This is a genomic window from Synechococcus sp. CBW1108, assembly GCF_015840335.1.
Taxonomy (GTDB): domain Bacteria; phylum Cyanobacteriota; class Cyanobacteriia; order PCC-6307; family Cyanobiaceae; genus Cyanobium_A.
The window spans coordinates 1,420,431-1,857,003 of the sequence record NZ_CP060395.1 but is presented as its reverse complement, the minus strand read 5'-3'; the positions used below and the strand labels follow the sequence as shown (position 1 = coordinate 1,857,003).

The following is a 436,573-nucleotide window of genomic DNA, read 5'->3' as shown; positions in this document are numbered from 1 at the left end:
CGATCGCGGATGTGTTGTGTTCTGGAGTGGCTGGCACCAGCTACAGGTTGTTGCCCCGGCCCCCGGGCGGCGATCAAGACCGCTGCGCCCTGTAGAGGCGCTGCAGCCTCGATCACCTGGGGCCTGTTTCCTGCAGCTCTCAGGCGCCGGCGGCCTGGAGGGTAGGGGTGTCGCCCAGTTCGGGGATGGTCGCCATGCTCTCGGCGGAGAACATGCGGCGGCCCTCCAGCTGCCAGTGCTCGTGTTGCTCCAGCAACACCGCCCCGACTAGGCGGATGATCGCAGGGTCGTTGGGAAAAATGCCCACGACCCTGGTGCGGCGCTTGATCTCCTCGTTCACCCGCTCCAGCAGGTTGGTGCTCCAGATCTTGCGCCAGTGGTCCTTGGGGAAGTGGCGGAAAGCCAGCACGTCCTCCTTGGCCTCGTGCATGAGCGCAGCGGCCTTGGGGAAGCGCTCCGCCAGCGAGGCCGCCAGATCATCCCAGCGCGACTCGATCTCCTCAGCGGTTTCTTGGGCGAACACGCTGCGCAGGGCAGCGGTGACCATGCCTTGGTGAGCCCTGGGAACACACTGCAGCAGGTTGCGGGCAAAATGCACCCGGCAGCGCTGCCAGACGCAGCCCTGCAATTGCCTGCGGATCGCCTTGGTGAGGCCGCTGTGGGCGTCAGAGATCACCAGCTTGACGCCACCCAGACCCCGCTCTTTGAGGTGGGAGATGAACTCCGCCCAGAAGGGCTCGCTCTCACTGTTACCCACCTTGAGGCCCAGCAACTCCCGGCGCCCGTCCTCGTTGACCCCCATGGCGACGACGACAGCGCGGGAGCAGACCTGCTGGGCCTTGCCCAGGCGCCCCTTGAGGTAGGTGGCATCCAGGTAGACGTAGGCGTAGCTGCTGCTCTCCAGCGGCCGGCCCAGGAACGCCTGCACCTGCTGGTCGATGTCCTGACAGATGCGGCTCACCTGCGACTTGGAGATGCCGCTCTGGGAACCCAGCGCCGCCACTAGGGAATCCACCTTGCGGGTCGAGACGCCACTGATGTAGGCCTCCATGATCACCGCGTACAGGGCCTGATCGACCCTGCGGCGGGGCTCGAGGATCGTGGGCAGGAAGCTGCCGGCTCGCAGTTTGGGGATCTGCAGGGCGAGATCCCCCACCTGGGTGGTCAGGGTGCGAGGCCGGTAGCCATTGCGTTGGTTGACCCGCTCCTCGCTGCGCTCATGGCGATCGGCACCGACCACAGCGGAGGCCTCCAGTTCGATCAGCTGCTGCAGGCCGTAGCGGGCCAGCTCGGGGATCAGCTCACCGGCGCTGCTGCCATCGAGTAGCGCCGCCAGTTCAGGCACGGCAGCATGGTGCTTGGGCATGGTTCGTCTGGTTGAGGTGGTACTCGAACCAGGGAAACGGGCCTGCCCACCCGGGGTCCCCACGAATCCAGCGCCCGAGGCGCTGAATTCGCGGGGTGCCCCGCCCCTTGCAACGCCAGCCGCTGAGCCGATCGCTTGAGGTGCGGACGCTCAGCCCCGGCTACGCCGGGGCTGAGGCCCAGGGGAATTACACCACTGCGGGGGACGCAGGCAGGCTCAGTGCCCTGGTGGGCCTGCTGGGCAGTGCCTTCCACTTGAGTTTCAGCAAGACCCAGGCCCTGCTCCAGCAGCTGGTGGGAGTGGAATTAGCTGTGGGGCAATCGCACGGGTCCGCCAGCGCCTGAGCGCAGCATTGGCGGAACCGATGGCCCAGGCGCTTGCGGCCGCCCGTCAGCAACCGGTGGCTTACGTGGATGAGACCGGCGCCCCCACCGGCAACGCCGCCGGGTAGCCCCGGGGAACTTCCCCCCGAGGCCCCCACAGATCCGGACGTGACACTCTCGCGTCATCCGGCTCCTGTCATCCAGCCGCAACATCAACACCACGCCAGTGAGCAAAAAGGTCCCGCCTCTCCTGAGCGATCCTCGCCAGAACTTGCCGGCTGCGGCGGTCATGTCGCAACAGCCGGCTGTGTTTCTGACGCAGCCATGCGCTCAGGTGCTCATTGAGATAGCCAAATAGCTTGGCCCTCAGTTCGGTTGGATAAAAACGTCCGTAATACTGAATCCAACCCCCTAGGATCGGATTCAGGAGCCGGGCGATCTCCTCCAAAGGCAAAAACATCCGCCTACGCAGATGCATTTTCCTGATCCTCTCTCGCATGCGCTTAAGCGCCTGCGGACTAACCGCTGGGAGGAAGCTCGTAAAGATCTCCCCATAGCGGTTCTTGGCCATACGTGGTCGGAAGCAAAAGCCGAGAAACGTGAACTGGATCTGATCGAACTGACCACGGCGGCTGCTATCCTTGCAATAGACTACTTTGGTCTTCTCTGGATGCAGCTGTAACCCGCAGGAGGTAAATCGCTCCTGCAGGGCATCCATGAGCCGTTCAGCCTCAGCTCGGCAGTGACAGTGACAGATCACATCGTCTGCATAACGCTCAAACGGGACGCGTGGAAAACTCCGTCGCATCCATTTGTCGAACGTGTAGTGCAGAAACAGATTGGCCAGTAGCGGGCTAATGACACCGCCTTGAGGCGTGCCACTGGTCCGGGGCTGAAGGCGCCCATCCGGCAATTCCACCGGAGCCTCCAACCAGCGCCGCAGATACAGAACAACCCAGCGCTCGGACGTATGGAACTGGATGGCCCGCATCAGGAGGTCATGATCGATCGAATCGAAAAACCCCTTGATATCGAGATCCACAACCCAGTCATACTTCCAGCAGCGCTTACGGCAGCTCTCCACAGCCTGGTGGGCCGACTTGCCCGGTCTGTAGCCGTAGGAGTCCTGATCGAAGATCGGCTCCAACTGGGGCTCCAGCATCTGCTTGACCACCATCTGCGCGATGCGATCAGCCACCGTCGGAATGCCCAGAGGGCGAACTCCGCCGTTGGATTTGGGAATCTCAACACGCCGAACCGGCGGCGGGAAGTAACTCCCGGATGCCATCCGATTCCATAGCCTATAGAGATTGTTCTCCAGATCCTTGGCGAAGTCATCCAGGCTCTGACCATCCACGCCGGCCGCATTCCCATTCCGTTTCACCTGCTGATAGGCCTTCCAGACCATCGCCTTGGTGATCGGTAGCGGCCTGTCCGGGCTCATCTCCTACCTCCTGCCAATGGCAGTTGTTGAGTTGATCCGGACGGGATAACACAGCCCCTTTGCTCCAGAGCCATTACAGCTCCTTCATCACTACTACGGGCTGATCCGCCCCTGTCATGGGTCTTGGTATTCGCCCTCGTGGTTGTGGCCACTTGTGGCTTTTCCTTTACACCCCATGCCAGGTTCCCACGTTCCACATCGAGGCCTGTGATGGGCTCATGCCGCCTGAACACCGGCTGCCGCGTGGACCGTAAGCAGGTAACGTCCACACTGATCCGGGTGCCGCCTACCTGCACCCGTTTTGACAGCATCTGGAAGACTTTTCGATGCGTCAGCGGCGATTCGCTGTTGCTCATCTTCCCATCACTCACCTGACAGCTCGAGGCCGCCTTTTCCCCATCGCTCACTACCGCAGCTCTTAACCGCAGCAGCATGGGGTGGTTTGGAGCCTGCCCCTGCAGGCCGGCTCCGGGAGGCCACACTCCCATCCTCGATGTAGTTGTGTCAGTGCTCATAAAGAACATTTGACTCGTGGCACAAGTAGACGCAGTCTTCCGCGAAGCGGTGGGCAACAATCCCACTGGAAAGCGGAGCTGGCAGTGGGTCATGGTCACCGCCGTGGTGACGGTATTCATCCAAGGCCTGAGTCGATCGACGGCCGCCGCCATCGAGCTGCTGGGGAACGCCTTTGGCGGGATTGTCGTGAGCGATCGCTTCTCGTCTTACAACCACCTGCCCACCCAGCAGCGCCAGCTGTGTTGGGCCCACTTAATCCGCGATCTGGTCGCCATCGCCGAACGCCCAGGCGCCAGCGCCGAATTCGGAGCAAAGCTGCTGGGCCTGCAGCAACAGCTGTTTGGCCACTGGCACAACTACAAGCAGGGAAAGATTGACTGGCCCGCCTTGCAGCAAAGCTGCCTGCCGATTCGCCAGACCTTTGAGGCCACCCTGCAGCGGGTAGTGGAGCTGGGCTACCAGCGCGGCGAGCGAACGCCTTGGGCCAGCACAGTGCGCACCTGCCAGCAGCACCAGAAGGTGACAGATGGGTTGTGGACCTTCCTGGAGAACGAGGGAATCGAGCCTGTCCCGCGTCAACCCCCTTGGCCGATTGGCGTCAATCAAGTTGGCCGGTGAGGGGAACTGATCGCCCCCCAGTTGTCGCCGGCGACAACTGGGGGGCGATGACGCTGGAGGCGACACGAAAACTGAGCCACACATCAGTCCGAGCCATTGCCAGCACTGACTTCCTCTGATCGGCACCAGGCGACAACCACGTTGGCCGGTTAGGCGCCGAGACCTCTGCTGAGCCTTGCCCTGGAGCGCACGAGCCGGCGGACCGCACAGTCCGCCGGCAGCGCGGAGCTCCCCGCCGGGGTCTGGCACCATCGGCACCAGGTTGTCGCCGGACGACAATCTCCCGGGCTGTTCTCCGCTTCTCTACGGCTGCTGTGGCTATTTGCTGCCGCTGCGCCGGCTTGCTTGGGCGCGGCGGTGGCTGTCGCCGCTGATCTCGACGATGTGGCAGTGGTGCACCAGCCGGTCCACCGCCGCCACGGTCATTGAGCTGCTGGGGAAGATCTCATCCCAGGCGGTGAACGGCTGATTGGCGGTGATCAGCAGCGATCGGCGCTCGTAGCGGTGGCAGATCAGCTCAAACAGCACGCTGCTCTCCTGTTCATCCCGCCGCACATAGCCAATGTCATCGATCAGCAGCAGCGGGTAGCGATCCAGCCGCTCCAGCGCTGCCGGCAGGTTGTATTCGGCGCGGGCCTTCTGCAGCTCCTGCACCAGGCTCGTGGCGGGATAGAAGCGGCAGGCCTGATCCAGGCCGATCTGCGCCAAGGCGATGCCGACCGCCAGGTGCGTCTTGCCCACACCGCTGGGGCCGAACAGCAGCACGTTCTCGCCCCGCTGCAGCCACTCGCTCTGGCGGCTCAAGGCCTCCAGTTCCTGCCATCGGTGCGCCTCGATCCGGCCGCCATGGTCGTAGTCCGCCAGCGCTTTGCTCCAGGGCAGCTGGGCCGCGCGCAGCAGCCGGTGCTGGCGGGCCTGCTGGCGTTGCTCCATTTCCTGCTCGCACAGGGCATAGAGAAACTGACTGGGGCTCCAGCCCTCGCCCTCAGCCTGCGAGGCGATGCTCTGCCAGTGGCAGCGGATCCATGCCAACCGCAGCTGTCGCAGCAGGATCGGCAGGGCGGCTTCCGCCGCCTGGGGCCGCGGGATGGAGGGCAAGGAGGTCGTCATAGCTCTGCAGGCTGTGTTGGGGAATGCGTTGCGGTGGGTGGGGGCGATGGGGCGGCAGCCGGAAGCGTTGCTGCAGCGCCGCCAGCGACAGCCCTTGCCGTTGATGGGCCTTCTCGAGCCAACCCAGCACTGGCTCGTAGCCCGCCAGGCGGCAGCCCACATACAGCGCCTCGACCATCAATCGGGCGGCGGCGTCACGGTCACCGCCATTGCGCAGCTGCTGCCACAGCTGCCACCAGCGCTCATCGGGGAACAGCTCCCGCTGGTAACTGCAGTGCAGCAATGCCCGGGGTTTTCGCCTGAGCGCATCGATCAGGTGCTCCAGATCGATGCTCCACGCCCGCCCATGACGCTCGACACCGCCGTGGCGCCGCTCCAGTTCGCAGGCGATCTGCCGGCCCAGAAGCAGCTGCAGCCGGTCGTGGAAGATCCGCACCGTCAGCCGCTGGTCGATCAGCCGCGGCGGCACCGAATACACGACTCTGCGTACCTCGATCGTGCTGGTGCGCCGCACCGTGAGCTGTTCAATGTCGTAGTCGGCAAAACGAAACCGCGGTAGTGGCCGCAGCGCCGCCTGCTCCTGCTCCAGCCGGATCAGGCGCGGCCTGTTGTACTGGTCAATCACCGCGGCCAGAAAAGCCTGGTATTCAGCCAGCGTCTCGAAATCACTGCTGCCGCGCAGCAGCAACGCCTGCTCGATCCGCCGTTTGAGATGGCCATGAGGACTCTCCACACGGCCGTTCTCATGCGCCACCCCCAGGTTGTTGCGGCTGTAGGCCAGGCTGTAGTGGCTGCAGAGGGCGTGATAACGGCGGGTGATGTCGGAGCTGAAACTGCCGTTGCGGTTACGGCACGCTGCTGATAACCGGTCGGTGCGCAGTTCACCTGGCACCCCGCCGCAGGCAGCCAGAGCGTTCTGCAGACCCTCGGAGAGGGCGGCAAAACTCTCGCCGCCCTGGACCACCTGCGCGTAGCTCCAGCCGCTCCAGGCCAGGCGGTAGTGGAACAGCAGATGGGGGAACACCTGGCCGGCGATCGTCACCTCCACCCCCTTGAGCTGGGTGAAGTCACAGAAGGCAATTTCGCCAGGCTCATAGCTCAAAGGGAAGATCACCTCCGGCGCCGGGCCGTGCAGTGCCTTCCACTCCCGCACCCGGCGCTGCAGGGTGCGCTGTAGCGGAATCCAGTCCACATCAGGTTTCTGCTGCTGCAGATGCTCCAGGAGCGTGATCGGCGTCAGCGCGGGTGAGCGCTGCAGCAACGGCACCAGCTCCTCCTCCCATACCCCTACCAGCGGATCGGGGCGGGTGCGGCCACGGGGCTGGTTCGCCCGCGGCTGCAGCTGATTGCATTCAATCCGGCGAGCACTGCGCACTGAGATGCCCGCCGCCGCGGCAGCAGCCTCCTGGCTGCTGCCGCCTCGTCGTTTCGTCATGAACAGATTGCGTTGGTGGCTTGTCAGTGGTGCCGGCATCACCTGGTCCCTGCGCATCGGCACCAGGGTCTCCAGCACTCACCCCACCGGCCAACGAGCTTGTCGCCGACCGGCCAACTTCATTGTCGGCGGACACGAGCCCACCAACAACGCCGCAGAGCGTGCGCTGCGCCAGTCGGTGATTCAGCGCAAGATCAGTCACGGCGTCCAATCAGCCAGCGGTGCCATCTGCCGCAGCCGCCTGCTCACAGTCACCACCACCCTTAGGCAACAGGGGCGGGATGTCTGGGAGTTCCTCGAGCAGGCCTGGATCTCCCATCACCGCGGTGGGGTGATGCCGTCACTGCTGAGCGATCCCTGAGGGCAGAAGAAAGGGTGGCACCGCATCTTTGCTCACTCAGAGATGAGCGATGAGGCGCGCATTCGCGCGGCGGCGCGTCCCGACCCCTGAATGCTTACACCGAACTAAATAACGACAGCGTTCCTGGCGCAGATTTTAAAAAACCTAGACAAATCAGCATCTCACTCCCGCATTCTCTATACGAGATCCTGCAGAAGCAGAGCATCAGGGAAGGATGCTCGCTAAGCAGTCTTGCCGCAGAGGTATTAGAGCAATTCTTAAATGAGATCAATGATTAGGCAAAACTGGTGGGCGCAAACACGAAAAGGCACAAATCCCTGCTCTCCCGCTAGCAAGCACAAAGAATATCAAGTGACTTTCCTGCAAAATCCACAAAAGTAATAAATTTATTTACTGTATCCGCCTTAGGGTTCCATTATCAGACACCGATGATCAGTTGCAGGTGAACAATTGGATTAGTGCTGGCGTTTCCACGGAGCAACCAGCGCTCAGTAGTGCCGCTTCTTAGTAGGGCACGAAAGTCGTCTGCACCAATCAAAATGCCGCTTCCTTCTGCCAGAGCAACCATCTCCTCTGCGGTCGTGCTGGCATAGAAGACCCGTTCAAACCCTGGGTCGCCATCTACCAAATGGCAGAGGTGATCCAGGGCATCCAGCAGCAGAGGCGAGGAGCATTCCACCGACGACGCTCAAGCAAGTAGAACCATCATGGGCAGAAGGGGGCATTGATTAAAAAGATGATTGAGTACAGCGTCTTGTGCTACAATCACAGAACTGAACTCCACAGAGGGTCAATCCAATGCTCAAGACATCCAGCAACGGCACTCAGGCAACAACCGCCGTCAAGTTCTCTCTTCGCCCTACTGCCGAAACCCTGGCGGATCTGTCCCGTCCCATTGACCCACGGCACCTCAAGACAAGAAAGCAAGGCACAGCAACCCTGACCTACTACCCCTGGAACACCATTGCCCGTCACCTTCACCATCGTCGGCAGTTGCCCCCAAGATTCAGATGCTTTGGGAAACATCCCTCATTCATGGGCCTGTAGACAGTTAATTTTGACAATCTTGTGGCACGTATAGCCTCCTTTAAGTCAATTAGCATGAACTGATCTTTCATCGTGCCTGCTCCATATAATGTATAATCAGGTCCGATACCAAAGCATCTCGCTTTTAGCTTATTTCTTGGCACTATTGTATCACAAACTTGTGGCGATTGTAAGAAGCTAAAGGATGGCATTGACTGCATTCGGCGCCTTGAGTTTGCATACTCTATGTGGTGTTGAATATGGTGTCGGAGTCCACCTCCACCAAAGAGAAGAGTCGTCTCTTCCCGTGTCACCACTTCGCACTGAGAGTCACAACGAAGGAGTCCCTCTCCGTTGAATTCGAATCCCCAGGGATTCCAACCTCCCGCCCCCCGGCTACAGCAGCCGTGGGGGCTGGCTGTAGCAGGGGCTGGCCCTAAGCCTGAAAGTGGCCGACCAGGGAAACCATGTAGCCAATCGTGTGGAGAACTTCGCCAGAGGTATAGACACCTAGAACGGCCTCCAGGCCGTAGCTCCCATTGCAAAGAGTGTTGACGGAACCCGTACAGGAGTTCACGCTCCAGCCCACCGTTGAAATCCCGCCCACACCATTGATGGTGATCAGGGGGGTGGACTGCTCCACAAAGAACGACTGACTTTGACCAGGCACCGCAGGCAGGGCCAGATTCAGGTTGAGCGTTTCATTGGCCCAGCCACGGCTGCCTCCCATCGAACCCTTGGCTTGGTAATCAACGACAACAACGCCAGAGAGTTGAATCAAAATACTGTTGCCCGCCCCCTGAAAGTGAAGGGAGTGGGCCGACTGGAAACGCTTTGCATCCGATGGCGCCAGTTGGTTGATGTTCATATCGGCCGCACTAGAAGCAAAATTTCACTGTTAGCCTATCAGCAGCATCAGCTATGGCCTACTTGCCCTGACCAGCTGGGCGGCAATTTCAGGCAGCAGGCGTTCATCTGCGGCGCAATCACGGCCCTCACTAAACACCACAAGCAGCATGGGAGGGCAGTTCTCCAGCTCCACGTAGGCCGCATCGTGCCTGGCCAAACTCATCCAACCAGCCTTGCTCCACAGGCTTGAGCCCGGGGGGAGTCCGGCGCCGACGAAACCATCCACCTGATTTTCCGGATCGGCCGCGCGCAGGGCCGGATCCAGGCTGCGAGCCAGCAGGGCGCGCATCCGGGCACAGGCCGGCGGCGAGAGCAACGCCGAGGCCATCACAGCCTGCAGTAACCGGGCCACCGCATCGGTGCTGAGGCGATTGCGGTTCTCCAGTTCGGAGCCATAGAAATCCCGCTCCCGGCCGTAGGGGCCATCCCCCCAGGTTTTCTGGCAAGCGTTACAGCCCTGCAATTCCGGCCAGTCGAGCTCGGCCAGCCAGCAATTCACCAGTTGACGCTGCTCCACCCACTGGGCCATGCGCCGCGGGGGCAGGGAGGGACCACTGGTGGTGCCGGTGAGCAGGTCCAGCACCAAGGCGGTGGCATCGTTACAGGAATCCCTGATCATGTCCCCCAGGGCCAGCCGCAGCTCGGGGGTGTCTGCCAGCAGATCGGCCTGCCGCCAGGCCTCCGCCGCGATCAGATAGACCAGCTTCACCACACTGGCGGGATAGCGCAGCCGGTCTCCGGCCCAGCTGGCACCCTGCACCGGCAGGGCCCAGAACTGCTGCGGGGCCAGCTGGGCTGCCCGGCCGATCAACGGCTGATCGTAACGCAGCCAGGTGATCGAGAGCTGCGAGGCCAAGCCCGAGCGGCCATCGAGCTCCAGGGCCCTCACCAGATCGGCCAGGATCTGGCCCATCGCCGGATCGGGGCTGTAGAACGCCATGAGCGCCGGTCCATGTTGTTGCGAGATTAGGAGTGGCCCCATCAGCGAGCTCCAACCCGATGCACCTGGCCAGCGGCACCCCAGCAGCGCCCGAATGGCTCAAACCCGGCACCATCTGGCGCCTCACCGCCCCGCTGAACCTCTACAGCCAGCCGACAGGAGCGGGACTGGCCACCCAGGCCTGGGAAGGCCGGCAGCTGCAGATCCTTGCTCCCACCGCAGCCGGGGGTCCTGGCCAGCGGCTGCGGGTGCGCCTGCTTGAGGACGGCTACCCCGGCTGGATTGGCAGCAGCGCCCTGCTGGGGCATGCCCTGGCCGGTCAACGGCAGCCAGGGCGAGGCCTGCACCGCTGCGCCATTCTGCAGAGACTGGAGAGGGTTTTAGCCTTCGCCAACAGCGCCCAGCACCGGCCCAATCGCTACCTCTGGGGTGGCAGCCTGGGGCCCGACTACGACTGCTCCGGCCTGGTGCAGCGCGCTTATGCCAGCGCAGGGATCTGGATCCCGCGTGACGCCTACCTGCAGGAGCGATTCTGCCAACCCGTAGGAGTGCAACCTGGCCAGAGCCAGCTGCTGCTGCCTGGTGATCTGATCTTTTTTGGCAGCCCCCAGCGCTGCAGCCATGTGGGCCTACACCTGGGCGGGGGCTCCTATCTGCACAGTTCTGGCCAGGCCCACGGCCGCAACGGGATCGGCATCGACACCATCTCTCCCCACAACCCCCACCCGGTGGCGCGCCACTATTTGGGGGAGCTGCGCGGAGCCGGGCGGGTGATGCACAGCCATGGCGGCAGCCCAATGACCGCCTAGGGTCGCCGCCAGGACACGGCAGCAAATGACCCAGCCACGGCAAAAGCCCCCGGAGCTTTCCGTGGTGGTCCCCCTCTACAACGAGGAGGAGAGTGTGAGCCAGCTGGCCGAGCAGATCCTGGCGGTAGTGCGTCCGCTTGGCCTGAATTTCGAACTGGTGCTCGTCGACGACGGCTCCAAGGACAACACCCCAAACCTGCTCAGCGGGCTCGCGGCCCAGGTTCCCGAGCTCGTAGCCGTGCTGCTGCGCCGCAACTACGGCCAGACAGCCGCCATGGCCGCAGGCTTTGACGCCAGCAGCGGGGCCGTGATCGTCACCCTCGATGGTGATCTCCAAAACGATCCAGCCGACATCCCCCTGCTGCTCAAAGAACTCAACCAAGGCTTCGACCTGGTGAGTGGCTGGCGCCACCAGCGCCAGGACGGCGCCATCAAACGTCTGCTGCCAAGCCTGATCGCCAACCGCCTGATTGCCCAGGTGACCGGCGTGCAGCTGCACGACTACGGCTGCTCCCTCAAGGCCTATCGACGGGAGGTGGTGAGTGACCTCAACCTCTACGGCGAACTACACCGTTTCCTGCCCGCCCTGGCCTTTATCGAAGGGGCCCGGATCAGTGAGGTGAAAGTAAGCCACCACCCCCGGCTCTATGGGAAAAGCAAATACGGACTGGATCGCACCTTCCGAGTGTTGATGGACCTGCTGACGGTGTGGTTCATGAAGCGCTTCCTGACCAGACCGATGCATGTGTTCGGCTTCGGAGGGCTTGCCGCCATGGGCCTGGGTGTGGTGATCGGGCTCTGGCTGGTGGGCGAAAAGCTGCTGCTGGGGGCCGACATCGGCGATCGTCCCCTACTGCTGATGGCCCTGCTTAGTTTTCTTACCGGGGTGCAGCTCTTTTGCTTCGGCCTGCTGGCCGAGCTGCAGATGCGTACTTACCACGAGAGTCAGGGACGGCCGATCTACCGGGTGCGCGCCACCCTGCGGGACACGGCCGGCGCCGGCATGGATTGAACTTTTATGTCGCCCGCGCAAGTGGGCCAAAGCAGGCTTCGGGCAGATCCCTACAGTGCTCGTGGTTGCTTATGGTCCGCACCATGACTGGAGAATTCGCTGCCGCCTGGCTGCCATCGGTGCTTGTTCCGCTTGTTGGGATCCTCGGCCCAGCCGTGGCCATGGCCCTGCTGTTCAACGTGATCGAAGCCCGCGACTGACGCGCCTCAAGCGACTCCATCGCCTTCCATCGCCGCTTCCCTACCCGCCACCATGACCGTGACTCCCGTGGCCGACCCCTGCGTCGGCAATCTGGCAACCCCTGTCAACAGCAGCTACTTCTCGCGGGCGTTTCTGAACGCTCTGCCGGCCTACCGGCCCTCCCTCTCGCCAAACCGCCGCGGGCTGGAAGTGGGCATGGCCCATGGCTTCTTCCTATATGGCCCGTTTGCAATCTGTGGTCCGCTCCGGCTCACCGAATACGCCAGCACCGCCGGGCTACTGGCCAGCATCGGCCTGGTTTCGATCCTGACAATCTGCCTTTCGATCTACGGCACCGCTGGCAACGGCCCCAACATCCAGCCTGCGGATGCCACGATCGACAATCCTCCCGCCGACCTGTTCACCAAGGCGGGCTGGGCTGAGTTTGCCAGTGGTTTCTGGCTAGGTGGCTGTGGCGGCGCCGCCTTCGCCTGGTTCCTGGCCGGCACGGCCATCGTGGCCCCACTGGTCAATATCGCCGGTGGAGTTTGGAGCGTGGGCTGAGCCCAAGGCCTCCTCCTCAACCAGCCCCGCTTCGGCGGGGCTTTTTTAATGGCGATCAGCCAGGGGAAGATAGCAATAGATCCAGCGCGAGCCCTGTTGCATGTGTGCCCGATTCAAGCCCCTGATTGGCACTCTGCTGGCCTTGGCCATTGGCGCCAGTAGCGGCCTGCTGGTTTCCTGCCGCTCGAATAAACCCAGCCAGGAATCAATCCAACCAACCCAGGAGCAACTTGCAAAGCAAATGGCAGAGCAACAGCGCCTAGCGACGCTCCGCTTGGCGGAGCGGCTCAAGAGCGAGAAAGGGGTAGCTGGCCAAAAGGGCTGGATCGACGGCCACAGGGCCACGGTGGCCTGCCTCCATGGTGAAAGGGCCCAGACCGATGGCAACGAACTGCGCTGTGAGGAGCTGGCCTACGTGCGGGAGAACTACGCCGCGGCCGCAGCGCCATAAAAAAACCCCGGCATGGGCCGGGGTTGGGTCGTCGTCCCTCAAGCAGCACAGGGGCTAGGCGGCTAGCCGAACTTGCCCGAGGTAGATGCGATCAGGAATGCCGCATAGGTGAGGATATAACCGATGGTGAAGTGGGCCAGACCCACCACACGGGCTTGAACGATCGAAAGAGCGACGGGCTTATCGCGCCAGCCCACCAGATTGGCAAGCGGGGTGCGTTGATGGGCCCAGACGATGGTTTCGATCAGCTCCTGCCAGTAACCCCTCCAGGAGATCAGGAACATGAAGCCCGTAGCCCACACCAGGTGACCAAACAGGAACATCCAGGACCAAACGGCCAGGTTGTTGCTGCCAAAGGGGTTGTAACCATTGATCAGCTGGGAGGAGTTGAGCCACAGATAATCACGGAACCAGCCCATCAGATAGGTGCTGGATTCGTTGAACTGGGCCACGTTGCCCTGCCAGATGGCAAGGTGCTTCCAGTGCCAGTAGAAGGTCACCCAACCCACCGTGTTCAGGGCCCAGAAAACCGACAGGTAGAAGGAATCCCAGGCAGAGATATCACAGGTGCCGCCACGGCCGGGGCCGTCGCAGGGGAAGGCGTAGCCGAAGTCCTTTTTATCGGGCATCAGCTTGGAACCCCGAGCATCCAGGGCACCCTTGACCAAAATCAAGGTGGTGGTGTGCAGACCCAGAGCGATGGCGTGGTGTACCAAGAAGTCACCAGGGCCAATCTGCAGGAACAGGTCGTTGCCACCATTGATGGCGTCGATCCAACCGGGCAGATAAACCGCACTGGCGGTGCTAGCTGCGGATGCGGAATTAGATAGCAACACATCCATGCCGTACATCGCCTTGCCGGAAGCGGCTTGGACGAACTGGGCAAAGACGGGTTCCACCAAGATCTGCTTCTCAGGAGTACCGAAGGCCACAACCACATCGTTGTGGACGTAGAGACCAAGGGTGTGGAAACCGAGGAACAGGGATACCCAACTCAGGTGACTGATGATGGCTTCCTTGTGCTCAAGCATCCGTGCCAACACGTTGTCCTTGTTGGCTTCAGGGTCGTAATCCCGGATGAAGAAGATCGCACCGTGGGCGAAAGCACCGCACATCAGGAAGATGGCGATGTACTGGTGATGGGTATAAAGAGCAGCCTGGGTGGTGTAATCCTTGGCGATGAACGCGTAGGACGGCATGGCATACATATGCTGTGCCACCAGACTGGTGACCACACCCAACGCTGCCAAGGCCAGACCGAGCTGGAAGTGCAGGGAGTTGTTGATGGTGTCGTAGAGACCCTTGTGACCTGCACCCAGGGCCCCACCAAAGGGGGTTCCCTTGGGCGGATTATGGGCCTCGAGAATCTCCCGGATCGAGTGACCGATCCCGAAGTTGGTGCGGTACATGTGACCGGCAATCACGAACAGACAGCCAATCGCCAGGTGGTGATGGGCGATGTCCGTGAGCCAGAGGGCTTCAGATTGGGGGTGGAAGCCACCTAGGAAGGTGAGGATCGCCGTGCCGGAGCCTTCAGCCGCTCCGAACTGCTGATAAACAGTGTCGGGATTCTGGGCGTAGACGCCCCAGTTGCCGGTGAAGAAAGGAGCCAGGCCAGCTGGATGGGGCAGTACCGAGAGGAAGTTGTCCCACCCGACGTGCTGACCGCGGGCCTCGGGAATGGCCACGTGAACCAGGTGACCAGTCCAGGCGATCGAGCTGAAGCCAAACAGCACAGCCAGGTGGTGGTTGAGCCGGGATTCAGCGTTCTTGAACCAGGCCAAAGAAGGCCTGAACTTGGGCTGGAGATGGAGCCAGCCGGCAAACAGGGCCCAGGCCGACAGGATCATCATGAAGATGGAACCCTGATACAGCTCGGCATTGGTGCGCATGCCGATCGTGTACCACCAGTGGTACAGACCGGAATAGGCAATGTTCACCGGAGAGGAGGCGCCCGCCTGGGTAAAGGCGGCAATGGCGCCCTGGCCGAAGTGGGGATCCCAGATCGCATGCGCGATGGGACGGATGTGCAGCGGATCGGCGACCCACTGCTCAAAGTTGCCCTGCCAGGCGATATGGAACAGGTTGCCCGAAACCCAGAGGCCAATGATGGCCAGATGACCGAAGTGGGTGGAGAACAGCTTTTGGTAAAGCCGCTCCTCGGTCATGCCGTCGTGGCTCTCGAAATCGTGAGCCGTGGCGATGCCGTACCAAATACGGCGGGTTGTCGGGTCCTGCGCCAGACCCTGGCTGAACGAAGGAAATTTCGTTGCCATTGGGAGAGGTCAGTAAAGGTCAGCCGACCGCGACGATGCGGGCCAGGAAGAATGCCCAGGTTGTTGCGATACCGCCCAACAGATAGTGGGCGACACCTACAGCACGACCCTGGGTGATCGAGAGAGCCCGCGGCTGAATCGCCGGAGCAACCCTCAGCTTGTTGTGAGCCCAAACGATGGACTCAATCAGCTCCTGCCAATAGCCGCGGCCACTGAACAGGAACATCAGGCTGAAGGCCCAGATGAAGTGGGCACCCAGGAACATCAGGCCATAGGCACTGGAACTGGAGCCGTAACTGTTGATCACTTGGGCTGCCTGGGCCCAGAGGAAGTCGCGCAACCAGCCGTTGATGGTGATGGCGCTCTGGGCAAAGTTGCCATTGGTGATGTGCTGGACGCTGCCGTCAGCATTGACGGTGCCCCAGACGTCGCTCTGCATCTTCCAGGAGAAGTGGAAAATGACGATCGACAGGGAGTTGTACATCCAGAACAGGCCGAGGAACACATGGTCCCAAGCCGACACCTGGCAGGTGCCGCCACGGCCAGGGCCGTCGCAGGGGAAGCGGAAGCCCAGATTCGCCTTGTCGGGGACGAGGCGGGAGCTACGCGCATACAACACACCCTTCAGCAGGATCAGCACGGTGACGTGGATCGTGAAGGCATGGATGTGGTGGACCATGAAATCGGCCGTTCCCAGGGGAATCGGACCGGCGGCCACCTTGCCTCCCACTGCAACTACGGCGCCATTGAACACCTCACTTACCCCTGCCAGGGCATTGGGTGCGGTGGTGCCAGCGGCGGCGGCGTGCAGCCCCTGGACCCACTGCGCGAAGACGGGCTTCAGGGCAATGGCGGAGTCGCTGAACATGTCCTGGGGACGGCCCAGGGCACGCATGGTGTCGTTGTGGATGTAAAGGCCGAAGCTGTGGAAGCCCAGCCAGATGCACACCCAGTTGAGGTGACTGATCAGGGCATCGCGCGCCTTGAGCACCCGGTCGAGCACGTTGTCCACGTGCTTGGCGGGGTCGTAATCGCGAATCATGGCGATGGCGGCGTGGGCGCCGGCACCAACGATCAAGAAACCGCCAATCCAGGTGTGATGGGTGAAGATCGACAGCTGGGTGGGATAGTCAATCCCGATGTAGGGATAGGGGGGCATCGCATACATGTGATGCGCCACGATGATCGTCAGGGAGCCAAGCAGCGCCAGGTTCACGGCCAGTTGGGCGTGCCAGCTGGTGGTCATGAACTCAAAGAGGCCGTCGTGGCCCTTGGGGGCGGGGAACAGCAGGGGATCACCCTTCTGGCCCTCAAGGATCTCCTTGATGCTGTGGCCGATGCCCCAGTTGGTCCGGTACATGTGACCGGCCACGATGAACAGCACCGCGATCGCCAGATGGTGATGGGCGATGTCGGTCATCCAAAGGCTGCCGGTCACAGGATTGAGCCCACCCTTGAAGGTGAGGAAATCGCTGTAAGCGGCCCAGTTTCCTGAGAAAAAGGCTGAAATGCCCGCCCCGAAACCGGGGAATATCTGGGCGATCAGATCCTGATTCAGGAATTCATGGGGCAGGGGGATGTCCCCATAGGTGGCGATGGTTTTGCCATTGAGCACCAGCGGCTGGCCGGCGTCGATGGCTTCCATCAGCGCATTGGTGGGCAGGGACACGTGCAGGAGGTGGCCTGTCCAGGAGAGGGAGCCCAAACCAAGCAGGCCAGCCAGATGGTGGTTGAGCATCGACTCAACGTTCTGGAACCATTCCAGCTTGGGAGCTGCCTTGTGGTAATGGAAGACACCGGCATTGAGCATCAGCCCAGCCATCACCAGGGCGCCGATGGCCAGGGAGAGCAGCTGGGTTTCGTTGGTGATGCCCCAGGCCCTCCAAACGTGGAAGACGCCGGAGGTGATCTGAATGCCGTGGAAGCCGGCACCCATATCGCCATTGAGGATTTCCTGGCCGAAAATGGGCCAGACCACCTGCGCCGAAGGCTTGACGTGCAGGGGATCGGTCAACCAACCGGTGTAGTTGGAAAAGCGGGCTCCATGGAAGAAGGCGCCGCTCAACCAGATGAAAATGACGGCCAAATGGCCGAAGTGAGCAGAAAAGATGTTGCGAGAGACCTCTTCGAGGTCACTCGTGTGGCTATCGAAGTCGTGAGCATTGGCGTGGAGGTTCCAAACCCAGGTGGTGGTTTTGGGACCTTTGGCAAGGCTGCGATCGAAATGGCCGGGCTTGCCGAACAATTCGAAGGTGGCCGGAACTGGGTTCCGGTCGACCATGGCCTTCGCCTTTTCCCCACGTTCTGGTGGGCTGATGGTCATCGAGACATTCCTCGAGGGACGGAGTCGAGGTGGTGGGTCCACCCCTTCGGCAAGCCGGAAGGCTTACCTGTGGGCCCCACGGACAGCCAGGGCCGAAACCCCAAGCCGCTCGTGGGCGCCAGCAGCAAAGAAGCTCGCGAAACCGCGAAACCTCTTGGCACAACTGGAGCTTTGGGCCCCAGATAGGGGACCGCTGGTCGAAGTATAGGGGTCGTTTTCGAGGAGTTTGGGTAGCAGTTACAAAGGTTCAATCCCAGTGCTTCCCAGGCCAGCACTGGGCTTTACAGAACAAAAAGAATTATCGAGATCGGGCAACTCTTGAGCAATTAATTATTCTTCAAAGCCCGGGCGCCCTCAAAGTGCTGACTGGATTAGCTGGGCAGCCTTGCCGCCACAATGGCCTCAAAATCAGCCTGAAATCCAGCGTGGGCGGAGCCAGCGCAACCAAGCCAGCCAACCGCCGCCACCCCATCCTGTGGCGCCAGGGCCTGCTGACACTCCTGTTTGTGGCGCTGTTGGTGCTGCCGGTGGGCTACGGCCCCATCTCCTGGAAGCGAGCCACCCCGCCAGCAGATGGGCTCCTGCAAGCCCAGGCCCCCTCGGGGCGCCTGCAGGAGGTAGCTCCGCCAGGGGCCGTACAACAACTTCAGGAGGCCCTGGCCCTGCTCCGCCCCCAGGTGACGATCGAGGCGCCGCGGGATGGGGCCAACCTGCCTGCCGGGCCAATCAAGCTGAGCTTGCAGGTGCGCGACTGGCCCCTGGTAGACGCCGGGGAACTGGGCCTGGGCCCCCATGTGGTGGTGCAGGTAGACGACCTGCCAGCCATTCGGCTCAGCGGCCTCGAGCTTGAGCTGCCTTCCCTGAGCCCTGGGAGCCACCGGATCACTGCCTATGCAGCAAGGCCCTGGGGAGAGGCGGTGAAAAGCCCTGGCGCCTGGAGCCAGATCAGGGTGCATCGGGTCACGGCCAATCCCCTGGCGATCCCCCAGCCTGGGACCCCCCAGCTGCTTCCAGTCAGCCCGGCGGACCTGGCCGGCTCTGAACCGCTGCTACTCGACTGGCTGCTGCTGGATGCGCCCCTCCAGGGCCTGCGGGATAACGACGGCAGCTGGCGCCTGCGGGTATCCGTCAATGGCGACAGCTTTCTGGTCGATCAGAACTCCCCCCTTTGGCTCAAGGGCTGGCAACCCGGCAGCAACAGCCTGCTGCTGGAACTGGTAGATGGACTCGGCGAACCGCTGAATCCTCCCTTCAACAGCCAAGTTAGGGAGGTGGTGCTGGACCCCTCCAAGCCAGGCTTGGGCTGGCAAAAGGGCCGGCTGGCAGAGGGTGAGCTGGCCCAGCTGCTGGGCACGGCTCCGCCAGAGCCACCGGCCCAGACCCCGGCCCAACCAGAACCTGAGTCCGAGCCAGAGCCGGAGCCAGAACCAGAACTAGAACTCGAGCCCGAACCAGTGCCCGAACTCGAGCCCGAATCTGAGCCAGAGCCCAAACCAGTTGCCGAACCAGAACCAGTGCCAGCTCCCCAAGCAGCTGTTGAACAATCCCTTCAACCAGCTGAGGCGCCATCCACCAGCCCGGGGGGATCGGCCCGCAGCCAGGTGAATCCAGACGGCTCATTGCGCAGGTCTGGCGAATGACCCCCACCCCTGCATCCCTGCCGGCGCGGGGCCTGATCTGGGGCCTGGGCTTCAGTCACGGCAGCGCGCCGATGCTGGAGCGCCTCAGCCAAGCTGGCCTGATCGATGCCCGGCTCGGGCCGACGGACAAGCCCTTGCCCCGGGAGGCTCTGGTCACCCACTGGCAATCCGCCCATGCCTTCGTGGTGGTGGGGGCCTGCGGACTGGTGACCCGGCTGATTGCCCCCCTGCTCACCGGCAAGGACAGCGATCCAGCCGTGGTGGTGGTGGACCCCCAAGGGCGATTCGCCGTCCCCCTGCTGGGCGGCCATGGAGCCGGGGCGGACCAGCTCAGCCACCGAATCGCCGCCAGCCTTGGAGGCCAGGCCGTGCTGACCGGTGCCAGTGCCGCCGCAGGTCGGCTCAGTCTCGACAGCTTCGGCAGGGGCTGGGGATGGCGGCGCGGAGCTGGCGATTGGCAGGAGCTGATGCTCGCTGCCGGCCGCGAAGGTGACCAATCCCTTCAGGTAGAGGCCCGCCATGGCAGCCCTCGCTGGCTGGGGCTGGATGCCGCAGCCCACCTCCAGGCCGGAGCCAATTCCGCCGTGGCCAAGCCAGCCATGTTCGTGGACATCCACACCGGCAGCGGCTGCAGGTGGCACCCGCCCAGCCTCTGGCTGGGCCTGGGCTGTGAACGCGATACCAGCCTGGGCCTGCTGGAGCGCCTGGTGGACCAGACCCTGGCAGGCCAGCAACTGGCTCCCCAGGCGGTGGCCGGGCTGGCCAGCATCGACCGCAAGGCCGATGAACCGGCCTTGCTTGAGCTGGCCGCGCGCCGGCACTGGCCGATGCGCTGGTTTGACGCGGCGAGCCTCGCCGCCGTGGTCGTGCCCACTCCCTCGGCAGCCGTGGCCAAGGAGATGGGAACCGCCAGCGTTGCTGAAGCCGCTGCCCAACTGGCAGCTGGCCCCGGAGCCAGGTTGCTGCTGACCAAGCAGATCGCCCACGCCCAGGGCACCGAGCGCGGGGCCGCCACCCTGGCGGTGGCCTTGGCGGAGGGCCAATGGGCTCCCCAGCGGGGCCAGCTGCATCTGGTGGGCAGTGGGCCAGGCAGCCTGGACCTGCTGACGGGCGACGCCCGCCAAACCCTCTCGGCAGCCACGGTGTGGGTGGGCTACGGGCTTTACCTCGACCTGCTCGAACCCCTGAGGAGGCCAGATCAACTGCGCTGGGATGGCCAGCTCACCGAGGAGCGAACCCGCTGCGCCCTGGCCTTGGAATTGGCCTGCCAGGGGCTCAATGTGGCCCTGGTTTCCTCCGGCGACAGCGGCATCTATGCCATGGCAGGCCTGGCCCTGGAGCTGTGGCTGGCCCAGCCGGCCGATGGCCGCCCAAGTTTTGCCGTTCACCCCGGCATCTCGGCCCTACAGCTTGCCGCCGCCAGGGCCGGCGCACCCCTGATGCACGATTTCTGCACGATCAGCCTCAGCGACCGGCTCACCCCCTGGGCCGTGATCGAGCGGCGACTCCAGGCCGCTGCGGCGGGGGATTTTGTGGTGGCCCTCTACAACCCCCGCTCCCTGGGGCGAGACTGGCAGCTGGCGAGGGCCCGGGAGCTGTTGCTGGCTGGCCGGCCCGCCTCCACCCCAGTCGTGCTCGCCCGCCAGCTGGGACGGGAGGCTGAGGCAGTGAGCCTGCACACCCTGGGGGAGCTACCGGTGGAACAGGTAGACATGCTCACCTTGGTGTTGGTTGGGAACAGCAGCAGCTATGCCAAGGATGGGCGCCTGGTGACGCCCCGCGGCTATCCGGGGGCAGAACTCAGCTGAACGCCCCAGGGGTGGCAAATGCAATCGGGATGACAGGATTCGAACCTGCGGCCCCTTCGTCCCGAACGAAGTGCGCTACCAAGCTGCGCCACATCCCGATAAAGTTACTTTAGGGGATGGGCTTCACAGCAGGAGCCTTCCTTCTTGCCCCTTCCTTCTGGATCTTCCTAAGGTTGAGCCCAGCCCTTCCCCCGGCCCTGGCTGCCGGTTGCGCGCCTTGCTCAAACCCGACTGGCTGCGCGTCAAGGCCCCCCAGTGGCAAAGGATCGGCGAGGTGGCCGACCTACTTGAGGATCTCAGGCTAAATACGGTCTGCCAGGAGGCCAGCTGCCCCAACATCGGCGAGTGCTTCGCCGGCGGCACGGCCACCTTTTTGATCATGGGGCCGGGCTGCACCCGCGCCTGCCCCTACTGCGACATCGACTTCGACAGGAGCGTGCGGGAGCTCGACCCCAGCGAGCCCGAGCGGCTGGGGGAAGCGGTGGCGCGCCTGGGCCTCAGCCACGTGGTGATCACCTCGGTCAACCGCGACGACCTGGCCGATGGCGGCGCCAGCCAGTTTGTGGCCTGCATTCAGCAGGTACGCCAGCGCTCGCCGCTCACCACGATCGAACTGCTGATTCCCGATTTCTGCGGCAACTGGGATGCCCTGGCAACCGTGATGGCAGCCGCGCCCCAGGTGCTGAACCACAACATTGAAACCGTGCCGAGGCTCTATAAAAAGGCCCGCCCCCAAGGCCTCTACGGGCGCTCGCTGGAGCTGCTGCAGCGGGTCCGGACGGGTTGGCCGCGCACCTACAGCAAGTCGGGGTTGATGGTGGGCCTGGGCGAAAGCGACGCCGAGGTGCTCGAGGTACTGGCCGATCTACGCCGCCACGCCGTGGACATCGTGACGATCGGCCAGTACCTCTCGCCGGGGCCCAAACACCTGCCCGTGGATCGCTTCGTGACCCCCGAGCAGTTCGCGGCCTTCCGCCAGCACGGCGAGGAGGCCTTGGGCTTCCTGCAAGTGATAAGCAGCCCGCTCACCCGTAGCAGTTACCACGCCAGCGAGGTGCAGCGTCTGATGCGGGAGTACCCGCGCTAGGCGATCAGGCGGGGCGCTCAGGCCACCACCGCCTGCCGCTCCGCCAGCCCCATGGCCGCCTTCTCGCTCGGGGGCACCAGCAGCTTGAAGCGTCTCTTCCAGCCATCCCAGTCGGCCAGAATCGCCGCGGCCTTGGCGCTGCCGGTGAGCTCCAGATGGGCTGCCAGCAGGGGCTTGAGCACGGCTTCCTGCTCCGGGGTGGAGAGGGGACAGATAGAGACAATCTCGGCGTTCACCCGCTCAGCCAGGCCTCCGGCTTCATCGAGGATGAAGGCCACACCTCCGGTCATGCCGGCGGCCACATTGCGGCCGGTGGAGCCCAGCACCACCACCACCCCACCGGTCATGTATTCACAGCAGTGGTCACCGGCGCCCTCCACCACGGCTGCAGCTCCGCTGTTGCGCACGCCGAAGCGCTCGCCGGAGCGGCCCAGGGCAAACAGCTCACCGCCGGTCGCGCCATAGAGGCAGGTGTTGCCCAGGATCACCTGGTTGCCGGGATCGTTGACGCCGGCTGGGGGCACCACGGTGAGGCGCCCCCCATTGAGGCCCTTACCCACGTAGTCATTGGCATCCCCCACCAGGCGCAGATTCATGCCCTGGACGCCGAAGGCTCCGAAACTCTGGCCGGCCGCTCCCTCAAAGTTGAGATCGAGCTGGCCAGCGAATCCCGTGTTGCCATGGCGGGCAGCGATCTCGCCGGAGAGCCGGGCACCCACGCTGCGGTCGGTGTTGACGATCGCCAGGCTGCGGGCAACGCGGCCGTGGCCCTCGATGGCGGCCATCAGTTCCGCATCCGCCAGCAGCTGATCTTCCAGGATCGGGCCATTGCTGTGGGCCCGATCCCCATGCTGCAACCAGGAGCGATCGGCCGCCGCTGGGATCGGAGTGATCAGGCAGGAAAGATCCAGGGTCTGGGTTTTAACAAGGGCCACGGCCCGGGGCTGCAGCAATTCACTGCGGCCGATCAGATCTTCGAGGCGTGCCACGCCGAGCACGCTCAACAGCTGGCGCACCTCCTCGGCGACAAACAGGAAGAAATTCACCACGTGCTCGGGCACGCCGGGAAAGCGCTTGCGCAGGTTTTCTTTCTGGGTAGCCACCCCTACCGGGCAATTGTTGGTGTGGCAGACGCGGGCCATGATGCAGCCCTCGGCGATCATCGCCACCGAGCCAAAACCGTATTCCTCGGCGCCCAGCAGGGCGGCAATGATCACGTCCCAGCCAGTCTTGAGGCCGCCATCGGCCCGCAGCAGCACCCGATCGCGCAACCCATTCTCGAGCAGGGAGCGATGGACCTCGGTGAGGCCCAGCTCCCAGGGACTGCCGGCGTGCTTGATCGAGCTGAGCGGCGAGGCGCCGGTGCCGCCGTCGTGGCCGGAGATCTGAATCACATCTGCGTTGGCCTTGGCCACACCGGCAGCGATCGTGCCGATGCCGATCTCGGCCACCAGCTTCACGCTCACCTTGGCGGCGGGATGCACCTGGTGCAGGTCGTGGATTAGTTGGGCCAGATCCTCAATCGAATAGATGTCGTGGTGGGGCGGCGGCGAGATCAGGGCCACGCCGGCCTTGCTGTTGCGCAGCCAGGCGATGTAGGAATCCACCTTCGGGCCCGGCAGCTGGCCGCCCTCACCCGGCTTGGCCCCCTGGGCCACCTTGATCTCCAGCTGCCGGCCACTGCGCAGATAGGCCGGCGTGACGCCAAAACGGCCCGAGGCGATCTGCTTGATCGCCGAGCAGGCCGTATCTCCGTTGCGCAGCCCTTTGATCGTGGGCAGGGTCGGCGAGTGTCCGTCGCCATCCACATCGGTGAGCGGGGCGAAACGGGCCGCATCTTCGCCGCCTTCGCCACTGTTGCTCTTGCCGCCGATGCGGTTCATCGCCACCGCCAGCACCTCGTGGGCCTCCCGGGATAGGGCCCCCAGGCTCATGCCACCGGTGCAGAAGCGGCTGCAGATGCTCGCCGCACTCTCCACCTGGTCGAGCGGCAGGGGGGCTGGGGCGGCGATGAGCTCCAGCAGATCGCGTAGCGCAGTTACCGGCCGGTTTTCCAGCAGGCTCTTGTAGGTGGAGAAGTGGTCGTACCCAGGGCCCGCCTTGACCGCCGCATGCAGGGCCTTGGCCATCTCCGGACTGTTGAGGTGGTACTCGCCACCGGTGCGGTACTGCACAAAACCCATGAACTCGAGCTTGCTGCGGTTGAGTTCGGGGAAGGCCTTGGCGTGAAAGCTCAGGGTTTCGCTCGCCAGTTCGGCCAGGCTCAGGCCCGCCACCCGGCTGGTGGTGCCCTTGAAGGCCAGTTCGATCAGGTCGGCGCCGATGCCGATGGCCTCGAAGATCTGGGCCCCGTGGTAGCTGGCCAGCAGGGAGATGCCGATCTTGGAGAGGATCTTGCGCAGGCCGTCTTCTAGGGCCTTGCGCACATTGGCCTGCACCTGATCGGGGCAGAGGGCCGGCAGCTTGCCGGTTTCGATCAGCTTCTGCACCCGAGGGTGGGCCAGCCAGTGGCGGCTGGTTTCCCAGGTGAGCCAGGGACATACGGCGCTGGCGCCAAAGCCGATCAGACAGGCCAGGTGGTGGGTGCTCCAGCACTGGGCGGTGTCAACCACCAGGGAGGTCTGGAGCCGCAGGCCCAGGTTGAGCAGGTGGTGGTGCACCGCCCCCACCGCCAGCAGGGGCGGAATCGTGGTGGTGGTGGCGTTGATGCCCCGATCCGAGAGGATCAGGATCTGCATACCGGCACGCACGGCAGCTTCGGCCTCGCTGCGCAGGCGGCTTACCGCTGTAGCCAGGCCCCCAGGCCCATCGGTGATCCCCATCAGGGTGGAGATGGTGGTGGCCGATAGGCCCTGCTGGCCCAAGGCCTCCAGCTCTGCCTCATTGAGAATCGGGCTGGCCAGGTGCAACACGGCGGCAGCCGAGGGCTCAGGCCGCAGGGCCGACCCCCGCGGGCCCAGGTGCATCTCCAGGCTCATCACCAGCTTTTCCCGCAGCGGGTCGATCGGCGGGTTGGTGACCTGGGCGAACCGCTGTTTGAAGTAGTCGTAGAGCAGGTGGGGCTTAGCGGAGAGCACCGCCAGGGGAATGTCATCCCCCATGCAGTAGGTGGGCTCCTTGGCCGCACCAGCCATGTCCTCGATAACCAGGTCAAAGTCTTCGGCGGTGAAACCGAAGGCCGTTTGCTGCTGCAGCAGCTCCAGATCGCCCAGCTGGCGCTCCTGGGTCCAGGGCTGGGGCGCCAGGCGGCGGCGATGCTCGGCCAGCCAGGCGCCATAGGGGTGGCGCGCCGCCACTTCGGCCTTGACATCCCAATTGCGCAGCAGCCGGCCCCGCTCCAAATCCACGGCCAGCATCTGGCCGGGTCCGAGCCGGCCCTTTTCAATAATGCGACTCTCCTCGAGCTCCACCACGCCGGTTTCCGAGCCCATCACCACAAAGCCGTCGTTGGTGATGCAGTAGCGGGCCGGGCGCAGGCCGTTGCGATCCAGGGTGGCCCCCACGCTGCGGCCATCGGCGAACACCAGCAGGGCCGGACCATCCCAGGGCTCCTGGGTGCAGGCGGAGTATTCATAAAAGGCCTGGATCTCTGGCCTGTCGGTGAGCTCGGGCTGGTCGCGGAAGGCCTCGGGCACCAGGGTGAGCAGGCTCTCGGTGATTGGCCGGCCGCTGCGCACCAGCAGCTCCAGGGTGGCGTCAAGGTTGGCCGAGTCGCTGAAGGCGGCATTGACCACCGGCTTGAGATCCCTCGCCGCCTCCCCCCAGATGGCGTTGAGATCGGCCTCCGAGGCCCGGGCCCAGTTGAGATTGCCCAGCAGGGTGTTTATTTCGCCGTTGTGGCCCAGCAGGCGCATCGGCTGGGCCAGGGGCCAGCGGGGCAGGGTGTTGGTGCTGAAGCGGCGGTGATAAACCGCGAAGCTCACCGCAAAGCGTGGATCGCGCAGGTCGCCGTAGAAGGCTGCGAGCACCTGGGAGCGCACCATGGCCTTGTAGACCACCGTGCGACTGCTCAGGGAGGCGAAGTAGAGCTCGCTGGGCGAGGCGCCCCAGACGGCCCGCGCCCGGTCGCCGCAGCGGCGGCGCAGGCGAAACAGCAGGGCCTCGAGGGCATCCCCCTCCAGATCAGCCGTCAGCAGCCACTGGGCAATAGCCGGCGCGGTCTGGCGAGCCAGGGTGCCGAGCACCTCTGGGTTGAGCGGCACCTCACGCCAGCCCAGGCTGCGCAATCCCAACCGGGCAGCCTCCCCGTCGCAGAGTTCTTTGGCTTCAGCCTGTTTAAGCGGATCAGCGGGCAGAAACACCATGGCCAGCCCCCGGGAGCTGCCGCTGGCAGCCTCGGCCTGGGGCCATACGGCCTCGAGATAGGCCCATGGGATACCACACAGCACCCCCGCTCCGTCCCCGGAATCACCGTCGCCGCCGCAGCCCCCGCGGTGCTCCATGCAGTCCAGGCCGCGCAGGGCCTGGGCCAGCACCCAATGGCTGGCCTCGCCTCGGAGGCTGGCCAGGAATCCCACGCCGCAGGCATCCTTCTCCCCCGCCACAGCCTCCGGCGCAGGGCTGTCGCAATGGGGCCAAACGGGGCGAGGGGGATGAGGCATAACCCGAGTCGGTCCGGCAGTTGATCTGGAAGATCAAGGGCCGCATAAGGGCCGATCCTAGGGATTCACACCCCCCGGGGCTACTGGCCAGCGGCCAAAGACCGCTAGCGTCCAAGACGGTGGATCGGGCTGGCGATGGCTTCTGCAGCATGGCTGGCTCCCTGGCTGCTGGCCCTGCTCCTGCCGGCGGCGAGCCAGGCCCTGCCCCATGGGATGGCCCAGCCGCCCCCTCCGCCACCGCCACCCCCGCCAGAACAGCCCAGCCCAGCCCCTGAGCAGCAGGGCGGCAGCATTGCCATCAACGGCCGTCAGCAGAAAGCACGCTGGCTCTGGATCGGGCGCCCCTTTGAGCCCCCCCAACAGCTCTGGCTGCCCCTGGAGGTACTCGAAAACCAGCTGGGAATAGCTAGTCGCAGTAGCAGCGAAGGGTCGCTCGAGCTCGACTGGTTTGGCCAGGAGCTCAAGCTGCCAACCAGCGCCCAGCGGAGCCTGGAGGATGAGGTGGCGGTGGACGTGGCCCGTTTATTTCAAGCCCTTGGGGTGGATGTGCGCCAGCAGGGCAGCCAGCTGATCCTCGAGCTGGCCAGGCCCCAGCTCCTCAATGTGCGCAGCTCCACCCCGGGGCCGATTCGCCGCGTCGTGCTCGATCTGTCCGGGCCCGCAGTCAGTGGCAGGGACGCCGGCGGACTGAGCGTGGATCTGCTCAGCCGCAAAGACCAGCTCACCCAGCTCCAGGCCCTTGGCCTGAAAAGCCAGCAGGCCGGGCCCAGCTTGAGCCTCAACCCCCTATCCGGCTCCCTGACCAGGGTGTTCAGCCTGGGCAGTCCGGCGCGGCTGGTGATCGAGTGGCCGGCGCCTGAGGGCGCCAGTGGTGGCGGCAGCCGCGGGAGCGGTGAAGCCGCGCCGATCGATCCACGCCTACAGGCCCTGCTCGGCAAGGAGGTGCAGTGGGACCGGCTGGTTCGCCAGGGGGTGCGCATCAATGCGGTGCGAATCGATCCGCGCAGCTCGACTCTGCAACTGCGGCCCCTGGTTCGGCCAGGAAGCATGGAGGGGCTCAGCTCACTGGTGCAGCTCGCCAACCAGCAGCAGGCCTGGGTCGCCATCAATGGCGGCTACTTCAACCGGGTGCGTCGCCTCCCCCTGGGGGCCCTGAAGACGGACGGCCGCTGGCTCTCCGGGCCAATCCTGAACAGGGGTGTGGCGGCATGGAGCGATCGGGCCCTGCCCCGCTTTGGCCGGCTGCAACTGACGGAGTGGATCGTGGGGCCTGGCGGCCAGCGGCTGCCAGTTAGCAATGTCAACAGTGGCTATGTGCAGCGGGGCATCAGCCGCTACAACGCGGATTGGGGGCCCAGCTACCGGGCCTTGAGTGGCTCGGAAACGGGCCTGCTGCTGCAAGCAGGCAGCGTGCGTCAGCTCTTCGGCGTAGCGGAGTTGGAGGCCGGGGTGCCCCTGCGGGGCGATGACCTGCTGCTGGTGGCCCGCGGTGGCACGATCCTGCCCTGGACAACCGGTGAGCGGCTGCAGCTGGAGACCCGAGCCAGCAACGAGCTCGGCCTGGCTCCCCATGTGATCGGCGGCGGCCCCTTGCTGCTGCTGGGGGGGCAGATCGTGCTGAACGGAGCCGCTGAAAACTTCAGCGCCTCCTTCCTCAGCCAGGGGGCCCCGCGCACGGTGCTGGCCAGGGACGACCAGCAGGTGTGGTTGATCACCCTGGAAGGCACCCAGGACAGCGGCCCCTCCCTGGGGGAAACGGCCTTACTGCTGCAACAGCTGGGTCTGCGGGATGCGGTCAACCTCGACGGCGGCAGCTCCACCGGGCTTGTGCTGGGGGGCTCACTCCAGGTGAAGGGCCGAGGCGTAGCCGGTTCCGTCCACAACGGAGTAGGCCTGGTGCCCTGAGCGGGCTGCCAAAGTGGCTTCCTGGGAGTATCGATCGCCATGCCCAAGGGCCACAGCCTGCGCGTGACCGCCGCCGCCGCCGCCGAACTTGGACGCCAGGCCGCTGTGGCTGGCACCCCCGGGATGATGCACCTCGACCTGGTTGAGAGCAGTTGTGCGAGCTGGGCCATCCGGCTCCGGCCGGGCCACCTGGCGGGGAACCCCATCGCCCGGGCCGACGGCATCACCGTCTATGCCCCGGCAAACCAGCTGTCCCTGCTCACCGGCCTGAGCCTTGATTACCGGGGCGATCTCAGTGGCGGCGGCTTTCTCGTGCGCCCTGGGGAAGGGATCCAGAGTTGCGCCTGTGGAGCGGCCTTCAGCCGCGGGACTGAGGGGCGTCGGCCGATTTAATGACGGTTGACCCAGTAGGGTGACGGATTGTCGAAATCGGTCGGTTCATCCGACCATTCTTCCCCGACCAGACCCCGGTCCTCGATGCCCACTATCCAGCAGCTGATCCGAACCGAGCGCCAGAGTCTTTCCCGCAAGACGAAGTCGCCTGCCCTGCGCGCCTGCCCCGAGCGTCGGGGGGTCTGCACACGCGTGTACACATCCACGCCCAAAAAGCCAAACTCGGCCCTCCGCAAGGTGGCTCGCGTGCGACTCACCTCAGGCTTTGAGGTGACCGCCTATATCCCCGGCATCGGCCACAACCTCCAGGAGCACTCGGTGGTGCTCATCCGCGGAGGACGGGTTAAGGATCTACCCGGGGTTCGGTATCACATCATTCGGGGCACCCTTGACACCGCCGGGGTCAAGGACCGTCGCCAGTCCCGCTCCAAATACGGCGCCAAAACACCCAAAGCCTGATCCGGCCATGCCCACCTTGTGGGCTCCCTGATCCACTTCAAAAGTCCCCCCTTCCTTCCCGCCCCGGTCGACCATGTCTCGCCGCAATGCCGCCGAGAAGCGCCCAGTGCTTCCCGACCCCCAGTTCAACAGCCGTCTCGCCTCGATGATCGTGGCCCGGCTGATGAAGCATGGCAAAAAGTCCACGGCCCAGCGCATCCTCTCGGATGCCTTCTCGATGATCAACGAGCGCACCGGCACCGATCCGCTTGAACTTTTCGAAACGGCGGTGCGCAATGCCACCCCGTTGGTGGAGGTTCGGGCAAGGCGGGTCGGCGGCGCCACCTACCAGGTGCCGATGGAGGTGCGGCAGGAGCGGGGAACGGCCATGGCCCTGCGCTGGCTGGTGAACTTCTCAAGGGCCCGCAACGGCCGCAGCATGGCCCAGAAGTTGGCCGGTGAGCTCATGGATGCGGCCAACGAAGCCGGTAGCGCCGTGCGCAAGCGGGAGGAAACCCACAAAATGGCCGAGGCCAACAAGGCCTTCGCCCATTACCGCTACTAAATCGCTTCTCTATCGCTCCTACAGACCCACTCTGTAGAATAGAGCCTACGTTTTTTGACCTCTCGGAGACCTCCCTCGTGGCCCGCGCCTTTCCACTGGACCGCGTCAGAAATATCGGCATCGCCGCCCACATTGACGCGGGAAAAACCACCACTACCGAACGGATTCTTTTCTACTCCGGGGTGGTGCACAAGATGGGTGAGGTTCACGACGGTGCCGCCGTCACCGACTGGATGGAACAGGAACGGGAACGCGGCATCACGATTACGGCTGCCGCCATCTCGACCAGCTGGAAAGACAACCGGATCAATATCATTGATACCCCGGGTCACGTTGACTTCACGATTGAAGTTGAGCGTTCGATGCGGGTGCTGGATGGCGTGGTGGCAGTTTTCTGCGCCGTGGGTGGCGTTCAGCCCCAGTCGGAAACGGTCTGGCGCCAGGCCGATCGCTACAACGTGCCCAGGATCGTGTTCGTCAACAAGATGGACCGAACTGGGGCCAACTTTCTGAAGGTCTACGAGCAGATTAAAGACAGGCTCAAGGCCAATGCTGCCCCCATCCAGCTGCCGATCGGAGCTGAGGGCGACCTCAAGGGAATCATCGACCTTGTGCGCAACAAGGCAATTATCTTCACTAATGACCTGGGGACAGACATCCTTGAGGAGGAAGTCCCAGCAGACATGAAGGATGAAGTCGATAAATGGCGTCTCAAGCTGATGGAATCAGTAGCCGAATCCGAAGAAGATTTGATTGATATATTCCTCGAGAATGGTGAGCTCACCGAGGAACAGCTCGTCAAGGGAATCCGCAACGCCACCATTCACCACGGCATGGTGCCAATGGTCTGCGGCTCAGCCTTCAAAAATAAAGGAGTCCAATTGGTGCTCGACGCCGTTGTCGACTACCTGCCTGCTCCCGTGGATGTGCCACCGATCACAGGCCTGCTGCCAGATGGCACCGAATCGAATCGCCCCTGCGACGACAGCGCTCCCTTCAGCGCCCTGGCGTTCAAGGTAATGGCTGATCCCTACGGCAAGCTCACCTTCGTGCGCATGTACTCCGGGATTCTAAACAAGGGCAGCTACGTACTCAACTCCACTAAAGATAAAAAAGAGCGCATCTCCCGCCTGATCCTGCTCAAGGCAGATGATCGCGAGGAAGTAGATGAGCTTCGGGCCGGCGACCTTGGTGCGGTGCTCGGACTGAAGGACACCACCACTGGGGACACGCTTTGCGTTGAGGCCGATCCGATCATTCTCGAATCGCTCTTCATTCCCGAGCCCGTGATCTCCGTGGCCGTTGAACCCAAGACCAAGGGCGATATGGAAAAACTCTCCAAGGCCCTGCAATCTCTTTCAGAAGAAGATCCCACCTTCAGGGTCTCCACCGATCCGGAAACCAGCCAAACGGTTATTGCCGGCATGGGTGAACTACACCTGGAAATTCTGGTCGACAGAATGCTCAGGGAGTTCAAGGTTGAGGCAAATATCGGTGCTCCCCAGGTCTCCTACCGGGAAACCATTCGCTCGAGCTCGAAAGGCGAGGGCAAGTTTGCCCGTCAAACCGGTGGCAAGGGTCAGTACGGCCACGTCGTGATCGAAATGACTCCTGGGGAGCCGGGCTCTGGGTTCGAATTCGTCAACAAGATTGTTGGCGGCATCGTCCCCAAGGAATACATCGGCCCTGCCGAGGCAGGCATGAAGGAGACCTGCCAGTCTGGCGTGATTGCGGGTTTTCCCATGATCGACGTCAGGGCCACCATGATTGATGGCTCTTACCATGACGTCGATTCATCGGAAATGGCGTTTAAAATTGCCGGATCCATGGCCTTCAAAGACGCCGTCAAGAAGTGCAACCCAGTACTGCTTGAGCCGATGATGAAGGTGGAAGTCGAGATCCCCGAGGATTACCTTGGGTCGGTCATCGGCGACCTTTCTTCCAGGCGCGGCCAGGTGGAAGGGCAGTCCATCGACAACGGACAGTCCAAAGTCCAGACGAAAGTGCCCCTGGCCGAAATGTTCGGCTATGCCACCCAGCTCCGATCCATGACCCAGGGTCGGGGTATTTTCTCGATGGAGTTCAGCCATTACGAGGAAGTTCCTCGCAATGTGGCCGAAGCCATCATCTCCAAGAATCAGGGCAATTCCTGATCTTACCCCACCCTAACCCCCCGATTCTTTCTACTCATGGCACGCGAGAAGTTCGAAAGGAACAAACCCCACGTCAACATTGGCACCATTGGCCACGTTGACCACGGTAAAACCACTCTGACGGCTGCCATCACCAACGTGTTGGCATCCCAGGGCATGGCAAAGGCCCAGGCTTACGATGAAATTGATGGTGCCCCTGAAGAGAAAGAGCGGGGTATCACCATCAACACGGCCCACGTCGAGTACGAAACCGCAAAACGTCACTACGCCCACGTTGACTGCCCGGGCCACGCGGATTATGTCAAGAACATGATCACCGGCGCTGCCCAAATGGATGGCGCCATTCTGGTGGTGGCTGCCACCGACGGCCCCATGGCCCAAACCAAAGAGCACATCCTTCTCGCCAAACAGGTTGGTGTGCCAGCCTTGGTGGTGTTCCTCAATAAGAAGGACATGGTCGACGACGAGGAGATCCTCGAGCTCGTTGAACTGGAAATGCGTGAATTGCTCAGCAATTACGACTTCCCCGGCGATGACATCCCCGTAGTAGCAGGTTCTGCTCTCAAAGCACTGGAGTACATCCAGGATGGCAACAAAGCAGTCCGTGGTGCTGACGAGTGGGTCGACAAGATCCTCGATCTGATGGATGCCGTGGATGAGTCGATCCCCGAGCCAGAACGGGAAATCGACAAGCCCTTCCTGATGGCAGTTGAAGACGTGTTCTCAATCACCGGTCGTGGGACCGTGGCCACCGGCCGGATCGAGCGCGGCAAGGTCAAGGTGGGTGAGATGGTGCAAATCGTCGGCATCAAAGACACCCGTGAAACCACCGTCACCGGTGTGGAAATGTTCCGCAAGCTGCTTGACGAAGGCATGGCTGGCGACAACGTGGGCCTGCTGTTGCGCGGCGTGCAAAAAGAAGATATCGAGCGTGGCATGGTGCTTGTCAAGCCCAATTCGATCAAGCCCCACACCAAGTTTGAGGGCGAGGTTTATGTGTTGAAGAAGGAAGAAGGTGGTCGCCACACCCCATTCTTCGCTGGTTATCGCCCGCAGTTTTACATTCGCACCACCGACGTGACCGGCCAGATCACTGCCTTCACCTCCGACGACGGCGCCAATGTGGAAATGGTGATGCCCGGAGACCGGATCAAGATGACCGGAGAGCTGATCTGCCCGGTGGCTATCGAGCAGGGCATGCGCTTCGCCATTCGCGAAGGCGGCCGCACCATCGGTGCTGGCGTGGTGTCCAAGATCCTGGCCTGACCCTGAGCTAAGTTGACTGGGGTGGGCCTACGGGACCTACCCCTTTTCAGCGCACCTCGACAACCCATCCATTGCTGCCACCAGGGCCTGCTGCTCTGGGGCTAACCGAACGCCGTATCAAACATGTCCACAGCCATCGCCCAGCAGAAGATTCGGATCCGCCTGAAGGCCTTTGATCGCCGCATGCTGGATCTCTCCTGCGAAAAAATCATCGAAACCGCCGATCACACCGCCGCCACGGCAATCGGCCCCATCCCCCTGCCCACCAAGCGCAAGATTTATTGCGTGCTGCGCTCTCCTCACGTGGACAAGGATTCGAGGGAGCACTTCGAAACCCGTACCCACCGCCGCATCATTGATATTTACAGCCCCTCCGCCAAAACGATCGACGCCCTGATGAAGCTGGACCTGCCCAGCGGAGTTGACATCGAAGTCAAGCTCTGAGCCGCGTCAAGCTCTGAGCCGCACGCCCCGGCGCCTGGCAGATTTTTATAGGATGGTTAGGCACTCCTGATCAAGCCATGGGCGAACTGGCCGTGCGGGAGCTGCCGCTGTTTCCACTGCCCGATGTGGTGCTCTTCCCCCAGGAAGTGCTGCCGCTCCACATCTTCGAGCCCCGCTACAGGATGCTGCTGCGCACGGCCATGGCAGGCGACCAACGCTTCGGCGTGGTGCGCTGGGATCCCCAGACCCAGGCCATGGCAGCAGTGGGCTGCTGCGCTGAAATCCTGCACTGCCAAACCCAGGACGACGATCGCAGCAACGTTGTCACGATGGGCCAGCAGCGCTTCAGGGTTCTCGAGATCGTGCGGGAAGCGCCCTTCCGGATAGGCCTGGTGAGCTGGATCGAAGACGAGCCCGCAGCCAGCCACACCGAACTGGAGACCCTCAGCGCTGAAGTGACCCGGGCCCTGCGCGATGTGGTGGAGCTCACCGGCAAGCTGATCGGCAAGCCCACCACCTTGCCCAGCGATCTGCCGGACCTGCCCAGGGAGCTCTCCTTCTGGATCGGAGCCCACTTGGGCGGCCCGGTTGCCGACCACCAACAAGCCCTGCTGGAGATCACCGACACCAGCGAGCGGCTTCGCCAGGAATACGAGCTGCTCGACCAGACCCGCCGGCAACTGGCTGCCCGCACCGTGCTCAAGGACACCTTCCAACCCCAATAACCCTCCTGCACCGGCTCCCGGTTTGATGCTCCCTCCCAGCTGGCCCCTGGCCACAATCCTTGGTGCCGGAATCCTGGCCCTGGCGGCCGGCCTCTGGCTGAGGCAGCGGCGCCGCTACGAATCTGCAGCCAGCGTTGCCGCGGCCTACGACCGCTGGACCACCGACCGGCTGCTGGAGCGCCTCTGGGGCGACCACATCCACCTGGGCTACTACCAAAAATCAGCTCCAGGCCGCCACCAGCGCCAGGATTTCCGAGCTGCCAAAGCGGCCTTCGTGCATGAACTGGTGCGCTGGAGCGCTCTAGACCAGCTGCCGCCCGGATCAACGCTGCTGGATGTGGGCTGCGGCATCGGCGGCAGCGCCCGAATCCTGGCCCGCGACTACGGCTTCAAGGTGGTGGGGATCAGCATCAGCCCTGCCCAGATCGAACGGGCCCGCTCGCTGACCCCAGCGGGGCTGAGCTGTCGCTTTGCCGTAATGGATGCCCTGGATCTGGAGTTGCCTGACGCCAGTTTCGACGCTGTCTGGAGTGTGGAGGCCTGCCCCCACATGCCCGACAAGCAGCGCTATGCCGACGAGCTCCTGCGGGTGCTCAAACCGGGGGGCCTGCTGGCCGTGGCTGACTGGAACCGGCGCGATGGCCCCATGGGCAGGGTGGAGCGCTGGGTGATGCGCCAGTTACTGGAGCAGTGGGCCCATCCTGAATTCGCCACCATTGGCGGCCTGCAGCAGCACCTCCAGCAGAGCCCCCATGCCGCCGCAATGGCGATCGAAACCGGCGACTGGAGCCAGGCCACCCTGCCATCATGGATCGATTCCATTGCTGAGGGGGTGCGCCGGCCCGGGGCGATTCTGGGCCTGGGGCCCAAGGCCGTGCTGCAAGGCCTGCGCGAAACACCCACCATCTTGTTGATGCACTGGGCCTTTGCCACCGGGCTGATGCAGTTCGGGGTGTTCCGCGGCAGCAAGCCCAGCTAACTGAGATTGGTGATCGGATAGGCGCCGAACAGGGCCAGATGGGCGCAGAGGGGCCGCAAGCCTTCGAGGGCATGCTCGAGCGGAGCGGAGCCCTCAGGCAGCTCCAGATCCACAAAAAAGATGTATTCGCCCATCTCCCGTTTCGAAGGCCGCGACTCGATCCGGCTCATGTTGAGACCCTGCTGGGCGAAGCAGGCCAAAGCCTCCAGCAGGGCCCCAGGCTTGTTGGAGTGCATCGAGAAGGCCAGGCTGGCCATCGGGCCGTGGAGGGAGCGGGGTGCCCGACGCAGCAGCAGAAAACGGGTGCAGTTGCCCGGCACGTCATTGATCGGATAGGCCAACTCCAGCAGCCCATGCTCCCCGCCAGCCTGCTGGGAGGCGATCGCCGCCCGGAAGCGGCTGCCAGCCACCAGCCGGGCCGCCTCGGCCGTGGAGCTGGTGGGCAGCTGCAGGGCCCGGGGCAGGTGATCGGCAAGCCACTGACTGCACTGGGCCAGGGCCTGGGGGTGGGAGAGCACCTCGCTGACACCCTCGATCGGGCCACTGCCAAGCAAGGCATGGCGAATCGGCAACACCAGGGCCCGGGCCACCGTGAGATCCGGGTGTTCCCAGAGAGAGTCGAGGCAGGAGGTAACACCGCCCTCAACCGAGTTCTCAACCGGCACGACCGCCGCATCACAACTGCCGTGGGCCAGGGCCTGTACGACGGCCCGGATCCCCGAGTGGGGCACCAACTCAGGCTTGGCCACCTCCTCCAGCTCAGCCAGCTGCCGGGCCGCTTGCTCGCCATAGGTACCGACCGGGCCGAGAAAGGCAAAACGCATCGTTTGCAAAAACTGAGGAAAGGCAACCCAACCGGGCCGATAGGATCATGCCGCGCCGGCCCGCAGGCCATGCCCCTGGCCTTCAGCGCCAGTCAAGAACTTCAACTCGCCGTGAGCGACCAACCCGACCGGTTGGCCTCCTACCTAACCCAGACAGACCGGGTGGTCAGGGCTCTATTCGACCCCAGCCAACTCAAAGCCCTCGAGCCCGGCCACTACCGCTACTCCGTCACCCACCTGCAGGTGTTCAAGCTGGAGATCCATCCGGTGGTCACCCTGCGCACCAGCCTGGCAGCGGGGAAGCTGCTGCTGGAATCCAGCGAATGCGAACTGGAGGGGCTGGGCCTGGTGGATGATTTTCAGCTGACCCTGGGCTCCTGGCTCACGGCAGGAGAATCAGGGCTGGAGGGCCAGGCCACGTTGGCGGTGGCAGTGAGCCAACCCCCCCTGCTCAAACTGATTCCCGCCAAGGTGCTCGAACGCACGGGCCAGTCGCTGCTGGCTGGCATCCTGCTGGGCATCAAGGGGCGGGTGAGAGACCAGCTGATCAAGGACTTCCAGCTCTGGTGCCAGGAGCACAGGGGGCAACCCGACTCAGAAAGCTGAGCCGGTGGAGGGGCGTGGGCCCAAGGTCCTGGAGGGCCTGGCGGTGCTTGGCCGTGCCATAGCCCGCATGGCGCTCGAGGCCATAGCCCGGATAGCTCTTCGCCAGCTCGCCGATCAAGCCGTCACGGGCCTGCTTGGCCAGCACGCTGGCCGCCGCAATCGCCAGACAGTGGCTGTCGCCGCGCACCAGGGTGACCTGCTCCCCGCTCCAGCACCGCAGGGGTAACACACCATCCACCAGCAGCAGCTGGGGAGGCCGGGGCAACTTCTGAACTGCGCGAAGCATGGCCCACTCGGTCGCAACTCGAATGCCATGGCGGTCGATCTCAGCTGCCGAAGCCTGGCCCAGGGCCCAGGCTTCGGCCAGGTTTTGGATGACGGGCACCAGATCTGCGCGCCGCCGCGCAGTGAGCTTTTTGCTGTCGGTGAGGCCCACGGCAGCCAGCGGAGCGAGGCAGGGCTGGCCCAACACCACGGCGCCGGCGAAGACCGGACCAAACAGGCTGCCCCGACCCACCTCATCCACCCCGGCACTGGCGAGGGGGTCCCTGCCCTGCCAGGGATCCGTCAACATCAATCAGGTGGGGGCAGATGAGCGACGGCGGCGGCGGCGGGGCTCACCGGCTTCGTCCAGCTCGGGCTCGACAACGGCGAGGGTGGCTTTGGCAGCGGCAGGTTTGGATCCATTGCTGGCCGCCGAGCTGCGGGTGCGTCCCCGGCGGGCCGGCAGCTCCACCTCGGGAGGAGCAATACTCACAACGGTAGGAACTGAAACGGTGACCACCGTTTCGGGATGAAGCGCCTCCGGCAGGGGCGTGATCTCAACCATTGCGGGCAATTCCCGCTGGGCGTGAATCTGGACAGGGGCCTCAGCGCCCGGCTCCTCGCCGGCCTGTTCCTGGAAGACCTGTCCCTGGGAGACCTGTTCTTGGGAGGTCAGCCCAGCACCACCGCGGCCACCCCGACCGCGGCGGCGGCGGGTGCCACTTGCCGCCAGCTGTTGACGCGCCTCCTCGAGCACCAGCTCGGCATCCAAGCCAGGACGGACCACCCGCACTACGACGTTGTCACCACTAGGGGGCTGGTCAAGCAGCAGGGCCGGGTTCAGACCCATCCAGCCGAACACCAGCTCCTGATCGGCATCCATGGGAACGGCAATGATCTCCTGGTCGAAGCGACGCGGAGCAGGCTCGATGCTGGCGGGGCTGAGCGCCCGGGGAGCCTCCTCTGCGGAGGATTCAAAGGCTTCAGAGCTGGTATTTGCCTCCACCAATTCAGTGCTGCCGCGGCCCCCACGGCCCCCGCGACGGCGTCGGCCGCCGCTGGTCTCGCCAGCAGTCGCCGGGCTCGCGACTTCAGCCCGGGCCGATGCGGCTGAGCGCACCAGGCCTGCCACGCTGGCCAGGGGCTGGAGTGTGTCCATGCCAGGCAGCACGGCCACATGGCCCAGCCCACCGCAGCTAGGGCAGGCGCGACCAAACAATTCATAGATGTTCTGGCCTTGGCGCTTGCGGGTGAGCTCCACCAGACCGAGCTCGGTGAGCTGGGCGATCTGGGGCCGGGCCGAATCATCACGGGCGGCCTGGGTGAAGTGTTCAAGCAGCTGCAACTGGTCGCGGCGCGACTCCATATCGATGAAATCGATGATCACCACCCCACCGATGTTGCGCAGTTTCAACTGACGGGCGATCTCAACCGATGCCTCACAGTTGGTCCAGAGCACGGTCTCGCGGGCGTTGGCCGAGCGCGTGAAGGAGCCTGAGTTGACATCAATGACGGTGAGCGCCTCGGTGGGCTCGATGATCACGTACCCACCTGAAGGCAGATCAACTCGCGGCTTGAGGGCATCGCGAATTGCCGCATTTACTTTGAAATGCTCGAGGATTTCGGCCGATTCGCCATGGGCCTCGACAAGCACGTTGGTGTGATCCGAGCCCAGAAAGGCATTGGCCCGAGCCACTGCTTCTGGGGTATCAACCACCACCCGCACCAGATCCGGGCTATAGAGATCGCGCAGCACCCGATGGACAAAATCTTCGTCCCGGTTCAGCAGCACCGGAGGGCTGGCAGTCTCGGCGGCGGTCTGGATGCCCTCCCACTGGCGCAGCAGGGCCTCGAGATCATCAATCAGCAGCTCTTCGCTGACGGACTCAGCCTCGGTGCGGATCAGTAGCCCAGCCCCCGGGGGCTTGATCAACACACCAAGGGCCCGGAGGCGATTGCGCTCGTTATCGCCATCAATGCGGCGGGAGATATTGACACCCTGGCCGTGGGGCTGGAGCACCAGAAAGCGCCCCGGCAGAGCCAAATTGCCAGTCAGACGGGGGCCCTTGGTGCCCGTGGGCTCCTTCATCACCTGCACGAGCACCTTCTGGCGCGGTTCCAGCAACTCGGTGATGCCGGCTGCACCCTTGCGCAACCGCAAAGGGCCCAGATCGGTGACATGGATGAAGCCGTTTTTCTCGCTTTCGCCGATGTTTACAAAGGCGGCATCTATACCGGGCAAGACGTTTTCAATGGTGCCGAGATAGACATCTCCGATTTGGTAGCGGCCCTGGGCGACTACCAATTCATCTACCCGTTCATCGTTGAGAACCGCGGCAATCCGCAGTTGCTCTGCAATGACAATCTGCTGGGACATGGGATAAGGAATTTGGCCCGTCTGGGCCTACCAAGGAATAGGAAAAGGAATAGAAAAAACCGAAGGCAGCTTCAGTTGTAGTACAAACAAGCTGGACAACAAAAACAGTTGGCTGCGGCGAAGCCCCTAAATAGATGAGCGGCGGCAGGGACCGAACGCCCTGGCGAAATTGTTGCTAAAAATGCTGTTCTGAATCAGCCGCGCATCAACTGCCGCGGAACAGCTTTCAGGAATCGACTCCTTGAAAGCAGTGGGGCGAATACTGGGGCAAATATGCCCTGGGGCGGTGAAACCAATGAATCTGGCTACCGGCAGCCTTGGTGACCCGAGAAGCGTCGGGTTCAACTAGCTAATCGCCTTAATTAAAGGTTAGCACGGGCTTGAGCAGCAGGGCCCTGCGACGCAGGGTGGTGACGGTCAACGGCTGGCCGAGCAGCTCACCAAGCCAATGCTGCAGCTGCTCAGGCCTCAGGCTCCGGCCAGAGCTATCAACTGCCGCCCGCAGATCGAAAGCCGCCGGGCCATCGGGGAACAACTCTGAGATCACCAAATCCAGCAGAAAAGGCCGGCAATCGCGGCTGCGGGGTCGCCCTTTCTTATCGGTGTCCTGCCAGGCCAGGGTCTGGGCAGCCAGCAGGGCGCTACGGGCCTGCTGCCACTGCTGGGGCGTCAAAGGTGCCCCGGCCTGGGGCTGCAGCACGAAGTCCCAATGCGCCGCCTCCAGCTCCTGGGAGAGGCTCACTCCAAACACCGGCACCTGCAAGGCAGACAGCAACTGGAATTCTGCTGGCAACTGGGGCTGCAGCCGGGCCCGCACCAGCGCCGGATCTACCTGCTCGGTGAACTCCAGGTCAAGCCACTCGCCGAGACCCTCCACCCCCAAGGGCAAGGGCAGGGCGAGCTGCAACCGCGGCAAGGGGTGGAAGCCGCCGCTGAAACTCACCGGCAGGCCGGAACGGCGCAGGGCCCGCTCCAGCATCCGCAGGGTGTCTAGATGGCTGATCAGCGCCAGGGAGCCGGTTTTGGCAAAGCCAATCCGCAGCCGGTCCACCCGCTCACTGGCGGGGGCCCGCTGGGGCTTGGCCGGTGGGATGGGCAGCGGCGGGATCACCACGTTGTGGCCCAGCTCGGGCCCGCATACGCCGCAACTGCTGCAGCCGGCGAAGGAGCAATCGGGCACCACCGCCGCCGCCAGGGCCCGTTGCAGATCTTCCGCTAGCCAGCGTTTCTCGAGCCCCGAATCGATGTGGTCCCAGGGCAGGCTCTGGCGGCAGAAGGCCTCCAGAGCCGCCGCCGCCATGGCTTCAGTGGCGCTCCAGGCGCCCAGCTCCAGCTGGCGGTAGCGGCCGCCAAGGCCGGCCGCCTCGATCGCCCCGGTCCAGGCGGCATAGCTGCGCTCGGCCGATTCAAACCAGGCATCCAGGCCGGCGCCGGCGCGCCAGGCGGCCTCGATCACCGGGGCCAGCTGCCGGTCGCCGCGGCCGATGAAGTCTTCGATTGCCGAAAGCCGCACGTCGGTGAAGTTGGTCTTAAGGCCGCGCAACTGGCGCAGGGCGCCTCTGAGCAATTCCTGGCGCCGCCGGAATTCGCCGGTGCTGACGCTGTGCCACTGGAAGGGCGTGTGGGGCTTGGGCGTGAAGTTGCTGATCGTGAGGTTCAGCTCCAGCCGGCCCAGATCGCCGCACTGCCGTTGCAGGGCCTGGCATGTATCGGCGATGCCGAGCACGTCGGCATCGGTTTCCCCCGGCAGGCCGATCATGAAATAGAGCTTCAATTTGCGATAGCCGTTCTCCATCGCCGTACGCACGCCGGCCAGCAGCTCGGCGTCAGTGAGCCCCTTGTTGACGATGTCGCGCAGACGCTGGCTGCCAGCCTCCGGCGCAAAGGTGAGGCCCGCCTTGCGGGTGCCGCCCAGGATGTGGGCGATGTTCTCATCGAAGCGATCCACCCGCTGGCTGGGCAGGGTGAGGGAAACATTTTTGTCAGCAAGACGGTTGCGCAGTTCGACGCCGACGGCGGGCAGGGCCAGGTAGTCGGAGCAGCTCAGGGACAGCAGCGAAAAATCGGCGTAACCGGTGCGGCCCATACCCTCTTCCACCGCTTCGATGACGGCTTCGGGCTCCACGTCGCGGGCGGGTCGGGTGAGCATGCCGGGCTGGCAGAAGCGGCAGCCGCGGGTGCAGCCGCGGCGAATCTCCACCGTGAGCCGGTCGTGAACCGTTTCGATGTGGGGCACCAGGCCCATGGCGTAGTGGGGCATAGGCGTGGCGGTGCGCCGCTGAATCCGGGCCGGGACGCCTGGTTCGAGCGGCTCGATGCTCACCCCATCGGCGCCGGGTCCATAGAGGCTAGGCACGTATACCCCTGGCACCTGGGCCAGATCCTTCAGCAGCGCCCGGCGGCTGAGGCCGGCGGCACGGCCCTCGGCCACCACCAGGCCGATCTCGGGCAGCAGCTCCTCGCCATCGCCGAGGGCCACGAAGTCAAAGAAGGCGGCGAAGGGCTCCGGGTTGCTGGTGGCTGTGGGGCCGCCGGCAAAGATCAGCGGTGGCGAATCCGGGTGAGCCAGGGGCAGGTCGCCGCGATCGGCCGCCCGGATCGGGATGCCGGCCAGCTCCAGCATCTCGAGGATGTTGGTGCCGCCCAGTTCGTAGCTGAGCGAGAAGCCCAGGATGTCGAAGGCGGCTAAGGGCCGCCGGCTCTCAACCGCAAACAGGGGCGCGCCTCGCTCGCGCAGGCGGGCGGCCAGATCCGGCGCCGGCAGGTAGCTGCGGTCGCAGAGCTGGCCGGGAACGGCGTTGAGAATTGAATAGAGAATGATGTGGCCGCTGTTGCTTGCCCCCACCTCGTAGACCTCGGGGTAGGTGAGCGCCCAGCGCACCCCTACTTGCTTCCAATCGGCCTCCCAGTCGCGCGGCTGCACCCCCAGCTCATTGCCCAGGTAGCGGGCGGGCTTGCTGATGCCCAGATCCACCAGGGCGTCGAAGTCGACCGGCGCATCAGCCGAGGTGGCAACGGTCACAGGTGCCGACGGCAGGCAAGAGCTCAATCGTATGCAGCGCCCGCAACAGCGGCAATAACCGTGCAATTTGGCATCTATGCTGCAGAAATGCACGGTTATTTGCCCAGGCAAGCCCAGCTGGTGCTCAGCAAGGCCCTGAACCGGGCGCCGGCAGCACTGCTGCTGGGACCCCGGCAGTGCGGCAAATCAACGCTGGCGCGCCAACTACTGGCCGAGCGCGGCGATGCCGTATTGCTCGACTTGCAGGACCGGAGCGATCGAGCCCGCCTGCAGGAGCCGGAGCTGTTCTTCGAGGCCCACCGGCATGAGCTGGTGTGCCTCGACGAAATCCAGCTACTGCCAGACTTTTTCAGTCTGCTGCGCGCCGAGATCGACCGGGATCGCCGGCCCGGGCGATTCCTGCTGCTGGGCTCGGCCTCCGGCCCGCTGCTGCGCCAGAGCCAGGAAAGCCTGGCCGGCCGCATCGCCCAGGTGGAGCTCACCCCGTTTCTGCTGAGCGAAGTGGCCCCCGCCATTCGCTGGCAGCAGCTGTGGCTGCGCGGCGGCTTCCCCGAGAGCCTGCTGGCTAGCGCAGACGACGACAGCATCGACTGGCGCGAGGATTTCATCCGCACCTTCCTGGGCCGCGACATCGCCGCCCTGGAGCTCGGGCTGCCGCTGCCGTTAATGGAGCGGCTGTGGCGGTTGCTGGCCCACCTGCAGGGGCAAACCCTCAATGCCAGCCGGCTAGCGGGCCTGCTGGATCTCAGCAGCGCCCGGTTGCAGAAGCTGCTGGCGGCGCTGGAGCACACCTTCATGCTGCGGCGGCTACCGCCGCTGGAGGCCAACCTGAGCAAGAGGCTGGTGCGCTCGCCCAAGCTCTACCTGCGCGACAGCGGCCTGCTGCACAACCTGCTCGGCATCGAGAGCTACGACGATCTGCTGGCCCACCCGCAGGCCGGTGAGAGCTGGGAGGGTTTCGTGATCGAGCAGCTGATCGCCGCCCATCCGCGCTGGCGTCCCCATTTCCTGCGCACCGGCCACGGCGCCGAACTCGACCTGGTGCTGGAGCGGGGCCAGCGCCGGCGGGTCTATGAAATCAAGCTCTCCAAGGCACCGAAGCTCTCCCGGGGCTTCCATGAGCTGGTGGAGCAGCTTCAACCGGAGCAGGCCTCACTGATCGCCCCGGTGGAAACGAGCTTCGAGATTCGCCCGGGCATCTGGGTGCAACCGCCCCTGGAGGCTGGCGGCAGCGAGCTCAGAGCTGCTGCACCGCGGGGGTAAGCGCCAGCTCACCGGCCTTGGCCGCGAAGGCGCGATCGAAGCTGACCAGGGCCGCGCAGCCCTCACTGCGCAGCAGATGCAGGGCATCGGCGAAATCCAGGCCCTGGCCATAGGCCTCAAGGGCCTGCAACACCTGCTCCTCCTGCTCCAGATGCAGATGGCGGATCGCGATCAAGCCGCGGAATGCACCGATGATCGCCTCCCGGGGCAGTTGGTAGGCGCCGCGCAGCACCCATTCCAGCTCCAACACCACGGTGATCGGCACGAAACAGGCTGAGCTGTCATCGATCAGATCGGCCACGCGACGGGCCTGCTCAGGGTCGTCATTGGTGAGCAGGCGCACCAGCAGGTTGGTGTCGAGGGCCACCGGCAGGCTCATCGCGATCCCTTGGCGGCATAGAGCGCCGGATCCATGCGCTCGAGCGGCACAGGCTCACCCCCATAGCGCGCCGCACCAATCACCGCATAGGCACTCGACGATTTAGCCGGCCCCTGGGGCACCAGATGCAGGCCATCGGACTCCAGGCTCAGAGCCAGGCGATCGCCGGCGCGCAGCCCGAGCAGCTGGCGCAGCCGGGCTGGAATCACCAGCTGGCCCTTGGAGGAGAGGGTGAGAAGAGCATCCACGAGAGCGACCACAGGCCTGCTTACCAGCGTAAGCCAAATCCGCCGCGTAGGACAATCGCCCAACCACTCACCGGGCCCGGCGGCGGCCCACCCCGCGCACCATGGTTCAGGTCAACGGCAACTACCTCAAGCTCAAGGCTGGCTACCTGTTTCCCGAGATCGCCCGGCGGGTGAAGGCCTTCAGCGAGGCCAACCCTGAGGCGCCGATCATCCGCCTGGGCATCGGTGACGTCACCGAGCCGCTGCCAGAAGCCTGCCGCAACGCCATGAAGGCGGCCATCGATGAGATGGGCAACCGCGAAGGCTTCCGCGGCTATGGCCCTGAGCAGGGATATCTCTGGCTGCGGGAGGCGATTGCGAAACACGATTTCCAGGCCCGCGGCTGCCAGATCAGCGCCGAGGAGATCTTCGTCTCCGATGGCAGCAAGTGCGACAGCGCCAACATCCTCGACATCCTGGGGCCGGACAACCGCATCGCCGTGACCGACCCGGTGTATCCAGTGTATGTAGACAGCAACGTGATGGCGGGGCGCACCGGCGACGCCGATGACGGCGGCCAGTACGGCGGCCTCACCTACCTGCCAATAAATGCGCAGAACGGCTTCACCGCCGAGATCCCGACCGAGAAGGTGGATCTGATCTACCTCTGCTTCCCCAACAACCCCACCGGCGCGGTAGCCACCAAGGCGCAGCTGCAAGCCTGGGTCGATTACGCCCGCGCCAACGGCGCCCTGATCCTGTTCGATGCCGCCTACGAGGCCTTCATCCAGGACCCCGAGCTGCCCCACTCGATCTATGAGATCGAGGGCGCCCGCGAGTGCGCGATCGAATTCCGCTCCTTTTCCAAGAACGCCGGTTTCACCGGCACCCGCTGCGCCCTCACCGTGGTGCCCCGGGGCCTGATGGGCACAGCCGCGAATGGCGAATCCGTGGAGCTGTGGGCACTGTGGAACCGGCGCCAGTGCACCAAGTTCAATGGCGTGAGCTACATCGTGCAGCGCGGCGCCGAAGCCGTGTACTCCCCCGAGGGCCAGGCCCAGGTGGAGGCTCTGGTTGCCTTTTACATGGAGAACGCCGCGATCATCCGCCGCGAACTGAGCGCCGCCGGCCTGGCGGTGTATGGCGGTGAGCAGGCGCCCTATGTGTGGATCAAGACCCCTGAGGGCGTGGATTCCTGGGGCTTCTTCGACCTGCTGCTGGGTCAGGCCCACGTGGTGGGCACCCCCGGCAGCGGCTTCGGCGCCGCCGGCGAGGGCTACTTCCGACTCTCAGCTTTCAACAGCCGGCAGGATGTGGAGGAAGCCATGGGGCGGATTCAGGGGGCACTGAAGGGCTGAGGCTCCAGGCAGCCTGAAATGCAAAGGTGTGGCGTTTCCCTGATTTGGGTGAGCCAGACCTCAGCTCGCCTGTTCGTTTTGTGGAGGACCCGCCAGCTCGGTAGCTGTGTAGGCGAGGAATCGCCGGTGGAGGGGGCTTGGCTCGAGGAGGAAAAGAGCTCCTGCTCGAAGCGCGCGAATCTGGCGTTGCTCTCCTGCAGCAGCTTCAAGCGCTTTTCGCTTTCGAGCGATTCGATCCTCGGCTGCTTGGTTCGCTGCTCGATGTCGTAAACAGGACGCCAATTGAACATTGCTAGCAAGCGCCGCCAGGGCGGCAAGTCAGCCATAAGCCCTCTCCCCAGGCTCAGCCCTTGCCTACCATGGGATCTGGATACGTGCCGGCGCTCCCGGCATTCACGGGAAGCCGGTCACAGTTTGCCTTTTTCCTTAAGTTGACGGTCATGGTCAAGCCTCACCACATTTGCGCCGCCAGCAGAAACCCCGTCTTCGCCACCCAGAGCCCCGGCCGCGAAAGCGGCGGGGCAGCCGTGATGGAGAAGGCCCCGGAGCGGGTGCGCAAGCCCTCACCCCGCTACAAGGTGCTGCTCCACAACGATCCGGTCAACTCGATGGAATTCGTGGTGACCACCCTGCGCCAGGTGGTGCCCTCACTCAGTGAGCAGGACGCCATTGCGGTGATGCTGGAAGCCCACAACACCGGCGTAGGCCTGGTGATTGTCTGTGATCTGGAGCCCGCCGAGTTTTACTGCGAATCGCTGAAGGCCAAAGGCCTCAGCAGCAGCCTCGAGCCGGAAAGCTGATGGAGCAGCCCGCTGCGGCAGCTAAGGCGGCAGTCAACCCAGAAGTGAGGCCCCACTGGTGGGGCACTTTGTTTTACGTGCCCCTGCTCTACCTGGCCGGCTGGCTGCTAGCCCGTCCCCTAGCCCTGGTGACCCCCAGCTGGCGCCCAGACCAGGTGGATCTGGCGGGCCTGGTGGTGGCCCTGATCCTGCTGCTGACCAGCCTGCCCCTGAGGCTGAAACGGGTTTGGCAGGAGAGCCATCCCTGGCAGCGCCTGGGATTGGCTGTGCCAGGTGCCCTGGCCCTGCGCAGCGGGGTGCGGGGCCTGCTCAAGGCCTTGCTGTTACTGGCCCTGGTGGGCGCAGACTTGATGCTGGCGGGGCAAGCCCAATGGCTAGGCGAGCTCAATGGCGCCCTGCTACTGAATGGCCTGCTGCTGCTGGTCGGGGTGGGATTTGCCGAAGAGCTGCTGTTTCGCGGCTGGCTATGGGGTGAGCTTGAACTGCAATTCGGCCCCCGCAGGGCACTGCTTTTGCAGGCCCTGATCTTTGCCCTGCTGCACCCCTGGTATCGGGCCCCAGGGCTCGAGGGCCTGGGGCTGCTGGGGGGATTATTCCTGCTGGGTCTGGTGCTGGCCCTGCAGCGGCGTGCCGACGCTGGCAGCCTGTGGGGAGCGATTGGCCTCCATGGCGGCCTGGTGGGGGGTTGGTTTCTGGTGCAAAAGGGCCTGCTCCAGATCTCCCAAGCGGCTCCGGCCTGGTGGGTGGGGCCTGGTGGCAGCGACATCAACCCAATCGGTGGCCTGATCGGCTGGATCGGCCTAGGCGCCCTGCTCTGGGTGCGTCGCCGCTGGTGGAACGGCGCTAACGGGTCGCCGTAGCCAGGGCTTTGCGCCCCTCCACCGGCGCATGCAAGGCCTCCTCCAAGGGGGCGAGCCCGTAGTCGCGCTCGAGCAAATCCATCACCGTGCGACCAAAGTCGCCCGGGTTGCGCTCAAAGGCCTCCAGGCAGATGCGACCGAAGGTGCTGCCCATCGGCTCGGGGTTCCAGAGCAGCTGGCGGGCCGTCCAAGGCATCATGCTCATCGGGTTGTAGCCAGGCTTGATCAGGCCCTGGTCAAAGCCGTACTGCTCCAGGTGGGTATGGGGCTGCAGGCCGATGAAGAAGATCGCCGGCTCCACCTTGTCTGCTCCGAAGATGCGCTCCAGCTCCCGGTGGTAGGCCACTGTCTGGCGGATTGTTTCGGGCCGCTCGTCGATCACGTTGAAGGAGTAGTTCACCGAGACGTGCTCACGGAACCCTGCCCGGGCCAGCAGGCGGCAGTTTTCGAGCACCGTGCGCAGGTTGTACCCCATGCGCATCTTGCGCACGAGTTCCTGGGAGCCCGAAGTGATGCCGATCTCGAAGTAGTCCATACCGGTGGCCACCATCAGCTCCGCCAGCTCGGCATCGAGGTTGTCGGCGCGGATGTAGGCGGCCCAGCGGATGTCACTCCAGCCCTGGGCCTGGATCGCCCGCAGCAACTCCTTGGCATCCTCGATGTAGCGCCGGGCCGGGATGAACTGGGCATCGGTGAACCAGAAGCCGCGCACCCCCTTGGCATAGAGCTGGCCCATCTCGGCGATCACCTCCGCCACCGGGTTCACCCGCACCTGCTTCCCTTCCACCACCGTGTAGACGCAGTAACAGCAGTTGTGGGGACAGCCCCGCTTGGTCTGCACGCCCACGTAGAAGTCGCCGCCATCGAGATACCAGTCGAGCTGGGGCCAGATCTCGGCGATGTAGGTGTAATTGCAGGCGGTTTTCTCCATACCGCCGGGCTGCTCATGGATCAGGCCGGGCCGGGGCTCCTCGCCGGCGATGAAGCAACGCTCCGCCGCCAAGGATTCGCCACGAATCAACTTCTCGAGCAGGGGTTCCCCTTCCCCCACCGACACCACCGTGCCCTTGGGCAGCTGGCGGCCCAGCTGCTCATAGAAGACACTCACCGCTCCACCCCCGAGCACGGCGGTGGCCTGGGGCTCGAAGCGGCGGGCCCGGCGCAGCCCCCGGCGCACCAGGGCCAGGTTGCGCCACAGCTCCCCATAGAAAGAGGCCATCAAGCGCAGGCCACCGAAGGCCCCACGCAGGCGCCGCAATGGATTGCGCGCATAGAACACCTCAAAGGAGTTCTGCAGAGGATTGCCGCCGCGACCATCCACCGGCGCATAGATCTGGATGTCGCGCCAGGAGAAGACCAGCAAGGTGGGCCGAAATGAGGTGATCACCTGCAACAGCACCCGCTCCACATCCAGCACGGGCACGGCCGCCAGATCCAGGATCCGCTGGCCCAGCTGGGGGAACTGTTTGTGCAGGTGATCGGCCAGATAGATCGGCCCGATCGGGAAGATGGGATTGCAGGGCAGCCTCACCAGCAGCACCCGGTGGTTGCTTGTGGTGCTCACAGCAGTCGGCCACCAGGGCCCCTAGGGCCGAGACGCTAACAACCGGGCCTCGACGCGGCGGGCCTGAAGCTGCAGTGCCGCAGGTAAAAAACGCAACCAGGCGCCGTGCACACAGAGCCGGGGCACCAGGTCAATCCCGGCGCGCCCCAGCACCGCTGCCAGCCGAGCCTCGCTGGGCTGGGGGTAGGCCGGATTGATGACATCTATGCAGTCGAGGCCCCCGAGATCGTCGATGCCGGCCTCAAGGGCCGCAGGCAAGGTATCCAGGGGCCAGAGGTTCGGCGGCATCTGCAAATGCACCTCCGCAGGCAGGATCCTGCGGGCCTCAGCGATGGTGCCCAGCAGGTCGGCCTGTTCGGCCTGGCTGAGCCGCTGGCTCTGGCACCCATCGGGGCGGAAGGGCTGCAGGATCACCTCCTGCAGGTGGCCCCAGCGGCTCTGCAACTGGGCCAGCAGCTCCAGGGCGGCGCGGCGCTCGGCAGTGGTCTCCCCCACGCCGAGCAACAGCCCGGTGGTGAAGGGAATCCCCAACCGGCCAGCCTGCTCCAGCTGGGCCAGCCGCAGCTCAAGTCGCTTGCTGGGGGCATGGGCATGGAGGGCGGCGTAGGCCGGGCCGAGCCCCTCCAGCATCAGCCCCATCGAGCCGTTCAGCCGTGCCAGGGCAGCCATCTCCCGTAGCGCCAGGGGGCCGGCGTTGGTGTGGGGCAGTCGCCCCTGGGCCCAGGCCAGCCGGCAGAGGGCGAGCAGCCGCTGCAACCAGGCCCGCCGCTGGGAAGCCGCCGGGGCCACCTCCCCGCTGAGCAGCAATACCTCCGCCGCAGTTGGCCGGCTGGCCAGCAGGGCCCGGGCCTGGTCGTCCCTGAGGGCATCGGCCAGGGGGTTGGCGGGATCGGAAGGCCGGCGAAAACTGCAGTAGCCGCAAGCGTTGAAACAACTGCGGGTGGGCACCAGGGTGACGCTGGGGCTCCAGGTGACCCGCCCCCGCCGGGGCGGCACATCAGCGCAGCTGATCAGTGCCATAAGCAGCCCTGGGGCGCCCAGGTCGAGGCATTCTCACTTAGAGCGCAATCTTCCGTTACATTTGCGAGCGACGGGATTCCGTCCGGCGGTTTCCGCTTCGGCTGCCTCGGCAGACCGGATTCCCGCCTTCCATACCCGTTCCCTCGGAACACTCTCTTCTCGTTCTCATGACAACCACTATTCAGCAGCGCCAAGGCGCTTCTGCGTGGAACCAGTTTTGCGACTGGGTCACCTCCACCAACAACCGCCTCTACGTGGGCTGGTTCGGTGTGCTGATGATCCCCTGCCTGCTGGCTGCCACCATCTGCTTCATCGTGGCCTTCATCGCCGCACCCCCTGTCGACATCGACGGCATCCGTGAGCCCGTAGCTGGCTCCCTGATGTATGGCAACAACATCATCTCCGGTGCCGTTGTGCCCTCCAGCAACGCCATCGGCCTGCACTTCTACCCCATCTGGGAAGCCGCCAGCCTCGATGAGTGGCTGTACAACGGTGGGCCTTTCCAGCTGGTGGTCTTCCACTTCCTGATCGGCATCTACGCCTACATGGGACGCGAGTGGGAGCTTTCCTACCGCTTGGGCATGCGCCCCTGGATCTGCGTTGCCTACAGCGCCCCTGTGGCAGCAGCGTCTGCTGTGTTCCTGGTGTATCCCTTCGGTCAGGGCTCCTTCTCGGATGCCATGCCCCTGGGTATCTCCGGCACCTTCAACTACATGTTGGTGTTCCAGGCTGAGCACAACATCCTGATGCACCCCTTCCACATGCTGGGTGTGGCAGGTGTCTTCGGTGGCAGTCTGTTCTCCGCCATGCACGGTTCGCTGGTTACCTCCTCGCTGGTGCGTGAAACCACCGAGAGCGAGAGCCAGAACTACGGCTACAAGTTTGGCCAAGAGGAAGAGACCTACAACATCGTGGCTGCCCACGGTTACTTCGGTCGCCTGATCTTCCAATACGCCTCGTTCAACAACAGCCGCAGCCTCCACTTCTTCCTGGCTGCCTGGCCCGTGGTTGGCATCTGGTTCACCGCCCTGGGCGTGAGCACGATGGCCTTCAACCTGAACGGTTTCAACTTCAATCAGTCGATCCTCGACGGCCAAGGCCGTGTGGTGAACACCTGGGCAGACGTGCTGAACCGCGCTGGTCTGGGTATGGAAGTGATGCACGAGCGCAACGCTCACAACTTCCCGCTTGACCTGGCTGCTGCCACCGCCACCCCCGTGGCACTGACCGCACCTGCAATCGGCTAAGGCTTAACAGCCCGGCTAACGCCAACCAATAAACGGAATCCCCCCGGCCCCCTCGCAAGAGGGGGCTTTTTTATTGGCGGCCCGCCAGGGTGCATAGGGTGAGGATGCAACCGGGCCGAAGCGGCGTGCGATGTGTTTCTCAGCCGCCGCCAGTTTCAGCAGTTCAGCCCTGCTGGTGCCACTGGGCATCACCGCCGTGGCCCGCTCATGGCGAGACCATCGCCCTGAACTGCTGCCCCTGGCTCTGATGCCGGTGCTTTTTGGCCTGCAGCAGGGCCTAGAAGGGGTGGTGTGGCTTGGACTCCACCATGGGCCTGCAGCCCCCCTGCTCAAGGGTGGGGCCCTGGCCTATCAGTTCTTTGCCCTGGCCTTTTGGCCGATCTGGATTCCTTACGTGGCCTTAAGCCTCTGGCCCCAGCAGCGGCACTGGCCTGGCCGGCCGTTGCTGGGGACGCTGCAGGGGGCGGGGCTGGTGCTGGGGATAGGGCTCTGGTTGCCCCTGCTGTTGCAGCCAACCCGGATTGAACCGGTGGTGCTGAAAGGGTCGATCGACTACGGCCTAACGCTGCTGATGAGCGGCGGTCTGGCGGAATCGATTCGCTACCTCTATGCCGCTGTGATCGGCCTACCCTTACTGTTGCTCCCCTACGCCTGGCTGCGTAGCTTCGGGGTAGCTCTGCTGGCCAGCGGCCTGGTGGCGGAATGGGCCTACCGTCAGGCGTTCCTCTCGGTGTGGTGTTATTTGAGCGCCGTGCTGTCTGTGCTGATTGTGTGGATCATCTACACCAAAAGGCTCCCCACCAAGGGACAGGCGAAAGCCGCTTCCTAACCTGACAAAAGCCACTGACAACAGCCAAGGTTTCCCATGGGCAGCAGCTTCGGCGAGCTATTTCGCATCACCACCTTCGGCGAGTCCCACGGCGGGGGCGTGGGCGTGGTCGTAGATGGCTGCCCGCCGCGACTCCCACTCAATCTGGAGGCGATTCAAGCCGAGCTCGATCGACGCAAGCCCGGCCAGAGCAAAATCACCACCCCCCGCAAAGAAGACGATCGGGTTGAGATTCTCAGCGGACTGCTGGATGGCCTGACCCTGGGCACCCCGATCGCGATGCTGGTGCGCAACAGGGACCAGCGCCCCCAGGATTACCGGGAAATGGAGGTTGCCTACCGCCCCTCCCACGCCGATGCCACCTACCAGGCCAAATACGGCATCCAGGCCCGCAGTGGCGGAGGCCGTGCCTCCGCAAGGGAAACGATTGGCCGGGTGGCCGCCGGTGCCATCGCCAAGCAGCTGCTGGCCAGGGCCCAGGGCACCGAGGTGCTCGCCTGGGTGCAGCGGATCCACAACATCGAAGCAACGATCGACCCTGAGCAAGTTTCGCTGGCTGAGGTGGAGGCAAACATCGTGCGCTGTCCCGATGGGGCAGCCGCCGAGCGCATGATCGAGCGCATTGAGGCGATCGGCCGGGAGGGCGATTCCTGCGGCGGCGTGATCGAATGCATCGTGCGCAAGCCACCAATCGGGCTGGGCATGCCGGTTTTCGACAAGCTGGAGGCGGATTTGGCCAAGGCGGTGATGTCGCTGCCGGCAACAAAGGGATTCGAGATCGGTTCCGGCTTCACCGGCACCCTGCTCAAGGGCAGCGAGCACAACGACGCCTTTCTGCCTACGGCTGATGGACGCCTGCACACAGCCACCAACAACTCAGGCGGCATCCAGGGCGGCATCAGCAACGGCGAGCCGATCGTGATTCGCGTCGCCTTCAAGCCCACCGCCACGATCCGCAAGGCCCAGCAGACCATCAACGAGCGGGGTGAAGCCACCACCCTCGAAGCCAAGGGCAGGCACGACCCCTGCGTGCTGCCGCGGGCGGTGCCGATGGTGGAAGCGATGGTGGCCCTGGTGCTGGCCGATCACCTGCTGCGCCAGCAGGGCCAGTGCAGCCTCTGGTGATGGGGGAGCGGCAACCCAGGGAAAGCGGTTCCTCCTTCCAGCTGGATAAGGAGACGGCTCTTGCGAGTGCTGTCCGCGTCGGCAGCCAGCTCGAGCACCACCTCGGGATTGGGGCCTATCCCCTGCGAAGGAGTGCCTTTTGATGCCTCCTGAGCGAGCGGGGCGATAATGGAGCTGGCGCATGGGGCTTGGCGCATGATCACGGCTGGGGCCAGCGAACGCGGTCGCAGTGAATCCGCTGTAGATGGTCTGCCGAGGTTCGGCGGCAGGATTGAGAGCGACAACCTGCCAGCTCTGCTGAGGCCCGAACTGCTGCCGGCCCTGGAAACCCTGGTGCTGCGGGTCCGCCCGAAGGGTCTCTGGCTGTTCGGTAGCTGGGCGCGGGGCACGGCCAGCCGTCGCTCGGATATCGATCTGCTGGTGATGGGCCTCGAGCACTGCCGGCTTCTCGATGCGTACGACGCCGTGCTGGAGGCGCTGCAGCACTGCCGGCTGCCACTGCAGCCACTGGTGGCGACGCCCCAGCTGCTGGCTCGTCATGCGGATGCCCCGTTCTGGCGCACGCTGCGGGCCGAAGCGATCCCGCTGCTCATGGGCAGCCGCTTCCCATGAGCCAGGAAAGCGCCCGCCACCGGGCCAGCCTCTGGCTGCGTCAGGCCCAGGATGATCTGCGGGCGGCTCGCCTTCTCCAGGAGGGAGGCCAAGCGGCCCAGGCCTGCTTTCTTGCCCAGCAGGTGGGTGAGAAGGCCATCAAGGCGTTGCTGGCGGCCGACGACCGTGACCTGCGCAGCCATTCGCTGAAGGCTCTGTTGCACGAGCTGGATCAGGCTCACGCTCAACACTGGCAACGCCAGGCCCGGGTGCTGGACAAGCTCTATGCCCCCACCCGCTACCCGGATGCTCTGGGTGATGAGCTGCCTGCCGAGGTGTTCGGGCCCGAAGATGGCGCATCCGCCCTACTGGCGGCGGAAGAACTGCTCGAATGGGCCTCGGATCAACTGCAGTGACCACGTTGCAGCGCAGGCTGATGACGAAGCTGGAGGCATGAACCGCTCGGGAAAGATGGCAGACAGATACCAATCAAGGTGTGGGTTCTGGGGTGAATGGTCTACCAGCAGGGCAACGGCTTCCTGGGAGGCCCAGGCCCTCTGGCTTGACCAGCTCTGAGTTCGACGCCCATCCCGATCCTTGGGCAGCAGCACCGAGCAGCCGGTTCCCACGGAGCACTCGGCAGTGACACCGAATCGCAGGGCTCCCGAACGGTCCTTGGCGTTGAAGCAGCCGGACACCTGGGGTGACACGGGGCAACCCGCTGGCTGGTCGCAGGCGCGAAGGCAGCGGAAGCCGACCTCATGCTTGATGCCAAGGCCCTGGATGGACAGATCCCAGGGCTACCGGGCGATGATTGCCGTCGGCCCACCCCCCAGAAGCATGGCGCCGAATTGAGCCAGGAAGCGACGTCGGGCGCGTCAGCGCCTGGAGAGGGAAGAGCTCAGCGTAGGTGGGGTGGACCGAGAAACTAAAGAATCCCATAAGGCTATTTGTAGTCTCTGCTACACCTTGATCCAAGTGCTCGGAGACAGAGTATTGATGATCCTTTAGTCCCAGAAGTGTTAAGAATGAATGCTTTTTGGTCGCGTCTCCCCGGAAAGGTAGCTGGTGCTGCAGTCGGCGCAGTCGTAGCCGGGTTGGTGCTATCCGATAGCAAGGCCCATGCGCTGATTGTGAACGTGACAGTGGGTGGCAAGGATTATGATGTTTCTACTTTCAATGGCTCGTGGTTTCTTAATCCCGGGCCCGGGGTCGATATGCCCTGGTGGGGTTTGTCACCGACGCCGATCGGCGCGATCGCGTTTGCATCGGCCGTCGGCGCCCAGTTGGGCTTGGCGTCGGTGCCGGTAACTGGGCTATCCGGAGGGACTGGCCCCCTTTTTGCGTTCGGTACATCGTATAACGTCGCGAGTCCGTTGACCGTCGACATCGACTATGCCTTCTACTCTACAACCTACCCAACGGGACGGCTGTTTACCAACCGTCTAACTTGTTACTTGACTCCAACGGGTGGGTGTTTTAATTCTACCAATGCGGTGGGTGTTGCTACCGGGCCGGGGGGCGTGACCTGGGCCCGAGCCACCTTAGTCCCAGCCGCCAGTTCTGCCAACGTTCCGGGCCCCCTTCCGGCCGTTGGCCTCGCTGTTGCCTTCGGCTTCAGCCGCAAGCTCAGGAAGCGCATCAAGGCCAGCGCCAGCAACCCTCCCAGCGCCTCCGCCGAAGCCTGAGTCGATACCTGGCACCGTATGGGTGTTTGCAGTGCACATTGCGCGCCGCCTCACACGGCTTCCAGGGTCTGGCTGGCCTCAGGAGTGAGATTTTGACGATTCGCGATCAACGCGATCATTCGGCCATGGCATTTGAGAGCTGTTATGGCAGCAGTTTCGTGCTCAGTTCCTTGCTCAGCGCACGTTCGTCGCGTTCATCGTTGATGCCTACCCATCTGTTGATGTCTGCCCATCTGTAGTCAGTAGTCAACGATCACGCCGACGTTTCCAGTCCGTTTTGCCTCGGGCCATTGGTCCGCCTGAATCTCTCCGCGAGCTGCTGCCATTCCTGCGGCAGCGGCGCCTCAGCCCCGCCGCCATGCCATGGCAGAACCTGCTGGCCTGGGGCCACCCCCATCACGCCGCAGCAGCCTGCTGCCCCAATGGGATTGTCTGGCTGGTTTCGCCCTTGGCCGGTAGTGCCGGCAATAGCTCCCATAGCGCCTGGCGCAGCCCTCCAGCGTCGGTGCCAGCTGCAGAAAGGCCGGATGCCACTCGCTTAACCCATCCCCTTCCAACCGCCCATAGTGCCCGTAGTTGCTGTAGGGGTCATGGAAACCCTTACGCACACCCGCTGCCTTGGGGTTGGCGTGGATGTAGCGCAGCGTGGCCAACACACGGCGCGTGTCGCTTGGATCAATCGGCGTGGAAAAGTAGCGCGCCTCCCAGAAGTGGCCGCAGCGTCCCGTGATCCGGTTCAGCGCCATGGCCGAATACCAGCCGATCCACTGCATGATCCGTGGCAGGTCTCTCCCCTGCGGTGGCTGCAACAGCAGATGCAGGTGGTTGGCCATCAGACAGATCCCATGCAACCGAAATCCGAACTTCTTCTTTGCCTGATGCAGCACCCCCAACAGCAGATCCCGCCGCACCCCGCGGGCGATCAGAAAGGCCCGGCTGTTGCAGCGCAGGGTGATGTGAAAGCTGCAGCCATCGGGAAGTTGCCTTGCGGAGCGGCCCATCAGTCTCTGCGCCTCAGGAACAATCGCTTTGAAGCTTTTCTATAGCGCCGCGTAGAGATTTCAGCACAGGCGCAGGCGAGCTGATAGCGGCCAAGGGCCGGCATGACCTCTGCTTTCACCAGAGGCTGCGCACATGGCCGTAGGAGAGGATCTTGTTGTCGGCGCTGAGCAGGGGAATCCCCAGCTCGCGGGCCTGGGCCACCAGGAAGCGATCGGCGGGATCGGCGTGGAATGGCTCCGGGAGGCGGGTGGCTGCCACAGCCACGGCGGGATCGAGAGCCAGCAACCGCACCGCCGGATGGGAGGCCAGCAGCGCCAACCAGCGCTCCACATCGAGGCTGAGGGCGAGTCGACCCCGATTCACCAGCATCGCCACTTCCCAGCAGCTGATCGCCGACACCAGCAGACCCGGTGAACCGCCCGGCCGGCCGGCGCTCTCGATCTCCTGATCGATGGCGGCCAGGGCATTGGCTGAGAGCCGCAGATGATTGCCATCGGCCCACCAGATCAGCGCATGGGTATCGAGCAGGATCACGCCAGGGCTTCCCAGTCGTTCTCACCGACCGGCGCAAACGGGTCGTCGAAGCGCAGCACCGAGCCGCGCAGCTCCTGGAGTGGGTCGGCGTCGAGCCGGGCCGGCCGATAGGGGCGCACCTCCAGGGTGGGCCGGCCGTGATCAGTCACCACGAGCGGTTCACCGCTGGCCTCCACCTGGCGGAACAGCTCCAGGGCCTGGGCCTTGAAACGGGATTTGGACACCTGCCGCGGCGAACCCGGCAGCAGCGGGGCGGACGGCAGAACCATCATCACTCCAAAATGACCATGGTCATCAGACTAGGTCAGAATTGCGGTTGCGTGGCCAGGCGCTTTGGTCTTCACGGCCATCTCCTGAACAGCCTACAAGCGCTGGGGCTTGCGGCGCCGTCTGGGCGACAGCTAGCTAAGATGACCAACCAGCTGGCTGGCGAAAGATCAAAACCGGCCCGCAGCGGATTCCACAACTCCGTGTTGTGCGGTTGGTTCCTGGCCAGCGAGGCCAGTGACGATGGCGACGCCATCGCCCATCAGCTGAGCCAGGTCGACGCCCATGCCCCCTGCCCGCCTCCAGAACGGAAGGCGACGACCTCACTCCGCCCAGATCGGCGCCAGCTCAAGCACCGCCTCGGGGTTGGTCTCGGCGGGACGCCTAGCATGATTCAGTGGGCATAAGGGTCTGATGGAGCTGGAACCAATCGCTCCTCCATCTCCGGATCAACTGCAGGAGTTCCTTAGGCCTCTGGCCGCAGAACTGATCTGGTGGCAACCCGCCGAGCAGTCATTGCGCAACCCCAATCGGGTGATCGCCCGGGTGATGGATATCGGCGATTTCGACAGCGTGTTGCGCTTGCGGCGTCTTCTGGGCGACAACTATCTGGCCGAGGTGCTGCTTCGGGCCGAGGCGGGCTGGTTCTCACCGCGTTCCTGGACCTACTGGCACCGCAAACTCGCGCAAACCCCATCAGGGTCAGTGCCACCCCTGCCCAGCAGGCGCTTTGGGCCTTGACAACGTTCGTTCCCAGGCCATCAGCACAACCAGATCAGGCTGGGGCTGATCTGGCGGCCAGTGTGGAGAGCAACTCCTGCCAGGCGCTCACCTCTTCCAGATCACCCAGCCCCGAGCCCAGCGCCACCGCATCCACCCCGGCCTCCAGCCAGGGCAGCACATCGGCCGGCTTCAGGCCGCCGGCGGCGATGCAGAAGGGCAGGGGAGCACCAAGCGGCTGCCGCAGCCGCCGCCAGTGCTTGATGCCCACGCTCACTGCTGGAAACAACTTCACGATCCGGCAGCCCAGCCGCCGGGCCTGATGCACCTCGCTGGGGCTCATCACCCCGGGCACCAGCAGCAACTCCCGTTCGGCCGCCCGCTGGGAAAATTGGGTTAAGGAAGCGTTCCGCGACTCTCTGCAAAGCCTCCTGCTCACGTTTGGCTTCCTGGCCAGGACCACCAACCTCACCCTGGTGGTGGTGTTCGCCCTGCTCGTGATCGCTGCCGCGTTGCCCTTCAGCCTTCGCTCCAGCGCCTGGGCCGCCCAGTTCTCCAGCCGCACCATCGATGCCGCCTCCCTGGGTTGTGTGGGCGTCACCCTGCTGCGCTTCGCCACCCTGCTGGAATCGGAGCCCCACCTCGCAGCAGGCCGGCGGGAGGCCCTGCGCTGCGCTGGGCGTAACCGGTCTGGCCGTGCTGGCCATCGGCCAGATTCTCCTTTTCATAATCAGCGTTAATGTCCTCAATCGTGAGGCCAGTGCCCGCTCATCCCAGCTCAGCCAGCGCCTCAGCCAGACCGAACAGCTGCGCTTCGCCTGCGGGCGTTCGGCGTGAGCCCAGCTTATGATTCACCAGATGAATGAAAATCATCCACGTGGTGAATCCCCTGCCCCGGCTGGTCAGTGGCGCCCTCGCCGATCGGCTGGCGGTGATGCCCGCAGTGGTGGTGACGGGTGCGCGGCAGACCGGAAAAAGCACCCTGGCCGAGCAGCTGGTTGCGGGCGAAAGGAGCTACCGCACCCTTGATGACTTCGACGTGCTCGCTGCCGCCAGGCGCGATCCCGAGGCACTGGTGGGAGGCAACGAGCCGATCACGCTCGACGAGGTGCAGAGGGAACCCTCCCTGCTCAGCGCCGTGAAGCGGGCCATCGATCGAGACCGCAAAGCAGGTCGCTTCCTGCTCACCGGTTCGGCAAACCTGCTGCTGATGCGGCAGGTGAGTGAATCGCTCGCCGGCAGGGCGAGTTATCTCACCCTCTGGCCGCTCACCCGCCGTGAGCAACGCGGACTGGGCAGCGCCGGTCGCTGGGAGGCGCTGCTCAACACGCCCGATCAAGGCTGGCGCGACCTGCTCGCCACCGGGGACGGTCATAGGGAAGACTGGCGCGCGCTGGCGCAGCGGGGCGGTTTCCCCACGCCAGCGATCGAACTGAGCAACCCTGCCGAGCGCGCCATCTGGTTCGACGGCTACGTGCGCACCTATCTCGAGCGCGACCTGCAGGACCTGGCGACGATCAACTCCCTGCCGGATTTCCGCCGACTGATGCAGGCGGCCTGCCTGCGCCTGGGGCAGCTGCTCAACCAGACCGAACTGGGGCGCGACGTGGCGCTGCCGCAACCCACGGTGCGCCGCTGGCTCAATCTGCTGGAGACCTCCTACCAGCTCGTGCGCCTGCCGGCCTATGCCGTAAACCGCACCAAGCGACTGATCAAGTCCCCCAAGCTCTACTGGGGCGACACCGCCATCGCCATGCACCTGGCCGGAGCGGAACCCCAGGGCTGCCATCTCGAAAATCTGGTGCTGAACGATCTGCTGGCGTGGCGCGACGCCCGCGTCGAGCGAGCAGAACTGGGCTACTGGCGCACAACCCTCGGCGAGGAGGTGGATGTGGTGATCGAGGCGGGGGGCAGGCTGCTGCCGATCGAAGTCAAGGCCACGGCATCGCCAAGGCTGGCGGACTGCGCCCACCTGCGCACCTTCCGCGCTGAATACGGCAGCAAGGCACGGGCGGGCCTGCTGCTGCATACCGGCACGAGCGTGGAATGGCTCACGGCCGATGTGCTGGCGGTGCCGTGGTGGCGGGTGCTCTGACGCGCTGGAGCAGCAATCGCTGCGGGAGTTCACCGTCGCCGACGGGCGGGTGATGCAGCTGCCCGGCGCTGATCCCAAAGCGGAACCCAGCGCCACCGCGTCCACCCCAGCCGCCAGCCAGGGCACCACATCCGCCGGCCTCAGGCCACCGGCGGCGATGCAGAAGGGCAGGGGGTCGCCCAGCGGCTCCCGCAGCCGCGGCCAGCTCATCCAGGACGGAGCGGTTACCGGTCAGCACCGAAGTGGCCCGCTTTTAGGCCTCAGCCACCAATTCGCTCACCTCCTCGTCATTGGCGGCGGCGGTGTCTTCGGAGAAATCACGCTCGGCAGCGATGTCGCGCCCCAGGAACATGCCGCAAGGAATACCAGCAAGGGCAGTGCAGCCTGTGGTGAGCGGGGGAGCAACAACCCACGGAACACAGTACCTCCTTCCAGCTTGATAGGGACACGGCTGTTGCGAGTGCTGTCCGCGTCGGCAGCCAGCTCGAGCACCGCCTCGGGATGGAGCACATCCCTGCGAAGGAGTGCCTTTTCATGCCTTTTGAGCGGGTGGGGCCTGGCGCATGAGCACGACCGGGGGGGCCAGCCAACGCGTTGGCAGTGAGTCCGCTGGCGTCGGATATCGATCTGCTGGTGATGGGCCTGGAGCCCTGCCGGCTGCCTCTGCGGGCCGAAGCGATCCCGCTGCTCATGGGCAGCCGCTTCCCATGAGCCAGGAAAGCGCACGCCACCGGGGCAGGCCTGCTTTCTTGCCCAGCAGGTGGGTGAGAAGGCCATCAAGGCGTTGCTGGCGGCCGACGACCGTGACCTGCGCAGCCATTCGCTGAAGGCTCTGTTGCACGAGCTGGATCAGGCGCACGCTCAACACTGGCAACGCCAGGCCCGGGTGCTGGACAAGCTCTATGCCCCCACCCGTTATCCGGATGCTCTGGGTGATGAGCTGCCTGCCGAGGTGTTCGGGCCCGAAGATGGCGCATCCGCCCTACTGGCGGCGGAAGAACTGCTCGAATGGGCCTCGGATCAACTGCAGTGACCACGTTGCAGCGCAGGCTGATGACGAAGCTGGAGGCATGAACCGCTCGGGAAAGATGGCAGACAGATACCAATCAAGGTGTGGGTTCTGGGGTGAATGGTCTACCAGCAGGGCAACGGCTTCCTGGGAGGCCCAGGCCCTCTGGCTTGACCAGCTCTGAGTTCGACGCCCATCCCGATCCTTGGGCAGCAGCACCGAGCAGCCGGTTCCCACGGAGCACTCGGCAGTGACACCGAATCGCAGGGCTCCCGAACGGTCCTTGGCGTTGAGGCGGCCGGCCCCCTGGGGTGACACTGGGCAACCCGATGACTGGTCGCAGGCGCGAAGGCAGCGGAAGCCGACCTCATGCTTGATGCCAAGGCCCTGGATGGACAGATCCCAGGGCTACCGGGCGATGATTGCCGTCGGCCCACCCCCCAGAAGCATGGCGCCGAATTGAGCCAGGAGGCGTCGTGGGTGGGTCAGCGCCTGGAGAGGGAAGAGCTCAGCGTAGGTGGGGTGGACCGAGAAACTAAAGAATCCCATAAGGCTATTTGCAGTCTCTGCTGTACACTTGATCCAAATCCCTTAGATTGAGGAGGAATGTTAAGAATGAATGCTTTTTTGTCGCGTCTCCCCGGAAGGGTTGCTGGTGCTGCAGTCGGCGCAGTCGTAGCCGGGTTGGTGCTATCCGATAGCAAGGCCCATGCGCTGATTGTGAACGTGACAGTGGGTGGCCAGAATAATCAGTATGACGTAACAAAATTTACCGGCTCGTACATCGATAACACCAGTGAATTCAACGGGGGCGTTATGCCCTGGTGGGGAGATTCGACCCTCGCGACCGCGTTTGCATCGGCCGTCGGCACCCAATTGGGCTTGCCGAATGGCGCGAACGTGGGCTTGCAGGCTGGCACGGCTGGCCCCCTTTTTGGATATGGGCTCCTCACGCAGGCAGGCACAGGGGCCGTCCTCGGGTTGGAAGGCAGCACTGGGACTCTCTTTAACTCTCAATTTGTAAACAATTTGGGGTATTAAATAGAAGTGTTCTCTCTTTAACTCTCAATTTGGGGTATTAAATAGAAGTGTTTGTGCGGGGACAGGGTATGCCAACTGCCAACCAAGTATTACCTGGGCCAAAGCCACCTTAGTCCCAGCCGCCGGTTCTGCCAACGTTCCGGGCCCCCTTCCGGCCGTTGGCCTCGCTGTTGCCTTCGGCTTCAGCCGCAAGCTCAGGAAGCGCATCAAGGCCAGCGCCAGCAACCCTCCCAGCGCCTCCGCCGAAGCCTGAGTCGATACCTGGCACCGTATGGGTGTTTGCAGTGCACATTGCGCGCCGCCTCACACGGCTGCCAGGGTCTGGCTGGCCTCAGGAGTGAGATTTTGACGATTCGCGATCAACGCGATCATTCGGCCATGGCATTTGAGAGCTGTTATGGCAGCAGTTTCGTGCTCAGTTCCTTGCTCAGCGCACGTTCGTCGCGTTCATCGTTGATGCCTACCCATCTGTTGATGTCTGCCCATCTGTAGTCAGTAGTCAACGATCACGCCGACGTTTCCAGTCCGTTTTGCCTCGGGCCATTGGTCCGCCTGAATCTCTCCGCGAGCTGCTGCCATTCCTGCGGCAGCGGCGCCTCAGCCCCGCCGCCATGCCATGGCAGAACCTGCTGGCCTGGGGCCACCCCCATACGACCTGCAGCCTTGCGGCCCGTTCCCCCATCACGCCGCAGCAGCCTGCTGCCCCAATGGGATTGTCTGGCTGGTTTCGCCCTTGGCCGGTAGTGCCGGCAATAGCTCCCATAGCGCCTGGCGCAGCCCTCCAGCGTCGGTGCCAGCTGCAGAAAGGCCGGATGCCACTCGCTTAACCCATCCCCTTCCAACCGCCCATAGTGCCCGTAGTTGCTGTAGGGGTCATGGAAACCCTTACGCACACCCGCTGCCTTGGGGTTGGCGTGGATGTAGCGCAGCGTGGCCAACACACGGCGCGTGTCGCTTGGATCAATCGGCGTGGAAAAGTAGCGCGCCTCCCAGAAGTGGCCGCAGCGTCCCGTGATCCGGTTCAGCGCCATGGCCGAATACCAGCCGATCCACTGCATGATCCGTGGCAGGTCTCTCCCCTGCGGTGGCTGCAACAGCAGATGCAGGTGGTTGGCCATCAGACAGATCCCATGCAACCGAAATCCGAACTTCTTCTTTGCCTGATGCAGCACCCCCAACAGCAGATCCCGCCGCACCCCGCGGGCGATCAGAAAGGCCCGGCTGTTGCAGCGCAGGGTGATGTGAAAGCTGCAGCCATCGGGAAGTTGCCTTGCGGAGCGGCCCATCAGTCTCTGCGCCTCAGGAACAATCGCTTTGAAGCTTTTCTATAGCGCCGCAGAGGGTGCGCAGCACAAGCGCGCGGCCAGTGTGGAGAGCAGCTCCCGCCAGGCGCTCGCCGCCTCCAGATCGCCCAGCCCGGAACCCAACGCCACCGCATCGACCCCGGCTTCCAGCCAGGGCAGCACATCGACGGGCTTAAGGCCGCCGGCGGCGATGCAGTAGGGCAGCGGGGCGCCCAGGGGCTCCCGCAGCCGCCGCCAATGGTCGATGCCGACACTCACCGCGGGGAACAGCTTGACGATGCCGCAGCCCAACCGCCTGGCCTGATGCACCTCGGAGGGGCCCATCACTCCGGGCACCAGCAGCAACTCCCGTTCGGCCGCCCGCTGTTGCAGCTCTGAGTCGAGCACCGGCGACACCGCGTAGCGGCAGCCGGCGGCAACGGCGTCATCCACCCCCTGCGGCATGCACACCGAGGCCGCGCCCAGCTCCAGAGCGGGGAAGCGATCAATCAGCTCCTGCATCTGATCGGCCCAGCCCGGCAGAGGCTGCCAGGCGATCTCCACATGGATAAGACCCAACGCCTGCAGGCGCTCCAGGGTTAGCAGGGCGCTAAGCGGCTCACCAGGGCGAAGCACACTCAGCAGCGGCTGGGCCCGCAGGGACTGGATCAGCCAAGAAGCACTCCCCGCCGGCCCGCAAGCTTCAAACGTATTCGGCAACCTTCACATCACTGCGGATCAAAAGCTCCTGAAGAGCTTCCGCATCCACGGTTTCCTTCTCGACCAGCATGGCAGCCAGTTCATCGAGCACCGGGCGATTGCCGGTGAGCACCGAAGTGGCCCGCTTGTAGGCCTCAGCCACCAGTTCACTCACCTCCTCGTCGATGGCGGCTGCGGTGTCTTCGGAGAAATCACGCTCACTGGCCATATCGCGGCCAAGGAACATGCCGCCCTGACTGCGGCCAAGGGCAACCGGTCCGAGCCGATCGCTCATGCCGAAGCGGGTCACCATCTGCCGGGCGACCCGGGCCACCTGCTGGAGATCGTTTGAGGCTCCCGTGGTCACCTCATCCTCGCCGTAGACAATCTCCTCGGCGACGCGCCCTCCAAGGGCCACCGCCATCTGGTTCTGGAGATAGGAGCGGGAGTAGAGCCCCGATTCCATCCGTTCTTCAGAGGGGGTGAAGAAGGTGAGGCCACCGGCATTGCCGCGGGGGATGATCGAAATCTTCTGCACCGGGTCGTAGTCGGGCATAAGGGCGCCCACCAGGGCATGGCCCGCCTCGTGATAAGCAACCAGACGCTTGCGCTTCTCGCTCATGACCCGATCTTTCTTCTCCGGGCCGGCCATCACCCGCTCAATGGCATCGTTGACTTCATCCATGGAGACTTCGGTGAGCTGGCGCCTGGCCGCCAGGATCGCCGCCTCGTTGAGCAGGTTGGCCAGATCGGCGCCGGTGTAGCCGGGGGTGCGGCGGGCAATTTTGTCCAGGTCAACATCCTTGGCGAGGGTTTTGCCACGGGCATGCACCCCGAGAATCTGAAGACGGCCGGCGTAGTCGGGCCGGTCCACCACCACCTGCCGGTCGAAACGACCGGGCCGCAGCAGGGCCGAGTCGAGCACATCGGGCCGGTTGGTGGCCGCCACAATGATCACGCCGGTGTTTCCCTCAAAGCCATCCATCTCGGTGAGCAGCTGGTTGAGCGTCTGCTCGCGCTCGTCGTTGCCGCCGCCGAGGCCAGCACCGCGCTGGCGGCCCACAGCATCAATTTCATCGATGAAAACGATGCAGGGTGCACTCTTTTTGGCCTGCTCAAACAGATCCCGTACCCGACTGGCACCCACGCCCACGAACATCTCGACAAACTCCGAACCGGAGATCGAGAAGAAGGGCACCCCAGCCTCTCCAGCCACGGCTTTGGCCAGCAGGGTTTTGCCCGTACCGGGAGGGCCCACCAGCAGCACACCCTTCGGAATCTTGGCGCCAACGGCCGTGAAGCGATCGGGGTTCTTGAGGAAATCGACCACCTCGGAGAGTTCAAGCTTGGCTCCTTCGATCCCCGCCACATCGCCAAAGGTCACTTGGGTCTGGGGCTCCATCTGCAGACGGGCCTTGCTCTTGCCGAAGTTCATGGCGGGGTTGCCGCCACCGCCCTGGGCGCGGCGCAACAGGAAAAACAAGCCGCCCAGCAAAAGCAAAGGGAAGATCAGGCTGCCCACAGCCTGCTGCCAACCGGCAGGCTCCCGGCTGGGCTGAACGGCGATGTCGACGTTGTGATCGGTGAGCAGTTTGAGCAGGTCTTTGTCAGGAGCCAGGTTGACGACTGCGCGCCGGCCGTCGTTTTCCACCACCTGAGCCGTGCCCCGATCGGGGGAGATCAGCACCCGGGAGACCTCATTGGCCTGCACCGCCTCTACGAAGTCGCTGTAACGCAGGGTTCGCGGCGCATTGGCCGGATCGGGCCTATCCAGGAAGGCCGTGCCCACGGCAATCACCACGATCACCAGCAGGACGTAGAGCCCCGCATTGCGCCAACGCTTTTTCAAGACCCTTTCTCCAAATGAGAATCAAGTAAAGGAATGTTAACCGGCTGAGGAGCGCAGCACCGCCACCACGCTGCGGAAGGCGAACCATTCGGGTATTTCTTCGCCTCCGCGAAGCATCTGGCGGAACTGGGTGCCACTGAGCTTGCGGATGTGCAGGCCCCGGGCTTGGGCGTGTTCGGCGGTCACGTAGCCCTCCTCCTCGGTGTACACCAGGTTGAGTGAAGGCACGGTTTCCATGCCCAGCTCGGCGGCGTTGTCCCGGGCGAAATCCTGGGCCTGGTAGGGGCCGTAGAAGTCTTCGCCGCTCAGGGAGCTCTTGCAGCCGGCCATGTCGCGGCCAATGATGAAGTGGGTGCAGCCGTAGTTCTTACGGATGATCATGTGCTGCAGGGCCTCGCGGGGGCCGGCCATGTGCATCGAATAGGGCAGGTAGGCCCAACGGATGCGGGGGTTGTCCAGCTCGGCGGCCAGGCGCTCATAGGTCTCGAAGCGCACCTCGCCGGCGATGTCGTCGTCCTGGGTGGGGCCGCAGGTGGGGTGCACCAGCACCACGCCCTGCTCGCTCACATTGGCGGCATCAAGAGCCCGGGTGAACAGCTCGTAGTGGGCCCGGTGGATGGGATTTCGGCACTGAAAGGCCACCACGCTTTGCCCCTCGGGCAGGGTGGCGCGCACCTGGGCTGGGGTCTTGCAGGGGAACACCCGCCGGGGCAAGTCCAGGCCCTGCAGGGCTCCGCCCAGGTAGTAGCGCCCCCTTTCGCTGGCGATCATCTTCACCGCCGGATGCTCGAGCGAGGTGGTGCCGTAGCAACCCTGGGCCTCGCGCGCCTTGTCTGGCTCCCAGCGGCTCTCCACCGACAGCACCGCCAGCTCCTGGCCGCGATAGGTGAGCAGCAGCCTGTCGCCGACGCCAATCGAGCCGTCGTCGGTGTCAAAGACAATCGGCAGGCCAAACAGCAGGCCACTGGTGGTGCGGTGGGTCGCCACCACGGCGTCATAATCCTCCTGGTGCATGAAGCCGCGCAGGGGCGAGAAGCCACCCACCACGAGCAGCTCCACATCACAGGCGTTGCGATCGCTGCACTCGATGCGGCGGCTGATCCCCAACTTGATGGGCTCCCTCTGGCCGGCAGCCACCATCAGGTTCACCAACACCCCCCCATGGGGGGAAATCAGGCCCTCAGAGCTAGCGGGCACTGCAGTTGTGGCATCAACAACGCTCATGACTTGGCCCCCATAACGCTCAAGCCTGCTCGAGGCGGCCATAGAGCTGGCCGACGATCTTGACGTCCACCACGGCCTTGGTACCCATGTCGGAGTCGGAGGGCTGGATGGCGGTGAACACGCCGGCAAATTCGCCAGTGCTGGGATCAACCTTGGTGATCGAGAGGTTCATCGTGCCCGAGCCGTCCACATAGCGCTTGACGGTTTCGCCGGTGAATTCATCGCCGGCGGGCACCAGGCCCACGGCGCTGCTGTAGCCGGTGGTGAGTCCACGCCCCTTGGGGTCGAGGAAGTTGCTGGTGCGGTAGCTGGGAGCCCGATAGGGACCTTCGAAATCGGTGCTGGTGGTGAGGGCGGTGCCGTCGGCACTGGCCACCAGCTCCTTGCTGGAGAAGGTGAAGGGCACCTCCTCACCACCAGGCAGGAGCACGGTGATCGGCTGGAAGTCGATGCCGCCCAGCTCCTTGAAGGTGAGGCCGTCGGCGCCCACGGTCAGATCGCCGTAAACCTGATCCAGGCTCGAGGTGAAGCGGGTGAGGATCTTGCCGGCTACAAACTGGGCCTCCTGGCGCTTGTTGGCGGGCTCGCCCTTCACATACACCTCTGCCGGGTGCATGCAGATCTCGCGGAGCTGGTATTTCGCCGAGGGATCGAGGGCGATGGAACCGCGGGCCGAATCCGGCAGAGTCGGGCAGTCGTTGGCCAGGCCGGTGTTGTGGATGTCGTCGTAGGTGAGGTTGGCGCGATCCACGGCCTTGGCCCCACCGCTGCAGGCGGTCACCAGGGTCAGGCACAGCGCCAGCACGAGGGCCAGCAGAGGACGAAAACGCATGGGGGAACGCCGCAGATACGGCGGTTGGGGACTTGGCTGGGGCGGATCCTACCGGTGCAAAACCCTGATTCCCCGTACGATGTCGCGGCTCTCAACAACCTGTATGGGAGCGAGCCTCGCGAGCGTGGATAGACACATCTGATGGGCCTGACGACCAGCCAGCAGCAGCGACTCACCAGCCAGCTCGGCCAGCTCGAGCTGCTGGCTGGGGAACTGGAGGGCCAACCCGAATCCCTGCTTGCGCTGCTGCGCCAACTGGAGCAGCTGCATCGCTCCGTTCAGGACGGGGCCTTCCGCAGCAGCCTGCCCAGCGACCGCAGCCAGCTCTTCAGGCTGCTGGAGAGCATGGAGCGCAGCGGCGGCTGGCCCTACATCCCCCGCCCCCAACTGCGCAGCTATCTGGATCAGCTGCAGGCCCAGCAGGCGCCCCCCCCGGCTGCTACGGCCGCAGGGCTGTGAGCAACTGCTGGGCAATCGCCAGCTTGGATGCGCTCAGGAGCTGCTGCTCACCCCCTGCGCCACCAAGCAGCCAGCCCTGGTTGGTATCCACGGCGAAGCCGGCTGCGGCCTGATCGATCGGATTGGCAAACAGCAGGTCACAACCCTTGCGGGCCCACTTGGCCCGGGCGGCGGGCAGCACTTCACCCGACTGGGCCGCAAAGCCCAGGATCCTCTGGCCAGCGGGTCTTCTCGCCACCAGGCCCGCCAACAGATCCGGCACGGCCTGCCAACCGGTGCTGAGCTCGGCCGCCAGGTCGTGCTTGCTGAGTTTGGTGTCGAGCGGCTGCTGGCGGCGGTGATCGGCCACGGCCGCCGCCATGGCGATGGCATCGAAGCCGGGTTGGAGCCGCAGCAGGGCCTGCTCCATCTCGGCCGCCGTCTGCACGGGCTCGCAGCAGAGGCCAGCGAGGAGCTGGGGATCGAGGGCCAGGGGGCCATGCACCAGGGTCACCTCGGCCCCCCGGAGCCGCGCCGCCTGGGCCAGCAACACCCCCATGCGGCCGCTGCTGGGATTGGTGATACAGCGAGCCGGGTCGAGGGGTTCGCGGGTGGGGCCGGCCGTCACCAGCAACCGCAGGCCAGACCAATCGCGCTGCCAGCCCCAGAGCTGCAGACATTCCAGGGCCAGCAGCAATTGCAGCGGCTCGGCCATGCGGCCATCCCCCTGGCGGTCACAGGCCAACAGCCCCGCCGCCGGCACCAGGGGCAACACCCGCTCAAAACTGCCCAGCAACTCCCAGTTGCGGCGCACGGCCGGAGCCGCCCACATCGCCGTGTTCATCGCTGCCGCCACCAGCACCGGCGCTTCGCATGCCAATAGGGTGCTGGCCAGCAGGCTGTCGGCGATCCCATGCACCCAGCGACCCAGGCTGGTGGCACTCAAGGGCGCCACCAATACCAGCTCCGCCCACTCGGCCAGCTCCACGTGGAGGGGGCGGGATGCCTGGTGGCTCCACTGGTCGCCGTCGAGCAGGCAGGGATTGCGGCTGAGGCAGGCCAGGGCCACCGGGCTCACCAGCTGGGCCGCCGAGGGGGTGAGCAGGCAGCGCACCTGGGCACCGCGCTGCACCAGGGCGCTGACCACCAAGGGCATCTTGACCGCGGCAATGCTGCCGCTGATGGCCACCAAGATGCGGCGACCCGCCAGGGGGTCAGCTGGCTCTGGCTCAGTTGAGTCTGGCTCAGTCTTCATCAAAGGGTTCCTGATCCACCAGATGCACGTAGGGGCGTGCCAATTCAGGCTTATGAATGGCCAGCGCACGCATCAGGTGCCAGTCGTCCAAGCCGTCGAAGGCGCTGGGATAGTCGTCTTCCTCCAGACGGCGAGCCAGCTCGGCGACTGAGGCTTCATCAAAGGCGGCGAGCCGCTCCGGGGTGATCGACGCTTTCATGGCAAGGAAATGGCGGAGATATCGGAGATAATGGCCAAGGAGAGCTCCGCGGAGCCCGAATTCGGGGAATTAGCTCAGCTGGTAGAGCGCTGCGATCGCACCGCAGAGGTCAGGGGTTCGAGTCCCCTATTCTCCATTTTTATCGCCAACCCGCTTAGGCAGACAGCATGAACTGGCACCCTGACGCCGAGGCCCTGCTGAAGGAGGTGCCTTTTTTTGTGCGGCCGGCCGTGCGACGGCGTATCGAACTAATGGCCCGGGAAGCGGGGATTGGCGAGGTGGATGGGCCCTTTTACGAGCAGGCCAAAGCTCAATTTGGACAGACATGAGCAGGCGATGGGTTAAAAGGGTGGATTAGTCAACGGCCATAGATGTCGCAGTCGAAGCGCGAACAGGTGGTCAGCCACCTGCGGTACATCCGCCAAGAGCTCCGCGAGATGCACCAGGGAGTGATGGATGACGGCCTGCTACCGGAGGCCGGCGAGGTGCGGGGCGTCATGGCCCAGATGGAAGCCCTACTGGAGTTGCTGGAAGGCAAGGCCTCCCGCAAAAAAGACGGCGACAGCTGAGGCTCTGGTCGTCAAGGCCCCCAGGGGACGCTCTGACAAACGTCTGCTGCCCATTGAACAGCCCCGATCCAACCGCTTTGGTTCTGAAGTCCCCATCACCCAGCCCGGGCCACGGCCACGGGCTTTTTATTGGATTCCCCTATATGTGGTGGCAAAAGGCTGCCCAAGCCCCAGAGATGGTGTAGATATGGTGTGGCAGGGCTCGGGCCGGGTGATGGGGATCACCACCGTTCGCTTCCCTGCCACCCTCTTTTGCTGAGGTCTCCGTCGATGCCGGTTCAGCCGTGATCGCCAGACCCCCCGAGCGGCCCTACCAGCAAACCCGCTTCCAGGAACGGGTGGCCCAGGCCAGGGCGGGTTTTGAGCGCTGGGCGGCCAATCCCTGGCGGCGGATTTCGCTGCTGCTGATCGTGTTGTTGGTGAGTTTCAGCATCGGAGGCGTGGTGGGATCAATCACCGGAGCCTTCTCCCAGCTGGATCCCCTGGGGGCCCTGATCTGCGTGGTCGCCATCGAACTGGCCATTCGCGCCCGGGGGCCCCTGATCCGTCGCCGGGGCGACGACTTGGTCTTGCAGCTGATCGACATGGCCCGGATCGGGCTGCTCTACGGCCTGCTGCTGGACGGCTTCAAGCTGCTCTGATCAGGTGCGTTTGATGCCAGCGGCTCGGCTGCTGCCAGCAGATAGAGCAGGGCCATTCTGATTGGAATGCCGTTGCGCACCTGCTCTTCCACCAGGGCAACCTGGGGATCATCCAGCACCTCAGAGGCCAGTTCCACGCCCCGGTTTACTGGCCCCGGATGGAGAACGGGCACGGGGCGGCCGCAGAGGGTGAGGCGCTCAGTGGTGATACCGAAGCGCCGGTGATAGCTATCGAGGCTGGTGAGCAGGTGCTGATGCATGCGCTCCTGCTGAAGTCTCAAAGTCATCACCGCATCGGCGCCGGGCAGGGCCTGCTCCAAGCTGCGGGTGATCCGCACCGGGCCGCGCGTCGCCACCGGATCGGCCGGCTGACCGGGGGGCGGCTCCGCCACGAAATCGGCAAAGGCCTCGGGCAGCAGGGTGGGCGGGCCGCAGAGCACCACCTCGGCGCCACAGGCGGAGAGGGCCCAAAGGTTGGAGCGGGCCACGCGGGAGTGGAGCACATCGCCCACGATCACGATCCGCTTGCCGCGCAGGGCTTCCGGCTTGGGGGCCTCAGGCGCGAAAAAGCGCGCCAGGGTGAACAGATCCAGTAGCCCCTGGCTGGGGTGGCTGTGCAGGCCATCGCCGGCATTGAGCACCGCCACCCGCTCACCGGCCCGGTCAAGGTCGACCGCCAGGCTCTGGGGCACCCCGGCGCAACGATGGCGCACCACCAGCACGTTGGCGCCCATGGCCACGTAGGTGCGGGCCGTATCGAGCAGGCTCTCACCCTTGCTCAGGGAGCTGGAGGAGGGCGAAAAGCTCTGCACATCCGCCGAGAGCCGCCGGGCCGCCAGCTCAAAGCTGCTGCGGGTGCGGGTGCTGGGCTCAAAGAACAGGCTGGTCATCAACCGCCCCTGCAGGGCCGGCAGCTTGCGGGCACCGGCCACCGGCAGGGCGCGAAAGCGCTGGGCCAGGGAGAGCACGGTGGCGTAGTCGTCCAGGGAGAAGGCCGCCAGATCGAGAACATGACGGTGGCTCCAGCTGCTCAAGGGGTGCGGCGGCTCACGCATTCAGGGTAGGGGCTGACGCCAGCGGCGCCTGCAGAGAGTCAGCCATGTTTAGTTTGAATCGATGGGCGATCACCTGAAGATGAGATCTGCGCAACCAGCAGCCAGCCCGACAGCCAGCAGCTTTGGCCTGCTGAAAACAACCTTCCCACCGGTGCCAAGCGACTTCGATCCAGCCACGTTGTTGCAGCTATAGATATGCAACCTCGGGTGATCACACCTGCCAGATGTCCTGCAGCTCGAGCCGCAATCCCGGCAGAAGCTGGGTGGCGGCCTCAATGCGGCGCGGCTCACCTGCTGCCGGCCAGACCTCCACAGCCTGCTCCTCAGGGATCAGCAACCAGCCCAGCTGGGCCCAGTTGGCCTGATAGGCAACCATCTTTCGGCGCAGAGCGTTGAGAGAGCGAGGGCCTTGATCACTGGGGCTGGCCAGTTCCAGCACCACATCCGGACAAATGGGCGGGAAGCTGCGGCGCTGCTCAGGGGTGAGGGCCTGCCAGCGCTCCAGACGCACTACAGACAGCCGCAAATTGCTCCGGGCTGAGACAGAGATCAGCAGGCAACTGCAGGGGGGCCAGAGCGTCTGCAAGTGGAGCTGGCGGAGCAATGGTCATGGCCCCAGCAGGAACGCCAACTCAGCGTAGGAGGGCTGTCGATCACCCTTGGCCCGCTTGCTGACGCTGCGGCTGGCCCGCCAATACCAGCGCCAGGGAAGGTCTTGGCCCTGGCTGATGCCGATGCGGCTGGTTTGCATCAAGTCGGCCGCATCCAAAGCTGCCAGCTCTGGCGGCCGCGGCGCTATCCACAACGCCCGATCGGGATGCACCAGCTGGGCGTCGTGGGAACGATCGATGCCAAAGCAGCGCGCCAATAGGGCAGGACCTGCCGCCAGCCGGTCGAGCTCGCCAGGAAAGGCCACGGCGCGCAGCAGCACCCCATTTGCCCAGTCGACTCGCCCTGTCACCACGTTCACGCAGTGGTGAATGCCATAGCTCACATACACGTAAAACCGCCCTGGCTCCCCAAACAGGGTTTCGTTGCTCGGCGTGCGGCGGCGATAGCCGTGGCAGGCGGGCTCGGATTGGCAATACGCCTCCGTTTCCACAATCACGCCCCACAGCAACTCACCATCGGCTTGGCGTTTCACAAGCAGGCAGCCGATGAGGGCGGGGGCAACCTGCTCGGCGGGGCGGGCGAAGAAGCTCTGGGGGAGGTGCTGGGAGGTCGTGGTGGGTATGGAAGTGGCTTTGGGTGGAAGTGATGAAGCCATCTTGCTGCCACCCCCAAGACTGACCTCAAAACCCAAAGGCCGCGGCGCTTTGCACCAAAGTGGTGGCAGTATTGTCAATTTTTACATTTGCGCAGCACCACCCCAACCGCCTCAGCCTGTCGCTAGCAAGCACTGCTGCTCTGGCACTGGCATCACTACCTCTTGCCATCAGACATGTAGCAGCAGAAGGGCCAAAAGCTGAAGGCACCGAGGCAGCAGACCTTGGCGTGATAGCAGTTACACTAAGGGATGCGATCATATTCAACTACGGCTTTCAAGGCGCACTGCAAGGGGCAGGCACTCACAATCAAGCAGGTTTGGGTGCCTTTATTCCACTCCACGTAAGCAGCAACACTGTTGCCTGCGTGGATGTACTGGTGAATGCCAACTTCAACGACTACGGCAACTACAGCAGCAATCCCAGGTCAACCCCCTGTGGGCTGGTCATGCCAGGACATTCAGTTGCAGCAGCGATGCTGCCTGCTTGAGTCTGCGATCGAAGCAGGCAAAGGTCAGTGGTTGATCCGTGCTCTGGTCGAGTTCATGGGCTGCTGCCAGTTGCACGCTGTCGTAGGCACGCAAAGCGAAAACATCTGCAAATCGCCCAGCTGTTTCAACCAGCGTCTGGCTGACCTCGACGATCATGAACTGATCCCAGCTAAGGATCAGGCGCTGACGGGCCTGTTCAATATCATCCCCACTGATCGGATCTTCTCTCTGACCACGGGCCATACCCGCCATGGCCTCTGCCCAGGTGATCCGGCAGACCGCAATGGCTTCTGCTTGCGAGCTGCTCTGCTCCATCTGATCGGAGTTTGGCTCACTGATCAGCAACTTGATCAAGGCACTGGTGTCGCAGAACAGGATCACCAACTCAACCCCGATCTTCCATCACGATTTCACTGACGAGTTTTCCCTCACCACGCAGCTTCACTGGTGGAGGGAACACCGGCTTTTGGCCTTTCCAACTGACGATCCCTGCATCAATGGCTTTCTGCAGCGGGTTGGTAGGGGTGGAATCGGGCTGCTTGATGGAGGTGAGCCGGGCAATGGGCTTGCGGTGGGAGGTGACCTCCACCACCTCGCCACGTTGAACCCGGCCGAGCCATTCGGAGAGGTGGGTCTTGAGATCCCGCACCGACACCCTGCTTGCGACTACTTCGGGCACGCCTGATCCTCTATTTGCGACCACTTTAGCTGCCTCCCGCCAGGGTGCGGCGTTGATTGTCCGGCGCAGCCATCGCCCCCTGGCCGATGGTCTGCGGGAGGTGATGCAACAGGTGGTGACAGGGCAGGCCTGAGCACGAGAGATCGCACTGGGAGGCGATGCGGGCTCTGGCCACCGCAAAAAGCACATCCGAAGCTCAATTTTTTCCGCATTAGATTGGCAGGATTTACCGCATCGCTGAGCCAGGATGCCGCCCTACACCCCCCGGGTCGTTGATGTAGAATTGAGCGGGCTCCTGGGATCTGCCGGCGCCGTGGTGAGCGAAGGGCCCAAGGCATGTGCCAAGTCGATGACGGCCTCGCAGCAGGCCGCCTCCGCCGTGCTGATCGCCATCGACCCAGGGTTCGCCTCGATGAGGAGCAGTCGGCGGGGCGGGCGATCAAGAGCCTCAGCAACGGATTCCCCACACATACGTTGCCCAGCTCGCCGGCAGCGGCGTCAGCCAGCAGACTGGGCTCCAACGCCCCATGCCCTTTGGCCGCCATGCACTCCTCCGGCTTCACCCTCGCCACAGTGCTGATCTTCGGCAGCGGCCTGTTCGTACTGGCCACCCTGTTCTTCGGCACCAAGGGCGGCTACTACAACACCGACAGCTACGACGGCAACGGCACGGCCCACTAGGGGTTGCTGAGCCGCTCAGCCTCGGGGCAGTCTTCAGAGGTGATCACGTCATCGGGGCTGCCGCTGCGGCACACGTAGGCCAGCCGGGTGCTGACGGCACCAATTGAGTCGAGCCGCACGCTCTCCTCCCAGCTGTGGGTTTCGTCGTCGTCTTCGGCGTGATAGCGCAGGGTCACAAGGTCTCCTTCGATCTCCACCACCGTGGCTTCCTCAATCCAGCGCTGCTGGTCGCGCAGAAAAACCCACACGGGCCGCTGCTCGGCACAAAACTGGTAGAGCTTGCGGTGCAGCATGGGTCCATGGCACTGCTGGATTATGCATCCTAGGCAGACAACCCGGGCCCGTTGCTGTTCACCATGACCCAATCCACCAACCAGCTGCCCCGCAGCACCGACGCCATCCGCCTGCAGCTGCGCAGCTGGCCTGAAGTGGAGGCCTATCTGGAGCAGGGCAAGGGGGTTATCGTGCCCCTGGGCTCCACCGAGCAGCACGGCCCCACCGGCGCCATCGGCACCGATGCGCTCACCGCCGAAGCCGTGGCCCTTGAGGTGGGCCGGCGCAGCGGCGTCCTGGTGACGCCCGCCCAGGCCTTCGGCATGGCCGAGCACCACCTCGGTTTCGCCGGCACGATCAGCCTGCAGCCCTCCACCCTGCTGGCCGTGCTGCACGACGTGGTGCTGTCGCTGGCGCGCCACGGCTTCGAGCGCATCTTCGTGATCAATGGCCACGGCGGCAACATCGCCACCAGCAAGGCGGCCTTTGCCCAGGCCTACGCCACCGCCGCCGACCGGGGCCTGCCGAATGCCCCCCAGCTGCGCTGCAAGCTGGCCAACTGGTTCATGGCCGGGCCGGTGCTGAAGGAGGCCCGCAACCTTTACGGCGAGCGCGAGGGGCACCACGCCACCCCCAGTGAGATCGCCCTCACCCTGCACCTGGAGCCCAGCCTGCAGGCCAAGCAGCGCCCCCTGCCGGAATCGGCCCCAGCCGGGCCGATCCACGGCCCCGAGGATTTCCGCCGCCGCCATCCCGACGGCCGCATGGGCTCCGATCCCTTCCTGGCCCAGGCAGCCCACGGGGAGCGGTTTCTCGATCTGGCCGCCACGGCCCTGACGGCGGATCTGGAGAGCTTCCTGGCCTGAGCTAGCGTCAAGCCCAGCGAGTACCGCCCGATGAGCAAGATCACCGCCGATGATGTGCGCAAGGTGGCAGGGCTGGCCCGCCTCGCCCTGCCGGAGGAGAAGATCGCCACCTACACCGGCCAGCTCGAACGCATTCTGGAATACGTGACCCAGCTGGAAGCCGTGGACACCGAAGGGGTGCCGCCCACCACCAGGGCCGTGGAAGTGGTGAATGTCACCCGCGCCGACGTGGTCACCCCGACAAGCGTGCGGGAGGAGCTGCTCAATCAAGCGCCCCAGCGGGAGGGGGACTTCATCCGGGTGCCAAAAATAATGGCGGATTGACCGGCTAATCGAAGATGAATCGAGGGGTGTCAGCGAACTGGCGACACCGCCGTTCGATGCAGCAGCTCCAACACCCTTCGGCGCGCATGCCGGGTTGGCATCAGCGCCGCCAGCGGCCGCAACTTGCTGCGCTTCTTGCGGTGGCTGCGGACTCCCAGGAAAATGTCATAGAGGAAATTGAGCCCGTCGCTTCTGGTTTCAAACAAACCCAGACGCTGGGGTGATCCTTTGGCATCAAGGATCGGCTTGGTGGCGTGGTATGCAGCTTGGTACTCAAACCAGGGAATCGATGGCCAGAGATGGTGAATCAGGTGATAGTTCTGGCCCATTATCAACCAATTCATCATTCGCCCTGAATAGATGCGGGCATTGTGCCAGCGGTTGCGCGACTGGAAGGGGCGATGGGGCAAGTAGTCAAAAAAGAGGCCCAGAGTGACGCCCACCATCAGGGCTGGCGCAAACCAGCAGTTGAATACAAATGGTAGGAAACCAAACTTCGCTGCCGCAATCACGATCGCCGCAAATATCCCCCTGGCAATCCCCCACTCCAGCAACTCATAGCGGCGCCAGAGACGCCGGCGAAAGAAAAACAGCTCGTGGTAAAAAAACCGTGGCGCGATCAGCCACAGGGGGCCAAAAGTGCTGACGATGTGGTCTGGATCATTTTTTGGGTCGTTGACGTGGGCGTGGTGCTGCAGGTGCACTCGGGTGAACACCGGAAAGCTGAAGCCCAGCAGCAGGGCTGCCCCGTGACCCATCACCGCATTCCAGAAGCGGTTGGGGTGGGCGGCGTTGTGGCAGGCGTCATGGATCACCGTGCCCTCGAGATGGAGGGACAGAAAACCAGTGGTCAGGAGCAGCGGCAGGGGCCACCCCCCCCCAAACCAGCCCCAGATCGTCAGGCCCGCCAGGCCGTAGCCCGCCAGAAACAACCCCACCGTCGGGTTCCAGGCGGCCGGTGGATCGAGAAATTCCCGCGGCACCAGGGTTGATGGCGCTGGCCTGGCACCTGATGGGGTACCAGCTTTGGCACTTGCCACAGCAACGGTATTGGAGGCAGCAGCCAAAACCTGTGTCATCGCAACTGAAGCGTGCCCTAAGCATTGGCCCAGGGCAACCTAAGCAACCAACCATGCCCACCGGGGGACTTGAACCCCCACGACCAAGGCCACTGGTACCTAAAACCAGCGCGTCTACCAATTCCGCCAGGTGGGCGCATGGTGACTGTAGGGAAAGCCCAGCCCGCGCGCCCACAATGGGTGGACCCATTCCTCCTGGCCATGCTCGCCACCCTGGGCGGACTCCTGGCGCTGCTGCTGGGCCTCGCCATCCTGCTCTTACCCCTACTGGCCAGCGAACTCAGCCGGCCCCGGGATTCGGCCTGGGGCGCTGTGGTGCTGCTCCTTGGCTTGGTGCTCGTGACCAGTGCGGATCGCCTCACCGGAGCACCGATGCTGGGCGTGCTCTGCGGCGGCCTGCTGATCGGCCGGCTGGCGGGAGAGGTCTCCCAGGGGCGCTGGCGGCAACTCAGCCCGGAGGAACAGCAGCGGCTCTGGTCTGCCGAACGCTGGCAGACAAGCCTCAAGCAGGCCGGAGCTGCCCTTGCCCAGCTGCTTGCCCTGGTGACAACAGCGAGCGGGGGCCTGGGCCAATGGCTGGCGGAGCGGCGGCAACCAAAAACCACGGGCAAGCTCTGGGTGCGCCCGGAAGCCGCAGAGACGACTGACACAGCTGATAGCACCGTGGTGGTGAGTTCCTTTGCCGAGATCGATGCCCTGATCGAAGCCGAAAATCCTCAAAGCCCGGCCAGCCCCAGCGAGCCCCAGGCCCCCAGCAGCCAGGCGGGATAATCAGCCCTTGCTGCCCCAGGCGCCGTGACCGCCAGCTCTGCGCCCGCCACCTCCTACAAGGACACCCTCAACCTGCTGCAGACGCCCTTCGCCATGCGGGCACACGCCCGCCAGCGCGAACCTGAAATACAGGCGTTCTGGGCCGAGCAGCTCCTCTACGAACGGCTCAGCCAGCAAAACCCCGGCGAGGGCTTCACCCTCCACGACGGCCCCCCCTACGCCAACGGGGCCCTGCACGTGGGCCACGCCCTCAACAAGATCCTCAAGGACATCATCAACAAGACCGCCCTGCTCCAAGGCAAGAAGGCGCGATTTGTGCCGGGCTGGGACTGCCACGGCCTGCCGATTGAACTCAAGGTGCTGCAAGGGCTGAGCAGCAGCGAGCGGGCCGAACTGACCCCGCTCAGCCTGCGCCAAAAGGCCCACGCCTTTGCGCTCGAGCAGGTGGAAAGCCAGAAGCAGGGCTTCCAGCGCTGGGGCATCTGGGCCGACTGGGAGACGCCCTACCTCACCCTGCAAAAGGACTACGAGGCCGCCCAGATCGGTGTGTTCGGCGCCATGGTGCTGGCTGGCCACATCTACCGGGGCCTCAAGCCCGTGCACTGGAGCCCCAGCTCCCGCACGGCCCTGGCCGAAGCCGAGCTCGAATATCCCGACGGCCACACCTCCCCGAGCGTTTACGTGGCATTCCCGGTGGTGGAGCTGGGCGAGGCCCTCGCCAGCCAGCTGGGCGAAGCGGCCGCCAACCTGGCGGTGGCGATCTGGACCACCACCCCCTGGACCCTGCCCGCCAACCTGGCGGTGGCGGTGAACCCAAACCTCGACTACGCCATCTGCCGCAGCGGTGATCGCCACCTGGTGGTGGCCGCCGAGCTGAGCGAAGGCCTCGCCGTCAAGCTGGGCATCGAGCTGACGCCGCTGTGCCGCCTCAAGGGCGCCGAGCTCGAGGGCATCACATACCGCCATCCCCTACTGGATCGCACCAGTGCTGTGGTGATCGGCGGCGACTACGTCACAACCGAAGCCGGCACGGGCCTGGTGCACACCGCCCCCGGCCATGGCGTAGACGACTTCAACACCGGCAAAAAATACGGGCTGCCGGTGCTCTGCCCGGTGGACGAGGCCGGCTACCTCACCGCCGAAGCCGGCCCCTTTGCTGGCACCAACGTGCTCAAGGACGCCAATCCGGCGATCATCGAGGCCCTGGAGGCCGCCGGCGCCCTGCTGCTGCAGGAGCGCTACGAGCACCGCTACCCCTACGACTGGCGCACCAAAAAGCCCACCATCTTCCGGGCCACCGAGCAGTGGTTTGCCTCGGTGGAGGGCTTCCGCGGCGCCGCCCTGGAGGCGATCGCCCAGGTGGAGTGGCTGCCGGCCAGCGGCCGCAACCGGATCGAGGCCATGGTGGGCGAGCGGGGCGACTGGTGCATCAGCCGCCAGCGCACCTGGGGGGTGCCAATCCCCGTCTTCTACCACCGCGAAACCGGTGAGGTGCTGCTCAACGGGGCCACCCTCAGCCACATCCAGGGCCTGATCGCCGAGCACGGCACCGATGTATGGTGGCAGCGCGATGAGGCCGGCCTGCTGCCAGCCGATCTGGCCGCCGAGGCGGCCCAGTGGCGCAAAGGCACCGACACCATGGACGTGTGGTTTGATTCCGGCTCCTCCTGGGCCGGGGTGCTGCAGGAGAGGGGCCTGGGCTACCCGGCCGACCTCTATCTGGAGGGCAGCGACCAGCACCGCGGCTGGTTCCAGAGCAGCCTGCTCACCTCCGTGGCCGTCAATGGCCACGCCCCCTACAGGCGGGTGCTCACCCACGGCTTCACCCTCGATGAGAAGGGCCGCAAGATGAGCAAATCGCTGGGCAACGTGGTGGATCCGGCCGTGCTGGTCGAGGGCGGCAAAAACGAGAAACAAGACCCCGCCTACGGCGCCGATGTATTGCGCCTGTGGGTGAGCTCGGTGGATTACTCCGCCGATGTGCCCCTGGGGCCAGGGATCGTGAAGCAGCTGGCCGACGTGTATCGCAAGGTGCGCAACACGGCCCGCTACCAGCTCGGCAACCTGCACGATTTCGATCCGCGCCCCCAGGCGGAGGGCGGCGACGCCGTGGCCTACGCCGAGCTGCCGCTGCTGGACCAGTGGATGCTGCAGCGCACCGCCGCCCTGATCGACAGCGTGACGGGAGACTTCGAGCGCTTTGAGTTCTACCGCTTCTTCCAGGCGCTGCAGAACTTCTGCGTGGTCGACCTCTCCAACGTCTACCTCGACATCGCCAAAGACCGCCTCTACGTGAGCGGGGCCGCGGAGTTCCGCCGCCGCAGCTGCCAGACCGTGCTGCACCTGGTGGTGGAACGGCTGGCCGGCCTGATCGCGCCGGTGCTCTGCCACATGGCCGAAGACATCTGGCAGAACCTGCCCTACCCGGTGGCCGAGGCCTCGGTGTTCGAGCGGGGCTGGCCCACCGCTCCTTGCGACTGGCGCCGGCCGGAGCTGGAGCCGCCGATGGGCGCCATTCTCGAGCTGCGTGCCCTGGTGAACCGCCAGCTCGAGAGCTGCCGCAAGCAGGGCGACAGGGGCAGCAGCGAGGGCCGGGAGCGGGGCATCGGCGCCTCCCTGGAGGCCCAGGTGCAGCTCACCCTGGCGGAAGGGGCGAACACCACGGCGCTGGCAGAGGCCCTGGCCTGGCTGGCAAGCTCCGCCCACCCCAGCGTTGACAATCTCACCGACTGGCTGCTGGTGTCGGCCCTGCACATCGGCGGCGAGGCCCCAGAAGCCGTGCTGGCGGAGGCGAAAGCCGACGGGGTGACGGTACGGGTGGCCCGGGCCGCCGGCCAGAAATGCGAGCGTTGCTGGCACCACGAAACCGACATCGGCCGCCACCCCAGCCACCCCACCCTCTGCGGCCGCTGCGTGGCCGTGCTGGAGCCCTGAGCCAAACTGGTATGTGCCTCCCAGGGCCAACTCAGAGCCAGGCTGGGGCTTGCAGGTAGGCCTGGGGATTGCTGCCGGCGGCCAACACCTGCTCCGCAGCTGGGTCGAGCGGGCCAGCCAGCAACTCGGCCGTAAGCAGCCGCACCCCCTCGGGCAGCAATGGCTGGTCGGGATCGAAACCGGTGGGGTGGGTGGTGCTGCTGGAGAAGCCGCGAAAGATCAGCAGCTCGTAGGGCTCCTCGAGCGCGCCCGCCGAATCGAGGGCACCGCGCAGGCGCAGCACCCGATCCGGCCGCTCTCGGCTGATCGCCTCCAGCCCAGCAATCAGAGCGTTGGCGGCCAGGGTCATCAGAACTCCCCCGCCACCCGGCCCTGCTTGGGCAGCCGCACCAGCAGCCACTGCAGCAGCCCAACGCCGTAGGCCACCAACCCCACATAGCCGATGAAAGCTGCCACCCCAGGGGTCCAGGAGCCGCCGAATACAAAGGCAAACACCCCCACCAACTGCTGATGGAGCCCAAGGGGCGGCTGGATCCAGATGGAGCAGGCGGGCCGATCCAGGCCAGCGCTGGCCATGCAGCCCAGGGCTGTCGTGCTGAGGGCTGCCCCCAGCAGGCCCCACACCGTCAAGCTCCAGCGCCAGACGCGCAGGGTGAGGGGCAGGGCTCGCCAGGGAGGCATGTCTGCCAGTTCCTCGTTGAGATCCACCCAGAACCAGACACTCGCCACCACCAGCAACTGGGCCAGCACCGCCAGCAGAAAACCAAGGGGACGGCGGTCGGTCAGCAAGAGGGTGACGAGCAGCAGCAGGCTGGCCACCTTCCAATAGATGCCAAGCAGCCGCACCAGCGCCCCCTCCCGGCGCAGGCCAGCCCAGATCAGCAGCACCAGCGGCAGACCGATGCTGAACAACATGGCCACTCGGACGTCGAGCCACACCAAAGAGCGATACAGAGGTTCTGGCAGGACAGCGAGCACACGGTTAGTTCGGTAAGGCGCCATTATCCGCGGCCCCCGGCAGGCGATATGGTCCGACTTATGGCTGCATTTTCCCTGCCCAGCTGGCTGTCCCGCCACATTGGACCCAACCGGGGCCAGGCCTGGTGCCGCACCGCCCTGGCCTCTGAAACCTCCCTGCAGGCATCGGTGGAAACCATCGTTCACCAGCTGCGCGGTGCCGGGCCGGCAGACCTGGCCCTGGTCTTTGCCGCCGCCAGCTACGCCAGTGACCTGCCCAGGCTGCTGCCGCTGCTCCAGGAAAAACTGCGGGCCAGCCACTGGATCGGCTGCCTCGGCGGTGGGGTGGTGGGCACCGACGCCACCGGCACCCCCCATGAGCTGGAAAAAAAGCCCGCCCTGAGTGTCACCCTGCTGCGCCTGCCCGGCGCCCAGCTGCAGCCCTTTGCCATCGACACCGAGACCCTGCCCGACCTCGATGGTCCGGCCGAGCCCTGGCGCGCCCTGCTCAACGCCGCAGAGACGACGGGCGGCTCGCCCAGCCCCTCGATGCTGCTGCTAGTGGATCCCAGCTGCTCACGCATCAACGACCTGATCAGCGGCCTCGATTACGCCTGCCCCGAGGCGGTGAAACTGGGCGGAATCGCCGGGCAACACAGCGCTGGCCACGGCTCCTTGCTATTTGGCAACCAGGTTGCCCGGGGAGCCGTCGGCTGCCTGATCGGCGGCAGCTGGCAGCTCGACCCGGTCGTAGCCCAGGGCTGCCGGCCCATCGGACCGGTATTCGACATCGAACAAGCCCAGCGCAATGTGGTGCTGGAAGTGAGCCAGGGCCAGGACCGCCGCAGCCCGGTGGCAGCCCTGCAGGCGATCCTCACCGACCTCAGCCCCCAGGAGCGGGTGCTGGTCAAGCACTCCCTCTTTCTAGGGGTGGGGCGCAGCAACTTCAACCTAGACAGCGCCGAGCCCTCCAAGCCAGGGGCCTTCCTCGTGCGCAACCTGATCGGCGTGGACCCGCGCAACGGAGCCGTTGCCGTGGCCGAGCGCATGCGGGTGGGCCAACAGGTGCAGTTCCAGCTGCGCGATGCGGAGGCCTCCCGCCAGGAACTAAGGCAGCTCCTGGCCCAGCAGCAAGCCCAGACGCCCAACCCCCTGGCCACCCTGCTATTTGCCTGCCTCGGTCGCGGCGAAGGCCTCTACGGAGCAGCAGATGGCGATGTGAATCTCTGCCGTGAAGCCTTCCAGCAGGTGCCGATTGCCGGGGTGTTCTGCAATGGCGAGATCGGACCGGTCGCCGGCAGCACCTACCTGCACGGCTACACCGCCAGCCTGGCTTTTTTAGTGCCCCGGGGAGAAGGCTGAAGGTGCGCCAGCACGTCAATCCGCTCAGCCGCTTCTTCCAGCAGCCCCGGCCCTTGCCGGCCCCGGCCGAGCTATTCCCCAGGCCCGGCCAGCCCCTCCATCTCGACATCGGCTGCGCCCGGGGCCGCTTCCTGCTGGCCCTAGCCAAGCAGGAACCCGGCTTCAATCACCTCGGCGTGGAGATCCGCCTGGCGCTGGTGGAGGCAGCAGAGGCCGAGCGCCATGCCCTGGGACTGGACAACCTCCACTATCTCTTCTGCAACGCCAACATCAGCCTGCAGGCCTGGCTGGCCTGCCTGCCGGCAGGACTGCTGGAACGGGTTTCGATCCAGTTTCCCGACCCCTGGTTCAAGCAGAAACACCACAAGCGGCGGGTGTTGCAGCCCGCCCTGCTGCAGGCCCTTGCCGGTGCCCTCTCCCCCGGCAAGGAGCTGTTTATTCAGAGTGATGTGCTGGCGGTGATCACACCGATGGTGCAGCTGATCGAAGCCAGCGGCGGCTTTGATCGACCAGGCTTTGATCAACCAGAATTTGAGCGACCAGATGAAGATCGGCGGCCCTGGCTAGCCACCAACCCCCTGCCCATCCCGAGCGAGCGGGAGGCATACGTCATGGCCCAGGGCTTGCCGGTGTATCGCGTGCTCTACCGGCGCAACAACAGTCCCCTGGCCCCCCTTGAAGAGCTGGAGGATCTGCCCAAAGGGGTTGATAATCCGGCCTGACGCCAGCCTTCGCCCCTTGAGCGCCCCCACCATTCCCTTCCTGCTGCGCTGGCAGGGCTCGCTGCAGCACGCACCCAGCGGTGCCCTCGGCAGGCAGCTGACCCTGGTGGCCGGGCTCGTGCTCTGCGCCCTGATGGCTGGCCTGCCCCTGGTGACCCGCAGCGGCCTGAGCCTGCTGGTGCTTGCCAGTGGCCTGCTGTGGCTGCTGATTGCCCTGCGCACACCCCCGGGACCCTTGGGGGAAATCGACCGCTGGATTCTGGCAATACTCTCCCTGGCCCTGCTGGCCACGGGGTTCTCGCCGGTGCCCCTGGCTGCCGCCAAGGGGCTGGTGAAACTGGTCAGCTACCTGGGGGTCTACGCCCTGATGCGCCAGCTGCTCAGCACCGCGCCGATCTGGTGGGACCGGATCGTGGCGGCCCTGCTGGCCGGGGAACTGGTCACCAGCGTGATCGGCATCCGCCAGCTCTATGCGGACACCGGCGAACTGGCCCGCTGGGCCGACCCCAATTCGGTGGCGGATGGCACGGTGCGGATCTACAGCACCCTGGAAAACCCCAACCTGCTGGCCGGATACCTCCTGCCCGTGCTGCCGCTGGCCCTGGTGGGCCTGCTGCGCTGGCCCGGGCTGGCCCGCAAGCTGTTTGCCCTGACGGCCCTGGTGCTGGGCCTGGCAGCCCTGGTGCTCACCTACAGCCGCGGCGCCTGGATGGGACTGGTGACCCAGGCTGGGGTGACCATCCTCTTGCTGGCCATCCGCGGCACCCGCACCTGGCCACCCCTCTGGCGCAAGCTGGCCCCCCTGCTGTTGCTGCTGGGCGGAGCGGCCCTGCTGGTGGTGCTGGTGACCCAGGTGGAACCCCTAAGGGTGCGGGTGATGAGCCTGCTGGCCGGCCGCGAAGACAGCTCCAACAACTTCCGCATCAACGTCTGGCTGGCCGCCCTGGACATGATTCAGGCCCGACCCTGGCTGGGGATAGGCCCGGGCAACGACGCCTTCAACCAGATCTATCCCCTCTTTCAGCAACCCAAGTTCAATGCCCTCAGTGCCTACTCCATCCCATTGGAGCTGGCGGTGGAGGCGGGAATTCCCGGCTTGCTGGCCGGCATCGGCCTGCTGGTGGCCAGCCTGCGCACCGCCACCAGCCTCTGGCGTGGCGATGGCTTCTTCAGCCTGCCGGCCCTGGCCGTGATCGCCGTGATCGCTGGTTTGGGGGTACAGGGCCTCACTGACACGATCTTCTTCCGGCCGGAAGTGCAGCTAAGTGGCTGGTTCTGCGTGGCCACCCTGGCGGCCGGGGCCACCCACGCCCGTGCCTGATCTGGCCCTGGTCGCCGGCTTTGATGCCGGCCAGACCCACACCACCTGTCGACTAGCTGCTGCCGGCAGCGGTGCGGTGTTGGCCGAAGGGCAGGGCCCAGGTGTGTGCCATCTGCTGGGGCCGAACGGCCCCGACCGCTTTGGCCGCGCCCTGGGCCAAAGCCTGCAGCAGGCCCTGGACCAGCTCAGCCCCGGGCGCCTGGTCGCTGCCGGGATTGGCGCCAGCGGCATCGAAGTGGGTACCCCCGTGCAGGATCAAGCCCGCCAGCTGGCGGCCGCCGCCCTGGGACTACCCCTGCAGGGCGTTTTGGTGACTGGAGATGAGCGCACGGCCCTGCGGGGGGCGATGGGCAGCCAGTCGGCCGGCATCGTGGTGATCAGCGGCACCGGCATGATCGCCGTCGGCCGCAACGGCGCCGGGGAGGAGCACCGTTGCGGGGGCTGGGGCTGGCTGCTGGATGGGGCCGGCTCCGCCATGGACATCGGCCGCGATGGGCTGGCCCTGACCCTGGAGATGGCGGATGGTCGCCGAAGTGATTCGCCCCTGAGAGCGCGGATCTGGGCCGGCCTGGGCCTGGACCCCGGCGACCCCCAGGCCCCCCAGGCGATCAAGGCCCGCGTGGTGGCGCCCGACTTCGGCGCCGCTGGCTTTGCCCGCCTGGCCCCCTTGGTGGCCGCCGCCGCCGCCGAGGGCGATCCGGCGGCGGCGGCAGTGGTGGAGCGCTCCGCCCAGGCCCTGGCCCGGATGGTGGCGACCATCAGCCAGCGGCTGGCGCTGGGGAACCCGCCGGTATGGCCCCTGGGCGGCGCCCTGGAACACCTCGAGCTGCTGCGCCAACGGTTTGCCGCGGCGCTCGCGCTCCACTGCCCGGGGACCAGGCTGGAGCAGGCAGCAGGGGATGGCTGCAGCGGCGCCCTGGCCCTGGCCCGGCTTTGCCTGGAGCCCTAAATCCAAGTAATTAGATCTAAGCCGCGTTGAGGTGCTGCTCGGCCTCCCTGGCCAGTTGGGAGGCCCAGTGATCCACCAACTTCTGATCGTCCGCCTCCACCATCAACCGCAGCAGGGGCTCGGTGCCACTGGCCCGCACCAGCACCCGGCCGCAACCGTCCATGGCCGCCTCCGCCGCATCTACGGCCAGGCGCAGGGGTTCGCACTGCTGCCACTGCTGGCGCCGCTGGCGGTCGGGCACCGTCACATTTACCAAAATCTGGGGATAGGGCTTGAAGCTGCTGTCCATCCAGCCAGCCAGGCTCTGGCCGGAACGGTGCAACAGGGTGGCCACCTGCAGGGCCGTAAGCAACCCGTCGCCACTCATGCCGTGGCGGGCCGAGAGGATATGGCCCGACTGCTCGCCGCCTAGACCCGCCCCCATCTGCTCCATCGCCTGGTGCACATATTGATCACCAACAGCGGTGCGCTCCAGCACTCCGCCCTTGGCCTGCCAGGCCCGCTCGAAGCCCAGATTCGACATCACGGTGGCAACGATCCGGTTTGCCGGCAGCTGGCCCTCAGCCAGTAGGGAGGTTCCCCACAGGTAGAGGATCTGGTCGCCATCGACCACCCGGCCCCGGCCATCAACCGCCAGCATCCGGTCGGCATCGCCATCAAAGGCAAAACCCATCGCAGCGCCCTGGTCGAGCACGGCCCGCCTAAGGGGCTCCAGGTGGGTGCTGCCACAGCCCACGTTGATGCGCTCGCCATCGGGTTCACCATGTAGCACCGTGAGCTTGGCTCCCAGGGCCCGAAAGACCGCCTCGCCACAGGCCGTCGCCGCGCCCCAGCAGAGGTCGAGCACGATCGAGCACCCATCCAGACGCCGCCCCAGCACGCTGGCCACCAGGGCCCGCTGGTAGTCGGCCAGCAGCTCCTGGCGAGCGTGCACGACCCCATTACCGCCGAAGCCACCGGCGGGCCCCACTCCCTGGAGCCCAGCCTCAATCGCCTGCTGCTGGCCGCGACTCAACTTGGCACCGGAGGCACCAAACACCTTGATGCCGTTGTCGTGGGGGGGGTTGTGACTGGCCGAAACCATCAGCCCGCCGGCCGCCCCCAGGCGACGGATCGCCCCAGGGATTGCCGGCGTGGGGCAAACACCCAGGGTCCACACTTCCCGGCCGGCGGCGGTGAGGCCCGCAGTGAGTGCGGCCACCAGCATCGGACCGCTGCAGCGGGAATCCATCCCAATCAACACCGGGCCGGATGGCGGCAGCACCTGGCCGCACCAATAACCCACCTGCATGGCCAAGGCCGGACTCAGCTGGGTGCCGACGCGGCCGCGGATGCCATCGGTGCCGAAACCGGCAACGCCACTCCGCAGGGGATGGCCAACGGGATGGGAAGCCAGCTCGGCCATGGACGGATGCCCCAGGGGGGCTCAGGCTACGTCGATCAGCGCCAACGACGGGGCCACCAAACCCAGCGCACCAGCTCCCCCAGGGCCCAGAGCAGCAGCAGCCCCACCAGCCAGCCAGGCAGCAAGTTCAGTGGCCACCAGGGCCTCAGCAGCAGCACCAAACCCACCCCAGCCAGCACCCGCAGCGCCCGCAGCCGCTGGGGCGCGCCCGGCAGGCTGGAAAGGTAGGGGGGAAGGGAGAAGGGAAGGGAGAGAGGAAGAGGATGGAATCGCACCAGCCAAGCCGGATCTAGTCCTGCCCAGAATGACCGAATCGCGCCGTCGATGAACCTGGCCCGCCTCCCCCTGTTGTTGGCCATCACCTGCCTGGGCAGCGGCACCCTCCTGGTGGGTGGCCGGGCGCTTCTCACCCAGATCCCTGCCGCCGATCCCACCACCCCCAGCAGCAGCCTGGCACTGGTGCGCGCCCTCAGCCTGGATCCGCAGCGACGGCGTGAGGCCAACCTGCTGCTGCTGGCCCGCCAGGGGCCTGACCCCGTCCTCAGCCGCCGGCTCCTACGGGGCCAGGGCTGGGGCAGGGATCCCCTGGCAGCTTTGGTGCTCAAGCGCGATGCCTTGGCAGCGGCAGCCCTTGGCGATGCTCCAGCGGCGCAAAAGCTCTGGCGGCAACTGCTGCGCCGCTTCCCCCAGACACCTGCTGCCGCCGATGGGCTCTACGCCCTGGGGCGCGACCAGCCCAGGCTGCGCAAGCTGCTGCTCCAGCGCTTCCCCGCCCACCCGGCCGCCCTGGCGGCGGCCCTGGAAGCAGGCCCCTCGGCCCCATCCAGGCGCGATGGGGCCCTGCACCTGGCCCGCCATGGCTTGCGCTGGCCCGGAGCCGGCGCGAAGTTCCGCCAGGCTTGCCAAAGCAAAACGGCCCCGCCCAACCCCCTCCAGCGGGACCAGCTGGCCCTGGCCCTGGCCCAGCTCGGCGACGGGGAAGCCGCCTCGGCATGCCTCCAGGGTCAGCCACCCGGCCCGGAAACCAAACTGGCCCTGGCCAAAACCCTGCTCAGCGGCAACGCCTCCCAGCAGGCCCTTGGCCAGGGCCTGCTGCTCGAGTTGGCCAGCTCCAGGCCCCACTCCCCCCTGGCCGTGGAGGCCGTCAGCCTGCTCAGCGACCAGCCAGGGGCCTCCAGCCTGCAGGCCCTCACCAGGCTGCCGGCAGCCCTGCAATACACAACCCCGGTTCAGGCCCGCCGCGCCCTCGACAGCCCTGGCAGCAGCGCCGTGCTGGCGGTGCTGCAACGCTGGCCCAACCATCCAGCCAGCTGGGAGCTGCAATGGCAACGGGCCCGCCAGGCCCTGCTGGCAGGTCAGTGGAGCGGGGCCCAGGTTTTCCTGAGCGCCCCAATCGAGCGCCATCTGCCAGTGGGGCTGGTGGGCCGCCAGCGTTTCTGGCTGGGCTTCAGCCAGTGGCAGCAGGGTCAACGCAACCAGGCCCGGGCAACCTGGAGCAACCTGCTCAAGCACCATCCCCATGGCTACTACGGCTGGCGGGCCGCGCTGCGGCTGGGGCGGGGCGATCTCAGCCTCGATCCGGCCGCCAGCCCAGCCCTGTCGCCTGCCGTCTGGCAACCGCTCGGCAGCGGCGATCGCGAGCTCGAGCGGCTCTGGCGACTGGACCAATCCCTGGAGGCCTGGGAGCACTGGCGCAGCCAACGCCCAGCCCCTCCCAGGGCCCCTGAGGAGCTGGTGCTGGAAGGCCGGCTGCGCCGGGCCGTGGGCGACCACTGGATCGGCCTGGGCCAACTGGAGCAGGCCAGCCTGCGGCTCCCCACCAACCAGGCCTGCGGCCTGGGCAGGGTGCTCGCCAGCAGTCTGCAGACCGCCAGCTTCGTTGCGGAACTGGAGCAGGCGGCGGCCGAGGCCGGCCTACCGGCGACCCTGCTGGCGGCCGTGGCCAAACAGGAATCGCGCTTCAGCCCAGGGGTGCGCTCCAGTGCCGGCGCCGTGGGGCTCCTGCAACTGATGCCGGAAACGGCCGCCGAGCTTGCTGGAGGTCCCTTGCCGCCAGGGGCCCTCAGCGATCCCGGGCGCAATGCCCGGCTCGGGGCCCTCTATCTCAGCAACCTGCGGCGCCAGTGGCAGGGCAATCCGGTGCTGATGGTCACCAGCTACAACGCCGGGCCCGGCGCCGTGGCCGGCTGGGTGAATCCCCAGCTGCAGCTGCAACCTGAACTGTGGATCGAGGCAATTCCCTATCCGGAAACCCGGCTTTACGTCAAAAAAGTGCTGGGAAATCTCTGGAGCTTCCAGCAGCGGCCCACACCGCGCTGTTAGGCACTGGGGTATTAGAAGCCGCTAGCAAGCCGGCGCCCCAGGGCCGCCCCGGCCAACACCAGTACACCCAGGGCCCCCGCCAGGAGCAGGGGCGGAGGAGCCACACGCACCCTGGCCAGGTCCAGGCGAGCCAGGAGCACCGTCGAACCCAGGATCAGCACATTGGCCAGCACCGCAAGGTGGAGCATGTAAAGCGCCACCACCGTCACGCTCAGCAGGCTGACCACCAGGCTCATCACCCGGCTGGCCGCCATCAAGCTGGAGATCCACTGCAGCAGCAGATCGGGCATGGTGCAGACCAGCACCACCAGCAGGGCATGGAGGAAATCAATCGACCAGAACAGGCTGGATAACTGGCCCATGCCCGAAGACGCCGCGCCCTCGAGCGGCTGGCTCCAATGCAGCCCTTCGTACACCGAAACCACCGCCAGAACCAGCAGCATCGGGGCCCGCACGGGCAACAGCAGCAGCCTCCAGATCGCCTTCACGGTTTTGATTTCACGGTGTCGCTTTCACGGGTGGGGCCAGCACCAGGGCAATCGCATCTAGGGGGCAACTCGGAATGCACTGCTCACAGACCAGACAGCGTTGCGCATCGAACTGCAACTGCCAGACGGGCTGATGCAGAGCCAGGGCCCCGCTGGGGCACACACTCGAGCAGAGGCCACAATCGACGCAAAGCTGGGCATCGATGCTGATCTGGGCCGGGGCCCGATTGAGCGAAAGCCCCTGGCTTTCCAGCCAGGTCTCCGCCGCGGCCAGCTCATCGATGTCACCCGACAGCTCCACCACCATGGTGCCGCTCTGGTTGGGCGCGATCTGGGCCTTGAGAATCTTGGCGGCAATGTCAAAGTCCACCGCCAGCCGATAGGTGATCGGCTGGTGCACCGCCTCGCGGGGGAAATGGAGGATGAGGCGCCGTTTCACAGGGAGGCCCCTTTGCCTTGCTCACAACGCTAGCAAGCACTGCCAAAGTGAGGTCATGGTGAATTCCCCCCCCACCCCAGCTCTGGGCCAGGGCGAAAGGCTGCTGCTACTGCTGCTGGCGGCCCTACTTGCCGCCGGCCTGCTGTGGTTCCGCGGTGGCCTCCACCCGGAAGCCCCGCTGGAGCGCCTGGCTCGCCAGTCCCTCGACCTGCAGGTGGCTCTCCACAACGGGAGGCCAACTCTGGTGGAGTTCTATGCCGACTGGTGCGAAGCCTGTCGCAGCATGGCTCCAGCCATGGAGAGAGTGGAAGTCCAGCACCGCGGCCAGCTCGATGTCGTGCTGCTCAATGTGGACAACCCCCGCTGGCAAGCGGAGCTGGAGCGCTATGCGGTCAACGGCATTCCCCAGCTTGAGCTGTTTGATGCCACCGGGGTGGCCGTGGGCCGGGCCATCGGCGCCCGCAGCGCCGGCGAACTGCAGGCCCTCAGCGACGCCCTGCTCAGCGGCCAGCCCCTGCCCCAGCTGGCGGGGGTAGGCCAGGTCAGTGCCCTTGGCAGCGATCCCGAGCCCAAGGCCGCAGAAGCTGGCACCATGGCCTCACCCCGCAGCCATGGCTGAAGCCGCCGTGTCCCTTGATCCCCGCTTCCGCGTTGAGCTGATCGCCGCCACCCCCAACCCGCAGCAGTGCGTCTATGCGGGCATGCACCAGGACTACAGCGAGGGGTTCGTGGCCGCCGATCGGGCCAACTGGCCCGATGAGACCCAAGCTGGCGAGATCTGCGTCAAACGGCTACTGGCCGGAGAGCGAGGCCACTACGGCCCCCTCGAGCACGCCCAGATCGTGCTCAATGTGGGCTGGTTTCCCCACTCGGTGATGCAACAGGCCCGCACCCACCGGGTGGGGGTGAGCTTTGATGTGCAGTCGATGCGCTACACGGGCGAGCGCATCTGCCGCGCCGCCCGGGGCGAACTGGAGCTGGAGGAGGTGTTCTATCTCCGGCCCGTTTGCGATTACAGCGACCGCAAGGGCAAGAAGTATCACTATTCGATAGGGCAGCGCGCTATCGATCTGGAGCTCTGCCGCGCCGCCGCCGAGCGCTACCGCGACCTGCTGGCCGCCGGCTTCGCCGAGGAGCACGCCCGCGGCATCCTGCCCTTTGATTACCGCCAGCACTTCGTGGTTAGCTTTACACTGCGGGCCCTGCTGCACTTCCTCGACCTGCGGGCCAAACTCGATGCCCAGCAGGAAATACGCGAACTCTGCGTCCTGATCTGGCCCCACCTGCAGGCCTGGGCCCCCCAGTTTGCCGACTGGTACGAGAAGAGCCGGCTGCACAAGGCTCGGTTGGCCCCCTAGCGGGCCATACCCCAGCGTCTGCTATTCCTCCGGCAGCCCTAAATACGCGCCAGGGTGACCCGCTCTGGTTGGTGCTGATACTTGCCAGCGCGATCATGATAGGTGGTTGCGCAGGGATCCCCCTCAAAGAACAACAGCTGGCAGATACCCTCGTTGGCGTAGATGCGGCAATCGGCTCCCGAGGAATTACTGAACTCAAGGGTGAGATGGCCCTCCCAACTCGCCTCAGCCGGCGTGGTGTTGACGATGATGCCTAGACGAGCATAGGTGCTCTTACCCAGGCAAATCACGGTGATATTGGCGGGCACTTTCATCTTCTCCAGCGCCACACCGAGGCCGTAGGAGTGGGCCGGCAGAATGAAATAGACCCCGTCCCCATCCTGATTTAGGGGTGCGGGCTCGAGGTTGGCGGGATTGAACCGCTTCGGGTTCACCACCGTGCCAGGCACGTGCCGGAAAATTAAAAACTCCTTAGCAGAGAGCCTCAGGTCGTAGCCATAGGAGGAGCAGCCGTAGCTGAGCACCGGCGAGCTAGCCGTATCCGGATCCAGGTGGCGCACCAGGCTCGACTGGAAGGGCTGAAGCATCCCGGAGGCGGCCTGCTCATTGATCCAGCGGTCGTTCTTGAGCATTGACGGGAAGGGGAAACAGGAACGACGGGGCCATCAAAAGCCCCTAGAGACCACGCCGCAGCTTGGTGACCTGGTCGGCCATGGCCATCAATTCAGGAGCCATGGCCGGGCCGGTCACAATGACATCCAGATGGACCGGACGGCGCTCCAGGGTGGCAAGCACCTCAGCTTTATCGAGATAGCCCAGCTCCACTGCCAGCCCGAGCTCATCAAGCACCAGCAGGTCTACTGCCCCACTGAGCAGCCGCTCTCGGCTGTAGGCCCACACCTGCTGCACTGCCGCTAGAGACTGGGCCGCCAGCGACTGGGCAGTCAACTCCTCAGACTGGCTGGCCGCCGGCTCCGAGATGCAGTAGGGCACCCCGGGCCGCAGCCACTGCAGGCGCCCACACAGCCAAAGGCTGCTTTCGAGCCCCTGATCCACCCCTCCCTTGAGCAACTGGCTCACCAGCACCCTGCTACCCAGGCCGGCGGTCCGCAGGGCCTGGCTCAACACCGACCCAAAACTGCCCCGAAACGGAGCCGTGTGAATCTGCAGCAGCCCCTCCTGTTGGGCTACCAGACGCAGCACGGGGGCCGGGGTGACTGGGGCAAGGGGCAAGCTGGCGGTCATGAACTCTCTGAAACGACAGCCGCTGATGGGCGACTGCGCGAAGCTGAATGTAGCGGCATCGGGTCGCTTCACAAGCATCCGACCCCATCCCTAGCGGAAACACCTGTACCAACGCCTATCGTCCCAGGGGGAGAGCCAGGAAACCGTGTGTATTGCTACAGGGATCCCTACAGGCGATCCTTAAGGTCCCGAGATATGCCAGAGCCGTAATGGTTGGCGCTACCCACGGATTCAGCCGTACCGCCAACACTCCAACCACAGGGGCCCCGGGTTCGGTGGCGGGTATGGGCAGTGCCAGTCAGGCGGGTCCCACCCTGCAGGAAGTGATCCGCGGGCTGGCCGGCAGCACTGCCGAAACAATAGAGCGGGGAAAAACTATCTTTTTCCCCGGTGATCCGGCCGAACGGGTCTATCTTTTGCGCCGCGGTGCCGTGCGCCTGTCACGGGTCTACGAATCCGGTGAGGAGATCACCGTTGCCCTGCTGCGTGAGAACAGCCTATTCGGCGTCCTCTCCCTGCTCACGGGCCAGCGCTCAGATCGCTTTTATCACGCCATCGCCTTCACCCGGGTGGAGATTGTCACCGCGCCGGCGACCTCCGTGCGCAAGGCGATCGAACAGGATGCCAGCGTGGGGCTCCTACTGCTTCAAGGTCTCTCCTCGCGGATTCTGCAGACCGAAACGATGATCGAAACCCTCACCCACCGGGACATGAGTTCACGGCTGGTCAGTTTCCTCCTGGTGCTCTGCCGCGACTTTGGGGTTCCCAGCAGCCAAGGAATCACCATTGATCTGCGTCTTTCCCACCAGGCCATCGCCGAAGCGATCGGCTCAACCCGGGTGACCATCACCCGATTGCTCGGGGATCTGCGCAACGATGGCCTGGTGCAGATCGACCGTAAGAAGATAACGGTGTTTGATCCCATCGCCCTGGCCAAGCGCTTCAGCTGAACTCCGGAGATACTGGGGCCGGTCGCAGACGCACGTGACGGGTTGGCTGCTGATCCTGACGCTGCTGGTGCTGGGCGGAGTGCTCTCCAACCTGGGCGACCGTCTGGGGAGCCGGGTGGGCAAGGCGCGGCTGAGCCTGTTCAGGCTGCGGCCCCGCAACACCGCCGTTCTGATCACGGTGCTCACCGGCAGCCTGATCAGTGCCATCTCCCTCGGCCTGATGCTGCTGGTGAGCGAACGCCTGCGCACAGGCCTGTTTGAACTCGACCAACTGGAGGAGCGCCTGGCCAATAGTCGTCGCCTGCTGGCCAGCAGTCAGCTGGAGCTCAACCGAGCCGAACAGGGCAAGCGAGATGCCCAGCAGCGCTTTGAGCAGGCCCAGGCCCGTGCCAGCAAGCTGCGGCAGGAACTGGCCCCCCTGGTCGCCCAGCGCAATCGCCTGGAGCAGGAGCGCTCCCGGCTCAACCTCGAAGTGCGGGACCGGGACGCGGAGATTGGCCGCACCGAGGCCGAATTGAGCCAGGTGCGCAAGCGAATTGCGGCGGGAGCCCAAGAGCTCAAGGATCTGGAAAGCAACCTGATCGCCCTGCGCCGCGGCGATGTGGTGATCACCAGCGGGCAAATCCTCTCCAGCGCCAAGGTGGCCCTGGAACGCCCCGAGCAAGCCCAGCAGGTGATCACGGCCCTTTTGCAGCAGGCAAACATCAACGCCTTCCGCCGGGTGTTACCGGGCCAACCACCGGATCGCCAGATCCTGCTGGTGCCCAGAAACGACATCGCCAAACTGGAGGAGCTGCTCGCCAAGCCCGGCCGCTGGGTGGTGAGCATCCTCTCGGCCGCCAACGTGCTGCGGGGGGAGCGCCAGGTGCTGGCCTTCCCCGACTTGCGGCCAAATCGACCCGTCGTCAAGGCCGGCGAGGTGCTGGCCAGCACCACGGTGGAGGGAGACCTCACCGGCCTAGATGGCATCAACCGCCGCTTGAACCTGCTGCTGGCGGCGGCCTATGCCCGCGCCCAGCGCCAGGGCACCCTGGTGGAGGGGTTGCAATTCGACGCAGCCAGCCTGAACCAACTGGGTCGGGCCCTGGGCGAAAGACCCGCTGGCCAGGTGGTGCAGCTGGAAGCCGTGGTGCTGCGCGATGCCGACACCCCCGATCCGATTGCAGTCGAGTTGCGCTGGTTGCGACCGCCGGCGGACGACATCCCGAGGGGGCCCCGGCGCCCATGACCGGCATGCAGGCGTCAGCGTTGATCGCCGGCCTCGACCCAGGCAACAGCAAATGTGGCCTGGTGCTGGCCGATGCATCCCAGGGGCAAGTCCTGGAGGCGGCAATCCTGCCTCCCCCAGCCAGCCAGGGCCTGCTGCAGGCCTGGCAGCAACGCGGCCTGGCCAGGGTGATTCTGGGCAACGGCACCGGCAGTCACCCCTGGCGCCCCCTACTGCGCCAACTCAACCTGGAGCTGACCCTGGTTGATGAGCGCGGCAGCAGCCTGGCCGCCCGCGAGCGCTACTGGGAGCTGGATCCGCCAAACCCCTGGATGCGCCTACTGCCCACCGGCCTGCGGCTGCCCCCAAGGGATATTGACGACGTCGTAGCCCAGCTGCTGCTGGAACGCTGGCTGGGGGAACCGCTGCGGCGCCGCTACGGCGAGGTGCTGCGCCAGTGGCCAGCGGATGGGTTTAAAAACGGGCCCGCACCGTGAACACATAGTCGCCGCCGGGTTCCAGCTGGTAATCCACCTTGAGCAGGTAGCGCAGCAAGGCGTCCTGGATCAGGGCCCGCCCTAGGGAGGGCTCCACACTCAGTTCGCCGCGGTCAAACGCCCAGCGGAAACTCCAGCGATACCCACCGGCACTGATTTCTCCCTCCAGCACCCGCTGGCTGAAGCTCTGATGCAGGACGCGGAGCTGGGCAGTGGTGGCGGGTAGCTGGGCCATGGACTCATGCTGGCGTGCCGTGGGGCTGAAAACCGTTGAGCCGATTCCCCGCCCGCTCCAGGCCCAGGCTTTGAATCAGACCAATCCCCGTTTCCACCTCACTGAGCACCGCCTCCAGCAGGGGCTGCTCGGCGGCACTGAAGCGCCCCAGCACGTGGCCGATGGTTTGGGCGCGGCGTTCGGCCGGATCCTCGGCGGGGGCCCCGATGCCGATGCGTAGCCGGGGAAAATCCTGGGTGCCGAGATGATTGATAGTGCTGCGCAGGCCGTTATGGCCTCCCGCACTACCCCTGGCCCGGAGCCGCAGCTTGCCCAAGGGCAGGTCCATGTCGTCGACCACAACGAGCAGCTGGGCCGGATCCAGGCCAAACCAGTCGAGGGCGGCACGAATCGAGCGGCCGCTTTCGTTCATGTAGGTCTGGGGCATCAACAGGCGCAGCCGGGCCGCACCCTGACCCACCTCGGCGAGCAGGCCGCGCAGCTTGGTCTGCTGGCGAAAGGAGGAGCCTGCGGCGGCGGCCAGCCGCTCGAGGGCCATGAAGCCAACGTTGTGGCGGGTGGCGGCGTAGTTGGCCCCGGGGTTACCCAGACCTGCCACCAGCTGTAGGGCCGAACTGGTCGCAATCACCCGAGCTCAGGCGGGCGGGCCGTCAACGGGCTGGTGCAGCCCTCCAGCTTCGGACTGAACTACCTGCCCGACCGCCTGGCCAACGGCTTGACCTACCGCCTGCCCAACTGCCTGAATCTCGCCAGGTCGCACCTCGGGCAGGTTGGCAGTGGTGATTTCAGTAGTGGTGACGTCGGCAGTAGTGATGGCTGATTTGAATTCCTTCTCGAATTCGGAGGAGGCCGACTGGAACCCCTTGAGGGTGCGACCCAGGGTTTTACCTAGCTCCGGCAAGCGCTTCGGGCCGAACACCAGAAGCCCGATGGCGGCGATCACCGCCATTTCGGGAAGTCCAATGCCAAAGATGTTCATGGAACCGGTTCTGGCAGGGGAGGAATGGCCGCGGCCTCAGCCAAGTCCATTCCAGTTGACCGTGATGCCCTCTAGCAGCAGCGACTTGTTGTACAGCTGGAGAATCACCAGCAGGAACACCAGGAACAGCACCATGAAGATGCCCATCACGGGCGTGGTGCCCCAACCGGGAACAACCTTGCCGTACTCGGAATTGAGTGGCCGCAGGATGTCGCCGAGGCGGGTGCGTTGGGCCATGTCTGCAGAAGCCCCTCGGGCATTGAATCGCTCCCGTTACTGTAAGGGGCCTGAGCGCCCTGCCGCGCTTGGGCGTCGAGAGTTGTGACGCAACCCGACACCTGCACCTTTCCCTAGCCATGGATCCAACCACCACCAGCTCACCGGCCCTCTCCGTGGCCCTTGCCGTGCTGGCGGTGCTCCTGGCCCTCACCGGTTTTGGGGTCTATCAGGCCTTCGGCCCCCCGTCAAAGGGTCTCACCGACCCCTTCGACGACCACGACGACTGAGAGACGACTAAGGGAAGACTGAGAAGCGCCAAAAACCGATGCTCCAGGGCAGCAGCAAGCAGGGATCCCCGCCTGGCAGCTGATCTAGGGGCAGGGGCCTCTCCAGCCCATCGAGACGCTGCAGCAACTGCCAGTTGGGGCCCAATTTCAGGCGGCGGCGACACGGGGAGCAGTTCTGCACGGTCAGCACCACTGTTCCTGTCGCCCCAGAAGGCCGGCAACCCAACAGCAGCAAGCCCTCCCCCAGGCAAGGCAAGGACGGGCGCGGGGCAGGCCGGGCCTGGACCGCCGCCGGCCGCAGCCAGAGAGGCTCGCGAAAGGCCACGGCTTGCTGGGGCACCCCGGCGCGGCCCCAACCCAGGCGACAGGGCATCAGGGCCAGCCGCAGCCGCTGGCGGCCGTTATCGGCGCCAGGGTCAGGCCAGGTGGGGGCCCGCAGCAGGGACACGCCCAGCTGGCTCGGGCTCGCCGAAACCCCCTGGGGGCCATCGAGTAACACCGCCAGACCCCCATCTGCAGCCACCGACGCGATCCAGCTGATCGCCGCCACCTCCCAGCGGGCCCGCTCCCGGGCCGTGACCGGCTGGGCCGGCCGCTCGAGCACCCCCCCGGAGGTGTCGGCAGCCCAGCGGTCCGCCGGCTGGGCCAGGGGGACCTCCAGGCGCAGCAACTCGTGGCGCTGGCGCCAATCAACGCTCAGCACCAATTCCAACCAGGGGGTGTTGGCCAGCAAGCGCCCCTCCAGCCGCAGCCGGCTGGCACCGCAACAGCCGCGCCACAGAAAACTGGTGCAGAGCGGTCCGCACTCGAGCCAGGTCGGCTCGCCCTGCCAAGCCCACTCCAGCGGCTGCTCCCGGTAGTCGGCGGCGATATCCCAGGCATCCCAGAACTCACCCCGATCGGCGTAGCGCCGCCAGGCCAGGGGAGCCCCGAGCTGGGGCTGGCCCGTGCCATCCCAGAGCTGCTCCAGGCCCTGGGGGCCCAGCTCAAAGCTCACCAAACCATTGCCGCAGCGCCAGCCCTCGACCCACACGGGCGCTGCCACGCCAGCGGGGGATCCGGCCCTGCGCTCCAGCTCTAGATCCAGCTCCAGCTCCAGCGCATCCACCCCGGCCAGAGCAGGCAACTGCAGCCACTGGCCGCCGCCGCGGGCCGCCTGGGCCGGCAGCTCAAGGCCGGTATGGCTCCAGCGGCCCGCTGGCAACCTCAGGGTGCGGGCCCGAGCTGCCAGGGGCTGCAGCTGGGCAACCCACCAGCCCCGGCAGGGCCCTAGCCAGGCCTGCAGGGCCCGATCCCTTAGGAAGCAGGCGCGGCGGCGGGCGGCCCGCCACTGGGGCTCAGCCTGGTCAAACACCTCCGGAATCGAGGTGCCCGGCAGGATGTCGTGAAACTGCTGGAACAGCAAGGTCTCCCAGGCAACCGACGGGCCTGAACCGGCCAACGCCTGGGCCAGATCCGCCTCCCTCAGCAGGCGCTCCAGGGTGCGGTTGTGGCGCTTTTGATCGGGACGGGAGGTGGCGCAGCCCCGGTGCAGCTCCAGGTAGAGCTCATCGCGCCACACCGGCAGCCGCCGGGCCAGCGGCTCGAGCTCGGCCAGGTAGGCCCGCAGGCTGCCGTGCCGCTGGGGTGCGGCCTCGTCTTGCTGTTGCCAGAGCCGCAGCTGCTCAAGCATTTCTGCCGTAGGGCCGCCGCCATGGTCGCCAACCCCAGGCAGCCAGAGGGTCCCGTCCACCCCCGTCGCCGCCTGCCAGGCCAGGCGATAGCGCTCCATCGCCAGCGGATCCCCATCGGTGCCGATCGGGGCAGTCATCAGGGCCAGCAGCTCGGCACCACAGCGGCTGCGCCAGCGAAACAGCCGGTGGGGAAAGGGATTGGTAGCGTTCCAGAAGAGCTTGTGGGTGCAGAACCAACGCACGCCAGTGCTGCGGGCCACGGCCGGCAGACCGGCGGCGAAGCCAAAGCTGTCCGGCAGCCAGGCCAGGGCGTGCTCCAGCTCCGCAAAGGTGGTGGTGCTGTAGTGCTGGCCCAGCTGAAACTGGCGCAACAGCGAGGCGCTGCTGATCAACACACAATCGCTCTCTACCCAGGGACCATTGATCGGCTCGAACCGACCGGCTGCGACCGCCCGGCGCAGGCGGGTGAACAGCTCAGGCCTGTACTGCTCCAACCAGGCGTAGAGGGCCGGCGTGGAGTGGGCGAAATGGAGCTCGCCGAAGCGCTCGATCAGATCCAGTGCAGCAGAGAAGGTGCGCTCGGCCGCCTGCCAGGTATCGGCCACCGGCCACAGCCAGGCCAGGTCCAGGTGGGCGTGGCCTAGCAGGTGGAAGCCGCCGCGCAGGGGCTGGCCGGCCCGCAGCTGGGCCAGCTCAGCCTTGGTTTCGGCCAACAGGCCGGCGGGGTCCGCCGGATCCAGGGGTTCGAGCTCCAGGCGACTCTCGATCAAGGCCCCGTCGTCGTGGAGAGGGCTGCGCAGCCGCAGCTCAATCAGCAGGGCCTCCCCCTGCCACCAGCGCTGGGGCAACACCCAGCGACAGGCCGTATCAAACAGATCGCCGCCATGCACTACCTGGCCATCCACCCGCAGTTCGGCCTTATCAGCCCACCAGCGCAACACCAGACGGGCCTGGGCCACCTGAGCGGGAACCTGGAGCTGCCGCCAGGGATCCGGACAGGCCAGCTCCAGCCTCAGCCGGCGCCACTGGCCACCCCGGGGCCAGATCAGCAGTCCCCGCGAGTGCCAGTCGGGGCGATGCAGCGCCCCCCAGGGATCGGCCAGGGCCTGGCCCTGGCCACCCTCGGCCTGTGGCCAGCTCCACAGCGGCTGCAGATCCCATCGGGCTCCGCGGGGCTGCGAACGTGACTGAAACGTTTCAATCCTCGGGGGCTGCCCTGGTGGAGGGGCCTCGGGCATCGTTGGATAGCAAGCCAAGACCCATAGGATGATCCCGCCGCCGCGGGGTCGAGCAGGCTCCCCCAAGCGCCTGTCACTCCCTGTCACCCGTCCGCTGTTCCCCAAGGCCGAACCATGCTCGCCCTCAAGATCTCGGTTTACTCGGTCGTTTTCTTCTTTATCGGGATCTTCGTGTTTGGCTTCCTGGCAAGCGATCCCAGCCGCACCCCCAGCCGTAAAGACCTCGAAGACTGACCACTGGGGCCTAAGGCCGCCGGATCTCTATGGAATAATCCCGCCAATAGGGCGATTATCCAGAGAGCATTCGTGTGCATGAGCTGTCCCATTCCCCAGGCAAATTCAACGCAAATCAGGCCTTGGGGCTAATGCAACTTGGCTTGAACCTCCCGGCCAAATTTTTTAGCTGGAAACTTCTAACGCGCCGCCACCTGGCGCTGCTGTTGCTTCCAGCGATCCTGATGCCCAGCCTGCTGAGTGGGGCCAGCCTGGCGGCAGAGAAGCCCAGCCCCCAAGGCCAGGGAACCGACCCTGCTCCATCCCCATCGACTGAGCCGACCCCGAGCTTGGTGGTGATCAGGGCCGACCAGCAGGGCTACGACCAGCAACTGAATCGCTTCGTGGCCACGGGCAATGTGGAAGCTCGCTTCAACGGCTGGCTGCTCCAGGCCGAGCGGGTGGAAATGGCAGAAAAGAGTCGCAGCATCTACATCTCTGGCCAGGTGCGACTCAGCAAGGGGGATCAATATCTTCAGGCCAGCCGGCTGCGCTACAGCGAACTGGAAGGGACCGGTGAATTGGATGATGTCTACGGCGTCATTGACCAGGACACCCTGCTCAGTGACCAACCAACCGTTGCCCAAAAGCCCTCCTTTGCCTGTCCACCCCTGGTGGCCGACCCGGGGAAAAAAAGCCTTGTGCGGCTTATCCCCCCTGGTCGCGCCAACCTGCCGACCATGCCCCCTCCAGCCGGCTGCCCCGGCAGTGAATTCACCAGACCTGCTCTGAGCTTGAACCAGGCGCTCGAATCTGTGGCCTTCGGCCCCCTGCCAGGCGAAACCCCAGCCAAGCAGCAGCAGCTAGCAGCGGGCGCGGGCGCGGGCGAACCGGAACAACTCACTTCAGCTGAGCAACGGGTGCGCAATGTGGCCTATCAACAAAGCTGGGGCACCCAGCTAAAGCTCAATCTTGACGCCGTTATCGACACCAACGATTCCCTCAACAACGCCGGCTATGGATACCGGCCCCCCTCGCTCTCGGGGGGCAAGGTCAGCCGTCTGCGCTTCCAGGGCGCCCAGATCAAAATTCAGGCCAAGCGCTGGACAGCCGAAGAGGTGGCCTTCACCAACGATCCCTTCACCCCTGCGGCCTCCTGGAGCATTGCCCGCAAGGTGGAGGCCGTCATGGACGAGCGCGGGGTGACCAAGATCAAGGGGCGTAGGGCGCAGATACTGCTAGATGGCAAGGTTTCCCTGCCCGCGATTGTCAACACCACCATTGGCGAGGAGGAAACACGCTGGGCCGCCGATACCGACAACCAGGATCGCGATGGCTTCTTTATCGGCTACAACCTCGATCCGATCAGGCTCGGGCGCAACGGCAGCCTGCGGCTCCAACCGCAACTGATGTTGCAACGGGCCTTTGAAGGCAACACCAACAGCTTCGTATTGCCAGGCGAGAGCCTGGCCAACCCCAACACTGACCAGCCAGCCACCCTCGCTGACATGTTCGGCCTGCTGGCCGCGCTCAACCTGCCGATGGGCTGGCTTTCCCTGAACGCCCTGGCCAGCCTGTCCACCTTCAATCCCGACAATTTCCGCTCCGGCACCCGCAGCACCGGCCAGCTGAGCGCCCCTCTGGCCCTGCCAGGCCACAACAGCGCCAGCGCCAGCCTTTTTGGCTCTTACCGGGAGCGCATTTACAATGGCAGCCTAGGATTGCAAACGGTGGTGTATTCCTATGGCGCCAATTTTGCAGGCAGTGTAGTGCTCAATAAACCAAAATCACCCCGGCCATCTAAAACACCCGACCCAACAGATCAGGCAACCGAGCAGGCGATCGAACAAGCAACCGTCCCACGCAGCAAAGGGCCATTCTTTCAGCCAGTTAGTATAAATTGGGCCGCCCAATCCGGCAACTACGAAGCAACACTATTCGAAACCAACACCCTCGAAACAATTTGGCGCAGCTACGCCAACCTGGCTATCAGCAGCACCCTTCAGCTCTGGCAGGGAGCAGCTCTCGATACCAGCGATGACCCCACCCGCGGCTTTCGCTATGCACCCTCCCCGGTAGTTCCAGGCTTTGGGCTCGACTTTGGCGCGAGCGGCTACGTAGCCAGCTACAGCGACGGCGCCAGTCAGAACACGCTCACCCTCTGGGGTGGCCCAGCCCTCACCATTGGCCAATTTGACAAACCCTTTTTCGATTACACCCGCTTCTCGGCCTCCATTGCCGGCACTTTTTTGAACGGGGCCAGCCCGTTTGGCTTTGACCGAACCGTGGACCTACGCACGGTAAGTTTCCAGGTGGCCCAGCAGATCTATGGGCCGCTGGTAGTTGAAGCTGGCGCCACCTTCAATATTGATAACCGCTCGGAGTTTTACGGCGATGCTTCCTATTCCTATATGGAGTTGAAACTGCAACGGCGCTCCTATGAAATCGGGGTTTTCTATAGCCCTTACGACGGCATTGGCGGCATCCGGGTCAAACTCAACGACTTCAACTTCGCCGGCACCGGCACCCCCTTCGTGCCCAGGCCTAGAAGCCGTTGAGATAGGGCAAGGCCCCAACCAGGCGATCGAGTTCAGCGCCATTTGCGAGCAACTGCGAGGTGGCGTCCCACTGACCGGAGAGCAGCATCTGGCGTGGGCCTGTCTGCAACTCAAGCTGCCAACTCTGGCCATCAGCTGCTTCGAGGCGAAGGGTATCGAGGCAAACGACAAGCTCCAGCGTGGGGATGGCGGCCAGTGCCGCCTGCAGGCTCAGCACCTCGTCATGGGGGGCCGTGAAACAGGGGATGCCCAGGGCCAGGCAGTTGCCATAGAAAATCTCAGCGAAGCTCTCCCCCACCACTGCCCGAATACCCCAGCGCATCAGGGCCTGGGGCGCATGTTCCCGGCTGGATCCACAACCGAAGTTGCGATTCACCACCAGCAGGGAAGCACCCTGCGCTGCTGGGTGATCAAAGGGGTGGCTGGCGGGGCGTTCGGCCCGGTCGTCGGCGAACACCTGGCTGCCCAGCCCCTCAAAGGTGATGCACTTGAGGAAGCGGGCCGGGATGATCCGATCGGTGTCGATATCGTCTCCGGCCACAACCACAGCCCGGCCGCGCAGGGCTGGTATGGGGCCCATGGGGAATGGCGTACTGGTCATCGCTGCTGGCACGGCATGGTGGGCAACAGCTGGCGCACATCGCTGACCTTGCCAGCGATGGCTGCTGCGGCGACCATCGCTGGGCTCATCAGCAGGGTGCGGCCACTGGCGGAACCCTGGCGGCCCTTGAAATTGCGGTTGGAGGAGCTGGCACTGATCTGGCGGCCCTCGAGGCGATCGGGGTTCATGGCCAGGCACATCGAGCAGCCGGGTTCTCGCCACTCGAAGCCGGCCGCCAGGAATACCCGATCGAGCCCCTCAGCCTCAGCAGCGGCTGCCACCTGCTCGGAACCAGGCACCACAAAGGCCTTGATGCCGGGGGCCACCCGGCGGCCCTTCGCCACGGCTGCAGCCGCCTGCAGATCGGAGAGACGGCCGTTGGTGCAGCTGCCGATGAAACACACATCCACCGGCGTGCCGGCTATCGGCTTGCCTGGCTGGAGGTCCATGTAGCGATAGGCCTCCTGGGCCAGGGGGCGCTCGTCTGGGGGGGTCTGCTCGAGGGTGGGTACAGCTTCGTCGACACCGATGCCCTGGCCCGGGGTGATTCCCCAGGTCACGGTGGGGGCGATGGCGGTTGCATCGAAGCGCACCTCGTCGTCATACAGCGCATCTGGCCCACTGGCCAGGCTGCTCCACCAGGCCACGGCCCGATCCCAGGCCGCACCGGCAGGTGCAAAGGGCCGACCCTTCAGATCGTCGAAGGTGGTCTGGTCGGGGTTGACGTAGCCACAGCGGGCACCGCCCTCGATCGCCATGTTGCAGAGGGTCATGCGCTCTTCCATCGAGAGCACCTCGATCGCCGGGCCGGCGAACTCGTAGGCATAGCCCACACCGCCCTTCACCCCCAGGCTGCGGATCACATGCAGCACCAGATCCTTGGCGAAGACCCCGGGCTGCAGCCGCCCGTCCACCCAGATGCGCCGCACCTTGAGCTTGCCCATCGCCAGGCTCTGGCTGGCCAGCACGTCGCGCACCTGGCTGGTGCCGATGCCGAAGGCGATGGCGCCGAAGGCCCCGTGGGTGGAGGTGTGGGAGTCGCCGCAGGCGACGGTCATGCCGGGCTGGGTCAGGCCGAGCTCGGGGGCGATCACGTGCACGATCCCCTGGCGGCCGCTGCCGATGCCATGCAGGGTGATCCCGTGCTCAGCGCAGTTGGCCTCCAGGGTGGCCAGCATCTGCTCGGCCAAGGGATCGGCGAAGGGCCGCGCCTGGGAGGTGGTGGGCACGATGTGATCAACCGTGGCGACGGTGCGCTCGGGGTGCCGCACACTCAGGCCCAGCTCGTTGAGGGCAGCGAAGGCCTGGGGACTGGTTACCTCATGGATGAGATGCAGGCCGATAAAGAGCTGGGTGGAGCCGCCGGGAAGTTCCGCCACCCGGTGCAGATCCCAGACCTTGTCGTAGAGGGTGCCGGCGCTCAAAGCGGATGCAGACACATTTGCCCACACCCTAGAGGGCCAGCCGCAGTCGATTGAGGGCCTCACCCACCGTCAGCAACTGGATCCAGCTGCGCCCCCGGCTGCTGCCGAAGCGCACCCCCTCGCTGCTGCAGCCAGCCGGACCGGCGAGGGCGATATGCACCAACCCCACGGGCTTATCGCCACTGCCTCCCCCGGGCCCGGCCACGCCGGTCACGGCGAGGGCCCAGGTGGCTCCTGTCCTGCGGCGAACCCCCTCGGCCATGGCTGTGGCCACCGAATCACTCACCGCTCCGTCAGCCTCAAGGGCGGCCAGCGGCACCGCCAGCAACTCCTGCTTGACTGCGTTGGCATAGGCGATCACCCCGCCAAGAAACACATCTGAAGCCCCCGGCACCGCCGCCAGGGCTGCCCCCAGGCCGCCGCCCGTGCAGCTCTCAGCCACGGCCAGCGTCTGGCCCCGCTGCCGCAACAACTGCAACACCACCGAGGCCAAGCTGTCGTCGTCGCTGCCGAAACAGAGGCTGCCGGTGCGACGGCGCAGCTCGGCCTCCACCGGCGCCAGCAGTGCCGCCGCCTCCACCGCCGTGCTGGCCCGGGCCGTGATCCGCAGCTTCACCTGCCCGGCCCCGGCGTAGGGGGCCACGGTGGGGTTCTCGCCCGCCAGCAGATCGGCCACCTGCTCGGCCAGGCTGGATTCGGCCACCCCCCAAAAGCGCAGCATCCGACTCGCGAACACCCCAGCCGCCAGGGTCGAGTCGCGCAACCAGGCCACGGCCGTGACCTGCCACATCAGCTCGAGCTCACTGGGCACCCCGGGGAAAGTGAGCACGGTGAACCCGGGCTGGATCCCTACGCCAGCCGGGGGGGTCCAGACCATCCCTGGTGCGGTGCCGGCGGGATTGGGCAGCACGGCCGCCCCCAGGGGCAGCTGGGCCTGGCGGCGATTGCTGGGGGCCACCGCCCGACCCCGGGCCGTGATCTTGGCCTGAATGTCAGACCACACCTCCGGGTGTTCCACCAGCGGGACCCCGAAGGCGGCGGCAATCGCCTCGGTGGTGAGGTCATCGGGGGTGGGACCCAGTCCCCCCGTGGTGATCAGCAGCCGGCAGCGGCCGGCCGCCTCGCGCACCGCGGCGATCAGCCGCTCGCGGTTGTCGCCCACCACCGTCTGGCGGTGGTGGGGAATGCCTAGGGCCGCCAGCTGTTCGGCAATCCAGCGGGCATTGCCATTGGTGATGTTGCCAAGCAGCAACTCGGTGCCGATGCAGAGGATTTCGGCAGTCACCTCATCCGAGCTCCTGGTTGGATGGTGGCTGTTGCAAGGCACGACGGGTGCTGACCAACACCCAGATCAGCAACGCGGTGGCGAGCGCCAGCCAGAGAAAGCGCAGTTCAGCATTGACCAGCACCAGGGCCAGGGAACCCAGCCACTGGGTGAAGGCATAGATCAGCAGCACCGTGCGGCGATGGCTGAGGCCGCTGCGCAGCAGGCGGTGATGTAAGTGGCGCCGGTCGGGGTAGAAGGGCGAGTGGCCCTCACTGAGGCGGCCCATGATCACGGCAGACATGTCGGCCAGCGGCAGCGACAGGATCAGCAACGGCAACAGCAGGCTGACGCTGGTGAGGCCCTTGGCCGGGCCGACGATGCTGATGGCCGCCAGGGCGAATCCGAGGAAATAGGAACCCCCATCCCCCATGAAAATGCGGGCCGGATTGAAGTTGTGGCGCAGAAAGCCCAGGCAACTGCCGGCCAGAGCCGCCGCCAGCAGGCCAGCCGCCGGTTGGTGCAGGCTGAAGCTCACCGACAACAGACCGACGGCGGCAATGCCGCTCACCCCAGCGGCGAGCCCATCGAGCCCATCAAGCCAGTTGATGGCATTGGTGATCCCTACCAACCAAATCAAGGTGGCGACCAAACTCAGCCAATCGGGCAGCTGCAACAGCAGATCCGCTCCCCCCAGCCAGGCCATGGGCAGCTCAATGCTGCCGATCCTCACCCCCTCGTTCCAGGTCACCATGGCGATCACCAGCTGGCCAGCCAGGCGGGGCAAGGGTGGCAGGGCAAAGAGGTCGTCGGCCAGGCCGATCAGAAAAAAGCACAGCGCCCCGGCCAGGGTGGTCCAGATCAACTGGTCCTTTTCCATGGGCAGGTTGGCAAATCCACCCAGCAGCCAAACCAGCGCCAGGGCAAGGCTGAAGGAGATGACAATGCCCACCCCTCCCAGGCGCACCATGGGAGTGGAGTGCTGCTTGCGGGAATCGGGGACATCCACCAGACCCCAGCGCAACCCAACTCGACGCACCACAGGCACCACCAGAGCTGTCAGCAGGGCCGCCACAGCGAACGTGATCAGGGCCGCCAGGTTGGGACTTTCAGTGAGGGTCACAGAACCAGGCTGAAGCGGGCAGGCGGCGGGCTTTGGCGCCTACCTTACGGGCGGCTACAGGGATCGGGCGTGCTGCAGCTGACGCTGCCCATCGACAGGATCAGCGCCGGACTCCTCGGCGTAGAGCGGAAAGCGCTCACAGAGGGCCGCCACCCGCTTGCGGCAGCGCTGCTCGATGGCGGCATCCTCGGGGTTGAGCAGGCGGTCGGCGATCACATCGGCCACCTCGGCGAAAGCCTCCTGATCGAAGCCGCGGGTGGTGCAGGCGGCAGTGCCCAGGCGCAGACCGCTGGTGACAAAGGGCGACTGGGGATCGAAGGGCACCGTGTTCTTGTTGGCGGTGATGTGGACGTCACTCACCAGCAGGTCAGCCACCTTGCCGGTCATGCCGATCGAGCGCAGATCCACCAGCACGATGTGGTTGTCGGTGCTACCGCTGACCACGGCGATGCCGCGCTCCTGAAGGCGCTTGGCCAGGGCCTGGGCATTGGCGATCACCTGCTGGCTGTAGGCCTTGAAGGAGGGCAGCAGGGCTTCACCGAAGGCCACCGCCTTGGCGGCGATCACGTGCTCGAGCGGGCCTCCCTGGCTGCCGGGGAAGACGGCCTTGTCGAACTGCCTGGCGAACTCGGCGTCGCGGCAGAGGATCAGGCCACCGCGGGGGCCGCGCAGGGTCTTGTGGGTGGTGGTGGTCACCACATCGCAAAGGGGCACCGGGTTGGGGTGCAAGCCAGCGGCCACCAGCCCGGCGATGTGGGCCATGTCGGCCAGCAAGTAGGCGCCCACCTCATCGGCGATGGCGCGGAAGGCCGCGAAATCAATCGTGCGGGGGTAGGCGGAATAGCCGCAGACAATCAGCTTGGGCCTGTGCTCCAGGGCCAGCTGGCGGATCGTGTCGAAATTGAGCTGCTGGGTCGCCTCATCGACGCCGTAGTGCACGGCCTTGAACCACTTGCCGCTCACGTTCACAGGCGAGCCGTGGGTGAGGTGGCCGCCGTGGCTCAGATCCATGCCCAGGATCGTGTCTCCGGGCTGAAGCAGGGCCAGGAAAACGGCGAAGTTGGCCTGGGCGCCGCTGTGGGGCTGCACGTTGGCCCAGGCGGCACCAAACAGCTCCTTGGCCCGCCCGATCGCCAGCTCCTCGATGGCGTCGACGTGCTCGCAGCCGCCGTAGTAGCGCTTGGCCGGCAGCCCCTCGGCATATTTGTTGGTCAACACCGAACCCTGGGCCTCCATTACGGCCCGGGAGGTGAAGTTTTCCGAGGCGATCAGCTCCAGGTGAGTTTGCTGACGATTCAGCTCCTTGCCGATCAATGCCGCGATGGCGGGGTCCCCGGCAGCGAGAGACTGGTTGAGGGCAGCACCGCCGGAGTGGGCCATGTTGGATTTCAATTCTTGTTCCGATCGTAAGGAACGTCTTCACAGTGCGGGGAATGGGTCGCGAATCGGGCACAAAAAAACCGCCCGAGGGCGGTTGGGGGGAAAAACGCGCCTGGAGAGATTCGAACTCCCGACCCTCTGATCCGTAGTCAGATGCTCTAATCCGCTGAGCTACAAGCGCACTGGCCCATTCTCACCGCATGAAGGGCCTATCCGTCAAATCACTGCCCCTCCTATGCCGATTCGCTGGTACGGCCCCGCCAACCCCGAAGAACCCACCTACAGACACTTTGAGCGGATCGTGAACCTCACCCTTCACGCCGCCCTGTTTTCTGCCTTGAACAGCGGCCTCTGGGTCGTGCAGGAACTGCGTCATCCCTGGGCTCACCTCAACTGGCTCACCCTTGGCTGGCTGGCAGTGCTGCTGGTGCACGCCGGGGGGGTGATCGCCATGCGCCCGGCCCCCCCAGCCGAAAACCAACGCTCCAAAACCGAGCCATGACCCTCACCGCCTCAGACCTCAAGGAGCTCGAACTGGCCCTGGCCGATCGCCTCTACGTGCAGGTGGCCGGCTGGCACCTCTACCTGGGAGATGCCGGCCTGGCCCAGACCCTGGCCATCGAATGCGCCGGCCGGATTGACCAGGGAGCCCAGGTGTGTGCCCGTCAGGCGCTTGAGGCCGTTCAGGTGCCCATCGGTGGTGGCGCCACCCGCATGCCCCTTGCCCGACTCATGCCAGCCGGTCAGTTGCGCGATCTCGAAGAGGTGCTGGAACCCTTTTGCCGATAAGGTTGCGCCACCTGGCTGCGGGCTGTGCTGGTCATTGAGGTCACCAACGCCCGCGACGTGGTGCGCAAACGCATGGGTCGCCTTGGCGGACGCCTGATCGGCAAGGTGGTGGATGCGGAGGCCCAGGTGGAAAAGGCCCTGATCCAGGAGCTGGAAACCGCCTTCAAGGAATTTGGGATCGAGGCCCGGATCTTCTCGGTGGACGGCCCCCAGATGGTGGGTCGCTCACACCTGGAGATCCCCGTGCAGGTGAGGGATGTGCGCGATGTGAATCTGAGCGATTAGCGCCTGGCGCTGAAGCGGGGCAACCGCCCCCGCAGCTGGGCGATGCCTGCGGTCACTTCCGGAACCCCAGCCAGGCTGGCCACCAGGCCGTACACCAGCACCCCCACGCCACCGGCAAAGCCGCACTCCAGCAAGCGCCCCCAAAGCCCCGTGGGCCACGCCACGCCCAAGGCGATTCCCCAGGCCGCCAAGCCGGCCAGCACGGCAGCTCCAAACAGCAGCAGGGTGTCCCGCAGCCAGAGGCGCAGCGGCAGGCCCCCCAGCCGGCCCTGCAGGGCCAGCAGCAAGCCCACACAGGTGATCAGGTTGACCGCCACCGTGGCCAGCACCAGGCCAGCAGCTCCGCAGTAGAGGTTCGGCAGCAGCTGCACCCCCGTGGGCACGGGCCCACCGACAAAGGCCCAACAGAAAATCGCATTCAGACCGATCCCAGCCAGCGACCAACGAAAGGGGGTGACCCCGTCACCCAGGGCATAGAAGACGCGCACCAGCACGTCACGAGCCAGGTAGGCCGGCATGCCGATGCCGTAGGCCATCAACAGGGTGCCGACCAGCGCAGCTGCGCCGGCATCGAAGGCCCCCCGCTCGTAGATCAGCGCCACAATCGGCAGGGCTAGGCCCACCATCAGGGCCCCGAGCGGCAACATGCTGGCGTTGGAGAGCATCAGCCCCTGACGAATGCGGCCAATCAGCTCAGGCCGATCTTGCGGAGCAGTGAGCCGGGCGTAGACCGGCAAGAGCGGCACCAGTAGGGCATTGGAGAGCAGCCCCAGGGGCGTCTGCACCAGCAGGTTGGCGTAGCCCAGTCCCGCCGCCGCCGCCGGAATGCCCGAAGCGAAGAAGAGGGAGACAAACACATTGATCTGCAGCATCCCCGAGGAGAGGGTGGCGGGCCCCATCACCTGGAGCACCTCGCGCACGCCCGGGTCCTGCCAATCCCATACCAGCTGGAAGCGATTCAGCCCCTGACGGGCCAGGGCCGGCAGCTGGATCAGCCACTGCAACACCGCGCCGAGGGTGGTGGAGCCGGCCAGCACCACCCCACCGAGCACCGCCGTGGTGGGCAGGGTGATCGCTGGGCCGAGCTGCCACCAGAGCACGGCGATACCGGCGATCACGGCCACGCTCGAGAGCAACGGGCTCACCGAAGGCAACCAAAACTCATCGGCGGCATTGAGGGCACCAAAGCCCAGGCCGATCAGGCCGGCGAACAGGGCCATCGGCGCCATCCAGCGCAGCTGCAGCACGGCGATGTCGTGGCGGGTGGCATCGAGGCCAGGCCCCACCAGGCTGATCAGGGGATCTGCGAACACCAGCAGCAGCACCGTGACCCCGATCAGGCCCGCCCCCACCAGGGTGTTCATCGCCGCCAGCACGTGGGCGCCCTCGGCGCGGGGCCGCCGGGCCAGAACACTCACCATGGCGCTGTGGAAAGGGCCGTTGATGCCCCCCAGCAGGATCAGCAGAAAGCCCGGCAGCACATAGGCGTAGTTGTAGGCGTCGTAGGCCGCACCCACACCGAAGGCGGCGGCAATGACCTGCTGGCGCACCAGCCCGGCCACCTTGCTGAGGGCCGTGGCAACCGCCACGACCAGGGCAATGCGCCTGAGGGACTGTGCCATCCGGTGGGGCCAGGAGCCCTGGGAGTTGAGCGGCAGTATGGCTGGCTCACTCCCACCCAACCCAGCCGCGCCCGCCATGGCCACCCCCGTGCTCAGCCTTGGTCCGCTGGTGGAAGGCACCCTGGTGCGGCGCTACAAGCGCTTCCTGGCCGATGTGGAATTGGATGACGGCGCGCTGGTGACAGCCCACTGTCCCAACACCGGACCGATGACCGGCGTGCTGCACCCCGGCGGGCGGGTGCGACTGCGCCATGCCCCCTCCCCCAGCCGCAAGCTGGCCTGGACCTGGGAGCAGGCCGAAGTGCAGGGCGCCGAGGGAGCCCCCATCTGGGTGGGCATCAACACGGCCCTGCCCAACCACCTGGTGAGGGCCACGATTGAGGCTGGCTGCCTGGAACCCTGGCTCGGCCCCATCGGCGCCATCCGGGCCGAGGTGCCCTACGGCCTGGACCGGCGCAGCCGCATCGACCTGCTGCTGACCCCGGCGGCAGGGGCCGCCGATCCCAGACCGATTTACCTCGAGGTCAAGAACACCACCTGGACCGCCGGCGAGCTGGCCCTCTTTCCTGACACGGTGACCGAGCGGGGCCAGAAACACCTGGTGGAACTGATGACCCTGTTGCCGGAAGCCCGCGCCGTATTGGTGCCCTGCCTGAGCCGCTCTGATGTGAGCCGCTTCGCACCGGGCGATGCGGCCGACCCGCGCTATGGCGAGCTGTTCCGCCAGGCTCTGGCGGCAGGCGTGGAGGTGCTTGCCTGCCGCTACAGCTTCTCGGCCACCGAGGTGAGCTGGCAGGGACTGGCCAGGGTGGAGCAACGGGGGCCCGCCGAAGGCCCATAGAGTTGACACCCCAAGCGGCGACTGTTGTGGATACCCGTGCCTTCAAGCGCTCGCTGCACCACTCGGAGCGATACAACCGCCGCGGTTTTGGCCTGGGGGATGAGGTGGCAGGCAACCTCGAGCAGGCCTACCAAAGTGATCTGATTGCCAAGCTGCGTGAGACTGGCCACACCCTTCAGCAGGGCAGGCTCACCGTGCGCCTGGCCGAAGCCTTCGGCTTTTGCTGGGGCGTTGAGCGCGCCGTGGCCATGGCCTACGAAACGCGCCGCCACTTCCCCACCGAGCGGCTCTGGATCACCAACGAAATCATCCACAACCCCTCGGTGAACGACCACCTGCGCCAAATGGATGTGAAATTCATCCAGGTGGATCAGGGCGTTAAGGACTTCTCCGAGGTGGCAGGCGGCGATGTGGTGATCCTGCCGGCCTTCGGCGCCACCGTGCAGGAGATGCAGCTGCTCAACGAACGGGGCTGCCACATCGTTGACACCACCTGCCCCTGGGTTTCCAAGGTGTGGAACACGGTGGAGAAACACAAGAAGCACTCCTTCACCTCGATCATTCACGGCAAGGTGAAGCACGAGGAGACCCTGGCCACCAGCTCCTTCGCCGGCACCTACCTGGTGGTGCTCGACCTCGCCGAGGCCCAGCTGGTGTGCGACTACATCCTGGGCAATGGCGACCGGACGGCCTTCATGGCCCGCTTCGCCAAGGCCTGTTCGCCGGGCTTCGATCCCGATCGAGATCTGCTCCGGCTTGGCGTGGCCAACCAGACCACCATGCTCAAAAGCGAAACCGAGGAAATCGGCCGGATGTTCGAGCGCACGCTATTGCAGCGCTTCGGGCCCATCGAGCTGAATGAGCACTTCCTGGCGTTCAACACAATCTGCGACGCCACCCAGGAACGCCAGGACGCCATCTTCACCCTGGTGGATGAACCCCTCGATCTGATGGTGGTGATCGGCGGCTACAACTCCTCCAACACCACCCACCTGCAGGAAATCGCCGTCAGCCGCGGCATCCGCTCCTTCCACATCGACACCCCCGAGCGCATCGGCCCGGGCAATCGCATTGAGCACATGCCCCTCGGCGGCGCGCTGGAGCTGGAGGAGCCCTTCCTACCGGAGGGTCCGATCCGAGTGGGGATCACCTCTGGAGCCTCCACCCCAGACCGGGTGGTCGAAGACGTGATCAAGCGGCTGATCGATCTCTGCCAGACCTGAGCCGATCGTCACCAGATACGCACCTTTGCCGTCTGGATGTCAAAGCCTCGGGCGAGGGACCCCGAATCGCCTTTACATTGATTAAAGAAAGAGGCCCCTGCCCCACCAGTCCCACCACCTGGAGTTGCCACTGTTGTCTTTGCTGCTGTCGACCGCATCGCTGGACCAGGACCCCACCGCATCCGGTGGCTCGCAGCTGCGCTACAGCGATGATCCCCAGGTGCGCCGCTATGCCAGCGCCTTTGCCGATGTGATGGAAATGCGCGGCAGCGCAAGACTTGTCTCCGACTACCTCGATGACCATGGGAGCTGGTTTCGTCGCTGCGCCGCGCCGATGACCGTTGAGGCCATTGGCACTCATGGTTACACCCTGACCCTCGGCACCTTTGGCAACTTCGGCTTCGAGGTGGAGCCCACGATCGGTCTCCAGCTTCTCCCCCAAGACCAGGGGCTCTACCGCATCCTCACGGTGCCCAACCTGGGCGGTGACCCCAATCTGGAGGGTCTCTACGACGTTGACTTCAACGCCTCTCTGCGGGTCGAAGAGACCGGCCCCCTCACCCTGGTGCGCTGGCAACTGGACCTGAGTGTCTGGATCCGCCTGCCAGGGGTGATCACCCTGCTGCCCGAAGGCCTGGTGCAGTCGAGCGGCGACCACCTGCTCAGGCAAATCGTGCGCCAGGTGTCCCGCAAGCTCACCTGGAAGGTGCAGGAAGACTTCCACTCGAGCCAGGGGCTCGAGTGTCCCCCTAGGCGCCAGTCCCAGTTCTAAGGGGGTCTCTCAGGCTCAGGCGGGCCGCTTCTCCCAGATCTTGGCCAGAATCTGCAAACCACTCACGGCTTGCCACAAAAAGAGGGTCATCATCGCCATGTTCAGGCCCACGTGGGCCTTGCGGGCAATCAGGTTGCCCTGCTGCATCAATGGCGCGAGTGACACCGCCAGGGCAATCAGGCAGGTCATGCCAATGCCCACCAACAGGTGGGGGCCGACAAACAATTTGCCGTTATTGAGATAGGTGACTGCCATGCCGCCAAAGGTGCCCAGCACCATCAACACCAGGATCAGGCTGCCGATCTGAAAATGGCGCTTGGCGAACTGCCCCTTGATCAGCTCCTTGCGGTCCGCCGCGTCCGCAGTGCGGGTTTTTTTCGCTTTGATGCCAAGAAACATGCCGTAGCCGGAGAGGGCCAGCAGTCCTCCCATAAGCAGGGGATGAAAAAAATTGAGGTTGTAGGCGAGCGCTTCGGGCATGGTGGGGAAGGGAGAACTGGCGGGAACCGCAGCGGCAAAGACCGATCGAGCGAAGTTACAACTCACGCCGCCCGCCAGGGGGTATCAGTGGAGAAAATGACGATGACCCGTCATCACCATCGCCACGCCCAGGGCGTTGCAGGCGGCGATCGAATCGCCATCCCTCATGCTGCCACCGGGCTGAATCAGCGCCGTAATTCCCTGGCCAGCCGCCAGCCGCACCGTGTCATCAAAGGGGAAGAAACCATCGCTGGCGAGCACAGCGCCCTGGGCCCGGTCACCAGCGGCTTCCAGGGCCAGGCGAGCTGAGCCCACCCGGTTCATCTGCCCAGCGCCGATTCCAAGGCTCTGGCCACCCTTGGCCACGGTGATTGCATTGGAGCGCACGTGGCGCACCAGCTTCCAGGCAAAGCGCAGATCGACCAGTTCCTGGGGGCTGGGCTGGCGCTCGCTCACCACCTGCCAGCCACTCTCCTGCACCGGTTGGTCATCGAGCTCCTGCTCCAGCACCCCACCCAGTAAGGAGCGCAAGTGGCGGCGGGATGCTTGCGGAATTGCCTCGGGCGCCAGCTCCAACAAGCGCAGATTGGCCCTGGCAGCCAGCCGGTCCCGAGCCGGGCCATCAAAACCAGGTGCCACCACACACTCTAAAAACAGGCTGCTGAGCAGCTCCGCCGCCGCCAGATCTACCGGATTGTTGAGGGCCACGATGCCGCCGAAGGCCGAAAGGCGATCGGCATCCAGCGCCCGGGTAAGGGCCGCCGCCGCGTCGCTGCCGGTGGCCACCCCGCAGGGGTTGGTGTGCTTGACCACCACGGCCGCCGGCTCGGCAGCGGGGCCATAGCCAAACTCCCGAACGGTGGCCAGGGCCGCATCTAGATCGATCAGATTGTTGTAACTGAGCTCCTTGCCCTGGAGTTGCTCGGCGGCCCCCCAGCCCGCCTTGGGCTCGCTGTACCAGCGGGCCTGCTGGTGGGGATTTTCGCCGTAGCGCAGGCTTTGGCGAGCTGGCAGCTCCAATCGCAGCGGCAACTCCTCCCCCAGACGGCCAGCCAGCCAGGCGCTGATCGCGGCGTCGTAGCTGGCGGTGTGCTGGAAGGCCTCCAAGGCCAGGCGGCGCCTTAGCTCCAGGCTCAGCGCTGAGCTGGCAAGGGCCTCAAGGAAAGCGTCGTACTGGTTGGGGCTGGTCAGCACCACCACGTCAGCATGGTTCTTGGCGGCCGCCCGCAGCATCGCCGGCCCACCTATGTCAATGTTTTCAATGGCGGTATCGAATCCCACTGCCGGATCGGCAACCGTTTCGCGGAAGGGGTAGAGGTTCACCACAACCACGTCAATCGGAACGATGCCCTGGGCCACCAGATCCGCCTGATGGCTGGCTTCAGCGCGACGGGCCAGGATGCCGCCGTGAATGCGGGGGTGGAGGGTCTTGACCCGACCGCCCAGGATCTCCGGGGCCTGGGTGTGATCTGCCACCTTGGTGACCGGCAGCCCGGCTGCCTGCAGGGCCGCAGCCGTGCCGCCGCTGGAAATCAGCTGGTAGCCAGCCCCGACCAAACCCTGGGCCAGGGGCACCAATCCCTCCTTGTTGGACACGCTGAGAAGGGCCGTGGGGGCCATGGCTGCCGGAGAGCGGGTTCGGGAGCCAACCTAAGCAGCAGCAGCGACCCAATCGTGACCCCTGACAACAAAGCAACTGGCGCTCCCGACGCCGGAGTGATCCGACGCGGCCCTGATCTCAGCGAGCAGCGGCTGGTGCTGCTGCACGGCTGGGGGGCCGATGCCGATGACCTGCTCGACCTGGCCGACCTGCTGGTCGGTCCGGCAGTGAGCGTGGTGGCGTTGCGGGCACCCCTGGGCCATCCCAGCGGTCAAGGGCGCCAGTGGTATGACCTGGAAGAGCCCAACTGGCCCCAGCTACCAGCGGCCCGGACCAGCCTGCGCACCCGGCTGGAAGACCTGGCCACCGAGGTGCCCCTAGGGCAGACAGTGCTGCTGGGCTTTTCCCAGGGCGCCGCGATGGCCCTGGATGTGGCCACGACAGGTAACGGCCTGCCCCTGGCCGGCCTGATCAGCTGCAGCGGCTACCCCCATCCCAACTGGCAACCCGGTGCTCAGGCCATGAAAAAAATCCTGCTAACCCATGGAGAGCAGGATCCGGTGGTGCCCTATGGGGCCAGTGAAATGCTGCAGGAGCAACTCGGCAGGAGCGGCATAGACGCCGACCTGATCAGCTTTGCCGGTGGTCACACCATCGACAGCAGCCTGTTTCCAGCCCTGCGGGATTACCTAGGGGAGCAGTGGTCTGGCTGAATAGCCAGGCTCAGACGAAGGCGTATTCGTACTCCTCCATCTCCTCCCAGTCATCGGCAGCGAGGGCTTCGATGCCTTCAAACAACACCTCTTCGCCGATGCGATCGACAATGGTGCGCAGGGAGGGGAACAGGAAGTGATTCTCCTCGGCGTACTGGGCACTAAACAGGCCCTTTTCGCCCCAGAAGAAGCGATCGGTGGTGTGTTCATTGCGGCGCACATTGAGGATCGCAGGCGGCTCCAGCAGCTCCTCAGCGATGTAGCGACGGGCCGCGGTGACCGGCTTGTGGGAGCCAGTCTCCAGCTTGAAAGTGGGAACGTGCGCCAGCACCCGCTGGCCTGCGAGCCGGCGACGGCTGATCCGCTTGCGCTTCTTGGACATTGAACTGCTCCCGCTGGGGAGGATTGAGGGGACAAAAAGAAACCCGAGGGTTGGGAAGGGACCATGGGAACGCAAGACATGCGCAGGGTCCGTGACTCAGCAAGCCCCTCAAACCGGATAGCCGGAAGTGGGGCGTCGCCCAAACGTTCAGTTGTCCACAAGGATCAGCTGGCCCGGAGGTCAATGACTCCCCAACCCGCCCATTCGGGAAGGGGACAACAGGGAGAACGGATCGGCGAGAAGTCGAATCTTCCTCTGCTGTAGCCTCAATTGCTGGAAACCGCAACTGGGGGTGAGGGCGTCGCAACGTTGAGCCGCTGCCCGCATGCGGACCGCGTCGCCTTGGTCGACCTCTTGATCTTAAGACTATTTTTACTGTTTTCACCGCTTTCTGCCATTTCTGAGCAGCAAGTCGGCGGTTGGGGCCCCAAATGCAAGTCTCAAAGCGCTTTTCAGCCCTGCTGAGCTTTCAGTTGGCCCAATTTGCCGACAGGAGTGATGTGCACTCCGTAGTTGTCTACGTGACTGAGCCAGGTACTGGCGCCGAGCCTGGCAATAGCAGGGGGCCAAGCCTGGTGCCCATTGGCCAATGGCCCATCACCAGCCGCATCCTGCCGGCCGTGGAAGCAAACAGCACCTTGCGGGCCCCGGCCGAAAAACGCCGCTGGCTGCCGCTGCGCCACCAGAACGTGCTGCTCGGAGCCATCCAGGTGGAAACCCTTTCGGTGCCCTGGCCTGAAGGCCTCGGCCAGCGACTGCAGGCAGTTGCCCTCTGCCTGACCGAAGCCCTCTGCCTGGATCTGGAACAACAGCAACTGCAGCAGACCCTCAGACGGCAGGAGGCCGAGCTCAACGTCCTGTTGCACCAGTTGCGCAACCCCCTGGCTGCGCTTCGCACCTTTGGCCAACTCCTCCTGCGCCGCCTCGACCAGGACGGCCAGAACCGGCCGCTGGTCGAGGGCTTGCTGGCGGAGGAGCGCCAGCTCAACCGCTACATCGATGCCCTCAGCCGACTGGGCTCCCCGGACACCCCGACGGTCTCGGGCGAGACCGCCCAGCCCCTGCTTTTGCTGCCGCCCGCCCTGATCGGGCCCGAAGGCGAACCGTTGCGGGAGTGGCTCGAGCCCCTGCTGCAGCGGTCGGCCGCCACCGCGTCCCTACAGGGACGGCCCTGGCACCCTCCGGCCTGCATGCCCAGTTGGCGCGGAGACAGCGGCGCCGTGGCGGAAATCCTGGCCAACCTGCTCGAGAACGCTTTCCGCTACAGCCCGCCAGGAACAGCCATCGGGCTCCACTGCCAACCGCCCTGCAAACCGCTCTGCCAGCCCCTCCCCCAGGGCCCCTGGCAGCTGACGGTGTGGGACGCCGGCGAACCGATCGCCGTGGCGGAACGGGAGGCGATCTTCGAGCGGGGTTTTCGGGGCCGTCAGGGTCAGACCTGCGCAGGCACGGGGCTGGGCCTGGCCCTGGCCAGGGACCTGGCCCGCAACCTTGGTGGCGAGCTAAGCCTGGTGCTGCCGCCGGCCGCAATCGCCCCGGAGCTGCCCGACCAGGGCAATGCGTTCTGCCTCAGGCTGCCAGCCTCAGCCCCAAACCACTGAGCAGCAGTGCCAGGGTCTCGGCCCACTCCACGCTGGCGCCGTAGCTGTCGCCGCTGTGCCCACCGAGCCGCCTCCCCAGCCAGAGGGGCACCAACAGGGCCGGCACCAGCCCCCAGCCATCAGGCAGGGGCCAGGCCGCCCAGACCCAGCCCAGCAGGGCCACCAGCAGGACCACCAGCGCCGGCACAAGTTCCGCCCCCAACCCCCGCCAGTGCTGGCGATGAAAACCGGCGCTGCCCTGCTCCCGCAGGTAGGGGAAGCCGTGCATAGCCACAAGGGGGGCCATGCGGCCCCAGAAAGCCGCCCACACCAGGGCCAGCGGAGCTGCCCCCGCCAGGCAGAGCAGGGCTGCGGCCCGCAGCAGCAGCAGCAAAGCCAGGGCCTGCACACCGAAGGCCCCGACCCGACTGTCCGCCATGGCCTCCAGGGCCCTGGGGCCGGCCCCCAGACCATCGGCCGTATCCATGGCCCCATCGAGATGGAGGCCCCCGGTGAGCAGGAGGGCCAGGGCCAGCGCCAGGGCCACCTGGGCGCCAAGCGGCAGCCAGCCGGCCGTCAGCCACCAGAAAAACCCCTGCAGGCCGCCAATCACCAAGCCGATCAGCGGGCCGAAACGGGCGATGCGCTCAAAGCGCGGCGTTATCCAGGGCCAAGCCGGCAACACGGAATAAAAAACCCAGGCCCCGGCCAGGTCGGCCAGCCAACCTGGAGCCAGGGCGGGCAAGAGCTTCGGCAAGCGACACCTAGCGTCTGAACAGCAAGTATTCGGCCTAATCAGCTTCCCACCCCCCTTCTCCTTCCAGATCACGGCCCGCTGCCCGCGCACCCGCGCCCGCTGCGGCTGCTTCCACACCCCCCACGGCGAGGTCACAACCCCCCGCTTCATGCCGGTGGGCACCCTGGCCACTGTCAAGGGCATCACCACCGACCAGCTCCGGGGCACCGGGGCCCAGATGGTGCTCTCCAACACGTTTCACCTGCACCTCCAGCCGGGTGAGCAGATCGTGGCCGATGCCGGCGGTCTACACCGCTTCATGGGCTGGTACGGGCCCATGCTCACCGATTCGGGCGGTTTCCAGGTTTTCAGCCTGGACCAGATCAACACGATCAACGACGAGGGGGTGGTGTTCCGCTCTCCCCGCGACGGCGCCCGCATAGAGCTGACGCCCGAGCGGGCAATGGCGATCCAGGAGCTGTTGGGAGCCGATGTGGCCATGGCTTTCGACCAGTGCCCCCCCTATCCAGCCAGTGAGGCGGAGGTGGCCACTGCCACTCGCCGCACCCACAGCTGGCTGGAGCGCTGCATCTCCAGCCACACCGCCCCCAACCAGGCCCTGTTCGGCATCGTGCAGGGGGGCTGCTTCCCCCACCTGCGCCAGGAGTCGGCCCGGGTGGTGGCCTCCATGAACTTGCCGGGAATCGCCGTGGGCGGCGTGAGCGTGGGCGAGCCCACCGAGGAGATGCATCGCATCGTGCGTCAGGTGGGGGCCCTGCTGCCCGAAGCGAAACCCCATTACTTGATGGGAGTTGGCACCTTGAGGGAAATGGCCATTGCCGTGGCCCACGGCTTCGATCTGTTTGATTGTGTGATTCCCACCAGATTGGGCCGGCATGGGGCGGCCCTGGTCGGCGGCGAGCGCTGGAATCTCAAGAACGCCTGCTTCCGCCATGACCACAGCCCCCTCGACCGGAGCTGCCCCTGCCCGGCCTGTCGCCAGCACAGCCGGGCCTACCTGCACCACCTGATCAAAAGCGAAGAACTGCTGGGCAAGATCCTGCTGAGCTTGCACAACATCACCCAGCTGGTGCGCTTCAGCAGCGCCATGGCTCGGGCCATCGAAGAGGGCTGTTTTGCAGAAGATTTCACTCCCTGGGAAGCCAACTCTCCAGCCGCCCACACGTGGTAGCTTCCGCCTCTAGCTCAGTGATTTTCGGGATGGCCGTCTACGCCCTGCAGACCATGGCCCAGCTGCCTGAGGCCTACCAGGCCTTTGGGCCCCTGGTGGACATCCTGCCGATTATTCCCCTGTTTTTCCTGCTGCTGGCCTTCGTGTGGCAGGCTTCTGTGGGGTTTCGCTGAACCAGTGGGCTTTCGCCAGGGCGGGTGCGTCATCCCTGGCTTGAGTCATCAGCTTGCCTCATCCACAGGAACCACGCCAAAAGCGCGCAGCTGAGATTTATCCCTGCCGCAACACTGCCCAGGCAAATTCTGGCAGGGCCAGCATTCGGCGCCAGCGACTGGGCTCCTGAATCAGCCTGTACAACCATTCGATCTGCAGAGCGCCCATCCAGCTGGGGGCTCTTTTTTTAACCCCAGCCCAAACGTCAAAGCTGCCGCCCACCCCCATCCAGATGCCGCCCCGCCGGCCGGGCAGCCGCTGAATCCAGGTTTCCTGCCGGGGGATCCCGAGGGCCACCAGCACCAGGTCTGGTCTGGCCCCAACGAGCTGCTGTTCCAAGCCTGGCCAGGCTTCCTCCCTCTGGTATCCGTGGGCGGTGAGTACGAACTTCAGCCCGGGCAACTCCTGGCCCAGCCGAGTCGTGAGCTGCTCCATCACCGCCGGCGAGGCCCCCACCAGGGCAACCCGCCAGCCCTTGGAGGCCGCATGCACCAACAGCTCCCGGGCAAGCTCGATGCCGGGGCTGCGGCGCACCCGGTACCCCTGCAGCCCAAGGGCCCACACCACGCCGGCCCCATCGGGGATCACCAAATCTGCTGCGGCGATGGCTGAGCCGAGCTCCGGGTCCACCCGAGCCGCCATCGTCATTTCTGCGTTCAAGGTGACGATCTGGCCGCCGCCGCCAGCATGGAGGGCCAGAGCGGCCTGGAACACATCGGGGGAGACATCTACCGGAACCCCTAGGACGCCGGTGCGGACAGATTCGGGTGCCGTTGCTGCCATCAGGGGTGCGGTGGGAGAGGAGAATCTATGGCTGGCTTGCCACTGGCACTGGGACATCCATGGCCCAATCCCTGCCGCAATCCCTGCCGCAATCCCTGCCGATGACTGGTTCGCTCGAAACCACCGGTTCGACCAACGAGTCAGGGCTGGATGCCACCCATCCTGACCAGGCCTGGGCGGTGCTGCAGGATCTCGATGGCCAGATCGATCGGGTGGTGCTGGCCCGCCAGCATCCGATCACCGGCCTGCTGCCCGCCAGCACGGCCCACACCGTGCACGGCAACTACGGCGATGCCTGGGTGCGCGACTGCGTCTACTCAATCCAATGCGTCTGGGGGCTGGCCCTCGCCCATCGGCGGCTGCGGGGACCAAGCCGGCGGGTGTACGAGCTGGAAGCCCGGGTGCTGCAACTGATGCGCGGCCTGCTCAACGCCATGCTGCGCCAGGCGCCGAAGGTGGAGCGGTTTAAGCACAGCCTGCACCGGCTGCATGCCATCCACGCCAAGTTCGACACGGCCACCGGAGGCCCGGTGGTTGCCGACGACGGCTGGGGCCATCTCCAGCTCGACGCCACTGCCCTGTTCCTGCTGCAGCTGGCCCAGCTGACCCGCTCGGGGCTGGTGGTGCTGCAGAGCAGCCACGAGTGCGACTTCGTGCAAAACCTCGTGTACTACGTGGCCCGCGCCTACCGCATCGCCGACTACGGCATCTGGGAGCGGGGTGACAAGGGCAACCACGGCCAACCCGAGCGCAACGCCAGCTCGATCGGCCTGGTGAAGGCCGCCCTCGAATCCCTGGAGGGCCTCGACCTGTTCGGCCCCCACGGCGATAACAGCTGCTGTCTGGTGATCCCCCACGACGCGATCGTTCGGCTGCGTCGCGCCCTGCGGAGCCTGCTGCCGCGGGAGTCGGCCAGCAAGGAGGTGGACAGCGCCTGCCTCTCGGTGATTGGCTATCCAGCCTGGGCCGTGGAAGATCCCCAGCTCCGCCAGCGCACCCTGGCCAAGATCCGAACGGAACTGGGGGGCACCTACGGCTACAAGCGCTTTCGCCGCGACGGCCACCAGACCGTGGTCGAAGACCACACCCGCCTGCACTACGAGCGGGAGGAACTGGCCGAGTTCGAGCACCTGGAGTGCGAGTGGCCCCTGTTCTGGGCCTACGAGCTGATCACCGCCTGTTGCGAGGAGCGTTGGCAGGAAGCTCGCCAGTGGCGCCAGCGCCTGGCGGCGGTAAGCCTCGACCAGGAGGGGGGTGCGCTGCTGCCCGAGCTCTACCTGGTGCCCGCGGAGGCGATCGAGGCCGAACGGCGCCAGCCAGGCAGCCAGCGCCGGGTGGCCAATCCCAACGTGCCCCTGCTGTGGACCCAGAGCCTCACCTGGCTCTCCGACCTGCTCCTGCATGGACTGATCACCCCGGACGACCTGGATCCGATCGGACGCCGTCGGCCCAGCCCCCTCGGCGCCCAGCAGGTGCTCGTCGCCCTGGTGCCAGGCAATGCCGCAATCGCCGCGGCCCTGCAGGCCGCGGGTCTGCCCGTAGCCCAGGACAGCGCCAACCCTGGCCCCGTGCAAATCGGCAGCTCCCGAGCCCTGGCCCAGCGGCTGGTCCAGGTGGGAGCCAACCCCAGGCTGGGGCTCACTGGCCATCCCCGGGTGCGAATGGAGACCATGGCCACAGCCCGCCTTTACCGCCAAGTCGGCAGCCAGGGCGACAGCCAGCACGCCTTTCTGCCGGCCGTACTGGAGGAGGACACCTTTTATCTGGCCGACGACCCCGAACAGCTGGTCGACAGCGTGCGGGCTGAACTGCGCCTGCTACAGCGCCACTGGCGGGGCAGCGGCTCACCGCTGCTGCTGGTGCCGGTCGCGCCGGGGGCCTTCCAGGCCAACCCCGAGGCCTTTCTGCGGCTGGGACGCGACCTGCAGGCGGGCCTGCTGGACGGCGTGCCCGTGCAGTTGGCCCCCTTGGCTGAGCTGGTGGAGCAGGGCAGCTGGGTCGCCCTGCCGCCCCAGGCCAGCTCGGGATCCAAGCCGGAGCCTCCGGCACCCATCCCCCTACGGGCCAGCACCAGGGAGGCCCCCCTCTCCGCCCGGGAGGAGCAGGAGATCGAGCGCGACGACATCAGCATCGGCGAACTGGCAGAGCGGCTCTGGCGCAGTGCGTCCCTGGAGGAACAGGGGGAGGTGCTGGAGCAGCTGGTGCGGCGGCTGGGGCCCGATTCCCGCCTGCAGGGGCCCGCCGGCAGCCAGCCCGTTCGACTGCGGGATCTACTCGAGGAGGTCTACCGCCGCGCCCTGACCGAAGCCGACTGGAACGTGGTGCGACGGGTCGCTGGGTCCCTCGACCTGGTGCATCCCCAGTTGGAGGATGCCCTCATCGACCTGCTGGTGCGCCAGAAGCAGGTGGTGGTGGGGCGGAACTACACCAGCGATTCCCGGATCAGCGCACCCCAGGGCAGCGCCAGGATCGCCGGGTTGATCAAGCGGTTCAGCGGCGAGGACGGCCGGGAGTGGATGCTGCAGCAGGAACTGCTGCTGGCCCTCGATGGCCTGGCCCGCCGCGAACCTGACCTGCTCAGCGGCAGCCTCACCCTGCAGCTGGGTCAGCTGCTGCTGCTGCTCACCGGGGAACTGGCCACCGAAGCCGATCTCAGCCCGAGCGACGCCTTTGAAGCCCTCTGCGACCAGCCTCCCCATGCCATCCAGCGCCGGTTGCGGGCCGTGCTCGCCGACCTGGAGCACGCCAAGGCAGCCCTGCAACGCAAGGAGCAACTGAATGTGAGCGGGCGGGTGCGCTGGGCCGTGCCCGCTCCCCAGGCTGAGCTGCCCAGGGGGGGCTGCTGGCTGCAGCACCGCCTGCGCCTCGGCGCCCTGGGCAGGGTGCCTCGCGATTTCTACCCCGGCATCTGGGACCTGCTGCACCACTGCAGCGGCATCGTCATCGGCGACAAACTCGAGAAGCGCAACCGGCTCGACAGCGCTCCTCTGCTGAGCGAAAAGACCCCGGGGGAACACAACTTCGCCGCCCTCGTAGATCACCTGCTGAGCAAGATCGAAGCCCCGGACTACCGCCAGCTCTGCACCGAAACCCTGATCACCCTGATCGCCTTCGTGGGGGCTAACCCAGCGGTGGTCTTCGCCAATGACCTCGTGCTGGACGTAGTTATCGGTCACGCCGTGCGGGTGGGCTGGCAACAACGGCACCCCACGATCGCGCCAGAGCAGTATGGCCAGCACAAGGCGGACGCCTGGGATGGGTTCTACCTCTCCTCACCGGCGGACTGCCGCCGCTGGCAACTGGAGGCCCTGCGCCAACTCGCCGAAGGCACCCTCGCTTAGATCGGCTCCCCCAGGCTCATGCACAAGTTGGGCTGTTCAACGCACTGCTCAATCAAGTCGGCAAGCTGCAGGGCCCTCGATGCCTGTAAACCATCCACCTGGGGTACCTCAACGCCGCGCACGCACTCAAGAAAATGCTCCAGCTCGGCGTAGAGAGGCTCGATTGAGGTGGTGCTCACCTCCTCGATCAGGCCATCGGAGCGAAATACCAGTTCACCGTGGTCGGCGCTGACCGATTCATGGGCCCGGCGGTGGATGTGCAGGGTGCGGTTGAGGAAGTCGGTTTCCACCAGGCTGCCGCGGCAGTGGGCACTGAGGCTGCGAATCTTGCGGTGGGCCATCTTGCTGGCCGTCAGGCTGGCCACTACTCCATTGGCAAAGGCCAGCGTGGCGTTGACGTAGTCGATCGGTCCGGCGGCCGTGCGCCCCCCGGCTGCGGCCAAGCGGATCACGGGGGCACCGGCCAACTCCAACACCAGGTCGATGTCATGGATCATCAGGTCGAGCACCACCGACACGTCGTTGGCCCGGTCGGGGTTAGGGCTGTGGCGGCGGGCTTCCAGCACCACTACCTCCTCATTGGCCACCACCTTGACCAACTCCCGGAAGGCCGGATTGAAGCGCTCGATATGCCCCACCTGGAGCAGGCGGCCCGCCTGGTCGGCGGCTTGGATGAGTTCGAGGGCCTCCTGCTGACTGGCGGCGATCGGTTTCTCAATCAGCACATGCACCCCTGCTTTGAGGCAGGCCAGGCCTACCCGGTGGTGCAACAGGGTGGGCACAGCGATGCACACCGCATCCACCTCGGCCAGCATTTCTCCATAGTCCGGAAACCAACGGCAGCGAAACTGCTGGTTGGCCAGCTGGCCGCGGGCCCCATCCGGATCGGCCACACCCACCAGCTGGGCGTCCTTGATCAGGCTGAGAACCCGGGCATGGTGCCAGCCCATGTTGCCGATGCCGATGACACCCACGCGCACAGGGATCAAGGCAAGGCTCTCGACTGGGGGCATTATCGGTGCAGGGAGCCGCCCAGGTGGCTTAATTCTCCTCGGCGGCGGGGGAATCCACCACCGGACGCTCGATCTGCACCCGTTCAATCCGCGGGCCATCCATGGCCAGTACCAAAAACTGATGCCCCTTCCAGCGCAGACCCTCCCCGGGAGCCGGGATGTGCTGGAGCCGTTCCAGGAGAAAACCCGCCAGCGTGTGGTGTCCATCCGCTTCAGGCAACTGCAGGGACAATTGCCTGTTGAGCTCAAAGATCTCGAGATCCCCGGCCACAGACCAGCAGCCCTCGGCGAGTTGCTGGAGGTCCTGGGCTGACTCGAGCGAGTCGTCCTCGTCACCGACGATCTCGCTGGTGAGATCTGCCACCGTGACCAGGCCCTCCGTGCCTCCATGCTCATCCACCACCACCAGCAGGGGCTGACCACTGCGGATCAGGGGTAGCAACTCGGCTAGGGGAGTGCTCTCCTGCACCCGAGCCACCGGGGTGATGTAGGGAGCCAAAGGCGTTTCGGCTGTGAGCAGCCCCCTGGCGATCGGATCGGCCAGGCGGCGCAGATCCAACATGCCCCGCACATCGTCGAGGGAGCTGCCAATCACCGGAAAGCGGGCGTGGGCAGTGTCGTGCACCTCCCGCATCAACTCAGCGAAGCTGACATCCACAGGCAGAGTGACCATGCCAGAGCGGGGCACCATCACCTCCCGCACCAACGTGTCCCGCAGGGAAAACACCCCTTCAAGAATGCTGCGTTCATCGGGCATCAGCCCTGTGACGCTGCCGGTTTCAATCAGGGTTTCGAGTTCACCGGCGGAGAGCACGGGCACAAGTTCATCCCAGTTGCGCGGTAGCCCCAACAAGCGCAGCAGCCCGGCGCTGAAGCGCTCCACCAGGGAAAGCAGGGGCATCAGGCTGCGAATCACCGAATCCAGCAGCGGCGCCAGCCGCAGGGCAGAGACTTCCGGGCGATGGAGCACCCAGGCCTTGGGCAATACCCCCCCAAAAACCGTGGCGAACAGCACCAGGAGCAGAAATACAACAGCATCCAGCCACCCCTGGGGAACCGAGCCGAGGGCGCCCCGCCCCGCCCATGCCGCCCCCAGCTGTTCGGCCAGGCCCCGTCCGGCCCAACCCAGCGCCACCAGGGAGAGGGCCGCTCCCAACTGGGTGGCCACCAGCACCCGCCGCAGCCGGCTCTGCAATTTGGCAACGGCCAGGACCCCGGCCTCGCCCCCTTCCTGCAGCTGGCGCACCCGACTTGGTCTGAGGCGAATCAGGGCGAATTCCCCAGCGGCAAAAAAAGCCAGCAGGGCCAAAAGAATCACCAGAGCCAGGAGTTGAATCACGGCAAGACCCACCCTGGAAGCCAGCACTGGGGCAAGGTTAGGAGCTGCGGATCGATCGGTAGATTCTTAGAAATAGCAACTATGAAATAGGAAATATTCAATAGTCAATCGTCATTAGAGGATGGGGAATAGTGAGTGGGGGTCCCGAGGATCGAACTCGGCTAAGGCGAATTATGAGTTCGCTGCATTCACCAGATTGCTAGACCCCCATCCATCCGGGGCTACCAAAGACCCCGAACCGGGGTCCGATAGCTCGCTCCCCCATCTTGCCAGCCGCCACCGGGCTGGGTCTTGCCTAGCTGGGTTGGGCCAGCTGATCCAAGGCTGCCTGAGTAACCGTTGGGCACATCGACGGTGCGCCAGGGCATCGGCCCACTTTGTTGCTCAAGGAGCACCCGATAGGTGTTTTCCACCGCGGTGCCATCCCAGACGATGGCTTGATCAGGAAAACCCAGGCCCATCACCCTGGTGCCATCAACTCCCCCCAGGGCAATGCCGAAGAGGTCGGTGATCTGATTGGTGAGGCTCACCCCGGGGGCATAGGGCGCCCTGAAGCTGTAAAAGCGCTTTTCCATGAGTGCAGGGGGGGTCTGCACCTGGCCGCAGCGGGTGACCTCAACCGGCCCAGAGGCCACTCCTAACTCCCCTGCCGACGCCCCAACCCCGCTGCGCGCGCCGATTAGCAGGGGGGGCTCGAGCGTGGTGGTGCACACCACCGGACCAGCCCAGACAGATTCACCTAGCAGGGAGTGACTTAGCAGGGGAGCTAGCAGGGCGCCTGCCAGGAGCAGGGAGCCCTTGAGCCGGGTGGCACTTAAGAGGATGGCGCTGAACAAGTTGGTATTTGCCATGGATCCAATGGGCCCTTCTGCTGGCGGGGGGTCGGTGGCCGCAAACTAGACAACCCATCTCGATTGAACCAGGCCTTGTCGACCCTTTCCCCCGCCATCACCCTTCCCCCCGCAGAGATGCGGATGGCGCTGTTGCCGCTTCTGGCCACCAAGGCCTATCGCCACGGCAACTTCACCCTGGCATCGGGACGCACCAGTCACCATTACGTGAATTGCAAGCCTGTCAGCCTCAGCGGCAGCGGCCTGGCCCTGCTGGGGGCCCTGCTGCTGGAGCAGGTGGAGCCGGAAGCCAAGGCGGTGGCAGGCCTGACCCTCGGCGCCGATCCGCTGGTAAGCGCCGTGGCCATGGCCGCCGCCCTGGGGGGGCGCGCCCTGGATGCCCTGATCGTGCGCAAGGAGGCGAAGGGCCATGGCACCGGGGCCTGGCTGGAAGGCCCCCTACCGGCACCTGGCAGCCCCATCACCGTGCTGGAAGACGTCGTCACCACCGGTGGATCCGCCCTGAAGGCTGTGCAGCAGCTGCGGGAGGCGGGCTACCGGGTCGAAAGGGTGGTGACGATCGTGGATCGCCAGGAAGGGGGCCAGGAGGCGATGCAGGCCGCAGGCCTGGAAATGCGCAGCCTGTTCCTGCTGGCGGAGGTGGCAGCTTTGGCCGCAGAACTGGCCGCAGAACTGGCGTCGTCATGAAGCCAAGCCCCTGGGACTGGCAAGCCGCAGGCCCTCGCCGGATCGAGCAAGCCGCCAGCCTGATCAGGCTGGACGGGCCGGACACCCACCGGTTTCTGCACGGCCAGACCAGCGCCGCCATCGACGGCTGCCCAGCCGGCAGCTGGATCCCCACCTGCTGCATCACCGCCATCGGACGCCTGCGGGGCCTCGCCGAGGTACTCCTCGATGACGCTGGAGCCTGGCTGCTGATCAGCCGTGGGGATCCAGCCAGCATCTGGCAGGCCCTGGATCGGGTGCTCTTTCCCGCCGATCAGGTTCATCTTGGGCCCGTGATGCCAGCCCGGATGGTCACGCCCCTGGGCGAGAGGAGGCCGGATCAATGGCCCCAAAGCCCCGCGGGCCGTTGGCTGGCCATGGAAAATGGCAGAGCTGGCTGGCTGCTGAGCGAGCAGCTGGTGATCCCGGCGGATGGGGAACTGCCCCCCTGGCTGGCGGATCTGCCGCCTCTCTCCCCGCAGGACCAGGAGCGCTGGCGGATCCAGCAGGGCCTGGCCGATTGGCCCTGGGAAATCAACGACTCCACCAACCCGTTTGAGCTGGGGCTGGCGGACCGGGTCAGCCTCAGCAAAGGTTGCTACGTGGGCCAGGAAACCCTGGCCAAACTGAGCACCTATGACGGGGTCAAACAGCAGCTCAGGCGCTGGTACGGGAGCAGCTCGGAGGGGACGGGTGGGCCTGCCCCGGGGGCACCGCTGTTCGGCCTGGATGACGATTCGGGCAGCCGGGCTGGTCAAATCACATCAGCGTTGGCCTTGGCTGGGGGCCTTTGGATCGGCCTGGCCCTGGTGCGGCGCCAGTTCCTAGAGCGCAACGAGTTACGGCTGGGCCACGAGCCCAACGGGCCGATCCTGCAGCTCTCGCTCCCCCCAGCCTGGGTGGATCCCCCGGCCGGGGCCGGGCGTCAGGTCTGAGCCAGCAGCCAGCGCACCACTGCCCAGGTGGCCAGGCTGTCGTCGCGGTTGTAAAGGAAGATCCGCTGCAACTGCTGGCGACTGGCCCGGCCGCGGCCATCCACACCACGATGCCACTGGCGCCACTGGCGCCACCAGAGCAGGCAGCGGGCCCCATCCACCCCCTTCTGGCTCCAGGTGAAGCCCAGCCAACCGGCCACAGCCTTGAGCCCATAGCTGCTCACCGGCAGGCGCCAGTGGCTGCGCAGGCGCGCATGCACATCCAGCATCCGGCTTCGCAACCGCTGCAGTTCAACCTCGCTGGCTCCCTGGCGCTGGGCCAGCCGCACCAGGCCGATCACTTCGGTTTCGCCGTAGTGCAGCACGGGCCAGTCTGGATAGCGATCCAAAAATCGCTTCAGCCGCTGCCAGAGGCGCTGCTCGCCATGCTCCTGCAGGGCCAGGAGCGGCTGGTAGCGCCAACTCTGCTCCTTCCATCCCCCCCCACCATCGGCCTCCAGCACCAGAAACCCGTGCAGGAAATCGTCGCGGGCATCAGGGTCCGATTCGATGTCATAGAGCAGCACCCCGGGGGCCTGGGCCAGCTCAGGCAGCACCGGGCCAGCCCCCAGCCGCTGGGGAATGCCCGTGGCCTGCACCCGGGCCTGGGCAACCAATTCAGCGGCGATCTCACGATGCTGCTCCCCATAGACGGCCAATTCCTCGGCCAATTGCTCCGGGTTCCGGGATGCCAAATCCGGCAGGTTGGTCACCCCCCGCTCCAGCAACATCTCCCGCCGTTTACCGCCAATACCGCTGACCTCGCTGAGGTGCCCCATCGCCGCAGCCTCCCGGTCGCAAGGGCCGCGCCAACTGCAGAGGGTGCACTTCTTGCGGTCGTTCACCAAGGGAGGCGGTGTGGCCTCGGCCAGATCTGCGGCGAGACGCTGCAGGCTCTCATCGAGCTGATGCTGGAGGCCACCGCCCAGGGCCAGGCGCTCCTGCTGCAGGGCCCGCCCCGCCCCCGCCAACACCAGGCCATGGGGCACCGGAGCCTGCTGGTGCTCTGCCAAAAGGCGGCCCCAGAGGGCCAGCACCAGCCGGGCCTCCCGGGTCAAGCGGTAGCCCTGCCGGGCCAGTACCGGCCGATAGGCGAAATCCCCCCAACGGCTGGTGCCGGCAATGCGCTCCAGCAGGGCGGGGTGGGCCTCCAGCCGCCGCCCCTGGGGGTCATGCCCGCGCAGGCGCAAGCCCACCACCCCTGGGGCTCCAGCGGCACAGGCCACCTCTCCATGGCCCGGCCTATTTGCCAGCAGGGTCTGAAAGCTGCGTAGCTGGTCACTCAGGGCCAGGGCGCGGTGGGCATTCCAGCGGCGCTCACCAGCCACGCCAAATCGATCCAGCCAGGCGCGGCGCCGGCAGCGCAGCCAGCTGCGCAGCAGGCGGTCGGTAAGGGGCTGGTCGGCGGGGAGGGGCGCAGTCAAGGGGGGCATCCACTCGTAGAGACGCTAGTGCTGAGGAGCGGGCGGCACAGCAGAATCAGCTGAGCTCGGCTTCCGCGCCCCATGGCTTCAGCCCCCCTGCCCCTTGCAGCAATTCCGATCGCCTTCGGCACCGATGGCTGGCGCGGCATCCTGGGCGTCGACATCACCATGGAGCGGCTGCTGCCAGTCGCGGCGGCCGCGGCCCAGGAACTGGCCCACTCGGCCCCGACAAGCCTCACCAGCCGGGAGGTGATCATCGGCTACGACCGCCGCTTCCTGGCCCCCGAACTGGCCCAAGCGATCTGCAGCGCCGTGCGGGGCTGCGGCCTGACCCCCCTGCTCTGCGACACACCCACCCCCACCCCCGCCTCTAGCTGGGCCGTAGTGCAACGCCAGGCCCTGGGAGCTTTGGTGATCACCGCCAGCCACAACCCACCGGAATGGCTGGGGCTGAAAATCAAGGGGCCGTTCGGCGGCTCGGTGGAGGGCGACTTCACCGGCCGTGTTGAAACCCGACTGGCCGCCGGCGGACTGACCGTGCCCATACCTGGCGAAGTTGGCCAATTTGATGCCATGGGCGCCTACGTGGCCGGGCTCCAGGCCAAGGTCGACACCGCCGCCCTGGCCGAGGGGCTAGATCGGCTGGGGCTGACGGTGATCGTGGACCCGATGCACGGCTCCGCGGCCGGGGTGCTGCCGGCCCTGCTGGGGGAAGGGGCCACAAACAGCGGCGCCATCAGCGAGATCCGGGGCCGGCGCGACCCCCTGTTTGGCGGCAACCCTCCCGAGCCCCTTGCGGCCTACCTGGGCGAGCTGATCGGCGCGGTCCAAGCGAGCACCGCCGCGGGGCGGCCGGCCATGGGCATCGTGTTTGACGGCGACGGGGATCGCATTGCAGCCGTGGATGAACGCGGCCGCTTCTGCAGCACCCAGCTGCTGATGCCCCTGTTCATCGACCACCTGGCCCGGGCCCGCCAGCTGCCGGGAAGCGTGATCAAAACCGTCAGCGGCTCCGACCTAATGCAGCTGGTGGCTGAGGATCTGGGCCGCCAGGTGCTGGAAAAACCCGTCGGCTTCAAATACATCGCAGCTGAAATGCTCAGCAGCGAGGTGCTGGTTGGCGGCGAGGAATCGGGTGGCGTGGGCTTCGGGATGCACCTGCCCGAGCGGGACGCACCCTTTGCGGCCCTGCTGCTGATCGAAGCCCTGGTGGAGGGCGGTGTGCCCCTGGGGGAGCGAATAGATGCCTTGCAGCAGCGCTGCGGCGGCGCGGCGGCCTACGACCGGCTCGACCTGCGGCTGGCCAACATGGAAGCCAGGCGGCGTTTGGAGGCCAAGCTGGCAGAGGCCCCCCCCAGCGCAGTCGCCGGCTGCCCCGTGCTGGAAGTGGTCACCACCGATGGGGTGAAACTGCGACTCGGCCCCAGCCACTGGCTGATGTTGCGCTTCTCAGGCACAGAGCCACTTCTGCGGCTCTACTGCGAAGCCCCCACGGTCGCTCGGGTGAACGAGGTGTTGATCTGGGCCCGTGAGCTGGCGGAGGCGGTCTAAGGCCATGGCTGCCCTAGACCTAGACCTGGCCTTAGACCCAGCACCCTTCAGCCGATTGGTGATCGCCAGCACCAATGCCGGCAAAATTGGAGAATTTCGCCAATTATTGGCTGGCATGGGCCTGGAAATCGATGCCCAGCCTGGGGATCTGGAGGTGGAGGAAACAGGTGCAACCTTCGCAGAAAATGCCCGCCTCAAAGCAATCACAGTTGCCAGACACAGCGGCAGCTGGACCCTGGCAGATGATTCGGGCCTCAGCGTCGCTGCCCTCAATGGAGCTCCCGGGGTGCACTCCGCTCGCTACGCAGCCACGGACCCAGCCCGCATCTCCCGACTGCTAGACGAACTGGCAGGCAGCAGCGACCGCACTGCCCACTTCAGCGCAGCCCTAGCCCTGGCTGATCCCAATGGCAATGTGCGCATCGAAGTGGAGGGCATCTGCGCGGGCGTGATTCTCGAGGCCCCCCGCGGCGAGGGGGGGTTTGGCTACGACCCAGTGTTTTTCGTGCCGGAGACCGGACTCACCTACGCCGAGATGGACCAAACCCTCAAGGGCCGAATCGGCCACCGGGGCCGGGCCTTCGCCCAACTCGAGGCACCCCTGAGAGAGTTGTTGGGCAGCTGATCAAGTGGCAGCAGCCCAGCTGCCGTGCAGGCCGTAGGGGATCGCCAATGGGAGCTCCAGCACTGCCTGTTCAGCCAGATCATCGGCCCTGAGAATCACCAGGTCAGTGGCGCAGCGGGCTCCGTTCCAGACCGGCACCAACACCCAGCCACTATCTTCAGCATGCTTGTCTTCGGCAGTAGATGCTGGGCGGGGCACCATTACGGGCTCGGTGACAAAACCGCGGGGGGCAGCACTCCACAGCCGACGCTCGCCGGTTTGGAGGTCAAGTTTCTCAATGGCCTGCAAGGGACCATTGCCCCGTTCGCACTCCGCCACCGCCATCCAGGCAAAGCGCGCTTCAAGCCCTTGGTGGGCGGGGTTGACCATCGCGAACTCGCAACAACGCTGCTCCAGCCATTCGCTCTGCACAGCCCCGGAGCGGGGGTTGATGCGGCAGCGGCGTAGTTGCCCCTCGGGAATCGAAGCGAAGTCAATCTCGCGGAAATCAACCTGGGGGCCGATCGAGGGGAAGTCTTTGTAGTAGATCGAATCCACCACCACTTCACCACTAGCGCCATCCTCAAAGGCATTGAGGTGGTGAAACACAAAACCTTCGGGAGCTGGCAGCTGCACTGGTTTGGCGCCGGCATGGTGGCCGCTCTGACGAGGCACTAACCAGAACTGGCCGGCTTCGCCGGACTTGGAGGCCAGGCACTGGGCCGCCCCCTTCTGGCCAAACACGAAGGGCAGGGGATTGAAGGCCACAGCGTTCTGAAGAAACACTGCCCAGCTGGGGGTGACGGCGAAATCATGGAGGAAGGCAAACCCCTTGAAGCTGTGGCTTCTGTCGGCCACCAGCTCACCGGCCCGCACGCCGTCGGGCTGCTCCTCGGTGGCGAACTCCATCAATCGGATCGTGCTGGTGGGGCCCGCCTTGACACCGAAAGTCACCATGCGGGGCTCACCGTGGTGACCTGGATCGAAGCGGGGATGGGCACTGAAGGCCTCACCAGGCTTAAGTACCCCGTCAAGCCGTGACAGGCCGCGGGTCTCAAGGGTTTGGGGATCAAGAGCATGGGGCTCGGCCGCCTCCCAGAGCGCCAGCAGCTGATCGCCGAGCCGCACCACATGGGTATTGGCGATGTTCTTGAGGCGCAAATCAAAAGCATTGGCCAAGACACCGCCAGGTTTCTGGGTGCCAAACACCCCCCGATAGACGAAGCGCCCGGCCCGCTCCTCGGCCAGCCAGCCCTCGGTACGCACGAAACGGTTGGTGAGGTGGACCTGACCGGCTTCAAATCTGAGGGCCGCGACCATGCCATCGCCGTCGAAAGGGTGATGGACCCAGAGGCCGCCTCGCTCAAGCCGACCCGGACCATTGCGATAAAGGGTGCCGGCCAACTCTGTTGGGATGGTGCCCCGAACGGCAACTACCAATTCGTCACTGAGCTCTAGGCCGACGTTGCGGAAAGCGCCTGACCAATCAGCTCGGTCGAAACGGGGACCATCCGCAACTGGGAGTGTGGCAGAGGAAATCACGCGGGGCAGGGAAGCAAAGTGCTTTATCTGAAATCGTTCTAGCGGTTTGCCCTCCCAACCGCGTTGATCACCCTGGCGCAGGGGGGCGCAATTCCCATTAAGCACTTGATGCCTGAATAGCCCTAGACACTTGCCCACACAAGAGATACATTATGACCACCAAAACCAAATGTATTTTTTAAGGCAAAACGCTGGGAACGATTCACCAGATAGGGCTCAGAAGCAGTGGGAATATTCAGGCCTATGTCCGGATCCCGCGGAGTTGAGTTAACGCTCACCGGCACCACCCCAGCCTGAAGGGCCTTTATTGTCAAGACCGATTCCACCGAACCAGCTCCACCCAGCAGATGGCCTAGGGCTCCCTTCGGAGCGGTGACCCAAAGATCCTGGGTAGAGGCACCAAAAACAGATTCAATCGCCCGAGATTCAGCTAGATCTCCGATCCGGGTACCGGTTGCGTGGGCGCTGATGAAGTTCACATCCTGCGCTGATATATCCGCATCCCGCAGGGCCAAACTGATCGCACTGGCTGCGTGCACTCCCTCGGGATGGGGAGTGGCCAGATGGTGCGCATCACTGGTCATCCCTGCACCCATCAGCAGCGCCTGCACATGCGCATGGCGGGCCCTGGCGTCATCCAGTCGTTCGAGCACAATTGCCCCGGCCCCTTCACTCAAAACAAAGCCCTCACGATCTGCGGCAAACGGGCGACAAGAAGAGGCTGGATCGTCAAGTCTTGAAGAAAGGGCACGCATCTCTGAAAATCCTCGGATCGCGAGGGGATGGATTGCAGATTCAGCCCCCCCCACAAGCACGGCATCAACCTTTCTAGCTTCGAGCAACATCAACCCCCATGCAATCGCCTCGGCACCCCCTGCACAGGCTGAAACAGGCGCATGGGCTCCCCCACAGGCTCCTATTTCCATAGTGATCTGCGCTGTGGCAGAGTTGGGCATAGCCATAGCGATGCCCAACGGATGGAGTCGCTTGGCGCCGGAGATGAGCCTTTGATGCTGCTCAAGCATCGTATTAACTCCGCCAATTCCAGTGGCCATAACTACGGCGAGCCGCTCGGGGGCAAGCCCCGAATCATGCAAACCACTTGCATTCCAGGCCTGCCTAGCTGCCAGCAGGGCAAACTGGCTAAAACGATCCAGACGACTAACCAGATAATCACCCAGCTCAGCAACCATATCCAATTTGACTAAACCACCAAGCCTGGACTTGAAAGTTTCGGCCCAGGGCTCAGTAAGCAAGCTGATTCCCGTATCACCTCGAGCGTAGGCGGAGTAGGCAGCTTCCGGTGTATTGCCCAGGGGACAAATACAGCCCAATCCGGTTACGGCAACTTGAGCCGACAAGGATTCAGGCATTAGGCCCTTGCACGACAGGCCCACGCACGATGGCAATCAGGTCGGCGATTGTCTTTATGCCTTCAACCTGGGAATCAGTGATTTCAATATGGAAAAGGTCTTCCGCTTCCATGATTAATTCGTAGGCGCCCAGGGAGTCAATGCCAATATCTTCAACCAGCCTGGAATCCATGCCAATTGCAACCGCCTGGGCATCAGGGACGCACTTACGGATGAGACCTGCAATTTGAGCGACAATTTGATCATCGGTCATTTCGGAGGTGTCCATACCCCCCTGGCCACCAGGCTGATCTACCGAATCGTTCACTTTCACCGCCAACAGCTTGATAGCCTTCCCATGCTATCACCAAACTGGCAATAGGTGGGCAGCAGCTGCGGACTCCAGCAGCAGATCAAACAACAAGGCAAACGCCCAATCAAAAGGTAAAAGCAAAAGCTAAGAGCAAACCCAAAAAGGGAAAAGCGTCTATGGGAAATTCCCTAAGGGGTTCCAGCCCTTGCAAACTGAGTGGAAAATAGGGACTCATAGCGACCGCCCCTGGCCAGGAGCTCGCTGTGGGTGCCGGCCTCAACTAGTCTGCCTGCTTCAATAACACAGATCCGATCGGAATTGACGATGGTGGAGAGCCGGTGCGCCACCACCAAGGTGGTGCGATGCTGCATCAAGCGGTCGAGCGCTTCCTGGACCAGCTGCTCTGAGGCGGAATCCAGGGCCGATGTGGCCTCATCCAGGAAGAGGATCGGGGCGTTCTTGATCAGGGCCCTGGCAATGGCGATGCGCTGACGCTGTCCGCCAGAGAGCATGGTGCCATTCTCACCAATTGGGGTTTCATAGCCCTGGGGCAACTGCACTATGAAATTGTGGGCATTGGCGGCCCGGGCTGCTGCCTCGATCGTCTCCACTGAAGCCTCGGCGTGGCCATAGGCGATGTTGTTGGCAACGCTGTCATTGAACAGAAAAGTGTTCTGATCGACCACGGAGATGAGGGCGCGCAGATCAGCCTGAGCCACCTGCCTCAAATCGATGCCGTCAATCGTCAGTCGACCCCGCTGGGGATCGTGGAAGCGACAAAAGAGATCGATGATCGTGCTCTTGCCGCCCCCACTTGGACCAACCAGGGCCACGGTTGCACCACAGGGCACCTCGAGATCCAGGCTGGATATCACCTCATCCTGACCATAGGCGAAGCTCACCTGCTCGGCCTTCAGCCCCTGCTCGAAACCCGTGAGGGGCTGGGGCCGCAGAGGATCGCTCGGCTCAACCTCTACATCGAGGATGGTGAACAGCTCCTCCGCCGCCGATAGGCCCTGCTGGAGGGTGGCATTTGACCTGGCAATACCCTTGAAGGGGGCATAACAAAGATAGAGCGAAGTTAGGAATGCGAAGAAACTGCCGGTGGTGCGGTCGCCGGCTAGCACAGTCTCGCCCCCATAAACCAGCACTGCACTGAAACCCACAGCGCCCAAAAATTCCATCAGCGGCTGGTTGATCAGCTTGGCCCTGGAGGTGCGCAAAGCCGAAGCCAAAACCGAATTGTTCTCCTCCTGAAAACGACCCAGTTCATAGGCCTGCATGCCGAAGATTTTCACCACCCTTGAGCCCACCAGGGCCTCCTGTAGGTAGGCCGCCAAACGGGCAAGCCGGGTCTGGCCCGCTTTGGAATGATGGCGCACCTTCTTGGAGGAACGCAGCACCGGATAGACCCCTAGGGGGAAAAGAATGAAGGCGAGCACAGACAGCAGCCAGTCCTGATAGAAGGCCACGGTCACCAGTGCAATCAGGGTCAATCCATCCTTTATCAGGGAAGAGAACCCATCCACCAGGCCAGACTTGACTAGATCCACATCCGTCAGAACCCGAGACACCAGCACGGTTGAAGGATGACTATCCACATAGCCCTGGGGCAGCTCGAGCACCTTGGTTGCCATGTCCGTGCGCAGATCGGCAGTGATCCTCTGGCCCACCGACTCGGTGAGATAGGTGCCCACGAACTGGGATACCGCCCGCAGGGCAATCACACCAACAATGACGACGGGGGCTAGGTAAAGACGGCCCCTGTCATTGGAGGGCAGGATGTCGTCAAAAAGGAAGCGGATCACCAAGGGCACGAAGGCGGTCGAGGCCCCGTAGGCAAAATTGAACAGCAGCGCCAGGCTGAAAAGGGGCCACAGATAGCGCCTTCCGTAGGCCAGGAAGCGAGACAGCAGGGGGCCTTTCATCTCAGCTTTCATCGCAGCAGCTCAAGCATCAGGTTGGCAGCGCGCTCCGAGGCGCCCGCCACCCCCATCTTCGAGCGCAGTTCGTCAATTAGCTGCCTATTCAGGCCGCGCCGCGCTGCCAGGTCACGCACCGCCTGGGCTAGCTGAACGGGCTTGAAATTGCGCTGGATCAGCTCCGGAAAGGCCGACCTGCCGAGCACCACATTGGGCAGCCCCATCGAGCGGCGCCCAATGACCAACCTAGCCAGCAGATAGGTGAACCACGAGAAGCGGTACACAATCACCGGAGGGCAGCCCAGCAGGGCAGCCTCCAGGGTGGCGGTACCGGAGGCGATCAGGCCGGCGTCGGCAGCTGCCAGCAGGTTGTAGGTATCGCCTCGAATCAGCGGCACCTGCAGTTTGCCGCCGGCCACCTGGCTCAGGTAGCTCTCGGGAACGGTGGGGGCCTGCACTAGAGCCACCTGCCAGCCTTCGTTGCTGAGCAGTTCGGCCGCCCGCAGCATCGCTGGCAACAGCAACCGCACCTCGCTGCGGCGGCTGCCTGGCATCAGCACCAGCAGGGGCTGAACATCGTCAAAGCCGTGTTTCCGAAGGGTGTCGGCCCGATCGCAGCTCACCACCAAGCCATCGAGCAGGGGGTGCCCCACGTAGCTGGCAAAGCGGCGCCCGTAGCCATTGAAGATGGCCTCTTCGAAGGGAAAGATCACCGCCAGCCGGTCGATGAAGCCGGCCATGCGACGCGCCCGCCCCTTCCCCCAAGCCCACACCTGCGGAGCCACATAGAAGAAAACCGGAATGCCCCGGCGGTGGGCCTCCCTGGCCACGATCAGGTTGAAGCCCGGATAGTCAACCAGCACCACCAGGTCCGGGCGATGCCTTGCCATCTGCTGCTTGAGCAGGCGCATCACCCGCCAGTGGCGCGGAATGCTGCCGGCGATCTCCACCAGCCCCACCGCCGAGAGCTTGTTCACATCCGCCAGGATTTCCATACCAGCAGCACCCAGCTGGGCCCCGCCCACACCCACCACTTCGGCAGTGGGGCAAAGCTGGCGGAACGCCCGCACTAGGTGCCCCCCATGGAGGTCGCCGGAGGCCTCCCCAGCCACCAACAGGATCCGGCAGGCTCTGGCAGGAGACTCAACCATTCAGGTGGTTCCAGCCCGTCTGGCCTCCAGCCTGGCCAGGGCCGCCGAGGCGATCTCCGCCACTACCCGGCCATCGAGGACTAGGGGCAGGGCCACAACCCGTCCGCCCCACCCTTCCGGCAGACGGTGCCAGTCTTTCAAGGTGGTCACCAATGTGGCGCCATGGGCGTCTGCACGGCACTCCAGGCGCTCCAGATCTGCAGCAGCATAAGGGTGGTGATCTGGGAAACCAACGGTGCCAACCAGCTGCAGACCCGCCTGCCGCAGGGCCGCAAAGAACTTATCCGGCAGGCCGATGCCGCAGAAGGCCAGCAGGGGCACTGCCCGCAACCGCTCCGGTGGCTCGATCCAACCAGTCAGGAAGAAGCAGGGCTTCTCGAAGGGCCAGTTTGGTGGCCTCGGGGCCAAACCAGCACCGGCAAGCACAAGCAGATCGGCGCGCCCCAGCTGATCTACGGGCTCCCGCAGCGGACCGGCCGGAAAAACCAGGCGGTTGCCCAGGCCTTGGCGACGATCGAGCACGCTGATGTCACAGTCGCGGGCCAGGCGCCAATGCTGCAGTCCATCGTCGAGCAGCAGCAGATCGGCGCCTGCGCTGATCGCCGCCGCCCCCCCGGCCAACCGGTCCCTTCCCACCCACACGGCCACCTCTGGCAGGGAACGCTGAATTTCCAAGGCCTCATCGCCCACCAGAGCCGCTGCATCGGTCGGGCCCACCCGCCTGGGCTGGCGGCTGTTGGCGCCATAGCCCCGCAACAGCACGGCCACCGTGAAGCCGCGCCGCTGGAGCTCCCGGGCCAGGGCGATCACCAGGGGTGTCTTGCCGGTGCCGCCCAAGGTGATGTTGCCGACCGACAGCACGGCCACAGGCAGCCGGCCTGGGCGGCTGTGGCGCCGATGCCAACGCACGCCCAAGGCATAAAGCCAGCCCAGGGGCTGCAGCAGGCGGGCCAGCAGGGTGGGCTGCCGGGCGTACCAGAAGCGGGGGGTGGCAAGCAGCATCAGGCCTTGAGCTCCGCACGGATCAGGGCGGCGATGAGGCGGCTGGGGCCCTGCAACTCTGGCGGCGGCCCCTGGGGCAGAGCCGCCCAGGCCGGGTGAGCCGCCACCGCCTGCCAGAGCTGGGGGAGATCGGCGCACTGAAGCAACCAACCTGTGTCAATGAGCTCCTCTGTGAGATCGGCGAAGTTGGCCATATCGGGACCACACAGCACCGGGCGGCCGAGCCGAAGCGGCTCGAGCGGGTTGTGGCCGCCTATGGCCCTCCCCCCCAAAGCGAAGCTGCCCCCCATCACCACAAGACGGGAGGCCTGGATCCAGGCGCCCATTTCCCCAATCCGATCGGCCACCACCACATCGAGGGCTTCGGCGGGGGCGCCCCCGGCCAGCTCGCCCCAACAGCGCACGGCCAGGCCATCACGAGCCGCAGCCGCAGCCACCTCATGGGCCCGCTGCGGGTGGCGGGGTACCAGCAACAGGGCTAGGGCCGGCAGCCTGCGTCGAAGCTCCGGGTAGGCGGCCAGCAGGGCAACATCCTCGCCAGCATGGCTACTGGCCAGCAGCAGCACTGGACGGCAGGCGAACGCCTGGGCCAGCTTTGCCACGATCGCCGGATCCGCCCTGGGCGGCTCCGCATCGAGCTTGGTGGACCCCACTGAGCGCACCTGGCGGCCCCCCAGACGTCGAAAGCGCTCACCATCCTGGGGCGACTGGGCCAGAATGGCCTGAAATCGCGCCAGCAGCCAAGCGGCGAACCAAGGCTGCCGCTGATGGCGCCGAAAGGAACGCCCACTCATGCGGGCATTGATCAGCAGGGGCCTGGGCATGGCGTGGATCAGCTCAGGCCAGAGTTCGGCCTCCGCAAGCACACCCAGATCGGGCCGCCAATGGCGGCGAAAGAGGGCAAAACTCAACCAGTGATCCAGGGGCACATATTGGTGAACCACCCCAGCCCCCAGGCGGCGGCTCGCCAACTCGGCCGAACTTCGCGAGCCCGTGGTCAGCAGCAGTCTGGGACCAGACACCCCTTCCAATTGCTGCAGCAAGGGCAACAGGCTGATCAGTTCACCGACGCTGGCGGCATGCAGCCACACCAACTGGCCAGGGGGGCGGCGACACCCGCTTAGGCCCAGCCGCTCGCCAAGCCGGCGAGGATCCTCCTTGCCGTGCAGCAGGCGCCAGATCAGCACCGCCAACAGCAGCGGGGAGAGCAGCAGGGCGAACAGCCGGAACAGCAAAAGCAGGGCACTGCCCTTCACAGCTGCGGCGCGCTCAAGCCGACGAGAGGAGGTTTCCGGACGCACGGTGGACCGTGTCATTGAGAGCAGCAGCCAACTGGGCCAGCTGATCATCCAGAGGGCTCTCAGGACTGATGTAGATCGGAGGGCCCAGCTCCAACACGCAACGTCCAAAGGGCAGGGGTAGAAGGGTTTGGTCCCAGGTTTTTATCCTGCGCATCCGCGTGCAGGCCGCAGCCACAGGAACCACAGCACAACCAGATTTCTGAGCAAGGTGAACAATGCCTGCTTTCAACTTCAAGGCAGGTCCCTTGGGACCATCGGGGGTAATGCACACCGAATCCCCCCCCCGCAGGAGGGCTAGCAACTGGCGATAGGCGCGGGTGCCGCCACGGGTGGAGGAGCCTTCCACCAGTTCAAGACCACGCATTCGGGCAGCTACCCCGACGATTTGGGCATCTCGATGGGAACTTAGAAGAACGGAAATCGGCTTGCGTGCATAGAGACGCACGAGCGGCAAGAAGAAAACGTGGCAGTGCCAGATTGCATAAATAATCGGTGCATTTGCTTCATGCAACAGGCGGTCGACCTCTGGATCGGCTTGGATCCTAATCCTGGAGGTGCGACGTACCAATTCGCCATAGCCATTCAGCAGAACCCCAGTCAGAGTGGCCAGAAAGGGGTTGTTGAGCAGCTGGCGCTTCTTGGGCAACGGCTTAAGGATTCAAGCAGGGAGCACGGACCAAGCCGTCAGGGAAGACTCAGGCCGAACCCACTCCCACGTAGGCGCCGTAGAAGAACAATCCCACCACAAAAATCACAGCCATTCCACCCGCGGTGGCAACGAGCCAGAGGGGTAGCACCCCTTCGGTCCAGCGGGAGCGCCAGGCCACTGCCGGGCGACCATCGGGAAGGCGATCTGGAATCCGGCCGTCAGGCAGGTTGGACTTCTTGCCGCTCATTGGGGCGCTCCTGGTGACTTGAACAGGGATTAATTGAAGAAATAGCTCGAGAAAAGAATGCCGATCGTGAACACGAAGAGCAGGCCGAGAAAAAGGCTGGTGCGGTTTAGTTCGACCGGCAGGTTATTGGGGTTGGGGGAGCGTTGCATGGCTGGAGGGGATGGACCGGCTCAACGGCGAACGTCAGCGGCGAACAAACTGCATGGCCGCAAGGGCTCCCAGGAAAAACACCGTGGGCACCCCGAGGGCATGGATCGACAACCAGCGGACCGTGAAGATCGGATAGTTGCGGGGCGTTGTGGGGGCAGGGGTCTGGGTCATGGCCTATTTCAACCTCAGGTCAAGCTGACTTTTGCCCTCATAGCGCTGGCTGACCACAGGAGCCTTGCTCTCCTGGGCCTGGAAGTAGGCATCAGGGCGGGGCGTTCCGAAGGCGTCGTAGGCCAGGCCCGTGGACACAAACATGAAGCCAGCCAGGAAGATGGCGGGCAGGGTGACCGCATGGATCACCCAGTAGCGAATGCTCGTAATGATCTCGAAGAACGGGCGTTCTCCAGTTGAGCCGGCAGCCATAGCGGAAGCGTTCAGCGAATTGATCCTAGGGGTGTGGAGCCGGCTGGAGGGAGTGACAGGGGCGCTTGGTTACAGAAGTTGGCGGCCGAGCTCAGAGGTGAGGGTCAGGGGTCAGCCCACCCAGCGCAACAAGGAGCCCCGCTCACCCAGCACGAAGCCCTTGCCATCGGCGCCAAAGCTGATCCGGGTGAAGTTGGAAGGCTGCTGGGCCCCCACCGGATCCTTCTGCCAGCTCTTGCCGCCGTCGGCTGACACCAGCAGGGTGCTGCTGCCGCCACCGGTCCAGATTGAACCATCGGGGGCCCAGGCCATATCGAGATAACCGAAGCCATTGGTGATCGGGATCACGGCCTTACCCCACTCCTCCACGTTGCCGCCAGGAGGGTTGAAGCGGATCTGGGCGCCCCGGGCCAGCATCCAGAGGGAGCCATCGGGCTGGAAGCCCATCGACTGGAGCCGCTGGCTGCTGATCCGTTGATGGGGTTGCCAGGTGCCCTGGCCGGGGTCCCAGGTGGAGAAGAAATTGCCCAAGCTGCTGACGCTCACGTAACGGCCGTCGTTAAAGCGGCGCAGCTCCCGCACGGCTCCAGCGGCGTCCTCCACCTCGGCCTGCCAGTTGGTGCCGCCATCGCGGGTTTCGTAGATGGCCCCCACGTTGGTGGCCAGCTCGGCCTGGTTGGGCCCGAGGGCCGTGATGAGGTACGGCTCGCCGGGCAGCTTGGTGTCAAGGAACAGGCGGCTCCAGTTCTGGCCCCCGTCTGTGGTGTGCAGCAACAGCCCGGGCTGGCCGGCAATCCAGCCCTCCTCACCACGGAAGTCGATGCTGATTAAACGAAAGTTCTCCTCCTCCGGCAGATCCAGGGCTCGCTCGGCCCAGCTGGCCCCGCCGTCGTTGGTTTCGAGGATCAGCCGGTTGCTGCCCACCAAAAAGCCATGGCTGGTATCGGTGAATGCCACATCGAGGGGGTTGGCCTTGGTGGCCAGGGCCACCGGCTGCCAGGGGCTGGTAGCCGCCATGGGCAAGCCGGTGGTCACACAGCCGGAAAGGCCGAAGCCAAGCCCGATCACCAAGAGCAAACCCAGGAGGGGCCGCAACAGAGTCCCAAGCGGGCGGAGCAGGGGAGAGCCAGTCATCAGCGCAGGGAATAGAGGGAGAGGAAAAAGGCGAAGGCCAGGGCGAAGCCGCCGAAAATCAGCACATTCTTCTGACCGGGAGTCAGGCGGTTGACCCCCAGGCCGAAGTTGAGATTCTCCTCGAAGCCGCTGGGCTTGTTGCGGGGGCCGATGTCCTTGAAGGCTCCCACCCGACTGCGACACACCGGGCACCGGAAGCTGAGCGGATCAAGCTCCACAAAGGGGGTGCCGGGTTCGATGGCCAGCTTGCGCACCCCCTCGGCCGGGTCGTAGACAAACCCGCAGCTGCGGCATTCGAAGCGGTGGTCGGCCGGATCGACCTCCCCAACTGCTGAGCCAGACTCGGGGCCAGGACTTTGGGCGGTCGGCTCGGGTGTAGCTGTTGGCTCCGGTGTATCGGTGGAACTCATCGATGGGCCTCGAGCGCTGGTGTCAGATTATCGGCGTCCGTCGGGCCGATGCCGCCACCACCGGGCCCTGGGTGGCAGACTGGGTTGCAGGTAGGTCCTAGTTGGTTGCATGTTCGTGCTCTCGGGCTACGACGCCTTTCTCGGTTTCCTGCTGATCGCAGCGGCCGTGCCTGTGCTGGCATTGGTGGCAAACAAGTTGCTGTCGCCCAGCAGTCGCATGGGCGAGCGGGAGTTGACCTACGAATCCGGCATGGAGCCGATAGGCGGCGCCTGGATTCAGTTCAACATTCGCTACTACATGTTTGCTCTGGTCTTCGTGATCTTCGACGTGGAGACAGTTTTCCTCTACCCCTGGGCAGTGGCTTTCCACCGGCTTGGGTTGCTGGCCTTCATTGAGGCCCTTGTATTCATTTCCATCCTTGTGCTTGCCCTGGCTTACGCCTGGCGCAAGGGTGCCCTCGAGTGGAGCTGACCCATGAAAGAAACCCTCTCCATTGACGCCCTCAAGGACCTACGGGCAGCCAGCTGCAGCCCTCTCGGTGCCCCCACGGTTACATCAGAGCTCTCTGAGAACATCATTCTCACGACCCTCGATGACATCCACAACTGGGCCCGCCTTAGCAGCCTTTGGCCCCTGCTCTACGGCACCGCTTGCTGCTTTATCGAGTTTGCGGCCCTGATCGGCTCCCGCTTTGATTTCGATCGCTTCGGCCTGGTGCCGCGCTCCAGCCCGCGCCAAGCCGACCTGCTGATCGTCGCCGGCACAGTGACAATGAAAATGGCCCCTGCCCTGGTTCGGCTCTACGAGCAGATGCCCGAGCCCAAATACGTGATCGCCATGGGTGCCTGCACTATCACTGGAGGCATGTTTTCGGCAGATTCCACCACCGCCGTGCGCGGCGTGGACAAGCTGATCCCCGTAGACCTTTATCTGCCTGGCTGCCCGCCTCGCCCCGAGGCGATCTTCGATGCGGTGATCAAGCTGCGCAAAAAGGTGGGTAACGAGGCCTTGGCAGAACGCGGGAATCTCCAGCAGACCCACCGCTATTGCACTGTGAGCCACCAGATGAAGGCGGTGCAGCCCATCGTCAACGGCCAATACCTTTCGGCCCAAACCCAGAAGCAGGCCCTGGCCGCCGCCAGCGCCCTGCCCCTGGCCGCCCCAGCTGCCGCGATTCCCGCCAAAGCCGAATCCTGAGCCCCCCCTGCAGCCATGCCAGAAGAAATCCCTACCAACGCCCCCGCCGAAAGCCTGGCCCTAGAGACCGGCCCAGAACCTGGCCCCGTGGGCAGCTGGCTGACCAGTCAGGGCTTCGACCATGGCCCCCTGGGTAAAGACCACCTGGGGATAGAGATGATCGGTGTTGAAGCGGCCTTTCTGCCCCTAATCGCCACGGCCCTCAAAACCCAGGGCTTCGACTATCTGCAGTGCCAGGGGGGCTATGACGAGGGCCCCGGGGGGCGGCTGGTCAGTTTTTACAATCTGGTAAAGCTGGCAGAGTTGGCCGATCGAAGCCCGGCCGGAGAGGTGCCGGCCGATCAGCCCCCCGCGGAAGTGCGGATCAAGGTGTTCCTGGCCCGGGATGGCGATCTCACCATCCCCACCCTCTATGGCCAGTTTCGGGGAGCTGACTGGCAGGAGCGGGAAACCTTTGACATGTTCGGGATCAATTACGCAGGTCACCCCCACCCCAAGCGACTGCTGATGCCCGAAGACTGGAAGGGCTACCCCATGCGCAAGGACTACGTTCAACCCGACTTCTACGAGCTGCAGGACGCCTACTGAGCCCCACGCTGGTGATTGCGAAAATATTTCATCACCGCTAGGGCCACACTGCGGGGATCGTGGCGCAGGGTGGCCGTGGGCCTAGCTCCCTGCAGGGGTGCCTGCATCACCTCATAGCCATGGCGGCGCAGCTCGCGCAGGTTGCAGAGCACCGGTTCGGCCCCCTGGTGACGGTAGTGATTGATAAGAGGTGAATCCTCCAGATCCTCCTGGGCCAGCACTGAGCTGAATAGGCGCTCCTGCACCCCCAGGCTGGCCAGCTGGGCCTCAATCGCCCGCAGATGGCCCTCCACATCCAGTCCATCGGTTTCCCCCGGCTGGGTCATCAGATTGCAGATGTAAAGGCGGGGCGCCTTGCTCCTGCGGATCGCCTCCACCAGTTCGGGCACCAGCAGGTTGGGCAGGAGCGAGGTGTAGAGACTGCCAGGACCCAGCACAATCAGATCGGCATGGGCGATCGCCTCCAGGGCCCTGGGCAGGGCGGGGGGGCGAGCCGGCGTGCAGCCCAGCCGCACGATCGGACTGGTGGCATTGCCGATCTTGGATTCCCCTTCAATGCGTTCCCCGTTTTCGAGCTCCGCCCAGAGGCGCACATCCGCATTGGTGGCTGGCACCACCTGACCCTGCACTGCCAACACCCGGCTGCTAGCCGTGATCGCCGATTCCAGGTTGCCGGTGATGGCCGTAAGGGCCGAAAGAAAAAGGTTGCCAAAACTGTGACCCTCCAGGCCACTGCCTGCCTTGAAGCGGTATTGGAACAGTCGGGTGAGCAGGGGCTCCTCCCTGGCCAGGGCTGCCAGGCAGTTGCGGATATCGCCAGGGGGCTGCACCCCCAGCTCCCGGCGCAGCACCCCACTGCTACCGCCGTCATCCGCCACCGTGACTATGGCCGTGAGATTGCTGCTGTAGCGCTTCAGCCCACTGAGCAGGGTGGAGAGCCCGGTGCCGCCACCGATCGCCACGATATTTGGGCCCCTGTTGAGGCGCCGCTGGGCGAGCAGGGCATCCACCAGCAGGGTGTCCTTTTCCGGCGCCAGGGCCTGCTGGATCGAGCCAAAGCTACGGCTTTGGCCCAGCCAGATCAGCACCGCCCCAATCAGCAGCACCAGGGGGCCGGTGATCTTGCGGGGCAGCACCCCGGTGATCTGGGCCAGCAGCCACTGGATGCTGGAGAGCATCCAATAAATGGGCTGGAGATCGGCCCACACCGCCGCACCCAGCAATGCCACCAGCAGCCCCAGGCCGGAGGTCAACACCCAGCGCTTGACCACCAGGCCTGGCCGCAACCAGCGGGCCGCCCGGCGGGAGCGGCTTACCAGATCTTTTTGGCGCAGCTCACCGCGACCGACCCAGCCCGGTTTCGGCAGCGGGCCACGGTTGCGTCCAAATTTCGATGCCGGAGCGGGGGGGGGCAAGGGGCGAAAAGGACGCTGCCACAAGTGGCTGGAGACCGCTGAACTCTACGGAGGGCTTTCGCCACCAGGAAAGGCCAGGATGGGGCCTGATCCCGGGTCTCCGCACTGGCCTCCTCCGCCCCACCACCCCTTGCCGAGATGGCCAACCTCAGCGTCCGCTGGGGCCGCTCCCGCCCGGTGCTCGACGAGGTGAGCCTGCAGGTCGCCCCCGGAGAACGCCTCGTGGTGGTGGGGCCCTCCGGGGCAGGGAAATCGACGATTCTGCGCCTGCTGGCCGGCTTGCTGTTGCCCAACAGCGGCAAGCTCAGCCTCTACGGCATTCACCAGAACTACCTGCGCCTCGACCAGCGCACTCCTCCGGACGTGAGGCTGGTGTTTCAGAACCCGGCCCTGCTGGGCTCGCTGACGGTACGTGAAAACGTCGGCTTCCTGCTCTACCGCCATGGGCGCCTCGGTGAAAAGGTGATTCGCGAGCGGGTTAGCGCCGCCCTCAATGCCGTGGGGCTCTACGGAGTTGAAGAGCAACTTCCCGGCGAACTCAGCGGTGGCATGCAGAAACGGGTCAGCTTTGCGCGGGCCCTGATCAATGATCCGGGCAAGCAAGACGAACAGATGCCCCTGCTGCTATTCGACGAACCCACCGCCGGCCTCGACCCCATGGCCTGCACCCGCATAGAAGACCTGATTGTGCGAACCACCCATGTGGCCCAGGCCACCTCGGTGATCGTGAGTCACGTCCACAGCACCATCGAGCGGTCCGCCCAACGGGTAGTGCTGCTCTACGACGGCAAGTTCCGCTGGAGTGGCACGGTTGATGCCTATCGCTCCAGCAGCGACCCCTACGTGGTGCAGTTCAGGAGCGGTAGTCTGCGCGGACCGATGCAGCCGGCGGAGCTCTGAATCCATGCGCCGCAGTATCCGCGAAGCGACCGTCGGTTTCTCCCTTTTGGCGGCGATCGCCAGTGCGGTGGGGCTCTCCTTCTGGTTGCGGGGCATTTCCTTAAGCCGCCAGAACTGGATGGTGAAGGTCAGTTTTGCCGAAGCAGCAGGACTGGCCGAACGTTCACCTGTCACCTATCGGGGGGTGCTGATCGGCAGCGTGCGCAAAGTAACGATCAGTCCGGAGGCGGTGGTTGCCGAACTGGAGATCAACCACCCAGATCTGAAGCTGGCCCTGCCGGCCATGGCCCAGGTTGGGGAAGCCTCCCTGCTGGGCGGCGAGGCGGAGGTTGCCCTGATCAGCGCCGGCAAGCCCCTGCCGCCGGGCTCGGCAAACCCCCGCTCCAAGAACTGCAACCCAAGCGTGGCCCTGTGCAATGGGGCCACCATCGAGGGGGCTCCGGGGCCCAGCCTCACCAATGTGACCACCTTGATGCACAAGATGTTGGTGGAAACAGACCAGATGAAGTTGCTGAGCAAAGTGTCGACGGCGGCCAGCAGCTTCGAGCGCACCGCCAAAGACACCTCCGCCTTCATGAAGGATGGCCAGTCCCTGGCCAGGCAGCTGGAAACCTCGGTGCGGGCTGCCGAGCCCACGATCACCAACCTGAACAGCAGCTCGGCCCACCTGCGCCGCCTGCTCGCCGCCCTCGACAATCCAAAAACCCTGAACGAGCTCCAGGCCACCGTCAGCAACGCCGAGCAGCTCACCGCAAAATGGAATGCCGTCGGTGGGGATGTGGCCAAGCTCACCGACGACCCGCGCTTTATGGACAGCATCCGCAGCGTGGCCGAGGGGCTGGGCAAATTCTTCGACGAGCTCTATCCAGCCCAAACAAAAGCTACGCCTACACCCCGCTGATCGCCTCCATGGCGATGGCGGCGATGGCCTGATCGCTGGCCTTGGGCAGCTGCACATACTTGCCCCCGGCGGCCTCGGCCAGTTCCTTGCCCATGCCGCTGCCGATGAACTTGCGCTCGGTGTCGATCACCAGCAACTTGAGGCCCAGGGCCCGGTAACGGCTGGCCACCTGCTTGACCTCCTCCTTGAGGTCCACCGGCTCCTCGCCCTCGAGCTCCGGCTGGCCCAGGGACCGGCCCAGGGGCACATTGCCGCGGCCGTCGGTGATCGCCACCACCACCACCTGGCCGAGATCGCCAGTGGCCAGGGCGTTGGCCCCCACCCGGGCGGCCTGGGAGAGGCCATGGGCCAGGGGGGAGCCGCCGCCGCAGGGCATCGATTCCAGCCGCCGCCGCGCGGCGGTGATCGAACGGGTGGGGGGGAGGAGCACCTCGGCTTGCTCGCCGCGGAAGGGAATCAGGGCAACCTCGTCGCGGTTTTCATAGGCCTCGGTGAGCAGCCGGATCACGGCCCCCTTGGCGCTCTGCATGCGGTTGAGGGCCATCGAGCCGCTGGCATCCACCAAGAAAATCACCAGGGCTCCGGCCTTGCGCTGCAGCTGCTTGGCCCGCAGGTCACCGTCTTCGACGATCACCCTGCGATGGGGCTCCCGTTCACGACGAGATCTCTGGTACGGCGCTGCGGCCCGGAGGGTCGCATCGACAGCAATGCGCTTGACCGGGCCGCGGGGCAGCATCGGCTTCACGTAGCGGCCGCGGGAGTCGCTGAAAACCAGCGAGCGCTTGCCGCTGCCACCGGTCCTGGCCCTGGCCGCTGAGAACAGCAGCAGGTCGGGATCGATGGCAACGGCCTCCGGATCCAGCAGGAACTCCTCGGGCACCTGGGGCGGCGCCTGGTCCTCGGGGGTGTCGTCCTCCTCCTCGTTCTCGTCCTGGTCGTCCGGTTCGTCGGTTTCCTGCTCGTTGTCCGGCGCCTCGGGTTCCTCCGGCGGCTGCTCGCCCTGGGGCGGGGGTGGGGGTGGCTCCAGGGGCTGGTCGGGATCGGGCGGGGGCAGCTGCAGGGCCCGCGGCGCGATCACCAGGCGCACCGCCACCTGCAGGTCGTCGACCTCCACCCGATCCCGGCCGCAGAGGGCGGCATGGGCGCGGGCGACGCGCACGGCATAGAGCTCGCTGCGATGGCCCTCCACGCCGCCGCGGGTGGCCTCGGTCACCAGGTAAGCGATCTGCTCGCGGGCGATCTGCACATCCGGCAACCACTGGCGCGCCAGCAGCAGCTGGGTGGCCAAGGCATCGGTTTCCTCCTGCCAGCGGGCCCGGAAGACCTCACTCGACTCGGCCTGGTCCAGGGCGCTGCGGGTGATCTCCACCCGCTGCTCCAGCTCCAGCACCTGGTTGGCTGACAGACAGATCGCGAAGCGATCGAGCAGGTGGTCGCGCACCGCCCCCTCCTCGGGATTGAAGGTGGCGATCAGCAGGCAGCGGCAGGGATGGCTGAGGCTCAGGCCTTCACGCTCGATCCGGTTTTCGCCACTGCCCACCGCCGCCAGCAACAGGTTGGTGATGTTGGCGTCGAGCAGGTTGAGCTCATCGATGTAGAGCACCCCCCGGTGGGCCTCCGCCAGCAGCCCCGGCTGAAACACCGGCGCGCCCGCCGCCAGCGAGGCGGTCACATCCACCGAGCCCAGCAGCCGGTCTTCGCTGACGCCCAGGGGCACCTGCACGAACGGGGCGGGCACCACGGTGGTGGGCAGCAGGACATTGGGGTCTCCGCCGCTGGGGTCGGCGCCGAGCTCGGTCAGCCGGGCGCAGGTGGCGGCATCCCAGTCGGCGGGGCGCTGGGGGTCAATGTTGGGGGTCTGGCCGCCGACATTGAGCACATCGATCGGTGGCAGCAGGGCATGCAGGCCCCGGGCCAGCACGGATTTGCCGGTGCCCCGGCCCCCGGCGATCACCACCCCGCCCAGGCCCGGATCCACCGCCGCCAGCAGCAGGGCCAGCTTCAAGGTGCCGTGCCCGGTGATCGCCGCCAGCGGGAAGGCCCGGGCGGCGGCGGCGGCCGCACAGGAGCCGACGGGGCTGGGGGCACTGGCGACCATGGAGACGCAGAGGACCGGCGGGGTAGGTGCAGTCTCGGGCAGGCTGGGCCCAGGCGCCGTCGATCCCCGGCTATGAAGATCATTCGCTACGCCGATGCCGACGGGGCGATTCACCATGGGGTTGTTCATCCCGATGGCCGCCAGGAGCGTCTGGTGGGCGACCTGTTCCACAAACCGGAGCCCAGTGGCGAACCAGCCCGAGTGGCCCGCCTGCTGGCGCCGATCGAGCCCCGAGCCATCTTCTGCATAGGCCTCAACTACCGCCGCCACGCCGCCGAGACGGGGGCCTCGATACCGCGGCGGCCCGTGCTGTTCATGAAGTCCCCTTCGGCGCTGCAGCACCCCGGCGCGCCGATCGAGCTGCCCATAACTCTTGCCAGCACAGCGGTTGACTATGAGGCTGAACTGGCAGTGGTGATTGGCCGCCGCTGCAAGAATGTGGCGCGCACCGAGGCCCTGGATTACGTACTCGGTTACACCTGCGCCAATGACGTCAGTGCCAGGGACTGGCAGAAGCTGCCAGAACTAGGCGGGGGCCAGTGGTGTCGAGGCAAGACCTTCGACACCTTCGCCCCGCTCGGCCCCTGCCTGGTAACCGCCGGGGCAATCCCCAATCCCAATGCCCTGCAGCTACGCACCCTGCTGAACGGCACCTGTGTGCAAGATGCCAGCACCGACGACATGATCTTCGACGTGCCGGCCCTGATCGAGTTTCTCAGCGGCAGCACCACCCTGCTGCCCGGCACGGTGATCCTCACCGGCACCCCCGAGGGTGTGGGCATGGCGGCCGATCCGCCCCGCTGGCTGAAACCCGGCGACAGCGTCAGCATTGAAATCGAAGCCATCGGCCAACTCACCAACCCGGTGATCGCCGAGCCGCACCCACGGGTGCCCCGGTGATCGTGCCCTCCCCGATGGCAGACACCATCGCCATCGCCCTCGGTGCCAACCTGGGCGATCCTGCCGCAACCCTCGCGGCGGTGCGCCCGCTGCTGGCTGAGCTGGTGCAGCCGGCCCGCTGTCGCTGGTCGCCGCTGTTCCGCACCGAACCGGTGGGTGGACCCGCGGACCAGCCGCCCTATTGCAACGCCGTACTGCTGCTGGGGCCGCCCCTGCCACCCCTGCCGCACCTTGAGCCCCACTCCCTGCTGCGGCAGCTGCAGACTCTGGAGACCCGCTTCGGTCGTCAGCGTCTGGTGCACTGTGGGCCCCGCAGCCTCGACCTCGACCTGCTCTGGTGGGGGGATCTGGTCTGCGACGACGCGGCCCTGCAGCTGCCCCACCCCCGCCTGCTGGAGCGCTCCTTCGTGCTGGCGCCGCTGGCCGCCATCGACGCCAAGCTGGTGCCCCCCGGCCAACCGTCCGGGTGGCCTGCCCTGACCTGTCAGGCCCTGCTGGAGCAACTGCTACCCCAGCTGGACGAGGCGCCGCCCCTGGCCCTACCTGGCAGCGATGACTGGCCCGCATAGGCCATGCTGGCCCCATCCGCCACCACCCCACCCACCCGACCATGGCGCCCCTACCCTCTCCCGAGCCCTCGCGCCACCTCGAAACCACCGCCGTCCTCGACGCCCGCAAGCTGCGCTTCGAGATCAACCGGATGGAGCTGCCGATGGGGCTGGTGGGCAGTTTCGGCGTGATCCGCCACCCCGGTGCCTCCCTGGCAGTGCCCATACTCGACGACGGTCGGGTGGTGGTCCTGCGCCAATACCGCTTCGCCGTGGCCACCCGCCTGCTGGAGTTTCCCGCCGGCACCCTCGATGCCGGCGAGGAACCCCTCGGCACCATGCAGCGGGAGCTGCAGGAGGAGGCCGGCTACAGCGCCAGCCGCTGGGATCCGCTCGGCGCGATGTTGCCGTGTCCGGGCTACTCCGATGAGGTGATCCACCTGTTTCTGGCCCGGGAGCTCACAGCCCTCGAGCAGCCCCCCGCCGGCGATGACGACGAAGACCTGGAGGTGCTGCTGATGGAGCCAGGCGAACTGGACGGGGCCCTGGCCAGCGGCAATGAATACCTCGATGGCAAGAGCGTCACCGCCTGGCTGCGGGCCAAGCAGCTGCTGGGAATCTGAGAGGTCTAAGCCGTTTGGAGCGATCTGATGACTCCACCACGCTGGCTGTTCTGGCACCGCCGTGACCTGCGCCTGGCCGACAACCGGGCCCTGGCCGCCGCGGCCGCCTCCACCCCGGCCGTAACCGGGGTGTTTGTGCTCGACCCCGCCATCCTCTCGGAGCCCACGATGGCGCCGGCGCGGCTGTGGTTTCTGTCTGAGAGCCTGCTGGAGCTGCAGCAGAGCTGGCAGCAGGCCGGCAGCCGGCTGCTGATCCTCCGCGGAGACCCGGCCGAGCTGCTGCCCCGCCTGGCAGGCGCCATCGGCGCCGAAGTGGTGGCCTGGAACCGGGACGTGGAACCCTTCGGGCGCGAGCGCGACCGGCGGGTGGCCCGGGCCCTGCAGGCGGAGGGGCGCAAGGTGCTGGCCGACTGGGACCAGCTGCTGATCCCGCCCGAAGCCCTTAAAACCGGCGCCGGCGAGCCCTACCGGGTCTACGGACCCTTCTGGCGCAACTGGCGCGGCCAGGTGGAGCAGGCCAGCAACCTGGATCCCCTGCCGCCGGCGAGCGCCCTGATCAATCTTGATCCCGCCCAACTGACCGAGGCTCTGCAAAGCCTGCCGGTCGCCAGCCCAGAGCTGGAGCACGGTTTTTTGGAGCACGGTTTTTGGAAGCATGGTTTTAATGGCGCCGAGCTCTGCCCCTGCCGGCCCGGCGAAGCCGCGGCCCAGGCGCAGCTTGCGGCCTTCTGCGATGGTGCTGGCCGCCCCATCCCCCTGCTGGGCTACGAACCAGGGCGCAACCTGCCGGCTGAGGCGGGCACCTCAGGGCTGAGCGCCGCCCTCAAGTTCGGCACCCTCAGCCCGCGCCAGGCCTGGGCTGCGGCCCAGCAGGCCCGGCCCCTGGCCCGCAGCGACGAGGAGCGCCACTCCATCCAGGTGTGGGAGCAGGAGCTGGCCTGGCGCGAGTTCTACCAGCAGGCCCTATTCCACTTTCCGGAGCTGGCGGATGGGCCCTACCGGCCCCAGTGGCGCGCCTTCCCCTGGGAGAACGACCAGGGCTGGTTTGAGGCCTGGCGCGACGGCCTCACCGGCATGCCGATCATCGATGCGGCCATGCGCCAGCTCAACGCCAGCGGCTGGATGCACAACCGCTGCCGCATGATCGTTGCCTCCTTCCTGGTGAAGGACCTGATCTGCGACTGGCGCTGGGGCGAATCTGCGTTCATGGCCCGGCTGGTGGATGGCGACCTGGCCGCCAACAACGGCGGCTGGCAGTGGAGCGCCAGCAGCGGCATGGACCCCAAGCCCCTGCGCATCTTCAACCCCGCCACCCAGGCCTCCAAATTCGATGCCGATGGCGATTACATCCGCACCTGGCTGCCGGAGCTGCGCCATGTGGCCACCCGCGACCTGATCAGTGGCGAGATCGCCCCGCTGGAACGCCGCGGCTACCCGGCGCCGCTGGTGAACCACAAGATCCAGCAGGCCCGGTTCAAGACGCTCTACGCCACGATCAGGGGCTGAACCACCCTGGCCAGCACCTCAATCACCCGCTGCTGCTGGGCCTCGCTGAGCTCTGGGAAAATCGGCAGGCTGAGCACCTCAGAGCAGAGCCGTTCGGTGACTGGCAGGGAGCCGGGGCCGTAGCCCAGATCGGCGTAGGCGGGCTGGCGGTGGATCGGGATCGGGTAGTAGATGATCGTGCTGACTCCGGCATCCTGCAGCTGCTGCTTGAGCCAGTCGCGGCAGCAAGCCTCCGGCAGGCCAAAGACGGCACTATCGGAGGAGGGCAGGCAGGTGCCAGGGGTCGCCCCACAGGCCTTGGCCCCGGGGCACTGGGGCACCCGGATAACGAACTGATTCCAGCTGTGGCCAGGGGGTCCGGCCGGCGGCAAGGCAACCGCTGCCAGGGCCCCGAGCTGCTCGCTGTACCGACGGGCGATGGCGCCGCGGCGTTCCACCCAGCGGGGCAGGTGGGGCAGCTTGACGTTCAGAACGGCCGCCTGCATGGCGTCAAGGCGGCTGTTGTAGCCAAGGGCGGTGTGCAGGTAGCGGCGCGGCATGCCGTGCACCGCCAGCTCCCGGATGGTCTGGGCCAGGGCCCCATCGCGACAGGTGATAGCACCGCCATCGCCGCCAGCACCGAGATTCTTGGTGGGGAAGAAGCTGAAGCAGCCCACATCCCCCCAACTGCCGACCGGCCGGCCAGCCCAGCTGGCGCCGGTGGCCTGGGCGCAGTCTTCGACCACCTTGAGGCCATAGCGCGCCGCGATGGCACAGACCCGCTCCATGTCGACGGGCCGTCCGAACAGGTGCACCGGCAACAGGGCCCGGGTGGCGGGGGTAATGGCTGCCTCCAACTGCTCGAGATCGATCAGATAGCTGCTCTCCGCCACATCCACAAACACCGGCGTCGCGCCCACGGCGCTGATCGCCTCCGCGGTTGCAAAGAAACTGAACGAGGCGGTGATCACCTCATCGCCAGGGCCGATGCCCAGGCCCCGCAGGGCCAGAATCAGGGCATCGGTGCCGCTGTTGCAGCCGATGGCATGGGGGACGCCACAGGCGACGGCGAAGTCTTGCTCAAAGCTGGCGATCGTGGCGCCGCCGATGTACTGACCGCTGCGCAACACCTCAAGCACAGCCTGATCGAGGGCAGCTCCCAGCTCCTGGATCTGCTCGCTGAGGCTGAAAGGGGGCACCTGCATGGCAAGCAATTTAAGTCGCCCGCCACGCTTGCCGCCGCTGGGAATGGGTGAGGGCCATGATTTGTGCCGTCTCCGCCCTGTGAATTCAATTTTGACTCCCCCTAGGAGAGCGCGCACCCTGGTGGGCGCCCTGGCCGCGACCTGCGGCGCCGGCCTGCTCGGCGGCTGCGTGCCTGCCCACCGCCACCCCAACTGGACGATCTACCCCCTGCAACGGGTGGTGCCCCACGACGGCCTGGCGGTGGTGAGCCAACCCGATGGCTATGGCCTGCACATCTGGCTCGACACCGACACCCGCCAGAGCGGCCGTTGCAAGCCCCGCTGGAGCGCCGATGCGGCCCGGCTGTTTAACGGCAACGGCACGGCGCCATTCAGCTCGGGGCTGGCCCCACGGGAGGAGTTCTTCCAGGCCGTGGCCCGCGCGGATGTGCGCCGAGCCCTGCGCCAACAGAGCGAGGCCCTCTGCCGTCAGCGCTCACCCCGCAGCAGCTTTGTCTGGCTGGAGCCCCCCCGCAAAGCCAGCGAGATCAAGCCCGAGGCCTACCCGCTGCTGGAGGAGCCCGACCTGCTCAGCGATCCCAACGCCGTACTGGAGCAGGAGGAGCGCCTGCTCCAGCCCGCCGCCCCCACAGCACCGGCTCAGCCCGGCGCCAATAACGGCTGAAGCGGCGCAGATCCACCGGCTCCGGCAGCTCCACGAAGGGCTCCGGCTCCAGCAGCTGCACCGGCAGCTGGGCAGCGATCCGCTGGTGCAACCCGGCGAAGCGGGGATCCACTGCAGAGCTGGTGGCCACCCCATCGGCGCGGTGGCGGCGGGCAAAGGCGAGCACCTCCTCGGCCACATCGCCGTGGCGCAGGGTGACCGGCAACTCCAGCAGGCACTCATAGATGAAACCCAGGCGCTTGAGGCTGAGGCCCGCCTGGGCGATCAGCTGCCGATCGAAAACAAACACCGCCGGCGCCCCCGGATAGGCCACCAGGGCTGGGTTGGTGGGCCCCAGGGCCTCGCCATGGATCCAGAGCACGGGGTTCAGCACGGCCCAACCTCCCCAAACAGGGCTTCCTGCAGCTGCTCATAGCTGGCTTCAAAAGGGCAGCTGCCGGCTGTGGCGGCGGCGCAGCTGCGGCAGTAGCGCCCGGAGCTGAAGCGCTCCAGGTTGGCGCGGTTAAACAGGTAGGGCTTGCTGCTGAAGCTGCTGGCCACCCACTGCCAACTGAGGTTGTTGCTAGCTGGATCGCCATCGAGCAGGTGCTGGAGAAACCAGCGGGCGCCGGCCTGCCAGCGCACCCGGCGCCAGTGCACCACGTAACTGGCCAGCCACATGCGGGCGTGGTTGTGCAGCCAGCCGCTGGCGTGCAGCTCGGCCGCGAAGCCATCGATACAGGCCAGGCCGGTGCGGGCCTCCAGCAGGTCGGCCGGCAGCTCCGCGGCATAGCTGGCGCTGGGGTGGCCGGTTTTGAGCGGCTCGCGGTCGTGCCAGATGCCAGCGCCCAGCTGGCGCCAGAGCCGCTGCCAGTAGTCGCGCCAACCGAGCTCATTGACCAGCTTGGCGGCGGCCTGGGCAGGCTCACCGCTGCACTCCAGCCAGGTGAACACCGCCTCGCGCACCTCCGCCAGGCTGAGCACGCCATGGCGGATGTAGGGCGAGAGGTGCGTCACTGCACCATCGAGGTGGTTGCGGCTGCGGCCATAGGCCAGGGGATCGACGGCGGCCAGCGCCGTTTCAGCCGCCCGGCGCCCCCCCTGGATCGGACTCAAGCCGCCAGGGGCCTCGGGGAACAGCTGGCGCAGGGTGGCCTCCAGCTGCGCCCGGCTGGCAAAGCGGCAGGGCAGATCCCCGGGTGGGAGAGAATCGGCCGATTGCATCCTTCCGGCTCCCGGCCACTGCACCCATGCTCCTCGATCTGCGCGGCAAGAAGGCCCTGGTAACCGGCATCGCCAACAACAAGTCGATCGCCTGGGGCATCGCCCAGCAGCTCCATGCCGCTGGCGCTGAGTTGGGAGTCACCTACCTGCCCGATGAGAAGGGTCGCTTCGAGACCAAGGTGCGGGAGCTCACCGCTCCGCTGGCGCCCAGCTTGTTCGAGCCGCTGAACGTGCAGGACCCGGCCCAGATCGAGGCCGTGTTTGCGCGGGTGAAGGAGCAGTGGGGCTCGATCGACGTGCTGGTGCACTGCCTGGCCTTCGCCGGCAAGGACGAACTGATCGGCGACTACTCCGCCATCAGCCCTGAGGGCTTCGCCCGGGCCCTGGAGGTGAGCGCCTACTCGCTGGCGCCCCTGTGCCGCTGGGCCAAACCCCTGTTCAACCCAGGCGCCAGCGTGATCACCCTCACCTATCTGGGAGCCGAGCGGGCCATTCCCAACTACAACGTGATGGGGGTTGCCAAGGCGGCCCTGGAGGCCTCGGTGCGCTACCTGGCCGCCGAATTGGGGCCCGACAAGCAGGTGCGGGTCAATGCCATCAGCGCCGGACCGATCCGCACCCTGGCGAGCAGCGCGATCGGCGGCATCCTCGACATGATCCACAACGTGGAGGCCAAGGCTCCCCTGCAGCGCACCGTGACCCAGGAAGAAGTGGGCGGAGCGGCCGCCTTCCTTGCCAGCCCACTGGCATCTGGCATCACCGGCCAGGTGATCTATGTGGATGCGGGGTACTGCATCAACGGGATGTGAAGGCGCCAAGCAGGCGACTTCCGGCCGAGTGGGAGCCCGTGGGGGCCGTCTTGATGGCCTGGCCCCGCGCCGATGGCGATTGGGCGCCCTACCTCCCAGCGGTGCGCGCTTGCTACCGGGAGCTCTGCGCGGCGATCAGCCGCCATGCCCCCGTGCTGCTGCTCAGTGCAACCCCTGAAGCCACCGCTCAGGAGTTGGCCCATCTGGGCACCGGCCGGCTGCGGGTGTGGGCCAGCCCGGCCCAGGACACCTGGACGCGCGACTACGGGCCGATCACCGTGCTGGAGAGCCGGGGCCCAGAAGGCGAGGCCCCCTTGCTGCTGGACTTTCGCTTCAACGGCTGGGGCGGCAAGTACCAGGCCGGAGGCGACAACCGGGCCACCGCCGCCGCCTGGCATGGGGGAGCCTTTGGCCTCACCCCGCTCGAGCCGGTTGGACTGGTGCTGGAGGGGGGCAGCATCGAATCCGATGGGGCCGGCACCATTTTCACCACCAGCAGCTGCCTGCTCTCGCCCGGGCGCAACCCCCAACTCGACCAAGCAGCCATCGAGGCGGCCCTGATCGCCCAGCTGGGCGCCAGCCGGGTGATCTGGCTGAGCCATGGGGAGCTCTGCGGCGATGACACCGACGGCCACATCGACACCCTGGTGCGCCTGTGCGATCCAGGCACCCTGGCCTACGTCAGCTGTGACGATCCCGGCGATGCCGCAGCGGCACCGCTGCAGCGGCTGGAAGCGGAACTCCAGGGGCTTCGCACCGCCGCCGGGGGCCCCTACCGGCTGATTCCCCTGCCCTGGCCCCAGGCCCGCTTCGCCCCGGATGATGGCCGCCGGCTGCCGGCCACCTACGCCAACTTCCTGATCCTCAATGGGGCCGTGCTGGTGCCCAGTTACGGCGATCCCAGCCGCGATCAGGCAGCCCAGGCTGCCCTGGCCAAGGCATTCCCCTGCCACACGATCGAAGCCATCGACTGCTCCGCCCTCCTCCTGCAGCACGGCTCCCTGCACTGCGCCACCATGCAGATACCTGCAGCCGTCTTTCAGTGAGCGTCCTGGTGGCTGCGCTGGTGCAACAGGCCTGGGCCGGCAACCGCGAGGCAATGGTGGCGGCCACCGGCCGCGCCATCCGCCAGGCCGCCGGCCAGGGGGCCCAATTGGTGGTGTGCCAGGAGCTCCACACCAGCGCCTACTTCTGCCAACAGGAGCTGGTTGGCCGCCATGACCTGGCCGAACCCATCCCGGGCCCCTCCAGCGACCATTTCGGGGCCCTGGCCAAGGAACTGGCCATCGTGCTGGTGATCAGCCTGTTTGAACGTCGGGCGCCCGGGCTCTCCCACAACACAGCCGTGGTGCTCGAGCGCGATGGCTCGATCGCCGGCATCTACCGCAAGATGCATATCCCGGATGATCCGGGCTTCTACGAGAAGTTCTATTTCACCCCGGGGGACCTGGGTTTTAAGCCGATTTCCACCAGTGTGGGTCGGCTGGGAGTGCTGGTCTGCTGGGACCAGTGGTTCCCTGAGGCGGCGCGGCTGATGGCCCTGGCCGGCGCCGATCTGCTGCTCTATCCCACTGCTATTGGCTGGAGCTCAAACGACAGCCCAGCAGAGCAGGCCCGGCAGCGGGAGGCCTGGATCACCGTGCAACGGGGCCACGCCATTGCCAATGGCCTGCCGGTGCTGGTGGCCAACCGTTGCGGTCACGAGCTGGACCCCGAGGCGAGTTCGGAGGTTGCAACGGCGCCCGGCTCGGCAGGGCTGCAGTTTTGGGGAAGCAGCTTTGCTGCCGGACCCCAGGGGGAACTGCTGGCCCAGGCGGGCGTGGCAGAGGAGGCCGTGCTGCTGGTGGATCTGGACCTGGACCGCAGTGAAGCGGTACGCCGCTGGTGGCCCTTTCTGCGCGACCGGCGCATCGATGCCTATGGCGAGCTGCTCAAGCGCTGGCGTACCTAGGCCCACCTGTCAGCATGGGGCAACCCTGAAGGGCGTTTGGCAGCCATGCGCACCGGAACCATCCACCGCGTCACCGGCGAAACCGATGTACGCGTGACCCTGGGGCTCGACGGCAGCGGCCGCTGCACGGTGAACACCGGCGTGGCGTTTCTCGACCACATGCTCCACCAGCTGGCCAGCCACGGCCTGATCGACCTGGAGATAAGCGCCAAGGGCGACACCCACATCGACGACCACCACACCAACGAAGACGTGGGTATCGCCGTGGGCCAGGCCCTGGCCCAGGCCCTGGGCGAGCGGCGGGGCATCCACCGCTTCGGCCACTTCGTGGCACCCCTGGATGAGGCCTTGGTGCAGGTGGCGCTGGATTGCAGCGGCCGGCCCCACCTCAGCTACGACCTGCAGATCCCGGCCCAGAAGATCGGCAGCTACGACACCGAACTGGTGAAGGAGTTCTTCGTGGCGGTGGCCAACAACGCCGGCCTCACCCTGCACATTCGCCAGCTGGCGGGGGTGAACTCCCACCACATCGTGGAGGCCTGCTTCAAGGCGTTTGCGCGGGCCCTGCGCCTGGCGGTGGAAGTGGATCCCCGCCGCGCTGGTGCCGTGCCGAGCAGCAAAGGCGTGCTGGAGCAGGCGGGAGCCTGAACATTGGGTGCTCAGAGCGCCTGAGGCTCCCGCGACCACAAAAACAGCCCCAACCGCTCCGCATCCGCCATCGTCTGCTCCGCGTCCAGCAGCAGGGCACTGCGGGCCTCCCAGGCGATGCCGGCAAGGCCAGCTGCGGCAGCCTTGGCCACGGTGGTGGGGCCGATGCCGGGCAGATCCATGCGCCGGTCTTGGTTGAGCTTGGGGGCCTTATAGAGCACCCCGGAGCGGCCGGATTCGGGCCGCTCCGTACGCGTAGCGGCAACCCACTCGAGCATGGCGTCGGTGCCGGGCAGGGCTTCGGTGGCCAGGCACAGCCCCTTGGCCACCACCGCCCCCTGGCCCACATCCACCTGGGAGATGGCTTCAACGATGTAGGCGGCCCGCTCCACATCGGCCCGATCCAGCTCACTCGGCACCCTGCTGGCGTAGAGGCCAGGCTCTGGCAACAGGTTGGGTGCCACGTCTTCGATGCCCACCACCTTGAGGCCGTACTCCTCGATGATCTGGGCCAAGGCCCGCAGGGAAGCATCGTCGCCATTGCGCAGCGAACCCAGAATCCGCGGGGCGGCCATCAAGGTGGAGCCCTCAAAGCGCAGCAAGTTGAGTGAACGGGGACGCACAAACTTGCCCACCATCACGATCTGGTTGATACCCCGCTGCTGCAGCGACTTGATGAAGGCGATCGAGCGTTCAAAAAAGAACTCCTCAGCCGCCGGCACTTCCACCTCAAGCCCATGGGGATAGCAGGCGATGTGGGCACGGCCTGCCCGGGAGAGGGCCTCCGAGAGCATCCTCGGCAGCACCCCTTCACCAGCAATGATCGCGAGGGACGGATCACCCATCAGGGCCGAGACAGCTCAAAGCAAATTTCTTGGGGCAGTCAAAGGCCCCCAACCCCGCAATGGCTGCCGCGGGTGGACAGGTCCTACGGCGTCATGGCCTCCCCCGGGCGGCCTGCAAGGCCTCAACCAGCTCCACGGGACCCAGTCGCCGATCGCCAGCGGGCTCGCTGGCGCGCAGATCCTGGAGCCCGACCAGGCCATCAGCCGCCTCCTGCTCGCCGATCACCGCCGCCCAACGGGCCCCGGAGCGATCGGCCCGCTTGAACTGCTTCGCGAAGGCCGAGCCACTGGCATCCCTTTCCACCGCCAGACCCGCCTGACGGCAAAGCCTTGCCAAGGCCAGCGCCGCCGTCGCCGCCGCCTCGCCCCGACTCACCACATAGAGATCCAAAGCCGCAGCGGGGCGCTCGGTCTGGCTGAGCAGCAATACCAGCCGCTCCATCCCCAGGGCCCAACCGATCGCCGGGGTCGCCGGCCCGCCCAGCTGCTGCACCAGGCCGTCGTAGCGACCGCCGCCACACACCGTGGCCTGGGCACCCAGCTGGCTGCTGGTGATCTCGAAGGCGGTGTGGCCGTAATAATCCAGGCCCCGCACCAAGCGGGGGTTGAGCACAAACGGAATGCCCAGGGCCGTAAGGGCTTGCTGCACGGCAGCAAAGCGGGCCTGACTCGCGTCACTCAGAGCAGAAGCCAGGCTGGGGGCCTCCGCCAGCAGGGCCTGGGTGTCTGGATGCTTGGCATCAAGCACCCGCAGGGGATTGGTGTGGATGCGGGCCTGGGAATCGACATCCAGCTGGTCGCGCCGCTGCTCCAGCCAGGCCACCAGCTGCTCGCGGTAGCGGGCCCGATCCTCGCTGCTGCCGAGGGAATTGAGCTCCAGGGCCAGGCCAGCGACGCCCAGCTCGGCCAGCAGATCCCAGGCGATGGCGATCGCCTCCACATCGCTGCAGGCATCGGCAAAACCCAGCAGCTCCAGCCCGATCTGGTGGAACTGGCGCAGCCGGCCGGCCTGGGGACGCTCATAGCGAAACATCGGGCCCCCATACCAGAGGCGCCGGGGGCCCTGGCTCAGCAGGCCGTGCTGGATCGCCGCCCGCACCACCGAAGCGGTGCCCTCCGGGCGCAGGGTGCAGCTGCGCTCCCCCCGATCCAGAAACGTATACATCTCCTTTCCCACCACATCGGTGGCTTCGCCGATGCCGCGGGCAAACAGCTCGGTGACCTCCAGCAAGGGGGTGCGGATCTCCGCGATCCCCGAGCGGCGAAAATGCTCCCGAGCCCTAGCCTCCACGTGCTGCCAAAGGGCGATCTGCCCCGGCAACAGGTCGGCCATGCCACGCAGGCTCTGGAGCGACGCCAAACCGGAGAATGCAAGTGGCCTGAGTCTGCCTGCCGGCCTGGGCTTGAGTTCAGGCGTAGGTGTCCCGATACCAGTGGGCAAAGCGCTCCACCCCCACTTCGATGGGCGTCGAGGGCCGAAAGCCCACCCAGGCTTCAAGCAGGGAGGTGTCGGCGGCCGTGGCCTCAAGATCGCCCGGCTGCATGGGCTGCAGATCGCGGATGGCCTCACGGCCCAGGGCCTGCTCAAGCAATTCGATGAAACGCAACAACTCAACCGGTTCGCTATTGCCGATGTTGAACAGCCGGTGGGGCGCCCAGCTGGTGGCCGGATCGGGTGCCGAGGTGTCGAAGCCAGGATCAGCTGTCGCCGGCTTGTCTGCGCAGGCGATCACGCCTGAAACGATGTCGTCGATGTAGGTGAAGTCACGGCGCATGCGGCCCTGGTTGAACACCCGGATTGACTCGCCCGCCAGGATCGCCCTGGCGAACAGCATCGGTGCCATGTCCGGCCGGCCCCAGGGCCCGTAGACGGTGAAGAAGCGCAGGCCGGTGGCGGGCAGCCCATAGAGGTGGCTGTAGGTGTGGGCCATCAATTCGCCCGCCTTCTTGGTGGCGGCGTAGAGGCTCACCGGATGGTTGACCGGCTGGCTTTCGGCAAATGGCAGGTTGGTGTTGCCGCCATACACCGAGCTGCTGGAGGCATACACCAGGTGTTCAGCGCCGTGGTGCCGGCAACCCTCAAGGATCGAACCCAGGCCCACCAGGTTGCTCTCCAGGTAGGCGCCTGGATTCTCAATGGAGTAGCGAACCCCGGCCTGGGCCGCGAGGTGAATCACCAGGCGTGGCTTCTCGCGCCCAAACAGCTCGGCGATCGCAGCAACTTCGCCCAGGTCAAGCTGTTGAAAGCGCCAGGCTCCGGGGGGAGCAAGGGCCTCGAGCCGGGCCAATCGGGCCCGCTTCAAGGCGGGGTCGTAGTAGCTGTTGAGGTTGTCGATCCCCACCACCCGCTCGCCCCGCCCCAGCAGCCGCTCGCAGACCGCGGCGCCGATGAAGCCCGCCGCCCCGGTTACGAGCGCAGCCCGAATCAAGGAGCCAGGACCTCGCGGAAGTAGGCGATTGTGGGCTCCAGACCCTGCTCCAGCGGCACCTCAGGCTGCCAACCCAGCTCCTGCTTAGCCAGGTCGATCACCGGCTGGCGCTGCAGGGGATCATCCGCCGGCAGGGGCTTCTCGATCAACGGCAACTCGGAATTGATCTTGGCGCGCACCAGCTCTGCCAGCTGGCGGATCGTGAACTCGCCGGGATTGCCGATGTTCATCGGACCGGTGTGGCTGCAGTTCATCAGCCGGATCATGCCCTCCACCAGATCGGCCACGTAGCAGAAGGAGCGGGTCTGACTGCCGTCGCCGTAGAGGGTGAGGGGCTCTCCCCGCAACGCCTGCACGATGAAATTGCTCACCACCCGGCCGTCATCGGGCAACATGCGCGGCCCGTAGGTGTTGAAGATGCGCATCACGCGGATCTCCGTGCCGTGCATGCGCTGGTAGTCGAAGCAGAGGGTTTCGGCGATGCGCTTGCCTTCGTCGTAGCAGCTGCGGATGCCGATGGTGTTGACGCAGCCCCGGTAGCTCTCAGGCTGGGGGTGCACCTCGGGGTCGCCGTAGATCTCACTGGTGGAGGCCATCAGCAGCCGGGCACCCACGCGCCTGGCCAGACCCAGCATGTTGTAGGTGCCCAGGAAGCTGGTTTTTGCGGTCTTGATCGGGTTGAACTGGTAATGCACGGGGGAAGCCGGGCAGGCCAGGTGCCAGATCCGGTCAACTTCCAGCTGGATCGGCTCGGTGACGTCGTGGCGAATCAGCTCAAAGCGGGGGTGGCCGATCCACTCGGCAATATTTGATTTGCGGCCGGTGAAGTAGTTGTCAAGGCAGATGACCTCCTCGCCGGCCTGCATCAGCCGATCCACTAAATGGGAGCCGACGAAGCCAGCTCCCCCGGTGATCAGGTTGCGGGTGATTGAAGCAGGCATCGCTCAGCCCTCTCCCAAGGTCCAAACATTTAACCCTGCTGCCCGGGCAGCCGCCCCATCAGCCTTGGCCCTTGAATCAAAGAGCCAGGCCGGCTGGCGCATCAGCGCAGCCACCTCAGGCCAGTTGATCTGGCCAAACTGTTGCCACTCGGTGAGCAGCACCAGGGCATCGGCGCCTTCGGCCGCCGCCGCCACCGAATCCACCAACTGCCAGTTGCCCTCGCCCTGGCCAGCGGGCTTACCCAGATCGATGCTGATCTGGCCTTCGCGAACCTTGGGATCAACGATCGCCAGGCATGCCCCCTCCTCCAGCAGGTCCAGGCAGACTTGGATCGCGGGCGATTCGCGGGTGTCGTTGGTATCGGCCTTGAAGGCAAAGCCCAAAACGGCGATCCGCTTGCCGCTGATCGTGCCGAACAGCCGATTCACCATCAGCCTGGAGATGCGGTGCTGTTGCCACGTGTTCAGGGTTACCACCTGTTCCCAGTAGCTCGCCACATCCTCAAGGCCGTAATAACGGCACAGGTAAACCAGATTTAGGATGTCCTTCTGGAAGCAGCTGCCGCCAAATCCAGGGCCGGCCTTGAGAAACTTGGGTCCGATGCGACTGTCTGCACCGATCGCATTGGCCACCTCGCGCACGTCGGCACCGGTGGCCTCACAGAGGGCGGCGATGCTGTTGATCGAGCTGATCCGCTGGGCCAGGAAAGCATTGGCCGTGAGCTTGCTGAGCTCGCTGCTCCATAGATTGGTGCGCAGAATTTTTTCCGGGGCCACCCAGTGGCCGTAGATCCCCGCCAGCGCCTCAATCGCTTCCTGGGATTCCCCACCAATCAGCACCCGATCGGGATTCTCCAGATCTCGAATCGCCGAGCCCTCCGCCAGAAACTCCGGATTCGAGAGCACCGCAAAGCTCTTGCCCGCCGGGCCAGCCTCCAGAATCGACTTCACCGCCTGGGCCGTGCGCACCGGCAGGGTGCTCTTCTCGACCACGATCGTGTGGCCAGTGGCCGCCGTTGCCAGCATGCGCGCGGATGCCTCGATCCACTTGAGATCACTTGCCTGCCCTGCCCCCACCCCGTGGGTCTTGGTGGGGGTGTTCACGGAGATGAACACCATGTCGGCAGTCGCGATCGCCCCCTCCACCGAGGTGGTGAAGTGCAGGTTGCGACCCCGCGCCCGGCCCACCACCTCATCGAGCCCGGGCTCATAGATGGGCAGCAAGCTGAGATCGGCGGAGTTCCAGGCCCCAATCCGCTCCTCGTTGAGGTCCACCACCGTGACCTGGATGTGGGGGCAGCGATCGGCCACCACGGCCATTGTCGGGCCGCCCACATAGCCGGCACCAATGCAGCAAATGCTGCGAATTGATGGTGCGTCCATGACAGCTGGTGGCAAGATTCGACCGAGACTATCGCCCACCCCCGAAGGAAACAATCTTGACCCAGCTGCTGATAACTGGAGGCGCCGGCTTCATCGGCAGCCACACCTCCCTGCTGCTGCTTGAAGCGGGCCACAGCCTCGTGGTGATCGACAACTACGACAACAGCTCCCCGGAAGCACTGCGGCGGGTACTGGAACTTGCCGGCCCCGGGGCCGCCGACCGGCTGGTGGTCGTCGAAGGCGATATCCGCTCAGCTGCGGATCTGAACAAGGCCTTTGCATCTGGCCCCTCAGGCCAACCCATCGAGGCGGTGATCCACTTCGCCGGCCTCAAGGCCGTGGGCGAATCGGTGGGCGATCCGCTGCGCTACTGGGACGTGAACCTCAGCGGCTCCCGCCACCTGCTCAAAGCCATGCAGGTCCATGGCTGCCGCACCCTGGTCTTCAGCAGCAGTTGCACCGTTTACGGCCTGCCCGAAACCATGCCGATCGGGGAGGGGGCAGCCATCCAGCCGATCAATCCCTATGGCCACAGCAAGGCGGCGGTGGAGCAGATGCTGGCGGATCTGGCCGCCAGTGAGGCCGGCTGGCGAATCGCCCGGCTGCGGTATTTCAATCCGGTGGGGGCCCATCCCAGTGGCCGCATCGGCGAAGACCCCAGCGGCATTCCCAACAATCTTCTGCCCTTTGTCAGCCAGGTGGCCGTGGGGCGGCGGACCGAACTCCAGGTGTTCGGTGGCGACTGGCCCACCCCCGACGGCAGCGGCATCCGCGACTACATCCACGTGATGGACCTGGCCGAAGGCCACCGGGCCGCCCTCGATGCCCTGCTGGCCGAGCCACCCCAGCTGCTCACCCTCAACCTGGGCAGCGGCCAGGGCCATTCGGTGCTGGAGGTGGTGCGGGCCTTCGAGAGTGCCAGCGGCCGCACGGTGCCCTTCGCCATCGTGGCCCGTAGGGACGGGGACGCCGCCTGCACCGTGGCCGATCCGCACCTGGCCGCCGAGCGACTGGGCTGGCGGACCCGCCTCTCCCTAGCTGAAATGTGCCGCGATAGCTGGTGCTGGCAACAGGCCAATCCCCACGGCTATGGAGGCTGAAGGGGAGTTGCTGCTGGCCGGCGGCGGCCACAGCCACTCCCTGGTGTTGCGGATCTGGGCGATGGCTAGACGCCATTGGCAGCGGCGACCGGCCGCCCGGATCACCCTGATCAGTCGCCACAGCACCGCCCCCTATTCGGGCCTGGTGCCGGCCCTGGTGGCCGGCCTGGTGGGGGAACAGGCCGGCGCCATCGACCTGCGCCGCCTCTGCCTGGTGGCAGGGGTGACCTTCGTGCAGGCAGAGATCAAGGGCCTCAATCTCCAGACCAGGGAATTGCAACTGGAGGGAAGGCCCAGCCTCCGCTGGGACTGGCTCAGCCTCGATGTGGGCGCGGAGACCAACGAGCTCGCCGGCGCCGCCGTGGCGGTCAAGCCCCTGGATCCTTTCCTGGAGTGGTGCCGCCAGCTGGATCAGCCCAATCTGCGGATCAAGGGTGGGGGAGCCGCGGCGGTGGAACTGGCCCTGGCCCTGCGAGGTCGGGGACTGAAACCGGAGCTGCTGCTGCGCGGCGCCGAGCTGCACCTGGGCTCCAGGGCCGCCAACCGGGTGGGCGAACGGCTGCTCCACCGGGCCGGCATTGGCCTGCGGCGTCACAGCCCAGCGGCAGCCCCAGCCGACCTGGCCTGCACCGGCAGCCGCGCCCCCAGCTGGCTGGCTGCAGCTGGCCTGCCCCAGGACCAGCGCGGCAGGTTGCTCACCGCAGCCAGCCTCCAGGTTCTGAACCATCCCGGGTTGTTTGCCAGTGGAGACTGCGGCGTCATCGCCGCCCAGCCCAGGCCCCCATCCGGCGTCTGGGCCGTGCGCTGCGCCCCGACCCTGGCCAGGAACCTGACCAGGATCGTTTCGGGTCGCACCCTGCGCTCCTGGCGCCCCCAACCCTGGGCCCTGCAGCTGCTCGGCGATGGCGGCAGCCTGGGGCCCCGCCCCCAGGCCGTGGCCTTCTGGGGCCCCTGGGCCCTGGGGCCCAGCCCCTTGCTGTGGCGCTGGAAGCGGTTCCTGGATCAGCGCTTCATGGACCGCTTCAGCAGCCTCAAGGCCATGGCTGGGGACCGCCCAACCCCGATGGCCTGCCATGGGTGTGCGGCCAAACTGGCCGCCGGCCCATTGCAGGACGCCCTGGCCCGCAATGGGCTGGGCGGCGGGACGCCTGGCAGCGCCGAAGACGCTGCAGTGATCGGCCAGGACGGCCAGGGCAACCTGCTGCTGCAGAGCATCGATGGCTTCCCTGCCCTGGTGAGCGACCCCTGGCTCAACGCCAGAATCACCACCTTGCATGCCTGCAGCGATATCTGGGCCTGCGGCGCCCAGGTGCGAACAGTGCAGGCGGTGGTGACCCTGCCCCAACTGGCAGCTTCCCTGCAGGCCAACCTGCTCAGCGAAACCCTGGCCGGAATCGAGTCGGTGCTGAAGCCGCTGGGGGCAAGGCTGATCGGCGGCCACAGCCTGGAAGCGAGGGGCACGCCGGTGGGCCTGAGCCTGGTGCTGAGTGTCAATGGCGCCGTGGAGGCCGGGCGGCTCTGGGGCAAGGGGCCCCTGCGCCCAGGCGATGGGCTGCTGCTCAGCCGGCCGATAGGCACGGGGGTACTGTTTGCCGCAGCCATGGCCGGCACCGCCCAACCCCAGTGGCTCGACGGGGCTCTCGCCACCATGCAACAGAGCCAGGCGGCCCTGGTGGAGCTGCTGGCCGGCCATGGCTGCCGGGCCTGCACGGATGTGACCGGCTTCGGGCTGCTGGGCCACCTGGGCGAGATGCTGGCCGCCAGCCCAACCAGCTGCCGCGTCACCCTCAATGCCGGGCAGGTCCCCAGCCTGCCCGGGGCCCTGACCCTGCTGGAGCAGGGCCTTACCAGCAGCCTGGCCCCAGCCAATGCCAGCGCCCTGACCCTGCTTGAAGATCGGGTAGAGCTCCAGAGCCCGGTTGATGGGGCCCGCCAGGCCCTGCTGATCGATCCCCAGACCTGCGGCCCCCTGCTGGCGGCAATCCCCGCCGATCGCATCGATGCCGCCCTGGCCGAGATGGAAACAGCTGGGTTCCCTGGGGCCGCCGCCATCGGCCTGGTGCACTCCTGAGCAACCCAGCTGCAGCCAACCTGGGAGAATTCCCCCAATCCTGTGGCGAGCTCTTGTCAGCCCTGACCAGTTGCCTGGAGGGAGAGGCGGCAGCGATCGCCGCGGCTGCCCAGCGCCTCCACAGCGCCCAAGTGGAGGCGGCCCTGGAGCTGCTGGCGGGCTGCCGCCAGCGCCGCTCCAAGCTGGTGGTCACAGGGGTCGGCAAGAGCGGCATCGTCGCCCGCAAAATTGCCGCCACCTTCTCCTCGATCGGCCTGACGGCGGTGTTTCTCAACCCCGTCGACGCCCTGCACGGCGATCTGGGCATCGTGGCGGCCGACGACGTGGCCCTGCTGCTCTCCAACAGCGGCGAAACTGAGGAGCTCCTGGCAATCATTCCCCACCTGCGCCGCCGCGGCACCGCCCGCATCGCCCTGGTGGGCCGGCTGGGCTCCAGCCTGGCCACGGACTGCGATGTGGTGCTGGATGGATCTGTCGATCGGGAAGTGTGCCCTTTGAACCTGGCCCCTACCGCCAGCACGGCGGTGGCGATGGCCATCGGTGATGCCCTGGCGGCCGTCTGGATGGAGCGGGCCGGTATCTCGCCGGAAGATTTCGCCATCAACCATCCCGCCGGCTCCCTGGGCCGCCAGCTCACCCTCACCGTGGCCGACCTGATGGTGCCGGCCATCGACCTGGAAGGCCTCTCTCCCCAGGCCCCCCTGGCGGAGGTGATCGGCCAACTCACCCAGGGCAGCAACGGCAAAGGCAGCCTCGGGGCAGCCTGGGTGCAGGCAAGCGGAGACCCCAGCCAGATGGCGGGGTTGATCACCGATGGCGACCTGCGCCGCACCCTGCAGCGCCACCCCCCCGAAAGCTGGGCCTCGATCCGCGCCGGGGCCATGGCCACCACCGACCCAATCACCGTGGCTCCCCAGACCCTGGCAATCACCGCCCTGGAACTGATGGAACGCAATCCGCGCCAGGCGATTTCGGTGCTGCCCGTGGTCGATCCCGCCCGGCCCGGCCAACTGCTGGGCCTGCTGCGGCTGCACGATCTGGTGCAGGCTGGGTTCAGCACCAACCCAGCTGCTGAACGCCCATGACGGCCATCCCCTTCACCCTGATCGCCGGGCCCTGCGTGATCGAAAACCGCGATCTGGTGCTGCAGGTGGCCGAGCAGGTGAAGACGATCACCGATCGCCTCGGCATCCGCTACGTGTTCAAAGCCAGCTTCGACAAGGCCAACCGCAGCTCCGGCAAGTCTTTTCGAGGCCCAGGGCCCGATGAGGGGCTGAAGATTCTGCAGGAAGTGGGCCAGAGCTTCGGGGTGCCGGTACTCACCGACATCCATGAAAGCCACCAGGCGGCCGCAGCGGCCCAGGCCGTGGACGTGCTGCAGATTCCCGCTTTCCTCTGCCGTCAGAGCGACCTACTGGAGGCCGCAGCCCAGGCCGTAGCGGGCAGCAACAAGGTGGTGAACGTGAAAAAAGGCCAGTTCCTCGCCCCCTGGGACATGGCCCAGGTGGTGAGCAAGATGGCCGAATTCGGGCTGGAGCCAGCCAGCGGCCGCCTCTGGCTCACCGAGCGGGGCACCAGCTTCGGCTACAACACCCTGGTGGTGGATATGCGCAGCTTCCCCCAGCTCCAGGCCCTGGGGTGTCCGGTGATCTTCGATGCCACCCACGCCGTGCAGCAGCCGGGGGGACGGGGCACCAGCACCGGCGGCCAGCGGGAGTTCGTGGCGCCGCTGGCCCGAGCCGCGGTCGCCGTGGGGGTGGATGGGCTGTTTATGGAAACCCATCCAGACCCCGACAACGCCCTCAGCGACGGCCCCAACATGGTGCCCCTGCACCGGCTCGAGGCCCTGCTGCGCCAGCTGCTGGCCCTGCGTCAGGTGGTGGCAGAGGAGATGGCTCCGAGCAGCCTGTGATCCGCCAGCTGCTGCAACGAACCCTGCTGCGGCATCGGGATCTTGCCGCGATCCAACTGCTGGTTTGTGACGTTGACGGCGTGCTCACCGATGGGGGTCTGCACTACGACGCCCAGGGCCAGGTGCTGAAGCGCTTCGACGTGCGTGATGGGCTGGCGATCCGCATGCTGCAGCGCGCCGGCCTTGAGGTGGCCTTCCTCAGCGGTGGGCGCAGCGGGGCCATCGAGCAACGGGCCGCCCACCTGGACATCCGCCATTGCCTGGTGGGCGTGGGCGACAAGCTGAGTGCCCTACGCCAACTCCAGGCCGATCTCCAGTGCGCCCGCCAGCAAACCGCCTTCATCGGCGACGACCTCAACGACCTCACGGTGCGCCCTGCCACCGGCCTGCTGATCAGCCCCGCCGATGGCGCCCCAGGCCTACGCTGCCAGGCGGACTGGGTGCTGCGCCGCCGGGGGGGGGATGGGGCCGTGCGCGAACTGGCCGAAGCCCTGCTGCAACGGCGAGGGCTCTGGCGACAGCTGAACCGGGAAGGCTGGCGAGAGGGCAACGCCTAGGCGCCGGCCAGGGCGCGGGCCTGCTCCAGTTGCTCCGGGGTGTCCACCGAGAGGCAATCCTGATCCACCTCGTAGGTGAGCAGGGGAATACCGGCGTCGATCAGCCGCAGCTGCTCCAGTTTCTCCAGATCTTCGAGCGGCGAGGTGGGCAGCGCCGCCCAGCCCGCCAGCACATCGGCCCGGTAGCCGTAGAGACCCACATGGCCCCAGTAGGTGGTGTGTTCACCCCACTGCTGCGGCGGCACCCCGCGCAGATGGGGCAGGGCACTGCGCGAGAAAGTGATCGCCCGGCCGTCGCGGGCCCGCAGCACCTTGACCACGTTGGGGTCGTGGATCTTGTCCGCCGCCAGGGGATAGACCGGGGTCAACAGCGCCGGCCGCTGCAGCAGCTCAAACTGGGCCACCATCGCCTCAATCACCCCCGGATCCAGCAGGGGCTGATCTCCCTGCACGTTGATCACCAGGGTTTCATCAAAATCAGATGCCGCGCCCCCTGCAGCAGCCACCAGCTCAGCCACCACGCTGGCCAGCCGCTCACTGCCCGAGCTGCAGTGGGGGGAGGTCATCAGCGCCGAAACGCCCCAGGCCTGGGCCAGGTGCCGCACCTGCTCGCTATCGGTGCACACCAGCACCGCCGCCACCCCCCGGGCCTGCTGGCAGCGCTCGAGCACATGCTGCAGCATCGGCTTGCCGGCGATCTCGGCCAGCAACTTGCCCGGCAACCGTGCCGATTCCAGCCGGGCCGGCACGGCCACCACTACCTGGGGGTGTGTCATGGGGCCACGCTAGGAGCTCGCAAAAACCCTCAGAGCCGCTCCCGCCCCAGTCGCTCGGCCCGCAGGGCGCGCAGCCGCCTGCCCAGCTCGGGGCCCTGGCCCACCCCTGCTGCCATCAGCTCCGCGGCGCTCTGCTCAGCTTTTAGGAAGCGCCAGCGCAGCAGCCAACGCAGCAGGGGCCGGCGTGGTCCGTTGCTGCACACCAGCGCCAGGGCCACCGCTGGGGCACTGCAACCAGGGGCTTCCAACAGGGCACACCAGTGCTCGGCGCTCACCAGGGGAGCATCCGTAAACCCTGCCCCCAGGCTGGCCCGCAAGGCCAGCCATTGCACCAGCAAGCGGTGTTGGCGATGGGGCAACTGGAGCCGCTCCGCCAGGGCGAGGGGTTCGCCCGCTCCCGCCACCAGGGCCACCAGCAGCGGCAAACCCAGCCGCGCGGCCCAGCGCAGCCGCCGTGGCCACTGGGAATCCGCCTGCAAGGCAGGATCCAGCAGCGCCAAGCCGCCCCACTGCTGCAATGCCTGGAGCGCCTCCGCCCAGGGCTCCCGCTCCACCAGCAACTCAAGCTCCATCCGCAGCCGGGTGCCCAGGGCGGCTGGGGCCAGGGCCGGGGAATCCCCGGGCCGCCAGCCCCAGGGCCAGGCCGTCAGGGTCCTGTCGGCCTGCTGGCGGCTGGAGGGGTCGAGGGCGAAGCCGAGCCGGGCTGCGTAACGGGCCCCGCGCACCAGCCGGGTGGGGTCGTCGCGCAAGCTGGCGGCGTGTAAAAAACGCAACTGGCGCCGCTCCAGATCCTGCTGGCCCCCATGGGGATCCAGCAGCTCACCACTGGCCAGGTCCAGGGCCATCGCATTGATGCTGAAATCGCGGCGGGCCAGGTCGTCCGCCAGGCAACCAAAGCTCACCAGGGGGTTTTCGGCCGGCACCGGATACAGCTCACGGCGGGCCCTGGCCACATCGAGCAGCACCACCTCGCCGGCCAGATCGAGCTCCAGCTCCACCGTGCCGTAGGCCCCATGCTCCTGGGCGCGCCGCACCAGGGAGGGGCCGAGCTGCTCCACCAGGGCCGCCACCAGGCCAGCCGCCGCCCCCTCCACCACCAGATCCAGATCGGGCAAGCCCCGCCAGGGGTCGTTGTGCACCCGATGCAGCAGTAGGTCCCGAACCGCACCACCCACCAGGGCCACCGGGCCCATGTCGAGCTGGCCCAGGGCCTTCAACAGGGAGGGGGAAATGCCGGGGATATCCACCTAGATGGGTTCAATCGGCGCCAGGCGGGGGTCGAGGATTTTGGGGCCCATCCCCTGGAATTTCACGGCAATCGACACCTTTTCACCGCTGCCGAAGAGGTGACTCACCTGGCCCTCTCCAAAGCTGCTGTGGCGCAACCGATCGCCCACCGCCCAAACTTTGGCTGCCCCCCGGCGGCGCACCGCATTGGCGGCGGCAGCGGCGCTGCCACCTGCAGCCACCTGGAGGCTCTCCTGCCGATCCACCCGGGTGAGGCGATCTAGGCGCTGTTCGCGCCGGATTGCCGCCCCACCGCTGTGGGGAATGTCGCCTTGAAGCAGCTCCGGGGGCAACTCCGAGAGAAACACCGAGGGCACGGCCGGCTCCCGCATGCCGCCCCACAACCGCCGCTCACTGGCGTGGGAGAGAAACAGGCGCTCCTTGGCCCGGGTGATGCCCACGTAACAGAGGCGCCGCTCCTCCTCCAGGGCCGAAGGATCCTCCAGGGAGCGGTAGCTGGGGAAGAGACCCTGCTCCATCCCCACCAGGTACACCACCGGAAATTCCAAGCCCTTGCTGGCGTGCAGGGTCATCAGGGTGACCCGGTCCTGGTCGGTGTCCTTGCTGTCGGCATCGCTGGCCAGGGCAGCGGAGGCCAGGAAATCCTCCAGGGAGCCCTCCTCGTTTTCCTCCTGGTATTGGAGAGCGGCATTCACCAGTTCGTTGAGGTTGCGGCGCCGGTCTTCGGCCTCATCGGTGCCGTCGGCGATCAGTTCGGCCACATAGCCGCTCTGCTCCATCACCCGCTGCACCAGTTCAGAAGGGGCGATGTCCTGGGCGCAGGCCTGCAGGCCGTTGATCAACTCGCAAAACTGCAGCAACCCCTTGGCCGAGCGCCCGCCGAGGGAGCGCACCGCCTCGGCATCGCTCACCACGTCCCAGAGGGGAATGCCGAGCTGGCTTGAGGCGTCGGTGAGCCGTTCGATCGTGGTTTTGCCGATGCCGCGCTTGGGGGTATTGAGCACCCGCAGCAGGCTGACGGTGTCGGCCGGGTTGATCAGCAGCCTGAGGTAGGCGAGCACATCCTTGATCTCGCGCCGGTCGTAGAAGCGCAGGCCCCCCACCACGATGTAAGGAATCCCCCAGCGCACCAGCGACTCCTCCATCGCCCGCGACTGGGCATTGGTGCGATAGAGCACGGCCATGTCGCCCCAGCGCAGGTCTGGATGGGCGGCGTCCAACATGCGCATGCGGTGCACCACGGCCTCGGCCTCGGCGATCTCGTCGTCGCAGCGGGTGAGTGAGATCAATTCCCCCTCACCGCGGGTGGGGCGCAGCACCTTGTCGATCCGCTCGGAGTTGTGGGCGATCAGGGCGTTGGCAGCCTCCAGAATCGTGGCGGTGGAGCGGTAGTTCTCCTCCAGCTTCACCATCGTGGCGGTGGTCTCACTGGCGGCCCCGTCACCGAAGTCGTCCTGAAAACCCATCAGGATCGTGAAGTCGGCAGCGCGGAAGCTGTAGATGCTCTGGTCGGCATCGCCCACCACAAACACCGAACGGCCGTCCCAGTCGTCGTAGGCGGAAGGTTCGCGACCGTTGGTCACCAGCAACTTGATCAGGTCGTACTGGGTGCGGTTGGTGTCCTGGTATTCATCCACCAGCACATGGCGAAAGCGCCGGTGCCAGTAGTCGCGGATCTGCTCGTTCTGGCGCAGCAGCTGCACCGGCAGCAGCAGCAGGTCGTCGAAATCGAGGGCGTTGTTGGCGGCCAGAGCACGCCGGTAGCGCCGGTAGGTCTCAGCCATCAACTTGCCCCGCTGGCCGCCGGCATCGGCCTCGAGCTGCTCGGGCATCCAGCCCTGGTTCTTGGCGTTGCTGATCGCCCAGCGCACCTTCTTGGGCTCGAAGCGCTTGGGATCGAGCTGGAGCTCCTGGACGACGATCTCCTTGATCAGGCTCTGGACGTCGTTCTCGTCATAGATCGAGAACTGGCGGGTCCAGCTGAGTCCTTCTGGATCCTTGAATTTATCGATGTCGAAGCGCAGCAGCCTGGCAAACAGGGCGTGGAAGGTGCCGATCCACAGCTCCTTGATCACATCCCGGTAGATGCGGCTGCGCAGCTGGCGCTGCTCCACCGCCGCCAGGGTGCTCCAGGGCTGGCCAAACTGGCTCTGGGCCAGCTTCTGGGCCAGCAGCAGCTCCAGCCGCTCCTTCATCTCCCGGGCCGCCTTGTTGGTGAAGGTGACGGCGAGCAAATGGGCCGGATCGGCACCGTGGTGGCCGATCAGGTGGGCGATGCGGTGGGTGAGGGCCCGGGTCTTGCCGCTGCCGGCACCGGCCACCACCAGCAGCGGGCCGGTGTGGTGATCCACCGCCTTGCGCTGGGCGTCATTCAGGCCGGCGAGAAAGGCACTCATAGCCGGCGAACCTAGGGCGGATCGGCCTAGACCCGGCGAGTGGGCAGCAGCCTGACCAGGTGGCGGCCCAACCCCGCCAGCCCCTGGCCCCAACGCAGGCGCCAGGGTGCGGGGCTGTGCAGGGGCGGCTCACCGGCCAGCAGCCGATCCCAGTGGCCATTCACCTCGGCCAGTGCTGAGGCCCAACGGGCCCGCAGGGCCGCCTCCGAACAGCCCTCCAGCAGGGGCGCAAGGGCCGCCGGGGTGGGGCGCCAGCGGTCTGGATCGGCGGCGGCGGCCTCGATGCGCTCGATATCGCCGGCCAAACTGCCCGCTCCGATCTGGTGGCCGAGCACTCCCGGATCGAGGCTGTCGGCCAGGGCGTGATTGAAGCTGCTGAACACCACACAGCCGCAGGCCAGGGCCTCGATCGGCGGCAGGCCAAAACCCTCGCTCACGCCGCGGCCCCGCCAGTAGTCGGCGGAGTCGTAGAGCACCACCTTGGCGCTGTTGAACAGATCCACCAGATCGTCCACCCAGCCTTCCTGCACCTGGACCACCAGACCCCGGGCCCGCAGGGCTGGCACCAGCTGCTTGAGCAGGTAGGCACTGCTCTTACGACGCTGCACCAGCACATCGATCGGCCGCTCCCCATCGCCATGGCGCCGGCCCCGCTCCAGCCACTTCGGCTCAAGGGCATTGGGCACCAGCAGCAGGGGACTGCGGGGCGCCCGATCACCCCAGTAACCGAGGGTGTTGCGGCTCACCGCCAGCACCGGCACCCCGGCCGGCAGATCAAAGCCGTAACCGCTGCTATGGGCGTGGTATGCCACAGGCCGGCCCCGCAGCCGGGCCAGCAACCTGGGCACATCAAAGCCCCAGCTCACAATCCAGAGGGCCCTACCGGGAGCGGCCTCCTGGCGCAATAGGTCGGCGAGGAAGGGATGAGCCGGCTCCCGCTGGCGGTAGGTCACCAGCTGGGTGGGCACCAGCTCGGCGAGCAGCCGGGCGCTCTGCAGCTCCACCAGCAGGCCGCCGCAGCGAAACCGACCGGTGGTGCCAGGCAGGAGGAAACGAACTGGTCGCACTCAGGCCGTCACCACCTCGGTGCTGCCGGCCCGCTGACGCCGGGTGAGGAAGCCGAACAGCACCTTGCCGATGGCAGCGATCAAGTTGCCCTCCAACTCCTGGAACATCACCATGTTGAGGTGGAAGGCCTGGTTGGCCTCCTCGACAATCCGATCTGCCATGGGCTGGTCGATCGGCAGGCCATCGAGCACCGTGCGGTAGTTGGCCTTGAAACCCTTTTCATCGGCGATGGCGTCAAACTCGTAAAAGCGCAGACCGTCGTGCTCGCCCAGGTTCATGGCCTTCTGGGCGATGTTCTTGAGGATCTGGCCACCGGAGAGATCACCGATGTAGCGGGTGTAGTGGTGGCCCACCAGCAGCTCCGGGCACTCCCGGGCCACCTGATGCAGGCGGTCGACATACTGCTGGGCGCCAGGAGTGGGCTTGACGGCAGTGCGCCAGTCGGCACCGAAATAGAAGGCCAGGTCTTGCTCGAGGCTCTCGCGGCGGTTGAGCTCGGCAAAGCCCACCGGACCCAGCACCGGATGGTCCTTGAGCCTGGCAAACTCCTCCTCCATCGCCGAGTAGACGAAATAGAGGTCGGCCACCAGGGTGCGGTAGCTGACCTTATCGACTACGCCCTTGAGGAAGCAGCTCACGAAGCCGGTGTTCTCCGCCATCGTGTGGGCCTTTTTGGTGCCTTCACGCAGTTGGGAAGCAAGGGCGACAGCCATCAGTTGGGGGCGCTGCACGGACAAGGGGTCAAATTAGGTGCGGTCACGCCTAGGTGAGCAGCAAGGTTGCGAAGGGTTACGCCGCCGACAAGATTGCGCAGGTCAGGTAGCTAACCTGTTTACAGGTCAAGTGATTGCAATGGCGTCCCAGCATTCACGGCCAGCGGGTTGCCCCGGCCCAGTCAGTGCCCAACAGGCCAAAGCCCAGTTTTCAGCCCTGCTCGACCGGGTGGAGCGCGGGGAGCGCTTGGTGATCACCCGCCGCAATCGTCCGATCGCCGAACTGCGGCCAACGCAACCTCCCTTGCCCACGGCACCTCGCCCCCTGGGCCAGGCCGAAGACGCCGGCACACCAATTCCAGCGACCTTCTTTGAACCACTGCCGGCTGACCTACAGGCGGCCTTTGAAGGAAAGACCGCTTGAGCACCATCCGGGACAGTGGCGGGCTGCTGCTCGACACCTGCACCTTCCTATGGATGGTGCGCACCCCGAGCGAGCTCTCAACCACGGCCCGCGAAGCCCTGATTGATCCCGCCGTGCCGGTCTATCTGAGTGTGGTGAGCCAGTGGGAGCTAACGGTGAAAGCACTGGCCGGACGGCTGCCTCTGCCGGGTGACCCGGCCACCTATGCGCGGCAGGAACGGCAGCGCCATGGCGTTCTCCCCCTTGCCTTGGAAGAGGACGCCCTCCGCCACCTTCCGAAGCTTCCCGATCACCATCGCGACCCCTTTGATCGGATGTTGATCTGCCAAGCGATCGACAACGGCCTGATCCTGGTGACCCCAGACCCGGAGATCCATCGCTATCCGGTGCGGTTGCTCTGGTGAGCCGGATGACCCCAGTGGGCTTCAAGCCGCCGAAGCGTCGCTGCCGGCGCCACTAAGCAGATCAAACAAGCCGCGGCAGAACGTCTGCAATTTGGCCACCACGGCCGGATCCGGCAGGTGGCTGCCGCTGGGTTGCCAGTCGCCCAGGGTGGCGAGGCGCCATCGCTCCGATTCATAGGTGAGCCCGCGGATCAACGCCCCCAGCAAGCGCGGACGTCCGCCGATCGGAGCGCCAACCAGGCGCAGCTGCAAAAGCATCGAGCGGCACTGGTTGCGCGGATTCCAGCCGGGGAAGTGAAAGGAGAGATCCACGCACTCCGCCTCCGCCCAGGCGCGGGTCTGGGGATCGTCGCGCCAGGGGGTGAGATTTACGCGGGCATCGGGGAAGTGCTGCCGAAACAGCACGGCCACCGCAGCGATTGCCTGAGCCAGTTCGAGATTCCGGGCCTGATCGGTGGCATTCATGCCGTTTCCCCTGAGCAGAACCGCTGCATTGGCGAAACCTAGGCTCACCCGACCCTTCCCTGCCGCACGAATGGCTACCAGCTCCCCGCAATTCGAGCAGCTCACCGCCCCAGCCCAGGGCACGGCCATCCGCTTCGAGAGCGGCCAGCCGGTCGTACCCAACGATCCGATCATTCCCTTCATCCGCGGCGACGGCACCGGCGTGGACATCTGGCCCGCCACCCAGAAGGTGCTCGATGCCGCCGTGGCCCAGGCCTATGGCGGCGAGCGGCGGATCGAGTGGTTCAAGGTGTATGCAGGCGATGAAGCCTGCGACCTCTACGGCACCTACCAGTACCTGCCGGAAGACACCCTCGAAGCGATCCGCACCTACGGCGTGGCCATCAAGGGCCCGCTCACCACACCGATCGGCGGTGGCATCCGCTCGCTAAATGTGGCCCTGCGCCAGATCTTCGATCTTTACTGCTGCGTGCGCCCCTGCCGCTACTACGAGGGCACCCCCAGCCCCCACAAACGGCCGCAAGACCTCGATGTGATCGTGTATCGGGAGAACACCGAGGACATCTACATGGGGATCGAGTGGGAAGCCACTGATCCGGTATGCCTCGAGCTGATCAAGCATCTCAATGAGGTGGTGATCCCAGCCAACGGCAAGCTCGGCAACCGCCGCATCCCCGCGGGCTCCGGCATCGGCATCAAGCCGGTGAGCAAGTTCGGCAGCCAACGCCACATCCGCAAGGCGATCCAGCACGCCCTGCGGCTCGAGGGCGACAAGCGCCACGTGACCCTGGTGCACAAGGGCAACATCATGAAATTCACCGAGGGTGCCTTCCGCGACTGGGGCTATGAACTGGCCACCACCGAATTTCGTGCCGAGTGCGTGACCGAACGGGAAAGCTGGATCCTCGACAACGTCGAGCGCAATCCGGGCCTGGGCATCGAAGCCAATGCCTGCATGATCGAGCCGGGCTACGACGCCCTCACCCCCGAGAAAAAAGCGGCGATCGACGCTGAGGTAGGCGGCGTGCTTGCGGCGATCGGCACCAGTCACGGTGGCGGCCAGTGGAAGCAGATGGTGCTGGTCGACGACCGCATCGCCGACAGCATCTTCCAGCAGATCCAGACCCGACCCCAGGAGTACTCCGTGCTGGCCACCCTCAACCTCAATGGCGACTACGTCAGTGATGCCGCCGCCGCCGTGGTGGGCGGCCTGGGCATGGCCCCGGGCGCCAACATCGGCGACAACGCCGCCATCTTTGAGGCCACCCACGGCACCGCGCCGAAGCACGCCGGCCTCGATCGCATAAACCCAGGCTCGGTGATTCTTTCGGGTGTGATGATGCTCGAATTCATGGGTTGGCAGGAGGCGGCAGACCTGATCACCGCCGGCCTCAGCGCCGCCATCGCCAGTAAAGAGGTCACCTACGACCTGGCCCGGCTGATGGAGCCGCCGGTGGAGCCGGTGAGCTGCAGCGGTTTCGCCGACGCCGTGATCCGTCACTTCAGCGGCTGATCGGCCAACCAACCCAGCACGATGGCGGGCAGACTGACCCGATGACCCTGCCCGGCCTACCTGCTGGGGGCACCGACCCCTGCGTGCACTGCGGCTTCTGCCTGCCCACCTGCGCAAGCTACCGGGTGCTGGGCACGGAGATGGATTCGCCCCGGGGCCGCATCCACACCCTCAAAGCGATCGAGGCCGGCGAACTGGAGCTCGACGCCACGGTCGCCAGCCATTTCGACAGCTGCCTGGGCTGCTTCGCCTGCGTCACCGCCTGCCCCTCGGGGGTGCGCTACGACCAGCTGATCGAGGCCACCCGGCCCCAGCTCAACGCTCCGGAGCTGCGCAGCCCGGCCCAGCGGGCCTTCCGCCGGCTGCTATTTGCCCTGCTCCCCTACCCGGCGCGGCTGCGGGCGGTGCTGACTCCCCTGCGGGCCTATGCCGGCACGCCGCTGCAGGCCCTGGCCCGCCGCAGCGGCCTCACCCGCCTGCTCGGCCCCCAGCTCGAGGCGATGGAGCGGCTGCTGCCGCCCCTGCCCGCCGAGGCCTTCCAGGCCAGCTTCCCGACGGTGGTGCCGGCCCGCGGCGAACGGCGGGCCCGGGTAGGGCTGCTGCTGGGCTGCGTCCAGCGCCTGTTTGATCCAGCGGTGAACCGGGCCGTGGTGGAGGTGCTGAGCGCCAACGGCATCGAGGTGGTGATCCCGCCGGATCAGGGCTGCTGCGGCGCCGTTACCCACCACCAGGGCGAGCTGGCGCACACCGAACAGCTCGCCACCGCCGTGATGGACAGCTTCGCGACCGTGCTGGGCCCGGGCCGACCGGCGGGGCCCGAACCCCTCGATGCGGTACTGGTGGCGGCCTCCGGCTGCGGCCACACCCTCAAGGCCTACGGCACGATCCTGAACGGTGAACTCAGCGGGGCCTTTGCATCCCAGGTGCGGGACGTACATGAATTCCTGCACGGTCTGGGCCTGAGCGAGGCCTTCAGGGCCCGCCTGGGCCCCCTTGCCCACGCTGACGGCAGCCCCGCCACCGCCGAGCGGCCGCTGGCGGTGGCTTATCACGATGCCTGTCACATGCTGCACGGCCAGGGCATCAGCGCCGAGCCCCGGGCCCTGCTGCGCCGGATCCCCCACCTGCTGCTGCGGGAGGCCACGGAGGCGGGCGTGTGCTGCGGCAGCGCCGGCATCTACAACCTGGTGCAGCCGCGGGAGGCCGCCGAGCTCGGCCAGCTCAAGGCGGCCGACCTGGCCGGCACCGGCGCCGAACTGGCGGCCAGTGCCAACATCGGCTGCACCCTGCAGATTCGCCATCACCTGGCCGAGCAGGAGCGGCCGATCCCGGTGCTCCATCCAATCGAGCTGCTGCAACGCAGCTGGCGGGCGGGCGGCGGCCATTAAGTCGGCCCCCTTGCCCCATCAGCTCTGATGGCCGACCACCCCCCGGGCCGGCTCCTATCCATCCTGGGCCTGGGTTTCGGCCTGGCTGGAGCCGTGGGCGGCACGATCGGGGCGGGCATCCTGCGCACCCCTGGGCTGGTCGCAGCCCAGTTGCCCACGGAGCCGCTACACCTGGCGGCCTGGCTGGTGGGCGGGCTCTATGCGCTGCTGGGGGCGATCTGCATCGCCGAACTGGCAGCCAGCCTGCCCCGGGCGGGAGGCTGGTATGTGTATGCGGAGAGGGCCTTCGGGCGCCGGGTCGGCTTCCTGGTGGGCTGGACCGACTGGCTGGCCCACTGCATCGGCCTGGCCTGGGTGGCCACCACCGTGGGGGAATACGGCCAGGCCCTGCTGCCTGACCCCTGGCGCCTGCTGCCCTTTGGGGCCCAGGGCCTGGCCCTGGGGGCGATCGGCCTGTTCACCCTGATCCAGCTGCGGGGCCTGCGGGCCGGCAGCGCCAGCCAGGAACTGCTCAGCCTGGTCAAGGCGGTGGCCTTCCTGGCCCTGGTGGCAGCCTGCTTTCTGCTGCCCTCCCAGGCCCAGCTCGGCGGCGGTGCTGTCCCCCCGGAGCCACCAATCGCCCCCACCTGGCAGGACCTGACCATGCCGGCAGTGCTGGCCCTGCAGGCCGTGATCACCACCTATGACGGCTGGGCCAGCCCGGTCTATTTCGCCGAGGAGTTCAGCGAGCCCGAGCGGGATCTGCCCCGCTCCCTGATCGGCGGGGTGCTGGCCGTGATGGCCCTCTACCTGCTGATCAACCTGGCCCTGCTGCACGTGCTGCCAATCGCCCAGTTGGCCAGCTCAACCCTGCCAGCCGCCGCGGCGGGACGGGCCCTGGCCGGCCCCCTGGGGGGAAATCTGATCACCGCCGTGGCCCTGATTTCGCTGCTGGGGCTGATCAACACGGTGGTGATGGCGGCCCCACGGATCCTCTACGGCCTGGGCCGCGATGGCCTGGTGCCGGGTTTTGCCGCCAGCGTCAATGACGGCGGCACGCCCACCGTTGCCCTGCTGCTCACCAGCGCCGCCGCCGCGGGCCTGGTACTGGCGGGCACCTTCGAGCGGCTACTGGCCATGGGGGCGCTGCTCTACGTGAGCCTGCCCCTGGCAGGCATCGCCGCCCTGGTGGCCCTGCGCCGCCAGGAACCGGAGCTGCCCCGGCCATTCCGCTGCTGGGGCTACCCCCTCACCCCCCTGCTGGTGGCAGCGGTATCGCTGGCCTTTCTGCTGGGGGCGGCTGTCCACGACTGGGTTGACAGCCTGGCCGCCCTGGCCCTGGTGGCAGTGGGCTACGCCGCCTCTAGGAGCAAGATTCCAGACCCTCCATGAGGCGCCAGGCTTGGCGCAGGGTGCCCGGATCCCCCAGGTTGCCGGGGAAGGTGAGCACCGGCAGCTCCGCTGGCGTCAACACCAGCGAAAGGCCAGGCAAAAGCTGGCCCTGCAACTCCACTGCCGCCAGGCCGAGCCCATCGGCCAGGAGGGCATGGGTGGTCGTGCCGCCCTTACTGATCAGGTAGGCCAGCTGGGGAGCCAAGGCCCCCACCAACCGGGCCATCAGCGCCGCCAGGCCGTCCCCGAGCCGGCGGCGCGCCGCCACCGAAGCGCAGGGGAATTCGCCGCGGCTGCTGTAAAGCACCGGCGTGCGCCCAGCAGCGAGGATCTCCCCCAGCTCGAGCAGCCAGTCCCGCTCCAGGCAGGCCAGCCGGGCGCTGGGCCGGGCGCCGGGCTGGGGGGACTCCAGCAGCTGCGCTAGCCGGGCCACGGGCAATTCCAGGCCGGTGCAGAGCGGCTCAGCCAGCAGGGAGGCGAGCTGGGCATCGGCCAGGGGCACATGGGAGCCCACCAGCACCAAGCCCCGCAATGGCTCGCCATCGCGGCCGCGGCGGCGCAATGCCACCAGGTCGGCGCCAGCAAGGGGCTGGGGCGGCAGAGCTGCCAGGGCCCGTATCCAGCTCGCCGCCGACTGGGCCAGCACCGGCCGCGGGAAGGCACGCACCACCCTGGCCAGGGCGGCGAGTTGCTGGGGCTGCTCGGCATCCACCGCCACCAGGGGCTGGGCGGCAAGACCAGCCAGCCATTGAGCCAGCTCTTGCCCCCCATCCTCGCAGGCCCGGCTGAGCTTGGCGGCTTCGAGGCCCTGCACCTCTGAAGCCGGGATGCGGCCGCCACTCTTCTCCTCCACCCAGGCCGGAAGGTAACTTGTCGAGTAACCAAACAGGCCATCACGGCCGAAGGGCGTTTCATGCACGGGCTGACCCTGCAGGAGATGGACTCCGCCCACCGTGGTGCGCCCCCCTTCCAGGAACGCCGGCACCAGCAGGGTGGCGGCGAATGGACCCAGTTCAGCGGAAATCACATCCACCTCCAGCGGGAAGTGGCCGCGCAGGGTGGAATCGCCGCGGCTGACCAGCCACCAGCGCTCGAGCCCCGCTGTCGGCAACGCCGCCGCCAGGGCCCGGCAGATCTCACGCACCCGCTCGGCCGCCGCCGCCGGCGCCAGCGCCCTGGTGTTGGCCAGCAGAAACAGCAGGGGCGATGGGTGCTCCAGCCCCGCCGCCAGGGAGGCCCCATCCCAGCGCAGCAGCAGGGGACAGCTGTGCACGGTCTGGGAGCCGGTTGGGTCATCGTCAAGAACGATGATCTTGAAGTTGGCGGCCATGGCACCATCGTGCCGTGATCTCCCCTGAGCCCGGCGAACTGCAGGAGCTGGTGCGCGAGCTGCACCGGCAAGCTGCGCCCTGGCAACCGGCCGGGCTGGGTAGCCGCCTGAGCTGGGGGCCCCAGCCGGAGCCAGGCAGTGCCACCGTCAGTTGCCGGGCCCTGCGCGGCATGGTGGAGCACAGCCCGGGCGACTTCACCGTGACGGTTTGGGCCGGCACACCACTGGTGGAGCTCCAGGCTGAGCTGGCACACCATGGGCAGTGGTTGACCCTGGATTGGCCCTGGGGCAGCGGCAGCAGCGGCGCAGCCAGTGGCAGCGTCGGTGGCCTGGTGGCCCGCGGCTTGGCCGGCGGCCTGCGGCAGCGTTATTTGGGTGTGCGCGACCAGCTGATCGGCATCGAGCTGGTCCGCGCCGACGGGGTCCGCGCCAGGGCCGGCGGCAAGGTGGTCAAAAATGTGGCCGGCTACGACCTGATGCGCCTGTTCACCGGCAGCTGGGGCGCCCTGGGTCTGATCACCAGCGTCACCCTGCGCACCCTGCCGCTGCCGCCCCAACGGCGGGGCCTGGGGCTCAGCGGCCCCCTCGAGGCCCTCGGCCAGCTGGCCAGCTGGCTGCTCGGATCGAGCCTCAGCCCCGAACGGATCGACTGGTGGCGTCCCGGCGGCGGGGCCGGAGCGGGGGCGGGGACAGGGGGAGATGCGGGCCTGCTGATCAGCCTGGCAAGCATCAACGCCGCCACCCTCGCAGAGCAGATCGCCTGCATCAGCGCCAGGGGCGCCGCGCTCGGCATCGGGGCCCTGCCCCTGGAGCCGGCCGAACTCGAAGCCCAGGTGGCCCAGGGCCGGGGCCCGGGCCCCGAAGCCAGTGACTGGCTGCTGCGCCTGGCGGTGCGCCCCAGCCAGGCCCCCGCCCTGGTGGCCGAGCCAGCCCTGGCCCAGCTCCCCCTGTGCCTTGGCGCCGGCAGTGGGCTGGGGGTCAGCTGGGCTTCAGCAGCCGAGCTGCCGGCTTACCGGGTAGAGGCCCTACGGCGCAGCTGCCAGCAGTGGGGCGGCTATCTGACGGTGCTGCGCCAACCTTCCAGCAGCCAGCTGCCGGCCTGGCTGGATGCCCCGGCCCGGCCCATGATCGAGGCGATCAAGCGGCAGTTCGACCCTCTCCAGCAGCTGGCTCGCGGGCGTCTGCCAGGGGTGCAACCGCCCCCTCTGGGCTGAGGCCAGGAGCTGGGCTGAGGCCGGCAAGCCACTCCAGCAGGGCGCTGTTGACCTGGTCTGGCACCTCGTCATGGGGGCAGTGGCCCGCCTCCAGCACCACCTCGGTGGTCGCAGCGGGGGCATGGCGCTGGAAGGCCCCGCGACGGCCGGCGGCATTGATCCAGGGATCGCGGATCCCCCAGAGCAGCAGCAGGGGGCAGGCGAGTTGGGCAAACAGCTCATCGAGGGGCTGGCCCCGGGGGATGTCGAACACGGTGCGGAATACCCCGAAGGCACCCGGATCCAGCGAGGGCCGCCGGATCGCCTCCACCAGGGCATCGTCCACATTGGTCTTGTCGACGTAAACCTGGTGGAGGGTGCGGCGGATCGTGGCCGGCCGACGCAGGTTTTCAAAGATCAATCGCTGCAGCACCGGGCTTTTCAGCAGGGCGCCACCGATGGTCTGGCGGGCGATGGCAGCCCAGCCCTTGGGCGGAGCCTGCTCATCGCTGAACGGTCCGGCCGCATTCAGCAGCACCACTCCGGCCGCCTGGTTTCCCAGGGCCGCCCCGGCGGCCAGGGCAGAGAAGCCGCCCAGGGAATTGCCAACCAGCACGGTGGGCCGGCCGATGCGCTCGGCCACGTAGGCGGCCAGCTGGTCGCGCCAGAGGGCCCCGCCGTAGGCCAGCTCCGCCGGCTTGGCGCTGCGGCCGAAGCCCAGCAGGTCGATGGCGTGCACCTCATGGCGCTGGGCCAGCACGGGGATGTTGTGGCGCCAGTGGTCGGTGGAGGCACCGAAGCCATGCACCAACAGCACCGCCGGCCCCTCGGGCCCATCGGGTGCAGCCTTCACAACATGAACGGGATGACCGGCGTAATTCCAGGGCTGGGGGTCAGACAGGCAAGCCACCACGTAGGTCACCGGGTTGGTTGATGCTAGGGAGATCCGCTTCCGGCCATTGCTCTACCCCAGCCCCGACTGGACCCCGTTCCTGCCGGGGGTCGCCCTGTGGGCCCTGGCGCTCTACCTACCCCTGAGCGGGCCCCTGGGGCGCCTGGAGGAGGCCCTCGCCGCAGGCGCCCTGCCGGGGGCCGCCCAGCAGCTGCTGCTGGTGCTCAGCAGCCTGTTGCTGGCCCTGGCCATCGGCGTGCTGGCCGACCTGGCCCTGAGCTGGGCCCTGGGCCCAGACTGGGCCAGCAGCCTCGGCCTGATCGCCGCTGGCTGGGGGCTGTTCACAGCACTCGCCAGTCGAGCCAGGGAAGACGGGGAATGATTGCCGGGGTGCTTGCCCGGTAGGTGACGTAGTCGGGATGCAGGATCTCAAGGGATCGCTCCTCCCGCCTGGCCTTGCCCCCCAGCACGGCGACCAGGGCCAGCAGCAGGGCCAGGTGCAGCAGGCTGCCCAGGGCAAGGCTCACCCCCAGGGAGCAGAGCAGCAGGGCCTGATAGAGGGGGTGGCGGCAGCGACCGTAGGGACCAACGGTGACCAGGGCAGCACCGGGAATCGGATCGGGCAGGGGGGTGAGGCTGGCTCCAAGCCCCCAGAACGCCTGGGCCGCCAACATCAGCCCCAGCAGAAACAGCAAGGCCCCGCCAAGAGCAACCGGCAGGGGCCAGGCGTAACCCCATGCCCCTGGAGCCGGCCAAGGGTGTAGCAGGTGGGCGGCTATCAGGACCAGCTGGGCCAGCAACCACCACTCACCGTGGCGGTTGTCGATCCAGCCACCCCAGCTAAGGCCCCAGCGCCTCGGCCCGGGGAACTCAGGTTGGGTTTTCGGCGAGCGGATCAAGATCGGGCCCTCCGGCACTAGCTCCTAACACCAGTCTGAGCAGGATCGGAGCCAGGAAGGTGGTGCCAATCACCATCAGCAAGATGGCCGCTTCCAGCGGCTTGGTAAGCAGACCAGCCTGGGTGCCCAGACCCAGGAAGATCAGACCCACCTCGCCGCGGGGCATCATGCCCAGGCCAACCACCAAGCGGTTGGTCTTCTCTTTGCTGATGTAGCTCCAGCCAGCCGCAATCTTGCCAATGATGGCGACGGTGAGCAGAAAGGCCGCCACGATCAACCCTTCCCGGTTTGCCGGGTCAAGCGGATTGAGCACCGTCAGATCCATTCCCGTGCCGATCAGCACAAAGAAAATCGTGGCGAACAGGGCCACCAGCGGTTTGACCGTGTCCTGAATGGCATGGGTGTGCTTGGAACCACTCAGGATCAGGCCAGCGGCAAAGGCGCCCAAGGCCGCCTCCAGGCCGATCGCCTGGGCCACGAAGCAACACAGCGACAGCACGACGAAGGCTGCCACCACGACCTCGCCAGGGGCCTTGAGCTGGTCGAGCAGCCAGTCGAAGCCAGGGGCCGCGGTGCGGCTCAGAAAAAGGGCCGCCGCCACAAAAACCCCCGCTGCTGCCACCAGCTTGAGGATCGGGCCCAGACTGAAGCCCTCACCACCGGCCAGGCTGACCACCACGGCCAGGATCACGATGCCGAGGATGTCATCGAGTACGGCAGCGCCAATCACGGTCTGCCCCTCGCGGGTGCGTAGAAACTTCAACTCGCCGAACACACTGGCGGTGATGCCAATGCTGGTGGCGGTCATCGCCGCCCCGGCGAAGATCGACGGAATCAGCGGCACATCGAAGAGGTAATAGAGGCCCGCAGTGCCGAGGGCAAAGGGCAGCACCACGCCGGTCACTGCCACCGTGGTGGCCTGGGCACCCACCGCCACCAGCTCGTCGAGCTCGCTCTCCAAACCGGTGAGAAACAGCAGGGCAAACAGGCCGATCTGGGAGACCGCCTCCAGATTTGGGAAGGTCTCGATGTAGATCTCCTGCACCATTTCCGGGGAGAGATCGGCGAGGGAGCTGAGCAACCCCAGCCCCCAGCCGCTGAGCTGGGCCTGGGTGTCGGGCGGCACGATCAGGTGCAAACCGGATACTCCGATCAGCACGCCGGCGACCAGCTCGCCCAGGATCGTGGGCAGCTGGACCCGCACCATCAGCTCCGCCAGTAGGCGCGCAGCCACAAAAATGACCAGGAACTCCCCCACGGAGATGAGGGTTTCAGCCACCTCGGACTGATGACTGCCGATTTCGAGCAGTAGCGCGGGCAGACCCATGGAAAGAGAGCGTGGGGGCGACCCTAGGTGGACCGGATCCCAGATATGGGGATCCCATCTTTATCCGGGCTTAAAGCTGCTGCGTAGCAGCCATGGCTACGTTCAGGATGAGGAATTCGTGCACTGGGCATGGCGGCAACGATGACCTCGGCCCAGCTGCAACTGCTCGACGGCTGGTGGCGGGCCGCCAACTACCTGGCGGTGGGCATGATTTACCTGCAGGCCAACCCCCTGCTGAGGGAGCCGCTGCGGCCGGAACACATCAAGAACCGGCTACTGGGCCACTGGGGCTCCAGCCCGGGCCAGGCCTTCATCTGGGCCCATGCCAACCGGGTGATCCGGGCCCACGACCTGAGCATGATCTACCTTTCCGGGCCGGGCCATGGCGCGCCGGGGGTACTGGCCCCCACCTACCTGGACGGCTCCTACAGCGAGATCTATCCCGACAAATCCCAGGACGCCGTCGGCATGGGCCGCTTCCTGAGGCAGTTCTCCTTCCCCGGCCACATCGGCAGCCACTGCACCCCCGAAACGCCCGGCTCGATCCATGAGGGGGGCGAGCTGGGCTATGTGCTCTCCCACGCCTGCGGGGCGGTGTTCGACAACCCGGAGCTGATCGCCCTGGCCTGCGTCGGCGATGGCGAGGCCGAAACCGGGCCCCTTGCCACCAGCTGGCACATCAACAAATTCCTCAATCCCGCCAGCGACGGCGCCGTGCTGCCGGTGCTGCACCTCAACGGTTACAAGATCGCCAATCCCACCCTCCTGGCCCGCATCCCCCGGGCGGAGCTGGCCAGCCTGCTGCTCGGCTATGGCTGGGATCCCTTGTTCGTGGAGGGCAGCGAACCGCTGGCGATGCACGCCGCCATGGCCACCGCCATGGACAACGCCATCGACCGGATCCAGCAGATCCAAATGGAAGCGCGTCGCAGCGGTGATCCCACCGACGTCAGCCGCCCGGCCTGGCCCATGGTTGTGCTGCGCTCCCCGAAAGGCTGGACCGGGCCTAAGGAACTCAATGGCAACAAACTCGAGGGCTTCTGGCGCAGCCACCAGGTCCCCCTGCCAAACCCCAAGGGCGATCCGGCCCAGCTGCAGCAGCTGGAGACCTGGCTGCAGAGCTACCGCCCCGAGGAACTCTTTGATGGCCAGGGCCGCCTGCGGCTCGACCTGCAAGCCCTCTCGCCCAGCGGACAGCGCCGCATGGGCTCCAACCCCCACGCCAATGGCGGCCTGCTGAGGCGCCGGCTGCTGTTGCCCCCCCTGGAGAGCTACGCCGTCGCCGTCGCCGGCCCCGGCCAGCTGGAGCACGAAAACACCGCGCCCCTGGGCGCACTGGTGCGCGACACCATCGGGCTCAACCCCGATTCAGTGAGGGTTTTCGGCCCGGACGAAACCGCCTCCAACCGGCTCCAGGCCATCTACGAACGCAGTAAGAAGGTTTGGCTCGAAGAGCTGCTTCCCGAAGACTCCAACGGCGGCGAATTGAGCCGCAGTGGCCGGGTGGTGGAAATGCTGAGCGAGCACACCCTGGTGGGGATGATGGAGGGCTACCTGCTGACGGGCCGGCATGGGCTTTTCCATACCTACGAGGCCTTCGCCCATGTCATTGCCTCGATGTTCAACCAGCACGCCAAGTGGCTGGAGAGCTGCATACACCATGCCCCCTGGCGGGCGCCGATCTCCGCCTGGACCTGCCTGATCTCCAGCACGGTTTGGCGGCAGGACCACAACGGTTTCACCCACCAGGATCCGGGCTTCATTGACCTGGCCGGCAACAAGAGCGGCGACGTGGTGCGGGTCTATCTGCCCGCCGATGCCAACTGCCTGCTGGCCGTTGCCGAGCAGGCCCTGGTGGAAACCAACGTCTGCAACATCATCGTTAGCGACAAACAACCCCATCTCCAATACCTCACGCTCGAGCAGGCGCGCGCCCATGTGGCCAAGGGGATTGGCCTGTGGAGCTGGGCCAGCAACGACGACTGCAACAGCGACCCTGAAGACCCAGCCGTCGTCATGGCCTGCGCTGGCGACATCCCCACCAAAGAGACCCTGGCAGCTGTGCAAATCTTGCGCCTGGCGATCCCCAGCCTCAAAATTCGGGTGCTCAACGTGGTCAAGCTGTTTGCCCTCACCCAACCCAGCGAGCACCCCCATGGCCTCAGCGATCACGACTTCGACAGCCTGTTCACCACGAATCGACCGGTGATCTTCAACTTTCATGGCTACCCCTGGCTGATTCACCGGCTCACCTATCGCCGTACCAACCACGCCAACTTCCACGTGCGTGGATACAAGGAAAGGGGCAACATCAATACTCCACTAGAACTGGCGATGAACAATCAGATCGACCGCTTTAATTTGGTTATGGACGTCATTGACCGAGTGCCCGGGCTTGGCTCCCGCGCCGCCCACATCAAGGAGCGCATGAAAGAATCGATCCTGGCTAACCGCGCCTACGCCCACCAGCACGGCATCGATGCGGAAAACGTGACGAACTGGCGCTGGGACCTCGGCTCCGAGCTGGCCCATGACGCAGTATTACCGCGATGAGCGATCTCCAACCCAGCAACCTGCGCCTGCCGACGCCTGGCTGCTACGCCGAACCCGACCGCAGTGGCCTGACCGCAGACGACGTCTTCGACGGCCTGACCAGCCACCTCTTCTACACACTCGGAAAGCTGGCCCCCACCGCCAGCCGCCACGACCTCTACATGGCGCTGAGCTACGCCGTGCGCGACCGGCTGATGACCCGCTACCTGGCGGGGATTGAAGCGATCAGCGCCACCCCTACCCGGGTAGTCGCCTACCTCTCGGCCGAATTCCTGATCGGCCCCCAACTGGGCAACAACCTGCTGATGCTCGGCATCCAGGAGGAAGCGGCCGAGGCCCTGCGTCGCTTTGGCATCAACGACATCAACGAGATCCTCGACGTCGAGGAGGAGCCGGGCCTGGGCAACGGCGGCCTGGGCCGGCTGGCGGCCTGCTTCCTCGAATCCCTGGCCTCCCTTGAGATCCCGGCCACTGGCTACGGCATCCGCTACGAATTTGGGATCTTCGACCAGCTGATCCGGGACGGCTGGCAGGTGGAGATCACCGACAAATGGCTCAAGAGCGGCTGGCCCTGGGAGCTGCCCCACCCCGACCAGGCCTGCTTTGTGGGCTTCGGCGGCCGCACCGAGAGCTACCGCGACGACGACGGCACCTACCGGGTGCGCTGGATTCCAAGCGAGCACGCCATCGGCATCCCCCACGATGTGCCGGTGCTGGGCTACCGGGTGAACACCTGCGACCGCCTGCGTCTGTGGCGGGCCGACGCCGCCGAATCCTTCGACTTCTACGCCTTCAACATCGGCGACTACTACGGCGCTGTCGAAGAGAAGGTGGGCAGCGAGACCCTATCCAAGGTGCTCTATCCCAATGACGGCACCGACGAGGGCCGCCGCCTGCGCCTCAAGCAGCAGCACTTCTTCGTGAGTTGCTCGCTCCAGGACATGATCCGCAACCTGGATGCCCGCGGTCTCCCCATCACCGACTTCCCCGACCACTGGTCGGTGCAGCTCAACGACACCCACCCGGCAATCGCGGTGGCCGAGCTGATGCGCCTGCTGATCGACGACAAACACCTCGAGTGGGAGGAGGCCTGGAGCATCACCAGCCGCGCCCTCTCCTACACCAACCACACCCTGCTACCTGAAGCCCTGGAGAAGTGGGGTCTCGAGCTGTTCGGCTCCCTGCTGCCCCGCCATCTGGAGTTGATCTACGAGATCAACCGCCGCTTCCTACAGCAGGTGCGCCTGAAATACCCAGGCAATGAGCAGATACTGAGCAAGGTTTCGATTATCGACGAGGAGGGTGGCAAGGCGGTGCGCATGGCCAACCTGGCAACCGTGGCCTCCCACCACGTCAACGGTGTGGCGGCCCTGCACAGCGAATTGGTCAAAACCGAGCTGTTTCCTGAATTCGCGGCCCTATGGCCCGAGAAGTTCACCAACGTCACCAATGGGGTCACACCGAGGCGCTGGGTGGCCCTGGCCAATCCCCAGCTCTCAGCCCTGTTGAACGAGTCGATCGGAGAGGGCTGGATCAACCGGCTCGACGAGCTGCGCAAGCTGGAGCAGTTCGTCGACGACACCGGCTTCCTGGAACGCTGGGAGGCCACCAAGCTGGCGGTGAAGTGCAAGCTGAGCCACTACATCCACAGCCACACCGGCGTGCTGGTGGATCCGGCTTCGCTCTTTGATGTGCAGGTCAAGCGCATCCACGAGTACAAGCGCCAGCACCTCAATGCCCTGCAGGTGGTGGCCCAGTACCTGCGTATCAAGAACGGCCAAGCCGAGGGGATGGCCCCGCGCACGGTGATCTTCGGCGGCAAGGCGGCGCCGGGCTACTACATGGCCAAACTGATTATTCGTTTCATCAACGGCATCGCCGAAACAATCAATGCCGACCCCGACATGGACGGGCGCCTGCGGGTGATCTTCCTGGCCGACTACAACGTCAAGCTGGGCGAGCGGGTCTACCCGGCCTCCGATCTCTCCGAACAGATCTCCACCGCCGGCAAGGAGGCCTCCGGCACGGGCAATATGAAATTTGCCATGAATGGGGCCCTCACCATCGGCACCCTGGACGGTGCCAACGTGGAGATCCGCGAGCAGGTGGGGGCTGAAAACTTCTTCCTGTTCGGCAAAACCGCCGCAGAAATCTCCGACCTCTCCCGGTGCGGCTACCGCCCCTGGGAGCTGATCGGCGCCATGCCCGAGCTCGCCGAGATCCTGCGGCTGGTGGAGCAGGGCCACTTCAGCAATGGCGATGGCGATCTGTTCAGACCGCTGCTGCAGAACCTCACCGGCCGGGATCCCTTCTTTGTGCTTGCGGATTTCAACGACTACCTGCGCGCGCAGGCCGAAGTGGATCGCACCTGGGCAAATCGGGGCCTCTGGAACCGCATGTCCCTGCTCAATTCCGCCCGCAGCGGCTTCTTCTCCTCCGATCGCTCAATCGAGGAATACGCCGAACGCATCTGGAAAGCTGAGAGCTTCCCAGTAACGATCACCTGCGAAACGGATTAATTCTTGAAAGACAGATTAAGGCCAGCAAATGGGATAGGGGCTCAGCCCCGATCCGGCAGGTCCGGGGTCTGGTGCAGCAGGCGGTTTAGCCTGAGCCGATCGGCGTTGAGGGGGTCGGGGGCCAGTTCTCCGGCAACCTCGCGGAATTTTTGTTCCACCTCTTCAGGCACGCGCACGTCAAAGATGCGCTCCATCAGCGCCTCGATCGAAAACAGATGGGCGTTGATATTCTCCAGATCGGCCATCGCCTGCTGCACCGCATCGGGCTCCACGGCCTCATCGGCCACTGCCCCGGGGCCCTGGGGGGCAGAGACTGACTGATTGGCAGCCGAATCGCTTGCCTCCTGCTGCTTCTGCAACTCCTCCATAACCCGACCCGCCAGGGTTCGAAAAGACTGCAGCGCAGCCCAACTGAGCTCCTGCTGCTGACGCAGGGTGGGATTTTCGCGGATCAGCCGGTCATGTTCCCGGTAAAAACGCTGGCAATCAGGGCATTGGCAGGGCTCTTCGGGCACCGCTTTCCCTTCCGTTCTCAGATTCCATCATGGCACTCATGCCGCCAGGGGGCCCCAGTCAGGCAGGTCTTCGCTGGAGTCGTCGATCTCGCCACTGGCGGCGGGCAGGGGAATCTCAATGGAGGACACCACATTGATCACGTCGCGCAGGCGCATCGAATCGGCAAACCAACCCATGGCCTGCTCGGTGTCGCCGCGACGCTCCGCATCTGTGGCCTGCTCCTCGTGGGATTTGGCCAGAAGGGCCAGCCAGCAGAGGCAGCGGGCCTGAACCACTGAGAGATCCAGCTCGTCGGGCTGACTGGCGGCGATACGTTCGCTCTCCTGCTGCACCAGCAGGCGCAGACGCAGGTCATGGAGCTGGGTCACCGCGATCAGACGATTGGGGCCACGCTAGCCCCGGTGGTCAAATTGAAAAGACCACTACCGGCAGTGGGCACTACCCGATTACTCAGCGCCGTTGGCCCATGGCCCGACGGACCTGGCCGATCCAATGGCGCGGCTGATCGTTGGCCTGCATGCGCCAGCTGGCCATCGAGCGGGCCAGGGGAAGGCCGCCCCGCTGAAGCACCGCCCCCACATGCACTGCAACGCAGAGGGCAATGGCCAGCCAGGCCACCAGATGGACGCCGTACACCCAGTGATCGAGCACGCCCTGGCGCAGCCAGTCTTCCTGCATCAACTTGCCGCTGCCCACCGCCAGGGCCAGGGCCAGCAGGGCCAGGGCGTTGGCCGGCTGCTGCAGGCGCCGCCGGCCAACGCTGAGGGCATAGACGCCAAACAGCAGGGTCACCGGCCAGAGCAGGACCCCAGTGCTGCCGTGGAGGTCGATCCAGTCTCCGCCGATCCGCCAGGGCAGGCGACCCCAGCGGCCATCGAGGTTCGAGTACACCAGCAGCCCACTCAGCCAGGCCAGGGGCACCAAAACAGCGGTGGCCCCGTGCAGCAGCCTTAGCAGGGAAGGTTGGTAGGGGCGGCCCATCGGAGCTGGCGGCTGCAGAGGACTACTGGAGCACGGGGCTGGCGGGACTCGAACCCACGACCTACGGTTTAGGAAACCGCCTGGGCCACAGGTACTGCAAGGGGTCTGGGCACCTCTTGCCTAGTGACTTGCCTAAATCAGGTCCATCGAGGTCGACCAGGAGCAGCCAAGAGCGACAACAAGCGACTCTCCAGCGCGCCCCGAGCGGCAGCGAAACCCCGCATCCGCTTGCCCGGAGCCAGCGAGCCATGGGCTTGACATGACCGGGGCGGAGAACCCGCACAGGCCACGCCCCATGCAGCCTTATTCAAGGAAAGCCCGTTTCCCTTGAATAAGATGCAGCCTTGTTCAAGGTTCGCGGGGGAGGGCCCATGCAGCGGGACGGCACGGGCCGCTACGAGATCACCAGCACCGCTGGCGAGTCCGTTCGCGCCTTTGCCCCGACCCCGTTGCCGCCAGAGCCGCCTGTGCTGCTTGAGGGTGCTCTCCAGACGCTGCATGAACGGGCGCTGCTGGCCTGCGGCCGTCTGGATGGCGTCTCCTCCTTGCTGCCCGATCCCGAACTATTCCTCTACGCCTACGTGCGGCGGGAGGCCCTGCTGTCCTCCCAGATCGAGGGGACCCAGTCGTCCCTCTCCGACCTGCTGCTGTTTGAGCTGGAGGAAGCCCCAGGCGTTCCCTTCAACGATGTGGTCGAAGTCTCCAGCTATGTGGCGGGAATGGAGCACGGCCTCACGCGGCTGCGGGAGGGCTTCCCGCTCTCCTCCCGTCTGCTGCGCGAAATCCACGCCCGGCTGCTGGCAAGGGGCCGCGGAGCCGACCGGCTGCCCGGGGAGTTCCGCCGCAGTCAGAACTGGATCGGCGGCACCCGACCTGGCAACGCCAGCTTCGTGCCGCCACCCCCGGGACTGGTGGAGACGTGCATGGGCCAGCTGGAGCACTTCATCCATGGCACGCCTGACGGGGCCCATGCCCTGCCGGTGCTGGTGCGAGCTGCCCTGGCCCATGTGCAGTTCGAAACCATCCACCCGTTTCTGGACGGCAACGGCCGCTTGGGCCGGCTCCTGATCCTGTTGATGCTGATCGATGCCGGGGTTCTGCAGCAGCCTTTGCTCTACCTGAGCTTGTTCTTCAAGCAACACCGCAGCCGCTACTACGAACTGCTCAATGGCGTCCGCCTGAATGGCGACTGGGAGGCCTGGATTGATTTCTTCCTGGAAGGGGTGGAGAGCACGGCGACAGCCGCAGTCACCACCGCTCACCGGCTGCTGGCGTTGTTCCGCACCGACGAGGCCAAGCTGGGCGGGCTGGGTCGCTCCGGCCCCAGTGTGCGTCGGGTGTTTGCGGCCCTCTGCCGGCGGCCACTGAACAGCATCGGTCAGCTCAGCGCCGCCTGTGACCTGAGCTTTCCGACCGCTGCAAAAGCTCTGGAGGCCCTCGTGAAACTCGGCATTGCGCGGGAGATCACTGGCGGCCAGCGCAATCGCCTCTTTGCCTACGACGCCTATCTGGCCATCCTCAGCGAAGGCGCCGAACCGCTCTGAAAGAAAGCGGGTGGGCTGACGGCAGCTCAGCCCGGTAGCCGCGTCGCCAGATCAGCCGGCACGCGGAAGATCTCCCGCTTGCCATCCTTCCCCGGAACCAGCAGACCACGGCCCGCCAGCTTCTGCAGATCACTGCGGGCCGTCTGGTTGCTCACGCCATGACTGCTCTGGTGGGAGAGCACCGTGTAGCGGAAGCCTGCGTGCCGCAGGGCATGGCGCAGCAGGGCCAGCTGGCGGTGGTTGAGCCCCTCCATGCCCTCCAGTCGCCGCTGCAGGGCGCCCACCTCGCCGGCTTTGCGCTCCAGATAGGCGTGCAGGTTGGTGATGGCCTGCTGGATCACCTTCACCTGGGTCAGCAGGAAGTAGGTGAGGTCGTTGTCGTCGCTCTCACTGAGCAGGAACGAGCGCTCGTACTGGCCCCGGGCTTTGTTGATCACCGAGGAGATCGAGATGAACTCGAACAGCCAGTAGCCCTGATGGAGCATCGCCCAGTAGAAGAGCGCCCGGGCCGTGCGGCCGTTGCCATCGCAGAAGGGGTGGTCGTAGGCCAACCAGAAGTGCAGGGTGATGGCTCGCACCACAGGGTGGAGGAACACCGCCGGGGTCTCACCGTTGGCAAACCTGCACAGCAGCTCCAGGCGCTGCTCCAGCTCTCCGGCTGGTGGAGGCACGTGGAACACCGTTCCGTAGGCGTCATCCACCACCACCTCCTTGCCAGGAGGGCGCAGCCGGCCGGCATCAGCCGGATCATCCAGCGTGTCCTGGCTCACCAGCCGGTGGAGATCCAGCACCAGCTGCGGGGTCAATGGCTGATCCTTGAGCTCCCGGATGCGCTGCATTGTCCGGTAGTTGTTGAGGATCATCTGCTCGGAGCGATCCCGGGGCGCACGGCGGCTGCGGATCATGGCCTTGGCCACATCCCGCGTCGTCGCCGCACCCTCCATCTGGGAGGAGGTGATCGCCTCCTCCATCAGCGAGCTCAGCAGGTAGCGATCGCGGGTGGAGGGAGTGGTGACGGCTTCCGGGGCCATCACGCTGGCGCCGGCCTTCATGTCGATCTCATGGAGGCCCTTGAGCAGCATCGGCGGTTGGCAGAGCCAGAAGGGGCCGCCATCGCTGCTCAGCAGAGGCAACGCAATGCTTGTGCCCCGGCGAGCAAGCTTCTCGGCGAGCCACCACTGCTCATGACTGAGCCCTTGCGGCGGCGGGCGATGACGCAGCTCATCCCAGTGGAGATAGCGATCCCCTTGCGTAGCCGCGGCCAGTTGCGCGAGCACGGGCATGGCCTCCTGCAGCCCGCCGCCCTGGGCGAGCAATCCCTCCATCGGCGGAGGCCTGCGGGGCAGACGGGTGGACAACTCCCAATGAACTCCTAACTTTGCCCAAATTAGGAGATGATTAGGAGTTGTGCTCGTGCCCGAGAGGCAGAAACCCCATGGCTGCCTGAAAAGAGGCCTCAAGCACTGCCTGGCCATCTTGAGGCGCTTGGCACTGAGTGAGGTGCCTGCCTTCGCTCGAGAGGTGCTCCAGTCGGCGACGGCCGTCCTTCAGCGTGCCACGGCTGCGCCGTGGCGTGCATCGGCCAGCCGCCGCCGCCCTCCGCTCTGGGGGCCGGTGTTGGGGTGGCGGGCAGGGCCGCTCTCCCGCGGCTGCGGTGGCCGGGCATTCGCCCGCATCAATGGGGGCAGAGGAGGGCCCCAGGCCTCCTCGCGCGGCTGCGCGGCCAGCTGAGCATTCAGGGCTAAATCTGGCGGTCTTGCTGATCAGTTTTCAAGTCCGCCAGCGGATGGCTTTGCTTTGTGCAGATCCATTGCCCTGCAGCCACTCTGTCCGCTGCAGAGTGCATTTGTACTGGTAGAATAAGAGCTGCGCCAAAGGCCAAGAGCCCATCGCCGGCGGCAACCTCATCCCCTGGTCTCGCCATCACAGCTGCGTATGCCTAAGCGGCAGTGATGCCCCGATCAGTTGTCCTTCTGGCAACTGAATCCATGGCCTTATGTATTCAATCGCGGCCGGAAATTGTTCCGGCGCGCTCTCTGGTGATCGCTGCCGGCGGCGGCCGTGATCTGGCTTGGCCCCATCAGCGCGTTGCCGCTGAGCTGCTCGCCCGCGCGGGCGGCCGGCTGGTGCATCTGGTTCTCCATGGCGGGGCCCGTGGCGCCGATGTCGCCATTGGCCGCGCGGCCCATCAGCTGGGCTGGTCTTCCGTGGTGATGCCAGCCCAGTGGGAGCGGCACGGCCGCGCGGCTGGTCCGATCCGCAATCGGGAGCTACTCGAGCAGGCCATTGCCCGGGCCGTGGCCCACACCTCCCCGGTTTCGATCGCCTCGGTGCTGGTGGTGGCGTTCCCCGGGGGCCTTGGCACCGCCTCGCTCGTGCAGCAGGCCCGCCGCATGGCCTCCCGTTCGCCGGTGCCGATCTCGGTGGCCGAGGTCAGCACGTCCGCCGGGCTCTGGGCCGTTCCGGCAGGGGTCACCCGTCCCTGATACCCACCACAAGCCTTTGGCGTTCTGTGGCGCCTACTGCTCCATTCCCCTTCTCTCCTCTCACCGTCATGGCCGTTCTCACCACCATCCCCACCGCTGCCGCCACTGCTTCGGCCCCGGAAGCCTCAGGTCCTGCCTGTTCCCTGCAGCGGTCCGGTTCCCTATGGCAGCTGGGCATCGAGGCCCAGGAGCTCACCAGTGCCATCGGCCAGCTGGCTGAGCAGTTGGAGGCGGATGATCCAGGGCACCGCGCTTCAGCCCTCGCCGAGCTGGAGGCGGCACTCCTTGCAGAGGAGGGCAACAAAGCAGCCCTGGCGGCCAAGGCCGATGCCACCTGCTGGGTGATCGAGCACCTGCGCGGCCAGGCCGCCTACCGCCAGCAGCAGGCCAAGCGCCTCAGCGATCTGGCCCGCTCCGATGCCGGCCGCGCCGATTCCCTGGAGGAGTCGCTGGTCTTCGTCCTCACCCAGCTGCAACCAGCAGCCACCCGCTTCTCGTTCCCCAATCACGAGCTCAGCAGCCGCAAGTCCTCGGCCGTCGTGATCGACGACGAAGAGGCCCTCGATTCCGAGTGGCTCATGGTCACGACCACCAGCAAGCCGGATCGAGCCGCCATCAAAGAGGCCCTCAAGGCTGGTCGCCAGATCAGCGGCGCTCAGCTCCTTTCCCGCCGTTCCTGGCGCATCCACTGACGGCAGCCAGAGGGGGCATCGCCCCTTCCCAACGGGCCCGCGCCTGGAGTGGGCCCCTGTCCTCCAATCCCGATCTCCAACCGTCCTCACCCCCGGAAAACAGCCATGACCACCGCCGTCTTCTCACCTGAGCAGGTCGCCGCTCTCTCGGCTCCGCTCGATCGCTCCAAGGTCAAGCAGCGCGAGCAGGGTCGCGCCAAGGTCAGCTACCTGGAGGGCTGGCAAGCCATCGCCGAAGCCAATCGCATCTTTGGCTTTGACGGCTGGCAGCGCGAAACCATCGCCGTGGAGTGCGTCAACCAGAGCGAGCGCTCCATTGGCCGTGATGGTCGCTCGGGCTGGGGCGTCACCTACACCGCACGAGTCCGCATCACGGTGGGTGCTGGCGAATGCAGCCCCCTGATCCGTGAGGGCAGCGGGGCCGGCCACGGCATCGACATCGACCTGGGCCAGGCCCACGAATCGGCCATCAAGGAAGCCGAGACCGATGCCATGAAGCGGGCCCTGATGACCTTCGGGAACCCATTTGGCCTGGCCCTGTATGACCGTCTTCAGCGCGGCGTGACCTCATCGGCCGGTGGAGAGGAACGGGGCCGCCCCGAGCAACGGGATCCTGCTCCTGTCGTCACCCGAGCCACGCAGCATGGATCTCAACAGCCCAGCCCGCCCCAGCGGGGTCCGGCAGTGCAGCCCCCTGAAGCGGAGCAGGTTGATCCTGCCCTGGCACCGCTGGATACCGCCACGATCCACCAGCTCCACAGCACCATCCGCTCTCTGCCTCGGCCTGCCCTGGAGGGCTTCACCAAGGCGTTCCGCAAGCGCTTCCAGGTGCCGTCCGATGCCCCCTCGATTGCTGATCGGATCTGCCAGCAGTGTCATCACGACTGGATCGAAGCCTTCCTGGTGCAGCACCAGCCCAGCAGAGTTCAGCTGGTTCCTGTTGAGGCGGCCTGAGATTCGCAGGCCGGCCCACGACATCAAAAAACCCCCGCCGGATGGCGGGGGGCAGACGCGATGGGCTGGTTCAGCTGGTCCTACGGAAGGTGGATCCACACGCATGTAGGGAGCCGCAGATCCCGTGCCAGCTTGGCCACGGTCGCTGCCACTTCCTGCAGCCTGTTCAGGGGAATGGTCTCCGCTGCCGGGTCGGCTGCGTCGAACGAGGCTCCCATGACATGGATCGAGTTGGCAGCATCAAGCGGAGCAACACCGTGTTTGTCCATCGCCTCCAGATGAGCATCCTCTTGAAGCTGTTGCTCAGGCGGGATCTGGTCGGCAATCGGCTTGAGCTGGAGCCCATTGGGAGTTGCCACCAGATTCACGCGCAAGCCCTCAAACTCAGAGAGGCGTGACAGGTCACCGAAGCGCCGACTGCAGGCCAGCGCCCGGTGGAGGTTATTGGCTGCATCGATGATGCTGACGACAGCGAATGGAACCCCATAAGGGGATGTTCCATACCAGTTGATCTGATGCAGGATGCCCGTCGAGGGCTGGGATTCGGTCATCACGAACGTGGGCGTGGTCTGTGGACGTTGAGAACGAAAGGGCAACAGGGTCTGAGTCTTGAACCCCTGCCGGAACCGAGGGAGATGCAGCTTCCCAGTTGATGAACGCCTGGTTTTCAGGCACATGACTGATCAACAAGCAACGGCATTTGCTTGGCACGGCTCCCATCAAGCTGATGGGGCCACTTCGCGGGGGCAGGCGCCAGTCGGGGCTGATTGCTCGCGCCGCCGAGAGCCTTGCGGCCGCGGCATTTGTACCGCGGGTTTGTCGAGTCCAGGACCCTCAACACTTCGCGGAACTGTCCCTTTGGCGTGATCGCCAGCAGAACCTTCGCCGCCTCCACGATCGGCTTGATCGCCCGAGCAAACGCAGGATCGCTGATCAGGGTGTGCATGGGCCGCTGCCGGAAGCCGACCTGCTCGCCTTTGCTGTTGATCAGAACCGGCCTGGTCACCGGGTTGATCTCCTTCAGGGCCTGATAGACCTGAGGCGGAATGCGGTGATACACGAGATCAGCGAGGCAGCTCGCTGTGGCGGGAGACCCCCAGCGATGACCAACGACCGATTCGTAGAACTGCCGGAACTGGGCATCAAACAGAGGTTCAGGGCGCTCTGTACCGAGGTCGATCCAGGCTTCCAACAGCCGCTCTTCCACCGAGCGGTGGTCCACGATCCCAAAGGCCTGCTGGCACAGCGCGATCAGTGAAACCTCAGCGCCGATCTCCAGCATGCGCACTGCAGCCGGGCCATAGGTCCGCGACGTCCGGCTGAGCTCCCCCCAGAAGCGGATCAGCGTCTGGTGGTCCATGGTCGTCGCATAGCCAGCGGGCCCCGCAAAGGGCACATCCAGCAGCAGAGGCCCTGGGCAGGGCGTGCTGGCCGCTGGATCACCTGCGATCACAGGGGTCTGGGCAGGCCCTGGTTCAGGCATGTTCCCCTGAACAACGCGCTCGATCGTGCGTTGAGCCTGGGAGTTGGAGAGCATGTGCACCGAGGCCGCGGCGCTCCGCATCGAGAAGCGGAAGCTGCCATCCGGCATCAGGAAGGCGTCCAGCGTGGCAGGGCCGTAGCGGACCTTTCGCAGCTGCGCCGCGTAGGCGTTGGCTTCAGCTGGGGGCTGAATTTCCTTGAGGTGATCCAGTCCCCTGGGCTTTTTGGAGCTGCGGTTGACAGCAATCGGGGCCTGTTCAGCCTCGTAAACAAGACGCGCGCAATCTGGCTGCGCGCTCAGTGGCGCGGTAGCTTCGGTCAAGATGACCTCCTCCGGTTATCAGTGGCGTGCTGTTGGCGCAGCACGTCGGCCATTTGACCCCTGGGTGCGCTGCATCTGGGGGTCTCCCCCTACGCAGACACCACAGATGGCGTTACGGCCGATGGGAACAAATTAACTGCCCTGCCACGAAGTGACCAGCACGGTCAGTGAAGAATTCCCGGGAAGCCATTGATTTTTACTAGCCCCCTGTGCTTCCTGCGGTGCCGCATGATGCACAGGGGGCTAGTAAGCTACGACCCCGTCAAACAGTCTTCCAGATTTCTTTAGGTTTCCAGATCAAGAACCCCTTGCGCTGCAAGAGATCTGCGAAGTTAGAGTCTCAGGATTTATGTCAGCACATGCTGACATGGTTCTCCTGTGGTGTGCCCTTGGGCCCGCTTGGCGCCTTGAGCACCCCTTCTGTTTGGGCGGCAATCGCTGGGCTTCGGCTATTCGCGCTGCAGCTGTTGTGATCGGCTGCGACTAATAGAGACCGCTTCTGGCCTCCAGGGATAGAACCGAGATGGGCACCCTGCCGCTCCGACTACTTGCCCGGGAGGGGCGGAAGAGTGGGACTGCTGGGTGCCTGGCGATCACGCCACCCGGCCTGCCCCGGCTTGCGCACCGCGCAAGGGCTGACGCGAGTCGCTGCGCGCCCCTTGCGCGGTGCAGGCTGCGCCGGGGCTTGACGGCGGTGTCGTTCGCCAGCACAGCCATGGCCGCCACTCCTCTCAGCCGCACCTGCCCGATCCGCATCATCTCGGTGCATCTCCTCGGGGCTGCCGGTGAGCTCCTGCGGGTGCTCTTCCTCGATCGCGAGGGGCACATCTCAGCGATGCCTCACTATGTGCCCCGCGATGAGGCCTTGATCCTTGCTGCCAATCAGCAGCGGGTGCTCGGCGCCCAGGGCTGGGTGCAGGTGCTCTGAAGCCCGAGCCCAGTCGCTCATCGCCCGGCGGGGAACCGTCGGGCTCTTCTGCGGCTGTAACTGGGGACGGCTGCCGCGAAGGCCTGTTCTCGGTACGGGGCGGCTTCAAGGACCCGCCTGGGTCAACTCTTTGATGATCTGCTGATCGAGCGCCAGGCCGTGCAGCAGTCCAACTGGATCCAGTAGCTGCGGGAGGATCTGCAGGGGCAGCAACCTGAGGGGAGTCCCCACCGTTTCAATGGCTGAGACCACGGTTCCAGCACTGCCTGCCATGTCCGTCTCGTTTCGGGAGGAGGACGTGGATCTCTCGCGGCTGCCGGAGGACAGCCGCGATATCGAGTCCCAGGCCTTTGTGGATGCGGTGTTTGCCCTGTATCAGGAGCCGTATGAGGGGATGGAGGGCAGCTTCTCCTGCTCCTACACCGAGGGACTGTTTGAAATCAGCTGGATCCCCCTGGGCGATCCCGGCACCGAACTGATGCAAGTGCGTTGGCTCCTGGAAGACGGCCGCCATGAGGAGGCCATCCCTCTGCTGGAGCAGCTGTTGGAGCGTGAACCCGACAACCTGGAGGCGCGCCACGTGCTGATGATGGTGCTGAACGGCCACCGGCTGCTCAGCTGAGCCCCACATACACCGGCTGGAACCACTGCATCCGCCGGCTCTGACGCTTCTCACCATGCAGAACGGTGTGCCAATGGCCCCGGCGCCAGTGGGGCCGCCGGGCGGCACCGCCGCCCCCCCCTGAGGTGCTGTTGCTGGCGGCAGCCCTGGGGGTGCGATCCAGCCGGAAGTCCTTGCCGATCCACACCGGACCCTGCGGGCTCACTGTGCCTTCTGTATCTGCAGCACCGGCGAACCCCTTACCGCTGCGCACCTTGGCGGCGGGGCCGGTGGTCAGCAGTTCCGGCTGGTAGAGCTGCACCAGCAGGGCGTTGATGGCCAGGCCCTCCATCCGCTGGTTGGTGCTCTGCACGGCCTGCTCGTCCCACTGCCAGGCTGGATGGCTGAGGTCGTCCACGGTGGGGTTGCGCTCGCCGATCTGCTCAAAGGAGTGGCGGGTGAGGTAGCTGGTGCCATCGAGGGCCAGGCCCACGCAGCTGATGCCGCCGATCCGCTGGGCCTGGGGCGGCAGCCAGTCGGCCATCGCCCGCAGGTCGGCCACGATCACCACCGGGATCGGCACCTTGTCCTCGGTGAACAGGGCGCCATCCGGGAGCATCAACCGGAAGCAGGGCAGCACCTGCGGGAAGTCCTCATCCAGCCGAGGAGAGGGTGTGCGGCGGAAGGCCTCGGCCAGCTCCGGCGCCAGGAACCGGGGCGGGGCCTCCACGATCCGGGCCCAGCGGCAGGTGGTGGCGGCCCAGAAGCCGATCGGATCGTTGAGCTCATCCATCACCTGCAGCCCGCCCTCGATGAGAGCGGCATAAGCCAGGTGATTGGCCCAGCTCTGAAAGCCCCGCGGCGAGCGGTAGCGGTGCTGCTCCTGCTGGATGTAAGGGTCCTGGCGCCGCAGCTCGGTGATCACCGTCCCGATCGGCGGCAGTTCGGCCTGGGAGGCGCGGATCGATTCAGGCGTCAGCCGGCTCATCGAGGCGTGAGCGGGGGGGGGCCAGGCTGAACCTCGAGGTTGGTCACGTTCACCTGGGTGGTGGCGCCATCAGCCCAACTCACCGTCGCCACCACCATCGGGCTGTTGGGGGTGATCGGTGCGATGGCGGTCACCGTGCCCCGCGCGAAGGGTCCGCTGCTGGTGGGGGCATCAGGGCCGCTCACCATCGCCATCGACTGCAGGAAGGCCCGGGAGAAGCGCACGGTGTCGCCGATCTGCAGGGGTGCGCTCACGGTGCTCTCTGGCGGGCGTTCCCCATCCTGGCTGGATCACGGATGCTGGGTGCAGTGCCCACGCCCAGCCCTGCCGTGAAGGACATCCGGATCACCACCCAGGACGACCTGCCCGGGCCCGATGGCGATGAGCCCTACGACACGTTCGTCAACCAGACCGAGTACGGCAACGCCCGCTTCCTGCGCACGAACGTGCTCTCGGCCCGGCCCGACCTCAAGAAGTACACGTCCTTGCGGTTCCAGCAGGACGTCAAGCGCCATCCCGATGCCGCCGGGCCAGGGCAAGACGTGGTGCTGGTGTTCATGGAGGCCCAGGATCTGGAGCCGCCGTTGACGCTGGTGTGCAGCGACATCCATCTGGAGATGGAGGGCTACCCGGTGGAGCAGGACGCGGTGATCGAAATCCCGCTGCTGCCGCCAGGGTCCCGCGGGCCGGCCAAGGGTTTCGGCTGAAGGTATGGGAGATCTGCTTTAGCGCTGGATACCGTGGGGGCGTCCCTGCCCGTTGCAGCCTGGCAATGCCTGCCCATGCGCTCCTGCCGGCTGTGAACCGCCTGCTCCAGCAGGTGGAGGAGGTCAGCGGTCTGCCGGTGGCGGTGGCCCAGCAGGCCGACCTGGGCACCCTGGCCACGGTGCGACCGGCGACGGAGGGTTACCAGGCCCACCTGATCGCCTACCGCGATGCCGATGAGGCCAGCAGCTACCACGTGGCCTTTGAGGCCGCCCTGCTGCTGCGCATCGTGCAGGTGCCGCCCGAGCAGCGGGTGAACCTCACTGAGAAGCGGGAGGCCAGAGAGAAGGTGGTGGCCCAGGTGGAGAAGATGTTCAAGGGCTCCATCGGCCTGGCCCAGGCAAGGCAGGCCGGGCTGCGCTTCTACGACGGGCTGATGCTGCAGCTGCGCTCGACGGGCCCTGGCCTCTGGGCTGATCGCTGGCTGTTCGAGCAGCTGCCGGAGCTGCGGGGCCTGCAGGCGGCGGTGCTGCAGGGCCAGGTGCAGCAGAACGTGCCCTGCCTCAACGCCGAGGTCGACAAGATGAGCCCCGCTGCGGTGGTGAAGGCCAGCCGGGCGATGAATGCCGCCTATGCCTTCCAGGCCGCCGAGCTGGTGGGCATCCCGCCGCTGGCGATTCCGTACCAGGCGGCAGGGTTTGAGGCGCTGGCCAGGGAGCTCATCGCCCTCACCCGCGCCGAGCCCACCACGGCGGATCCCGACCGGGAGATCATCGATGGCTGGGCCGAGAAGCTGGGCCTGAGCCGCTGGTACGTCTGGAAGACGCCGTGATGGAAGGCACTGCGTTTTCGATCGAAGAGGCCGGCTTTGATGACTCGCTGCTGCCGGAAGGCAGCCGCACCCCCGGCACCGAGGCCTTCCGCCGGGCGGTGACCGACTACTTCCAGAAGTCCTACGCCTCCATTGGCGGGCAGCTGTCGGTGGTGTTCGCCGCCGGCCGCATCGAGGTGGCCTGGGAGCCCACGGCGCCTGAGGCCCCTGCGATGGCCTCCATCGGCCCACTGCTGCAGCAGCGCCGGTTCGATGAAGCCCGGCCGCTGCTGGAAACCCTGCTGCAGCTGGAGCCCGAGCACCCCGAAGCCCTCTACAACCTCGGCGTGCTCGCCAGCGAAGAGGGCAAGCCAGAAGAAGCCCGGCTGCTGCTGCGCCGGGCAGTGGTCGCCAACGCCAGCAATGCCCACGCCCAGGCGAATGCTTTGGTGGCGCTGGCCCTGGCCGCGATGCGGCTGGGCGACAAGGCAGAAGCCCGCCAGGCCCTGGAAGCGGCGATCGAGTTGGAGCCGCAGAACAGCTTTGCCCTGCGCAGCCTCGGCAGCCTGCTGGTGATCGCCGGGGCCTTTGCCGCTGGCGTCGAGCGGTTCCGCCAAGCCCTGGCGGTGGCGCCGGATGACCTGATCACCACCTTCAACCTGGCCCGGGCGTTGCTGCAGCTCGATCCCGAAGAGCACAGAGGCGAGGCCGATCGGCTGCTGCTGCAGGTGATCGAGGCCCAGCCCTACGGCGAGCTGGCGAACAAGGCCAAGGATCTGCGGGGCAGCATCGCCGCCCGCGATCTGCGCGTCGATCAGCCGGAGGGCCTCCGGCAGGACGCCGTGAGCTACTGCCTCCAGGCCCTGCAGCTGTTCGAGGGGATGGACCAGCAGCGCTTCATTGCCGTGCTCAGCGAAGTGGCAGCCGTGGGCCAGGGCGGGCTGCAGATCAATGAACCCGGCACCGCGCGCAGCCTCAAGAACCTGCCCGGCAGCTGGAGCGACCTGGCCCTCGCTTGCCTGATCCACGTGGGTATGAAACGGCTGACGCCGGATGATGACTCAGGCCTGGGGATCGAGGCGGAGTACCAGGAGGCGATGCGTCTGCAAGAGCAAATGGGGAAGAAACTATGACCGTTATGTCTACAAAGCATGGCCATGCCAAGAATGAAGGCATAAACCCCGGGTCACTCCCGATCGTTGAGACATTCCATTCTCTGCAGGGGGAGGGAGCTCATGCAGGTCGAAGTGCTTTCTTCATCCGACTTGGGGGATGCACAGTCGGGTGCACTTGGTGTGATACCAAGCACTCATGGCCGAAAGACCTACACCCCCATCAAACTCTTATTGAGACAGCAAGAGAAGCACACCACGCACAAGCGAATGGAGCCGCGTTTATTGTGATCACCGGCGGAGAACCATTGCACCACGACCTGGCTCCGCTAGCAAGCGAGCTTCGGAGTGCCACTTCACTCCCGATCCATCTCGAAACAAGTGGCGTTGACCCAATTTCTGGATCACCTGATTGGATCACGCTTTCCCCGAAGCGCCATGCGCCCCCGCGGCAGGAACTGCTTGATGCGTGTCACGAGCTAAAGGTCATTGTGCATGAACCCGCAGACTTGGAGTTTGCGCTCCTGATGGCTGAATCCACGATTCACTCAAGGTGTGATGGCGATGCCAAGTTGTTCCTCCAGCCTGGATGGGAAAGCTCTGAAGGTTTGCGGCTCTCGATCGACTTCGTTAAAAGCCACCCTGCCTGGCGCCTGAGCCTGCAAGCCCATAAATGGCTGGGCATCTTGTGAACGCATAGACACAGAACGTTCACTTTGAACTTTTGCGGGCAACCAAGCACCAAAAGGCCTGGAATTGTGTGCAATCGAGCGGGTCGCCACGCGATGATGGGGCGTGGTCACAGGCAAGCGCGGAAGAATGCTTGACAAGCCCAAAGCCATTGCCCTGTTCTCCGGTGGGCTTGACTCCGCAACTGCGGCTGCACTGGCCTGCGAGGAAGGGCTGAGTGTGATCGGGCTCTCCTTCGACTACGGGCAGCGACATCGGCGTGAGCTCAAAGCCGCTGCCGAGTTGGCCAACGCGCTTGAGCTCGTTGAACATGTCACCATCTCGGTGGACCTCTCCGCATGGGGTGGCTCCTCCCTGACCGATTTGAAGCAGTCACTGCCTGCTGAAGGGGTACTCGGCGGAGGTATCCCCAGTACCTACGTCCCTGGCCGCAATACGGTGTTCATTGCGCTTGCTCTCAGCCTTGCTGAGGCCCGAGGTGCTGAGCGGATCATCCTGGGCTTCAACGCAGTCGACTATTCGGGGTATCCGGACTGTCGTCCGGACTACTTGAAGGCATACCAGGAGCTTGCCCAACTGGCGAGCAAGGCAGGGAGGGAAGGAAGAGCTCCCCTGCTATGGGCTCCATTGGTGCAATGGAACAAGGCCCGAATCGTGCAAGAGGCATTGCGGCTTGGGGTGCCGACCGAACGCACCTGGAGCTGCTATGCGGGTGGCGACCATCCATGTGGTGTCTGCGACAGCTGCCGTATCCGCGATGAGGCCCTACGGGAAGCTGGTCGCCCCGATCTGACCAGCAGCGGAACCTGACCTAACTTCTGTATCTGAGAGAAGGGTGTATTCCGAACTGTCAGCGAGACAATGATTATCTGAGACGTCGTCGTACATAGGCACGGATTTGTTTTGCGTAGCGGCGTTGAACTCCAAGATCCACCATCGCTTCGACATCGAGAGCAGCGACGTCAGCGAAGGTGAGGATGCCAGCTTCTTCAAGCCTCTTGATGGTGCCAGGCCCCACTGATTGGGAAGTGCTTGAGCTGAGCATGCCTCGCACGCCACGCATCAGAGGCCCGAGTGCAGAGCAATACTTAATCCGTTCCATCAAATCGAAGGTTTGATGGCGAATGATTCGCAGCTGTTTCTTCACTCGCTGAATACGCTCGCGGTCGGCTTCGCAATGCTCAACGAGGTGATGGTAGAAGGTTCGGAGCTCAAAAATCTGCGCCTGACCCGCAAGAAGCCATAACGCTGTGTCTCTCCAAGACTCCTGCATGCCCTCAAGCCCCGCAATCCCCCATCTTCGCTCTAGATCAATAACTGGGACACCGCGAGACCTTTCGTCCAACAGAATCGCACCAAGCATCGCGAGGTATGCGTTCTTATGGTGTGAAGAAGCCAAGTTTTCTCGGTGGTTCGAACAGAGGCCGAGGGATCCAAAGAGCTCATCAGGTCTTGATGAGCCTTCAGCTCCACAAATCCACTCACGGAACAAGAGTGACTTATCAAGGTGGATCCGGCTCTCATGCCATCCGTCAATCTGCTCGGCCAGCTTGGAACTGAAGCGGCGCAGGCAAGGTGTTCTGTCACTGAGCAAAGTCATCACCAGCAGATGATCGAGGGCTGACCACTGGGACAGCATTCGATCAGTTGGATCCAACCACATCAAGTCGCGTACAAGCTGGCCCAGGCCTGCAACGTATCCCAGGGGTAGCACTGAGCGAACGCCACGAAGACCGAGCACTGTCAGGTGGTGATTCTGGTCCTCACCGCAGTACGCCAGGACACGAGCAGGATCTTCTAACCAGCGAAGGGCAGGCTCTATTCGACGGGTGAGGGCAGGTCCTGCCAAGGAGTTGCCAAGGATGATGTTGAGATCAGCCAAACTGAGACCCTTCTCTCCACATCGGCTCAGGCAAGAGGCAATAGCTTGTGCTGCTACACCAGAGTCGTCCTCGTGACCTGGCACAGAGCGCTTGGTGAAAACAGGGTCAAAGGCAGACCGTAAGCGTGGAAGATCTTGTGTTCGCAGAGCGTTCGCAAGCTCCAGGCCTGTCCAGGTATCACTGGCACGAAGCAGCACTACCGCATGCCCAGCACGATCACCGCGGCCAGCACGCCCAACCATCTGAAGGACTTCGTCCGCGCCAAGGGCGCCATGACCAAAGAATGTGGTGTCTCGAACGTAGACGTGGGTTGCGGGGAGATTCACGCCCATCGCTAACGCAGACGTTGTCACAACGCAGCGGAGTCGGCCATCTGAAAAACGATGGCGTACCTCCCGACGTTGCTCTGCCGTCATCCCAGAGTGATATGCACCGGCAGGAATACCGAGGGATTTCTGCAAAAACACAGCCAAGGCGTTCGCTGATGCTCGCTTAAAGACGAAAATGAGCACAGAAGCACAGGGATCGCTTAGCGTCTTAGAAATCGACTGTGCCAGAACCGTATCTACATCGTCAGCCTCGTCCAGGCTCCACACTTCAGTGCTGAGCGGAGGTGTTCGACAATGTTCTTGAACAAGATCACATGGCGAGAGCCACTCACTTAAGCGTTCAGGTTGGCCAGCTGTAGCCGTCAACAGAACGAGACGGGGTGGTAACGTCGAGCTCAGAAGAGTCGCAATTAATAACTCAAGCGTTGGGCCACGCCGAGGGGACCCGATTAGGTGCGCCTCGTCGACAACGACACAGCCAATGGAGTCCACCCAAGGATGGTTGGCTGGATTACGAAGAATGGCCTCGAACCGTTCAGGAGTGGCGATGACCAATTCGCCACGATCAGGGGCGGTATCTTGGAAGGTGGAGTTTTCAAGCCTGTAATCCCCTGTTGTCAGACATAGGTTGACTTTCCCAAGGGAAGTGCTCAATGGGACAAGAAGCTCAGCGAGTTCATCGGCTTTCTCTTGGGCAAGAGAGCGCAGAGGCTCGAGGAGTACGGCACGCTTGCCCGCCAGGAGTGCCTCAAACAACGCGAGATTACCGATCAATGACTTCCCACTGTTCGTCGGAGCACAGACGACCATGTGACGCCGGCTATCCAGCATCCGGTACTCAAGAAGGGCTTTGGCCTGAACAGGGCGAAGCGGATTCCCCTTCGTACAAACATCAATCACTGATTTCCATTTGCATGAGACTCGTAACCTCTTCGCGGAGGCCAAAGTCGCCGCTGGAGCTTCGCCTGTGGTTCCAGCACTGAAACGCTTCATCGGTCTTCAAGGAGCCGGCGGAAGGCGGGATAGAGCAAACGAAACTCCTCTGCTGAGAGTTCCTTCAGATGGTTGGCCACCCACTGGCGCTGCTCTGCTTCGGCGACTGGATCAACAGAAAGAAAAATGGGATCCTTAGTTAGATCCGTACCAGGGGGGAGCCCGAAGTAATTGCTTAGCGAGGCAAGCGTGAGATTGTTCGGCGCAAAAGACCCGTTGAGCCAACGGGACACAGTGGTGGGATCAATACTGAGAGCTTCGGCCAGCAGCTTCTTGCCACCTCGCTCCAGGCTGTCGAACAGAAACGTCAGATTTTCACGAAGGATGTCGCAGCGTTCCGTGACCAAATCCCGGTAGCGGAGCTCCTGTTCGTCAGCGTTCATCCTGAACAGGCCTGAGAGTTCGCTGACTTCCTCGTACCCAAGTCGGCTGTCGTCAAGTTGACCCCGCACGAGCTGCTTGATTCGAGTGGCCGACCAACTGAGCCGGGCCTCCAGCCAGGTGCCCCACTGATCTCGTGGAATCTCCTGCTTCCACAGCAGGAAGCGGGTGTTCCGGGAGAGCAAACCGCTCTCGGCGCGTTCCACGCCATGTTTATTGGCACTTCCTTGGCGTCCAGCCGGCTCACGCATACTAGGCTAGTGGTCAGTCGGATTGAGAGGCGTTCGATGCGAAGGACTGCGATGATCTCGGAACCAGCGGCCCGCCTGAATCCGGCCCAGCAGGAAGTCGTAGACAGGGATCTGCTCGGCAGCGGATTCAGCTGCGTGCTTCAGCTTCCTACTGGGACCGGCAAAACCTGGCTCGCCGAGAGGGCGATCGCCGAAACCATCGAGCGGGGTGGACGTGCCATCTACCTCACCCCCCTTCGAGCCTTGGCCAATGAGCTTGTCGAACGATGGAAGCGGAGCTTCTCCGGGCATGAGATCGGTGTGTTTACAGGGGAGTACGGAGGGAGGCAGCGGTATCCGGTCCCCTTTGAGCGCGCCAGCGTGCTGATCATGACCCCGGAACGGCTGGACGCTTGCACGCGCCACTGGAGGAGTCATTGGGCCTGGATCCCCGCAGTTGACCTGATCGTGGCCGATGAGTTCCACCTGCTCGGGGATCCGAGCCGTGGTGCACGGCTTGAGGGCGCGCTGTCTCGTATCCGTCGATTGAACCCCCATGCGCGCATCGTGGGTCTGTCTGCCACCTTGGGCAATGCTGATGAGCTGGCTGACTGGCTTGGGGGAGTCAGCTATCGGAATGACTGGCGACCATTGCCCCTGGAATGGAAGGTTGTCAGCTTTCAGAAGGCCACCGACAAGCCGGGGCTCCTCGAGGAGCAGGTACGTCAATGCGTAGCGGCTGGTGGACAGAGCCTTGTGTTCGTGCAGAGCCGCCGGCGAGCTGAACAGCTTTCGGAACACCTGCGTCAAGGGGGGCTGAATGCAAGACACCACCATGCTGGTCTGCAAACCGACGTGAGGCATGAGGTCGAGGGACGCTTCCGGGCAAAATGCCTGCAGGTGCTCGTCGCTACAAGCACTCTGGAAATGGGTCTCAACCTTCCAGCAAGGCAGGTTGTGCTGTACGACCTCCAGGGGTTTGACGGACACGACTTTGTCCCGTTGGACGTGAACACTGTTTGGCAGCGTGCAGGTCGGGCGGGTCGTCGAGGATTCGACGAGCAAGGGGAGGTGGTGCTCCTTGCTCCGAGCTGGGGCCAGAAAACAGGCCGCTACCTGGCTGGAATGTTTGAGCGGATCATGTCAGGGCTGCGACATGAGGCTGCCGTCGCTGAGCAGATTCTCTCCGAAGTGGCCAGTGGGATGGCACGGACCCGCATCCAGCTAGATCGGGTCTTCACTGGGAGCCTGGCTCATCATCAAAGGGCTCTTCCAAAGATCAGCCTTGTGATTGACAAGATGCTGAACTCGCAGATGCTCATCGAGACCCCAAACGAGGGGGGAGACAAGCTCACGCTGCGGGCAACACGGCTCGGACGCATTGCCGTTCGCCAGATGCTGAGCCCAGACACCGCGCTGCGGCTATCGGAAGCCTTGTTGGGAGAAGATCGGGATCAGTTGACTCTGTTTGATCTCCTTCTGCTCTGTACAGACACACCTGACTGCGAGCCGTTGATCCCGGCCGGTTTCGAAGACCTCGAGATGTTGGCAAGCGCACTATCTGCAGAACCTTCAGCGCTTCTTTCGAGAGACAAAGCAGGTACGACGGCCCATCTCCGATGCAAGGGGCGTCGTTTGCTGTCATGCGTGAAGACGGCACTCGTGGCCCGGGCATGGACACGAAGCGGAGATGCTGAGTCAGTCGCCAAGGAGTATGGCTGCTACACCTTCGAGATTCGACGCCTGACCGAAAACCTGGAACGCATTCTGACGGCAGGCACTGCGGTTATCACTCCACCGAAGGATGGCGAAGACGAGGAGAAGCAGCGCATCCCGCTTGAGGAGGAAGCAACGCTGCAGGAGCGTGTGCGCGCCTTGACAAGCATGGTGGCTCACGGTATCGATGAGGAAGCCGTCACGCTCACCTTTCTGCCCGGGGTTGGTGGCACACTGGCACGGAGGCTCCACGAGGTGGGCATCAGCAGTATTGATGACCTCTGCATCGCCGAGCCCGAGGAAGTGGCGATGGTCCGTGGGGTATCCCTCGAGCGAGCCAAGAAATGGATTGAAGCGGCAACTGAAATGATCAAGACACGTTCGGCCTTCGCATTCCGTGAAATGAGGTCAGGAGAATACGTAGAGTCGTCATGTGCTGACTGGCCTTCAATCGTTGATCCCTATCGGTTCCGCAGATCGCTTGAGCTCAAGGTCACACTTCGGCGTAGGTATCAGTACGAGGTGAGTGGAGGTCTTGAACCACACCGGATCGTCGCTCATCCCGAAAGACCAATTCAATGCGACTGTGCCGACTTCGCCAAAGGGAACCACTGCAAGCACCTGCTTGCGGTGCGGCTCCACAGAAAGGAACCTGATCTCTTGGAGCTCCGCGAGCTGCTCCAAAGCACTCCGGGCACCACAAAGGGACTTGATGTTTTCCAACTTTGGTTTGAGGGGCGCTGAACATGGGAACCGAATCCTCAGCACCTGCCCAGATCCAAACAGCTCACGGTTGCGTTCCGTTTCCGGCCTACGTACCAGTGACCACATTCGGGGACAAGTACCCGCTCGATGACTTGGTTCGGCCCTATCTTCGTCGTCTGGCACCGGCAGTGATGGTAAGCCTTCACTACGCGAGACAGATGAAGGAGCGGCCTAATCTGCCCCTAATGATCGACTCGGGTGGGTTTGCGTCTCTTTTCAAAGACGCCAAAGTGCGGATGCGAGGAGGACTGGGCATCCTCGAGCGGGTGTTTGAGGAGGGCACGGAGACACTCCATCCCAAGGAGGTGCTTGAGTTCCAAGAGGCTCACGCGGATATCGCCTTCACTCTTGACTTTCCGATCCCCCCCTCTATGGCCAATCGGGAAGCCAAGCGAAGGCTTGCTCTAACCATCGCCAATGCACTCTGGGCTCTCGAGAACCGTCGTCGACGTGATCTCGTGCTTTACGCCTGCGTGCAGGGATGGGATGTTGACAGTTACCGGACCTGCGCTAAAGCGCTTGCCCCACATGAGTTCGACGGATACGCGATCGGAGGCCTGGTTCCTCGCATGCTTGATCGGGAGCACCTGTTCGCCATCGTGGATGCGGTGCGAGAGGCTATAGAAGACCGTCCACTACACGTGTTCGGCATCGGACAACCGGACATTGTCGAACAGCTTTATAAACGGGGGGTGCAGTCCGTCGATTCCAGCTCCTACGTCAAGCTTGCTGCTGATGGAAAGCTCTGGGGAGCCAAGAATTCGGCCCTCGTCGAGCCTTCTCCCTTGGAGCGGCTGCACCTGGCCCTGTGCAATCTGGCCACGGCAAGTCGCACAAGCATGCCACTTTCTAGTTCAAGCATGTACTTTCATACTGGACTGGTAGGAGCGTAAAGTGCAATCGATTACGTATCCTTTACGCCTGGTAGTCGAGGTTCAGTGCCACCATGCTTGGAGGAGTATTGGGACTGATAATTGGGGCAATACGTTCGGGAGTCACACACCACACACGTGCTCTCCTCGTTTGAGTTCCTTGTCCAAGATTGGATCACGCTGCCTCCATTGGCTTCTCTCCCTCGGCAAGTCTCGATCTCCTGAACCACTCCGTCAAAGGCTTCAAGTGCTACTTTGATTGATTGTGGCGAAATCGGCACGACGCGAAGTGCCCGTAAGAGACGATAGCCGAAGGAAAGTTTAGGTAGGCTTTTATCGCGGGTCTTCCAATTCCTCATGGCAAACTCATCCGCTGAACCTGGCGGAGGTGGCACGTCAGTAGTACCGCTGGCGATTTCGGCCTTGAGACGCTCCAGGTCACCTCTAGTAGGCGAAAGTTCATTGATATAGAGCAAGACGCCTCCAGCAACATGAAGGGCATCTGGCTGGACACGACGGAGCTCACCATACGTCTGGATCTGCCACTGATACTGCGTCCATAAGGAGCCAGAACCAGCTGAGCTCACAGGCGGACGTCGCATACCCTTGTAATCAACAATGATTTCAAACTGGTCAGGAAGCCCCTCCCCAAGAGCTTGATTTAGGTAGCTAACGATCGGATTCCCCGCCAATGCGGGATCATCAATCTCAATATGAGTGACCACATCGACAACACCAACCACCTCGTAGCGGTCAGCCGTTCTGAATTGGAATTGAGGGTCTATCTCGGGAAGAAGTCTGGCCCCAGTCAGGCGCACCTCTGCTCTATGGATGAGAGGGAATAGGTGGGGCCCGAGCTCCTGAATTGCAGATTCTCCGCGGCGTGAGCCAAGCCGCTCAACCTCACCATTCCAGGCATACAGCCCTCTTGCTTCTAGTCGCTTCTTGATCAGTGCCTGAATGTCTTGAAGTTCATCTTGAGACCACGGAGGTAGGGATGGAGATCCATTATCAATAGATTCCTTGAACCGGCGAAAGGCTTCCTCAAGCACCCCATGGATATACTCACCAAACCACTGCTGTACTGGGCGGGATGGAGGCAGTTTACCCAGTCTGCTGTAACGGTACTGAAGGCCACAGCGAAGGTAGCCCAGCAGATCCCCTGTGAGGCTGTAAGACGGTAGTGAATAGACCTTGGGACGGATGGATAGGGGCATGGCAGGTTAAATCAGCTGGTATGGAAGATTCCTTGCCCATCGGCAGACTCCGTCTCTATCCCAACCTGTCGCAACATTCGGAACACGGCCTCCAGGTTGAGTGGGTGTCACCCCCACAAGCAGGAGAACATCCTGGGGTCGAGAGAAGGCGACGAAGAACTGGCGATAGAGGTCATCAAATGCTCGATTAACCTCTGACCGTGTTGGTACGCCAAGGGCGGAGTTCTGGCGAAGCAGATTCTCCATCCTGTGAGCTGGTGAGCCTGCGTCTGGGTGACGCTTGAATTTTGGAGATCGCAAGTCTTTGAAATCAGAGCCAACGTCAACGATGGTTAACGGAAACTCAAGACCTTTTGACTGGTGAATTGAGAGAACAGAAAGGCGATTTCTAGGAAATGACTCCATCAGGTCTTCATTGACACCCACAACCCCATCGGCAATGGGAGAGAGAAAGTCTCGTAGCAGTTCCTTAATAGATGCATCTGAAAGATCTACATTTGAGGGGTCAGCAACAACCCGACCATCAAACTTGCCAACTTGTGCACAGGCACCAAGTTGACGGGTGAAAACCTCGAGGTAGACCTGGCCCTCAGGGTCATCATGAAGTTCAGGAAAGTAGTGAACGAGTCCGTAAACTAGTTCAATTACTGAAGTACTACCAGGCCATCGATAGCCATTCCTTGCAGGGTCTCGATTCGCCCACCCTTGCGCATAGGCCAAAAGACCCATAGGTGCTGAGGGATCCTGGGTGTAATTTATAGCTCGTTGTCTCCAAACGGTAAAAACCTGCTGGGCATTTAGGGAGATTCCATTCGTCTGGCCTTGGACCACCCCACCAGGATCAAGAGCTTCTAAGAGCAGGCCTCCAAAGCGCTCAACGACTTCGACTGTTGCGATCTCTTCTCCACGCGGATTAAAAACATCGATTGGAGGATTCAGCGAAGCTAGCTCTTGGCGGAGAAGCAAGGGAAGCCGTGGCCTGTCGGATGCGGAGTACTCAGCAGGGCTGCTACAGAGCAATGCACAATCTCCAACATTACCCCCAGTAGGGTCAGATTTGACGCGGCCGCCAGGGACTGCGCTGCCAGTGCCACGAAACACGTCATGGATGAAGGCAGCAAGATCTGTAGCCAGGAGGTCAAGTGTGTCGCGAAACATGCCAAGCACAGGGATCCCGTCTGGAGCCTTGGGGCCATGTGCCAAGGGTGGCTTCCCAGAAACACGCACGGCCTGGTAGCCCGCATCCAGGGTTGCGTATCCATTAACGAAAGAGATAATACTTTTACTCGATCTATAGTTGTTGGCAAGAAAGACCTGCTCTGGCTCTTCTTCAAACCGTTGATTGTAGCGAGTGGGGAAGTCTCTGAAGAGGTCAACAGTTGCTCCACGAAATCGATAGAGGCTCTGGTCATCATCTCCAACAACAGTGAGAGCCCCGCCACAGGCATTGGCTAGCTCAAAGTAAAGTTCTTCCTGAAGGAGATTGGTGTCCTGGTACTCATCGACCAGCACAACTTGCAGCTGATCCGTGAACTCGGTGAGTTGGCCAGCCTTCAACCGCTGGAGTACTTCATTCTCCAGCAGGGAGAAGTCAACCAAGCCCGCTGATGACAACGCTGACTCATAGGCACTATGTGCTTCCTCCAGCTTTGTTCTGGCTAGCTGCTCGACGGCTGGGCCTAGGGTTGAGAAGCTGTGCCAATCAACTTGATCCTGGAATCTCCTCTCCCAAATCTGTTTGACGATTGCCGACTTAGTGCCGGCGTGGAAATTGTACCTACTGCCCGTCTCTGAGTGGAGATCAAGTAGGAATGCGTCTAGATCATTGTTCTGATACCGGCCATCACCAAACATTCCTTCCCGTAGCATGAGGGTCTTGCTGACGAAGTCATCGACAAGTACTGGTGGTTGTGTACCTGGTGCTCGAAACTCACGCAGGAGTTGCTCGCAAAGGCTATCGACTGTTCCAGTTCGAATCTGATTGATATCGATAGAGCCCAGAAATGCAGCTTGATCTAGTGAGAGAGTTTTATCTTCCCTTAACGCATCGATGATCCTAAACCCCCAACCCAGGATTCTAGAGCGTAACTCTTCGGCTGCTTTCTTCGTAAAGGTCGTTGCAAGAATACCGCGAGGTGGAATTCCATCGACAAGCGCCAACTTAAGAATTCGAAGTGTGATACTTGCTGTTTTGCCTGTTCCTGGACCCGCAACGATGAAAAGACCAGTATTTGCGGAGCTATTAACAGCTTGAAACTGTTGTGAGTCCGGTGGAGGGCGGAAGCTCGAGACAGCTCGAATGAGATCAGCAAGAGTAATCATGGTCAGACGATTGCCTTAATAAGGATTGCCACTTCGTCTGGATAGTAGATCTCGTCCCAACCAGAAGCTGCAAGTGCTTGCAAGTCGGCCTCACACCATGTTCCGTCAACAACTAAGATAAACTTATCTATTCCTTCCTTTTTTGTGCACCTGCTTTCTACGGGGTTCCAGGAATAACGAATTGCTGATATGCGACCGCATAGTTCCTTTCGCTTGTCATTGGTATGAGAGTCATGTGCAGACTGCCAGTTGACCAATGTATTCTTAGTTCGTAGCAAGGTTGTCGAACCTGAGCGTTGATTGCTGATGCGGCCATCGCATCTTGCACGTTCTGCAAAAATACCTGGACATGTTTCTAATTGGTGGGATAGACCTGCCTCTTCAAGAGCTTCAATAATAAGCGAGCCAACTGGATCGAATCCGCGATGAGTAAGCAGGCCCACCTCAAGTTCTTTATTGATATATTGTTCTCTGATCTCATCGATAGGTCCCCTGAGTTCGGCTGGATCACCAGATGCAAGGGCACCTGCAAGAATGGATGCGCAATGTTCAATTGCAGCAGGTGGGGCACTAAAATTAGGACTCCGGTTAAAATACTGGTTCATGAAGCAACTGCACCATGTGCCGACATCCATATTGCCTATCATTCTTCCTTTGGGATCCGGTGACTTCGCGAACGTGGAGTAGCCGAAGTCTTGCGCTCGTTTTGAACGAGCCTTTACAACTGCTGCAATAAAGTCATACATCCAGACAGTGGATGGGGACGGAATTCCGTCTTGGATCGAGAGTGCGTCAGATGGATCTTTATGAAGCTGTTGCAAAGCAGCTTTCATCCCTTCTGGAGTAATGAGCTTTGATCGGTTTGCCTGTGTATATCTCAAGAACTCAGGAAGTAGTGCTACAGATCTTAGCTTTATGAGCTGACGTTGGAATCCTTGAGTCCCAAACTTTTCAACAAGCCTAGCGACATCAATCGCATTTAGATTGGACCTTGATAACCAGACCAGGTCTTTGTCAGCTAATCGCGAACCTACAATCGAGCGAGTAGCGATATCTTCCTTACGCGCCAGTCGAAGTTGTTGCGCAATGAGTGTTGCCGTTTTCGACATTGGCTTTGAATGGTCCGGTATTTCTCCAAGAAGAGCTGCTTTGAGCATGCCACGTCTAACTAATGAATCATGCGCCATTGGCATCCGGCCCGCAACGTGACTCTTATGGAGCTCCCATGCTCCTTGGAGGTCGTCATTTTGGCCAATTAGCAGGTCTGCTATATGTTCAGACAGTCGAAGGATCGCATTCAGAATATCAGAATAGTCGCGATCTGATATTATATTCTTGATTGCATCAACCTTGTCGTCCTTGTCCTTTGGTAGTTTATTGTGGAACTGCGAGACAAAACTTAGAAGTGCTGATCCATAGGCGTGATCACCAACTACAAGTTGGCCATCAAATGCACAGGCCTGTATCTGCTTGAGATCTTCCTTGATGACTGAGTCAAAAGCAATTGAGTAGACGAGAGGGGACTTTAGAAGCCTTGTCTTAGCCTCGACGAGCTCTCCAAGATTCCTCCAGAACTTCTTCTCAGAATCTTTGGCAGAGCCACTATGCGTTACCAGTATTACTGCATCTGGTGAATTAGCCTCTTGGCCAATAGTAAAGTCTGGCTCAATGGTCATTGAAGCAGGCTTTGCATTCCAGAAGATATTGCGTGAATCCTTAGTCTGTGTGGCAAGTTTGTCAAGCGCGATCCTGACAATAGCTTCGTAGGTTAGTCCTTTACGTTCACCAGCCATGTCTACTTCTCGTCCCCTCATAACTTGCAACTTGTACAGGCAAAGCTACATCTCTTAGACTGGTAGACATCACCAATTGTCCGCGGCTAAGGACTTGTAGCTCCTGGGCAAAGCCGCCGATATCTGTAGAGGCAACTCGCACAGCCTCACGTCGTTCATCTGCATTACCTAGTGCCATTGTAAGCTGCGTATTTACCTGCGTCAAAATCCCCCGATCGATCTCCGAAACCTGTTGGCTAACTAACCCCAGGCCAATGCCAAACTTTCGACCTTGACGGCTGATGTCGCGGAAGACGCTTCCGAACTTCATTCGTACAGGGTTTAGAACACTCGGCGCTTCTTCAACAAGAATATGAACGACTGGCAGTTCATCGGGTGAGCGAACCCTTGTACCATCAAGGTACGGAACGTCATCATTTTCAATGCGCTCCCATAGAGAGTCAGCGAGGGTCCGCTGTCCGATGCGTCCGTTTTCGTCATCTACTCCGAGGACTCCAAACAGCTCGTGCCGCAGGCGCTCTGGGGTATCGGCCAGACGGAGTGCTCTTCGCATAGCAAACAGTGTACGGGCGACAATCGTGTTTAGCAAAAACTGCTCGAGTTCGCCTAGGAGAGTCGTGTCCACGATCAGCAGTCGCCCTCGCTCGAGTGAGGACAGGATGTCAGGCAACTTGGACTGATAAGCCAGACCTGCGTCTGGATCAAACCTGCTCACCAAGCGGGTCGCGCCATGGGCGAGGAAACCCATGCGCCGTTCCACCGCTGCAATGCTTCCCGGAAGGAACTGTGCTCCCCCCTCGTCACCATTCGGGTCATCCACGTCCCCTGCAAAGAGCCGTCCGATCCACCGTTCCCCATGCTCACCAAACAACTGTCTTGCGAACGCCACCTGCTGTTCGGAGAAGTCCATGATGCTCACGACATCATCGGGCGTGATATCAGCTCTCGACAGGGTTACCCGGGCCTCCAGCGGACCATCAAGGACATCGCGAGAGGTCAGGTAGTAGAAAGGGGCTGCTAGCTCTTCTGTTTCGCCCTCAGAAAGAGCAGTGACTAGTCCTCTGATGCCATCCGCCCCTCCCGAATTGGAGTGCCATGTCCGAAATTCATCGTGTGGGTCAATCGCAAAGATGGATGCTCGTCTTTCGATCAGTTGCCCCCGGTTAACCTCCAAGTTGTGGCGAAGCACTTCGTGGAGCAGGGTCATGATCAAGTTGCTCTTACCACAGCCTGTCCTGCCAAACACAGCCAGGTGATGTGCCAATGCAGCGATCGGTAGATAAACCGGTACTGATGTCAGAGCGTCCTCTCCAGCCAGCAGATTCCCGATATGGAGGCCAGCTGAGCCCAGTTGAGACCTGAGGAGTTCACCCACGACGTGGCCACATGCATCACGGCTTGGATCAACTCGGAACACATCCGTAAGATGCTGTGGCAAGCGTCTAGGCCGGTAGAACAGCCAGACGTCTTGATCCTGATCGTGCTGCGCATAGCCCAGAATCAAACCTCGTAACTCCACCAGCTGCTCTTCAGCAAGGTTTTCAGAAAAATAGGAGTCAGGCATCGTCAACTTGTTGCGCGCGACGTCGCCGATGTCGATCGTTCGATTCAGGACATTGGCATACTCGGTTGCCCGGAACACATAGAAGCGATCTGGTCCTCGTCGACACGGCAATAGGAACAGGTCTCCAATCGCTACATCAGAGTTCTGAGCGATGACGGTGAGCTGCGTTGTGCTGCTTTCAGCTAACACGCCAAACCGTTGGCCTAGAATCTCTACAAGTTGCTCGAGTGATGCCATCCTGCCTCCTATCGATGCCCGGTCATTTGAGAAGGGTCACGAAAGGCATCTCGAGATATGCCTGCTTGAACGGCAGACTCAACAAGTTGTTGACGCAACACTGTACGTTCGTGTTCTGTGAGAGAAGCACGATCATGAGCTGCCTTGATGGGATAAGGATACCCATAGGAACGCTGATCGTGGCTCACGTAGTCGAGTGAAGCAAACAGCTTTTGCTCATTCTTCTCGACGTCGCCTGTGGCAATTGCGGATTGCCAGTACTGCTGATCAAGGTCGAGCCGCATGACCGGGCTTTTGCGGTGCAAGCGAACCAAGTAGCTCACCGCTCCCGTCGGAGGAACCTGCGGACCATCATCTGGGAACAGACTCCAGTCGTCGAGCTGTTTCGTGGGTACTCTTACGAACCAGTGTTCCGGTTCATTGATTCCTAGAGCGGCCTTAGCTGCATCCTCAATCCTGATTCCAGTGGGTAAGCCACTCGACTTCGAGAGAGAAGCGAAGACCACTCCCCGCTCCCGTGCTCGAACGCAGCAATAGCGGCGCAGATGCTCAAAGAACAGGCTCTGCTTCGAGCGGCCCGCAAGCGGGAGCGACATCGTGCCATCGGTAAGAACTAGCGTCCCCTTGGGCGCCGATTCGATCAATTTAAGAGCTACGGCCAGTTCTGCCGTGGTTCGTAATTGTATGCCCAGATTTCCAGCGTCATAGGCTGGAGGGATGATCAGTGAGTTAATCCTGCGCTTCTCCACACTTGAAGAGCCAAGATCAGCATAGTCAGAATGCTGAAGTACATCGTCCACCGATGTCCCTACCAGTTGCTCAAATGAAGCCAACAGCGCACTCTGGCGCTGCTGGTGGCTAGATGTCAGCCAGGTGAATTCCACCAACGGACTTGCCTCCTGCTCGAGTTCCTTAAGGCCACTCACGGGGTCCGACCGGTAAAGAGCTCCTGCCGCCACGCTCACGTACACGAAGGAGTCGGCATAGGAAATCGCAGGAAAGTCGCCCGTACCATCAACACCACCGCAGTATCCCGTCCAACGTGTTGTATGACTAAAGGGGCGAATCGCTGAGGCAAGGCGTTTTTGAATATCGACATTGCTTTGATGCGAATCCCAATCAGCCATGGATTGGGCAACGGAAGCAAGTTGACGTTGTACCGTCTTACGGAGGTGCACATCAAACCTCATCCGATATCTCCCCCGGCTCGCCAAACAGGTTCAGCTGGTCCGGTTTGCGTTTGAAGCTCACAGCCTCACCAGCCAATACTTTCTGAAGCAAACGGTAAAATACATAAGTATTATGAAATCCTCTGCGCCGATTACGGTTGTTACCCCTAAAGATCACTACCTCAATGCCATCGCGTTTGCAGATCTCGCAAGGGCATCTCTTCCAGGGGGCGGCTTCTAGTGTTTCTCGTATTAGAGTTCTTGTTGGATCTCGGTCTGGTGTAATTAGGCGGTCATACTCTTCTACAGCATCGAGGACCTCGTCGATGTTTTTTCTGCCAGCGTCGTACTCGCGTAGCGCATGGAGTGATATCCGTTCCAGCTTCTCGACCTCTGAGGAGCTTGCTCGACGCTCGGAGACCATTCGTTTGGCGCGAAAGCTCTTGTTAGCTTCGGGAATGCGAATGGCGGTGAAGAATTTACCTTCAATGCTGAGATAGTTCTGGCCTGTACCCATCCATGCCCTTCGGAGCAATGAGGCGCTATCAACCGAGCTGACCCCAAGATCAGAGAAAGTCTTCATTGAATCTATTCTTGCCAGACCAAAGAGATGGATCTTGACATTGGATGGAACCACCTCATGAACTGCCGTCAACAGTTCAAGAATATCCCTGGTTGAAGTTCTAACGAGGCCACCCAGTCCGATGTACTGGTACCCCATGGCCACATAGTCCTTAGCCGCTGCTGCGTAGCTTTTGGGATCCCAACCTTGGACGGCGCCGATTGGTGTCCACGGAAGCTTTGCTTTTCTGTGTTCCTTAAGGAACTCCTCCGCGTTAGCGATAGTAAGCCCATATCTCTCCTGCTTTACGGACTCTGTTGCAGATACAATGAGATGATCAATAGATACACCCATGTCAAAATCTAGGCGGGTGTAGTAGTCTAAAATTTCTTCTGTGCTGTACGGTGGAACGGCTTCTTGTATATAGCCAAACGCCCCACAGTCTCCCATGATTGGAAACTCGCGTGGCACACGGAGATAACGATGTACACCAAGCCGATTGATGCGCTCTTTCTTCCTCTTGCTTTTTTCCGCTACCACTTTGGAAATCAAGATTCCATCATAGTTTGGTTCTGGATACAGCTGATGTGCATAGACTTCGTTTGACCAATCTCCACCTCCACCTGAGTGAATGTCGTTGCCAAAGTCGAAATCACGGTCGACCAGGTCGTCCCATTCTGGGATGAAGTAGCTGAGCTTCTCCCTGTGAGGCTTTTGGAGCCAGGTGTCCGGTAGAGAAATAACTTGATCAACGTCCGGTTTTGGCGTTGCAGCCCTCCGCCCAGGGGTCCCTGGTGTCACTTTATTGTTGCGGTAGATCTCGTCCAGAAGCTCATCAGTATTCACCAGTTGTAAGGGGTCTAGTGTTGAGTCTGCGAGACCATGCAGGATTCGAGATGCCATTTCACCTTTTAACGCAACTAACCCGCATGAAAAGCGCTTAGCTTCTTCATTGGTAAGAATGACTACCTTCAAATTGGCGACTTTCGGTATCCTGCCCGCGGCATTCTTTCCGCATAACAACAGGGTCGGTCCTCCCACTCTCTCAATCTCATCCAGCCGGCAAGCCTTGAGGTACGAGTCGCCCAGGAGGACAAGACCTATGTCATAAGGTTGATCAAGACACCTCCGCAATGACGCAGCCACCTGCAGTTGGGATGCCCATGACTCCAGCTCCTTGGCCTTCATCCCTTGAAAGGTGGCCTCGTATGGAGCGATGTGCCTGTCTCCTGGTACTAGGCCATACCCTGCGGAGAGAATATGGAGATCAAGGCTTGGTCCTGTTCCATTGGGGGGATATGCCGACCGGAAGGCCTCCACTCCCCTCATCAGCCGAAGATGTTGCTGGCCGCTGTAGAGCCTTTCGGCGTCAACGAGATTCTCCGCGAGTTCAGCCTCCCGCATTCGCACATGTTCCGGTCCTGCTTGGAAGTCGTCCAGTGTTAGCTGACGGCTATGAGAAGCAGTCTTTTCACCAGTGCACGACGTGATAACAACTACTTTCATTGCTCAGCTCCTTCCAAGTCCGGCCCGAAGTAGATGCATCCACTCGTGCAAGTCTCAAAGGTCTCTACGCGACTCAATAGAGGTAGGTCTGTTTTCAACTTGCTCCAGATCCAGACCGCTAGGTTCTCACACGTAGGATTTTCGAGCCCCTTTATCTCATTCAGGTAATGGTGGTCTAGTTGCTCGTAGTATGGCTTGAAGGCTCTTTTTATTTCAGCAAAGTCCTGCACCCAACCAGATTCCAATCCCGTCGGCCCTTTCACATAGATGCGTACCTTGAAGGAATGGCCGTGAAGTCGCCTGCATTTGTGTCCTTCTGGGACGTTTGGCAGATAGTGAGCGGCCTCAAACGTGAAGTCCTTAAATATTTCCATGTTATTGCGAGTGTGGGTTTGATTTATGCCCAAACTGGTTGTTGCTCAATCCTGCCCAGCTTGACGGGTCTGGATTTCCAAGCAACTGCACCTGAGCGTTGTGGTCCCCGCTCCTTTGCTTTGTCCTCTCGCGGAGGTCTCTCACTAGGCCTACGAAGTTGAGGGCAGGCTAGCCATGTGTGCCACGGTGCGTCCCCTGGCACACTCCCTCCTGCGGGCCCGAAACCCAGAGCTGAGGGAGTGTTCGTTGGGTCCATGCTGCTTGTTGAACCGTTCCCGGCAGCTCAGGCCCCTTTCTCAGGCTTATCGTCCCCGAGGGCTTGTCACTGTGGGCTGCGGCCGAGCGGCTTGAGGTCAGCGCCATGTCGGTGATACGGGCCCAGAAGAAGGCCATCGCCGCCATGCGGCAGCAGCTCTCTGGCGGGGGCTGAGGCCCCTTCCCAGCTCAGCCGCTGGGCTGCCTGGCAAAGGCCCATAGAGGGCTAACCGCAGCTGAGCAGCAACTCCGCCCCGATCCTGGCCCTGGTGGGTGCGGAGATCTTTTCGTTGATGGCCTTTGTGGGCGTCTGTGAGGCCCGCGCCACCGACATCGCCCTGTGCGATAGCCGCTGGTCCCTGGCCCTTCCCGCCATCGCCCTGGCCGGGCAATCGGCCGCCACCTACTTCATGGACTCCGGCCGCCCCGGGGCCAGGGGCCCTGGTGGTGGCGGCCCCGATGGCGGCGTGCCGTCGCCTGTGGTGCGGCACCTGCCGCCGCGAAACCGGCTCGGTCAGTTCCGCTCCAACCACGACGAGGACAGGAAGGAGCCGTGGTCGTGGCCGTGTTGATCAGCCCTGAGGGGCGCGTCATCGCCCAGCGCCGCACCGTGGTTGGAGGAGAAGCATGACCAGCGAAATCAGACCTAGCGTGGTCGCGGAATCGGAGACAGCCATGGCCGATGTGGTCGCAAGTCAGGTGTCGGTGCGGGATCTCAAGACCCACCTCTCCGAGTGGCTGGCCCGTGCCCAGGCGGGCGAGGTGGTGGAAGTCACCTCCCATCGCAAGCCCATCGCCCGCATCACAGCTGTGAAGCCAGCGGACTCAGGGATCACCAGCCCGCTGCAGAAGGCGATTGATGCGGGCCTGATCAGCTGGAGCGGGCAGAAGCCCGTGTTCCCCCCGCCCATCAAGCTCAGAGGCAAAGGGAAGCTCATCAGCGAGATCGTGATTGAAGACCGGGGTTAAGCGCGTGCTTCTGTTCTGCGATACGAGTGCCCTGATCAAGCTTTTGATTGATGAGCCTGACTCAGCTCAGATCCACCAGGCCAGCGAACGTGCGGGCGTGATCGCAGCCTGCAGAATGACCTGGGCCGAGGCCATGGCTGCGATGGCACGTCGTCAGCGGGAAGATTCAACCAGTGCTGATGAAATCGACTTGGCACGTCAACGTCTAATCAAGCTTTGGCCGTCGTTCACCATTGTTGAAGTCAGCCAGCAATTAGTCGAAGCGGCTGGGCGTTTCGCAGATGGATTTGCGCTCAGGGGTTACGACAGTGTGCAGCTGGCGGCAGCCCATGAGTTACGACTCACCTTCGGTGAATCGGTCACCTTCGCCTGCTACGACCGGCGTCTGAATCAGGCCGCCCAGCTCCTTCAGCTGGAGGTGTTGGCATGACCAGCACACCCGCTGCCACCAGCGAGATGGACCAGCTCGACCAGCTCGGCGCCAAGGCCTTTGATGGCTTCCTGGTCCGCAAGTACTCCCGCCAATACCCGGTACCCACCTACGTGGTGGAGTTCCTGCTGGGCCGCTACTGCGCCAGCACCGATCCGGGCGAAATCGAAGAAGGGCTGCAGATCGTGGAAAAGCAGCTCCAGGGCCGAACGGTGCGCACCGGCGAGGAGGAGCTGTTCAAAGCCAGGGCCCGGGATCAGGGCAGCGTCAAGATCATCGACATTGTGCGAGCTCGACTCGACACCCGCAGCGACTCCTACATGGCGGAGGTGCCCAGCCTCGCCATCAAGGACGCCCAGATCGACGACGAGCTGGTGCGCGCCAACGAGCGCATGCTCACCGATGGCTTCTACGCCGAGGTGTCACTGGAATACGACCCGGTGATCGCCCAGGAGCGCAACGGCCGGCCCTTCCGCATTGCTGGGCTGCGGCCGATCCAGATGTCCAACCCCAACGTGCTGGGGATCCTGGCCAAGGGCCGCGCTTCATTCACCACAGAGGAGTGGCGTGACTTCCTGATTCGCTCCATCGGCCTCGAGCCAACAGCCCTCGATGAGCGGGCCAAGATGGTGGTGCTGTTGCGCATGGCTCCCTTCGTGGAGCGCAACTTCAACCTGGTGGAGCTGGGCCCGCGAGGTACGGGCAAAAGCCACCTGTTCCAGCAGATTTCCCCCTACTCCCACCTGATCTCTGGCGGCAAGGCCACCGTCGCCAAGATGTTCGTCAACAACAGCAATGGCCAGCGCGGCCTGGTCTGCCAATACGACGTGGTCTGCTTCGACGAGGTGGCCGGAGTGTCGTTCGACCAGAAAGACGGCGTCAATATCCTCAAGGGCTACATGGCCTCCGGTGAGTTCAGCCGCGGCAAGGAGAGCATTCGTGCTGAAGGCGGCATCGTGATGGTGGGCAACTTCGATGTTGATGTGGAGCAGCAGCAGCGGATCGGCCACCTGCTCAGCCCATTGCCGCGGGAGATGCGCGATGACACGGCCTTCCAGGACCGCATCCACGCTTACGCCCCCGGCTGGGATTTCCCCAAGCTCAACCCCAACGAGCACCTGACCAGTCACTTCGGATTGGTTAGCGACTTCCTCAGCGAGTGCTGGAGCCGCCTGCGCGATGGCAGCCGCCTGGCGGCGTTGCAAAACCGGATACACCTCGGCGGTGCCCTCAGCGGCCGCGACATCGAGGGCGTCAACAAAACGGTGAGCGCCCTGATCAAGCTGCTGTTCCCCGATCCCGAGATGGAGATCCCCGACGAGGATCTCGAATGGATCGTGCGCCTGGCGCTCGAATCACGTCGCCGGGTCAAAGAGCAGCAGAAGCGCTGCCTCAAGAGCGAGTTCCGCAACACCCACTTCAGCTACACCCTCGGCCTTGATGGGGTGGAGAAGTTCGTGGCCACGCCCGAGCTCCACAGCGACGACGCCATTGATGGCGATCCCCTGCCGCCCGGCCAGGTGTGGGCCATCAGCCCCGGCACCGGCGAAACCGGCCCCAGCCTCTACCGGATCGAGGTGGCCGTCGGCCCGGGCAGCGGCGTCAAGATCCTCAACCAGCCCGTGCCACCTGCCTTCCGAGAGAGCACCAAGGTGGGTGAGCAGAACGTCTACGCCCGGGCCAAGAACCTGCTGGGTGACCGCGACCCCCGCGGCCATGAGTTCTCGATCCAGCTCCGCGCCATGGACAACGATCGCAGCGGCGCCGGCCTCGGCCTGCCGGTGATGGTTGCCCTGGTCGGCGGCCTGCTCGACCGCAACACCCGAGGCAGCACCATCGTCGTCGGCTCCCTCAATCTCGGCGGTTCCGTTGAGATGATCCCCAACGCCGTCGCCATTGCCGAGTTGGCCGTGGAGAAGCAGGCCAAAGTGCTGTTGATGCCCGTCTCAGCCCGCCGCGGCCTCAACGACCTACCCGATGACCTCTGGACCAAGATCTCGATTGAGTTCTACAAGGATCCGGAGGATGCAGTGTTTAAGGGGCTGGAGGAATAGAAGTAGTAAATCCAATGCGTCAACCCAGTCACTCACCCGATAGCCAGTCCCAGGCAGAACGCCTTTTGGATCCAATTGGAAGGATCTGGCTTGCCTGTGTCGGGCTGCTCTTTATTCTGGGCTCGCTTTCTATAAAGGAAGTGAACACCCTGATGTTTCTGGTGGGATCCCTATTTGCATTGCTATCTTTCAATGGTGCTCGTCTAAGCGGCATAACCCTGGGGAAAGACAAGGTCAGCGCGGAAATGGGGCTGCCGGGTAGGGTCGCTGAGCTTGGAAAAGATAAGACGATGCGAATTAAAATAAGTGATGACGCTGAGATGCCATTGGGCCTGCTCAGCGAGCTCTCAAAGCCCTTTAATGCTGGAATTCAGACCGAAGGCTATGGGCTGGCTCAGCTAATCAATGTCGACCAGCAAACCAGGGAAAAAATGCTCCGGGAAATAAGCATTTCTTCGGGGATCACAAGCCTATCTGAGCGATCTATTGTTGGCATAGGAAGAGTGCAAGACTCGCAGCCATCTGGCAGGCTTTTCGCGCTGATTGACGATGGCAGTGATTATATTGTGGACTACCCCAGTTCATTGACGGAAATCTTTTCCAGGGCTCCGACTGATGTTGGCGATGGGGAAGCAGCTCGTCCAATCAGCTTGACTGGCGCGATCCAAGAGGATCAGAATAATGAATAGTGCCGGGCTATTTCTTGGCCCTGCATCGGTTTGCTATTGGGCCGTCTTTTGGCTGATTCTTGCTCATCAGTCCTTCGCGGCAGGAAGCGGTGATTGTAGGAGCACTAAGCGCAGATACGCATGCGTTCATGGACTATCGCTAACAGCGCCTTGCCGAGCTCCGCAAGTAGCTGGCTGAGCTCACTGCCCAGGTGTGGGTCACCGCCATGGGATCGCTTGAGCGGGATGCTTTGCTGATCCCGATAGGACCGCTGATTAACAACGTCTGGGCATTGGCCGAACAGTTGGAGGAACTGCCGGCCAATCCCCAAGGCCGTGGATCAGATTCCTGAACTTGATCCCGGTCTGAACGCTGGGGATTTGCATCGGAGCGGGAATCTCCAGCAGGCCTGAGCACACGGCCCCGGGTGAGGGCGTTGCTGTGGGGTCTTAGCTGGCTGGTCGAAAGAACAGCGGAGGGGGATTGCCACCAGGGCCGGCGCACACCCACCGCATCCCTCGGCCAGTCCTCACGCCGCGTCACGGATCAGGCCATGCGCCCCTGTGGGGCGTCCTTGCCGCGGCGCTGCGGCCGGCCGGTGGGGGTGGGGTTCTTCGCCGTCCTGCCGATGGCTTCCCCCGCTTCCCCCCTCAGCAGCTCGGCCCTCAAGGCCCGTGATGCCCTGGTGCTGGAGCACCTGCCTCTGGCTGATGCCATTGCCTCCGCCGCCGCCCGGCGTCTGTTCCCGCTGGTGGAGCGAGAGGATCTGATCCAGGTGGCCCGGGAGGCCCTGGTCCGCTCCGCTCCCCGCTGCAGAGCTGGTGAGCCCGCTTGGCCTTATCTGCGCCGCTGCATCAGCGGGGCCCTGCAGCACCACCTGCGCGATCGGGTGCGGCTGGTGCGCGTGCCGCGCCGGCTGCATGAGCAAGGCCATTGCCCGCTGGGGCACCTCAGTCTTGATGCCAGCGTTGATGGCGAGCCCTGCCTGCTCGATCAGCTGGTCGCTCCAGAAGCCGGGCAGGCTCTCAGCGAAGCCATCCATGGCCTGGCGCTGGAGCAGCTGGTCGAGCAGCTGCCTGCTGCCCAGGCCACAGCCCTCCGGCTCACTCTCCTCGAGGGCCTGTCGCTCCGGCAAGCGGCCGAGCGGCTGGAAATCAGTGCCATGTCCGTGCAGAGAGCCCAGAAAAAGGCCATCGCCTCCCTGAGGCTGCAGCTGGAGGTCTAGGGCCTCTGGCCCTTTTCAGAACCTCAGTCCTGAAAAGGGCTTGCTCGGGTCCTCTCCAGTCTGGGGCCTTCCTGCGTCAGGCCCCTGCTGGGATCGGTCCCGTCGCTGCGCCGCTCTCGGCGCCGATTCCATGGCCATGCTTTCTGCCGCTGCCTCCCCGTTCTGCCGGCCAGAAGAGGATCCGTTTCTGCTGCTCGAATCCAGCCTCAAGGCGATCGAGCGGATCCTGCAGCTGCGGCGGGGGCTGCCGCTGCGCCGCACCTGGATCGAGCAGCCCTATGGCGAGGAGGAGATCACGATCCTGGAAGAGGAGGTGATCCCAGCGATCCAGCAATGCCTGGCGCGGGTGGATGAGCTCGATGAGCGGCTGCTGGCCCAGCAGGAGTTGCTGCACCGCTGCCAGCTGGAGGCCGATCGTGAGGCGCTGAGTGAGCTGCGGCTGCAGATGGCCTGATGCCCAAGGGCCTGCCGGGAGCCCTGATCCCGGCTTCTCTCCCCTGCTGTGCCTCTCCGGCACCGGTAGGGCAGTCCGGGGGTGGCGGTGGTCGATGACGCAGGAGAGCACGTCCCCGATGGTCCGCCCCGCGGCCAGCAGCCACCAGTTGCGGTGGGCTGGCAGCGCCCCAGCGTCAAGGCCAAGACGAGCACCTGAGCGGTGGCCTTGACCCCGTGGCTTGGGGGCGTGGAGGGGGGCGTTTCTTCTCCCGTTCGCCATGGAAGCCACCACCACCACTTCCTGCCGGTCCCGCCAGCGCAAGCCACAGCGCCGTCACCCAGTGCAAGTTGCCCGGCAGCTGGTGCTGTTCTCCCTGCCGGTTCCACAGCCGATCGGCTGCTGCTGGGATCTGATCTGCCCAGAGGCCGCCTGGGAGGAACCGCTGCGCTGGAGCGTGTAGAAGCCAGCCGGCTCAGTGTCCAGTTCCAGCGGCCGGCTGGGGCTGGCTGATCTCCTGGGCCTCGGCGTCCTGCAGGTGCTGCACCCAGGCCTGGCGCAGATCGGTGTGGGTCACCCGATAGCCCAGCCGCCGTGCGGTCTGCAGCAGCTCATTGCGGGAGCTGCAACGGCGCAGGACGCCCTGGAGTTGGGCACTGGCTTCTGCATCAACCACCAACCGCTCCAGATCCGACCAGCTCATCTCCCTGCGCTCTGGGGGGGCATTGGCACCATCGCGCAGGTGGCGAGGTTGGCCAGGTTCAGCAGGGCACGCTGGGCGCGATCCGTTGCTTTCAGCTGGAACAACCTCCTTGGGGGCTCGAACGCCGCAGGCTCAGATCCCCTTTCCCCACCGCCACCATCAACGTTGTGGGGCCAATGAGCAGCTGCAGGTGGCCCACTGCAGCTGAGGGGATCCAGCTGCTCAGCGCATCAGGTCATCCACCAGCGCATCCGGTAGGGGGGCGGCAGCGGCCAGGGCCTCGGCCTCTGTCACCAGGGCGGCCTTGGTCAGGCTGTTGTCCAGCAGCACCCCGTAGTCACGGGAGCAGTGCTCGATGATCTCGGCCTTGGTCATCGCCCCGAAGTCCGGCACGGCGGCAACGGGATCAGCGATGGCGTCTGGCCCTGGCTCCACCTCAGCGTTGTGCTCGGCGTCCAGCTCACGGTCGAAGGCGGAATCAACCTCGGGGGCGAGGACAGGATCGGTTGCAGGGGCATCAGCCGGCTGGTCCTCAATCGGCGGCTCCGGGCTGGGAGTAAGCGGCAGCTCCGGCTCCGGTTCAGGCGCCTTCACCGGCGCTGATCCCATGCTCCAGCCCAGCGCCTGCCAGCCGGCGGCATGCACCGCCCACACGTAGATCTCCTCCTCGCCCTTGTGCAGCAGCACCCAGCCCGTGCGCGGATCGATCGGGGTGGCGCTGCTGATGATCGTGCTGGTCATGGCGATCAGGCAGGGATGGTTGCGGTCAGGCCCACGTGCAGATCCGCCGGCGTCGAGGGCGTTACCACGACCTTGGCGAAACAGATGCACGGCCACTGCACCCGCGTCTGATCGGCGGCGGCGATGCTGATGTCACGCCCACTCAGATACGCCTCCACCCGGCCACCTTCTGCGGGCAGCGACACCTTCACGGCGCTCACGAACGTGCCGGTGGCACCGTCGATCAGCAGCGGCGCCAGCTGCAGATCCACCGTCACCGCTGCGGTGTGGCTGGAGTGGCTGGCCACCAGCGTGAAGCGTGCCGCCGCATCGAGCTTGGTGGTCAACCGCACCACCTCGCCGCTCACGAACTTTTTGGGGGCGGGGCGCAGGGCGCCGTGGGCGATCACCCCCACCAGCGTGGTTTCGGCATCGATCAACGGGTTGCCGCGATGGGCCTGGGGAATCGAGGGCATGGAGAAACTCCGGAACGTGCAATCAGGGGGCTGAGGCCGAGGGTCGGGATCGGGTCAGCGCACAGCGATCAGGGCGTTGCGATCAGCGGTGGCGTGATCCCATGCAGCCGCCCCGCCGCGCGCGGATGCAGCACCGCAAAGCCCACGTACCAATCCACCCGCGTGCGGAACACCGGGGCATCCGGCACCTCCCCCAGATCCCGCACCGAGATCCCATAGCGCCCCTGGAACGGTCCCTGCAGGCCGGTCACCCCCTGATCGCCCAGCGCCAGGCAGTAGATCGAGCTGCTGCCGCCCGCCTCGCCATAGCCCAGCACCTCACGGCCCTGGGCGTCGCGATCGACCGTCAGGATCTCGCAGTCCTGGTAGCGATGCACCGTCATCCCCAGGGCGTTGGTTTCCGCCACGTAGGAGCAGCAGTTGCTGCTGCGCGCCAGGGCATTGAGCTGGCGACGCATCGCACGGCCCATCAGCAGCACCTTGGGCCGGCCCATGCCGTCCACCGCATCGATCAGTTCATCGAGCAGGTCAAAGCCCAGCGGCTGGTTGCCGTTGTCAATCGCCATCCCATCGCCTGCCGGCAGCCGCCGGGCCAGGCCATCAAACGCCCGCGCATCGGCACTGGCATCACCATTCACGATCGTCGCCTCCAGGGTGAGGCGCATCGAGCGGATCTTCATTTCGATCTGGCTGGCCCGGGCCTCCGGACCCATCAGATCCACGATCGAGCGGTCCACATCCACATCCCCACCAAAGAGGTGCACCGCCTCAGCCCGCTGGTCGATCACGCCGTAGCTCTGGCTGTAGCCCTCGTTCACCGCCCGGAACCCCACCGAGGGCAGCTCCTGCTCGGCGGCATAAAAAAGACCGCTGCCGTTGATGTTCAGAAACGGCAGCCGTGCCAGCAGTTCACCCTCCGCAAAGGTCTTGAGCACAGCGAGGTGCTCCAGGCGGGTTTCGTACTTGGCCGCCTCGATCAGGGTGAGGCCCATGACAGGGAGAGGTGGGGCCCGGCCCCATGCAGGTCACCGGCTATTGCCGAGGCGGCAACAGCAGAGGACTGCCCAGCTGCCATGACCGCCACCGCCGCCTCTGAATCCCCGCCATCGCCTGCAGCCCAGGCGCCATTCAGCGCGGAGCGCTGGCGCCAGTTCTGGGACCACTGGCAGGCTCAGCCCCAGCAGCTGGACGGCATCGAGCAGCTGCGCCAGGCCGTCATCGCGGCAGACCCTGCGGTTCTGACTGAGGCGGCTCCCTGGCGGCAGACCTTCTCCTCGCCGCCACCCGCAGCGGTTCATGCCAATCCGCTGCCCGTGATCTGGGAGAACCAGAACGACAACGCCTCCGGTACCGGCTACCGCGAGTGCTTCTCCAGCAGCTGCGCCATGCTCGCCCGCTACTGGGGCAAGGTCAGCAGCGACGACGCGTACAACCTCATCCGCGCCCGCTACGGCGACACCACCTCCGCCGAGGCCCAGCTGGCGGCCCTGCGCTCCCTCGGGCTGACGGCGAACTTCGCTACCAACGGGGATCGCACCGTCCTGGAGGCCGAGATCCAGGCCGGCCGTCCTGTCGCCGTCGGCTGGTTGCATCACGGCCCCGCCACGGCTCCCACCGGCGGCGGCCACTGGAGTGTCGTGATCGGCTTCTCCGCCAGTCACGCCATCCACCACGACCCCAACGGCGAGGCCGATCTGGTGCACGGCGGCTACACCGCCAACACCAATGGCGCCGGCCAGCACTACAGCTGGACGAACTGGCTGCCCCGCTGGGAAGCCGACGGCCCCGGCACCGGCTGGCTGCTCACCTGCTGCCCTTGAGCCCAGGGGCACAGCCGGCAGCCATGGCGAATCCAGCGGGCTTTGATCGCGAGCGCTTCCTGCTGCGGGCCGTGGCGGGGGTGTTCATCGCCCAGTTCGCGCTCTATGCCGCCGGCCTGGGCGGTTGCTTCTGGCTGGGCCTGCAGCAACGGCATGGCCCGGCCTGCAGCCGCTACGCCGAGCACCTGCAGCGCACGTTTGAAACGGCCCTCGGCACCGCCCTGGCCCTGCTCGGCGGCAGCAGCCTCGCCACACGCCGCCAGGATCCAGACCGCTGAACAGCCGCACCATCAGCCCTTAGTGGATCGGCTACGCGCAGCCCTCCTCATGGTCCGGGCGGCCTCAAGGGCTGACGCGAGGCAGCCGCTGGCCTGCGTTGGCTGCGCTGCGCTCCGCCTTTCAGCGGTGACTGCCCCTTGACCCCGCCCGGCCTGCTTCGGGGTCTTCGCTGCGCCTGCTGTGGCTACCGCATCCCGCCTCCGCTTCTTCCAGTCCCTCAGCTCCCGCACCCTGGAGCTGCTCTGCGAGGAAGCCGCCGCCCATCGCCCGGTTCCCCTCGATCGGCTGGAGCGGCTCTGCGCTGATCTGCTGTTCGATCGGCAGCTCCTCAATCCCGTTGTTGTGAGCCCCATCCCCGAGAGCGAGCTGCCCTTCTGAGGTCTCGCATCCAGGGCCTCTGCTCTAAAGCAGGGGCCCTGATGGCTCCCTCTTGCGAGCTGACAAGTGGCGGGACCGGGCAGCCACCAGAGCCAACCCATCCCGCGCTACTGCATCGACTATCCCTACGGCGATGACGACGTCACCGTTCCCGCAGAGCAGAGATCGATGCCCGGCTCAAGGCTGCCCAGGCAGCCGCAGCGCAGCAGGTCCCGGTCTGGCCAGTCGCCCGGCCATGGGGTCGGCGAGGAATCACCAGCACTGCCCCGGAGCGCAGGGCTACGCCCTGCTCGCCACGGCCTGGCAAGGGCTGACGCGAGTCGGCTACGCCGACCCTTGCCAGGCCGCGTCGTCCGGGGCATGGGGCGGGTGTTCCTCGCCTCCATCCCATGGCCTCCTCTGCTCCCCTGGCCTGCCCGATCCGTCAGCTGGTGCTGCACACCTATCCCGCTGGCTGCAAGGTCGCTGGCACCGAGCGGCTCACGGTCTTCTATGGCCGCCGCGGTCGCCCCGTCAAAAAGCCCCGCTACATCCCCGCGGCGCTGGCCCATCAGCTGGCCCGCAAGCTGGCCGCCAAGCACCTCGGCACCGTCTCGGTGCTCTGAGGCGGCGGCCTGGCCCGGCGTTGCCGGGCCTCAAAGCCAGCTGCGGTAGCGGCTGCGCTGCCGTCTGGCGGCGGCGCGCTCAGCCGTGGTGCCGAACTGAGGGCTGGATCCATCCCGGCGGCGGCGCACCCACACGCCTTGGCGGATCAGCTGGCGATCAGCCGCCGAGGCCTGCTGCACCGACACCAGCGTGCCGTAGCCGGCCTTGTGATGAGCCTGCGCGCAGCGGCGGGCCTGGCTGGTGCTGCCGGCCGGCACCACGGTGGCGGTGGAGCGACGGCTCCAGAAGGCCAGGTAGTACCGCCAGCTCGCCATCGAGGTCAACGGCGGGAGCTCCGGCCGGCGCCCACAAAGCCAGCTCGGTACAGCTCACTGGCGCTCATGCTGTGGGGGTTGAGCACTTCGCCAAAGCCACCGGCTGGTGCCGCTGCAGCGCCCATCCCATTGGCACTGCCCATCGCCCCGCGCTGCTGGAACAGGAAGCCATACACCGGATGCAGCCGCAGCTGATCGAGGAACTCCGCGGTGGTCATCGGCCGGCCGTCATCCCCCAGCAGCGGCTGCCCCTGGCCATCGAGCGGTTCGAGCAGATCGCTGCCGTCCTTGCCGGTGCTGAGCCGAAAGCTCTCCCCCAGCTGACCCTTGAACACATCAAAGAAGGTGCCGCGCCCATCGCCGCCGGTGCGGCCCTCGGCTTCTGAGAAGGCGCGCTCCAGCAGCCGCTCCTTGCGCAACGCCAGCACCTGGGCCTGGGCGCCGTCCCGCTCAGCGGCCACGGCCGCCACCTTCCGGGCGGAGGCCTCCTCCATCTGCCGCTCGCGCAGCTCCACCTGCTGCTCCAGCAGCTGCTTCTGCCGTTCGGCCTCCTGCAGGCGGGCGTACTCCTCCGGGTTGATCTCCGAGAAGCGGGTCAGCTGCTGCCGCAGGCCGCGCAGCTCTTTTTCCAAGTTGTTGCTGCGGCGGCGTTCGGCCTTGAGGGCCTCGCTGAGGCCGTCGCTGCCCTGGCCGTTGCCGGCCTCCGCCTCGGCAGCAGGGCGATCAGCCGCCGTGGTGGTCGTGGCCCCATCGCTGCTGAGGGGCTGCTCAGCAGCGTCCGCGGCCTGGGCATCGAGGAGATCGCTGCTGCTGGTGCTGCTGCTGCCCGTGGCGCTGGCGGCAGTGCTGCTGCTGCTGCTAGGGGTGGTTCCGTTGGCCATGACCCGTCTCGGCTGTCAGTGGATCGGCAGCCCATCGCGGCGCTGCCATTCCCTGTTGCCGAGGCAGGCGCAGCAAGTTGCGCGTCATCCCTCGCCGTGGCTGCGGTCCCATTGCAGCGGGGTCGCCTGCCGCCTGAGCGGCTGCCCGGCAGGCGGATCAGCAACCACCTCCCCCGCCCGGCAGTGGGCGATCGAGCGCCTGAGAACGGGATAGCGATCCACCATCTGCCGGTATTGCGGGCAATGGCGGTAGGTCTGCTCCTGCAACCGGTAGAGCTGCAGCAGAACAGAGGCCAGGTGTTGGTCGTGCTCCCGGACGGCATCAACGGCCATCCGGCTTCTGCGTCGATCTTCTGTTGTCATGGAAAAGCTGCGGGCGGTCAAAGGTCCTGCAGACCGCTCCGGCATCAACCTGCCGCAGCCGATCCGCCGTGGCCACCTCGGTCAGCGGGAGCGGATCGAGCTGCTGCTGGCAGCCGGTTCGGCTTGAGCGTGCCGAACACCCGCTCACCGATCAGCGGCTGCACCAACGCACCGATGCCGCCGGAGCCGTAGTTGGCGCCGAACTCCAGCACCACAAAGGCGGTGTGCTGCGCGTAGGGGTCCACGGCGGCATCGCCGGCGGGGTTGAGCAGGGCCAGATCCCCCAGCCAGATGAGTCCCTCGCAGGGAGCCACCAGGGTGCTGCCATCTGCGGCCACCCGCCGGCCGTGCTGCTGCCACGCCAGCTCGCTGCTCAGCCAGATCGCCCCTGGATTCGGCGGCAGCCGGGCGGCGCGGGTCAGATAGCCGTTGTAGGTGAAGTCACCGGTCTCCACCCCAGGGCCGTTCTCCTTGGCCGAGATGTAGTTGGCCCGCTCCAGAAAACACTCGAGCACGTGGCTGGCCACCACCGCCGAGGTGGTGTCGCCGGGGATGGCATTTTCAGCCAGCAGCAGGCGGGCATTGGCCAAGGGCTGCAGGGGGGTGGCGCCCCAGGCCGCGGTGTTGCGCTGGTGCTGGCCGCTGGAGAAGCGCCGCGGGCTGACGATCGGTCCAGGGCGCGAGGCGGCCATCGTTCAGCTCCGCAGCAGGGCCGTTGTCCCCATCGAACCTGCAGCAGCAGTGGTGAACGCCACCCAGCTGGCCAGCCCCGGCAGCAGGAGCAGCAGCTGGTCGCCGTAGCGCCGCCGCTGGCTCAGCAGCGCTGAGGCGTTGGAGCAGGGATTGGCGTAGACGGTCTCGCTCTCCTGGCGCAGCAGCGCCGTGTCGTAGGCGATTACATCCGCCTTCTGCAGCGGCGCATCACCGGCGGCCGCCACCGAGCCGGCGATCGGCCCCGAGAGGCTCTGCCGCTCGATCGCCTGCTCCTGTTCCACTCCACCGGCCAGCAGCTGCTGATCGATCAGCGCCGCCGCATCGAGCAGCGCCCGGACGCTCAGCACGCCGGTGGGGTGATGCCGCTCCAGATCCGCCATCGCTCGACCGATCGCCGCCAGGCAGGGCACCGTCGCCGGCAGCGCCAGCAGCAGCCGGATCGCCTCGGGGTCGCTCGGTTGCCAGCTGGTCATGCAGAAGCCGGTGCGATGCCGGCCAGATCCCCCAGCCATTGCCGCAGGGCCCCATCGCTCACGATCCCCCGCTCATACAGCTGCAGCATTTCCGTCACCGTGGGCTGCGGTTTGGGGGCTGGTGCCAGCGGGCTGATCTCCACCAGCAGTGCAGGGCCCTCCTGCACAGGAAGCGGTTCACCGGTGATCGCGCACCAGTGCTGCAGAAGGGAGGAGAACATCGAGGCCTTCTGAATCGCCTGGCTCTGCAGCAGCGCATAGGCCTGGGACGCCGCCATCGAGATCTCGGTGGCTGTGCGCGGCGCCCCCTGGGCCGCCGCGGGGATCAGGGCATCGCGGCGCATGCCCTGATCGAGCGATTCCAGCCAGGCGCGGTGCTCCGCCAGGGAGCGGGCCTGGATCTCCACGAACTGGAAGCTGGCACCCTCCGGCAGATCGAGCACCGTGTTCGGACCCAGCACCACCGGCTCTGAGGTGGCACTGCTGCCCATCGGGCCGGCCACCCCGGTGCGCACCCCCACCGGCAGGGCCGTGCGATACAGCAGCTCCTGGTAATCGCTCTGGCAGCGGAAGTGGTTGAGGTACTGGTGCGCCAGACCCAGGTGCGGCAGCTCCCCCTCTCCAAAGGCAGTGCCATGGCTGGCGTACCAGATGGCCGGCAGCTGGCGGATGCCGCGGTAGTGGCGATGATCGAGGCGCTGCCGCCGCCAGCCGCTGGGGGCCTGGGGATCCGCCACCAGTGCCTCGGTGGTGAGGTCCATACCCGGTCCCCCGGGACCGTCCGCCGCCAGTGCGGCCGTCAGGTAGGTCCAGGGGTGGAGAGGGGGCTCTTGCCCTGCTGCGCGCTCTGCATCTGCGGGCAGGCCATCGACCCGGCGCTCGCGCCAGGTGATCGCATCTGGCAGCGCATGATTACCGGGCAGGTGCCAGTGCAACACGTTGCGGCGCTCCAGCAACAGCAACCGCGGCAACGACAGCCGATCACCGCTGCGCAACGCCTGCTGACGGTCCCCCTCACTCGGCCAGTGGTGCACCGGCGAAATCACCCCCACCAAGGCAGCACCGTCCCGTAGCACCAGCAGATCAGCCGCCTCAAGGAACACCCCCAGGTCGGTGCCGCAACCATCCACATCGCTGATCACCGCCTGCAGGGACGCCGGCAGCTCTCGCCAGTGGCTGGAAGCCAGCATCCCCGCAAAGGTGCGCAGCGCATCCCGGAAGAACCCCGATGGCAACGCCGCCTCCACCCGCCGGCGGTAGGCCGCCTCCGGCTCCCGCTCACCCCTCGGCAGGTACTGCTCCCGCCGCCCCGCCAGCAGCTGCCAGCAGTCCTGCACCAGCTCCAGCCGCGGCAGCAGCGCCGCCAGGCTGGGGTGCAGCGGCCAGGGGAATGAATCCGAGGGGAGCTGGGCCAAGCCCAATCAGCGGCTGCTGGCTATTGCCGGTGCTCCCCTGCGCTGTACCGCAGTCCCCGAGCTGGAAGGCATGGCGCAGCTGAGCCAAGACCTTGGTGCTGGATGGTTCTCAGACCCGCGAACCACACGTACGGTTGACGAAGGTCGACACAAAGCCACTGCTATCACAGCCCGCGATGATCCCTTGATTGTCACCCTGCGGTTGGTTATCGGACAACAATCGGCGTGCCGATGGGGTTCTCGGAACCATCGAAAATCAAGTTATGCCTCTGAACGTATTCTTCTTCTCATGGATGACACCTATTTAGCCTCCGGATTTGCCGATGTAGACGCTTCTTCGAATACTGACGCTTTTTCCGATTGTCTCGTCCTTCTTGATTCCCTGCCCTATTTTCGAGAATACAAGCAGCACACCTATGAATTACTCAACCTTTCCAATGGCACCTCCGTACTAGATGTTGGATGTGGTGTTGGCGATGATGTGGTTCGTATGGCCGAGCTCGTCTCGCCGAATGGTCGGATAGTTGGTGTCGACGCGAGCGCATCAATGATCGAACGAGCAACTGCTCGTGATGATTTACCTAGCGGCCTTTTGGAGTTTCGCCAATGTGATGCTAAAGCGCTTCCGTTTGGGGATTCAGCATTTGATCGATGCAGGATCGATCGGGTACTGCAGCATATTTCTGAACCAACGGTTTCTATATCGGAAATGGTACGTGCGTTAAAGCCCGGTGGCCTCATCGTTGCCTATGACAATGATTGGGGGACTTTTTCTATCAACTCCGGCAATGTTGAAGTTACTCGGATTGTCCAAGATCTTTGGACTAGTTCGTTCACGAGTCCCTGGATTGGACGCTATCTAAGGCCCTATTTTGTCCAAGCAGGTCTGGCTGAAGTAGTTATCTATCCCAGCAATTCGATTATTTGCGAGTTCGATATTGCTGATAAAGTATATAATCTCCGTCAGACTCTTCGGCGCGCAGTCGGCAACAATATGATTTCCGAAGAAGAAGGGGCCGCGTGGATTTCCGAGTTGGTTGAGCTTACGAAAGGCGGCGGCTTTACCTGTGCACTTACTGCGTATATAGCCGTAGGACGAAAGCCACCTGCATAGCATTGAGGCATAACAACCAGCTGCACCGGATTTTCGGCTTGAACTGCCTGTGGTATTTGATCCTCAGAATTCGCCGAAAACCGGTGAGCTAACACGTTATTCCCATCTCCTCAACTGGCATTCAGAATGCCCAAGCCAACGTGGTCAACCGTTAAATCTGCTGCTTCCGAGCTGAGCCAGAGAGAGCTGCTCAGTTTGATCGGCGAGCTTTACCGACTCTCCAAGGACAATCAAGTCTTCCTCCATGCCCGCTTCGCGGATGCAGAAGGCGCGATGGAGGAGTGCAAGGCGATCGTCACTGAATGTCTGTATCCGGATGTGCAGCGCGATCGCCCGCTGCAGGTCGCCAAGGCGAAAAAGGTCGTTGCCGATTTCTGCAAGGCGGTTGCCGATCCAGCGGCCCATGCCGAACTGATGCTGTTCTTCCTGGAGCAGGGCAATGCCTTCACCGTGGAGTACGGCGACATCGATGCAGGCTTCTACAGCGCCTTGGTGGCCATGGCCCGCCGCGCCGTCGAGGCGATCGTCAGCCTGCCCGTCGTCTTGCAGGAGCCCTTCAGGGAGCGGCTGGCCGAGGTCGTGCGCTCGTCCTCAGGAATCGGCTGGGGGTATCACGACGACCTCACGGACATCGCCGCCGCCGCGTTCCCTGAGCACTGAGGCGTGCTGTTGCAGAGCTGCTCACTCCAGCTCTGGATCCGCCTCACGCACTGCCATCGCCACCACCCGCACGCTGCAGGCCTGAACGATCTCCCGCCAGCGCTCCGGCGTGATCCCCAGCCGTTGCAGCATCAGCTCCAGCGACTGGCCCTCACGCAGCAACTTCTGCCCCCGCGCATGCAGTTCCCGCCAGCGGCCCGGCACGGTGAGCGCAAAGCCCTTATCGCGCAGGTAGTGGGTGATCTCGCCGTTCACATACGGCCGGGCGTAGGCGATGAAGTGGTTAGGGCTGCGGCCGGGGCGATGCATGTCGTAGCGGCGCGAGGCCTTGATCAGACCGATCGCCGCCAGCTGCTCAAGGTCTTCCCTGGGGTGGCCGGTGCGGCGCGCGTAGTTGGCCGCCACCTTGGCCGCAAACGGCAGGTGCTCCACCACCAGGGCATCAGCCGCGGCATGGGGTGAGCGCGGGCGCAGACCGCGAGCGCGGCAGGGCGTTGTCACCCGGGCCGTGGCTTGCCGAGGTCTGGAGCGGTGAACGGGTGGTGTGGTGCTCATCAGGTGCAGGAGTGTCGTGCGGTCAGCGGGAGAACAGCAGCGGCCGGGGCGCGGCCTTGCCCTGGCTGCGCCAGTGCTGGGTCTGCAGCCAGATCACGCCCTGGCAGAAGGCATCCACCAGGTCGTCATGGGCGCCGTTGGGGAAACCCAGCAGTTCGCTGATCAGCGCCTCGTTGCCGCTGCGGAAGGCCAGCTGGCCGGCCTCCAGCAATGGCGCCACCGCATGGGCGCGGCTCAGCTTGCTGCCCTGCGGCCGCACAGCGATCAGGCCCGGGATCTCACGCCGCAGCAGCTGACACACCGCCGGGCCATTGGCGGCGTCCTCGATCAGCACCGCACCCGGGGCGGTGCCCTGCCGCTGGAAGACGCTCAGCTGCTGGTCGAGGAACCGCACCACACCCGGTAGATCAAGGCGGTGGTGCTCGCTCCACAGCACCTCAATCCGGTGGCCGCTGTCCGCCAGCTGATCGGCGGGCAGCTGGGCTGGCCGGGAAGCCATGGGTGCGGCCGGTGGGCGTGCCCGGGCGGCACTGCGGTGCAGCTGCTCACCCCGCGCCAGCGCTTGGGCCAGGGGGTGCTGAATCGCCGGCTCCGCCAGCAGGCCCAGCAGGCAGAAGCCGCAGTAGTCATTGCCCTCCCCTCCCTTGAAGCTCAGGTCACAGCTCAGCACCACGGCGGCATAGGGCCGCTGCCCCGTTGGCATGGCCCTGCCCTGGGCAGAGGTGGTTGTGCAGGCGCGGATCCACTGCCGCCGGAACAGCAACCCCTCCGCCGGTGAGGGCCGCTGCTGATACAGCGCGTTCCACCAGTAGCTGCCGGCGCGGATGCGGATCTGCTCCAGCTCCTGCAGCGGAAATCGCTCCGGGCACAGCGCATGCCCCGGCTGCCGCCAGTCCCGCTCAAGCGTGCAGCTGGCCGGGAACACCAATTGCTGTGCGGGCGGTTCCGCTAGGGCCGGCAGGTTGAGCACGTGCCAGTGCTGGGGCGCGGCACCGCTCTCCTGCTCCAGCAGCCAGCCGATCAGATCGTCCTGATGCCAGCGGGTCAGCACCACCACCTGCGCTGCACCTGCAGGGCCCGATCGCGAGGGCCCCTCTGGGGCTGGTTCGGCCCGGGTGAGCCACACCGACTGGAACCACTCGATCAGCTTCTGCCGCTGCGCCGCCGAGTTGGCATCCTCCGGACCCTTGTACGGGTCATCGATGATTCCCAGCGCATAACCCTTACCGGTGAAGGGACCCCTCACACCGGCAGCGATGCAGCCGCCCCGCTCGGGCGTCAACCAGTTGCCCACCGCCGTGGAGTCTTTGGAGAGGGCATGGCCGCAGCTGCGGTAGTAGTGCCGCGCCTCACGGCTGTGGGCATAGGCCAGCTCAGCCGAGTAGGAGGCGATCGCGCAGAAGCGATGCGGGTAGCGGCTCACCCAGTAGGCCGGAAACAGCTTGGAGACCAGCAGCGATTTGCCCAGCCGCGGCGGGCAGCAGACGATCAGCCGGTTGAGTTCCCCATCAGCCACCCGCTGCAGCAGAGCGATCAGCCGCTCAGCCCAGGTGTGGAAGGCGTAGCCGGGATAGGCGGCCACGATGAAATCACGGAAGGCCAGATGGGCCTGGGGGCCGTGCTGCTGCCGATAGGGATCCGGCACACCCAGCAGCCCCCAGTCAGCCCAGAGGTCACTGGCGGAATCCAGCAGCAGGCCTGTCATGAGCCTCTCGCCTCCGGCGGCTTGATCGGCGCCCGCAGCAGGCCGCCGATCTCGGCGATCACCCGGAAGGCACCCACAGCAGCACTGAACTGCTCGGCATCCATCGCCCGCCGGGCGCAGTCGTTCAGCGCAAAGATCTGCTCGGCCTGGTGCCGGCGCCGGTCGGAGATCAGCTCCTCCACCATCCGCTCGCGCGCCAGGTTCAGGTATCGGTTGATCGTCTGGCTGTTGGTCACCCCCCAGCTTTCACGAGCTTTTTCGTAGATCAGAGCCAGCGGAATCCGCTGGGCGATCCACAACTGCCCCTCAGCGACGCGGCGTTCCACCTCCAGCCGCGAGGGGCGGGGCGGCGGCTGGGCCGCCTGTCCCTTGGTGCGTCGCGGAGGGTTGGCATGCCCGATCGGCCGGGCGGGATCGGTGGGTTCGTAGATCGGCTGGCCGTTGTCGTCCTCTGTGCTGGCGGCAGAGCGCAGCTCCTCCACCGGATCGGCGGCGGCCTGGTGGTGGGCGACACGTTGGGGCATCGGCTCAGAACGGCTGGTCCTGGGCCTTCGGGGGGCGGATGGTCCAGAAGGGCTTGCCGCGCTTCTCGGTGGCGCTGCCCTGCTGGATGGCACTGTCCTTGGCGGCCTTGAGCTGCTGCTCGATCTGCTGCACCGGCGCCGGGAAGTCGTACGTCAGCCGGCCGGGGCTGTGGCAGAAGGCCCAGTCGTTGTGGGAGAAGGAGGGATCCAGTTGGCCGGTGGCCATCGCCGTGTTGAGGGCCTCCAGCAGCGGCTCAAGCTGCTGCTCCAGCTCCTTCTGCTGGGCCTTGATCGCGGTGACCGCGTCCAGCAGGGCGTCGAGATCAGCCGCATCTGCGGCTTGAGCCGGCGGAGCAGGAGCAAGGAGGAGATCCGCCATCGAGGAGCACCACAAAGGCTGCCCGGATGTTTCCGAGCCTTCTCAATCTAGCGGCTATGGAATGCTGGCCAGTCTGCCAGGCCTGCTTGCGGTGATCCTGGCGTTCAGAAGGGTCGATGGGCCAGGCAGTAGCGGCTCCAGGCGGCGGCCCAGGCGCTCAGGCACTGCTCACGGCTGTAGAAGGTGCTGGTGAACGCCTCGCCGGGCTTGCTCCAGATCGTCTGGCCCAGTTCGTAGTGATTCCCCTGGGCGGCCTCCAGCACCATGTAGCCGCCCAGCTGGGAGGCGGTGGAATAGGGCCGGCCGTAGGTCGAGAGGGTCTTGAGGTCGTACAGCACCCGCACCTCCCGCCCTCGCCGCTCGCTCAGGGCTGGTGACACATATGCCCCATCGAAGGCCCCGGCGACGTTGCGGGTGAGGCAGCAGGTGAGCCGCTCGCTGGCGATCACCTCCACTTCGTCCCAGAGCGGCAGCTGCAGCAGCGGCAGGATCCAGTCACGGTACGGGTGATGGCCTGGCAGGGTCTCAACTTCCAGCAGGGAATCGCTGGCGCTCTTGCCCATCAGGAAGCGTGCCTGGCTGTAGTGCTCAAGGGCCGCGTGCACGGTGGTGCCGCGCGGCTCCCAGATCGGCCGCTTGGCCTCGATCGAGCGCTTGGCGTAGTCGCTCAGGCCATGGGCCAGCACGCCGGTGATCGACACCGGAAACAGGTGATCGCCGAGCCAGTAGCGATGGGCATCCTCATCCCGCCAGAGGCCGGGAATGGGGTCAAGCCAGGTGGTGGTGGTGAGCATGGCCGTTTCAGTTGTGACGCGGTGTGACGGTGGTCGTAACAGCCGAGATCGCCGGCCGGCAGTGGCTTCTGGGGGTGCCTGTAACGATGTAACCCTTTTTCAGATATAGAAGCATTAGCAAGCAGCAGTGCCAAACCAAGGGGGTGTGCATTCGTCTTTGAATTCATAGGGGGCTCTATGTGCTCCCCAGAGCGTTACATCGTTACGGAGGCCCAGATCGCTTGCGCGGCAGGCAATCTGGGCGTTACCTCTGTTGTTATGTCTGGCCGTTTTGTAACGGCTGCTGGTTACAGCACGCTCAGGGGAATGGCAACGGCGCGGCTGACCATGCCGGCGCCACAGAAACGCACCGGTCCAGCCCGTTGCGCACCGCTCAGGCGCAGCAGCACCACCGACCAGCTGTTCTGCCAGGCGGTATCAGCCAGGAAGTGCTCGATCGCCTTGGCGGTGTTGCTCACCAGCAGGCGGTCCTGATCCACCCGTAGGCCATGGCGGCCCAGGGTCTGGGCTGCCAGGCCAGGGCTCACGTCGATGCAACTGCTGCGTGTGGCGGCCAGCTCCACCAGTTCACCGATGGTGCGGGTGACGGGCTTGTCGTCGGTCTCCACCCGCACCTGCCGCTGCAGGATCGTCTGGATGCAGCGGGCCTCGTCGGGAACCTCGGTGCTCTGGCTGTAGCTGTCCCAGTTGTGGACCTCAATGCACTCCTCGGCCTCCTTCTGGCTGGGAACTGCATCGCTGAGCAGCGACCAGGCGCCGGCCATCAAGGTGCCGTACTGATCCCCCAGTCGCTGAGAGTCGAAGTGACGAGCGGCTGCCGCGGAGAAGACCACGACCGACTGGCGGATCACCGGGATCAGCGACACCGTCCGGGCGATCAAGCGCCGGGCCAGCTGCGGGGTGATGTAGCGCTCGAGATCCCGATCGAGGCTGTGCCAGTGGGCCTCGCGCTCCTCCTGGCCCAGCTCGGTGGGGCTGCGCAGGGTGAGCTGCGCGAAGCGGCTCTTGTCGGCGCCCTGTTTGAGGGCAGTGGCGATGGATGACATCAGGAACATCGAGCGCACCCGGTAGCGGCTCACATCGCCGCTGGGGGAACCCTTGAGCATCTCGGCGCTGCTCTCGCTGCTGGCCACCCGCGCCAGCGAGAGGATCGCCTGCATCCGCTGCTGGTCGCCCTTCTCGTTGCTCTCCGCCTCATCGAAGACCACCGGCACGGCATCGGAGCAGATGGTCTGGCGCAGGCCGGCCTCTGTCGTGGCGCCCGACACCGCCAGGCGCAGGTCGCCGAGCAGCGGCACCACAAAGCGATCGAGGATCTGACTCTTCCCGGAGCCGGCACCGGCGGTGAGCCAGAGGTGGGGCCGCCAGCGCAGGGCTCCGCAGATCGGAGCCAGCACCACCCAGCCCTGCAGCAGGGTGCCGGAGGCGGGCACCTCCCAGCGAAAGCGGTTGGCGATGCTGACGATCACCGCCGCTTCCTCCACGGTCAGGGGTTTGACGCCGCAAGGCCCCTCCTGGCGTTCGAGGCGCTGGTAGATGTGCCGCGAGCGGAATGGCTTGGTGATCGGGTGCTCCCCGTCGGGGGTGATCAGGCGATCACCGAGGTGCAGCACGGTGCGGCCCTCATCCCACCAGGCCCCGCGGCCGCGAATGCGCTCCACCGCAAAGATCCCCATCGCGGCTGAGCTTTTGTGCAGATCGCTGGCTGCAGCGGGCCAGTTCACACCGGTGCGGCTGGGGTAGAGGCTCTCCCAGTACTCCAGTGGTGCCAGCGCGACGAGGTGAGTTGCGGTGTGGCAGCCGCGGGGCAGCCGGATCACCTGACCGGTGCTGGAAGGTTGGTAGAAGTTCGCGTCGGCGTCGTAGCCCAGGCAGAGGAAGGGCGCTGCCGGCCTGGGGACTGCAGCACCCGCCGGTGGGAGAGGAGGCTCATCGCCACCCGCCTCTGGTGGGGTCCATGGCTGGGCTGCTTTCGCCAGTTGGCGTGCGGCCTGCCGGGGCGTCCAGTCGGCATCGGCCAGGTCCCAGCCCTGGGGCAGATTGGCCGGCAGGGCCACCAGTTGCAGCTGGCAATCAAGCGGGTGCAGCAAAGCGGCCAGGCTCTCCATGGCCTCCAGTCCGGCGGCATCGGCATCCGGCCAGAGCGTCACCGAACGGCCGGCCAATGGCGTCCAGTCCGCCTTGGCGATCGCCTTGGCGCCATTGACCCAGCTGAGCACCACGTGCTGCGGGAACAGGCGGGCAGCCGCATCGGCGGTGCCCTCCCCCTCCACCACCAGCACCGGGGCCTCGGGACGCTGAAGGAGATCCGGCAGTCCGTAGAGGGGCCTGGGGGTGGGCCAGTCGCAGGTGAAGGCATCGCGGCGGCTGGGACGATGCCAGTCCCCATCCAGCCAGACGCGATGCAGAAAGGCCTTGCCGCCGCTGCGCAGCCGGATCCTCTGGATCCAGAACAGCACCTCATCGGCGGCGTTGCGGTAGGACCACTGAGCGGTGGCGCCGCGGTTCAACGGTGGCGGCGGAGCCTCGGCGGGGGGCTTTGCGGGCATCCGCCAGGGCTTGCCGTTGCGGCTGGAGCCCTTGCTGGAGCTGGTGTCCGGGGTCTCAGGCACAAGGCCAAGGAAAGCCTCCACCTGCCAGGCGGCCTCCACAAAGCCCCAGCCCTGCCGTCGCATCAGCAGGTCCATGCCGGAGCCGGCGCCACCGCGTTGCTCCTTGCCGCCGCACTGGTTGCAGAACCAGGAGCCGCTGCCGTCCTTGTCGTCAAAGCGGTAGCGATCCGTGCCGCCACAAAGTGGACAGGGCTGATGGCGATCGCTCAGCTCCGCTTCGCTCAGCCCTGCCAGGGCAGCAAGGATCTCCGGCCAGCGGCCCCGGGCCGCAGCAATGGCATCGGCCATGGGATGTCGCTCACCATCCCTGGCTGGCGACCGTCTGGTTGCCCGTAGACCCGCGATCAGGTGCGGGCACCAGAGATTCACGGTGGATCACCGCGTCGAGCACCTGGCGCAGGGCGGCTGAGCGACTCAGGGAGCCATGGCGGCGCCGGGCATCCAGCCAGGCCAGCTGCTCTTGGGTGATCGAGACACTCACCGGCAGGGCGTAGTCGGACATGGGAACTCTGCTCGTAAACTACAGCCTAATACTGTGGGCCAGCTCTCGCTAGGCTGAGCCAAAGAAGGCCAGCGGCTAACTCTTGTCCTGATCGCCTGTGATCCTGATGGCCCCGATCGTCCTGCGCGACTACCAGCAGCAGCTGCTGGCCGATCTCCGCGCCGCCCTCAAGGTCCATCGCCGGGTCTGCGCCGTCATGCCCACCGGTGCGGGCAAGGGCCAGACCATCGGCGCGATCGCCCGCGGCGCAGCCGGCAAGGGCCGGCGGGTGCTGGTGCTGGCCCACCGGGCCGAGCTGATCGAGCAGCTCACCGCCACGGTGCAGGCCTGGGGCCTGGAGCCCGATGTGATCGCCCCCGGCCACCGGCTGCAGGGCCGGCAGGTCGCCGTGGGCTCCGTGCAGACCGTGGTCCGGCGGCTCGCACTGCTGCCGCCGCCGGATCTGATCATTCAGGACGAGGCCCACCACCTGGTGGCCGGCAATGTCTGGGGCCGCGTCATCAACGCCTGGCCTGAGGCCCACCTGATCGGCAAGACCGCCACCCCGGAACGCCTCGACGGCAAGGGGTTGGGCGTGGAGGCGGGTGGCTATTTCGAGGCCCTGGTGCTTGGGCCTTCAGCGGCCTGGCTTGTGGAGCAGGGCTGGCTGGCCAAGCCCCGGGTCTTCTCCTGGCCAGGCGCCCGGAACAGCAAGCTCCGCCGTCGCATGGGCGACTTCGATCTGGAGGAGGCAGCACGCGCCTTTGGCGATCGGGCCGCCATCGGCGATGCCGTTTCGCACTACCAGCGCCGGCTTCACCCGGGCACGGCCATCTGCTTTTGCTGCACGATCGAGCACGCCGAGCAGATGGCCGCGGCCTTCCGCGCTGCGGGAATTCGCGCCGCGGCGGTGAGCGGCAGCACCCCGGCGGAGGAGCGCAAGCGCCTGATCGCCGGGCTCGGCACCGGTGAGGTGGAAGTGCTCAGCAGCTGCATGATCATTTCCGAGGGCACCGACATCCCCTCCGTCGGCGGGGCGATCCTGATGCGGCCCACCGCCAGCCTGTCGCTCTATTTGCAGATGGTCGGCCGTGCCTTGCGGCCCGCACCGGGAAAGCAGGAGGCCGTGATCCTCGATCACGTCGGCAATGCCCATCGCCACGGCCTGCCCACCGATGAGCGGGAGTGGAATCTGGCTGGCCGCCGCCGGCGGGACGGCGCCTCAATTCCGATCAAGGACTGCCCGGTCTGCTTTTGCAGCTGCCCCAGTGCCGCCCAGCAATGCCCCGACTGCGGCCATCTGTTCCTGGCCGACGAGCGCGATGAGCAGCGCCGCGGGCTCCAGCAGGTTGAGGGTGAACTGGTGGAAGTCACGGGGTCAGCAGCCCGCCACCGACCCAAGCCCAGGCAGCAACAGCAACGGCCGCGGCGTACGCACCCGGCAGCGGGCTGCCGCACCTTTGAGGAGCTGCTGGAGCGGGAGCAGGAGCGGGGCTACAAGCCAGGCTGGGCCAGGCATGTCTGGGCGGCACGGCAGCAGCGATGAACCTGCCCGGCAAGAGGAGGCATGGCCTCCTCCCCGAGCGAACACGAGATCCAGCAGCGCATCCGTCTGGCCTGCGGCAGGGGGCCTGTGCGGCTCTGGCGCAACAACACCGGCGCCCTGGTCGACCAGCAGGGGCGCTTCGTGCGCTTTGGGCTGTGCAAGGGCAGCAGCGACCTGATCGGTCTGCGCTCCGTGGTGGTGACGCCCGAAATGGTGGGCCAGCGGATTGCCCAGTTCGTCGCCCTGGAAATCAAGACGGACTGCGGAACCGTCAGCCCCGAGCAGCGGGCCTTTCTGCAGCTGGTCCAGCAACTGGGCGGTTTGGGGGCGGTCTGCCGCTCCATTGCAGAGGCCCAGGCGGTCCTGGGCCTGGATGCCATGGCCGGGTCAGGCCAATGAACAGGCCCGAACTCCGCAGGCAGCTGCAGGCTCTGGCCAGTCGCTACCCCGGCGCCCATCCCTACACGCTGGCCCTCCGCTTTCAGGCCCAGACGGGCCGGGTTCTCACCGGCCAACAGGTCAAACAGCTCTTGGCCGAGCCAGGAAACCACCGAAAGCAGCCTGCCAAGCAGTAACAAGCTCTGGCTAGCAGTGCCAAGCAGCGCCTAACATTGGGCTATGGCACAAGCAAAGAAGCCCGTCAAGCGCTCCTACCAGGCCGTCCTGGACTGGCAGGACGAGTCCCGCAGGGCCTTCGGGAAGATGCTGCTCAACTGGCGGCGCCGTAACGGCTGGACCCAGTACACCGCCTGCGAATGGGGCACGGAGGCCGAGTTTGAGGTGATCTCCTACGGCAACCTCTCGGTGATCGAGCAGGGCAAGGCCGGTGAACTGCGCCAGAAGGCCTTCTTCCAGCTCGAGGAGCTCAACCGTCGCCTGGCGGAGAAGGACTGGGGACCGGTCAAGTCCCAGCGGTTGAAGGACCAGCTGAAGGACGCGGAGCCCCTGCGCGGCGATGACGACAAGCTCTGGGATGCAGTGGACTTCTGGAGCTGCTACATCGGCTATGTGCCGGTGCCCAGATCCTTTCAAGCAGCGCCCGCGCCGACCCTGACGCCGAAGCGCGCCGAGGAGATCTGTCAGAAATGGCGCCAGCACGTGCGCCGCGTGATCAAGGAAGGCGGCCTCGACGTCACCCAGGCCCTGGAGCAGCTGGTCAAGGGTGCACCGAAGGAGCACCAGAAGCGTTTCTCAGAGGTGCTGGCCATCGACGACTACAGCTCGGTTGAGCTGGCCCAGCTCTGGGTGGATGGCGAAGAGTTCCTTCCCGAGCAGTGGATCGGCGCCTGGGAGCAGAAAGCGCTGGGCACCTGATCGGACCGCTCCGGCGGACGCAGCCAGGGGGCAGCCCGGACGATTGCAAGCAAAGCATGGGGTTGCGCCTAGCGTTAGCAAGCCACTAAGCTCAGACCAGCGGGCACAAGCCCGGCTTTCAGTTGCCATGACGCAATCCCCCGCACACGCAGGCGTGTCAACCGACGCCCTCGCGTTGCTCGACGAAAAGGGCAGCGCCGAGCGCGCCCTTACGGCCGCCCTGGCCTCGTTCCAGGAACAGGTGCAGGCCGTCCCTTCCCTTGATCTGGCTGCCGTGGTCGAAGCAGCCAGGCCAGCATTTGCTTCAGGCATTGCCTTCAGCGCCCAGCTGGTCGACATCCGCGGCCGCCACAAGCTGCGGGTCACCGTGATGCATGCCGGCGGAGCTGAGGTCAGCAGCGAGGAGTGGGCCGACGAGGTCGACGACTTGCTGCGGGCCTCCGGCTGGATGCTGGCCATCCCTTTGGCCAAACAGGCTCAGCCTGTAGAGCCTGAGAAGAAAGGCACAAAGAACCTCGCAGTTATCGGGACTCCTGGTGCTCCGGCTGGGCCTGAGCCCAGCAAGGAGGGAGAGGGCGCCCCAGTGGCTGACCTCGATGTCGCCCTGGAGCCCCTGACGCCCAAGGAGATCGAGGCCACCCACCAGCGGATCCTCGCCCTCCCGCAGGCAGCTCGCCAGGAGCTGACCAAGGCGTTCCGCGAGCACTTCCAGGTGCCGCGCAATGCCCGCTCCATCGGTGATCGCATCACCCAGCACCAGCACGCCGCCTTCATCGACCACTTCCTGGAGGAGTGCGAAGGGCAAGGACCTGATGGCGCTCAAGCGCCGGCAGAGCCATGAGCAGCCGGCGCCGATACGGCGAGCAGCCCCGCTCGGTGGCCGGTCGCCATTTCATCCAGACCCAGGTGCGCACCGACGTCTACCTGCGGGTCCGGGAGGTGATGGAACGCCACAACCTCTCGGCCAGCGGAGCAGTGCATCACCTGCTGCGCGAGCGCTTCAGCCTGCCGCCCCTTCCCCCGTTCGATCAACAGCCCATTCCCACCGATTCAACCCATGGCTAAGGACATCTTTCGTACCCCTCTCGCCGAAGTGCGCTGGGCCCACCTGATCACCCCCCGTCACCAGCTCGACAAGAGCAAGCCCAAGGCCTGGACCGCCGATCTGCTGCTGCCCAACAGCGACGAGAAGGCCCAGTCCTTCTTATTGGCGATGGAGGATCAGTTCATCGCCCTGCATGGCAGCCGTAAGCGGCGCGCCGAAAAGGGCTTCCCCTGGAAGGCCGATAAGGAGAAGCCCAGCGAGCTCACCGTTGTGCGCTTCAAGGTGCCGCAATTCCAGCGGCGCGACGGCTCCCTCTCCGATGGCCCCCGAATCGTCGATTCCAGAAAGCAGCCGTGGGATGGGGCCGCCATCGGCAACGGCTCCAGGGTGATCGTTGCCTTCGACATCTATGCCTGGGACGGGGAGAACGGCTGCGGCATGACGTTCCAGCCCAGGGCTGCTCAGGTCGTGGAGTTCGTGCCCTACGAGCAGGTCGACCCCACCGATGGGTTTGAGGAGGTCGAGGGCTACACCACCACGGCCGCTGAGGCAGCCAGCGGTTGGGCGGCGGATGGCGACGACGAGGAGGCGCCCTTCTGATGACCCACCTCCACCACGTTCGCGGCGGTGCTGGTGGCGGCCGCCCCCAGGGGGGCACGTCCCAGCTGCCGGCCTTCTGCCGCACCCGCCGGCCCACCGTCACGGTCAGCGTCAGCAGCCTGCGGGGCCTGTATCGGCTGCTGCTGCTGGTCCTGGTGTTCCAGCTGAGCACCCTCCTGCTGGTGATCGCCGGGCCTGTGCCGCCGCGGCTCTCACCAGCACCAGCAATCTCTCGCACCTTGATCACCGCCGCGGCCGGCATGGCCGCCGGCGGACCCATCCCCGTCACACCTCGTCAGGTCCCATGAACAGCAACGAATCGTCCCTGGCGCCCTTCCAGTTCGAGGGCCGCCAGGTTCGGGTGATCACCGATGAGCAAGGCGAACCCTGGTTTGTGGCCGCCGATGTCTGCGCTTGCCTGGCAATCCGGAATCCAAGCGACGCGCTCAACCGGCTCGACGACGACGAGAAGGGTCTCGGTCAAGCCGAGACCCCCGGGGGCGAGCAGTCCATGAGCACCGTCAATGAGCCCGGCCTCTACAACCTGGTGCTCGGCAGCCGCAAGCCGGAGGCCAGGCGTTTCAAACGCTGGGTCACCCACGAGGTGTTGCCCGCCATCCGCCGCACCGGCCGCTACGCCATCCCCGGCGCTGTGGCCGCCCTGCCATCTGCCCAGCAGGACCGCGTCAGCGCCCTGCTGCTGATCGGTGATGCCGTAGCCCGGGTTCCCGGCGTGAAATGCGGCATCGCCATGGCCGCCACGCTCACCTGCATCCAGGAGAACACCGGCCTGGCGACCGAATCCCTGCGGCGGGCACTGCCGGCAACGGAGGAACCGATCTGCTCCCTCAATGCCACGGGGCTGGGCCAGTTGCTGGGCATGAAGGCCAAGGACACGAATCAGCACCTCGCCGCCTGCGGGCTGCAGGTCCGCAACCAGCGTGGGGAATGGGAGCTCACCGATGCCGGCCGGCCGTGGGGCGAGGCACTGCCGTATTGCCGCCAGGGGCACAGCGGCTACCAGATCCTCTGGAACCCCGCCGTTGTTGACGTGGTGCGGGAGCTGAGCTGATGGACAGCGCCGCATCATCGGGCCGCCAGCGGCTCTGGATCACCACGGCCGAAAGCTGCAGGGCGCTGGTGGCCCCCCGGTCGATGCCAAGGGGGTGAGCCATGAGGCCAGACCACAGCGATATGGAGCACGTGGTGGCTGAGCTGACGAATCAACTCACGAGACTGTCGGCACAGTTGAAGTTGCTCACGGCTCAACAGCCATCGCCGGCGCGGAAAAGCAGTCCCTGGCTCCCCTTGCGAGAGGCAGCTGAACTACTGCACTTCTCGTCGCCCCGGGCACTCAAGTACCGCATCGTGCGTGGTGGATTTCCCCCGGACTGCTACCGCCGGATGCCCTCACCCTCTGGAAAACGCCATGCCTATTTGGTGAACGTCGAGCGCTATCTCAGGACGCTGCGCTGAGCACCGCCTGGAGAGACTCCATCTCGTGGGCATCGAACCACCGCTGGTACACGCTGCTGTGCACCGCCAGGCTGTGACCCATCGACTTGGCCGCCAGTGAGGGCGAGATCTTTGGGTTGTGAATCGCCCGCACCGCCCAGGCATGGCGAAGGTCGTACGGCTGAAACTCAGCTCCTGCACGGCGGAAGGCCTGACCCATCAGGGCCCCCACATCACGGTGGCTGCGCTCGGGGTTGAAGGCCGGCAGTCGCTTGGTGTGCAAGGACCAGCGCTCGATCCACTCCGCCGGCAGGGCCAGCGACTGCCGCGCCCCGGTCTTGCCATCGGCGATACGCAGCAGCCCTGATGGCTGAACCTCGGCGAACAGCAGCGCCTCATGGGGCCGGCAGCCGTAGACAGCGGCCAGCGCCACCGGCCACTGCCACGAGGCCGAGAGCCGATCAATCAGCGCTTCGATCGCCTCATCCTTGGGCAGATCGCGGGGAGCCTGACTGCGAGCGGCGCTGTAGCCCTTGCCAAGTTCCCGCAGTTGGGACACCAGCACCTCGGGCCAGTCGAGAGCCCTGGCCACGGTGGCCGCGGCCTGAGAGGCCCGGCGCCTGGAGCGGCTGCCTGATGGCGTGGCCTCCACCAGCGCCACCAGGTGCTCGGACCGCAGGGAGCTGATCTCCAGCAGGGGCGCCAGCGGGGCGTCGTAGTCCACCTTCCAGCTGTCTTCGGCGGATGGGCCGCGGCGCCGCTGCTTGCCCCACCACTGGCGGGTAAGGCGGACCGCCTGGAGTCCGCTGACACCTTCGGGCTGTTCGTCCTGCTGAGCCTGCTTCCGCTGGCGTCCCTTGGGCAGCCAGGGCGTCCAGTTGAAGGCCTCCAGCCCGAGGCGGTGCCGCTCAAGGGCATTGCCCAGCTGCTCAGCCAGCTGCAGCGACTCGGTGGCCTGATCCGGGTAGGCGAGACCGGTGCTGATGCGGTACTGCTTCGGCTCGGCACCAAGCGGGTCTGTGGGTCGCGGCGGCATGGTCGCCCGCAGGCGCACCCGACCACCCGCCACATCGAGGGTGACCCCGTGACCTTTCAGCTTCAGAGCGGCGTTCTGGCGGCTGAGCCAGGGGTCGGAGGGAGGCACCGGATTTGCCTAACCATTTGCCTAATCGTGGTCGATCCGGGCCGATTTGCCTAGCTGCTTGCCTAACGGCAGGGGGAGAAGGAGGCCGATTTTTCGGCCCTCGCCTCCCTAAAAACCCTTGCCGCAACTGGAGTTTTGAAGAACGGGGCTGGCGGGACTCGAACCCACGACCTACGGTTTAGGAAACCGTCGCTCTATCCGGCTGAGCTACAGCCCCCGGCGGAAATCCCCAGGGGGACCCGTAGCGGCATTATGGGACGTGAAAGCAGGTGAGGTGATCGCGATCAGGGTCTAACCGCCTCTGCGGAGCGGCTCGGGCGCCTGGTTGAGGAAAGTCCGGGCTCCCCAATGGCCAGGCTTGCTGGGTAACGCCCAGTGCGGGTGACCGTGAGGACAGTGCCACAGAAACACACCGCCGATGGCAGGGGGCTCCCCCCTGCACAGGCAAGGGTGCAAAGGTGCGGTAAGAGCGCACCAGCAGCATCGAGAGGTGCTGGCTCGGTAAACCCCGGCTGGGAGCAAGGCCCAGGGACAACGGTTGGCCATGACACCCGTCCCGATTCAAGTGCGCCGCTCGAGGCCGCCGGTAACGGCGGTCCCAGACAGATGATCACCCCCCACCAGCTTGCTGATGGGAGAACAGAACCCGGCTTACGACCTGCTTTCACCCCCTTCCCCCAAGCCAGCCATGCGGCCCGAACGCCACCAGCAACTGGTTGCCTTCCTCCGGTCGTTGGGCCTGGAGTGCGGCGACCGCGACCTGACCCCGATCGAGGAAGCTCTCACCCACACCTCGGCGGGACGGGCCCACAACCACGAGCGCCTGGAGTTTCTGGGCGATGCCGTGCTGCGGCTGGCCGCAGCCGAATTTCTACAACGGCACCACCCCGGCCTGGGCGTGGGCCGCTGGTCAGCCCTGAGGGCCCAGCTCGTGAGCGACCGCTGGCTGGCTGAAATCGCCGAGCGCTGCGGCATCGCATCGGTTCTGCTGCTTGGGCCGATGGCCACTGGCGACAGCGCCGGGCGGGCCACCGTGCGAGCGGAATGTTGCGAGGCCCTGCTGGGGGGCCTCTATGAGGCCTGGGGGGGCGGCCAGGGCGGCCTAGAGCCGGTGCACTGCTGGCTCACCCCCCACTGGCAGCGCAGCGCCGCCGAATTGCTGAGCGATCCCGATCGCCATAACTGGAAATCGGCACTGCAGGAATGGAGTCAGGGCCAGGGCCTGGGGCTGCCCCAGTACAGCTGTACCGAACGCAGCCAGGTGCACGGCGATCCCCATCGCTTTGGCTGCACGGTGCAGATCCTTGGTCAATCCAGCCATACGGGCCTGGGGCCCTCGCGACGCAGCGCCGAACAGGCGGCAGCCCGGGCTGCCCTGGCGACCATCAAGCCTGCTCGAGGGTCTTGATCGGCATGGTCACCAACTTGTCCCAGTTGCCGCCCTCGAACAGCACGGCGGCCCGCTGACCGCTGATCCGCTGCACAAAGCCCCGGTAGCCGTTGTAGATGGAGCGGCCATCACGCACCACCACGGTGGAGCCAGGCAGGATCGGCAGGTCGGCCATGGTTGGGGCGAGGCGTGGGACGAGGCGTCCAGCCATTATCGATGGCAAGGCACTCTGACGGTTATGCAAGCAGTTATCGAACCAGCTAAGGAACCAGCTACGGACCTGATGGTGGTGGGCAAGCTGGTGGCCGCCCAGGGCTTGAAGGGGGAACTGCGCGTCCTGCCCCTGAGCGATTTCCCGGAGCGCTTCACCCAGGCCGGTCGCCGCTGGCTACAACTCAAGGGGCAAACCCCGCAGGAGGTGGCACTGCTCGGCGGCCGCCAGCTGCCGGGCAGGGAGCTGTTTGTGGTGAGCTTGGCCGCCGTTGACAGCCGCGTCGCAGCCGAGGCCCTGGTGGGGGCCGAACTGCTCGTGCGCTCCGATGACCGGCCCAAGCTGGCCCAGGGCGAATTTCACCTGCTCGATCTGGTGGGAACCGAGGTGCGCCTGCTGGAGGGACAGCGGCCGATCGGCCGGGTGTGCAACCTGATCCATGCCGGCAACGACCTGCTGGAGGTGGAGCAGGAAACCCCGACCGGTTCCCGCCGCCTACTGATCCCCTTCGTAACCGCGATCGTGCCAGAGGTGCACCTGGCCAAGGGCTGGATCGGCATCACCCCACCGCCAGGGCTACTGGACCTTTGAGCTGGCCCGAAGTGGCTGGATGGCCTTGAATGGGGCCCACCTCAGGCGCTCCCATGCCAGTCAGCACCCTGGTTCCAGTGATCCTTTGCGGCGGCACGGGCACCAGGCTGTGGCCCCTCTCGCGCGCCAGCTATCCGAAGCAATACTGGCCCCTGGCCGGCGGCGGCGAGGAAACCCTGCTGCAGCAGACCCAGCAGCGACTGGATGGCCTGGAGGGGCTGGCAGCGCCATTGCTGATCTGCAATGAAGATCACCGCTTCATCGTGGCCGAGCAGATGCGCCAGATCGGCGTTGAACCGGCGGGGATCCTGCTAGAGCCGGTAGGCCGCAACACGGCCCCGGCGGTGGCGGTGGCGGCATTGCAGGCCACGGCCCAAGGCGATGACCCCCTGCTGCTGGTCCTGGCGGCGGACCACGCCATTCGCAACTCCGCGGCCTTCCGCGACACGATCACGGCCGGCGCGGCGGCAGCGGAGGCGGGCCAGCTGGTGACCTTCGGGATCGTGCCCACCACAGCTGAAACTGGCTACGGTTACATCGAGGCAGCCGAGCCCCTCGGGGGGGTCAACAGGCCAGTGCCGATCGCCCGGTTTGTGGAGAAGCCCAATCAGGCCACCGCCGAGCAGTTCCTGGCCACCGGCCGCTTCACCTGGAACAGCGGCATGTTCCTGTTCAAGGCCAGCGCCATCCTGGCGGAGCTCGAACGGCTGGTGCCGGAGGTGGTCAGTGCCTGCAGGCTGGCCCTGGAGCAGGACAGTGCCGACCTCAACTTCCTGCGGCTGGAGCGGGAAGCCTTTGCCGCCTGCCCCAATGTGGCCCTCGACGTGGCCGTCATGGAACGCACCGACCGGGGCGCCGTGCTGCCCCTGGAGGCGGGCTGGAGTGATGTGGGCAGCTGGAGCGCCCTCTGGGAAACCGCCGACCAGGACGACCAGGGCAACGTGCTGCGGGGCCGGGTGATCCACGAAGACTCCCGCAACTGCTACCTGCGCAGCGAGCACCGCCTGGTGGTGGGGCTTGGCGTCGAAGACCTGGTGGTGGTGGAAACCGACGATGTGGTGCTGGTGGCCCACCGCAACCGGGCCCAGGACATCAAGGGGATCGTGGGCCTGCTGGAGCGCCAGGGGGCCCCGGAGAGCAAGGCCCACCGCAAGATCTATCGCCCCTGGGGCTCCTATGACGGCGTCACCGAGGGCTCCCGCTGGCAGGTGAAGCGGATCGTGGTCAACCCCGGCGCCAGCCTTTCGCTGCAGATGCACCACCACCGGGCCGAACACTGGGTCGTGGTGCAGGGCTCGGCGCTGGTGGAAAAGGATGGTCAACAGGAGCTGGTCAGCGAAAACCAAAGCACCTACATCCCCCTGGGCTGCCGGCACCGGCTCACCAACCCGGGCAAGATCCCGGTCGAGATGATTGAGGTGCAGAGCGGCCCCTACCTGGGCGAAGACGACATCGTGCGCTTTGACGATCGCTACGGTCGCACCGACGTCGCCGCAGCCGGGGGGCCAGCTACTCCACGGTGACGCTCTTGGCCAGGTTGCGCGGCTGATCCACATCCAGGCCCCGGTGGGCCGCGATGTGATAACTCAACAGCTGCATGGGAATCACCGTGAGCAGAGGGCTCAGCAGTTCATCCACCACCGGCACCGGCAACAGCAGATCAAATAACTCTGCATCAGGGCAGTTGGGGGCGACCCCGATCAGCTGGGCGTCCCGGGCCTTGGCCTCCTGGGCATTGCTGAGCACCTTGTCAAACACCTTGCCCGGCATGGCGATCGACACCACCGGCACCTTGGCATCGAGCAGGGCAATGGGGCCGTGCTTCATCTCGCCAGCTGGGTAGCCCTCGGCATGGATATAGCTGATCTCCTTGAGCTTGAGGGCACCCTCCAGGGCAATTGGATAGTTGATGCCCCTGCCGAGGAAGATCACATCCTGGGTGCCCTCAAAGCGGTGGGCCAGGCCAGCGCAGCGCTGGTCGTGGTCGGCCACCAGGGCCTCGAGCTGCTGGGGCAATTGCCGCAACTGGGCCACCAGGGCTTCCAGACCGGCGCGGCTGCAGCCCGAACTGGCGCCATGCTGCTCTTTGCCCAGCCGGCGCTCGGCAAAGGCCAGGGCCAGGCCATAGAAAGCCAGCAACTGGGCCAGGAAGGTTTTGGTGGCTGCCACCCCCACCTCAATGCCTGCTCCGATATCGAGGATGTGATCCACCATCCGGGCCAGGGAGCTCTCCGCCCGGTTGGTGATCCCCAGCAGCCTGGGGGCAAAGGCTGGATCAGGGATCAACTGGCGCCGCTCCTGCTCCATGGCCAGGGCCGCCAGGGTGTCTGCTGTTTCCCCTGACTGGGTCACGCCGATCGTGAGGGTGTGGGCGGAGAGCGGCGGCGGCGAGTAGCGGAATTCACTGGCATAGAAAACGCTGGTTGGAATTCCTGCCAGTTGTTCCAGCAGGTAGGCCCCCACCTGGGCCGCATGGCGACTGGTGCCGCAGGCCAGGATCTGGATCCGCTCCACCCCCTCAAACACCTCCGCAGGCAGTGGCAGGGCTACCAGGGGGCCGGCCTCGCCGGGCAGCGTCTGCGGCAGGTGCCGGGCCACCCAGAGCGCCGCCGTTTCCGGCTGCTCGTGGATCTCCTTGAGCATGAAGTGGCGAAAGCTGCGCTTATCGGCCACGTGCTCGGTGCCGCTCAGCAGGCTGGGGCTGCGCTCTACCCGCCCCCCGGCCTGGTCGTATAGCTCTATACCCAGCGGAGTGAGCAGGGCCACCTCGCCGTCCTCCATGGGCAGGATCGTGCGGGTGAAGCCAGCCAGGGCTGGGGTGTCGCTGGCGCAGAGGAATTCCCCCTCCCCCAGGCCAATCAACAGCGGTGCCGCCCGGCGCGCCACCAGCAGGGCCCCGGGGGCCTCGGCCCACACCACCGCCAGGGCATAGGCCCCCTGCAGCAGGGGCAACACCTGCTGCACCGCATCCAGCAGCAGGGCCCCGCTGGGCTTGCGACCCGCCGCCGTGAACCTTGCCAGCTGCCGCGCCAGCAGATGGGGGATCACCTCGGTGTCCGTCTCGGAGCGGAACAGCACCCCTTCGGCCTGCAACTCCTCCCGCAGGCTGCGGTAGTTCTCGATGATGCCGTTCTGCACCACCGCCAGCTGGCCGCTGCCATCGAGGTGGGGGTGGGCGTTGCGCTCTTCAGGCTTGCCGTGGGTGGCCCAGCGGGTATGGCCGATGCCGCAGTGGCCCGGGGCGCCCTCGGCCTCAAAGCGGGCCATGAGATTGACCAGCTTGCCCTCGGCCTTGAGGCAGTGGAGCCCCGCCCCATCCACGCTGGCGATTCCAGCTGAGTCGTAGCCGCGGTATTCCAGCTGGCGCAGACCTTCCAGCAGCTGGGGAGCCGCCTCCCGGGATCCAATCAGGGCAACGATGCCGCACATAGGGCTGGGCCAGCGAAGAGCGCAACAAAAAAGCCCGGCAAAGGGCCGGGCTTGAGCCTATGGGCCCTGGAACCAGGGAAAAGCCGGCTCAGTAGGAAAGGCCCATCGAGCGACTGGTTTCATCGCCGAGATAGACGCGGATGCTGAGGAAGTCGGTAGGGCAGGCGGTTTCGCAGCGCTTGCAACCCACGCAGTCTTCGGTGCGGGGCGAGGAGGCGATCTGACCGGCCTTGCAGCCATCCCAGGGCACCATCTCGAGCACATCGAGAGGGCAGGCACGCACACACTGGGTGCAGCCGATGCAGGTGTCGTAGATCTTGACGGCGTGGGACATGGCCCGGTGAAGGACGGCTTGACGCCCAACGTACCCACAGTCCCAGGCAAGCCAGCGGCGGCCCCCCGACCCCGTCACCCTTGTTCATACGGCGGCGGATGCCCTGCAGAGCGACCCGTAGAGTGCGTCGACTCTCAAAGCAGCCATGTCCCAGGAAGCGATCTTCGAGAAAGTGCGCTCGATCGTTGCGGAGCAGCTCAGCGTTGATTCCGGGGACGTCAAGCCCGAATCCAACTTTCAGAACGATCTCGGTGCTGACTCCCTCGACACCGTCGAACTGGTGATGGCCCTGGAAGAAGCCTTCGACATCGAGATTCCCGACGAAGCTGCCGAAGGCATCACCACCGTGGGTGATGCCGTCAAGTTCATCCAGGACAAGCAGGCCTGAGCCATTCCATGGTGCAGGGACTCCAGCGCGTCGTCGTCACCGGTCTGGGCGCAGTGACACCGCTTGGCAACGATGTCAAAACCTATTGGGAAGGTCTGTGTTCCGCCCGCAATGGCGTGGCACCGATCACCCTGTTTGATGCCAGCCGCCATGCCTGCCGCTTTGCAGCGGAGGTCAAAAATTTTGATCCTTCCGGCTGGCTGGAGCCGAAGGAGTCCAAGCGCTGGGATCGCTTCTGCCAGTTTGCCGTGGTGGCCGCCAAGCAGGCCGTGGGCCATGCCGGGCTGACCATCGACGCCAGCAACCAGAATCGGGTCGGCACCGCCATCGGCTCCGGCGTGGGTGGCCTGCTGATGATGGAAACCCAGGCCCATGTGCTGGCAGACCGGGGGCCCGATCGGGTCAGCCCCTTCTGCGTGCCGATGATGATCCCCAATATGGCCACTGGCTTGACGGCGATCGCCTTGGCGGCGAGGGGACCCAGCAGTGCGGTGTCGACAGCCTGCGCGGCGGGCTCAAACGCCATCGGCGACGCCTACCGCCTGATCCAGCTGGGCCTGGCTGACGCCATGGTTTGCGGCGGGGCGGAATCGGCGATCACCCCGCTTGGCGTGGCGGGTTTTGCCAGCGCCAAGGCACTTTCATTCCGCAACGACGATCCGGCCACCGCCAGCCGTCCCTTCGACGCCAAGCGCAATGGCTTTGTGATCGGCGAAGGGGCAGGCATTCTGGTGCTGGAAAGCCTGGACCATGCCCGTTTACGCGGTGCCCAGATCCTGGCCGAGGTGGTGGGCTACGGCATGACCTGTGATGCCCATCACATCACCTCGCCCACCCCCGGTGGCATCGGCGGGGCCGAAGCAATGCGGCTTGCCCTCAAAGATGCCCAACTCGAGCCCGAGGCCGTCGACTACGTCAACGCCCACGGCACCAGCACCCAGGCCAACGACAGCAACGAAACCGCTGCCATCAAAAGCGCCCTCGGCGACTGGGCCTACCGGATTCCGGTTAGCTCCACCAAGTCGATGACAGGCCACCTGCTCGGCGGCAGTGGCGGCATCGAAGCCGTCGCGGCCGTGCTGGCCATAGAAAACAACCTGGTGCCGCCTACGATCAATTACCAAAATCCAGATCCGGCTTGTGATCTGGATGTGGTTCCCAACCAGGCCAGGGAACACACCCTCAACGTGGTGCTCTCCAATTCCTTCGGATTTGGCGGTCACAACGTCTGCCTGGCCTTCCGCCGCATGGCGTGAGCACCCTCCCCTCCCCTCCACACCAGTCCTAGCCATGGTCGCCGCCCCCCCTACCTCCCTCGAGTCGCTCTGCGTCAACAGCATCCGCTTTCTGGCAATCGACGCGGTAAACAAATCGAATTCCGGTCACCCGGGGCTGCCCATGGGCTGTGCACCGATGGCGTTCGCCCTGTGGGACAAGGTGCTCAAGCACAACCCCAGGAACCCCAAGTGGTTCAACCGCGACCGCTTCGTGCTCTCGGCCGGTCACGGCTGCATGCTGCTCTACGCCCTGCTGCACCTCACCGGCTACGACTCGGTGACCATCGAGGACATCAAGCAATTCCGCCAATGGGAGTCCCGGACCCCCGGCCACCCGGAAACGTTTGAGACCCCCGGGGTAGAGGTCACCACCGGACCCCTGGGCCAGGGAATCTCCAACGCCGTCGGCCTGGCAATCGCCGAAGCCCACCTGGCAGCAAAGTTCAACAAGCCCGGTTGCGAGCTGGTGGACCACTACACCTACGTGATCATGGGTGATGGCTGCAACCAGGAGGGTGTGAGCAGCGAGGCCGCTTCCCTGGCCGGCCACCTGGGCCTGGGCAAGCTGATTGCCCTCTACGACGACAACCACATCACGATCGACGGCAACACCGCCGTGTCCTTCACCGAGGACGTGCTGAAGCGCTATGAGGCCTACGGCTGGCATGTGCAGCATGTGGCCGATGGCAACACCGATGTGGCCGGCATCGCCCGGGCGATTGAGGCCGCCAAGGCCGTCAGCGACAAGCCCAGCCTGATCAAGGTGACCACCACGATCGGCTACGGCTCGCCCAACAAGGCCAACACCGCCGGCATCCACGGCGCGGCCATCGGAGCCGATGAGGCCGAGCTCACCCGCAAGGCCCTCGACTGGAATTACGGGCTCTTCGAAGTACCCCAGGACGCTTACGACCACTGGCGCCAGGCGATCAGCCGCGGTGAAGCCCTCGAAGCCACCTGGAACGCCAGCCTGGCTACCTACCGCAGCCAGTTCCCCACTGAAGCGGCCGAATTCGAGCGCCAGCTCCGCGGCGAACTGCCCCAGGGGTGGGATTCGACCCTGCAGAGCTTCAGCCCCGCGGACAAGGGCCTGGCCACCCGAATGCACTCCTACAACGCCCTCAATGCGTTCGGCCCCAACCTGCCCGAGCTAATCGGCGGCTCCGCCGACCTGACCCACTCCAACCTCACCGATATCAAGGGCGAGGCCAGCTTCCAGAAAGGCGGGGAGGCCAACCGCTACCTGCACTTCGGCGTGCGCGAACACGCCATGGCGGCGATCATGAATGGCATCGCCTACCACGGCAGTGGCCTGATCCCCTACGGCGGCACCTTCCTGGTGTTTGCCGGCTACATGATCGGTGCCATGCGCCTCTCGGCCCTGAGCGAGCTGGGCTGCATCTACGTGCTCACCCACGACTCAATCGGCCTGGGCGAAGACGGCCCCACCCACCAGCCGGTGGAAACCCTCGCCAACCTGCGCGCCATCCCCAACCTGCTGGTGATCCGGCCCGGCGACGGCAACGAAACCATGGGCGCCTACCAGGTGGCCGTCACCAACCGCAAGCGCCCCACGGTGCTGGCCCTCAGCCGCCAGGCCATGGCCAACCAGGCCGGTTCGGCTGCAGCCCATGTGGCCAAAGGTGGCTACATCCTCGAAGACAGCAACGGCAACCCCGAGCTGATCCTGATCGGCACCGGTACTGAACTGGAGCTCTGCACCAAGGCAGCAGCCCAGCTGCGGGCCGAAGGCAAGAACGTGCGCGTGGTTTCGATGCCCTGCATCGAGCTGTTCGAAGAGCAGGGCGCGGCCTACCGCGAAAGCGTGCTGCCCGCCGCCTGCCGCAAACGCATCGTGGTGGAAGCCTCCAGCAGCTTCGGCTGGCACAAGTACAGCGGCTTCGACGGTGACACCGTGTCGATCGACCGCTTCGGCGCCTCAGCCCCGGGGCCGGTTTGCATGGAGAAGTTCGGCTTCACCGTGGCCAATGTGGTAGCCAAGGCCAAAGCCCTGGGCTGATTTTCTTGCCAGGCCAACGCACCCAGCATTCAAGCCCCACCGCAAGGTGGGGTTTTTGTTTGGCCTCTATCGGGAGAGGCCAGTCCCATCGGGAATGGACCTAAAGCTGATCCCACGGGACTGATCCGCGGCACCGTTTCCATCAGCAACCCCACCAGGCCAGAGCTCGCGGCCCTGGAAGTTTCAGCGCAGGCGGACAGTGGTGCGGTGCATCGATGCATCCCCGAACATCTGGCGCTCTAGCTGAGCCTGGGCAAACTTGAGCGCCGCAAGGTGGTGTTGGCTGAATGAAGTGCTGCTAAGTGCCATCCCCATGGAAGATATGGTCTTGGTGCTGCGGCCCCAGCTGCAGAGCCTGGATGTGAACCCTGAAAGCCCCAATATCCCCCTGAACCTGGCGAAGTAAGGCCAGGCTGCAGGACGTGCTGGATCCGATCAGACCGCAGCTGTGGCGGCTTCGCTTTGCTTCTGCTCCGCCAGCACCTGCTCCAAGCCGGCCAGATCCTCGTCGGTGATTTTGGTTTGCATCGGGCAGTGCTTGGGACCGCACATTGAACAGAACTCGGCCTGCTTGTAGATGTCGGCGGGCAGGGTTTCGTCGTGGTACTCGCGGGCCCGCTCGGGATCAAGCGAGAGATCAAACTGCTTGTTCCAGTCGAAGGCGTAGCGAGCGCGGCTGAGTTCGTCGTCGCGGTCGCGGGCCCCCGGGCGATGGCGGGCAATGTCGGCGGCGTGGGCCGCGATCTTGTAGGCGATCAGGCCCTCGCGCACATCCTCGGCATTGGGCAGGCCCAGGTGCTCCTTGGGGGTCACATAGCAGAGCATGGCCGTGCCATACCAGCCGGCCATCGCCGCGCCGATGGCGCTGGTGATGTGGTCGTAGCCGGGGGCGATGTCGGTGACGAGCGGACCGAGCACATAGAAGGGCGCCTCGCTGCACTCCTCCATCTGCTTTTTGACGTTGAATTCGATCTGATCCATCGGCACATGGCCCGGACCCTCCACCATCACCTGGATGTCGTGCTCCCAGGCGCGGCGGGTGAGCTGGCCGAGGGTTTTGAGCTCAGCCAGCTGGGCGGCGTCGGAGGCGTCGTGCTGGCAACCCGGCCGCAGGGAGTCTCCAAGGGAGAAGCTGCAGTCGTAGCGCTTGAAGATTTCGATGATGTCATCGAAATGGGTAAACAGGGGATTCTGCTTGTGGTGATAGAGCATCCACTGGGCCAAAATCCCGCCGCCGCGGCTGACGATCCCGGTGAGGCGACCCTTCACCAGGGGCAGGTGCTCAATCAGCAGGCCGGCGTGGATCGTCTGGTAGTCGACCCCCTGCTGGCAGTGCTTCTCGATGATGTGCAGGAAGTCGTCGGCGTCGAGCTTCTCGATCGAGCCGTGCACGCTTTCCAGCGCCTGATAGACGGGCACCGTGCCGATCGGCACCGGCGAAGCATTGATGATCGCCGTGCGCACCTCATCGAGGTTGACGCCGCCGGTGGAGAGGTCCATCACCGTGTCGGCGCCGTATTTCACCGCCAGGCGCAGCTTGGCCACCTCCTCATCGAGATCGGAGGCATTGGGGGAAGCGCCGATGTTGGCGTTCACCTTGCAGCGGCTGGCGATGCCTATCGCCATCGGCTCCAAATTGAGGTGGTTGATGTTGGCCGGGATGATCATCCGCCCCCGGGCCACCTCCTCCATCACCAGCGACTCGGGCAGGTTTTCCCGCTTGGCCACATAGGCCATTTCTTCAGTCACCACGCCCTGGCGGGCATAGTGCATCTGGGAATAGTTCGCGGTGCCGCGACGCTTCTCGATCCAGGCGCTACGCATGTGGGGCTGCAGATAGGGCGGGGCGCAGCCTGAGAGTGGTTTCACAATCCAGTTCCACTTCCCTGCGCCGGCATTACCCGGATCAGGTTCGGAGGGTGTGATCTCAGCCCGGTGCTGCACAGCTGATTAGGCCGGCAGCGGGGCACCCCTAGTGACATGCGAAACCTAGCAAGGCTGTAACCGGTTTAGCTCCATAACCGATTACAGCCTTGTAACCCTTTCAGGCCTGTAACCCGTTGAACGCCGCGGCCACCACCCGGTGATCGGCGTCAGTCTGGAGCTGCTGCAGCAGGGCGCGGGCCTCCCCATCGCCGTGCTCCCGCACGAGACGGCCGAGGATCTCGGCTCCGCCCACCCGCACGGTGCCATCGGCATCGGTGATCGCCAGCGAGGCCAGCTCCAGCAGCCAGGCCGGATTGATTTCGGCCTGTTCGGCCAGGGCCGAGAGGATGCTGCAGCGCACCAGCCACTGCCGATCGGCGGCAAACAGCTGAAGCACCAGGGGCCAGGCCCGTTCCAGCGAATGGCTGACCAGGGAGTTGGCTGCTTCAGCCCGCACATTGGCGTCCTCGTCGTGCTGGGCGGCGCCCACCAGGGCCTGCCAGCCGGCCTCACTCTGCTTCACCCCGAGGCCGGCGCAGCTGAGCGAGCGCACCATGAAAACCTCCTGCTCCAGACCCAACAGCAACAGGGGCACGGCCTCTTCAACCGGCATCTGCCGCAGGCCCGCCAGGGCCGGCATGGCCCGGCTGGGATCGCCGGAGGCGATCGCCTCACGCAGGGCAGCGAGATCGGGCGAAGGGGTGTTCATTGGGGGCCATCCTGGCCCAGGGCCGCCAGCAGGTTGCGGCGGCGGCGGCGCCAGCCCAGCAGGCTCGTCCCCAGCAGACCCGTGCCGATCAACAGGGCGGGCAGGGCCGGCAGGCGATCGACACCGCGGCGCTGCAGCAAAACCAGCAGGGACATCAAAATCAGCAGGGGGGAAGAGAGGGCCAGCAAACCCCTAAGCAGGGGCCGGTTCCTCATGGCCGCTGCTCCATCCAACGCAGCAGGCTCAGGGCGAGCACCCGGACGCCCACCGGCAGGGCCGCCTCGTCAGGGGCAAAGGAGTTGCTGTGCAGAGGGGCACAGCCCGCCGGCCCTGCCACCCCGAGTCGAAACATGGTGCCGCGGGTGTCCTCCAGCAGCTGGGCAAAGTCTTCAGCGCCGAGGGAGGGCTGCTCGAGCCACTGCACCTGGGAGCGGCCCAGCAGCTCCACCGCAGCAGCTGCAACCAGCTGGGTGAGCGCTGGGTCGTTTTGCACCGGCGGCGAGATGCAGCGATAGCTCACCCGCGCCTCGCCACCGTGGCCCCGGCAGAGGGCCTGCACCGTGTCTTCAATCCAGCCCGGCAGCTGGGCATGCACCTCATTATCGAGGCAGCGCACCGTACCCAGCAGGCGCACATGGTCGGCGATCACATTGAAGGCCTTGCCGCCCTCGATGCGCCCGAAGCTCACCACCACCGGATGCAGGGCATCGAGGCGGCGGCTGATCGCCTCCTGCAGGCCACTCACCACCCGGGCCGCGATCCAGATGGCATCGGTGCTCTGGTGGGGCCGGGCGCCATGACCGCCCTCGCCCAGCACCTCCACCTCCAGCTCCCCCGCCGCCGCCGTAAGGCTGCCGCTGCGCACGCCGATCGTGCCCACCGGCAGGCTTGGGAAGACGTGCAAACCAAACAGGGCCTCCACCCCGTCCATGGCCCCGTCGGCCCTCATCCAGGCCGCCCCCTGGGCCGTCTCCTCGGCGGGCTGAAACAGCAGCCGCACCCGGGCCGTGAGCAGGTGGGGCTGGCGCTGCCATAGCCCCCCCAGCAGGTGGGCCACCCCCAGCCCCACCGCGGTGTGCAGGTCATGGCCACAGGCATGCATCAGGCCCTGTTGGGTGGAGGCGTAGTCGAGGCCGGTGCGCTCCTCCACCGGCAGGGCGTCCATATCGACCCGCAGGGCCACCAGCGGCACCTGGAGGCCCGCCGGGCCCAGCTCCGCCAGCACGCCAGTGCGGCCCACCCCCTCGCGCACATCCCAGCCCCAACGGCGCAGCTCACCGGCAACCAGGGCGGCCGTCTGCTGCTCGTGGCCACTCAGCTCGGGATGGCGATGGATGTGTCGGCGCAGCTGAATCAGCTCCGGCAGCACCTCTGCCAGGGCGGCCTCGAGGCCGAGCTCTTGCCAATTCAACCTGCAGGGTGTGGCTGTCATTCGTAGGCCGTCATGCGGGGGCCTTCATTCGGGGGCAGTCATTCAGGAGCCCAGGGCAAGGAATTGGACTAGAGCTTCCACCGGCACGGGGGGCCAGCGCCGCGTCGATCGCAACCATTCTTGCTGCCGGTAGCGCGGATCGAGGCCGGAGGCCGCAGCCCAGTTGCTCTCGGCCTCACCGCTGGCCCCCTTTTGCCACAGCAGGGCGGTGAGAGCGGCGCGGGCATCGGCAAACAGGGGGTAGCGGCGGATCAGGTTGCGCAGCTCCCGCTCGGCCCCAGCTTTGTCTCCGAGTTGGAAGGCGGCCAGGGCTGCACTGGAGCGGGCCATGGCAAAACCAGGCCGGGCCAGGGAAGCCGCCTCAAAGCAGCGGCGCGCTTCCTGCCAGTCGCCCAGGGAGCCCTGCACGTTGCCGAGGTTGTAGAGGGCCGAGGCCCGCGGTTCGCCCGTGTCGCTGGGGGCCCGCTCCAGGATCCAGCGGTAGTCGGCCTCGGCGGCGGCCCAATCAGCCAGGGCCTCCTCGGCTGTGCCGCGATTGAGATGGGGATCGGGGCTCTCGCTATCGAGGGCGATGGCCTTGGTCTGGTCGGCAATGGCGGCGCGGGGATCGCCCAAGGCCAGCAGCACGTTGCCCCGGTTGCTCCAGGCCGCCGCATCGTTTGGGGCCACCTCCAACACCTGGTTCCAGAGGGGCAGGGCCTCGGCGAAGCGCCCCTCCCGGCTGGCACTGAGGGCCTGGTCAAAGAGCTGGGGCAGCAGCAACTGCACCCCCAACAGCAAAGCAAGCAGGGTGGAGATCACGGGCGGAGCCCGCTCATGCCGCCGCTCCGGCCGGCCAGCCCAGGTGGCTGCGACCCGCCAAGGTGACCAGCCGGCCCCGCGGCGTGCGCTGCAGAAAGCCCAGTTGCAGCAGGTAGGGCTCGACCACCGCTTCGAGGGTGGCGGAATCTTCGCCCAGGCCCGCCGCCAGGGTGTCGAGGCCCACGGGCCCCCCGCCATAGGCCTCCAGCATCAGGGTCAGCAGGCGCCGATCGCTGGCATCGAGGCCCCGATCGTCGACCCGATGCAGGCTGAGGGCCTCGGCCACCAGCGCCGGGCCGATGCGGCCATGGCCGCGCACCGATGCCACGTCGCGCACCCGCCGCAGCAAACGATTGGCGATGCGGGGGGTGCCGCGGCAGCGGCGCGCCACCTCCACAGCGGCGTCGGCCTCGAGCGCGATCTGGAGCAGGCCAGCGGCCCGCTCGACGATCGCCTGCAGGTCGTCGATGCCATAAAACTCCAGCCGCTGGATCAGGCCAAAGCGATCCCGCAGCGGCGAACTCAAGGCGCCGGCCTTGGTGGTGGCCCCCACCAGGGTGAAGGGCGGCAGCTCCAGGCTGCGGGTACGGGCGGTGGTGCCCTTGCCCACGGTGAGATCGAGGCGGCAGTCTTCCATTGCCGGGTAGAGGATCTCCTCGGCCACCCGGTTAAGTCGGTGAATCTCGTCGATGAACAGCAGCTCATGGGGCTGCAGGTTCACCAGTAGGCCAACGATGTCGCGGGGGCGCTCCAGGGCCGGCGCACTGGTGATGCGACAGCGCACCCCCAGCTCCTCGGCCAGCACCAGGGCCATGGTGGTTTTGCCCAGACCCGGCGGGCCGTAGAGCAGCACGTGGTCGAGGGCCTCCTGGCGGGCCCGGGTGGCCTCCACGGCGATGGCCAGCACCTGCTTGAGCTCGCTCTGGCCGATGTAGTCGGCAAGGCGCTTGGGGCGCAGGCCATCTTCCCGGGCGATCGGCCCAGGCCCGGCCCCGACCTCGCCGACCACGGCGGTGGGATCCACCAGCCGCGGCTGGGAAGGCTGCGGGGATCCCGAGGAAACGATGGCCATGCAGCGAGGGTACCGGCAGCTCCCTAGGGTCGGAAGGTCCAGGGGAAGGATGCGGAGCAGCGATGGCAAAGGGCGGGGGCAAGAAAAAAGCCAAGGCCCAGCGTGATGCCGCCAACAAGCTGCTGGCCGACAACCGTTTCGCCCGCCACCAGTACGAGATTCTCGAAACCCTGGAAACGGGCGTTGAACTGCTGGGCACGGAGGTGAAGTCGATCCGGGCGGGCCACTGCAACCTGCGTGACGGCTTCTGCCTGATCCGCAAGGGGGAGCTGCAGCTCCACAACGTGCACATCTCCCCCCACACCCATGCCGGGGCCTACTTCAACCACGAGCCCCTGCGGGTGCGCAAACTGCTGGCCCACCGGCGCGAGATCGAAAAACTGCGGGTGGCCCTCGATCAGAAGGGCCTCACCCTGATCCCCCTCAACCTGCACCTCAAGGGGTCCTGGATCAAGCTCACCATCGGCCTGGCCAAGGGCCGCAAGCTGCACGACAAACGCCACGAGGAACGGCGCAAGCAGGACATCAAGGACGCCAAGGCGGCCATCGCCCGGCTCTGAGTCGGGGCGCGGCCTGCCCGACTGGAGTCAATTGACTGGCGGTTGCACCGGCGGCGGCGGGGCGACGGCAGGCGGGGCGGGGGCCGGCCCGGTCTGGACCTGGGGCCTCTCCAGCTGGTCCGGCGGCGCCTGGGGTGAGGGCTCGGGGCCGGCTGGCGGCGGGGCCACCTGGGGCAGGGGTGGATCCGCCCGCAGGGAGAGGGTGATCAGGGCCGGGGCCACACCCTCGTTCGTGACCAGCAGCTGGACCGGCGAGCGTTTCTGCACCCCCAGGCTCACCACCCGCAGGGGGCCCTTGGCCTCCAGCAGGTCGCCATCGGGGCCGAAGACACTCATCTGCATTAGCGGCGAGCCATTCACCCCCAGCACCAGCCGATAGCCGGCGGGCAGCCGCACGGGGAAGAGGCGGGCCCCCCCGGCCTCCACCTGGGCCGAAAGCACCCGGGTTTCCAGGGGCTGAGCCTGGATCGCCTCGATCTGCACATTGGCCAGCCCCTGCTCGGCTGCCGCATACCAGAGCTGCCGGAAGGGTTCAGCCGGGATGTCGGCGCCGGGCCGGCCCGGCAGCAGGTTCTGGGCACTGCCCGAAACCAGCTGGCGCAGCACCGCGGGGCTGAGCCCCTGGCTCACCAGGGACTGCTGGCGCCGCTCCCAATCCCCATTTGTGTAGCTGCCGAGGCGGCGGCGGATGTCGAGGGGAAGTTGCTCCACCCTGGCCAACCACTCCTCGGCAAGCTCGTTCCACACCTTGCGCAGGGGGGCTTCCTCGAGGGAATCGCCCGGCAGGCGACCACCCCGCTCAGGAAACTGGGCGAGCAGGCTGGCATCCACCAGTTTGAGAAACCAGCCCCGGTCAATCTGCAGGGCCCGTAACCGGTTGAGCAGCTGCTGGCGCTGGTCAACCTCCGCCGGCGGCAGGCTAGTGGGCAACTGCAGGGCCGCATCGGGGGTGGTCAGGGCCACCCGACCGCGGCTCAGCCACCACCAACCCAAGGCAGTGCCGACCACGGCCGAGAGCACCAGGGCGATCACCACCGGCCAGATACCGCCCTCGGCGGCCTCCTCCCGCTCCTCGAGCCGGGTGCGCGGGGCGGCGGCTGGACCTGGAACTGGGGCCGGCTCGGGCTGGGGTGGCGGAGCGACCAGCACGGGCAGCACCGGCGCCACTGGGGGTTCGGTCACCGGTGGCGGCACCAGGGCAACGGTGCTGTCGGCCCGGGGCACCGGGCCCGTGCTCTCAGGCATGGCCAGGGCCTGGAAAGCTGCCAGGGCCTTGGCCGCGGAACCAAAACGCTCCCCCGGCTGGCGCAGCAGCAGGCGGCTGATCTGGGCCTGCAGCTCGGGTTGGCCGGCCAGGGTGGCAGGCCAGCGCCAGGCAAGGCTGACCGGATCCAACAACCTGGCGGGCCCCTCACCACTCAGCAGCACCAAAGCCACCACGCCAAGGGCATGCAGATCCATCCACGGCTCGCTCTGGAGCAGGTGGGTGCGCTCCGGCGGGGCATAGCCAGGGGTGGCCTGGGCCGCACCAGCCACCGAGCCGAAATCAATCAGCACCGGCAGGCCATCGCTGTCGCGGCGCAGCAGGTTGGCGGGGCTGAGGTCGCCGTGCACCAGCTCCTGGCTGTGCAGCACCGCCAGCACCGGCAGCAGCTGGCGCAGCAGCAGCAACACCTCTCCGGCACCAAACACCAGCTGCCGTGCGGCCCGGGCCTCGAGCAACTGCTGGTAGGTGCGGCCTGCCTGCCATTCGCGCACCAGCCACAGCCCCTCGGCCGCCTCGATCGCCGCCCCCATGCGCGGCACCTGGGGATGGAGCACCCCCTGCAACCGGTCCCAGCGCTGACGCGCCATGGCCAGATCGATTTCCCGCCCCAGTAGGCGCAGGGCCATCGGCGCCTCTGCCGCCAGCAGGTCGCTGGCCCGCCACAACTCCCCCTGGACTTCAGCCCCGCTGCCCAGGCTGAGGCGCTCCTCCAACCGATAACGCTCGCCGATCAGCTGACCCTGCTGCGCCGCCATCAGCCCACTCCTGCCAGGCAGCGCTCAGGTTGACGCAGACCCTTGGCCGCGAGCCAGTCGGCTTCATAGAGCCGCGACCGGTAGCGGTCGCCGCTGTCACACAACACGGTGACGATCGTGTGGCCGGGGCCCAGACGCCGGGCCGTCTCCACCGCCGCGGCCACATTGATGCCCACCGAGCCGCCCAGGAATAGGCCTTCGCGCCAGAGCAGCCCGTAGATCGTGTCGAGGGCGGCCTGGTCATCGATGCGCACGGCATCATCAACGGGGGATCCCTCCAGGTTGGCGGTGACGCGGCTGTTGCCAATCCCCTCGGTGATCGAGCTGCCCTCGCTCACGAGCACTCCATCGGTGGCCCAGCTGTAGAGGGCACTGCCATGGGGATCGGCCAGGACACAGCGCACCGCCGGGTTCTGCTCCTTGAGATAGAGAGCCACGCCGGCGTAGGTGCCGCCGGTGCCGGTAGCCGCCACCCAGGCATCCACCCGACCGCCGCTCTGCTGCCAGATCTCCGGCCCGGTGGAGTTGTAGTGGGCGCGGCGGTTGGCCAGGTTGTCGAACTGGTTGGCCCAGACGGCGCCGGGGGTCTCAGCGGCGATGCGGCCCGAAAGCCTCACGTAGTTGTTGGGGTCGCGGTAAGGCACCGCCGGCACCGTGCGCACCTCAGCGCCCAGGCTGCGCAGCAGGCCGATCTTCTCCGCCGACTGGGTGTCGGGAATCACGATCAGGGCCCGGTAACCGCGGGCATTGCAGATGTGGGTGAGGCCGATGCCGGTGTTGCCGGCCGTGCCCTCCACCACCGTGCCGCCAGGCCGCAGCAGCCCCTGCTCCTCCGCCTCCAGCAGAATGCCCAGGGCAGCGCGGTCCTTGACCGAGCCCCCCGGGTTCATGAACTCGGCCTTGCCGAGGATCTCGCAGCCGGTGAGCTCACTGGGGCCCCTGAGCCGGATCAGGGGCGTGTTGCCGACGGCGCCCACGAACCCTGAAGTGATGCCGGCCATGCCCACGTGCTGTGCGTGGCGAGATCGTAGGCAAGCCCTCTAGGGTCAGACCTGATTTCAGCCCGAATTGGCGGCAGCGGGATGGGACAGGAGCTGGCGGCGCGGTACATACGGGTGCGCCAGCAGAGCCTGGCCCTGGTGGCCCCCCTGCAGCCAGAGGACCTCTGCCTCCAGGGGATGGCCGACGCCAGCCCGCCCAAATGGCACCTGGGCCACACCACCTGGTTCTTTGAGCAGTTTGTGCTGCGGCCCCAGCTGGAAGCTGGCCTGGCGGGGGCCTATCAACCAGCTCCCGAGACCTGGAGCTTTATTTTCAACAGCTACTACGACGCCGTCGGCGCCCGCCACCCCCGGCCCCAGCGGGGCCTGCTGAGCCGCCCGCCCCTGGCCGAGGTACTGGCCTGGCGGGCGGAGGTGGATGGGGCCGTGCTGGCCCTGCTGGATCAGCTGGATCAGGGCGCCCCCCAGCTGGAGCTGGTGGAGCTGGGCCTACAGCACGAGCAGCAGCACCAGGAGCTACTGCTGATGGACCTGCTCGATGGCTTCAGCCGCAACCCCCTGGAGCCGGCCTATGGCCGCGAGCCGGAGGGCGCCAGCCCCTGCCTGGCCGGGGAGCCGGAGCCCCCCTGGCTGGAGCACGGCGGCGGCCTGGTCGAGATCGGCCACTGCGGCGGCAGCCTTCATTTCGACAACGGCTTTCATTTCGACAACGAGGCGCCCCGCCACCGCCAGTGGCTGGAGCCTTTTGCCATCGGTAGCCAGCTGGTGAACAACGGCGCCTATGGGAACTTCATCGCCGACGGCGGCTATCGCAGGGCCGAGCTGTGGATGAGCGAGGGCTGGGCCGTGGTGCAGGAGCGGGGCTGGCAGGCGCCGCGCTACTGGCGGGGGGAAGATGAATTTGGCCTGGCAGGCCGCCAGCCGCGGCGGGCGGAGCAACCGGTGCGCCACCTGAGCTGGTTTGAGGCCGACGCCTTCGCCCGCTGGGCCGGGGCCCGGCTACCCAGCGAGGCCGAATGGGAATTTGCAGCCACCAGGGGGAGCCTGCCGCAGGCCTTCGGCCTGCTCTGGCAGTGGACCGCCAGCCCCTACCGGCCCTATCCGGGGTTCGTGCCGGCCGCCGGTGCCGTGGGGGAATACAACGGGAAGTTTATGAGCTCCCAGATGGTGCTCCGCGGCAGCTGCTTCCTCACCCCCAGCGGCCACGAACGGCCCACCTACCGCAACTTCTATCCGCCGGCGAGCCGCTGGATGGCGGCGGGTCTGCGCCTGGCCCGTGATCTCACCTGATATGGCTCCAAAGCAGCAATCCCAGCTGATCAACCTGCATCCGCCGGCCGCCGACATGCGCCGCCTGGTGGTGGCCGGCATGGAGCGCCACCCCCGCCAGTTACCGGCCTGGCTGCTCTACGACGCCGAGGGTTCCCGCCTGTTCGAGACGATCTGCGAGCAGCCCGAATATGGGCTGACCCGCACCGAAACGGCCCTGCTACAGGCCCGGGCCCCGGAGCTGGCGGCAGCCCTGGGCCCGGGGGTGCTGGTGGAATTCGGCGCAGGCAGTGCCCGCAAGGTGGAGCCCTTGCTGGAGGCCCTGGGGCCGCCGGCCTACGTGGCCCTCGACATCAGCCCCCACCACCTGGAGCTCGCCTGCCGGGAGCTGCAGGCCCGCCATCCGGCGGTGCCCGTGCTCGGCATCTGCTGCGATTACAGCCAACTGCAGCAGCTGCCAGACCACAGCCTGCTGCGGGGCGAGCGGCGGCTGGGCTTCTACCCGGGCAGCTCGATCGGCAATTTCAGCCCGGTTGAGGCGAGCTTGCTCCTGGCCCAACTGCGGGGCCTGCTGGGGCCGGGGGCGCGGCTGCTGATCGGCATCGACCAACCCAAGCAGGTGTCACGGCTGGAGGCCGCCTACAACGATGCCGCCGGGGTTTCCGCCGCCTTCGCCCGCAACCTGCTGGTGCGGCTCAACCGCGACCTGGCCGGCAACTTCGATCCCCAGGCCTTCAGCTACAGCGCCCGTTGGCAGCCCGAGCACAGCCGCATCGCCATGGCCCTGGTGAGCCGCAGCGCCCAGAGCGTGCAGCTGGCAGACCGCAGCTGGAGCTTCAGCCCAGGGGAGGAGCTGATCACCGAATACAGCTTCAAATACACCCCAGAAGCCTTCCTGGCCCTGGCCGCCAGCGCCGGCTGGCAGGGCGCCGGCCGCTGGAGTGATCCGCGGCACGACCTATCCCTGCACATGCTGGTGACGCCAGACTCCTAATCCCAGACCCCAATCACAACCATGGGCCGCGAAGAACAACGGGCCGCCATACGCCAGGTGCGCGAGGGACTGATCAGTGAATTGGAGGAGCTCTACCGCAACGCCTTTGACCGGATCGGCAACCAGGACCTGGGCGAAGGGGCGATCGCCCGGCTCACCCAGTTGCTGCTGCGCTCCCGCGAAGCGGCAATAACGCCGCTGCAGCAGGAGATCGAGGCCCCCCTGATCACCACCCCGGCTGGGCAGCCAGCACCATGAGCAGCTCGAGCTGGTTGGATCAGCTGGAGGCGCGGCTCGACCAGCAGCTGGAGGCCTTCCTCGCCGCCAACCCCAGCCAGGAGACCCTGCTGGAGGAGCAGGGAGCGCGCGATCGCCAGGCCCGGCTGGTGGGGCAGCGACGCCAGTTGCAACGGCAGGCGGAACAGGAGCGCCAGGCCCTGCTGCAACTGGCCGACGAGATTCGGCGCTGGCAGGAGCGGGTGGTCAAGGCGCAGGCCGCCGGTGCCACCGCCCTGGCCGAGCGCGCCAAGGCCCACCAGCAAGGCCTGATGGAGCAGGGCCGCCAACGCTGGCAACAGCTGGGCGAGCTGGGGGTGAGCTTCGCGGCGGTGGAGCGCGACCTGCGCGAGCTGGACAGCCGCTCGCGCCCGCCAAGGGCCTCCAGCCTGGAGCAGGACTGGGCCGCCTTTGAAGCCAACCAGGCCCTGGAAGAGCTGCGGCGGCAGCAGCGCTGAAAATGGGGAGCCACCGCCGCCAAATTCGGTGTCTCCTCAATTCCGTACAAGCTGTACAGAATTCGGGAGAGCCCACAATCACAAAAGATGGAGCTGATCGAACCTGCTTGGGTTCAGGCCTTGGGAGCGGGCGGCACCAGGCTCACCCCTTCCGGTGGTGGGGTGGGATCGGGATCGGCAATCAGCATGTGTTGCAGAACTATTTCCGGACGTTCGCTGTCGCGCCAACGGATCCGGTAGGCGGGCATCTTGGTGCCTCGACTGGTGGTCTGCTCGACGGGCTCCATCACCCAGCCGCGACGAGAACGACCCTGGGGATTGCGCTTCACCACAGCGTCCGCGTGTTTGAAGCGAAAACCGACGCGCTCGCCACTCATGGAATCGTTGGCCCCCAAATGGGGCAGATTGCCTACTGGTGCAATTATCCCATTGTGGCCGGCCGCGCCTCAGGGCGCAGCAGCGGGAAGGCGATCACATCGCGGATCGAGGGGCTGTCGGTGAGCAGCATCACCAGCCGATCGATGCCTATCCCCAGACCCCCGGTGGGGGGCATGCCCACCTCCAGGGCCTGGAGAAAATCCTCATCCACCGCCTGGGCTTCCAGGTCGCCGGCGGCCCGACGGGCCTGTTGGGCCTCCAGGCGCTGGCGCTGGTCCACCGGGTCGATCAGTTCGCTGAAGGCATTGGCGGTCTCGCGGCCGGCGATGAACAACTCGAAGCGCTCCACCAGCCCCGGCTTGCTGCGATGGGCCCGGGCCAGGGGTGAATTCTCCACCGGGTAATCGAGCACGAAGGTGGGCTGGATCAGGTTTGCCTCGACCCGCTGGTCAAAGGCTTCCACCAGCAGGCGCCCCACCGAATCGGCCAGGGCCGGCACCTCCAGCCCCTGGGCGGCCATCGCCGCGGCCGCCTCGGCACGGCTGCTGAAGGCGTTGAAGTCGAGCCCGGTGGCGTCCTGCACCAGCCCGTGCATGGTGGCCCGCCGCCAGGGGGGGGCCAGATCGATTGCGGTGCCCTGGTAGTTGATCAAGGTGGTGCCGCACACCTGCTGGCACACATGGGCCAGGAGCTGCTCGGTGAGCAGCATCATGTCGGTGTAGTCGGCGTAGGCCTGGTAGATCTCCACCGAGGTGAACTCGGGGTTGTGGCGGGTGCTCACCCCCTCGTTGCGGAAAATCCGGCCCAGCTCGTAGACCCGCTCAAAGCCCCCCACCACCAGCCGCTTGAGGTGGAGCTCGGTGGCGATGCGCAGGGTGAGGGGCAGATCGAGGGCGTTGTGGTGGGTTTCGAAGGGCCGGGCGTCGGCACCGCCGGGCACGCTCTGCAGCACCGGAGTTTCGATCTCCAGAAACTCGCGCTCATCCAGCCAGCGGCGCATGGCGCTCACCGCCAGGGCCCGACGGCGGAAGGTTTCGCGGGTGTGGGGCGACACGATCAGATCGAGGTAGCGCTGGCGGTAGCGCTTCTCCACATCCGCCAGGCCATGCCACTTATCAGGCAGGGGCTGGAGGGATTTGCAGAGCATGCTCCAGCTCTTGAGCTTCACCGAAAGCTCGCCCCGGTCGGTGCGCCGCAAGCTGCCGACGACGCCGATCAGGTCGCCGGCATCCACCAGGGAAGTGAGGTGGGCGAAAGCCCCTGGTGGCGGCGCATCAGGAAAGGCCGCATCCAGGGTGGCCTTCTCGATGAAAAGCTGAATCGAGCCGCTCTCATCGGCCAGGGTGAAGAAGGCCAGCTTGCCCATCACCCGGCGGGTCATCACCCGGCCCGCAACGGACACCTCAACGTCCCGCTCCTCCCCATTGGCCAGATCCAGGTGGGCCTGCTGCAGGGCAGCGGCGCGATGGGTGGGCTCAAAACGCAGACCGTAGGGGCCCTGACCCAGGGCCGCCAGGGCGGCAGCTTTCTCGAGACGGGTCTCGCGCAGATCCGACAAAGCAGGCAGAGGGCTGAAGCGCCCCATCCTGCAGGAGCGTCAGCTGCTCGCCGCCAGAGTCAATTCGGCCATCCGCTGGGAGGCATAGCCGGTGCCCCGCACCGTGAGGATCAGCTCGGGGTTGCGGGGGTCGGGTTCGAGCTTGCCGCGCAGGCGGGCCACATACACATCCACCACCCGCAGATCGGCGGCCCGGCGGGGGGGATAGCCCCAGAGCTGCTCAAGGATCTCAGCCCGCGGCACCACCCGACCCGGCTCCCGAAACAACAGCTCGAGCAGGCTGAATTCCGTGTAGGTGAGGCCGATGCGCTCACCATCGCGGGTCACCTGGCGGCGGTTGGTGTCGACCACCAGATCGCCGACGCGCAGAACCCCACTGCCGCTTGGAACCTCCCGGGGCTCGGCCGCTGCAGAACCCCGGCCCACCCGGCGCAGGATGGTGGCGATCCGGGCTTCGAGCTCCTTGGGGCTGAAGGGCTTGGGCAGGTAGTCATCGGCGCCGAGGTCCAGCCCGGAAACCCGCTCGGCGATCGCATCGAGGGCCGAGAGAAAGATGATCGGCACGCAGGACTCGGCCCGCAGGCGGCGGCAGACGGCGAAGCCATCCAGCTTCGGCAGCATCACGTCGAGCACGATCAAATCTGGCTGCTCCTGGTGGAACAGGGTCAGGGCCTCCTCGCCATCCTCGGCGCAGATAACCCGGTAGCCCGCCAGCTGGAGGCGCATCACCAGCACCCGCCGCACGGCCGCCTCGTCGTCCACCACCATCACGGTGGCCCTGGGCTCAGCCTGGGAATCACCGGTACTGGGCCTGTCCTCCAAGGGCATGGGCAAAGCGCCGAGATGAAGAATCGCAACCATACCCCTAGGCGCGTCCCCCGGTCATCCCCAAGAACCCCGCCCCTGGAGCCACTCTGACCACTTTTAAGGATTTCTACAGAAACAGACAGAACCTGGAAACCCTGATATCAGCCCCAGCGGGCCCGGGCGTAGCGGTTCCACTCATCGGCAGCCGTGGCCAGGGCGGCATCACTGTCCACCTGGCCCAGCATGGCCCGCTGCAGCTGGGTGTAGACGATCGCCTGCAGCCGTTTCACCCCTGGGCTGGCCGGCACCAGCACCCTGGCCCGCCGCAGGGTCTGGGCCGAGAGCAACCGGGCCCGCAGCACCAGGGAATCCTGGCCATTCGGCTGGGCAGCAGCCCCCGCTGGGCCAAGGGCAGCCTCCAGCGAGGCCTCCAGCTGCTGGAGCGCCACCTGGTTGGAGGGCAGCACCCTGGCCTGCTCGGCAAAGGCCAGCTGGTTGGGGCCGTTGGTGAGAAAGAGGGCGAAGCGGGTCGCCTCCGCCGCCAGGGCGCTCTGCCTGGGCACGACCAGGTTCATCACGGCCACGTTGGCCTCACCGCCGGCCCCGCTGAGTGGCACGTAGGGAGCCGTCACGGCGGCGATCCCCGGGGCGTTGGTCTGCAGGTTGCGCAGAAAATCGGGGCCGGTCGCCACCTGGGCCAGGTCACCCGATTGGTAGAGCTCAATCGCCCGCCGGTAGCCCTGGCTCACCACCTCGCGGGGCAGCAGGCCGCGCCGGTAGAGGTCGCTCCAGAAGGCGAAAGCACGCCGACCGGCCGGGCTGTTGAATGCGGCCCGCTGCTGCCCGTCGAGCAGTTGCACCCCCATCTGCACCAGGATTTCCAGCAACTCGGCGGAGTCGTCGGGCACGACGGTGACAAACAGGGCGTAGCGGCCGGTGCGACGGCGAACCGCCTCCGCATAGGCCGGCACCCCACTCCATTGGAGGGGCGGGGCCCCGTAGCCGGCGCGCTCCAACAGCCGGCGATTGGCCATGCTGATTCGGGCGGTCAGATACCAGGGGATGGCGAACTGCTCGGCCGAAGCCCCTACCCCCTGGCGCCCCGCCTCCCAGATCGCTGGCAGGTAGGCCCCGGCGGCTCCGGCGGGCAACACCTCGGTGAGATCCCGCAGCCCCCCCTTGCTGGCCAGGTTGGCAGCGAAGGGGGGGTTGAGATTGACCAGGTCAGGGGCGGTGCGGGCGAAGACCGCAGCCAGCAACTTGCGTTCCACCGAGCTCCAGGGCACGTCAGTCCAGCGCACCCGGATGCCGGGGTTCTGGCCCTCCCAGGCCGCAATCAGCCCCAGCACATAGGCGTTGAACTTGGGGGCCAAATCCAGGGTCCAGAAATTGAGCACCCGCCCGTCAGCTCCCCCGGGGCCGGGCCGAGCGCAGCTGCCCAAGCTCGCCGCCAGCAGGGCCGTTCCACTGCCCGCGCCGAGCAGTTCCAGAAATCGACGCCGGCCCAGCTCGCCTCCCATCAGCTCAGCTTCGCCCCCCCAGGGTCTGGCGCCGCCAGAGCAGCAGCTGGAGAGAACACAGAGGTGGTGCCAAAAGGGCCGTCAGCAGGGTCTGGGCCAGCCAGGTGTGCAGGGCGGGCAACAGGGGCCAGCCACCCGCCAGCAGGCTCTGCAGGAGCAGGCTGCCCCCCACCAGGGCCGCGCCGATCAGGGCCAGCAGGCCAAGGCTGAAACTGCGCTCGATCGGCGGGCCAAGGCGCCCCATCCGGCCCCACCACCAGCCCAACAGGGCCAGGGCTGGAATCTCACTGATCGGGCCCAGATGCAGGCCGTCGAGCACCAGACCCAACCCCAGGCCGGCCAGGGCGCCGGACAGGGGGCCATCCACCAGCGCCCAGGGCAGGAGCCACAACACAGCCCAGGCTGGCGCCACCCCGGCGAGTTTCAACGGACCCGGCGAAGCCAGCACCAGCCAGGGCACCAGCAGGGCCGTGGCCAGGCACCATCGGTGGCGGGTCAGCTGACTCACTGCACCAGCACCTGCACCCAGTCGACCGCATCCAGCGGGGCACTGAGCTGCACCACCGCATCGGTGGCCGGCACCGCCCGCTCATCGACAGATTGGATCACCCCGACGGTGAGGTTGGGCGGCACCAGGGTGCTGGCCGGCGAGGTGACCACCACATCGCCTGGACGCACGCCGGGATCCTTCTCCAGAAAGCGCAGCAAGGGCCGGCTGGTGCCGATCCCCGTAAGCAGGCCGTGGCTCTGGATGCGGCCCACCCAGACCCCCACGCGGCTGCCCGGATCGGTGAGCAGGGCCACCGTTGCCGTGCTGGGGGTGACACTGGCCACCCGGCCGATCAGGCCCCCTGGTGCGGTCACGCTCATGCCTGGGCGGACGCCCTGCAGGGCGCCGCTACCGATCACCAGCTGCTGCCACCAGCCCCCGGGTTGGCGGGAGATCACCGGCGCCGACACCATGCCCTTGCCGCCTGTCTGCAGCCGCAACAGCGAGCGCAGCCGGCGATTGTCCAGCTCCAGCTGGCTGAGCCTGGTTTGGCTGTTGAGAATCTCGGCACTGCGCAGCCACTCCCCCTGGGCGCTGCCAGGCCAGAAGGGCCGACTCAGCAAGGCGTAGGCGTCGACAAAGCCAGCCCCCTTACTGAGCCTCACGGCCAACAGGGCCAGCAACAGCAGCACCCAGGGCCAGGCCTGAAGAATCCCCCCCAGGGCGGGGAGGCGTTGCCGGCGGCCTGGCGGCATGGAGCTCAGACGGTCTGGCGTGCGAAATCAGGGGTATCGAGCACGCGCTCCAGCCGCTTGTAATCCTCAAGCACGATGCCGCAGCCATTGACCACGCAGAGCAGGGGGTCCTCGGCCACATGGGTGAGGATGCCGGTCTCGTGGCTGATCAGGTCAGTGATGCCCCGCACCTGGGCACCACCGCCGGCCAACATGATGCCCCGATCGACGATGTCGGCGGCCAGCTCGGGCGGGGTGCGCTCCAGGGTGCGTTTGACCGCCTCGACGATCACGTTGAGGGGTTCGGCCATCGCCTCGCGGATGTCGCCGGCGCGCACGTTGATGGTGCGGGGTAGGCCGGAGAGCAGGTGCAGCCCACGCACATCCATCGAGGTGCTGTCGTGGGGGTCGTCGGGGAAGGCGGAGCCGATGCGGATTTTGATGTCCTCGGCGGTGCGCTCACCGACCACCAGGTTGTGCACCTTCTTGAGGTAGACGCCAATCGACTCGCTGAGCTCATCTCCAGCGACCCGCACCGACTCGCTGATCACGGTGCCGCCCAGGCTCAACACCGCCACTTCGGTGGTGCCGCCGCCGATATCGACGATCATGGTGCCCACCGGATCGGTTACGGGCAGGCCCGCACCGATGGCCGCCGCCACGGGTTCGTCGATCAGATGCACCTCCCGGGCGCCAGCGAGACCGGCTTCGCGCACGGCCCGACGCTCCACGCCGGTAACGCCACTGGGGATGCCGATCACCAGGCGGGGAGCCATGATCCCGCGGCCTTCGTTCGCCTTGAAGATGAAGGTCTTGATCATCTGCTCGGCCGCGTCAAAGTCGGCGATCACCCCATCTCGCAGCGGCCGCACGGCCCGGATGTTGCCCGGGGTACGGCCCAGCATCAACTTGGCCTCATTGCCCACCGCCAGGGGCACGCCACGCTCGAGATCCATGGCCACCACGGAGGGCTCCTGGAGCACGATCCCCTTGCCTGACACGAAGATCAACGTGTTGGCCGTGCCCAGATCAATGCCGATGTCCCGCGAAAATCGAAACCGACGAAAAAACACGGACGTCCGCCTGCAAGGGCTGAATCATAGGGGGGTGTTACAGACGGCCCAAACGGTGGAACTGATGAAAGGTGGCAGCCCAACCGGGTGCCCCATCATTGACTCAACAACACAGGAGACAGCGCCATGGGCGTCAATTCAATAACCCTCGTCGGCCGGGCCGGCCGCGACCCGGAAGTTCGCTACTTCGAATCGGGCAGCGTGGTGGCCAACCTCACCCTGGCCGTGAACCGCCGCAGTTCCGGAGACGAACCCGACTGGTTCAACCTGGAAATCTGGGGCAAGCAGGCCCAGGTAGCCGCCGACTACGTCCGCAAGGGAGCCCTGGTGGGCATCATCGGCAGCTTCAAGCTGGACCGCTGGACTGACCGGGCCAGCGGCGAGGAGCGCACCAAACCCGTGATCCGCGTCGACCGCCTGGAGCTGCTGGGATCCAAGCGGGACGCCGAAAATGGCGGTGGCATGGCTGGAAGTGGCTCCAGCTTTGGCGGCGGCGCCCCCAGCGAAGAGGAAGTGCCCTTCTGATCAGGCACCCCCGGGGGCGCCTGAGGCCCCCAAGCCAACAAAAAGCCCCCGTCGGAACTCCAGCGAGGGCTCTGCTTAGTTCAATAGCCCAAAAGCGAACTAGGCCCGCTCCCAAATCGCCTGGCCCGGTTAGGAGTTGACCAAAGCCCGCTGTTCGCACGCAGTGCGGGCGGGCGTGGTCAACCCCCAAATGGGCAAGACCTGGGGGGCTTAGTAGCGGTAGTGCTCGAGCTTGTAGGGCCCTTGCACCGGCACGTTGATGTAGGCGGCCTGCTCGGCGCTGAGCTCGGTGAGCTTGACGCCGATCTTCTCGAGGTGCAGCCGCGCCACCATCTCATCGAGATGCTTGGGCAGCACATACACCTGCTTGTCGTACTGGGCACCCTTGGTGAACAGTTCGATCTGGGCCAGCACCTGGTTGGTGAACGAGTTGCTCATCACGAAGCTGGGGTGGCCGGTGGCGCAGCCCAGGTTCACCAGCCGCCCTTCAGCCAGCAGGATGATCTTGTTGCCTGAGGGCAGCAGGATGTGATCAACCTGGGGCTTGATGTTGTCCCAGGGGTACTGCTTGAGCGAAGCCACGTCGATCTCGTTGTCGAAGTGGCCGATGTTGCAGACGATCGCCTGATCCTTCATCTGGATCAGGTGCTCGTGGGTGATCACCTTGAAGTTGCCGGTGGCGGTTACGAAGATGTCCACATCGCCCACCACGTCGTCGAGCCGCACGACGCGATAGCCCTCCATGGCGGCCTGCAGGGCGCAGATCGGATCGATTTCGGCGATCATCACGGTGGCCCCCAAGCCCCGCAGCGACTGGGCCGAACCCTTACCCACATCGCCGTAGCCCATCACCAGGGCCACCTTGCCGGCCACCATTACATCGGTGGCGCGCTTGATGCTGTCCACCAGGGATTCCCGGCAGCCGTAAAGGTTGTCAAACTTGCTCTTGGTAACCGAGTCGTTGACGTTGATCGCAGGGAAAGGCAGTTCGCCGGCCTTCTGCATCTGGTAAAGGCGGGCCACACCGGTGGTGGTCTCCTCGGTGACGCCCTGGATGTTGGCGTAGATGCGGGAATAGAAGCCGCTCTGGGCTGCCAGCTTCTGGCGAATCGAGTTGAAGAGGGCCGTTTCCTCTTCGTTGGAGGGGTTATCGAGCACCGAGGGATCGCTCTCGGCCTTGGCACCGAGCACCACCAGGCCGGTGGCATCGCCGCCGTCATCGAGGATCATGTTGGGCGTGCCGCCATCGCCCCACTCGAGGATGCGGTGGGTAAAGGCCCAATATTCATCAAGGGTTTCGCCCTTGTAGGCGAACACCGGCACATTGGCAGCAGCGATGGCCGCTGCGGCGTGATCCTGGGTGGAGAAGATGTTGCAGCTGGCCCAGCGCACCTCAGCGCCGAGGGCCACCAGGGTTTCGATCAGAACGGCGGTCTGGATCGTCATGTGCAGGGAGCCGGCAATGCGCGCTCCCTTGAGGGGCTGCTCAGCACCGTATTTGGCGCGCAGAGCCATCAGGCCGGGCATCTCGGTTTCGGCGATCGCAATCTCCTTGCGGCCGAAATCAGCCAGGCCGAGATCGGCAATCACATAGGTGTTGGTGCTCTGCAGTGCAGGAGCCGCGGGGGTAGCCACCATGGGTTTTTACTGGGTGTACTGCTCGCTCCCGACTGGGAGGGCGTGGTTTGGAAATATCTGCGGAGACGCCGAGGCTTCGGGCTCGCTATCGACCAATCTACAGCTATGTAATCAATTGCTGTGAGCCTTTACCTCGCCGACGCCGCCGCCACCTTGGCCTTCGGCCGGCAGCTGGCATCCCGGCTGCCCCCCACCAGCACCCTGCTATTGCACGGCGACCTGGGGGCCGGCAAAACCTGCCTAGTGCAGGGCCTGGCCGCCGGCCTGGGCATCGACGAACCGATCACCAGCCCCACCTTTGCCCTGGCCCAGCACTACCGGCTGGCGGGCATCAGGGGCCCAGCTGGTGGTGCAACTGGCGACGCAGCAGGTGGCGGGCTAGTGCACCTCGATCTCTACCGGCTGGACCTACCCGCCGCCGCCGATGAACTCTTCGCCCAGGAGGAGGAGGAGGCGCGCGCCCTAGGCGCCCTGCTGGCGGTGGAGTGGCCCGAGCGACTCAGCGGCCTACCTGCCAATTGCTGGCAGGTGCACCTCAACCTGGCCGACCCCCACAACCCCGATGCAGGGCGCCGGCTCGAGTTGAGCGCACCAACTTGAGCGCGCTGCCCAAGGCAGCCGATCCGCCTCAGACGCGGTGGGCGAGGAAGGCCTGCACCGTGCCGGAACTGGGCTGGGGATCAATGGCGCCGGCACCCTGGCAGACCAGGGCACCGCAGGCACTGGCAAAGCGCAAAAGCTGCCCCGGCTGGCTGCACAACGGATCGTGCAACAGGCCATGCAGCAGGCCAGCCGTGAAGGCATCGCCAGCACCGGTGCTATCGACCACCGGCACCCGGAAGGCGGACAGCTCTCCGCTGCGGCCGGCGAAGCACCAACGCAACGGCGCCCCGCCGTCGGTAACCACCACATCCGGGTGCTGCGGCAGGGCGGCGCGCACCACGGCGGGGTCGGCGCTGCCAAACAGCCAGCGGGCCTCCTCGGCAGCGCACTTGACCAGGGCGGCCTGCCGCAGCAGCGGCTCCATGGCGGTGATCTGGGCCGCAGAGGGCCCACTGGCGGGATCGGCGGCCGGATCCCAGAAGGTGGGGCGCCAATTGACATCGAGGGCCAGGGCCACGCCGGCCGCCGCGGCCTGACGGCAGGCGAGCCCCAGGGCTGATGCCGCGAAGGGCGACGCGAGCGCAATGGTGCCCACCAGCAACCAGCGCGCCGTCGCCAGCAGGGGCCCGAGTGCGGTAGCTAGCTCGGTGGTGTCGAACGCCTGATCCGCAAAGCCAGACCCACCGTCGCCGGCAAAACCGCCAAAATATCTTTCACCCTCCCCATCGCGCCGCACCAACACAATGCGGCTGGGATGGGCCCCATCCCACTGGAGGGCTCTGGTATCTACCCCCCGCTCGGCAAATAGCTCAGCAAACGCCTGGCCGATGCCATCCCGGCCCAGCCGCCCCAGAAAAGCTGTCGGGGTGCCGAGCCGGGCCAGGGCGCAGGCCACATTGGCGGGAGCCCCGCCGAGGCGGTCATCCCATGGGGAATCGATGGCCGGATCGCCGCCAAGGGGACCTAGACGATCCACCAGGGCCTCCCCCAGACACAGCACCTGGGGCGGCGACGCCAGGAAGGACATGGGCATGGGCATTCAGTTCACCCCAAGCTGGAGCCGCTCCAGCAGGGCGGCAATGATCCGCCCATTGGCCGCCGGAAAGGGGTATTGGCCCAGCTGCTCGGGCCGCACCCAGCGCACCTGCTGGGAGGCCAGGGGCTGGGGCGCCCCCGAGCGCCAGGTGCAGAGGTGCACCACGAAGCGCAGCCGCTTGGGGCCGTAGGCGTGCTCGATCACGACCAGCTCCTCGCCCACCTCCACCGCGATCGCCAGCTCCTCCTCCAGCTCGCGGCGAATGGTTTCGGCGATCGGCTCGCTGGGCTCCTGCTTGCCGCCGGGGAATTCCCACAGCCCACCCAGCAGGCCCTCATTGAGGCGCTGGTCGATCAGCACCTCGCCGCCTGGGTTGAGCACCACGCCCACGCCGATCACCTGGAACGGCACGGTGCGGGAGGCGTCCTTCACGGAGAAGCGAGCGGGATCACCGGCAGCGTAGGCAAGGAACGAAGTCAAATCATCTTCTAATTTGAAGCAAGTTTGAAGTTCAAAGAACTTTGCCCAGCCGGCTGCCCCGCAGGCCGCACGGCAAGGGCGCTCTTTTACTGGGCGATGCTCCATCAGGGCTACTGGTTATTTGAATTCATCTCGATCTCCTCGGGGATCAACAAGGCCCGGGGACAGTACGAGCTTTCAATCCTGCTCAGCGAGAGCGACGACAACGACCTCACCTATTTCCTGCTGGCCCAGGTGAAGGTGATCCAGCAGGCCATCGGCAGCCTGCACACCTATCTGGAGCGCAAGGCCCATGAGCTGGGCACCCTGCAGCAGCGGCTCCCTGCTGCGGCATGCGCTGAGCCATTCGGGCTTCCGCTATGCGGTGCTCTGCCACCAGAACAGCCATGGTGTCAGCCATCAGACCGCCCGCAGCGATCTGCAGAAGCTGGCATCCCGGGGGCTGCTACTTCCGGGCAAGGGTGGACGCCGAGAAATCTTTCGGGTGCCGGAGGATCTGCCGGCGCGGCTGGACGACCTTCCAGCGCCCCATTCCTTTGGGGCTCAATAGCTGAATAACCTTGGGCCATGGGCTACCTACCGACCGATCCCGCCAACTTCGCCAGCGAGGCCATCGACGGCTTCGCGGCGGCCTACCCCAGGCATGTGCGCCGCATCGATGGCGGGGTGATGAGGCTGGCCCCGATTCCCAGCGACCAGGTGGGCGTGGTGGTGGGCGGCGGCTCCGGCCACTATCCGGCCTTTGCCGGCCTGGTGGGCCGGGGCCTGGCCGCCGGGGCCGTGTGCGGCAACATCTTTGCCTCGCCCTCGGCCGGCCAGGTGGTGCGGGTGGGATCGGCCGTGGAGCGCGGCGCGGGCCTGCTGCTGACCTTCGGCAACTACGCCGGAGATGTGCTGCACTTCACGCTCGGAGCTGAGCGACTGCGCCGCCAGGGGATCGACGTGCGCATCGTGACCGTCACCGATGACATCGCCAGTGCCCCCATCGACCAGCAGGAGTTGCGGCGCGGCATCGCCGGTGGCCTGGCGGTGTACAAGGTGGCCGGCGCCGCCGCCGAAGCCGGCCTGCCCCTCGATGAGGTGGAACGGCTCGCCCGCAAGGCCAACGGGCGCACCCGCTCGCTGGGCGTGGCCTTCAGTGGCTGCACCCTGCCGGGAGCGGACCAGCCGTTGTTTGAGGTCCCCAGCGGCCGCATGGCCATCGGCATGGGGCTCCACGGCGAGCCCGGCCTGAGCGAGGGGCCCCTCACCGAGGCCGGCCCCCTGGCGGCACTGCTTGTGGAGCGGCTGCTGGCCGAACGGCCGGCGGATGTGCCCGAAGACCAGCAACGGCTGGTGGTGCTGGTGAACGGGCTGGGCTGCTTCAAGTACGAAGAGCTGTTCGTGCTCTTCGGGGCGGTGAACCGGGAGCTGCAAGGCAGGGGTGTGGTGATGGCCGACTGTGAATGCGGCGAACTGGTCACCAGCCTCGACATGGCCGGGGTTTCGCTCAGCTTCTTCTGGCTGGATGGGGAGCTTGAAGGCTTCTGGAACGCCGCCGCCGACAGCGCCGCCTACCGGCGCGGCCAGCTGGCCGCCGAGTCGGATGGCCCCCAGCAGCCGGCGACCCAACGGCCCGAGCCGGAACTCCCCTCTGAGCCCCCTACACAGCCCGCCCCCCTGACGCCCGAGCAGGAGGCGCTGCTGGCGCGGTTCAAAGCCGTGGAGGAGGAACTGCAAGAGCGGGTCGAGGAACTCGGGGGCCTCGATGCCGTGGCGGGCGATGGGGACCATGGCCTGGGGATGCTGCGGGGCATTCGAGGAGCCCGGGAGAGCGCCATCGGCGCCTGCGGGCGCGGGTGCGGCCCCGGGGAGGCGCTGATGGAAGCGGGCGAGGCCTGGTCAGACCACGGTGGCGGCACCTCCGGAGCCCTGTGGGGCGGTGCCCTGCTGGCGGCGGGCCAATCCCTAGCCCAGGCGACGGAGATCGGGCCCAACGACGTAGCCGCAGCCTTTGGGGCCGCCCTGCAGGCCGTGATCGACCTGGGCCAGGCGGCACCGGGCGACAAAACCATGCTCGACGCCCTCCAGCCCTTCTGCCTGCAGCTCCGGGCCGACCTGGATGAGGGCCTGGATCTAGCTCAGGCCCTGCAGAACGCCGCAAACACCAGCCTGGCGGCAGCCACCGCCACCGCGGATCTGCTGCCGCAGCGGGGGCGGGCCCGCCCCCATGGCCAGCGCAGCCTGGGCCATCCGGACCCAGGGGCCATGTCGCTGGCCTACTGCCTGCTGGCGGCCTCAGCCGGCTACGTAGGCCTCCACGGCGTCGCTGATCCGGCGCAGGCCAGCTAGGCCGTCGCGCTCCAGGTTGCGCACCCGGTCGCGGCTGATGCCGAGGATGCGGCCAATGCCGGTGAGGCTCATGGGCTCGCCGCCCTCGGGATTGTCGGCGCAGGGGATGCCGTAGCGCATCTTCAGAACGCGGCCCTGCAGTTCCGGCAGCTGCTCCAGCAGGGCCCGCAGGTCGCCCTTGAGGCACTCCCCATCCACCCGCTCCTCGGGCAGTTCGCCATCGCCTGCCAGCAGGTCGATCAATTCGGTGTCATCGCCGTCGCCCACCTTGGTCTCCAGGCTCACCGGCTGGCGTGCCCGGCAGAGCAGGTCTTTGACCTCCTCCTCCGGCAGCTCCACCGCTTCTGCCAGCTCGGTCACCGTTGGGGTGCGACCCAGCAGCTGGCTCAGCTCCCGCTGGCCCTTCTTGAGCTTGTTGAGGGTTTCGGTGATGTGGATCGGCAGCCGAATCGTGCGGCTCTTCTCGGCAATCGCCCGGGTGATGCCCTGGCGAATCCACCAGTAGGCATAGGTTGAAAACTTGTAGCCCCGGGTGGGATCAAACTTCTCGACGCCCCGCACCAGGCCGATCGTGCCCTCCTGGATCAGATCCAGCAGCTCCATGTTGCGGCGGGTGTACTTCTTGGCCACGCTCACCACCAGCCGCAGGTTGGCCGCCACCATCCGCTCCTTAGCCCGGCGGCCCGCCTGCAGACGCTTCTTGAGCAGGGGTGCACTCAGGCCGGCTGCCTGGGCCAGCTCGGCCTGGCTGGGCTTGGCGCCCAGGCGGCTTTCCAGCTCCAGTTCCATTTCCTCGAGGGCGACCAACTCCTGCACCTGGCGGCCCAGGGTGATCTCCTGCTCGTGGCTCAGCAGCGGCACCCGGCCGATGTCACGCAGGTAGCTGCGCACCAGATCGCCATCGACCTGGGGCATGGACCGGGCGGGTTTGTCCGCGGAGGCGCTGCCCGTAGGGGCAGCGGCAGGGGCGGCGGTAGCGACGACCACGGCGACACGGCTTTGAAGATGTGTAAAGCCTAACCTAAAGAAGTGTGAACGTCTCTCAGAAAACTCGGGTCAGGCTGGAGACGCCACCCGCAGCAGCAGCCAGGAGGCGAGCTGCAGGTAGATGAACACCCCGGCCACATCCGTGATGGTGGCGATGAACGGGGCCGACATCAGGGCCGGATCCAGGCCCAGGCGATCAAACAGCAGGGGCAGGGCGGCTCCGGCAGTGGCGGCCAGGGTGGTGATCACCACCAGGCTGAGGCCGGCGGCCGTGGCCACGCCCCAGCTGCCGGCCACATAGGCGGCCCAGGGCACCACCGCCAGCACCATCAGCAGGCCCAGCAGCGCCCCGGCCACCGCTTCTCGCCAGATCGCCCGCCAGGCCCCCATCGCCTGGAGCCGCTGGGTGCTCAGGCCGCGGATCACCACGGTGGAGCTCTGGGCACCGACGTTGCCACCGGTGCCGATCAACAGGGGGATGAAGGCCGCCAGCACCACCACCTGCTTGAGCACCAACTCCTGGGAGGCGATCACGGCCGAGGTGCCGCTGTTGGCGACCAGCAGCACCAGCAGCCACACCACCCGGCGGCGGGCCACGGTGAACAGGTTGCTCTGGAAGTAATCGTCTTCGTCGCCGGCCTGCACGGCGCCGGCGGCGTAGAGGTCGCGGGTGGCCTCCTGCTCGATCACGTCGATCACGTCGTCCACGGTGACGATCCCCACCAGCCGCTGCTCCCGATCGACCACCGGCACGGCCAGGAAGTCGTAGCGCTGGATGGCGCGGGCCACCTCCTCCTGGTTGGTGTCGGTGTCGACGCTCACCACCTCGCGGGTCATCACATCGCCGATGCGGGCCTCCGGATCGGCCGTCACCAGATCCCGCAGCGAAAGGATGCCGGTGAGATGGCGGGAGCCGTCGGTGACGTAGAGGGAATAGATGGTTTCGGTGTCGCGGGCGCGGCGGCGCACGATCGCCAGGGCCTGGGCAGCGCTGTGGAACTCCTTGAGGTCAACGAATTCGGTGGTCATCAGCCGGCCCGCCGTCTCCGCCTCATAGCCCAGTAGTTGGGCTGTAATCCGCCGTTCCGCCGGGCTTAGTTCGGCCAGCAGGCGCCGCACCACCTTGGCCGGCAATTCATCAAAAAGCCGCACCCGGTCATCGGGGGACATCTCCTCCACCAGCTCCAGCACCTCGCCGGAGCGCAACCGCTCCAGCAGGGTCTGCTGCACCGCCGCATCGAGGTATTCGTAGACCTCAATGGCCTCATCCTTGGGCAGCAGCCGAAAGGCCAGGGCCTGCAGGGTGCGCGGCAGGCTGCCGATCGCCTCGGCCGCATCCACCTCCTGCACGGGGCCGAGCAGCAACTTGGCACCGTCGTAGTTGCCAGCCTCCAGCAGGGATTCCAGCTGCTGGGCGACCACCTCAGCCACCTGTATCCCGTTGGCCTCGCCCATGGCCCCGAGACGCCGCAGTGCTGAGTTTATGGGTCCTGCCCGCCGGAGGCTCGCTAGGGTCCGATTACTTCGATACTCCAGCACCGATGGCGATCTCAGTGAGCAAGGTGACCGTGCGCGACGCCAAGGGCGGCGAGCGCAGCCTGGGGGACTGGGCCGGGAAGGTGCTGCTGATCGTGAATGTGGCCAGCCGCTGCGGCTTCACCCGCCAATACGCCGGCCTGCAGAAGCTGGAGGACAGTTATGGACCCCAGGGTTTTGCCGTGCTCGGTTTCCCCTGCAACGACTTCGGCGCCCAGGAGCCGGGCAGCCTCACCGAGATCGAACAGTTCTGCTCCACCACCTATGGCGCCAATTTCACCCTGTTTGACAAGGTGACCATGGCCGAAGAGCCCTACACCAGCCTCAGCCAGGCCGAACCTGCCGGGGCGGTGGCCTGGAACTTCGAGAAGTTTCTGATCGGCAAGGACGGCGCCGTGCTGGCTCGCTTCAAGAGCAACGTGGAGCCCGATTCGGCTGAACTGAAGGCCGCCATCGAAGCTGCCCTGGCGGCTGCCTGAGCTCCCTTCAGGATTCGGCCTCAATCAACCAGCCCCGACGGGAGCCGCCGAGGGCCAAAGCCCCCGCCAGGCCAGGAGCCAGCTCCACCTGGAGCCAGCTTTGCCCCCCGGCCTCACACCAGCGCCGCAGCGGGCGCAGGGCCTCGCCGGAGTAGGCGATGGCGATCACGGGCGCCTGGCGCCGGGGTGAGCAGCGCAGGGCAACTGCCGCTGCGGCGGTTAGGGTCTCACTGGCACGCTGACGGCGCCGCAGCTCCGGCACCCGCAGTTCAGCGCCGCCGGCAGGCAAACAGGCAGGGCCTAGCAGGGCAAAGCCCAGCAGCATCAGGGTGCGCAGGCTGACCAGCGACGGGAGACTTGCCAAAACTTCAAATATCCAGCTGGGCTAAATCAAGCGTGGCGCTATGGGCCTCGATGAATTCCCGCCGCGGGGCCACCTTGTCGCCCATCAGGATCGTGAAGATGCGATCGGCCTCCAGGGCATCCTCAATTTCGACGCGCTTCATCATGCGGGTGGAGGGATCCATGGTGGTTTCCCAGAGCTGCTTGGGCATCATTTCGCCCAGGCCCTTGAAGCGCTGGATCGCATAATTGGCCTTCTCTCCAAAGGATTCGATTGTCTTTTTAAGGTCGGTTTCGTTGTAGCAATAGGAGTGGTTCTTGCCCCGCTCTACCTTATAAAGCGGCGGGCAGGCGATGTAGATATAGCCACCCTCCACCAGGGCTCTCTGGTAGCGGAAGAAGAAGGTGAGGATCAAGGTGCGGATGTGGGCGCCATCCACATCTGCGTCGGTCATGATCACGATCCGGTGGTAGCGAAGATTCTTCTCGTCAAAGTCTTCGCCCTTGATGCCCAGGCCAAGCCCGGTTATCAGGGCCTGGATCTCGGTGTTCTTATAGATCTTGGCGTCATCGGTTTTCTCAATGTTGAGAATTTTGCCCCGCAGGGGCAGGATCGCCTGGAAGCGCCGGTCCCGGCCCTGCTTGGCAGAGCCGCCAGCGGAATCGCCCTCAACGATGTAGATCTCCGATTCAGCCGGATCGCGGGAACTGCAATCGGCAAGCTTGCCGGGCAGGGTGGAGCTCTCGAGCACGCTCTTGCGGCGCACCAGCTCCCGGGCCCGGCGGGCCGCCTCAGCAGCATTGAAGGCCTGAATAGCCTTTTCAAGGATCAGGTCGATCACCCCTGGGTTGAATTCCAGGTATTCGCCCAGGGCTTCCCCCACCAGGGTGTCAACGATGCCGCGCACCTCGGTATTGCCGAGTTTGGTTTTAGTCTGCCCCTCGAATTCCGGATCGGGCACCTTCACCGAAAGCACGGCGGTCAGGCCCTCGCGGATATTTTCCCCGGCCAGGTTGCTGTCGGCGTCTTTGCGCTTGCCGCGCTTTTTGGCGAAGCTGTTGAGGGTGCGGGTAAGCACCGTTTTGAGGCCCTCGATGTGGGTGCCCCCGTCGACGGTGCGGATGTTGTTGGCAAACCCGAGGATGCTGTCGGAGTAGGCATCCACACACCACTGCAGGGCGGCTTCCACCTGCACGCCTTCCTTCTCGCGGTTGACATAGATGATTTCGGGATGGAGCGGATCCTTCCCAGCGTTCATATAGGCGACGTATTCCTTGATGCCGCCTTCGTAAAAGTAGATCTCCTCATGGGGCTCGCCAGCGGCATTTAGGGCGGCGGCGCGGTCGTCGCGGAAAACGATCCGCACGCCGCCGTTGAGGTAGGCCAGCTCCCGCAGACGAGAAGAGAGGGTCTGGTAGTCGAATTCGATGCCGGTGGAGAAAATCTGGTGATCCGGCTTGAAGCACACCGAGGTGCCGGTGCGGCCCGTCTCACCGGGGGCAGACTTAAGAATGCCGATCGGCGCGCCGCGCTCGAAGCGCTGGGTGTGCACCTGGTCTTGCCGGTGGACCGTGACCTCCACCCACTCGGAGAGGGCGTTGACCACCGACACGCCCACCCCGTGCAGGCCGCCGGACACCTTGTAACCGCCGGAGCCGAACTTGCCGCCGGCGTGCAACACGGTGAGCACCGTCTCCAGGGCGCTCTTGCCGGTGCGGGGATGGATGTCGGTGGGGATGCCGCGGCCGTTGTCGGTGACGGAGCAGGAGCCGTCGTCGTTGAGCACCAGCAGGATCTGGTCGCAGTGGCCCGCCAGGGCCTCATCGACGGCGTTGTCGACCACCTCGTAAACCAGGTGATGCAGACCCCTGGGACCGGTGGAGCCGATATACATGCCCGGCCGCTTGCGCACCGGCTCCAGTCCCTCGAGAACCTGGATCTGCTCGGCCCCATAGGCGGCCTGAACTTTGCTGGTGTCGCTCATGCAGGAAGGTCTCCCCAGGGATTCGGCACAGGACGGAGAAATCCCGGGGCAAGTAAGACGCAAACGGGCTCAAAAGCCCATTACGAGGCCCAATTTACCACCGCCAACCCGGCTGGACACCCCCTGCCAAGGTATGGCCATGGCCCCCAACCAGCCGCTGGTGATTGTGTTGCTCGGCCCCACGGCCAGCGGCAAGACCGACCTGGCGATCGCCCTGGCAAGGGCCCTGGATCTGGCGGTGTTGAACGTGGATTCGCGCCAGCTCTACCGCCAGATGGATGTGGGCACCGCCAAGCCCACCGCCGCCCAGCGGGCCCAGGCCCGCCACGAGCTGCTGGATCTGCGCGATCCAGACCAACCGCTCAACCTGCAGGAATTCCGCGCCATCGCCGAGGCCCAGCTCAACGCCGAACTGGCCCGCAAGCCCCTGGCGCTCTTGGCGGGGGGCAGCGGCCTCTACCTGCAGGCAATCACCCAGGGTATGAATCCCCCCGCCGTACCGCCCCAACCCCAGCTGCGCGCCCAGCTGGCAGCCCTCGGCCAGCCCCTCTGCCACCAGCTGCTGCGCCAGGGCGACCCGGTGGCCGCCGGTCGCATCGCGGCCACCGATGCGGTGCGCACCCAGCGGGCCCTGGAGGTGCTCTATGCCACGGGCAGGCCCCTTTCCGAGCAGCAGGGGGCCACGCCGCCGCCCTGGCGGCTGCTCGAGCTGGGCCTGAACCCAGCCAACCTGGAGGCCCGCATCGCCGAGCGCACCAGGGCCCTATACGGGCAGGGATTGGTGGCTGAAACCGAAGCCCTGATCGGGCGCTACGGGCCGGAGCTGCCCCTCCTCGACACGATCGGCTACGCCGAGGCCCGCCAGCTCCTGGCGGGCACTCTCACCGCAGCGGAGGCCGGAGCCCTCACCCAGCTGCGCACCCGCCAATTCGCCAAAAGACAGCGCACCTGGTTCCGCCGCCGCCACCGGCCCTGCTGGCTGGGGGGGGAGGGTGAGGCTGAGGGTGAGGGTGAGGCAGCCCTGCTCAAACAAGCCCTGCAGGAGGTCGAGCGCGGTCTAGGGTGAAGCGTTAGCGATTTCGCGATCCTTCACACCCCTGAATGCCTCCACGTCCCCGTTTTGACCGCCGTGCTCCCGTGCGGGAGCTGCCCAATATCAACGATCGCATCAGCTACCCCAACCTGAGGGTGGTTGACGCGGATGGCAGTCAACTGGGGGTGATCAGCCGCGAAGCGGCCCTGGAGGTGGCAAAAGACCGGGAGCTGGATCTGGTGCTGGTGAGCGAGAAGGCAGATCCGCCGGTGTGCCGGATCATGGATTACGGCAAATTTAAGTTTGAGCAGGAAAAAAAGGCCAAGGAGGCCAAGAAGAAGTCACACCAAACCGAAGTCAAAGAAGTGAAGATGCGCTACAAGATCGACTCCCACGACTACCAGGTGCGAATCGGTCAGGCCCAGCGCTTTCTCAAGGACGGCGACAAGGTCAAGTGCACCGTGATTTTCCGCGGCCGCGAAATCCAGCACACCGCCCTGGCCGAGGTGTTGCTGATGCGGATGGCCAAAGATCTGGAAAACAACGCTGAGGTGCAGCAGCCCCCCAAACGGGAAGGTCGCAACATGATCATGTTCCTCAGCCCCCGCAAAACCGCCGCCCCGAAGGCTGCGGGCTGAAGCAGGCTGCGGGCTGAAGTTGCCCGCCTAGAGCGCTTGGGCAAACAGCTCCCTCGCCAATGCGCAGGGGCGGTGCAGCAGAAGATCGCCAGGGCCGCGTAACCGTGCCCCGCCAGGCGCGCAGCTGGGGAGAGAGAGGTGCTGCCAACCGGCCTCAACAGGCCTTGAGGGCTTTGGGGGCTTTGGAGAGCTGCAGTGGATTTGGATATGGGAGGTCGAACGTCGGGCTGTGGGGAGTGTTAGGGAGTTTGTACAGCTGTACAATTACCTAGAGCGTCGCGCCACACACCGCGACTGCCACTGCCACCGCGCCCCAGGCACAACCGGCCGACCAGAAGCAAACCGGCACACGCGCGTATGCCAAAGAAGGCATTGTCCCCTGGACTGGGGCTCCGTAAGGTGGCCAGTAGCCCAATTGGCTGAACCCCGGCGTGCGATTTCACATTCAGCAGGAAAGCGATATTCCGGCATCAACGCAGCTCTACAACCAGATCTGCTTCGCCATTGCGGCTCGCCACTACCCACCGGGGCATCGATTGCCAAGCACGCGGCAGCTGGCCATGCAGACAGGCCTGCACCGCAACACGATCAGCAAGGTCTACCGCCAGCTGGAAAACGACGGCGTGGTGGAAGCGATGGCAGGCTCGGGCATCTACGTGCGCGACCAGCAGAAACCCCGGGAGATCAAGCCCCTGGTAGGGCCCCGCGGCCGGGCCCTACCCGATATCGACCGCCAGGTGCGCCAGAGCGTCGACGAACTGCTCAATGGCGGCTGCACCCTGCAACAGACCCGCGATCTGCTCACCCGCGAGATTGACTGGCGGCTGCGCTGCGGCGCCCGGGTGCTGGTCAGCACCCCCCAGGAAGACCTGGGCGCCTCCCACCTGATCGCCGAGGAGCTCACTCCCAACCTGGAGGTGCCCGTGGAGGTGGTGCCGATGGAGGAGCTGGCGGCCGTGTTGACCGAATCCAACAACGGCACGGTGGTGACCAGCCGCTACTTCCTCCAACCGGTTGAGGCGATCGCCAAGCTCCATGGGGTGCGGGCCGTAGCGGTGGATCTCAACGATTTCCGCCAGGAACTCGACCTGCTCAAGGAGCTGCGCCAGGGCAGCTGCGTGGGCCTGGTGAGCATCAGCCCGGGCATCCTGCGCGCCGCCGAGGTGATCCTGCACAGCATGCGCGGCAATGACCTGCTGGTGATGACCGCCAACCCCGACACGGGCAGTCGCCTGCTCGCCCTGCTACGGGCCGCCAGCCACGTGCTCTGCGATCGGCCCAGCCTGCCGCTGGTGGAGCAGAGCCTGCGCCAAAACCGGGCCCAGCTGATTCGGATGCCCATTGTTCACTGCGCCCAGAGCTACCTGGGCAGCGCCACCATCGATTCCCTGCGCAAGGAAATAGGACTGCTGGCCTGAATCAACTGGCCTAGATCAAGCGGATGAAGAGATTCGAACTCTCGACCCTCTCCTTGGCAAGGAGATGCTCTACCACTGAGCTACATCCGCAACCGTCGAACGGGTCGACGGGTTGATCATGCCCGAAGGGGTGCCCCACGGTCAAACCCCCACCGACTCCGGCAGGATGGCGCCATGCTCAAGGCACTGCAGGCCGACCTGGCGATCATCAAACAGCGCGATCCGGCGGCCCGCGGCACGCTGGAAATTCTGCTCTGCTACCCGGGCCTGCACGCCCTGACGCTGCATCGCTTCAGCCATTGGCTGTGGGGCAGCCACCTGCCGCTGCTGCCCTTGATGGCGCGGCTGCTCAGCCAGCTGGGGCGCCTGGTGACAGGCATTGAGATCCACCCGGGGGCCCGGATCGGCCATGGCGTGTTCATCGACCACGGCATGGGAGTGGTGGTGGGTGAAACGGCGGTGATTGGCAACCGCTGCCTCCTGTATCAGGGCGTTACCCTGGGAGGGACCGGCAAGGCCCACGGCAAGCGCCACCCCAGCCTGGAGGAGAACGTGGTGGTGGGGGCCGGCGCCAAGGTGCTGGGGGCGATCACCGTGGGCACCAACACCCGCATCGGCGCCGGCTCGGTGCTGCTGCGCGACGTGGCGGCCAACAGCACGGTGGTGGGCATCCCCGGCCGGGTGATCCACCAGAGCGGCGTGCGCATCGACCCCCTGGCCCACTCAGCCCTGCCAGACACGGAAGCGAATGTGATCCGCAACCTGATGGAGCGCATCGACGTGCTGGAAACCGAGCTGACCCGCACCCAGGCCTGCCTGCGGGAGCTGGCGGCCGGGCGACCCGTGCTGGAAGCCTGCACCGGAGCCGCCCAAAACCTCAAAGACCGCGAAATCCTGGAGTTCCTCGGCGACAACCCTGGCATCACCAGCTGAGGGCGACCTTCACTTCAGTGCGGGCAAAGTCGTCGCCCTTGAACAGCAGCGGCAGGTCGAGGGCCATGGCCAGGCCATAACTGAAGCAATCGCCCAGGTTGAGGCCCGCCCGATGGCGACCCTTGCCGTAGTGGCGCCAGCCGTGGAGGGCCCAGTGGAGATGGTGTTGATCAAACGGCACGACTTGGACGCCCAGGGAGAAGAGCAACTGTTCGACCTCACTGTCTGCAATCCCATGGCGCGAACACTCGGAAACCAAGCCGAGCTCGACGCGCGACGCCGCGCTGAGATGCACAACCGAAGCCTCAGCCGCCACTTCAAGCAGCGATTCTGCCTCTGCCTCCTGCAGCAGCAGGGCCATCAGAGCCGAGGGGTCGATCACGAGTTCCATCACCAGCTTCCTCATTTCGGCAAGCCCCGATCGTCGTAAAGGGCGTCCTGAAGCTCCTTACTAGTGCGGCCTTGCCACTCAGGCCGAGCACTGAAGCGCGCACAGATGGCCCGAACCGCTGCTTTTTTAGCCTCAACGGCACGGGGGGCCTCAGGACTGGAGGAGCGGGCCAACTCCGCCCGCAGGGCTTGGCGCACGGCATCGGTGACGGTGGTGGAACGGCGGGCCGCCAGCTCACGGGCCATGGCGTGCACCTGCGGATCCTTGATGTTCATGCCCATCGCCACTCACGCCCCCTCAGGGAACCGGGTAGAAATCAACCCTAATTCTACCCATACCCATATTTCGGCCAAGATGGAACCCACCCCTGCCCGCACCACTCCGCGATCTGCTGCGCCAGAAGCTGGTGGATAGCTAGCCGCCATCGGCATGCGCCGCAGCGGCAAAACTTCGCGGCTGTGGTAGCCGCCCGGTAATATGACGGTTGTGCTGGCCAGTCCGCATCAATGCTCAAGCTCCTGCTGGGTGATCCCAATGCCCGCAAGCTGAAGCGCTACCAGCCGATCGTTTCCGACATCAACCTGCTAGAGGAGGAGATCGCCCCCCTCTCAGACGACGAGCTGCGGGGACTCACCGCTGAATTCCGCCAGAAGCTGGAGCAGGTGGCCGGCCATGCGGCCAAGGAGCGGGCCCTGCTCGATGAGCTGCTGCCCCAGGCCTTTGCGGTGGTGCGCGAGGCGGGCAAGCGAGTGCTGGGCATGCGCCACTTCGATGTGCAGCTGATCGGCGGCATGGTGCTGCACAACGGTCAGATCGCCGAGATGAAAACCGGCGAGGGCAAAACCCTGGTGGCCACCCTGCCGGCCTACCTCAACGCCCTCACCGGCCGGGGCGTGCACGTGGTGACCGTGAACGACTACCTGGCCCGGCGCGACGCCGAGTGGATGGGCCAGGTGCACCGCTTCCTGGGCCTCTCGGTGGGCCTGATCCAGCAGGACATGACGCCCGCTACCCGCAGGGCCAACTACGCCTGCGACATCACCTATGCCACCAACAGCGAGCTGGGCTTCGACTACCTGCGCGACAACATGGCCAGCGACATCGCCGAAGTGGTGCAGCGCTCGCCCAACTTCTGCGTGATCGACGAGGTGGACTCGATCCTGATCGATGAGGCCCGCACCCCCCTGATCATCTCCGGCCAGATCGAGCGCCCCCAGGAGAAATATCGGCGCGCTGCCGAGGTGGCCGCCCTGCTCGAGCGCGCCGCCGAAATGGGTAAGGACGGCATCGATCCCGAGGGCGACTACGAAGTCGATGAGAAGCAGCGCAACGTGACCCTCACCGACGAAGGCTATGCCAAGGCCGAACAACTGCTGGGGGTGAGCGATCTGTTCAACCCGGAAGATCCCTGGGCCCACTTCATCGGCAATGCCCTCAAAGCCAAGGAGATGTTCGCCAAGGACGTCAACTACATCGTGCGCAATGGCGATGCGGTCATCGTCGATGAATTCACCGGCCGGGTGATGCCAGGTCGCCGCTGGAGTGACGGCCTGCACCAGGCGATCGAGGCCAAAGAAGAGCTGGAGATCCAGCCCGAAACCCAAACCCTCGCCTCAATCACCTACCAGAACTTCTTCCTGCTCTACCCGCGCCTGGCCGGCATGACCGGCACCGCCAAAACAGAAGAAGTGGAATTCGAGAAAACCTATAAACTCGAAGTCACAATCGTGCCCACCAACCGCAGCCGCTCCCGCTCGGACTGGACTGATCAGGTATACAAAACCGAAACGGCCAAGTGGCGCGCCGTGGCGCTGGAAACCGCCGAGGTACACAAGGGCGGCCGGCCGGTGCTGGTGGGCACCACCAGCGTGGAGAAATCCGAGCTGCTCAGCGCCCTGCTGGCGGAGCAGGAGATCCCCCACAACCTGCTCAATGCCAAGCCCGAAAACGTGGAGCGGGAGGCCGAAATCGTGGCCCAGGCTGGCCGCTCCGGCGCCGTGACCATCGCCACCAACATGGCCGGTCGCGGCACCGACATCATCCTGGGGGGCAACAGCGACTACATGGCCCGGCTCAAGCTGCGCGAAGTGCTGCTGCCCAAGCTGGTGCGACCTGAAAACGAGCACCGGCCAATCCCCTCGGCGAAGGCCGCCCGCGAAGCCCGCAGCCTGGGCAGCCTCTACCCCTGCAGCCTCTCGCAGGCAACTGAACTGGCCCTCACCGAGCTCAGCAAGCAGCTGGTGGCGGCCTGGGGCGATCGCCAGCTCACGGTGCTGGAACTGGAAGACCGCATCGCCCAGGCGGCCGAGAAGGCCCCCAGCGACGATGGCCAGATCCAGGCCTTGCGGGAACTGATCGCCGAGGTCAAGGGCGAATACGACAGCGTGGTCAAGCAGGACGAGCAGCAGGTGCGCGAAGCCGGCGGCCTGCATGTGATCGGCACCGAGCGGCATGAATCCCGCCGGGTGGACAACCAGCTGCGCGGCCGCGCCGGCCGCCAGGGCGACCCGGGCTCCACCCGCTTCTTCCTGTCGCTGGAAGACAACCTGCTGCGTATCTTCGGCGGCGATCGCGTCGCCGGGCTGATGAATGCGTTCCGGGTGGAGGAGGACATGCCGATCGAGTCGGGCATGCTCACCCGCTCGCTGGAAGGGGCCCAGAAGAAGGTGGAAACCTATTACTACGACATCCGTAAGCAGGTGTTTGAATACGACGAGGTGATGAACAACCAGCGCAAAGCGGTTTATACGGAGCGCCGCCGCGTGCTGGAAGGGCGGGAGCTCAAGGCCCAGGTGATCGGCTATGGCGAGCGCACGGTAGAAGACATTGTGGAGGCATATGTGAATCCAGAGCTGCCACCAGAGGAGTGGGATCTCAGCCGGCTGGTGGAAAAAACCAAGGAGTTCATCTACCTGTTGGAGGATCTCACCCCCGACCAGCTACAGGGCCTGGGGGTGGAAGAGCTCAAGGCCTTCCTGCAGGAGCAGCTGCGCAATGCCTACGACATCAAGGAGGGCCAGGTTGGGCAGCAGCGGCCGGGGCTGATGCGCGAAGCGGAGCGCTACTTCATCCTCCAGCAAATCGACACCCTCTGGCGTGAGCACCTGCAGGCAATGGACGCCCTGCGGGAATCGGTGGGCCTGCGCGGCTATGGCCAGAAGGATCCGCTGATCGAATACAAAAACGAGGGCTACGACATGTTCCTGGAGATGATGACCCAGATGCGCCGCAACGTGATCTATTCGATGTTCATGTTCCAGCCGGCGCCGGCGCCCCAGGGAGCTACCGCCTGAAGGTGGCGCTGGCGGATGGGATGCGGCGAGTGGCCTCAGCTGTCCGCCCTGAAGAGCTCCCTGCTCCCTGGTTCGGCCTAGATTCTTGGTGACCAGAAGGTCATCTGGTCATTTTGCTGTCGATTCTGGTCATGAAAACGGTTGGTTTGGCGGAGGCCAAGGCCCAGTTGTCGGCATTGCTCGACGCCGTCGAGGCTGGAGACGAGGTGGTGATCACGCGGCGGGGGCAGGTGGTGGCTCGATTGGTGCGCGATCACGGCTATGCCCGTGAGCCTGGCGCCAGTGCCTGGGTGCAACGTCTGCGGCGGTTGCACGCGGAAGCCCCACCCATGGAAGCCAGTGCCGTGGAGTTGGTGCGTGAATTGCGCGACGAGCCATGACTGCCACGGCAGGTGAGCAGGCTGGCCCGGTTTATCTGGATAGCTGCGTGTTGTTGTCGCTCTTCCTGGGCGACAGCGGCTTTGACGCCTCCGAGACGTGGCTGCTCAGCCGCGATGGCACGGAACTTTGGATCAGCCACTGGGTGTTGCTGGAGTTTGCTGGTGTGGTGGCGACATGTGTGCGTCGTGGCCAGCTCACGGCTGAACGGGCCCGATGGATCGAGAGCGAGTTTGAGTGTTTCCGCCAGGAGCGGCTGCGCTTGCTGGAGCCGCGTGGCAGCGACTTTCTGCAGGCCCGCCAGTGGCTCCAGCAGAGCCAAGATCTGCCGCTTCGCTCCGGCGACGCCCTGCATCTCGCCCTGGCCAAGCGCCACAAACTCACCCTGGCCAGTACCGACCGTGGTTTGGGCCAGTGTGCCCAAGCCCTGGACTTACCTCTGCAACTGATCGGCTGACAGACGCGTCTCCAGCCTGCTTGCCCCGCGCCGATGGGCAAGGGCCGCGTAATCGGCATCGGCATCTGTGACGAACTGACTGGCGGAGAACGCCTGATTAGCTGCTGTCTCGATTCAGCGCAAGCTGTTGAGGGTATGGCGAATGTCCTTCAGGAGCAGAACGAGGTGCATGGGATCCGTTGGTGAAAGCTCCCACTCAGGAATCAGATGCCCGTAGAAAGCTCGGGCCTGCTCTGATTCGGCATGCACCAGCAAGCCACGGCAACCAATGGCTTCACTCAAGCCCGCGACCCGTGATATCACATCAGCGAGCAGCGCTGCACCGAGGCCTCGACCTTCATAGCGCTGGTCAACCCCAAGGCGAGCAAGCAAAGCAACAGGCTGGGGATAGCGACAGGCTCCACGGCGGAGGCGCTCGGGCAGATCGGCGATAGCCACGCTGGCCATGCACCACGCGTAAAAGGCAACAACAACCGGCTGATCGACCTCTGACACCACAAAAACGCGCGTGGTTCCCGATCCGTGAGCTTGTCTGGCCATCGCAACCAACCAGTTGGTCTGCTCAGGCGAGCGGCAACGAAAACCATCCAGCTGGTGGTTGGCTGCCAGCTGGACAGGTGGGTTAAACGCGGTCATGCCTGCGGCTGAAACGGCGATGGCCGCTGGAGCAGACAAATAAGACCGGGCAGGTTGCGAGCGGGGAGGTTGTTGATGCGCTCCCACTCCTCCAGCCCAAGCTGATCCAGCACAAACTGCTCACGATTGGCCAGCACGCGCTGGGCGGCGAGTCGTCCCTGGTTCAAGAGGAAAGAGCTTCGGTCGGTGCCGATGACAGCTGCGGCACGATCCAGCAACTCACGGTCGCCGTCCGATGCCCGCAGCTCAATACGACTGGTTTTGGCGGGCTGCTTGGCCGTTGCCATCAGACGAGACCGGTGACGTACGTACACTGTACGGTCAAAAGCATTTGATGCCCGGGCCGAGGAGCTCTTCGAAGGAACTTCCCCCTGCTCCCAACGTGCTGCAACCCCAGAGCTCCCCAAACCTGAGCCGGCCGCCCTGCCCGCCAGGCCGTCGGCTCTTCCACTCTGCTGATTACCCGTAAGATCTAGATCAAACCGATGTCCTTGGAAATATCCATATAACTCTCAATGAGTTCGGCGCCGCCTTTGTAACGGAGCAAGAATTTTTCACCAATGCCATCAAGCTCGCTGGGTTCCCTAATGGCGCCGAATGGGTCGTACCCTTTTCCATACTTGGCCTCGCTGATATACGGCGTCATTGTGATCGCTTGCTCGAATAGCGTCCTCACCTCCTGCTCTGTGATGCAACCGCCGATCAAACCGAATCGCGAGAGAGCTTTGGCAATAATTACTGGGTCAGCTGCCACTTGGTCGGCGTGGACCACGATGGCGTTTGGGGACTCCTGCGCACTTGGCAGGACGACAAGCCAATCGCTATAAATATTGATCAACTGTGCTACCTTTGCCTCTTCTTTGACGCCGGAAAAGAAAACATTGGCGAATACGGCGCCGGGACTTGGCAGCACAATGAATGTCTTAACCTCAATTTGCACAAGTACTTGTGCAAGCTTCGGGTTGTGATGATGATGGATAAATCTTTCCTCCATCACCTCAAGGAGCGGCTCAGAAAAGAATGTGTCAATTGGCCTTGGGGATTGCGCGCCATTTTGCTGTTCTAACTTTCTCTGGTTATCGACAATCAGTAGCAACGCTGCCAGGCAGGTTGAATCGGTATAGGTTCGGCTTGGCAGACCCCCGATGCACATGCATGGATTTGGAAAATCTGGTAGCTTCATATTGTGGAAGAGAGTCAGGAGCTACGCGAGAGGCGATTGGTTGTGCAGGCTGCGGTGGCGGCAGACTTTGACGTTGCGGACTTTGACGTTGCGGCTCGGCTCTGTCTTACTGATGCCCCCCCCTTACGGGCCGGAGATGCCCTGCATATTGCCCTGTGCCAGCGCTTGAAAGCTGTCTGGTCAGTTTCGATCAAGCCATGTGCGCCGCCGCCGCCCATCACCGGGTGACGGTCGAGCTGCTGCAGATGAATCAAAGCACTGGCTGACGGAGAAAGCCTGATTAGCTGCTCCCAATTCGGCAACGTTCAAGATTCTGTACGGACCGTACAGAATTGAGGACTTCCCCATGAGCCGCCAGCGAGGATCCAAGCCCGCCAAGCCCCGCAGGGGCTGCGGCCGCAACCAACGCTCTGAGCCTTGGCAGACCCAGGGCGTCACACACAGCCTTGGGCACGGTGATCTGCCCCTTGGCGGTGAGTGTGGCGACCTCCATTGCCGGCCCCACACGAACCCTTCCATTCTATTGCGCTTCCCCTAGCCACCAGGACCCCCAGCCCGAACAAACAGGCTCTCCAAAGGCGGCGGCACCGATTCCAGCATCCCCCGCGAAGCCGCCAAGATGACTTTTCGCCTCCTCAACCGCCGCTGCGGTCCCTTGAGCGAAACCACCACCGCCCAGATCCTGGCCCTGCTCGACTTCCAGGGCCCGTCCGACCTGGCGTCCTAGCTGGCCGCCAACGGCTGAAAAAGGGCCTTGATTCGGCTGTTCAGAATTCAGTACAGGCTGTACGGAATCGTTCACGTCACGGCTTTCCACCACCCTGAGGAGCTTCCCCTAGGCCGCTCCGACCGGCGCGGGATGTGCCATCTCAAGAGCTCAGCGATAGGCGTGATTGCCTTGTACGCGCCGGCTTCAGTTGCGGTGTGGCGGCGGTTGACAACTATTTCAAGAAAAACTGCCAACAGGCTCGCTGAAGCCCGCAATGTGCGGCTGTTTGTGATGGTGAGTGCCGGGCGAGCCGAATTGCGCGTGCTGCCGATTCCCTCGGAATCGCTGTGGCCCTGTTGGATGCGCTGGCGATGCCGATCCTGATCGAGCGGATCAGTGCCTGAAACCAAGCCAGCCGAGACAGCCACCGCTATACTTGGTCATCTGACCAACTCTCCAGAGGATGCGCAGTTTTAACGTGGCCCAGGCCAAGGCGCAGCTTTCAGCCCTCCTGGATGCCGTTGAATCCGGCGAAGACGTGGAGATCACCCGACGCGGGGTGCCTGTGGCCCGGCTCACCCAGGCGGCCGAGCAGCCAAGGGCGAGCTTTGATCTCGAAGCCTTCCTGGTTGCCACAACAGAACAACCCCTGCACAAAGGAATTGATGCGGCGACTCTGCTGCAGGAGCTGCGCGATGGAGCTCGCTGTTGAGGCGCCTTTATCTCGACACCTCCCTGCTGGTGGCGTCTCTGGTGCACGAAGCAGGCACTGCCGCGGCCGTGGGTTTTCTGCAAGCCCACGCGCAACAGCCCTTGCTGATCTCAGCCTGGGTGAGCACGGAACTGGCCTCTGCCTTGGCTCTGCTGGAGCGCCGCGGTGCGATCACGCCGCAGGAATCTCAAGAAGCCTGGCAGCGGTTTGGGGTATTGCGTGCGAATCGCCTGCAGGACCTACCTCTGGCACCAGACGATTTCGAGGCCGCTGCGCGTCTCTGTCTGGCTCAAGCCCCCTTGCGGGCAGGGGATGCTCTGCATCTGGCTGTCTGCCAACGGCTGAACCTGCAACTGGCCAGCTTTGACCGCGGCCTTTGCAAGGCCGCCGCCCATCACCAGGTGGCCCACCAGCAGCTCGTGATCTGAGACTCTCCATGGAGTTCAGCCAACACGCCCTCGACAAATGCACGCTCTGTGGCGTCAACCCGGAGCTTGTGCGAGACGGCAGCCGGGCTCGGGTGTTCGAATTTCTGCTGGAGGACGATGGCTGTTTCTCGACATCGGTGGGACTCGCCCCCTGTGCCGCCAGGCGCCCCAGCCGGAACAAACCACTCAGCCTCCTGGCGCCATCGAGGCCCGACTACCACCAGACCCCGCACGGGCTGCAGCCCCGCCGCACTCGCCTTAGCATGTGCTGATCATGCACAGATCATCGTGACAGCCGGCAAGGGTCCACAGCACCCCCCAGAGCGAGCCACTGAGAGAGCCACTGAGAGAGCCACTGAGCGGATAGCCGTGTTGATGACACCCACAGAGAAGGCTGCCTATACCGAGCGGGCCAACAGCCTTGGCCTCTCACTCGGGCAGTTTTTCCGTGAGGCGGGAGTGGCGTATGCCCACCGCAACGCTGAAGCCGAAATGCGCTCCCTCGCGGAAGCGGTAGCCCTCGAAGCTGCCCTCAGGCAGCTGGAACTCAGCACCAGCCGCACCGAACAAACCCTGGATGTGGCACTGGCTGAGGTGAGAGCTGCCTTGGGCGCTCAACCATGAGCGTTTCAGATCGGGTTCTCTCGGCTCTCACCACCGTGATCCGGATGAACGACAAGGTGGAAGAGATGGCTGGGCTGATGAAGGAGCAGCAACGCCGCCTCGACGATCTCCAGGGCCGGGTGATCCGCCTGGAAACGGTGCTCGAACTGGCCCTGCATCGATCGTCAGGGACTTCCGGCCGGTTGCTGGAAGCCGATGGCGATGTCGATCCTGATCGAGCGGATGAGTGCCTGAGATGAGCGACGACGTTCTGGTCAACCACTCGGCGCTTACCTGAACGCCTAATTCGCAAGGCCTAGTTCCCCCCTCTCTATTTGCAGCTGTGCAGGAGTCTGTACAGCTGTACAGATTCAAGGAGGCGGCCAAATTGTCATGGCGGCTGGCTTCCATGCGCGGCGACAATTAGGCAACGCGCCCGCCTACGTAGTTGACACCGGGCACCACGCGATGAACAGCTTGACTTCATCACCCTCGCCCTCGGGATGACTCGCAGCTGAAGCGTTGGTAGCCGGTTCCGCTGCTGCAGACCCTGGAGCCACGCACCCCGGACGGGTGGAGTTGCCACTGCCAGTGCCGCCCGCCCCGATGAGGATAGGGCTCAGCAGGGAGCAAATCATGGTGATCGCCGGCATTCCCATTGAGGAGATCCGCCACACTCGGGCGGTATAGGACTGGCTTGCTGAGGGCAGCCAGGAGGGCAAAGCCCAGGAAGCAGCCAAAGCCACCCTCCGCCAACTCAACCGCCGCTGCGGACCCCTTGAGCGAGGCCACCACCGCCCAGATCCAGGCGCTTCCTTTCGCCAACCTGCAAGCCAACAGCCATTTCTGGCTAAGATGGCTAATAGCTGAGGCGATGGCCGTGCAGGTGAACATGCTGGATGCCAAGAGCCAGCTGTCGCGGCTGGTGAAGGCAGCCCTGGCCGGTGAAGAGGTGATCATTGCCAGCCATGGCAAGGCCCAGGTGAAGTTGGTGCCGTGCGCGTCGGCTGCCGGCCTGAAGCAGTTGGGCGCTCTGGCTGCGGCCTCTCCCGAGCTCCTGGCCAGCCAGGTGGATGCCGCCTTCGCTGAGGCTGTGGATCAGCAGGTGGCCGAGCTGTTCAACAGCTGATGCGGCTGTTGCTCGACACCCAGGTGATGCTCTGGTGGCTCCTCGACGATCCACGGCTGGGATCCAATACACGAGAGTTGTTGGCCGCCAGCCCCTGCCTGGTGTCGGTCGCCAGCATCTGGGAGGTGGCCATCAAGCACCGCCTCGGCAAGTTGGACGTGACACCGGCCGCCTTCCGCGATCAGAGCCTTGGCGCCGGTGCTGCGCTCTTGCCGGTGCTCGATGCGCATGTGATTGAAACCGCCCAGCTGCCCCTGGTGCATCACGACCCTTTTGATCGGCTATTGATTGCCCAGGCGCGGGTTGAGGGGCTGATGGCCGTGTCATCCGATGGTCACTGGCCCGGCTACGCCGTGTCGTTGCATCGCGTCTGAGCAGCTTCCCCCTAAGCCACCAGGAGTCCCAGCCCGTCCACCGCCAAAGCGCTTGCCGCCCTCCCGAAGGGTTGCGCCGCTTACGGGTGGGTCACTACCGCGTTGTGCGCATCGGCCATCGCGCCGGAGGCGCTTTCCTCGCACTGACGTCGCTACCGCCGGGATCCGCGCCCGGCCGCCAACGCCTGATTCGGCAGCTGTTCAGGATTCTGTACAGCTTGTACGGAATCGTTCACGCCACCCGGGTTTCGTGCCGCATCCGGAGCGGTTGTGACTGAAACGGTGCTGATCACTGGACGAGGAATGAAGACGAGGAAGGAACACGATGCCTGAGGCCGAGATAGCGCACACCAACCCATCCAGCACCCCCGGGGAGTGTGGATCATAATGACTATGATGATGTGGCTTAAGAGGAGGGCGCTTGTCACCCACCGTCTTTCGTGAGGGTGAATTCCGTTTTTACTTCTTCTCTCGGGAGGAAAGTCGGATACACGTTCATGTCAGCCACCCCGACGGCAAGGCGAAGTTCTAGCTTGCCCCCTCTATTGAGCTTGCTCGAAACATCGGCCTCTCTGCAACGAAGCTCGGCCAAGCCGAACGCCTTGTTAAGTCTCGTCAACAGGAGATTATCAATGCCTGGAACGATCGCTTTGGACGCTGAGGTCACCAACATCTCAGGGCATTGCCTCTGGGTTTTGGTTGACGACGAAGAGCTGGCATTACCCTTTTCTGAATTCCCTTGGTTCAGATCGGCGACGATCGATCAGGCTCTGAATGTGGTTCGGCCATCTAGTTCACATCTTCACTGGCCTGATCTTGACGTTGATCTTTCGTTAGAATCAATCCGTCACCCCGGTCGTTACCCTCTTAAGGCGAATTTCTGACTAGATGTTCTGATTTGGTGCTGCTCACGCTGCCAGTGCGGTGGTGAGTGATTCCGGCATCCCCCGCGAAGCCGCCAAGGTCACCCTCTGCCAACCCAACCGCCACTGCGGCCCCTTGAGCGAAACCACCGCCGCCCAGATCCTGGACCTGCTCGACTTCCAAGGCCCGGCCGACCTGAGCTCCTGGCTGGCGGGAAACACTTGAGACGACCCCTCTGTTTTGCAACTGAGCAGGAGTCTGTACAGCTGTACAAACTCAAGGAGGCGCCCAAATTGGCATGGCGGCTGGCTTCCCCCTGAGCCGCCAGGCGCCCCAGCCCGAACAAACCGCTCTGCCTCCAACCGCCAATGGGGTTCCAGATGCATCAAGCCCCGCCTGGCGGCGCATCTGGAAGTGGTGGTGATCACGCCACCTGCGGGTGTTTCTGGGGGAGGTGCACTGGATCAGCCTGGAGGATATGAGCCAGCCAGATCTCGACCCCCTGCTGAACCTGCTCATACTGCCAGTGCGGCCATGATCTAGACAAGGTTTTACCGCTTATCTGGTGTACCGCTTATCTGGTGTACCGCCTATCTGGTGCAACGTTTTCCTGAACTCACCGAGCAGCAAATCATGGAGATCGCCCGCATTCTCTGAGAAGAAATCTTTCTTACCAGGGCGGTGCAGGACGGGCTTGCGGAGGGGCGCCAGGAAGGCGAACCGGCCCTTGTCGCTGGAGCTGGTCGCACAAGGCGGAACCGCCTTACACTGGGCTCAGCTCCTGCTTCGGCCATGCGGTTACCACCGGCACGTTCAGGCAGTGCAACCCTCACGGTCACCACCAAGGGCCAGGTGACCTTGCGCAAGGAGCTGCTTGCCCATCTCGGCGTTGAGCCCGGCCAGCGGATTGACGTGGAGGTGCTGCCCGGTGGGCGGCTCGAGCTCCATGCCGAACAGGCCACCGGCACGATCAACGGTTTCATCGGGCTACTGGCCGGGCGCAGCAAGCATCGAGCCAGCTTGCAGGAGATGCACGAGGCCATGGAGGCTGGTTGGGCCGCGCTGTCCAGCAGCGAGCGCAAATCAGGAAGCGCAAGCCTGTGAAGATCACCGCCGACACCAACGTGCTGGTGCAGGCAGAGTTGGTGGCTGTTCCACTGCCGGTGCTGTGCGAACTGGTGTGGGTGCTGCGGCGGGTGGATCGCTCAGCTGTGGGCATCGGGCTGCAGCTCCTGGCCGCCGGTGGTGACTTCGCTGATGGAGTGATTGCCTATGGAGGCCGCCAACTAGGCAGCGAACAACTGGTGACCTTCGACCAGGAGGCCGCGCGTCTTCTAGCTGCAGTCGGTGAGCCTGTGATTCTTCTTTGAGTGCATCAGAAGGACTACCCCCTGAGCCGCCAGGCGCCCCAGCCCGAACAAACCGCTCAGCCTCCTGCCGCTAACGAGGCTCCAAACCCACCAAGCCCCTCACGGGCTGCAGCCCCAACCCCAAGCCGCGTCTACCTTTTCGCCAGCAAGCGCCCGCAGCCAGTGAACACCGAGCACTGGTATTACCGCGTCTTCCAAAGTGCCCCCGACCTGATCCGTGAGCTGCTGCCGGGCTCAGCGGCCGCCGCCAACGCGCTGGGCCTCGATGGTGTTTTGTGGCCGCGCCAAACCACGGGCTGCGCCGAAACCGGCAGCCCGGAGTTTCCGGTGGTGCTGCTGAAAGTGCAGATGCACCCAGATCAAGGCTTCCAGCGCCGCCTGGCGGCGCAGAGCTGTCGGTTTCTTCAGAAGCACCCACAGGTGGAGCATCTGGAAGTGGTGGTGATCACGCCACCTGCGGGTGTTTCTGGGGGAGGTGCACTGGATCAGCCTGGGGGAGCTGAGCAAGCAGCCAGAGCTCGACCCCCTGCTCAACTTGCTCACACTGCCGGTGCGTCCCGAAAGCGAGCTGGCCGCCAGCAGTCGGCAGATTGTGGCCAGCCGCCCTGATCTGAAAACGATTGTGCTCCCTATGGTGGCTCAACGGTTTCCCCCCGGACTTCAGTGCGGAGCAAATCATGCCCCGAGTTTGGTGGCGACTGGCCTTCCAGTTGGATCAGCGGCTGGGCCAAGACTTGATGGTTGCCCAGGCCATGACAGGAGCACGACACATCTGGTGTCAGCAGCCCCCTCCCCATCCGCATCTACACCCCCGAAAGCCGCCTGACTGGCCGCCCACTCCTGAAAGCACCGTCCGGCCTTCTTTACAGCCTGTACTGCGAGTTTCTGTTCACCCCCGCCAACGGAGCTCCAACTTCACCATGCAGTTGGCGATGGCATAATGAGATCAGTTGGAGCGAAGTAAAATGCCATCACTCAGCTTGCGAGGGTTGTCGGAGCAGACCTATGAGGGCCTGCGGCAGCTCGCCACCAACAACCACCGCAGCATGCAGGAGCAGGTGCGGCTCCTCATTGAACGGGAGGTGCGCTACGCCCAGGTGGGTGGGGTGGAGCGGGCCCGGCGATGGCGTTCGCTGCTGGCTGGGCGCCATTTCCCAGATCTAGCTGCCGACATTCAGGCCGACCGCAGCCGCTGAAGCGATGACGGCATCAGCTCAGACAGCCTCAGCACAGATCCAACCCGACGCTTTTGTACTGGATACCTCTGCCCTGCTGAGGTTTTATCTGGCCGATGGACCATTGCCCCCCTCATTGGAGCTCGCCATGCAACGGGGGTGCAGTGGCGATGCCTTGCTGTTGATTCCCGATCTCTGCCTGCTTGAGTGCGCTTCTGTGCTGTTGAAACAGGTGCAGCGCCAGCTACTCAGCTTGGATGAATGCCGTGCTCTGCTTGCGGATCTGCTGCAGCTGCCGCTTCGGCCCACCAGCGCCAGCGAACTGGCTTTAGCAGCGCTGGAGCAGGCTATAGCCCTTTCTCTAAGTGTGTATGACGCTAGTTTCCTTGCTCTGGCGCTCAAACATGACGCACTTTTAATCACAGCAGACAAACAATTGGCCAAGGCAGCGGCTTCCCTTGGTTGCCTCGCGGATGCCGAGCTGGTGCAACGCAGCTGAGCCCCCAGCAGGCAGCAGATCCTGGCCAGCCGCCCTGATCTGGACACGGTTGTGCTGCCTATGCTGGTTCAACGGTTTCCTTACTTCAGTGCGGAGCAAATCATGGTGATTGCCGGCATTCCCATTGAGGAGATCCGCCACACCCGGGCGGTACAGGACTGGCTTGCTAAGGGTCGCCAGGAGGGCGAAGCCAAAGGCCGCCAAGAGGGGCTCCAGGAGGGCGAAGCCCGCGAAGCCGCCAAGATGACTCTCCGCCAACTCAACCGCCGCTGCGGCCCCTTGAGCGAAGCCACCATCGCCCAGATCCAGGCCCTTCCAGTGGAGAAGCTGGAAGCCCTGGCGGACGCCCTGCTCGACTTCCAGGGCCCGGCAGACCTGGCGGCCTGGCTGGCCACCAATACCTGAGCCACCAGGCGCCCAGTCCGAACGCCCCAATGGGCAGTGCAGCCAAGTTTTCCTGGGGCTACAATTCAGTAATAAAAGGAGCTTCAGAGCATGATGACGCCTGCCAACAACAATTCACAAAGCAGTTCTGAAAGCAAGCCCGCAAGCGAATCGTTTACTTACTGGCGCGAATCAGATGGCCGCTTCCTCGGCTACCTAAATGCTTACCCTGCCCATTGGACGCAGGGTGATGATCTCGAGGACTTGAAAGATCAACTGCTTGACTTGTATCACGAATTCTCTAAAGATGACTTGCCCGGAATTCGCAAGGTTGGTGAGCTTGTTGTCGCTTGAAGCGGTCCGATCTGATCAGAGAGCTAGAGCAAGCCGGATGTGTTCTCCTGCGCCATGGAGCGCGACACGACATCTTTCACCAACCCCAAACTGGGCGCACCCAGCCTGTGCCGAGGCATCGCGAGATCAACGAAATTCTTGCTAAAAAGATCATCAGAGATCTGACGATCTGACGCTACATAACAAGGCCTATATGCATTGGTGGGACTTCCCCCTGAGCCGCCAGGCTGCCCAGCCCGAACAAACCGCTCTGCCTCCAACCCCCAAAGAGGTCCCAATCCCTCCAAGCCCTGCACGAGCTGCAGCCCAAACGAGCGGGTGCTCTCCGACAAGCTCTTCTACTGGATGCACGGCTCGCTGATGCCGGTGGCTACCGGTTTTCAGCACCTGCATTAAAAGAGCGCCCCGAGCTGCCAGCCCTGATCCTGGAAGCCCAGATGGGGCCGGATCCCGGTTTTCTCCGGCGCCTTTATGCCGAATCAGCGCGGCTTCTGCAGCAAGAGCCCAGCATCTACGCCTGGCAGGTGGTGGCCGAATTTCTGGCTTGCCGGGTGCAGTGGGTAGAGCTGCTGCCAGAGCGCTGGCGGGCGGGGGCATCCAAATTCCATCGCCTGCTGGCACTGCTGGTGCGCTCGGAAGCAGCCAGTCCAAGCGTGGACAGTGCTGAGCTGCTCACGCTGATCCCCACCTTTCTGTTGAAACGGTTCAACGATCGCCCCCTGCAGGAGATCTGCACCATGACTGGCCTCACCGTTGAAGACTTCACCCAGAGCGTCGCCTACCGAGAGATTTTCGGGCTGGGCAAAGCCCGCGAAGCCGCCAAGATGACCATCCGCTAACTCAACCGCCGCTGCGGCCCCTTGAGCGAAGCCACCACCGCCCAGATCCGGGCCCTACCAGTGGAGCAGTTGGAAGCCCTGGCAGCCGGGTAGCCCCGGGGAACTTCCCCCCGAGGCCCCCACAGATCCGGACGTGACACTCTCGCGTCATCCGGCTCCTGTCATCCAGCCGCAACACCAACACCACGCCAGTGAGCAAAAAGATCCCGCCTCTCCTGAGCGATCCTCGCCAGTACTTGCCGGCTGCGGCGGTCATGCCGCAACAACCGGCTGTGTTTCTGACGCAGCCATGCGCTTAGGTGCTCATTGAGATAGCCAAATAGCTTGGCCCTCAGTTCGGTTGGATAAAAACGTCCGTAATACTGAATCCAACCCCGCAGGATCGGATTCAGGAGCCGGGCGATCTCCTCCAAAGGCAAAAACATCCGCCTACGCAGATGCATTTTCCTGATCCTCTCTCGCATGCGCTTAAGCGCCTGCGGACTCACCGCCGGGAGGAAGCTCGTGAAGATCTCCCCATAGCGGTTCCTGGCCATACGTGGTCGGAAGCAAAAGCCGAGAAACGTGAACTGGATCTGATCGAACTGACCACGGCGGCTGCTATCCTTGCAATAGACCACTTTGGTCTTCTCAGGATGCAGCTGTAACCCGCAGGAGGTAAATCGCTCCTGCAAGGCATCCATGAGCCGTTCAGCCTCAGCTCGGCAGTGACAGTGACAGATCACATCGTCTGCATAACGCTCAAACGGGACGCGGGGAAAACTCCGCCGCATCCATTTGTCGAACGTGTAGTGCAGAAACAGATTGGCCAGTAGGGGGCTAATGACACCACCTTGAGGCGTGCCACTGGTCCGGGGCTGAAGGGACCCATCCGGCAATTCCACCGGAGCCTCCAACCAGCGCCGCAGATACAGAACAACCCAGCGCTCGGACGTATGGAACTGGATGGCCCGCATCAGGAGGTCATGATCGATTGAATCGAAAAACCCCTTGATATCAAGATCCACAACCCAGTCGTACTTCCAGCAGCGCTTACGGCAGCTCTCCACAGCCTGGTGGGCCGACTTGCCCGGTCTGTAGCCGTAGGAGTCCTGATCGAAGATCGGCTCCAACTGGGGCTCCAGCATCTGCTTGACCACCATCTGCGCGATGCGATCAGCCACCGTCGGAATGCCCAGAGGGCGAACTCCGCCGTTGGATTTGGGAATCTCAACACGCCGAACCGGCGGCGGGAAGTAACTCCCGGATGCCATCCGATTCCATAGCCTATAGAGATTGTTCTCCAGATCCTTAGCGAAGTCATCCAGGCTCTGACCATCCACGCCGGCCGCATTCCCGTTCCGTTTCACCTGCTGATAGGCCTTCCAGACCATCGCCTTGGTGATCGGTAGCGGCTTGTCCGGGCTCATCTCCTTCCTCCTGCCAATGGCAGTTGTTGAGTTGATCCGGACGGGATAACACAGCCCCTTTGCTCCAGAGCCATTACAGCTCCTTCATCACTACTACGGGCTGATCCGCCCCTGGCATGGGTCTTGGTATTCGCCCTCGTGGTTGTGGCCACTTGTGGCTTTCCCTTTACACCCCATGACAGGTTCCCACGTTCCACATCGAGGCCTGTGATGGGCTCATGTCGCCTGAACACCGGCTGCCGCGTGGACCGTAAGCAGGTAACGTCCACACTGATCCGGGTGCCGCCTACCTGCACCCGTTTTGACAGCATCTGGAAGACTTTTCGATGCGTCAGCGGCGATTCGCTGTTGCTCATCTTCCCATCACTCACCTGGCAGCTCGAGGCCGCCTTTTCCCCATCGCTCACTACCGCAGCTCTTAACCACAGCAGCATGGGGTGGTTTGGAGCCTGCCCCTGCAGGCCGGCTCCGGGAGGCCACACTCCCATCCTCGATGTAGTTGCGTCAGTGCTCATAAAGAACATTTGACTCGTGGCACAAGCCGGGTAGCCCCGGGGAACTTCCCCCCGAGGCCCCCACAGATCCGGACGTGACACTCTCGCGTCATCCGGCTCCTGTCATCCAGCCGCAACACCAACACCACGCCAGTGAGCAAAAAGATCCCGCCTCTCCTGAGCGATCCTCGCCAGTACTTGCCGGCTGCGGCGGTCATGCCGCAACAACCGGCTGTGTTTCTGACGCAGCCATGCGCTTAGGTGCTCATTGAGATAGCCAAATAGCTTGGCCCTCAGTTCGGTTGGATAAAAACGTCCGTAATACTGAATCCAACCCCGCAGGATCGGATTCAGGAGCCGGGCGATCTCCTCCAAAGGCAAAAACATCCGCCTACGCAGATGCATTTTCCTGATCCTCTCTCGCATGCGCTTAAGCGCCTGCGGACTCACCGCCGGGAGGAAGCTCGTGAAGATCTCCCCATAGCGGTTCCTGGCCATACGTGGTCGGAAGCAAAAGCCGAGAAACGTGAACTGGATCTGATCGAACTGACCACGGCGGCTGCTATCCTTGCAATAGACCACTTTGGTCTTCTCAGGATGCAGCTGTAACCCGCAGGAGGTAAATCGCTCCTGCAAGGCATCCATGAGCCGTTCAGCCTCAGCTCGGCAGTGACAGTGACAGATCACATCGTCTGCATAACGCTCAAACGGGACGCGGGGAAAACTCCGCCGCATCCATTTGTCGAACGTGTAGTGCAGAAACAGATTGGCCAGTAGGGGGCTAATGACACCACCTTGAGGCGTGCCACTGGTCCGGGGCTGAAGGGACCCATCCGGCAATTCCACCGGAGCCTCCAACCAGCGCCGCAGATACAGAACAACCCAGCGCTCGGACGTATGGAACTGGATGGCCCGCATCAGGAGGTCATGATCGATTGAATCGAAAAACCCCTTGATATCAAGATCCACAACCCAGTCGTACTTCCAGCAGCGCTTACGGCAGCTCTCCACAGCCTGGTGGGCCGACTTGCCCGGTCTGTAGCCGTAGGAGTCCTGATCGAAGATCGGCTCCAACTGGGGCTCCAGCATCTGCTTGACCACCATCTGCGCGATGCGATCAGCCACCGTCGGAATGCCCAGAGGGCGAACTCCGCCGTTGGATTTGGGAATCTCAACACGCCGAACCGGCGGCGGGAAGTAACTCCCGGATGCCATCCGATTCCATAGCCTATAGAGATTGTTCTCCAGATCCTTAGCGAAGTCATCCAGGCTCTGACCATCCACGCCGGCCGCATTCCCGTTCCGTTTCACCTGCTGATAGGCCTTCCAGACCATCGCCTTGGTGATCGGTAGCGGCTTGTCCGGGCTCATCTCCTTCCTCCTGCCAATGGCAGTTGTTGAGTTGATCCGGACGGGATAACACAGCCCCTTTGCTCCAGAGCCATTACAGCTCCTTCATCACTACTACGGGCTGATCCGCCCCTGGCATGGGTCTTGGTATTCGCCCTCGTGGTTGTGGCCACTTGTGGCTTTCCCTTTACACCCCATGACAGGTTCCCACGTTCCACATCGAGGCCTGTGATGGGCTCATGTCGCCTGAACACCGGCTGCCGCGTGGACCGTAAGCAGGTAACGTCCACACTGATCCGGGTGCCGCCTACCTGCACCCGTTTTGACAGCATCTGGAAGACTTTTCGATGCGTCAGCGGCGATTCGCTGTTGCTCATCTTCCCATCACTCACCTGGCAGCTCGAGGCCGCCTTTTCCCCATCGCTCACTACCGCAGCTCTTAACCACAGCAGCATGGGGTGGTTTGGAGCCTGCCCCTGCAGGCCGGCTCCGGGAGGCCACACTCCCATCCTCGATGTAGTTGCGTCAGTGCTCATAAAGAACATTTGACTCGTGGCACAAGTAGGCGAAGCCTTCTCCGCAGGAGTTGCCCTGCTCGACTTCCAGGGCCCAGCCGACCTATCCGCCTGGCTGGCGGCCAACAGCTGAATCGATCGGTGACCGGCTCAGCCTTCGCAACCCTGCCTACGATCTCTTTAATAGTTCCTGGCAGCCCAACCGCCATGACGGCCTTCACCTACGAGCGCGATCTCGACCATCCGGTGTCGGCGGAAGTTGAGCAAACGATCCGCGACGTTTTGAAGGAACTCCTGAGCAGCCAGGGCCTGGAAGGGGTGCTGGTGAATCCAGGGCTCGACCACGATGGCGATCCGGTGCTGTTCGTTCACCTCAAGTTCCGGCTTGTGAAGCCTGGCATCGACCCAGAAATTCTCAGCCAGAGCACCATCTCCGTGAGCCGCGCTCTTTGGAAAATGGGGGAGCGCCGCTTTCCGCACCTCCGCTACGACTTCCACGACGACCAGCGGATCCTGGGCACGGAGAACTGGTGAGTGGCTCTCTCCAGTGATCTGATCGCAACGGCCCGCCAGCTGGCCAACGTGCATCAGCGCCGGCCCCGGCAAGCTGATCTACGGCGATCCATCAGCACGGCTGCCACCCAGAAATCCGCTGCTTGGATGCGGGTGCATCGAAACCTCAACCACCTGACGGCCAAGAAAGCCTGCAGCCGCCCGGAGCTCCAGGGTTGTTCCCAAGGGTTGGCACAATTTCTTGCGGCCTTCCCGCGATTACAGGAACTACGGCACCAAGCGGATTACGACCCAGCGGCTCGCTTCAAGCAGGGAGAAGCCTTGAGCGCTGCTGATGATGCTGAACGCGGCCTGGCAGGGCTCCAAGCTGCCCCACGCGATGAACAGCTTGACTTCATCACCCTCGCCCTCGGGATGACACGCAGCTGAAGCGTTGGTTGCCGGCTCCGCTGCTGCAAACCCTGGAGCCATGCATCCCCAGGCGGGTGGAGTTGCCACTGCCAGTGCCGCCCGCTCCGATGAGGATTCGGTGGTCCTCCCTATGTTGGTACAACGATTTCCGGAGCTCAGCAGAACGAACAAATCATCGCGATGCCTGCATGACCGTTCTCATGATCGATGCATGCGAAATGCATGCTTAAGGATTAAACTTGGTCCACTGCGTTGGATGTGTCGATGCCGTCGCTTCAGATCCGCGACTTGCCAGACCCCCTGCATCGTTTGTTGCAGCGGCGAGCCAGCCTGAACAAGCGCAGCCTCAGCCAGCAGGCCCTGGTGGATCTGGAAGCACTGGTGGGTGGTGATCCCCGCCAGCGGCGCCTGCTGGCCCTGGAGCGCATCGCGCGGCACTGGCAAGGGCGAGAGTCGCTGGCATGGCAGCAGGCACCGGAAGATCTGATCCGCGCTGATCGTGAACGCTGACCATGGCCACTGAAGCAGGGGCAGGCACACTGGTGCTCGACGCCTCCGCTGTGGTGCGGCTGATTTGCCATGACCCTGCGGCCGCAGGCTGGGCTGAGCAGCTCGCCGAGGCCTCAATGGTGCTGGCCCCGGAGCTGATGCTCACAGAGGTGGCCAATGCCCTGTGGAAACTTCAGCGCAGCGGCAGCTTGGTGGATCATCTCGAGCCAGACCGTGAGCTGCAGGTGGAAGCGCTGGCGTTGGCCTGCCATCTCGACCATCCCGTGTATGACTGCCTCTACCTGGCTTTGGCTAGGCGGGAAGCCGCTCGGATCCTTACGGCTGATCAACGCCCGCAACGGCTCGCCAACCAGGTGCTGCCCTGACTTTAAAGGCCCAGATGGGGCCAGCATCCCCCGCGAAGCCGCCAAGGTGGAGCTCCGCCAACCCAACCGCCGCTGCGGCCCCTTGAGCGAAACCACCACCGCCCAGATCCTGGCCCTGCTCGACTTCCAGGGCCCGGCCGACCTGGCGTCCTGGCTGGCGGGAAACGCTTGAGGCGGCCCATCTGATTTGCAACTGTGCAGGAGTCTGTACAGCTGTACAAACTCATAGAGGCGCCCAAATTGGCATGGCGGCTGGCTTCCCCCTGAGCCGCCAGGCGCCCCAGCCCGAACAAACCCCTCAGCCTCCTGCCGCTAACGAGGCTCCAAACCCACCAGGCCCCGCACGGGCTGCAGCCCCAACCCCAGGCCGCGGCTACCTTTTCGCCAGCAAGCGCCCGCAGCCAGTGAATACCGGCCGCTGGTATTACCGCGTCTTCCAGAGTGCCCCCGACCTGATCCGCTCACTGCTACCCGGCTCAGCCGCCGCCGCCAACGCGCTGGGCCTCAACCCAGCCGCTCCAGGGGATCGGCTCTATCGCTTTCAAGCCCTTGAAATCAAGGAGCTCAGCCGCCGCCTCGATGGCGTGCTCTGGCCCAGGGTGTCCGGTGGTGCTCCTGGAGGTACAGATGCACCCGGATTCAGATTTCCACAGGCGCCTCTCAGCCCAGAGCCTGCTCTTTGTGCAGCGTCACCCCAGGGTGGAACACCTGGAGGTGGTGGTGATTACGCCCCATCACCGCCTGAGACTAGGTCCATCCAATCCGCCCCGGCTGCTGCAGGCAGTTTTGGAGGAGGTGCACTGGATCAGCCTGGAGAAGCTGAGCCAGCAGCCAGATCTCGATCCGCTGCTGAACCTGCTCACCTTGCCGGTGAGACCCGAAAGCGAGCTGCCCGCCAGCAGCCAGCAGATCCTCGCCAGCCGCCCTGATCTGGACACGGTTGTGCTGCCTACGCTGGCTCAACGGTTTCCTTACTTCAGTGCGGCGCAAATCATGGTGATTGCCGGCATCCCCATTGAGGAGATCCGCCACACCCGGGCGGTACAGGACTGGCTTGCCGAAGGCCGCCAAGAAGGCCGCCAGAAGGGGCTACAAGAGGGACTCCAGGAGGGCGAAGACCGCGAAGCCGCCAAGATGACTCTCCGCCAACTCAACCGCCGCTGCTGCCCCCTCAGCGAAGCCACCACCGCCCAGATCCAGGCCCTGCCGCTGGAGCAGCTGGAATCATTGGCCGACGCCCTGCTCGACTTCCAGGGCCCGGCCGACCTGGCCGCCTGGCTGGCGGGAAACACTTGAGGCGGCCCCTCTGTTTTTGCAACTGTGCAGGAGTCTGTACAGCTGTACAAACTCATGGAGGCGCCCAAATTGGCATGGCGGCTGGCTACCCCCTGAGCCGCAAAGCTGCCCAACCGGAACGAACCCCGGTGCCACCGAACCCCAGGCCATCAACCCAACCCAGTTGGCTTTGTCCTGATCAGTGCGCCATACTGACAAAGCCAACCCGCCCAGCAAGCTCGAGGTTGCCGTCATGGCTGTTCAGGAGTCGGGGCCTGCGTCTGTACTTGCGGGCGACCCCCAAGCGAGCGCGTTGCTGCTGCGCGTGAATCAGTTGGTACTCAGCAAACTGGCCTCGCCGGGAGGGCCTGTACAGGCGATGAGCCATCGGCAGGCTCCCGTGACCCTCGACGACCTCAGTCTGCTCACAGAGCTGGTGATCGAGGCCTGGCGCTTGGAGCCCACGCCACCGCCGCGGCACGCGCTGCTACGGCTGCGGGGCGAGCAGGCCCTAGCCCAGCTGCTCAAGTCCAGCGGCGGCAGCCTCAGCTCCGCAGAGGTGCAGCAGCTGCTCGGGCTGAGTGGCGAGGGAGTGCGCAAGCGGCGCGATCGCAAGCGGCTGCTCGGTTGGCGCCATGGCAAACACACCGTGTATCCGGCCTTTCAGTTCGACCTGGCGGGCGGGCGGGTGTGGCCAGCCCTGGAAGCGGTGTTGCCCCTGCTCGATACCGACAGCGGCCCGGCCCAGGTGCGCTTTCTGCTGAGCCCTGACCCTGCGCTGGGCGACACCCCGGCCGCTCTGCTGTGCAGAGCGGAACCGCTGGCACTGGAGGAGGTGAGCCGTAAGGCACGCCAGTTTGGCTGCCAATTGGCTCGCTGACGTGCGCCTGCCGCTGCCGCCGACGCAGCAGGCCCAAGGACTGCGCCTGCTGCGAATTGCTGCCGGTAGCCAGTGGATTCGGATCCATCGCTGCCGCCACCCCAGTGCGCTGCACTGGGGACGCCATGGGCAGGGCCGCTGGAATGCACCGGATGCCGCCTTTGGCGTGCTCTATGTGGCGGGCGATCTAGAGACGGCCTTTGCTGAAACTTTTGGCCATCAGGTGATGGCCAGCCACCTGCCTGCGGCCGTGAAGTTCCTCAGCCGCCAGGAACTGGAGGAGCGCTGCATTGCCAGGCTCACGGCTCGCCGTGATCTGCAGGTGTTGGATCTCAGGGGGGCGGCCCTGGCCCGCCTGAACCTGGATGCCCAGCTGCTCAGCAACCGCGAGCAGTTGCCGGTGTGCCAGGCCTGGTCGAGCTGGTGGCACGATGCCGCTGAGGAACCCGATGGGCTGCTCTATCCCTCGCGCCTGTTGCCCCGCGGCACCAACCTGGCGCTTTACGAGCGTTGCACCGATGCCTGGGAGGAGGAATGCCTCGGCGATCTGATGCATTGGCCTGCAATCTCCCCAGAACCTGCCGTGTTGGAGATCCTCGATGCCCACGGCTGGGGCTTGGTGGGATGACCAGTCACCTTGCACCCCCCGGTTTCAGGAAAGATGTCACCCCTTTGATCCATCCATCCGGGGGCTTGAGGACATGACCAATGCGCCGATACAGCGAGGCCGTTAAGGCTGATGTGAGGAGACGGATGCACCCGCCCCACAGGCAGAGCGTTGCCCGGATTTCAGAGGAGCTGGGCATCCACGTGATGACCCTCTACAAATGGAGGAAGGCCTGGCGGTTGCAGGGAGAGGTGGTGCCGGCATCCGAGAAGGAACCAGAGGGCTGGAACGCCGCCGACAAGTTCACGGTGGTGCTGGAAAGCGCCGGGCTCAATGCCACCGAACTCAGCGCCTACTGCCGCGAGCGGGGCCTGTTCCCTGAGCAGGTGAGCCGTTGGCGGCAGGCGGCCCAGGATGCCAACGCCAAGCCGGTGCTGACGATGGCCGAACAGAAGGAGCTCGAGAAGCTCCGCGCCCAGGACCAGCGGGAGATCAAAGCCCTAAAAAAGGAGCTGCAGCGCAAGGAGAAGGCCATGGCGGAGATGGCGGCTTTGCTGGTGCTGCAAAAAAAGTGGGATGCCTTCTGTTCGGAGGACGCGGAAGGCTGACCAGCGCCGTGCACCGGCGGAAGGTGATCGAGCTGATCGGGGAGGCCAATGCTGCGGGCGCCGGCCTGGTGAGGGCCTGTGGTGTGATCGGCATCTGCCTGCGCACCCTCAAACGCTGGCGGAAAGCCTTCCTGGGTGATGGGGACGGCGTGGATCGCCGTAAAGGCAGTGCTCGCCTGGTGGGTCACCGCCTGAGCGAGGAAGAGCGCCAGCGAATCCTGCTGACGTGCAACCAGCCGGAGTACGCCGCGCTGCCGCCAGGGCAGATCGTGCCGGCACTGTCCGATCAAAAGCTCTTTATTGCTTCAGAGAGCAGCTTCTATCGGGTGCTGCACCAGGCGGGTCAGTGCCACCGCCGGGGGAGGGCCAGGCTGCCTCAAGAACCGCGCTCGGTGCCGCGCCTCAGGGCGGATGGCCCGAACCAGGTTTGGAGCTGGGACATCACCTTTCTGCCGACCACGGTGCGAGGTGTGTGGCTCTACCTCTATTTGGTGGTCGATGTCTGGAGCCGCAAAGTGGTGGCATGGGATGTGGCCGAGGTGGAATCGGCCCAGATCGCAGCGGATCTGGTGCAGCGGGCCTGCCTCAAGGAGCGCTACCACCGCCCCAGCGGCTTTGGCAGCCGCCAGTGCCAGCAGCAGCCCCTAATACTCCACGCCGACAACGGCAATGCAATGCGTGGGGCCACGCTGGAATCACGGCTCGAGGAGATGGGCGTGCTCAGATCCTTCTCCCGGCCAAGGGTCTCAAACGACAACCCGTACTCGGAATCCCTGTTCCGTACGGTCAAATACCGGCCTGATTACCCGAGCCGGCCCTTTGCCAGCAAGGGCGAGGCCTGTGAATGGGTGGCAGCATTTGTGGATTGGTACAACCACCGGCACCACCACAGCGCGATCAAATTCGTGACGCCCCACCAGCGCCACAGTGGGGCTGCCGCGGCAATTTGCCAGCAGCGCACTGATGTCTACGAGGCCGCCCGCCGTGCCAATCCAACGCGCTGGAGCGGTGCCACCCGCTGCTGGAATCAACCGGCAGAAGTGTGGATAAACAAGCCAACAGAAGAGCCCGATCCGGTCCTGGCGCTACCCTTAATCAAGGCCGCCTGAATGGCAGCCAAGGAGTGACAACTTTCCTGAAAGTCACCGCACCAGGAGCCTTAGCGAGCAGGCAGCGAAGAGGGGCTCAAGGATGGGAGCTTCGAGATCTGCCGCTGGGAGCGGGTGGGGATCATCGGCCCCATCCGAACCCAGCTGGAACGAACCACCTACGACCCAGCCCTCAAGCGCGGCCAGATGCTCCGTGTATGGCGGCTGCCCGGCAACCTGCCCTTCTCTATGCGCAACACCTAGTTCCCCCTCTGATTTGCAACTGTGCAGGAGTCTGTACAGCTGTACAGATTCAGGCTGTACAAACTCGAGGAGGCGCCCAAATTGGCATGGCGGCTGGCTTCCCCCTGAGCCGCCAGGCGTCCCAGCCCGAACAAACCACTCAGCCGCCACCAGCCAACGAAGCTCCACACGCAGCAAGCTCCGCACGGGCTGCAGCCTTGGCCACCATTCATTGCCAGCACAGGTCGTGACGCGTCAGTTCAATGGGGTGGTGGAGCGCGTGCATGAAGCGATCGGGCTCGCCCTCGAGAAATGCGCGCTCTATGGGGTCAACCCCGAGCTTGTGCGTGATGCGGCCGGGCACGGGTGTTCGAGTTTCTGGATCGCCCCTGGGTGGCCGTGCTCACTCCCGATGACACCAGGGTGATTACGGTGTATCCAACCGACCAAAGAACGGTGCAGGCCCGCCGGGCCGGAGGACGATGGCTGTTTCTGAACCGTTGACCCTGCCGGATCAGTTGCGGAACATGCGCCAGTCGGTGGATCCAGACACCGGCGCGATCCTGTTTCGCCATCCCACGCTCCAGGGGATCCCCGATCTGGTGGTGGAGGCCGACGGTTACACCATGGAATTCATCGGCCCCACCCTGCTCTGCCTCGACATCATCGATCCAGGAGCACTGGGCCGCCTCCTGGCAGAACCGATCAAGCAGCAGCTTCCTGTGGGCCTGGGAGACTGAAGGGCAACTCCTGCGGAGAAGGCTTCGCCTACGGCCGGGGCTTCCCCCTGAGCCGCCAGGCGCCCCAGCCCGAACAAACCCCGAGGCCCCCGCACCCCAGCAACACCCAGCGCCACCAATCCCCGCACGGGCTGCAGCCCCACCCTCAAGCCGCGGCTACCTTTTCGCCAGCAAGCGCCCGCAGCCAGTGTAGACAAAGTCGGCCGGAGGCCACACACCGACCGCTGGTACTACCGCGTCTTCCAGAGCGCCCCGGATCTGATCCGCTCACTGCTGCCCGGCTCAGCCGCCGCCGCCAACGCGCTGGGCCTCGACCCAGGCGCCCCCGGCGATCGGCTCTATCGCTTTCAAGCCCTTGAATTGAAAGAGCTCAGCCATCGCCTCGATGGCGTGCTCTGGCCCAGGGTGTCCGGTGGTGCTGCTGGAGGTGCAAATGCACCCGGATTCAGGTTTCCACAGGCGCCTCTCAGCCCAGAGCCTGCGCTTTGTGCAGCGTCACCCCAGGGTGGAGCACCTGGAGGTGGTGGTGATTACGCCCCATCACCGCCTGAGACTGGGACCATCCAATCCGCCCCGGCTGCTGCAGGCAGTTTTGCAGGAAGTGCACTGGATCAGCCTGGAGGCCTTGAGCCAGCAGCAAGATCTCGATCCGCTGCTCAACCTGCTCACCCTGCCAGTGCGCCCTGAGAGCGAAATAGCGGGCAGCAGTCAGCAGATCCTCGCCAGCCGCCCTGATCTGGACACGGTTGTGCTGCCTATGCTGGCTCAACGATTTCATTACTTCAGCGCAGAGCAAATCATCGCGATGCCTGCATGACCGTTCTCATGTCCGGTGCATGAAAAATGCATGCTTAAGGATTAAACTTGGATCACTGCGTTGGGTGTGTCGATGCCGTCGCTTCAGATCCGCGACTTGCCAGACCCCCTGCATCGTTTGTTGCAGCGGCGAGCCAGCCTGAACAAGCGCAGCCTCAGCCAGCAGGCCCTGGTGGATCTGGAAGCACTGGTGGGTGGTGATCCCCGCCAGCGGCGCCTGCTGGCCCTGGAGCGCATCGCGCGGCACTGGCAAGGGCGAGAGTCGCTGGCATGGCAGCAGGCACCGGAAGATCTGATCCGCGCTGATCGTGAACGCTGACCATGGCCACTGAAGCAGGGGCAGGCACACTGGTGCTCGACGCCTCCCCTGTGGTGCGGCTGATTTGCCATGACCCTGCGGCCGCAGGCTGGGCTGAGCAGCTCGCCGAGGCCTCAATGGTGCTGGCCCCGGAGCTGATGCTCACAGAGGTGGCCAATGCCCTGTGGAAACTTCAGCGCAGCGGCAGCTTGGTGGATCAATTCGAGCCAGACCGTGAGCTGCAGGTGGAAGCGCTGGCGTTGGCCTGCCATCTCGACCATCCCGTGTATGACTGCCTGTACCTGGCTTTGGCTAGGCGGGAAGCCGCTCGCATCCTTACGGCTGATCAACGCCTGCAACGGCTCGCCGACCAGGTGCTGCCCTGACTTTAAAGGCCGAGATGGGACCAGCATCGCCCGCGAAGCCGCCAAGATGACTCTCCGCCAACTCAACCGCCGCTGCGGCCCCTTGAGCGAAACCACCACCGCCCAGATCCAGGGCCTACCAGTGGAGCAGTTGGAAGCCCTGGCGGACGCCCTGCTCGACTTCCAGGGCCCGGCCGATCTGGCGTCCTGGCTGGCGGGAAACACTTGAGGCGCCCCCTCTGATTTGCAGCTGTGCAGGAGTCTGTACAGCTGTACAAACTCGAGGAGGCGCCCAAATTGGCATGGCGGCTGGCTTCCCCCTGAGCCGCCAGGCGCCCCAGCCCGAACAAACCCCGAGGCCCCCGCACCCCAGCAACACCCAGCGCCACCAATCCCCGCACGGGCTGCAGCCCCAACCCCAAGCCGCGGCTACCTTTTCGCCAGCAAGCGCCCGCAACCAGTGAACACCGACCGCTGGTACTACCGCGTCTTCCAGAGTGCCCCCGACCTGATCCGCTCACTGCTGCCCGGCTCAGCCGCCGCCAACGCACTGTGCCTCGACCCAGGCGCCCCCGGCGATCGGCTCTATCGCTTTCAAGCCCTTGAATTGAAAGAGCTCAGCCACCGCCTCGATGGCGTGCTCTGGCCAAGGGAAAGCACGGGCTGCGCCGAAACCGGCAGTCCGGAGTTTGCGGTGGTGCTGCTGGAGGTGCAGATGCACCCGGATCCCGGTTTCCAGCACCGCCTGGCGGCGCAGACCTACCGGTTTCTGCAGCGGCACCCGCAGGTGGAGCACCTGGAGGTGGTAGAGATCACACCGCACCAGCGCCACAAGCTGGGGCCAGCCCAGCTACCGCGACACCTGCGGGTGTTTCTGGCGGAGGTGCACTGGATCAGCCTGGAGAAGCTGAGCCAGCAGCCGGATCTCGATCCGCTGCTCAACTTGCTCACTCTGCCGGTGAGGCCTGAGAGCGAGCTGGCCGCCAGCAGTCAGCAGATTCTGGCCAGCCGCCCTGATCTGGACACGGTTGTGCTGCCTATGCTGGCTCAGCGGTTTCCTTTCTTCAGTGCGGAGCAAATCATGGTGATTGCCGGCATTCCCCTTGAGGAGATCCGCCACACCAGGGCGGTACAAGACTGGCTTGCTGAGGGCCGCCAGGAGGGCGAAGCCAAAGGCCGCCTAGAAGGCGAAGCCAAAGGCCGGCAAGACGGCGAAGCAGCGGTCACCCTCCGCCAACTCAACCGCCGCTGCGGCCCCTTGAGCGAAACCACCACCGCCCAGATCCAAGCCCTGCCGGTGAAAAAGTTGGAAGCCCTGGCCGATGCCCTGCTCGACTTCCAGGGCCCGGCCGACCTGGCCGCCTGGCTGGCGGGAAACACTTGAGGCGTCCCCTCTGATTTGCAGCTGTGCAGGAGTCTGTACAGCTGTACAAACTCGAGGAGGCGCCCAAATTGGCATGGTGGCTGGCTTCCCCCTGAGCCGCCAGGTTTCCCAGCCGGAACAAACCGCTCTGCCTCCAACCCCCAACGAGGCCCAATCCCGCCAAGCCCCGCACGAGCTGCAGCCCAAACGAGCGGGTACTCTCCGACAAGCTCTTCTACTGGATGCACGGCTCGCAGATGCCGGTGGCTACCGGTTTTCAGCACCTGCATTAAAAGAGCGCCCCGAGCTGCCAGCCCTGATCCTGGAAGCCCAGATGGGGCCGGATCCCGGTATTCTCCGGCGCCTTTATGCCGAATCAGCGCGGCTTCTGCAGCAAGACCCCAGCATCTACGCCTGGCAGGTGGTGGTGATCACCCCCTCCCGACTGCCGGGTGCAGTGGGTAGAGCTGCTGCCAGAGCGCTGGCGGGCGGGGGCCTCTGAATTCCAGCAGTTACTGGCGCTGCTGGTGCGCTCGGAAGCAGCCAGTCCAAGCGTGGAAAGTGCTGAGGTGCTCACGCTGATCCCCACTATTCTGTTGGCACGGTTCAGCGATCGCCCCCTGCAGGAGATCTGCACCATGACTGGCCTCACCGTTGAAGACTTCACCCAGAGCGCCGCCTACCGGGAGATCTTTGGCCAGGGCCGCAAAGAATGGCGCCGGGAAGGCCGGCGAGATGAAGCTGCAGCCGTGCCCTCCGCCAACTCAACTGCCGCTGCGGCCCCCTCAGCGAAGCCACCACCGCCCAGATCCAGGCCCTGCCGCTGGAGCAGTTGGAAGCGCTGGCCGCCGGGTAGCCCCGGGGAACTTCCCCCCGAGGCCCCCACAGATCCGGACGTGACACTCTCGCGTCATCCGGCTCCTGTCATCCAGCCGCAACACCAACACCACGCCAGTGAGCAAAAAGATCCCGCCTCTCCTGAGCGATCCTCGCCAGTACTTGCCGGCTGCGGCGGTCATGCCGCAACAACCGGCTGTGTTTCTGACGCAGCCATGCGCTTAGGTGCTCATTGAGATAGCCAAATAGCTTGGCCCTCAGTTCGGTTGGATAAAAACGTCCGTAATACTGAATCCAACCCCGCAGGATCGGATTCAGGAGCCGGGCGATCTCCTCCAAAGGCAAAAACATCCGCCTACGCAGATGCATTTTCCTGATCCTCTCTCGCATGCGCTTAAGCGCCTGCGGACTCACCGCCGGGAGGAAGCTCGTGAAGATCTCCCCATAGCGGTTCCTGGCCATACGTGGTCGGAAGCAAAAGCCGAGAAACGTGAACTGGATCTGATCGAACTGACCACGGCGGCTGCTATCCTTGCAATAGACCACTTTGGTCTTCTCAGGATGCAGCTGTAACCCGCAGGAGGTAAATCGCTCCTGCAAGGCATCCATGAGCCGTTCAGCCTCAGCTCGGCAGTGACAGTGACAGATCACATCGTCTGCATAACGCTCAAACGGGACGCGGGGAAAACTCCGCCGCATCCATTTGTCGAACGTGTAGTGCAGAAACAGATTGGCCAGTAGGGGGCTAATGACACCACCTTGAGGCGTGCCACTGGTCCGGGGCTGAAGGGACCCATCCGGCAATTCCACCGGAGCCTCCAACCAGCGCCGCAGATACAGAACAACCCAGCGCTCGGACGTATGGAACTGGATGGCCCGCATCAGGAGGTCATGATCGATTGAATCGAAAAACCCCTTGATATCAAGATCCACAACCCAGTCGTACTTCCAGCAGCGCTTACGGCAGCTCTCCACAGCCTGGTGGGCCGACTTGCCCGGTCTGTAGCCGTAGGAGTCCTGATCGAAGATCGGCTCCAACTGGGGCTCCAGCATCTGCTTGACCACCATCTGCGCGATGCGATCAGCCACCGTCGGAATGCCCAGAGGGCGAACTCCGCCGTTGGATTTGGGAATCTCAACACGCCGAACCGGCGGCGGGAAGTAACTCCCGGATGCCATCCGATTCCATAGCCTATAGAGATTGTTCTCCAGATCCTTAGCGAAGTCATCCAGGCTCTGACCATCCACGCCGGCCGCATTCCCGTTCCGTTTCACCTGCTGATAGGCCTTCCAGACCATCGCCTTGGTGATCGGTAGCGGCTTGTCCGGGCTCATCTCCTTCCTCCTGCCAATGGCAGTTGTTGAGTTGATCCGGACGGGATAACACAGCCCCTTTGCTCCAGAGCCATTACAGCTCCTTCATCACTACTACGGGCTGATCCGCCCCTGGCATGGGTCTTGGTATTCGCCCTCGTGGTTGTGGCCACTTGTGGCTTTCCCTTTACACCCCATGACAGGTTCCCACGTTCCACATCGAGGCCTGTGATGGGCTCATGTCGCCTGAACACCGGCTGCCGCGTGGACCGTAAGCAGGTAACGTCCACACTGATCCGGGTGCCGCCTACCTGCACCCGTTTTGACAGCATCTGGAAGACTTTTCGATGCGTCAGCGGCGATTCGCTGTTGCTCATCTTCCCATCACTCACCTGGCAGCTCGAGGCCGCCTTTTCCCCATCGCTCACTACCGCAGCTCTTAACCACAGCAGCATGGGGTGGTTTGGAGCCTGCCCCTGCAGGCCGGCTCCGGGAGGCCACACTCCCATCCTCGATGTAGTTGCGTCAGTGCTCATAAAGAACATTTGACTCGTGGCACAAGTAGGCGCAGCCTTCTCCGAAGGAGTTGCCCTGCTCGACTTCCAGGGCCCGGCCGACCTGGCGGCCTGGCTGGCGGGGAATGGCTGATCGGAACGCTGTGACGACGTGCCGCAGGGGGAAAGGGTGATGGGCATTGAAGTAAGCAGCGTCTTTGCCATTGCCGCTGCGTTGCCATAGCTGGGGGCTGCTCTCCTGGGAATTCCCAGTCATCAGCTCAGCCACGCCGGTTTGTTCGAACTAATGGAGCTATGATCCCCCGGGTCGATCCACCCGATCTGAAGATTTGGCTGGCGTTGGCGTAGCTGCGAGTCTGATTTAGCGGCGAGCAAGGGCGAATCCTTGGCCGCCTCACGGGTGGGAAACGATGATTTGCAGCTGTTCAGGATTCTGTACAGCTTGTACGTAATCCTGAACAGATTCGCGAACAGGCAGCAGGGCATTGCAGGGCAACTCAGCTGAGCGCCGTACGGCCGAGGTCCACTGATTTTAAATTAGACAAGGGGCGTGGTGGCCAGTTGACGCTGCTGCGGCTTGGGTTTCGGGTCTGTGATCGCCGCCACCCCTTTCTCCGGGAGGGAGGTCGAGCCGGTTGCCATGCCTCTGGATCAGGTTCTGGACGCTGGCCCTGGTGCCCCCCTGGATGGCCAAGGTTTACTGGCGCCCACTGCTGCTTTGCATCACAGCGATGGGACGCTTGCCGCTGTGCGCGAAGCAATGGCAAGGACCAGCCCGAACTCCCGGCAGAGAAAAAGTGCAGAAGGCCAGCGGCAGCGCTTGGAGCAGCTTGAAACAGGAGCATCAACCAGGCTTGCGGATCACAATTCCGATGCTGGTGGCGGCAAACTTCTCCAGCAGCAGACGTAGGTGTACATTACTGTCGTAGGGAGGTGCGTCAACATGATAATTATAGGGATGCATCCCGGGGTCGAGTATTAATGGCTCCATCTGCAGTCCTAGCTCTTCAAGTTCAACCTTCAGTTGCTGCAGATTCCTGGCGCGAAACACACAGGTGCCAGGCTCATCAACGGTATCCAGATCAGACGAAAGATTGAACTCTGTAGTATGCACTGCGATTCCGCCAGGGTTTAGCCTGTTTGCGCTGGCCAGCAGAAAGTCCTGTGCTGCGCGGATGCCTCCGATATGTTCAATCACACAGGAACTCCAGTGAAAGTCATGGCCTGTTGGTATCTGATCATGGGCCCGCATATCGAGGGCTTGGAATGTGCAGTCTGCTGCAAAGTTATCGTAGGAGATGATCTTGCTGCGCCATAGTTGCCTGAGGGCACTGGCATGCTGGGCCGTGCGCTTCCAGCCTTCGTCGCTGACATCGTCAGGAGCGTCGGTGGCCAGGATGGTGCAACCCAGCGATGTAAATAGGCTGGGCAGCGGCTCTGTGCCAACCCCAAAGCCCAGGCCACTAAATCCCGACTGGAGGAAACCATTTACTCTTAACTGATGAATGATGTAAACAAACTCCCACTGTTTGCGATGAAAAACCGGCTCGCAGCGCAGATCATCTCTGCAGATTTCTTGATAGGCAGGGTTGATCAGGTCTTCAGCGCGGCATAGGCTCGAGCCAAATAGGGCATGAGGCGATGCCTGCCCAGGCTGGAGACAGCTGGCGAGGCGGGAGGTGATCTGGTAACTCGACTGACGTAGCTGCGTGATTGCTCCAGCCTGAGAACTTGCCTCAATTGCCTCGTCAACAACGGCATGAATGTAAGTCTTGAGTCTGTTTTTCAGGGTGTTGAATCCCAGCGCCTGTTTCAGAAAGTTCCTCATAATCAGGCACAAGCCCATGCGGTCGCCAAGAGACTCTAATATCTGAACATCTTGGAAGTTCTGGGGCGGCGGCGATACAGCCGGCAGCGATTGCCAAGCACGACAGGTCCACAGTCAACCGCTACGGCCTGACCTGGCTCTCCTTTGCTGCTCCAATTCCTGCGAATGCTCATACGGCGGTAAGGCCGCTTTCCATTGCTGGAGGGCTTGCGGGGACTTACGCCCCCAGGGTTACTTGATGCGAGCTGTGGCCAAGAGCACTTCGACTTGCGAGGCAGGAGCGTGAACCAAGCATGGCAACGGGCAGCGAGCTCAAGGATTCGCCGCCGCAGCTTCTGGGCCTGAAGGCCTGCCCGCCGGCGCTGATCTGCATGATCCCGCTGCTCCTACCGCTTCAGGGAAGCCTGCAGCCAGGGCGGGCAGGGCCGCGAAGCTCGTCAACCCAGAAGGGGGCCAGCCAGCAGACCCTTGGGCAATATCAATTGTGTTGGTAGAATCCCTTGACATTGTCAAGCCTTGATGCGTCTTTCGATTCTGGTGGTTTCGCGCACGGCGAAGCTCCTGAACAGGTTTTTGGAGTCCCTCAATGCAGGGTGTAGCCTGGATCCACTGCAAACCGAGATCCTGTGCTCGTGGAACGGAACTCCCGAGGAAGAGCGTTCCATTATGAATGGAAGTCGCTTTGATTTCCATATTGCCCACCGGTTCCTTATCATTTCGCAGGCAATATCAATGGCCTGATTCGCCGCTCCAATGCCGATCTATTGATGATCGCCAATGACGATCTGATTCTTGATCCCAATTGCGTGAATGCCGGGATCGAAACCCTGGAGCGTGAATCGACGATCGGCCTGGTGGGTGCTGTACTGCGCACGGAGTCGGGCTTGCTCTGCCATGCCGGCATCAATTTTGATGCCAGGGGTTCGGCATATCACACCCTCGATCAACTGGTGCCGGCCGAGGATCCGGCGGTCCCGGCCACGGGCCCCGTGGCGGCGGTGACAGGGGCGCTGCAATGGATTCGACGGGCAGATGCCCTGGCCCAGCCCCTCAATGAGCAGTATCGCGTTTGCGGGGAAGACGTGGAGCTCTGCCTGGACGTGCAACAGCATCTCGGCAAACAGGTGTGGCTGTGTGCTGAAGCCCACGCCATCCACGAAGCCGAAAGCACCAGGGAACAGGAACCGGAACAGGCTGCCAACAGCGAGGATTTGCTGCGGCTGCGATCGAGATACCACAGCTATCTGGCCCAGGCGAGCGCTGAGCAACTGCGACGGCTGCTGGAACAACAGCAGGGCGAAAGCCTGCAACTGCGCCTGCTGCTCCAGGGGCGCCATGCGCTGCTGGAGGAACGGCAGGCGACACTCGAGATGGAGCTGCAAAAACTCCGGCAGGATGCAGGGGCGATCGAAGATCTCCAGGAAGAGCGGTTACGCCTCAAAGCACTGCTGGGAAGGAGGCCCGCGGTAAGCAGCCGCCAAGGGGGGCGGCCATGAACAGCAAGACACCTTTGGGCGCCGGCGTCGCAGCGGGCCAGCTACAAGGTTTGCGTGTGCTGGTCACCGCGATCGATCTGGAACAGCGCGAACACCGTGGTATCGCCGTCTATAGCAAGGGGGTGCTCAAGGCTCTGCGGCAAGCAGGCGCCGAGGTGTGGCTGCTGACCCAGTTTGATCCCTCCATAGCGGATGTGCGCGCCAGTGGACTGCCGAGCAGCACGGCCAAGATGATTTTTTCAGCCCGCGTGCTGGAGAGCCTGAACAGCGGCAAGGAAGTTGATTATAACGCTATGCAGGTTTTTTTGCAGCGGATTCCACTGTTTAAAAACATCAAAAAGCTGCGAGCCCTGCTTGACGAGTTCGTTGGCACACTGTTTCCCAAGCGACGGTTTAATCAAAGCAACCTCAGGGCAATTCCGGTTCAAAATATATTCGACAATCCCTATCTGCAGAGCGAGCGGCTGGGCTATCTGCAAGATGTGGACGGCCTAATCTGTGCAAGCGATATTTTCGTGCACTCATTTCGCCTGGCCCAAAGGCGAGCCGGCCATGTGCTGCTGTTAGATCTCGAGGGATTTGATGGCGTGATTACCACATGTCCGCTCAACATACACATTGGCAATGTTCGCTTCGTGGTGCAGAGCATCCATGACCTGATCCCGCTGGAATATGTGCAAACGAGCGATCACGTGATCGGCTTCTCCCGCCGGCTGCGTGCCTGCGCCCATGCCGGGCGGCTGTTTGTGTCGGAATCAACCCGCCATAAATACGAAACTGCGATCCTGCAGCCAACATCCAGCCGGCACCATGCCCATGGCGTGGTGATCCAATCCCCCTCGCTGACATTTCCAGCCGATGCCTGCGACTGGGAAGCCCGGATTCCAGAACTCTCGCTACATAGCGAAGCGCAGCGGCGCCTGCAGACTCTCGAACCCTGCCGCTATTTGCTGTTCAACTCCTCGGTGGAGCCACGCAAAAACCTGCTGTTTGTGCTGAAGGCCTTTATTGAAGCCGGAATTGAGCGCCACGGCATCAAACTTTGTATCACCGGCAAACTCAAAGCCGACCGCTACAGCGCCAAGGTGAAGGGGTTGGTGAACAGCCATCCCGACGTACTGCTCACCGGCTATGTGGATGAGGCCACCAAGCGCCAGCTCTTCCTCAACGCCCTGGCGGTTGTCAGCCCCTCGCTGGTGGAAGGCTTTGGCATTCCCGTGCTGGATGCGGCCTGCCTGGGCCTGGCTGTGATCGCCAGCCCATCGGAATCGCACCGGGAGATCCAGCAACTGCATGATTTCGAACAACATGTGTTGCTGTGCAGCACGCTGGAAACCAGCGACTGGGCCAGTGCCATGCGCTTGGTGGTTGGCCGGATAGAGCGCCAAAGGCTGGAGGCCAGCGAGGGCCGCCCAGAGCACCTGCGCCGCCAGCAGCAAAGCCTGTGGCTGGATGAGCTGCGTCAGCAACGCATCCGCCGATATCGGGCGCTGCAGCAGACAATCGATGCGGCGTTCCAGGCCTCGATCAGCCGGGTGATCCAGGCCGAGCTGGCCATCCTGGCGGGCGGGTAGCGGGCCGCTGAACGACCTCAGCTGGAAGCCACAGCAGCGATCAGAGCGGCGATCTGATCCACTTGCCGGATCACGCTCATTTCTTGAGCCAGAAGGTACCCCGCCTCCGATAGCTGGTGCCAAGCGCGTTGATCCTGGCGCAGCTGCTGCAGCTGGGCCGCCAGCACCGACCCATCATCGGCCGGCGGAAAAAACAGCGCACTCCCCTGGTGGAACTCGCGGTGCACCGGGATATCACTGATCAGGGTGGGCAAGCCTTCGGCCTTGGCCTCGAGCACGGGATAGTCGAAGCCCTCTTCGAGGCTGGCTGAGATCAGGGCCAGGCTCTGGCGCAGGTGCTGCAGCAGCTGCTGGGGCTCCAGGGAAGGAATCCAGTGGACCTGCTCGGGCCGGGGCAACTGCCGCACCAGGCGTTGCAGCAGCGGGCTTTGCCGGCCGCTGCGGCCAACAATGCGCACCACGCCGCGCCAATCGGGCAGGCGCCGCTGCACACCGGCCAGAGCCCCCAGCAGGGCGGGGAGATTTTTGTTGGCATCGTGCCGGGCCAGCACCAGCAGATCTTCACTGGCGGGGGTGGTGATGCGTTCTCGGAGCACCTCGATGCCATTGGGCACCACAGCGATGCGCTCGGCGGGCACACCAAAGCCGAGCAACTGGTCGGCCACATAGCGGCTGATCGCCAGCACCCTGGTGGCACAGCGGAGATGGCGCGGCTGCCAGAAGCGGTAGCGCAGCCAGGCCTTGCGGCTGTTGGGAAGCACCAAGGGAGTGAGGTCGTGGCAGGTGATCAACTGGGGCACCTGGGGCCAAGCAAGCAGGGCCTCGAAGAAGGGCGAATAGATAACTTCAAGCTGCTCCACCGCCAAACCCCGCTCCCCCAGCAGGCGGGGAAGCGAGAGGCCGTGCTGCACCAAGCCATAGCGCTGCAGCAGCGCCATCGGCTGGCGAGGCGCCTGGGGGGGGGGATCCACCGACCAGTGGGACGGATCGATCAAGGCACCACGGCCGCAGGCATCAAGCTGCAGCCGCAGGCCGGGCAGGCCGGGCACCACCCGCTGCACATAGCTACCGAAGCCGGAGTGGCCAGGCAGCCAGGAGAGCAGGTTGATCAGCTGTGCCACGCCAGGCTCCGGTTCAGATCAAGAAGGGCAGGAAGGGCCGTTCACGGTTGAGCAGCTTGAGCGCCACCCAGATGCCCACCAGGTTGACGGCCAGCAACACAAGCCCCACTACCCACTGCAGCTCGCCAACCATCAAGGTGTGGCGGATCGGGCTGAGGATGCGATAGAGGGGATTGAAATCGGCCGTCCAGGCCATCGCCCCCAGATTTTTCTTTTTGTAGAGAATCGGCGACAGCAGGAAAACCAGCTGCAGCAGGATCGGCACCAATTGGTACACATCCCGGAAACGGGCACCCAACAGGCAAACAATCAACGGCAGCCAATAAATAAACAGGCCAAGATTGAGCAGAGGTAGCCAGCCATGCAAAAGAAGATTGAGTAGCAAGTTGTGCTGGAACCAACTCAGAGCCAACAACACCAGCAGAAAAGACTGGGCAAAGGTTTGCAGCTGAAAGGCCCACTCTTCTAAAGTATAAAAGATTGGATTGAGGTTGGTGTTGTGCACATGGGCATGGTTGTGCTCAAACAAATTGGGCGCCGAGCCAATGGCCGAACTAATGCTATTCCACACTACTAAGCCGACACCTAGATAAACAACATAGGCATCAAAATCTTCCACTTTAAACACGGTGCCATACACCAGGGCCAAGGCGGCGATGGAAAACAGATTGGAGAGCCCCAGCCAAAAGCTGCCAAAAAATGTGCGTGCAAAGCGCGCCCTAGTGCGGGCCGTAGCGGTGAACCACCAGACGCGCCGCATCGACCAAGCTTCCGCCAGGGTGCTGCGCACTGAGACACGGGAAGGGGTAGCCATCAGCTGTGGTGGTAGTGGGCCAGGGCCGCATCGAGCGGTCCGTCAAACACGATCTGACCCTGCTCAAACACCAGGCCGCGCTGGCAGAACCGCCGCAGCAAATCGTCGGAGTGGGAGGCCAGCAGCAGGGTGCCGGTGGTGGCAAGGAAGTCGTGCAGCCGCTGCTGGGCCTGGTCATAGAAGCTGCTGTCGCCAGCACCGAAGCCCTCGTCCATGGCCAGGCAGTCGTGGCTGCCGGCGGTGAGCACGGCAAACAACAGGCGGGCCGCCATGCCCTGGCTGTAGGTCTTCACCGGCAGGTGAACGAAATCACCCAGCCCGGAAAACTCGATCACATCGGCGCAAAACGGCTCAAATCCCCGCAAGTTGCCGTTCACGAGCAAGTAGTGGGCCTTGATGGCCTGCAGGCCACTGAGCTCCGGGCTGGTGATGAAGCTCTTGTGGATCATCGGAAACACCCGCACCCGCGCCTCAAAGTGACCCCCTGTGTGCAGGTAGATCCCGGAGATCAGGCGCAAAAAGGTGCTCTTACCGGCGCCGTTGTGGCCGATCAGGGCCACCCGCTCCCCTTCCCGCACAGTGCAGGAAACATCTTGAAGGGCAGTGATAACTGCACCGCCACTGCGACGCCGCAGCTTGCCGCCGGTGACGGAGCGAATCAAGGTGCTTTTGAGACTGCGGGTCTCGGTGGTGAGCACCGGGATGTCCAGCCGCACATGGCGCAGGTCGAGCACCACGGGCCGCTCGGGGGATGGAAGGGGCTGAGGCAAGCGGGCAGCCAGGCGAACGTGGCTTGGCGAGGTTAACTCTGGCCTAGAGATGCAGGCCCTCCAGCTGGCGTTGCCACCGCTGCCGGGCAAACAGCTGCAGGTAGCGATCCCGTGCCTGCCGGCCCAGGCCAGCCCGCCAGGTGGGCTCGGCGGCCAGGCGTTGCAGCACCGCGGCCAGGTCGGCGGGGTCACCCGACCAGCTCAGGCCCGGCAGCTGCGACACCCAGGCCATGCCGGAGCGGGGCAGGCGAAAGGCCAGGGAGGTAATGCCGGCGGCCATGGCCTCGAGCTGCACGATGCCGAACGCTTCGTTGCAGCGATCGGCCGGCAGCACCAACAGCTGGGCGGCGGCGAGGCGATCCACCTTGGCCGCCTCATCCAGGCGCCCCCAGAACCGCACCGGCTGCCCCTGGGCCAGCTGCTCGAGCTGGTGGCGGCGGGTCCCATCGCCCACCACGTCGAGCCGCCAGGGGGTCTGCAGGCAGTTCAGAGCGGCCAGCAGCCAATCGACCCGCTTGTAGCTGTCAAGTCTACCGATAAACAGCACTTGAAGGGTCTCGGCTGGCGCGGCAGGCCGGAACGGCAGGGCCAGGGCGGCCGCCTCCAGAGCGGCATCGAGGCAACAGGGCAACACCCGCAGCTGGGCAGGCCTGCAGCCGCAGCGCACCAGCTCCGCCTCCAGCACCGGTGAGGTGGTGATCACCCGGGGCAGTCGCTTGACCACAGCCAGGGCCAGGTGTTGGTAGAGGCCGATGAGCAGGCCTGCCGGGGTGGGCTCCACCTGCAGAAAGGCGTGCCAGTGCACGCTCAGCTGGCGGCGGGGCCGCAGCAGGCGGGCCAGCAGCAGCAGCAGCAGCACCCCCGGGCAGGGCAGATGGGCGTGGAGGGGCTGGGGGGAGCTGAGCAGCTGCCAGAGGCTGCGGCTGGGCAGGGGCAGCAGGAGCCGGCCCAGGACCAGGCGGGGCAAGGGCACGCGCCGGTAGGGCACCGGCAGGGGATCAGCTCGGTCTCCCCCGGGGGGGCCCGCCAGGCTGAACGCCGTTGCTCTCAGGCCTTGCTGATGCCCGTGCACCGCCAACTCATGGGCCACCCGCTCGACGCCGCCGTAGCCCGGTGGCCAGTCGCGCAGGAGCTGGAGCGTCAACGGGCGTAGGGAAGTTCAAGCCAGGGATGGCGCTGCTGCAGGCAGCGGCTCAGGGGCCGCCAGTTGCGTGCTGTCGAGGTGGCTGTCATCGAATTGCTGTGGGTGTGATAGCGGGCGAGCACTCGAGGGCAGAGAACACCATAAAAATCAGCTTCGATCAGCTTGCACCAAAAATCAAAGTCTTCCCAGCCACCTTCGATATGGGTGTACCCGCCCACAGCCTGCCAGGCAGAACGTCGCACCAAGGCCATGGCATCAATGACGTTGCCATGGAGAAAGGCGCTCCTCTGCCAGCTGAGGCGCCCAATCAAGCTCCGCCCGTCGTGGCCATGGCGGCCATCGCCGATCACCTCAATCAGCGGATGCACTACGGCAGCGCCAGGGCCAGCCAATTGAGCCTGAGCTAAACAGGCAGAAACGGCATCAGGAAAGAGCAGGTTGTCGGCATCAAGAACGAATGCCCATTCGGATACACAATGGAGAAATGCGGTATTGCGTGCGGCGGCCAGGCCGCCATTGGCGCGGTGTTTCAACAGCTTGATTTGACTAAATCGCTCAGCGTGACTCTCTAGCCAGGCTTGGGCCACTTGAGCACTGGCGTCGCTGGAGGCATCATCAACAACCACAAGCTCCAAATCATTGAGCGTCTGGGCGGCAACGCTCTCGAGTGCCTGCTCAATCTTGTTGGCGTAGTTGAACAGGCTGATCACCACGGCAGCATGGGGCGGCCCAGCCCCCTCAACATTGAGGAGGCAATCAACATCAGGAGAGGGAGGGTTTGAGGCGCTGGCCACGGGGCAGCCCTGGAGCTCGGCCAAGAGCTCTGCTGGTGTGAATGGTTGCTGAAACTGGCGCAGTGCGCCACCCAGAAGGGCCGTCAAGGCTGCGTCGAGGGCAAAGCAGGGATCACCCAGGGCCACAACACTTTCGGCTGCTGATGCAGCCGAAAGCAGCCAGGCAGCCAATAGACGAGCGTTGTCCATTGTTTCATTGCCGTGGAGTGGCAATTGGGGGAGGTAGTGAAAAACTGCACGACCCGCTTGAGCTTCCCAAGCGCCGAGGGAATGCTCCCACTCAGCGCCTCCAGGGCCCAGGCATAGGCAACGGCAAGGGGAGGGCTGGGGCAACCCCAAACAAGCCCCCCATGCCTCAACGGCCTTGGGGCCCAGATCGAGCCAGCCGTTGGGAGCTGCCTTGGGATCTAGCCAGTAGGCGCGCAAACCCAGGGCCCGCAACAGGCACACCCGGGCGGGATCCGGATCCCACACCACCTGCTGGCTGCGCAAGTGGTTGAGCCAGTGCTCGGCTCGCTCGGGAGGCGGTAGTTCGAGGTTGATGGCAAACCGCTCCAACCCTCCGGCCTGGGCCCCCAATGTGCCGGCCGCCAGCTGGAGGCCGTGGGAATTGCCGGTCTGATCGAGCAGCTTGCAATCCCCCAGCTGGGGAATCGGCAGCTGCTGGATCCAGAGATGGGTCTGCCAGCTGGTGTGCGGCATCCCGCAGAGGCTGATCAGGGACTCGGGCGACAGGGCGGCCGCGCCGGGATAACGCGGCGCCGGATGGTAGCGCCAGTGCTCCAGCCAGGCTGGCCAGGTGGTGGGGTTGGTGGCGAGCTGCTCCGGCGGGGGCGGCGCCGCTGCGGCAGCGGCCAGGGCGCGGGGGGGCTCGGCGGCGGGCCAGCGGCGCTGGCCGGGCGTGAGCAGCAGCCGGTGCAAACGGCAAACCTGGCGATGGAGCACCAGGGGCTCGGCAGCCGCCAGGGAGCGGCGGTGCTCCGGGCGAATCAGGGCAAGGGCGCACCGGCGTTGCTCAGCGCTGGGGCGCAGCTCAGGCAGCGCCGCCAGCAGCCGCTCGAGCTGGGCTTCGGGCTGGCTGAACCAGAGGCCGAAATCGATCACTGCCCAGGGCAGATCCGCCGCAGCTGCCTCCTTAAGGGGCTCGAGGTTGTGGCGCCACCAGAGCTGTTGGGCACGGCCCAGATCCATGCCGGTGATGGGCCCATCGCGTCGAATCAGGGACCGAACCACCTCGGCTGGATCGCGCACCGCCAGCAGCAGGCGCAGGGGAATCCCCAGCTCGGCGGCCACATCCAGCCAGAGGGGCAGCAGGCGGCTGGTGCGGGGGTCTTTAATCGCCCAGGGAGTGTTGCGGCGGGGCAGCTGTGGTTGCAGCAGATCCACGAGTTGCCCTCGCACGGAGCGGGTGGCGGGATGCTGCAGCCAGCCCTGGGGCAGCGACAGGCAGCCATTGGCGGAAGGCCACCAGCGATCCAGATCAATCAGCAGCCGCTCCTGCAGCTCCACCAGCTCCTGCCACTCGAAATAGCCCTCGGGGTTGTGCTGATCGGCGGCGATCAGTTGCCCGGGCAACTCCACTCCCAGGGCCTGCAACAGCGAACCCAGCAGGGAGGTGCCGCTGCGGTGCATGCCCACCACCAGGATCAGGGGGGGGTGGCATGGCATGGGCGGGTTTGGGATCAGATCTGAATGATCGCATTGGCCGCTTGGAAGGCGGTCAGATCAACGCCTAGCAAGGTAAGGTCACCTTGCTCACGCCGAATCACCAGATCGATACCCACCTGCAGCAACTCAAACGACTGGCCAGGCAGGATCAACACGGTGTCGCCTTCAACCAGTGAAAAGTCGAGCACGGTGTCCTTGCCTTTGGAGGCGACAAAGCGATCCGCACCAAGACCCCCAATGAGTTGATCATTGCCGGCATTGCCATTGATTGTGTCATCGCCGAGCCAGCCATCGATGATGTCGTCGCCCAAATCACCGAACAGGCGATCGTCATCTTTGCCCCCAAATAGCTGATCGTTGTCTTTACCGCCGCGCAGATAATCATTACCTTCGCCGCCGATCAGGGTGTCGGCGCCAGCGTTTCCTCTGAGGTCGTCAATGCCCTTGCGGCCGCTGAGGTAGTCGTTGCCGCCTCCGCCGAGGATGAGTTCGTTGCCATCGCCTCCAACAAAGACGTTGTTGCCATTGTCGCCAACGAAGATTGCGTCGGGTTTGCCCAACGGGGAATCCGGGGGAATGACAGGTGCGGTAGTGGCGGGGTTGCTTGAGATGGGCGTTGAAGAATCAACACCACTGCCACCACCAGTGCCACCTCCGCCTCCGATACCACCTCCGGGAACAAGAGGGCCAGTGTACACAAGGGTTGTTACACCGTTATTAGCCTGAACGTCGAATTTTGTGATGTCAAAATAATCCCCTTCAAGCGTGAAAGTGACTGGACCATTGAGAGTGTTTAGAGTTACAATTGCTGATCCCAGTTCATATTTAAAATCATTGGGATAGTACACACCATAGAATTTGAGTTCGGTATTATTATTGACATTTTCGAATGTATCTCCGTCAAATTTGACTGGGTCGCCTACAAATGTCACCTTTGCATCATTATCCTCTGGGAGTACAAAATATCGGCGTCATTACTGCCAGTGGAAGTTGATTCGTCGCCGACGGTGGCATAGACTGCTACGTTTTCAGGAGCAATGTAAGTTTCGCCGGCGCCAACGCTTTGCTTCAGTAGCGTGCCCTTTAAATCATACTTGCTAGCTCTAAGATTGCTGATCCAAATGGAGCTGTCAAAAATGTAATCGCCAGAGTCGGCGATGCCGATATTGATATTTATGGACCCATCTTCATTTGGCGTTAAGCCTACTAGGGGGATGGCTAGTGTCAGAGTCTTGGTGATTCCATCAAATTCAAAAGGAAGCGATGAAGGGAAGTTACTAACAAAGCGTGAATCCGATATTGAATTACTAATAATGCTGAGCGGCTTATTAATATCTCCATCAAAGTAAGCGTAATTGATTAGAGTTGCTTGATCGCCGAACCAAACCGCAGCAATATCAACAAATGATGTATCTGCATATTCGGGATATTCATCAGAGGCAAAGACAACATCAACTAGTATTGATTCAATATCTTGGTCGGGGGTGAAATCAAAGCTCAAAACACTTGCATCATATGTTAAGCCTGCATAAGGATATGATTGCAAAACAAATTCATCTAATATTGGATTTCCGAGTTGGCCTCGGTAGCTTCCATAATTTGATACAGAATTATAAGCAGGGAAGCTACCTCCACCAGTTGTCAAGAACAAACCACCGCTGGGAAGATTTATCTCGGATGATAAGGCTAAATTATTAAATCCTTGCAAGGAGACTTTATCAAGCTCGCTGCCGACGTAGCCTTGGAACTTAACTGACGACAAGTCAATTACAAGGCCTTCCGCTATGAGGTTACCTCCATTAATACTGGAATTAGTTACGGCTTTTTGAAAATAGTCTTGAAAATCAGCAATAGCCCCTATGTTATGTAAAGTGTCTGAATTAGAATCCGATCCAAGCGAGATTTTCTTGTAATTAATTAAGCCATTGTCTACTCCAAATTGATCAGCAATTACCGCCAGATTAAAACTAGTGGAATCATTTCCATTAGCATTTTCGAGTGCAGCACCATTAATATCATCTAAATTTGGGTTCGGATCGGTATAGCTTATTACGGAAGAAGCCCCCTCGGGAATAATTAAATCAGGTGCAAAATTTAAGATAAGCTTGTTACTGCCCAATACTACATGGCTGATTGGGGTGTAGGAGGAAATCCCAGATGCGGATGAAACATTAAGCGTAAAATTGCTGTAGCCTGTATAGACATTCGACAGAGGGATATTGAGCGGAGTATAAAAGAGAATTTCTACTGCGGTTTGATTTAGTTGGGGAGAAAAATAAGCATTTTGAGCGATCGGCCCAAGTGAAGATGAAATGTATTTTTGTACAGGGAAATACCCAAAGCTTTCGGAATCAGTCCCATTTACACCTTCCGCTACATTGATATCATTTTCAAAAGGTCTGGGATCTAAATAGCTTAGATAAAGTGGTTCAGTTGGATCTTGAAGGAATGAAGTATATATTTCGTCAAATACAAGATCAATATAGTTGACACCTCCCCCATGGGTTTGTACAGATAGGACGGGGATATTATTTCCTTCTAAATCTAAGTTATTGAGCGTGAACAATTCTGAGCTAATAAAGCCAGGCGAAATTGGCTCATCGTAAACCAAGCGGATGGTCGAGCCATCCGAGCTTAGTGAGGCGTTAATTAATTGAGGCCCGATTGGTTGTAGAAATACAACAAAATTACTAGCATCATTCCCAAATTTATCTTGAATAACCGATGAGCTGTCGTTGTCTTGTGATACATCGCTATAAGTGACCGCAAAAGTATTCCCTTCTGCTAGAAGAGATTGTGATAAAATTGCTATTTTTTGGGGATTGGTAATTCCAAGGTCTACATAATTGCTGCCATAGCCGTCTCCAATAGCTAAAATAGTATCAGGAGCGAATGAATCATAGGCGTCTTGAAGGGAATCGATTGTGAATTGATCTACAGCTGGCTGTGCTGCAGCATCCAGCCCTGAAGGATCATTAAAAAAGATTCGAATAGTCGTTCCATCTTGGCGAAGTTTAGCGCCAAGAGGAGTTGGCGAATCAACATCAAACAGTATATTAATTAACGCTTGAGTGCCAAGATCTAAGCCTGATAAATCTTGAAGTATTCCTGTTTCTTGATCTCCTTCGGGGTCGGCATATGCAACTTGAATTAACTCGGTTCCCGCAGGGAGCGGCGCGCTGAGGTTTATCTTTAAATCTGAATATATACTGGTGACCGGAATTAGCTCTATTGATTCTATTGATCCTTGCGTGGTAGTGGCCCCTTGGCCCGAAATGAGGTTAATCGCGAATAGAGCGTCGGCATTTATCCCTTGAAATGCAACTGGATCGACGTCTCCGTGGATGCCTACAAGGATTGTGCTCGGATCAGGAGCGTAGCCAATACTACCAAGAGAAATTGGCATTTGTAGGATTTCCTTTCAAGAAACCCTACTTCATCGCTGGCCTTACTGTTCCAAGGCTTTTATGCGTATTTTGCATAATTGGTCTGATGCTTGGCTTTGGCGTATTAGATGCCTCTGCAGCATGGAGTTGGGACGCACGCGATAGCAGAAGGCTGGGCCGGGGAGGTAGCCAAAGCGACCGCCCTGGCGCAGGATGCCCAGCCAGAGATCCCAGTCTTCAAAAGCGGTGAGGCCCTGGTCGTAGCCTCCTGCCGCCTGCCACCACTCCCGGCGGAGCAGGGCGCAGGCATCGATTCGCGACTGGAGCAGCAACGCGCGCGGGGCATCGACGCCGACGCACACGAGGCCCTCTCGAAGCCCGAATTCCTGCCGATCGCCGTACACCACCGCCAGATTGGGCTGACGCTCCAGCCAGGCCAGGCCCTGGCTGAGGTAGGGCGCCAATAGCCGGTTGTCGTCGTCGAGGGGCAGCAACAGCGGTGCCGTGGTGGCACGGATGCCTGCATTCCGGGCCGCCGAGAGACCATGGTTGCGCTGGCTGAGCACCCGGTATCCCAGCGCCTGGAGCCGATCCAGCACCTGCAGGCTTCTGGACTGGTTGCTGCCATCGTCGACGATCTGCAGTTCCAACGATGGGGCACAGCCGCTGCGGGCCGCTTCGCGCTCCACGCTGGCCACCGCTTCCACCAGTAGGTCGCCCTGGTTGAAGGTAGGGATCACCACGGCCAACCGGGGGCTGGCGGCTGGCTGGGCCTGCAACACGGCCAGCCGTTCCGGCTGCAGCGGAGGCAGGCCCACAGGTAGATCGGCGCTGCGCTCTAGCGCCTCCAGTAGAGCCGTGCTTTCGGGGCTCACCAGCCGATGCAGCAGCGGCAGGGCGTCGGCGGTTGGGGGGCTGCGGTGCAGGTCGGGCCGCCGCAGCGCGGCCAGCTGCTCCCCTGCATGCGCGCTCCACGCCCATCCCAGCCGCCGAGCCAGCACAGACCCCAGGGCTGCGGGTTGGGCAATCAAGGCGCCACTATTCAGCAGCACGGTGCGCTGGGGGTGGCGCTGCCAGCGCTCCAGCAGGGCCTGGTTGTAGTGCAGCCAGATCGGCAATGCCCAGTGGGGGTTGGTCAGAAAGACCGGCGGGCGCAGCCGTTGCAGCGCGTCCACAATTTCCCAGGGGTGGCGATAGATCCCGATCACCCAGGCCTCAGGTTCGAGCGCTTCCCAGAACGGCAGCAACAGGGTGGTGCGGGGATCCTTCCAGCCCCAGGGTTGCTCGCGCCGGCTCCGCTCCAACAGGCCTTCGGCTGCCGGGCGCAGGGCTCGGAGCCATGGGGCTGCATGGGGATCTGCGCAGTGAAATGCCCCGGCGCTGCTCCAGCCCCAGTCGAGCCAGGCTTCGGGTGCTGGCGGTGTGGCCTGGCTGAGGATGTGTCGATGAAAGGCCACGAAGCGCTTGTCTTCCCCGTAGCCATCGGGGTTGTGCTGGTCGGCGGGCACAAGGTCGTCACCTAGATGCAGGCCTCGTTGCTGGAGCATGCGCGCCAGCAACGAGGTGCCGCTGCGGTGCATGCCCACCACCAGCAGAGGCGGTTGACTCATGCCTGCTGCTGCTTCAGCAGCACCTGCTGGGTTGGGCTGAGCTCCAGGCTGAAGCGCGGGTGCAGGCCTCGCCGCTGCAGCGCTGCCCGGGCCACGCGCAGCGCTTCCTCTGCGGTGGCCTGGCGCCTGAGTGTCGAGGTATTGGTGTCATGGATGCGGTAGAGGTACAGCGCTTGCGGGAGGTGGCCGACAGCGCCCACTTCGGCCAGGCGCAGGGTGAGGTCGTAGTCGCCGCTGTAGAGGAGGCTGGCGTCATAGCCGCCGATCTGGGCATAGGCCACCCGGCGCACCAGCCGCAGATGAAAGGGGATGAATTGCACCAGGCTTTTGGTGGAGGAATAGGGGATCTGTTGCCGCCAGCCCTTACGCAGCGGCTGACTGTTGCCGTCGATCTCCAGGCAATCGGTGTAGAGGAAGGCAAGTTCTGGGTGCTGCTCTAGTTCGTCTCGACAGCGGGCAATCGCATCACGATGGAGGAGGTCGTCGGCATCGAGCTGAACCAAGAACTGGCCCTGGGCCTGGTCAAAGATGGCGCGGTAGGAGCCGAAGGTGCCCAGGTTGGCGGCGCCAGGGAGCAGGCGCACCCGCGCATCGATGAGCGCCAGATGGTGCAGCCAGCTCTGCAGGGCAGGGCTGAGGGCCTCTGGGCCATCGGGTCGGATCAGGATTTCGATGGAGACGTCACTTTGCTGCCGCGCACTGGCGATGCAGGCCCGCACCCAGGGATCGGGCTGCCGGTAGATGGAGATGCCTATGCTGGTGCAGGGAGTTTGCGCCATTGCTTTTGATCAAGGCAAAAGGTTGGCGAATGGCCCGCTCGAGGAACAGGCGGTTCATCGAAGTGCCGCCGGTTTTGGGCAGGTGCAGCCAACGAAAGGCTTCCGCGATGATCATGGCTTGATCGGCCTTTCCCGGTGGGAGGAGTTTATGGGCGGCAGGTTGCCTGAGTTTCTTGGAGTGGGGGTGCAGAAGGGGGGCACCACAACGCTGCAGCGCCTGCTGGAGCAGCATCCGGGTTCGTTTCTGCCCGCCGCCAAGGAACTGCATTACTTCAGCCTCCACTACGCCCTTGGGGAGGGTTGGTATCGAGAGCAGTTTGCCGAGGCTGGCGCCCTGCAGCGCTGCGGTGAGATCACGCCCTACTACCTGTTTCACCCGGCGGCGCCGGCCCGGATCCAGGCCCTGCTGCCCCAGGCGCGCCTGATTGTGCTGCTGCGCGATCCGGTGGAGCGGGCGTTGTCGCAGTATTTCCATTCGCTGCGCCTGGGCCTGGAGCCGCTGGAGCTCGAACCCGCCCTGGCGGCGGAAGCGCAGCGGCTAGCGGGGGCCGAGGCGGTGCTTGCCGCAGCGGATGGCAGCCACCGCAGCCACCAGGAGCACAGCTACCTGGCCCGCAGCCGCTACGAGCAGCAGCTGCTGCGCTTGGAAGCCCTCTTTGCCGCCAAGCAGCTGCTGGTGTTGCGCAGCGAGGATCTGTTTGCCCAGCCCGAGCGGGCGTGGGGGCAGGTGCTCACGTTTCTGGAGCTGGAGGCTCTGCCGCTGCCGCCGTTGGCCCAGCCCGCAAACGCCGGCCAGGGCGAGGCGGCGAAGGTGCCGCAGAGGCTGCGGCAGGCGTTGCGGGAGCAGCTGCAGCCCACCTATGGCTGGGTGGAGAGCCGCTACGGCTTGAGCTGGATCTGAACCCCTCGCCCCGAGGGGGGCTGCAACTGCCGCAACGCCGCCAGCACTAGTTGTGGTTGGCTTTGGGCGGTGTATGCCTCGGCCTCGTGAACGGAAAGGCGACGGCCGGGCGGGGCGCCATCGGTGGGCCAGCCCAGGGGCAGTAGGGCTTGTAGCTGGCCGCGCCAGTGCTGCAGCACGTGCACCATCTCATGGCTGATCAAGCTGCAGAGCTCGGGGGTTGCAGGCGCTGATACCTGGGCCCTGAGCTCAAGCACGCCAGGCTGGCCTGGCTTGGCGTGATATGCGCCCTCAAGTGTTGTGGGGCCAAGCGGCTGCCAGCGCACCAGCACTCCCAATCGTTGAGCTTGCGCCAACATCAGCGTTACGCATTGCTCGGCAGACAGGTGGGCGGGTGGGAGCTCCATGGCGTGGGGGTTGAAGTTGGCGCTGGGGTTGCAGAATTACAGGCGCTTGAATGCCTGTTACGTGCCTGTGCCACCGATGCAGCCCATGCGACCCTGCCGGCTGCGGGTGGTGGTTCCCCACTATTACCGAGAAAGTGAGAGCCCGATTGGCTACGGATCTACGCGGGTAGGCACCAAGCTGGAACGCAGCGTGGCTCTGGGCCGCTGCCTGGCGGGAGTGCTGGCGCTGAATCGCCAGGCCATCGACCTGATCCTCAATCCAGCCGAACAGGTTCTGGAGCAAACACCGGCCACGCCGCTAGCCGGCACCCGGCTGGCCGGGGTGCAGGTGGAGCTGCACTTGTTTGTGACGGGAGGGAACTATCTCAAAGAAGTTGCAGACCTATTTGCCGATCGGTTGACGCTGCACCAGCTGGATCTGGAGGATCCGCTGCAATTGCCGCTGGCGGCGGCAGCCTGGCTGCGCCACCAGGAGGGTGGAGCCGATCTGCACCTCTATCTGGAAGATGATCTGGTGATCGCCGATCCGCGCTATGTGGACAAGTTGGTGTGGTTCACCGAACGCACCGAACATCGCTACGTGCTCATGCCCCACCGGCTGGAGCCTTGCGTGGCCCAGGCGCCGCTGCGGCTGTATGTGGATGGCCCGGTGAAACCGATAGAGCAGCTGGAGCCGGTGTGGGCTGATCAAGAGCAGGAGTTTGCCCGCGGCACCTATTGGGATGGGCGGTCGGTGGGGTTTGCCGAGGCCAGCAATCCCCATTCCGGCAGCTTCTGCCTGAGCGAGGTGCAGCGACAGCAGCTGCTGGCACGGGCTGCCGTGCCCACAGCCTTTGTGGGGCCATTGGAAACGGCCGCCACCGGCACGGTGCTGGGCCAGTTTCCGGTGCTCAAGCCGATGTGGGCTGATCGTGATTTCCTGGGCATTGAACATGGCCATCCATCCTTTCTGCTGCTTCTGGGGCAGCTGCCCCTGCGGCAGCCAGAGGCCCGGCAATGACGGCATCGAGCACGCCGATGGCATCCGCTGGTGAGGGGTTGGGCCGGCAGGCCGACCTGGTGTTTGACCTGGGCTTTCACCGCGGCGAAGACAGCGGCTATTACCTGGCGATGGGCCGGCGGGTGGTGGCGGTAGAGGCCAATGCTGAGCTGGTGGCGGCGGGGCGGCAGCGCTTTGCCGCCGAGCTCGCAACCGGCCGCTTCACCTTGGTGCATGCGGCCCTGGTGGGCTGGCCGCAGCGGCAGGAGCAGGCAGAGCTGCTCTTTTATCCCCATCCCGAGCGCAGCGAATGGGGCAGCGTGGATCTGCGCTGGGTGCAACGCAATGCCCAGGCCCACGGCCTGCCCCATGGGGAGCCGGTGCGGGTGCCGACGCTGTGCTTGGAGGAGCTGGTGGCGCGCCATGGCTGCCCCGGCTTCCTGAAGATCGACATCGAGGGCGCCGATGAGGCGGTGCTGGCGGATCTGGGGCGGCTAGCGGTGCGGCCTGCCACGGTGAGCTGGGAAACGGGCAAGGAGAGCTTGCGGGGGGTGCTGCGCCAGCACCGGCGGCTGGCAGCGCTGGGGTATGGCCGTTTCCGGGTGGTGCAGCAGGCCTATCTCGAGTGTGCGCCGCCGGCCCTGGGGGCGAATGGCAGCCACTGGAGCTTCGAGCCCGGCTGCTCGGGGCCGCTGCCGGAGCTCAGCCCGCAACCGTGGAAAAGCCTGACCTGGGTGAGCGGCCAATACGCCCTGCTATTTCTGGCCTATGGCCTGGTGGGGCCGCGGTCCTGGTTTCGGGCGGCGGCGCGCCATCCCTCACGCGGGATTGGTGGTGTGCCGCGCCGGATTCAACGCTGGGCTGAGCGGCGCCGGCTGCCGCTGCCGGGCTGGGTGGATAGCCAGGCTCAGCTTCTTTGAGCCTGAAGTAGCCGTGCCAGTTCAGGCAGGCTGATCACCTCCACCCCTTCGGTGAGGGGGTAGGCGCTCTGGATGGGCGCCACCACGAAGCAGCGATCGGGCAGAAGATCGGCGCGTGCCTGGTAAAAACCTCGGCTGAGCCTTGGGGTGCTGCTGCGTTTGATCTCCACGGCCCAGCGGTTGCCGTTCGGCCACTCGATCACCAGATCGATCTCGGCCCCGGCGGCCGTGCGGTAAAACCAACCCTGGGCCCGCTCCGGCAACAGGCTGAGCAGGGTTTCGATCACAAACCCTTCCCAACTGCTGCCGGCAACGGGATGGCCCAGCACCAGGTTCAGGTTGTCCAGGCCGAGCAGGGTGTGCACCAAGCCGCTATCGCGGACATAGATCCTGGGTGATTTCACCAAGCGCTTGCCGGGATTGGCGAGCAGCGGCTGCAGTTGACGCACTTAGGTGCGCAGAAACTGGGCTCGCCAGAGGCTGCTCTGGCTGTCGCTCGCCGCCTGAAAGCTGTCGGGGAAGCCGCCGCGATTCCAGAGCTGATCCAGCGCGGGTTGACCAACTTCGAGCACGTTCAGGCCGTTGAGCTCGAGACAGGCGATCCGTCCGGCGAGGCTTTCACTGCTTTGCCTCAGCAGATCCATGGAGGCGGAGCCGAGCAACAGAAACTGTCCGGTTCGATGGCCGGCCAGCCGGTTGGCGTCGATCAGGCCGCGCAGCAGGCCGAACAGCTCTGGAACGCGCTGCACTTCATCAAGGATCACCAACCTGCCGCGCTGCCGCTGGAGGTACAGCTCGGGATCACTGAGACGGGCCTGGTCGCTGGGGGATTCGAGGTCGAGATAGACCGCATCCAACTGGGCACCGAGCTGGCGGGCCAGGGTGGTCTTGCCGACCTGTCTCGGCCCCAGCAGCACGACGGCTGCAAACTGGCTGAGCCGCTCTGCCAGCAGACTCGCCTGGAGGCGCTCAATCCACATGGCGATTAACCTTGCAAATACGGAGCCAAGCTCGTGATATGCAAGGTTAATTGGGTCCGGGCGAGCTGATCCCATCCTCGAGGGCTAAACTGCTAGCAATTAGCAAGCAGGCCTGCTGGTATGCGCACCCTGTACATCCGACACGTGCCGGACCCCGTGGCCGAAAAGCTGGAGAAACTCGCCAGCCTGGCTGGCGTGCCACTTAGCACTTTTGCGCTGCAGGAGCTCACAGAAACTGCGCGGCGGGCCGACAACGCCGAGCTGTTCTCGGCCCTGCCGTCCCATGACCTCGAGCGCAGCAGCATCCTTGAGGCGCTCCACGCCAGCCGTGATGAGCGCTGATGACTGTTGTGGTGGTCGATGCCTCGGCGTTGATCGATGCCCTGCTGATCGATGGTGCCGCCCGGGCTCGCCTGGCCAATGCCAGCCTTCATGCACCCGAACTGATCGACGCTGAGCTTCTCTCTGTGCTCAGGCGCCTATTGTTGGCGGGCAGGCTGCCAGAGCGCTCTGCATGGATGGCTCTGGATACGGCCCGTTGTCTGGGGCTGCGGCGCCATGGCTCCCGAGGGCTGTGGCAGCGTGCGTGGCAGCTACGGGCCAATCTCTCGGCCTATGACGCGCTGTACGTGGCCCTGGCGGAGCAGCTGGCTGTGCCCTTGCTGACCACCGACGCCCGTGCTGCACGAGCGCCAGGCATTCGCTGCGAGATTGAGTTGCTGGAGCTCTGACTGTTCAGAAGCTTCGCGGCTGTCTCGAAGCCCCTGGTGCTTCGCAGAATCCGCTGACCATCAGCGCCAGATGGCGGGGCACGCAGCCCATCGCCTCCAGCAAGCTCCAACTGAGCACAAAGGGATAGGTGAGATGCACGTGCGCCTGGGAGAGCTGCAGGATCGGGATGGACTGCTCGTAGGGCACTTTGCGCCGATCTCAGCCTCTATTTGGAGGATGATCTGGTGATCCAGGATCACCGCTATGCCGACAAATTGGCCTGGTTTAGCCAACGCACAGAGCACCGCTTTGTATTGATGCCCCACCGCTGCGAGCAAATGGTGGCCAATGCCCCCCAACGCTTTTTTGTCGACGGGCCAATCAAGCCGGAAGACCAGGCCGAGCCGGTGTGGGCCAGCGCAGTGATGTCACCTTCCACATGGCCCGGCGCATGGCGGGATGGCTCTGACCCCCACGCCTACCACCGTGGCCCGCTGACCTGCTGCCTGGCGGATCTGGAGGCCTACGGTGATTCGGGTAGCTGCAGACCTACGGGATCGAGGGGGAGCGTTTCCAGGGCTGGCAAACGGCTCTTCAGGGGGGCGAGCCCTTCCTGGATGTCTCCAGTGGTGCTTCCGGGCTTGTGATCCGTTGGGAAGGCCGCCCCTGGGTGGTGATCTTGAGCAACAATGACGTCAAGGTCGTCACGACCTACCCAACAGATGAGCGCACGGTGGCGAATCGACGCGGAGGTGGCCGATGGATCTTCCCCAACAACTGAGCCATCAGCTCAAAGGCATGGAGCGGCTGGTCGACGCTGACAGCGGAGCCATCCTGTTTCGCCACCCCAGCCTCCGAGGCATCCCGGATCTGGTGGTGGAGGGCGACGGCTACACGCTGGAGTTCATCGGTTCCACCCTTCTCTGCCTGGACATCAGCGATCCAGCTGGCATGGCGCGGCTGCTTGCTGATCCCGTGAAATCCCAGTTGCCCGTTGTGATCTGAGTACATCTGTGCCCACCGAATCCCGCCTGCCCCACCCCCATCGCCGGCGTGCTGGTGCTGGTGGGCCAGCCCTTCAGTGATCACCGCGGCGCCTTTCTCAATGCCTTCCGCGCCCAGGAGCCGGCCTTTGCGCAGGCCTGGGGTGGGATGTGGCGGTAGAACTGAGGCCCGCCTACGTAGTTGACAGCGGGCAACAAACGTGGCCCGCACCGTGGCCTGGTATCGCGCCGTGCACGAGCGCATTAGTCCGCTGGCGTGCTGCCTGGCGGATGTGGAGGCCTACGAAAGCAGCAAAGTGGTTTGCACACCTGCAGCACAAACACAGGTTGCAAGCACAGCCCTGCCTGCGCCATGATAAAGGAGTCTAGACATCTAGTTACTTCCTCTCACTAGCCGGTCCATGCCTGCCCTGCCGCCAACTTCCACACCAGTGCAGGCCGATGCCCTCTATCAGCGCTTGGGTCGCCGGCGGCCCAGCTTTTGGCGAGGCCTGGAAGCCGCAGTTGATTGTGAGCCCTTGGCCCAAGCAACTGTGCGCCGAACCCAGGGATCGCGGAGTTTTCGGGCAGATCTCGAGGCTTTGCGCGCCGATCGTGATCAGGCACTGTCAAAGCTGCTGAATGCCTAAGGAGCCTTTTTCACCCTTGTCAGCTGGCAGGCAGAAGTAAATGCAGTACTGCCCCCGCCCCAAGCCATCGAAGCCTATGAACGCAGCATCGAGAACGCTGGCGAGCGTCTGTTGCGATTGGTTGAAAGCGAGACGGCCCACAGGCACGAATTAGAGAGAAAGATCGTCTCATCAGATCTTTTCCGCGCCAACCTTGGGCTGATTGCAGGGATTCTGATGGCTGTCGGCGTGAGCAGTGCCAGCTTGGCAGCCATTTTTCAAGGCAAGCAAATCGTTGGGGTGATTGGGATCGGAGCTACTGCTGCGCTGATTGGTGGTGCTTTCCGCGCCCGCAAGGGCTCCTGATGCCCACCGAATCCCGCCTGCCCCACCCCCATCGCCGGCGTGCTGGAGCTGGTGGGCCAGCCCTTCAGTGATCACCGCGGCGCCTTTCTCAATGCCTTCCGCGCCCAGGAGCCGGCTGCCCGGCCTTTGCGCAGGCCTGGGGTGGGATGTGGCGGTAGACCTGAGGCCCGGTTCGCCCAGCGGCGGCGAGTGGCATGCGGTGGAGCTTTCGCCGGGGGCAGCCAATGCCTTGCCGCTGCTTGAATTGAAGCTCACGTAGAATGCATGCAGATTGCATGAGCCTTGGGTCGATGGCAACACTACAGATTCGGGACATGCCCGATCCACTCCATCAGTTGCTCCAGCTGCGTGCACGGCGGCATCACCGCAGCCTGAGCCAGCAGGCCCTCAATGATTTGCAGCAGGCCTGCGGTGGTGATCCCCGCGAGCGCCGGCTCCAGGCCCTGGCCGGCCTGCAGGCTTTGGCCAGGCAGGAGAACCTCGCGCCTTTCGATCCGCCCCCTGAAGAGTTGATCCGGCAGGATCGATCCCGCTGAGATGGGCAGTCGAGCAGCGGCAAAATTAGTGCTGGATGCCTCGGCGGTGGTGAGGATCATTGAGGGATCAGCGCTGGCCGCCGAGCTGCATGAAGCGGTGTTAGCTGCGGATCTGGTGATGGCGCCTGAGCTGATGCTCACAGAGGTGGCCAATGCCCTCTGGCGCCTCCTGCGCGCTGGCCAGCTGCAAGCAGACAGCCTGCAGTGGCGCCTCAGCATGGCTGCAGAGCTTTTAGACCACATCGAACCGGATCGCAGCCTGCAAGCAGAAGCCTTGGCGCTGGCCACCCACCTGGATCACCCGGTGCATGACTGTCTGTATCTCGTGCTGGCTCGGCGAGAGGTGGCCAACCTGCTCAGCGCCGATCAAAAACTGCTGGATCTCGCCAGTAAGGTTTTGCCATGAGCCCGCACCCCTGCCGCCATTGCGGAACTCCCCTTGAGCATGAGGTGATCGACCTGGGCCACCAGCCGCCCGGCAACGCTTACCTGCGGCCTGAGCAGCTGGCGTTCCTGGCCAACCATCCGGAGTTTGAAGCGCACGAAACGGAGTGGCCTAGATTTGGATCATGGAAGTAATCCATTCAAGATCCAGGCAGGGCAAGGGGGCTTGTGACTCCCTCGACGAGGCCCGGTTCCGGGCGCGTGTGGTGCGGATGGGTGTTGTGCCTCCTCATGCCTCAACGGCTGCCGCCATGGAGGCATTACGGCGTCAGGGCATCTGCAGCAATGCAGCACAGCAATGGCTGAGCCAGGAGCCGTCAGATGAGTCGACACGTCAGCACCTCCTTGCGGAGATCTACGACCGTCTCGAAGATTGCCCTTCACCTGCCACTGAGTGGCAGGCCGTTCGCGATGTGCTCAACGATGATGAGTTGCTAGCCGCTTTGTTGGGGCTGAGTGCCGTTTCCATTCGCCGGTACTGCAAGGGTGAACGTCAATGCTCTGATGCCGTTGCGGCACGCTTGCACTGGCTTGCTTTGGTGATCGATCAATTGGAGGGCACCTACAACGCTCACGGCATCCGCCGCTGGTTTCAGAGGCCTCGCAGCTCGCTGGATGGTCAGGCCCCCCGCGATCGTCTGAAAGGCGACTGGGATCCCGATGATGCAGCCATTCGTGCCATCGCGAGCCTGGCCCATTCCGCTTGCATTGGCATGGTGGCGAGTTGACGTGACGTTGTTACACCTCGGCTTTCGTGTTTGCGATCGCCGTCATCCCTTTCTCTGGTCTTCGCCCGGCCAACGGGCTGGCCGCTGGAACCGGGTTGGCGATCAGCCTGTCCACTATTTGGCCAGCACGCCCATCGTGGCCTGGGCGGAATGGATCCGTCACCAAGAGATCCACACACCCGAGGACCTTGCCGGTGTTGCTGCGGCGCTCTGGGCTGTTTTAATTCCGGTCGATTGGGACCAATGGGAGCTGAGGGCTGTTTCGTTGCCGCTTGAGCAGGTGTTAAGCACCTCCCCTGAGGCTCAGATAGACAGGCTGAATTTGGTTGACCACCTCAAGCAGCAAGGTGCTCAGGGCCTGTTAGCCCCTACGGCGGCCCTTACTGAGAGCGACTCAGCATCACCATGCGTACGGGTTGCGCATGGGCAGGAATGCCAGGAGCTCTTGCCACTTGCAGCCCATGTTGTGTTGCTCTGGTGTGCTGCAGAGGACTTGCCAGGGTGGTGTTGTGTGCCTGAAGGACGACCTGGACCCGAGTTGTTGCCCTTGGTGCGGCGTGAAGGGATGCTGTTGGGATAAACGAGTGGATCTCAGCTGCAAGGCCTGAGTGATTCCATCGTGGCGGCAAAGCGTCCGCAAACTGCTAGGTCAATTGCGTCTCGGAGATCAAGGTGAGCCGCTCAATCCACATGGCGATTAACCTTGCAAATACGGAGCAGCATCGTTGAGGCGCTCCACGCCTCGGCGTTGATCGACCTGGCTCGGCGCAGGGCTAATGAGGGGGGCTCGGGCTGCTTTTCGGATGGATCCCTATCGCCAGCTCGAGCGGGAGGAACTTGCTCGGTGGCGTTTTGCAGCTTGGTGATAATTATTCAGAATGATTAATTATCTGAATTGTCAAAATATTTGGAGCAAATAATGCAAGGAAAGCGATGGCGATCGTGTGCTTTGGCTAGCAGCCTACAAGCTCGTGTTTAGTTTTCCTTAGATTCGGCCCAGCGCAGGGTATAATGTTATCTTCAATAGCGCGTAATTTGCGTGCCTTTTTGCGCTGGTCATAGGAGATCTGCATTCGGCGCCAGTATGCTCGGCTTAGTCCGAGATACTTGCAAAGGGCTGCATCTGTTTCGTCGGCAATCCTCCGCCTGCCTTTGATTATTTCTCCCACCTGGGTTTGACCTAGGCCAGTTTCACTGCATAGCTTGTACGCGCTAATTCCCAATGGCTTAAGGAATTCTTCGTCAAGACCTTCTCCTGGTGTTGCTGGATCCCTGAGTTCTGGTGTTTTCATTTTAGTCCATTGTATTGTGTAGCTTGGGGGTGGGGCCACCCTGCTCCGCGCTTGTAGTCAACAGTCTGTACATCCATTGGGCCTGACACGGTCTATCGAAAGCACAGCCTCCATTGATCATTCACTCGGATTGAGTGATAACCGAGCCACTTTTTCTCTTTTACGAGTTTTTCCAGGTTGTTGCCTGGTGGAAGCTTGAGGTCATCGAGAACGGCAGCAGAGCCAAGCTGTGAAAGCTTTCTCTCGGCCTGCTTTGCGATCGCAGCTAATTTTGGAGGAGTCTCTCCATTCCAAAGCGCTTTTGTTCGCTTGCATGCAAACGATTGGAACTACCCGGGCTGCTCTGGTACCACCGTCCACCGACTCCCCAGACTGAGGTGGCCTCCAAATTTTGGTCCATGGGTGAATGAGAGTCCTCATCCGGCCAAAATGGGCCCGGGTCTCCACCCTAGCCAACCTGCGGGAGACCACCGAGCTGTTCCAGCAAGAGTGTCCCCAGCCGGCGATGATGCTCCGGCGACTTGCCCCAGTGACCGACCCTCACCAAGGCTGCGCAGCAGGCCGATCAGCGCGGGAACGAGCTGCACCCTTGACCCTCACCGCCGGCTCAGCGCCCCGGAAGCCACCAGCTCCATCAGCGCCAAATGGCGGGGCACGCACTGCTCAAAGCTGTAATCCTTGAGGATGGTGGCACGAGCGTTGCGGCCGAGTTCTTCGGCGAGGGTGCGGTTTTTGAGCAGCTCGGCCACGCTCTCGGCCAGGGCCTGATGATCGAAAAAATCCACCAGGAGGCCGTTGTGGCCATGCTGGATCACCTCCTGCACGGGGGCGGTGGCGGAGCCCACGATGGCGCATTGGGTGCTCATCGCCTCCAGCAGGCTCCAGCTGAGCACAAAGGGATAGGTGAGATACACATGGGCCTGGCTGAGTTGCAATAGCTGCAGGAAATCGCCGTAGGGCAGTTCGCCGGTGAAATGAACGCGGGAGTGATCGTAGTTGCCTTCGATCTCGCGCAGAAAATAATCCTTCCATTCACCCTCAGGGCACACGGCGCCGTAGCTCACGCCAGTTACACGGCCCACGATCACGATGTGAGCTTTCGGGCAGCGGCGCTGCAATTCAGGGATCGCACGAATGAAGGTATGGCAGCCGCGGTAGGGTTCCAGGCTGCGGTTTACAAAGGTGATGATCGGTTCGCCACGACGCACCTGGGTGCCATCGGGCAGTTTCAGCTGCTGAACAGAGGAATTGGGCTGGGCCCGATTCGTATCAATCCCGTCGTGGATGACGCTGATGCTCTCTTGCCAGTGGCTGGGAAAGGTGCTGCGTTGGAAAGCCGTAGGGCAGACATTCCAGCTGCTGGCTTCAAGGGCGAGTTGAAGAGCAGCATTTTTCATACTGCCTTTGGCTGCCTTTTCCCAATTTTTTGCGCCCTGCGTGGCAGGATCAAAATCCAGATCAAACCCTCTGGATTGGTAATAAAACTCTTGGTAGTGCAGGATCGGAGTGCCTGGCCAGATTTCACGCAGAAATAGGGATTCACCCCAACCTGGGTGCGCGCAGATCAAATTAGGTGTGTAGCCTTGTTGAGATAATTGATGGGCAGCACGAGCGCAGGCTTCGCCGCGGATCACCTTGGTTTCTGATTCCAACACCCATTCATGGATGCCTGCTGTATTACCTCGAGGAATCGGATAGCGTAGCGCCTTGATGTTATCAGGGATGCTTTCTTGCAGCGGTTCTACCCCGAGAGCCAACAGCTGAAACGACTTAGAGGCACGTAAGGAATAAATAATATGCCGATATTGGCCAGGAAAATTCTGATGGACGAAAAGAACTTTCACTATAAAAGGGGCCTACCACTACAAGAAAAAAGCCTCCCCGAAAGCAGGGAGGCTTAAGCTGAATCGAAGAGGGATCAGATGAAGGTGTTAGCTACGATGTTGGCAGTGGAATTAACCTTAATTACGGCATCGGTAGCAAATGTATAGTTGGTGTCGGCATCGTTTAGGACCACATAACTACCAGCGAAAGAACCGGTGTTGATGGTTACAATGCCAACGCCATTTGCGATGAGATTACCATCAAATGCTGTGTCGAGGGTTGCAGCGAGGTTAGCCCCGCCTGCTATCGTCCCAGCATTGAAGATACCGCCAACTGCAGCCGCAGCTGTAACTTGAGCAGCCGCAACATCAAAACGATCGCCATTGACAGCTGGAGCAACTGCAGAGTTAGCGCTAAACTCGGTGATAGTGTCGAAACCAGTGTTCGACGTAGCTGAAGTCAGAGCCGAGTCAGTCAGAGTAGTGTAAACAAGTACGTCATTACCTAAGGCAGCAATGACGTCCGCGCCAGCGCCACCGGTGATGTTGTCGTCGCCAATACCACCATTGATTACATCAGCGCCAGTACCACCATTGATTACATCAGCGCCATCGCCACCATTAATGGTATCAATGCCATTGGATCCGGTGATAGTATCATCGCCCAGATCGCCCGAGAGATACACACCAGCAGCCGTTACACCTAGAGCAGCAGCTGCAGCGTCGGTGACAGCGGCTGCGTTAATGGTGTCGTTGCCATTACCGCCATAAACAGTTCCCGAAGCGAATCCGCTGGCAGCGAGGGTAACAAAGTCAGAACCTTTGTTGCCGTTGATAATAACCGACGAGGAGCTGTTGGCTGCACCAGCAGTTGTAGTAATCGTATCAGAATCAGCTCCGCCGTAGACGTAGGAAGCCGAAGAGGCGCCGAGGCGAATCCTATCGACACCTGTGTTGCCGTTAACGGTTGAATTGCTCAGCTGGAGTGAAGCACCAGCCAAGCCCATCTCATCATTGCCGCCGCGGCCAACAATTTCACAGTTGATTAGTGCTCCGGTTGCGTTGAAAGAGTCGTCGCCGTCGTTGGCAAGAGTTGTGCCGTCAAGAGAAACGAATGAATTCAATAGAGTGCTGGTGATGTTGACTCTATCTCCACCACCGCCCATGCGGACTACGTAATCAGTAGCGGCCTGATTGCCAGCAAGATTTACAGTGATGGTATCATCAGCGGTATTAGCGCCTACAAAAACATTGCTTTGCAATGTAACAATGGTTGCGACGTCAACCCCGGTGGTACCGACCAGGGAAGTCACGCCGTTGGAGCCGGTGACCGTTGTGAATGCCAAGGTTCTCAAAGATTGAGGTAACCCGTAGACTTTACCGGTAGCACCAACCGAGGTCAAGCGAGAGCGTCAGGGTTTTGTGACAGCTTCTAAACCGTTCATTGACGAAGCCCGCCTAAACACGCCGAAGGGAGTCGGCCTTATCCCTGAAGCCCCCCAGCAGCATCTGCAGGTAGGTGACCTTACGCAGCTTGATGTTGGCCGTCAGGCTCATGCCCACCTGCAGGGGCAGGCGCTGGCCGCTGTTGAGCTTGAGCTGCTGGCTGGCCAGCTTGATCACCGCTGGATAGCGGTATTCCTGCTCCTGCTTGGCCGGATCCGGTGGCAGCGCATCAGAGCCGATACCCTTGACAGTGCCCTGCAGCACTCCAAAGTCGGTAGCGGGGAAGGAATCGATGCTCACGTCCACCGGCATGCCCTTGCGCACAAAGCCGATGTCTGAGCTGGGGATCTCCACACTTGCCTCCAGGGCATTGAAGGGCACGATCTTCATCACTGCCTCGGTGCTCTGGGCTGCATAGCCCGGGGATTTCGGCTTGAGGTCAAACACCACCCCATCGACAGGGGAGCGGAGGGTCTGATAGCGCAGGGTGACGCTGGCTTCGCTGATCTGGCTGCGCAACTCGCTTTGTTCCGCTTCCAGCTGCTGCATCTGCTGACTGAGGATGGCCTCCTGGCGGAAGCGATCCAGCTGGCTCTGCTGCAGCTTGCCCTCGGCTTCCTGCACGGTGTTGCGTTGCTGCAACACCTGCAGCTCAGCTGAGGCTCCCACCGCAGCCAGGGAGGCCAAGCGGCTGAGAATCTGGCGTTCCAGCGCCAGCTTTTTGGTGAGCATGGTGGTTTCTTCCCGGTTCATGGCCAGGTAGCGCTGCAATTCCAGCTGTTTGAGGCCCTGCTGCTTCTGCTTGAGAGCCAGGCTCTGCCCCAGGTTTTTACTGCGTTGGCTGGATGCCTCGGTGTCGAGCCGCATCAGCGCCTGGCCTGCCTTCACCTGCTGGCCATCTTTCACCAGGATCGCCTCAGCCACACCCCCCACCGGCATCTGGATCTCTTTCACCGAGCCGATCGGTTCGAGCTTGCCTGTGGCCACCACGATTTCTTCGGTTTTGGCCAGGGCCAGCCAGGCCACGCCAAAGCTGGCCGTGCCCACCAGCCCCCAGGTGATTGCCCGCACCCAGAAGCGGGATTGCTGCAGGGCTGTTTCGTCGTGGCTGCTGACCAAAACCCGCTGCTCGATTGCGGCCTGGGCTCGCTTTAGTGGCTGCATCAGCCCGCCTCCTGCTGGCGATAAAGGGCGTAGTAACGGCCGCGCCTTTCCATCAGCTCCCCATGGCTGCCCATTTCCACAATTGCTCCCTGATGCATCATCACCACCAGATCAGCATTGCGGATCGTGGTGAGCCGGTGGGTAATGAAAAACACCGTGCACTCGCGCAGGCTCTCCAGCAGGTTGTTGCACACCTGCCGTTCGGTGTCGTAATCGAGGGCGCTGGTGGCCTCATCCATCACGAGCAATTTGGGGTTACTGAGCAGGGTGCGGGCAATGGCGATGCGTTGGCGCTGGCCGCCACTGAGGGCTGCGCCACGCTCGCCCACCGGCGTGCTGTAGCCAGATGGCAGCTGCATGATGAAGTCATGGGCGGCCGCCAGCCGGGCGGCATGCACGATCTCCTCGCTGTCGGCATCGGGCCTGGTAAGGGCAATGTTTTCTGCCACTGAGCCGGAAAAGAGCAGCGGGTCCTGGGGAACGATACCCACCTGGCGCCGCACTGAATACAGCTCCACCTTGTCGATGTCGTAGCCGTCGATCAACAGTCGGCCACTGGTGGGCGAGTAGAGCCGCGGCAAAAGTTTCATCAGGGTGCTCTTGCCGCTGCCGCTCTGGCCCACGATGCCCACAAACGTTCCCGGCTCAATGCTGAGATTGATCTGCTTGAGCACCTCTGGAGTGCCGGCCTGGAAGGTGAAGCTCACATCCTCAAACTTCACCGCCCCTTCAATCGGCGGCAGGGGAATCTTGGCCTGATCTGCCTCGCTCGATTCCTGGGGGGTGTCGATCACGTCGGCGAGCCGCTCGAAGCTCACCCGCAGCTCCTGGATGCTCTGCCAGATATTGGATAGGCGCAGCAGCGGCTGGGTGACATAGCCGGAAATGATCCGGAAGGCGATCAGCTGGCCCAAGGTGAGCTCCCCTTTGAGCACCATCGTCGCGCCCACCCACAGCACCAGCAGCTGGGAGAGTTTCTGCAGCACCTGGCCCGTTTCATTCAGCGCCGTGCCGGTGACTGTTTTTTCAAAGGTGCGAGAGATGTATTTGCCGTAGCGCTCCTGCCACTTCCAGCGGCTCACCATCTCCACGTTTTGGGCCTTCACCGTTTGGATGCCGGTGAGCACCTCCACAAGATGGCTTTGGGTGTGGGCGTTTTCCTCGGCTGCCTGGCGAAATTGCCGCCGGAATAGGGGCGCCCCCAGCACGGTGAGCCCCACCTGGATCGGCAGCACCACGAGGGCCACCAGGGTGAGAGCCCAGCTGTAAATCGCCATCACCACGATGTAGATCACCGAGAAGGCCGCATCCAGCACCGTCGTGAGGGCCGTGCCGGTGAGGAAATTGCGGATCTTCTCCAGCTCAGCAATGCGGGAGCCCAGCTCACCCACGGGCCGGCGGTCGAAATAGCCGAGCGGCAGCCGCAGCAGGTGATCGATCACCTCAGCCCCCAGCCGCTGGTCGATGCGGTTGGTGGTTTCGGCAAATAGGAAGGTGCGCAAGCTGCCCAATACCCCCTCCAGCAGGGTCACCACCACCAAACCAATACCCAGCACCTGAAGCGTGTCGAGGCTGCGCTGGGAAATCACCTTATCGATGATCACCTGGATCAGCAGCGGATTGGCCAGGCCAAACAGCTGCACCACAAACGAAGTGATCAACACCTGGGCCAGCACCCCGCGGTGGCGTTTCAGGGCGGGCCAGAACCATTCCGGGCCGAATTTCTGATTGGGCGTGGTGGTGGCCCGATCCAGCAGCAGCAGATCGATGCCCTCCGGGAAGGCCTCCTCCAGCGCAACGGGGCTGAGTTCAACCATCCCCCGCCGCGGGGAAGCCAGGGTGAGCCCTGCCGCGTTACTGCTCACCGCCAGCGCAAAACCGCCATCCCAGGCCAACAGCGACGGCGTTTGCAGCCGGATGCCCAGCTCTGCTGGCACCTTGGCATTCACCACATGCAGGCCCAGGCTGGCGCCTAGCTGGCCGCAGAGCTGCAGGGTTGGGGTCTGGCCCCGGCGCAGGCTGTCGCGCAGCACCTTTTCGATCGAATCACGGCGGAAGGGCAGCTTCATCTGGGCCGCCAGCATCTGGAAGCAGGCGAGGGTTTCCTCCAGCGGGCCTTCGCCTTTCACCAGCCGGAAGCCCGCCATCGGATCGGCCTGGCCCAGGCTGAGGCTGCTGATCGAAGGCTGGGTAGGTGCCTCAGCAATGCTGAGCGCAGCAGCTGGATCGCCGGCCCCCAGGGCTGGCCTGCCGCCCTGGGTGCGGGCGCCGAGGCCAGCGGGCAGGCTGATCACCCTCAGGCCAAAAGGTGGGCTGGCCTGGGGCAGGGGGGCAGTGGGATCGAGGGCCGTGCCCAGCTGGGCGCTGGCGCAGTTGGCGCTGGCCAGGTAGAGCTGCCGCCCTTCAGCAGCCTCCTGGAGAGCCAATGGGGTGTGGTGGGTCGCAGCGGGCAGGAGCTGGGCCTGCTTCACCAGCCGAGCCAGTTTGTTCAGCAGGGAGCGGTCTGTCTGGGCATCTTCCTTTTGCAGCAGCTCGAGCAAGGCAGCCACTTCCGCAGGCCAGAGGGCGTTGTCGCACCAGTTGCGAAAGCTGGCTTCCTGTTGATAGAGCTCCACCACCATGCTGTCACTGATGGCGGCGGCCACCACTTCGGTGGCGGCGGTGACCGTTTCGCAGGGCGCGGCCCGCAGCAGGGATGCTAAACCTATCAGATTGCCCGGCCCCAGCCGCGCCAGCGTGCTCAGGCGGCCCTGCTCACTGCCCAGCAGACGGCACTCCCCTTGCAGCAGCACGAAAACCTGGGCCGGCAGTGCATTGGCTTCGGTGAGGCTCTGGCCGATGCGGAAGCGCAGCAGCTTGATGTCTGCCTCCAGTCGCTGCTGCGCCGGTGCCGAGAGATCGCGGAAGGCAGGCAGCTGCTGCAGGGTTGCTGTGGGCGTCTGGGTCATGCCGTCGTTGTGCCCGTACCCGCCAGCTGGAGATCTCGCATCCTAAGGCTGGTCTCCTCTTTCACCCACTGCTCAAACAGCTCTGCTGCCATCTGGGTGGCGATGTTGTCGTCAAAAGTGGCCGGTGTATAGCTTTCAAGCCGGGCCACCAGCCACCAGCTCTCAATCTGGAAAGGCTGCATCAACTGGCCAGCCGGGCTGGTGCGCAGTCGCTCCGCCAGGGCCGGATGGGCCTGGGTGAGGGGCACCGGCCCCAGGATGCCCTTGGTTTGCTTCTCGGGCCCTTCCGAAAACTCTGCCGCCAGGTCGGCGAAATTGGCCTCGCCCGCATCCAGGCGCAGATACAGCTCCCTAGCCAGGTAGCCGTCCTTCACCCTCAGCAGGCTGTAAACCACCCGGTCAAGCTGGTTTTTACGGGCCAGGAAGTGGGCCTCGGCCTTGTGGCGGTAATGCTCGTTGCAGTGGGCGCGAATCCGCAGTGGCAGCTCGATCTGCCAGGTGAGATCGGCCTCGCTGAGACAGTTATTAAGTAGGTAGGCCCGTAGGGCCTCAGGCTCAGTGAGCTTTTGGTTGCGGAGAAACTGCTGCTTGGCTTGCTCCAAGGCCTCAGGCTCGGGCGATGCGTCGGCCACAGCAGCCGCCACCAGCTGGCGCTGCACCAGAAGCTGCAGCAAATTGTGCCGGCGCAGTTCCGCCAGCGCCGCTTCGGAGAAAGCGTCAAGTCGTAGGGCCATGGGGGGACATTAGGTGACCTTGCCACGGCGCTCCGCTGCTGCCCCCCCACTGCCGCTGGGTGCTGCCATCGGTGGGTTGGCTCTGCAGGAATGGAGGTGCGTGCCCTACATGGGTCTCCTGCTGCGGCCCCAGTATCCCGGTGAGCCTGGCCGATCGCCCCCGCCTGCTGGGGCTGGGCTGAAAGCGTCCAAAATCCGTACAGCTTGAACAGATTTGCAGACACCCCCAGGCAACGCGCTTGATCCAGGGTCATTCCCCTTCGAACCCTTCGGGTTCAATCAGCGAGGGAATCGAGAGCCATGGCCACCTCCGGGAAGGCAGTGATTCCACGGATGCCCTGATAGATCGCGCAGCCGCCGCCGGTTACCAGGCCACGGTTGATCCCTTGGGCCAGCAGGGAGGCCATGGGCTCAATCAGGCCTGCAGGAGGCCACCGGGGAATGCTGTTCTCCAAACCATCCCCCTCCGGGCGGCGGCATTACTACGGCCAAAACCCCCTTTAACCTCATCAGATGGGCTTGATTCACGGCATCGTTCAGCTCTCCAACCCCACCCGACCCGATGCCGTGCACCTCTGCATCCCTGAGCACATCGCCATCCAGCTGCAGCTGCGAGAGCTGGAACAGCGCGAAATGATCCTAGCCGATGGACACCGGCGCACGGTGCCCTACATGGGCCCATTGAGGTGCGCTTCGCCAACCGCCGCTGCTTCACCGGCGCCATGGTGCTCGGCAACGAGGTGCTGCTGGGGGCCATCCCCATGAAAGACATGGATCTCGTCCTGCGGCCCCAGCTGCAGTCGATCACCGTGAACCCGGAAAGCCCCAACATCCCGGTGAGTTTGGCCGCCGGCTGGGGCTGAGCTGAAAGCGTCCAAAACCCGTACAACTTGTACAGATTTGCAGACACCCCCAAATGCTGATCGACCGCGCCAATGGCAGCACCGGCTCCTGGTTGATGCCCCAGATAGCTGCTCGTGATTCCACGGATGCCCTGCTAGCTTGCCTGTACTATCCTGTATTCAGGGTTTGTGCTGGCTAAGGTGGTTTTGTGTTTTGACCGTCAAGGCTGGATCACGGTTTTTGCCGCCCTGCTCCTCGCCCCGATCACGCTGTTTACCAATTACACCCATGTCGACCTCCTGGGAGCCACTTCCGTCGACCTACCGCAGCAAGCAGGAATTCCTTGCATCGTTGCCGCCGTGGCGGCGGCTGTTGCAGAAGCTGAATTGGCATCCAACGATCGACGTCGACGTGGAGCGCTACGCGATCGAGCAAGAGATAAAGCGGCTCGACGAGATCAACGGCAAGCTCAGTGCAATCTTGTCCAGCTCCGACACCAGCTCGAACCCTCCGAACGCAACGCCAGGCGAGTCCGAGATGTGATCTCGCTGCTGGAGGAGTACGGAGGAATGGCGTGAACGCAGCCATGGCGGGCGATGAGGTGCGTCTCGGCTGCGCCCCGCCACCACCCTGATCACGGCCCAGGCGCACCTGGATCAACACTGTTCAGGAATCTGTACAGCACGTACAGATTTGCAGACACTCCCAAACAACACTGCCCGCAATTCCGCAGACGGGCCGGCGCAACCAGTGCGCTGCTGGATCTGATGCGTGCTCCGCTCCGTCACCCCCACCAGATCCAACTCGGCTAGCAGCTCCCGTAAGCAGCACGTTCATAACGGGTTGGAAAGGCCTTGGGCTGCCATGGGTAGCAGGCCAGCGGCGGCAAGGAAACTCCTAGAGTAAGGATTCCTTCGCAGGGCAGGGCCATGGTTGTTGCCAAGTGCACCAGCAAAAACCAGCTCACCCTACCCAAGGCCGTGGTGGAACAGACGGGCCAGGCCGACTACTACGACGTCACCTGCGACAACGGCCGCATCGTGCTCACGCCGCTCCACCCCGGTGGAGCCACGGCGGTGCGTGCCCGTCTGGCGGAGCTCGGGATCAGCGAAGCCGATGTGGCCGATGCAGTGAAATGGGCCCGCCAGACTTGAGCCGTGATCCGATCCGAGCGGTGCTCGACACCAATGTGTTGCTTTCAGCGCTGTTGTTCGCCAATGGCCGGCTCAGTTGGTTGCGGCCTTGCTGGCAGCGCGATGCGTTGATTCCTGTTGTGGCTGAACCCACGGTGCGAGAGCTATTACGGGTGTTGGCCTATTCCAAATTCAAACTGAACCCAGCGGATCGAGAGCGCCTACTGGAAGATCTACTGCCGTGGTGTGAAAGCTGGACGGGTTCCATCCCTGCAAGCTCCCACCGCGTGCGAGACCCCCATGATCAGGTCTTCCTTGATCTGGCTCTGGCTGCAGCCACGCCTGTGCTGGTGAGTGGCGATGCAGACTTGCTAGCCCTTCAGGGATCGGTGAATCCCCTGTTGATCCTCAGCCCAGCCGACTTCCAGGCGTGGCTGGATGGTTCCCGCTGATCAGGAAATAGTCGCCACCTTAGAAGTAAACAGATGACACTCAAGAGCTGCTGAGCAACTCCGTGGAACAGGGTCTCAACGCGGCTCCCCCAGCTACAGCCCGCTCTCCATGGCCGCAACTAGTTGTGTAGTCCTGATCAGATGGGCTTGATTCGCGGCATCGGCCAGCTCTCCAACCCCACCCGCCCCGGGGCCGTGCACCTCTGCATCCCTGAACACATCGCCATCCAGCTGCAACTGCGGGAGCTGGAACAGCGGGAGGTGATCCTGGCCAATGGACACCGCCGCACGGTGCCCTACATGGGCCCCATTGAGGTGCGCTTCGCCAACCGCCGCTGCTTCACCGGCGCCATGGTGCTCGGCAACGAGGTGCTGCTGGGGGCCATCCCCATGGAAGACATGGATCTCGTCCTGCGGCCCCAGCTGCAGTCGATCACCGTGAATCCAGAAAGCCCCAATATCCCGGTGAGCCTGGCCAAGCAGGCCGATCGCTTGACGCAAGGTCATTCCCCTTCGAACCCTTCGGGTTCAGGCAGCGAGCGCTCAATCGCGCCGCAGCAGCCCTGGCCGCAGATCAAGGCCTTGGATCCGGCCGTCCGCCTGGCCCGTGATTCCACGGATACCCCGATAGTTTGCCCGTACTATCCTGTGTTCAGGGTTTGGGCTGGCTACGGTGGTTTTGGGATTTGACCGTCAAGGCTGGATCACGATTTTCGCCGCCCTGCTCCTCGCCCTGATCACGCTGTTTACCAATTACACCCATGTCGACCTCCTGGGAGCCACTTCCGTCGACCTACCGCAGCAAGCAGGAATTCCTTGCATCGTTGCCGCCGTGGCGGCGGCTGTTGCAGAAGCTGAATTGGCATCCAACCGTCGAGCTGAAAGTGCAGCGATACGCGATCGAGCAGCGGCTGTAGCCGAAGGCCGGCGGAGCTGATAACGACTCGAGAAAGAGGACGAGCGGCTCGACGAGCTCAGCAGCAAGCTCGATGCAATCTTGTTCAGCTCCGACACCAGCTCGAACCCTCCGAACGCAACGCCAGGCGAGTCCGAGATGTGATCTCGCTGCTGGAGGAGTACGGAGGAATGGCGTGAACGCAGCCATGGCGGGCATCCCTGATGCCAAAACCCTTTTACCCTGATCAGGTGGGTTTGACACCGGGCAGCCTGACTAATATTATGGTCAGAAGCGTTCGTCGTGGCCGTGACACAGCCGGTATCCCTGTCTGAGGCCAAGGCTCAGCTGGCGGGCCTTGTGCACGCAGCCGAGGGTGGTGAGGTGGTGCACATCTCCCGCCACGGCAAACCTGTGGCGGTGTTGCTCTCCGAGCAGGCCTATGCAGCTCTCCAGGGCCAGCAGCAGCGCTCAAAGCTGTGGGGGGCCATCGCGCAATGGCGTTCGGCCGGTCAGCCCAGCCATCCAGACGACTGGCCCTTGGCTTCTGGTATGGCTGGCGAGGAGTCTGTCAACAGCTGGCGTGACCGTTCGGTCAGCCGCGAGGTGTGGCTGGCGTGAACGTTCTGCTCGACACCAACGTGTTGTCGGAACCGATGCGGGAGCGGCCGGATGCCGTGGTGATGGCAGAGCTTGAGCAGGGTGGTCACAGCCTGCAGACAGCCAGCCTGGTGATTCATGAGCTGAGCTATGGGATCCAGCGCTTGGCCGACGGCCGCAGAAAAGACCGGTTCCGCAGTTATCTGCAGAACCTGCTCTCAAGCGGCCTGCCTGTGCTGCCTTACGACAATGCTGCGGCGCTCTGGCATGGCGAACAGCGCGCTCGCCTTGAGGCACGTGGATTGCGGCCTGCCTTTGCTGATGGTCAGATCGCCGCGATTGCTGCAACCCAGGGCCTGGTGCTTGTGACACGCAACATCAGCGATTTTGCGGCGTTTGATGGGCTGCAGCTGCTCAACTGGTTCTCTTCGCCATGACGCCCCTGACAACCCTTCTACCCTGACCAGTTGGGCTTGATTCATGGCACCGTCCAGTTCTCCAACCCCACCCGCCCCGAGCTGCAGGAATGGAAGTGCGTGTCCTACATGGGTCTCCTGCTGCGGCCCCAACATCCCGGTGAGCCTGGCTGATCGCCCCCGCCGGCTGGGACTGAGCTGAAAGCGTCCAAAATCTGTACAGCCTGTACAGATTTCCTGACACCCCCAAGCAACGAGCTTGACCCTGGGTCATTCCCCTTCGAACCCTTCGGGTTCAATCAGCTAGGGCATCGAGAGCCATGGCCACGTCCGGGAAGGCCGTGATTCCAAGGATGCCCTGATAGTTCGCGCAGCAACCGCCGGTTACCAGGACACGGTTGATCCCCACCAGGCGGTGGCATTACTACGGGGAAAACCCCCTTTACCCTGACCAGATGGGCTTGATTCACGGCACAGTTCAGCTCTCCAACCCCACCCGACCCGAGCTGCAGGGAATGGAGGTGAGTGCCCTGGCCGATTCCGGGGCCGTGCACCTCTGCATCCCTGAGCACATCGCCATCCAGCTGCAGCTTCGGGAGCTGGAGCAGCGGGAGGTGATCCTGGCCGATGGACGCCGCCGCACGGTGCCCTACATGGGCCCCATTGAGGTGAGCTTCGCCAACCGCCGCTGCTTCACCGGCGCCATGGTGCTCGGCAACGAGGTGCTGCTGGGAGCCATCCCCATGGAAGACATGGATCTGGTGCTGCGGCCCCAGCTGCAGTCGATCACCGTGAACCCGGAAAGCCCCAACATCCCGGTGAGCCTGGCCAAGTAGGCCGGTCGCCTGACGCAAGGTCATTCCCCTTCGAACCCTTCGGGTTCAATCAGCGAGCGCTCAATCGCGCCGCAGCAGCCCTGGCCGCAGATTGAGGCCTTGGATCCGGCCGGCCGCCTGGCCCGTGATTCCACGGATGTCCCGCTGGTTTGCTTGTACTATCCTGTTCAGGTTTTGGGCTGGCTACGTTGGCTTTGGGATTTGACCGTCAAGGCTGGATCACGGTTTTTGCCGCCCTGCTCCTCGCCGCCAGTTACCTGGAACAATTGTCTTCCTAAATTGAAATGACCCTGCGAGACCTCCATCGTGGCTGAATGGCTCGTCAACTTTCATTTGGAGCGGCTGCCTGAGGGTGGCTACCTGGCCACCTGTGGAAGCATTCCTGGTCTGGTCGCCCAGGGGCGCACCGTGACGGAGACCCTCGAGATTGCCCGTGATGTAGCCAAAAAGCTTCACGAAGCGCGGCTTGATCGGGGTGAACTTGAATCTTCTGCTCCCCTCGCGCAGTCCTTTGAGCTTCCCGTTGTCCTCAGCGCGTAGTGGGTCGTCTGTCTGGTTATCGCTACCGCGATGTCACCAAGCGTTTGAAGCTCTTCGGCTTTGCGTTTGACCGCCAAGCAGCTGGTTCCCACGAGATCTGGTACCAACGTTCAGGCAATCGCTACACCACGATTCCGAACCACCCTGGTGACATGCCCGAGGGAACCCTTCGCGCCATCCTGCGCCAATCAGGTATCAGTGTGGAGACGTTTCTAGAGAACTGAGCTGCTAAGCAGCGTTTCTAACCATTGCCAAGGGCCTGAAGGGCCTGGCTCCAGCCGAGCGGCTACCCGTTGCCCGCTTGCTTGGTGAAACCAGCTTGATGTTTTTGGTGCATCCCACCATCACCCCTGAGCCGATGGCGGCTTCGCCCCGCCACCCCCAGCCCCGGTGAACGCCGCAATCTTCTTCGGGATGCCCTGCGCCTCACGCTTTGGTGGGCTACCGGGACCACCAGCGAGTGGCTGGTGCCCCAGGTTGTTGCCCGTAAGCGGGCGGGTTGCGGGGTTTAGGGCTTGGGTCGTGCGGCGGGCTACCCGTGAATCCACGGATGCCCTGCTAGTTTACCTGTACTATCCTGTGTTAAGGGTTTGGGCTGGCTACGGTGTTGCTTGGATTTGACCGTCAAGGCTGGATCACGGTTTTTGCCGCCCTGCTCCTCGCCCTGATCACGCTCTTTACCAATTACACCCATGTCGACCTCCTGGGAGCCGCTTCCGTCGACCTACCGCAGCAAGCAGGAATTCCTTGCATCGTTGCCGCCGTGGCGGCGGCTATTGCAGAAGCTGAATTGGCATCCAACGATCGACGTCGACGTGGAGCGCTTCGCGATCGAGCAAGAGATAAAGCGGCTCGACGAGATCAACGGCAAGCTCAGTGCAATCTTGTCCAGCTCCGACACCAGCTCGACCCCTCCGAGCGCAACGCGCAACGAGTTCGAGATGTGATCTCACTGCTGGAGGAATACGATGGATTGGCGTGAACGCAGCCATGGCGGGCAAAAAAATGCTCGGCCGATACCGCCTTAGGCGAATGCATGTACTACATGAGCCCAGCTACATCCGCTCGCTGCTGTGGCCGATCTTGCGCCAGAATCGGAATATAGACGTTGGAGGTTTCTCGGTTTCGATGGCCAGGCCTGGATGCAAGCCATCGGCGGCCTTGTGATCGGTCTCATCGCTCTCTACAGCTCCTATGACCACATCGCCTTCGGTTCAACCAAACACAAACTCAACCGGCAATGGGGCGTATGGCTCATCGCTTCCTCGCTGGCGGTTGTGGCTGTCGATGCTCAATTGGCGTCGCGATCCCGGCGTCGAGAGGAGGATCGAAGAATCCAGGACGCGTGCACACGACGCGAGGATGCGTGGGCTCGACGCCAGGATGCGTGCGCAGCAGCTGAGGATCGAAGCAGAGCAGATCAAGAACGAAGCAGAGCAGATCAAGAACGAAACCGAGCAGCTGAAGCGCGAAAACTCCAAGCTGAGGCAGCTGAACGCCAGGGGCAGGGAATTGCTCTCCTCCGCGGCGCAGCTCTACTCAGCGCCCGAGTGCAGCTCGACCCCTCCGACGAGCTCAACCGAGCAAGACTGAACGCCTACCTCGCCCTGTTGGCCGAACAGGACCGCATCGATCGGCAGGAACCGGGCGCGCAGTTCTGACCTGGCACCTGGACATGGAGAAATTTCCCTAGTTGCGGCCACCGGCGTGATCAGGCAGCCATGGCGGGCCTCCCTGCAGCCAAAACCTTTGACGCTGACCCCATGTCCGTTGAGTCGCTCGGGCCTGCGTTTGCTCAACCAAACTCCCTTCCGGCTAGACCAGCGAATCACCGAAGGGCGGCAGAGTGGGGCAGCAGGTGACCTATTGGCCGCAGACCTATCTGCGCAGAAGGCCATCGGCCTGATGTTCAGACCGTTGTGATCCGTCGGGCGAGTTGCTGGAAGTAGTCGGGCGACCAGATTGCCAACGGCTGGGGGTCTGGGATGAAGCGTTCTATGTCGATGCGGGCATTGGCTACATCCAGTCGCTCGATGCGCTCATGAAGCAACGTCTGCAACGTCGCTTCCGTGAAGGGCTGATCCGCTGGCCAATGGTCACTCTGGCGAGCCCGCTCAGCCAGATGATCGAGATGCAGGGGGACGCCCTGGCGCAGATACCACTCCAGATCAAACCAGTCGCGGCCCTTGACCCGTTGTTGCCATTGCCTGAACAGCACGGCATGCATCTTGCCGGCGAATAGATCGGGCAGGCTGAAGCATTTCACGTAACAGGAAAAGGGCTCCAGCAGGAGCTGCTCCTCGGTGCTGAATCCCAGGGGCGGGTCTGTGTCGACCTCCAATTTGATCTTCAGAATTTTTGTGCCACTTATTGCGAGTTCAACAACGGTGGAGGTTGGCTTGAGAAAGGCTGAAAGCCCAACACCGATGCCGAGGGCGGCAAATTCCTCCTCCAGCCCTCGCAGATAGGGTTGCAGTGAGAAGTGGGGAACTGGCTGCAGGAGCGAGAAATCCAGATCCTCGGAAAATCGCGGCAGCTGATGAAAGATGCGCAGACAGGTGCCGCCATAAAACGCGGCCTTGCTAAAGAAACCACGGCGGTAGAGCCCCGCCAGGGCAATCTCCTGCATCACTTCCCGCAAGGCCTGGCTCCGCGCCGCATCACTGTCGAGAGGAATCCTCTGCAGCATCTGCTCAACCACCCGGTTCATGGCGCCAGCTCCTGTTGCAGACTTTCGACCACGCTGAGCAAGGTTCCCAGTTGTCTTTGCTTGTAGCCGGTGGCCAGGCAGGCGCGGAGTTCGCACAGGTTGAGCTCGCCCAGCTGTTCGGAATCCAGCCGCAGATCTTCCATCAGCCACTGCTGCATGGCACGGCGCGACAACGCCGGTAAGGAGCGGCTGAGCACCAGCCGGTCTGCCAGCGCTTTAGCGGGGCTGGCCATGAGGAAGCTGAGCCCATCGGCTGACTGGCCCAGTTCTTGCCCCACCGCGTAGTAGCGCAGTGGCAGATGGTGATAGCTGAAGCGTCCCAGGGCATTGCTGTGTAGGTGGCCTGGCCTCGGGGTCACCGAGGTGACCTCCGCCACTCCTTCCGGTATCAGACCGTGCCAGGCCAGGGCGAAGTCGAGGGATACGTAGGAAGGGCCATAGAGGTGATTGGCCAGCAAGGGTAGGCAGGCGGGGCTGGTGCGCAGCGGCGCCCCCACCAGATACAGCCCACGACGCAGCGGTTGCAGGGCGCCCTCTCTCAGCCATTCGCTCACCTTGTCGTTAGGGCGCCGATAACCGCTGAGAGCTTCATCCAGTGCTTCCCGCGCCAGCGGTGCAGGCTTGAAGGCCTGCAGCGGATGGATTAGTTTGTGCATTCTAGGTGGCATCATCGGATTATATCCGATGATCATGCTTTCCAAAGACGGGTAGCCATGGCCTGAGTGATTCCATGGCGGCCGCAAAGTCGACCGCAAACTGCTGGGTGTTGCAACCAGCCCTTGGAAAGGGCCAGCCAGCAGCAAGCTCATGGGCCACCCGCTCCACACCCCCATGGCCAAGAGGGCATTCCCGCACCAGTTGGGCAATCACACCCCAGCAGCGGATCGAGAGCGCCTCTTAGAAGATCTACTGCCGTGGTGTGAAAGCTGGACGGGTCCCATCCCTGCAAGCTCCCACCGCGTGCGAGACCCCCATGATCAGGTCTTCCTGGATCTGGCTCTTACTGCAGCCACGCCTGTGCTGGTGAGTGGGGCTGCCGGTCGTGCGGTGCCTGGTGCAGCTACGGGTTGTTACGGGCTGCTCAACAGCGCTCCAACCAGCTGCAGCACCCGCTCCACCACCGCAATCGGAGCATTGGCAATCAGCTCAGCCTCTCGGCTGCGCCAGTCCAGGCTGCGCAGTTGATCCGCCAGCACCACCCCCTGCACCGGCCCCCCTTCCGGCAGCGCCACTTCAAATGGGTATCCCTTCACCCTGCTGGTGATGGGACACACCAAAGCAAGGCCAACCTTGCTGTTGTACGTCGATGACGACACCACCAAAGCCGGGCGGCGTCCAGCCTGTTCACGCCCACTCTGTGGTGTGAAGCTGAGCCAGATCAGAGCCCCGCGCGCCGGTGCTCTCACCACACCTCCGCACCGGTGGGCTCACCCCAGTCAGTTTCGCTGTGTTGGTTCTCAGCCGTGATCTCAGCCAGTAGGGCATCCAGGTGGATCGCCTCTGCGGGCCTGGCGAGCAAGGCACCGGCCTCCACCTTCAGCTCCATTTCACTGCCAGAGCCCACACCCAGCTCGGCGGCATAGGCCTTGGGGATCCTTAGCCCCAGGCTGTTGCCCCAGGCCTGCACCTTCACTTTCACCGCAGCTCAGCTCGAATAGCCAAAGTATATCCCGGTCGTGGCAACCAGATCCGGCCGGGCCCACCGCCTACTCCCAGCCCCAGCGAGCACCGCAAGCCCTCACTGGAGCCGGACTGGGCTTCTCCGTGATTCCAATGATGCCCACGATAGTTTAATTGTACTATCCTGTATTTAGGGATTTTGCCTCCCTGCTCCTCGCCCTGATCACGCTGTTTACCAATTACACCCATGTCGACCTCCTGGGAGGCTCTTCCATCGACCTACCGCAGCAAGCTCAGTGCAATCTTGTCCAGCTCCGGCACCAGCTCGACCCCTCCGAACGCAACTCCAGGCGAGTCCGAGATGTGATCTCATTGCTTGAGGAGTATGGCGGAATGGCGGGCTAAATCCGCAATGTGAATCGACGTAGGGTCAAATCACAGACCATCGGGTGCCACAGAAGCCAATCTGATCGGCAAGGCAAAAACGCCTTACAATCAAGATTGAAGGTGCGCATTGCAATGGTCGAGCCCCCAACGCAAAGGCGCAAGCGATCGCGGTCCCTCACCGTCACCCGAAAAGGGCAGGTGACGCTGCGCAAGGATCTACTGGCCCATCTGGGCATTCAGCCTGGCCAGCGCATTGATGTGGAGGTGCTGCCTGGCGGCCGGCTGGAGCTGCACGCCGAGCAAGCCACCGGCAGCATCAACAGCTTCATCGGCCTACTGGCAGGCCGCAGCAGCCACTGCGCAAGCTTGGAGGAGCTGAGTAAGGCCGCCGCCGCCGGCTGGGCCGGGCTCGGCGACGCAAACGCCCAGCCCAGCAAAAGCCCATGAAAATCACGGCCGACACCAACGTGCTGGTGCGCGCCCTGGTGCAGGACGATCCCGAGCAGGCCAAATCAGCCAGTGCGCTGCTGGAGCAGGCGGAGCTGGTGGCGATCCCCCTGCCTGTGTTGTGCGAACTGGTTTGGGTGCTACGCCGTGTCTACCGCTTCTCCAACCACGACTGCGTCAGCGCTATCGAAGCGCTGTTTGCCAGCAGCAGCGTGGTGGCCGATCGACCGGCCGTGACAGCCGGGCTCAAGCTGTTCGCATCGGGCGGCGATTTCGCCGATGGCGTGATCGCTTTCGGTGGACGACAGCTGGGCAGCCAGCAGCTAGCCACCTTCGACCGCGAAGCAGCGCGCCTGCTGAGCGAAGCCGGCGAACCCGTGCATCTGCTGCGGTGATGCGCGCACACCCAAATAACTCTCTGCGTGGAACTTGGCTGGAGGGCTGGCGCAGCGGAGTTGAAGCGCCTTGCCCTGGATCTGGCCGCAGCGTGAAAAGCCGATAGGCCCGGCTCCGGTCAGCGCCGATCGGCTCGAGGGCCTGGAGTTCCACCAGCTCACTGAGATCCCGCCAGGCCGTGGCCCGGTTTACCGTGGTGAATCCAATCGTTTTACCCAGGGTCATCCCCCCTTCAAACCCTTCGGGTTCTGCATCGAGCAGCCGGTTGAGCAGCTTCTGCTGCCGCGCGTTAAAGCCGCTGTGGCGGTGGCGCCACCAAAAAAGCGCCTTGGCCTGCACTGCTGCCACCACCGCCTGGTTGGCGTGGGCCGCTGCAGCCACCGCGGAGGCCGCCCAGGGCTGAGGGGTGCCGTGCGAGATCCGGCCATCCGCCCGGTCCGCGATTCCACGGATGCCCTGCTAGTTTGCCTGTACTAACCTGTATTCAGGGTTTGGGCTGGCTACGGTGGCTTTGGGATTTGACCGTCAAGGCTGGATCACGGTTTTCGCCGCAGTGCTCCTCGCCCTGATCACACTTTTTACCAATTACACCCATGTCGACCTCCTGGGAGCCACTTCCGTCGACCTACCGCAGCAAGCAGGAATTCCTTGCATCGTTGCCGCCGTGCCGGCGGCCATAGAACAGCAAGTTGGCATCCAACGATCGATACAAGCGTGCAGCAATACGAGCTCGAGCAGAGAATTCTGCAGATGAGGAGAGAAGACGAGCAGAGGAGGCAAGAGGACGAGCGGCTACGGAAGCTCGACGAGCGTTTCGACGAGCTCAGCAGCAAGCTCAGTGCAATCTTGTCCAGCACAGGCACCAGCTCGACCCCTCCGAACGCAATGCCAGGCGAGTCCGAGACGTGATTTCGCTGCTGGAGGAGTACGGGGGAATGGCTTGAACGTCCTGACGCTGCCGCGGCGCTCAGGCCGGTGGCCTCGTGAGCGCCGCTGGTGATGCCTTCCAGTTACGTCGTTGGTTCCCATTTCGAGCAGTTCATCAAGGATCAGATCAGTGGTGGCCGCTACGCAAGTGCCAGCGAGGTTGTGCGTGATGCCCTGAGACTCCTCGAGCAAGAAGAGCAGCGTCATGCAGCAGCTCTGGCAGCCCTTCGCGCAGACGTGCGCCACGGACTGGACAGCGGGCCAGGGCAGAGCGCTGAAACTGTGTTTCAGAGGCTCGAGCAGAAGTACAGCAACCATTCCGCTGTGTTGGTTGAGCCTTGATTGATGGAGGTTGTCTTTTCTCAGCAGGCTGAATTGGATCTAGAAGAGATCGCAGACACCATCGCGATCGACAGCGCACCTGCAGCTATTCGGTTTATCCAAGCCATCCGAGAGCACTGCGCTCGGTCTTGACATCCGTTGCTGTGTTCAGCAGCGCTTCTTGATCCTGTTTCAGCCTGGTGCTTCGTCTTTGCTTTTGGTTCGCATTCTCCACGTCAGCCGTGATCTCCCTTCATTGGCCTCTATCGATCAGGTCTGAGCCGGCTTGAGTCGATCACGGTGAGCCTGGCTGATCGCCGCCGCCGGCTGGGACTGAGCTGAAAGCATCCAAAATCTGTACAACCTATACAGATTGCCTGACACCCCCAAGCAACGCGCTTGATCGAGAGGAATGGCCACGTCCGATGCCACCTATGGAAAGAAATGATCCTTGCGCTGAGCTCAACGGATCAGACGCAGCCGCAACCCCGCAATGCGTTCAAAATCGCCATCGCCACTGAGCATCACCGCGTCTTGGCCCAGTTGCAGGCAACAGGCCGCCTGCAGGGCATCGGGGGTGCGGAGCCCATGGTGGGCTCGCAACGTTGTGGCCTGCTCCACCACCGCTGGGCTGAGCTCTTGCCACAGCAAATCGCTGCGGGCGAAAAAGCCATCGAAGCGCTCCAAACTTGACTGATCCCAGCGCCGTAGGGGCCCCACGCGGCATTCCAGAACACTGAGGCGGCTAAGGGCAATCGCCAGCTGGGGGTGCCCATCAGCAAGGGCCCCCGGTTTCAGGAAAGATGTCACCCCTTTGATCCATCCATCCGGGGGCTTGAGGACATGACCAATGCGCCGATACAGCGAGGCCGTTAAGGCTGATGTGAGGAGACGGATGCACCCGCCCCACAGGCAGAGCGTGGCCCGGATTTCAGAGGAGCTGGGCATTCACGTGATGACCCTCTACAAATGGAGGAAGGCCTGGCGGTTGCAGGGAGAGGTGGTGCCGGCATCCGAGAAGGAACCAGAGGGCTGGAACGCCGCCGACAAGTTCACGGTGGTGCTGGAAAGCGCCGGGCTCAATGCCACCGAACTCAGCGCCTACTGCCGCGAGCGGGGCCTGTTCCCTGAGCAGGTGAGCCGTTGGCGGCAGGCGGCCCAGGATGCCAACGCCAAGCCGGTGCTGACGATGGCCGAACAGAAGGAGCTCGAGAAGCTCCGCGCCCAGGACCAGCGGGAGATCAAAGCCCTCAGAAAGGAACTGCAGCGCAAGGAGAAGGCCATGGCGGAGATGGCGGCTTTGCTGGTGCTGCAAAAAAAGTGGGATGCCTTCTGTTCGGAGGACGCGGAAGGCTGACCAGCGCCGTGCACCGGCGGAAGGTGATCGAGCTGATCGGGGAGGCCAATGCTGCGGGCGCCGGCCTGGTGAGGGCCTGTGGTGTGATCGGCATCTGCCTGCGCACCCTCAAACGCTGGCGGAAGGCCTTCCTGGGTGATGGGGACGGCGTGGATCGCCGTAAAGGCAGTGCTCGCCTGGTGGGTCACCGCCTGAGCGAGGAAGAGCGCCAGCGAATCCTGCTGACGTGCAACCAGCCGGAGTACGCCGCGCTGCCGCCAGGGCAGATCGTGCCGGCACTGTCCGATCAAAAGCTCTTTATTGGTTCAGAGAGCAGCTTCTATCGGGTGCTGCACCAGGCGGGTCAGTGCCACCGCCGGGGGAGGGCCAGGCTGCCTCAAGAACCGCGCTCGGTGCCGCGCCTCAGGGCGGATGGCCCGAACCAGGTTTGGAGCTGGGACATCAGCTTCCTGCCGACCACGGTGCGGGGTGTGTGGCTCTACCTCTACCTGGTGATCGACGTCTGGAGCCGCAAAGTGGTGGCATGGGATGTGGCCGAGGTGGAGTCGGCTCAGATCGCCGCGGATCTGGTGCAGCGGGCCTGCCTCAAGGAGCGCTACCACCGCCCCAACGGCTTTGGCCGCCGCCAGTGCCAGCAGCAGCCACTAATCCTCCACGCCGACAACGGCAATGCAATGCGCGGGGCGACGCTGGAATCACGGCTCGAGGAGATGGGCGTGCTCAGATCCTTCTCCCGGCCAAGGGTCTCAAACGACAACCCATACTCGGAATCCCTTTTCCGTACGGTCAAATACCGCCCCGACTACCCCAGCCGGCCATTCGCCAACAAAGAGGAGGCCTGTGAATGGGTGGCAGCATTTGTGGATTGGTACAACCACCGGCACCACCACAGCGCGATCAAATTCGTGACGCCCCACCAGCGCCACAGTGGAGCTGCCAAGGCCATTTGCCAGCAGCGCACTGATGTCTACGAGGCCGCCCGCCGTGCCAATCCAACGCGCTGGAGCGGTGCCACCCGCTGCTGGAGTCAACCGGCAGAAGTGTGGATAAACAAGCCAACAGAAGAGCCCGATCCGGTCCTGGCGCTACCCTTAATCAAGGCCGCCTGAATGGCAGCCAAGGAGTGACAACTTTCCTGAAAGTCACCGGGGCCTGCAGCTCATGCTTGACCGCCGAGGCCCAAGGTGGCTCACCCTCAAGCAGGTAAATAAGGGCACTGGCATCGAGAAAGGCAATCACGGCAGCCACTCACCAGTCGCGCTCGGCAGCCAGCTCAGCGTCAATGGTTGCTTTACTGCGCGGCTGGGGCGCCTGAGGTTGCATCAACAACCACTCCAAAGCCGATGTTTCGGGCCTGACGGCCTGATCAGCCTGACGTTGCAGCTGCCGGTAGTGCTGCTCGCTCAACACCACCGCAGCAGGCTGATTACGTTTCAACAGGTGCACTGGTCCGCGCTGAAGGGCTTGTTCGATCGCCACGATGCCGCGGCGCTTGAGCTCGGCAGAGGTAAGCACATTGGCCAGGAGGTTCGGGTCTGCCATTGCGACATGCCAATCGATACCTTCACTTTAGTACTGAAAACCATACGGGCTGCCATGGTCATGCGCGGCTAGCCCGGTGACTTTCAGGAAAGTTGTCACTCCTTGGCTGCCATTCAGGCGGCCTTGATTAAGGGTAGCGCCAGGACCGGATCGGGCTCTTCTGTTGGCTTGTTTATCCACACTTCTGCCGGTTGACTCCAGCAGCGGGTGGCACCGCTCCAGCGCGTTGGATTGGCACGGCGGGCGGCCTCGTAGACATCAGTGCGCTGCTGGCAAATGGCCTTGGCAGCTCCACTGTGGCGCTGGTGGGGCGTCACGAATTTGATCGCGCTGTGGTGGTGCCGGTGGTTGTACCAATCCACAAATGCTGCCACCCATTCACAGGCCTCCTCTTTGTTGGCGAATGGCCGGCTGGGGTAGTCGGGGCGGTATTTGACCGTACGGAAAAGGGATTCCGAGTATGGGTTGTCGTTTGAGACCCTTGGCCGGGAGAAGGATCTGAGCACGCCCATCTCCTCGAGCCGTGATTCCAGCGTCGCCCCGCGCATTGCATTGCCGTTGTCGGCGTGGAGGATTAGTGGCTGCTGCTGGCACTGGCGGCGGCCAAAGCCGTTGGGGCGGTGGTAGCGCTCCTTGAGGCAGGCCCGCTGCACCAGATCCGCGGCGATCTGAGCCGACTCCACCTCGGCCACATCCCAGGCCACCACTTTGCGGCTCCAGACGTCGATCACCAGGTAGAGGTAGAGCCACACACCCCGCACCGTGGTCGGCAGGAAGCTGATGTCCCAGCTCCAAACCTGGTTCGGGCCATCCGCCCTGAGGCGCGGCACCGAGCGCGGTTCTTGAGGCAGCCTGGCCCTCCCCCGGCGGTGGCACTGACCCGCCTGGTGCAGCACCCGATAGAAGCTGCTCTCTGAACCAATAAAGAGCTTTTGATCGGACAGTGCCGGCACGATCTGCCCTGGCGGCAGCGCGGCGTACTCCGGCTGGTTGCACGTCAGCAGGATTCGCTGGCGCTCTTCCTCGCTCAGGCGGTGACCCACCAGCCGAGCACTGCCTTTACGGCGATCCACGCCGTCCCCATCACCCAGGAAGGCCTTCCGCCAGCGTTTGAGGGTGCGCAGGCAGATGCCGATCACACCACAGGCCCTCACCAGGCCGGCGCCCGCAGCATTGGCCTCCCCGATCAGCTCGATCACCTTCCGCCGGTGCACGGCGCTGGTCAGCCTTCCGCGTCCTCCGAACAGAAGGCATCCCACTTTTTTTGCAGCACCAGCAAAGCCGCCATCTCCGCCATGGCCTTCTCCTTGCGCTGCAGTTCCTTTCTGAGGGCTTTGATCTCCCGCTGGTCCTGGGCGCGGAGCTTCTCGAGCTCCTTCTGTTCGGCCATCGTCAGCACCGGCTTGGCGTTGGCATCCTGGGCCGCCTGCCGCCAACGGCTCACCTGCTCAGGGAACAGGCCCCGCTCGCGGCAGTAGGCGCTGAGTTCGGTGGCATTGAGCCCGGCGCTTTCCAGCACCACCGTGAACTTGTCGGCGGCGTTCCAGCCCTCTGGTTCCTTCTCGGATGCCGGCACCACCTCTCCCTGCAACCGCCAGGCCTTCCTCCATTTGTAGAGGGTCATCACGTGAATGCCCAGCTCCTCTGAAATCCGGGCCACGCTCTGCCTGTGGGGCGGGTGCATCCGTCTCCTCACATCAGCCTTAACGGCCTCGCTGTATCGGCGCATTGGTCATGTCCTCAAGCCCCCGGATGGATGGATCAAAGGGGTGACATCTTTCCTGAAACCGGGGGGCCAGGAGTTTGCAGCGCCAGCTGCAGTCGATCGCTGTGAAACCTGCCCGGAGATCCCTGCCATCCCGGTGAAGCTGGCCGATCGACCCCGCCGGCCAGGGCTGAGTCGAAAGCGTGCAAAATCTGTACAGCTTGTACTGATTTGCAGACACACCTAAGAGTTTGCTGAAAAACCAAGCCTGCGCGAAAATGGATTAACCGCCCAGCCCAGATGCGAGGTCACCGGGAGCGCAGCGGCTCCCTGTTCTCCTACGTGTCGATTGAGGAGCGGATCCCGGCCAGTCATCCGCTGCGGCGGATCCGGAAACTGGCGGATCAGGCCCTCGATCGGCTCAATCCCACCTTTTGCGCGCTCTACGCCGCAGAAGGCCGGCCCTCGGTGCCGCCAGAACAGCTGCTGCTGGCCTCGTTGCTGCAGGCGTTCTACGGGATTCGCTCGGAGCGGCTGTTGCTGGAGCAGCTCCACTACAACCTGCTGTACCGCTGGTTTGTGGGCCTGAGCCCGGATGATCCGATCTGGCACCCCACCACATTCACCAAAAATCGGGAGCGGTTGCTGAACGAGCAGGTCATGGGGCGCTTCCTGGAGAAGCTGATGGGTGCTCCGGAGGTCAAGCCGCTACTCAGCGACGAACACTTCTCAGTGGATGGCACCCTGCTGCAGGCCTGGGCGTCCCATGCCTCACTGGAGCGGACCGATGGTCAGCAGGACCCACCGCCACCGTCGTCAGGCCCTGGCGAGGGCTTTGGCGCTCCAAAGCCCGGTAAGAAGCGGGCCAAGGGTGACTTCCGCGGCATCAAGCTCAGCAACAAGACCCACCGCTCCAGCGTCGATCCAGACGCCTTGCTGGCCCGCAAGTCCAATTCCCACCCGGCTCAACCCAGCTACCGAGGCCACGTGCTCATGGACAACCGCCATGCCCTGATCGTCGATTGCCGCGTTACCCAAGCAGTGGGTACCGGGGATGTCAGCCGCCAAAGCGATGGCGGCTGACATCCCCGGTGCCCACCAAAAAACCATCGGTGCCGACAAGAACTACGACACCAAGGGCTTTGTCGCCGAGATGCGTCGCATCGCCGTGACGCCGCACGTCGCTCAGAACACCGCCCGCTCTGGTGGCTCCGCCATTGATGGCCGCACCACGCGCCACGAGGGCTACGCCAAGTCGATCAATGCCCGCCGCGGTATCGAGAAGGTGTTTGGTTGGATCAAACAGTGGGGCGGTCTGCGCCAATTCAAACTGCGCGGCACCGACAAGGTGAGTGCGGTGTTTGGCCTGCACGTGATCGCCTACAACCTGATCCGGCTGGGCAACCTGCTCAAACCGGCGATGGCGGCGGCATGAACAGGTGGTTGCCCAGAGGTGTGCCAATGAGGCGGCCTCCAGGAAGCCCCAACGGGGCAAAACGCCTGAAATCGGGCGTTCTGAACCGCTGAAACGCATCATTTCAGCCCGAACGGAGCACAATCAGCTCTCTGGAGGGAAAAACGCGGCCTTTCAGGCAGTTTTTCCGCAAACTCCTAAGCAACGCGCCTGACCCAGGGTCATTCCCCTTCGAACCCTTCGGGTTCAATCAGCGAGCCAATCAAGAGCCATGGCCACGTCCGGGAAGGCCCTTGGGCCAGCAGGGAGCCCATGGGCTCAATCAGTCCTGCAGGAGGCCACCGGGGAATGCTGTTCTCCAAACCATCCCCACCGGGCCCCACATCGCCATCCAGCTGCAACTGCGGGAGCTGGAACAGCGCGAAGTCATCCTGGCCGGTGGACACCGGCGCCATGGTGCTGGGCAACGAGGTGCTGCTGGGGGTCATCCCCATGGAAGACATCGATCACATGCTGCAGCCCCGGTGAGCCTGGCCAAGTAGGCCGGTCGCCTGACGCAAGGTCATTCCCCTTCGAACCCTTCGGGTTCAGGCTGCGAGCGCTCAATCGCGCCGCAGCAGCTCTGGCCGCAGATCGAGGCCCTGGATCCGGCCGTCCGACTGGCCCGTGATTCCACGGATGCCCCAGTAGTTTTCCTGTACTGAGGGCTTGGGCTCGCTACGGTGACTTTGTGTTTTGACCGGCAAGGCTGGATTACGGTTTTTGCACCCCTGCTCCTCGCCCTGATCACACCTTTTACCAATTTATACCCATGTCAACCTCCTGGGAGCAGCTGCCGCCGTGGCGGCGGCTATAGAACAGCAAGCTGGCATCCAACGATCGACGTCGACATGGAGCGCTACGCGATCGAACAAGAGATCAAGCGGCTCGACGAGCTCAGCAGCAAGCTCAAGTGCAATCTTGTCCAGCACAGGCACCAGCTCGAACCCTCCGAACGCAACGCCAGGCGAGTCCGAGACGTGATCTCGTTGCTGGAGGAGTATGGGGGAATGGCGTGAACGCATCCATGGCGGGCATCCCTGCGGGCAAAACCCTTTTACCCCGACCACCCGCCCCGAGCTGCAGGGATTCGAGGTGCGTGCCCTACATGGATCTCCTGCTGCGGCCCCAGCTGCGGTCGATCACGGTGAACCCGGAAAGCCCCAGAATCCCGGTGAACGTGGCTGATCGCCCCCGCCGGCTGGGACTGAGCTGAAAGCGTCCAAAATCTGTACAGCTGTACAGATTTCCCGACACCCCCAAGCAACGAGCTTGACCCAGGGTCATTCCCCTTCGAACCCTTCGGGTTCAGTCAGCAGCCAATCGAGAGGCATGGCCAGGTCCGGGAAGGCCGTGAGACTGCAGAGGCCGCTGTTTGCCAGCCGCAACACCTCTGCGCCTGACATCAGCGCCATCGCCTCTGGGAGCACAAACAGGTGCCGCAGGTCGGTGCTGCCCAGCGGATTTGATGGAGCAACAGGGCTTCCGCCAATGGACAGCCAGCTGCTGGTCCACAGCCAGGTGCTCATAGCCCAGGAGAAGCGGCCATTTGCCATTGGGCAAGCCGAAGCCATGAATGATCAAAGATAGAATTTGGTAATTCACACGCCGGAATTCGGCCATGCGCAGCACCATCACAGCTCGCGGGCAAACCGTGATCCCGGCCGCCATTCGGACGCGCTTCTCCCTTGGGCCAGCCCAGCGCCTGGAATGGATCGTGGAGGCCGATGGCTCCATCCGGGTGGTACCGGTGGATCCCTCCCCTGTGAAAGCCTTCCGTGGCATGGGCCGCCGTAGCGGCTCCAGCCAACGCCTGCTGGCCGATCGCGAAGCCGAGCGGCTGGCAGATGAATGACCCGCCAGATGGGATCGCTGCTCCTGCTCGACACCTCGGCGCTGCTCACGCTGCGCGACGACGAACCGGGCGCCGAACGGGTCGAACAGACCTTGGAGCAACCCGACCGCTGCTACGCCTGCTTTCTAAGCCGGATGGAGGTGCTCTACCGCGTGTGGAAAGACGAGGACGAGCGCGCCGGCCGCCTGGCCTATGAGCAACTCAAGGCCCTGCCGCTGCGCTGGGTGGAGGCCTCAGAGCGTCTGCTGGAACAAGCCGCCAGCATCAAGACGCGTCACTCGCTCTCGCTGGCCGATGCCTGGATCGCTGCGGCGGCGCAGCAGGTGGGCGCCACCCTGTTGCACAAGGATCCCGAGTTCCGCGCGATTGTCGATCTTCCGCAGGAGTGGCTCCGTTGATCGCTGGCCCCAACAGGGGCTGACAGTGCCTGAGCTGACCGCTCCCAGCTCCGAGCCCAGTTCCAAATACGGTTCCAAATACGGTTCCGAACCCTGAATTGCCCCTCAGCCGCCGCGACGCTCGGCCAGGGCAAAGGGATCGAAGCTGGCGCTGATCCCAAACTCCTCGGCAAACTCCAGCACCCGACACCAGGCCCGCCCCTCGCGCAGGATCCCCCGCAGGATTACCGGCGCCAGGGCCTGCTGCAGCGTGATCTCCACCAGCGGCCAGCCCACCGAAGCCTGCACCGCATCCTCCCGGAAAAGCGGCACCACATCGAGGGCGCCCACGATAATCCGGCGGCGCTGCCCATCCCACTCAAACGCAAGCCCGTAGCGCTCAAGCAGCTCGGCGGCCAGGGCCCAACTGCTGCCATGCTCATCGATCGCGGTTGCCAGGGGCTCGCCGCGCGCCTGGATGACGCTGCTGCGCACAAACTGCAAAGGCTCAGGATCAGGCGCCATCTCCGCACCCGAAGCACCCGTCGCACCCGCTGCACCCGCCTCGCCCCGCAGGATCTGGCGCACCCGCTGGCGCAACTGCTCACCGCCGGTGGGCGGGCCGCCCTTCTCCAGCTGAAGAAGGTCCCAGCGCTCGCCGGTGCCGCCCCAGATCACTGGGCCGTAGTTGTCGTGGGGCTGGCGCCCGTCGCGGTTGGCGGCGGCCTCGGCGTGGGTCATCAGCCGCTGGATGGTGATGGCGCCTGCATCCCAGCCCCAGCTGCGGGCCACGGCGGCGGCCTCCTGGCAGAGGGCCTCCAGCTGCATGGGGGTGGGCGGAATGGTCCAGGGATCGGGGCGCCCGCCCATGCAGGCGCAGCTCAGGGCAATCGCATTGCTGTTGCGCCGCCAGGTGTGGGCCGGCAGGTCCACCGCGTAGCTGTGCAGCCGCTGCACCTGGCCATCGCCTCGGATGATCGAGTGGTAGAGCCCGCTGCGCACCCAGGTGTAGGCCGTCGCGGCCCAGTGCAGATAGATAGTGGCGGCCATCGCCGGTTGTTTGCTTGCTTGGCACCCCCTTCGGCTAGCCAATGGATGGTCAAGACTAGGGGTTAGCAAAGGGATTAGCAATTCGCCCTGACCAATTACGGCCATGGGCACAACGACAGCAGCTGGCTGCCCCCCGGCTCAGCTCGCCGGCCTCACCTCAGCCAAGACCACTCCCAACACCTCAGCCAGGGCCGCTCGCCAATGTTGGGGCTCGAGCCCCAGGGCGGCCCGGCTGGCGCTGCAGTCGAGCAAGGAGTAGCTGGGGCGCTGGGCCGGGGTGGGGTATTCGGCGCTGGTGAGGGGCCGCACGCTGGCGGCCCGCTCCAGCAGGCCAGCCGCCACGCCCAGCTCGCCGATCGCCACCGCAAAGTCATACCAACTGGCCGCGCCGGCATCGCTCCAATGCAAGATCCGCGGTTGGTCGGCGCCGGCGGGGGCCCCCAGACCGATCGCCCGCCAGCAGGCCGCCGCCAGGGTGTGGGTGCTGGTGGGGCACCCCACCTGGTCGGCCACCACGCCAATCTGGGGCCGCTCGCGGTGGAGCCGCAGCATGGTGCGGCAAAAGTTCTGACCCACCGGGCCGTACACCCAGCTGGTGCGCAGCACCCGGGCACCGGCCAACTGCAGCGCCGCCACCTCGCCGGCGGCCTTGCTGGCGCCATACACCCCGAGCGGATCGAGGGGCTGGTCGGGCCGGTAGGGGGAACCCTGGGCGCCGTTGAAGACAAAGTCTGTGCTCACCTGCAGCAACCGGCCCCCCGTGGACGCCAGCGCTTCAGCAAAGGCCGCCGGAGCGCCGCCATTGACGGCCTGGGCCAGCTCCGGCTCGCTTTCGGCCCTATCCACCGCCGTATAGGCGCCGGCATTGAGCACCCAGGCCGGCCGGTGCAACCGCACCGCCGCGGCGCAGGCCTGCGGATCGGCCAGGTCCAGCTCGGCCCGGCCGCAGGCAATCAGCCCGACACCCTCGGGCCTGGAGTGGATCAGGGCCTGGCCCAGCTGGCCGGCAGCGCCGGTGAGCAATACCTTCACAAGCTCACCTTCACAACCTCACGCTGGCAGGCCAGGCGCCCTGGTGCCGATCCGCTGGCCCTGGTAGCCGGCCTGGGCCTGCACCCGCCCACACCAGGCCAGGTTGTCGAGATACCAGCGCACCGTTGCCCCAAGGCCCGCTTCGAAGCTGTGGCCAGGCCGCCAGCCCAGTTCGCTGGTGATCTTGGCCGCATCGATCGCGTAGCGCCGGTCGTGGCCGGGGCGATCGGTCACCGGCGTGATCAGGCGTCCATGGGGGGCGCCCTCAGGCCGCAGCTGATCCATCAGGCTGCAGATCGCCTCCACCACTTGCTTGTTGGTGCGTTCGCTCGGGCTGCCATGGTCGCCTGCCCCGCCCACGCAGTAGCTCTGGCCCAGGCGTCCCCGGGTTGCCGCCAGCAGCAGGGCCTCCACGTGGTCTTCCACATAGAGCCAGTCGCGCACGTTGGCGCCATCGCCGTAGAGCGGAATCGGCTCGCCCGCCGCCGCCTTGAGGATCACCACCGGGATCAGCTTCTCGGGGAACTGCCAGGGGCCGTAGTTGTTGGAGCAGTTGGTGAGCACCACCGGCAGGCCATAGGTGTGGTGCCAGGCGCTCACCAGGTGATCGCTCGCCGCCTTGCTCGCCGAGTAGGGGCTGCGGGGGTCGTAGGGGGTGGTTTCTGAAAAGCGACCCTCGGGCCCCAGGGAGCCGAACACCTCATCGGTACTGATGTGGTGGAAGCGAAAGCGCCCCTGTCGCTCGCTGGCCAGGGCTTCCCAGTGGGTCCGCACCGCCTGCAGCAGGTTGAAGCTGCCCGTCACATTGCTCTCAATGAAGGCGCCGGGCCCATCGATTGAGCGGTCCACATGGCTTTCCGCCGCCAGGTGCATCACCAGGTCCGGGTCAGCCGCGCACACGGCCTCGGCCGTGGCGGCCGCGTCGGCGAGGTCCACCTTCAGGAGCTGGTGGCGCGGGTTAGGGCCGATGCTGGTCAGGTCGCTGGCGTAGCCGACCTTGTCGAGGTTGAACACGGCCGCGGTCGTATCGCGCAGCAGGCGGCGCACCACCGCCCCGCCGATGAAGCCGGCGCCGCCGGTCACCAGCACCCGATTAATACCGGCAGGGAGCAGGTCAGTCATCATAAATTCAGGCTCAGGCGGCATCCAGTCGGCGGTCGAAGATCAGGGTTTTGACAACAGGGTTTGCTTTGGCCATGAAGGCAAGGGTGCGCTCCATCCCCTGCTGGCTGAGGAAATTTGCCTGCACCAGGGCCCTGAGGGTTTCAACGGTGTGGCTCTGCTGGCTGTTGGACACCTCATCGAGCACGGCAGCCACCACCACCGGCCAGTGGGTGCCGCGGGGAAGGCCAGCCGCTTCGCAGTAGTCAGCTGGGGCCACATCCACCTCGGGGGAGTGGCGAATGGCATAGAGACCCTTGCGGTGCAGGGCTTCGAGCTCCTCAATCCGGCGGTCAGCACCACTGGAAGCCGCAATCCAGCGATCGAGCAGCGCAATGAATTTATTTATCATCAGCCCCCTTGCCGGAACGGCGCGGCTCGTATCAGCAGAGTTATATCGATCCAGCCAGCCAATCGCAATAGAGCCAGCAGCCCCTGCCCAAGCCCGCGCCGGGGTCAACAGGCTTTCGCCAATTCAGCATTAATAAGTCGCAATGCCTGTTAGGTCGGGATGCCTGTTAATCCCCAAGCTCAGTCGAACCGATCGGCGGCGCCCAGCTCCGCCAGCAGCGGGGCCGCCCCATCCTTCTCGGAAAGCAGGGGGGCAGTCTCCAGCTGGGGCCAGCTAATCGCCAGGTCGGGATCGTCCCAGCGCAGGGCCCGCTCACAGCTGCGGCTCCAGAAGTCGGTGGTCTTGTAGAGCACTTCGGCGTGCTCGCTGAGGGTGAGGAAGCCGTGGGCGAAGCCCACCGGGACCCAGAGCTGCTGGTGATTGGCGGCGCTCAGCTCAGCCCCCAACCACTGGCCGAAGCTGGGCGAGCCACGGCGCAGATCCACTGCCACATCAAAGATCGACCCCAGCACGCAACGCACCAACTTGGCCTGGGGGTGGGGCGGCAGCTGCCAGTGCAGCCCGCGCAGCACGCCCCGGGCCGAGCGGGAGTGGTTGTCCTGCACGAAGGGCACGGGGCTCTGGCCATGGGCCGCCAGCAGCTCCTGCCAGCGCTCCCCATTCCAGCTCTCCAGGAAAAAGCCGCGATCGTCGCCGAACACCTGGGGCGTCAGCAGCAGGGGACCCTCCACCACGGCCCCACCGGAACCCCGCAACGACTCAGCCCGCATCGCCACTCTCCAGCAGCTGCAATAAATAATCGCCGTAGCCGCTCTTGCGCAATGCCAGGGCCAGGGCCTCGAGCTGGGCGCCGCTGATCCAGCCCATCCGCCAGGCCACCTCCTCCGGGCAGCCCACCTTCAGTCCCTGGCGGTGTTCCAGGGTGCGGATGTAGCTGCCGGCCTCATGCAGGGAATCGCAGGTGCCCGTATCGAGCCAGGCCATGCCGCGGCCCATCAGTTCCACCTGCAGCAGCCCCTCCTCCAGATACTGGCTGTTGAGGTCGGTGATCTCCAGCTCGCCGCGGGCCGAGGGCAGCACCCGCCGCGCCCGCTCCACCACGGTGTCGTCGTAGAAATAGAGGCCGGTCACCGCAAAGCGGGAGCGGGGTTTGGCGGGCTTCTCCTCAATGCTCAGCACCCGCCCATCGGCGGCAAACTCCACCACGCCGTAGCGCTCGGGATCGCGCACCGGGTAGGCAAACACCGTGGCCCCCGCCCTGCCGCCATTGGTGGCCTGCAGCTGGGGGCTGAGGTCGTGACCATGGAACAGGTTGTCGCCCAGCACCAGGGCCGCCGGCGCACCTGCGAGGAAATCGGCGCCGATCAAAAAGGCCTGGGCCAGCCCATCAGGGTTGGCCTGCACGGCGTACTCAATGGCCATGCCCCAGGCGGAACCATCGCCGAGCAGCCGCTCAAAGGCGGCCCGGTCGTGGGGGGTGGTAATGATCAGCACCTCCCGGATCCCCGCCAGCATCAGGGTGCTGAGCGGGTAGTAGACCATCGGCTTGTCGAAGACCGGCAGCAACTGCTTGCTCACCGCCTGGGTGATCGGGTGCAACCGGGTGCCACTGCCCCCGGCCAGGATGATGCCCTTGCGCTGCTGCACCGATCGCCCTTTGTCTCCGGGTAATGCTGCCATGGACGCACCGCGCCTCCTGATCCATGCCCCAGGGGCACCCGGCCTGCGCTGGCTGGGGCTGGGCCCGGGCCTGTGGCCGAGCCGCGGGCTGTGGAAGCTGCAACGGCTCCTCAACCAGCACGCCTTCTGGGCCCAGGGGCGCAGCCTCGGCCAGCTGCGCCAGATGCTGGCCGGCAGTGCGGCGGTGGTGAGCATCTGGCGCGGCAAGCGGTTGGTGGGATTCGGGCGGGCCAGCAGCGATGGCGTCTTCCGCGCCGTGCTCTGGGATGTGGTGATCCCGCCAGACCTCCAGGGCCAGGGGCTGGGCCGCCAGTTGGTGGAGGCCCTACTGGCGGCCCCAGCCCTGCGCGGCGTGACCCGCACCTACCTGATGACCACCAACAGCGCCAGCTTCTACCGGCAGCTGGGCTTCAGCGACGCCGCCCCCCAGGAGCTGCTGGTGAAACAGAGCTCCTCCACCGGGTAAGACATCAGGCCAGCAGCGCCGCCAGGCCAGGTCGATAGCGCTGCCAGTGACGCACCATCGCAAAGTCGTCAGACTCGAAACACACCACCGGGCAACGCTCGGCGAGAAAGGCATCCAGAAGCTCACGTTGCGGCAAGCCAGTGAGCTCCTCCTCAAACTCCAGCACGCTCCAGGCACTCACCATCAGCAGGCCACCGTCCACCTGCTCCAACCAATCCAGTGCTGCAGCCCCGTCAGGCCCCGGCACCAGCAGTGCCCGCAACAAGGAGACATCGAGCAGCCGGCCATGGCTGCCCATCCGCCGCCAGGGATCAAACGGCTCCATGGCTTGCCTCGTGGTGCAGGCGACGTAAGCGCTCAAGCCACTGCTGGGCCGTGGGATCGGCCGAGGGCTCAAAAACCAGCCGCGCCACCGGCTTGCCATGGCGACTAATCACCACCGGCTCACCGGCCCGCACGCGATCAACCAATCCGGAGAGCTGTTGGCGAGCCTGTGCCAGTGGAACGGTGGTCATGGCGGCGGGATCGGTAGGGGGTTGATCCAGGGCTCTCGAGGAGGTTGTACATCTGTACAACCTCCCTAAGTACCTCGGCAGACACCCCCAGGGTTCCCACAAGCAGCCCGCACGGGAACAAGCCCCTCGGAAGCAGCTCATGAGACAGCTCAGGCCGGCAGTGCCGCCATCAAACTGCCCATCTCGAGGGCCTGGAGGGCGTAATTCCAGCCCAGGTTGCTCTTGATGCCGGCCCGCTCGAGGGCCTGTTGCAGGGTGTCGGTGGTGAGCACGCCAAAGATCACCGGCACGCCGGTGGCACGGCTCACGGCAGCCACGCCCTTGCTCACCTCGGCCACCACCACATCGAAGTGGGGCGTGTCGCCGCGGATCACCGCCCCCAGGGTGATCACCACCTGATAGCGCCTACTGGCTGCCAGGCGCTGGGCCACCAGGGGAATCTCATAGCTGCCGGGCACCCAGGCCACATCCAGCTGGGCGCTGCCGGAGCCGTCGCCGGAGCCAATATCGATGCCGTGGCGGCCCAGGCAGTCGAGGCAGCCGCTGAGCAGCTTGGCGGTCACTAGGTCGTTGAAGCGGGCGACCACCACGGCGATGCGCAGACCACCCGTGTCCGTAAACCGGCCCTCAAAAATCGCCAATCGTTCAGACCACGAAAAGACTCATACCCCAGTTGACCAGCACCAGCGCCACCCAGGCAATGCCCCCGAGCAGAATCAGGCGGTTGGAGCGGCCCGAATCCTCACTGCTGGCGTAGAGCACCGGCACCGCCACGATCAGCGCAAACGACAGCACCACCAAGGCCAGAACGGTGAGGGTGTTGAGGATCTGCATAGATCAGCAGCGGCGCTTTGCCGGTCAGTTGGGGGATTCTCACACGCAGGACCAGGCCTCCAGCACCGTTGCTTCACAACTCGATGCCAGCCCCCAAGAAGATCGACCAGAGCTACGTACTACCCAAGCGTGATCGATGCCTTGGCTGAAACGCTCTGACCACCGCCTTAGCCCACCAGGCCACCTTGCTCACCCAGGTCGCCGACTTCGAGGGAATTCCCGAGGTGGAGTTCATTCCCCAAAAAAGCTGACCTAAAAAAGCTGAACATTCCGGCAGAGCTGATCGGGCTAGCGCACCTACCATCAGCTCCCCCCGAGCAACCCCAGCGCCGTGGCCGCGGAAGCCGACCAGCAGCTTTCGCTTGCAGCCGCCCTGGGCCTGCCCGAGGAGAGCCCGCCGGCTACCGAGGAGCTGGCGCCGCCTGCCAAAGCGGGCCGGCCCCGCACCCGCCAGGCCAGCCCCAGGCCGGCGCCGGAAGCCCCGCCGGCAGCCGGCCCCGACCTGCCCCCCTGGCACCACCACGGCCTGGTGGAGCCGGAGCAGCTGCCGCCGATGCTGCGCCACTACGTGGAGCTCAAGCGCGCCCATCCCGACCGGGTGCTGCTCTATCGCCTGGGCGACTTCTTCGAGTGCTTCTTCGAAGACGCCATCACCCTCTCGCGCCTGCTGGAGCTGACCCTCACCGGCAAGGAGGCCGGCAAGGCGCTCGGTCGGGTGCCGATGGCGGGCATCCCCCACCATGCCGCCGAGCGCTACTGCGGTGAACTGGTGCGCCGAGGCCTGAGTGTGGCCCTCTGCGACCAGCTGGAAACCGCCGCCAGCAAGGGGCCAGCCAAAGGCGAACTGCTCAAACGGGGCATCACCCGCGTGCTCACCCCCGGCACCGTGCTCGAAGAGGGCCTGCTGGCCGCCCGCCGCAACAACTGGCTCTGCGCGGTGGTGCTGGAGGGCGCGGGCTCCAGCGATCGGGATCGTTCTGGCCGCCGCTGGGGCCTGGCGGTGGCCGATGTGAGCACCGGCGAATTCCGGGTCACGGAGCGCGAAGGCAGCGATGCCCTGCACCAGGAGCTGCTGCAGGTGGAGGCCGCCGAGGTGCTCTGGCCCAGCGCCGACGCCCCCGCCAGCCCCGCCTGGTGCCCCGAGGCCCTGCGGCTGACGCCCCTACCCCGCACCCCCTTTGAGGCGCCGGAAGCGTCCGCCACCCTCAAGCAGCGCTTCGGCCTGGCCAGCCTCGCTGGCCTGGGGCTCGGGGAAGCACCGCTGGCACTACGGGCAGCGGGCGGCCTGGTGACCTACCTGGACACCACCTTCCAGGAAGCCCAGGTGCCCCTGGATCCCCCCACCACCTGGCACGCCGGCGACCAGCTGGTGCTCGATGCCGCCACCCGCCGCAACCTGGAGCTCACCAAAACCCAGCTGGGCGGCAGCATCCACGGCTCCCTGCTCTGGGCGCTGGATCGCACCCACACCGCCATGGGCGGTCGCTGCCTGCGCCGCTGGCTGCTGGCGCCGCTGGTGGAGCGCGCCGCAATCCTGGAGCGCCAGGGGGGCGTCAGCGAGCTGGTGGCCCAGCGCTCCCTGCGGCTGGCGATCCGCCGGCTGCTACGGCCCATGGGCGACCTGGAGCGCCTAGCCGGCCGCGCCGGGGCGGGCAGTGCCGGCGCCCGGGATCTGGTGGCCCTGGCCGATGGTCTGGAGCGCCTGCCCCAGCTGGCCGCCCAGCTCGCCAAAGCCAGCAGCGCCCCCCTGCAGGCCCTGGCCCGGCCCTGGCCCGAGCTCGAGGCCCTGGCCGCCGACCTGCGCCACACCCTGCTCGATGCCCCACCCCTTTCCCTCAGCGAGGGCGGCCTGATCCACGACGGCGTCGACCCGGCCCTCGATGGGCTGCGCAACCAGCTCGACGACCAGGACGCCTGGCTGGCCGGCCAGGAAGCCGAGGAGCGGCGGCTCAGCGGCATCAGCACCCTCAAACTCCAATACCACCGCACCTTCGGCTACTTCCTGGCCGTCACCAAGGCCAAGGCGGCGGCGGTGCCGGAGCACTGGATCCGCCGCCAGACCCTGGCCAACGAGGAGCGCTTCGTCACCCCGGCCCTGCGCAACCGCGAGGGCGCCATCCAGCAGCTCAAGGCCCGCGCCGCCCAGCGGGAATACGAGCTTTTCTGCAGCCTGCGCGGCCGCGTCGGCGAGCAGGCTGCCGCCATCCGCAGCGCCGCCCGCCTGGTGGCCGAACTCGACACCCTCGCCGCCCTGGCCGAGGTGGCCGCCACCGGCGGCTACTGCTGCCCGGAAATCACCGACCCAAGCGGTCCCGAGGCCCGCCTGCTGCAGATCGAAGCCGGTCGCCACCCGGTGGTGGAGCAGCTGCTGGTGGAGGAGCCCTTCACCGCCAACGGCGTGGCACTGGGTGCCATCCCCGAGGCCGCGCCCGACTCCGATCCCCGCCCCGACCTGATCATCCTCACCGGCCCCAACGCCAGCGGCAAAAGCTGTTACCTGCGCCAGAGCGGCCTGCTGCAGCTGATGGCCCAGATGGGCAGCTGGATTCCAGCGGCTGCGGCGCGCCTGGGCATCGCCGATCGCATCTTCACCCGCGTCGGCGCCGGCGACGACCTGGCGAGCGGCCAATCCACCTTCATGGTGGAGATGGCCGAAACCGCCAACATCCTTCACCACGCCAGCGCCCGCTCCCTGGTGCTGCTCGACGAGATCGGCCGCGGCACCGCCACCTTTGACGGCCTGTCGATCGCCTGGGCCGTGGCCGAACATCTGGCCACCCCAGCCGAGCGCGGCGGCATCGGCGCCCGCTCGATCTTCGCAACCCACTACCACGAGCTCAACGCCCTGGCCGACCAGCTCCCGAATGTGGCCAACGCCCAGGTGCTGGTGCAGGAAACAGGCGACGCCCTGGTTTTCCTGCACCGGGTGGCCCCCGGCGGCGCCAGCCGCAGCTACGGCATCGAGGCCGCCCGCCTGGCCGGGGTACCGGCAGCGGTGGTGCTGCGGGCCCGCCAGGTGCTGGGCCGCATCGAGGCCAACAGCGTCATCCAGGTGGATCAGGAGATCAAAGGGGACGGCGCACTCGCCGCCTGAAGCCAGGCAGAGCGCAGCAGGGCGTTGCAGGCCGCAGCCACCAGGCCGGCTCCGCCCTTGGAGCCCTCGAGCCGGATATGCACCAGGCCACTCTCAGCCAGGTGGCGCTTGCTCTGGGCCACCCCCACAAACCCCACCGGCATGCCGATCACCAGGGCCGGCGCCGGCACGGTTTTTGCCGCCACCAGCTCCAGCAGCACCTCAAGGGCCGTGGGGGCACTGCCAATCAGCACCACTCCCGGGCGCAACGCTGCCAGCGCGGCCGCCATCCCAGCCGCCGTGCGCGTCGAGCCCGCCGGCGCCCGCTCGGGAGCCCAATCCAGCACGCTCCGCACCTGATTGCCGAACGTGCGCCCCGCCATCGGCGCCACCGCCGCCGCCGCCATCGCCGTGTCGGTGAGGATCGGCGCCCCAGCCGCCAGGGCCGCCAGAGCCGCCTCACAGGCCCCCGGCCCAAACCGCAAGTGTCCGGCCAGCTCTGGATCACCACTGCTGTGGATCAGCCGCAGCAACACGTCCTGCTGCAGGGTGCCCAGCGCCGCCAGCGCCGCCGCCGTTCCCGGCAAGTCTCGGATCAGCCGCAGGCTTTCACAAAAAATCGGATGATCAAACTCGGCGCCGGCGTCGGCCATACAACGTCGTCAGTCACCAGAAGAGCCTGCTCTACCGCACAGGCAGGGACCAAACCCGGGCGCCAAATCTGTCGGCGATGCAGCAGTGCTGGTCACCGACCATCCCGCCCTGGCCCAAAATGGCCAGCATCCCGTGCCCAGCGTCCTGCGCCTCTGAGCGCCGCCGGCAGCAAGCCCCCAGCCCCCACCCGATGCCCATCCACCTCTTCTGGGGCGAAGACGAGGCGGCCCGCAACCGCGCCGTGGAGGCCCTGGTGCAGGAGCAACTCGATCCCACCTGGGCCAGCCTCAACCTCAGCCGCCTCGATGGCAACGACGGCGGCCAGGCGGCCCAGGCCCTCGAGGAGGCCCGCACGCCCCCATTCGGCACCGGCAGCCGGGTGGTGCTGCTGCAGCGCAGCCCCTTCTGCAGCCAGTGCCCGGCCGAGCTGGCCGAGGGCTTCGAGGCCGCCCTGGCCCAGGTGGCCGAGGGCTGCCATCTGGTGTTGGTCAGTCCCGGCAAACCCGACGCCCGCCTGCGCACCACCAAGGCCCTGCAGAAGCTGGTGAAGGCCGGCCAGGCCCGGGAGCAGAGCTTTGCCCTGCCGGCCATCTGGGACGGCGCCGGCCAGGTGGACCTGGTAATCCGCACCGCCCGGGAACTGGGGCTCAGCCTTGAGCCGGCCGCCGCCGAAGCCCTGGCCGACGCCATCGGCAGCGACAGCGCGCGCCTGGCCAGCGAGCTCGAGAAGCTGAGCCTGTATGTCGGCTCCGGCGCCAAGATCGGCCTGGCTGCCGTGCAGGCCCTGGTGGGGGGCCAGGCCACCAGCTCCCTGGCGGCGGGCGATGCCCTGCTGGCGGGTCGCCCCGCCGATGCCATCGCCCTGCTGGATGCCCTGCTGGCCGCCAACGAACCGGCCCTGCGGATCGTGGCCGCCCTCAGCAGCCAGATCCGTGGGTGGCTTTGGGTCAGCCTGCTGGAGCGCGCCGGCGAGCAGGACGTGGCCGTGATCGCCAAGGCGGCTGGCATCGGCAACCCCAAACGCATCTATGTGATGCGCAAACAGATCCGCGGCCGCCAGAGCGCCGTTTTCCTGCGCCTGCTCGGCCAGCTGCTCGAGGTGGAAGCCGCCCTCAAACGGGGCACCCCGGCTGGCGACGCCTTCCGCGACGGCTTCCTGCTGGCGGGCTGAACTGAACTGAACAGTGATCTCCAAAACAATGCTCCTGGAGTTTGTACAGCAGTACAAACTCCCTAACAGGGCCCAACCAGATGCCAAGCCAAGCCCACCTCCAGGGCGAGAGCATGACGCTCAAAGACCAGGCCGCTCAAAGACCAAGCCGGTCATAGACCAAAGCGGATAATCAATCCTTATTTCACAGACGCCCACCAACGCCGCCCCCGCCATGGCCCTGCTGGTTCAGAAGTTTGGCGGCACCTCGGTGGCCGATGTGGAGCGGATTCAGGCGGTGGCCCGCCGCATCGCCAGCTGCCGGGAGGAGGGCCACGAGCTGGTGATCGTGGTGTCGGCCATGGGCCACACCACCGACCAACTCACCAGCCTGGCCGCGGCCATCAGCAGGAATCCGCCCCAACGGGAGATGGACATGCTGCTGGCCACCGGTGAACAGGTGTCGATTGCCCTGCTGTCGATGGCCCTCCATGCGCAGGGCGTGCCGGCCGTCTCGATGACCGGCACCCAGGCCGGCATCGTCACCGAATCGGCCCACGGCCGCGCCCGCATCCTGGAAATCCGCACCGACCGGCTGCTTCGCCTGCTCGCTGATGGCCAGGTGGTGGTGGTGGCGGGCTTCCAGGGCACCAGCAGCGGCGCCGGCGGCACCCCCGAGATCACCACCCTGGGCAGGGGGGGATCGGACACCTCGGCGGTGGCCCTGGCGGCGGCGCTGGGGGCCGACGCCTGCGAGATCTACACCGATGTGCCCGGGGTGCTCACCACCGACCCCCGCCAGGTGGCCGATGCCCAGCTGATGGCCAGCGTCAGCTGTGATGAGATGCTCGAGCTGGCCAGCCTCGGGGCCTCCGTGCTGCACCCACGGGCCGTGGAGATCGCCCGCAACTACGGGGTGCCCCTGGTGGTGCGCTCCAGCTGGAGCGAGGCCCCCGGCACCCGCCTCACCAGTGGCGCCGGCCGGCCGATCGGCCACGAGGGGCTGGAACTCAGCAAGCCGGTCGACAGCGCCGAGCTGGAAGCAAACCAGGCCGTGCTGGCCCTCTCCCATGTGCCAGACCAACCCGGGGTTGCAGCCCAGCTATTTGAGGCCCTGGGCAATGCCGGCCTCAACATCGACCTGATCGTGCAGGCCACCCATGAAGGCGCCTCCAACGACATCGCCTTCACCCTGGCCGCGGCCGAATCCGACCGGGCCCAGCTGGTGTGCCGGGAAGTGCTGGCGAGCATGGGGGCCGCCCTGGGCGCCGGCGGCGCCCAGCTCGGGGCCGAGGCGGGCCTGGCCAAGCTGAGCATTTCCGGCGCCGGAATCATGGGCCGGCCTGGCGTGGCGGCCAAGCTGTTCGACACCCTGGCCCGCTACGGCATCAACCTGCGGCTGATCGCCACCAGCGAGGTGAAGGTGAGTTGCCTTGTCGACGGGCAGCAGGGGGAGAAGGCCCTGCGGGCAGCCAGCGAGGCCTTCGAATTGCCCGAGCAGCACCTGCGTACCAACCCAGGCCCCTGCCAGCTCGGCGATCCGGCCGTGCGCGGCGTCGCCCTCGACCGCGGCCAGGCTCAGGTGACGGTACAGCGCCTGCCCGATCGACCCGGCACCGCCGCGGCCGTCTGCCGCACCCTGGCCGATGCCGGCATCAGCCTCGATGCGATCGTGCAGTCGGAGCGCACCCATCCCGGCCCGAGTCGCGACATGAGCTTTGTGCTCAAGCGCGACGACCTGGCCAGGGCCGAGCAAGCCATGGCGCCCCTGCTGCGCCAGTGGCCCGGGGCGCGCTTCGAGCAGGGCCCAGCCATCGCCCGAATCAGCGCTGTCGGTGCCGGCATGCCCTGCACCCCGGGCACCGCCGCCCGCATGTTCCGCAGCCTGGCCGACGCGGGCATCAACATCGAGTTGATCGCCACCAGCGAGATCCGCACCAGCTGCGTGGTGGCCGAAGCCGATGGGGTGCGCGCCCTGCGGGCGGTGCACGCCACCTTCAACCTGGGGGGTGCCGTGCTGCACCGGGCCCAGGGCACGGCTGCCCAGGCAATGGCTGCCCAGGACATGGAGGCCCCCAGCTGATGGGCTGGGCCCGCCCTCGCCTGCCCCTGGCCGTTGCCGCCAGCCTCGATGGGGCGGGATTGGTGCTGCTTGCCGTAGCCATCAACGCCCTGCGCCAGAGCACCCTGGCCAACCAACAGCTGCTGCTGCTGGCCTTGGTGCTGATCTATCTCAGCCTGGGCTGGCTGTTCGGCTCCTACACGCTGCTGAAACAGGCGCGGCTGCGCAGGAGCCGCATGCTTCTGCGGCTCGCCACCACCGCAGGGGCCTCTCTGGTGGCAAGCGCCCTGCTGGGCTGGCTGTTGCGGGCCTCTCCAGCAATCACCCTGCTGCACCGGGGCAGCCTGATTCCCCTGTTCAGCCTGCTGGTGCCCTGGAGCGCCCTTGTGCGCCTGGGCCTGCGCCAGGGGCGCCTGCTCAACACCCAGCCGGCCTGGCAGATCGTGGCGTTGCCGCAGGAAGCCGAGGCCGTGGGGCAGGAGTGGCGGCGCAGCCCAAGTGCCCTGCCGATGCCCCTGGTGCTTGAGTTCAGCCCAACGCTCTGGTCCAGCGATCCGCCCAGCTCAGCCATCGCCCTCAGCAGTGGCGTCGTCGCTGAAGCGAATGTGCTGCAGTTTTGCGAAAAGGTAGTGGGCCAGGGCCATCCCGTGATCTCCCTAACTGCCCTGGCGGAACAGTATCTGCAGCGGATTCCGCCCCGCTGGGTGGGCGATCAATGGCTGCTGTTCTCAAGCCGAATCGATGGGGAGCAGAGCAATTTCGAGCAGCAACTCAAACGCTTCGCCGATGTGCTGCTCAGCCTGGTGCTGCTGCTCCTGGCCAGCCCGGTGTTAGCCCTGGCGGCAGGGCTGATCTGGTTGGAGGATGGCGCTGCCGTGATCTATCGCCAGCAACGCACCGGCCTGCTGGGCCAAACTTTCGCCGTGCTCAAACTGCGCTCGATGGTGCCCGAGGCGGAAGGCGAAGACGCCCTCTGGGCCAAGGAAGGGGATGATCGCGTCACCCGGATAGGTCGCTGGCTGCGCAGAACCCGCCTCGACGAACTGCCCCAGCTGATCAACGTGCTCAGGGGTGAAATGAGCCTGATCGGCCCGCGGCCGGAACGACCCGAACTCGAGGTGAAGCTTGAGGCGGAGATTCCCAATTACCGGCTGCGCCACTGGGTGCGGCCCGGCCTGAGCGGCTGGGCCCAGGTGAATATGCCCTACACCTCCAGCGTGGAAGATTCGGAGCTCAAACTCAGCTACGACCTCTTTTATCTCCGCAACGCCAGCCTCTGGCTGGATCTGCTGATCATGGCCAAAACAATCAAAGTTGTTCTCAAAGCCGCCGGGCGCTAAGCCTGCTTGCAGGGGCTAAGCCCTGCCCACCAGCTTCTGGCGCAGGTTTTTGATCTTGTCACGCAGGTTGGCCGCCTCCTCGAACTCCAGATTCTTGGCGGCCCCCTTCATCTTCTCCTCCAGCTGCTGGATCAGCTCCGGCAGGGCATCGAGCGGCACCTCGTTGTGTTCGGCCTGCTCGGTGGCCTGCTCCAGCTGGTCGTCGCTGAGCCGGCGCGACAGCTCCAAGGAGGCCAGGATCGAATTGCCGGCCCGCTTGCCGGCGGGGGTGGGGGTGATGCCGTGCCGTTGGTTGTAGGCGTGCTGAATTGCCCGGCGGCGCTCCGTTTCCGAGATCGCCTTCGCCATCGAATCGGTGAGGTTGTTGGCGTAGAGCAGGGCCACACCCTCGATATGGCGGGCAGCTCGGCCGATGGTCTGGATCAGGGAGCGCTCGGCCCGCAGGAAGCCCTCCTTGTCGGCATCGAGGATCGCCACCAGGGACACCTCGGGCAGGTCGAGGCCCTCCCGCAGCAGGTTCACCCCCACCAGCACGTCGTATTCGCCATTGCGCAGGTCTTGGATGATCTCGATCCGCTCGAGCGAATGGATCTCCGAGTGCAGGTAGCGCACCCGCACCCCGTTCTCCGCCAGATAGTCGGTGAGATCTTCCGCCATCCGCTTGGTGAGGGTGGTCACCAGCACCCGCTCCTGCTTCTCGGCCCGGGTGCGGATCTCGCCCAGCAGGTCGTCCACCTGACCCTCGGTGGGTCGCACCTCCACGATCGGATCGAGCACGCCGGTGGGCCGGATCACCTGCTGCACCACCTGGCCGTGGCTCTGCTCCATCTCCCAGTTGCCCGGGGTGGCGCTCACGAAGATCGTCTGCTGGGCCTTCTCCCAGAACTCCGAGCCCTTCAGCGGCCGGTTATCGGCAGCTGAAGGCAGGCGGAAGCCGTGCTCGATCAGCACCTGTTTGCGCGACTGGTCGCCGTTGTACATGGCCTGCAGCTGGGAGCAGGTGACGTGGCTCTCATCAACCACCAGCAGCCAGTCCTTGGGGAAGTAGTCAATCAGGCACTCAGGCGGCGTACCCGCTTCGCGGCAGGCCAGGTGGCGGGCGTAGTTCTCCACCCCATTGCAGTAGCCCACCTGCTCGAGCATCTCCAGGTCGTAGGTGGTGCGCTGCTCCAGGCGCTGGGCCTCCAGCAGCCGCCCCTGGCCGTTTAGAAGTTCCAAGCGTTCGCGCAACTCGCTGCGAATCGCCTGGATCGCCTCCCCCAACCGCTCCTTGGGGGTCACGAAGTGCTTGGCCGGATAGATATTTATGCATTCCAAGCTCTGCAGGATTTCGCCGGTGGTGGGATCTACGTAGCGAATCGCCTCCACCTCATCGCCGAACAGCTCAATCCGCACCAGCCGGTCTTCATAGGCCGGGCCGATTTCCAGCACATCGCCCCGCACCCGGAAGCGCCCGCGCGAGATTTCCAGGTCGTTGCGGGAGTACTGGTTGTTCACCAGCTCCCGCAAAGAGCCGCGCAGGTTGAGGGTCTCCCCCACCTGAAATTTCACCGCCGCCTTGAGGTATTCACTGGGAATACCCAGGCCGTAGATGCAGCTGATCGAGGCCACCACGATCACATCGCGGCGCTCAAACAACGAGCGCGTCGCCGAGTGGCGCAGCATGTCGATCTCTTCGTTGATCGAGGCTGTTTTGGCGATGTAGGTGTCGGAGACGGGCACGTAGGCCTCCGGCTGGTAGTAGTCGTAGTAGCTGATGAAATATTCAACGGCGTTGTGCGGGAAAAACTCCCGCAGCTCATTGCACAGCTGGGCCGCCAGGGTTTTGTTGTGGGCCAGCACCAGGGCCGGCCGGCCGGTCTGGGCGATCACGTTGGCGATCGTGAAGGTCTTGCCGGTGCCGGTGGCCCCCAGCAGGGTCTGGTAGCGCTCGCCCGACTCCACCCCGCTCACCAGCCCGGCAATGGCCGTGGGCTGGTCGCCCTTGGGCAGGTAAGGGGCGTGGAGCTGGAACGGAACCATCAGCCCATTCTCGGGCCCGAGCCCATCAGTTGTGACTCAGGCTGCAGGTACGGCCATCTGCAGGCCAGCGGCCCTGGTGAAGTCCACGTCCAGGCCGAGGGCCCGCAGGATCACAGCCGACAGCACCGCGTACACCACCCCGCCGAGGATCGCGCTGACCAGGCCGTTCCTGAGCCGAAAGCCCTGGATCAACCAGGCCGCCAGGCCAAACAGGATGACGGTGATGGCCCAGTTGAACAGCAGACTCACCGGACTGATCAAGCCGCCCAGGCTGGTGACCGCCCAGATCGGACCCAGCACCAGCTTGAGGGGTACGATCAACAAGGTGCCGAGCAAGCCGATCACCACGGCCGAGAGCAGGGCAATCGGAAAGCTGCTCACCTCCACGCCGAGGGGCAACCAGGCCACGATCAAGAGCACCACGGCCCGGATTGGCCACTGCAGAAGCCAGATCAGAGAACCCATGACAACAGCTAACCCGTAACGGGGGGAAGGGTGTTTAGAACTTCAGGTTAGGCATGGGGCCAGGGCCCTCCCCAGGGCATCGCGCAAGCCGCGCACCGCCGCAACCATGGCCAGGGGATCGGAGAGCCGGTTCACCGCCGATCCCACCCCCACGCCGCTGGCACCAGCGGCAATCGCCAGGGGCACGGTGACGGCCGACAGACCGGATGCGCAGAGCACGGGAGTCTGGGAAGGGCTGGTTTGGGAGGGGCTCGCCGCCAGGGCGCGGCTGATGGCGTGGGCCGCGGCGAGGGTGGGGGCGGCCTTCTCGATCAGGCCCAGGCTGCCGGCACTGAAGGGCCTGGCGCTGGTGCCCCCCTCGGTCTGGATGATGTCGGCGCCGGCGGCCACCAGCTCAACCGCCAACTGCTCCTGCTGGTCGAGGGGCAGCACGTGGGGCACGGTGACACTCAGCACCACCCCAGCCAGCAGGGCGCGGCTGCGACGAGTTAGCTCGAGCACCTCCGCGGCGTCGAAGATGCGGCCCTGGGGATAGAAGGCGTCGTAGTTGCCGATCTCGACCATGGCGGCCCCGGCGGCCACGGCAGCGGGAAACAGCTCGGGATCCACAGCGCTGACGCAGATCGGCAGCCCACTGGCCCGGGCCGCCAGCTTCACCAGGGCCGGATCACAGGCCACATCCACCAGATCGGCCCCCCCCTGGCCAGCGGCGCGACTGATCCGCTCCACCGCGGCCGAATCGAAGTTGGTGAGTCCGGCGATCACCTTCAGCAGGCGCCGCTCCGCCAGGGCGGCCTGCAGAGCAGCGGGCAGCTGTTCGAAGCGCGACATCGCAGGCATGGGCCCTTGGCTTTGAAATGGTGGGGTGATTCTCCCATCCGGAGCCCCTACGACGCTGCACCCCGGCCCCCACCCCAGCCAGCGCTGGAGCCCCGACCACCTGCGGCTGCACCGGCACCTGCTGCGCCACCCCGGCCTGCTGCCGGCGGGGGCGCCCCTGCTGCTGGCGGTGTCCGGCGGCCAGGATTCGATGGCCCTACTGGCCCTGCTGCTCGACCTGCGCCGGCTGCACCACTGGTCGCTGCTGCTCTGGCACGGCGACCACGGCTGGCGGGCCGATTCGGCCCGCCAGGCCGAGGAACTCGCGGCCTGGTGCCTGCAGCAGGGCCTCAGCCTGATGGTTGACCGCTGCGGCGAAGGGGGCCCGCCCAACGAAGGGGGGCCGCCCAGCGAAGCAATGGCCCGCCAATGGCGCTATGGCCAGCTGGAGGCCAGGGCCCGGGCCCTGGGGGCCAGTCACGTGGTGACCGGCCACACCGCCAGCGACCGGGCCGAAACCTTGCTGCTGCACCTGGCCCGCGGCAGCCACCGCCGCGGCCTGGCCAGCCTGCGCAGCCAACGGCCCCTAGCCAAGGGCTCCAGCGACTCCCACAGCTCCAGCAGCATCAAACTGAGCAGGCCGCTGCTGACCTTTTCCCGCAGCGACACCGCCCGCCTCTGCCGCCAACTGGAGCTGCCGGTGTGGCACGACCCGGCCAACCACGACCTCCGCTACAGCCGCAATCGAATCCGGGCCGAGGTGCTGCCGGTGCTCGAAGCTCTCCACCCCGGCGCCGCCCAGCGCATCGGCGCCCAGGCCGAACGGCTGGTCAGCGAACTGGAATGCCGCACCGAAATGGTGGATCTGGCCCTGCAAAACCTCACCAGCCCCAGGGGGCCTGGAGCCGCGGCCGCCCTCGAGCGCTTAGGGCTGGTGGCGCTGGCGCCGGCCAACCAGGGGGAACTGCTGCACCGATGGTTGGAGTGCCAGATCCAGCAGGTGCTGGCGGCCCGGCCCATCGAGCTGCTGCTGTCGCGGCTGCAGGCTGGCCAGCCCCCGGGCCGGGCCGATCTGGGCGCCGGTTGGCAGCTGCACTGGGATCAGCGCACACTGTGGCTCCAGCCCGAGTCTCCCCAGTGACCGCCTCGCCGGAATCCCTGCAACAGCGCTATGAGGCCATTGAAGGCTTCTACAACGGGCGCCAATGGGACGACGTGGCCAGCCTCAGCGAGGCCCTGCTGGTGGAACTGCCCGACGACCCCAGCCATCCCCTGCGCCAGCGCCTGCAGCTGTTGCTGGGTCACACCTATTGCTACGGCTACCAGGATGCCCAGACGGCCACTGGTTTTTACAGCCGGGTGCTGGCCGCCAGCGAGGAGACGATGCTGCGGGAAATCGCCGAACAGGGCCTGAAGCAATGCATCAACCTGGCCGACATCGCCGTTGCGCCAGCCGAGGCCACACCTGACCAATCCCCGGCGGCAACGGCTGCCTCTTCTGCCACGGCTGTCACCGCTGGCACGGCTGCCACCCCCTGGATGGAGCAACTGGGCGAGGTGGGGCGGGGCAAGGTGGGGCGGGGCAAAGTGCCCCAACCGGAGGTGGGGCTAACCGAGGTGGGGCTAACAGAAGTGGAGGTTATTGAGGAACCCGAACTGATCGAGCTGGCCCAGGCCAATCCCAGAACTGCCGAGGCAGTAGACCTGGCCATCTTGCCCGTGGCTGCCCAACCCAGCCCCGAGGAGATTGCCGAGCTCTCCAAGGGGCTGTTGCGGGTCGTTATCGGCTGAGTCGCTCCGCTGCCAAGATGAGCCGAGCCTCAGCCCACAGCTGCGGAGCGGCGGCGCTTGGTGCGGCCGGCGGGTTCCGGCTCAAGGTTTGCTGGCGCTGGAGCGGAAACAGGAGCGGGGGCGGCCACTGCAACCGCTACTGCGGTAGCGCTGGGAGCGCCGACGGTCGCCAGCTGGCGCTGGGGCGCCGAGGCGCGGCCCCCTGAATCTCGGCCACCTGAATCGCGGCCACCCCGGCCCCGGGGCGCCGGACGGCTGTCGCTCTCCCCCTCCGAGCGACCCTTGTAGGCCGGCGTGCCGGCGGGGGCGGGTTGCACCAGGCAGATGATCAGGGGCTCCACCTGCAACTCGCGGCGCAGGCGGCGCTGCAGGCCCACCTCCACCTCGCGCTGCACGCCCACCCAATCGACATCCGGCGCCTTGCCGCCGGTATTGCGGCAGAGCTGGTTCCAGCGGTTCTCGAGCACCCAGCCGATTTCCCGCTCCGCCCACATCGACAGCTTGCGGGCATCGGCCGCGGTGACCACCCCCCGGATGTTGACCCGGGGCGGGGCCGCCATCACCCCGTCGGTGCTGATCACTGCCAGCATGGTAATCACCCCATCCTCGGCGAGCTGCTGGCGCTCCTTGAGCACGCGGGCATCGACGATGCCGTTGCGGGAGGCATCGAGCAATTCAATGCCGGCCTTCACCGGATCCCCGGTGCGTATGGAGTCGGGGCTGAGCTCGACCACGTCGCCATTGTCAATGATCAAGATGTTGTCGGCCGGCACGCCCATCGACTGGGCCGTTTTGCTGTGGGCAATGAGCATGCGGTGCTCACCGTGCACCGGCACGAAATATTTGGGCTTGGTAAGGGCCAGCATCAGTTTCTGATCTTCCTGGAAACCGTGGCCGGAAACGTGAATGCCCTCGCCCTTGCCATAGACCACCTTGGCGCCCAGCATCATCAGCCGGTCGATGGTGTTGACCACCGAGATGGTGTTCCCCGGAATCGGGCTGGCCGAGAAGATAATCGTGTCGGTGTTCTTGACCTGCACCTGGGGGTGATCACGGCGGGAGATGCGGCTGAGGGCGGCTAGGGGCTCACCCTGGCTGCCGGTCATCAGCAGCAGGGTTTCCCGATCGGGCAGGTCGCGAATTTGCTTGATCGGCACGAACAGGTCATCGGGGGCGCGCATGTAGCCCAACTCCCGAGCCTTGGCGATCACATTGAGCATGGAGCGGCCCAGCAGACCCACCTTGCGGCCATTCTTGATGGCCAACTCCAGGATCATCGACACCCGGTGAATCGAGCTGGCAAAAGTTGTGATGATCACCCGACCTTCTGCCTGGGAGATATGGCGATCCAGGCAGGGGAACACCGAGCGCTCAGGGGGGCAGAAGCCCGGCACTTCGGCGTTGGTGGAGTCGCTGAACAGGCACAGCACACCCTGGTCGCCGTAATGGGCCAGGCGAGCCATGTCGAAGGTCTCGCCATCCACCGGCGTGTGGTCAAATTTGAAGTCACCGGTGAAGATCACCGTGCCCACAGGAGTGGTGATGGCCAGCGAGAAGCTATCGGCCATCGAGTGGGTGTTGCGGATGAACTCCACTGAAAAGTGTTGGCCCACCTTCACCACATCGCGGGGCGCAACGGTTTGGAGGATGGTGCGATCCATCACACCGGCCTCCTCCATCTTGCCGGTGAGCATGGCTAGGGCCAGACGCGGCCCGTGAATCACGGGGATGCTGAAGTTTTTGAGGTGGTGGGCAATGCCACCGATGTGATCTTCGTGACCATGGGTCACGATCATGCCGCGAATCCGCTTCTGGTTTTCCTTGAGATAGCTGGTATCCGGCATCACCACATTGACGCCATGCATGCCATCACTGGGGAAGGCCAATCCGGCATCCACCAGCATGATGTCGTCGCCGTACTCGAACACGCAAGTGTTCTTGCCGATCTCGTGCAGGCCGCCCAGGGGAATTACCCGCAGGTGGGGCTTCTTGGCGCCAGCCTGATTGCCATTAACCTGGTTGCTATTTACTAGATTGCTATTTACCTGGTTGCGATTGAGCTGGGTGGTGCCGTTGGAGCTCGTCATACGAAAAGAGGGTTAACTGTTGAAAATAATTAAACTAGTCTAAACTGAATTGACCTGGATAAAATTGATCTAAATAAAGCTGGTCTCAAGCCTTGGCGTCATGTGGGACGCAGGGCAGCCAGGGTTTCGGAGAGGCGTTGGCGCACGGCGGCGTTGGCGGAAAGAAGGGGAAGACGGGGGGCACCCACCGGCCAGCCGCAAAGCTCCAGGGCTGCTTTGACGGGGATGGGATTGGTGGTGCAGAAGAGGGCCTTGCACAGCGGCAGCAACTGCTCGTGCAAGGCCCGGGCCCGGGCCTGATCGCCCTCGAAAAAGGCCCGAATCAGGGCGCTGATCTGGGGTCCGGCCAGGTGGCTGGCCACACTCACCACACCCACAGCCCCCACGGCCAGCATCGGCAGGGTGAGGGCATCGTCGCCGCAGTAGATGGCGAGGCGGTCGCCACAGCTGGCCCGCAGGGCACTCACCTCCTCGGTGCTACCACTGGCGGCCTTGAAACTCACCACATTGGGGCAGTCAAGCAAGCGCGCCACGGTGGCTGCCTCCAGGCTGGTGCCGGTGCGGCCCGGGATGTTGTAGAGCATCAAGGGCAGCTCTGGGGCGGCCGCTGCCACGGCCCGGAAATGGGCTTCGAGGCCTTCCTGCGGGGGCTTGTTGTAGTAGGGCACCACCACCAGGGCGCCATCGGCGCCGAGGGCAGCCGCCTCCCGGGTGGCCTCCACCGCCTCGGCGGTGCAGTTGCTGCCGCTGCCGGCGATCAGTTTGGCCCGGCCCGCCAGGGCCCCTTTGACCGTGGCAAACAGGGCGTGCTGCTCGGCCCAACTGAGGGTGGGGGATTCGCCGGTGGTGCCGCACACCACCAGCCCATCGGAGCCCTGGTTCACCAGGTGGGCCGCCAGGCGGGCCGCCAGGGGGAGATCCAGCTCCCCCTCGGCGCTGAATGGGGTCACCATCGCGGTGAGTAGACGCCCGAAGGGGGGAGCTGGGGTCTGGATCGCTTTCAAGGGCCACCCCCAGCCAGGGCCCCTGGGGCTTCGATCAGCAGTTCAGCGATCTGGATGGCATTGAGGGCCGCACCCTTGCGGATCTGGTCCCCACACAGCCAGAGCTCCAAGGCATTGGGCTCACTGAGATCCTGGCGAATGCGTCCCACCGCCACCGGATCGCGACCCGTCACATCCGTGGGCATCGGGAAGCGATTGGCATCGAAGTCGTCCAGCAACTCGACGCCGGGGGCAGCTGCCAGCAGGGCCCGGGCCTCCTCCACCGGGAAGGGCTCGTGAAACTCAATGTTGACGGCTTCGGAGTGGGCCCGCAGCACCGGCACCCGCACACAGGTGGCCGAAAGCCGCAACTCCGGCGTGCCCATGATCTTGCGCGTTTCGTGCAGCATCTTGAGCTCCTCCTCGCAGTAGCCATTGGGCTGCAGCGGCGAGTTGTGCAGAAAGAGGTTGAAGGCCAGGGAGTGGGGCAGCACCTCACTGACGGGCTCGCCCCCATCGAGCACCGTGCGGCTGAGGCTGCGCAGCTCCTCCATGGCCCGGGCGCCGGCGCCGCTGGCGCTCTGATAGGTGCTCACCACCACCCGCCTGATCGGCCGGCGGGCATGGAGGGGGGCCAGGGCCAGGCTGAGCAGGATCGTCGTGCAGTTGGGGTTGGCAATGATTCCCCGGTGGCTAAAGGCCGCCTCGGGATTCACCTCCGGCACCACCAGCGGAACCTCCGGATCCATGCGGAAGGCACTGGAGTTGTCAATCACCAGGGCACCAGCCGCAGCCGCCAGCGGCGCCCACTGGCGCGACACCGAGCCACCGGCCGAGGCCAGCACCAGATCGACGCCCTCGAAGGCCGAGGCCTCCACTGGTTGGATGGTGAGCGCACGACCCTGCCAGCCCAGGCTCTGGCCGGCGGAGCGGGGCGAGGCCAGGGGCAGCAGCTCGGCCACCGGAAAACGGCGCTGCTCGAGCAGCTGGAGCAACTCCTGGCCCACCGCTCCACTGGCCCCCAGAACGGCCACCCGAAGGGGGCGGTTGGGCAGGCACACGGAGCTGGGGGAAAGGCTGGTCTGGACGGCGGTCAAGGGGGCGGGAACGGGATCGAAAGCTGCTGGTTTATCCGGGATGGACGTGGAGAGGCCCGGATCGGGGCATACAGGGGGGCGGGATGCTGCCGCAAAGCGAGGAGCTGGGATCAAATCCCAACCCTGCAAATGAGCTGAACCGAACTATTGCCTTCTTCTGCGCCTCCCGAACAATAGGCCTACGGGGCTCGGAACGGCCGCTTTCTAGGATCGGCCCCTGCATCGACTTTCCATGAGCTCTGCCGCCGCCCCAGTTGCCAGCCTGTCCGTCAAAGCCAGCCCCCGCCCGGGCAGCCGGATGGCCCTGGAGGTGGCCATCCCCGCAGGCCGCAGCCAGGCCAGCTACGACGCCGCCGTGGAGAAGCTCAGCCGCAGCATCAAGCTGCCCGGCTTCCGCAAGGGCAAGTTGCCCCGCCCGGTGCTGCTGCAGCAGATCGGCCCCCTGCGCATCCGCGCCACCGCCCTGGAAGACCTGGTGGAAGCGGCCTGTCGCGACGCCCTCGAGCAGGAGCCCCTGGCGGCGCTCGGCCGGCCGGAGCTGAGTGAAGGGTTTGAGGCCGTCCTGGCGCGCTTTGAGCCCGGCAGCGCCCTCACCATCACCCTCGAACTGGACGTCGAGCCCACCCCCACCCTCAAGGCCACCAAGGGCCTCAAGGCCGAAGCCGAAACGATCAGCTACGACCCCGCCCGCATCGACGAACTGATCGACCAATCCCGCAAGCAGCTGGCCACCCTGGTGCCCGTGGAGGGCCGGCCTGCCGCCAGCGGCGATGTGGCGGTGGTCAGTTTCAGCGGCACCTACCTCGATAGCGGCGAGCCGATCAGTGGTGGCAACAGCGATGCCATGGAGGTGGAACTGGAGGAGGGCCGCATGATCCCGGGCTTCGTGGAGGGCGTGATCGGCATGGCCATCGGTGACGAAAAAACCATCGAGTGCCGCTTCCCCGACAGCTACCAGCAGGAGGAGGCCGCCGGCCGCCAGGCCCGTTTTGAAATCGGTTTGAAGGATCTCAAGTGCCGCGAGCTGCCGGCCCTCGATGACGCTTTCGCCCAGCAGGCCAGCGACAAGGCCACCCTGGCAGAACTGCGGGTAGACCTGGAAATCCGCCTCAAAGACGACGCCGAGCGCCGGGCCAAGGCCAGTCGCCACGACGCCCTGCTCGCCGCCCTGGTGGCGGAGCTCGAGGTGGAGCTACCCGAAACGCTGGTGCAGCAGGAAATTCGCAACCTGTTGGAGCAGACCGCCGGCCAGATCGCCCAGCAGGGCATGGACGTCAAGAAGCTGTTCACCCCCGATCTGGTGCGCAGCCTGATGGACACCTCCCGCCCCGAGGCCGAGGAGCGCCTGCGCCGCAGCCTGGCCCTCAAGGCCCTCGCCACCGCCGAGCAGATCGAGTTGGAGGCCGGCGATCTCGAAGCCAAGTTGCAGGAGATCAGCAAAGGCCTCAGCGACCAGACCAACATCGACCCGGAACGGCTGCGGCTAGCGGTCGCCGAAGACCTACTGCGCGACAAGCTGCTCGACTGGCTCGAAGCCAACAGCACGATCAGCGAGAAGGCCCCCGCCGCCGAGGAAGAGCCAGCCGAGACGACCGACAAGCCCAAGGCCAAAGCCAAGGCCGAACCCAAACCCAAGTCAACCGACCAGGAGGATTGATCCCAGCTGCTGCTGCAGAGCCCATAGATTGCTTGCAGGAGCCTTAACCGTGCGTGATCGACGCCACCATTCGCCATCCAGTTCACAGCCACTGGGGCCCCAGTGGCTCGCCGGGGGTGCTGCCCACCGTGGTGGAGCAGTCAGGCAAAGGCGATCGCGCCTTTGACATCTATTCGCGGCTGCTGCGCGAGCGGATCATCTTCCTGGGCACCGGCATCGACGACCAGGTGGCCGATTCCCTGGTGGCCCAGCTGCTTTTCCTAGAAGCGGAAGATCCCCAAAAGGACATCCAGATCTACGTGAACTCCCCGGGTGGCTCGGTGACAGCCGGCCTGGCGATCTACGACACCATGCAGCAGGTTTCCCCCGATGTGGTGACCATCTGCTACGGCCTGGCCGCCTCGATGGGCGCCTTCCTGCTCTCGGGGGGCACCAAGGGCAAACGGCTGGCCCTGCCCAGTGCCCGGATCATGATCCACCAGCCCCTGGGCGGAGCCCAGGGCCAGGTGGTGGACATCGAAATTCAGGCCAAGGAAATCCTTTACCTAAAGGACACCCTCAACCGCCTGATGGCGGAGCACACTGGCCAGCCCCTCGAGAAGATCACAGAAGACACTGATCGCGACTATTTCCTTTCACCTGTTGAGGCGGTTGAATACGGCCTGATCGATCAGGTTGTGACCGACTCCAACCCGGTCAAAGCCCCGACTTAACCCTGAAAGATTGGCTGAGGAACCCTGTTCCAAGGTCGATCCTGGACCTAGGACATCCCTGCCAATGCCAAAGTTTGACGCCCACCTCAAGTGCTCGTTCTGCGGCAAATCGCAGGACCAGGTCCGCAAACTTATTGCCGGTCCTGGTGTCTACATCTGCGACGAATGCATCGATCTCTGCAATGAGATTCTGGATGAGGAGCTGGTTGATGGCCAATCCGTCAGCGGTGCCCGCCACACCCCGGAAACCGGCCGCAGCAAGCCTGCGACCAAAAAAATCTCCAAGCCCATCCCCACCCTGGCCGAGGTGCCCAAGCCCCAGGAGATCAAGGCCTTCCTCGACAGCCAAGTGGTAGGCCAGGAAGAGGCCAAAAAGAGTCTGTCGGTAGCCGTTTACAACCACTACAAACGCCTGGCCTGGCAGGGGGATGGCAAGGGCGAAACGGACCAGACAGCCACCCGCCTGCACAAGAGCAACATCCTGCTGATCGGACCCACCGGCTGTGGCAAGACCCTGCTGGCCCAGACCCTGGCCGAAATGCTCGCGGTGCCCTTTGCGGTGGCCGATGCCACCACCCTCACCGAGGCCGGCTACGTCGGTGAGGACGTGGAGAACATCCTGCTGCGGCTGCTACAGAAAGCCGATCTGGATGTGGAGCAGGCCCAGCGCGGCATCATTTACATCGACGAGATAGACAAGATCGCCCGCAAGAGCGAAAACCCCTCGATCACCCGCGACGTGTCCGGGGAAGGGGTGCAGCAGGCCCTGTTGAAGATGCTCGAAGGCACCGTCGCCAACGTGCCGCCCCAGGGTGGCCGCAAGCACCCCCATCAGGACTGCATCCAGATCGACACCAGCCAGATCCTGTTCATCTGCGGCGGCGCCTTTGTGGGTCTTGAAGACCTGGTGCAGAAGCGGATGGGTCGCAACTCGATCGGCTTCCTCAGCGCCGATGGCAGCAGCCGGCCCCGCATCAATAAAGATCGCCATGCGGCCGAGGTGCTGCGCCACCTCCAACCGGAAGACCTGGTGCGCTACGGGCTGATCCCGGAATTCATCGGTCGCCTGCCAGTGAACGCGGTGCTGGAGCCGCTCGACAACAACGCCCTCGAAGCCATCCTCACCGAACCCCGCGATGCCCTGATCAAGCAGTTCCAGACCCTGCTGGGCATGGACAACGTCGAGCTCGATTTCGAACCCGGAGCCGTCGCAGCCATCGCCATCGAGGCCAACCGCCGCAAGACGGGCGCCAGGGCCCTGCGCGGGATCGTGGAGGAGTTGATGCTGGATCTGATGTACGACCTGCCCTCCCGCACGGACATCAAGAGGTTCACCGTGACCCGCCAGTTGGTGGAGCAGCGCAGCCAGGCCAAGGTGGTGTCCCTCAGCGCCGGCACCATTGAGGAAGCCCCCCAGCAGGCCAGCGCCTGAGCCCAGGCTCTCGCGTCAGGCTGCTGCCCTCCTCGCCAATGCCCGCCGCCGCCCACCTGCAGGTTCCCCGTCAGCACGGTCTGTTCCTGCACCACGGCATCGACCTGGGCGACGGCAGCGTGGCCCATTACCTCGAGGGCCGCGAAATCCTGCGCAGCCCCCTGGCGGAGTTCAGCCGCGGTGAACCCGTGTGTGAGGTGCCCTACCCGGCGGGCAGCTGCTCCCCGGTTGGCGTCACCCTCAGGCGCGCCATGGGAAGGCTGGGCGAGCAGAAATACAACCTGCTCTTCAACAACTGCGAGCACTTCGCCCACTGGTGCAAAACCGGCCGGCACCGCAGCGCTCAGGTGGAGAGCTGGCTGCCAGCCGCCGTGTTCAGCGGCGCCCGACTGCTGCTGCGCCAGAACAACCACCTGGAGAAGGGCAAGGAGCTCGCCTTGCGCAGCCTGGCCCAGCTCGACCAGCTGCGGCTCAGCCTGCAGGAAAAGCTCGAAGCCGAGCTGGCCAAAGCGGAGGCGCGCTGGGGCGAGGAACGCTTCGCCGCCCTGCGGCTTGCGGCCCAGAGGCTGGCCGACCAGCTGGCGGAGGTCGAAGAACTGGAAGAGCGGCTGCGGCGCCAGTTCGAACCGGGGGAGGACCGGTAACCTCGAGCAGCGATGTCCAGCTACCAGCCCCTCCACCACAAGTACCGGCCCCAGCGCTTCAAGGAGCTGGTGGGGCAGGAGGCGATCGCCGCCACCCTGACCAACGCCCTGCTCACCGGCCGGATCGCGCCGGCCTACCTGTTCTGCGGCCCCCGCGGCACCGGCAAAACCTCCAGCGCCCGCATCCTGGCCCGCTCGCTCAACTGCATCGGCAGCGAGGCACCCACCCCTGACCCCTGCGGCGTCTGTGAGCTGTGCACCTCCATCGCCGCCGGCGCTGCCCTCGATGTGATCGAAATCGACGCCGCCTCCAACACCGGCGTCGACAACATCCGCGAGCTGATTGAGCGCTCCCGCTTCGCCCCGGTACAGGCCCGCTGGAAGGTCTATGTGGTGGACGAGTGCCACATGCTCTCCACCGCCGCCTTCAATGCCCTGCTCAAGACGCTGGAGGAGCCGCCGCCACGGGTGGTGTTCGTGCTGGCCACCACCGACCCCCAACGGGTGCTGGCCACGATCCTGAGCCGCTGCCAGCGCTTTGATTTCCGCCGCATTCCCCTGCAGGCCCTCGAGCAGCACCTGGGCTGGATCGCCGAGCGCGAGTCGATCGGCATTACCCCCGAGGCCCTGCACGTGGTGGCCCAGCGGGCCCAGGGGGGCCTGCGCGACGCCGAGAGCCTGCTGGACCAGCTCAGCCTGCTGCCAGCTCCAATCGAGGCCACGGCCGTTTGGGAGCTGCTGGGGGCCGTGCCGGAGCAGGAACTGCTGGCCCTGGCCCGGGCCCTGGCCGGGGCCGAGCCCCTGGGGCTGTTGGAGGGCTGCCGGGAGCTGCTGGAACGGGGCCGGGAACCCGGCGCCGTGCTGCAGGGTTTGGTGAGCTTGCTGCGGGATCTGGTGCTGGCAGGCGCCGCCCCCGACCGGCTCGAGCTCACCGGCGTGTCAGCCCAATTTCGCGGCGAACTTCCCGAGCTGGCCCGGACCATCGGCAAGGCCCGGTTGCTGCAGTGGCAGGCCCAGCTCAAGGGCAGCGAGCAGCAGCTGCGCCACAGCGTCAACCCACGCCTCTGGCTGGAGGTGCTGATGCTGGGCCTGCTGGCCGAAGCGGTGGTTCTCGCCCCGGCCAAACCCGCTGCGGTGAGCCCAGCACCGGTAACCCCAGCACCAGCAACCCCAGCGCCGGTCCAGTCCGCTCCGGCGCCCCAGCCAGCTCCGGCGCCCCAGCCAGCTCCCCTGCCCCAAACCCCGGTCCAACCAGACCCAGCGCCCCAACCAGACCCGATACCGCAAGCCACTGCGACCGCTGGGTCGCCAAACCTTGCCGAGCTTTGGCAACAGATCCTGGCGGGCCTGGAGCTGCCCTCCACCCGCATGCTGCTCTCCCAGCAGGCCCAACTGGTGCGGCTGGATGAGCGTCGAGCCGTGGTGCAGGTGGCCGGCAACTGGATGGCCATGGTGCAGAGCCGTCTACCCCTGCTGGAAACGGCCGTAACCAATGCCCTGGGCAGCCCGCGCCAGCTCTTGCTGGAGGGAGGTGGCGCCCATTCACCGCCGCCAGCCCCCACCGCCCGAGCGCCCCAACCTGCTGCTAGCCCAGTTCAGAGCCCAGTTCAGACTCCAGCCCAGGCTCCAGTCCAGAGCCCAGTCCAGACAGCACAACCACAACCGGCTGCGGAGCTGAATCCGGCCAGCAAACCCCCACCTCCCATGGCGCCCCTCGATGAGAAAGCCCGGCGCTTGGCCGAGTTTTTCAACGGCGAGGTGGTTGATCTCGATGGGCCCCTCGAAGGGATAGACCCAGACGACGCCGCTGCCTGAGCAGGGCTTGGGGATCAGGGCTTGAGGATCAGGCCGGCAAAATCAGGCAGCCGCCGGATCCTCAAGCGCAGGCTCCTCCTCTTCCCCGAGGTGCATGGTCTTGGCCCACACCAGGGTCTTGGGCCTCAGGGCCATGCGCAGGCTGGTCCAGGGAATCACCACAAACCAATGGCCCATATAGGCAATGCCCAGGGCCAAGTTCCAGGGATTCATCGCCGGCAGGGCCGGGCCTTCCCGGGGTCGGTTGCAGCCGGCCATGATCGCGCCCCCGGAGAGCCCGAAGGCCACAAAGGAGAGGGGCCAGAGGGTGGGCGGGGTGCGGGTGATCGCCGCCCCGAAGAGGTCGGCGATCGCCACCAGCGGCAGGCCGTACTGGAGCAGAAAAAAGCAAACCAAATCGAGCTTTTGAACCCCACTGAGCCGCTCCGAAAGCAGGCCCGGGAGGTAGTCAAAAAATCGCTGCAGGCCCCCTTCAGCCCAGCGCTGGCGCTGACGCCAGAGGGCAGCCAGGCCGAGCACCGCCTCCTCCTGCACGGGCGGATCCCAGAGCAGCCCGATCGGCTCGCCCTCAAGCAGCAAGCGGAAACTGAGATCCAGGTCGTCGGTGACCGTCGCCTCGTTGAAGCCCCCACTCCTGAGCAGGGCATCCCGGCGCAGCAGCTGGCCGTTGCCCCGCAGTTCCACGATCCCACCTGCCGCCAACCGGCCCTGCTGGATCACCGCATCGAGGGCCATCTCCATGGCCTGGGCCCGGGTGAGCCAGTTGACGCTGGAATTGACCTCGGCCTTGCGCAGCTGGACGGCCGACCAGCCGCCTGTTTCAGCAAAGGGAATCAGCCGCTCCAGGGTGTCGCTCTGGAGATCGGCATCGGCATCGAGCACAAACATCCAGCGGCCCTGCAACTGCTGCAGCACCAGGTTGAGGGCCCCAGACTTACCGCCGCCGGCATCGGCTTCCCGCCGCAACACCTGCAGAAAGGGATACCGCTGCTGAAGCTCTGCCAGCAGCTGGGGGGTGCGGTCGCGGCTGGCGTCGTCAATCACCCAAAGCCGAAGCTGCCCTTGCGGATAGCTCAGCTGGGCAATGCGCTCCACCAGCCTGCCGATCACAGCCTGTTCATCGCGGGCCGCCACCACCACATCCACCGCCGGCAGCGGGGCCGGCAGCGAAGCGGGAGGCAAGGCCGAAGCCGGGGGGGGGGTGTAAGGGCGGAAGGCCTGCAGCAGCAGGGTGCGGAGGCTGTAGCCACCCAGCACCACGGCCAGGATGAGGGCTGGGATCAACCGCAGGGGTTCGGGCAGCCAGTGGGGGGCTAGCCCGGCCCCGCCACAGGCGACCAGGAACAGCCCCGACTTGCCACGACGGTGATCGGTGGAACTGCCACCCGCAGCCATGGCGATCCCAGAAGTAGGTGAATCCTAGGGGGAACCGGCCGCAGACCCTGGGTCCCTGGGCAGGGCGACCAGGGGCTCCAGGCTGGTGCCTGGGTAGTAGTGCCCAAGGATTTGCGCCAGGCTCCAGCCCCTGCGGGCCAGATCGATGGCGCCCGCCTGGGACAACCCGGCACCGTGGCCAAAACCGCCCCCATCAAATCGCCAGCGACCCGAACCTTCCGGACGCAGCACAAACAGGGTGCTGGGCAACTGGCGCAGATTGCGGCGGATGGCATCGCGCCTCAGCACGACGCTCTGGGGCTCTCCGGCCGGGCCCCTGGCGTCGATGGCCAGGGCCAGCACCCGGCCACTGGGGCCCCGCTCCAGCACGGTCAAGCGGGTTGGGGTGCCGAGCTGGGGGGCTGTCTTGGCCAGGGCCCGCTGGATCTGGGCCCCATCCAGCAGGCGGGACCAGCGGAAGCGGGGGTGATCGAAGCCATAGGCCCGGGAGGTGGCTGCCAGGGCCGCCGCCACCCCGGCCGGCTCCAGGGGCAGGGTCACCTTGGTCTGGATCGCCCCGGGGCCATCCACCCAGGGCCGCAGATAGGGGAGGGCGGAGCCATTCCACACCTCCTCGAAACCGGCCGAAATGCCCCCATTGGTGGCGTGATACACCCCATGAATCGGCGCCCCCTGCCAGGCCAACACCTGGTGGCGGGTCACCCCGATCGCCCGGCGCACCGCCGGCCCCGCCTGGCGGGGATCGGCATACACCTGGCACTGGGTGTCGGCGCAGAGGTGGTAGCCATCCACCGCAAAGCGCCCCTGGTTGCGCAGGGCCCAGGTGCGGGCCAGCACCGCCTGGGCCGCGAGGGCGGCCGGCGGGGCCCCTGCCCCGATCTCATGGGGCACCACGCCCAGCAGATAGCGCTCCAGGGGCACCTCCTCCACCAGGGTCCAGCTGCCGTAGGCATCGCCCTGCAGCCGGAAGGGCCCAGCAAACACCCCTCCCTGCCAGCTCAACCCGCCGGGCGCCTCCAGCCGCAGGGGGCCCTCGAGCAGCACGGCGTCCCCCCCGGGCCGGCGTAATTCCAATGCCAGGCGCTGGCGCTGGACCTGCTCCAGCCGCCGCGGCGTCACCCCAGCCGGAACCGGCGCCTCCAGCGCAGCCCACACCTCCCACTCGGCCGGATGGGCAATCACCACCTCCGCCCCGGCCTGGCGCCAGCGGGCGGCAGCCTCCTCGGCACTTTCATAGCTGGCGAAGGGGCCCCACACCTGGCGCCGCAGGGTGAGGGGTTCGGCCAGGGGAACGGAACGCCACTGGAGCAGGAATTCCGGGGCGGCAAACCGCTCGCCCTTGGAGGTCTCCAGCCGCAGGTTGCCTGTGGCACTGCGCAGCCGCAGGGGTGTGGGCGGCTGGAGCTGGGCCGCCAGGGCAACCCAGAGCACGGGCGCAACGGCGGAGACGGGCGGCGGCGGCGGCACCTGCCAATGCAGGGCTGCCGCCTTCAGGGATGCCGCGTTACATCCCCCGCTCAACAACAGCGCACTGGCCCAGATCCCTGCTTGCAGCACTGGTGGGGCCGGGGGGAAGGGGAACCGGAACATCGCAGCAGGCGGGCGGCTTGGAGGAGGGTGGGGCCACGTCGTACTCTGCTTGTCTGTGCCCGCCGCGACGCGAGACATGCCGAAGCTCAAGACCCGCAAAGCGGCCGCCAAGCGGTTCAAGGCCACCGGCACGGGCAAGTTCATGCGTCGCCGGGCCTTCCGCAGCCACCTGCTCGATCACAAGAGCCCGAAACGCAAGCGTTACCTGGGCACTATGGCGCTGGTTGACGAGCGTGATGCCGACAACGTCAGCGCCATGCTCCCCTACGCCTGACGGGGTTTTGGCCCCAACTCTTTAACTTTTTCTTTCCTGATTCACCCCTGATTCACCGCCATGTCACGCGTCAAGAGGGGCAACGTTGCCCGCAAACGCCGTAACAAAGTTCTGCGCCTAGCCCGGGGCTTCCGCGGTGGCAACGGCTCCCTCTTCCGCACCGCCAACCAGCGGGTGATGAAGGCGCTCTGCAATGCCTATCGGGATCGCCGTCGCCGCAAGCGCGACTTCCGCCGCCTCTGGATTGCCCGGATCAACGCCGCAGCCCGCCTCAACGGCCTCAGCTACAGCCGTCTGCTCGGTGGCCTCAAAAGAGCTGACGTGCGCCTGAACCGCAAGATGCTGGCCCAGCTGGCCGTGGTTGACCCGGCCAGCTTCAGCAGCGTGGTGGGTGCCGCCCAAACCTGAAATCCCCTGGTAGGTCCCCTTGGACGCCCTCCTTCCGCAGACCTACCTGATTGGGCTGATCGTTCTTCTGGGCGTGGCCGCCGTAGTGGTTGGGCGCCAGCTCTGGCGGGTGCGCGCCGATGAGGTCACCCTGGCCAAATTGGAGCAGAAGGATGGCAACCAGCCCTCCGATGCAGCCACCCTCTATGAGCTGGGCTCGGTGCAGTTGCGCAAGCGCCTGTATGGCCAGGCCGCCGAATCGCTCAAGCAGGCCCTGAAAAAAGCCGAGGCCGCCAAGGAGCCCGCCGAAGCCCAGGCGGTGATTGAAAACGCCCTGGGCTTTGCCCTGGCCGCCCAGAACAACTACAAGAGCGCCATCCGCCACTACCGCCTGGCGCTAGCCGCCAAACCGGCCTACCCGGTTGCCCTCAACAACCTGGCCTACGCCCTCGAGAAGCAACTGAAGCGCGAGGAGGCCAAAGAGGCCTATGAGCAGGTGATGGCCCTCGATGCCAGCAACAAAACCGCCCGCAAACGGCTCAAATTGCTGGCCCGTAAGGGCGGATTGGACCAGAGCGCCTAAATCCAGCCCATCACAGCCCGCCAGCAGCTGGACTGGAGCCCAGGGGCTTCAGATCCAGGCGACCCCCGGGGTTGGTGAGCCGGGGAGACTGCCAGCCGGATAGCTGCAGCCCCTCCAGCCCCGAGAAGACGCCACCCATCTCCAGGCCCGCCACCTCGCACTGGCAGAGCATCACCAGATCGAGTTGGTCAGACTCGGCGTTCAGGTTGCCCTGCACCGGGGTTGTGACCCCGCCGAGGGTGAGTTCTCCGCGCAGGTCAATCATCTGCCCCATCGGCGTCACGCTGGCCAGCCGCAGCTCGGCCTGGATGCTCTGGCTGGGGCCGCTCTGGCCGATGCCAAAGGATTGGTACCCGCCACTCCAGGTGCGGGCCATCTGGGTAGCCAGCAGCTGGGCGCGGGCCACGGGATCGAAGGTTTCGGCCCCGACCGAACCAACCGCCAAGGGGGTGGACGCCCCTGCCGGCGAGGCCACCAGGGCCAGCAGGGCCAAGGGGGCAGCGGCAAGCCAGGGGAGCGAGCGAAGAATGGCCAGGGACACGGTGGGAGGAACCAGCTAGTGGGAGGCTAGGACCGTTGCCAAGCTCCGGCCCTGCTCCGTGGTCACCACCGCCGCCCCCACCCCTGCCCCCAGCGACCCGCTGGTGATTGCTGGCCGCCGTTTCGGCAGCCGCCTGATGACCGGCACCGGCAAATACCCCAGCCTCGAGGCGATGCAGGCCAGCATTAGCGCCAGTGCCTGCGAAATCGTCACCGTGGCGGTGCGGCGGGTCCAGAGCCAGGCTGCCGGCCATGGGGGCCTGATCGAGGCCATCGACTGGACCCGCATCTGGATGCTGCCCAATACGGCCGGCTGCGCCACTGCAGAGGAGGCCGTGCGGGTGGCCCGGCTGGGCAGGGAGTTGGCCAAGCTCGCGGGCCAGGAGGACAACACCTTCGTGAAGCTGGAGGTGATCCCCGACACCAAACATCTACTGCCCGATCCCTTCGGCACCCTGGAGGCCGCCGAGCAATTGGTGAAGGAAGGCTTCACAGTGTTGCCTTACATCAATGCCGATCCGCTGCTGGCCAAACGGCTGGAGGAGGTGGGCTGCGCCACCGTGATGCCGCTGGGCTCGCCGATCGGTTCCGGCCAGGGCATTCGCAACGCCGCCAACATCGCCCTGATCATCGAAAACGCCCGGGTGCCAGTGGTGGTCGACGCCGGCATCGGCGTGCCCAGCGAGGCCGCCCAGGCCATGGAAATGGGCGCCGATGCCCTGCTGATCAACAGCGCCATCGCCCTGGCTGGCAATCCGGCGGTGATGGCCAGGGCCATGGCCCTGGCTACGGAAGCTGGCCGCAGCGCCTTCCATGCCGGACGCCTGCCGATCCGAGCTGAGGCCAGGGCCAGCTCCCCGGGAACCGGCCTGGTGGGCAGCTGAGACAGGCCTGGCAAGTCCAGGGCCGAACGCCTGTAGTAGCTTGCCCAGCGGAGCATCTGCTCGACCTGCAGGGGTCTGGAACTTTTCAGAATGGGGGTTGGGATGAAGGTCTTCGTTCTGGGTGGCGACGGCTTCTGCGGTTGGCCCTGCGCGGTGAACCTGGCGGATGCGGGCCACGAAGTGGTCATCGTCGACAACCTCAGCCGCCGCAAGATCGACATCGATCTGGAGGTGGAGTCGCTCACCCCGATTGCCACCATGGGTGAGCGGCTGCGGGCCTGGGAGCAGGTGGGCGGCAAGCCGATGCGCTTCCTGCACCTCGACCTGGCCCATGAGTATCAGCGGCTGGTGGATCTGCTGCTGGCGGAGCGCCCCGATGCAGTCGTCCACTTCGCCGAGCAGCGGGCCGCGCCCTATTCAATGAAGAGCAGCGCCACCAAGCGCTACACGGTCGACAACAACGTCAACGGCACCCACAACCTGCTCGCCGCGATCGTGGAGAGCGGCCTCGATATCCACATCATCCACCTGGGCACGATGGGCGTCTACGGCTACGGCTCCCACCGCGGCGCCACCATCCCCGAGGGTTACCTCAAGGTGGAGGTGCCCCAGCCCGACGGCAGCCGCTTTGAGGAGGAGATCCTGCACCCGGCCTCTCCTGGCAGCGTCTATCACATGACCAAGACGCTCGACCAGTTGCTCTTCCTCTACTACAACAAAAACGACCGGGTCCGCATCACCGACCTGCACCAAGGCATCGTCTGGGGCACCAACACCGAGGCCACCGAGCGGGACCCGCGCCTCACCAACCGCTTCGACTACGACGGTGACTACGGCACCGTGCTCAACCGCTTCCTGATGCAGGCGGCGATCGGCTATCCGCTCACCGTGCATGGCACCGGCGGTCAGACCCGCGCCTTCATCCACATCCGCGACTCGGTGAAGTGTGTCCAACTGGCCCTGGAAAACCCCCCGGAGCGGGGCGAGCGCGTCAAGATCTTCAACCAGATGACCGAGAGCCACCAGGTGGGCGAACTGGCCCGCAAGGTGGCGGCTCTCACCGGCGCCGAGATCAACTACCTGCCCAACCCCCGCAACGAGGCCGTTGAGAACGACCTGATCGTGGACAACCGCTGCTTCATCGAGCTGGGCCTCAACCCCACCACCCTCGATAACGGCCTGCTGGCCGAGGTGGTGGATGTGGCCCGCCGTTGGGCCGACCGCTGCGACCGCAGCCGCATCCCCTGCGTCTCGGCCTGGACCCGCACCCAGGCCCAGGCGATTCAGATGGCCTGAGGCGGGACCTGAACCCTTGAAAATCGCCTTCTTCACCGAAACCTTCCTGCCCAAGGTCGACGGGATCGTCACCCGGCTGACCAAGACGGTGCAGCACCTGGTGGCGGCCGGCGACGAGGTGTTGATCTTCTGCCCGGAGGGTGCGCCTGCCAGCTACATGGGGGCCAAGGTGGTGGGGGTGCCGGCCATGCCGCTGCCCCTCTACCCCGAGCTCAAGCTGGCCCTGCCGCGGCCCGCGGTGGCCGAAGCCCTCGACCTCTTCCAACCCGACCTGGTGCACGTGGTCAACCCGGCCGTGCTGGGCCTGGGCGGCATCTGGCTGGCCAAAACCAAGGCCTACCCGCTGGTGGCCAGCTACCACACCCACCTGCCCAAATACCTGGAGCACTACGGCATGGGCATGCTCGAGCCCCTGCTGTGGGAATTGCTCAAAGCCGCCCACAACCAGGCCCGGCTCAACCTCTGCACCTCAACGGCGATGGTGCAGGAACTGAGTGAAAAGGGCATCCAAAACACCGACCTGTGGCAGCGCGGTGTGGATACGGAGCTGTTCCGGCCCACCCTGCGCTCCCAGGCCATGCGGGAGCGGCTGCTCAACGGCCACAGCGACACCGACAAGTTGCTGCTCTACATCGGCCGGCTGTCGGCCGAAAAGCAGATCGAGCGGATCCGGCCCGTGCTCGATGCCCTGCCGGAGGCCCGGCTGGCCCTGGTGGGGGATGGGCCCTACCGCCAGCAACTCGAGAAGATCTTTGCCGGCACCCCCACCCACTTTGTGGGTTACCTGGCCGGGGAAGAGCTGGCCTCGGCCTATGCCAGCGGCGACGCCTTCCTGTTCCCCTCCAGCACCGAAACCCTGGGCCTGGTGCTGTTAGAAGCGATGGCGGCGGGCTGCCCGGTGGTGGGCGCCAACCGCGGTGGCATCCCCGACATCGTCAGCGATGGGGTGAACGGCTGCCTCTACGAACCAGACCAGGAGGGCAGCCTGGCCGCGGCCGTCGAGCGCCTGTTGGGCGATGCCAGCCAGCGGGCCCAGCTGCGCCAGAACGCTCGCCAGGAAGCGGAGCGCTGGGGCTGGGCTGGCGCCACCGACCAACTGCGCGGCTACTACAAACGCCTACTGGCCCATCCCGAACTGCAGCTGGTCGCCTGAGTCAGGGGCGGGCGGGGGCAGCGGCCAGAGCGCCCCGAAACCAGGTGGTCATCAACGCCTTCACCATTGGCGCCGCCACGGTGCCGCCATAGCCCCCGGAGTTTTCGCCGAAGGCGATGATCACCAGGGTGGGCTTTCCAGCTGGGGCATAGCCCCCAAACCAGGCATGGTCGGGCCGGGGTGGGTCCTCACCGGTGCCGGTCTTACCAGCCACGGCCGGCAGGTTGGGGTCGTTGAGCAGGGTGGCGGTGCCGTTGGTCACCACCTGACGCAGGCCGTCGCGTAGGACTTTCAAGGTGGCCGGCTTGAGCCCGATCCAGGTGCGCTCGGTGGGGCGCTCCACCAAGTGGGGCGTCACCAGCCAGCCCCCATTGGCCACCGCGGCATAGAGCCGGGCCATCTGGATCGGTGTCACCTGCAGGGCCCCCTGGCCGATGGCCGAGGTGATCGTGTCCACGGGCGTCCATTCCTCCCCCAGCGCCTCCCTTTTCCAGGCCTGGTCACCCAGCAGCCCCGGCGTTTCCTCGCCCTTCAACTCGATGCCGGTGACCTGGCCGTAGCCCATCCGGCGGGCGGCCTTGAACAGCTCATCGGGGCCCACCTTGAGCCCCACCTGGTAGTAGAAGGTGTTGCTGCTCACCGCCAGGGCAAGGGGAAAACCGATCGCCCCGTGGGCGCCATGGTCGCCGTAGCAGAGGCCCGCGTAGCAGAAGGAGTTCATCGTCATCACCTTCGAGTCGGCCGCATACAGGCCCGATTCAAGGCCCGCGATGGTGGTGACGATCTTGAAGGTGCTTGCCGGGGGAAAGCCCTGGAAGGCGCGATTGAGCAGGGGGGCATCCGGGGTGTTGAGGCTGGCCCACTGGCTCGTGCTCGGGGCGGGGGAAAACACATTGGGATCAAACGTGGGCCGACTGGCGAGGGCCCGGATGGCTCCGGTCTGGGGATCGAGGGCCACGATCGCCCCCTTGCGGACCCCATCGAGGGCCCGCTCCGCCGCCTTCTGCAACTCCAGATCCAGGGTGAGGCGTAGGTCCTTCCCCGCCCTGGCGGGTTTTTCGCCCAGGATTCGCTGCACCTCACCTGCCGCATTGACCTCCACCTGCTGGCCGCCCCACTCGCCCCGCAGGTGGCCCTCGAATTGCTTCTCCACGCCACTGCGGCCCACCCGATCGCGGATTCGGTAGCCCTTGGGCTGGAGCTGGTCGTATTCCTCCTCGGTGATGCCGCTGGTGTAGCCGAGTACGTGGGCCGCCAGCCGACCGTGGGGATAGCTGCGCAGGATGTCCACATCCACCTCGGCGCCCGTCAGGCCGGCGGCCTGCTCCTTAAAGCGCAGCACCTGCTCAGGGCTGAGCCCCCTGGCCAACTCAATCCGAAATCCCTCCGCATTGGCTCCGCTGCGACGCTTGGCATCCAACTCGCCAGCCCCCACTGCCAGCACCGCCGCCAGCCGATCCCGCAGGGCGGGCCACTGGGTCTCGCCCACCTCCCGGGGCTGGATGTAGAGGTTGTAGGTGAGGCGGCTGCTGGCCAGCACCTGGCCATGGCGATCCAACAGCCGGCCCCGGATCGGATTACGGGGCATCAGCCGGATTCGATTTTCATCGGCCCTGGCCCGATTCTCAGCGCCGTGCACCAGCTGCAGCCAGGCCAGCCGCGCCACCATCGCCCCACTGAACAGCAGCACCACCGCCAGCAACCAGGCGGGCTGCCGGCCGATGCCGCAATGGCGCGAAGCCCCTGGACCAAAGGCCATGGTCAGTCGGATTCGAGCCGCTGCTCCAGCAGCTCCAGCCGCTCAGCTATGCGGGCCAGACCCTGTTGCAACTCCAGGGCGTCCTGGGGATCAGCCGCTTCGGCCGCCACGTCGTGCACCTCCACCTTCATCACGGGATTGCCCAGGCCGGGGCTGACCCGGTCCAACCCCTGGCGCAGCTGACTTGCGGCCGGTTCCCCCTCCTGGCGCAGGCTGCCGAGCGGATCCTCTGAGCGGCCATCAAAGGCAGCCAGCACCGCCTGGGGACCGCCCTTGCGAGCGCGGTCGACCACTGCCAGGCCGACGGGCAATAGGTCCTGCATCAGGGTGAGCCGCAGGGCATCAAATGGGTCAGTGGCCATTGCGGCAGTCCTGGCTCAAGATTGCCAGTCTGACCTGCCTGGGGCCCCGGATCAGGGGGCTAGGCGCTGGATGCCCGGATTGACGATCACCTGGCGACAATTTTGCTGACTGCCCCACCACCAACCCCCAGCCACCGCAATCACCAGCAAGGAGGCCAGGGGCACCAGGGCCTGGCGGGTCACATCGAGGGAAAGCCACTCCATCCAGGCGAGCCAGCTGCGCTCCCGGTCGAAGCGCCGCCGGGCCTTGTGCTCCTCATTCAGGCGCCGCTTCAGGGCCCGGGCCACCCAGCGTTCAAAGGACTGCTTCTTGGTGACCGCCATCTTGCGCTCCACCTCGAGCAGCTGGCCGGCGGTGAGCTCGGGGTTGAACGTGCTGATCAGCTCCAGACTCTTGATGAACATCTCCACCGCCCCATCCTTGGCATCGCGCTCGTCCTTATCGAGCAGATCCCAGTTGACTTCGGGGTAGAACCGGGCCCGGTTGGTGAGGATCTGCTCCTCCATTAACTGGCCGGGCTCCCGCAACCAACGGTCGGTATTGGCGTCGAAGCGGCGCCAATAGAGAAAGGGGTTGAGGTAGACGGTCTTTGCCCCGAACTGGATGCTGTCCTGCTGCAGCCTGCGCTGCCTGTCGGAATCAGGGGTTGTCGAGCCGGAGGTCACGGTGGCAGCAGTCACGACGGCAGGGCTGGGAGCCGATGGTATCGAAGCTGCGGGGCCGGGGCTACTCCCACTCGATCGTGCCGGGGGGCTTGCTGGTGATGTCGAGCACCACCCGGTTGACGCCCTTGACCTCGTTGACGATGCGGTTGGAGATCTTCTCCAGCAGGTCGTAGGGCAAACGCGACCAGTCGGCCGTCATGCCGTCTTCCGAGGAGACGCAGCGCACCACGATCGGGAAGGCATAGGTGCGCTTGTCGCCCATCACCCCCACGCTGCGCACCGGCAGCAGCACGGCAAAGGCCTGCCAGATCTCGTTATGTAGGCCGGCCTCACTCACTTCCTCGCGCACGATCAGATCGGCATCGCGCAGGATATTGAGCTTCTCGCTGGTGACCTCTCCCAGAATGCGGATCGCCAGGCCCGGCCCGGGGAAGGGGTGACGACCCACGATCTCCTGGGGCAGGCCCAGGCTGCGGCCCACCTTGCGCACTTCGTCCTTGAACAGGCGGCGCAGGGGCTCCACCAGCTTG

General features: G+C 64.7%; 472 protein-coding genes, 7 tRNA genes, 1 other RNA gene, 11 pseudogenes and 1 riboswitch (1 of these 492 running past the window's edge). Of the genes and pseudogenes, 258 read left to right on the top strand and 233 right to left on the bottom strand.

Features of this window, described 5'->3' with window-relative positions; translation table 11 throughout:
• Nucleotides 1-139 precede the first annotated feature (139 nt).
• The gene (locus H8F27_RS09970) at nucleotides 140-1,366 is read right to left on the bottom strand and encodes an IS256 family transposase (protein WP_197147971.1); all 1,227 of its coding nucleotides are present in this window, start codon (nucleotides 1,364-1,366) and stop codon (nucleotides 140-142) included.
• A gap of 95 nt (nucleotides 1,367-1,461) precedes the next feature.
• On the opposite strand from H8F27_RS09970, the gene H8F27_RS09965 reads away from it, so the two are divergent.
• Nucleotides 1,462-1,710, top strand: a complete 249-nt coding sequence (locus H8F27_RS09965; protein ID WP_197147970.1) for a hypothetical protein — start codon at nucleotides 1,462-1,464, stop codon at nucleotides 1,708-1,710.
• Between the two features lie 175 nt (nucleotides 1,711-1,885).
• On the opposite strand, the gene ltrA (H8F27_RS09960) is transcribed toward H8F27_RS09965, so the two are convergent.
• On the bottom strand, nucleotides 1,886-3,133 hold the full coding sequence (ltrA, locus tag H8F27_RS09960; protein ID WP_197147969.1) for a group II intron reverse transcriptase/maturase: 1,248 nt from the start codon (nucleotides 3,131-3,133) through the stop codon (nucleotides 1,886-1,888).
• A gap of 531 nt (nucleotides 3,134-3,664) precedes the next feature.
• Here ltrA (H8F27_RS09960) and H8F27_RS09955 point away from each other — a divergent pair.
• A complete protein-coding gene (locus H8F27_RS09955; protein WP_197147968.1) occupies nucleotides 3,665-4,267 on the top strand; it encodes a transposase in 603 nt (200 codons plus the stop codon).
• Nucleotides 4,268-4,585: 318 nt separating this feature from the next.
• Here the strand turns inward: H8F27_RS09955 and istB are convergent, their stop codons facing one another.
• Together istB and istA are read right to left on the bottom strand one after the other, a co-directional pair.
• Entirely contained in the window at nucleotides 4,586-5,299 is a 714-nt protein-coding gene (gene istB, locus H8F27_RS09950) for an IS21-like element helper ATPase IstB (RefSeq protein ID WP_231596186.1), read from the bottom strand.
• Nucleotides 5,253-6,851 (bottom strand): IS21 family transposase, encoded by a 1,599-nt coding sequence (istA, locus tag H8F27_RS17605; RefSeq protein ID WP_231596185.1) that lies wholly within the window; start codon nucleotides 6,849-6,851, stop codon nucleotides 5,253-5,255. The genes istB and istA overlap by 47 nt, the downstream gene beginning before the upstream one ends.
• Here istA and H8F27_RS09945 point away from each other — a divergent pair.
• Nucleotides 6,811-7,173, top strand: coding sequence for a transposase (locus H8F27_RS09945; RefSeq protein WP_197147966.1), 363 nt, complete (start codon nucleotides 6,811-6,813; stop codon nucleotides 7,171-7,173). The two genes, istA and H8F27_RS09945, sit on opposite strands and share 41 nt — an antisense overlap.
• Before the next feature lie 418 nt (nucleotides 7,174-7,591).
• Here H8F27_RS09945 and H8F27_RS09940 read toward each other — a convergent pair whose 3' ends face one another.
• The 4 genes from H8F27_RS09940 to H8F27_RS09925 form a co-directional block, all read right to left on the bottom strand.
• Nucleotides 7,592-7,852: a hypothetical protein gene (locus H8F27_RS09940; protein ID WP_231596184.1), complete on the bottom strand. Its 261-nt coding sequence runs from the start codon at nucleotides 7,850-7,852 to the stop codon at nucleotides 7,592-7,594.
• 298 nt (nucleotides 7,853-8,150) lie between these two features.
• Nucleotides 8,151-8,276 carry a helix-turn-helix transcriptional regulator gene (locus H8F27_RS18285; protein WP_370594509.1) on the bottom strand — a complete coding sequence of 42 codons (126 nt, stop codon included), beginning with the start codon at nucleotides 8,274-8,276 and terminating at the stop codon, nucleotides 8,151-8,153.
• 359 nt (nucleotides 8,277-8,635) lie between these two features.
• Nucleotides 8,636-9,067 (bottom strand): hypothetical protein, encoded by a 432-nt coding sequence (locus H8F27_RS09930; RefSeq protein ID WP_197147964.1) that lies wholly within the window; start codon nucleotides 9,065-9,067, stop codon nucleotides 8,636-8,638.
• Between the two features lie 51 nt (nucleotides 9,068-9,118).
• Nucleotides 9,119-10,048, bottom strand: coding sequence for a serine hydrolase (locus H8F27_RS09925; protein ID WP_197147963.1), 930 nt, complete (start codon nucleotides 10,046-10,048; stop codon nucleotides 9,119-9,121).
• A gap of 59 nt (nucleotides 10,049-10,107) precedes the next feature.
• Between H8F27_RS09925 and H8F27_RS09920 the strand changes: the two genes are divergently transcribed.
• The 5 genes from H8F27_RS09920 to H8F27_RS09900 all read left to right on the top strand — a co-directional run bounded on the left by H8F27_RS09920 (nucleotide 10,108) and on the right by H8F27_RS09900 (nucleotide 13,064).
• On the top strand, nucleotides 10,108-10,857 hold the full coding sequence (locus tag H8F27_RS09920) for a C40 family peptidase (protein WP_197153493.1): 750 nt from the start codon (nucleotides 10,108-10,110) through the stop codon (nucleotides 10,855-10,857).
• Between the two features lie 25 nt (nucleotides 10,858-10,882).
• The gene (locus tag H8F27_RS09915) at nucleotides 10,883-11,869 is read left to right on the top strand and encodes a glycosyltransferase family 2 protein (protein WP_197147962.1); all 987 of its coding nucleotides are present in this window, start codon (nucleotides 10,883-10,885) and stop codon (nucleotides 11,867-11,869) included.
• Nucleotides 11,870-11,952: 83 nt separating this feature from the next.
• A complete protein-coding gene (locus H8F27_RS09910; RefSeq protein WP_106632445.1) occupies nucleotides 11,953-12,069 on the top strand; it encodes a photosystem I reaction center subunit VIII in 117 nt (38 codons plus the stop codon).
• 52 nt (nucleotides 12,070-12,121) lie between these two features.
• Nucleotides 12,122-12,613 carry a photosystem I reaction center subunit XI gene (locus tag H8F27_RS09905; RefSeq protein ID WP_197147961.1) on the top strand — a complete coding sequence of 164 codons (492 nt, stop codon included), beginning with the start codon at nucleotides 12,122-12,124 and terminating at the stop codon, nucleotides 12,611-12,613.
• 241 nt (nucleotides 12,614-12,854) lie between these two features.
• On the top strand, nucleotides 12,855-13,064 hold the full coding sequence (locus tag H8F27_RS09900) for a hypothetical protein (RefSeq protein WP_197147960.1): 210 nt from the start codon (nucleotides 12,855-12,857) through the stop codon (nucleotides 13,062-13,064).
• A 62-nt stretch (nucleotides 13,065-13,126) separates the two neighbouring features.
• Here H8F27_RS09900 and psaB read toward each other — a convergent pair whose 3' ends face one another.
• Nucleotides 13,127-15,340, bottom strand: a complete 2,214-nt coding sequence (gene psaB / locus H8F27_RS09895) for a photosystem I core protein PsaB (RefSeq protein WP_197147959.1) — start codon at nucleotides 15,338-15,340, stop codon at nucleotides 13,127-13,129.
• Between the two features lie 19 nt (nucleotides 15,341-15,359).
• On the bottom strand, nucleotides 15,360-17,663 hold the full coding sequence (gene psaA, locus H8F27_RS09890) for a photosystem I core protein PsaA (RefSeq protein WP_197147958.1): 2,304 nt from the start codon (nucleotides 17,661-17,663) through the stop codon (nucleotides 15,360-15,362).
• 425 nt (nucleotides 17,664-18,088) lie between these two features.
• On the opposite strand from psaA, the gene H8F27_RS09885 reads away from it, so the two are divergent.
• Nucleotides 18,089-19,303: a hypothetical protein gene (locus H8F27_RS09885; RefSeq protein WP_231596183.1), complete on the top strand. Its 1,215-nt coding sequence runs from the start codon at nucleotides 18,089-18,091 to the stop codon at nucleotides 19,301-19,303.
• Complete coding sequence (cobJ, locus tag H8F27_RS09880) at nucleotides 19,300-21,111, top strand: precorrin-3B C(17)-methyltransferase (RefSeq protein WP_197147957.1); 1,812 nt, start codon at nucleotides 19,300-19,302, stop codon at nucleotides 21,109-21,111. The genes H8F27_RS09885 and cobJ overlap by 4 nt, the downstream gene beginning before the upstream one ends.
• A gap of 24 nt (nucleotides 21,112-21,135) precedes the next feature.
• On the opposite strand, the gene H8F27_RS09875 is transcribed toward cobJ, so the two are convergent.
• Nucleotides 21,136-21,209, bottom strand: a tRNA-Pro gene (locus H8F27_RS09875).
• Nucleotides 21,210-21,328: 119 nt separating this feature from the next.
• On the opposite strand from H8F27_RS09875, the gene lipA reads away from it, so the two are divergent.
• Nucleotides 21,329-22,198 carry a lipoyl synthase gene (gene lipA / locus H8F27_RS09870; protein WP_197153491.1) on the top strand — a complete coding sequence of 290 codons (870 nt, stop codon included), beginning with the start codon at nucleotides 21,329-21,331 and terminating at the stop codon, nucleotides 22,196-22,198.
• 17 nt (nucleotides 22,199-22,215) lie between these two features.
• On the opposite strand, the gene H8F27_RS09865 is transcribed toward lipA, so the two are convergent.
• On the bottom strand, nucleotides 22,216-26,799 hold the full coding sequence (locus H8F27_RS09865; RefSeq protein WP_197147956.1) for a glutamate synthase-related protein: 4,584 nt from the start codon (nucleotides 26,797-26,799) through the stop codon (nucleotides 22,216-22,218).
• Between the two features lie 135 nt (nucleotides 26,800-26,934).
• Here H8F27_RS09865 and H8F27_RS09860 point away from each other — a divergent pair, with 135 nt between their 5' ends.
• The 9 genes from H8F27_RS09860 to H8F27_RS09820 all read left to right on the top strand — a co-directional run bounded on the left by H8F27_RS09860 (nucleotide 26,935) and on the right by H8F27_RS09820 (nucleotide 35,667).
• Nucleotides 26,935-28,704 carry a phosphodiester glycosidase family protein gene (locus H8F27_RS09860; RefSeq protein WP_231596182.1) on the top strand — a complete coding sequence of 590 codons (1,770 nt, stop codon included), beginning with the start codon at nucleotides 26,935-26,937 and terminating at the stop codon, nucleotides 28,702-28,704.
• Nucleotides 28,705-28,743: 39 nt separating this feature from the next.
• Complete coding sequence (locus tag H8F27_RS09855; protein ID WP_197147955.1) at nucleotides 28,744-29,097, top strand: AIR synthase; 354 nt, start codon at nucleotides 28,744-28,746, stop codon at nucleotides 29,095-29,097.
• A gap of 84 nt (nucleotides 29,098-29,181) precedes the next feature.
• Nucleotides 29,182-29,556: a 30S ribosomal protein S12 gene (gene rpsL / locus H8F27_RS09850; protein ID WP_197147954.1), complete on the top strand. Its 375-nt coding sequence runs from the start codon at nucleotides 29,182-29,184 to the stop codon at nucleotides 29,554-29,556.
• A gap of 73 nt (nucleotides 29,557-29,629) precedes the next feature.
• Nucleotides 29,630-30,100: a 30S ribosomal protein S7 gene (gene rpsG, locus H8F27_RS09845; RefSeq protein ID WP_197147953.1), complete on the top strand. Its 471-nt coding sequence runs from the start codon at nucleotides 29,630-29,632 to the stop codon at nucleotides 30,098-30,100.
• 77 nt (nucleotides 30,101-30,177) lie between these two features.
• Nucleotides 30,178-32,253: an elongation factor G gene (fusA, locus tag H8F27_RS09840; protein WP_197147952.1), complete on the top strand. Its 2,076-nt coding sequence runs from the start codon at nucleotides 30,178-30,180 to the stop codon at nucleotides 32,251-32,253.
• A gap of 36 nt (nucleotides 32,254-32,289) precedes the next feature.
• On the top strand, nucleotides 32,290-33,519 hold the full coding sequence (tuf, locus tag H8F27_RS09835; protein WP_197147951.1) for an elongation factor Tu: 1,230 nt from the start codon (nucleotides 32,290-32,292) through the stop codon (nucleotides 33,517-33,519).
• A 123-nt stretch (nucleotides 33,520-33,642) separates the two neighbouring features.
• The gene (gene rpsJ, locus H8F27_RS09830) at nucleotides 33,643-33,963 is read left to right on the top strand and encodes a 30S ribosomal protein S10 (RefSeq protein ID WP_006910513.1); all 321 of its coding nucleotides are present in this window, start codon (nucleotides 33,643-33,645) and stop codon (nucleotides 33,961-33,963) included.
• 77 nt (nucleotides 33,964-34,040) lie between these two features.
• On the top strand, nucleotides 34,041-34,688 hold the full coding sequence (locus H8F27_RS09825) for an LON peptidase substrate-binding domain-containing protein (protein ID WP_197147950.1): 648 nt from the start codon (nucleotides 34,041-34,043) through the stop codon (nucleotides 34,686-34,688).
• Nucleotides 34,689-34,713: 25 nt separating this feature from the next.
• Nucleotides 34,714-35,667 (top strand): methyltransferase domain-containing protein, encoded by a 954-nt coding sequence (locus H8F27_RS09820; protein WP_197147949.1) that lies wholly within the window; start codon nucleotides 34,714-34,716, stop codon nucleotides 35,665-35,667.
• Here the strand turns inward: H8F27_RS09820 and pheA are convergent.
• Entirely contained in the window at nucleotides 35,664-36,491 is an 828-nt protein-coding gene (gene pheA, locus H8F27_RS09815) for a prephenate dehydratase (RefSeq protein ID WP_197147948.1), read from the bottom strand. The genes H8F27_RS09820 and pheA overlap by 4 nt on opposite strands.
• Before the next feature lie 69 nt (nucleotides 36,492-36,560).
• Between pheA and H8F27_RS09810 the strand changes: the two genes are divergently transcribed.
• On the top strand, nucleotides 36,561-37,097 hold the full coding sequence (locus tag H8F27_RS09810) for a DUF1997 domain-containing protein (protein WP_197147947.1): 537 nt from the start codon (nucleotides 36,561-36,563) through the stop codon (nucleotides 37,095-37,097).
• On the opposite strand, the gene H8F27_RS09805 is transcribed toward H8F27_RS09810, so the two are convergent.
• The 3 genes from H8F27_RS09805 to H8F27_RS09795 form a co-directional block, all read right to left on the bottom strand.
• Complete coding sequence (locus H8F27_RS09805) at nucleotides 37,039-37,671, bottom strand: ribonuclease HII (protein WP_197147946.1); 633 nt, start codon at nucleotides 37,669-37,671, stop codon at nucleotides 37,039-37,041. The two genes, H8F27_RS09810 and H8F27_RS09805, sit on opposite strands and share 59 nt — an antisense overlap.
• 3 nt (nucleotides 37,672-37,674) lie before the next feature.
• A complete protein-coding gene (locus H8F27_RS09800; protein ID WP_197147945.1) occupies nucleotides 37,675-39,738 on the bottom strand; it encodes an Rne/Rng family ribonuclease in 2,064 nt (687 codons plus the stop codon).
• A 358-nt stretch (nucleotides 39,739-40,096) separates the two neighbouring features.
• Nucleotides 40,097-42,760, bottom strand: coding sequence for a TIGR03960 family B12-binding radical SAM protein (locus tag H8F27_RS09795; protein WP_231596181.1), 2,664 nt, complete (start codon nucleotides 42,758-42,760; stop codon nucleotides 40,097-40,099).
• An 87-nt stretch (nucleotides 42,761-42,847) separates the two neighbouring features.
• On the opposite strand from H8F27_RS09795, the gene H8F27_RS09790 reads away from it, so the two are divergent.
• On the top strand, nucleotides 42,848-44,023 hold the full coding sequence (locus H8F27_RS09790; RefSeq protein WP_197147944.1) for an ATP-binding protein: 1,176 nt from the start codon (nucleotides 42,848-42,850) through the stop codon (nucleotides 44,021-44,023).
• Here H8F27_RS09790 and H8F27_RS09785 read toward each other — a convergent pair.
• Both H8F27_RS09785 and H8F27_RS09780 read right to left on the bottom strand, forming a co-directional pair.
• Nucleotides 43,998-44,402 (bottom strand): type II toxin-antitoxin system VapC family toxin, encoded by a 405-nt coding sequence (locus H8F27_RS09785; protein WP_197147943.1) that lies wholly within the window; start codon nucleotides 44,400-44,402, stop codon nucleotides 43,998-44,000. The two genes, H8F27_RS09790 and H8F27_RS09785, sit on opposite strands and share 26 nt — an antisense overlap.
• On the bottom strand, nucleotides 44,399-44,662 hold the full coding sequence (locus H8F27_RS09780) for an AbrB/MazE/SpoVT family DNA-binding domain-containing protein (protein WP_197147942.1): 264 nt from the start codon (nucleotides 44,660-44,662) through the stop codon (nucleotides 44,399-44,401). Before H8F27_RS09780 ends, H8F27_RS09785 begins: the two co-directional genes overlap by 4 nt.
• A gap of 89 nt (nucleotides 44,663-44,751) precedes the next feature.
• Here H8F27_RS09780 and H8F27_RS09775 point away from each other — a divergent pair, with 89 nt between their 5' ends.
• The 3 genes from H8F27_RS09775 (at nucleotide 44,752) to H8F27_RS09765 (ending at nucleotide 47,647) form a co-directional block, all read left to right on the top strand.
• Nucleotides 44,752-45,987: an LL-diaminopimelate aminotransferase gene (locus H8F27_RS09775; RefSeq protein ID WP_197147941.1), complete on the top strand. Its 1,236-nt coding sequence runs from the start codon at nucleotides 44,752-44,754 to the stop codon at nucleotides 45,985-45,987.
• A gap of 530 nt (nucleotides 45,988-46,517) precedes the next feature.
• Complete coding sequence (gene clpS / locus H8F27_RS09770; RefSeq protein WP_370594508.1) at nucleotides 46,518-46,787, top strand: ATP-dependent Clp protease adapter ClpS; 270 nt, start codon at nucleotides 46,518-46,520, stop codon at nucleotides 46,785-46,787.
• The gene (locus H8F27_RS09765; protein ID WP_197147939.1) at nucleotides 46,787-47,647 is read left to right on the top strand and encodes a CPBP family intramembrane glutamic endopeptidase; all 861 of its coding nucleotides are present in this window, start codon (nucleotides 46,787-46,789) and stop codon (nucleotides 47,645-47,647) included. Before clpS ends, H8F27_RS09765 begins: the two co-directional genes overlap by 1 nt.
• Here H8F27_RS09765 and H8F27_RS09760 read toward each other — a convergent pair.
• Complete coding sequence (locus tag H8F27_RS09760) at nucleotides 47,631-49,211, bottom strand: photosystem II high light acclimation radical SAM protein (RefSeq protein WP_197147938.1); 1,581 nt, start codon at nucleotides 49,209-49,211, stop codon at nucleotides 47,631-47,633. The genes H8F27_RS09765 and H8F27_RS09760 overlap by 17 nt on opposite strands.
• A gap of 21 nt (nucleotides 49,212-49,232) precedes the next feature.
• The gene (cofG, locus tag H8F27_RS09755; RefSeq protein WP_197147937.1) at nucleotides 49,233-50,231 is read right to left on the bottom strand and encodes a 7,8-didemethyl-8-hydroxy-5-deazariboflavin synthase subunit CofG; all 999 of its coding nucleotides are present in this window, start codon (nucleotides 50,229-50,231) and stop codon (nucleotides 49,233-49,235) included.
• 167 nt (nucleotides 50,232-50,398) lie between these two features.
• Here cofG and psbA point away from each other — a divergent pair, with 167 nt between their 5' ends.
• The 5 genes from psbA to H8F27_RS09730 all read left to right on the top strand — a co-directional run bounded on the left by psbA (nucleotide 50,399) and on the right by H8F27_RS09730 (nucleotide 54,439).
• On the top strand, nucleotides 50,399-51,478 hold the full coding sequence (psbA, locus tag H8F27_RS09750; protein WP_197147936.1) for a photosystem II q(b) protein: 1,080 nt from the start codon (nucleotides 50,399-50,401) through the stop codon (nucleotides 51,476-51,478).
• 130 nt (nucleotides 51,479-51,608) lie between these two features.
• Entirely contained in the window at nucleotides 51,609-52,307 is a 699-nt protein-coding gene (locus H8F27_RS09745; protein ID WP_197147935.1) for a DUF6629 family protein, read from the top strand.
• 36 nt (nucleotides 52,308-52,343) lie between these two features.
• Nucleotides 52,344-53,432, top strand: a complete 1,089-nt coding sequence (gene aroC / locus H8F27_RS09740; RefSeq protein WP_197147934.1) for a chorismate synthase — start codon at nucleotides 52,344-52,346, stop codon at nucleotides 53,430-53,432.
• Between the two features lie 195 nt (nucleotides 53,433-53,627).
• A complete protein-coding gene (locus H8F27_RS09735) occupies nucleotides 53,628-54,044 on the top strand; it encodes a nucleotidyltransferase domain-containing protein (protein ID WP_197147933.1) in 417 nt (138 codons plus the stop codon).
• Nucleotides 54,041-54,439, top strand: coding sequence for a HEPN domain-containing protein (locus tag H8F27_RS09730; protein WP_197147932.1), 399 nt, complete (start codon nucleotides 54,041-54,043; stop codon nucleotides 54,437-54,439). Before H8F27_RS09735 ends, H8F27_RS09730 begins: the two co-directional genes overlap by 4 nt.
• 1,616 nt (nucleotides 54,440-56,055) lie before the next feature.
• On the opposite strand, the gene H8F27_RS09725 is transcribed toward H8F27_RS09730, so the two are convergent.
• The 3 genes from H8F27_RS09725 to H8F27_RS09715 all read right to left on the bottom strand — a co-directional run bounded on the left by H8F27_RS09725 (nucleotide 56,056) and on the right by H8F27_RS09715 (nucleotide 57,516).
• A complete protein-coding gene (locus H8F27_RS09725; RefSeq protein ID WP_197147931.1) occupies nucleotides 56,056-56,712 on the bottom strand; it encodes a transposase in 657 nt (218 codons plus the stop codon).
• A gap of 115 nt (nucleotides 56,713-56,827) precedes the next feature.
• On the bottom strand, nucleotides 56,828-57,247 hold the full coding sequence (locus H8F27_RS09720) for a type II toxin-antitoxin system VapC family toxin (protein ID WP_197147930.1): 420 nt from the start codon (nucleotides 57,245-57,247) through the stop codon (nucleotides 56,828-56,830).
• A complete protein-coding gene (locus tag H8F27_RS09715) occupies nucleotides 57,244-57,516 on the bottom strand; it encodes a type II toxin-antitoxin system Phd/YefM family antitoxin (protein ID WP_231596180.1) in 273 nt (90 codons plus the stop codon). The genes H8F27_RS09720 and H8F27_RS09715 overlap by 4 nt, the downstream gene beginning before the upstream one ends.
• Before the next feature lie 412 nt (nucleotides 57,517-57,928).
• On the opposite strand from H8F27_RS09715, the gene H8F27_RS09710 reads away from it, so the two are divergent.
• A complete protein-coding gene (locus H8F27_RS09710) occupies nucleotides 57,929-58,255 on the top strand; it encodes a hypothetical protein (protein WP_197147929.1) in 327 nt (108 codons plus the stop codon).
• A 34-nt stretch (nucleotides 58,256-58,289) separates the two neighbouring features.
• Here H8F27_RS09710 and H8F27_RS17600 read toward each other — a convergent pair whose 3' ends face one another.
• Nucleotides 58,290-58,673, bottom strand: a complete 384-nt coding sequence (locus H8F27_RS17600; RefSeq protein WP_370594405.1) for a bifunctional 4-hydroxy-2-oxoglutarate aldolase/2-dehydro-3-deoxy-phosphogluconate aldolase — start codon at nucleotides 58,671-58,673, stop codon at nucleotides 58,290-58,292.
• 43 nt (nucleotides 58,674-58,716) lie between these two features.
• Between H8F27_RS17600 and H8F27_RS09700 the strand changes: the two genes are divergently transcribed.
• From H8F27_RS09700 to H8F27_RS09685, 3 genes and pseudogenes are all read left to right on the top strand, one after another.
• A complete protein-coding gene (locus tag H8F27_RS09700; RefSeq protein WP_197153672.1) occupies nucleotides 58,717-58,974 on the top strand; it encodes a hypothetical protein in 258 nt (85 codons plus the stop codon).
• Nucleotides 58,975-59,096: 122 nt separating this feature from the next.
• Complete coding sequence (locus H8F27_RS09690) at nucleotides 59,097-60,329, top strand: ATP-binding protein (RefSeq protein WP_197147927.1); 1,233 nt, start codon at nucleotides 59,097-59,099, stop codon at nucleotides 60,327-60,329.
• A 751-nt stretch (nucleotides 60,330-61,080) separates the two neighbouring features.
• Nucleotides 61,081-61,362, top strand: a pseudogene (locus H8F27_RS09685) (HEPN domain-containing protein); the annotation flags it as partial.
• 1,523 nt (nucleotides 61,363-62,885) lie between these two features.
• Here H8F27_RS09685 and H8F27_RS09680 read toward each other — a convergent pair.
• From H8F27_RS09680 to psbO, 5 genes are read right to left on the bottom strand one after another with little or no spacing between them, the layout of a single operon-like run.
• On the bottom strand, nucleotides 62,886-63,665 hold the full coding sequence (locus tag H8F27_RS09680; protein ID WP_197147925.1) for a transposase: 780 nt from the start codon (nucleotides 63,663-63,665) through the stop codon (nucleotides 62,886-62,888).
• A 39-nt stretch (nucleotides 63,666-63,704) separates the two neighbouring features.
• Nucleotides 63,705-64,382, bottom strand: coding sequence for a bifunctional 4-hydroxy-2-oxoglutarate aldolase/2-dehydro-3-deoxy-phosphogluconate aldolase (locus H8F27_RS09675; RefSeq protein WP_255517689.1), 678 nt, complete (start codon nucleotides 64,380-64,382; stop codon nucleotides 63,705-63,707).
• Complete coding sequence (ftsH3, locus tag H8F27_RS09670) at nucleotides 64,366-66,210, bottom strand: ATP-dependent zinc metalloprotease FtsH3 (RefSeq protein ID WP_197147924.1); 1,845 nt, start codon at nucleotides 66,208-66,210, stop codon at nucleotides 64,366-64,368. Before ftsH3 ends, H8F27_RS09675 begins: the two co-directional genes overlap by 17 nt.
• A gap of 36 nt (nucleotides 66,211-66,246) precedes the next feature.
• On the bottom strand, nucleotides 66,247-67,434 hold the full coding sequence (gene sat / locus H8F27_RS09665) for a sulfate adenylyltransferase (protein WP_197147923.1): 1,188 nt from the start codon (nucleotides 67,432-67,434) through the stop codon (nucleotides 66,247-66,249).
• Nucleotides 67,435-67,453: 19 nt separating this feature from the next.
• Nucleotides 67,454-68,266, bottom strand: coding sequence for a photosystem II manganese-stabilizing polypeptide (gene psbO / locus H8F27_RS09660; RefSeq protein ID WP_197147922.1), 813 nt, complete (start codon nucleotides 68,264-68,266; stop codon nucleotides 67,454-67,456).
• A 141-nt stretch (nucleotides 68,267-68,407) separates the two neighbouring features.
• On the opposite strand from psbO, the gene H8F27_RS09655 reads away from it, so the two are divergent.
• Entirely contained in the window at nucleotides 68,408-68,725 is a 318-nt protein-coding gene (locus H8F27_RS09655) for a hypothetical protein (RefSeq protein ID WP_197147921.1), read from the top strand.
• Here H8F27_RS09655 and coaBC read toward each other — a convergent pair.
• Together coaBC and H8F27_RS09645 are read right to left on the bottom strand one after the other, a co-directional pair.
• The gene (gene coaBC / locus H8F27_RS09650) at nucleotides 68,706-69,959 is read right to left on the bottom strand and encodes a bifunctional phosphopantothenoylcysteine decarboxylase/phosphopantothenate--cysteine ligase CoaBC (protein WP_197147920.1); all 1,254 of its coding nucleotides are present in this window, start codon (nucleotides 69,957-69,959) and stop codon (nucleotides 68,706-68,708) included. The two genes, H8F27_RS09655 and coaBC, sit on opposite strands and share 20 nt — an antisense overlap.
• Nucleotides 69,949-70,158: a DUF2555 domain-containing protein gene (locus H8F27_RS09645; RefSeq protein ID WP_197147919.1), complete on the bottom strand. Its 210-nt coding sequence runs from the start codon at nucleotides 70,156-70,158 to the stop codon at nucleotides 69,949-69,951. Before H8F27_RS09645 ends, coaBC begins: the two co-directional genes overlap by 11 nt.
• Nucleotides 70,159-70,221: 63 nt before the next feature.
• Between H8F27_RS09645 and H8F27_RS09640 the strand changes: the two genes are divergently transcribed.
• From H8F27_RS09640 to H8F27_RS09625, 4 genes are all read left to right on the top strand, one after another.
• Nucleotides 70,222-70,294, top strand: a tRNA-Ala gene (locus tag H8F27_RS09640).
• 31 nt (nucleotides 70,295-70,325) lie between these two features.
• The gene (locus H8F27_RS09635; RefSeq protein ID WP_197147918.1) at nucleotides 70,326-70,487 is read left to right on the top strand and encodes a PCP reductase family protein; all 162 of its coding nucleotides are present in this window, start codon (nucleotides 70,326-70,328) and stop codon (nucleotides 70,485-70,487) included.
• A gap of 42 nt (nucleotides 70,488-70,529) precedes the next feature.
• Nucleotides 70,530-70,727 carry a hypothetical protein gene (locus H8F27_RS09630; protein WP_197147917.1) on the top strand — a complete coding sequence of 66 codons (198 nt, stop codon included), beginning with the start codon at nucleotides 70,530-70,532 and terminating at the stop codon, nucleotides 70,725-70,727.
• Between the two features lie 284 nt (nucleotides 70,728-71,011).
• Entirely contained in the window at nucleotides 71,012-71,368 is a 357-nt protein-coding gene (locus H8F27_RS09625) for a DUF565 domain-containing protein (RefSeq protein WP_197147916.1), read from the top strand.
• Here the strand turns inward: H8F27_RS09625 and H8F27_RS09620 are convergent.
• The 3 genes from H8F27_RS09620 to H8F27_RS09610 all read right to left on the bottom strand — a co-directional run bounded on the left by H8F27_RS09620 (nucleotide 71,332) and on the right by H8F27_RS09610 (nucleotide 73,690).
• Entirely contained in the window at nucleotides 71,332-72,402 is a 1,071-nt protein-coding gene (locus H8F27_RS09620; protein WP_197153485.1) for an aspartate carbamoyltransferase catalytic subunit, read from the bottom strand. The genes H8F27_RS09625 and H8F27_RS09620 overlap by 37 nt on opposite strands.
• A 232-nt stretch (nucleotides 72,403-72,634) precedes the next feature.
• Nucleotides 72,635-72,934, bottom strand: coding sequence for a Uma2 family endonuclease (locus H8F27_RS09615; RefSeq protein WP_231596178.1), 300 nt, complete (start codon nucleotides 72,932-72,934; stop codon nucleotides 72,635-72,637).
• Between the two features lie 96 nt (nucleotides 72,935-73,030).
• Nucleotides 73,031-73,690: a DNA-3-methyladenine glycosylase gene (locus H8F27_RS09610; protein WP_197147915.1), complete on the bottom strand. Its 660-nt coding sequence runs from the start codon at nucleotides 73,688-73,690 to the stop codon at nucleotides 73,031-73,033.
• A 62-nt stretch (nucleotides 73,691-73,752) separates the two neighbouring features.
• On the opposite strand from H8F27_RS09610, the gene H8F27_RS09605 reads away from it, so the two are divergent.
• Nucleotides 73,753-74,178 carry a hypothetical protein gene (locus tag H8F27_RS09605; RefSeq protein ID WP_197147914.1) on the top strand — a complete coding sequence of 142 codons (426 nt, stop codon included), beginning with the start codon at nucleotides 73,753-73,755 and terminating at the stop codon, nucleotides 74,176-74,178.
• Here H8F27_RS09605 and H8F27_RS09600 read toward each other — a convergent pair.
• The 3 genes from H8F27_RS09600 to H8F27_RS09590 form a co-directional block, all read right to left on the bottom strand.
• A complete protein-coding gene (locus H8F27_RS09600) occupies nucleotides 74,135-74,494 on the bottom strand; it encodes a type II toxin-antitoxin system VapC family toxin (protein ID WP_231596660.1) in 360 nt (119 codons plus the stop codon). The two genes, H8F27_RS09605 and H8F27_RS09600, sit on opposite strands and share 44 nt — an antisense overlap.
• Before the next feature lie 70 nt (nucleotides 74,495-74,564).
• Complete coding sequence (locus tag H8F27_RS09595; protein WP_231596177.1) at nucleotides 74,565-74,858, bottom strand: type II toxin-antitoxin system Phd/YefM family antitoxin; 294 nt, start codon at nucleotides 74,856-74,858, stop codon at nucleotides 74,565-74,567.
• A gap of 25 nt (nucleotides 74,859-74,883) precedes the next feature.
• Nucleotides 74,884-75,033 (bottom strand): hypothetical protein, encoded by a 150-nt coding sequence (locus H8F27_RS09590; protein ID WP_197147912.1) that lies wholly within the window; start codon nucleotides 75,031-75,033, stop codon nucleotides 74,884-74,886.
• Nucleotides 75,034-75,401: 368 nt separating this feature from the next.
• Between H8F27_RS09590 and H8F27_RS09585 the strand changes: the two genes are divergently transcribed.
• Nucleotides 75,402-75,539, top strand: coding sequence for a hypothetical protein (locus H8F27_RS09585; RefSeq protein WP_197147911.1), 138 nt, complete (start codon nucleotides 75,402-75,404; stop codon nucleotides 75,537-75,539).
• Here H8F27_RS09585 and H8F27_RS09580 read toward each other — a convergent pair.
• Nucleotides 75,536-75,832 (bottom strand): DUF6679 family protein, encoded by a 297-nt coding sequence (locus H8F27_RS09580; RefSeq protein WP_197147910.1) that lies wholly within the window; start codon nucleotides 75,830-75,832, stop codon nucleotides 75,536-75,538. The two genes, H8F27_RS09585 and H8F27_RS09580, sit on opposite strands and share 4 nt — an antisense overlap.
• Nucleotides 75,833-75,895: 63 nt before the next feature.
• Between H8F27_RS09580 and H8F27_RS09575 the strand changes: the two genes are divergently transcribed.
• Both H8F27_RS09575 and gatC read left to right on the top strand, forming a co-directional pair.
• On the top strand, nucleotides 75,896-76,678 hold the full coding sequence (locus H8F27_RS09575; protein WP_197147909.1) for a creatininase family protein: 783 nt from the start codon (nucleotides 75,896-75,898) through the stop codon (nucleotides 76,676-76,678).
• A gap of 30 nt (nucleotides 76,679-76,708) precedes the next feature.
• Nucleotides 76,709-77,002 carry an Asp-tRNA(Asn)/Glu-tRNA(Gln) amidotransferase subunit GatC gene (gene gatC, locus H8F27_RS09570; protein ID WP_197147908.1) on the top strand — a complete coding sequence of 98 codons (294 nt, stop codon included), beginning with the start codon at nucleotides 76,709-76,711 and terminating at the stop codon, nucleotides 77,000-77,002.
• Between the two features lie 29 nt (nucleotides 77,003-77,031).
• On the opposite strand, the gene crtR is transcribed toward gatC, so the two are convergent.
• Both crtR and H8F27_RS09560 read right to left on the bottom strand, forming a co-directional pair.
• Nucleotides 77,032-78,081, bottom strand: coding sequence for a beta-carotene hydroxylase (crtR, locus tag H8F27_RS09565; RefSeq protein WP_197147907.1), 1,050 nt, complete (start codon nucleotides 78,079-78,081; stop codon nucleotides 77,032-77,034).
• 54 nt (nucleotides 78,082-78,135) lie between these two features.
• Nucleotides 78,136-78,217: transfer RNA gene (locus H8F27_RS09560), tRNA-Leu, on the bottom strand.
• 65 nt (nucleotides 78,218-78,282) lie between these two features.
• Between H8F27_RS09560 and H8F27_RS09555 the strand changes: the two genes are divergently transcribed.
• A complete protein-coding gene (locus H8F27_RS09555; RefSeq protein ID WP_197147906.1) occupies nucleotides 78,283-78,852 on the top strand; it encodes a Ycf66 family protein in 570 nt (189 codons plus the stop codon).
• Nucleotides 78,853-78,945: 93 nt separating this feature from the next.
• Nucleotides 78,946-81,786 carry an isoleucine--tRNA ligase gene (gene ileS, locus H8F27_RS09550; RefSeq protein WP_231596659.1) on the top strand — a complete coding sequence of 947 codons (2,841 nt, stop codon included), beginning with the start codon at nucleotides 78,946-78,948 and terminating at the stop codon, nucleotides 81,784-81,786.
• A gap of 31 nt (nucleotides 81,787-81,817) precedes the next feature.
• Here ileS and H8F27_RS09545 read toward each other — a convergent pair whose 3' ends face one another.
• Both H8F27_RS09545 and H8F27_RS09540 read right to left on the bottom strand, forming a co-directional pair.
• A complete protein-coding gene (locus tag H8F27_RS09545; protein ID WP_197147904.1) occupies nucleotides 81,818-82,135 on the bottom strand; it encodes a hypothetical protein in 318 nt (105 codons plus the stop codon).
• Nucleotides 82,135-82,752 (bottom strand): DUF3177 family protein, encoded by a 618-nt coding sequence (locus tag H8F27_RS09540; RefSeq protein WP_197153483.1) that lies wholly within the window; start codon nucleotides 82,750-82,752, stop codon nucleotides 82,135-82,137. Before H8F27_RS09540 ends, H8F27_RS09545 begins: the two co-directional genes overlap by 1 nt.
• A gap of 72 nt (nucleotides 82,753-82,824) precedes the next feature.
• Here H8F27_RS09540 and H8F27_RS09535 point away from each other — a divergent pair, with 72 nt between their 5' ends.
• The 4 genes from H8F27_RS09535 to H8F27_RS09520 are packed head-to-tail and all read left to right on the top strand — an operon-like array spanning nucleotide 82,825 to nucleotide 87,097.
• Nucleotides 82,825-84,105 (top strand): FIST N-terminal domain-containing protein, encoded by a 1,281-nt coding sequence (locus H8F27_RS09535; RefSeq protein WP_197147903.1) that lies wholly within the window; start codon nucleotides 82,825-82,827, stop codon nucleotides 84,103-84,105.
• A gap of 2 nt (nucleotides 84,106-84,107) precedes the next feature.
• The gene (trmB, locus tag H8F27_RS09530) at nucleotides 84,108-84,827 is read left to right on the top strand and encodes a tRNA (guanosine(46)-N7)-methyltransferase TrmB (protein WP_197147902.1); all 720 of its coding nucleotides are present in this window, start codon (nucleotides 84,108-84,110) and stop codon (nucleotides 84,825-84,827) included.
• A 16-nt stretch (nucleotides 84,828-84,843) separates the two neighbouring features.
• Nucleotides 84,844-86,148, top strand: a complete 1,305-nt coding sequence (locus H8F27_RS09525) for an IctB family putative bicarbonate transporter (RefSeq protein ID WP_231596176.1) — start codon at nucleotides 84,844-84,846, stop codon at nucleotides 86,146-86,148.
• A 1-nt stretch (nucleotide 86,149) separates the two neighbouring features.
• On the top strand, nucleotides 86,150-87,097 hold the full coding sequence (locus tag H8F27_RS09520) for an N-acetylglucosamine kinase (RefSeq protein ID WP_197153482.1): 948 nt from the start codon (nucleotides 86,150-86,152) through the stop codon (nucleotides 87,095-87,097).
• A 16-nt stretch (nucleotides 87,098-87,113) separates the two neighbouring features.
• On the opposite strand, the gene glmM is transcribed toward H8F27_RS09520, so the two are convergent.
• Both glmM and H8F27_RS09510 read right to left on the bottom strand, forming a co-directional pair.
• Nucleotides 87,114-88,502 carry a phosphoglucosamine mutase gene (glmM, locus tag H8F27_RS09515; protein ID WP_197147901.1) on the bottom strand — a complete coding sequence of 463 codons (1,389 nt, stop codon included), beginning with the start codon at nucleotides 88,500-88,502 and terminating at the stop codon, nucleotides 87,114-87,116.
• Between the two features lie 35 nt (nucleotides 88,503-88,537).
• Nucleotides 88,538-88,777, bottom strand: coding sequence for a hypothetical protein (locus tag H8F27_RS09510; RefSeq protein WP_231596175.1), 240 nt, complete (start codon nucleotides 88,775-88,777; stop codon nucleotides 88,538-88,540).
• Nucleotides 88,778-88,826: 49 nt separating this feature from the next.
• Here H8F27_RS09510 and H8F27_RS09505 point away from each other — a divergent pair, with 49 nt between their 5' ends.
• Nucleotides 88,827-90,824, top strand: coding sequence for a lytic transglycosylase domain-containing protein (locus tag H8F27_RS09505; protein WP_197147900.1), 1,998 nt, complete (start codon nucleotides 88,827-88,829; stop codon nucleotides 90,822-90,824).
• 11 nt (nucleotides 90,825-90,835) lie between these two features.
• On the opposite strand, the gene H8F27_RS09500 is transcribed toward H8F27_RS09505, so the two are convergent.
• Entirely contained in the window at nucleotides 90,836-91,312 is a 477-nt protein-coding gene (locus tag H8F27_RS09500) for a hypothetical protein (RefSeq protein ID WP_197147899.1), read from the bottom strand.
• 10 nt (nucleotides 91,313-91,322) lie between these two features.
• On the bottom strand, nucleotides 91,323-91,751 hold the full coding sequence (locus H8F27_RS09495) for an NIL domain-containing protein (protein ID WP_197147898.1): 429 nt from the start codon (nucleotides 91,749-91,751) through the stop codon (nucleotides 91,323-91,325).
• A gap of 55 nt (nucleotides 91,752-91,806) precedes the next feature.
• On the opposite strand from H8F27_RS09495, the gene H8F27_RS09490 reads away from it, so the two are divergent.
• Both H8F27_RS09490 and thyX read left to right on the top strand, forming a co-directional pair.
• On the top strand, nucleotides 91,807-92,370 hold the full coding sequence (locus H8F27_RS09490; RefSeq protein ID WP_197147897.1) for a thioredoxin domain-containing protein: 564 nt from the start codon (nucleotides 91,807-91,809) through the stop codon (nucleotides 92,368-92,370).
• Nucleotides 92,363-93,109, top strand: a complete 747-nt coding sequence (thyX, locus tag H8F27_RS09485) for an FAD-dependent thymidylate synthase (protein WP_197147896.1) — start codon at nucleotides 92,363-92,365, stop codon at nucleotides 93,107-93,109. The genes H8F27_RS09490 and thyX overlap by 8 nt, the downstream gene beginning before the upstream one ends.
• Before the next feature lie 38 nt (nucleotides 93,110-93,147).
• Here the strand turns inward: thyX and dcd are convergent, their stop codons facing one another.
• Nucleotides 93,148-93,741, bottom strand: a complete 594-nt coding sequence (gene dcd / locus H8F27_RS09480) for a dCTP deaminase (protein WP_197147895.1) — start codon at nucleotides 93,739-93,741, stop codon at nucleotides 93,148-93,150.
• Nucleotides 93,742-93,784: 43 nt separating this feature from the next.
• Entirely contained in the window at nucleotides 93,785-94,354 is a 570-nt protein-coding gene (locus tag H8F27_RS09475) for a cob(I)yrinic acid a,c-diamide adenosyltransferase (RefSeq protein ID WP_197147894.1), read from the bottom strand.
• A 284-nt stretch (nucleotides 94,355-94,638) separates the two neighbouring features.
• Between H8F27_RS09475 and ntcA the strand changes: the two genes are divergently transcribed.
• Genes ntcA through H8F27_RS09460 form a run of 3 tightly spaced genes read left to right on the top strand, consistent with a single transcriptional unit; the run spans nucleotide 94,639 to nucleotide 97,008 of the window.
• Nucleotides 94,639-95,304, top strand: a complete 666-nt coding sequence (gene ntcA, locus H8F27_RS09470) for a global nitrogen regulator NtcA (protein WP_370594404.1) — start codon at nucleotides 94,639-94,641, stop codon at nucleotides 95,302-95,304.
• Nucleotides 95,305-95,338: 34 nt separating this feature from the next.
• Complete coding sequence (locus H8F27_RS09465; RefSeq protein WP_197147892.1) at nucleotides 95,339-96,532, top strand: DUF3084 domain-containing protein; 1,194 nt, start codon at nucleotides 95,339-95,341, stop codon at nucleotides 96,530-96,532.
• Nucleotides 96,529-97,008, top strand: coding sequence for a resolvase (locus H8F27_RS09460; protein ID WP_231596174.1), 480 nt, complete (start codon nucleotides 96,529-96,531; stop codon nucleotides 97,006-97,008). Before H8F27_RS09465 ends, H8F27_RS09460 begins: the two co-directional genes overlap by 4 nt.
• Here the strand turns inward: H8F27_RS09460 and H8F27_RS09455 are convergent.
• From H8F27_RS09455 to psbH, 4 genes are read right to left on the bottom strand one after another with little or no spacing between them, the layout of a single operon-like run.
• A complete protein-coding gene (locus H8F27_RS09455; protein WP_197147891.1) occupies nucleotides 96,986-97,243 on the bottom strand; it encodes a DUF3146 family protein in 258 nt (85 codons plus the stop codon). The two genes, H8F27_RS09460 and H8F27_RS09455, sit on opposite strands and share 23 nt — an antisense overlap.
• A 4-nt stretch (nucleotides 97,244-97,247) precedes the next feature.
• On the bottom strand, nucleotides 97,248-97,868 hold the full coding sequence (gene pth, locus H8F27_RS09450) for an aminoacyl-tRNA hydrolase (RefSeq protein WP_197153478.1): 621 nt from the start codon (nucleotides 97,866-97,868) through the stop codon (nucleotides 97,248-97,250).
• Between the two features lie 9 nt (nucleotides 97,869-97,877).
• Nucleotides 97,878-98,222: a TatA/E family twin arginine-targeting protein translocase gene (locus H8F27_RS09445; RefSeq protein WP_231596173.1), complete on the bottom strand. Its 345-nt coding sequence runs from the start codon at nucleotides 98,220-98,222 to the stop codon at nucleotides 97,878-97,880.
• Nucleotides 98,223-98,258: 36 nt separating this feature from the next.
• Nucleotides 98,259-98,459, bottom strand: a complete 201-nt coding sequence (psbH, locus tag H8F27_RS09440; RefSeq protein ID WP_190388692.1) for a photosystem II reaction center phosphoprotein PsbH — start codon at nucleotides 98,457-98,459, stop codon at nucleotides 98,259-98,261.
• A 119-nt stretch (nucleotides 98,460-98,578) separates the two neighbouring features.
• Here psbH and psbN point away from each other — a divergent pair, with 119 nt between their 5' ends.
• Nucleotides 98,579-98,728, top strand: coding sequence for a photosystem II reaction center protein PsbN (gene psbN / locus H8F27_RS09435; protein ID WP_197147890.1), 150 nt, complete (start codon nucleotides 98,579-98,581; stop codon nucleotides 98,726-98,728).
• A 7-nt stretch (nucleotides 98,729-98,735) separates the two neighbouring features.
• Here the strand turns inward: psbN and H8F27_RS09430 are convergent, their stop codons facing one another.
• Nucleotides 98,736-101,639: an alpha-mannosidase gene (locus H8F27_RS09430; protein WP_197147889.1), complete on the bottom strand. Its 2,904-nt coding sequence runs from the start codon at nucleotides 101,637-101,639 to the stop codon at nucleotides 98,736-98,738.
• A gap of 114 nt (nucleotides 101,640-101,753) precedes the next feature.
• On the opposite strand from H8F27_RS09430, the gene H8F27_RS09425 reads away from it, so the two are divergent.
• On the top strand, nucleotides 101,754-101,873 hold the full coding sequence (locus H8F27_RS09425) for a photosystem II reaction center protein I (RefSeq protein WP_006172424.1): 120 nt from the start codon (nucleotides 101,754-101,756) through the stop codon (nucleotides 101,871-101,873).
• A gap of 131 nt (nucleotides 101,874-102,004) precedes the next feature.
• On the top strand, nucleotides 102,005-104,410 hold the full coding sequence (locus H8F27_RS09420) for a DUF3769 domain-containing protein (RefSeq protein ID WP_197147888.1): 2,406 nt from the start codon (nucleotides 102,005-102,007) through the stop codon (nucleotides 104,408-104,410).
• Here H8F27_RS09420 and H8F27_RS09415 read toward each other — a convergent pair.
• From H8F27_RS09415 to H8F27_RS09390, 6 genes are all read right to left on the bottom strand, one after another.
• Nucleotides 104,397-105,011 carry a 3-isopropylmalate dehydratase small subunit 2 gene (locus H8F27_RS09415; protein WP_197147887.1) on the bottom strand — a complete coding sequence of 205 codons (615 nt, stop codon included), beginning with the start codon at nucleotides 105,009-105,011 and terminating at the stop codon, nucleotides 104,397-104,399. The two genes, H8F27_RS09420 and H8F27_RS09415, sit on opposite strands and share 14 nt — an antisense overlap.
• Complete coding sequence (gene leuC, locus H8F27_RS09410) at nucleotides 105,008-106,435, bottom strand: 3-isopropylmalate dehydratase large subunit (protein WP_197153477.1); 1,428 nt, start codon at nucleotides 106,433-106,435, stop codon at nucleotides 105,008-105,010. Before leuC ends, H8F27_RS09415 begins: the two co-directional genes overlap by 4 nt.
• A 28-nt stretch (nucleotides 106,436-106,463) precedes the next feature.
• The gene (locus H8F27_RS09405) at nucleotides 106,464-107,720 is read right to left on the bottom strand and encodes a competence/damage-inducible protein A (protein WP_197147886.1); all 1,257 of its coding nucleotides are present in this window, start codon (nucleotides 107,718-107,720) and stop codon (nucleotides 106,464-106,466) included.
• A gap of 1 nt (nucleotide 107,721) precedes the next feature.
• Nucleotides 107,722-108,822: a glycosyltransferase family 4 protein gene (locus H8F27_RS09400; RefSeq protein WP_197147885.1), complete on the bottom strand. Its 1,101-nt coding sequence runs from the start codon at nucleotides 108,820-108,822 to the stop codon at nucleotides 107,722-107,724.
• Between the two features lie 54 nt (nucleotides 108,823-108,876).
• On the bottom strand, nucleotides 108,877-110,202 hold the full coding sequence (glyA, locus tag H8F27_RS09395) for a serine hydroxymethyltransferase (protein ID WP_197147884.1): 1,326 nt from the start codon (nucleotides 110,200-110,202) through the stop codon (nucleotides 108,877-108,879).
• A 107-nt stretch (nucleotides 110,203-110,309) separates the two neighbouring features.
• Nucleotides 110,310-110,383, bottom strand: a tRNA-Arg gene (locus H8F27_RS09390).
• A 54-nt stretch (nucleotides 110,384-110,437) separates the two neighbouring features.
• On the opposite strand from H8F27_RS09390, the gene H8F27_RS09385 reads away from it, so the two are divergent.
• Genes H8F27_RS09385 through H8F27_RS09375 form a run of 3 tightly spaced genes read left to right on the top strand, consistent with a single transcriptional unit; the run spans nucleotide 110,438 to nucleotide 111,276 of the window.
• Nucleotides 110,438-110,704, top strand: a complete 267-nt coding sequence (locus H8F27_RS09385; RefSeq protein WP_197147883.1) for a hypothetical protein — start codon at nucleotides 110,438-110,440, stop codon at nucleotides 110,702-110,704.
• Nucleotides 110,701-110,991, top strand: coding sequence for a DUF3181 family protein (locus tag H8F27_RS09380; protein ID WP_197147882.1), 291 nt, complete (start codon nucleotides 110,701-110,703; stop codon nucleotides 110,989-110,991). Before H8F27_RS09385 ends, H8F27_RS09380 begins: the two co-directional genes overlap by 4 nt.
• A gap of 24 nt (nucleotides 110,992-111,015) precedes the next feature.
• Nucleotides 111,016-111,276 (top strand): cytochrome-c oxidase, encoded by a 261-nt coding sequence (locus tag H8F27_RS09375; protein ID WP_197147881.1) that lies wholly within the window; start codon nucleotides 111,016-111,018, stop codon nucleotides 111,274-111,276.
• Here the strand turns inward: H8F27_RS09375 and murJ are convergent.
• Complete coding sequence (murJ, locus tag H8F27_RS09370; RefSeq protein ID WP_197147880.1) at nucleotides 111,273-112,898, bottom strand: murein biosynthesis integral membrane protein MurJ; 1,626 nt, start codon at nucleotides 112,896-112,898, stop codon at nucleotides 111,273-111,275. The two genes, H8F27_RS09375 and murJ, sit on opposite strands and share 4 nt — an antisense overlap.
• A gap of 76 nt (nucleotides 112,899-112,974) precedes the next feature.
• On the opposite strand from murJ, the gene sfsA reads away from it, so the two are divergent.
• The 3 genes from sfsA to H8F27_RS09355 all read left to right on the top strand — a co-directional run bounded on the left by sfsA (nucleotide 112,975) and on the right by H8F27_RS09355 (nucleotide 115,734).
• On the top strand, nucleotides 112,975-113,739 hold the full coding sequence (gene sfsA / locus H8F27_RS09365) for a DNA/RNA nuclease SfsA (RefSeq protein WP_231596172.1): 765 nt from the start codon (nucleotides 112,975-112,977) through the stop codon (nucleotides 113,737-113,739).
• A gap of 26 nt (nucleotides 113,740-113,765) precedes the next feature.
• The gene (locus tag H8F27_RS09360; RefSeq protein WP_197147878.1) at nucleotides 113,766-114,962 is read left to right on the top strand and encodes a 4-hydroxy-3-methylbut-2-enyl diphosphate reductase; all 1,197 of its coding nucleotides are present in this window, start codon (nucleotides 113,766-113,768) and stop codon (nucleotides 114,960-114,962) included.
• A gap of 142 nt (nucleotides 114,963-115,104) precedes the next feature.
• A complete protein-coding gene (locus H8F27_RS09355; protein WP_370594506.1) occupies nucleotides 115,105-115,734 on the top strand; it encodes a DUF1997 domain-containing protein in 630 nt (209 codons plus the stop codon).
• Nucleotides 115,735-115,749: 15 nt separating this feature from the next.
• On the opposite strand, the gene H8F27_RS09350 is transcribed toward H8F27_RS09355, so the two are convergent.
• A complete protein-coding gene (locus H8F27_RS09350; RefSeq protein ID WP_197147877.1) occupies nucleotides 115,750-116,214 on the bottom strand; it encodes a DUF4079 domain-containing protein in 465 nt (154 codons plus the stop codon).
• Between the two features lie 84 nt (nucleotides 116,215-116,298).
• Nucleotides 116,299-117,834: a bifunctional phosphoribosylaminoimidazolecarboxamide formyltransferase/IMP cyclohydrolase gene (purH, locus tag H8F27_RS09345; RefSeq protein WP_197147876.1), complete on the bottom strand. Its 1,536-nt coding sequence runs from the start codon at nucleotides 117,832-117,834 to the stop codon at nucleotides 116,299-116,301.
• A gap of 54 nt (nucleotides 117,835-117,888) precedes the next feature.
• On the opposite strand from purH, the gene H8F27_RS09340 reads away from it, so the two are divergent.
• Complete coding sequence (locus tag H8F27_RS09340; protein ID WP_231596171.1) at nucleotides 117,889-118,527, top strand: alpha/beta hydrolase; 639 nt, start codon at nucleotides 117,889-117,891, stop codon at nucleotides 118,525-118,527.
• A 10-nt stretch (nucleotides 118,528-118,537) separates the two neighbouring features.
• Here the strand turns inward: H8F27_RS09340 and H8F27_RS09335 are convergent, their stop codons facing one another.
• Nucleotides 118,538-118,909, bottom strand: a complete 372-nt coding sequence (locus H8F27_RS09335) for a DUF3155 domain-containing protein (protein WP_197147875.1) — start codon at nucleotides 118,907-118,909, stop codon at nucleotides 118,538-118,540.
• Nucleotides 118,910-119,340: 431 nt separating this feature from the next.
• On the opposite strand from H8F27_RS09335, the gene H8F27_RS09330 reads away from it, so the two are divergent.
• On the top strand, nucleotides 119,341-120,510 hold the full coding sequence (locus H8F27_RS09330) for a sensor histidine kinase KdpD (RefSeq protein ID WP_197147874.1): 1,170 nt from the start codon (nucleotides 119,341-119,343) through the stop codon (nucleotides 120,508-120,510).
• On the opposite strand, the gene H8F27_RS09325 is transcribed toward H8F27_RS09330, so the two are convergent.
• Nucleotides 120,479-121,246, bottom strand: a complete 768-nt coding sequence (locus H8F27_RS09325) for an adenosylcobinamide-GDP ribazoletransferase (RefSeq protein ID WP_231596170.1) — start codon at nucleotides 121,244-121,246, stop codon at nucleotides 120,479-120,481. The genes H8F27_RS09330 and H8F27_RS09325 overlap by 32 nt on opposite strands.
• A gap of 37 nt (nucleotides 121,247-121,283) precedes the next feature.
• On the opposite strand from H8F27_RS09325, the gene tgt reads away from it, so the two are divergent.
• Nucleotides 121,284-122,417, top strand: coding sequence for a tRNA guanosine(34) transglycosylase Tgt (gene tgt / locus H8F27_RS09320; RefSeq protein WP_197153473.1), 1,134 nt, complete (start codon nucleotides 121,284-121,286; stop codon nucleotides 122,415-122,417).
• Between the two features lie 29 nt (nucleotides 122,418-122,446).
• Complete coding sequence (locus H8F27_RS09315; protein WP_197147873.1) at nucleotides 122,447-122,590, top strand: photosystem II reaction center protein K; 144 nt, start codon at nucleotides 122,447-122,449, stop codon at nucleotides 122,588-122,590.
• Nucleotides 122,591-122,687: 97 nt separating this feature from the next.
• Here H8F27_RS09315 and H8F27_RS09310 read toward each other — a convergent pair whose 3' ends face one another.
• Nucleotides 122,688-123,413 (bottom strand): WecB/TagA/CpsF family glycosyltransferase, encoded by a 726-nt coding sequence (locus H8F27_RS09310; RefSeq protein ID WP_197147872.1) that lies wholly within the window; start codon nucleotides 123,411-123,413, stop codon nucleotides 122,688-122,690.
• Nucleotides 123,414-123,472: 59 nt separating this feature from the next.
• On the opposite strand from H8F27_RS09310, the gene H8F27_RS09305 reads away from it, so the two are divergent.
• On the top strand, nucleotides 123,473-126,754 hold the full coding sequence (locus H8F27_RS09305) for a glycoside hydrolase family 15 protein (protein ID WP_231596169.1): 3,282 nt from the start codon (nucleotides 123,473-123,475) through the stop codon (nucleotides 126,752-126,754).
• Here the strand turns inward: H8F27_RS09305 and H8F27_RS09300 are convergent.
• The 4 genes from H8F27_RS09300 to H8F27_RS09285 all read right to left on the bottom strand — a co-directional run bounded on the left by H8F27_RS09300 (nucleotide 126,751) and on the right by H8F27_RS09285 (nucleotide 129,957).
• Nucleotides 126,751-127,767, bottom strand: a complete 1,017-nt coding sequence (locus H8F27_RS09300; RefSeq protein ID WP_197147871.1) for a Gfo/Idh/MocA family protein — start codon at nucleotides 127,765-127,767, stop codon at nucleotides 126,751-126,753. The genes H8F27_RS09305 and H8F27_RS09300 overlap by 4 nt on opposite strands.
• Nucleotides 127,768-127,795: 28 nt before the next feature.
• A complete protein-coding gene (locus H8F27_RS09295; RefSeq protein WP_197153471.1) occupies nucleotides 127,796-129,103 on the bottom strand; it encodes a hemolysin family protein in 1,308 nt (435 codons plus the stop codon).
• A gap of 139 nt (nucleotides 129,104-129,242) precedes the next feature.
• Nucleotides 129,243-129,315, bottom strand: a tRNA-Ile gene (locus tag H8F27_RS09290).
• A 12-nt stretch (nucleotides 129,316-129,327) separates the two neighbouring features.
• Complete coding sequence (locus tag H8F27_RS09285; protein WP_231596168.1) at nucleotides 129,328-129,957, bottom strand: Occludin/ELL family protein; 630 nt, start codon at nucleotides 129,955-129,957, stop codon at nucleotides 129,328-129,330.
• Nucleotides 129,958-130,074: 117 nt separating this feature from the next.
• On the opposite strand from H8F27_RS09285, the gene pyrE reads away from it, so the two are divergent.
• The gene (gene pyrE, locus H8F27_RS09280; protein WP_231596657.1) at nucleotides 130,075-130,644 is read left to right on the top strand and encodes an orotate phosphoribosyltransferase; all 570 of its coding nucleotides are present in this window, start codon (nucleotides 130,075-130,077) and stop codon (nucleotides 130,642-130,644) included.
• The gene (locus H8F27_RS09275; RefSeq protein ID WP_197147869.1) at nucleotides 130,641-131,597 is read left to right on the top strand and encodes a folate-binding protein YgfZ; all 957 of its coding nucleotides are present in this window, start codon (nucleotides 130,641-130,643) and stop codon (nucleotides 131,595-131,597) included. Before pyrE ends, H8F27_RS09275 begins: the two co-directional genes overlap by 4 nt.
• Here H8F27_RS09275 and H8F27_RS09270 read toward each other — a convergent pair.
• Nucleotides 131,588-133,069, bottom strand: coding sequence for a TM0106 family RecB-like putative nuclease (locus H8F27_RS09270; protein WP_197147868.1), 1,482 nt, complete (start codon nucleotides 133,067-133,069; stop codon nucleotides 131,588-131,590). The genes H8F27_RS09275 and H8F27_RS09270 overlap by 10 nt on opposite strands.
• A gap of 72 nt (nucleotides 133,070-133,141) precedes the next feature.
• Between H8F27_RS09270 and H8F27_RS09265 the strand changes: the two genes are divergently transcribed.
• Together H8F27_RS09265 and rdgB are read left to right on the top strand one after the other, a co-directional pair.
• A complete protein-coding gene (locus tag H8F27_RS09265; protein WP_197147867.1) occupies nucleotides 133,142-134,611 on the top strand; it encodes a phosphoglucomutase/phosphomannomutase family protein in 1,470 nt (489 codons plus the stop codon).
• Between the two features lie 4 nt (nucleotides 134,612-134,615).
• Nucleotides 134,616-135,236, top strand: a complete 621-nt coding sequence (gene rdgB / locus H8F27_RS09260) for an RdgB/HAM1 family non-canonical purine NTP pyrophosphatase (RefSeq protein WP_197147866.1) — start codon at nucleotides 134,616-134,618, stop codon at nucleotides 135,234-135,236.
• On the opposite strand, the gene H8F27_RS09255 is transcribed toward rdgB, so the two are convergent.
• The 14 genes from H8F27_RS09255 to H8F27_RS09190 all read right to left on the bottom strand — a co-directional run bounded on the left by H8F27_RS09255 (nucleotide 135,237) and on the right by H8F27_RS09190 (nucleotide 146,811).
• Entirely contained in the window at nucleotides 135,237-136,757 is a 1,521-nt protein-coding gene (locus H8F27_RS09255; protein WP_197147865.1) for a carotenoid oxygenase family protein, read from the bottom strand.
• A gap of 122 nt (nucleotides 136,758-136,879) precedes the next feature.
• Complete coding sequence (locus H8F27_RS09250) at nucleotides 136,880-138,130, bottom strand: beta-ketoacyl-[acyl-carrier-protein] synthase family protein (RefSeq protein WP_197147864.1); 1,251 nt, start codon at nucleotides 138,128-138,130, stop codon at nucleotides 136,880-136,882.
• Nucleotides 138,123-138,398, bottom strand: a complete 276-nt coding sequence (locus H8F27_RS09245; protein WP_197147863.1) for an acyl carrier protein — start codon at nucleotides 138,396-138,398, stop codon at nucleotides 138,123-138,125. Before H8F27_RS09245 ends, H8F27_RS09250 begins: the two co-directional genes overlap by 8 nt.
• Before the next feature lie 212 nt (nucleotides 138,399-138,610).
• Nucleotides 138,611-140,350, bottom strand: coding sequence for an ABC transporter ATP-binding protein (locus H8F27_RS09240; RefSeq protein ID WP_197147862.1), 1,740 nt, complete (start codon nucleotides 140,348-140,350; stop codon nucleotides 138,611-138,613).
• 8 nt (nucleotides 140,351-140,358) lie between these two features.
• On the bottom strand, nucleotides 140,359-141,495 hold the full coding sequence (lpxB, locus tag H8F27_RS09235; RefSeq protein WP_197147861.1) for a lipid-A-disaccharide synthase: 1,137 nt from the start codon (nucleotides 141,493-141,495) through the stop codon (nucleotides 140,359-140,361).
• The gene (gene lpxK / locus H8F27_RS09230; protein WP_197147860.1) at nucleotides 141,496-142,497 is read right to left on the bottom strand and encodes a tetraacyldisaccharide 4'-kinase; all 1,002 of its coding nucleotides are present in this window, start codon (nucleotides 142,495-142,497) and stop codon (nucleotides 141,496-141,498) included.
• The gene (locus tag H8F27_RS09225; RefSeq protein ID WP_197147859.1) at nucleotides 142,497-143,813 is read right to left on the bottom strand and encodes a 3-deoxy-D-manno-octulosonic acid transferase; all 1,317 of its coding nucleotides are present in this window, start codon (nucleotides 143,811-143,813) and stop codon (nucleotides 142,497-142,499) included. Before H8F27_RS09225 ends, lpxK begins: the two co-directional genes overlap by 1 nt.
• Nucleotides 143,767-144,444: a lysophospholipid acyltransferase family protein gene (locus H8F27_RS09220; protein WP_197147858.1), complete on the bottom strand. Its 678-nt coding sequence runs from the start codon at nucleotides 144,442-144,444 to the stop codon at nucleotides 143,767-143,769. Before H8F27_RS09220 ends, H8F27_RS09225 begins: the two co-directional genes overlap by 47 nt.
• A 49-nt stretch (nucleotides 144,445-144,493) precedes the next feature.
• Nucleotides 144,494-144,694: a photosystem II reaction center protein J gene (locus H8F27_RS09215; protein ID WP_048017331.1), complete on the bottom strand. Its 201-nt coding sequence runs from the start codon at nucleotides 144,692-144,694 to the stop codon at nucleotides 144,494-144,496.
• Between the two features lie 29 nt (nucleotides 144,695-144,723).
• Entirely contained in the window at nucleotides 144,724-144,843 is a 120-nt protein-coding gene (locus H8F27_RS09210; RefSeq protein ID WP_094559111.1) for a photosystem II reaction center protein L, read from the bottom strand.
• Nucleotides 144,844-144,877: 34 nt separating this feature from the next.
• A complete protein-coding gene (gene psbF, locus H8F27_RS09205; RefSeq protein ID WP_197147857.1) occupies nucleotides 144,878-145,015 on the bottom strand; it encodes a cytochrome b559 subunit beta in 138 nt (45 codons plus the stop codon).
• A 3-nt stretch (nucleotides 145,016-145,018) separates the two neighbouring features.
• Entirely contained in the window at nucleotides 145,019-145,267 is a 249-nt protein-coding gene (psbE, locus tag H8F27_RS09200; RefSeq protein WP_197147856.1) for a cytochrome b559 subunit alpha, read from the bottom strand.
• Nucleotides 145,268-145,378: 111 nt separating this feature from the next.
• The gene (locus H8F27_RS09195) at nucleotides 145,379-146,401 is read right to left on the bottom strand and encodes a photosynthesis system II assembly factor Ycf48 (protein ID WP_197147855.1); all 1,023 of its coding nucleotides are present in this window, start codon (nucleotides 146,399-146,401) and stop codon (nucleotides 145,379-145,381) included.
• Nucleotides 146,401-146,811, bottom strand: coding sequence for a rubredoxin (locus H8F27_RS09190; protein WP_197147854.1), 411 nt, complete (start codon nucleotides 146,809-146,811; stop codon nucleotides 146,401-146,403). The genes H8F27_RS09195 and H8F27_RS09190 overlap by 1 nt, the downstream gene beginning before the upstream one ends.
• A gap of 109 nt (nucleotides 146,812-146,920) precedes the next feature.
• Here H8F27_RS09190 and H8F27_RS09185 point away from each other — a divergent pair, with 109 nt between their 5' ends.
• Genes H8F27_RS09185 through H8F27_RS09175 form a run of 3 tightly spaced genes read left to right on the top strand, consistent with a single transcriptional unit; the run spans nucleotide 146,921 to nucleotide 148,597 of the window.
• Nucleotides 146,921-147,283 (top strand): NAD(P)H-quinone oxidoreductase subunit 3, encoded by a 363-nt coding sequence (locus tag H8F27_RS09185; RefSeq protein WP_197147853.1) that lies wholly within the window; start codon nucleotides 146,921-146,923, stop codon nucleotides 147,281-147,283.
• Between the two features lie 3 nt (nucleotides 147,284-147,286).
• A complete protein-coding gene (locus tag H8F27_RS09180; protein WP_197147852.1) occupies nucleotides 147,287-148,009 on the top strand; it encodes an NADH dehydrogenase subunit K in 723 nt (240 codons plus the stop codon).
• A gap of 15 nt (nucleotides 148,010-148,024) precedes the next feature.
• Complete coding sequence (locus tag H8F27_RS09175) at nucleotides 148,025-148,597, top strand: NAD(P)H-quinone oxidoreductase subunit J (protein WP_197147851.1); 573 nt, start codon at nucleotides 148,025-148,027, stop codon at nucleotides 148,595-148,597.
• On the opposite strand, the gene yvcK is transcribed toward H8F27_RS09175, so the two are convergent.
• Nucleotides 148,591-149,964, bottom strand: a complete 1,374-nt coding sequence (yvcK, locus tag H8F27_RS09170; protein ID WP_370594505.1) for a uridine diphosphate-N-acetylglucosamine-binding protein YvcK — start codon at nucleotides 149,962-149,964, stop codon at nucleotides 148,591-148,593. The genes H8F27_RS09175 and yvcK overlap by 7 nt on opposite strands.
• A 186-nt stretch (nucleotides 149,965-150,150) precedes the next feature.
• On the opposite strand from yvcK, the gene H8F27_RS09165 reads away from it, so the two are divergent.
• Nucleotides 150,151-150,912, top strand: coding sequence for an ABC transporter ATP-binding protein (locus H8F27_RS09165; protein WP_197147850.1), 762 nt, complete (start codon nucleotides 150,151-150,153; stop codon nucleotides 150,910-150,912).
• 4 nt (nucleotides 150,913-150,916) lie between these two features.
• A complete protein-coding gene (locus tag H8F27_RS09160; protein ID WP_197147849.1) occupies nucleotides 150,917-151,813 on the top strand; it encodes an MlaD family protein in 897 nt (298 codons plus the stop codon).
• Here the strand turns inward: H8F27_RS09160 and bchD are convergent.
• Nucleotides 151,800-153,911 carry a magnesium chelatase ATPase subunit D gene (gene bchD / locus H8F27_RS09155; RefSeq protein WP_197147848.1) on the bottom strand — a complete coding sequence of 704 codons (2,112 nt, stop codon included), beginning with the start codon at nucleotides 153,909-153,911 and terminating at the stop codon, nucleotides 151,800-151,802. The genes H8F27_RS09160 and bchD overlap by 14 nt on opposite strands.
• Nucleotides 153,912-153,983: 72 nt before the next feature.
• Here bchD and H8F27_RS09150 point away from each other — a divergent pair, with 72 nt between their 5' ends.
• The 4 genes from H8F27_RS09150 to H8F27_RS09135 are packed head-to-tail and all read left to right on the top strand — an operon-like array spanning nucleotide 153,984 to nucleotide 157,488.
• Nucleotides 153,984-154,811 carry a fumarylacetoacetate hydrolase family protein gene (locus tag H8F27_RS09150; protein ID WP_197147847.1) on the top strand — a complete coding sequence of 276 codons (828 nt, stop codon included), beginning with the start codon at nucleotides 153,984-153,986 and terminating at the stop codon, nucleotides 154,809-154,811.
• Between the two features lie 14 nt (nucleotides 154,812-154,825).
• On the top strand, nucleotides 154,826-155,380 hold the full coding sequence (gene folK / locus H8F27_RS09145) for a 2-amino-4-hydroxy-6-hydroxymethyldihydropteridine diphosphokinase (RefSeq protein WP_197153468.1): 555 nt from the start codon (nucleotides 154,826-154,828) through the stop codon (nucleotides 155,378-155,380).
• Between the two features lie 41 nt (nucleotides 155,381-155,421).
• Nucleotides 155,422-155,982: an NUDIX domain-containing protein gene (locus H8F27_RS09140; RefSeq protein WP_197147846.1), complete on the top strand. Its 561-nt coding sequence runs from the start codon at nucleotides 155,422-155,424 to the stop codon at nucleotides 155,980-155,982.
• Between the two features lie 27 nt (nucleotides 155,983-156,009).
• Nucleotides 156,010-157,488: an FAD-binding domain-containing protein gene (locus tag H8F27_RS09135; protein ID WP_197147845.1), complete on the top strand. Its 1,479-nt coding sequence runs from the start codon at nucleotides 156,010-156,012 to the stop codon at nucleotides 157,486-157,488.
• Here H8F27_RS09135 and H8F27_RS09130 read toward each other — a convergent pair.
• Entirely contained in the window at nucleotides 157,467-158,672 is a 1,206-nt protein-coding gene (locus tag H8F27_RS09130) for a DegT/DnrJ/EryC1/StrS aminotransferase family protein (protein ID WP_197147844.1), read from the bottom strand. The genes H8F27_RS09135 and H8F27_RS09130 overlap by 22 nt on opposite strands.
• A 121-nt stretch (nucleotides 158,673-158,793) precedes the next feature.
• Between H8F27_RS09130 and H8F27_RS09125 the strand changes: the two genes are divergently transcribed.
• Nucleotides 158,794-159,336: a hypothetical protein gene (locus H8F27_RS09125; protein WP_370594403.1), complete on the top strand. Its 543-nt coding sequence runs from the start codon at nucleotides 158,794-158,796 to the stop codon at nucleotides 159,334-159,336.
• Here H8F27_RS09125 and H8F27_RS09120 read toward each other — a convergent pair.
• Together H8F27_RS09120 and H8F27_RS09115 are read right to left on the bottom strand one after the other, a co-directional pair.
• Nucleotides 159,242-159,709, bottom strand: a complete 468-nt coding sequence (locus H8F27_RS09120; protein ID WP_197147843.1) for a hypothetical protein — start codon at nucleotides 159,707-159,709, stop codon at nucleotides 159,242-159,244. The genes H8F27_RS09125 and H8F27_RS09120 overlap by 95 nt on opposite strands.
• Nucleotides 159,703-160,539, bottom strand: coding sequence for an FAD-binding domain-containing protein (locus H8F27_RS09115; RefSeq protein ID WP_197147842.1), 837 nt, complete (start codon nucleotides 160,537-160,539; stop codon nucleotides 159,703-159,705). The genes H8F27_RS09120 and H8F27_RS09115 overlap by 7 nt, the downstream gene beginning before the upstream one ends.
• A gap of 26 nt (nucleotides 160,540-160,565) precedes the next feature.
• Here H8F27_RS09115 and fabI point away from each other — a divergent pair, with 26 nt between their 5' ends.
• Genes fabI through hisB form a run of 4 tightly spaced genes read left to right on the top strand, consistent with a single transcriptional unit; the run spans nucleotide 160,566 to nucleotide 163,947 of the window.
• Nucleotides 160,566-161,348, top strand: a complete 783-nt coding sequence (fabI, locus tag H8F27_RS09110) for an enoyl-ACP reductase FabI (RefSeq protein WP_197147841.1) — start codon at nucleotides 160,566-160,568, stop codon at nucleotides 161,346-161,348.
• Entirely contained in the window at nucleotides 161,345-162,394 is a 1,050-nt protein-coding gene (locus H8F27_RS09105; RefSeq protein WP_255517688.1) for an agmatine deiminase family protein, read from the top strand. Before fabI ends, H8F27_RS09105 begins: the two co-directional genes overlap by 4 nt.
• The gene (locus H8F27_RS09100; RefSeq protein ID WP_231596166.1) at nucleotides 162,391-163,299 is read left to right on the top strand and encodes a carbon-nitrogen hydrolase; all 909 of its coding nucleotides are present in this window, start codon (nucleotides 162,391-162,393) and stop codon (nucleotides 163,297-163,299) included. Before H8F27_RS09105 ends, H8F27_RS09100 begins: the two co-directional genes overlap by 4 nt.
• Nucleotides 163,300-163,344: 45 nt before the next feature.
• A complete protein-coding gene (hisB, locus tag H8F27_RS09095; protein ID WP_197147839.1) occupies nucleotides 163,345-163,947 on the top strand; it encodes an imidazoleglycerol-phosphate dehydratase HisB in 603 nt (200 codons plus the stop codon).
• 11 nt (nucleotides 163,948-163,958) lie between these two features.
• On the opposite strand, the gene H8F27_RS09090 is transcribed toward hisB, so the two are convergent.
• From H8F27_RS09090 to H8F27_RS09070, 5 genes are all read right to left on the bottom strand, one after another.
• A complete protein-coding gene (locus H8F27_RS09090) occupies nucleotides 163,959-164,792 on the bottom strand; it encodes an LpxI family protein (RefSeq protein WP_197147838.1) in 834 nt (277 codons plus the stop codon).
• 91 nt (nucleotides 164,793-164,883) lie between these two features.
• Complete coding sequence (hisS, locus tag H8F27_RS09085; RefSeq protein WP_197147837.1) at nucleotides 164,884-166,152, bottom strand: histidine--tRNA ligase; 1,269 nt, start codon at nucleotides 166,150-166,152, stop codon at nucleotides 164,884-164,886.
• 49 nt (nucleotides 166,153-166,201) lie between these two features.
• The gene (locus H8F27_RS09080; RefSeq protein WP_197147836.1) at nucleotides 166,202-167,221 is read right to left on the bottom strand and encodes an NAD-dependent epimerase; all 1,020 of its coding nucleotides are present in this window, start codon (nucleotides 167,219-167,221) and stop codon (nucleotides 166,202-166,204) included.
• Entirely contained in the window at nucleotides 167,218-168,162 is a 945-nt protein-coding gene (locus H8F27_RS09075) for a UDP-glucuronic acid decarboxylase family protein (RefSeq protein ID WP_197147835.1), read from the bottom strand. Before H8F27_RS09075 ends, H8F27_RS09080 begins: the two co-directional genes overlap by 4 nt.
• A gap of 3 nt (nucleotides 168,163-168,165) precedes the next feature.
• Entirely contained in the window at nucleotides 168,166-169,545 is a 1,380-nt protein-coding gene (locus H8F27_RS09070; RefSeq protein ID WP_197147834.1) for a nucleotide sugar dehydrogenase, read from the bottom strand.
• 56 nt (nucleotides 169,546-169,601) lie between these two features.
• Between H8F27_RS09070 and galE the strand changes: the two genes are divergently transcribed.
• The 5 genes from galE to H8F27_RS09045 are packed head-to-tail and all read left to right on the top strand — an operon-like array spanning nucleotide 169,602 to nucleotide 175,185.
• Nucleotides 169,602-170,645 (top strand): UDP-glucose 4-epimerase GalE, encoded by a 1,044-nt coding sequence (gene galE, locus H8F27_RS09065; RefSeq protein ID WP_197147833.1) that lies wholly within the window; start codon nucleotides 169,602-169,604, stop codon nucleotides 170,643-170,645.
• The gene (gene selD, locus H8F27_RS09060) at nucleotides 170,635-172,716 is read left to right on the top strand and encodes a selenide, water dikinase SelD (RefSeq protein ID WP_197147832.1); all 2,082 of its coding nucleotides are present in this window, start codon (nucleotides 170,635-170,637) and stop codon (nucleotides 172,714-172,716) included. Before galE ends, selD begins: the two co-directional genes overlap by 11 nt.
• Before the next feature lie 53 nt (nucleotides 172,717-172,769).
• Nucleotides 172,770-173,801, top strand: coding sequence for an SIS domain-containing protein (locus tag H8F27_RS09055; protein ID WP_197147831.1), 1,032 nt, complete (start codon nucleotides 172,770-172,772; stop codon nucleotides 173,799-173,801).
• Nucleotides 173,798-174,628 carry a 3-deoxy-8-phosphooctulonate synthase gene (kdsA, locus tag H8F27_RS09050; RefSeq protein WP_197147830.1) on the top strand — a complete coding sequence of 277 codons (831 nt, stop codon included), beginning with the start codon at nucleotides 173,798-173,800 and terminating at the stop codon, nucleotides 174,626-174,628. Before H8F27_RS09055 ends, kdsA begins: the two co-directional genes overlap by 4 nt.
• Complete coding sequence (locus tag H8F27_RS09045; RefSeq protein ID WP_197153465.1) at nucleotides 174,628-175,185, top strand: HAD family hydrolase; 558 nt, start codon at nucleotides 174,628-174,630, stop codon at nucleotides 175,183-175,185. Before kdsA ends, H8F27_RS09045 begins: the two co-directional genes overlap by 1 nt.
• On the opposite strand, the gene kdsB is transcribed toward H8F27_RS09045, so the two are convergent.
• From kdsB to H8F27_RS09020, 5 genes are read right to left on the bottom strand one after another with little or no spacing between them, the layout of a single operon-like run.
• A complete protein-coding gene (gene kdsB, locus H8F27_RS09040; RefSeq protein ID WP_197147829.1) occupies nucleotides 175,182-175,961 on the bottom strand; it encodes a 3-deoxy-manno-octulosonate cytidylyltransferase in 780 nt (259 codons plus the stop codon). The genes H8F27_RS09045 and kdsB overlap by 4 nt on opposite strands.
• 29 nt (nucleotides 175,962-175,990) lie before the next feature.
• Nucleotides 175,991-177,208 (bottom strand): CCA tRNA nucleotidyltransferase, encoded by a 1,218-nt coding sequence (locus tag H8F27_RS09035; RefSeq protein WP_197147828.1) that lies wholly within the window; start codon nucleotides 177,206-177,208, stop codon nucleotides 175,991-175,993.
• The gene (locus H8F27_RS09030) at nucleotides 177,209-179,605 is read right to left on the bottom strand and encodes a UvrD-helicase domain-containing protein (RefSeq protein WP_197147827.1); all 2,397 of its coding nucleotides are present in this window, start codon (nucleotides 179,603-179,605) and stop codon (nucleotides 177,209-177,211) included.
• A gap of 26 nt (nucleotides 179,606-179,631) precedes the next feature.
• Entirely contained in the window at nucleotides 179,632-180,672 is a 1,041-nt protein-coding gene (locus tag H8F27_RS09025) for a glycosyltransferase (RefSeq protein ID WP_197147826.1), read from the bottom strand.
• Nucleotides 180,673-181,386, bottom strand: a complete 714-nt coding sequence (locus H8F27_RS09020; RefSeq protein WP_197147825.1) for a heme oxygenase (biliverdin-producing) — start codon at nucleotides 181,384-181,386, stop codon at nucleotides 180,673-180,675.
• 139 nt (nucleotides 181,387-181,525) lie between these two features.
• Between H8F27_RS09020 and H8F27_RS09015 the strand changes: the two genes are divergently transcribed.
• A complete protein-coding gene (locus H8F27_RS09015; RefSeq protein ID WP_197147824.1) occupies nucleotides 181,526-181,810 on the top strand; it encodes a type II toxin-antitoxin system Phd/YefM family antitoxin in 285 nt (94 codons plus the stop codon).
• Nucleotides 181,807-182,214 (top strand): type II toxin-antitoxin system VapC family toxin, encoded by a 408-nt coding sequence (locus tag H8F27_RS09010; protein WP_231596165.1) that lies wholly within the window; start codon nucleotides 181,807-181,809, stop codon nucleotides 182,212-182,214. Before H8F27_RS09015 ends, H8F27_RS09010 begins: the two co-directional genes overlap by 4 nt.
• Nucleotides 182,215-182,235: 21 nt before the next feature.
• Here H8F27_RS09010 and H8F27_RS09005 read toward each other — a convergent pair whose 3' ends face one another.
• Nucleotides 182,236-182,679, bottom strand: a complete 444-nt coding sequence (locus H8F27_RS09005; protein ID WP_197153463.1) for a hypothetical protein — start codon at nucleotides 182,677-182,679, stop codon at nucleotides 182,236-182,238.
• Between the two features lie 70 nt (nucleotides 182,680-182,749).
• Between H8F27_RS09005 and H8F27_RS09000 the strand changes: the two genes are divergently transcribed.
• From H8F27_RS09000 to H8F27_RS08990, 3 genes are read left to right on the top strand one after another with little or no spacing between them, the layout of a single operon-like run.
• Nucleotides 182,750-184,192, top strand: coding sequence for an NADP-dependent isocitrate dehydrogenase (locus H8F27_RS09000; RefSeq protein WP_197147823.1), 1,443 nt, complete (start codon nucleotides 182,750-182,752; stop codon nucleotides 184,190-184,192).
• A 41-nt stretch (nucleotides 184,193-184,233) separates the two neighbouring features.
• Entirely contained in the window at nucleotides 184,234-185,580 is a 1,347-nt protein-coding gene (locus tag H8F27_RS08995) for a (Fe-S)-binding protein (protein ID WP_197147822.1), read from the top strand.
• 27 nt (nucleotides 185,581-185,607) lie between these two features.
• Nucleotides 185,608-186,951 (top strand): APC family permease, encoded by a 1,344-nt coding sequence (locus H8F27_RS08990; protein ID WP_197147821.1) that lies wholly within the window; start codon nucleotides 185,608-185,610, stop codon nucleotides 186,949-186,951.
• Here the strand turns inward: H8F27_RS08990 and H8F27_RS08985 are convergent.
• The gene (locus H8F27_RS08985) at nucleotides 186,923-188,281 is read right to left on the bottom strand and encodes a four-carbon acid sugar kinase family protein (protein WP_197147820.1); all 1,359 of its coding nucleotides are present in this window, start codon (nucleotides 188,279-188,281) and stop codon (nucleotides 186,923-186,925) included. The two genes, H8F27_RS08990 and H8F27_RS08985, sit on opposite strands and share 29 nt — an antisense overlap.
• Nucleotides 188,282-188,295: 14 nt before the next feature.
• On the opposite strand from H8F27_RS08985, the gene H8F27_RS08980 reads away from it, so the two are divergent.
• On the top strand, nucleotides 188,296-189,495 hold the full coding sequence (locus H8F27_RS08980) for an FAD-binding oxidoreductase (RefSeq protein WP_197147819.1): 1,200 nt from the start codon (nucleotides 188,296-188,298) through the stop codon (nucleotides 189,493-189,495).
• On the opposite strand, the gene H8F27_RS08975 is transcribed toward H8F27_RS08980, so the two are convergent.
• Entirely contained in the window at nucleotides 189,419-190,384 is a 966-nt protein-coding gene (locus H8F27_RS08975; protein ID WP_231596164.1) for an alpha/beta fold hydrolase, read from the bottom strand. The two genes, H8F27_RS08980 and H8F27_RS08975, sit on opposite strands and share 77 nt — an antisense overlap.
• Before the next feature lie 16 nt (nucleotides 190,385-190,400).
• On the opposite strand from H8F27_RS08975, the gene H8F27_RS08970 reads away from it, so the two are divergent.
• Nucleotides 190,401-190,748 (top strand): hypothetical protein, encoded by a 348-nt coding sequence (locus tag H8F27_RS08970; RefSeq protein WP_370594402.1) that lies wholly within the window; start codon nucleotides 190,401-190,403, stop codon nucleotides 190,746-190,748.
• On the opposite strand, the gene H8F27_RS08965 is transcribed toward H8F27_RS08970, so the two are convergent.
• Together H8F27_RS08965 and H8F27_RS08960 are read right to left on the bottom strand one after the other, a co-directional pair.
• Nucleotides 190,708-191,265 (bottom strand): isoprenylcysteine carboxylmethyltransferase family protein, encoded by a 558-nt coding sequence (locus H8F27_RS08965; protein WP_197147818.1) that lies wholly within the window; start codon nucleotides 191,263-191,265, stop codon nucleotides 190,708-190,710. The genes H8F27_RS08970 and H8F27_RS08965 overlap by 41 nt on opposite strands.
• Complete coding sequence (locus H8F27_RS08960) at nucleotides 191,237-192,592, bottom strand: cation:proton antiporter (RefSeq protein WP_197147817.1); 1,356 nt, start codon at nucleotides 192,590-192,592, stop codon at nucleotides 191,237-191,239. Before H8F27_RS08960 ends, H8F27_RS08965 begins: the two co-directional genes overlap by 29 nt.
• A gap of 141 nt (nucleotides 192,593-192,733) precedes the next feature.
• On the opposite strand from H8F27_RS08960, the gene H8F27_RS08955 reads away from it, so the two are divergent.
• Nucleotides 192,734-195,145: a phosphoketolase gene (locus tag H8F27_RS08955; RefSeq protein WP_231596163.1), complete on the top strand. Its 2,412-nt coding sequence runs from the start codon at nucleotides 192,734-192,736 to the stop codon at nucleotides 195,143-195,145.
• Nucleotides 195,142-197,664 carry a glycogen/starch/alpha-glucan phosphorylase gene (locus tag H8F27_RS08950; protein ID WP_197147815.1) on the top strand — a complete coding sequence of 841 codons (2,523 nt, stop codon included), beginning with the start codon at nucleotides 195,142-195,144 and terminating at the stop codon, nucleotides 197,662-197,664. Before H8F27_RS08955 ends, H8F27_RS08950 begins: the two co-directional genes overlap by 4 nt.
• A 41-nt stretch (nucleotides 197,665-197,705) precedes the next feature.
• Here the strand turns inward: H8F27_RS08950 and H8F27_RS08945 are convergent, their stop codons facing one another.
• From H8F27_RS08945 to H8F27_RS08935, 3 genes are all read right to left on the bottom strand, one after another.
• Nucleotides 197,706-198,179 carry a hypothetical protein gene (locus H8F27_RS08945; protein ID WP_197147814.1) on the bottom strand — a complete coding sequence of 158 codons (474 nt, stop codon included), beginning with the start codon at nucleotides 198,177-198,179 and terminating at the stop codon, nucleotides 197,706-197,708.
• 36 nt (nucleotides 198,180-198,215) lie between these two features.
• Nucleotides 198,216-198,548, bottom strand: a complete 333-nt coding sequence (locus H8F27_RS08940; RefSeq protein ID WP_197147813.1) for a hypothetical protein — start codon at nucleotides 198,546-198,548, stop codon at nucleotides 198,216-198,218.
• An 82-nt stretch (nucleotides 198,549-198,630) separates the two neighbouring features.
• Nucleotides 198,631-199,161, bottom strand: coding sequence for a cytochrome b/b6 domain-containing protein (locus H8F27_RS08935; protein WP_197147812.1), 531 nt, complete (start codon nucleotides 199,159-199,161; stop codon nucleotides 198,631-198,633).
• A 371-nt stretch (nucleotides 199,162-199,532) separates the two neighbouring features.
• On the opposite strand from H8F27_RS08935, the gene H8F27_RS08930 reads away from it, so the two are divergent.
• Nucleotides 199,533-200,705 (top strand): Fic family protein, encoded by a 1,173-nt coding sequence (locus H8F27_RS08930; RefSeq protein WP_197147811.1) that lies wholly within the window; start codon nucleotides 199,533-199,535, stop codon nucleotides 200,703-200,705.
• 26 nt (nucleotides 200,706-200,731) lie between these two features.
• Here H8F27_RS08930 and H8F27_RS08925 read toward each other — a convergent pair whose 3' ends face one another.
• On the bottom strand, nucleotides 200,732-202,063 hold the full coding sequence (locus H8F27_RS08925) for a Fic family protein (protein ID WP_231596162.1): 1,332 nt from the start codon (nucleotides 202,061-202,063) through the stop codon (nucleotides 200,732-200,734).
• A 189-nt stretch (nucleotides 202,064-202,252) separates the two neighbouring features.
• Nucleotides 202,253-202,381: a hypothetical protein gene (locus H8F27_RS18025; protein ID WP_255517687.1), complete on the bottom strand. Its 129-nt coding sequence runs from the start codon at nucleotides 202,379-202,381 to the stop codon at nucleotides 202,253-202,255.
• Between the two features lie 312 nt (nucleotides 202,382-202,693).
• Between H8F27_RS18025 and H8F27_RS08920 the strand changes: the two genes are divergently transcribed.
• The 3 genes from H8F27_RS08920 to H8F27_RS08910 all read left to right on the top strand — a co-directional run bounded on the left by H8F27_RS08920 (nucleotide 202,694) and on the right by H8F27_RS08910 (nucleotide 204,837).
• Nucleotides 202,694-203,191 (top strand): hypothetical protein, encoded by a 498-nt coding sequence (locus tag H8F27_RS08920; protein WP_197147810.1) that lies wholly within the window; start codon nucleotides 202,694-202,696, stop codon nucleotides 203,189-203,191.
• 68 nt (nucleotides 203,192-203,259) lie between these two features.
• Nucleotides 203,260-203,883, top strand: coding sequence for a siphovirus Gp157 family protein (locus H8F27_RS08915; protein ID WP_197147809.1), 624 nt, complete (start codon nucleotides 203,260-203,262; stop codon nucleotides 203,881-203,883).
• A 105-nt stretch (nucleotides 203,884-203,988) separates the two neighbouring features.
• Nucleotides 203,989-204,837, top strand: coding sequence for an RAD52 family DNA repair protein (locus H8F27_RS08910; RefSeq protein ID WP_197147808.1), 849 nt, complete (start codon nucleotides 203,989-203,991; stop codon nucleotides 204,835-204,837).
• Between the two features lie 80 nt (nucleotides 204,838-204,917).
• Here the strand turns inward: H8F27_RS08910 and H8F27_RS08905 are convergent, their stop codons facing one another.
• Both H8F27_RS08905 and H8F27_RS08900 read right to left on the bottom strand, forming a co-directional pair.
• The gene (locus tag H8F27_RS08905; RefSeq protein WP_197147807.1) at nucleotides 204,918-205,388 is read right to left on the bottom strand and encodes a hypothetical protein; all 471 of its coding nucleotides are present in this window, start codon (nucleotides 205,386-205,388) and stop codon (nucleotides 204,918-204,920) included.
• 116 nt (nucleotides 205,389-205,504) lie between these two features.
• Complete coding sequence (locus H8F27_RS08900; RefSeq protein WP_197147806.1) at nucleotides 205,505-206,641, bottom strand: hypothetical protein; 1,137 nt, start codon at nucleotides 206,639-206,641, stop codon at nucleotides 205,505-205,507.
• Nucleotides 206,642-207,356: 715 nt separating this feature from the next.
• Between H8F27_RS08900 and H8F27_RS08895 the strand changes: the two genes are divergently transcribed.
• Nucleotides 207,357-207,569 carry a hypothetical protein gene (locus H8F27_RS08895; RefSeq protein WP_197147805.1) on the top strand — a complete coding sequence of 71 codons (213 nt, stop codon included), beginning with the start codon at nucleotides 207,357-207,359 and terminating at the stop codon, nucleotides 207,567-207,569.
• Nucleotides 207,570-207,674: 105 nt separating this feature from the next.
• Here H8F27_RS08895 and H8F27_RS08890 read toward each other — a convergent pair whose 3' ends face one another.
• Nucleotides 207,675-207,821: a hypothetical protein gene (locus tag H8F27_RS08890; protein WP_197147804.1), complete on the bottom strand. Its 147-nt coding sequence runs from the start codon at nucleotides 207,819-207,821 to the stop codon at nucleotides 207,675-207,677.
• A 19-nt stretch (nucleotides 207,822-207,840) separates the two neighbouring features.
• On the opposite strand from H8F27_RS08890, the gene H8F27_RS08885 reads away from it, so the two are divergent.
• Nucleotides 207,841-208,191 carry a tetratricopeptide repeat protein gene (locus H8F27_RS08885; protein WP_197147803.1) on the top strand — a complete coding sequence of 117 codons (351 nt, stop codon included), beginning with the start codon at nucleotides 207,841-207,843 and terminating at the stop codon, nucleotides 208,189-208,191.
• Here H8F27_RS08885 and H8F27_RS08880 read toward each other — a convergent pair.
• Both H8F27_RS08880 and H8F27_RS08875 read right to left on the bottom strand, forming a co-directional pair.
• The gene (locus H8F27_RS08880) at nucleotides 208,184-209,158 is read right to left on the bottom strand and encodes a hypothetical protein (protein ID WP_197147802.1); all 975 of its coding nucleotides are present in this window, start codon (nucleotides 209,156-209,158) and stop codon (nucleotides 208,184-208,186) included. The genes H8F27_RS08885 and H8F27_RS08880 overlap by 8 nt on opposite strands.
• Nucleotides 209,155-209,412 (bottom strand): hypothetical protein, encoded by a 258-nt coding sequence (locus H8F27_RS08875; protein ID WP_197147801.1) that lies wholly within the window; start codon nucleotides 209,410-209,412, stop codon nucleotides 209,155-209,157. The genes H8F27_RS08880 and H8F27_RS08875 overlap by 4 nt, the downstream gene beginning before the upstream one ends.
• Before the next feature lie 54 nt (nucleotides 209,413-209,466).
• Here H8F27_RS08875 and H8F27_RS08870 point away from each other — a divergent pair, with 54 nt between their 5' ends.
• The 5 genes from H8F27_RS08870 to queC all read left to right on the top strand — a co-directional run bounded on the left by H8F27_RS08870 (nucleotide 209,467) and on the right by queC (nucleotide 213,286).
• The gene (locus tag H8F27_RS08870; protein ID WP_197147800.1) at nucleotides 209,467-209,865 is read left to right on the top strand and encodes a hypothetical protein; all 399 of its coding nucleotides are present in this window, start codon (nucleotides 209,467-209,469) and stop codon (nucleotides 209,863-209,865) included.
• A gap of 65 nt (nucleotides 209,866-209,930) precedes the next feature.
• Nucleotides 209,931-210,695: a hypothetical protein gene (locus tag H8F27_RS08865; RefSeq protein WP_197147799.1), complete on the top strand. Its 765-nt coding sequence runs from the start codon at nucleotides 209,931-209,933 to the stop codon at nucleotides 210,693-210,695.
• Nucleotides 210,695-211,807 (top strand): tetratricopeptide repeat protein, encoded by a 1,113-nt coding sequence (locus tag H8F27_RS08860; RefSeq protein WP_197147798.1) that lies wholly within the window; start codon nucleotides 210,695-210,697, stop codon nucleotides 211,805-211,807. The genes H8F27_RS08865 and H8F27_RS08860 overlap by 1 nt, the downstream gene beginning before the upstream one ends.
• 5 nt (nucleotides 211,808-211,812) lie before the next feature.
• Nucleotides 211,813-212,478 carry a 7-carboxy-7-deazaguanine synthase QueE gene (locus H8F27_RS08855; protein WP_197153459.1) on the top strand — a complete coding sequence of 222 codons (666 nt, stop codon included), beginning with the start codon at nucleotides 211,813-211,815 and terminating at the stop codon, nucleotides 212,476-212,478.
• A gap of 127 nt (nucleotides 212,479-212,605) precedes the next feature.
• Nucleotides 212,606-213,286: a 7-cyano-7-deazaguanine synthase QueC gene (queC, locus tag H8F27_RS08850; RefSeq protein ID WP_197147797.1), complete on the top strand. Its 681-nt coding sequence runs from the start codon at nucleotides 212,606-212,608 to the stop codon at nucleotides 213,284-213,286.
• Nucleotides 213,287-213,341: 55 nt separating this feature from the next.
• Here queC and H8F27_RS08845 read toward each other — a convergent pair whose 3' ends face one another.
• Together H8F27_RS08845 and H8F27_RS08840 are read right to left on the bottom strand one after the other, a co-directional pair.
• Nucleotides 213,342-215,681 (bottom strand): DEAD/DEAH box helicase, encoded by a 2,340-nt coding sequence (locus H8F27_RS08845; protein WP_197147796.1) that lies wholly within the window; start codon nucleotides 215,679-215,681, stop codon nucleotides 213,342-213,344.
• Nucleotides 215,678-216,313, bottom strand: a complete 636-nt coding sequence (locus H8F27_RS08840; protein WP_197147795.1) for a helix-turn-helix transcriptional regulator — start codon at nucleotides 216,311-216,313, stop codon at nucleotides 215,678-215,680. The genes H8F27_RS08845 and H8F27_RS08840 overlap by 4 nt, the downstream gene beginning before the upstream one ends.
• A gap of 51 nt (nucleotides 216,314-216,364) precedes the next feature.
• Between H8F27_RS08840 and H8F27_RS08835 the strand changes: the two genes are divergently transcribed.
• Both H8F27_RS08835 and H8F27_RS08830 read left to right on the top strand, forming a co-directional pair.
• The gene (locus H8F27_RS08835) at nucleotides 216,365-218,752 is read left to right on the top strand and encodes a DEAD/DEAH box helicase (RefSeq protein WP_197147794.1); all 2,388 of its coding nucleotides are present in this window, start codon (nucleotides 216,365-216,367) and stop codon (nucleotides 218,750-218,752) included.
• A 2-nt stretch (nucleotides 218,753-218,754) separates the two neighbouring features.
• Nucleotides 218,755-219,666, top strand: a complete 912-nt coding sequence (locus tag H8F27_RS08830; protein ID WP_197147793.1) for a tRNA-guanine transglycosylase — start codon at nucleotides 218,755-218,757, stop codon at nucleotides 219,664-219,666.
• Nucleotides 219,667-219,677: 11 nt separating this feature from the next.
• Here the strand turns inward: H8F27_RS08830 and H8F27_RS08825 are convergent, their stop codons facing one another.
• The 7 genes from H8F27_RS08825 to queD all read right to left on the bottom strand — a co-directional run bounded on the left by H8F27_RS08825 (nucleotide 219,678) and on the right by queD (nucleotide 230,389).
• Nucleotides 219,678-220,862: a PD-(D/E)XK nuclease family protein gene (locus tag H8F27_RS08825; protein ID WP_197147792.1), complete on the bottom strand. Its 1,185-nt coding sequence runs from the start codon at nucleotides 220,860-220,862 to the stop codon at nucleotides 219,678-219,680.
• A gap of 6 nt (nucleotides 220,863-220,868) precedes the next feature.
• Nucleotides 220,869-223,184 carry an ATP-dependent helicase gene (locus tag H8F27_RS08820; protein ID WP_197147791.1) on the bottom strand — a complete coding sequence of 772 codons (2,316 nt, stop codon included), beginning with the start codon at nucleotides 223,182-223,184 and terminating at the stop codon, nucleotides 220,869-220,871.
• Between the two features lie 2 nt (nucleotides 223,185-223,186).
• Nucleotides 223,187-224,977, bottom strand: a complete 1,791-nt coding sequence (locus tag H8F27_RS08815; RefSeq protein ID WP_197147790.1) for a hypothetical protein — start codon at nucleotides 224,975-224,977, stop codon at nucleotides 223,187-223,189.
• On the bottom strand, nucleotides 224,967-226,778 hold the full coding sequence (locus H8F27_RS08810) for an ATP-binding protein (RefSeq protein WP_197147789.1): 1,812 nt from the start codon (nucleotides 226,776-226,778) through the stop codon (nucleotides 224,967-224,969). Before H8F27_RS08810 ends, H8F27_RS08815 begins: the two co-directional genes overlap by 11 nt.
• 8 nt (nucleotides 226,779-226,786) lie before the next feature.
• Nucleotides 226,787-227,968: a DNA double-strand break repair nuclease NurA gene (locus H8F27_RS08805; RefSeq protein WP_231596161.1), complete on the bottom strand. Its 1,182-nt coding sequence runs from the start codon at nucleotides 227,966-227,968 to the stop codon at nucleotides 226,787-226,789.
• Nucleotides 227,958-229,913: a tRNA-guanine transglycosylase DpdA gene (gene dpdA, locus H8F27_RS08800; RefSeq protein ID WP_197147787.1), complete on the bottom strand. Its 1,956-nt coding sequence runs from the start codon at nucleotides 229,911-229,913 to the stop codon at nucleotides 227,958-227,960. The genes H8F27_RS08805 and dpdA overlap by 11 nt, the downstream gene beginning before the upstream one ends.
• A 98-nt stretch (nucleotides 229,914-230,011) precedes the next feature.
• Nucleotides 230,012-230,389, bottom strand: a complete 378-nt coding sequence (gene queD, locus H8F27_RS08795) for a 6-carboxytetrahydropterin synthase QueD (RefSeq protein ID WP_197147786.1) — start codon at nucleotides 230,387-230,389, stop codon at nucleotides 230,012-230,014.
• 525 nt (nucleotides 230,390-230,914) lie between these two features.
• On the opposite strand from queD, the gene H8F27_RS08790 reads away from it, so the two are divergent.
• From H8F27_RS08790 to H8F27_RS08755, 8 genes are all read left to right on the top strand, one after another.
• The gene (locus tag H8F27_RS08790; RefSeq protein ID WP_197147785.1) at nucleotides 230,915-231,217 is read left to right on the top strand and encodes a hypothetical protein; all 303 of its coding nucleotides are present in this window, start codon (nucleotides 230,915-230,917) and stop codon (nucleotides 231,215-231,217) included.
• 79 nt (nucleotides 231,218-231,296) lie between these two features.
• Entirely contained in the window at nucleotides 231,297-231,614 is a 318-nt protein-coding gene (locus H8F27_RS08785) for a type II toxin-antitoxin system Phd/YefM family antitoxin (RefSeq protein WP_231596160.1), read from the top strand.
• On the top strand, nucleotides 231,598-232,044 hold the full coding sequence (locus H8F27_RS08780; RefSeq protein WP_231596159.1) for a type II toxin-antitoxin system VapC family toxin: 447 nt from the start codon (nucleotides 231,598-231,600) through the stop codon (nucleotides 232,042-232,044). Before H8F27_RS08785 ends, H8F27_RS08780 begins: the two co-directional genes overlap by 17 nt.
• Complete coding sequence (gene brxL, locus H8F27_RS08775) at nucleotides 232,041-234,098, top strand: BREX system Lon protease-like protein BrxL (RefSeq protein WP_197147784.1); 2,058 nt, start codon at nucleotides 232,041-232,043, stop codon at nucleotides 234,096-234,098. Before H8F27_RS08780 ends, brxL begins: the two co-directional genes overlap by 4 nt.
• Before the next feature lie 14 nt (nucleotides 234,099-234,112).
• The gene (locus H8F27_RS08770) at nucleotides 234,113-234,787 is read left to right on the top strand and encodes a hypothetical protein (RefSeq protein ID WP_197147783.1); all 675 of its coding nucleotides are present in this window, start codon (nucleotides 234,113-234,115) and stop codon (nucleotides 234,785-234,787) included.
• A 407-nt stretch (nucleotides 234,788-235,194) separates the two neighbouring features.
• Entirely contained in the window at nucleotides 235,195-235,992 is a 798-nt protein-coding gene (locus H8F27_RS08765; protein WP_231596158.1) for a sigma-70 family RNA polymerase sigma factor, read from the top strand.
• A 130-nt stretch (nucleotides 235,993-236,122) separates the two neighbouring features.
• A complete protein-coding gene (locus H8F27_RS08760) occupies nucleotides 236,123-236,446 on the top strand; it encodes a hypothetical protein (RefSeq protein WP_197147782.1) in 324 nt (107 codons plus the stop codon).
• Between the two features lie 259 nt (nucleotides 236,447-236,705).
• On the top strand, nucleotides 236,706-236,888 hold the full coding sequence (locus tag H8F27_RS08755) for a hypothetical protein (protein WP_197147781.1): 183 nt from the start codon (nucleotides 236,706-236,708) through the stop codon (nucleotides 236,886-236,888).
• Between the two features lie 12 nt (nucleotides 236,889-236,900).
• Here H8F27_RS08755 and H8F27_RS08750 read toward each other — a convergent pair whose 3' ends face one another.
• From H8F27_RS08750 to H8F27_RS08735, 4 genes are all read right to left on the bottom strand, one after another.
• A complete protein-coding gene (locus tag H8F27_RS08750; RefSeq protein ID WP_197147780.1) occupies nucleotides 236,901-237,128 on the bottom strand; it encodes a Nif11-like leader peptide family natural product precursor in 228 nt (75 codons plus the stop codon).
• A gap of 222 nt (nucleotides 237,129-237,350) precedes the next feature.
• Entirely contained in the window at nucleotides 237,351-237,869 is a 519-nt protein-coding gene (locus H8F27_RS08745; RefSeq protein WP_197147779.1) for a hypothetical protein, read from the bottom strand.
• 5 nt (nucleotides 237,870-237,874) lie between these two features.
• Entirely contained in the window at nucleotides 237,875-238,324 is a 450-nt protein-coding gene (locus H8F27_RS08740; protein WP_197147778.1) for a hypothetical protein, read from the bottom strand.
• 68 nt (nucleotides 238,325-238,392) lie between these two features.
• A complete protein-coding gene (locus H8F27_RS08735; RefSeq protein ID WP_197147777.1) occupies nucleotides 238,393-239,316 on the bottom strand; it encodes a major capsid protein in 924 nt (307 codons plus the stop codon).
• Between the two features lie 81 nt (nucleotides 239,317-239,397).
• Between H8F27_RS08735 and H8F27_RS08730 the strand changes: the two genes are divergently transcribed.
• From H8F27_RS08730 to H8F27_RS08720, 3 genes are all read left to right on the top strand, one after another.
• Nucleotides 239,398-240,144, top strand: a complete 747-nt coding sequence (locus H8F27_RS08730; RefSeq protein WP_197147776.1) for a C39 family peptidase — start codon at nucleotides 239,398-239,400, stop codon at nucleotides 240,142-240,144.
• A 23-nt stretch (nucleotides 240,145-240,167) separates the two neighbouring features.
• A complete protein-coding gene (locus H8F27_RS08725) occupies nucleotides 240,168-240,422 on the top strand; it encodes a hypothetical protein (RefSeq protein WP_197147775.1) in 255 nt (84 codons plus the stop codon).
• A gap of 181 nt (nucleotides 240,423-240,603) precedes the next feature.
• Complete coding sequence (locus H8F27_RS08720) at nucleotides 240,604-240,801, top strand: hypothetical protein (RefSeq protein WP_197147774.1); 198 nt, start codon at nucleotides 240,604-240,606, stop codon at nucleotides 240,799-240,801.
• Between the two features lie 142 nt (nucleotides 240,802-240,943).
• Here H8F27_RS08720 and H8F27_RS08715 read toward each other — a convergent pair whose 3' ends face one another.
• A complete protein-coding gene (locus H8F27_RS08715) occupies nucleotides 240,944-241,192 on the bottom strand; it encodes a hypothetical protein (RefSeq protein WP_197147773.1) in 249 nt (82 codons plus the stop codon).
• Between H8F27_RS08715 and H8F27_RS08710 the strand changes: the two genes are divergently transcribed.
• Complete coding sequence (locus H8F27_RS08710) at nucleotides 241,191-241,406, top strand: hypothetical protein (protein WP_197147772.1); 216 nt, start codon at nucleotides 241,191-241,193, stop codon at nucleotides 241,404-241,406. The two genes, H8F27_RS08715 and H8F27_RS08710, sit on opposite strands and share 2 nt — an antisense overlap.
• 30 nt (nucleotides 241,407-241,436) lie before the next feature.
• Here the strand turns inward: H8F27_RS08710 and H8F27_RS08705 are convergent, their stop codons facing one another.
• The 6 genes from H8F27_RS08705 to H8F27_RS08680 form a co-directional block, all read right to left on the bottom strand.
• Nucleotides 241,437-241,721 carry a hypothetical protein gene (locus H8F27_RS08705; RefSeq protein WP_197147771.1) on the bottom strand — a complete coding sequence of 95 codons (285 nt, stop codon included), beginning with the start codon at nucleotides 241,719-241,721 and terminating at the stop codon, nucleotides 241,437-241,439.
• Nucleotides 241,722-241,726: 5 nt separating this feature from the next.
• On the bottom strand, nucleotides 241,727-242,602 hold the full coding sequence (locus H8F27_RS08700; RefSeq protein ID WP_197147770.1) for a hypothetical protein: 876 nt from the start codon (nucleotides 242,600-242,602) through the stop codon (nucleotides 241,727-241,729).
• An 84-nt stretch (nucleotides 242,603-242,686) separates the two neighbouring features.
• Nucleotides 242,687-242,935 (bottom strand): hypothetical protein, encoded by a 249-nt coding sequence (locus tag H8F27_RS08695; protein ID WP_197147769.1) that lies wholly within the window; start codon nucleotides 242,933-242,935, stop codon nucleotides 242,687-242,689.
• A gap of 74 nt (nucleotides 242,936-243,009) precedes the next feature.
• Nucleotides 243,010-243,657, bottom strand: a complete 648-nt coding sequence (locus H8F27_RS08690; RefSeq protein ID WP_197147768.1) for a hypothetical protein — start codon at nucleotides 243,655-243,657, stop codon at nucleotides 243,010-243,012.
• 3 nt (nucleotides 243,658-243,660) lie between these two features.
• A complete protein-coding gene (locus H8F27_RS08685) occupies nucleotides 243,661-244,152 on the bottom strand; it encodes a hypothetical protein (protein ID WP_197153249.1) in 492 nt (163 codons plus the stop codon).
• The gene (locus H8F27_RS08680; RefSeq protein ID WP_197153248.1) at nucleotides 244,149-245,567 is read right to left on the bottom strand and encodes a DUF4055 domain-containing protein; all 1,419 of its coding nucleotides are present in this window, start codon (nucleotides 245,565-245,567) and stop codon (nucleotides 244,149-244,151) included. The genes H8F27_RS08685 and H8F27_RS08680 overlap by 4 nt, the downstream gene beginning before the upstream one ends.
• Before the next feature lie 70 nt (nucleotides 245,568-245,637).
• Between H8F27_RS08680 and H8F27_RS08675 the strand changes: the two genes are divergently transcribed.
• Nucleotides 245,638-246,681, top strand: a complete 1,044-nt coding sequence (locus tag H8F27_RS08675; RefSeq protein ID WP_197153247.1) for a methyltransferase domain-containing protein — start codon at nucleotides 245,638-245,640, stop codon at nucleotides 246,679-246,681.
• Between the two features lie 126 nt (nucleotides 246,682-246,807).
• Nucleotides 246,808-247,341, top strand: a complete 534-nt coding sequence (locus tag H8F27_RS08670; protein ID WP_231596610.1) for a DUF6155 family protein — start codon at nucleotides 246,808-246,810, stop codon at nucleotides 247,339-247,341.
• A 21-nt stretch (nucleotides 247,342-247,362) separates the two neighbouring features.
• Here H8F27_RS08670 and H8F27_RS08665 read toward each other — a convergent pair whose 3' ends face one another.
• The 7 genes from H8F27_RS08665 to H8F27_RS08635 all read right to left on the bottom strand — a co-directional run bounded on the left by H8F27_RS08665 (nucleotide 247,363) and on the right by H8F27_RS08635 (nucleotide 254,412).
• Nucleotides 247,363-247,896: a sigma-70 family RNA polymerase sigma factor gene (locus H8F27_RS08665; protein ID WP_197153246.1), complete on the bottom strand. Its 534-nt coding sequence runs from the start codon at nucleotides 247,894-247,896 to the stop codon at nucleotides 247,363-247,365.
• Nucleotides 247,897-247,918: 22 nt separating this feature from the next.
• Complete coding sequence (terL, locus tag H8F27_RS08660) at nucleotides 247,919-249,601, bottom strand: phage terminase large subunit (RefSeq protein WP_197153245.1); 1,683 nt, start codon at nucleotides 249,599-249,601, stop codon at nucleotides 247,919-247,921.
• A complete protein-coding gene (locus H8F27_RS08655; protein WP_197153244.1) occupies nucleotides 249,598-250,125 on the bottom strand; it encodes a hypothetical protein in 528 nt (175 codons plus the stop codon). Before H8F27_RS08655 ends, terL begins: the two co-directional genes overlap by 4 nt.
• Before the next feature lie 4 nt (nucleotides 250,126-250,129).
• Nucleotides 250,130-250,504, bottom strand: coding sequence for a hypothetical protein (locus H8F27_RS08650; protein WP_197153243.1), 375 nt, complete (start codon nucleotides 250,502-250,504; stop codon nucleotides 250,130-250,132).
• A gap of 104 nt (nucleotides 250,505-250,608) precedes the next feature.
• Entirely contained in the window at nucleotides 250,609-251,298 is a 690-nt protein-coding gene (locus tag H8F27_RS08645) for a hypothetical protein (protein WP_197153242.1), read from the bottom strand.
• Between the two features lie 287 nt (nucleotides 251,299-251,585).
• Nucleotides 251,586-254,198 (bottom strand): primase-helicase zinc-binding domain-containing protein, encoded by a 2,613-nt coding sequence (locus H8F27_RS08640; protein WP_197153241.1) that lies wholly within the window; start codon nucleotides 254,196-254,198, stop codon nucleotides 251,586-251,588.
• 10 nt (nucleotides 254,199-254,208) lie between these two features.
• Nucleotides 254,209-254,412: a hypothetical protein gene (locus tag H8F27_RS08635; RefSeq protein WP_094591370.1), complete on the bottom strand. Its 204-nt coding sequence runs from the start codon at nucleotides 254,410-254,412 to the stop codon at nucleotides 254,209-254,211.
• Between the two features lie 106 nt (nucleotides 254,413-254,518).
• On the opposite strand from H8F27_RS08635, the gene H8F27_RS08630 reads away from it, so the two are divergent.
• The 9 genes from H8F27_RS08630 to H8F27_RS08590 all read left to right on the top strand — a co-directional run bounded on the left by H8F27_RS08630 (nucleotide 254,519) and on the right by H8F27_RS08590 (nucleotide 259,968).
• On the top strand, nucleotides 254,519-255,937 hold the full coding sequence (locus H8F27_RS08630; protein WP_197153240.1) for a DEAD/DEAH box helicase: 1,419 nt from the start codon (nucleotides 254,519-254,521) through the stop codon (nucleotides 255,935-255,937).
• Nucleotides 255,938-255,958: 21 nt separating this feature from the next.
• The gene (locus tag H8F27_RS08625; protein WP_197153239.1) at nucleotides 255,959-256,336 is read left to right on the top strand and encodes a VRR-NUC domain-containing protein; all 378 of its coding nucleotides are present in this window, start codon (nucleotides 255,959-255,961) and stop codon (nucleotides 256,334-256,336) included.
• The gene (locus H8F27_RS08620) at nucleotides 256,333-256,512 is read left to right on the top strand and encodes a hypothetical protein (protein WP_197153238.1); all 180 of its coding nucleotides are present in this window, start codon (nucleotides 256,333-256,335) and stop codon (nucleotides 256,510-256,512) included. Before H8F27_RS08625 ends, H8F27_RS08620 begins: the two co-directional genes overlap by 4 nt.
• Nucleotides 256,513-256,555: 43 nt before the next feature.
• Nucleotides 256,556-257,251 (top strand): XRE family transcriptional regulator, encoded by a 696-nt coding sequence (locus tag H8F27_RS08615; RefSeq protein WP_197153237.1) that lies wholly within the window; start codon nucleotides 256,556-256,558, stop codon nucleotides 257,249-257,251.
• Between the two features lie 127 nt (nucleotides 257,252-257,378).
• Complete coding sequence (locus tag H8F27_RS08610; protein WP_197153236.1) at nucleotides 257,379-258,092, top strand: hypothetical protein; 714 nt, start codon at nucleotides 257,379-257,381, stop codon at nucleotides 258,090-258,092.
• Nucleotides 258,089-258,316, top strand: a complete 228-nt coding sequence (locus tag H8F27_RS08605; protein WP_197153235.1) for a hypothetical protein — start codon at nucleotides 258,089-258,091, stop codon at nucleotides 258,314-258,316. The genes H8F27_RS08610 and H8F27_RS08605 overlap by 4 nt, the downstream gene beginning before the upstream one ends.
• The gene (locus tag H8F27_RS08600; protein WP_197153234.1) at nucleotides 258,309-258,896 is read left to right on the top strand and encodes a hypothetical protein; all 588 of its coding nucleotides are present in this window, start codon (nucleotides 258,309-258,311) and stop codon (nucleotides 258,894-258,896) included. Before H8F27_RS08605 ends, H8F27_RS08600 begins: the two co-directional genes overlap by 8 nt.
• A complete protein-coding gene (locus H8F27_RS08595) occupies nucleotides 258,896-259,204 on the top strand; it encodes a hypothetical protein (RefSeq protein WP_197153233.1) in 309 nt (102 codons plus the stop codon). Before H8F27_RS08600 ends, H8F27_RS08595 begins: the two co-directional genes overlap by 1 nt.
• The gene (locus H8F27_RS08590) at nucleotides 259,201-259,968 is read left to right on the top strand and encodes a Bro-N domain-containing protein (RefSeq protein WP_197153232.1); all 768 of its coding nucleotides are present in this window, start codon (nucleotides 259,201-259,203) and stop codon (nucleotides 259,966-259,968) included. Before H8F27_RS08595 ends, H8F27_RS08590 begins: the two co-directional genes overlap by 4 nt.
• Nucleotides 259,969-260,355: 387 nt before the next feature.
• Here H8F27_RS08590 and H8F27_RS08585 read toward each other — a convergent pair whose 3' ends face one another.
• Together H8F27_RS08585 and H8F27_RS08580 are read right to left on the bottom strand one after the other, a co-directional pair.
• Nucleotides 260,356-261,495 carry an integrase gene (locus tag H8F27_RS08585; protein WP_197153231.1) on the bottom strand — a complete coding sequence of 380 codons (1,140 nt, stop codon included), beginning with the start codon at nucleotides 261,493-261,495 and terminating at the stop codon, nucleotides 260,356-260,358.
• Between the two features lie 143 nt (nucleotides 261,496-261,638).
• A tRNA-Arg gene (locus tag H8F27_RS08580) sits at nucleotides 261,639-261,712 on the bottom strand.
• 44 nt (nucleotides 261,713-261,756) lie between these two features.
• Here H8F27_RS08580 and rnpB point away from each other — a divergent pair.
• Both rnpB and H8F27_RS08570 read left to right on the top strand, forming a co-directional pair.
• An RNA gene (gene rnpB / locus H8F27_RS08575) (RNase P RNA component class A) lies at nucleotides 261,757-262,165 on the top strand.
• An 18-nt stretch (nucleotides 262,166-262,183) separates the two neighbouring features.
• Nucleotides 262,184-262,903, top strand: a complete 720-nt coding sequence (locus tag H8F27_RS08570) for a ribonuclease III family protein (RefSeq protein ID WP_197153230.1) — start codon at nucleotides 262,184-262,186, stop codon at nucleotides 262,901-262,903.
• On the opposite strand, the gene H8F27_RS08565 is transcribed toward H8F27_RS08570, so the two are convergent.
• Nucleotides 262,881-263,060 (bottom strand): NAD(P)H dehydrogenase subunit NdhS, encoded by a 180-nt coding sequence (locus H8F27_RS08565; protein ID WP_197153229.1) that lies wholly within the window; start codon nucleotides 263,058-263,060, stop codon nucleotides 262,881-262,883. The genes H8F27_RS08570 and H8F27_RS08565 overlap by 23 nt on opposite strands.
• Nucleotides 263,061-263,135: 75 nt before the next feature.
• On the opposite strand from H8F27_RS08565, the gene rimM reads away from it, so the two are divergent.
• Both rimM and H8F27_RS08555 read left to right on the top strand, forming a co-directional pair.
• Nucleotides 263,136-263,687 carry a ribosome maturation factor RimM gene (gene rimM, locus H8F27_RS08560; protein ID WP_197153454.1) on the top strand — a complete coding sequence of 184 codons (552 nt, stop codon included), beginning with the start codon at nucleotides 263,136-263,138 and terminating at the stop codon, nucleotides 263,685-263,687.
• 53 nt (nucleotides 263,688-263,740) lie between these two features.
• Nucleotides 263,741-265,210, top strand: a complete 1,470-nt coding sequence (locus tag H8F27_RS08555) for a mannose-1-phosphate guanylyltransferase/mannose-6-phosphate isomerase (protein WP_197153221.1) — start codon at nucleotides 263,741-263,743, stop codon at nucleotides 265,208-265,210.
• On the opposite strand, the gene glmS is transcribed toward H8F27_RS08555, so the two are convergent.
• Complete coding sequence (glmS, locus tag H8F27_RS08550; protein ID WP_197153219.1) at nucleotides 265,197-267,116, bottom strand: glutamine--fructose-6-phosphate transaminase (isomerizing); 1,920 nt, start codon at nucleotides 267,114-267,116, stop codon at nucleotides 265,197-265,199. The two genes, H8F27_RS08555 and glmS, sit on opposite strands and share 14 nt — an antisense overlap.
• Before the next feature lie 88 nt (nucleotides 267,117-267,204).
• Nucleotides 267,205-267,450 carry a photosystem I iron-sulfur center protein PsaC gene (psaC, locus tag H8F27_RS08545; RefSeq protein ID WP_006042515.1) on the bottom strand — a complete coding sequence of 82 codons (246 nt, stop codon included), beginning with the start codon at nucleotides 267,448-267,450 and terminating at the stop codon, nucleotides 267,205-267,207.
• A gap of 145 nt (nucleotides 267,451-267,595) precedes the next feature.
• On the opposite strand from psaC, the gene acpP reads away from it, so the two are divergent.
• The 3 genes from acpP to tkt are packed head-to-tail and all read left to right on the top strand — an operon-like array spanning nucleotide 267,596 to nucleotide 271,135.
• Nucleotides 267,596-267,838, top strand: a complete 243-nt coding sequence (gene acpP, locus H8F27_RS08540; RefSeq protein ID WP_197153217.1) for an acyl carrier protein — start codon at nucleotides 267,596-267,598, stop codon at nucleotides 267,836-267,838.
• A gap of 8 nt (nucleotides 267,839-267,846) precedes the next feature.
• Nucleotides 267,847-269,094, top strand: a complete 1,248-nt coding sequence (gene fabF / locus H8F27_RS08535; protein WP_197153215.1) for a beta-ketoacyl-ACP synthase II — start codon at nucleotides 267,847-267,849, stop codon at nucleotides 269,092-269,094.
• Nucleotides 269,095-269,128: 34 nt separating this feature from the next.
• Nucleotides 269,129-271,135 (top strand): transketolase, encoded by a 2,007-nt coding sequence (gene tkt, locus H8F27_RS08530; RefSeq protein WP_197153207.1) that lies wholly within the window; start codon nucleotides 269,129-269,131, stop codon nucleotides 271,133-271,135.
• 435 nt (nucleotides 271,136-271,570) lie between these two features.
• Here tkt and thiC read toward each other — a convergent pair whose 3' ends face one another.
• The 6 genes from thiC to ruvB all read right to left on the bottom strand — a co-directional run bounded on the left by thiC (nucleotide 271,571) and on the right by ruvB (nucleotide 277,075).
• Nucleotides 271,571-272,959, bottom strand: coding sequence for a phosphomethylpyrimidine synthase ThiC (gene thiC / locus H8F27_RS08520; RefSeq protein ID WP_197153205.1), 1,389 nt, complete (start codon nucleotides 272,957-272,959; stop codon nucleotides 271,571-271,573).
• A 42-nt stretch (nucleotides 272,960-273,001) separates the two neighbouring features.
• Nucleotides 273,002-273,119: riboswitch (TPP riboswitch) on the bottom strand.
• A 60-nt stretch (nucleotides 273,120-273,179) separates the two neighbouring features.
• A complete protein-coding gene (locus H8F27_RS08515; RefSeq protein WP_197153202.1) occupies nucleotides 273,180-273,770 on the bottom strand; it encodes a HEAT repeat domain-containing protein in 591 nt (196 codons plus the stop codon).
• Complete coding sequence (locus tag H8F27_RS08510; RefSeq protein WP_197153201.1) at nucleotides 273,767-273,985, bottom strand: DUF3188 domain-containing protein; 219 nt, start codon at nucleotides 273,983-273,985, stop codon at nucleotides 273,767-273,769. The genes H8F27_RS08515 and H8F27_RS08510 overlap by 4 nt, the downstream gene beginning before the upstream one ends.
• Nucleotides 273,982-275,202, bottom strand: coding sequence for an amidohydrolase (locus tag H8F27_RS08505; protein WP_197153199.1), 1,221 nt, complete (start codon nucleotides 275,200-275,202; stop codon nucleotides 273,982-273,984). The genes H8F27_RS08510 and H8F27_RS08505 overlap by 4 nt, the downstream gene beginning before the upstream one ends.
• Nucleotides 275,203-275,244: 42 nt before the next feature.
• Nucleotides 275,245-276,000 carry a tetratricopeptide repeat protein gene (locus tag H8F27_RS08500; RefSeq protein WP_197153453.1) on the bottom strand — a complete coding sequence of 252 codons (756 nt, stop codon included), beginning with the start codon at nucleotides 275,998-276,000 and terminating at the stop codon, nucleotides 275,245-275,247.
• A gap of 16 nt (nucleotides 276,001-276,016) precedes the next feature.
• A complete protein-coding gene (gene ruvB / locus H8F27_RS08495) occupies nucleotides 276,017-277,075 on the bottom strand; it encodes a Holliday junction branch migration DNA helicase RuvB (protein WP_197153197.1) in 1,059 nt (352 codons plus the stop codon).
• Between the two features lie 62 nt (nucleotides 277,076-277,137).
• Here ruvB and smpB point away from each other — a divergent pair, with 62 nt between their 5' ends.
• Nucleotides 277,138-277,635 carry an SsrA-binding protein SmpB gene (gene smpB / locus H8F27_RS08490; protein WP_197153188.1) on the top strand — a complete coding sequence of 166 codons (498 nt, stop codon included), beginning with the start codon at nucleotides 277,138-277,140 and terminating at the stop codon, nucleotides 277,633-277,635.
• Nucleotides 277,636-277,662: 27 nt separating this feature from the next.
• On the opposite strand, the gene H8F27_RS08485 is transcribed toward smpB, so the two are convergent.
• The gene (locus H8F27_RS08485) at nucleotides 277,663-279,657 is read right to left on the bottom strand and encodes a phosphotransferase (RefSeq protein ID WP_197153180.1); all 1,995 of its coding nucleotides are present in this window, start codon (nucleotides 279,655-279,657) and stop codon (nucleotides 277,663-277,665) included.
• Nucleotides 279,657-280,658: a cysteine synthase A gene (locus H8F27_RS08480; RefSeq protein ID WP_197153172.1), complete on the bottom strand. Its 1,002-nt coding sequence runs from the start codon at nucleotides 280,656-280,658 to the stop codon at nucleotides 279,657-279,659. The genes H8F27_RS08485 and H8F27_RS08480 overlap by 1 nt, the downstream gene beginning before the upstream one ends.
• Before the next feature lie 81 nt (nucleotides 280,659-280,739).
• On the opposite strand from H8F27_RS08480, the gene egtB reads away from it, so the two are divergent.
• Genes egtB through H8F27_RS08460 form a run of 4 tightly spaced genes read left to right on the top strand, consistent with a single transcriptional unit; the run spans nucleotide 280,740 to nucleotide 283,655 of the window.
• Nucleotides 280,740-281,948 (top strand): ergothioneine biosynthesis protein EgtB, encoded by a 1,209-nt coding sequence (gene egtB / locus H8F27_RS08475; protein WP_197153170.1) that lies wholly within the window; start codon nucleotides 280,740-280,742, stop codon nucleotides 281,946-281,948.
• Between the two features lies 1 nt (nucleotide 281,949).
• Nucleotides 281,950-282,921: an L-histidine N(alpha)-methyltransferase gene (gene egtD / locus H8F27_RS08470; RefSeq protein ID WP_231596656.1), complete on the top strand. Its 972-nt coding sequence runs from the start codon at nucleotides 281,950-281,952 to the stop codon at nucleotides 282,919-282,921.
• A gap of 21 nt (nucleotides 282,922-282,942) precedes the next feature.
• Complete coding sequence (locus tag H8F27_RS08465; protein WP_197153168.1) at nucleotides 282,943-283,179, top strand: hercynine metabolism small protein; 237 nt, start codon at nucleotides 282,943-282,945, stop codon at nucleotides 283,177-283,179.
• Nucleotides 283,176-283,655, top strand: coding sequence for a hercynine metabolism protein (locus H8F27_RS08460; RefSeq protein ID WP_197153161.1), 480 nt, complete (start codon nucleotides 283,176-283,178; stop codon nucleotides 283,653-283,655). The genes H8F27_RS08465 and H8F27_RS08460 overlap by 4 nt, the downstream gene beginning before the upstream one ends.
• 113 nt (nucleotides 283,656-283,768) lie before the next feature.
• On the opposite strand, the gene H8F27_RS08455 is transcribed toward H8F27_RS08460, so the two are convergent.
• From H8F27_RS08455 to H8F27_RS08425, 7 genes are all read right to left on the bottom strand, one after another.
• Nucleotides 283,769-284,032, bottom strand: coding sequence for a hypothetical protein (locus H8F27_RS08455; protein ID WP_190388593.1), 264 nt, complete (start codon nucleotides 284,030-284,032; stop codon nucleotides 283,769-283,771).
• A gap of 44 nt (nucleotides 284,033-284,076) precedes the next feature.
• Nucleotides 284,077-285,591 (bottom strand): lysine--tRNA ligase, encoded by a 1,515-nt coding sequence (gene lysS, locus H8F27_RS08450; protein ID WP_197153160.1) that lies wholly within the window; start codon nucleotides 285,589-285,591, stop codon nucleotides 284,077-284,079.
• A 39-nt stretch (nucleotides 285,592-285,630) separates the two neighbouring features.
• Nucleotides 285,631-286,419: a response regulator transcription factor RpaB gene (gene rpaB, locus H8F27_RS08445; protein ID WP_197153451.1), complete on the bottom strand. Its 789-nt coding sequence runs from the start codon at nucleotides 286,417-286,419 to the stop codon at nucleotides 285,631-285,633.
• Between the two features lie 140 nt (nucleotides 286,420-286,559).
• Entirely contained in the window at nucleotides 286,560-287,918 is a 1,359-nt protein-coding gene (locus H8F27_RS08440; protein ID WP_197153158.1) for an ABC transporter substrate-binding protein, read from the bottom strand.
• A gap of 4 nt (nucleotides 287,919-287,922) precedes the next feature.
• Nucleotides 287,923-288,426, bottom strand: a complete 504-nt coding sequence (locus tag H8F27_RS08435) for a rod shape-determining protein MreD (protein WP_197153148.1) — start codon at nucleotides 288,424-288,426, stop codon at nucleotides 287,923-287,925.
• Nucleotides 288,423-289,163 carry a rod shape-determining protein MreC gene (mreC, locus tag H8F27_RS08430; protein WP_197153146.1) on the bottom strand — a complete coding sequence of 247 codons (741 nt, stop codon included), beginning with the start codon at nucleotides 289,161-289,163 and terminating at the stop codon, nucleotides 288,423-288,425. Before mreC ends, H8F27_RS08435 begins: the two co-directional genes overlap by 4 nt.
• Before the next feature lie 5 nt (nucleotides 289,164-289,168).
• Nucleotides 289,169-290,215 carry a rod shape-determining protein gene (locus H8F27_RS08425; RefSeq protein WP_197153144.1) on the bottom strand — a complete coding sequence of 349 codons (1,047 nt, stop codon included), beginning with the start codon at nucleotides 290,213-290,215 and terminating at the stop codon, nucleotides 289,169-289,171.
• 126 nt (nucleotides 290,216-290,341) lie between these two features.
• Here H8F27_RS08425 and H8F27_RS08420 point away from each other — a divergent pair, with 126 nt between their 5' ends.
• Nucleotides 290,342-290,740: a single-stranded DNA-binding protein gene (locus H8F27_RS08420; protein WP_197153142.1), complete on the top strand. Its 399-nt coding sequence runs from the start codon at nucleotides 290,342-290,344 to the stop codon at nucleotides 290,738-290,740.
• 210 nt (nucleotides 290,741-290,950) lie between these two features.
• Here the strand turns inward: H8F27_RS08420 and ahcY are convergent, their stop codons facing one another.
• The gene (gene ahcY, locus H8F27_RS08415) at nucleotides 290,951-292,378 is read right to left on the bottom strand and encodes an adenosylhomocysteinase (RefSeq protein ID WP_197153141.1); all 1,428 of its coding nucleotides are present in this window, start codon (nucleotides 292,376-292,378) and stop codon (nucleotides 290,951-290,953) included.
• A gap of 120 nt (nucleotides 292,379-292,498) precedes the next feature.
• Here ahcY and tsaE point away from each other — a divergent pair, with 120 nt between their 5' ends.
• Nucleotides 292,499-292,978 (top strand): tRNA (adenosine(37)-N6)-threonylcarbamoyltransferase complex ATPase subunit type 1 TsaE, encoded by a 480-nt coding sequence (gene tsaE, locus H8F27_RS08410; protein ID WP_197153139.1) that lies wholly within the window; start codon nucleotides 292,499-292,501, stop codon nucleotides 292,976-292,978.
• A gap of 28 nt (nucleotides 292,979-293,006) precedes the next feature.
• On the opposite strand, the gene H8F27_RS08405 is transcribed toward tsaE, so the two are convergent.
• Together H8F27_RS08405 and mutT are read right to left on the bottom strand one after the other, a co-directional pair.
• Nucleotides 293,007-293,999, bottom strand: coding sequence for a carbohydrate kinase (locus H8F27_RS08405; protein ID WP_370594504.1), 993 nt, complete (start codon nucleotides 293,997-293,999; stop codon nucleotides 293,007-293,009).
• Between the two features lie 21 nt (nucleotides 294,000-294,020).
• Nucleotides 294,021-294,482 (bottom strand): annotated as a pseudogene (mutT, locus tag H8F27_RS08400) (8-oxo-dGTP diphosphatase MutT); the annotation flags it as partial.
• Between the two features lie 307 nt (nucleotides 294,483-294,789).
• On the opposite strand from mutT, the gene H8F27_RS08395 reads away from it, so the two are divergent.
• Complete coding sequence (locus tag H8F27_RS08395) at nucleotides 294,790-295,047, top strand: DeoR family transcriptional regulator (protein WP_197153128.1); 258 nt, start codon at nucleotides 294,790-294,792, stop codon at nucleotides 295,045-295,047.
• 17 nt (nucleotides 295,048-295,064) lie between these two features.
• Nucleotides 295,065-296,828, top strand: a complete 1,764-nt coding sequence (locus H8F27_RS08390; protein ID WP_197153126.1) for a dihydroxyacetone kinase family protein — start codon at nucleotides 295,065-295,067, stop codon at nucleotides 296,826-296,828.
• On the opposite strand, the gene H8F27_RS08385 is transcribed toward H8F27_RS08390, so the two are convergent.
• Both H8F27_RS08385 and mgtE read right to left on the bottom strand, forming a co-directional pair.
• Complete coding sequence (locus H8F27_RS08385) at nucleotides 296,775-297,743, bottom strand: RpoD/SigA family RNA polymerase sigma factor (RefSeq protein WP_197153450.1); 969 nt, start codon at nucleotides 297,741-297,743, stop codon at nucleotides 296,775-296,777. The two genes, H8F27_RS08390 and H8F27_RS08385, sit on opposite strands and share 54 nt — an antisense overlap.
• 141 nt (nucleotides 297,744-297,884) lie before the next feature.
• Nucleotides 297,885-299,270 carry a magnesium transporter gene (gene mgtE, locus H8F27_RS08380; RefSeq protein WP_197153124.1) on the bottom strand — a complete coding sequence of 462 codons (1,386 nt, stop codon included), beginning with the start codon at nucleotides 299,268-299,270 and terminating at the stop codon, nucleotides 297,885-297,887.
• A gap of 86 nt (nucleotides 299,271-299,356) precedes the next feature.
• Here mgtE and H8F27_RS08375 point away from each other — a divergent pair, with 86 nt between their 5' ends.
• Nucleotides 299,357-299,830: a glutathione peroxidase gene (locus H8F27_RS08375; protein WP_197153117.1), complete on the top strand. Its 474-nt coding sequence runs from the start codon at nucleotides 299,357-299,359 to the stop codon at nucleotides 299,828-299,830.
• A gap of 7 nt (nucleotides 299,831-299,837) precedes the next feature.
• Here H8F27_RS08375 and H8F27_RS08370 read toward each other — a convergent pair whose 3' ends face one another.
• Complete coding sequence (locus H8F27_RS08370; RefSeq protein ID WP_197153115.1) at nucleotides 299,838-300,194, bottom strand: SH3 domain-containing protein; 357 nt, start codon at nucleotides 300,192-300,194, stop codon at nucleotides 299,838-299,840.
• 4 nt (nucleotides 300,195-300,198) lie between these two features.
• Nucleotides 300,199-302,157, bottom strand: a complete 1,959-nt coding sequence (gene gyrB / locus H8F27_RS08365) for a DNA topoisomerase (ATP-hydrolyzing) subunit B (protein WP_197153113.1) — start codon at nucleotides 302,155-302,157, stop codon at nucleotides 300,199-300,201.
• A gap of 133 nt (nucleotides 302,158-302,290) precedes the next feature.
• Between gyrB and miaA the strand changes: the two genes are divergently transcribed.
• From miaA to H8F27_RS08350, 3 genes are all read left to right on the top strand, one after another.
• The gene (gene miaA / locus H8F27_RS08360) at nucleotides 302,291-303,223 is read left to right on the top strand and encodes a tRNA (adenosine(37)-N6)-dimethylallyltransferase MiaA (protein ID WP_370594483.1); all 933 of its coding nucleotides are present in this window, start codon (nucleotides 302,291-302,293) and stop codon (nucleotides 303,221-303,223) included.
• A 35-nt stretch (nucleotides 303,224-303,258) separates the two neighbouring features.
• Nucleotides 303,259-303,828: a translation initiation factor IF-3 gene (gene infC / locus H8F27_RS08355; protein ID WP_197153109.1), complete on the top strand. Its 570-nt coding sequence runs from the start codon at nucleotides 303,259-303,261 to the stop codon at nucleotides 303,826-303,828.
• Nucleotides 303,829-304,259: 431 nt separating this feature from the next.
• Nucleotides 304,260-305,246 (top strand): GntR family transcriptional regulator, encoded by a 987-nt coding sequence (locus tag H8F27_RS08350; protein WP_197153107.1) that lies wholly within the window; start codon nucleotides 304,260-304,262, stop codon nucleotides 305,244-305,246.
• Between the two features lie 18 nt (nucleotides 305,247-305,264).
• Here H8F27_RS08350 and H8F27_RS08345 read toward each other — a convergent pair.
• Nucleotides 305,265-305,336, bottom strand: a tRNA-Gly gene (locus H8F27_RS08345).
• Between H8F27_RS08345 and cysE the strand changes: the two genes are divergently transcribed.
• The gene (cysE, locus tag H8F27_RS08340; protein ID WP_370594503.1) at nucleotides 305,322-306,179 is read left to right on the top strand and encodes a serine O-acetyltransferase; all 858 of its coding nucleotides are present in this window, start codon (nucleotides 305,322-305,324) and stop codon (nucleotides 306,177-306,179) included. The genes H8F27_RS08345 and cysE overlap by 15 nt on opposite strands.
• Here cysE and H8F27_RS08335 read toward each other — a convergent pair.
• Nucleotides 306,169-306,570: a type II toxin-antitoxin system VapC family toxin gene (locus H8F27_RS08335; RefSeq protein ID WP_197153103.1), complete on the bottom strand. Its 402-nt coding sequence runs from the start codon at nucleotides 306,568-306,570 to the stop codon at nucleotides 306,169-306,171. The two genes, cysE and H8F27_RS08335, sit on opposite strands and share 11 nt — an antisense overlap.
• A gap of 11 nt (nucleotides 306,571-306,581) precedes the next feature.
• On the bottom strand, nucleotides 306,582-306,851 hold the full coding sequence (locus H8F27_RS08330) for a type II toxin-antitoxin system VapB family antitoxin (RefSeq protein ID WP_197153101.1): 270 nt from the start codon (nucleotides 306,849-306,851) through the stop codon (nucleotides 306,582-306,584).
• 225 nt (nucleotides 306,852-307,076) lie between these two features.
• On the opposite strand from H8F27_RS08330, the gene secA reads away from it, so the two are divergent.
• From secA to H8F27_RS08315, 3 genes are all read left to right on the top strand, one after another.
• Nucleotides 307,077-309,863, top strand: a complete 2,787-nt coding sequence (secA, locus tag H8F27_RS08325) for a preprotein translocase subunit SecA (protein ID WP_197153099.1) — start codon at nucleotides 307,077-307,079, stop codon at nucleotides 309,861-309,863.
• Between the two features lie 131 nt (nucleotides 309,864-309,994).
• Nucleotides 309,995-310,243: a type II toxin-antitoxin system Phd/YefM family antitoxin gene (locus H8F27_RS08320; RefSeq protein ID WP_197153097.1), complete on the top strand. Its 249-nt coding sequence runs from the start codon at nucleotides 309,995-309,997 to the stop codon at nucleotides 310,241-310,243.
• Complete coding sequence (locus tag H8F27_RS08315; protein ID WP_197153095.1) at nucleotides 310,240-310,698, top strand: type II toxin-antitoxin system VapC family toxin; 459 nt, start codon at nucleotides 310,240-310,242, stop codon at nucleotides 310,696-310,698. The genes H8F27_RS08320 and H8F27_RS08315 overlap by 4 nt, the downstream gene beginning before the upstream one ends.
• A 114-nt stretch (nucleotides 310,699-310,812) precedes the next feature.
• Here H8F27_RS08315 and H8F27_RS08310 read toward each other — a convergent pair whose 3' ends face one another.
• From H8F27_RS08310 to H8F27_RS08300, 3 genes are all read right to left on the bottom strand, one after another.
• Nucleotides 310,813-311,334, bottom strand: a complete 522-nt coding sequence (locus H8F27_RS08310; protein ID WP_197153449.1) for a GNAT family N-acetyltransferase — start codon at nucleotides 311,332-311,334, stop codon at nucleotides 310,813-310,815.
• Nucleotides 311,331-311,621: a DUF1778 domain-containing protein gene (locus H8F27_RS08305; RefSeq protein ID WP_197153093.1), complete on the bottom strand. Its 291-nt coding sequence runs from the start codon at nucleotides 311,619-311,621 to the stop codon at nucleotides 311,331-311,333. Before H8F27_RS08305 ends, H8F27_RS08310 begins: the two co-directional genes overlap by 4 nt.
• 185 nt (nucleotides 311,622-311,806) lie before the next feature.
• Nucleotides 311,807-312,517, bottom strand: a complete 711-nt coding sequence (locus H8F27_RS08300; RefSeq protein WP_197153091.1) for a hypothetical protein — start codon at nucleotides 312,515-312,517, stop codon at nucleotides 311,807-311,809.
• Nucleotides 312,518-313,136: 619 nt separating this feature from the next.
• Between H8F27_RS08300 and H8F27_RS17590 the strand changes: the two genes are divergently transcribed.
• From H8F27_RS17590 to H8F27_RS08290, 3 genes are all read left to right on the top strand, one after another.
• Entirely contained in the window at nucleotides 313,137-313,244 is a 108-nt protein-coding gene (locus H8F27_RS17590; RefSeq protein ID WP_231596609.1) for a DUF4351 domain-containing protein, read from the top strand.
• 445 nt (nucleotides 313,245-313,689) lie between these two features.
• Nucleotides 313,690-313,938, top strand: a complete 249-nt coding sequence (locus H8F27_RS08295; RefSeq protein ID WP_197153089.1) for a type II toxin-antitoxin system Phd/YefM family antitoxin — start codon at nucleotides 313,690-313,692, stop codon at nucleotides 313,936-313,938.
• On the top strand, nucleotides 313,935-314,366 hold the full coding sequence (locus H8F27_RS08290) for a type II toxin-antitoxin system VapC family toxin (protein ID WP_197153087.1): 432 nt from the start codon (nucleotides 313,935-313,937) through the stop codon (nucleotides 314,364-314,366). The genes H8F27_RS08295 and H8F27_RS08290 overlap by 4 nt, the downstream gene beginning before the upstream one ends.
• A gap of 429 nt (nucleotides 314,367-314,795) precedes the next feature.
• On the opposite strand, the gene H8F27_RS08285 is transcribed toward H8F27_RS08290, so the two are convergent.
• Nucleotides 314,796-314,984, bottom strand: a complete 189-nt coding sequence (locus H8F27_RS08285; RefSeq protein WP_197153085.1) for a hypothetical protein — start codon at nucleotides 314,982-314,984, stop codon at nucleotides 314,796-314,798.
• Nucleotides 314,985-314,986: 2 nt separating this feature from the next.
• Here H8F27_RS08285 and H8F27_RS08280 point away from each other — a divergent pair, with 2 nt between their 5' ends.
• From H8F27_RS08280 to H8F27_RS18275, 15 genes and pseudogenes are all read left to right on the top strand, one after another.
• Entirely contained in the window at nucleotides 314,987-315,229 is a 243-nt protein-coding gene (locus tag H8F27_RS08280) for a hypothetical protein (RefSeq protein ID WP_197153083.1), read from the top strand.
• A gap of 518 nt (nucleotides 315,230-315,747) precedes the next feature.
• Nucleotides 315,748-316,098, top strand: a complete 351-nt coding sequence (locus tag H8F27_RS08275) for a type II toxin-antitoxin system Phd/YefM family antitoxin (RefSeq protein WP_231596608.1) — start codon at nucleotides 315,748-315,750, stop codon at nucleotides 316,096-316,098.
• Nucleotides 316,098-316,472 (top strand): type II toxin-antitoxin system VapC family toxin, encoded by a 375-nt coding sequence (locus H8F27_RS08270; RefSeq protein WP_197153081.1) that lies wholly within the window; start codon nucleotides 316,098-316,100, stop codon nucleotides 316,470-316,472. Before H8F27_RS08275 ends, H8F27_RS08270 begins: the two co-directional genes overlap by 1 nt.
• A 497-nt stretch (nucleotides 316,473-316,969) precedes the next feature.
• The gene (locus H8F27_RS08260; RefSeq protein WP_370594502.1) at nucleotides 316,970-317,356 is read left to right on the top strand and encodes a DUF2442 domain-containing protein; all 387 of its coding nucleotides are present in this window, start codon (nucleotides 316,970-316,972) and stop codon (nucleotides 317,354-317,356) included.
• Between the two features lie 43 nt (nucleotides 317,357-317,399).
• Entirely contained in the window at nucleotides 317,400-317,561 is a 162-nt protein-coding gene (locus H8F27_RS08255) for a hypothetical protein (protein ID WP_197153079.1), read from the top strand.
• Between the two features lie 567 nt (nucleotides 317,562-318,128).
• Nucleotides 318,129-318,440 (top strand): AbrB/MazE/SpoVT family DNA-binding domain-containing protein, encoded by a 312-nt coding sequence (locus H8F27_RS08250; protein ID WP_197153077.1) that lies wholly within the window; start codon nucleotides 318,129-318,131, stop codon nucleotides 318,438-318,440.
• Nucleotides 318,437-318,706 (top strand): hypothetical protein, encoded by a 270-nt coding sequence (locus H8F27_RS08245; RefSeq protein ID WP_197153075.1) that lies wholly within the window; start codon nucleotides 318,437-318,439, stop codon nucleotides 318,704-318,706. The genes H8F27_RS08250 and H8F27_RS08245 overlap by 4 nt, the downstream gene beginning before the upstream one ends.
• Nucleotides 318,707-319,315 (top strand): DUF2887 domain-containing protein, encoded by a 609-nt coding sequence (locus H8F27_RS18280; protein WP_370594482.1) that lies wholly within the window; start codon nucleotides 318,707-318,709, stop codon nucleotides 319,313-319,315. It begins immediately after the preceding gene.
• 356 nt (nucleotides 319,316-319,671) lie between these two features.
• On the top strand, nucleotides 319,672-319,902 hold the full coding sequence (locus tag H8F27_RS08235) for a hypothetical protein (protein WP_197153071.1): 231 nt from the start codon (nucleotides 319,672-319,674) through the stop codon (nucleotides 319,900-319,902).
• A 4-nt stretch (nucleotides 319,903-319,906) separates the two neighbouring features.
• Nucleotides 319,907-320,380, top strand: coding sequence for a type II toxin-antitoxin system VapC family toxin (locus H8F27_RS08230; protein WP_197153069.1), 474 nt, complete (start codon nucleotides 319,907-319,909; stop codon nucleotides 320,378-320,380).
• A gap of 60 nt (nucleotides 320,381-320,440) precedes the next feature.
• Complete coding sequence (locus tag H8F27_RS08225) at nucleotides 320,441-320,785, top strand: DUF4351 domain-containing protein (RefSeq protein WP_231596606.1); 345 nt, start codon at nucleotides 320,441-320,443, stop codon at nucleotides 320,783-320,785.
• A gap of 93 nt (nucleotides 320,786-320,878) precedes the next feature.
• Complete coding sequence (locus H8F27_RS08220; protein WP_197153065.1) at nucleotides 320,879-321,118, top strand: type II toxin-antitoxin system HicB family antitoxin; 240 nt, start codon at nucleotides 320,879-320,881, stop codon at nucleotides 321,116-321,118.
• Nucleotides 321,115-321,291, top strand: a complete 177-nt coding sequence (locus H8F27_RS08215; RefSeq protein ID WP_197153064.1) for a type II toxin-antitoxin system HicA family toxin — start codon at nucleotides 321,115-321,117, stop codon at nucleotides 321,289-321,291. Before H8F27_RS08220 ends, H8F27_RS08215 begins: the two co-directional genes overlap by 4 nt.
• A 264-nt stretch (nucleotides 321,292-321,555) precedes the next feature.
• Nucleotides 321,556-321,957, top strand: a complete 402-nt coding sequence (locus H8F27_RS08210) for a hypothetical protein (RefSeq protein ID WP_197153062.1) — start codon at nucleotides 321,556-321,558, stop codon at nucleotides 321,955-321,957.
• Nucleotides 321,958-321,969: 12 nt separating this feature from the next.
• Nucleotides 321,970-322,050 (top strand): annotated as a pseudogene (locus H8F27_RS18275) (hypothetical protein); the annotation flags it as partial.
• Nucleotides 322,051-322,118: 68 nt separating this feature from the next.
• Here H8F27_RS18275 and ltrA (H8F27_RS08200) read toward each other — a convergent pair.
• Together ltrA (H8F27_RS08200) and ltrA (H8F27_RS08195) are read right to left on the bottom strand one after the other, a co-directional pair.
• Nucleotides 322,119-323,366 carry a group II intron reverse transcriptase/maturase gene (gene ltrA, locus H8F27_RS08200; RefSeq protein WP_197153040.1) on the bottom strand — a complete coding sequence of 416 codons (1,248 nt, stop codon included), beginning with the start codon at nucleotides 323,364-323,366 and terminating at the stop codon, nucleotides 322,119-322,121.
• A gap of 617 nt (nucleotides 323,367-323,983) precedes the next feature.
• Nucleotides 323,984-325,231, bottom strand: a complete 1,248-nt coding sequence (gene ltrA / locus H8F27_RS08195; RefSeq protein WP_197153040.1) for a group II intron reverse transcriptase/maturase — start codon at nucleotides 325,229-325,231, stop codon at nucleotides 323,984-323,986.
• A 531-nt stretch (nucleotides 325,232-325,762) separates the two neighbouring features.
• Between ltrA (H8F27_RS08195) and H8F27_RS17580 the strand changes: the two genes are divergently transcribed.
• From H8F27_RS17580 to H8F27_RS18260, 22 genes and pseudogenes are all read left to right on the top strand, one after another.
• Nucleotides 325,763-325,858, top strand: a complete 96-nt coding sequence (locus H8F27_RS17580; RefSeq protein ID WP_231596605.1) for a DUF4351 domain-containing protein — start codon at nucleotides 325,763-325,765, stop codon at nucleotides 325,856-325,858.
• A 74-nt stretch (nucleotides 325,859-325,932) separates the two neighbouring features.
• Nucleotides 325,933-326,259: a hypothetical protein gene (locus H8F27_RS08190; protein ID WP_197153061.1), complete on the top strand. Its 327-nt coding sequence runs from the start codon at nucleotides 325,933-325,935 to the stop codon at nucleotides 326,257-326,259.
• The gene (locus tag H8F27_RS08185; protein WP_197153059.1) at nucleotides 326,260-326,667 is read left to right on the top strand and encodes a hypothetical protein; all 408 of its coding nucleotides are present in this window, start codon (nucleotides 326,260-326,262) and stop codon (nucleotides 326,665-326,667) included.
• A 246-nt stretch (nucleotides 326,668-326,913) separates the two neighbouring features.
• Nucleotides 326,914-327,159: a hypothetical protein gene (locus H8F27_RS08180; protein ID WP_197153045.1), complete on the top strand. Its 246-nt coding sequence runs from the start codon at nucleotides 326,914-326,916 to the stop codon at nucleotides 327,157-327,159.
• A gap of 2 nt (nucleotides 327,160-327,161) precedes the next feature.
• The gene (locus H8F27_RS08175; RefSeq protein WP_197153057.1) at nucleotides 327,162-327,524 is read left to right on the top strand and encodes a type II toxin-antitoxin system VapC family toxin; all 363 of its coding nucleotides are present in this window, start codon (nucleotides 327,162-327,164) and stop codon (nucleotides 327,522-327,524) included.
• A 46-nt stretch (nucleotides 327,525-327,570) separates the two neighbouring features.
• A complete protein-coding gene (locus H8F27_RS17575) occupies nucleotides 327,571-327,696 on the top strand; it encodes a DUF4351 domain-containing protein (protein ID WP_231596604.1) in 126 nt (41 codons plus the stop codon).
• 73 nt (nucleotides 327,697-327,769) lie between these two features.
• Nucleotides 327,770-328,111 (top strand): annotated as a pseudogene (locus H8F27_RS18270) (hypothetical protein); the annotation flags it as partial.
• On the top strand, nucleotides 328,104-328,820 hold the full coding sequence (locus H8F27_RS18020) for a DUF4351 domain-containing protein (protein WP_255517754.1): 717 nt from the start codon (nucleotides 328,104-328,106) through the stop codon (nucleotides 328,818-328,820). The pseudogene H8F27_RS18270 and the gene H8F27_RS18020, both read left to right, overlap by 8 nt.
• Before the next feature lie 358 nt (nucleotides 328,821-329,178).
• Complete coding sequence (locus H8F27_RS08165) at nucleotides 329,179-329,679, top strand: hypothetical protein (protein ID WP_197153053.1); 501 nt, start codon at nucleotides 329,179-329,181, stop codon at nucleotides 329,677-329,679.
• Nucleotide 329,680: 1 nt separating this feature from the next.
• Nucleotides 329,681-330,307 (top strand): RES family NAD+ phosphorylase, encoded by a 627-nt coding sequence (locus H8F27_RS08160; protein WP_197153051.1) that lies wholly within the window; start codon nucleotides 329,681-329,683, stop codon nucleotides 330,305-330,307.
• A gap of 80 nt (nucleotides 330,308-330,387) precedes the next feature.
• Nucleotides 330,388-332,003: pseudogene (locus H8F27_RS08155) on the top strand (IS3 family transposase).
• Between the two features lie 114 nt (nucleotides 332,004-332,117).
• Complete coding sequence (locus H8F27_RS18015) at nucleotides 332,118-332,246, top strand: hypothetical protein (RefSeq protein ID WP_255517753.1); 129 nt, start codon at nucleotides 332,118-332,120, stop codon at nucleotides 332,244-332,246.
• A gap of 345 nt (nucleotides 332,247-332,591) precedes the next feature.
• Entirely contained in the window at nucleotides 332,592-332,729 is a 138-nt protein-coding gene (locus H8F27_RS08150) for a hypothetical protein (protein WP_197153050.1), read from the top strand.
• Complete coding sequence (locus H8F27_RS08145) at nucleotides 332,726-332,965, top strand: hypothetical protein (RefSeq protein ID WP_197153048.1); 240 nt, start codon at nucleotides 332,726-332,728, stop codon at nucleotides 332,963-332,965. The genes H8F27_RS08150 and H8F27_RS08145 overlap by 4 nt, the downstream gene beginning before the upstream one ends.
• Nucleotides 332,966-333,223: 258 nt before the next feature.
• A pseudogene (locus H8F27_RS18265) lies at nucleotides 333,224-333,310 on the top strand (hypothetical protein); the annotation flags it as partial.
• Nucleotides 333,311-333,350: 40 nt separating this feature from the next.
• Complete coding sequence (locus tag H8F27_RS08135) at nucleotides 333,351-333,782, top strand: DUF2887 domain-containing protein (RefSeq protein WP_197153046.1); 432 nt, start codon at nucleotides 333,351-333,353, stop codon at nucleotides 333,780-333,782.
• 72 nt (nucleotides 333,783-333,854) lie between these two features.
• Entirely contained in the window at nucleotides 333,855-334,100 is a 246-nt protein-coding gene (locus tag H8F27_RS08130; RefSeq protein ID WP_197153045.1) for a hypothetical protein, read from the top strand.
• A 2-nt stretch (nucleotides 334,101-334,102) separates the two neighbouring features.
• On the top strand, nucleotides 334,103-334,465 hold the full coding sequence (locus tag H8F27_RS08125) for a type II toxin-antitoxin system VapC family toxin (protein ID WP_197153044.1): 363 nt from the start codon (nucleotides 334,103-334,105) through the stop codon (nucleotides 334,463-334,465).
• On the top strand, nucleotides 334,368-334,673 hold the full coding sequence (locus H8F27_RS18010) for a DUF4351 domain-containing protein (RefSeq protein WP_197153043.1): 306 nt from the start codon (nucleotides 334,368-334,370) through the stop codon (nucleotides 334,671-334,673). The genes H8F27_RS08125 and H8F27_RS18010 overlap by 98 nt, the downstream gene beginning before the upstream one ends.
• 231 nt (nucleotides 334,674-334,904) lie before the next feature.
• The gene (locus H8F27_RS08115) at nucleotides 334,905-335,828 is read left to right on the top strand and encodes a DUF2887 domain-containing protein (RefSeq protein WP_197153042.1); all 924 of its coding nucleotides are present in this window, start codon (nucleotides 334,905-334,907) and stop codon (nucleotides 335,826-335,828) included.
• A gap of 73 nt (nucleotides 335,829-335,901) precedes the next feature.
• Nucleotides 335,902-336,309 carry a DUF2887 domain-containing protein gene (locus tag H8F27_RS08110; protein WP_197153041.1) on the top strand — a complete coding sequence of 136 codons (408 nt, stop codon included), beginning with the start codon at nucleotides 335,902-335,904 and terminating at the stop codon, nucleotides 336,307-336,309.
• Between the two features lie 294 nt (nucleotides 336,310-336,603).
• A pseudogene (locus H8F27_RS18260) lies at nucleotides 336,604-336,663 on the top strand (hypothetical protein); the annotation flags it as partial.
• 68 nt (nucleotides 336,664-336,731) lie between these two features.
• On the opposite strand, the gene ltrA (H8F27_RS08100) reads toward H8F27_RS18260, so the two are convergent.
• The 3 genes from ltrA (H8F27_RS08100) to H8F27_RS08090 all read right to left on the bottom strand — a co-directional run bounded on the left by ltrA (H8F27_RS08100) (nucleotide 336,732) and on the right by H8F27_RS08090 (nucleotide 340,301).
• The gene (ltrA, locus tag H8F27_RS08100) at nucleotides 336,732-337,979 is read right to left on the bottom strand and encodes a group II intron reverse transcriptase/maturase (RefSeq protein WP_197153040.1); all 1,248 of its coding nucleotides are present in this window, start codon (nucleotides 337,977-337,979) and stop codon (nucleotides 336,732-336,734) included.
• A 504-nt stretch (nucleotides 337,980-338,483) separates the two neighbouring features.
• Nucleotides 338,484-338,729 carry a hypothetical protein gene (locus tag H8F27_RS08095; RefSeq protein ID WP_197153038.1) on the bottom strand — a complete coding sequence of 82 codons (246 nt, stop codon included), beginning with the start codon at nucleotides 338,727-338,729 and terminating at the stop codon, nucleotides 338,484-338,486.
• A gap of 588 nt (nucleotides 338,730-339,317) precedes the next feature.
• Nucleotides 339,318-340,301, bottom strand: coding sequence for a hypothetical protein (locus H8F27_RS08090; protein ID WP_197153036.1), 984 nt, complete (start codon nucleotides 340,299-340,301; stop codon nucleotides 339,318-339,320).
• Between the two features lie 767 nt (nucleotides 340,302-341,068).
• Between H8F27_RS08090 and H8F27_RS08085 the strand changes: the two genes are divergently transcribed.
• Both H8F27_RS08085 and H8F27_RS08080 read left to right on the top strand, forming a co-directional pair.
• Nucleotides 341,069-341,797, top strand: coding sequence for a glycosyltransferase family 2 protein (locus H8F27_RS08085; protein ID WP_197153029.1), 729 nt, complete (start codon nucleotides 341,069-341,071; stop codon nucleotides 341,795-341,797).
• Nucleotides 341,794-343,371, top strand: coding sequence for a glycosyltransferase (locus H8F27_RS08080; protein WP_197153027.1), 1,578 nt, complete (start codon nucleotides 341,794-341,796; stop codon nucleotides 343,369-343,371). Before H8F27_RS08085 ends, H8F27_RS08080 begins: the two co-directional genes overlap by 4 nt.
• A gap of 17 nt (nucleotides 343,372-343,388) precedes the next feature.
• Here the strand turns inward: H8F27_RS08080 and H8F27_RS08075 are convergent, their stop codons facing one another.
• The 9 genes from H8F27_RS08075 to H8F27_RS08035 are packed head-to-tail and all read right to left on the bottom strand — an operon-like array spanning nucleotide 343,389 to nucleotide 355,457.
• Nucleotides 343,389-344,492 (bottom strand): glycosyltransferase, encoded by a 1,104-nt coding sequence (locus H8F27_RS08075; RefSeq protein WP_231596602.1) that lies wholly within the window; start codon nucleotides 344,490-344,492, stop codon nucleotides 343,389-343,391.
• A gap of 13 nt (nucleotides 344,493-344,505) precedes the next feature.
• The gene (locus H8F27_RS08070) at nucleotides 344,506-345,282 is read right to left on the bottom strand and encodes an ABC transporter permease (protein ID WP_231596601.1); all 777 of its coding nucleotides are present in this window, start codon (nucleotides 345,280-345,282) and stop codon (nucleotides 344,506-344,508) included.
• Nucleotides 345,283-345,305: 23 nt separating this feature from the next.
• Nucleotides 345,306-346,076, bottom strand: a complete 771-nt coding sequence (locus tag H8F27_RS08065; protein ID WP_231596600.1) for an ABC transporter ATP-binding protein — start codon at nucleotides 346,074-346,076, stop codon at nucleotides 345,306-345,308.
• Nucleotides 346,077-346,119: 43 nt separating this feature from the next.
• The gene (locus H8F27_RS08060; protein ID WP_197153023.1) at nucleotides 346,120-347,220 is read right to left on the bottom strand and encodes a glycosyltransferase family 4 protein; all 1,101 of its coding nucleotides are present in this window, start codon (nucleotides 347,218-347,220) and stop codon (nucleotides 346,120-346,122) included.
• On the bottom strand, nucleotides 347,217-349,682 hold the full coding sequence (locus H8F27_RS08055) for a glycosyltransferase (RefSeq protein ID WP_197153021.1): 2,466 nt from the start codon (nucleotides 349,680-349,682) through the stop codon (nucleotides 347,217-347,219). Before H8F27_RS08055 ends, H8F27_RS08060 begins: the two co-directional genes overlap by 4 nt.
• Nucleotides 349,683-349,696: 14 nt before the next feature.
• Nucleotides 349,697-350,614: a calcium-binding protein gene (locus H8F27_RS08050; RefSeq protein WP_197153012.1), complete on the bottom strand. Its 918-nt coding sequence runs from the start codon at nucleotides 350,612-350,614 to the stop codon at nucleotides 349,697-349,699.
• Nucleotides 350,611-353,088, bottom strand: a complete 2,478-nt coding sequence (locus H8F27_RS08045) for a choice-of-anchor L domain-containing protein (protein ID WP_197153010.1) — start codon at nucleotides 353,086-353,088, stop codon at nucleotides 350,611-350,613. The genes H8F27_RS08050 and H8F27_RS08045 overlap by 4 nt, the downstream gene beginning before the upstream one ends.
• Before the next feature lie 42 nt (nucleotides 353,089-353,130).
• On the bottom strand, nucleotides 353,131-354,678 hold the full coding sequence (locus H8F27_RS08040; protein WP_197153009.1) for a glycosyltransferase: 1,548 nt from the start codon (nucleotides 354,676-354,678) through the stop codon (nucleotides 353,131-353,133).
• Nucleotides 354,675-355,457: a glycosyltransferase gene (locus tag H8F27_RS08035; RefSeq protein WP_197153007.1), complete on the bottom strand. Its 783-nt coding sequence runs from the start codon at nucleotides 355,455-355,457 to the stop codon at nucleotides 354,675-354,677. The genes H8F27_RS08040 and H8F27_RS08035 overlap by 4 nt, the downstream gene beginning before the upstream one ends.
• 160 nt (nucleotides 355,458-355,617) lie before the next feature.
• On the opposite strand from H8F27_RS08035, the gene H8F27_RS08030 reads away from it, so the two are divergent.
• Complete coding sequence (locus tag H8F27_RS08030) at nucleotides 355,618-356,358, top strand: sulfotransferase (RefSeq protein ID WP_197153004.1); 741 nt, start codon at nucleotides 355,618-355,620, stop codon at nucleotides 356,356-356,358.
• Here the strand turns inward: H8F27_RS08030 and H8F27_RS08025 are convergent.
• Nucleotides 356,337-356,714 carry a hypothetical protein gene (locus H8F27_RS08025; RefSeq protein ID WP_197153002.1) on the bottom strand — a complete coding sequence of 126 codons (378 nt, stop codon included), beginning with the start codon at nucleotides 356,712-356,714 and terminating at the stop codon, nucleotides 356,337-356,339. The two genes, H8F27_RS08030 and H8F27_RS08025, sit on opposite strands and share 22 nt — an antisense overlap.
• A gap of 112 nt (nucleotides 356,715-356,826) precedes the next feature.
• Between H8F27_RS08025 and H8F27_RS08020 the strand changes: the two genes are divergently transcribed.
• Both H8F27_RS08020 and H8F27_RS08015 read left to right on the top strand, forming a co-directional pair.
• A complete protein-coding gene (locus H8F27_RS08020; RefSeq protein WP_231596599.1) occupies nucleotides 356,827-357,765 on the top strand; it encodes a hypothetical protein in 939 nt (312 codons plus the stop codon).
• Nucleotides 357,762-358,664, top strand: a complete 903-nt coding sequence (locus tag H8F27_RS08015; RefSeq protein WP_197152997.1) for an FkbM family methyltransferase — start codon at nucleotides 357,762-357,764, stop codon at nucleotides 358,662-358,664. Before H8F27_RS08020 ends, H8F27_RS08015 begins: the two co-directional genes overlap by 4 nt.
• On the opposite strand, the gene H8F27_RS08010 is transcribed toward H8F27_RS08015, so the two are convergent.
• Nucleotides 358,652-359,113 carry a DUF4143 domain-containing protein gene (locus H8F27_RS08010; protein ID WP_197152995.1) on the bottom strand — a complete coding sequence of 154 codons (462 nt, stop codon included), beginning with the start codon at nucleotides 359,111-359,113 and terminating at the stop codon, nucleotides 358,652-358,654. The genes H8F27_RS08015 and H8F27_RS08010 overlap by 13 nt on opposite strands.
• Nucleotides 359,114-359,644 (bottom strand): ATP-binding protein, encoded by a 531-nt coding sequence (locus H8F27_RS08005; protein WP_197152992.1) that lies wholly within the window; start codon nucleotides 359,642-359,644, stop codon nucleotides 359,114-359,116.
• A gap of 120 nt (nucleotides 359,645-359,764) precedes the next feature.
• On the opposite strand from H8F27_RS08005, the gene H8F27_RS08000 reads away from it, so the two are divergent.
• Nucleotides 359,765-359,986 (top strand): hypothetical protein, encoded by a 222-nt coding sequence (locus H8F27_RS08000; RefSeq protein ID WP_197152990.1) that lies wholly within the window; start codon nucleotides 359,765-359,767, stop codon nucleotides 359,984-359,986.
• Complete coding sequence (locus H8F27_RS07995; RefSeq protein ID WP_197152988.1) at nucleotides 359,986-360,375, top strand: type II toxin-antitoxin system VapC family toxin; 390 nt, start codon at nucleotides 359,986-359,988, stop codon at nucleotides 360,373-360,375. Before H8F27_RS08000 ends, H8F27_RS07995 begins: the two co-directional genes overlap by 1 nt.
• An 82-nt stretch (nucleotides 360,376-360,457) precedes the next feature.
• Here H8F27_RS07995 and H8F27_RS18255 read toward each other — a convergent pair.
• Nucleotides 360,458-360,562, bottom strand: a pseudogene (locus tag H8F27_RS18255) (glycosyl transferase family 1); the annotation flags it as partial.
• Between the two features lie 552 nt (nucleotides 360,563-361,114).
• Here H8F27_RS18255 and H8F27_RS07985 point away from each other — a divergent pair.
• The 8 genes from H8F27_RS07985 to H8F27_RS18250 all read left to right on the top strand — a co-directional run bounded on the left by H8F27_RS07985 (nucleotide 361,115) and on the right by H8F27_RS18250 (nucleotide 364,621).
• Nucleotides 361,115-361,360 carry a hypothetical protein gene (locus H8F27_RS07985; protein ID WP_197152979.1) on the top strand — a complete coding sequence of 82 codons (246 nt, stop codon included), beginning with the start codon at nucleotides 361,115-361,117 and terminating at the stop codon, nucleotides 361,358-361,360.
• A gap of 676 nt (nucleotides 361,361-362,036) precedes the next feature.
• A complete protein-coding gene (locus H8F27_RS07975; RefSeq protein WP_197153443.1) occupies nucleotides 362,037-362,333 on the top strand; it encodes a DUF2335 domain-containing protein in 297 nt (98 codons plus the stop codon).
• Between the two features lie 91 nt (nucleotides 362,334-362,424).
• Nucleotides 362,425-362,592 carry a dTDP-4-dehydrorhamnose 3,5-epimerase family protein gene (locus H8F27_RS07970; RefSeq protein WP_231596596.1) on the top strand — a complete coding sequence of 56 codons (168 nt, stop codon included), beginning with the start codon at nucleotides 362,425-362,427 and terminating at the stop codon, nucleotides 362,590-362,592.
• Between the two features lie 31 nt (nucleotides 362,593-362,623).
• Nucleotides 362,624-362,869: a hypothetical protein gene (locus H8F27_RS07965; protein ID WP_197152977.1), complete on the top strand. Its 246-nt coding sequence runs from the start codon at nucleotides 362,624-362,626 to the stop codon at nucleotides 362,867-362,869.
• 1 nt (nucleotide 362,870) lies between these two features.
• Nucleotides 362,871-363,275, top strand: coding sequence for a type II toxin-antitoxin system VapC family toxin (locus H8F27_RS07960; protein ID WP_197152975.1), 405 nt, complete (start codon nucleotides 362,871-362,873; stop codon nucleotides 363,273-363,275).
• Nucleotides 363,272-363,448 carry a hypothetical protein gene (locus H8F27_RS17550; RefSeq protein ID WP_231596595.1) on the top strand — a complete coding sequence of 59 codons (177 nt, stop codon included), beginning with the start codon at nucleotides 363,272-363,274 and terminating at the stop codon, nucleotides 363,446-363,448. The genes H8F27_RS07960 and H8F27_RS17550 overlap by 4 nt, the downstream gene beginning before the upstream one ends.
• A gap of 77 nt (nucleotides 363,449-363,525) precedes the next feature.
• On the top strand, nucleotides 363,526-364,041 hold the full coding sequence (locus H8F27_RS07950; protein WP_197152973.1) for a hypothetical protein: 516 nt from the start codon (nucleotides 363,526-363,528) through the stop codon (nucleotides 364,039-364,041).
• On the top strand, nucleotides 363,974-364,621 hold the full coding sequence (locus tag H8F27_RS18250; protein ID WP_370594481.1) for an RES domain-containing protein: 648 nt from the start codon (nucleotides 363,974-363,976) through the stop codon (nucleotides 364,619-364,621). The genes H8F27_RS07950 and H8F27_RS18250 overlap by 68 nt, the downstream gene beginning before the upstream one ends.
• A 373-nt stretch (nucleotides 364,622-364,994) precedes the next feature.
• Here the strand turns inward: H8F27_RS18250 and H8F27_RS18245 are convergent, their stop codons facing one another.
• The 8 genes from H8F27_RS18245 to H8F27_RS18005 all read right to left on the bottom strand — a co-directional run bounded on the left by H8F27_RS18245 (nucleotide 364,995) and on the right by H8F27_RS18005 (nucleotide 373,855).
• Entirely contained in the window at nucleotides 364,995-365,333 is a 339-nt protein-coding gene (locus H8F27_RS18245; RefSeq protein ID WP_197152969.1) for a HigA family addiction module antitoxin, read from the bottom strand.
• Nucleotides 365,334-365,425: 92 nt separating this feature from the next.
• Nucleotides 365,426-365,593: a type II toxin-antitoxin system RelE/ParE family toxin gene (locus H8F27_RS07935; protein ID WP_197153442.1), complete on the bottom strand. Its 168-nt coding sequence runs from the start codon at nucleotides 365,591-365,593 to the stop codon at nucleotides 365,426-365,428.
• A 336-nt stretch (nucleotides 365,594-365,929) separates the two neighbouring features.
• Nucleotides 365,930-367,177, bottom strand: a complete 1,248-nt coding sequence (locus tag H8F27_RS07930) for a glycosyltransferase family 4 protein (protein WP_197152967.1) — start codon at nucleotides 367,175-367,177, stop codon at nucleotides 365,930-365,932.
• Nucleotides 367,178-367,251: 74 nt separating this feature from the next.
• Entirely contained in the window at nucleotides 367,252-368,469 is a 1,218-nt protein-coding gene (locus H8F27_RS07925; protein WP_197152965.1) for a calcium-binding protein, read from the bottom strand.
• Between the two features lie 145 nt (nucleotides 368,470-368,614).
• The gene (locus H8F27_RS07920) at nucleotides 368,615-369,766 is read right to left on the bottom strand and encodes an HlyD family secretion protein (RefSeq protein ID WP_197152963.1); all 1,152 of its coding nucleotides are present in this window, start codon (nucleotides 369,764-369,766) and stop codon (nucleotides 368,615-368,617) included.
• Nucleotides 369,766-372,714 carry an ABC transporter transmembrane domain-containing protein gene (locus H8F27_RS07915; RefSeq protein ID WP_197152961.1) on the bottom strand — a complete coding sequence of 983 codons (2,949 nt, stop codon included), beginning with the start codon at nucleotides 372,712-372,714 and terminating at the stop codon, nucleotides 369,766-369,768. Before H8F27_RS07915 ends, H8F27_RS07920 begins: the two co-directional genes overlap by 1 nt.
• The gene (locus H8F27_RS07910; protein WP_197152953.1) at nucleotides 372,711-373,448 is read right to left on the bottom strand and encodes a peptidylprolyl isomerase; all 738 of its coding nucleotides are present in this window, start codon (nucleotides 373,446-373,448) and stop codon (nucleotides 372,711-372,713) included. The genes H8F27_RS07915 and H8F27_RS07910 overlap by 4 nt, the downstream gene beginning before the upstream one ends.
• Nucleotides 373,449-373,723: 275 nt before the next feature.
• Nucleotides 373,724-373,855, bottom strand: a complete 132-nt coding sequence (locus H8F27_RS18005) for a hypothetical protein (protein WP_255517752.1) — start codon at nucleotides 373,853-373,855, stop codon at nucleotides 373,724-373,726.
• Nucleotides 373,856-374,134: 279 nt separating this feature from the next.
• On the opposite strand from H8F27_RS18005, the gene H8F27_RS17545 reads away from it, so the two are divergent.
• The 14 genes from H8F27_RS17545 to H8F27_RS07845 all read left to right on the top strand — a co-directional run bounded on the left by H8F27_RS17545 (nucleotide 374,135) and on the right by H8F27_RS07845 (nucleotide 380,824).
• Entirely contained in the window at nucleotides 374,135-374,311 is a 177-nt protein-coding gene (locus H8F27_RS17545) for a hypothetical protein (RefSeq protein ID WP_231596594.1), read from the top strand.
• A gap of 268 nt (nucleotides 374,312-374,579) precedes the next feature.
• A complete protein-coding gene (locus tag H8F27_RS07900) occupies nucleotides 374,580-374,834 on the top strand; it encodes a hypothetical protein (protein WP_197152951.1) in 255 nt (84 codons plus the stop codon).
• A 386-nt stretch (nucleotides 374,835-375,220) separates the two neighbouring features.
• Entirely contained in the window at nucleotides 375,221-375,445 is a 225-nt protein-coding gene (locus H8F27_RS07895) for an AbrB/MazE/SpoVT family DNA-binding domain-containing protein (RefSeq protein WP_197152949.1), read from the top strand.
• Nucleotides 375,427-375,876 carry a putative toxin-antitoxin system toxin component, PIN family gene (locus tag H8F27_RS07890; protein WP_197152948.1) on the top strand — a complete coding sequence of 150 codons (450 nt, stop codon included), beginning with the start codon at nucleotides 375,427-375,429 and terminating at the stop codon, nucleotides 375,874-375,876. Before H8F27_RS07895 ends, H8F27_RS07890 begins: the two co-directional genes overlap by 19 nt.
• A gap of 141 nt (nucleotides 375,877-376,017) precedes the next feature.
• A complete protein-coding gene (locus H8F27_RS07885; RefSeq protein WP_197152947.1) occupies nucleotides 376,018-376,566 on the top strand; it encodes a hypothetical protein in 549 nt (182 codons plus the stop codon).
• Nucleotides 376,567-376,637: 71 nt separating this feature from the next.
• Nucleotides 376,638-376,793: a hypothetical protein gene (locus H8F27_RS17540; RefSeq protein ID WP_231596593.1), complete on the top strand. Its 156-nt coding sequence runs from the start codon at nucleotides 376,638-376,640 to the stop codon at nucleotides 376,791-376,793.
• 287 nt (nucleotides 376,794-377,080) lie between these two features.
• Entirely contained in the window at nucleotides 377,081-377,392 is a 312-nt protein-coding gene (locus H8F27_RS07875) for a type II toxin-antitoxin system Phd/YefM family antitoxin (RefSeq protein WP_197152945.1), read from the top strand.
• Nucleotides 377,389-377,808 (top strand): type II toxin-antitoxin system VapC family toxin, encoded by a 420-nt coding sequence (locus tag H8F27_RS07870; protein WP_231596592.1) that lies wholly within the window; start codon nucleotides 377,389-377,391, stop codon nucleotides 377,806-377,808. The genes H8F27_RS07875 and H8F27_RS07870 overlap by 4 nt, the downstream gene beginning before the upstream one ends.
• Nucleotides 377,809-377,838: 30 nt before the next feature.
• A complete protein-coding gene (locus H8F27_RS18000) occupies nucleotides 377,839-377,961 on the top strand; it encodes a hypothetical protein (protein WP_255517751.1) in 123 nt (40 codons plus the stop codon).
• A 281-nt stretch (nucleotides 377,962-378,242) separates the two neighbouring features.
• Nucleotides 378,243-378,623: a clan AA aspartic protease gene (locus tag H8F27_RS07865; protein ID WP_197152944.1), complete on the top strand. Its 381-nt coding sequence runs from the start codon at nucleotides 378,243-378,245 to the stop codon at nucleotides 378,621-378,623.
• A gap of 306 nt (nucleotides 378,624-378,929) precedes the next feature.
• Nucleotides 378,930-379,163: a type II toxin-antitoxin system HicB family antitoxin gene (locus tag H8F27_RS07860; protein WP_197152943.1), complete on the top strand. Its 234-nt coding sequence runs from the start codon at nucleotides 378,930-378,932 to the stop codon at nucleotides 379,161-379,163.
• Nucleotides 379,163-379,387, top strand: a complete 225-nt coding sequence (locus tag H8F27_RS07855; RefSeq protein ID WP_197152941.1) for a type II toxin-antitoxin system HicA family toxin — start codon at nucleotides 379,163-379,165, stop codon at nucleotides 379,385-379,387. The genes H8F27_RS07860 and H8F27_RS07855 overlap by 1 nt, the downstream gene beginning before the upstream one ends.
• A gap of 468 nt (nucleotides 379,388-379,855) precedes the next feature.
• Nucleotides 379,856-380,110, top strand: coding sequence for a hypothetical protein (locus H8F27_RS07850; RefSeq protein ID WP_197152940.1), 255 nt, complete (start codon nucleotides 379,856-379,858; stop codon nucleotides 380,108-380,110).
• A 126-nt stretch (nucleotides 380,111-380,236) separates the two neighbouring features.
• A complete protein-coding gene (locus H8F27_RS07845) occupies nucleotides 380,237-380,824 on the top strand; it encodes a hypothetical protein (protein ID WP_197152938.1) in 588 nt (195 codons plus the stop codon).
• Nucleotides 380,825-381,072: 248 nt separating this feature from the next.
• Here H8F27_RS07845 and H8F27_RS07840 read toward each other — a convergent pair whose 3' ends face one another.
• The 4 genes from H8F27_RS07840 to H8F27_RS07825 all read right to left on the bottom strand — a co-directional run bounded on the left by H8F27_RS07840 (nucleotide 381,073) and on the right by H8F27_RS07825 (nucleotide 383,512).
• Complete coding sequence (locus tag H8F27_RS07840) at nucleotides 381,073-381,873, bottom strand: nucleotidyl transferase AbiEii/AbiGii toxin family protein (protein ID WP_231596591.1); 801 nt, start codon at nucleotides 381,871-381,873, stop codon at nucleotides 381,073-381,075.
• A complete protein-coding gene (locus H8F27_RS07835; protein ID WP_197152936.1) occupies nucleotides 381,870-382,529 on the bottom strand; it encodes a hypothetical protein in 660 nt (219 codons plus the stop codon). Before H8F27_RS07835 ends, H8F27_RS07840 begins: the two co-directional genes overlap by 4 nt.
• 414 nt (nucleotides 382,530-382,943) lie before the next feature.
• Nucleotides 382,944-383,279, bottom strand: coding sequence for a type II toxin-antitoxin system PemK/MazF family toxin (locus H8F27_RS07830; RefSeq protein ID WP_231596590.1), 336 nt, complete (start codon nucleotides 383,277-383,279; stop codon nucleotides 382,944-382,946).
• A complete protein-coding gene (locus H8F27_RS07825; protein WP_197152927.1) occupies nucleotides 383,276-383,512 on the bottom strand; it encodes an AbrB/MazE/SpoVT family DNA-binding domain-containing protein in 237 nt (78 codons plus the stop codon). Before H8F27_RS07825 ends, H8F27_RS07830 begins: the two co-directional genes overlap by 4 nt.
• A 566-nt stretch (nucleotides 383,513-384,078) precedes the next feature.
• Between H8F27_RS07825 and H8F27_RS07820 the strand changes: the two genes are divergently transcribed.
• The 5 genes from H8F27_RS07820 (at nucleotide 384,079) to H8F27_RS18240 (ending at nucleotide 386,124) form a co-directional block, all read left to right on the top strand.
• Nucleotides 384,079-384,327, top strand: coding sequence for an AbrB/MazE/SpoVT family DNA-binding domain-containing protein (locus H8F27_RS07820; protein ID WP_197152925.1), 249 nt, complete (start codon nucleotides 384,079-384,081; stop codon nucleotides 384,325-384,327).
• Nucleotides 384,324-384,722, top strand: a complete 399-nt coding sequence (locus tag H8F27_RS07815; protein WP_197152923.1) for a type II toxin-antitoxin system VapC family toxin — start codon at nucleotides 384,324-384,326, stop codon at nucleotides 384,720-384,722. Before H8F27_RS07820 ends, H8F27_RS07815 begins: the two co-directional genes overlap by 4 nt.
• A gap of 70 nt (nucleotides 384,723-384,792) precedes the next feature.
• Entirely contained in the window at nucleotides 384,793-385,200 is a 408-nt protein-coding gene (locus H8F27_RS07810) for a hypothetical protein (RefSeq protein WP_197152921.1), read from the top strand.
• Nucleotides 385,201-385,722: 522 nt separating this feature from the next.
• Complete coding sequence (locus tag H8F27_RS07805; RefSeq protein ID WP_197152919.1) at nucleotides 385,723-385,992, top strand: type II toxin-antitoxin system ParD family antitoxin; 270 nt, start codon at nucleotides 385,723-385,725, stop codon at nucleotides 385,990-385,992.
• 3 nt (nucleotides 385,993-385,995) lie between these two features.
• On the top strand, nucleotides 385,996-386,124 hold the full coding sequence (locus tag H8F27_RS18240; RefSeq protein ID WP_197152917.1) for a type II toxin-antitoxin system RelE/ParE family toxin: 129 nt from the start codon (nucleotides 385,996-385,998) through the stop codon (nucleotides 386,122-386,124).
• Nucleotides 386,125-386,433: 309 nt separating this feature from the next.
• On the opposite strand, the gene H8F27_RS07795 is transcribed toward H8F27_RS18240, so the two are convergent.
• Nucleotides 386,434-386,781 (bottom strand): PIN domain-containing protein, encoded by a 348-nt coding sequence (locus H8F27_RS07795; RefSeq protein WP_197152915.1) that lies wholly within the window; start codon nucleotides 386,779-386,781, stop codon nucleotides 386,434-386,436.
• Nucleotides 386,782-386,821: 40 nt separating this feature from the next.
• Here H8F27_RS07795 and H8F27_RS07790 point away from each other — a divergent pair.
• Nucleotides 386,822-388,437, top strand: a pseudogene (locus H8F27_RS07790) (IS3 family transposase).
• 139 nt (nucleotides 388,438-388,576) lie between these two features.
• Here the strand turns inward: H8F27_RS07790 and H8F27_RS07785 are convergent.
• Together H8F27_RS07785 and H8F27_RS07780 are read right to left on the bottom strand one after the other, a co-directional pair.
• Nucleotides 388,577-388,870, bottom strand: a complete 294-nt coding sequence (locus H8F27_RS07785) for a hypothetical protein (protein ID WP_197152907.1) — start codon at nucleotides 388,868-388,870, stop codon at nucleotides 388,577-388,579.
• Between the two features lie 113 nt (nucleotides 388,871-388,983).
• Nucleotides 388,984-390,599, bottom strand: a pseudogene (locus H8F27_RS07780) (IS3 family transposase).
• 276 nt (nucleotides 390,600-390,875) lie between these two features.
• On the opposite strand from H8F27_RS07780, the pseudogene H8F27_RS07775 reads away from it, so the two are divergent.
• Together H8F27_RS07775 and H8F27_RS07770 are read left to right on the top strand one after the other, a co-directional pair.
• Nucleotides 390,876-392,010, top strand: a pseudogene (locus H8F27_RS07775) (IS5 family transposase).
• Between the two features lie 869 nt (nucleotides 392,011-392,879).
• On the top strand, nucleotides 392,880-393,047 hold the full coding sequence (locus H8F27_RS07770; RefSeq protein ID WP_197152905.1) for a hypothetical protein: 168 nt from the start codon (nucleotides 392,880-392,882) through the stop codon (nucleotides 393,045-393,047).
• 264 nt (nucleotides 393,048-393,311) lie between these two features.
• Here H8F27_RS07770 and H8F27_RS07765 read toward each other — a convergent pair whose 3' ends face one another.
• Nucleotides 393,312-393,557: a hypothetical protein gene (locus H8F27_RS07765; RefSeq protein ID WP_197152903.1), complete on the bottom strand. Its 246-nt coding sequence runs from the start codon at nucleotides 393,555-393,557 to the stop codon at nucleotides 393,312-393,314.
• Nucleotides 393,558-393,649: 92 nt separating this feature from the next.
• Here H8F27_RS07765 and H8F27_RS07760 point away from each other — a divergent pair, with 92 nt between their 5' ends.
• Together H8F27_RS07760 and H8F27_RS07755 are read left to right on the top strand one after the other, a co-directional pair.
• Nucleotides 393,650-393,883: an AbrB/MazE/SpoVT family DNA-binding domain-containing protein gene (locus tag H8F27_RS07760; RefSeq protein ID WP_197152902.1), complete on the top strand. Its 234-nt coding sequence runs from the start codon at nucleotides 393,650-393,652 to the stop codon at nucleotides 393,881-393,883.
• A complete protein-coding gene (locus tag H8F27_RS07755) occupies nucleotides 393,880-394,281 on the top strand; it encodes a PIN domain-containing protein (RefSeq protein WP_231596589.1) in 402 nt (133 codons plus the stop codon). Before H8F27_RS07760 ends, H8F27_RS07755 begins: the two co-directional genes overlap by 4 nt.
• A 105-nt stretch (nucleotides 394,282-394,386) precedes the next feature.
• Here the strand turns inward: H8F27_RS07755 and H8F27_RS07750 are convergent, their stop codons facing one another.
• The 6 genes from H8F27_RS07750 to rfbA all read right to left on the bottom strand — a co-directional run bounded on the left by H8F27_RS07750 (nucleotide 394,387) and on the right by rfbA (nucleotide 399,535).
• Nucleotides 394,387-395,310, bottom strand: coding sequence for an N-acetylmuramoyl-L-alanine amidase (locus tag H8F27_RS07750; protein ID WP_197152901.1), 924 nt, complete (start codon nucleotides 395,308-395,310; stop codon nucleotides 394,387-394,389).
• A 138-nt stretch (nucleotides 395,311-395,448) separates the two neighbouring features.
• Nucleotides 395,449-396,342 (bottom strand): dTDP-4-dehydrorhamnose reductase, encoded by an 894-nt coding sequence (gene rfbD / locus H8F27_RS07745; RefSeq protein WP_197152900.1) that lies wholly within the window; start codon nucleotides 396,340-396,342, stop codon nucleotides 395,449-395,451.
• 18 nt (nucleotides 396,343-396,360) lie between these two features.
• The gene (gene rfbB / locus H8F27_RS07740; RefSeq protein ID WP_197152899.1) at nucleotides 396,361-397,467 is read right to left on the bottom strand and encodes a dTDP-glucose 4,6-dehydratase; all 1,107 of its coding nucleotides are present in this window, start codon (nucleotides 397,465-397,467) and stop codon (nucleotides 396,361-396,363) included.
• Nucleotides 397,468-397,477: 10 nt separating this feature from the next.
• Nucleotides 397,478-397,855 (bottom strand): hypothetical protein, encoded by a 378-nt coding sequence (locus H8F27_RS07735; RefSeq protein WP_197152898.1) that lies wholly within the window; start codon nucleotides 397,853-397,855, stop codon nucleotides 397,478-397,480.
• 179 nt (nucleotides 397,856-398,034) lie between these two features.
• The gene (gene rfbC / locus H8F27_RS07730; RefSeq protein ID WP_197152897.1) at nucleotides 398,035-398,625 is read right to left on the bottom strand and encodes a dTDP-4-dehydrorhamnose 3,5-epimerase; all 591 of its coding nucleotides are present in this window, start codon (nucleotides 398,623-398,625) and stop codon (nucleotides 398,035-398,037) included.
• Nucleotides 398,615-399,535: a glucose-1-phosphate thymidylyltransferase RfbA gene (gene rfbA, locus H8F27_RS07725; RefSeq protein WP_197152896.1), complete on the bottom strand. Its 921-nt coding sequence runs from the start codon at nucleotides 399,533-399,535 to the stop codon at nucleotides 398,615-398,617. Before rfbA ends, rfbC begins: the two co-directional genes overlap by 11 nt.
• Between rfbA and H8F27_RS07720 the strand changes: the two genes are divergently transcribed.
• Nucleotides 399,534-400,001, top strand: coding sequence for a GNAT family N-acetyltransferase (locus H8F27_RS07720; RefSeq protein ID WP_197152889.1), 468 nt, complete (start codon nucleotides 399,534-399,536; stop codon nucleotides 399,999-400,001). The two genes, rfbA and H8F27_RS07720, sit on opposite strands and share 2 nt — an antisense overlap.
• A 4-nt stretch (nucleotides 400,002-400,005) precedes the next feature.
• Here H8F27_RS07720 and H8F27_RS07715 read toward each other — a convergent pair whose 3' ends face one another.
• From H8F27_RS07715 to psbZ, 4 genes are all read right to left on the bottom strand, one after another.
• Nucleotides 400,006-400,326, bottom strand: coding sequence for a hypothetical protein (locus H8F27_RS07715; protein ID WP_197152887.1), 321 nt, complete (start codon nucleotides 400,324-400,326; stop codon nucleotides 400,006-400,008).
• A complete protein-coding gene (locus tag H8F27_RS07710; protein ID WP_197152885.1) occupies nucleotides 400,313-400,516 on the bottom strand; it encodes a type II toxin-antitoxin system Phd/YefM family antitoxin in 204 nt (67 codons plus the stop codon). The genes H8F27_RS07715 and H8F27_RS07710 overlap by 14 nt, the downstream gene beginning before the upstream one ends.
• Nucleotides 400,517-400,665: 149 nt before the next feature.
• Nucleotides 400,666-401,157, bottom strand: coding sequence for a 6,7-dimethyl-8-ribityllumazine synthase (ribH, locus tag H8F27_RS07705; protein ID WP_197152883.1), 492 nt, complete (start codon nucleotides 401,155-401,157; stop codon nucleotides 400,666-400,668).
• A gap of 4 nt (nucleotides 401,158-401,161) precedes the next feature.
• Nucleotides 401,162-401,350 (bottom strand): photosystem II reaction center protein PsbZ, encoded by a 189-nt coding sequence (gene psbZ, locus H8F27_RS07700; RefSeq protein WP_197152881.1) that lies wholly within the window; start codon nucleotides 401,348-401,350, stop codon nucleotides 401,162-401,164.
• A gap of 331 nt (nucleotides 401,351-401,681) precedes the next feature.
• Between psbZ and mutS the strand changes: the two genes are divergently transcribed.
• Complete coding sequence (gene mutS, locus H8F27_RS07695) at nucleotides 401,682-404,444, top strand: DNA mismatch repair protein MutS (RefSeq protein ID WP_197152874.1); 2,763 nt, start codon at nucleotides 401,682-401,684, stop codon at nucleotides 404,442-404,444.
• On the opposite strand, the gene H8F27_RS07690 is transcribed toward mutS, so the two are convergent.
• Complete coding sequence (locus H8F27_RS07690; RefSeq protein WP_197152866.1) at nucleotides 404,408-405,076, bottom strand: precorrin-8X methylmutase; 669 nt, start codon at nucleotides 405,074-405,076, stop codon at nucleotides 404,408-404,410. The two genes, mutS and H8F27_RS07690, sit on opposite strands and share 37 nt — an antisense overlap.
• Nucleotides 405,077-405,267: 191 nt before the next feature.
• On the opposite strand from H8F27_RS07690, the gene holA reads away from it, so the two are divergent.
• The 3 genes from holA (at nucleotide 405,268) to H8F27_RS07675 (ending at nucleotide 409,629) form a co-directional block, all read left to right on the top strand.
• Nucleotides 405,268-406,248 carry a DNA polymerase III subunit delta gene (gene holA, locus H8F27_RS07685; protein ID WP_197152864.1) on the top strand — a complete coding sequence of 327 codons (981 nt, stop codon included), beginning with the start codon at nucleotides 405,268-405,270 and terminating at the stop codon, nucleotides 406,246-406,248.
• Between the two features lie 214 nt (nucleotides 406,249-406,462).
• On the top strand, nucleotides 406,463-408,310 hold the full coding sequence (locus tag H8F27_RS07680) for an aspartate kinase (protein WP_197152862.1): 1,848 nt from the start codon (nucleotides 406,463-406,465) through the stop codon (nucleotides 408,308-408,310).
• Nucleotides 408,310-409,629 (top strand): sugar transferase, encoded by a 1,320-nt coding sequence (locus tag H8F27_RS07675; protein ID WP_197152860.1) that lies wholly within the window; start codon nucleotides 408,310-408,312, stop codon nucleotides 409,627-409,629. Before H8F27_RS07680 ends, H8F27_RS07675 begins: the two co-directional genes overlap by 1 nt.
• A gap of 15 nt (nucleotides 409,630-409,644) precedes the next feature.
• Here H8F27_RS07675 and uvrB read toward each other — a convergent pair whose 3' ends face one another.
• The 3 genes from uvrB to H8F27_RS07660 are packed head-to-tail and all read right to left on the bottom strand — an operon-like array spanning nucleotide 409,645 to nucleotide 412,947.
• Complete coding sequence (gene uvrB / locus H8F27_RS07670) at nucleotides 409,645-411,651, bottom strand: excinuclease ABC subunit UvrB (protein ID WP_304623219.1); 2,007 nt, start codon at nucleotides 411,649-411,651, stop codon at nucleotides 409,645-409,647.
• Nucleotides 411,652-411,687: 36 nt separating this feature from the next.
• Entirely contained in the window at nucleotides 411,688-412,116 is a 429-nt protein-coding gene (locus H8F27_RS07665) for a phage holin family protein (RefSeq protein WP_197152858.1), read from the bottom strand.
• Nucleotides 412,117-412,158: 42 nt separating this feature from the next.
• Nucleotides 412,159-412,947 (bottom strand): DUF561 domain-containing protein, encoded by a 789-nt coding sequence (locus H8F27_RS07660; protein WP_197153437.1) that lies wholly within the window; start codon nucleotides 412,945-412,947, stop codon nucleotides 412,159-412,161.
• A 34-nt stretch (nucleotides 412,948-412,981) separates the two neighbouring features.
• Here H8F27_RS07660 and tilS point away from each other — a divergent pair, with 34 nt between their 5' ends.
• Nucleotides 412,982-414,076, top strand: a complete 1,095-nt coding sequence (gene tilS, locus H8F27_RS07655; protein WP_231596588.1) for a tRNA lysidine(34) synthetase TilS — start codon at nucleotides 412,982-412,984, stop codon at nucleotides 414,074-414,076.
• Complete coding sequence (locus tag H8F27_RS07650) at nucleotides 414,073-414,726, top strand: hypothetical protein (RefSeq protein WP_197152856.1); 654 nt, start codon at nucleotides 414,073-414,075, stop codon at nucleotides 414,724-414,726. The genes tilS and H8F27_RS07650 overlap by 4 nt, the downstream gene beginning before the upstream one ends.
• A 29-nt stretch (nucleotides 414,727-414,755) precedes the next feature.
• Here the strand turns inward: H8F27_RS07650 and H8F27_RS07645 are convergent, their stop codons facing one another.
• From H8F27_RS07645 to H8F27_RS07635, 3 genes are all read right to left on the bottom strand, one after another.
• Complete coding sequence (locus tag H8F27_RS07645) at nucleotides 414,756-416,813, bottom strand: ribonuclease J (RefSeq protein WP_197152849.1); 2,058 nt, start codon at nucleotides 416,811-416,813, stop codon at nucleotides 414,756-414,758.
• 98 nt (nucleotides 416,814-416,911) lie between these two features.
• Nucleotides 416,912-417,817: a 4-hydroxy-tetrahydrodipicolinate synthase gene (gene dapA, locus H8F27_RS07640; RefSeq protein ID WP_255517750.1), complete on the bottom strand. Its 906-nt coding sequence runs from the start codon at nucleotides 417,815-417,817 to the stop codon at nucleotides 416,912-416,914.
• Complete coding sequence (locus tag H8F27_RS07635; RefSeq protein WP_231596587.1) at nucleotides 417,814-418,893, bottom strand: aspartate-semialdehyde dehydrogenase; 1,080 nt, start codon at nucleotides 418,891-418,893, stop codon at nucleotides 417,814-417,816. The genes dapA and H8F27_RS07635 overlap by 4 nt, the downstream gene beginning before the upstream one ends.
• 232 nt (nucleotides 418,894-419,125) lie before the next feature.
• Here H8F27_RS07635 and tig point away from each other — a divergent pair, with 232 nt between their 5' ends.
• The 5 genes from tig to H8F27_RS07610 all read left to right on the top strand — a co-directional run bounded on the left by tig (nucleotide 419,126) and on the right by H8F27_RS07610 (nucleotide 425,154).
• Complete coding sequence (gene tig, locus H8F27_RS07630) at nucleotides 419,126-420,550, top strand: trigger factor (protein WP_197152847.1); 1,425 nt, start codon at nucleotides 419,126-419,128, stop codon at nucleotides 420,548-420,550.
• A 53-nt stretch (nucleotides 420,551-420,603) separates the two neighbouring features.
• A complete protein-coding gene (gene clpP, locus H8F27_RS07625; RefSeq protein WP_197152845.1) occupies nucleotides 420,604-421,263 on the top strand; it encodes an ATP-dependent Clp endopeptidase proteolytic subunit ClpP in 660 nt (219 codons plus the stop codon).
• 64 nt (nucleotides 421,264-421,327) lie between these two features.
• Nucleotides 421,328-422,695 carry an ATP-dependent protease ATP-binding subunit ClpX gene (clpX, locus tag H8F27_RS07620; protein WP_197152837.1) on the top strand — a complete coding sequence of 456 codons (1,368 nt, stop codon included), beginning with the start codon at nucleotides 421,328-421,330 and terminating at the stop codon, nucleotides 422,693-422,695.
• Between the two features lie 38 nt (nucleotides 422,696-422,733).
• A complete protein-coding gene (locus H8F27_RS07615) occupies nucleotides 422,734-423,339 on the top strand; it encodes a lecithin retinol acyltransferase family protein (protein ID WP_197152829.1) in 606 nt (201 codons plus the stop codon).
• Nucleotides 423,340-423,351: 12 nt separating this feature from the next.
• On the top strand, nucleotides 423,352-425,154 hold the full coding sequence (locus tag H8F27_RS07610; RefSeq protein WP_197152827.1) for a DNA polymerase III subunit gamma/tau: 1,803 nt from the start codon (nucleotides 423,352-423,354) through the stop codon (nucleotides 425,152-425,154).
• Nucleotides 425,155-425,196: 42 nt separating this feature from the next.
• Here H8F27_RS07610 and H8F27_RS07605 read toward each other — a convergent pair whose 3' ends face one another.
• Both H8F27_RS07605 and H8F27_RS07600 read right to left on the bottom strand, forming a co-directional pair.
• Nucleotides 425,197-426,549, bottom strand: coding sequence for a glycosyltransferase family 2 protein (locus tag H8F27_RS07605; RefSeq protein ID WP_197152825.1), 1,353 nt, complete (start codon nucleotides 426,547-426,549; stop codon nucleotides 425,197-425,199).
• A 24-nt stretch (nucleotides 426,550-426,573) separates the two neighbouring features.
• Entirely contained in the window at nucleotides 426,574-428,139 is a 1,566-nt protein-coding gene (locus H8F27_RS07600; RefSeq protein ID WP_231596586.1) for a SpoIID/LytB domain-containing protein, read from the bottom strand.
• Between the two features lie 76 nt (nucleotides 428,140-428,215).
• Here H8F27_RS07600 and rpmI point away from each other — a divergent pair, with 76 nt between their 5' ends.
• The 3 genes from rpmI to H8F27_RS07585 are packed head-to-tail and all read left to right on the top strand — an operon-like array spanning nucleotide 428,216 to nucleotide 429,383.
• A complete protein-coding gene (gene rpmI / locus H8F27_RS07595) occupies nucleotides 428,216-428,413 on the top strand; it encodes a 50S ribosomal protein L35 (RefSeq protein WP_197152822.1) in 198 nt (65 codons plus the stop codon).
• A 60-nt stretch (nucleotides 428,414-428,473) separates the two neighbouring features.
• Nucleotides 428,474-428,821, top strand: coding sequence for a 50S ribosomal protein L20 (rplT, locus tag H8F27_RS07590; RefSeq protein WP_197152820.1), 348 nt, complete (start codon nucleotides 428,474-428,476; stop codon nucleotides 428,819-428,821).
• Nucleotides 428,822-428,840: 19 nt separating this feature from the next.
• Nucleotides 428,841-429,383 (top strand): tetratricopeptide repeat protein, encoded by a 543-nt coding sequence (locus H8F27_RS07585; protein WP_197152818.1) that lies wholly within the window; start codon nucleotides 428,841-428,843, stop codon nucleotides 429,381-429,383.
• Between the two features lie 10 nt (nucleotides 429,384-429,393).
• Here H8F27_RS07585 and H8F27_RS07580 read toward each other — a convergent pair whose 3' ends face one another.
• Complete coding sequence (locus H8F27_RS07580; RefSeq protein ID WP_197152816.1) at nucleotides 429,394-429,924, bottom strand: hypothetical protein; 531 nt, start codon at nucleotides 429,922-429,924, stop codon at nucleotides 429,394-429,396.
• Between the two features lie 58 nt (nucleotides 429,925-429,982).
• On the opposite strand from H8F27_RS07580, the gene H8F27_RS07575 reads away from it, so the two are divergent.
• The 3 genes from H8F27_RS07575 (at nucleotide 429,983) to H8F27_RS07565 (ending at nucleotide 433,256) form a co-directional block, all read left to right on the top strand.
• Nucleotides 429,983-430,807 (top strand): thiazole synthase, encoded by an 825-nt coding sequence (locus H8F27_RS07575; protein ID WP_197152814.1) that lies wholly within the window; start codon nucleotides 429,983-429,985, stop codon nucleotides 430,805-430,807.
• A gap of 102 nt (nucleotides 430,808-430,909) precedes the next feature.
• A complete protein-coding gene (locus H8F27_RS07570; RefSeq protein WP_197152812.1) occupies nucleotides 430,910-432,103 on the top strand; it encodes an NAD-dependent epimerase/dehydratase family protein in 1,194 nt (397 codons plus the stop codon).
• Between the two features lie 16 nt (nucleotides 432,104-432,119).
• Nucleotides 432,120-433,256 carry a glycosyltransferase family 1 protein gene (locus tag H8F27_RS07565; protein ID WP_197152810.1) on the top strand — a complete coding sequence of 379 codons (1,137 nt, stop codon included), beginning with the start codon at nucleotides 432,120-432,122 and terminating at the stop codon, nucleotides 433,254-433,256.
• 1 nt (nucleotide 433,257) lies between these two features.
• Here the strand turns inward: H8F27_RS07565 and mrdA are convergent, their stop codons facing one another.
• The 4 genes in view from mrdA to guaA are tightly spaced (at most 51 nt apart) and all read right to left on the bottom strand, a layout consistent with a single transcriptional unit that may run on beyond the window.
• Complete coding sequence (mrdA, locus tag H8F27_RS07560) at nucleotides 433,258-435,015, bottom strand: penicillin-binding protein 2 (protein ID WP_197152808.1); 1,758 nt, start codon at nucleotides 435,013-435,015, stop codon at nucleotides 433,258-433,260.
• A gap of 2 nt (nucleotides 435,016-435,017) precedes the next feature.
• The gene (locus H8F27_RS07555; RefSeq protein WP_197152800.1) at nucleotides 435,018-435,377 is read right to left on the bottom strand and encodes a hypothetical protein; all 360 of its coding nucleotides are present in this window, start codon (nucleotides 435,375-435,377) and stop codon (nucleotides 435,018-435,020) included.
• 51 nt (nucleotides 435,378-435,428) lie between these two features.
• Nucleotides 435,429-436,058 carry a hypothetical protein gene (locus H8F27_RS07550; RefSeq protein WP_231596585.1) on the bottom strand — a complete coding sequence of 210 codons (630 nt, stop codon included), beginning with the start codon at nucleotides 436,056-436,058 and terminating at the stop codon, nucleotides 435,429-435,431.
• A 46-nt stretch (nucleotides 436,059-436,104) separates the two neighbouring features.
• Nucleotides 436,105-436,573 carry the end of a glutamine-hydrolyzing GMP synthase gene (gene guaA / locus H8F27_RS07545; RefSeq protein ID WP_231596584.1) on the bottom strand. Its footprint extends 1,184 nt past the window's final position, so only the last 469 of its 1,653 coding nucleotides appear in the window; the start codon falls outside the window, past its right edge; its stop codon occupies nucleotides 436,105-436,107.

Bases quoted from the DNA above. Each gene is read 5' to 3' on its own strand.
- H8F27_RS09970 (WP_197147971.1), bottom strand. From the start codon at position 1,366: ATGCCCAAGCACCATGCTGCCGTGCCTGAACTGGCGGCGCTACTCGAT.
- ltrA (WP_197147969.1), bottom strand. From the start codon at position 3,133: ATGAGCCCGGACAGGCCGCTACCGATCACCAAGGCGATGGTCTGGAAG.
- H8F27_RS09945 (WP_197147966.1), top strand. From the start codon at position 6,811: ATGAACAGATTGCGTTGGTGGCTTGTCAGTGGTGCCGGCATCACCTGG.
- istA (WP_231596185.1), bottom strand. From the start codon at position 6,851: ATGCCGGCACCACTGACAAGCCACCAACGCAATCTGTTCATGACGAAA.
- H8F27_RS18285 (WP_370594509.1), bottom strand. From the start codon at position 8,276: ATGCTAATTGACTTAAAGGAGGCTATACGTGCCACAAGATTGTCAAAA.
- H8F27_RS09930 (WP_197147964.1), bottom strand. From the start codon at position 9,067: ATGAACATCAACCAACTGGCGCCATCGGATGCAAAGCGTTTCCAGTCG.
- H8F27_RS09925 (WP_197147963.1), bottom strand. From the start codon at position 10,048: ATGGCGTTCTACAGCCCCGATCCGGCGATGGGCCAGATCCTGGCCGAT.
- H8F27_RS09920 (WP_197153493.1), top strand. From the start codon at position 10,108: ATGCACCTGGCCAGCGGCACCCCAGCAGCGCCCGAATGGCTCAAACCC.
- H8F27_RS09915 (WP_197147962.1), top strand. From the start codon at position 10,883: ATGACCCAGCCACGGCAAAAGCCCCCGGAGCTTTCCGTGGTGGTCCCC.
- H8F27_RS09910 (WP_106632445.1), top strand. From the start codon at position 11,953: ATGACTGGAGAATTCGCTGCCGCCTGGCTGCCATCGGTGCTTGTTCCG.
- H8F27_RS09905 (WP_197147961.1), top strand. From the start codon at position 12,122: ATGACCGTGACTCCCGTGGCCGACCCCTGCGTCGGCAATCTGGCAACC.
- H8F27_RS09900 (WP_197147960.1), top strand. From the start codon at position 12,855: ATGGCAGAGCAACAGCGCCTAGCGACGCTCCGCTTGGCGGAGCGGCTC.
- psaB (WP_197147959.1), bottom strand. From the start codon at position 15,340: ATGGCAACGAAATTTCCTTCGTTCAGCCAGGGTCTGGCGCAGGACCCG.
- psaA (WP_197147958.1), bottom strand. From the start codon at position 17,663: ATGACCATCAGCCCACCAGAACGTGGGGAAAAGGCGAAGGCCATGGTC.
- cobJ (WP_197147957.1), top strand. From the start codon at position 19,300: ATGACCCCCACCCCTGCATCCCTGCCGGCGCGGGGCCTGATCTGGGGC.
- H8F27_RS09865 (WP_197147956.1), bottom strand. From the start codon at position 26,799: ATGCCTCATCCCCCTCGCCCCGTTTGGCCCCATTGCGACAGCCCTGCG.
- H8F27_RS09860 (WP_231596182.1), top strand. From the start codon at position 26,935: ATGGCTTCTGCAGCATGGCTGGCTCCCTGGCTGCTGGCCCTGCTCCTG.
- H8F27_RS09855 (WP_197147955.1), top strand. From the start codon at position 28,744: ATGCCCAAGGGCCACAGCCTGCGCGTGACCGCCGCCGCCGCCGCCGAA.
- rpsL (WP_197147954.1), top strand. From the start codon at position 29,182: ATGCCCACTATCCAGCAGCTGATCCGAACCGAGCGCCAGAGTCTTTCC.
- rpsG (WP_197147953.1), top strand. From the start codon at position 29,630: ATGTCTCGCCGCAATGCCGCCGAGAAGCGCCCAGTGCTTCCCGACCCC.
- tuf (WP_197147951.1), top strand. From the start codon at position 32,290: ATGGCACGCGAGAAGTTCGAAAGGAACAAACCCCACGTCAACATTGGC.
- rpsJ (WP_006910513.1), top strand. From the start codon at position 33,643: ATGTCCACAGCCATCGCCCAGCAGAAGATTCGGATCCGCCTGAAGGCC.
- H8F27_RS09825 (WP_197147950.1), top strand. From the start codon at position 34,041: ATGGGCGAACTGGCCGTGCGGGAGCTGCCGCTGTTTCCACTGCCCGAT.
- H8F27_RS09820 (WP_197147949.1), top strand. From the start codon at position 34,714: ATGCTCCCTCCCAGCTGGCCCCTGGCCACAATCCTTGGTGCCGGAATC.
- pheA (WP_197147948.1), bottom strand. From the start codon at position 36,491: ATGCGTTTTGCCTTTCTCGGCCCGGTCGGTACCTATGGCGAGCAAGCG.
- H8F27_RS09810 (WP_197147947.1), top strand. From the start codon at position 36,561: ATGCCCCTGGCCTTCAGCGCCAGTCAAGAACTTCAACTCGCCGTGAGC.
- H8F27_RS09805 (WP_197147946.1), bottom strand. From the start codon at position 37,671: ATGTTGACGGATCCCTGGCAGGGCAGGGACCCCCTCGCCAGTGCCGGG.
- H8F27_RS09800 (WP_197147945.1), bottom strand. From the start codon at position 39,738: ATGTCCCAGCAGATTGTCATTGCAGAGCAACTGCGGATTGCCGCGGTT.
- H8F27_RS09790 (WP_197147944.1), top strand. From the start codon at position 42,848: ATGCACGGTTATTTGCCCAGGCAAGCCCAGCTGGTGCTCAGCAAGGCC.
- H8F27_RS09785 (WP_197147943.1), bottom strand. From the start codon at position 44,402: ATGAGCCTGCCGGTGGCCCTCGACACCAACCTGCTGGTGCGCCTGCTC.
- H8F27_RS09775 (WP_197147941.1), top strand. From the start codon at position 44,752: ATGGTTCAGGTCAACGGCAACTACCTCAAGCTCAAGGCTGGCTACCTG.
- clpS (WP_370594508.1), top strand. From the start codon at position 46,518: ATGGAGAAGGCCCCGGAGCGGGTGCGCAAGCCCTCACCCCGCTACAAG.
- H8F27_RS09765 (WP_197147939.1), top strand. From the start codon at position 46,787: ATGGAGCAGCCCGCTGCGGCAGCTAAGGCGGCAGTCAACCCAGAAGTG.
- cofG (WP_197147937.1), bottom strand. From the start codon at position 50,231: ATGGCACTGATCAGCTGCGCTGATGTGCCGCCCCGGCGGGGGCGGGTC.
- psbA (WP_197147936.1), top strand. From the start codon at position 50,399: ATGACAACCACTATTCAGCAGCGCCAAGGCGCTTCTGCGTGGAACCAG.
- H8F27_RS09745 (WP_197147935.1), top strand. From the start codon at position 51,609: ATGTGTTTCTCAGCCGCCGCCAGTTTCAGCAGTTCAGCCCTGCTGGTG.
- aroC (WP_197147934.1), top strand. From the start codon at position 52,344: ATGGGCAGCAGCTTCGGCGAGCTATTTCGCATCACCACCTTCGGCGAG.
- H8F27_RS09735 (WP_197147933.1), top strand. From the start codon at position 53,628: ATGATCACGGCTGGGGCCAGCGAACGCGGTCGCAGTGAATCCGCTGTA.
- H8F27_RS09730 (WP_197147932.1), top strand. From the start codon at position 54,041: ATGAGCCAGGAAAGCGCCCGCCACCGGGCCAGCCTCTGGCTGCGTCAG.
- H8F27_RS09725 (WP_197147931.1), bottom strand. From the start codon at position 56,712: ATGGGCCGCTCCGCAAGGCAACTTCCCGATGGCTGCAGCTTTCACATC.
- H8F27_RS09715 (WP_231596180.1), bottom strand. From the start codon at position 57,516: ATGGTTCTGCCGTCCGCCCCGCTGCTGCCGGGTTCGCCGCGGCAGGTG.
- H8F27_RS09710 (WP_197147929.1), top strand. From the start codon at position 57,929: ATGGAGCTGGAACCAATCGCTCCTCCATCTCCGGATCAACTGCAGGAG.
- H8F27_RS09690 (WP_197147927.1), top strand. From the start codon at position 59,097: ATGAAAATCATCCACGTGGTGAATCCCCTGCCCCGGCTGGTCAGTGGC.
- H8F27_RS09680 (WP_197147925.1), bottom strand. From the start codon at position 63,665: ATGGGCCGCTCCGCAAGGCAACTTCCCGATGGCTGCAGCTTTCACATC.
- sat (WP_197147923.1), bottom strand. From the start codon at position 67,434: ATGAGCGTTGTTGATGCCACAACTGCAGTGCCCGCTAGCTCTGAGGGC.
- psbO (WP_197147922.1), bottom strand. From the start codon at position 68,266: ATGCGTTTTCGTCCTCTGCTGGCCCTCGTGCTGGCGCTGTGCCTGACC.
- H8F27_RS09655 (WP_197147921.1), top strand. From the start codon at position 68,408: ATGGGCCTGACGACCAGCCAGCAGCAGCGACTCACCAGCCAGCTCGGC.
- coaBC (WP_197147920.1), bottom strand. From the start codon at position 69,959: ATGAAGACTGAGCCAGACTCAACTGAGCCAGAGCCAGCTGACCCCCTG.
- H8F27_RS09645 (WP_197147919.1), bottom strand. From the start codon at position 70,158: ATGAAAGCGTCGATCACCCCGGAGCGGCTCGCCGCCTTTGATGAAGCC.
- H8F27_RS09635 (WP_197147918.1), top strand. From the start codon at position 70,326: ATGAACTGGCACCCTGACGCCGAGGCCCTGCTGAAGGAGGTGCCTTTT.
- H8F27_RS09630 (WP_197147917.1), top strand. From the start codon at position 70,530: ATGTCGCAGTCGAAGCGCGAACAGGTGGTCAGCCACCTGCGGTACATC.
- H8F27_RS09610 (WP_197147915.1), bottom strand. From the start codon at position 73,690: ATGGCTTCATCACTTCCACCCAAAGCCACTTCCATACCCACCACGACC.
- H8F27_RS09600 (WP_231596660.1), bottom strand. From the start codon at position 74,494: ATGGAGCAGAGCAGCTCGCAAGCAGAAGCCATTGCGGTCTGCCGGATC.
- H8F27_RS09585 (WP_197147911.1), top strand. From the start codon at position 75,402: ATGCACTCCTCCGGCTTCACCCTCGCCACAGTGCTGATCTTCGGCAGC.
- H8F27_RS09580 (WP_197147910.1), bottom strand. From the start codon at position 75,832: ATGCTGCACCGCAAGCTCTACCAGTTTTGTGCCGAGCAGCGGCCCGTG.
- H8F27_RS09575 (WP_197147909.1), top strand. From the start codon at position 75,896: ATGACCCAATCCACCAACCAGCTGCCCCGCAGCACCGACGCCATCCGC.
- gatC (WP_197147908.1), top strand. From the start codon at position 76,709: ATGAGCAAGATCACCGCCGATGATGTGCGCAAGGTGGCAGGGCTGGCC.
- crtR (WP_197147907.1), bottom strand. From the start codon at position 78,081: ATGACACAGGTTTTGGCTGCTGCCTCCAATACCGTTGCTGTGGCAAGT.
- H8F27_RS09555 (WP_197147906.1), top strand. From the start codon at position 78,283: ATGCTCGCCACCCTGGGCGGACTCCTGGCGCTGCTGCTGGGCCTCGCC.
- ileS (WP_231596659.1), top strand. From the start codon at position 78,946: ATGCGGGCACACGCCCGCCAGCGCGAACCTGAAATACAGGCGTTCTGG.
- H8F27_RS09545 (WP_197147904.1), bottom strand. From the start codon at position 82,135: ATGACCCTGGCCGCCAACGCTCTGATTGCTGGGCTGGAGGCGATCAGC.
- H8F27_RS09535 (WP_197147903.1), top strand. From the start codon at position 82,825: ATGGCTGCATTTTCCCTGCCCAGCTGGCTGTCCCGCCACATTGGACCC.
- glmM (WP_197147901.1), bottom strand. From the start codon at position 88,502: ATGGCCGAGCTGGCTTCCCATCCCGTTGGCCATCCCCTGCGGAGTGGC.
- H8F27_RS09505 (WP_197147900.1), top strand. From the start codon at position 88,827: ATGAACCTGGCCCGCCTCCCCCTGTTGTTGGCCATCACCTGCCTGGGC.
- H8F27_RS09490 (WP_197147897.1), top strand. From the start codon at position 91,807: ATGGTGAATTCCCCCCCCACCCCAGCTCTGGGCCAGGGCGAAAGGCTG.
- thyX (WP_197147896.1), top strand. From the start codon at position 92,363: ATGGCTGAAGCCGCCGTGTCCCTTGATCCCCGCTTCCGCGTTGAGCTG.
- dcd (WP_197147895.1), bottom strand. From the start codon at position 93,741: ATGCTCAAGAACGACCGCTGGATCAATGAGCAGGCCGCCTCCGGGATG.
- H8F27_RS09475 (WP_197147894.1), bottom strand. From the start codon at position 94,354: ATGACCGCCAGCTTGCCCCTTGCCCCAGTCACCCCGGCCCCCGTGCTG.
- ntcA (WP_370594404.1), top strand. From the start codon at position 94,639: ATGGGCAGTGCCAGTCAGGCGGGTCCCACCCTGCAGGAAGTGATCCGC.
- H8F27_RS09460 (WP_231596174.1), top strand. From the start codon at position 96,529: ATGACCGGCATGCAGGCGTCAGCGTTGATCGCCGGCCTCGACCCAGGC.
- H8F27_RS09455 (WP_197147891.1), bottom strand. From the start codon at position 97,243: ATGGCCCAGCTACCCGCCACCACTGCCCAGCTCCGCGTCCTGCATCAG.
- H8F27_RS09445 (WP_231596173.1), bottom strand. From the start codon at position 98,222: ATGAACATCTTTGGCATTGGACTTCCCGAAATGGCGGTGATCGCCGCC.
- psbH (WP_190388692.1), bottom strand. From the start codon at position 98,459: ATGGCCCAACGCACCCGCCTCGGCGACATCCTGCGGCCACTCAATTCC.
- psbN (WP_197147890.1), top strand. From the start codon at position 98,579: ATGGATCCAACCACCACCAGCTCACCGGCCCTCTCCGTGGCCCTTGCC.
- H8F27_RS09430 (WP_197147889.1), bottom strand. From the start codon at position 101,639: ATGCCCGAGGCCCCTCCACCAGGGCAGCCCCCGAGGATTGAAACGTTT.
- H8F27_RS09425 (WP_006172424.1), top strand. From the start codon at position 101,754: ATGCTCGCCCTCAAGATCTCGGTTTACTCGGTCGTTTTCTTCTTTATC.
- H8F27_RS09420 (WP_197147888.1), top strand. From the start codon at position 102,005: ATGCAACTTGGCTTGAACCTCCCGGCCAAATTTTTTAGCTGGAAACTT.
- H8F27_RS09415 (WP_197147887.1), bottom strand. From the start codon at position 105,011: ATGACCAGTACGCCATTCCCCATGGGCCCCATACCAGCCCTGCGCGGC.
- glyA (WP_197147884.1), bottom strand. From the start codon at position 110,202: ATGGCCCACTCCGGCGGTGCTGCCCTCAACCAGTCTCTCGCTGCCGGG.
- H8F27_RS09385 (WP_197147883.1), top strand. From the start codon at position 110,438: ATGCCGATTCGCTGGTACGGCCCCGCCAACCCCGAAGAACCCACCTAC.
- H8F27_RS09380 (WP_197147882.1), top strand. From the start codon at position 110,701: ATGACCCTCACCGCCTCAGACCTCAAGGAGCTCGAACTGGCCCTGGCC.
- murJ (WP_197147880.1), bottom strand. From the start codon at position 112,898: ATGGCACAGTCCCTCAGGCGCATTGCCCTGGTCGTGGCGGTTGCCACG.
- sfsA (WP_231596172.1), top strand. From the start codon at position 112,975: ATGGCCACCCCCGTGCTCAGCCTTGGTCCGCTGGTGGAAGGCACCCTG.
- H8F27_RS09350 (WP_197147877.1), bottom strand. From the start codon at position 116,214: ATGCCCGAAGCGCTCGCCTACAACCTCAATTTTTTTCATCCCCTGCTT.
- purH (WP_197147876.1), bottom strand. From the start codon at position 117,834: ATGGCCCCCACGGCCCTTCTCAGCGTGTCCAACAAGGAGGGATTGGTG.
- H8F27_RS09335 (WP_197147875.1), bottom strand. From the start codon at position 118,909: ATGTCCAAGAAGCGCAAGCGGATCAGCCGTCGCCGGCTCGCAGGCCAG.
- H8F27_RS09330 (WP_197147874.1), top strand. From the start codon at position 119,341: ATGCAAGTCTCAAAGCGCTTTTCAGCCCTGCTGAGCTTTCAGTTGGCC.
- H8F27_RS09315 (WP_197147873.1), top strand. From the start codon at position 122,447: ATGGCCGTCTACGCCCTGCAGACCATGGCCCAGCTGCCTGAGGCCTAC.
- H8F27_RS09310 (WP_197147872.1), bottom strand. From the start codon at position 123,413: ATGGCAGCAACGGCACCCGAATCTGTCCGCACCGGCGTCCTAGGGGTT.
- H8F27_RS09305 (WP_231596169.1), top strand. From the start codon at position 123,473: ATGGCCCAATCCCTGCCGCAATCCCTGCCGCAATCCCTGCCGATGACT.
- H8F27_RS09300 (WP_197147871.1), bottom strand. From the start codon at position 127,767: ATGCCCCCAGTCGAGAGCCTTGCCTTGATCCCTGTGCGCGTGGGTGTC.
- H8F27_RS09285 (WP_231596168.1), bottom strand. From the start codon at position 129,957: ATGGCAAATACCAACTTGTTCAGCGCCATCCTCTTAAGTGCCACCCGG.
- pyrE (WP_231596657.1), top strand. From the start codon at position 130,075: ATGCGGATGGCGCTGTTGCCGCTTCTGGCCACCAAGGCCTATCGCCAC.
- H8F27_RS09275 (WP_197147869.1), top strand. From the start codon at position 130,641: ATGAAGCCAAGCCCCTGGGACTGGCAAGCCGCAGGCCCTCGCCGGATC.
- H8F27_RS09270 (WP_197147868.1), bottom strand. From the start codon at position 133,069: ATGCCCCCCTTGACTGCGCCCCTCCCCGCCGACCAGCCCCTTACCGAC.
- H8F27_RS09265 (WP_197147867.1), top strand. From the start codon at position 133,142: ATGGCTTCAGCCCCCCTGCCCCTTGCAGCAATTCCGATCGCCTTCGGC.
- rdgB (WP_197147866.1), top strand. From the start codon at position 134,616: ATGGCTGCCCTAGACCTAGACCTGGCCTTAGACCCAGCACCCTTCAGC.
- H8F27_RS09250 (WP_197147864.1), bottom strand. From the start codon at position 138,130: ATGCCTGAATCCTTGTCGGCTCAAGTTGCCGTAACCGGATTGGGCTGT.
- H8F27_RS09245 (WP_197147863.1), bottom strand. From the start codon at position 138,398: ATGGACACCTCCGAAATGACCGATGATCAAATTGTCGCTCAAATTGCA.
- H8F27_RS09240 (WP_197147862.1), bottom strand. From the start codon at position 140,350: ATGAAAGGCCCCCTGCTGTCTCGCTTCCTGGCCTACGGAAGGCGCTAT.
- lpxB (WP_197147861.1), bottom strand. From the start codon at position 141,495: ATGGTTGAGTCTCCTGCCAGAGCCTGCCGGATCCTGTTGGTGGCTGGG.
- lpxK (WP_197147860.1), bottom strand. From the start codon at position 142,497: ATGCTGCTTGCCACCCCCCGCTTCTGGTACGCCCGGCAGCCCACCCTG.
- H8F27_RS09225 (WP_197147859.1), bottom strand. From the start codon at position 143,813: ATGACACGGTCCACCGTGCGTCCGGAAACCTCCTCTCGTCGGCTTGAG.
- H8F27_RS09215 (WP_048017331.1), bottom strand. From the start codon at position 144,694: ATGAGCGGCAAGAAGTCCAACCTGCCTGACGGCCGGATTCCAGATCGC.
- H8F27_RS09210 (WP_094559111.1), bottom strand. From the start codon at position 144,843: ATGCAACGCTCCCCCAACCCCAATAACCTGCCGGTCGAACTAAACCGC.
- psbF (WP_197147857.1), bottom strand. From the start codon at position 145,015: ATGACCCAGACCCCTGCCCCCACAACGCCCCGCAACTATCCGATCTTC.
- psbE (WP_197147856.1), bottom strand. From the start codon at position 145,267: ATGGCTGCCGGCTCAACTGGAGAACGCCCGTTCTTCGAGATCATTACG.
- H8F27_RS09195 (WP_197147855.1), bottom strand. From the start codon at position 146,401: ATGACTGGCTCTCCCCTGCTCCGCCCGCTTGGGACTCTGTTGCGGCCC.
- H8F27_RS09190 (WP_197147854.1), bottom strand. From the start codon at position 146,811: ATGAGTTCCACCGATACACCGGAGCCAACAGCTACACCCGAGCCGACC.
- H8F27_RS09185 (WP_197147853.1), top strand. From the start codon at position 146,921: ATGTTCGTGCTCTCGGGCTACGACGCCTTTCTCGGTTTCCTGCTGATC.
- H8F27_RS09180 (WP_197147852.1), top strand. From the start codon at position 147,287: ATGAAAGAAACCCTCTCCATTGACGCCCTCAAGGACCTACGGGCAGCC.
- H8F27_RS09175 (WP_197147851.1), top strand. From the start codon at position 148,025: ATGCCAGAAGAAATCCCTACCAACGCCCCCGCCGAAAGCCTGGCCCTA.
- H8F27_RS09165 (WP_197147850.1), top strand. From the start codon at position 150,151: ATGGCCAACCTCAGCGTCCGCTGGGGCCGCTCCCGCCCGGTGCTCGAC.
- H8F27_RS09160 (WP_197147849.1), top strand. From the start codon at position 150,917: ATGCGCCGCAGTATCCGCGAAGCGACCGTCGGTTTCTCCCTTTTGGCG.
- bchD (WP_197147848.1), bottom strand. From the start codon at position 153,911: ATGGTCGCCAGTGCCCCCAGCCCCGTCGGCTCCTGTGCGGCCGCCGCC.
- H8F27_RS09150 (WP_197147847.1), top strand. From the start codon at position 153,984: ATGAAGATCATTCGCTACGCCGATGCCGACGGGGCGATTCACCATGGG.
- folK (WP_197153468.1), top strand. From the start codon at position 154,826: ATGGCAGACACCATCGCCATCGCCCTCGGTGCCAACCTGGGCGATCCT.
- H8F27_RS09140 (WP_197147846.1), top strand. From the start codon at position 155,422: ATGGCGCCCCTACCCTCTCCCGAGCCCTCGCGCCACCTCGAAACCACC.
- H8F27_RS09135 (WP_197147845.1), top strand. From the start codon at position 156,010: ATGACTCCACCACGCTGGCTGTTCTGGCACCGCCGTGACCTGCGCCTG.
- H8F27_RS09130 (WP_197147844.1), bottom strand. From the start codon at position 158,672: ATGCAGGTGCCCCCTTTCAGCCTCAGCGAGCAGATCCAGGAGCTGGGA.
- H8F27_RS09115 (WP_197147842.1), bottom strand. From the start codon at position 160,539: ATGCAATCGGCCGATTCTCTCCCACCCGGGGATCTGCCCTGCCGCTTT.
- fabI (WP_197147841.1), top strand. From the start codon at position 160,566: ATGCTCCTCGATCTGCGCGGCAAGAAGGCCCTGGTAACCGGCATCGCC.
- hisB (WP_197147839.1), top strand. From the start codon at position 163,345: ATGCGCACCGGAACCATCCACCGCGTCACCGGCGAAACCGATGTACGC.
- H8F27_RS09090 (WP_197147838.1), bottom strand. From the start codon at position 164,792: ATGGGTGATCCGTCCCTCGCGATCATTGCTGGTGAAGGGGTGCTGCCG.
- H8F27_RS09075 (WP_197147835.1), bottom strand. From the start codon at position 168,162: ATGCCTGCTTCAATCACCCGCAACCTGATCACCGGGGGAGCTGGCTTC.
- H8F27_RS09070 (WP_197147834.1), bottom strand. From the start codon at position 169,545: ATGGACGCACCATCAATTCGCAGCATTTGCTGCATTGGTGCCGGCTAT.
- selD (WP_197147832.1), top strand. From the start codon at position 170,635: ATGGAGGCTGAAGGGGAGTTGCTGCTGGCCGGCGGCGGCCACAGCCAC.
- kdsA (WP_197147830.1), top strand. From the start codon at position 173,798: ATGACGGCCATCCCCTTCACCCTGATCGCCGGGCCCTGCGTGATCGAA.
- kdsB (WP_197147829.1), bottom strand. From the start codon at position 175,961: ATGACACACCCCCAGGTAGTGGTGGCCGTGCCGGCCCGGCTGGAATCG.
- H8F27_RS09030 (WP_197147827.1), bottom strand. From the start codon at position 179,605: ATGAGTGCCTTTCTCGCCGGCCTGAATGACGCCCAGCGCAAGGCGGTG.
- H8F27_RS09020 (WP_197147825.1), bottom strand. From the start codon at position 181,386: ATGGCTGTCGCCCTTGCTTCCCAACTGCGTGAAGGCACCAAAAAGGCC.
- H8F27_RS09015 (WP_197147824.1), top strand. From the start codon at position 181,526: ATGGCGTCCCAGCATTCACGGCCAGCGGGTTGCCCCGGCCCAGTCAGT.
- H8F27_RS09005 (WP_197153463.1), bottom strand. From the start codon at position 182,679: ATGAATGCCACCGATCAGGCCCGGAATCTCGAACTGGCTCAGGCAATC.
- H8F27_RS09000 (WP_197147823.1), top strand. From the start codon at position 182,750: ATGGCTACCAGCTCCCCGCAATTCGAGCAGCTCACCGCCCCAGCCCAG.
- H8F27_RS08995 (WP_197147822.1), top strand. From the start codon at position 184,234: ATGACCCTGCCCGGCCTACCTGCTGGGGGCACCGACCCCTGCGTGCAC.
- H8F27_RS08990 (WP_197147821.1), top strand. From the start codon at position 185,608: ATGGCCGACCACCCCCCGGGCCGGCTCCTATCCATCCTGGGCCTGGGT.
- H8F27_RS08985 (WP_197147820.1), bottom strand. From the start codon at position 188,281: ATGGCCGCCAACTTCAAGATCATCGTTCTTGACGATGACCCAACCGGC.
- H8F27_RS08960 (WP_197147817.1), bottom strand. From the start codon at position 192,592: ATGGGTCTGCCCGCGCTACTGCTCGAAATCGGCAGTCATCAGTCCGAG.
- H8F27_RS08955 (WP_231596163.1), top strand. From the start codon at position 192,734: ATGACCTCGGCCCAGCTGCAACTGCTCGACGGCTGGTGGCGGGCCGCC.
- H8F27_RS08950 (WP_197147815.1), top strand. From the start codon at position 195,142: ATGAGCGATCTCCAACCCAGCAACCTGCGCCTGCCGACGCCTGGCTGC.
- H8F27_RS08935 (WP_197147812.1), bottom strand. From the start codon at position 199,161: ATGGGCCGCCCCTACCAACCTTCCCTGCTAAGGCTGCTGCACGGGGCC.
- H8F27_RS08930 (WP_197147811.1), top strand. From the start codon at position 199,533: ATGCAGCGGGACGGCACGGGCCGCTACGAGATCACCAGCACCGCTGGC.
- H8F27_RS18025 (WP_255517687.1), bottom strand. From the start codon at position 202,381: ATGCGGGCGAATGCCCGGCCACCGCAGCCGCGGGAGAGCGGCCCTGCC.
- H8F27_RS08920 (WP_197147810.1), top strand. From the start codon at position 202,694: ATGGCCTTATGTATTCAATCGCGGCCGGAAATTGTTCCGGCGCGCTCT.
- H8F27_RS08915 (WP_197147809.1), top strand. From the start codon at position 203,260: ATGGCCGTTCTCACCACCATCCCCACCGCTGCCGCCACTGCTTCGGCC.
- H8F27_RS08910 (WP_197147808.1), top strand. From the start codon at position 203,989: ATGACCACCGCCGTCTTCTCACCTGAGCAGGTCGCCGCTCTCTCGGCT.
- H8F27_RS08905 (WP_197147807.1), bottom strand. From the start codon at position 205,388: ATGACCGAATCCCAGCCCTCGACGGGCATCCTGCATCAGATCAACTGG.
- H8F27_RS08895 (WP_197147805.1), top strand. From the start codon at position 207,357: ATGGCCGCCACTCCTCTCAGCCGCACCTGCCCGATCCGCATCATCTCG.
- H8F27_RS08885 (WP_197147803.1), top strand. From the start codon at position 207,841: ATGTCCGTCTCGTTTCGGGAGGAGGACGTGGATCTCTCGCGGCTGCCG.
- H8F27_RS08880 (WP_197147802.1), bottom strand. From the start codon at position 209,158: ATGAGCCGGCTGACGCCTGAATCGATCCGCGCCTCCCAGGCCGAACTG.
- H8F27_RS08865 (WP_197147799.1), top strand. From the start codon at position 209,931: ATGCCTGCCCATGCGCTCCTGCCGGCTGTGAACCGCCTGCTCCAGCAG.
- H8F27_RS08860 (WP_197147798.1), top strand. From the start codon at position 210,695: ATGGAAGGCACTGCGTTTTCGATCGAAGAGGCCGGCTTTGATGACTCG.
- H8F27_RS08855 (WP_197153459.1), top strand. From the start codon at position 211,813: ATGTCTACAAAGCATGGCCATGCCAAGAATGAAGGCATAAACCCCGGG.
- queC (WP_197147797.1), top strand. From the start codon at position 212,606: ATGCTTGACAAGCCCAAAGCCATTGCCCTGTTCTCCGGTGGGCTTGAC.
- H8F27_RS08845 (WP_197147796.1), bottom strand. From the start codon at position 215,681: ATGAAGCGTTTCAGTGCTGGAACCACAGGCGAAGCTCCAGCGGCGACT.
- H8F27_RS08840 (WP_197147795.1), bottom strand. From the start codon at position 216,313: ATGCGTGAGCCGGCTGGACGCCAAGGAAGTGCCAATAAACATGGCGTG.
- H8F27_RS08835 (WP_197147794.1), top strand. From the start codon at position 216,365: ATGATCTCGGAACCAGCGGCCCGCCTGAATCCGGCCCAGCAGGAAGTC.
- H8F27_RS08830 (WP_197147793.1), top strand. From the start codon at position 218,755: ATGGGAACCGAATCCTCAGCACCTGCCCAGATCCAAACAGCTCACGGT.
- H8F27_RS08825 (WP_197147792.1), bottom strand. From the start codon at position 220,862: ATGCCCCTATCCATCCGTCCCAAGGTCTATTCACTACCGTCTTACAGC.
- H8F27_RS08820 (WP_197147791.1), bottom strand. From the start codon at position 223,184: ATGATTACTCTTGCTGATCTCATTCGAGCTGTCTCGAGCTTCCGCCCT.
- H8F27_RS08815 (WP_197147790.1), bottom strand. From the start codon at position 224,977: ATGGCTGGTGAACGTAAAGGACTAACCTACGAAGCTATTGTCAGGATC.
- H8F27_RS08810 (WP_197147789.1), bottom strand. From the start codon at position 226,778: ATGGCATCACTCGAGCAACTTGTAGAGATTCTAGGCCAACGGTTTGGC.
- H8F27_RS08805 (WP_231596161.1), bottom strand. From the start codon at position 227,968: ATGAGGTTTGATGTGCACCTCCGTAAGACGGTACAACGTCAACTTGCT.
- dpdA (WP_197147787.1), bottom strand. From the start codon at position 229,913: ATGCGGGAGGCTGAACTCGCGGAGAATCTCGTTGACGCCGAAAGGCTC.
- queD (WP_197147786.1), bottom strand. From the start codon at position 230,389: ATGGAAATATTTAAGGACTTCACGTTTGAGGCCGCTCACTATCTGCCA.
- brxL (WP_197147784.1), top strand. From the start codon at position 232,041: ATGACCAGCACACCCGCTGCCACCAGCGAGATGGACCAGCTCGACCAG.
- H8F27_RS08770 (WP_197147783.1), top strand. From the start codon at position 234,113: ATGCGTCAACCCAGTCACTCACCCGATAGCCAGTCCCAGGCAGAACGC.
- H8F27_RS08760 (WP_197147782.1), top strand. From the start codon at position 236,123: ATGGCCATGCTTTCTGCCGCTGCCTCCCCGTTCTGCCGGCCAGAAGAG.
- H8F27_RS08755 (WP_197147781.1), top strand. From the start codon at position 236,706: ATGGAAGCCACCACCACCACTTCCTGCCGGTCCCGCCAGCGCAAGCCA.
- H8F27_RS08750 (WP_197147780.1), bottom strand. From the start codon at position 237,128: ATGAGCTGGTCGGATCTGGAGCGGTTGGTGGTTGATGCAGAAGCCAGT.
- H8F27_RS08745 (WP_197147779.1), bottom strand. From the start codon at position 237,869: ATGACCAGCACGATCATCAGCAGCGCCACCCCGATCGATCCGCGCACG.
- H8F27_RS08740 (WP_197147778.1), bottom strand. From the start codon at position 238,324: ATGCCCTCGATTCCCCAGGCCCATCGCGGCAACCCGTTGATCGATGCC.
- H8F27_RS08735 (WP_197147777.1), bottom strand. From the start codon at position 239,316: ATGGGCCTCACCCTGATCGAGGCGGCCAAGTACGAAACCCGCCTGGAG.
- H8F27_RS08730 (WP_197147776.1), top strand. From the start codon at position 239,398: ATGACCGCCACCGCCGCCTCTGAATCCCCGCCATCGCCTGCAGCCCAG.
- H8F27_RS08725 (WP_197147775.1), top strand. From the start codon at position 240,168: ATGGCGAATCCAGCGGGCTTTGATCGCGAGCGCTTCCTGCTGCGGGCC.
- H8F27_RS08710 (WP_197147772.1), top strand. From the start codon at position 241,191: ATGGCCTCCTCTGCTCCCCTGGCCTGCCCGATCCGTCAGCTGGTGCTG.
- H8F27_RS08715 (WP_197147773.1), bottom strand. From the start codon at position 241,192: ATGGGATGGAGGCGAGGAACACCCGCCCCATGCCCCGGACGACGCGGC.
- H8F27_RS08705 (WP_197147771.1), bottom strand. From the start codon at position 241,721: ATGGCGAGCTGGCGGTACTACCTGGCCTTCTGGAGCCGTCGCTCCACC.
- H8F27_RS08700 (WP_197147770.1), bottom strand. From the start codon at position 242,602: ATGGCCAACGGAACCACCCCTAGCAGCAGCAGCAGCACTGCCGCCAGC.
- H8F27_RS08695 (WP_197147769.1), bottom strand. From the start codon at position 242,935: ATGGCCGTTGATGCCGTCCGGGAGCACGACCAACACCTGGCCTCTGTT.
- H8F27_RS08690 (WP_197147768.1), bottom strand. From the start codon at position 243,657: ATGGCCGCCTCGCGCCCTGGACCGATCGTCAGCCCGCGGCGCTTCTCC.
- H8F27_RS08685 (WP_197153249.1), bottom strand. From the start codon at position 244,152: ATGACCAGCTGGCAACCGAGCGACCCCGAGGCGATCCGGCTGCTGCTG.
- H8F27_RS08675 (WP_197153247.1), top strand. From the start codon at position 245,638: ATGGCGCAGCTGAGCCAAGACCTTGGTGCTGGATGGTTCTCAGACCCG.
- H8F27_RS08670 (WP_231596610.1), top strand. From the start codon at position 246,808: ATGCCCAAGCCAACGTGGTCAACCGTTAAATCTGCTGCTTCCGAGCTG.
- H8F27_RS08665 (WP_197153246.1), bottom strand. From the start codon at position 247,896: ATGAGCACCACACCACCCGTTCACCGCTCCAGACCTCGGCAAGCCACG.
- terL (WP_197153245.1), bottom strand. From the start codon at position 249,601: ATGACAGGCCTGCTGCTGGATTCCGCCAGTGACCTCTGGGCTGACTGG.
- H8F27_RS08655 (WP_197153244.1), bottom strand. From the start codon at position 250,125: ATGCCCCAACGTGTCGCCCACCACCAGGCCGCCGCCGATCCGGTGGAG.
- H8F27_RS08650 (WP_197153243.1), bottom strand. From the start codon at position 250,504: ATGGCGGATCTCCTCCTTGCTCCTGCTCCGCCGGCTCAAGCCGCAGAT.
- H8F27_RS08645 (WP_197153242.1), bottom strand. From the start codon at position 251,298: ATGCTCACCACCACCACCTGGCTTGACCCCATTCCCGGCCTCTGGCGG.
- H8F27_RS08640 (WP_197153241.1), bottom strand. From the start codon at position 254,198: ATGGCCGATGCCATTGCTGCGGCCCGGGGCCGCTGGCCGGAGATCCTT.
- H8F27_RS08635 (WP_094591370.1), bottom strand. From the start codon at position 254,412: ATGTCCGACTACGCCCTGCCGGTGAGTGTCTCGATCACCCAAGAGCAG.
- H8F27_RS08630 (WP_197153240.1), top strand. From the start codon at position 254,519: ATGGCCCCGATCGTCCTGCGCGACTACCAGCAGCAGCTGCTGGCCGAT.
- H8F27_RS08625 (WP_197153239.1), top strand. From the start codon at position 255,959: ATGGCCTCCTCCCCGAGCGAACACGAGATCCAGCAGCGCATCCGTCTG.
- H8F27_RS08620 (WP_197153238.1), top strand. From the start codon at position 256,333: ATGAACAGGCCCGAACTCCGCAGGCAGCTGCAGGCTCTGGCCAGTCGC.
- H8F27_RS08615 (WP_197153237.1), top strand. From the start codon at position 256,556: ATGGCACAAGCAAAGAAGCCCGTCAAGCGCTCCTACCAGGCCGTCCTG.
- H8F27_RS08610 (WP_197153236.1), top strand. From the start codon at position 257,379: ATGACGCAATCCCCCGCACACGCAGGCGTGTCAACCGACGCCCTCGCG.
- H8F27_RS08605 (WP_197153235.1), top strand. From the start codon at position 258,089: ATGAGCAGCCGGCGCCGATACGGCGAGCAGCCCCGCTCGGTGGCCGGT.
- H8F27_RS08600 (WP_197153234.1), top strand. From the start codon at position 258,309: ATGGCTAAGGACATCTTTCGTACCCCTCTCGCCGAAGTGCGCTGGGCC.
- H8F27_RS08595 (WP_197153233.1), top strand. From the start codon at position 258,896: ATGACCCACCTCCACCACGTTCGCGGCGGTGCTGGTGGCGGCCGCCCC.
- H8F27_RS08590 (WP_197153232.1), top strand. From the start codon at position 259,201: ATGAACAGCAACGAATCGTCCCTGGCGCCCTTCCAGTTCGAGGGCCGC.
- H8F27_RS08570 (WP_197153230.1), top strand. From the start codon at position 262,184: ATGCGGCCCGAACGCCACCAGCAACTGGTTGCCTTCCTCCGGTCGTTG.
- H8F27_RS08565 (WP_197153229.1), bottom strand. From the start codon at position 263,060: ATGGCCGACCTGCCGATCCTGCCTGGCTCCACCGTGGTGGTGCGTGAT.
- H8F27_RS08555 (WP_197153221.1), top strand. From the start codon at position 263,741: ATGCCAGTCAGCACCCTGGTTCCAGTGATCCTTTGCGGCGGCACGGGC.
- glmS (WP_197153219.1), bottom strand. From the start codon at position 267,116: ATGTGCGGCATCGTTGCCCTGATTGGATCCCGGGAGGCGGCTCCCCAG.
- psaC (WP_006042515.1), bottom strand. From the start codon at position 267,450: ATGTCCCACGCCGTCAAGATCTACGACACCTGCATCGGCTGCACCCAG.
- acpP (WP_197153217.1), top strand. From the start codon at position 267,596: ATGTCCCAGGAAGCGATCTTCGAGAAAGTGCGCTCGATCGTTGCGGAG.
- fabF (WP_197153215.1), top strand. From the start codon at position 267,847: ATGGTGCAGGGACTCCAGCGCGTCGTCGTCACCGGTCTGGGCGCAGTG.
- tkt (WP_197153207.1), top strand. From the start codon at position 269,129: ATGGTCGCCGCCCCCCCTACCTCCCTCGAGTCGCTCTGCGTCAACAGC.
- thiC (WP_197153205.1), bottom strand. From the start codon at position 272,959: ATGCGTAGCGCCTGGATCGAGAAGCGTCGCGGCACCGCGAACTATTCC.
- H8F27_RS08515 (WP_197153202.1), bottom strand. From the start codon at position 273,770: ATGAACACCCCTTCGCCCGATCTCGCTGCCCTGCGTGAGGCGATCGCC.
- H8F27_RS08510 (WP_197153201.1), bottom strand. From the start codon at position 273,985: ATGAGGAACCGGCCCCTGCTTAGGGGTTTGCTGGCCCTCTCTTCCCCC.
- H8F27_RS08505 (WP_197153199.1), bottom strand. From the start codon at position 275,202: ATGACAGCCACACCCTGCAGGTTGAATTGGCAAGAGCTCGGCCTCGAG.
- ruvB (WP_197153197.1), bottom strand. From the start codon at position 277,075: ATGGCCATCGTTTCCTCGGGATCCCCGCAGCCTTCCCAGCCGCGGCTG.
- smpB (WP_197153188.1), top strand. From the start codon at position 277,138: ATGGCAAAGGGCGGGGGCAAGAAAAAAGCCAAGGCCCAGCGTGATGCC.
- H8F27_RS08485 (WP_197153180.1), bottom strand. From the start codon at position 279,657: ATGGCGGCGCAGCAGGGTCAGCTGATCGGCGAGCGTTATCGGTTGGAG.
- H8F27_RS08480 (WP_197153172.1), bottom strand. From the start codon at position 280,658: ATGGCCGGCATCACTTCAGGGTTCGTGGGCGCCGTCGGCAACACGCCC.
- egtB (WP_197153170.1), top strand. From the start codon at position 280,740: ATGGGACAGGAGCTGGCGGCGCGGTACATACGGGTGCGCCAGCAGAGC.
- egtD (WP_231596656.1), top strand. From the start codon at position 281,950: ATGGCTCCAAAGCAGCAATCCCAGCTGATCAACCTGCATCCGCCGGCC.
- H8F27_RS08465 (WP_197153168.1), top strand. From the start codon at position 282,943: ATGGGCCGCGAAGAACAACGGGCCGCCATACGCCAGGTGCGCGAGGGA.
- H8F27_RS08460 (WP_197153161.1), top strand. From the start codon at position 283,176: ATGAGCAGCTCGAGCTGGTTGGATCAGCTGGAGGCGCGGCTCGACCAG.
- H8F27_RS08455 (WP_190388593.1), bottom strand. From the start codon at position 284,032: ATGAGTGGCGAGCGCGTCGGTTTTCGCTTCAAACACGCGGACGCTGTG.
- rpaB (WP_197153451.1), bottom strand. From the start codon at position 286,419: ATGCCCTTGGAGGACAGGCCCAGTACCGGTGATTCCCAGGCTGAGCCC.
- H8F27_RS08440 (WP_197153158.1), bottom strand. From the start codon at position 287,918: ATGGGAGGCGAGCTGGGCCGGCGTCGATTTCTGGAACTGCTCGGCGCG.
- mreC (WP_197153146.1), bottom strand. From the start codon at position 289,163: ATGCCGCCAGGCCGCCGGCAACGCCTCCCCGCCCTGGGGGGGATTCTT.
- H8F27_RS08420 (WP_197153142.1), top strand. From the start codon at position 290,342: ATGGGCGTCAATTCAATAACCCTCGTCGGCCGGGCCGGCCGCGACCCG.
- ahcY (WP_197153141.1), bottom strand. From the start codon at position 292,378: ATGGTGGCTACCCCCGCGGCTCCTGCACTGCAGAGCACCAACACCTAT.
- H8F27_RS08395 (WP_197153128.1), top strand. From the start codon at position 294,790: ATGAGCTGGGCACCCTGCAGCAGCGGCTCCCTGCTGCGGCATGCGCTG.
- H8F27_RS08390 (WP_197153126.1), top strand. From the start codon at position 295,065: ATGGGCTACCTACCGACCGATCCCGCCAACTTCGCCAGCGAGGCCATC.
- H8F27_RS08385 (WP_197153450.1), bottom strand. From the start codon at position 297,743: ATGCCCCAGGTCGATGGCGATCTGGTGCGCAGCTACCTGCGTGACATC.
- mgtE (WP_197153124.1), bottom strand. From the start codon at position 299,270: ATGGGCGAGGCCAACGGGATACAGGTGGCTGAGGTGGTCGCCCAGCAG.
- H8F27_RS08375 (WP_197153117.1), top strand. From the start codon at position 299,357: ATGGCGATCTCAGTGAGCAAGGTGACCGTGCGCGACGCCAAGGGCGGC.
- gyrB (WP_197153113.1), bottom strand. From the start codon at position 302,157: ATGAGCGACACCAGCAAAGTTCAGGCCGCCTATGGGGCCGAGCAGATC.
- miaA (WP_370594483.1), top strand. From the start codon at position 302,291: ATGGCCATGGCCCCCAACCAGCCGCTGGTGATTGTGTTGCTCGGCCCC.
- infC (WP_197153109.1), top strand. From the start codon at position 303,259: ATGCCTCCACGTCCCCGTTTTGACCGCCGTGCTCCCGTGCGGGAGCTG.
- H8F27_RS08335 (WP_197153103.1), bottom strand. From the start codon at position 306,570: ATGGAACTCGTGATCGACCCCTCGGCTCTGATGGCCCTGCTGCTGCAG.
- H8F27_RS08330 (WP_197153101.1), bottom strand. From the start codon at position 306,851: ATGGGCATGAACATCAAGGATCCGCAGGTGCACGCCATGGCCCGTGAG.
- secA (WP_197153099.1), top strand. From the start codon at position 307,077: ATGCTCAAGCTCCTGCTGGGTGATCCCAATGCCCGCAAGCTGAAGCGC.
- H8F27_RS08320 (WP_197153097.1), top strand. From the start codon at position 309,995: ATGAAAACGGTTGGTTTGGCGGAGGCCAAGGCCCAGTTGTCGGCATTG.
- H8F27_RS08315 (WP_197153095.1), top strand. From the start codon at position 310,240: ATGACTGCCACGGCAGGTGAGCAGGCTGGCCCGGTTTATCTGGATAGC.
- H8F27_RS08310 (WP_197153449.1), bottom strand. From the start codon at position 311,334: ATGACCGCGTTTAACCCACCTGTCCAGCTGGCAGCCAACCACCAGCTG.
- H8F27_RS08305 (WP_197153093.1), bottom strand. From the start codon at position 311,621: ATGGCAACGGCCAAGCAGCCCGCCAAAACCAGTCGTATTGAGCTGCGG.
- H8F27_RS08300 (WP_197153091.1), bottom strand. From the start codon at position 312,517: ATGAAGCTACCAGATTTTCCAAATCCATGCATGTGCATCGGGGGTCTG.
- H8F27_RS17590 (WP_231596609.1), top strand. From the start codon at position 313,137: ATGACTTTTCGCCTCCTCAACCGCCGCTGCGGTCCCTTGAGCGAAACC.
- H8F27_RS08295 (WP_197153089.1), top strand. From the start codon at position 313,690: ATGCGCAGTTTTAACGTGGCCCAGGCCAAGGCGCAGCTTTCAGCCCTC.
- H8F27_RS08280 (WP_197153083.1), top strand. From the start codon at position 314,987: ATGAGCGTTTCAGATCGGGTTCTCTCGGCTCTCACCACCGTGATCCGG.
- H8F27_RS08270 (WP_197153081.1), top strand. From the start codon at position 316,098: ATGCGGCTGTTGCTCGACACCCAGGTGATGCTCTGGTGGCTCCTCGAC.
- H8F27_RS08260 (WP_370594502.1), top strand. From the start codon at position 316,970: ATGTCAGCCACCCCGACGGCAAGGCGAAGTTCTAGCTTGCCCCCTCTA.
- H8F27_RS08250 (WP_197153077.1), top strand. From the start codon at position 318,129: ATGCGGTTACCACCGGCACGTTCAGGCAGTGCAACCCTCACGGTCACC.
- H8F27_RS08235 (WP_197153071.1), top strand. From the start codon at position 319,672: ATGCCATCACTCAGCTTGCGAGGGTTGTCGGAGCAGACCTATGAGGGC.
- H8F27_RS08230 (WP_197153069.1), top strand. From the start codon at position 319,907: ATGACGGCATCAGCTCAGACAGCCTCAGCACAGATCCAACCCGACGCT.
- H8F27_RS08225 (WP_231596606.1), top strand. From the start codon at position 320,441: ATGCTGGTTCAACGGTTTCCTTACTTCAGTGCGGAGCAAATCATGGTG.
- H8F27_RS08220 (WP_197153065.1), top strand. From the start codon at position 320,879: ATGACGCCTGCCAACAACAATTCACAAAGCAGTTCTGAAAGCAAGCCC.
- H8F27_RS08210 (WP_197153062.1), top strand. From the start codon at position 321,556: ATGGGGCCGGATCCCGGTTTTCTCCGGCGCCTTTATGCCGAATCAGCG.
- ltrA (WP_197153040.1), bottom strand. From the start codon at position 323,366: ATGAGCCCGGACAAGCCGCTACCGATCACCAAGGCGATGGTCTGGAAG.
- ltrA (WP_197153040.1), bottom strand. From the start codon at position 325,231: ATGAGCCCGGACAAGCCGCTACCGATCACCAAGGCGATGGTCTGGAAG.
- H8F27_RS08190 (WP_197153061.1), top strand. From the start codon at position 325,933: ATGACGGCCTTCACCTACGAGCGCGATCTCGACCATCCGGTGTCGGCG.
- H8F27_RS08180 (WP_197153045.1), top strand. From the start codon at position 326,914: ATGCCGTCGCTTCAGATCCGCGACTTGCCAGACCCCCTGCATCGTTTG.
- H8F27_RS08175 (WP_197153057.1), top strand. From the start codon at position 327,162: ATGGCCACTGAAGCAGGGGCAGGCACACTGGTGCTCGACGCCTCCGCT.
- H8F27_RS18020 (WP_255517754.1), top strand. From the start codon at position 328,104: ATGGCGTGCTCTGGCCCAGGGTGTCCGGTGGTGCTCCTGGAGGTACAG.
- H8F27_RS08165 (WP_197153053.1), top strand. From the start codon at position 329,179: ATGAGCCATCGGCAGGCTCCCGTGACCCTCGACGACCTCAGTCTGCTC.
- H8F27_RS08135 (WP_197153046.1), top strand. From the start codon at position 333,351: ATGGCGTGCTCTGGCCCAGGGTGTCCGGTGGTGCTGCTGGAGGTGCAA.
- H8F27_RS08130 (WP_197153045.1), top strand. From the start codon at position 333,855: ATGCCGTCGCTTCAGATCCGCGACTTGCCAGACCCCCTGCATCGTTTG.
- H8F27_RS08125 (WP_197153044.1), top strand. From the start codon at position 334,103: ATGGCCACTGAAGCAGGGGCAGGCACACTGGTGCTCGACGCCTCCCCT.
- H8F27_RS18010 (WP_197153043.1), top strand. From the start codon at position 334,368: ATGACTGCCTGTACCTGGCTTTGGCTAGGCGGGAAGCCGCTCGCATCC.
- H8F27_RS08110 (WP_197153041.1), top strand. From the start codon at position 335,902: ATGGTGGCTGGCTTCCCCCTGAGCCGCCAGGTTTCCCAGCCGGAACAA.
- ltrA (WP_197153040.1), bottom strand. From the start codon at position 337,979: ATGAGCCCGGACAAGCCGCTACCGATCACCAAGGCGATGGTCTGGAAG.
- H8F27_RS08095 (WP_197153038.1), bottom strand. From the start codon at position 338,729: ATGACTGGGAATTCCCAGGAGAGCAGCCCCCAGCTATGGCAACGCAGC.
- H8F27_RS08090 (WP_197153036.1), bottom strand. From the start codon at position 340,301: ATGAGGAACTTTCTGAAACAGGCGCTGGGATTCAACACCCTGAAAAAC.
- H8F27_RS08085 (WP_197153029.1), top strand. From the start codon at position 341,069: ATGATCGCCAATGACGATCTGATTCTTGATCCCAATTGCGTGAATGCC.
- H8F27_RS08080 (WP_197153027.1), top strand. From the start codon at position 341,794: ATGAACAGCAAGACACCTTTGGGCGCCGGCGTCGCAGCGGGCCAGCTA.
- H8F27_RS08055 (WP_197153021.1), bottom strand. From the start codon at position 349,682: ATGCCATGCCACCCCCCCCTGATCCTGGTGGTGGGCATGCACCGCAGC.
- H8F27_RS08045 (WP_197153010.1), bottom strand. From the start codon at position 353,088: ATGCCAATTTCTCTTGGTAGTATTGGCTACGCTCCTGATCCGAGCACA.
- H8F27_RS08040 (WP_197153009.1), bottom strand. From the start codon at position 354,678: ATGAGTCAACCGCCTCTGCTGGTGGTGGGCATGCACCGCAGCGGCACC.
- H8F27_RS08035 (WP_197153007.1), bottom strand. From the start codon at position 355,457: ATGGCGCAAACTCCCTGCACCAGCATAGGCATCTCCATCTACCGGCAG.
- H8F27_RS08015 (WP_197152997.1), top strand. From the start codon at position 357,762: ATGACGGCATCGAGCACGCCGATGGCATCCGCTGGTGAGGGGTTGGGC.
- H8F27_RS08005 (WP_197152992.1), bottom strand. From the start codon at position 359,644: ATGTGGATTGAGCGCCTCCAGGCGAGTCTGCTGGCAGAGCGGCTCAGC.
- H8F27_RS08000 (WP_197152990.1), top strand. From the start codon at position 359,765: ATGCGCACCCTGTACATCCGACACGTGCCGGACCCCGTGGCCGAAAAG.
- H8F27_RS07995 (WP_197152988.1), top strand. From the start codon at position 359,986: ATGACTGTTGTGGTGGTCGATGCCTCGGCGTTGATCGATGCCCTGCTG.
- H8F27_RS07985 (WP_197152979.1), top strand. From the start codon at position 361,115: ATGGATCTTCCCCAACAACTGAGCCATCAGCTCAAAGGCATGGAGCGG.
- H8F27_RS07970 (WP_231596596.1), top strand. From the start codon at position 362,425: ATGCCTTCCGCGCCCAGGAGCCGGCTGCCCGGCCTTTGCGCAGGCCTG.
- H8F27_RS07965 (WP_197152977.1), top strand. From the start codon at position 362,624: ATGGCAACACTACAGATTCGGGACATGCCCGATCCACTCCATCAGTTG.
- H8F27_RS07960 (WP_197152975.1), top strand. From the start codon at position 362,871: ATGGGCAGTCGAGCAGCGGCAAAATTAGTGCTGGATGCCTCGGCGGTG.
- H8F27_RS17550 (WP_231596595.1), top strand. From the start codon at position 363,272: ATGAGCCCGCACCCCTGCCGCCATTGCGGAACTCCCCTTGAGCATGAG.
- H8F27_RS07950 (WP_197152973.1), top strand. From the start codon at position 363,526: ATGGGTGTTGTGCCTCCTCATGCCTCAACGGCTGCCGCCATGGAGGCA.
- H8F27_RS18250 (WP_370594481.1), top strand. From the start codon at position 363,974: ATGATGCAGCCATTCGTGCCATCGCGAGCCTGGCCCATTCCGCTTGCA.
- H8F27_RS18245 (WP_197152969.1), bottom strand. From the start codon at position 365,333: ATGAAAACACCAGAACTCAGGGATCCAGCAACACCAGGAGAAGGTCTT.
- H8F27_RS07920 (WP_197152963.1), bottom strand. From the start codon at position 369,766: ATGCAGCCACTAAAGCGAGCCCAGGCCGCAATCGAGCAGCGGGTTTTG.
- H8F27_RS07915 (WP_197152961.1), bottom strand. From the start codon at position 372,714: ATGACCCAGACGCCCACAGCAACCCTGCAGCAGCTGCCTGCCTTCCGC.
- H8F27_RS07910 (WP_197152953.1), bottom strand. From the start codon at position 373,448: ATGGCCCTACGACTTGACGCTTTCTCCGAAGCGGCGCTGGCGGAACTG.
- H8F27_RS18005 (WP_255517752.1), bottom strand. From the start codon at position 373,855: ATGGCCTCCCTGCTGGCCCAAGGGATCAACCGTGGCCTGGTAACCGGC.
- H8F27_RS07900 (WP_197152951.1), top strand. From the start codon at position 374,580: ATGTCGACCTCCTGGGAGCCACTTCCGTCGACCTACCGCAGCAAGCAG.
- H8F27_RS07895 (WP_197152949.1), top strand. From the start codon at position 375,221: ATGGTTGTTGCCAAGTGCACCAGCAAAAACCAGCTCACCCTACCCAAG.
- H8F27_RS07890 (WP_197152948.1), top strand. From the start codon at position 375,427: ATGGGCCCGCCAGACTTGAGCCGTGATCCGATCCGAGCGGTGCTCGAC.
- H8F27_RS07885 (WP_197152947.1), top strand. From the start codon at position 376,018: ATGGGCTTGATTCGCGGCATCGGCCAGCTCTCCAACCCCACCCGCCCC.
- H8F27_RS17540 (WP_231596593.1), top strand. From the start codon at position 376,638: ATGTCGACCTCCTGGGAGCCACTTCCGTCGACCTACCGCAGCAAGCAG.
- H8F27_RS07865 (WP_197152944.1), top strand. From the start codon at position 378,243: ATGGGCTTGATTCACGGCACAGTTCAGCTCTCCAACCCCACCCGACCC.
- H8F27_RS07850 (WP_197152940.1), top strand. From the start codon at position 379,856: ATGTCGACCTCCTGGGAGCCGCTTCCGTCGACCTACCGCAGCAAGCAG.
- H8F27_RS07840 (WP_231596591.1), bottom strand. From the start codon at position 381,873: ATGAACCGGGTGGTTGAGCAGATGCTGCAGAGGATTCCTCTCGACAGT.
- H8F27_RS07835 (WP_197152936.1), bottom strand. From the start codon at position 382,529: ATGCACAAACTAATCCATCCGCTGCAGGCCTTCAAGCCTGCACCGCTG.
- H8F27_RS07815 (WP_197152923.1), top strand. From the start codon at position 384,324: ATGAAAATCACGGCCGACACCAACGTGCTGGTGCGCGCCCTGGTGCAG.
- H8F27_RS07805 (WP_197152919.1), top strand. From the start codon at position 385,723: ATGCCTTCCAGTTACGTCGTTGGTTCCCATTTCGAGCAGTTCATCAAG.
- H8F27_RS18240 (WP_197152917.1), top strand. From the start codon at position 385,996: ATGGAGGTTGTCTTTTCTCAGCAGGCTGAATTGGATCTAGAAGAGATC.
- H8F27_RS07785 (WP_197152907.1), bottom strand. From the start codon at position 388,870: ATGGCAGACCCGAACCTCCTGGCCAATGTGCTTACCTCTGCCGAGCTC.
- H8F27_RS07770 (WP_197152905.1), top strand. From the start codon at position 392,880: ATGGAGCGCTACGCGATCGAACAAGAGATCAAGCGGCTCGACGAGCTC.
- H8F27_RS07765 (WP_197152903.1), bottom strand. From the start codon at position 393,557: ATGAGCACCTGGCTGTGGACCAGCAGCTGGCTGTCCATTGGCGGAAGC.
- H8F27_RS07760 (WP_197152902.1), top strand. From the start codon at position 393,650: ATGCGCAGCACCATCACAGCTCGCGGGCAAACCGTGATCCCGGCCGCC.
- H8F27_RS07755 (WP_231596589.1), top strand. From the start codon at position 393,880: ATGACCCGCCAGATGGGATCGCTGCTCCTGCTCGACACCTCGGCGCTG.
- H8F27_RS07750 (WP_197152901.1), bottom strand. From the start codon at position 395,310: ATGGCCGCCACTATCTATCTGCACTGGGCCGCGACGGCCTACACCTGG.
- rfbB (WP_197152899.1), bottom strand. From the start codon at position 397,467: ATGATGACTGACCTGCTCCCTGCCGGTATTAATCGGGTGCTGGTGACC.
- H8F27_RS07735 (WP_197152898.1), bottom strand. From the start codon at position 397,855: ATGATAAATAAATTCATTGCGCTGCTCGATCGCTGGATTGCGGCTTCC.
- rfbC (WP_197152897.1), bottom strand. From the start codon at position 398,625: ATGCGGGCTGAGTCGTTGCGGGGTTCCGGTGGGGCCGTGGTGGAGGGT.
- H8F27_RS07720 (WP_197152889.1), top strand. From the start codon at position 399,534: ATGGACGCACCGCGCCTCCTGATCCATGCCCCAGGGGCACCCGGCCTG.
- rfbA (WP_197152896.1), bottom strand. From the start codon at position 399,535: ATGGCAGCATTACCCGGAGACAAAGGGCGATCGGTGCAGCAGCGCAAG.
- H8F27_RS07715 (WP_197152887.1), bottom strand. From the start codon at position 400,326: ATGGAGCCGTTTGATCCCTGGCGGCGGATGGGCAGCCATGGCCGGCTG.
- H8F27_RS07710 (WP_197152885.1), bottom strand. From the start codon at position 400,516: ATGACCACCGTTCCACTGGCACAGGCTCGCCAACAGCTCTCCGGATTG.
- psbZ (WP_197152881.1), bottom strand. From the start codon at position 401,350: ATGCAGATCCTCAACACCCTCACCGTTCTGGCCTTGGTGGTGCTGTCG.
- H8F27_RS07690 (WP_197152866.1), bottom strand. From the start codon at position 405,076: ATGGCCGACGCCGGCGCCGAGTTTGATCATCCGATTTTTTGTGAAAGC.
- holA (WP_197152864.1), top strand. From the start codon at position 405,268: ATGCCCATCCACCTCTTCTGGGGCGAAGACGAGGCGGCCCGCAACCGC.
- H8F27_RS07680 (WP_197152862.1), top strand. From the start codon at position 406,463: ATGGCCCTGCTGGTTCAGAAGTTTGGCGGCACCTCGGTGGCCGATGTG.
- H8F27_RS07675 (WP_197152860.1), top strand. From the start codon at position 408,310: ATGGGCTGGGCCCGCCCTCGCCTGCCCCTGGCCGTTGCCGCCAGCCTC.
- uvrB (WP_304623219.1), bottom strand. From the start codon at position 411,651: ATGGTTCCGTTCCAGCTCCACGCCCCTTACCTGCCCAAGGGCGACCAG.
- H8F27_RS07665 (WP_197152858.1), bottom strand. From the start codon at position 412,116: ATGGGTTCTCTGATCTGGCTTCTGCAGTGGCCAATCCGGGCCGTGGTG.
- H8F27_RS07660 (WP_197153437.1), bottom strand. From the start codon at position 412,947: ATGTCGCGCTTCGAACAGCTGCCCGCTGCTCTGCAGGCCGCCCTGGCG.
- H8F27_RS07645 (WP_197152849.1), bottom strand. From the start codon at position 416,813: ATGACGAGCTCCAACGGCACCACCCAGCTCAATCGCAACCAGGTAAAT.
- tig (WP_197152847.1), top strand. From the start codon at position 419,126: ATGAGCTCTGCCGCCGCCCCAGTTGCCAGCCTGTCCGTCAAAGCCAGC.
- clpX (WP_197152837.1), top strand. From the start codon at position 421,328: ATGCCAAAGTTTGACGCCCACCTCAAGTGCTCGTTCTGCGGCAAATCG.
- H8F27_RS07615 (WP_197152829.1), top strand. From the start codon at position 422,734: ATGCCCGCCGCCGCCCACCTGCAGGTTCCCCGTCAGCACGGTCTGTTC.
- H8F27_RS07610 (WP_197152827.1), top strand. From the start codon at position 423,352: ATGTCCAGCTACCAGCCCCTCCACCACAAGTACCGGCCCCAGCGCTTC.
- H8F27_RS07605 (WP_197152825.1), bottom strand. From the start codon at position 426,549: ATGGCTGCGGGTGGCAGTTCCACCGATCACCGTCGTGGCAAGTCGGGG.
- H8F27_RS07600 (WP_231596586.1), bottom strand. From the start codon at position 428,139: ATGTTCCGGTTCCCCTTCCCCCCGGCCCCACCAGTGCTGCAAGCAGGG.
- rpmI (WP_197152822.1), top strand. From the start codon at position 428,216: ATGCCGAAGCTCAAGACCCGCAAAGCGGCCGCCAAGCGGTTCAAGGCC.
- rplT (WP_197152820.1), top strand. From the start codon at position 428,474: ATGTCACGCGTCAAGAGGGGCAACGTTGCCCGCAAACGCCGTAACAAA.
- H8F27_RS07570 (WP_197152812.1), top strand. From the start codon at position 430,910: ATGAAGGTCTTCGTTCTGGGTGGCGACGGCTTCTGCGGTTGGCCCTGC.
- mrdA (WP_197152808.1), bottom strand. From the start codon at position 435,015: ATGGCCTTTGGTCCAGGGGCTTCGCGCCATTGCGGCATCGGCCGGCAG.
- H8F27_RS07555 (WP_197152800.1), bottom strand. From the start codon at position 435,377: ATGGCCACTGACCCATTTGATGCCCTGCGGCTCACCCTGATGCAGGAC.